This is a genomic window from Variovorax sp. PDC80 (genome assembly GCF_900115375.1).
Classification (GTDB): Bacteria; Pseudomonadota; Gammaproteobacteria; order Burkholderiales; family Burkholderiaceae_C; genus Variovorax.
Window position 1 is genome coordinate 787,837 of the sequence record NZ_FOWG01000001.1, and the last position, 423,573, is coordinate 1,211,409.

Annotated in this window: 405 protein-coding genes, 7 tRNA genes and 1 pseudogene (1 of these 413 only partly in view); 205 read left to right on the forward strand and 208 right to left on the reverse strand. The window is 69.9% G+C overall.

All coding sequences use genetic code 11. The features are described 5' to 3' along the window. From BM109_RS03500 to BM109_RS03525, 6 genes are all read left to right on the forward strand, one after another. Positions 1-1,990: the 3' portion of a CehA/McbA family metallohydrolase gene (locus tag BM109_RS03500; RefSeq protein ID WP_093340568.1), read on the forward strand. 539 nt of this gene lie to the left of the window's left edge; 1,990 of the gene's 2,529 nt are visible here — the last part of the coding sequence; the start codon falls outside the window, past its left edge; it ends in the stop codon at positions 1,988-1,990. Positions 1,991-2,172: 182 nt separating this feature from the next. Next, the gene (locus BM109_RS03505) at positions 2,173-3,501 is read left to right on the forward strand and encodes a C4-dicarboxylate transporter DctA (protein ID WP_093340570.1); all 1,329 of its coding nucleotides are present in this window, start codon (positions 2,173-2,175) and stop codon (positions 3,499-3,501) included. 20 nt (positions 3,502-3,521) lie between these two features. Then, on the forward strand, positions 3,522-4,229 hold the full coding sequence (locus BM109_RS03510) for a GntR family transcriptional regulator (RefSeq protein ID WP_093340571.1): 708 nt from the start codon (positions 3,522-3,524) through the stop codon (positions 4,227-4,229). Between the two features lie 101 nt (positions 4,230-4,330). Further along, complete coding sequence (locus tag BM109_RS03515) at positions 4,331-5,470, forward strand: AI-2E family transporter (protein ID WP_093340573.1); 1,140 nt, start codon at positions 4,331-4,333, stop codon at positions 5,468-5,470. A 140-nt stretch (positions 5,471-5,610) separates the two neighbouring features. Continuing rightward, on the forward strand, positions 5,611-6,072 hold the full coding sequence (locus BM109_RS03520) for a DUF2141 domain-containing protein (protein WP_093340575.1): 462 nt from the start codon (positions 5,611-5,613) through the stop codon (positions 6,070-6,072). 10 nt (positions 6,073-6,082) lie between these two features. Further along, positions 6,083-7,588, forward strand: a complete 1,506-nt coding sequence (locus BM109_RS03525; RefSeq protein ID WP_093340576.1) for a carotenoid oxygenase family protein — start codon at positions 6,083-6,085, stop codon at positions 7,586-7,588. A 16-nt stretch (positions 7,589-7,604) separates the two neighbouring features. Here the strand turns inward: BM109_RS03525 and BM109_RS03530 are convergent, their stop codons facing one another. Further along, positions 7,605-8,507: a LysR family transcriptional regulator gene (locus tag BM109_RS03530; protein ID WP_057591557.1), complete on the reverse strand. Its 903-nt coding sequence runs from the start codon at positions 8,505-8,507 to the stop codon at positions 7,605-7,607. 130 nt (positions 8,508-8,637) lie between these two features. Between BM109_RS03530 and gcl the strand changes: the two genes are divergently transcribed. From gcl to BM109_RS03545, 3 genes are read left to right on the forward strand one after another with little or no spacing between them, the layout of a single operon-like run. After that, on the forward strand, positions 8,638-10,431 hold the full coding sequence (gene gcl / locus BM109_RS03535) for a glyoxylate carboligase (RefSeq protein ID WP_057591558.1): 1,794 nt from the start codon (positions 8,638-8,640) through the stop codon (positions 10,429-10,431). Positions 10,432-10,471: 40 nt separating this feature from the next. Next, complete coding sequence (gene hyi, locus BM109_RS03540) at positions 10,472-11,257, forward strand: hydroxypyruvate isomerase (protein ID WP_057591559.1); 786 nt, start codon at positions 10,472-10,474, stop codon at positions 11,255-11,257. Between the two features lie 35 nt (positions 11,258-11,292). Then, complete coding sequence (locus tag BM109_RS03545) at positions 11,293-12,201, forward strand: 2-hydroxy-3-oxopropionate reductase (protein WP_057591560.1); 909 nt, start codon at positions 11,293-11,295, stop codon at positions 12,199-12,201. Positions 12,202-12,210: 9 nt separating this feature from the next. On the opposite strand, the gene BM109_RS03550 is transcribed toward BM109_RS03545, so the two are convergent. Further along, entirely contained in the window at positions 12,211-13,551 is a 1,341-nt protein-coding gene (locus BM109_RS03550; protein ID WP_093340589.1) for an NAD(P)/FAD-dependent oxidoreductase, read from the reverse strand. A 255-nt stretch (positions 13,552-13,806) separates the two neighbouring features. Here BM109_RS03550 and BM109_RS03555 point away from each other — a divergent pair, with 255 nt between their 5' ends. Then, the gene (locus BM109_RS03555) at positions 13,807-16,107 is read left to right on the forward strand and encodes an NADP-dependent malic enzyme (RefSeq protein ID WP_093340591.1); all 2,301 of its coding nucleotides are present in this window, start codon (positions 13,807-13,809) and stop codon (positions 16,105-16,107) included. 24 nt (positions 16,108-16,131) lie between these two features. Here BM109_RS03555 and BM109_RS03560 read toward each other — a convergent pair whose 3' ends face one another. Beyond that, positions 16,132-17,196, reverse strand: coding sequence for an S-methyl thiohydantoin desulfurase domain-containing protein (locus tag BM109_RS03560; RefSeq protein ID WP_093340592.1), 1,065 nt, complete (start codon positions 17,194-17,196; stop codon positions 16,132-16,134). 48 nt (positions 17,197-17,244) lie between these two features. Further along, positions 17,245-18,867, reverse strand: coding sequence for an OPT/YSL family transporter (locus BM109_RS03565; RefSeq protein WP_093340594.1), 1,623 nt, complete (start codon positions 18,865-18,867; stop codon positions 17,245-17,247). A gap of 162 nt (positions 18,868-19,029) precedes the next feature. Between BM109_RS03565 and BM109_RS03570 the strand changes: the two genes are divergently transcribed. The 4 genes from BM109_RS03570 (at position 19,030) to BM109_RS03585 (ending at position 22,613) form a co-directional block, all read left to right on the forward strand. Then, positions 19,030-19,803 (forward strand): IclR family transcriptional regulator, encoded by a 774-nt coding sequence (locus BM109_RS03570; protein WP_093340596.1) that lies wholly within the window; start codon positions 19,030-19,032, stop codon positions 19,801-19,803. Between the two features lie 144 nt (positions 19,804-19,947). After that, positions 19,948-20,982, forward strand: coding sequence for an ABC transporter substrate-binding protein (locus BM109_RS03575; protein ID WP_093340597.1), 1,035 nt, complete (start codon positions 19,948-19,950; stop codon positions 20,980-20,982). Continuing rightward, on the forward strand, positions 20,982-21,833 hold the full coding sequence (locus BM109_RS03580) for an ABC transporter ATP-binding protein (RefSeq protein ID WP_093340599.1): 852 nt from the start codon (positions 20,982-20,984) through the stop codon (positions 21,831-21,833). The genes BM109_RS03575 and BM109_RS03580 overlap by 1 nt, the downstream gene beginning before the upstream one ends. A 9-nt stretch (positions 21,834-21,842) precedes the next feature. After that, positions 21,843-22,613, forward strand: a complete 771-nt coding sequence (locus BM109_RS03585) for an ABC transporter permease (RefSeq protein ID WP_093340600.1) — start codon at positions 21,843-21,845, stop codon at positions 22,611-22,613. A gap of 6 nt (positions 22,614-22,619) precedes the next feature. On the opposite strand, the gene BM109_RS03590 is transcribed toward BM109_RS03585, so the two are convergent. Both BM109_RS03590 and BM109_RS03595 read right to left on the reverse strand, forming a co-directional pair. Further along, positions 22,620-23,120 (reverse strand): DUF2938 domain-containing protein, encoded by a 501-nt coding sequence (locus BM109_RS03590; protein ID WP_093340602.1) that lies wholly within the window; start codon positions 23,118-23,120, stop codon positions 22,620-22,622. Next, positions 23,113-23,982: a class I SAM-dependent methyltransferase gene (locus BM109_RS03595; protein ID WP_093340603.1), complete on the reverse strand. Its 870-nt coding sequence runs from the start codon at positions 23,980-23,982 to the stop codon at positions 23,113-23,115. Before BM109_RS03595 ends, BM109_RS03590 begins: the two co-directional genes overlap by 8 nt. 77 nt (positions 23,983-24,059) lie before the next feature. Here BM109_RS03595 and BM109_RS03600 point away from each other — a divergent pair, with 77 nt between their 5' ends. Continuing rightward, positions 24,060-24,530 (forward strand): helix-turn-helix domain-containing protein, encoded by a 471-nt coding sequence (locus BM109_RS03600; RefSeq protein WP_093340605.1) that lies wholly within the window; start codon positions 24,060-24,062, stop codon positions 24,528-24,530. Here BM109_RS03600 and BM109_RS03605 read toward each other — a convergent pair. Next, complete coding sequence (locus BM109_RS03605; RefSeq protein ID WP_093340606.1) at positions 24,494-24,730, reverse strand: oxidoreductase-like domain-containing protein; 237 nt, start codon at positions 24,728-24,730, stop codon at positions 24,494-24,496. The genes BM109_RS03600 and BM109_RS03605 overlap by 37 nt on opposite strands. Before the next feature lie 85 nt (positions 24,731-24,815). Here BM109_RS03605 and BM109_RS03610 point away from each other — a divergent pair, with 85 nt between their 5' ends. After that, complete coding sequence (locus BM109_RS03610) at positions 24,816-25,937, forward strand: acyltransferase family protein (RefSeq protein WP_093340608.1); 1,122 nt, start codon at positions 24,816-24,818, stop codon at positions 25,935-25,937. On the opposite strand, the gene BM109_RS03615 is transcribed toward BM109_RS03610, so the two are convergent. Next, positions 25,938-27,284 carry a sensor histidine kinase gene (locus tag BM109_RS03615; RefSeq protein ID WP_093341239.1) on the reverse strand — a complete coding sequence of 449 codons (1,347 nt, stop codon included), beginning with the start codon at positions 27,282-27,284 and terminating at the stop codon, positions 25,938-25,940. Then, entirely contained in the window at positions 27,281-27,964 is a 684-nt protein-coding gene (locus BM109_RS03620) for a response regulator (protein ID WP_093340609.1), read from the reverse strand. Before BM109_RS03620 ends, BM109_RS03615 begins: the two co-directional genes overlap by 4 nt. Before the next feature lie 99 nt (positions 27,965-28,063). On the opposite strand from BM109_RS03620, the gene BM109_RS03625 reads away from it, so the two are divergent. After that, on the forward strand, positions 28,064-28,747 hold the full coding sequence (locus tag BM109_RS03625) for a phosphatase PAP2 family protein (RefSeq protein WP_256222321.1): 684 nt from the start codon (positions 28,064-28,066) through the stop codon (positions 28,745-28,747). A gap of 18 nt (positions 28,748-28,765) precedes the next feature. Here the strand turns inward: BM109_RS03625 and lpxO are convergent, their stop codons facing one another. The 3 genes from lpxO to BM109_RS03640 all read right to left on the reverse strand — a co-directional run bounded on the left by lpxO (position 28,766) and on the right by BM109_RS03640 (position 31,892). Next, on the reverse strand, positions 28,766-29,662 hold the full coding sequence (gene lpxO, locus BM109_RS03630) for a lipid A hydroxylase LpxO (protein ID WP_093340613.1): 897 nt from the start codon (positions 29,660-29,662) through the stop codon (positions 28,766-28,768). 107 nt (positions 29,663-29,769) lie between these two features. Then, positions 29,770-31,206, reverse strand: a complete 1,437-nt coding sequence (locus BM109_RS03635; protein WP_093340615.1) for an ATP-binding protein — start codon at positions 31,204-31,206, stop codon at positions 29,770-29,772. Then, positions 31,203-31,892 carry a response regulator gene (locus tag BM109_RS03640; protein ID WP_057591573.1) on the reverse strand — a complete coding sequence of 230 codons (690 nt, stop codon included), beginning with the start codon at positions 31,890-31,892 and terminating at the stop codon, positions 31,203-31,205. Before BM109_RS03640 ends, BM109_RS03635 begins: the two co-directional genes overlap by 4 nt. A 132-nt stretch (positions 31,893-32,024) precedes the next feature. Between BM109_RS03640 and BM109_RS03645 the strand changes: the two genes are divergently transcribed. Continuing rightward, positions 32,025-33,152 carry an alpha/beta fold hydrolase gene (locus BM109_RS03645; protein ID WP_093340617.1) on the forward strand — a complete coding sequence of 376 codons (1,128 nt, stop codon included), beginning with the start codon at positions 32,025-32,027 and terminating at the stop codon, positions 33,150-33,152. A 16-nt stretch (positions 33,153-33,168) separates the two neighbouring features. Here BM109_RS03645 and BM109_RS03650 read toward each other — a convergent pair whose 3' ends face one another. After that, positions 33,169-34,050 (reverse strand): NAD(P)-dependent oxidoreductase, encoded by an 882-nt coding sequence (locus tag BM109_RS03650; RefSeq protein ID WP_093340619.1) that lies wholly within the window; start codon positions 34,048-34,050, stop codon positions 33,169-33,171. 123 nt (positions 34,051-34,173) lie between these two features. On the opposite strand from BM109_RS03650, the gene BM109_RS03655 reads away from it, so the two are divergent. Continuing rightward, the gene (locus tag BM109_RS03655; RefSeq protein WP_093340620.1) at positions 34,174-34,533 is read left to right on the forward strand and encodes a winged helix-turn-helix transcriptional regulator; all 360 of its coding nucleotides are present in this window, start codon (positions 34,174-34,176) and stop codon (positions 34,531-34,533) included. A gap of 10 nt (positions 34,534-34,543) precedes the next feature. Then, on the forward strand, positions 34,544-35,743 hold the full coding sequence (locus BM109_RS03660) for a serine hydrolase domain-containing protein (protein ID WP_177239235.1): 1,200 nt from the start codon (positions 34,544-34,546) through the stop codon (positions 35,741-35,743). A gap of 12 nt (positions 35,744-35,755) precedes the next feature. Here the strand turns inward: BM109_RS03660 and BM109_RS03665 are convergent, their stop codons facing one another. From BM109_RS03665 to BM109_RS03675, 3 genes are read right to left on the reverse strand one after another with little or no spacing between them, the layout of a single operon-like run. Continuing rightward, entirely contained in the window at positions 35,756-36,157 is a 402-nt protein-coding gene (locus BM109_RS03665; RefSeq protein ID WP_093340624.1) for an OsmC family protein, read from the reverse strand. Positions 36,158-36,183: 26 nt separating this feature from the next. After that, positions 36,184-36,666 (reverse strand): GNAT family N-acetyltransferase, encoded by a 483-nt coding sequence (locus tag BM109_RS03670; RefSeq protein ID WP_093340626.1) that lies wholly within the window; start codon positions 36,664-36,666, stop codon positions 36,184-36,186. Between the two features lie 24 nt (positions 36,667-36,690). Next, positions 36,691-37,158, reverse strand: coding sequence for a winged helix-turn-helix transcriptional regulator (locus BM109_RS03675; RefSeq protein WP_057591580.1), 468 nt, complete (start codon positions 37,156-37,158; stop codon positions 36,691-36,693). Positions 37,159-37,287: 129 nt separating this feature from the next. Between BM109_RS03675 and BM109_RS03680 the strand changes: the two genes are divergently transcribed. After that, on the forward strand, positions 37,288-38,589 hold the full coding sequence (locus BM109_RS03680) for a D-amino acid dehydrogenase (protein WP_093340628.1): 1,302 nt from the start codon (positions 37,288-37,290) through the stop codon (positions 38,587-38,589). A gap of 4 nt (positions 38,590-38,593) precedes the next feature. On the opposite strand, the gene BM109_RS03685 is transcribed toward BM109_RS03680, so the two are convergent. Further along, on the reverse strand, positions 38,594-39,673 hold the full coding sequence (locus tag BM109_RS03685; protein ID WP_093340630.1) for an aromatic ring-hydroxylating dioxygenase subunit alpha: 1,080 nt from the start codon (positions 39,671-39,673) through the stop codon (positions 38,594-38,596). Positions 39,674-40,046: 373 nt separating this feature from the next. Between BM109_RS03685 and BM109_RS03690 the strand changes: the two genes are divergently transcribed. The 4 genes from BM109_RS03690 (at position 40,047) to BM109_RS03705 (ending at position 44,114) form a co-directional block, all read left to right on the forward strand. Continuing rightward, positions 40,047-41,075 carry an ABC transporter substrate-binding protein gene (locus BM109_RS03690; RefSeq protein WP_093340632.1) on the forward strand — a complete coding sequence of 343 codons (1,029 nt, stop codon included), beginning with the start codon at positions 40,047-40,049 and terminating at the stop codon, positions 41,073-41,075. Further along, entirely contained in the window at positions 41,072-41,599 is a 528-nt protein-coding gene (locus BM109_RS03695) for a nucleoside deaminase (protein ID WP_093340634.1), read from the forward strand. Before BM109_RS03690 ends, BM109_RS03695 begins: the two co-directional genes overlap by 4 nt. A gap of 33 nt (positions 41,600-41,632) precedes the next feature. Beyond that, entirely contained in the window at positions 41,633-42,463 is an 831-nt protein-coding gene (locus BM109_RS03700) for an urease accessory protein UreD (RefSeq protein WP_093340636.1), read from the forward strand. Between the two features lie 76 nt (positions 42,464-42,539). Further along, the gene (locus BM109_RS03705) at positions 42,540-44,114 is read left to right on the forward strand and encodes a GGDEF domain-containing protein (RefSeq protein ID WP_256222322.1); all 1,575 of its coding nucleotides are present in this window, start codon (positions 42,540-42,542) and stop codon (positions 44,112-44,114) included. 7 nt (positions 44,115-44,121) lie between these two features. Here the strand turns inward: BM109_RS03705 and BM109_RS03710 are convergent, their stop codons facing one another. Next, a complete protein-coding gene (locus BM109_RS03710; RefSeq protein ID WP_093340640.1) occupies positions 44,122-44,994 on the reverse strand; it encodes a LysR substrate-binding domain-containing protein in 873 nt (290 codons plus the stop codon). A gap of 106 nt (positions 44,995-45,100) precedes the next feature. Here BM109_RS03710 and BM109_RS03715 point away from each other — a divergent pair, with 106 nt between their 5' ends. From BM109_RS03715 to metC, 4 genes are all read left to right on the forward strand, one after another. Then, on the forward strand, positions 45,101-45,691 hold the full coding sequence (locus BM109_RS03715) for a cysteine dioxygenase family protein (RefSeq protein WP_093340642.1): 591 nt from the start codon (positions 45,101-45,103) through the stop codon (positions 45,689-45,691). A gap of 34 nt (positions 45,692-45,725) precedes the next feature. Beyond that, positions 45,726-47,297 (forward strand): rhodanese-like domain-containing protein, encoded by a 1,572-nt coding sequence (locus BM109_RS03720; protein ID WP_093340644.1) that lies wholly within the window; start codon positions 45,726-45,728, stop codon positions 47,295-47,297. Between the two features lie 136 nt (positions 47,298-47,433). After that, positions 47,434-48,423, forward strand: coding sequence for a Bug family tripartite tricarboxylate transporter substrate binding protein (locus tag BM109_RS03725; RefSeq protein WP_093340646.1), 990 nt, complete (start codon positions 47,434-47,436; stop codon positions 48,421-48,423). Positions 48,424-48,458: 35 nt separating this feature from the next. Further along, positions 48,459-49,661 (forward strand): cystathionine beta-lyase, encoded by a 1,203-nt coding sequence (metC, locus tag BM109_RS03730; protein ID WP_093340648.1) that lies wholly within the window; start codon positions 48,459-48,461, stop codon positions 49,659-49,661. An 8-nt stretch (positions 49,662-49,669) separates the two neighbouring features. On the opposite strand, the gene BM109_RS03735 is transcribed toward metC, so the two are convergent. Further along, complete coding sequence (locus BM109_RS03735) at positions 49,670-50,866, reverse strand: MFS transporter (RefSeq protein ID WP_093340650.1); 1,197 nt, start codon at positions 50,864-50,866, stop codon at positions 49,670-49,672. 148 nt (positions 50,867-51,014) lie between these two features. Here BM109_RS03735 and BM109_RS03740 point away from each other — a divergent pair, with 148 nt between their 5' ends. The 4 genes from BM109_RS03740 (at position 51,015) to BM109_RS03755 (ending at position 54,639) form a co-directional block, all read left to right on the forward strand. Continuing rightward, positions 51,015-51,419 carry an ArsR/SmtB family transcription factor gene (locus tag BM109_RS03740; RefSeq protein ID WP_143129067.1) on the forward strand — a complete coding sequence of 135 codons (405 nt, stop codon included), beginning with the start codon at positions 51,015-51,017 and terminating at the stop codon, positions 51,417-51,419. Positions 51,420-51,476: 57 nt separating this feature from the next. Continuing rightward, positions 51,477-52,883 carry a sensor domain-containing diguanylate cyclase gene (locus BM109_RS03745; RefSeq protein WP_093340652.1) on the forward strand — a complete coding sequence of 469 codons (1,407 nt, stop codon included), beginning with the start codon at positions 51,477-51,479 and terminating at the stop codon, positions 52,881-52,883. 157 nt (positions 52,884-53,040) lie between these two features. Further along, positions 53,041-53,754 (forward strand): peptidoglycan DD-metalloendopeptidase family protein, encoded by a 714-nt coding sequence (locus tag BM109_RS03750; RefSeq protein ID WP_256222326.1) that lies wholly within the window; start codon positions 53,041-53,043, stop codon positions 53,752-53,754. Positions 53,755-54,288: 534 nt separating this feature from the next. Continuing rightward, positions 54,289-54,639, forward strand: a complete 351-nt coding sequence (locus BM109_RS03755) for an H-NS histone family protein (protein ID WP_093340656.1) — start codon at positions 54,289-54,291, stop codon at positions 54,637-54,639. 251 nt (positions 54,640-54,890) lie between these two features. On the opposite strand, the gene BM109_RS03760 is transcribed toward BM109_RS03755, so the two are convergent. Next, a complete protein-coding gene (locus tag BM109_RS03760; protein ID WP_177239236.1) occupies positions 54,891-55,814 on the reverse strand; it encodes a helix-turn-helix domain-containing protein in 924 nt (307 codons plus the stop codon). A gap of 116 nt (positions 55,815-55,930) precedes the next feature. Between BM109_RS03760 and BM109_RS03765 the strand changes: the two genes are divergently transcribed. Then, positions 55,931-56,644, forward strand: a complete 714-nt coding sequence (locus BM109_RS03765; protein ID WP_256222327.1) for a hypothetical protein — start codon at positions 55,931-55,933, stop codon at positions 56,642-56,644. Here the strand turns inward: BM109_RS03765 and BM109_RS03770 are convergent, their stop codons facing one another. Continuing rightward, complete coding sequence (locus BM109_RS03770) at positions 56,645-57,877, reverse strand: glycosyltransferase (RefSeq protein WP_093340662.1); 1,233 nt, start codon at positions 57,875-57,877, stop codon at positions 56,645-56,647. After that, on the reverse strand, positions 57,874-58,530 hold the full coding sequence (locus BM109_RS03775; RefSeq protein WP_256222328.1) for a TetR/AcrR family transcriptional regulator: 657 nt from the start codon (positions 58,528-58,530) through the stop codon (positions 57,874-57,876). Before BM109_RS03775 ends, BM109_RS03770 begins: the two co-directional genes overlap by 4 nt. A 230-nt stretch (positions 58,531-58,760) precedes the next feature. On the opposite strand from BM109_RS03775, the gene BM109_RS03780 reads away from it, so the two are divergent. The 3 genes from BM109_RS03780 (at position 58,761) to BM109_RS03790 (ending at position 63,153) form a co-directional block, all read left to right on the forward strand. After that, a complete protein-coding gene (locus tag BM109_RS03780; protein WP_093340664.1) occupies positions 58,761-61,226 on the forward strand; it encodes a YadA family autotransporter adhesin in 2,466 nt (821 codons plus the stop codon). 144 nt (positions 61,227-61,370) lie between these two features. Further along, positions 61,371-62,636, forward strand: a complete 1,266-nt coding sequence (locus tag BM109_RS03785) for a DUF1835 domain-containing protein (RefSeq protein WP_093340666.1) — start codon at positions 61,371-61,373, stop codon at positions 62,634-62,636. Between the two features lie 58 nt (positions 62,637-62,694). Beyond that, positions 62,695-63,153: a GNAT family N-acetyltransferase gene (locus BM109_RS03790; protein ID WP_093340668.1), complete on the forward strand. Its 459-nt coding sequence runs from the start codon at positions 62,695-62,697 to the stop codon at positions 63,151-63,153. Positions 63,154-63,529: 376 nt separating this feature from the next. On the opposite strand, the gene BM109_RS03800 is transcribed toward BM109_RS03790, so the two are convergent. Genes BM109_RS03800 through BM109_RS03810 form a run of 3 tightly spaced genes read right to left on the reverse strand, consistent with a single transcriptional unit; the run spans position 63,530 to position 66,657 of the window. Next, positions 63,530-64,255, reverse strand: coding sequence for an SIR2 family NAD-dependent protein deacylase (locus BM109_RS03800; RefSeq protein WP_093340670.1), 726 nt, complete (start codon positions 64,253-64,255; stop codon positions 63,530-63,532). A gap of 60 nt (positions 64,256-64,315) precedes the next feature. After that, positions 64,316-64,552, reverse strand: a complete 237-nt coding sequence (locus tag BM109_RS03805; protein ID WP_093340672.1) for a YbdD/YjiX family protein — start codon at positions 64,550-64,552, stop codon at positions 64,316-64,318. A 26-nt stretch (positions 64,553-64,578) separates the two neighbouring features. Beyond that, entirely contained in the window at positions 64,579-66,657 is a 2,079-nt protein-coding gene (locus tag BM109_RS03810; RefSeq protein ID WP_093340674.1) for a carbon starvation CstA family protein, read from the reverse strand. A gap of 233 nt (positions 66,658-66,890) precedes the next feature. On the opposite strand from BM109_RS03810, the gene BM109_RS03815 reads away from it, so the two are divergent. Next, complete coding sequence (locus BM109_RS03815) at positions 66,891-67,250, forward strand: hypothetical protein (protein WP_093340676.1); 360 nt, start codon at positions 66,891-66,893, stop codon at positions 67,248-67,250. Between the two features lie 9 nt (positions 67,251-67,259). Here BM109_RS03815 and BM109_RS03820 read toward each other — a convergent pair whose 3' ends face one another. The 11 genes from BM109_RS03820 to BM109_RS03870 all read right to left on the reverse strand — a co-directional run bounded on the left by BM109_RS03820 (position 67,260) and on the right by BM109_RS03870 (position 80,785). Beyond that, positions 67,260-67,799: a C40 family peptidase gene (locus BM109_RS03820; RefSeq protein ID WP_093340678.1), complete on the reverse strand. Its 540-nt coding sequence runs from the start codon at positions 67,797-67,799 to the stop codon at positions 67,260-67,262. 151 nt (positions 67,800-67,950) lie between these two features. Next, positions 67,951-68,241 (reverse strand): HU family DNA-binding protein, encoded by a 291-nt coding sequence (locus BM109_RS03825; RefSeq protein WP_093340680.1) that lies wholly within the window; start codon positions 68,239-68,241, stop codon positions 67,951-67,953. Positions 68,242-68,553: 312 nt separating this feature from the next. After that, on the reverse strand, positions 68,554-69,207 hold the full coding sequence (locus BM109_RS03830) for a response regulator (RefSeq protein ID WP_093340682.1): 654 nt from the start codon (positions 69,205-69,207) through the stop codon (positions 68,554-68,556). A 49-nt stretch (positions 69,208-69,256) separates the two neighbouring features. Continuing rightward, complete coding sequence (locus tag BM109_RS03835; RefSeq protein ID WP_177239237.1) at positions 69,257-70,639, reverse strand: cache domain-containing protein; 1,383 nt, start codon at positions 70,637-70,639, stop codon at positions 69,257-69,259. A 43-nt stretch (positions 70,640-70,682) separates the two neighbouring features. Next, positions 70,683-71,639, reverse strand: a complete 957-nt coding sequence (locus BM109_RS03840) for a phosphotransferase family protein (protein ID WP_093340686.1) — start codon at positions 71,637-71,639, stop codon at positions 70,683-70,685. 25 nt (positions 71,640-71,664) lie between these two features. After that, entirely contained in the window at positions 71,665-72,603 is a 939-nt protein-coding gene (locus tag BM109_RS03845) for a DedA family protein/thiosulfate sulfurtransferase GlpE (protein ID WP_093340688.1), read from the reverse strand. 153 nt (positions 72,604-72,756) lie between these two features. Continuing rightward, positions 72,757-74,133: a heavy metal sensor histidine kinase gene (locus BM109_RS03850; RefSeq protein ID WP_093340690.1), complete on the reverse strand. Its 1,377-nt coding sequence runs from the start codon at positions 74,131-74,133 to the stop codon at positions 72,757-72,759. Further along, on the reverse strand, positions 74,130-74,816 hold the full coding sequence (locus BM109_RS03855) for a heavy metal response regulator transcription factor (protein WP_057597212.1): 687 nt from the start codon (positions 74,814-74,816) through the stop codon (positions 74,130-74,132). Before BM109_RS03855 ends, BM109_RS03850 begins: the two co-directional genes overlap by 4 nt. A gap of 44 nt (positions 74,817-74,860) precedes the next feature. Continuing rightward, entirely contained in the window at positions 74,861-78,022 is a 3,162-nt protein-coding gene (locus BM109_RS03860; protein ID WP_093340692.1) for an efflux RND transporter permease subunit, read from the reverse strand. Next, complete coding sequence (locus BM109_RS03865; RefSeq protein WP_093340694.1) at positions 78,019-79,263, reverse strand: efflux RND transporter periplasmic adaptor subunit; 1,245 nt, start codon at positions 79,261-79,263, stop codon at positions 78,019-78,021. Before BM109_RS03865 ends, BM109_RS03860 begins: the two co-directional genes overlap by 4 nt. 4 nt (positions 79,264-79,267) lie before the next feature. Continuing rightward, complete coding sequence (locus BM109_RS03870; protein ID WP_093340696.1) at positions 79,268-80,785, reverse strand: efflux transporter outer membrane subunit; 1,518 nt, start codon at positions 80,783-80,785, stop codon at positions 79,268-79,270. A gap of 169 nt (positions 80,786-80,954) precedes the next feature. On the opposite strand from BM109_RS03870, the gene BM109_RS03875 reads away from it, so the two are divergent. Then, positions 80,955-81,200 carry a hypothetical protein gene (locus BM109_RS03875; RefSeq protein WP_093340698.1) on the forward strand — a complete coding sequence of 82 codons (246 nt, stop codon included), beginning with the start codon at positions 80,955-80,957 and terminating at the stop codon, positions 81,198-81,200. 24 nt (positions 81,201-81,224) lie between these two features. Here BM109_RS03875 and BM109_RS03880 read toward each other — a convergent pair whose 3' ends face one another. Further along, complete coding sequence (locus tag BM109_RS03880) at positions 81,225-82,235, reverse strand: aldo/keto reductase (protein ID WP_093340700.1); 1,011 nt, start codon at positions 82,233-82,235, stop codon at positions 81,225-81,227. An 86-nt stretch (positions 82,236-82,321) separates the two neighbouring features. Further along, the gene (locus BM109_RS03885; protein WP_093340702.1) at positions 82,322-83,563 is read right to left on the reverse strand and encodes a YVTN family beta-propeller repeat protein; all 1,242 of its coding nucleotides are present in this window, start codon (positions 83,561-83,563) and stop codon (positions 82,322-82,324) included. Positions 83,564-83,706: 143 nt separating this feature from the next. Between BM109_RS03885 and BM109_RS03890 the strand changes: the two genes are divergently transcribed. The 4 genes from BM109_RS03890 (at position 83,707) to BM109_RS03905 (ending at position 88,015) form a co-directional block, all read left to right on the forward strand. After that, entirely contained in the window at positions 83,707-84,270 is a 564-nt protein-coding gene (locus BM109_RS03890; protein WP_093340704.1) for a sigma-70 family RNA polymerase sigma factor, read from the forward strand. Then, positions 84,257-84,916 carry an anti-sigma factor family protein gene (locus tag BM109_RS03895; RefSeq protein ID WP_093340706.1) on the forward strand — a complete coding sequence of 220 codons (660 nt, stop codon included), beginning with the start codon at positions 84,257-84,259 and terminating at the stop codon, positions 84,914-84,916. The genes BM109_RS03890 and BM109_RS03895 overlap by 14 nt, the downstream gene beginning before the upstream one ends. A gap of 115 nt (positions 84,917-85,031) precedes the next feature. Continuing rightward, positions 85,032-86,090 carry an Lnb N-terminal periplasmic domain-containing protein gene (locus BM109_RS03900; RefSeq protein ID WP_093340708.1) on the forward strand — a complete coding sequence of 353 codons (1,059 nt, stop codon included), beginning with the start codon at positions 85,032-85,034 and terminating at the stop codon, positions 86,088-86,090. A gap of 2 nt (positions 86,091-86,092) precedes the next feature. Then, on the forward strand, positions 86,093-88,015 hold the full coding sequence (locus tag BM109_RS03905; RefSeq protein ID WP_093341242.1) for an esterase/lipase family protein: 1,923 nt from the start codon (positions 86,093-86,095) through the stop codon (positions 88,013-88,015). A gap of 10 nt (positions 88,016-88,025) precedes the next feature. On the opposite strand, the gene BM109_RS03910 is transcribed toward BM109_RS03905, so the two are convergent. The 5 genes from BM109_RS03910 to BM109_RS03930 all read right to left on the reverse strand — a co-directional run bounded on the left by BM109_RS03910 (position 88,026) and on the right by BM109_RS03930 (position 93,093). Beyond that, the gene (locus tag BM109_RS03910) at positions 88,026-89,279 is read right to left on the reverse strand and encodes an MFS transporter (RefSeq protein WP_093340710.1); all 1,254 of its coding nucleotides are present in this window, start codon (positions 89,277-89,279) and stop codon (positions 88,026-88,028) included. A 118-nt stretch (positions 89,280-89,397) separates the two neighbouring features. After that, positions 89,398-90,156: an enoyl-CoA hydratase/isomerase family protein gene (locus tag BM109_RS03915; RefSeq protein WP_093340712.1), complete on the reverse strand. Its 759-nt coding sequence runs from the start codon at positions 90,154-90,156 to the stop codon at positions 89,398-89,400. Further along, the gene (locus BM109_RS03920) at positions 90,153-91,106 is read right to left on the reverse strand and encodes a Bug family tripartite tricarboxylate transporter substrate binding protein (RefSeq protein ID WP_093340714.1); all 954 of its coding nucleotides are present in this window, start codon (positions 91,104-91,106) and stop codon (positions 90,153-90,155) included. The genes BM109_RS03915 and BM109_RS03920 overlap by 4 nt, the downstream gene beginning before the upstream one ends. 37 nt (positions 91,107-91,143) lie before the next feature. Further along, on the reverse strand, positions 91,144-92,304 hold the full coding sequence (locus BM109_RS03925; protein ID WP_093340716.1) for a CaiB/BaiF CoA transferase family protein: 1,161 nt from the start codon (positions 92,302-92,304) through the stop codon (positions 91,144-91,146). 3 nt (positions 92,305-92,307) lie between these two features. After that, complete coding sequence (locus BM109_RS03930) at positions 92,308-93,093, reverse strand: enoyl-CoA hydratase-related protein (RefSeq protein ID WP_093340718.1); 786 nt, start codon at positions 93,091-93,093, stop codon at positions 92,308-92,310. A 96-nt stretch (positions 93,094-93,189) separates the two neighbouring features. On the opposite strand from BM109_RS03930, the gene BM109_RS03935 reads away from it, so the two are divergent. Then, positions 93,190-94,011, forward strand: a complete 822-nt coding sequence (locus BM109_RS03935; protein ID WP_093340720.1) for an IclR family transcriptional regulator — start codon at positions 93,190-93,192, stop codon at positions 94,009-94,011. Between the two features lie 4 nt (positions 94,012-94,015). Here BM109_RS03935 and urtE read toward each other — a convergent pair whose 3' ends face one another. The 6 genes from urtE to BM109_RS03965 form a co-directional block, all read right to left on the reverse strand. Further along, positions 94,016-94,708: an urea ABC transporter ATP-binding subunit UrtE gene (gene urtE / locus BM109_RS03940; protein WP_057594408.1), complete on the reverse strand. Its 693-nt coding sequence runs from the start codon at positions 94,706-94,708 to the stop codon at positions 94,016-94,018. 12 nt (positions 94,709-94,720) lie between these two features. Continuing rightward, a complete protein-coding gene (gene urtD, locus BM109_RS03945; RefSeq protein ID WP_057594409.1) occupies positions 94,721-95,599 on the reverse strand; it encodes an urea ABC transporter ATP-binding protein UrtD in 879 nt (292 codons plus the stop codon). Beyond that, the gene (urtC, locus tag BM109_RS03950) at positions 95,596-96,822 is read right to left on the reverse strand and encodes an urea ABC transporter permease subunit UrtC (RefSeq protein WP_093340722.1); all 1,227 of its coding nucleotides are present in this window, start codon (positions 96,820-96,822) and stop codon (positions 95,596-95,598) included. The genes urtD and urtC overlap by 4 nt, the downstream gene beginning before the upstream one ends. Beyond that, positions 96,819-98,366, reverse strand: a complete 1,548-nt coding sequence (gene urtB / locus BM109_RS03955) for an urea ABC transporter permease subunit UrtB (RefSeq protein ID WP_093340724.1) — start codon at positions 98,364-98,366, stop codon at positions 96,819-96,821. Before urtB ends, urtC begins: the two co-directional genes overlap by 4 nt. 90 nt (positions 98,367-98,456) lie before the next feature. Then, a complete protein-coding gene (urtA, locus tag BM109_RS03960; protein ID WP_057594412.1) occupies positions 98,457-99,725 on the reverse strand; it encodes an urea ABC transporter substrate-binding protein in 1,269 nt (422 codons plus the stop codon). 142 nt (positions 99,726-99,867) lie between these two features. After that, positions 99,868-100,182 (reverse strand): nucleotide pyrophosphohydrolase, encoded by a 315-nt coding sequence (locus tag BM109_RS03965; protein ID WP_093340726.1) that lies wholly within the window; start codon positions 100,180-100,182, stop codon positions 99,868-99,870. Between the two features lie 72 nt (positions 100,183-100,254). On the opposite strand from BM109_RS03965, the gene BM109_RS03970 reads away from it, so the two are divergent. Together BM109_RS03970 and BM109_RS03975 are read left to right on the forward strand one after the other, a co-directional pair. Beyond that, entirely contained in the window at positions 100,255-100,863 is a 609-nt protein-coding gene (locus BM109_RS03970; RefSeq protein WP_256222332.1) for a transcriptional regulator, read from the forward strand. After that, positions 100,847-101,275 carry a hypothetical protein gene (locus BM109_RS03975; protein ID WP_093340730.1) on the forward strand — a complete coding sequence of 143 codons (429 nt, stop codon included), beginning with the start codon at positions 100,847-100,849 and terminating at the stop codon, positions 101,273-101,275. Before BM109_RS03970 ends, BM109_RS03975 begins: the two co-directional genes overlap by 17 nt. Positions 101,276-101,436: 161 nt before the next feature. Here BM109_RS03975 and BM109_RS03980 read toward each other — a convergent pair whose 3' ends face one another. Then, positions 101,437-102,903, reverse strand: coding sequence for an MFS transporter (locus BM109_RS03980; RefSeq protein WP_093340732.1), 1,467 nt, complete (start codon positions 102,901-102,903; stop codon positions 101,437-101,439). Positions 102,904-102,962: 59 nt separating this feature from the next. After that, positions 102,963-103,349, reverse strand: coding sequence for a nuclear transport factor 2 family protein (locus BM109_RS03985; RefSeq protein ID WP_093340734.1), 387 nt, complete (start codon positions 103,347-103,349; stop codon positions 102,963-102,965). 115 nt (positions 103,350-103,464) lie between these two features. On the opposite strand from BM109_RS03985, the gene BM109_RS03990 reads away from it, so the two are divergent. Next, positions 103,465-104,391 carry an AraC family transcriptional regulator gene (locus tag BM109_RS03990; protein ID WP_093340736.1) on the forward strand — a complete coding sequence of 309 codons (927 nt, stop codon included), beginning with the start codon at positions 103,465-103,467 and terminating at the stop codon, positions 104,389-104,391. A 9-nt stretch (positions 104,392-104,400) separates the two neighbouring features. On the opposite strand, the gene BM109_RS03995 is transcribed toward BM109_RS03990, so the two are convergent. Both BM109_RS03995 and ppk2 read right to left on the reverse strand, forming a co-directional pair. After that, positions 104,401-105,447: an extracellular catalytic domain type 1 short-chain-length polyhydroxyalkanoate depolymerase gene (locus BM109_RS03995; RefSeq protein WP_093340738.1), complete on the reverse strand. Its 1,047-nt coding sequence runs from the start codon at positions 105,445-105,447 to the stop codon at positions 104,401-104,403. Positions 105,448-105,506: 59 nt separating this feature from the next. Continuing rightward, positions 105,507-106,436 carry a polyphosphate kinase 2 gene (gene ppk2, locus BM109_RS04000; protein ID WP_093340740.1) on the reverse strand — a complete coding sequence of 310 codons (930 nt, stop codon included), beginning with the start codon at positions 106,434-106,436 and terminating at the stop codon, positions 105,507-105,509. A gap of 158 nt (positions 106,437-106,594) precedes the next feature. Between ppk2 and BM109_RS04005 the strand changes: the two genes are divergently transcribed. The 8 genes from BM109_RS04005 to BM109_RS04040 all read left to right on the forward strand — a co-directional run bounded on the left by BM109_RS04005 (position 106,595) and on the right by BM109_RS04040 (position 114,651). Beyond that, on the forward strand, positions 106,595-108,235 hold the full coding sequence (locus tag BM109_RS04005) for an inorganic phosphate transporter (RefSeq protein ID WP_093340742.1): 1,641 nt from the start codon (positions 106,595-106,597) through the stop codon (positions 108,233-108,235). Positions 108,236-108,248: 13 nt separating this feature from the next. Further along, positions 108,249-109,319, forward strand: a complete 1,071-nt coding sequence (locus BM109_RS04010) for a transporter (RefSeq protein WP_093340744.1) — start codon at positions 108,249-108,251, stop codon at positions 109,317-109,319. A 95-nt stretch (positions 109,320-109,414) separates the two neighbouring features. Then, on the forward strand, positions 109,415-110,272 hold the full coding sequence (locus BM109_RS04015; protein ID WP_093340746.1) for a 3',5'-nucleoside bisphosphate phosphatase: 858 nt from the start codon (positions 109,415-109,417) through the stop codon (positions 110,270-110,272). Next, positions 110,239-111,246: a DMT family transporter gene (locus tag BM109_RS04020; protein ID WP_093340748.1), complete on the forward strand. Its 1,008-nt coding sequence runs from the start codon at positions 110,239-110,241 to the stop codon at positions 111,244-111,246. Before BM109_RS04015 ends, BM109_RS04020 begins: the two co-directional genes overlap by 34 nt. A 15-nt stretch (positions 111,247-111,261) precedes the next feature. Beyond that, positions 111,262-111,897 carry an L-threonylcarbamoyladenylate synthase gene (locus tag BM109_RS04025; RefSeq protein ID WP_093340750.1) on the forward strand — a complete coding sequence of 212 codons (636 nt, stop codon included), beginning with the start codon at positions 111,262-111,264 and terminating at the stop codon, positions 111,895-111,897. A 44-nt stretch (positions 111,898-111,941) separates the two neighbouring features. Continuing rightward, the gene (locus tag BM109_RS04030; protein WP_093340752.1) at positions 111,942-112,613 is read left to right on the forward strand and encodes a site-2 protease family protein; all 672 of its coding nucleotides are present in this window, start codon (positions 111,942-111,944) and stop codon (positions 112,611-112,613) included. Positions 112,614-112,639: 26 nt separating this feature from the next. Further along, positions 112,640-113,977 carry a tryptophan--tRNA ligase gene (locus BM109_RS04035; RefSeq protein ID WP_093340754.1) on the forward strand — a complete coding sequence of 446 codons (1,338 nt, stop codon included), beginning with the start codon at positions 112,640-112,642 and terminating at the stop codon, positions 113,975-113,977. A 74-nt stretch (positions 113,978-114,051) separates the two neighbouring features. Next, positions 114,052-114,651, forward strand: a complete 600-nt coding sequence (locus tag BM109_RS04040; protein ID WP_057594424.1) for a response regulator transcription factor — start codon at positions 114,052-114,054, stop codon at positions 114,649-114,651. A gap of 84 nt (positions 114,652-114,735) precedes the next feature. On the opposite strand, the gene BM109_RS04045 is transcribed toward BM109_RS04040, so the two are convergent. Together BM109_RS04045 and BM109_RS04050 are read right to left on the reverse strand one after the other, a co-directional pair. Next, positions 114,736-115,947 carry a PKD domain-containing protein gene (locus tag BM109_RS04045; protein WP_093340756.1) on the reverse strand — a complete coding sequence of 404 codons (1,212 nt, stop codon included), beginning with the start codon at positions 115,945-115,947 and terminating at the stop codon, positions 114,736-114,738. A gap of 155 nt (positions 115,948-116,102) precedes the next feature. After that, complete coding sequence (locus BM109_RS04050) at positions 116,103-117,521, reverse strand: surface-behavior sensor histidine kinase ShkS (protein WP_057594426.1); 1,419 nt, start codon at positions 117,519-117,521, stop codon at positions 116,103-116,105. Positions 117,522-117,719: 198 nt separating this feature from the next. Between BM109_RS04050 and BM109_RS04055 the strand changes: the two genes are divergently transcribed. Beyond that, complete coding sequence (locus tag BM109_RS04055; protein ID WP_093340758.1) at positions 117,720-118,112, forward strand: VOC family protein; 393 nt, start codon at positions 117,720-117,722, stop codon at positions 118,110-118,112. On the opposite strand, the gene BM109_RS04060 is transcribed toward BM109_RS04055, so the two are convergent. Continuing rightward, positions 118,113-119,516 (reverse strand): aminotransferase-like domain-containing protein, encoded by a 1,404-nt coding sequence (locus BM109_RS04060; protein ID WP_093341244.1) that lies wholly within the window; start codon positions 119,514-119,516, stop codon positions 118,113-118,115. 380 nt (positions 119,517-119,896) lie between these two features. On the opposite strand from BM109_RS04060, the gene BM109_RS04065 reads away from it, so the two are divergent. The 9 genes from BM109_RS04065 to BM109_RS04105 all read left to right on the forward strand — a co-directional run bounded on the left by BM109_RS04065 (position 119,897) and on the right by BM109_RS04105 (position 128,174). Continuing rightward, positions 119,897-120,379 carry an MSMEG_0572/Sll0783 family nitrogen starvation response protein gene (locus tag BM109_RS04065; protein ID WP_093340760.1) on the forward strand — a complete coding sequence of 161 codons (483 nt, stop codon included), beginning with the start codon at positions 119,897-119,899 and terminating at the stop codon, positions 120,377-120,379. A 143-nt stretch (positions 120,380-120,522) separates the two neighbouring features. After that, on the forward strand, positions 120,523-121,602 hold the full coding sequence (locus BM109_RS04070) for a Nit6803 family nitrilase (RefSeq protein WP_093340762.1): 1,080 nt from the start codon (positions 120,523-120,525) through the stop codon (positions 121,600-121,602). Further along, positions 121,565-122,635 carry an MSMEG_0568 family radical SAM protein gene (locus tag BM109_RS04075; protein ID WP_093341245.1) on the forward strand — a complete coding sequence of 357 codons (1,071 nt, stop codon included), beginning with the start codon at positions 121,565-121,567 and terminating at the stop codon, positions 122,633-122,635. Before BM109_RS04070 ends, BM109_RS04075 begins: the two co-directional genes overlap by 38 nt. Position 122,636: 1 nt before the next feature. After that, positions 122,637-123,197, forward strand: coding sequence for an MSMEG_0567/Sll0786 family nitrogen starvation N-acetyltransferase (locus tag BM109_RS04080; protein WP_093340764.1), 561 nt, complete (start codon positions 122,637-122,639; stop codon positions 123,195-123,197). Next, positions 123,194-124,207 (forward strand): sll0787 family AIR synthase-like protein, encoded by a 1,014-nt coding sequence (locus tag BM109_RS04085; RefSeq protein ID WP_093340766.1) that lies wholly within the window; start codon positions 123,194-123,196, stop codon positions 124,205-124,207. The genes BM109_RS04080 and BM109_RS04085 overlap by 4 nt, the downstream gene beginning before the upstream one ends. Then, positions 124,200-125,420, forward strand: a complete 1,221-nt coding sequence (locus BM109_RS04090; RefSeq protein WP_093340768.1) for an MSMEG_0565 family glycosyltransferase — start codon at positions 124,200-124,202, stop codon at positions 125,418-125,420. The genes BM109_RS04085 and BM109_RS04090 overlap by 8 nt, the downstream gene beginning before the upstream one ends. Beyond that, the gene (locus BM109_RS04095) at positions 125,411-125,689 is read left to right on the forward strand and encodes an MSMEG_0570 family nitrogen starvation response protein (RefSeq protein ID WP_093340770.1); all 279 of its coding nucleotides are present in this window, start codon (positions 125,411-125,413) and stop codon (positions 125,687-125,689) included. Before BM109_RS04090 ends, BM109_RS04095 begins: the two co-directional genes overlap by 10 nt. A gap of 37 nt (positions 125,690-125,726) precedes the next feature. Continuing rightward, positions 125,727-127,052 carry an MSMEG_0569 family flavin-dependent oxidoreductase gene (locus BM109_RS04100; protein WP_093340772.1) on the forward strand — a complete coding sequence of 442 codons (1,326 nt, stop codon included), beginning with the start codon at positions 125,727-125,729 and terminating at the stop codon, positions 127,050-127,052. A gap of 78 nt (positions 127,053-127,130) precedes the next feature. Beyond that, positions 127,131-128,174 (forward strand): class I SAM-dependent methyltransferase, encoded by a 1,044-nt coding sequence (locus BM109_RS04105; protein WP_177239240.1) that lies wholly within the window; start codon positions 127,131-127,133, stop codon positions 128,172-128,174. 1 nt (position 128,175) lies between these two features. Here BM109_RS04105 and BM109_RS04110 read toward each other — a convergent pair whose 3' ends face one another. After that, positions 128,176-129,156, reverse strand: a complete 981-nt coding sequence (locus BM109_RS04110) for a LysR family transcriptional regulator (RefSeq protein ID WP_218159345.1) — start codon at positions 129,154-129,156, stop codon at positions 128,176-128,178. Positions 129,157-129,278: 122 nt separating this feature from the next. On the opposite strand from BM109_RS04110, the gene BM109_RS04115 reads away from it, so the two are divergent. After that, entirely contained in the window at positions 129,279-130,508 is a 1,230-nt protein-coding gene (locus BM109_RS04115; RefSeq protein WP_093340778.1) for an MFS transporter, read from the forward strand. A gap of 16 nt (positions 130,509-130,524) precedes the next feature. On the opposite strand, the gene BM109_RS04120 is transcribed toward BM109_RS04115, so the two are convergent. From BM109_RS04120 to BM109_RS04155, 8 genes are all read right to left on the reverse strand, one after another. Then, entirely contained in the window at positions 130,525-131,400 is an 876-nt protein-coding gene (locus BM109_RS04120) for a D-alanyl-D-alanine carboxypeptidase family protein (protein WP_093340780.1), read from the reverse strand. A gap of 73 nt (positions 131,401-131,473) precedes the next feature. Beyond that, positions 131,474-131,833: a hypothetical protein gene (locus tag BM109_RS04125; protein WP_093340782.1), complete on the reverse strand. Its 360-nt coding sequence runs from the start codon at positions 131,831-131,833 to the stop codon at positions 131,474-131,476. A gap of 97 nt (positions 131,834-131,930) precedes the next feature. Continuing rightward, positions 131,931-132,314, reverse strand: a complete 384-nt coding sequence (locus BM109_RS04130) for a roadblock/LC7 domain-containing protein (protein ID WP_093340783.1) — start codon at positions 132,312-132,314, stop codon at positions 131,931-131,933. A 32-nt stretch (positions 132,315-132,346) separates the two neighbouring features. After that, positions 132,347-132,865, reverse strand: a complete 519-nt coding sequence (locus tag BM109_RS04135) for a GTP-binding protein (RefSeq protein WP_093340785.1) — start codon at positions 132,863-132,865, stop codon at positions 132,347-132,349. A gap of 46 nt (positions 132,866-132,911) precedes the next feature. Next, entirely contained in the window at positions 132,912-133,649 is a 738-nt protein-coding gene (locus BM109_RS04140) for a hypothetical protein (RefSeq protein ID WP_256222334.1), read from the reverse strand. A gap of 276 nt (positions 133,650-133,925) precedes the next feature. Further along, on the reverse strand, positions 133,926-135,233 hold the full coding sequence (locus BM109_RS04145; RefSeq protein WP_093340787.1) for an Nramp family divalent metal transporter: 1,308 nt from the start codon (positions 135,231-135,233) through the stop codon (positions 133,926-133,928). 116 nt (positions 135,234-135,349) lie between these two features. Next, positions 135,350-136,318, reverse strand: a complete 969-nt coding sequence (locus tag BM109_RS04150; protein ID WP_093340789.1) for a DUF72 domain-containing protein — start codon at positions 136,316-136,318, stop codon at positions 135,350-135,352. Between the two features lie 228 nt (positions 136,319-136,546). Next, positions 136,547-137,869 carry an aspartate aminotransferase family protein gene (locus BM109_RS04155; RefSeq protein ID WP_093340791.1) on the reverse strand — a complete coding sequence of 441 codons (1,323 nt, stop codon included), beginning with the start codon at positions 137,867-137,869 and terminating at the stop codon, positions 136,547-136,549. Between the two features lie 94 nt (positions 137,870-137,963). On the opposite strand from BM109_RS04155, the gene BM109_RS04160 reads away from it, so the two are divergent. Both BM109_RS04160 and BM109_RS04165 read left to right on the forward strand, forming a co-directional pair. Further along, positions 137,964-138,821: a LysR family transcriptional regulator gene (locus BM109_RS04160; RefSeq protein WP_093340793.1), complete on the forward strand. Its 858-nt coding sequence runs from the start codon at positions 137,964-137,966 to the stop codon at positions 138,819-138,821. An 89-nt stretch (positions 138,822-138,910) separates the two neighbouring features. Further along, complete coding sequence (locus BM109_RS04165) at positions 138,911-139,105, forward strand: hypothetical protein (RefSeq protein WP_093340795.1); 195 nt, start codon at positions 138,911-138,913, stop codon at positions 139,103-139,105. Between the two features lie 22 nt (positions 139,106-139,127). On the opposite strand, the gene BM109_RS04170 is transcribed toward BM109_RS04165, so the two are convergent. The 3 genes from BM109_RS04170 to BM109_RS04180 all read right to left on the reverse strand — a co-directional run bounded on the left by BM109_RS04170 (position 139,128) and on the right by BM109_RS04180 (position 142,325). After that, positions 139,128-139,712 carry a TetR/AcrR family transcriptional regulator gene (locus tag BM109_RS04170; protein ID WP_093340797.1) on the reverse strand — a complete coding sequence of 195 codons (585 nt, stop codon included), beginning with the start codon at positions 139,710-139,712 and terminating at the stop codon, positions 139,128-139,130. Positions 139,713-139,785: 73 nt separating this feature from the next. Then, positions 139,786-141,012, reverse strand: a complete 1,227-nt coding sequence (locus BM109_RS04175) for a glutamate carboxypeptidase (protein ID WP_256222336.1) — start codon at positions 141,010-141,012, stop codon at positions 139,786-139,788. Positions 141,013-141,254: 242 nt separating this feature from the next. Beyond that, complete coding sequence (locus tag BM109_RS04180) at positions 141,255-142,325, reverse strand: hypothetical protein (protein ID WP_177239241.1); 1,071 nt, start codon at positions 142,323-142,325, stop codon at positions 141,255-141,257. A 230-nt stretch (positions 142,326-142,555) separates the two neighbouring features. Between BM109_RS04180 and BM109_RS04185 the strand changes: the two genes are divergently transcribed. Continuing rightward, positions 142,556-143,554, forward strand: a complete 999-nt coding sequence (locus tag BM109_RS04185) for a LysR family transcriptional regulator (protein ID WP_177239242.1) — start codon at positions 142,556-142,558, stop codon at positions 143,552-143,554. A gap of 151 nt (positions 143,555-143,705) precedes the next feature. Here the strand turns inward: BM109_RS04185 and BM109_RS40625 are convergent, their stop codons facing one another. The 6 genes from BM109_RS40625 to BM109_RS04210 all read right to left on the reverse strand — a co-directional run bounded on the left by BM109_RS40625 (position 143,706) and on the right by BM109_RS04210 (position 149,452). Further along, on the reverse strand, positions 143,706-144,968 hold the full coding sequence (locus tag BM109_RS40625) for a hypothetical protein (RefSeq protein ID WP_143129076.1): 1,263 nt from the start codon (positions 144,966-144,968) through the stop codon (positions 143,706-143,708). A gap of 516 nt (positions 144,969-145,484) precedes the next feature. Beyond that, positions 145,485-145,574 (reverse strand) — tRNA-Ser (locus BM109_RS04190). An 81-nt stretch (positions 145,575-145,655) separates the two neighbouring features. Next, entirely contained in the window at positions 145,656-146,987 is a 1,332-nt protein-coding gene (gene serS, locus BM109_RS04195) for a serine--tRNA ligase (RefSeq protein ID WP_093340804.1), read from the reverse strand. A gap of 50 nt (positions 146,988-147,037) precedes the next feature. After that, a complete protein-coding gene (locus BM109_RS04200) occupies positions 147,038-147,988 on the reverse strand; it encodes a threonine/serine dehydratase (protein WP_177239258.1) in 951 nt (316 codons plus the stop codon). Positions 147,989-147,999: 11 nt separating this feature from the next. Next, complete coding sequence (gene ispH / locus BM109_RS04205) at positions 148,000-148,968, reverse strand: 4-hydroxy-3-methylbut-2-enyl diphosphate reductase (protein WP_093340807.1); 969 nt, start codon at positions 148,966-148,968, stop codon at positions 148,000-148,002. A gap of 31 nt (positions 148,969-148,999) precedes the next feature. Beyond that, positions 149,000-149,452: an FKBP-type peptidyl-prolyl cis-trans isomerase gene (locus BM109_RS04210; RefSeq protein WP_093340809.1), complete on the reverse strand. Its 453-nt coding sequence runs from the start codon at positions 149,450-149,452 to the stop codon at positions 149,000-149,002. 107 nt (positions 149,453-149,559) lie between these two features. On the opposite strand from BM109_RS04210, the gene radC reads away from it, so the two are divergent. Together radC and BM109_RS04220 are read left to right on the forward strand one after the other, a co-directional pair. Beyond that, positions 149,560-150,237 (forward strand): RadC family protein, encoded by a 678-nt coding sequence (gene radC / locus BM109_RS04215; protein ID WP_093340811.1) that lies wholly within the window; start codon positions 149,560-149,562, stop codon positions 150,235-150,237. Then, a complete protein-coding gene (locus BM109_RS04220) occupies positions 150,237-150,926 on the forward strand; it encodes a Smr/MutS family protein (RefSeq protein ID WP_093340813.1) in 690 nt (229 codons plus the stop codon). The genes radC and BM109_RS04220 overlap by 1 nt, the downstream gene beginning before the upstream one ends. A gap of 31 nt (positions 150,927-150,957) precedes the next feature. On the opposite strand, the gene BM109_RS04225 is transcribed toward BM109_RS04220, so the two are convergent. From BM109_RS04225 to fabV, 4 genes are all read right to left on the reverse strand, one after another. Then, positions 150,958-153,075: a bifunctional 2',3'-cyclic-nucleotide 2'-phosphodiesterase/3'-nucleotidase gene (locus tag BM109_RS04225; protein ID WP_256222339.1), complete on the reverse strand. Its 2,118-nt coding sequence runs from the start codon at positions 153,073-153,075 to the stop codon at positions 150,958-150,960. A gap of 109 nt (positions 153,076-153,184) precedes the next feature. Beyond that, the gene (locus tag BM109_RS04230) at positions 153,185-154,408 is read right to left on the reverse strand and encodes an NAD(P)/FAD-dependent oxidoreductase (RefSeq protein ID WP_093340817.1); all 1,224 of its coding nucleotides are present in this window, start codon (positions 154,406-154,408) and stop codon (positions 153,185-153,187) included. Positions 154,409-154,436: 28 nt separating this feature from the next. After that, positions 154,437-154,856 carry a group II truncated hemoglobin gene (locus BM109_RS04235; protein WP_093340819.1) on the reverse strand — a complete coding sequence of 140 codons (420 nt, stop codon included), beginning with the start codon at positions 154,854-154,856 and terminating at the stop codon, positions 154,437-154,439. 3 nt (positions 154,857-154,859) lie between these two features. Next, positions 154,860-156,062, reverse strand: coding sequence for an enoyl-ACP reductase FabV (fabV, locus tag BM109_RS04240; RefSeq protein ID WP_093340821.1), 1,203 nt, complete (start codon positions 156,060-156,062; stop codon positions 154,860-154,862). A gap of 201 nt (positions 156,063-156,263) precedes the next feature. Here fabV and BM109_RS04245 point away from each other — a divergent pair, with 201 nt between their 5' ends. The 5 genes from BM109_RS04245 to BM109_RS04265 all read left to right on the forward strand — a co-directional run bounded on the left by BM109_RS04245 (position 156,264) and on the right by BM109_RS04265 (position 160,391). Further along, positions 156,264-157,091: an ABC transporter substrate-binding protein gene (locus tag BM109_RS04245; protein WP_093340823.1), complete on the forward strand. Its 828-nt coding sequence runs from the start codon at positions 156,264-156,266 to the stop codon at positions 157,089-157,091. An 88-nt stretch (positions 157,092-157,179) separates the two neighbouring features. Next, on the forward strand, positions 157,180-157,875 hold the full coding sequence (locus BM109_RS04250; RefSeq protein ID WP_093340825.1) for an amino acid ABC transporter permease: 696 nt from the start codon (positions 157,180-157,182) through the stop codon (positions 157,873-157,875). Between the two features lie 19 nt (positions 157,876-157,894). After that, positions 157,895-158,629, forward strand: coding sequence for an amino acid ABC transporter permease (locus BM109_RS04255; protein WP_093340827.1), 735 nt, complete (start codon positions 157,895-157,897; stop codon positions 158,627-158,629). Beyond that, positions 158,626-159,369: an amino acid ABC transporter ATP-binding protein gene (locus BM109_RS04260; RefSeq protein WP_093340829.1), complete on the forward strand. Its 744-nt coding sequence runs from the start codon at positions 158,626-158,628 to the stop codon at positions 159,367-159,369. The genes BM109_RS04255 and BM109_RS04260 overlap by 4 nt, the downstream gene beginning before the upstream one ends. Continuing rightward, entirely contained in the window at positions 159,366-160,391 is a 1,026-nt protein-coding gene (locus tag BM109_RS04265; RefSeq protein WP_093340831.1) for an isopenicillin N synthase family dioxygenase, read from the forward strand. The genes BM109_RS04260 and BM109_RS04265 overlap by 4 nt, the downstream gene beginning before the upstream one ends. On the opposite strand, the gene BM109_RS04270 is transcribed toward BM109_RS04265, so the two are convergent. The 3 genes from BM109_RS04270 to BM109_RS04280 form a co-directional block, all read right to left on the reverse strand. Next, on the reverse strand, positions 160,334-160,657 hold the full coding sequence (locus BM109_RS04270) for a hypothetical protein (RefSeq protein WP_093340833.1): 324 nt from the start codon (positions 160,655-160,657) through the stop codon (positions 160,334-160,336). The genes BM109_RS04265 and BM109_RS04270 overlap by 58 nt on opposite strands. After that, a complete protein-coding gene (locus tag BM109_RS04275; protein ID WP_093340835.1) occupies positions 160,654-161,334 on the reverse strand; it encodes an HAD family hydrolase in 681 nt (226 codons plus the stop codon). The genes BM109_RS04270 and BM109_RS04275 overlap by 4 nt, the downstream gene beginning before the upstream one ends. 86 nt (positions 161,335-161,420) lie before the next feature. Beyond that, the gene (locus BM109_RS04280; RefSeq protein WP_093340836.1) at positions 161,421-162,755 is read right to left on the reverse strand and encodes an MFS transporter; all 1,335 of its coding nucleotides are present in this window, start codon (positions 162,753-162,755) and stop codon (positions 161,421-161,423) included. Positions 162,756-162,942: 187 nt separating this feature from the next. Between BM109_RS04280 and cyoA the strand changes: the two genes are divergently transcribed. The 8 genes from cyoA (at position 162,943) to BM109_RS04320 (ending at position 170,581) form a co-directional block, all read left to right on the forward strand. Further along, positions 162,943-163,977, forward strand: coding sequence for a ubiquinol oxidase subunit II (cyoA, locus tag BM109_RS04285; RefSeq protein WP_093340838.1), 1,035 nt, complete (start codon positions 162,943-162,945; stop codon positions 163,975-163,977). 2 nt (positions 163,978-163,979) lie between these two features. Next, the gene (cyoB, locus tag BM109_RS04290; RefSeq protein ID WP_093340839.1) at positions 163,980-165,983 is read left to right on the forward strand and encodes a cytochrome o ubiquinol oxidase subunit I; all 2,004 of its coding nucleotides are present in this window, start codon (positions 163,980-163,982) and stop codon (positions 165,981-165,983) included. Beyond that, complete coding sequence (gene cyoC / locus BM109_RS04295; protein ID WP_093340841.1) at positions 165,976-166,644, forward strand: cytochrome o ubiquinol oxidase subunit III; 669 nt, start codon at positions 165,976-165,978, stop codon at positions 166,642-166,644. Before cyoB ends, cyoC begins: the two co-directional genes overlap by 8 nt. Further along, on the forward strand, positions 166,641-167,051 hold the full coding sequence (gene cyoD / locus BM109_RS04300) for a cytochrome o ubiquinol oxidase subunit IV (RefSeq protein WP_093340843.1): 411 nt from the start codon (positions 166,641-166,643) through the stop codon (positions 167,049-167,051). The genes cyoC and cyoD overlap by 4 nt, the downstream gene beginning before the upstream one ends. Beyond that, positions 167,048-167,902 carry an SURF1 family protein gene (locus BM109_RS04305; protein ID WP_256222340.1) on the forward strand — a complete coding sequence of 285 codons (855 nt, stop codon included), beginning with the start codon at positions 167,048-167,050 and terminating at the stop codon, positions 167,900-167,902. The genes cyoD and BM109_RS04305 overlap by 4 nt, the downstream gene beginning before the upstream one ends. Further along, entirely contained in the window at positions 167,886-169,271 is a 1,386-nt protein-coding gene (locus BM109_RS04310; protein WP_093340844.1) for an ATP-binding protein, read from the forward strand. Before BM109_RS04305 ends, BM109_RS04310 begins: the two co-directional genes overlap by 17 nt. After that, positions 169,252-169,821: a response regulator transcription factor gene (locus tag BM109_RS04315; RefSeq protein WP_093340846.1), complete on the forward strand. Its 570-nt coding sequence runs from the start codon at positions 169,252-169,254 to the stop codon at positions 169,819-169,821. The genes BM109_RS04310 and BM109_RS04315 overlap by 20 nt, the downstream gene beginning before the upstream one ends. A 64-nt stretch (positions 169,822-169,885) precedes the next feature. Then, a complete protein-coding gene (locus BM109_RS04320; protein ID WP_093341249.1) occupies positions 169,886-170,581 on the forward strand; it encodes a PAQR family membrane homeostasis protein TrhA in 696 nt (231 codons plus the stop codon). 21 nt (positions 170,582-170,602) lie between these two features. Here the strand turns inward: BM109_RS04320 and BM109_RS04325 are convergent, their stop codons facing one another. The 3 genes from BM109_RS04325 to BM109_RS04335 form a co-directional block, all read right to left on the reverse strand. After that, positions 170,603-170,827 (reverse strand): SlyX family protein, encoded by a 225-nt coding sequence (locus tag BM109_RS04325; protein ID WP_093340848.1) that lies wholly within the window; start codon positions 170,825-170,827, stop codon positions 170,603-170,605. Positions 170,828-170,899: 72 nt separating this feature from the next. Continuing rightward, positions 170,900-171,796: an SDR family NAD(P)-dependent oxidoreductase gene (locus BM109_RS04330; protein WP_093340850.1), complete on the reverse strand. Its 897-nt coding sequence runs from the start codon at positions 171,794-171,796 to the stop codon at positions 170,900-170,902. 29 nt (positions 171,797-171,825) lie between these two features. Then, a complete protein-coding gene (locus BM109_RS04335) occupies positions 171,826-172,569 on the reverse strand; it encodes an SDR family oxidoreductase (RefSeq protein ID WP_093340851.1) in 744 nt (247 codons plus the stop codon). A 123-nt stretch (positions 172,570-172,692) separates the two neighbouring features. On the opposite strand from BM109_RS04335, the gene BM109_RS04340 reads away from it, so the two are divergent. After that, positions 172,693-173,598, forward strand: a complete 906-nt coding sequence (locus tag BM109_RS04340; RefSeq protein WP_093340853.1) for a LysR family transcriptional regulator — start codon at positions 172,693-172,695, stop codon at positions 173,596-173,598. 31 nt (positions 173,599-173,629) lie between these two features. Here the strand turns inward: BM109_RS04340 and BM109_RS04345 are convergent, their stop codons facing one another. Beyond that, complete coding sequence (locus BM109_RS04345; RefSeq protein WP_093340854.1) at positions 173,630-175,201, reverse strand: MFS transporter; 1,572 nt, start codon at positions 175,199-175,201, stop codon at positions 173,630-173,632. A gap of 156 nt (positions 175,202-175,357) precedes the next feature. On the opposite strand from BM109_RS04345, the gene BM109_RS04350 reads away from it, so the two are divergent. Then, the gene (locus BM109_RS04350; protein ID WP_093340856.1) at positions 175,358-176,263 is read left to right on the forward strand and encodes a LysR family transcriptional regulator; all 906 of its coding nucleotides are present in this window, start codon (positions 175,358-175,360) and stop codon (positions 176,261-176,263) included. 1 nt (position 176,264) lies between these two features. On the opposite strand, the gene BM109_RS04355 is transcribed toward BM109_RS04350, so the two are convergent. Together BM109_RS04355 and BM109_RS04360 are read right to left on the reverse strand one after the other, a co-directional pair. Further along, positions 176,265-177,746 carry an AAA family ATPase gene (locus tag BM109_RS04355; protein ID WP_093340858.1) on the reverse strand — a complete coding sequence of 494 codons (1,482 nt, stop codon included), beginning with the start codon at positions 177,744-177,746 and terminating at the stop codon, positions 176,265-176,267. A 111-nt stretch (positions 177,747-177,857) separates the two neighbouring features. Next, positions 177,858-180,374, reverse strand: a complete 2,517-nt coding sequence (locus BM109_RS04360) for an ABC transporter permease (protein WP_093340860.1) — start codon at positions 180,372-180,374, stop codon at positions 177,858-177,860. A 590-nt stretch (positions 180,375-180,964) separates the two neighbouring features. On the opposite strand from BM109_RS04360, the gene fdnG reads away from it, so the two are divergent. From fdnG to BM109_RS04420, 10 genes are all read left to right on the forward strand, one after another. Further along, a complete protein-coding gene (gene fdnG, locus BM109_RS04375; protein ID WP_143129078.1) occupies positions 180,965-184,042 on the forward strand; it encodes a formate dehydrogenase-N subunit alpha in 3,078 nt (1,025 codons plus the stop codon). A 3-nt stretch (positions 184,043-184,045) separates the two neighbouring features. Further along, the gene (fdxH, locus tag BM109_RS04380; protein ID WP_093340868.1) at positions 184,046-185,023 is read left to right on the forward strand and encodes a formate dehydrogenase subunit beta; all 978 of its coding nucleotides are present in this window, start codon (positions 184,046-184,048) and stop codon (positions 185,021-185,023) included. Then, on the forward strand, positions 185,020-185,643 hold the full coding sequence (locus tag BM109_RS04385) for a formate dehydrogenase subunit gamma (RefSeq protein WP_093340870.1): 624 nt from the start codon (positions 185,020-185,022) through the stop codon (positions 185,641-185,643). Before fdxH ends, BM109_RS04385 begins: the two co-directional genes overlap by 4 nt. Before the next feature lie 49 nt (positions 185,644-185,692). Then, complete coding sequence (gene fdhE, locus BM109_RS04390; protein ID WP_093340872.1) at positions 185,693-186,709, forward strand: formate dehydrogenase accessory protein FdhE; 1,017 nt, start codon at positions 185,693-185,695, stop codon at positions 186,707-186,709. Continuing rightward, the gene (selA, locus tag BM109_RS04395) at positions 186,709-188,157 is read left to right on the forward strand and encodes an L-seryl-tRNA(Sec) selenium transferase (protein WP_093340875.1); all 1,449 of its coding nucleotides are present in this window, start codon (positions 186,709-186,711) and stop codon (positions 188,155-188,157) included. Before fdhE ends, selA begins: the two co-directional genes overlap by 1 nt. A 297-nt stretch (positions 188,158-188,454) precedes the next feature. Beyond that, entirely contained in the window at positions 188,455-189,570 is a 1,116-nt protein-coding gene (locus tag BM109_RS04400) for an acyl-CoA dehydrogenase family protein (protein WP_093340877.1), read from the forward strand. 10 nt (positions 189,571-189,580) lie between these two features. Continuing rightward, a complete protein-coding gene (locus tag BM109_RS04405) occupies positions 189,581-190,441 on the forward strand; it encodes a phosphate/phosphite/phosphonate ABC transporter substrate-binding protein (protein WP_256222341.1) in 861 nt (286 codons plus the stop codon). Beyond that, a complete protein-coding gene (locus BM109_RS04410) occupies positions 190,407-191,612 on the forward strand; it encodes a diiron oxygenase (RefSeq protein WP_093340879.1) in 1,206 nt (401 codons plus the stop codon). Before BM109_RS04405 ends, BM109_RS04410 begins: the two co-directional genes overlap by 35 nt. Before the next feature lie 10 nt (positions 191,613-191,622). Next, on the forward strand, positions 191,623-193,530 hold the full coding sequence (gene selB / locus BM109_RS04415; protein ID WP_093340881.1) for a selenocysteine-specific translation elongation factor: 1,908 nt from the start codon (positions 191,623-191,625) through the stop codon (positions 193,528-193,530). Between the two features lie 14 nt (positions 193,531-193,544). After that, positions 193,545-193,637: transfer RNA gene (locus BM109_RS04420), tRNA-Sec, on the forward strand. Between the two features lie 150 nt (positions 193,638-193,787). Here the strand turns inward: BM109_RS04420 and selD are convergent. Then, on the reverse strand, positions 193,788-194,867 hold the full coding sequence (gene selD, locus BM109_RS04425; protein WP_093340883.1) for a selenide, water dikinase SelD: 1,080 nt from the start codon (positions 194,865-194,867) through the stop codon (positions 193,788-193,790). Between the two features lie 109 nt (positions 194,868-194,976). Here selD and BM109_RS04430 point away from each other — a divergent pair, with 109 nt between their 5' ends. From BM109_RS04430 to mnmH, 5 genes are read left to right on the forward strand one after another with little or no spacing between them, the layout of a single operon-like run. Beyond that, positions 194,977-195,831, forward strand: a complete 855-nt coding sequence (locus tag BM109_RS04430; RefSeq protein WP_093340885.1) for a putative selenate ABC transporter substrate-binding protein — start codon at positions 194,977-194,979, stop codon at positions 195,829-195,831. 22 nt (positions 195,832-195,853) lie between these two features. Then, complete coding sequence (locus BM109_RS04435; RefSeq protein ID WP_093340887.1) at positions 195,854-196,666, forward strand: phosphonate ABC transporter ATP-binding protein; 813 nt, start codon at positions 195,854-195,856, stop codon at positions 196,664-196,666. After that, positions 196,657-197,490, forward strand: a complete 834-nt coding sequence (locus BM109_RS04440) for a PhnE/PtxC family ABC transporter permease (RefSeq protein WP_371268779.1) — start codon at positions 196,657-196,659, stop codon at positions 197,488-197,490. The genes BM109_RS04435 and BM109_RS04440 overlap by 10 nt, the downstream gene beginning before the upstream one ends. Further along, positions 197,487-198,281 carry a phosphonate ABC transporter, permease protein PhnE gene (gene phnE, locus BM109_RS04445; protein ID WP_218159346.1) on the forward strand — a complete coding sequence of 265 codons (795 nt, stop codon included), beginning with the start codon at positions 197,487-197,489 and terminating at the stop codon, positions 198,279-198,281. The genes BM109_RS04440 and phnE overlap by 4 nt, the downstream gene beginning before the upstream one ends. Positions 198,282-198,319: 38 nt before the next feature. Beyond that, positions 198,320-199,390 carry a tRNA 2-selenouridine(34) synthase MnmH gene (mnmH, locus tag BM109_RS04450; protein WP_093340891.1) on the forward strand — a complete coding sequence of 357 codons (1,071 nt, stop codon included), beginning with the start codon at positions 198,320-198,322 and terminating at the stop codon, positions 199,388-199,390. Here mnmH and fdhD read toward each other — a convergent pair. From fdhD to BM109_RS04470, 4 genes are all read right to left on the reverse strand, one after another. Next, complete coding sequence (gene fdhD, locus BM109_RS04455) at positions 199,324-200,232, reverse strand: formate dehydrogenase accessory sulfurtransferase FdhD (RefSeq protein WP_093340893.1); 909 nt, start codon at positions 200,230-200,232, stop codon at positions 199,324-199,326. The two genes, mnmH and fdhD, sit on opposite strands and share 67 nt — an antisense overlap. 61 nt (positions 200,233-200,293) lie before the next feature. Then, positions 200,294-200,590, reverse strand: coding sequence for a hypothetical protein (locus BM109_RS04460; RefSeq protein ID WP_256222343.1), 297 nt, complete (start codon positions 200,588-200,590; stop codon positions 200,294-200,296). Positions 200,591-200,604: 14 nt separating this feature from the next. Beyond that, the gene (locus tag BM109_RS04465) at positions 200,605-202,962 is read right to left on the reverse strand and encodes an FdhF/YdeP family oxidoreductase (protein WP_093341255.1); all 2,358 of its coding nucleotides are present in this window, start codon (positions 202,960-202,962) and stop codon (positions 200,605-200,607) included. A 111-nt stretch (positions 202,963-203,073) separates the two neighbouring features. After that, complete coding sequence (locus tag BM109_RS04470; RefSeq protein WP_093340895.1) at positions 203,074-203,988, reverse strand: LysR family transcriptional regulator; 915 nt, start codon at positions 203,986-203,988, stop codon at positions 203,074-203,076. Between the two features lie 109 nt (positions 203,989-204,097). Between BM109_RS04470 and BM109_RS04475 the strand changes: the two genes are divergently transcribed. After that, a complete protein-coding gene (locus BM109_RS04475) occupies positions 204,098-204,958 on the forward strand; it encodes an NmrA family NAD(P)-binding protein (RefSeq protein ID WP_093340897.1) in 861 nt (286 codons plus the stop codon). A 6-nt stretch (positions 204,959-204,964) separates the two neighbouring features. Here the strand turns inward: BM109_RS04475 and BM109_RS04480 are convergent, their stop codons facing one another. The 3 genes from BM109_RS04480 to modB are packed head-to-tail and all read right to left on the reverse strand — an operon-like array spanning position 204,965 to position 207,219. Continuing rightward, positions 204,965-205,756 (reverse strand): ABC transporter ATP-binding protein, encoded by a 792-nt coding sequence (locus BM109_RS04480; RefSeq protein ID WP_093340899.1) that lies wholly within the window; start codon positions 205,754-205,756, stop codon positions 204,965-204,967. Further along, on the reverse strand, positions 205,753-206,517 hold the full coding sequence (gene modA, locus BM109_RS04485) for a molybdate ABC transporter substrate-binding protein (RefSeq protein WP_093340900.1): 765 nt from the start codon (positions 206,515-206,517) through the stop codon (positions 205,753-205,755). Before modA ends, BM109_RS04480 begins: the two co-directional genes overlap by 4 nt. A gap of 18 nt (positions 206,518-206,535) precedes the next feature. Continuing rightward, entirely contained in the window at positions 206,536-207,219 is a 684-nt protein-coding gene (gene modB / locus BM109_RS04490; protein WP_093340902.1) for a molybdate ABC transporter permease subunit, read from the reverse strand. 191 nt (positions 207,220-207,410) lie between these two features. Here modB and BM109_RS04495 point away from each other — a divergent pair, with 191 nt between their 5' ends. Together BM109_RS04495 and BM109_RS04500 are read left to right on the forward strand one after the other, a co-directional pair. Beyond that, positions 207,411-207,701, forward strand: coding sequence for a hypothetical protein (locus tag BM109_RS04495; protein WP_256222344.1), 291 nt, complete (start codon positions 207,411-207,413; stop codon positions 207,699-207,701). Positions 207,702-207,718: 17 nt separating this feature from the next. After that, positions 207,719-208,348, forward strand: a complete 630-nt coding sequence (locus BM109_RS04500; RefSeq protein ID WP_256222345.1) for a nitroreductase family protein — start codon at positions 207,719-207,721, stop codon at positions 208,346-208,348. Here BM109_RS04500 and tsaA read toward each other — a convergent pair. Both tsaA and BM109_RS04510 read right to left on the reverse strand, forming a co-directional pair. Then, the gene (gene tsaA / locus BM109_RS04505) at positions 208,345-208,842 is read right to left on the reverse strand and encodes a tRNA (N6-threonylcarbamoyladenosine(37)-N6)-methyltransferase TrmO (RefSeq protein WP_093340905.1); all 498 of its coding nucleotides are present in this window, start codon (positions 208,840-208,842) and stop codon (positions 208,345-208,347) included. The two genes, BM109_RS04500 and tsaA, sit on opposite strands and share 4 nt — an antisense overlap. After that, the gene (locus BM109_RS04510; RefSeq protein WP_057592932.1) at positions 208,839-209,186 is read right to left on the reverse strand and encodes a winged helix-turn-helix domain-containing protein; all 348 of its coding nucleotides are present in this window, start codon (positions 209,184-209,186) and stop codon (positions 208,839-208,841) included. The genes tsaA and BM109_RS04510 overlap by 4 nt, the downstream gene beginning before the upstream one ends. A gap of 170 nt (positions 209,187-209,356) precedes the next feature. On the opposite strand from BM109_RS04510, the gene BM109_RS04515 reads away from it, so the two are divergent. Beyond that, the gene (locus tag BM109_RS04515) at positions 209,357-209,932 is read left to right on the forward strand and encodes a molybdopterin-binding protein (RefSeq protein ID WP_093340907.1); all 576 of its coding nucleotides are present in this window, start codon (positions 209,357-209,359) and stop codon (positions 209,930-209,932) included. 34 nt (positions 209,933-209,966) lie between these two features. Here the strand turns inward: BM109_RS04515 and BM109_RS04520 are convergent, their stop codons facing one another. From BM109_RS04520 to apbC, 3 genes are all read right to left on the reverse strand, one after another. Then, on the reverse strand, positions 209,967-211,658 hold the full coding sequence (locus tag BM109_RS04520) for an OFA family MFS transporter (protein ID WP_093340909.1): 1,692 nt from the start codon (positions 211,656-211,658) through the stop codon (positions 209,967-209,969). A 149-nt stretch (positions 211,659-211,807) separates the two neighbouring features. Continuing rightward, positions 211,808-212,755 carry a LysR family transcriptional regulator gene (locus BM109_RS04525; protein ID WP_093340911.1) on the reverse strand — a complete coding sequence of 316 codons (948 nt, stop codon included), beginning with the start codon at positions 212,753-212,755 and terminating at the stop codon, positions 211,808-211,810. A 348-nt stretch (positions 212,756-213,103) separates the two neighbouring features. Then, on the reverse strand, positions 213,104-214,195 hold the full coding sequence (gene apbC, locus BM109_RS04530) for an iron-sulfur cluster carrier protein ApbC (protein ID WP_093340913.1): 1,092 nt from the start codon (positions 214,193-214,195) through the stop codon (positions 213,104-213,106). A 76-nt stretch (positions 214,196-214,271) separates the two neighbouring features. On the opposite strand from apbC, the gene BM109_RS04535 reads away from it, so the two are divergent. Next, positions 214,272-215,489 (forward strand): patatin-like phospholipase family protein, encoded by a 1,218-nt coding sequence (locus BM109_RS04535; protein WP_093340915.1) that lies wholly within the window; start codon positions 214,272-214,274, stop codon positions 215,487-215,489. 11 nt (positions 215,490-215,500) lie between these two features. Here the strand turns inward: BM109_RS04535 and BM109_RS04540 are convergent, their stop codons facing one another. The 5 genes from BM109_RS04540 to BM109_RS04560 all read right to left on the reverse strand — a co-directional run bounded on the left by BM109_RS04540 (position 215,501) and on the right by BM109_RS04560 (position 219,112). Further along, on the reverse strand, positions 215,501-216,181 hold the full coding sequence (locus BM109_RS04540) for a YceH family protein (RefSeq protein WP_093340917.1): 681 nt from the start codon (positions 216,179-216,181) through the stop codon (positions 215,501-215,503). Positions 216,182-216,212: 31 nt separating this feature from the next. Then, positions 216,213-216,941, reverse strand: a complete 729-nt coding sequence (locus BM109_RS04545; protein ID WP_093340919.1) for a phosphodiester glycosidase family protein — start codon at positions 216,939-216,941, stop codon at positions 216,213-216,215. Positions 216,942-216,967: 26 nt separating this feature from the next. After that, positions 216,968-217,999 carry an isocitrate/isopropylmalate dehydrogenase family protein gene (locus BM109_RS04550; protein WP_093340921.1) on the reverse strand — a complete coding sequence of 344 codons (1,032 nt, stop codon included), beginning with the start codon at positions 217,997-217,999 and terminating at the stop codon, positions 216,968-216,970. 112 nt (positions 218,000-218,111) lie between these two features. Continuing rightward, positions 218,112-218,477 carry a DUF4180 domain-containing protein gene (locus BM109_RS04555; protein WP_093340922.1) on the reverse strand — a complete coding sequence of 122 codons (366 nt, stop codon included), beginning with the start codon at positions 218,475-218,477 and terminating at the stop codon, positions 218,112-218,114. Further along, entirely contained in the window at positions 218,474-219,112 is a 639-nt protein-coding gene (locus tag BM109_RS04560) for an LbetaH domain-containing protein (RefSeq protein WP_093341258.1), read from the reverse strand. The genes BM109_RS04555 and BM109_RS04560 overlap by 4 nt, the downstream gene beginning before the upstream one ends. 109 nt (positions 219,113-219,221) lie before the next feature. Here BM109_RS04560 and metG point away from each other — a divergent pair, with 109 nt between their 5' ends. Then, on the forward strand, positions 219,222-221,318 hold the full coding sequence (gene metG, locus BM109_RS04565; protein ID WP_093340924.1) for a methionine--tRNA ligase: 2,097 nt from the start codon (positions 219,222-219,224) through the stop codon (positions 221,316-221,318). A 29-nt stretch (positions 221,319-221,347) separates the two neighbouring features. Continuing rightward, the gene (locus tag BM109_RS04570) at positions 221,348-221,566 is read left to right on the forward strand and encodes a hypothetical protein (RefSeq protein WP_177239243.1); all 219 of its coding nucleotides are present in this window, start codon (positions 221,348-221,350) and stop codon (positions 221,564-221,566) included. Between the two features lie 19 nt (positions 221,567-221,585). Here the strand turns inward: BM109_RS04570 and BM109_RS41570 are convergent, their stop codons facing one another. Continuing rightward, on the reverse strand, positions 221,586-222,338 hold the full coding sequence (locus BM109_RS41570; protein WP_256222347.1) for a response regulator transcription factor: 753 nt from the start codon (positions 222,336-222,338) through the stop codon (positions 221,586-221,588). 142 nt (positions 222,339-222,480) lie between these two features. Between BM109_RS41570 and BM109_RS04580 the strand changes: the two genes are divergently transcribed. Further along, positions 222,481-223,914: an amidase gene (locus BM109_RS04580; RefSeq protein ID WP_093340927.1), complete on the forward strand. Its 1,434-nt coding sequence runs from the start codon at positions 222,481-222,483 to the stop codon at positions 223,912-223,914. 4 nt (positions 223,915-223,918) lie between these two features. Here BM109_RS04580 and BM109_RS04585 read toward each other — a convergent pair whose 3' ends face one another. The 4 genes from BM109_RS04585 to BM109_RS04600 form a co-directional block, all read right to left on the reverse strand. Further along, positions 223,919-227,458 carry an autotransporter family protein gene (locus tag BM109_RS04585; protein ID WP_093340929.1) on the reverse strand — a complete coding sequence of 1,180 codons (3,540 nt, stop codon included), beginning with the start codon at positions 227,456-227,458 and terminating at the stop codon, positions 223,919-223,921. Between the two features lie 131 nt (positions 227,459-227,589). Then, positions 227,590-229,407: a sensor histidine kinase gene (locus BM109_RS41150; protein ID WP_093340931.1), complete on the reverse strand. Its 1,818-nt coding sequence runs from the start codon at positions 229,405-229,407 to the stop codon at positions 227,590-227,592. Next, positions 229,407-230,177 carry a response regulator gene (locus BM109_RS04595; protein ID WP_256222348.1) on the reverse strand — a complete coding sequence of 257 codons (771 nt, stop codon included), beginning with the start codon at positions 230,175-230,177 and terminating at the stop codon, positions 229,407-229,409. Before BM109_RS04595 ends, BM109_RS41150 begins: the two co-directional genes overlap by 1 nt. Positions 230,178-230,222: 45 nt before the next feature. After that, entirely contained in the window at positions 230,223-230,729 is a 507-nt protein-coding gene (locus BM109_RS04600; RefSeq protein WP_256222349.1) for a YjgB family protein, read from the reverse strand. A 41-nt stretch (positions 230,730-230,770) separates the two neighbouring features. Here BM109_RS04600 and BM109_RS04605 point away from each other — a divergent pair, with 41 nt between their 5' ends. The 7 genes from BM109_RS04605 (at position 230,771) to BM109_RS04635 (ending at position 236,496) form a co-directional block, all read left to right on the forward strand. Further along, positions 230,771-230,977, forward strand: a complete 207-nt coding sequence (locus BM109_RS04605) for a DUF3460 family protein (protein WP_057597652.1) — start codon at positions 230,771-230,773, stop codon at positions 230,975-230,977. Between the two features lie 75 nt (positions 230,978-231,052). Continuing rightward, positions 231,053-231,895, forward strand: coding sequence for a segregation and condensation protein A (locus BM109_RS04610; protein ID WP_057597651.1), 843 nt, complete (start codon positions 231,053-231,055; stop codon positions 231,893-231,895). Between the two features lie 124 nt (positions 231,896-232,019). Beyond that, complete coding sequence (nadB, locus tag BM109_RS04615) at positions 232,020-233,609, forward strand: L-aspartate oxidase (protein ID WP_093340932.1); 1,590 nt, start codon at positions 232,020-232,022, stop codon at positions 233,607-233,609. Positions 233,610-233,679: 70 nt separating this feature from the next. Beyond that, complete coding sequence (panB, locus tag BM109_RS04620; protein ID WP_093340934.1) at positions 233,680-234,573, forward strand: 3-methyl-2-oxobutanoate hydroxymethyltransferase; 894 nt, start codon at positions 233,680-233,682, stop codon at positions 234,571-234,573. A gap of 45 nt (positions 234,574-234,618) precedes the next feature. Further along, positions 234,619-235,470, forward strand: coding sequence for a pantoate--beta-alanine ligase (gene panC, locus BM109_RS04625; RefSeq protein ID WP_093340935.1), 852 nt, complete (start codon positions 234,619-234,621; stop codon positions 235,468-235,470). After that, entirely contained in the window at positions 235,467-236,105 is a 639-nt protein-coding gene (gene queE, locus BM109_RS04630; RefSeq protein ID WP_057592030.1) for a 7-carboxy-7-deazaguanine synthase, read from the forward strand. Before panC ends, queE begins: the two co-directional genes overlap by 4 nt. Positions 236,106-236,133: 28 nt before the next feature. Further along, positions 236,134-236,496: a 6-pyruvoyl trahydropterin synthase family protein gene (locus BM109_RS04635; protein WP_093340937.1), complete on the forward strand. Its 363-nt coding sequence runs from the start codon at positions 236,134-236,136 to the stop codon at positions 236,494-236,496. On the opposite strand, the gene BM109_RS04640 is transcribed toward BM109_RS04635, so the two are convergent. From BM109_RS04640 to BM109_RS04650, 3 genes are all read right to left on the reverse strand, one after another. Beyond that, positions 236,427-237,980: an amino acid permease gene (locus BM109_RS04640; RefSeq protein ID WP_093340939.1), complete on the reverse strand. Its 1,554-nt coding sequence runs from the start codon at positions 237,978-237,980 to the stop codon at positions 236,427-236,429. The genes BM109_RS04635 and BM109_RS04640 overlap by 70 nt on opposite strands. Before the next feature lie 90 nt (positions 237,981-238,070). Further along, positions 238,071-239,003 carry an arginase gene (gene rocF, locus BM109_RS04645; RefSeq protein ID WP_093340941.1) on the reverse strand — a complete coding sequence of 311 codons (933 nt, stop codon included), beginning with the start codon at positions 239,001-239,003 and terminating at the stop codon, positions 238,071-238,073. A gap of 62 nt (positions 239,004-239,065) precedes the next feature. Further along, entirely contained in the window at positions 239,066-240,172 is a 1,107-nt protein-coding gene (locus BM109_RS04650) for an ornithine cyclodeaminase (protein ID WP_093340943.1), read from the reverse strand. A 117-nt stretch (positions 240,173-240,289) separates the two neighbouring features. On the opposite strand from BM109_RS04650, the gene BM109_RS04655 reads away from it, so the two are divergent. After that, the gene (locus tag BM109_RS04655; RefSeq protein WP_093340944.1) at positions 240,290-240,748 is read left to right on the forward strand and encodes an Lrp/AsnC family transcriptional regulator; all 459 of its coding nucleotides are present in this window, start codon (positions 240,290-240,292) and stop codon (positions 240,746-240,748) included. 134 nt (positions 240,749-240,882) lie between these two features. Beyond that, on the forward strand, positions 240,883-241,737 hold the full coding sequence (locus tag BM109_RS04660; protein ID WP_218159347.1) for a 5'-nucleotidase, lipoprotein e(P4) family: 855 nt from the start codon (positions 240,883-240,885) through the stop codon (positions 241,735-241,737). 9 nt (positions 241,738-241,746) lie between these two features. Here BM109_RS04660 and nadA read toward each other — a convergent pair whose 3' ends face one another. From nadA to BM109_RS04690, 6 genes are all read right to left on the reverse strand, one after another. Further along, positions 241,747-242,862, reverse strand: coding sequence for a quinolinate synthase NadA (gene nadA, locus BM109_RS04665; RefSeq protein WP_093340946.1), 1,116 nt, complete (start codon positions 242,860-242,862; stop codon positions 241,747-241,749). 13 nt (positions 242,863-242,875) lie between these two features. Continuing rightward, positions 242,876-243,751, reverse strand: coding sequence for a carboxylating nicotinate-nucleotide diphosphorylase (gene nadC, locus BM109_RS04670; protein WP_093340947.1), 876 nt, complete (start codon positions 243,749-243,751; stop codon positions 242,876-242,878). 25 nt (positions 243,752-243,776) lie between these two features. Continuing rightward, positions 243,777-244,805, reverse strand: coding sequence for an NAD(P)H-dependent glycerol-3-phosphate dehydrogenase (locus BM109_RS04675; protein WP_093340949.1), 1,029 nt, complete (start codon positions 244,803-244,805; stop codon positions 243,777-243,779). A gap of 29 nt (positions 244,806-244,834) precedes the next feature. Next, complete coding sequence (secB, locus tag BM109_RS04680) at positions 244,835-245,299, reverse strand: protein-export chaperone SecB (protein WP_093340950.1); 465 nt, start codon at positions 245,297-245,299, stop codon at positions 244,835-244,837. Positions 245,300-245,429: 130 nt separating this feature from the next. Next, complete coding sequence (grxC, locus tag BM109_RS04685; protein WP_093340951.1) at positions 245,430-245,696, reverse strand: glutaredoxin 3; 267 nt, start codon at positions 245,694-245,696, stop codon at positions 245,430-245,432. Between the two features lie 20 nt (positions 245,697-245,716). Next, a complete protein-coding gene (locus BM109_RS04690) occupies positions 245,717-246,100 on the reverse strand; it encodes a rhodanese-like domain-containing protein (protein WP_281077002.1) in 384 nt (127 codons plus the stop codon). A 108-nt stretch (positions 246,101-246,208) separates the two neighbouring features. Here BM109_RS04690 and gpmA point away from each other — a divergent pair, with 108 nt between their 5' ends. From gpmA to BM109_RS04705, 3 genes are all read left to right on the forward strand, one after another. Beyond that, positions 246,209-246,952 (forward strand): 2,3-diphosphoglycerate-dependent phosphoglycerate mutase, encoded by a 744-nt coding sequence (gene gpmA / locus BM109_RS04695; RefSeq protein WP_093340953.1) that lies wholly within the window; start codon positions 246,209-246,211, stop codon positions 246,950-246,952. A 109-nt stretch (positions 246,953-247,061) separates the two neighbouring features. Next, positions 247,062-248,504 carry a S41 family peptidase gene (locus tag BM109_RS04700; RefSeq protein ID WP_093340955.1) on the forward strand — a complete coding sequence of 481 codons (1,443 nt, stop codon included), beginning with the start codon at positions 247,062-247,064 and terminating at the stop codon, positions 248,502-248,504. A 92-nt stretch (positions 248,505-248,596) separates the two neighbouring features. Continuing rightward, entirely contained in the window at positions 248,597-249,361 is a 765-nt protein-coding gene (locus BM109_RS04705; protein ID WP_093340956.1) for a HesA/MoeB/ThiF family protein, read from the forward strand. A 16-nt stretch (positions 249,362-249,377) separates the two neighbouring features. On the opposite strand, the gene BM109_RS04710 is transcribed toward BM109_RS04705, so the two are convergent. Beyond that, entirely contained in the window at positions 249,378-251,396 is a 2,019-nt protein-coding gene (locus BM109_RS04710) for an AsmA family protein (RefSeq protein WP_093341265.1), read from the reverse strand. Positions 251,397-251,678: 282 nt separating this feature from the next. Between BM109_RS04710 and BM109_RS04715 the strand changes: the two genes are divergently transcribed. After that, entirely contained in the window at positions 251,679-252,077 is a 399-nt protein-coding gene (locus BM109_RS04715; protein WP_093340958.1) for a response regulator, read from the forward strand. A gap of 24 nt (positions 252,078-252,101) precedes the next feature. Here BM109_RS04715 and BM109_RS04720 read toward each other — a convergent pair whose 3' ends face one another. Beyond that, a complete protein-coding gene (locus tag BM109_RS04720; protein WP_057592041.1) occupies positions 252,102-252,734 on the reverse strand; it encodes a response regulator in 633 nt (210 codons plus the stop codon). Between the two features lie 131 nt (positions 252,735-252,865). Between BM109_RS04720 and BM109_RS04725 the strand changes: the two genes are divergently transcribed. From BM109_RS04725 to BM109_RS04750, 6 genes are all read left to right on the forward strand, one after another. Continuing rightward, entirely contained in the window at positions 252,866-254,176 is a 1,311-nt protein-coding gene (locus BM109_RS04725) for a CHASE3 domain-containing protein (RefSeq protein WP_093340959.1), read from the forward strand. Positions 254,177-254,389: 213 nt separating this feature from the next. Further along, complete coding sequence (locus BM109_RS04730) at positions 254,390-254,554, forward strand: DUF1328 domain-containing protein (protein WP_082321940.1); 165 nt, start codon at positions 254,390-254,392, stop codon at positions 254,552-254,554. Positions 254,555-254,605: 51 nt separating this feature from the next. Continuing rightward, positions 254,606-254,977, forward strand: coding sequence for a hypothetical protein (locus BM109_RS04735; RefSeq protein WP_093340961.1), 372 nt, complete (start codon positions 254,606-254,608; stop codon positions 254,975-254,977). 33 nt (positions 254,978-255,010) lie between these two features. Beyond that, positions 255,011-255,394, forward strand: a complete 384-nt coding sequence (locus tag BM109_RS04740) for a hypothetical protein (protein ID WP_093340962.1) — start codon at positions 255,011-255,013, stop codon at positions 255,392-255,394. After that, a complete protein-coding gene (locus BM109_RS04745; RefSeq protein ID WP_093340964.1) occupies positions 255,381-255,917 on the forward strand; it encodes a hypothetical protein in 537 nt (178 codons plus the stop codon). The genes BM109_RS04740 and BM109_RS04745 overlap by 14 nt, the downstream gene beginning before the upstream one ends. Then, positions 255,914-256,468 carry a ferritin-like domain-containing protein gene (locus BM109_RS04750; RefSeq protein WP_093340965.1) on the forward strand — a complete coding sequence of 185 codons (555 nt, stop codon included), beginning with the start codon at positions 255,914-255,916 and terminating at the stop codon, positions 256,466-256,468. Before BM109_RS04745 ends, BM109_RS04750 begins: the two co-directional genes overlap by 4 nt. A gap of 84 nt (positions 256,469-256,552) precedes the next feature. Here the strand turns inward: BM109_RS04750 and BM109_RS04755 are convergent, their stop codons facing one another. The 22 genes from BM109_RS04755 to serA all read right to left on the reverse strand — a co-directional run bounded on the left by BM109_RS04755 (position 256,553) and on the right by serA (position 277,142). Next, positions 256,553-257,059, reverse strand: coding sequence for a BON domain-containing protein (locus BM109_RS04755; protein ID WP_093340967.1), 507 nt, complete (start codon positions 257,057-257,059; stop codon positions 256,553-256,555). A 68-nt stretch (positions 257,060-257,127) separates the two neighbouring features. After that, a complete protein-coding gene (locus BM109_RS04760) occupies positions 257,128-257,325 on the reverse strand; it encodes a CsbD family protein (RefSeq protein WP_093340968.1) in 198 nt (65 codons plus the stop codon). 147 nt (positions 257,326-257,472) lie between these two features. Then, the gene (locus BM109_RS04765; protein WP_093340970.1) at positions 257,473-258,318 is read right to left on the reverse strand and encodes a DUF429 domain-containing protein; all 846 of its coding nucleotides are present in this window, start codon (positions 258,316-258,318) and stop codon (positions 257,473-257,475) included. Positions 258,319-258,321: 3 nt separating this feature from the next. After that, on the reverse strand, positions 258,322-259,203 hold the full coding sequence (locus BM109_RS04770; RefSeq protein ID WP_093340971.1) for an EamA family transporter: 882 nt from the start codon (positions 259,201-259,203) through the stop codon (positions 258,322-258,324). Between the two features lie 74 nt (positions 259,204-259,277). Beyond that, entirely contained in the window at positions 259,278-259,700 is a 423-nt protein-coding gene (locus tag BM109_RS04775) for a BLUF domain-containing protein (RefSeq protein ID WP_093340973.1), read from the reverse strand. Position 259,701: 1 nt separating this feature from the next. After that, entirely contained in the window at positions 259,702-260,433 is a 732-nt protein-coding gene (gene folE / locus BM109_RS04780; RefSeq protein ID WP_093340974.1) for a GTP cyclohydrolase I, read from the reverse strand. Positions 260,434-260,506: 73 nt separating this feature from the next. Further along, complete coding sequence (locus BM109_RS04785; protein ID WP_093340976.1) at positions 260,507-261,262, reverse strand: endonuclease/exonuclease/phosphatase family protein; 756 nt, start codon at positions 261,260-261,262, stop codon at positions 260,507-260,509. Further along, positions 261,259-261,735 carry a dihydroneopterin triphosphate diphosphatase gene (nudB, locus tag BM109_RS04790; RefSeq protein ID WP_143129079.1) on the reverse strand — a complete coding sequence of 159 codons (477 nt, stop codon included), beginning with the start codon at positions 261,733-261,735 and terminating at the stop codon, positions 261,259-261,261. The genes BM109_RS04785 and nudB overlap by 4 nt, the downstream gene beginning before the upstream one ends. Beyond that, positions 261,725-262,036 carry a CcdB family protein gene (locus BM109_RS04795; protein ID WP_093340979.1) on the reverse strand — a complete coding sequence of 104 codons (312 nt, stop codon included), beginning with the start codon at positions 262,034-262,036 and terminating at the stop codon, positions 261,725-261,727. Before BM109_RS04795 ends, nudB begins: the two co-directional genes overlap by 11 nt. Beyond that, on the reverse strand, positions 262,037-262,318 hold the full coding sequence (locus BM109_RS04800) for a type II toxin-antitoxin system prevent-host-death family antitoxin (protein WP_093340980.1): 282 nt from the start codon (positions 262,316-262,318) through the stop codon (positions 262,037-262,039). Between the two features lie 64 nt (positions 262,319-262,382). After that, the gene (gene aspS, locus BM109_RS04805) at positions 262,383-264,194 is read right to left on the reverse strand and encodes an aspartate--tRNA ligase (RefSeq protein WP_093340982.1); all 1,812 of its coding nucleotides are present in this window, start codon (positions 264,192-264,194) and stop codon (positions 262,383-262,385) included. Positions 264,195-264,229: 35 nt separating this feature from the next. Continuing rightward, on the reverse strand, positions 264,230-264,865 hold the full coding sequence (locus tag BM109_RS04810; RefSeq protein WP_093340983.1) for a DUF502 domain-containing protein: 636 nt from the start codon (positions 264,863-264,865) through the stop codon (positions 264,230-264,232). Between the two features lie 42 nt (positions 264,866-264,907). Next, on the reverse strand, positions 264,908-265,234 hold the full coding sequence (locus tag BM109_RS04815; protein WP_093340985.1) for an FmdB family zinc ribbon protein: 327 nt from the start codon (positions 265,232-265,234) through the stop codon (positions 264,908-264,910). A gap of 106 nt (positions 265,235-265,340) precedes the next feature. Beyond that, a complete protein-coding gene (locus tag BM109_RS04820) occupies positions 265,341-266,789 on the reverse strand; it encodes a high affinity choline transporter 1 (protein ID WP_093340986.1) in 1,449 nt (482 codons plus the stop codon). Positions 266,790-266,864: 75 nt separating this feature from the next. Then, on the reverse strand, positions 266,865-268,430 hold the full coding sequence (gene ubiB, locus BM109_RS04825; RefSeq protein ID WP_093340988.1) for a ubiquinone biosynthesis regulatory protein kinase UbiB: 1,566 nt from the start codon (positions 268,428-268,430) through the stop codon (positions 266,865-266,867). Continuing rightward, on the reverse strand, positions 268,427-268,993 hold the full coding sequence (locus BM109_RS04830; RefSeq protein ID WP_093341266.1) for a hypothetical protein: 567 nt from the start codon (positions 268,991-268,993) through the stop codon (positions 268,427-268,429). The genes ubiB and BM109_RS04830 overlap by 4 nt, the downstream gene beginning before the upstream one ends. A gap of 51 nt (positions 268,994-269,044) precedes the next feature. Then, positions 269,045-270,061, reverse strand: a complete 1,017-nt coding sequence (locus tag BM109_RS04835; protein ID WP_093340989.1) for a Tim44 domain-containing protein — start codon at positions 270,059-270,061, stop codon at positions 269,045-269,047. 31 nt (positions 270,062-270,092) lie between these two features. Continuing rightward, positions 270,093-270,824 carry a bifunctional demethylmenaquinone methyltransferase/2-methoxy-6-polyprenyl-1,4-benzoquinol methylase UbiE gene (gene ubiE / locus BM109_RS04840; protein ID WP_057592061.1) on the reverse strand — a complete coding sequence of 244 codons (732 nt, stop codon included), beginning with the start codon at positions 270,822-270,824 and terminating at the stop codon, positions 270,093-270,095. Between the two features lie 147 nt (positions 270,825-270,971). Next, positions 270,972-271,385 carry a gamma-butyrobetaine hydroxylase family protein gene (locus BM109_RS04845; RefSeq protein WP_093340991.1) on the reverse strand — a complete coding sequence of 138 codons (414 nt, stop codon included), beginning with the start codon at positions 271,383-271,385 and terminating at the stop codon, positions 270,972-270,974. A 64-nt stretch (positions 271,386-271,449) separates the two neighbouring features. Further along, positions 271,450-271,896 carry an HIT family protein gene (locus tag BM109_RS04850; RefSeq protein ID WP_093340992.1) on the reverse strand — a complete coding sequence of 149 codons (447 nt, stop codon included), beginning with the start codon at positions 271,894-271,896 and terminating at the stop codon, positions 271,450-271,452. Beyond that, entirely contained in the window at positions 271,893-275,771 is a 3,879-nt protein-coding gene (locus BM109_RS04855; protein ID WP_093340993.1) for a DUF3683 domain-containing protein, read from the reverse strand. Before BM109_RS04855 ends, BM109_RS04850 begins: the two co-directional genes overlap by 4 nt. Before the next feature lie 138 nt (positions 275,772-275,909). Next, complete coding sequence (gene serA, locus BM109_RS04860) at positions 275,910-277,142, reverse strand: phosphoglycerate dehydrogenase (protein ID WP_093340995.1); 1,233 nt, start codon at positions 277,140-277,142, stop codon at positions 275,910-275,912. A 231-nt stretch (positions 277,143-277,373) separates the two neighbouring features. On the opposite strand from serA, the gene ugpB reads away from it, so the two are divergent. From ugpB to BM109_RS04890, 6 genes are all read left to right on the forward strand, one after another. Then, positions 277,374-278,687, forward strand: coding sequence for a sn-glycerol-3-phosphate ABC transporter substrate-binding protein UgpB (ugpB, locus tag BM109_RS04865; protein ID WP_093340996.1), 1,314 nt, complete (start codon positions 277,374-277,376; stop codon positions 278,685-278,687). Between the two features lie 127 nt (positions 278,688-278,814). Continuing rightward, positions 278,815-279,696, forward strand: a complete 882-nt coding sequence (gene ugpA, locus BM109_RS04870; protein WP_093340998.1) for a sn-glycerol-3-phosphate ABC transporter permease UgpA — start codon at positions 278,815-278,817, stop codon at positions 279,694-279,696. Between the two features lie 63 nt (positions 279,697-279,759). Further along, positions 279,760-280,608: a sn-glycerol-3-phosphate ABC transporter permease UgpE gene (ugpE, locus tag BM109_RS04875; protein ID WP_057592066.1), complete on the forward strand. Its 849-nt coding sequence runs from the start codon at positions 279,760-279,762 to the stop codon at positions 280,606-280,608. A 17-nt stretch (positions 280,609-280,625) separates the two neighbouring features. Then, positions 280,626-281,633, forward strand: a complete 1,008-nt coding sequence (gene ugpC, locus BM109_RS04880; protein ID WP_093340999.1) for a sn-glycerol-3-phosphate ABC transporter ATP-binding protein UgpC — start codon at positions 280,626-280,628, stop codon at positions 281,631-281,633. 7 nt (positions 281,634-281,640) lie between these two features. After that, entirely contained in the window at positions 281,641-282,381 is a 741-nt protein-coding gene (gene ugpQ, locus BM109_RS04885) for a glycerophosphodiester phosphodiesterase (protein ID WP_093341001.1), read from the forward strand. 70 nt (positions 282,382-282,451) lie between these two features. Further along, positions 282,452-284,875 carry a DUF3772 domain-containing protein gene (locus BM109_RS04890; protein ID WP_093341002.1) on the forward strand — a complete coding sequence of 808 codons (2,424 nt, stop codon included), beginning with the start codon at positions 282,452-282,454 and terminating at the stop codon, positions 284,873-284,875. An 18-nt stretch (positions 284,876-284,893) separates the two neighbouring features. Here BM109_RS04890 and BM109_RS04895 read toward each other — a convergent pair whose 3' ends face one another. Beyond that, positions 284,894-285,364 (reverse strand): Lrp/AsnC family transcriptional regulator, encoded by a 471-nt coding sequence (locus BM109_RS04895; protein ID WP_093341004.1) that lies wholly within the window; start codon positions 285,362-285,364, stop codon positions 284,894-284,896. Between the two features lie 204 nt (positions 285,365-285,568). Here BM109_RS04895 and BM109_RS04900 point away from each other — a divergent pair, with 204 nt between their 5' ends. The 4 genes from BM109_RS04900 to BM109_RS04915 all read left to right on the forward strand — a co-directional run bounded on the left by BM109_RS04900 (position 285,569) and on the right by BM109_RS04915 (position 288,807). Then, positions 285,569-286,543, forward strand: a complete 975-nt coding sequence (locus tag BM109_RS04900) for an ABC transporter substrate-binding protein (protein ID WP_093341005.1) — start codon at positions 285,569-285,571, stop codon at positions 286,541-286,543. Positions 286,544-286,619: 76 nt separating this feature from the next. Then, the gene (locus BM109_RS04905) at positions 286,620-287,516 is read left to right on the forward strand and encodes an ABC transporter permease (protein ID WP_093341006.1); all 897 of its coding nucleotides are present in this window, start codon (positions 286,620-286,622) and stop codon (positions 287,514-287,516) included. Beyond that, on the forward strand, positions 287,516-288,310 hold the full coding sequence (locus BM109_RS04910; RefSeq protein ID WP_093341008.1) for an ABC transporter ATP-binding protein: 795 nt from the start codon (positions 287,516-287,518) through the stop codon (positions 288,308-288,310). Before BM109_RS04905 ends, BM109_RS04910 begins: the two co-directional genes overlap by 1 nt. Further along, the gene (locus BM109_RS04915; RefSeq protein ID WP_218159348.1) at positions 288,307-288,807 is read left to right on the forward strand and encodes a GNAT family N-acetyltransferase; all 501 of its coding nucleotides are present in this window, start codon (positions 288,307-288,309) and stop codon (positions 288,805-288,807) included. The genes BM109_RS04910 and BM109_RS04915 overlap by 4 nt, the downstream gene beginning before the upstream one ends. Positions 288,808-288,817: 10 nt before the next feature. Here BM109_RS04915 and BM109_RS04920 read toward each other — a convergent pair whose 3' ends face one another. Beyond that, positions 288,818-289,096, reverse strand: coding sequence for a hypothetical protein (locus BM109_RS04920; RefSeq protein WP_093341009.1), 279 nt, complete (start codon positions 289,094-289,096; stop codon positions 288,818-288,820). Positions 289,097-289,189: 93 nt separating this feature from the next. On the opposite strand from BM109_RS04920, the gene hemA reads away from it, so the two are divergent. The 6 genes from hemA to BM109_RS04950 all read left to right on the forward strand — a co-directional run bounded on the left by hemA (position 289,190) and on the right by BM109_RS04950 (position 294,739). Further along, positions 289,190-290,461 (forward strand): glutamyl-tRNA reductase, encoded by a 1,272-nt coding sequence (gene hemA / locus BM109_RS04925; RefSeq protein WP_057592076.1) that lies wholly within the window; start codon positions 289,190-289,192, stop codon positions 290,459-290,461. A gap of 96 nt (positions 290,462-290,557) precedes the next feature. Continuing rightward, positions 290,558-291,646 (forward strand): peptide chain release factor 1, encoded by a 1,089-nt coding sequence (prfA, locus tag BM109_RS04930; protein ID WP_093341011.1) that lies wholly within the window; start codon positions 290,558-290,560, stop codon positions 291,644-291,646. Then, complete coding sequence (prmC, locus tag BM109_RS04935) at positions 291,643-292,494, forward strand: peptide chain release factor N(5)-glutamine methyltransferase (protein ID WP_093341012.1); 852 nt, start codon at positions 291,643-291,645, stop codon at positions 292,492-292,494. Before prfA ends, prmC begins: the two co-directional genes overlap by 4 nt. Positions 292,495-292,523: 29 nt before the next feature. Beyond that, positions 292,524-292,850, forward strand: coding sequence for a Grx4 family monothiol glutaredoxin (grxD, locus tag BM109_RS04940; RefSeq protein ID WP_093341014.1), 327 nt, complete (start codon positions 292,524-292,526; stop codon positions 292,848-292,850). 13 nt (positions 292,851-292,863) lie between these two features. Further along, positions 292,864-293,376 (forward strand): cupin domain-containing protein, encoded by a 513-nt coding sequence (locus tag BM109_RS04945; RefSeq protein WP_093341015.1) that lies wholly within the window; start codon positions 292,864-292,866, stop codon positions 293,374-293,376. A 79-nt stretch (positions 293,377-293,455) separates the two neighbouring features. Then, the gene (locus BM109_RS04950) at positions 293,456-294,739 is read left to right on the forward strand and encodes a polyamine export protein PaeA (protein ID WP_093341268.1); all 1,284 of its coding nucleotides are present in this window, start codon (positions 293,456-293,458) and stop codon (positions 294,737-294,739) included. A gap of 15 nt (positions 294,740-294,754) precedes the next feature. Here BM109_RS04950 and BM109_RS04955 read toward each other — a convergent pair whose 3' ends face one another. Beyond that, the gene (locus tag BM109_RS04955; RefSeq protein ID WP_093341017.1) at positions 294,755-295,438 is read right to left on the reverse strand and encodes a lytic transglycosylase domain-containing protein; all 684 of its coding nucleotides are present in this window, start codon (positions 295,436-295,438) and stop codon (positions 294,755-294,757) included. Continuing rightward, positions 295,435-297,180 (reverse strand): proline--tRNA ligase, encoded by a 1,746-nt coding sequence (locus BM109_RS04960; protein WP_093341018.1) that lies wholly within the window; start codon positions 297,178-297,180, stop codon positions 295,435-295,437. The genes BM109_RS04955 and BM109_RS04960 overlap by 4 nt, the downstream gene beginning before the upstream one ends. A gap of 137 nt (positions 297,181-297,317) precedes the next feature. Here BM109_RS04960 and BM109_RS04965 point away from each other — a divergent pair, with 137 nt between their 5' ends. Next, positions 297,318-297,995, forward strand: a complete 678-nt coding sequence (locus tag BM109_RS04965) for an RNA pyrophosphohydrolase (RefSeq protein ID WP_093341020.1) — start codon at positions 297,318-297,320, stop codon at positions 297,993-297,995. A gap of 91 nt (positions 297,996-298,086) precedes the next feature. Further along, positions 298,087-298,536 carry a CNP1-like family protein gene (locus BM109_RS04970; protein ID WP_256222354.1) on the forward strand — a complete coding sequence of 150 codons (450 nt, stop codon included), beginning with the start codon at positions 298,087-298,089 and terminating at the stop codon, positions 298,534-298,536. 69 nt (positions 298,537-298,605) lie between these two features. Here the strand turns inward: BM109_RS04970 and proB are convergent, their stop codons facing one another. The 4 genes from proB to rplU form a co-directional block, all read right to left on the reverse strand. After that, positions 298,606-299,745, reverse strand: coding sequence for a glutamate 5-kinase (gene proB, locus BM109_RS04975; RefSeq protein ID WP_093341023.1), 1,140 nt, complete (start codon positions 299,743-299,745; stop codon positions 298,606-298,608). A 79-nt stretch (positions 299,746-299,824) separates the two neighbouring features. Further along, the gene (cgtA, locus tag BM109_RS04980) at positions 299,825-300,901 is read right to left on the reverse strand and encodes an Obg family GTPase CgtA (protein WP_093341025.1); all 1,077 of its coding nucleotides are present in this window, start codon (positions 300,899-300,901) and stop codon (positions 299,825-299,827) included. 71 nt (positions 300,902-300,972) lie between these two features. After that, the gene (gene rpmA / locus BM109_RS04985; RefSeq protein ID WP_057592096.1) at positions 300,973-301,233 is read right to left on the reverse strand and encodes a 50S ribosomal protein L27; all 261 of its coding nucleotides are present in this window, start codon (positions 301,231-301,233) and stop codon (positions 300,973-300,975) included. Positions 301,234-301,245: 12 nt separating this feature from the next. Next, complete coding sequence (gene rplU, locus BM109_RS04990) at positions 301,246-301,557, reverse strand: 50S ribosomal protein L21 (RefSeq protein WP_057592097.1); 312 nt, start codon at positions 301,555-301,557, stop codon at positions 301,246-301,248. A gap of 185 nt (positions 301,558-301,742) precedes the next feature. Between rplU and BM109_RS04995 the strand changes: the two genes are divergently transcribed. The 10 genes from BM109_RS04995 to BM109_RS05040 all read left to right on the forward strand — a co-directional run bounded on the left by BM109_RS04995 (position 301,743) and on the right by BM109_RS05040 (position 311,155). Further along, a complete protein-coding gene (locus BM109_RS04995; protein ID WP_093341026.1) occupies positions 301,743-302,735 on the forward strand; it encodes a polyprenyl synthetase family protein in 993 nt (330 codons plus the stop codon). A gap of 44 nt (positions 302,736-302,779) precedes the next feature. Then, positions 302,780-302,856: transfer RNA gene (locus BM109_RS05000), tRNA-Pro, on the forward strand. 121 nt (positions 302,857-302,977) lie between these two features. Continuing rightward, complete coding sequence (gene pilB, locus BM109_RS05005) at positions 302,978-304,711, forward strand: type IV-A pilus assembly ATPase PilB (RefSeq protein ID WP_093341269.1); 1,734 nt, start codon at positions 302,978-302,980, stop codon at positions 304,709-304,711. Positions 304,712-304,741: 30 nt separating this feature from the next. Then, the gene (locus BM109_RS05010) at positions 304,742-305,977 is read left to right on the forward strand and encodes a type II secretion system F family protein (protein WP_093341028.1); all 1,236 of its coding nucleotides are present in this window, start codon (positions 304,742-304,744) and stop codon (positions 305,975-305,977) included. Next, positions 305,977-306,939, forward strand: coding sequence for a prepilin peptidase (locus BM109_RS05015; RefSeq protein ID WP_093341029.1), 963 nt, complete (start codon positions 305,977-305,979; stop codon positions 306,937-306,939). The genes BM109_RS05010 and BM109_RS05015 overlap by 1 nt, the downstream gene beginning before the upstream one ends. 16 nt (positions 306,940-306,955) lie before the next feature. Continuing rightward, complete coding sequence (gene coaE, locus BM109_RS05020) at positions 306,956-307,564, forward strand: dephospho-CoA kinase (protein ID WP_177239244.1); 609 nt, start codon at positions 306,956-306,958, stop codon at positions 307,562-307,564. Between the two features lie 74 nt (positions 307,565-307,638). Continuing rightward, entirely contained in the window at positions 307,639-309,132 is a 1,494-nt protein-coding gene (locus BM109_RS05025; protein WP_093341031.1) for an MBOAT family O-acyltransferase, read from the forward strand. A gap of 1 nt (position 309,133) precedes the next feature. Continuing rightward, the gene (locus tag BM109_RS05030) at positions 309,134-310,147 is read left to right on the forward strand and encodes a hypothetical protein (RefSeq protein WP_093341033.1); all 1,014 of its coding nucleotides are present in this window, start codon (positions 309,134-309,136) and stop codon (positions 310,145-310,147) included. 34 nt (positions 310,148-310,181) lie between these two features. Beyond that, entirely contained in the window at positions 310,182-310,937 is a 756-nt protein-coding gene (gene zapD / locus BM109_RS05035; RefSeq protein ID WP_057592104.1) for a cell division protein ZapD, read from the forward strand. Then, positions 310,934-311,155: a DNA gyrase inhibitor YacG gene (locus tag BM109_RS05040; protein ID WP_093341034.1), complete on the forward strand. Its 222-nt coding sequence runs from the start codon at positions 310,934-310,936 to the stop codon at positions 311,153-311,155. The genes zapD and BM109_RS05040 overlap by 4 nt, the downstream gene beginning before the upstream one ends. A 34-nt stretch (positions 311,156-311,189) precedes the next feature. Here the strand turns inward: BM109_RS05040 and BM109_RS05045 are convergent, their stop codons facing one another. From BM109_RS05045 to secA, 6 genes are all read right to left on the reverse strand, one after another. Then, on the reverse strand, positions 311,190-313,163 hold the full coding sequence (locus BM109_RS05045; protein ID WP_093341035.1) for an acyltransferase family protein: 1,974 nt from the start codon (positions 313,161-313,163) through the stop codon (positions 311,190-311,192). Between the two features lie 23 nt (positions 313,164-313,186). Next, positions 313,187-315,154 (reverse strand): acyltransferase family protein, encoded by a 1,968-nt coding sequence (locus BM109_RS05050; RefSeq protein ID WP_093341037.1) that lies wholly within the window; start codon positions 315,152-315,154, stop codon positions 313,187-313,189. Positions 315,155-315,240: 86 nt separating this feature from the next. Then, positions 315,241-315,696 (reverse strand): NUDIX domain-containing protein, encoded by a 456-nt coding sequence (locus BM109_RS05055; RefSeq protein WP_093341038.1) that lies wholly within the window; start codon positions 315,694-315,696, stop codon positions 315,241-315,243. Then, a complete protein-coding gene (locus BM109_RS05060) occupies positions 315,693-316,568 on the reverse strand; it encodes an ATP-binding protein (RefSeq protein WP_093341040.1) in 876 nt (291 codons plus the stop codon). Before BM109_RS05060 ends, BM109_RS05055 begins: the two co-directional genes overlap by 4 nt. A gap of 7 nt (positions 316,569-316,575) precedes the next feature. Continuing rightward, positions 316,576-317,805: a bifunctional glutamate N-acetyltransferase/amino-acid acetyltransferase ArgJ gene (gene argJ, locus BM109_RS05065; protein WP_093341041.1), complete on the reverse strand. Its 1,230-nt coding sequence runs from the start codon at positions 317,803-317,805 to the stop codon at positions 316,576-316,578. A gap of 25 nt (positions 317,806-317,830) precedes the next feature. After that, a complete protein-coding gene (gene secA / locus BM109_RS05070; RefSeq protein ID WP_093341043.1) occupies positions 317,831-320,617 on the reverse strand; it encodes a preprotein translocase subunit SecA in 2,787 nt (928 codons plus the stop codon). 221 nt (positions 320,618-320,838) lie between these two features. Between secA and BM109_RS05075 the strand changes: the two genes are divergently transcribed. The 3 genes from BM109_RS05075 (at position 320,839) to BM109_RS05085 (ending at position 323,366) form a co-directional block, all read left to right on the forward strand. Continuing rightward, entirely contained in the window at positions 320,839-321,147 is a 309-nt protein-coding gene (locus BM109_RS05075; protein WP_093341044.1) for a hypothetical protein, read from the forward strand. Positions 321,148-321,213: 66 nt separating this feature from the next. Further along, positions 321,214-322,203, forward strand: coding sequence for an ornithine cyclodeaminase family protein (locus BM109_RS05080; RefSeq protein WP_093341046.1), 990 nt, complete (start codon positions 321,214-321,216; stop codon positions 322,201-322,203). Between the two features lie 20 nt (positions 322,204-322,223). Further along, complete coding sequence (locus tag BM109_RS05085) at positions 322,224-323,366, forward strand: DSD1 family PLP-dependent enzyme (RefSeq protein ID WP_093341048.1); 1,143 nt, start codon at positions 322,224-322,226, stop codon at positions 323,364-323,366. Positions 323,367-323,406: 40 nt separating this feature from the next. On the opposite strand, the gene BM109_RS05090 is transcribed toward BM109_RS05085, so the two are convergent. Further along, positions 323,407-324,549 (reverse strand): threonine synthase, encoded by a 1,143-nt coding sequence (locus BM109_RS05090; protein WP_093341049.1) that lies wholly within the window; start codon positions 324,547-324,549, stop codon positions 323,407-323,409. A gap of 32 nt (positions 324,550-324,581) precedes the next feature. Beyond that, the gene (locus BM109_RS05095; RefSeq protein WP_093341051.1) at positions 324,582-325,490 is read right to left on the reverse strand and encodes an amino acid ABC transporter substrate-binding protein; all 909 of its coding nucleotides are present in this window, start codon (positions 325,488-325,490) and stop codon (positions 324,582-324,584) included. A 165-nt stretch (positions 325,491-325,655) separates the two neighbouring features. Between BM109_RS05095 and BM109_RS05100 the strand changes: the two genes are divergently transcribed. After that, positions 325,656-326,282 (forward strand): helix-turn-helix transcriptional regulator, encoded by a 627-nt coding sequence (locus BM109_RS05100; RefSeq protein WP_093341052.1) that lies wholly within the window; start codon positions 325,656-325,658, stop codon positions 326,280-326,282. Between the two features lie 3 nt (positions 326,283-326,285). Here BM109_RS05100 and BM109_RS05105 read toward each other — a convergent pair whose 3' ends face one another. Both BM109_RS05105 and BM109_RS05110 read right to left on the reverse strand, forming a co-directional pair. Next, complete coding sequence (locus tag BM109_RS05105) at positions 326,286-327,263, reverse strand: Bug family tripartite tricarboxylate transporter substrate binding protein (protein ID WP_093341054.1); 978 nt, start codon at positions 327,261-327,263, stop codon at positions 326,286-326,288. A 43-nt stretch (positions 327,264-327,306) separates the two neighbouring features. After that, positions 327,307-328,515 carry a pyridoxal-phosphate dependent enzyme gene (locus tag BM109_RS05110; protein WP_093341055.1) on the reverse strand — a complete coding sequence of 403 codons (1,209 nt, stop codon included), beginning with the start codon at positions 328,513-328,515 and terminating at the stop codon, positions 327,307-327,309. Positions 328,516-328,622: 107 nt separating this feature from the next. Between BM109_RS05110 and BM109_RS05115 the strand changes: the two genes are divergently transcribed. Next, positions 328,623-329,543 carry a LysR substrate-binding domain-containing protein gene (locus tag BM109_RS05115; RefSeq protein WP_093341057.1) on the forward strand — a complete coding sequence of 307 codons (921 nt, stop codon included), beginning with the start codon at positions 328,623-328,625 and terminating at the stop codon, positions 329,541-329,543. A 4-nt stretch (positions 329,544-329,547) separates the two neighbouring features. Here BM109_RS05115 and BM109_RS05120 read toward each other — a convergent pair whose 3' ends face one another. Then, positions 329,548-330,414, reverse strand: coding sequence for an alpha/beta fold hydrolase (locus BM109_RS05120; RefSeq protein WP_093341058.1), 867 nt, complete (start codon positions 330,412-330,414; stop codon positions 329,548-329,550). Positions 330,415-330,557: 143 nt separating this feature from the next. Between BM109_RS05120 and BM109_RS05125 the strand changes: the two genes are divergently transcribed. Beyond that, a complete protein-coding gene (locus BM109_RS05125; protein ID WP_093341060.1) occupies positions 330,558-331,190 on the forward strand; it encodes a CGNR zinc finger domain-containing protein in 633 nt (210 codons plus the stop codon). Here the strand turns inward: BM109_RS05125 and BM109_RS05130 are convergent. The 3 genes from BM109_RS05130 to BM109_RS05140 all read right to left on the reverse strand — a co-directional run bounded on the left by BM109_RS05130 (position 331,177) and on the right by BM109_RS05140 (position 336,595). After that, positions 331,177-331,878, reverse strand: a complete 702-nt coding sequence (locus BM109_RS05130) for a hypothetical protein (RefSeq protein ID WP_256222355.1) — start codon at positions 331,876-331,878, stop codon at positions 331,177-331,179. The genes BM109_RS05125 and BM109_RS05130 overlap by 14 nt on opposite strands. A 75-nt stretch (positions 331,879-331,953) precedes the next feature. After that, the gene (locus BM109_RS05135; RefSeq protein WP_093341061.1) at positions 331,954-332,979 is read right to left on the reverse strand and encodes a response regulator transcription factor; all 1,026 of its coding nucleotides are present in this window, start codon (positions 332,977-332,979) and stop codon (positions 331,954-331,956) included. A gap of 7 nt (positions 332,980-332,986) precedes the next feature. Then, positions 332,987-336,595 (reverse strand): ATP-binding protein, encoded by a 3,609-nt coding sequence (locus BM109_RS05140; RefSeq protein ID WP_093341063.1) that lies wholly within the window; start codon positions 336,593-336,595, stop codon positions 332,987-332,989. 126 nt (positions 336,596-336,721) lie between these two features. Here BM109_RS05140 and BM109_RS05145 point away from each other — a divergent pair, with 126 nt between their 5' ends. The 8 genes from BM109_RS05145 (at position 336,722) to ureG (ending at position 342,752) form a co-directional block, all read left to right on the forward strand. Then, positions 336,722-337,024, forward strand: a complete 303-nt coding sequence (locus BM109_RS05145) for an urease subunit gamma (RefSeq protein WP_057591402.1) — start codon at positions 336,722-336,724, stop codon at positions 337,022-337,024. Positions 337,025-337,061: 37 nt separating this feature from the next. Next, a complete protein-coding gene (locus BM109_RS05150; RefSeq protein WP_093341064.1) occupies positions 337,062-337,667 on the forward strand; it encodes a HupE/UreJ family protein in 606 nt (201 codons plus the stop codon). Positions 337,668-337,683: 16 nt separating this feature from the next. Beyond that, positions 337,684-337,989: an urease subunit beta gene (locus BM109_RS05155; protein ID WP_057591400.1), complete on the forward strand. Its 306-nt coding sequence runs from the start codon at positions 337,684-337,686 to the stop codon at positions 337,987-337,989. Between the two features lie 12 nt (positions 337,990-338,001). Further along, complete coding sequence (locus tag BM109_RS05160; RefSeq protein WP_093341066.1) at positions 338,002-338,685, forward strand: LysE family transporter; 684 nt, start codon at positions 338,002-338,004, stop codon at positions 338,683-338,685. Then, entirely contained in the window at positions 338,673-340,391 is a 1,719-nt protein-coding gene (ureC, locus tag BM109_RS05165; protein ID WP_093341067.1) for an urease subunit alpha, read from the forward strand. Before BM109_RS05160 ends, ureC begins: the two co-directional genes overlap by 13 nt. Before the next feature lie 101 nt (positions 340,392-340,492). Beyond that, a complete protein-coding gene (gene ureE, locus BM109_RS05170; RefSeq protein ID WP_093341069.1) occupies positions 340,493-341,074 on the forward strand; it encodes an urease accessory protein UreE in 582 nt (193 codons plus the stop codon). Positions 341,075-341,406: 332 nt separating this feature from the next. Beyond that, a complete protein-coding gene (locus tag BM109_RS05175) occupies positions 341,407-342,078 on the forward strand; it encodes an urease accessory protein UreF (protein ID WP_093341070.1) in 672 nt (223 codons plus the stop codon). Positions 342,079-342,101: 23 nt separating this feature from the next. Continuing rightward, positions 342,102-342,752: an urease accessory protein UreG gene (ureG, locus tag BM109_RS05180; RefSeq protein ID WP_093341072.1), complete on the forward strand. Its 651-nt coding sequence runs from the start codon at positions 342,102-342,104 to the stop codon at positions 342,750-342,752. A 10-nt stretch (positions 342,753-342,762) separates the two neighbouring features. On the opposite strand, the gene BM109_RS05185 is transcribed toward ureG, so the two are convergent. Beyond that, positions 342,763-343,284, reverse strand: coding sequence for a hypothetical protein (locus BM109_RS05185; protein WP_256222356.1), 522 nt, complete (start codon positions 343,282-343,284; stop codon positions 342,763-342,765). Between the two features lie 115 nt (positions 343,285-343,399). Here BM109_RS05185 and BM109_RS05190 point away from each other — a divergent pair, with 115 nt between their 5' ends. Further along, positions 343,400-344,197, forward strand: coding sequence for a 2-keto-4-pentenoate hydratase (locus tag BM109_RS05190; RefSeq protein WP_093341074.1), 798 nt, complete (start codon positions 343,400-343,402; stop codon positions 344,195-344,197). 9 nt (positions 344,198-344,206) lie between these two features. On the opposite strand, the gene alkB is transcribed toward BM109_RS05190, so the two are convergent. The 13 genes from alkB to BM109_RS05255 form a co-directional block, all read right to left on the reverse strand. Next, positions 344,207-344,860 carry a DNA oxidative demethylase AlkB gene (gene alkB, locus BM109_RS05195; protein ID WP_093341075.1) on the reverse strand — a complete coding sequence of 218 codons (654 nt, stop codon included), beginning with the start codon at positions 344,858-344,860 and terminating at the stop codon, positions 344,207-344,209. 82 nt (positions 344,861-344,942) lie between these two features. Further along, positions 344,943-345,923, reverse strand: a complete 981-nt coding sequence (locus tag BM109_RS05200; protein WP_093341077.1) for an NAD(P)H-dependent flavin oxidoreductase — start codon at positions 345,921-345,923, stop codon at positions 344,943-344,945. 46 nt (positions 345,924-345,969) lie between these two features. After that, the gene (locus tag BM109_RS05205; RefSeq protein WP_093341079.1) at positions 345,970-346,710 is read right to left on the reverse strand and encodes an SDR family oxidoreductase; all 741 of its coding nucleotides are present in this window, start codon (positions 346,708-346,710) and stop codon (positions 345,970-345,972) included. 118 nt (positions 346,711-346,828) lie between these two features. Next, positions 346,829-347,389 (reverse strand): TetR/AcrR family transcriptional regulator, encoded by a 561-nt coding sequence (locus tag BM109_RS05210; RefSeq protein WP_093341080.1) that lies wholly within the window; start codon positions 347,387-347,389, stop codon positions 346,829-346,831. 145 nt (positions 347,390-347,534) lie between these two features. Beyond that, on the reverse strand, positions 347,535-348,347 hold the full coding sequence (locus tag BM109_RS05215) for a shikimate dehydrogenase family protein (protein WP_218159349.1): 813 nt from the start codon (positions 348,345-348,347) through the stop codon (positions 347,535-347,537). 8 nt (positions 348,348-348,355) lie between these two features. Further along, positions 348,356-350,605 (reverse strand): N,N-dimethylformamidase beta subunit family domain-containing protein, encoded by a 2,250-nt coding sequence (locus BM109_RS05220; RefSeq protein ID WP_093341082.1) that lies wholly within the window; start codon positions 350,603-350,605, stop codon positions 348,356-348,358. Positions 350,606-350,627: 22 nt separating this feature from the next. Then, entirely contained in the window at positions 350,628-350,966 is a 339-nt protein-coding gene (locus tag BM109_RS05225; protein ID WP_177239245.1) for a N,N-dimethylformamidase alpha subunit family protein, read from the reverse strand. Beyond that, positions 350,963-351,712, reverse strand: a complete 750-nt coding sequence (locus BM109_RS05230; protein WP_093341085.1) for a GntR family transcriptional regulator — start codon at positions 351,710-351,712, stop codon at positions 350,963-350,965. Before BM109_RS05230 ends, BM109_RS05225 begins: the two co-directional genes overlap by 4 nt. A gap of 97 nt (positions 351,713-351,809) precedes the next feature. Further along, positions 351,810-352,880 (reverse strand): extracellular solute-binding protein, encoded by a 1,071-nt coding sequence (locus tag BM109_RS05235; protein ID WP_093341086.1) that lies wholly within the window; start codon positions 352,878-352,880, stop codon positions 351,810-351,812. A gap of 46 nt (positions 352,881-352,926) precedes the next feature. After that, the gene (locus BM109_RS05240) at positions 352,927-353,757 is read right to left on the reverse strand and encodes an ABC transporter permease (RefSeq protein WP_093341088.1); all 831 of its coding nucleotides are present in this window, start codon (positions 353,755-353,757) and stop codon (positions 352,927-352,929) included. Next, the gene (locus tag BM109_RS05245) at positions 353,754-354,659 is read right to left on the reverse strand and encodes an ABC transporter permease (protein ID WP_093341089.1); all 906 of its coding nucleotides are present in this window, start codon (positions 354,657-354,659) and stop codon (positions 353,754-353,756) included. Before BM109_RS05245 ends, BM109_RS05240 begins: the two co-directional genes overlap by 4 nt. Then, on the reverse strand, positions 354,656-355,798 hold the full coding sequence (locus BM109_RS05250; RefSeq protein WP_057591381.1) for an ABC transporter ATP-binding protein: 1,143 nt from the start codon (positions 355,796-355,798) through the stop codon (positions 354,656-354,658). The genes BM109_RS05245 and BM109_RS05250 overlap by 4 nt, the downstream gene beginning before the upstream one ends. A gap of 47 nt (positions 355,799-355,845) precedes the next feature. Beyond that, the gene (locus BM109_RS05255; RefSeq protein WP_093341091.1) at positions 355,846-357,099 is read right to left on the reverse strand and encodes an aminotransferase class III-fold pyridoxal phosphate-dependent enzyme; all 1,254 of its coding nucleotides are present in this window, start codon (positions 357,097-357,099) and stop codon (positions 355,846-355,848) included. A gap of 111 nt (positions 357,100-357,210) precedes the next feature. On the opposite strand from BM109_RS05255, the gene otnK reads away from it, so the two are divergent. Beyond that, complete coding sequence (gene otnK / locus BM109_RS05260; RefSeq protein ID WP_093341092.1) at positions 357,211-358,491, forward strand: 3-oxo-tetronate kinase; 1,281 nt, start codon at positions 357,211-357,213, stop codon at positions 358,489-358,491. A gap of 55 nt (positions 358,492-358,546) precedes the next feature. Next, positions 358,547-359,227, forward strand: coding sequence for a class II aldolase/adducin family protein (locus BM109_RS05265; RefSeq protein ID WP_093341094.1), 681 nt, complete (start codon positions 358,547-358,549; stop codon positions 359,225-359,227). Between the two features lies 1 nt (position 359,228). Here BM109_RS05265 and BM109_RS05270 read toward each other — a convergent pair whose 3' ends face one another. Together BM109_RS05270 and BM109_RS05275 are read right to left on the reverse strand one after the other, a co-directional pair. Next, the gene (locus tag BM109_RS05270) at positions 359,229-360,776 is read right to left on the reverse strand and encodes a linalool dehydratase/isomerase domain-containing protein (RefSeq protein WP_177239246.1); all 1,548 of its coding nucleotides are present in this window, start codon (positions 360,774-360,776) and stop codon (positions 359,229-359,231) included. Next, positions 360,773-361,357 (reverse strand): SCO family protein, encoded by a 585-nt coding sequence (locus tag BM109_RS05275; RefSeq protein ID WP_218159350.1) that lies wholly within the window; start codon positions 361,355-361,357, stop codon positions 360,773-360,775. The genes BM109_RS05270 and BM109_RS05275 overlap by 4 nt, the downstream gene beginning before the upstream one ends. Positions 361,358-361,467: 110 nt before the next feature. On the opposite strand from BM109_RS05275, the gene BM109_RS05280 reads away from it, so the two are divergent. The 4 genes from BM109_RS05280 (at position 361,468) to BM109_RS05295 (ending at position 366,106) form a co-directional block, all read left to right on the forward strand. Continuing rightward, the gene (locus tag BM109_RS05280) at positions 361,468-362,139 is read left to right on the forward strand and encodes a TetR/AcrR family transcriptional regulator (RefSeq protein ID WP_093341095.1); all 672 of its coding nucleotides are present in this window, start codon (positions 361,468-361,470) and stop codon (positions 362,137-362,139) included. A 116-nt stretch (positions 362,140-362,255) separates the two neighbouring features. Then, entirely contained in the window at positions 362,256-363,242 is a 987-nt protein-coding gene (locus BM109_RS05285; protein WP_093341097.1) for a tripartite tricarboxylate transporter substrate-binding protein, read from the forward strand. An 84-nt stretch (positions 363,243-363,326) separates the two neighbouring features. Further along, positions 363,327-365,495 carry a sensor histidine kinase gene (locus BM109_RS05290; protein WP_093341098.1) on the forward strand — a complete coding sequence of 723 codons (2,169 nt, stop codon included), beginning with the start codon at positions 363,327-363,329 and terminating at the stop codon, positions 365,493-365,495. Then, a complete protein-coding gene (locus tag BM109_RS05295; protein ID WP_093341100.1) occupies positions 365,492-366,106 on the forward strand; it encodes a response regulator transcription factor in 615 nt (204 codons plus the stop codon). The genes BM109_RS05290 and BM109_RS05295 overlap by 4 nt, the downstream gene beginning before the upstream one ends. 5 nt (positions 366,107-366,111) lie before the next feature. Here BM109_RS05295 and BM109_RS05300 read toward each other — a convergent pair whose 3' ends face one another. Then, positions 366,112-367,266, reverse strand: coding sequence for a branched-chain amino acid ABC transporter permease (locus BM109_RS05300; protein ID WP_256222358.1), 1,155 nt, complete (start codon positions 367,264-367,266; stop codon positions 366,112-366,114). 133 nt (positions 367,267-367,399) lie between these two features. Here BM109_RS05300 and BM109_RS05305 point away from each other — a divergent pair, with 133 nt between their 5' ends. Next, positions 367,400-368,290 (forward strand): LysR family transcriptional regulator, encoded by an 891-nt coding sequence (locus BM109_RS05305; RefSeq protein WP_093341101.1) that lies wholly within the window; start codon positions 367,400-367,402, stop codon positions 368,288-368,290. 143 nt (positions 368,291-368,433) lie between these two features. Continuing rightward, positions 368,434-369,771, forward strand: a complete 1,338-nt coding sequence (locus tag BM109_RS05310; protein ID WP_093341103.1) for an MFS family transporter — start codon at positions 368,434-368,436, stop codon at positions 369,769-369,771. Between the two features lie 67 nt (positions 369,772-369,838). On the opposite strand, the gene BM109_RS05315 is transcribed toward BM109_RS05310, so the two are convergent. Beyond that, positions 369,839-370,471, reverse strand: coding sequence for a TetR/AcrR family transcriptional regulator (locus tag BM109_RS05315; RefSeq protein ID WP_093341104.1), 633 nt, complete (start codon positions 370,469-370,471; stop codon positions 369,839-369,841). An 83-nt stretch (positions 370,472-370,554) separates the two neighbouring features. Between BM109_RS05315 and BM109_RS05320 the strand changes: the two genes are divergently transcribed. The 3 genes from BM109_RS05320 (at position 370,555) to BM109_RS05330 (ending at position 373,083) form a co-directional block, all read left to right on the forward strand. Then, positions 370,555-371,220 (forward strand): O-methyltransferase, encoded by a 666-nt coding sequence (locus BM109_RS05320; RefSeq protein ID WP_093341280.1) that lies wholly within the window; start codon positions 370,555-370,557, stop codon positions 371,218-371,220. A gap of 134 nt (positions 371,221-371,354) precedes the next feature. Beyond that, on the forward strand, positions 371,355-372,551 hold the full coding sequence (locus BM109_RS05325) for an arabinose transporter (RefSeq protein WP_093341105.1): 1,197 nt from the start codon (positions 371,355-371,357) through the stop codon (positions 372,549-372,551). A 130-nt stretch (positions 372,552-372,681) separates the two neighbouring features. Then, a complete protein-coding gene (locus BM109_RS05330; RefSeq protein ID WP_093341107.1) occupies positions 372,682-373,083 on the forward strand; it encodes an HU family DNA-binding protein in 402 nt (133 codons plus the stop codon). A 78-nt stretch (positions 373,084-373,161) separates the two neighbouring features. On the opposite strand, the gene BM109_RS05335 is transcribed toward BM109_RS05330, so the two are convergent. The 5 genes from BM109_RS05335 to BM109_RS05355 form a co-directional block, all read right to left on the reverse strand. Then, positions 373,162-374,094, reverse strand: a complete 933-nt coding sequence (locus tag BM109_RS05335; RefSeq protein WP_093341108.1) for a LysR family transcriptional regulator — start codon at positions 374,092-374,094, stop codon at positions 373,162-373,164. 60 nt (positions 374,095-374,154) lie between these two features. Beyond that, positions 374,155-375,126, reverse strand: a complete 972-nt coding sequence (locus BM109_RS05340) for a Bug family tripartite tricarboxylate transporter substrate binding protein (protein ID WP_093341110.1) — start codon at positions 375,124-375,126, stop codon at positions 374,155-374,157. 95 nt (positions 375,127-375,221) lie between these two features. Further along, positions 375,222-376,703: an FAD-dependent oxidoreductase gene (locus BM109_RS05345; protein ID WP_093341111.1), complete on the reverse strand. Its 1,482-nt coding sequence runs from the start codon at positions 376,701-376,703 to the stop codon at positions 375,222-375,224. Between the two features lie 48 nt (positions 376,704-376,751). Next, the gene (locus BM109_RS05350; protein ID WP_093341112.1) at positions 376,752-378,230 is read right to left on the reverse strand and encodes an aldehyde dehydrogenase; all 1,479 of its coding nucleotides are present in this window, start codon (positions 378,228-378,230) and stop codon (positions 376,752-376,754) included. Between the two features lie 128 nt (positions 378,231-378,358). Beyond that, positions 378,359-379,306 (reverse strand): LysR family transcriptional regulator, encoded by a 948-nt coding sequence (locus BM109_RS05355; protein ID WP_256222360.1) that lies wholly within the window; start codon positions 379,304-379,306, stop codon positions 378,359-378,361. 116 nt (positions 379,307-379,422) lie between these two features. Here BM109_RS05355 and BM109_RS05360 point away from each other — a divergent pair, with 116 nt between their 5' ends. The 6 genes from BM109_RS05360 (at position 379,423) to BM109_RS05385 (ending at position 387,700) form a co-directional block, all read left to right on the forward strand. Beyond that, on the forward strand, positions 379,423-380,301 hold the full coding sequence (locus BM109_RS05360) for an amidohydrolase family protein (protein ID WP_256222361.1): 879 nt from the start codon (positions 379,423-379,425) through the stop codon (positions 380,299-380,301). A 22-nt stretch (positions 380,302-380,323) separates the two neighbouring features. Next, complete coding sequence (locus tag BM109_RS05365; protein ID WP_093341115.1) at positions 380,324-381,316, forward strand: tripartite tricarboxylate transporter substrate binding protein; 993 nt, start codon at positions 380,324-380,326, stop codon at positions 381,314-381,316. Positions 381,317-381,336: 20 nt separating this feature from the next. After that, positions 381,337-384,405, forward strand: a complete 3,069-nt coding sequence (locus BM109_RS05370; RefSeq protein ID WP_093341117.1) for a D-2-hydroxyglutarate dehydrogenase YdiJ — start codon at positions 381,337-381,339, stop codon at positions 384,403-384,405. Positions 384,406-384,458: 53 nt separating this feature from the next. Beyond that, on the forward strand, positions 384,459-385,343 hold the full coding sequence (locus BM109_RS05375; RefSeq protein ID WP_093341118.1) for a LysR family transcriptional regulator: 885 nt from the start codon (positions 384,459-384,461) through the stop codon (positions 385,341-385,343). Between the two features lie 76 nt (positions 385,344-385,419). Then, complete coding sequence (locus BM109_RS05380; RefSeq protein ID WP_256222362.1) at positions 385,420-386,580, forward strand: agmatine deiminase family protein; 1,161 nt, start codon at positions 385,420-385,422, stop codon at positions 386,578-386,580. Positions 386,581-386,608: 28 nt separating this feature from the next. After that, entirely contained in the window at positions 386,609-387,700 is a 1,092-nt protein-coding gene (locus BM109_RS05385; RefSeq protein WP_093341121.1) for an agmatine deiminase family protein, read from the forward strand. Positions 387,701-387,706: 6 nt separating this feature from the next. Here BM109_RS05385 and paoC read toward each other — a convergent pair whose 3' ends face one another. From paoC to BM109_RS05410, 5 genes are all read right to left on the reverse strand, one after another. After that, the gene (gene paoC, locus BM109_RS05390; protein ID WP_093341123.1) at positions 387,707-389,917 is read right to left on the reverse strand and encodes an aldehyde oxidoreductase molybdenum-binding subunit PaoC; all 2,211 of its coding nucleotides are present in this window, start codon (positions 389,915-389,917) and stop codon (positions 387,707-387,709) included. Between the two features lie 5 nt (positions 389,918-389,922). Beyond that, positions 389,923-390,873, reverse strand: coding sequence for an FAD binding domain-containing protein (locus BM109_RS05395; RefSeq protein ID WP_093341124.1), 951 nt, complete (start codon positions 390,871-390,873; stop codon positions 389,923-389,925). After that, the gene (paoA, locus tag BM109_RS05400; protein WP_093341126.1) at positions 390,870-391,526 is read right to left on the reverse strand and encodes an aldehyde dehydrogenase iron-sulfur subunit PaoA; all 657 of its coding nucleotides are present in this window, start codon (positions 391,524-391,526) and stop codon (positions 390,870-390,872) included. Before paoA ends, BM109_RS05395 begins: the two co-directional genes overlap by 4 nt. A 286-nt stretch (positions 391,527-391,812) precedes the next feature. After that, positions 391,813-393,600 (reverse strand): ATP-binding response regulator, encoded by a 1,788-nt coding sequence (locus BM109_RS05405; protein WP_093341127.1) that lies wholly within the window; start codon positions 393,598-393,600, stop codon positions 391,813-391,815. Continuing rightward, the gene (locus BM109_RS05410) at positions 393,597-394,205 is read right to left on the reverse strand and encodes a response regulator transcription factor (RefSeq protein ID WP_093341129.1); all 609 of its coding nucleotides are present in this window, start codon (positions 394,203-394,205) and stop codon (positions 393,597-393,599) included. Before BM109_RS05410 ends, BM109_RS05405 begins: the two co-directional genes overlap by 4 nt. Positions 394,206-394,393: 188 nt before the next feature. On the opposite strand from BM109_RS05410, the gene BM109_RS41155 reads away from it, so the two are divergent. Then, positions 394,394-396,076, forward strand: a complete 1,683-nt coding sequence (locus tag BM109_RS41155; RefSeq protein WP_177239247.1) for an InlB B-repeat-containing protein — start codon at positions 394,394-394,396, stop codon at positions 396,074-396,076. Positions 396,077-396,270: 194 nt separating this feature from the next. On the opposite strand, the gene BM109_RS05420 is transcribed toward BM109_RS41155, so the two are convergent. The 7 genes from BM109_RS05420 to BM109_RS05450 all read right to left on the reverse strand — a co-directional run bounded on the left by BM109_RS05420 (position 396,271) and on the right by BM109_RS05450 (position 402,314). Next, a complete protein-coding gene (locus tag BM109_RS05420; protein ID WP_093341132.1) occupies positions 396,271-397,356 on the reverse strand; it encodes a hypothetical protein in 1,086 nt (361 codons plus the stop codon). Positions 397,357-397,507: 151 nt separating this feature from the next. After that, positions 397,508-397,595 (reverse strand) — tRNA-Ser (locus BM109_RS05425). Positions 397,596-397,630: 35 nt separating this feature from the next. Further along, complete coding sequence (hemW, locus tag BM109_RS05430) at positions 397,631-398,905, reverse strand: radical SAM family heme chaperone HemW (protein WP_093341134.1); 1,275 nt, start codon at positions 398,903-398,905, stop codon at positions 397,631-397,633. Continuing rightward, positions 398,896-399,495, reverse strand: a complete 600-nt coding sequence (rdgB, locus tag BM109_RS05435; protein ID WP_093341135.1) for an RdgB/HAM1 family non-canonical purine NTP pyrophosphatase — start codon at positions 399,493-399,495, stop codon at positions 398,896-398,898. Before rdgB ends, hemW begins: the two co-directional genes overlap by 10 nt. Before the next feature lie 52 nt (positions 399,496-399,547). Next, entirely contained in the window at positions 399,548-400,279 is a 732-nt protein-coding gene (gene rph, locus BM109_RS05440; RefSeq protein ID WP_093341137.1) for a ribonuclease PH, read from the reverse strand. 66 nt (positions 400,280-400,345) lie between these two features. Continuing rightward, the gene (locus BM109_RS05445) at positions 400,346-401,257 is read right to left on the reverse strand and encodes a PP2C family protein-serine/threonine phosphatase (protein ID WP_093341139.1); all 912 of its coding nucleotides are present in this window, start codon (positions 401,255-401,257) and stop codon (positions 400,346-400,348) included. A 49-nt stretch (positions 401,258-401,306) separates the two neighbouring features. Next, positions 401,307-402,314, reverse strand: coding sequence for a serine/threonine protein kinase (locus tag BM109_RS05450; RefSeq protein ID WP_093341141.1), 1,008 nt, complete (start codon positions 402,312-402,314; stop codon positions 401,307-401,309). A 91-nt stretch (positions 402,315-402,405) separates the two neighbouring features. On the opposite strand from BM109_RS05450, the gene BM109_RS05455 reads away from it, so the two are divergent. The 4 genes from BM109_RS05455 (at position 402,406) to BM109_RS05470 (ending at position 406,555) form a co-directional block, all read left to right on the forward strand. Continuing rightward, on the forward strand, positions 402,406-403,329 hold the full coding sequence (locus tag BM109_RS05455) for a YicC/YloC family endoribonuclease (protein WP_093341143.1): 924 nt from the start codon (positions 402,406-402,408) through the stop codon (positions 403,327-403,329). A 20-nt stretch (positions 403,330-403,349) separates the two neighbouring features. Next, a complete protein-coding gene (gene gmk, locus BM109_RS05460; protein ID WP_057595158.1) occupies positions 403,350-403,970 on the forward strand; it encodes a guanylate kinase in 621 nt (206 codons plus the stop codon). Positions 403,971-404,000: 30 nt separating this feature from the next. Beyond that, positions 404,001-404,204 (forward strand): DNA-directed RNA polymerase subunit omega, encoded by a 204-nt coding sequence (gene rpoZ, locus BM109_RS05465; RefSeq protein WP_057595157.1) that lies wholly within the window; start codon positions 404,001-404,003, stop codon positions 404,202-404,204. Positions 404,205-404,299: 95 nt separating this feature from the next. Continuing rightward, positions 404,300-406,555 carry a RelA/SpoT family protein gene (locus BM109_RS05470; RefSeq protein ID WP_093341145.1) on the forward strand — a complete coding sequence of 752 codons (2,256 nt, stop codon included), beginning with the start codon at positions 404,300-404,302 and terminating at the stop codon, positions 406,553-406,555. A 27-nt stretch (positions 406,556-406,582) separates the two neighbouring features. Here BM109_RS05470 and greB read toward each other — a convergent pair whose 3' ends face one another. The 4 genes from greB to hrcA all read right to left on the reverse strand — a co-directional run bounded on the left by greB (position 406,583) and on the right by hrcA (position 408,534). Continuing rightward, positions 406,583-407,158 carry a transcription elongation factor GreB gene (gene greB / locus BM109_RS05475; protein WP_093341147.1) on the reverse strand — a complete coding sequence of 192 codons (576 nt, stop codon included), beginning with the start codon at positions 407,156-407,158 and terminating at the stop codon, positions 406,583-406,585. A gap of 105 nt (positions 407,159-407,263) precedes the next feature. Further along, positions 407,264-407,340, reverse strand: a tRNA-Arg gene (locus BM109_RS05480). 70 nt (positions 407,341-407,410) lie between these two features. Then, positions 407,411-407,487: transfer RNA gene (locus BM109_RS05485), tRNA-Ile, on the reverse strand. Positions 407,488-407,526: 39 nt separating this feature from the next. Further along, the gene (hrcA, locus tag BM109_RS05490; protein WP_093341149.1) at positions 407,527-408,534 is read right to left on the reverse strand and encodes a heat-inducible transcriptional repressor HrcA; all 1,008 of its coding nucleotides are present in this window, start codon (positions 408,532-408,534) and stop codon (positions 407,527-407,529) included. Positions 408,535-408,564: 30 nt separating this feature from the next. On the opposite strand from hrcA, the gene BM109_RS05495 reads away from it, so the two are divergent. Genes BM109_RS05495 through rapZ form a run of 3 tightly spaced genes read left to right on the forward strand, consistent with a single transcriptional unit; the run spans position 408,565 to position 412,067 of the window. After that, positions 408,565-409,473 carry an NAD kinase gene (locus tag BM109_RS05495; protein ID WP_093341151.1) on the forward strand — a complete coding sequence of 303 codons (909 nt, stop codon included), beginning with the start codon at positions 408,565-408,567 and terminating at the stop codon, positions 409,471-409,473. Position 409,474: 1 nt separating this feature from the next. Next, entirely contained in the window at positions 409,475-411,160 is a 1,686-nt protein-coding gene (recN, locus tag BM109_RS05500) for a DNA repair protein RecN (RefSeq protein WP_093341153.1), read from the forward strand. A gap of 31 nt (positions 411,161-411,191) precedes the next feature. Beyond that, entirely contained in the window at positions 411,192-412,067 is an 876-nt protein-coding gene (gene rapZ, locus BM109_RS05505; protein WP_057595151.1) for an RNase adapter RapZ, read from the forward strand. 27 nt (positions 412,068-412,094) lie between these two features. Here the strand turns inward: rapZ and mutY are convergent, their stop codons facing one another. From mutY to mutM, 3 genes are all read right to left on the reverse strand, one after another. After that, a complete protein-coding gene (mutY, locus tag BM109_RS05510; protein ID WP_093341283.1) occupies positions 412,095-413,135 on the reverse strand; it encodes an A/G-specific adenine glycosylase in 1,041 nt (346 codons plus the stop codon). A 70-nt stretch (positions 413,136-413,205) separates the two neighbouring features. Further along, positions 413,206-415,173, reverse strand: coding sequence for a dynamin family protein (locus BM109_RS05515; RefSeq protein WP_093341154.1), 1,968 nt, complete (start codon positions 415,171-415,173; stop codon positions 413,206-413,208). 109 nt (positions 415,174-415,282) lie between these two features. Then, positions 415,283-416,092, reverse strand: coding sequence for a bifunctional DNA-formamidopyrimidine glycosylase/DNA-(apurinic or apyrimidinic site) lyase (mutM, locus tag BM109_RS05520; protein ID WP_093341156.1), 810 nt, complete (start codon positions 416,090-416,092; stop codon positions 415,283-415,285). A gap of 71 nt (positions 416,093-416,163) precedes the next feature. Between mutM and BM109_RS05525 the strand changes: the two genes are divergently transcribed. From BM109_RS05525 to BM109_RS05560, 8 genes are all read left to right on the forward strand, one after another. Next, complete coding sequence (locus tag BM109_RS05525; protein WP_093341157.1) at positions 416,164-418,065, forward strand: tetratricopeptide repeat protein; 1,902 nt, start codon at positions 416,164-416,166, stop codon at positions 418,063-418,065. 124 nt (positions 418,066-418,189) lie between these two features. Then, positions 418,190-418,609 carry a lipoprotein insertase outer membrane protein LolB gene (locus tag BM109_RS05530; RefSeq protein WP_256222364.1) on the forward strand — a complete coding sequence of 140 codons (420 nt, stop codon included), beginning with the start codon at positions 418,190-418,192 and terminating at the stop codon, positions 418,607-418,609. Further along, entirely contained in the window at positions 418,606-419,496 is an 891-nt protein-coding gene (ispE, locus tag BM109_RS05535) for a 4-(cytidine 5'-diphospho)-2-C-methyl-D-erythritol kinase (protein WP_093341160.1), read from the forward strand. The genes BM109_RS05530 and ispE overlap by 4 nt, the downstream gene beginning before the upstream one ends. Before the next feature lie 72 nt (positions 419,497-419,568). Further along, positions 419,569-419,645, forward strand: a tRNA-Gln gene (locus BM109_RS05540). Between the two features lie 174 nt (positions 419,646-419,819). Beyond that, a complete protein-coding gene (locus tag BM109_RS05545; RefSeq protein ID WP_093341162.1) occupies positions 419,820-420,794 on the forward strand; it encodes a ribose-phosphate pyrophosphokinase in 975 nt (324 codons plus the stop codon). A 135-nt stretch (positions 420,795-420,929) separates the two neighbouring features. Then, positions 420,930-421,574 (forward strand): 50S ribosomal protein L25/general stress protein Ctc, encoded by a 645-nt coding sequence (locus BM109_RS05550; protein WP_093341163.1) that lies wholly within the window; start codon positions 420,930-420,932, stop codon positions 421,572-421,574. Positions 421,575-421,657: 83 nt separating this feature from the next. After that, entirely contained in the window at positions 421,658-422,290 is a 633-nt protein-coding gene (pth, locus tag BM109_RS05555) for an aminoacyl-tRNA hydrolase (protein WP_057595144.1), read from the forward strand. A 96-nt stretch (positions 422,291-422,386) separates the two neighbouring features. Beyond that, complete coding sequence (locus tag BM109_RS05560; RefSeq protein WP_256222365.1) at positions 422,387-422,866, forward strand: hypothetical protein; 480 nt, start codon at positions 422,387-422,389, stop codon at positions 422,864-422,866. Here BM109_RS05560 and BM109_RS05565 read toward each other — a convergent pair. Continuing rightward, positions 422,852-423,145, reverse strand: coding sequence for a YfhL family 4Fe-4S dicluster ferredoxin (locus tag BM109_RS05565; protein ID WP_093341166.1), 294 nt, complete (start codon positions 423,143-423,145; stop codon positions 422,852-422,854). The genes BM109_RS05560 and BM109_RS05565 overlap by 15 nt on opposite strands. A gap of 117 nt (positions 423,146-423,262) precedes the next feature. On the opposite strand from BM109_RS05565, the pseudogene BM109_RS05570 reads away from it, so the two are divergent. Beyond that, positions 423,263-423,573: pseudogene (locus BM109_RS05570) on the forward strand (ABC transporter permease); the annotation flags it as partial.

Genomic DNA, 423,573 nt, shown 5'->3' on the forward strand with positions numbered 1-423,573 from the left:
CATGCATCCGGACCGCGCGCAGTTCGCGCTGGTCCAGCAGTCGATCTGGGATGCGCATTCCCAGGGCGCCATCTGGTCGGTCGCGCATGCCGACGACGGCGAGACGAATGCCGACGGCACGCCCAACGTGAACGCCAACGTGCAGGGCGTCAACCTGGTCGAGGTCTGGAACCGCTCGAAGAGCCCGGACAAGCAGATGGACTACGCCGAGAATCGCTGGAACGCGGGCTTCCGCTTCGGCGTGGCCGGCGCCAGCGACAACCACTTCCGCGAGTACTGGGGCGCGCCCTATCTCAACAGCCCCGGCATGCCGGTGACCAAGGTGCTGGCCAAGGGCTACAACGAGCGCGGCATCCTCGAGGCGCTGCGCGCGGGCTACACCAGCCTGTCGATCAACCCGACCGGCCCCGGCGTCTCGATGACCACGGACCTCAAGGGCGGCGGCTACACCGCCATGAGCGGCGACGAGGTCTTCGTGCCCGCGGGCACCACCGGCCACCTGCGCATCGGCGTGCAGCGCGCCGCCGGCATGGACGTGCTGCTGTTCCGCATGCCCGGCAAGAGCGCCGGCCCGATGAAGACCTTCAAGCCGACCCGCGACGACGAGACCTACACGGTCGACATCACCGCCGGCTCGCAGCCCGACTGGTACCGCGTCGAGGTGCGCGGCATCAACGTGCCGATTCCGCCGGCCGCGGCCGCGATGGAGCTCAAGGCGGCCGTGTCGCCGATCTTCGTCTCGCCGGCACCGGTCGAGGCCAAGGCCGAGATCGCCGTGCCGAAGGAAGACAGCGTGGCCGACGGCGCGCTGCGCGTCGCCGGTGCGCGCGGCGACTTTGCCGGCTTCCCCGACCTCGTGACCGCCGACGGCGTGACGCACGTGGTCACCGAGATGCATGGCGATGCCACCAGCACGGTGGTCTACCGCCGCCGCGATGCCAAGGGCGTCTGGAGCGATGCCGGCCAGACGCTGAGCGGCAAGGGCCAGGCGCGCTTCCCGCGCGTGGCCGTGCGCGGCAACGACGTCTGGGTGGCCTGGGAGGAAGACGCGGTGCAGGTGCCGCATCGCCCGGTCATCAACCTGCGCCATTCGGCCGACGGCGGCGCGACCTGGGCCTCGACCGACACCGTGCGCTCGCTCGAGGGCCGTGCCGAGCATCCGGACATCGCCGTGGCCGCGAGCGGCAAGCCGGTGCTGGCCTGGCAGGAGATCCAGGCCGACCAGCCCTTCGACATCATGGTGCAAGAGGTCGGCACCGACGCGCAGCCGCGCAACCTCTCGCGCGCCGGCAAGTCGGTCGACGCCGGCGTGCTCGACGACACGCGCTCGCCGCACTACCCGGCTTCCGTGCTGCCGAACCTGACGGTCGCGGCCGACGGCCGTGTCGCCGTGGCCTGGCAGGACAACCGCAACGACCAGGATCCGCTGTGGACCGGCGCCGCCGCCTACGGCGACGGCTCGAACCCCGACGACTGGCAGGTGCAGGTCGCGGTGCGCGACGCGGCCGGCGCGTGGAAGACGCCCGTGAGCCTCGGCGCCACCGACCGCGCCGATCGCCACCCCGACGTGATCTTCGGCGGCAACGGCGACCTGGTCGTGGCCTGGGAAAGCAAGGAGCAGGAGCCGGCCGGCAAGAACATCGCGGTGCTCGCGGCGGTGTCGGGCGACGGCGGCGCGACCTTCTCGGCCCCCACGGTGCTGGCCGCGGAGCCGACCACCATGAGCCAGCGCCCGCGCCTGGGCGTGGACAAGGACGGCTCGGTGCGCGTGGTCTGGTTCGACTCGCGCTCGGCCGACTGGCGCTGGCGCGTGATGACCGCGGTCTACAAGAAGCCCGCGGGCTGGGACACCGGCACGCTGCTCAAGGGCTCCGGCATCAACACCTGGCCCGTGACCTCGGGCGGCGTCATCGCCTTCGCGAGCACGCGCAATGCCACGCGGCTGCAGCGTGACCAGACGCAGCAGGTGTTCCTGTTGTCCGCGAAGTAGGCGGACCCCGCTTTCGAGCCCGATGCCCCGCCGATGCGGGGCATTTTTCATGGGGCCGATGCCTGAAGAAAGGGCTCCCACAGGCCCGGGAATACCCTCTGCCAACCCAGGCCCTTTCTTGCCTACATTGCTTGTATGCAAGATTTCCGACGACTTGCATGCAAATAACACAGGAGATTTCCATGCGTCGTTTCACCCGCTCCCTGTTCGGCCAGGTCGTGCTCGCCCTGCTGATCGGCGTGGTGCTGGGCCTGCTGGCCCCGCAGTTCGCCGTCAAGCTCAAGCCGCTGGGCGACGGCTTCATCAAGCTGATCAAGATGATCATTCCCGTGCTGGTCTTCTGCGTGGTGGTGCACGGCATCGCCGGCGCGGGCGACCTGAAGCGCGTGGGCCGCGTCGGCGTGAAGGCGCTGATCTACTTCGAGCTGCTCACCACCATCGCGCTGGCGATGGGGCTGGTGCTGGCCTTCGTGTTCCAGCCCGGCGTGGGCATGAACGTCGATCCGGGCAAGCTCGATCCAGCCGCGATGAGCGCCTATGCCTCCAATGCCGACAAGCTCACCAGCGGCGGCACGGTCGAGTTCCTGATGAAGCTGATCCCCACCACGGTGGTGAACGCCTTCGCGACCGGCGACGTGCTGCAGGTGCTGCTGTTCGCGGTGCTGTTCGGCTGCGCGCTGTCGCTGCTCGGCGAGCGCGGCAAGCCGGTGGCGGTGGTGGTGGACGCGCTCTCGCTGGTGCTGTTCAAGATCATGGGCATCCTCATCAAGCTGGCGCCGCTGGGCGTGCTCGGCGCGATCGCCTTCACGGTGGGCCAGTACGGCGTGGGCTCGCTCAAGCAGCTCGGCATGCTGATCGCGCTGTTCTATCTCGCGGTGCTGGTGTTCGTGTTCGTGGTGCTGGGCTTCGTGATGCGCATGTCGGGCTTCAGCCTGTGGAAGCTGCTGCGCTACCTGCGCGAAGAGCTCGCGATCGTGTTCGCCACCACCTCGTCGGACAGCGTGCTGCCGCAGATCATGGCCAAGCTGCGCCGCATGGGCATCCGCGACTCGACGGTGGGCCTGGTGATCCCCACCGGCTACTCGTTCAACCTCGACGCCTTCTCGATCTACATCACGCTGGCGGCGGTGTTCATCGCGCAGGCCACCAACACGCCGATCACGATGACCGACCTGCTGACGATCCTCGCGATCTCGCTGGTCACCTCCAAGGGCGCGCACGGCGTGCCGGGCTCGGCGATCGTGGTGCTGGCCGCCACCCTGCATGCGATTCCGGCCATTCCCGCGATCGGGCTGGTGCTGGTGCTGTCGGTCGACTGGTTCATGGGCATCGCGCGCGCGCTCGGCAACCTGATCGGCAACTGCGTGGCGACGGTGGCGATCGCCGCCTGGGAAGGCGACATCGACCGCGAGCGCGCCCATGCGGTGCTCGACGGCCGCGTGGCGCCCGATGAACCGGCGCTGGCAGAATCCGGCGCGCCGCCCGTCGGCGCCGCCCTCGAACGCCACTGAAGCAAGCCGCCCCGCCACCGATGAGCACCACCGAAGTCAGCCCCACCGTCATCGCCGAGCGCGTGGTCGAGGCGATCCTCGCGCAGAAGCTCGCGCCCGGCGAGCGGCTCGGCGAGCAGGCGCTGGCCGAGAACTTCGCGGTCAGCCGCACCATGGTGCGCGAGGCGCTGATGCAGCTGCAGGCGCGCGGCTTCGTCGAGGTGCAGTCGCGCCGCGGCTGGTACGTGGTCGAGCCCTCGGCCGAGGAAGCGCGCGACGCCTTCCGCGCGCGCCGCATCATCGAGTCGGGCATCCTCTCGGAGCCCGAGGGCCGGCCGCTGGCGAAGGTGATCCGCAAGCTGCGCGACCACATCGCCGACGAGCAGCGCGCGGTGGAGGGCGCCGACGCCGCCACCCGCGCCTTCCTGCTGGCCGACTTCCACGTCTGCCTGGCCGAGCAGCTCGGCCACCAGCTGCTGGTCGACGTGCTGCGCGACCTGACGGCGCGCACCACGCTGGCGGCCACGCTCTACCAGTCGAAGCACGAGGCCGGCCAGTCCTGCGCCGAGCACGAGGCGATCGTGGCCGCGCTCGAGCGCGGCGACAGCGCGCGCGCGCGCAGCCTGATGCTGGCCCACATCGGCAACGTCGAGCGCGCGCTCGAGGTCGAGGCCAGCGCCGAACCCGATGCCTCGGCACGGCTGCGCGCCACGCTGGCGCCGGTGGCCTTGCCGCGCGCCAAGCGCTGAGAAACGTGCATTAGGTCCGCGCCGGCCGCCGGCGGGGGCGCACGAAGGGGCCCGCGACTACAGAGGCGGCCCGGCGGGCTCGGCTACAGTCCGGGTCAACCATGAACTCTCCCCAACTCCAGCGCGGCGTGTTCCTCGCCCTGCTCGCCGTCGTCACCGTCGCCTTCCTGTGGGTGCTGATGCCGTTCTTCGGCGCGGTGCTCTGGGGCGTGTCGCTCGCGATCCTGTTCACGCCGCTCTACAAGTGGCTGCTCAGGAAGATGCGCGGCAAGCCCAACGCGGCGGCGCTGTCCACGCTCGCGATCTGCCTGGTGATCGTGATCCTGCCGCTGGCGATGATCGGCGTGTCGCTGGTGCAGGAAGTGGCGCTGGTCACGCAGAGCATCCGCTCGGGGCAGATCAACTTCGCGGCCTACTTCCAGCAGATCCTGGCCGCCACGCCGCAGTGGCTGCTGAACCTGGTCGAGCGCTTCAACCTCGGCGACGCGGCGGCCTGGCAGGCGCGCATCTCGACCATCGCCGGCCAGGGCAGCCAGCTGATCGCGAGCCAGGCGCTGGCCATCGGGCAGAACACCTTCGACTTCGTGGTCAGCTTCTTCGTGATGCTGTACCTGCTCTATTTCCTGGTGCGCGACGGCGCCTCGCTGTCGAAGACCATGCGCGACGCGCTGCCGCTGGCCAAGCCGCACACGCACTACCTGCTCAACAAGTTCACCACCGTGATCCGCGCCACCATCAAGGGCAACGTGGCAGTGGCGGTGGCGCAGGGCGCGCTCGGCGGGCTGGCCTTCTGGTTCCTCGGCGTGCAGGGCGCGCTGCTGTGGGCGGTGCTGATGGCCTTCCTGTCGCTGCTGCCCGCCGTGGGCGCGGCGCTGATCTGGGGCCCGGTGGCGATCTACTTCCTCGCCACCGGCCATTTCTGGCAGGGCGGCATCCTGATCTTCGTCGGCGTGTTCGTGATCGGCCTGGTCGACAACATCCTGCGCCCGGTGCTGGTGGGCAAGGACACGCAGATGCCCGACTACATCGTGCTGATGTCCACCATCGGCGGCATGGCGATCTTCGGCATCAACGGCTTCGTGATCGGGCCGGTGGTGGCGGCGCTGTTCATGGCGGCATGGAGCCTGTTCGCCGATTCGGGCCACGTGGGCACGGGCCACGAAAAGCCGGCCGACGAGGCCGAGGATGGCCGCCACCACGGCCAGCACGGCGGCCAACACAAGGGCCAGCACAAGGGCTGAAGCCGGCTGTGGGGGCCGGCCGTTCGCGCCGGCCTGCGCGCATTTCGCGCGTGCATTCGCGCATTCCGTCGCATGGCGCTGGGCAGCGGCCGCCGCCTTTGGGATCGTCGGGTCTTCCATCCACCACGACGAGGACCGCCATGCACCTTCCCGCTTTCCTGCCCCGCCCGGCCGCGCGCACCCTGTACGCCGCGACCGCCGTCGCCGCCCTCGCGGCCGCCACGCTCGCGCCGCTGAGCGCGCGGGCCGCCGACCTCAGCCTGAACGTGGCCGAGGGCCCGGCCACCGAGGCCACGCTCTACATCGCGCTGTACGCCGATGCCGCCAGCTTCGGCGCCAGCAAGCCGCTGGCCTCGCAGAGCCTGCCGCTGCGCGAGGGCAAGGCGCGCGTGGTGTTCGCGGGCCTGCCGCCCGGCCGCTATGCGGTGCGCGCCTATGCCGACGAGAACGGCAACGGCAAGCTCGACACCAACCTCGTGGGCCTGCCGACCGAGCGCTACGGCTTCTCGAACGATGCCAAGGGCAAGCTCGGCGCGCCCGACTTCGAGGCCGCGGCGATCGGCGTCGACGCCGACCTGCAGAGCGCCATCCACCTGCGCTGAGGAGGCCGCCATGCAACGACGCGAACTGCTGCGCCTGCTGGCCGGCACCGGCGCCCTGCCCCTGCTCGCGCCCTGGGCCCGAGCGGCCGGCGCGGCCGGCGAGGAGAACTGGCAGGCCCAGTTCGAGGCCGCCGACGCCCCCTGGAAGATCGGCTTCGCCACGCCGCCCGGCGACCTGCCGCCGACCCGCGCCACGGTGCGCGGGCGCTTCCCCGACGCGGTGGCCGGCACGCTGTTCCGCGTCGGCCCCACCGGCCACGACCTGGGCGGCGAGCGCTACCACCACTGGTTCGACGGCGACGGCATGGTGCACCGCTTCGCGATCGCGGGCGGCGAGGTGCTGCACCAGGGCCGCTACGTGGCCACCCCCAAGCGCGTGGCCGAGCTGCGCGCCGGGCGCCGGCTGGTCGAGGCCTTCGGTACCGTGCCGCCCGGCGCGGAGCCGCCGGCCTCGCCCGACGCGATGAACGTCGCCAACACCAGCGTGCTGCCGCTGCAGGGCGAGGTGCTCGCGCTGTGGGAAGGCGGCTCGGCCACGCGCCTCGATGCGCGCACGCTCGACACGCTGGGCCTGAAGACCTGGCGCGCCGACCTCGCGGGCATGCCGTTCTCGGCCCATCCGAAGGTGGACCCCGACGGCACGGTGTGGAACTTCGGCGTGAGCTCGGGTGCGAGCCTGCTCGCGCTCTACGAGATCGCGCCCGAGGGCACGCTGCGCCGTGCCGCCGCGGTGCCGGTGCCCGACCTGCCGATGGTCCACGACTTCGCCGTGACCGAGCGACACCTGGTGTTCCTGATGCCGCCGCTGGTGTACGACGGCAAGCGCAAGGAGGCCGGCGCCAGCTTCCTCGATGCCCATGTCTGGCGGCCCGAGCTCGGCATGCGCGCGCTGGTGGTCGACAAGCGCGACTGGGAGCGGCGCCAGCTGCTGACCCTGCCGGCCGGCTTCCTGTTCCATGTCGGCAATGCCTGGGAGGAGGACACGCCGCGCGGCCCGCGCATCCACATCGACTACGTGCGCACCGAGGATGCCGAGTCGGTGTTCACGACCAACCGCGAGCTGATGCGCGCGCACCGCGTGCGCCAGAACGAACCGCGCCTGACCGTCGCCACGCTCGACCTGGCCGCCGGCCGGGCCACGCAGAAGGTGCTGCCGCAGGAGGCCGAGTTCCCGCGCATCGATCCGCGCCGCGTCGGCCTGCGCCATCGCCAGGTGATCCATGCCACGCTGACGCGGCCCGACGTGCCGGGCTTCCAGGCGGTGGCGCGCACCGACGTCGAGAGCGGCCGCAGCGAGCGCTTCGTCCATGGCGCGCAGTCGATCGTCGAGGAGCATGTGTTCGTGCCCGACGGCAGGAAGCCGGGCTGGGTGCTGGGCACCTCGCTCGACTTCGGCCGCAAGTGCACGGTGCTGTCCTGCTTCGCGGCCGACCACCTCGCCGCGGGGCCGGTGGCGCAGGCCACCTTGCCCTATGCGCTGCCGCTGGGGCTGCACGGGGCCTTCGTGAAGGCCTGAGGCGCGAGGGGACGCCTCAGGCGTCCCACCAGCCTTCGTCGAAGCGCCCCTGCAGGAAGGCCACGAAGCTCGACACCTTGCCCGGCACCAGCTTGGGCGAGGGAAAGACCGCGTGGATCTCCTGCTCGGGCAGCGCATGGTCGGCCAGCACCGCGCGCACCTTGCCCGCGGCCAGCGATTCGCTGGCCACGTAGCGCGGCATCAGCGCGATGCCCAGGCCGTCGCGCGCGGCCGCCAGCACGGCCGAGAGGTTGTTGGAACGGAAGCGGCCCGACACCGGCACCGTCACCGGCTCGCCCTTGGGCGTGTGCATGCGCCAGAACTCGTCGCCCACCACGCTGCTGTAGATCAGCGCCACGTGCGCGCTCAGGTCCTGCGCGCGCCTGGGCGTGCCGTGCTTCTTCAGGTAGGCCGGCGAGGCGACCATGGCCCAGGGGTTGGCGCCCAGGTAGCGCGCGCCCAGCGAGGAATCGGCCAGCTTGCCCATGCGCACCGCCACGTCGATGCCCTGCGCGATCAGGTCCACGTAGCGGTCCTCGAAGCTCAGGTCGATCTGCACCTGCGGATACCGGCGCATGTACTCGAGCGCGAGCGGCACCACCACGCGGCGGCCGAAGGCCACCGAGGTGCCGACGCGCAGCAGGCCCTGGGCCTGGTTCTGGCGCAGCTGCACCACGCTGTCGGCCTCCTCGGCGTCGCGCACGATCGACTTGCACTTCTCGTAGTAGAGCGCGCCGGGCTCGGTGAGGCTCACGCCGCGCGTGTTGCGGTTGAGCAGCCTTACTTTCAGGCGCGCCTCGGTGGCGGCGATCTGCTTGGTCACCGTGGGCTGGGTGGTGTGGAACTCGAGCGCGGCCTTCGAGAAGCTGCCGGTCTCCACCACGCGCACGAACATTTCCATTGCCAACAGCCGGTCCATCGCCACTCCTTCGGATCGCCGCCATCCTAATCACTTATTCCGCAATGGAATAGGTTTTATGGTCCCGTGCCGTCTTCTTGGAATCCGCCCCGCTTCCTACAGTGGACCCAAGCTTTCAAGGAGACTTTCAATGGCAAAGATGACCGCGGTCCAGGCCGCCGTGCTGGTGATGGAGAAGGAGGGCGTGACGCAGGCCTTCGGCGTGCCCGGTGCCGCCATCAATCCGATGTACTCGGCGCTGCGGCAACGCGGCAGCATCGCGCACATCCTCGCGCGCCACGTCGAGGGCGCCTCGCACATGGCCGAGGGCTACACCCGCGCCGTCGCCGGCAACATCGGCGTGTGCATCGGCACCTCGGGCCCCGCGGGCACCGACATGATCACCGGCCTGTACTCGGCCTGGGCCGACTCGATCCCGATCCTGTGCATCACCGGCCAGGCACCGCGCGCGCGCCTCTACAAGGAAGACTTCCAGGCGGTCGACATCGAGTCGATCTCCAAGCCGGTCACCAAGTGGTCGGTGACGGTGCGCGAACCCGGCCAGGTGCCGCAGGTGTTCCAGCAGGCCTTCCACCTGATGCGCTCGGGCCGCCCGGGCCCGGTGCTGATCGACCTGCCCTTCGACGTGCAGATGGCGCAGATCGAGTTCGACATCGACAGCTACGAACCGCTCAAGCCCTACAAGCCGGCCGCGAGCCGCGCCCAGATCGAGCGCGCGATCGAGATGCTGAATGCGGCCGAACGCCCGCTGATCGTGGCCGGCGGCGGCGTCATCAACGCCGACGCGAGCGAACTGCTGGTGCGCTTCGCCGAAGCCACCGGCGTGCCCGTGATCCCCACGCTGATGGGCTGGGGCTCGATCCCCGACGACCATCCGCTGATGGCCGGCATGTGCGGCCTGCAGACCAGCCACCGCTACGGCAACGCCACCATGCTGGCCTCCGACTTCGTGCTGGGCATCGGCAACCGCTGGGCCAATCGCCACACCGGCTCGGTCGACGTCTACACCAAGGGCCGCAAGTTCGTGCACGTGGACATCGAGCCCACGCAGATCGGCCGTGTCTTCACGCCCGACTTCGGCATCGTCTCCGATGCCAAGGCCGCGCTCGAGCTGTTCGTGCAGGTGGCCGAGGAGATGAAGGCCGCGGGCCGGCTGCCGAGCCGCCGCGAGTGGGCCAACGCGTGCATCGAGCGCAAGAGGACCATGCTGCGCAAGACCAACTTCGACGAAGTGCCGATGAAGCCGCAGCGCGTGTACCAGTGCATGAACAACAACTTCGACAACGACACCTGCTACGTCAGCACCATCGGGCTGTCGCAGATCGCCGCGGCGCAGTTCCTGCACGTCTACAACCCGCGCCACTGGATCAACTGCGGCCAGGCCGGCCCGCTGGGCTGGACCATTCCCGCCGCGCTCGGCGTGCGCGCGGCCGATCCCACGCGCAAGATCGTCGCGCTCTCGGGCGACTACGACTTCCAGTTCATGATCGAGGAGCTCGCGGTGGGCGCGCAGTTCAAGCTGCCCTACATCCACATCGTGGTCAACAACTCCTACCTCGGCCTGATCCGCCAGGCGCAGCGCGGCTTCGAGATGGACTACTGCGTGCAGCTGGCCTTCGACAACATCAACGCGGGCCCCGACGCCGGCATCGAGAGCAGCTACGGCGTGGACCACATGAAGGTGGTCGAGGGCCTGGGCTGCAAGGCGATCCGCGTCAACCGCCAGGAAGAGATCGCCCCCGCGATCCGCCGCGCCGAGGCACTGATGGCCGAGCACGGCGTGCCGGTGGTGATCGAGGTGATGCTCGAGCGCGTGACCAACATCGCGATGGGCACCGAGATCGACAACATCACCGAGTTCGAGCCGCTCGCGGAAACGCCGGCCGATGCACCCACCGCCGTGGCGGCGGTGCTGCTGGACTGAGCACGGGCCATTACCGGATCGATTCGAAGGACCACACACCATGCCCAAGTTCGCAGCCAATCTCACCATGCTCTTCACCGAGCTGCCGTTCCTGCAGCGCTTCGAGGCCGCCGCCAAGGCGGGCTTCGAGGCGGTGGAGTACCTGTTCCCCTACCCCTTCGAGAAGAAGGATCTCACCGCCGCGCTGCGCGCCAACGGCCTCGTGCAGGTGCTGCACAACCTCCCGGCCGGCGACTGGGACAAGGGCGAGCGCGGCATCGCCTGCCATCCGGACCGCACCGGCGAGTTCCGCGAAGGCATCGCGATGGCCATCGACTACGCCACGGCCCTCGGCTGCCCGCAGGTCAACTGCCTGGTCGGCAAGGTGCCGGCCGGCGTGAGCCACGACATCGCCCACCGCACGGTGGTCGAGAACCTGCGCCTCGCCGCGTCCGAGCTCGAGGCGGCGGGCATCCGCCTGCTCATCGAGCCGATCAACCCCTTCGACATTCCCGGCTTCTTCCTCAACCGCACCGAGCAGGCGATCGCGCTGATCGACGAGGTGGGCTCGGCCAACCTGCGCGTGCAGTACGACATCTACCACGCGCAGCGCACCGAGGGCGAGCTGGGCAACACGCTCACCAAGCACTTCGCGCGCATCGGCCACATCCAGCTGGCCGACAACCCGGGCCGCGGCGAGCCGGGCACGGGCGAGATCAACTACCCGTGGCTGTTCCAGCACATCGATGCGCTGGGCTACGACGGCTTCATCGGCTGCGAATACAAGCCGCGCGCCACCACTGTCGAAGGCCTGGGCTGGCGCGAGGCGCTGACCCGCGCGCAGTGAACGACGACACCACAAGATTCAAGGAAACCTCAGACATGACGCAACAAGCATCGCAACGCATCGGATTCATCGGCCTGGGCATCATGGGCGCGCCCATGGCGGGCCACCTGCTCGAGGCCGGCCACCAGCTGTTCGTGAACACGCACGGCAACACGCCCGAGCCCTTCATCTCGCGCGCCACCATCTGCGCCTCGCCGGTCGAGGTCGCGCGCCAGGCCGACATCGTGTTCGTGATGGTGCCCGACACGCCCGACGTGGAGAAGGTGCTGTTCGGCGAACCGGGCCGCGACGGCGTGGCCGCGGGCCTGAGCAAGGGCAAGATCGTGGTGGACTGCAGCTCGATCGACCCGATCGCCACCAAGGGCTTCGCGCAGCGCATCGAGGCGCTGGGCTGCGGCTACATCGACGCGCCGGTCTCGGGCGGCGAAGTGGGCGCCAAGGCCGCGAGCCTCACGATCATGTGCGGCGGCGACGAAGGCACCTTCGGCCGCGTGCGTCCGCTGCTCGAGAAGATGGGCAAGAACGTGACGCTGGTGGGCGGCGTGGGCGACGGCCAGGTCTGCAAAGTGGCCAACCAGATCATCGTGGCGCTGAACATCGCGGCCGTGGGCGAGGCGCTGCTGTTCGCGAGCAAGGCCGGCGCCGATCCGGCCAAGGTGCGCCAGGCGCTGATGGGCGGCTTCGCGAGCTCGCGCATCCTCGAGGTGCATGGCGAACGCATGATCAAGCGCACCTTCGCGCCGGGCTTCCGCATCTCGCTGCACCAGAAGGACCTGAACCTCGCGCTGCAGAGCGCGCGTTCGCTGGGCGTGGCGCTGCCGCAGACGGCAGGCGCGGCGCAACTGATGAACGCCTGCGCGGCACTGGGCCATGGGCAGCAGGACCACTCGGCGCTGGTGCGTGCGCTGGAGGCGCTGGCGCAGCACACGGTGGCGCCGGACTGAGCCTGCGGCTCAGGTCTTCGCAGCCTCGAGGGATTCCTTGAGGTTGCGCCGCCGCCAGGCCCAGGTCTTGATGGCCTGCGGCAGGATGCCCAGGCAGGAGGCGTAGTAGGTCACCTTGAAGCCCCAGAAGCGCGGGCCGATGGGGGTGTCGCGGAACAGGTCGCCGGCCAGGATCGACAGCAGCGCCTCCTGCATGCGCCAGACGTTGCGCGGCGCCATGAACAGGCGCCGGATCGCCGGCGAGGTGATGCGGTAGATGAACCACGAGAACATCCTCGGCCCGCGCTTCATGACCTTCTCGTAGTGGCGGAACGCGCGCTCGGCTTCCCTGGCTTCGCCGCGCAGCCACAGGTCGGCGGCCGTCGCGGCCTCGAAGCCGCTGTTCATCGCGAGGTAGACGCCCGAGGAGAACATCGGGTCGACGAAGGCATAGGCGTCGCCCACCATCATGAAGCGGTCGCCGCGACAGAACTTGGAGTCGTAGGCGTAGTTGCCGGTGGCGGTGGCGCCCTCCATCAGCGTGGCGTTCTTCAAGCGCGCGGCCAGCTTGGGCGCGAGCGCGATGGTCTCCATCAGGAAGTCCTCGAGCGAGGCGCCCTGACGGCGCTTGAAGTAGGCCGGCGAGGCCACCGCGCCGACGCTCACGGTGCCGTCCTTGAGCGGGATGTACCAGAACCAGCCGTGGTCGAACCAGAACAGCGAGATATTGCCCTCGAAGCGGCCCGGCCGGCGCTCGGCATTGGCGAAGTGGCCGTAGAGCGCGGCGCTCGCGTGCTTGCGGTTGCGCTGCTTGGCGTCGAACTGGTTCGACAGCAGGGTGTCGCGCCCGCTGGCGTCGATCACGAAGCGCGGGCGCCAGGCGGTCTCGGTGCCGTCGTCGGCCTTGATCTTCACGAGCGGGCGGTTGTCGGGCGTGCCCTTGCCGGCGTCCATGTCGACGCCCGTGACGCGCTGGCCCTCGAAAGTCCGCGCGCCGCGCTTGCCGGCATGGCGGAACAGCAGCTCGTCGAACTCCGAGCGGCGCACGTGCACCGCGTACGGGAAGCTCTTGTCCATCGCCTCGCCGAAGTCGAAATGGCTGCTGTGGTCGTGCCAGGGCGAGACGAACTCGGCGCCGTGCTTGCGGATGCCGATGGCCTCGACCTCGGTGCGCACGCCGAGCCGGTCGAACAGCGGCATGTTCATCGGCAGCAGCGATTCGCCGATGTGAAAGCGCGGATGCTGCGCCTTCTCGAACAGCACCACGTCGTGGCCCTTGTCCGCGAGCAGCGCGGCCACGGTGGAGCCCGAGGGGCCGCCGCCGATGACCACGACGTCGGGTTCGGTGCTGGTGAAAGGTCCGGAAGTCATTCGCTGCAAGCCTCTTGTTGTCGTTCTGTCATGTGGAGGATGAAGCCGCCCTCGCGGCAGGGCCGCAACCGGCCGAAGCGCAGTTTAGCCAACCCTCGGGCCGCGTCGAACCCGTTTCGGGCCCCCGTTGCGGGCCCGGCGCACCCGCTCTCTCCCACGCCCGCTATGGGTTCAGGCTTTTTCGGCATCGCCCTGGCAAGAAGAGGTAGCGCTTTTGCGGTAGCCTCGTCGCCCGTAGAAACAAGGAGACTTTCCATGGCCGCCCCCCTGTCACCGGCAGAAGAAGCACTGCGCGAAGCTGCCCGTGAGTACCACCGTTCGCCCGTCAAGGGCAAGATCTCGATCACCCCGACCAAGCCCCTGCTGAACCAGCGCGACCTGTCGCTGGCCTATTCGCCGGGCGTGGCCTATCCCTGCCTCGACATCGCGGCCGATCCGTCCACCGCCGCCGAATACACCGCGCGCGGCAACTTGGTGGGCGTGGTCACCAACGGCACGGCCGTGCTGGGCCTGGGCAACATCGGCCCGCTGGCCGCCAAGCCCGTGATGGAAGGCAAGGGCTGCCTGTTCAAGAAATTCGCCGGCATCGACGTGTTCGACATCGAGCTGGCCGAGAACGACCCCGACAAGCTGGTCGACATCATCGCGGCGCTCGAGCCCACGCTGGGCGGCATCAACCTCGAGGACATCAAGGCGCCCGAGTGCTTCTACATCGAGAAGAAGCTGCGCGAGCGCATGAACATCCCGGTGTTCCACGACGACCAGCACGGCACGGCCATCATCTCGGCCGCCGCGCTGATCAACGGCCTGGAACTGGTCGACAAGAAGATCGAGGACGTGAAGATCGCCGTCTCGGGCGCGGGCGCCGCCGCCATCGCCTGCCTCGACGTGATGGTGGGCCTGGGCGTGAAGCCCGCCAACATCCACGCCTGCGACTCCAAGGGCCTGATCTACACCGGCCGCGCGGGCGGCTTCGACGAATCGAAGGCGCGCTATGCGCAGCCCGACACCGGCGCGCGCACGCTGGCCGACGTGGTGAAGGACGCCGACGTGTTCCTCGGCTGCTCGGCACCGGGCGTGATGACGGCCGACATGGTCAAGACCATGGCGCGCCAGCCGATCATCCTGGCGCTGGCCAACCCCGAGCCCGAGATCCGCCCCGAGCTCGCCAAGGCCGTGCGGCCCGACTGCATCATCGCCACCGGCCGCTCGGACTATCCGAACCAGGTCAACAACGTGCTGTGCTTCCCGTACATCTTCCGCGGCGCGCTCGACTGCGGCGCGAGCAAGATCACGGAAGAGATGAAGCTGGCCTGCGTGCGCGAGATCGCCGACCTGACCAAGGCCGACATCAGCGAGGAAGTGGCCACCGCCTACGCGGGCCAGGAACTGGCCTTCGGCCCCGACTACATCATTCCCAAGCCCTTCGATTCGCGCCTGATCCTGCGCATCGCGCCGGCCGTCGCCAAGGCCGCGCAGGCCTCGGGCGTGGCCACGCGCCCGATCGAGGACATGGATGCCTACCGCCAGCACCTGACGCGCTTCGTCTACCAGACCGGCATGTTCATGCGCCCGGTGTTCACCGCCGCCAAGCTGGCCACCGCCAAGCGCGTGGCCTATGCCGAGGGCGAGGACGAGCGCGTGCTGCGCGCGGCCCAGTACGCGGTCGACGAAGGCCTGGCACGGCCGATCCTGGTGGGACGCCCCGCCGTGATCGAGACGCGCATCAAGAAGGCCGGCCTGCACATCCGCCTGGGCACCGACTTCGAGGTGGTCGACCCCGAGGACGATCCGCGCTTCCGCATCTACTGGGAGAGCTACCACAAGCTCATGGGCCGCCGCGGCATGACGCCCGAGGCCGCCAAGGCCGCGGTGCGCCGCTCGAACACCGTGATCGCCGCGCTGATGATCCACCTCGGCGACGCCGACGCGATGATCTGCGGCATGGTCGGGCGCTTCGACGCCCACCTCGAGCACATCCGCGACCTGATCGGCCTGAAGCGCGGCGCGCCCGGCTTCGCGACCTTGAACGCGCTCACGCTCGACAAGCGCACCATCTTCATCACCGACACCAACGTGAACGAGGACCCGAGCGCCGAGATGCTCGCCAGCATCGCGCTGATGGCGGCCGAGGAGATCCACCGCTTCGGTCTGCCGCCGAAGGTGGCCTTCCTCTCGCACTCGAACTACGGCAGTTCCTCGCGCGGCTCGGGCCGCAAGATGCGGCTGGCGCGCGACCTGTTCGCGCAGATGGCGCCCGACATCGAATGCGATGGCGAGATGCACGGCGACGCGGCACTCTCCGAAGAGATCCGCCGCACCGCGCTGCCCGACAGCACGCTCTCGGGCGAGGCCAACCTGCTGGTGTGCCCGAACCTCGATTCGGCCCACATCCTCTACAACGTGCTGAAGATGACCGGCGCCAACGGCATCACGGTGGGCCCGGTGCTGCTGGGCGCCGCGAGCTCGGCCCACGTGCTCACGCCCTCGTCGACGGTGCGCCGCATCATCAACATGACAGCGCTGGCGGTGGCGAAGGTCACGGTCGACAAGTAAGCGGGTCGCTTCCTCGGAAGCTTCTCACGCAATGGCGTCCTCGGCGGGAGCGAAAGCTTCGCCGAGCGACTGCTCGAGCGGCCGGTAGAGCTCGGGCATGAACATGGTGCGCGACAGCAGCAGCCGCGCGCGCGGCGCGACCAGCACGCGCAGGCGCGCGCCCTCGCGCACATGGGCCGACACCACCGGCCGGCCTTCGTCCGAGAAGGTCATCACGAGATCGGGGAAGCGCGCGACGCGCCGGCCCTGCTGCTCGAGCAGCATGTACTCGTTGATGAAGCGCAGCACGGTGCGCGGTGCATCGTCGAGCTCGACCACGCCCACGTCCAGCCCCTCCTGCTGCTCGCAGCGGTAGCCGCGCACCGTGCCCTCGGCCACGATGCGGCCCTCGAGCGAGCGCGCCACGGCATCGACGCCGCCGTCGAGCCAGGCCTGGCCGAGCGCGATCGCATGACTGATCGCGCCGGGCGCGCCGTGCCGCTGCGCATAGCCCACCTCGACCGGATTGCGCGCCACCGCCACCAGGCCGCCCGCCTCCACCGAGGCGCGCCGCACCACGGCCGAGGTGCGCTCGAGCCGGCCCGACACCACGCCCTCGACGTAGCGCTGCGGCTCGCCACCCGCATAGGCCTGCACCGAGAGGTAGCCGGGCTCGGTGTGCAGGCCCAGCGCGCCCATCACGCTCGACGGATGGGCGCGGCCGTTGCAGGCCAGGTCGATCACGGGCAGGCCGCTCATCGCGGCATGGAACCAGCCGTTGACCGTGGTCTCGGCGCCGTTCTCGTTGGCATGCAGGCCGACCAGCTCGCGGCCCGGCGGCAGTTCGCGGCGCAGCAGCTCGAGCGTGCGCAGCAGGTGCGCGGGCTGCACGTGCGGATCGGGCGCGGCCGGCGCGCCGACCAGCGCCATGGTGGCGGTGAGCGCCGAGGGCTCGAACTCGTCGACGCTCCACAGCTGCGGCGTGCCGACCTGCAGCGCGAGCGTGGCGGCGCGCTCGCCGGCCGCGATCAGCCCGCCGCCGCCACCGCCGAGGATGGCGCCGCCCCAGATGGCCGCGCGGACGTCGTCGGGGGTCAGATTGCGTTTCATGGATCCGTTGCTCCTGTGTGTGACAAATAAGGGAAGAGAAAGGGGCGGCTACTTGCGCAGGCTCTTCACCGCGCCCGAGAAGAAGCTGTAGAGCGCGTCGCCCGCGATCACGCCGCCCGCGAACACCTCGAGCCGCTCGCGCGCGGCGCTGCCGAGCACGCGCTGCACGAGCAGCCGGCAGGCGATGCCGGCCGCGACCATCCAGCCGGCCAGCGGGCTCGCGATCAGCAGGCCGGTGGCGAACAGCACGCCGAGCTGCTGGCGCGCGCCGCCCGCGAGCTGCAGCAGCGCGCCCGGCACGGCCCACAGCGCGAGGTTGCGCGCGGTGTCGCCCGAGATGCCGGCCTGGATGGCCGCGACGTAGGCCGCGTTGATCGGCGCCGTCTGGTGGTTGGCGAAGAACAGCCGCCAGCTGCAGGCCACGACCACGATCGCCACCGCGAAGCCCACCATGCCGGCGATCATCTGTTCGCGCCGGCCCGCGGTCTCGAAGGCCGTGCCCGAGGTCTCGCCGCGCAGCAGGTGGCCGGCCTTGAGGTCGTAGCCCATGTCGGCGAAGGCCGGACCGGTGGCGGCCGAGAAGCCCGCGAGCACCACCAGCGCCTCGGGCGGAAAGCCGATCAGGATGCCGATCAGGAGCGAGATCAGCGCCACCGCGAAGGCCGGGAACCAGCCCGAATGCATGGCCGCGATGCCCACGATCAGCTCGTGCACGAAGGCCGCGAAGGTGCCGTAGAGCACGAAGCCCACGAGCATGCCCAGCGACATGCCGTGGTAGACGCCCGTGCCCACGGCCAGCAGCACCATGATCGCGAGGTAGCCGATGCCGCCCAGGCGCAGCGAGCGGCCCAGCGCGCGGGCACCGCGTGCATCGGGTGTAGCGGGCACGCCGGCCGTACCGTGCTTCTTCAGCACCACGCGGCCCACCTGCGCCAGCGCCACGATGCCGGCGCCGATCATCATCCCGTGCGGCAGGTAGAGCGCGCCGATGTCGATGCCGGTCAAGGGCAGTGCATGGCCGCGCACCAGCAGCCCGATGCCGAACGCGGTCATCGCGCCCAGGCCGCCGATCAGCGCCACGCCGAAGGCCGACATCGGCAGCTTGAACACCGCGCCCAGCGCGCCCGTGGCCAGTCCGCCCAGCAGCAGCCAGGCCTGCTTGCCGCCACCGTCGCCGGCCTTGATCGCCTCGGCCGCCGCGATGCCCAGCGGCCACGGGTTCTTCGCGGGGAAGGCCGGCGTGTCGAACATGCGGTAGAGCAGCCAGGCATCGAGCAGCATCGCGAGGCTCACGCCGACCAGCATCGGCACCACCATCTCGGGCAGGCCGAACAGGAACGGGATGCCGATCGGCAGGAACAGGCTGTTGGCCGCGCCGAAGGTGGCCGAGGAGATGCTGGTCTGCGCGAGGTTCTGCGCATGCACCGAGCGGAAGCCGCGGAACATGGCCAGCGGCACGCGCGCCAGGGTCATGGCCGCGAGCGCGCCGATCAGCGAGGTGCTCGGCGTGATGCCCAGGCTCGCGAGCATCTGGATGCCGACGATGGCGCCGAACACGCTGAGCACCAGCGTGAGGACCAGGTTGGCCGGTGCCAGGGCCTTGGGGTGCAGCGCGGGCGGGGTGTGGTCGTGCAGCGGCGCGAGCGCCGTGGCCTCGGTATCGATGCTCATCTTTTTTGGTAGTTCCATTTTTTGGAACTTGATGCAATAATGTTGAACCGCATCATAGGACCGGTCCGGGCGCTGTCAAGCGCGGTTCACCCGAGCCCGCACCCCGCCCCTGCCCTTGTCGCGCGCCGAACCTATGATTCCCTCGATCCACCGACCCCAGATATGAGCACCCTCGCCAACGCCATGGACGTCCTGAAACTGATCGCGCGCCTGCGCCGCGACATCACGGTGACGGACGTGGTGAACGAGCTCGGCCTGCCCAAGAGCTCGGCCTCGCGCACGCTGAGCATGATGGCCGGCTACGGTTTCCTCGACCGCGACGCCGCCACGCGCGCCTACCGCCCGGGCGGCGTGATCATGGAAGCCTCCTACCACTTCCGCGCCTCGCGCAACGCCGCCTCGCTGGTGGAGGAGGCGCTCGCCGCGCTGGTCGACCAGACCCGCTTCACGGGCTACATCAACGTGCTCGACGGCGCCGACACGCTGGTGATCCAGATGCGCGCCGGCGCGGGCGCGCTGCAGATCTACACGCCGCCGGGCAGCCGCGCGCCGGCCTACTCGAGCGCGATGGGCCGCGCGCTGCTCGCGCGCCTGAGCGACGCGGAAGTGACGGCGCTGCTCGGCGGCCGGCTCGACCAGGGCCGCGGCGACGCGCCGCGCACGCGCAAGGACCTGATGGCGCGGCTGGCCGTGATCCGCGAGACCGGCTGGGCCCTGTCGCGCGGCGAGTACGTGACCAACGTGGCGGGCATCTCGTCGGCCGTGTTCGACGCGGCCACGCGCCAGACCTATGCCTTCGGCGTCGCGCTGCCCGCCGAGCTGCTGTCGGAGCCGCTGGTCGAGCGCTACGGCGCCGTGGTGCGCGATGCCGCCGCGAACGTCGGCAAGCGCATCGGCGACCCGTATTGGCTCGCTTTCGGTGCCAACGTCCCCTGAATTTCGAAGGTTTTTCCCGTGTGCGGTGCAGTTTTTCGCTGGGCGCGCACCGCCTTGAATCGCGGGAAGGGTTCGCACCAATCACGTGCGGGCACCGTTTTTGCTTGAATCCGGAAGCATTCACCTTCACGGAACCAAGCCTGCATGAACAAGCGCCATCTGCTCCAGTCCTTCCTCGCCGCCTCGGCCCTGAGCTTCGGCCTGCCCTCGGCCTTCGCCCAGGCCACGACGCCGATCAAGTTCCAGCTCGACTGGCGCTTCGAGGGACCGGCCGCGCTGTTCCTGCATCCGGCCGCCAAGGGCTACTTCAAGGCCGCCGGCCTCGACGTGACCATCGACGCGGGCAACGGCTCGGGGGGCACGGTCACGCGCGTGGCCTCGGGCGCCTACGACATGGGCTTCGCCGATCTCGCGGCGCTGATGGAATTCCACGCCAACAACCCCGACAGCCCGAACAAGCCGGTCGCGGTGATGATGGTCTACAACAACACGCCGGCCTCGGTCATGACGCTCAAGAAGAGCGGCATCACCAAGCCCGCCGACCTCACGGGCAAGAAGCTCGGCGCGCCGGTGTTCGACGCGGGCCGCCGCGCGTTCCCGATCTTCGCCAAGGCCAACAACATCGGCACGGTCAACTGGACCGCGATGGACCCGACCCTGCGCGAGACCATGCTGATGCGCGGCGACATCGACGCCATCACCGGCTTCACCTTCACCTCGCTGCTCAACCTCGAGGCGCGCGGCGCCAAGACGGCCGACGTGGTGATCCTGCCCTACCCCGACTACGGCGTGAAGCTCTATGGCAACGTCATCATCGCCTCGCCCAAGCTCATCAAGGAGAACCCCGAGGCGGTGAAGAAATTCCTCTCGGCCTTCGCCAAGGGCGCCAAGGAAGTGATCGCCAATCCCGCGCAGGGCATCGAGTCGGTGAAGGCGCGCGACGGCATCGTCGACAGCAAGCTCGAGACACGCCGCCTGCAGCTCGCGATCGACACCGTGATCAACAGCGCCGACGCGCGCGCCGACGGCTTCGGCGCGGTCAACGCGGGCCGACTGTCGCTGATGGCCTCGCAGGTGTCGGACGCCTTCAACACCAAGACCCGCGTGAGCCCCGAGGCCGTGTGGTCCGCCGCGCTGCTGCCGCCGGCCGCCGAACTCAGCGGGATCCTGCGCAAGTGATGGCGGACGCTGCGAACGAGGCCGCCCCCTTCGTCGACTTCCAGGACGTCTGGCTCGCCTACAACGAGGAGCTGCTGCGCGCCAACCACTTCGCGGTCGAGGCCATCGACCTGAAGGTGAAGCGCGGCGAGTTCATCGCCATCGTCGGCCCCTCGGGCTGCGGCAAGTCGACCTTCATGAAGCTCACGACCGGGCTCAGGATGCCGTCGATGGGCCGCATCCGCATCGACGGCGCGCCGGTGACCGGGCCGCTCAAGATCTCGGGCATGGCCTTCCAGGCGCCCTCGCTGCTGCCCTGGCGCACCACGGTCGACAACGTGCTGCTGCCGCTGGAGATCGTCGAGCCCTACCGCTCGAACTTCAAGGCCAAGCGCAAGGCGTACGAGGAACGCGCGCGCCGCCTGCTGCAGAAGGTGGGCCTGGGCGGCTACGAGGACAAGTTCCCGTGGCAGCTCTCGGGCGGCATGCAGCAGCGCGCGAGCATCTGCCGCGCGCTGATCCACGAGCCCAAGATGCTGCTGCTCGACGAGCCCTTCGGCGCGCTCGACGCCTTCACGCGCGAGGAGCTCTGGTGCATCCTGCGCGACCTCTGGACCGAGCAGCGCTTCAACGTGATCCTGGTCACGCACGACCTGCGCGAATCGGTGTTCCTGGCCGACACGGTCTACGTGATGAGCAAGAGCCCGGGCCGCTTCGTGGTCAAGCGCGAGATCGAGCTGCCGCGTCCGCGCGAGCTCGAGCTCACCTACACCAAGGAGTTCACCGACATCGTGCTCGAACTGCGCAGCCACATCGGCGCGATCCGCGGCAATGCCGCCGGCGCGACCGGTGCCGCCGCGGTGGCGCACTGAGGAGCGGCCATGAAGAACAACAAGCAACTCGAACGCTGGTCGCCGTGGCTGCTGCTCGTGGCGGTGATCCTGCTGTGGCAGGTGATCTGCGCGGGCTTCGGCGTCTCGGACTTCATCTTCCCGAGCCCGCTGCGCATCTGGAACCAGTTCTGGGAGTTCAAGGAAATCATCGCGGGCCATGCCTGGCGCACCTTCTGGGTCACGATGGCGGGCTTCGGCCTCGCGATCGTGGTGGGCGTGCTGCTCGGTTTCGTGATCGGCAGCTCGCGCCTCGCCTACGCGGCCATCTATCCGCTGATGACGGCCTTCAACGCGCTGCCCAAGGCGGCCTTCGTGCCGATCCTGGTCGTGTGGTTCGGCATCGGCATCGGGCCCGCGATCCTCACGGCCTTCCTGATCAGCTTCTTCCCGATCATGGTCAACATCGCGACCGGCCTCGCCACGCTCGAGCCCGAGCTCGAGGACGTGCTGCGCGTGCTCGGCGCCAAGCGCTGGGACGTGCTCATGAAGATCGGCCTGCCGCGCTCCATGCCCTATTTCTTCGGCTCGCTCAAGGTCGCGATCACGCTGGCCTTCGTGGGCACCACGGTCAGCGAGATGACCGCCGCCAACGAAGGCATCGGCTACCTGCTGATCTCGGCCGGCTCGTCGATGCAGATGGGCCTGGCCTTCGCGGGGCTGATGGTGGTGGGCGCGATGGCGATGCTGATGTACGAGCTCTTCAGCGTGGTCGAGAAGCACACCACGGGCTGGGCGCACCGCGGGTCGCAGAACCAGTGAGGCGCTTCAGGGGCTGAGCACCGACAACCCGCAGGCCGCGAGGTAGAGCCCCAGGCCGAACACCGCATGCGTGACGAGGCTGTGCCAGCGCGCCACCCACGGGCGCGGCAGACGGCGCGCGGCGAGGCCCGCGCCCATGCCGGGCTGCATCAGCAGCCAGGGCGCCGCCACCGTGCCGATGCCCACCAGCAGCGCGAGGCCCGGCGTCGGCCGGCGCGCCCAGTCGAGGCCGCCGATTCCCAGCAGCACGAGCGCGAACGCGATGCCGGTCGCGTAGTGGAGCGCCCAGCCCAGCAGGCGCTCGCCGGGCACGGGCGCGGTGGCCGCGATCGGGCGATGGACGAGACGCCCGCGCGGCAGGTGCGCGACCCAGCGGCCGACCAGCGCGTAGTCGAGCGAAGGCAGGCCGAACACGCGCCGGCGCACGACGGCCCAGAGGTCCATCACGACCGTGGCGCCGATGCCGATCGGCACGGCGCGCGCCAGCAGTTCGGCGAGCTCAGCCATGGAACACCTCGTGCGGCGCGGTCGCCTCGGCGCTGGCGAGCCAGCAGGCCGCGGTGAAGCGCACTTCGTCGCCCTGCACGAAGGGTTCGAAGGCGGCACGCACCGTCTCGATGACGCGCTCGCGCGTCGCCGCATCGGCCTGCTCGAGCGCGAGGCCGACCGGCCCGAGGCGGCTCAGGTAGGGCACGAGCTCCTGCGCGGGCAGGCTGCACGCCAGATCGACGGGACGGATCGCGATCGCGCCCCAGCCGGCCTGCGCGAGGATGGCCTCGACCCGCTCGCGGTCCGCGAAGCCGAATTGTCCCGGCGCGCCGGGCCGCCGCGCGGGCAGTCGAGGCAACAGCGGCGCCGCGGCGCGTTCGGCCGTGGTCATGAATGGGTTCTCGGCGGCCGCGCGCCACGCGAGGAAGCGCAGCGCGGCACCGTCGCGCGCGCCGCGCCGCAGGTTCGCGAAGGCCGCGACCGGGTCGTCGAAGAACATCACGCCGAGGCGCGAGACGATGGTGTCGAACCCGGCCGGCGCGAAGGCATGGGTCTGGGCATCGGCGCACACGAAGCGCGCCTGCGAACCCGCGCGCTCGGCGCGTGCGCGGGCGGCCTCGATCATCGGCGCCGAGATGTCGATGCCGACGCATTCGACGGCATCGCCCGACGGCCTCGCGAGCGCGAGCGTGAGCGCGCCGGTGCCGCAGCCCACGTCGAGCACGCGGCCGAGGGGACGCCCGGCCACGGCCTCTGTCAGCAGCGTGCCGAGCGGTGCGAACAGCCGGTCGAGCAGCGGCTGCCGGTCGACCCAGGCGCGGCCCGCCGGGCCGTTCCACAGCCGCGCCTGTTCGTTCCCGGGCTCTTGCGTGTCGTGCATCTTTCTTTCCTTTCTGGCTTGCCTTCGGAAGGCGGAGAACGCACTATGCAAGTTCAAGTCGACTTGAGGTCAAGAGGATGGCACCACTGGATATCGCGCAGGTGGCGAGGCAATCGGGCGTGCCCGCTTCCACGCTGCGCTTCTACGACGAGAAGGGGCTGATCGCCTCGACGGGCCGGCAGGGGCTGCGCCGGCTGTTCGATCCCGGCGTGCTCGAGAAGCTCGCGCTGATCTCGTTGGGCCGCGCCGCCGGCTTCTCGCTCGACGAGATCGCGCGCATGTTCGCGCCCGACGGCCAGCCGCGCATCGACCGCCGCATGCTCGAGACCAAGGCCGACGAGCTCGACCGCACCATCCGCCAGCTCGCCGCGATGCGCGACGGCCTGCGGCATGCGGCCGTGTGCCGCGCGCCCAGCCACATGGAATGCCCGACCTTCCGGCGCATCCTGCGCGCCGCGGGCACGGGCGCCATCGCCGCGCCCGATCGCAAGGCGCCGCGCAAGTGCGCCGCTCAGTCGAGCAGCAAGGAGGCCTCGTCGCGCCAGTAGGCGACCGCCGCGAGCCAGCCTTCCCAGACGCAGCCGTTGCAGCCGCGCCCGCAGCAGGTGGTGGGTTCGGGCGGCGGCGCGCGCATCGCGAGGCCGCGCGCCGCCAGCAGCGGCGCGATGCGCGCGATCAGGGCCTGGGCACTTGCGAGGTCGGTCGGCGTGGCGAGAAGGGCCGGGTCGGCGAAAGGCGAATCGGACATGCGGTGCGGAGGCGGTCGAGGCGCGATTGTCGGTGCTTCAGCAGCCCTTCAGGCCGCGCGGGCGTTCGTCCGCAGAATCGCCGCGATGGTCCGCTCCGATGCCCTGCCCCGCCTGCCGCACGTCGACCTGCTGCGCGGCCTGCTGGTGGCCTTCGTGATCCTGCTGCATGCGAACCTGCGCCTGCCCTTCGGTCCGCCCGAGCTCGCGCAGGCGCTCGGGCCGCGCCTGCAGGGCATCCTGTTCAGGAGCGGCTACTACGCGGTGATCGCGTTCTTCGTGGTGTCGGGCTACCTGATCACGAGCGCCTCGCTGCGCCGCTGGGGCGCGCTGTCGCGCGTGCCGCCCGGCGCCTTCTACCGCCTGCGCGCGGCGCGCATCCTGCCGAGCCTCTTGCTGCTGCTCGCGGTACTGAGCGTGCTGCATCTCGCGGGCAGCGCCTGGTTCGCGCTCGACACGACCAAGGTCTCGCTGCCGCGCGCGCTGCTCGCGGCGCTGGGCCTGCACCTCAACTGGCTCGAGGCGCAGGTCGGCTACCTGCCCGGCCCCTGGGGCGTGCTGTGGTCGCTCTCGGTCGAGGAGGCCTTCTACCTGGGCTTTCCATGGCTGTGCCTGCTCGCGCGCGGCGAGCGCCGCTTCGCGCTGCTGATGCTGGAGCCGATCGCGCTCGGGCCGCTGGCGCGCAGCGTGTGGAGCGACAACGAGCTGTGGCAGGACCACTCGTACCTCTCGGGCATGGACGGCATCGCCTTCGGCTGCCTCGCGGCGCTGCTCGCGCACCGCGTGCCGCGCGCGCCCTCGGCCACGGTGCATCGGCTGCTGCTGGCCGCGGGGGCGCTGCTGGTGGCGGGCGTGTTCTGCTTCCGGCGCGAGGTGTTCCAGCTCGGCCTCACGCGCTTCGGCCTGCAGGTCACGCTGCTCGAACTGGGCCTCGCGCTGCTGCTGGTGGCGGCGCACTGGCAGCCCTGGCGCTGGTGCGCGGGCGCGGCCGCGGCGCCGCTGCGCTGGTTCGGGCGCCACAGCTACGAGGTCTATCTGAGCCACATGTTCGTGGTGATCCCCGGTGCCTGGCTGTTCCTGCAGGCGGGCCTGTCGGCGACGTGGATTCCGCTTGGGTACCTTGCGCTGCTGGCCGCGTCGGGGCTGTTGGGGCAAGTGGTGGCACGAGGCTTTTCCGAGCCCTGCAACCGCTGGCTGCGCCAGGCCTGATCAGGCGCCGAGGTTCAGCTCCAGCCGCATCCGCGCGCCGCCGGTGTCGTTGCTGCCGATGGTGAGCCGCCCGCGGTGCAGGTGCGCCACCTCGGCCACGAGGTGCAGCCCGAGCCCGGCGCCGCGCCCGCGCGGCACCAGCCGGTGGAAGGGCTCGACCACGCGCTCGCGTTCCGACTCGGGAATGCCGGGCCCCGAGTCGAGCACCTCGATGCAGAAGGGCTCGCACAGCCGCACCTGGATGTCGCAGCCCTGCCCGCCATGCTCGATCGCGTTCTGGATCAGGTTGGTCAGCGCGCGCTCGAGCGAAGGCGCATCGCCGCCGACCACGATCGCCAGCGGCGCATCGACCGACAGGGTGCAGCGGTTCATGATCGCGAGCGGCGCGAGGTCGGCCGCCGCGCGCTCGCACAGCGCCTTCAGGTCCACCTGCTGCGCCTGCACCACCACGCCGTCGAGCCGCTGCAGGTCGAGCAGTTGCTCGGCCAGCGTGGCCAGCCGCGCCGAGGCCTGCATCAGCTTGACCTTGAGCGGATCGTTGGGCAGCCCCTCGAGGCGGATCTGCAGGATGGTGATCGGCGTGCGCAGCTCGTGCGCCGCGTCGGCCAGGAAGCGCTCCTGCCGGTCGTAGCCCTCGTTGAGCCGGTCGAAGGCGCGGTTGACCGCATTGACCAGCGGCCGGATCTCGCCGGCCACGCCGTCGAGCGGCAGCCGCGTGGTGCGCTCGTGCACGTCGATGCTCTCGGCATGCGCGGCGGTGGCGATCAGCCCCTTGAGCCCGCGCTTCACCACGAAAGGCGTCGCGAGGATCACGCCGAGGCAGGTGACCAGCGCCATCGGCGCCACCAGGAACAGGAAGGCCACGCCGGTGCCGCGCAGCGTGCTCTTCATCGACAGCGGGCTGCCGGTCTGGACCATCATCGCGACCGGTCCGGCGCGCGTCTCGACGCGCTCGAAGCGCGCCTTCGGCTGGCCGTTGCTGGTGGCGAGGTCGATCCACACGCGGTCGATGCCGTCGAAACGTCCGGCCAGGCCGAGGTAGCGCTCGGGCACCTCGCCCTGCACGAGCTGGTGGCCCTGCGCATCGCGCACGATGAACCACAGGCCCGCGCCGGCGTTGCCGCGCAGCTGTTCGAACTCGGGCGTGGGCGCGAGCGCGAGTGCGCCGTCGCCCGCGCGCACGACCGCATCGCGGATCACGCGCACCGTCTCCTCGCCGGTTTCGTCGACCACCCGGCCCAGCACCCAGGCCAGGCCGATGAAGCCGCCCATCACCAGCAGCCCCACCACCACCTGCAGCAGGATCAGGCTCCAGATCAGCTGCCAGCGCAGCGACAGCAGCTTCATGCGGCGCCCGGCGCCGCGCACAGCAGGTAGCCCACGCCGCGGATGGCGTGGATCTCGACCTGGGCGCCGGCCTTGTCGAGCTTGGAGCGCAGGCGCGAGACATGGGTGTCGAGCGCGTTCGAATGGATGTCGCCCTCCTGCCCATAGACGCGGTCGTGCAGCGATTCGCGCAGCACGGTGCGCCCGCGCTGCTCGAGCAGGGCCTCGAGCACCAGCAGCTCGCGCCGCGTGAGCAGCAGGCTCTGCGCATCGACATGCGCCTGCCGCTGCAGGTGATCGAACTGCAGCCGCGCCAACGCGGTGACCGGGTTGGCGCGCAAGGCGGGACGGCGCGCGAGCGCGCGCACGCGCGCCATCAGCTCGTCCATCGAGAAGGGCTTGGCCAGGTAGTCGTCGGCGCCGCCGTCGAGGCTCAGCACGCGCTCGGAGATGTCGGCCATCGCGGTGAGCACCAGCACCGCGGCCGCGATCCCGTTGGCGCGCAGGAACTCGATCAGGCTCAGGCCATCGCCATCGGGCAGGCCGCGATCGAGCACGATCACCTCGTGCTGGCCCGCGAGCACCGCGTCCTGTGCCTCGCGCAGCGAACCCGCCACGTCGACCACCGCCTGGTTCTGGCGCAGTGCCGCCGCCAGCGCCTGCGCGAGTTCGGCTTCGTCTTCGACCAGCAGGATTCTCATATCGGGCCGGAATTCTAGAGGCCGGCCCCTGGTGCGCCCCGTAATGTTCACGCAATGCCGGCGCCTACCCTGGCCGGTTCATCCATCCAGGGAGCCCAGGTGACACCCCTCTCGTCCCGCCCCGTCAGGACCCCATGGCACGCGGCGCTGGCGCGGCGCATCGCCACGCTCTGGGTCACCAAGATGCTCGGCACCACGCTCGGCATCTCGGGCTTCTTCGTGCTGTATTTCTGGGTCATGCACCACCCGCTCGGCCTGCCGCTCACGATGCCGCTCACGGCCGTCGACCACTGGGTGCCGCTGAGCGACGACGCGCTGCCGCTCTATGCCTCGCTGTGGCTCTACGTGGGCCTCGCGCCGGCCCTGGCCAAGGACCGCGCCGAGCTGCTGCTGCATGCGCAGGCCGCGGCGCTGATGGCCGCCATCGGGCTCGCGGTGTTCTGGCTCTTTCCGACCGTGGTGCCGGTGTTCGCGGTCGACTGGACGCAGTACCCCTCGCTGCAGTTCCTCAAGAGCACCGACGCGGGCGGCAATGCCTTCCCCTCGCTGCACGTGTCCTTCGCGGTGTTCACGGCCGTGCTGATGACGCGCCAGCTGCGCAGCGTGGACGCGCCCGCCTGGGTGCTGGCGCTCAACTGGCTGTGGGCGGCGGGGATCGTCTATTCGACGCTGGCCACGCGCCAGCACGTGCTGCTCGACGTGCTCGGCGGCACGGCGCTGGCGGGGTTCATGAGCTGGATCACCGGCCCGGCACGGCGGCGGCTGATCCTGGTGGGCGCCTGAGGCGGCGCCCGGCCTTCATTACCAGAAGATCCAGAGCGCGAGGCCGCCGAAGATCGCCCACTTCACGAGGTAGTACACGCGCTTGTCCCAGGCCTTGAGGCGCTTGCCGATCACGCGGATCTGGTAGATGTACTTGAAGGCGCGGTTGATGCCGCCGGTCTTGTCGCCGGCATCGTTGGGCGAGCTGGCCGCGGCCAGCAGGTTCTTCGCGAACCAGCGGTTGACGGCGCTGGCCCAGCGGTACTTGAGCGGACGCTCGATGTCGCAGAACAGGATCACGCGGTCGTGGTCGGTGGTGTTCTCGGCATAGTGGATGTAGGTCTCGTCGAACACCACCGATTCGCCGTCGCGCCAGTGGTAGCGCTGGCCGTCGACGTCGATGTAGCAGCCCTCCACGCCCGGCGTCCACAGGCCCAGGTGGTAGCGCAGCGAACCCGCGAAGGGATCGCGGTGGCGCACCAGCCGGCTGCCGGGCGGCAGCTCGGCGAACATCGCGGCCTTGATGGTGCCGATGCCGCGCAGCAGCTCGGTCGTGCGCGGGCACAGCACCGCGGCCGAGGGATGGGCCTCGTCGTACCACTTGAGGTAGAAGCGCTTCCAGCCGCTCTTGAAGAAGGAGTTGAAGCCCACGTCGTTGAACTGGCTCGAGGCCTTGATGCTGCCGCCGTTGCGCATGGCGAGCGCCTCCTCGCGGATGACCTCCCAGTTCTCCTCGAGCACGCGCATCTCGGGGAATTCCTTGGGCGACAGGTAGGGCGTGCTCGGCACCTTCGAGAAAAGGTACATGAACACGTTGAGCGGCGCGAGGAAGGTCGAGTGGTCCGACAGCTGGCGGAAGAAACGATGGCGCACCTGGCCGCGGAAATGCACGTAGAGCGCACTGAGCGCGAAGATGGCGAGAATGACCCACTTCATGTGAGAGTGTCCTGTTCGGGGGGAGCGCTGGAGAGCACCCGCTAGTTTAATTCTTCACACTTCAACGAGCCTGACGCGGGTTTTGCCCCCCAAAACGGCTCCGCGCCTCAAGTGCGGCCCTCGAGCATCGGCTGCTCCTGCCCCTCGACCGCCAGCGGCAGCCGCACCACCGCCAGCAGCCCGCGGCCGCCGGCGCCGGTCTCCAGCGCCACGGTGCCGCCATGCTTGTCGACCACCGACTTGACGATCGCCAGCCCGAGCCCGCTGCCGCTCTGGGTCTGGCCCGGGCTGCGGAAGAAGCGGTCGAACACCCGCTCGCGCAGGCCGGGCGGGATGCCCGGCCCCTGGTCGGCCACGCGCAGCACCGCGTGGCCCTGCTCGCGCGCCACCTGCACCTTCACCACGGTGCGGCGGGGGCTGTACTTGATGGCGTTGTCCACCAGGTTGTCGACCATCGACACCAGGCTCTCGCGCTCGCCGAGCACCGGCACCTCGCCCGCGCAGGCCAGTTCGAGCTCGACGCCGCGCGCATGCGCCACGCCCTCGATCATCGCGAGCCGGTCCTGCACCAGCGCATCGAGCGACAGCGCCACCGGCAGCGCGGCATCGGACACGGCGTCGCTGCGCATGAGCTGCAGCAGCTGGCCCACCAGCCGGGTCGCGCGGTCGTTGCTGCGCAGCAGGTTGCCCATCAGCTCGCGCTGCCCGGAATCGATGCTCTGCGCCTTCAGCGCCTCCACGTTCACGCGCATCGCGGCCAGCGGCGTGCGCAGCTCGTGGGCCGCGTCGGCGATCAGGCTGCGCTCGCGCGTGGTGCTGTCGCGCACCCGCTGCAGCAGGGTGTTGATGCTCTGCACCAACGGCTGCAGCTCGCGATGCGGCGGCCGGTACGACAGCGGCGTGAGGTCGGCCGGCCCGCGCTCGGAGGTCTCGCGGCTCACGCGGCGCCAGGGCCGCAGCGCGAGCCGCACCGTGAGCCAGGCCGGCACCACCAGGAAGGGCAGGCTCACCAGCAGCGGCAGCAGGTAGTAGCCGCGGTAGGTGATGTTGACCACCAGCCGCCAGATGCCGGGCTCGGCGATCATCACGCGGGTGTCGAACTGCGGCGAATGCAGCGTGCGCGCGCGCCACTCGCGCCCGCCCACGTGCACCGTCTCGATCAGGTCGGGCACGCTGTTGACGATCTCGGGCACCGCATCGGTGGTGCGGTAGATCAGCTTGCCGCGCTGCCACACCTGCAGCATCGGCGAGGTGTCGGATTCGGCGTTGCCGTCGCTCGCGGTCTCGAGCAGCGCGAGGTCGAAGGCATGCAGGGTGTCGTACTGGCGCTTCGGGTCGTCGGCCAGGTTGATGGCGATCGCCGCCACGCTCTCGTAGATCTTGCTGAAGCGCAGCAGCTCCGGGTCCTTGTAGGAGTCGTAGAACAGCAGCCCGACGATCAGCGTCCACAGTGCCGCGACCACCGCCATCTGCGCCAGCACCAGCCTGCGCATCAGCGAGGGCTGGATCACCCGCCCGATGAAGCGCAGCGCGGTTCGGATCATGCGCGCGGGCTGCCGGCGCGCGCCAGCGACTGGGCGTCGACCACGTAGCCGATGCCGCGCACGGTGCGGATGTAGCCCTGGCCGATCTTGCGGCGCAGGTTCGAGATGTGGACCTCGAGCGAGTTGCTGCCGATGCCCGGGCCGCCCGGCAGCACCTGTTCCTCCATCACGCGGCGCGTGACCACGCGGCCGGTGCGCTTGAGCAGCAGCGCGAGCAGGTCGAACTCGCAGCGCGAGAGCTCCACCTGCTGGCCGTCGACCAGCACGCCGCGCGTGGGCTCGTGCAGCGCCAGGCCGCGCATGCGGATGGTCTCGTCGTCGAAGCCGTAGCTGCGGCGCGCGAGCGCGCGCACGCGCGACAGCAGCTCGGCCAGCGCGAAGGGCTTGACCAGGTAATCGTCGGCGCCGTCGTCGAGGCTGCGCAGCCGGTCGTTGAGCGCGTCGCGCGCGCTGAGCACGAGCACCGGCAGGATCTGGCGCTCGCGGCGCAGGCGCAGCAGCAATTCGATGCCGTCGCCGTCGGGCAGGCCGAGGTCGAGCAGCACCATGTCGAAGGCACCGCTGTCGAGGGTGCGGATGGCGTCGTCGAGACGGCGTACCCAGACCACGTCCATGCCCTGGTTGGCGAGCGCGATGCGCACGCCGTTGCCGAGTTCGAGGTCGTCCTCCACGAGCAAAAGATTCATGACAGTCTCCGTGCGGTGCGCCGCCCGGCACCTGGGGAGCGGGAAGTATCTGCCAAGCGGCGTTCGACGACTTCAGGATTCCTTCATGAAGGCCACAGGCTGGCTTCAGGTCGCGTGCCCACACTGCCCGCCATGCCCCGGTTCCATCCCCTCTTCTTCCCGCCGCGGCGCGCCTTCCTGCGCGCCGCGCTGGCCTGGCCCTCGGCCGTCTCGCTCTCGGGCCTCGGCGGCCTCGTCACCCTCGGCGGCTGCGGCGGCAGCAGCCACCCGGGCAGCCCGTCGATCGTTCCGCCCGCCGGCCCGACCGTGGTGTCGGTGACCGACCGCCGCGTGAAGGTGGCGCACGATGTCTCGCTGCACGTGCGCGACTGGCAATGCGACAACTGCCGCGGCCCGACCATCGTGCTGCTGCCCGGGCTGGGCGCCAATGCCTACGTCTTCGACGGCCTGGCCCATGCGCTCGCGCCGCGTGCGCGCGTGATCGCCGTGAGCCGGCGCGGCTACGGCCAGTCGGACAAGCCGCTGCCGGTGCGCACCGCCACCCAGCACTACGAGGTCGACACTCTGGTGGCCGACCTGCATGCGCTGCTCGACGGGCTCGGCCTCGACCGCGTGGTGCTCGCGGGCCATTCGATCGCGGGCAACGAGCTCACGCGCTTCGCGGGCCGGCATCCGCAACGCGTGCGCGGGCTGGTCTACATCGATGCCACCTTCGACCACACGCGCGACCCCGCCACCGGCGGCCTGCCCGTGCCCGAGAACCGGCTGTTCCGCGAGCCGGTGCCGCGCGAGGAGGACGGCGCCTCGATGGAGGCGGCGCTCGCCTACGCGCGGCGCACCGTGCGCCACTGGTCGGCGCCACTGGAGGCCAACCTGCGCGACCAGCTCGACCTGCAGCCCGACGGCAGCGTGCGCCTCAACACGCCCGCCGCGGTGGCCGCCGCGATGGAAACCGCGAGCCATTCCTTTTCGCCCGACTACGCGCCGGTGCGAGCGCCCGCTCTCGTCGTGACCGCGATGCCGGGCGACATCCGCGACATCTTCCCCGCGTTGCCCGAGACGCTGGACGCGGCCACGCTGAAGGACGCGGCGGCCTACCTGCGCGTGATCCGCTACGTGCGCGTCGACGACGCGGCCCGCCTCATGGCGGCACTGAAGACGCACCACCAGATCGTGTTCGAGGACGCCTGCCACGGCGATTTCTTCATCGAACGCGAGGCCGAGCTGGTGCGCGCCATCGAGGCGATGCGCTGGGCCTGAGGGCCGGCTGGCGATGTCAGGCCGGCGCGCGCAGCAGCTTGATCAGCGCGGCCAGCTCCTCGCCGCCGAGCCCCGCGGCATCGGCGCGCTGGAACAGGCCGGCCGCGAAGGCCGGGAACTCGCTGTTGATGCCGCTCTCGCGCGCCGTCTGCAGGATGCGCTGCGTGGCCTCGACCGAGATCCGCATCGGGCTCTGCGAGATCTTGAAGTCGCCCGACTGGATGACCGCGCCCTCGTGCTGCAGGAAGCCCGCGAAGGTCGGCATGATGCCCGCGACGATGCGCCCGAACTCGGCCACGTCGAAGCCCTCCGACTCGGCCACGCGCGCGCCGTGCAGGAAGCCCAGCATCGTGCCGTAGATGGTCGAGAGCGTCGCGAGGTCCATGGCCGCGGCATTGCTGATCTTCTCACCCAGGTAGACGATGCCGCCGCCGAGCACCGCGAGCAGCGGCGCGACGGCACGGAACACCGGCTCGTCGCCCGACATCAGGATCGGCGTGTCGCCCTGGCCCATCTGCTCGGGCGCGGCCTGGATCGCGCCCTCGAGAAAGGTGGCGCCGTGGCGCTGCGCCCAGGCCTGCGCATCGCGCGCATCCCGGGGGCTGCCGGTCGTGAGCTGCACCAGCAGGCGGCCGTCCATCGCGGCCGCCACGCCCTCGGCGCCGAGGATCGCATCGGCCGCGCGGTAGTCGTAGACGCACATCAGCACCACGTGGCTCGCGCGCACCGCGGCGGCGGCGCTGTCGGCCAGCACCGCGCCCTGGGCGACCAGCGGCGCGGCCTTGTCGGCGCTGCGGTTCCAGACCGTGACTTGGTGGCCCTGCGCGAGGTAGAGGCGCGCGATGGTGGCGCCCATCGAACCGAGGCCGATGACGGTGATCTTCTGCTTGCTGCTCATGGGGTGTTCCGGGTGTTCCAAAAAGGATTGACGATGGCTGCATGGTAGAAATTGCACCTCCCGATGGTCAAGTACCTACGATAAAGTGAGGTACTTACCAAAACGTCAGTATTGGAGAACGGCATGGCAGCGAAGAAGCCCTACGTCTGCGGCATCGGCCCCGCGTTCGAAGTCATCGGCGGCAAGTGGAAGGCGCTGATCCTCTGGGAGCTGCACCTGCAGCCGCGCCGCTTCGGCGAGCTGCGGCGCATGCTGCCGGGCATCAGCGAGAAGATGCTGATCCAGCAGCTGCGCGAGCTCGAGACCGACGGCATCGTCGCGCGCGAGGTGTTCCACGAAGTGCCGCCGCGCGTCGAGTATTCGGAGACCAAGCTGGGCGCCACGCTCAATGCGGCGCTCGGTCCGCTCGCCGATTGGGGCGACCGCTATGCCAAGCGCGTGGAGGCGGCGCGCAAGCAGTCGGAAGCGGCCAAGCGGGGCTGAGGGAGATCGCATGAGGACGACGCTGAAGGACCCGGCGCGCCGTGGCGCGCTGGCCACGATGATCGCGATGGCCCTGCCCTGGGGCAGCGCGCGCGCCGACGAAGGCTGCTCGGCCCGAGCCGCCTATGCCGGCCCGCCGCGGCGCTCCGCGCCCGATGCGGTCTGGCAGCGCGACTTCGGCCGCGCGATCGACGGCGAGCTGCCCGCCGACTTGCAGCAGAGCCTCGGCGATGCGCTCGACAGGATGCTGCAGCATGTGCCGGCCGCGAGCGTGGCGGTCGCGATTCCCGGCGAGGGCAGCTGGCGGGCGACACGCGGCCTGGCGCGCACCGAGCCGCGCGAAGCGGTGCGGCCCGACCAGGGCTTCCAGGTCGCGAGCACCGCCAAGACACTGACCGCCGCGATCGTGCTGCAGCTCGTGGAGGAACGCCGGCTCGCGCTCGGCGACAGCATCGAGCGCTGGTTCCCCGAGGCGCCCAACGCCGGGCTCGTCACCATCGAGCACCTGCTGCGCCACACCAGCGGCCTCGTGAGCTTCAACGCGCTGCCCGACTTCGGCACGAAGTACCGGCCGCCCGCGGAGGTCATCGCGCTGGGCCTCGCGCAGAAGCCGCAGTTCTGCCCCGGCACGAACTGGAGCTACAGCAACACCGGCTACGCGATGCTCGGCACCATCGTCGAGCGGCTCGAGAGCGCCTCCTTCGAGCAAGTGCTGGCGAAGCGGCTGACCGGCCCGCTCGCGCTCACGCACACCACGATGCGCCGCCCCGGCGTCGAACTGCCGGTGGTCAGCGGCCACGCGGCCGGCCGGCCGGTCGATGCGCCCGACCAGTACGCCACGCCCTATGCCGCGGGCGCGCTGGCCTCGACCGCGGGCGACCTCGTGCGCTTCTGGCATGCGCTGCTCGGCGGCCGGGTGCTGCCGCCGGCCACGGTGCGGCGCATGTTCGTCGACATGCCCGCGATGCTCGGCCCCTACAGCGGCGGCAATGCCTCGTACGGCATGGGCGTGCAGCTCTACGACGTGCCCGACGGGCCGGGCCTGATGCTGGGCCACAGCGGCGGCATCGAGGGCTTCACGAGCGTGGTCGCCTACGTGCCGGCCGACGACCTCTACATCGCCGTGTCCTTCAACGAGAAGAAGGTGCCGGCCGAGGCCGGCCTGTGGTCGCTGCTGCGCGCGGTGCGGGCCTGGCGCGTGCTGCGCTGACCGACCCGGGAGTCAAGCCGCCCAGTTCGTCTGGATCTCGGTCTTCACCTCGGTCATGAGCTTGTGCACCGGGCACTTGCCCGCCACGCGCAGCAGCTCGTCGCGCTGCGCGTCGCTGAGGTTGCCGCTCACGCGCAGCGTCGAGTCGAGCCGGTAGATGCCCTTGCGCTCCTCGCTGTCGTCGCGGTCGACCACCACCTCGATGTCCTCGACCGGAATGCCCTTGCGACGCGCGTAGATCAGCACGGTGAGCGCCTTGCAGGCGGCCAGCGAGGCGTCGTAGAGGTCGTGCGGCTCGGGGCCGTCGTCGTTGCCGCCGCCGGCCGGCGAGGCATCGACCGCGATCTCGTGGTTGCGGATCTTGAGGATGTGGCGCGTGCCGGTGGTGCCGTCGCGGCGGATCGAGATGCTCATGGCGGTGTCCTTGGGTGGGAAGGGATTCAGGGAGCCAGCGGCTTCACGTAGAGGATGGTCGTGAAGCCGCTGTGCCATTCGAGGTCGGGATAGCGGTCGGCCTCGCGGTAACCGAGCGCGAGGTAGAAGCCCTGGCTCGCGGTGTTGAAGGTGTCGGTCTCGAGCCGCGCGAGTTCGACGCCGTCGGCGCGCATGCCCGCTTCGGCGAAGGCCATGAGCGCGCGCGCGATGCCCTTGCGCCGATGCGCCGCGGGCACGTGCAGCGCCTGCACGAAGTCGCGCTGCCAGTGCACCATGCCGACCACCTCGCCATCGATCTCGGCGACGAAGAACTCCGGCCCCATCTCGTCGATGTAGCCCACGGGCTCGCCGCTCTCGCGGTAGCCGCGCGCGGCCTCGGGCGTGAGCTGCGGCAGCCAGGTGCTCGCGAAGGTGTCGTCGAGGATGGCCTTGACGGCGTCGAAGTCGTCGAGGCGCCAGGGGCGGATGGTGATCGGGTCTTGGGACATGGGCCGGCGATGGTAGCCGTGCCTTCAGCGGTCGGTGGCGAGCATCAGGGTTTCCTTGATCTCCTCCATCACCACGTAGCTGTGCGACTCGGCCGCCACCGGCAGCTTCTTGAGGATGTCGCCGAGCAGGTGGCGGTATTCGCTCATGCCGCTCAGGCGCGCCTTCACGAGGTAGTCGAAGCTGCCCGACACGAGGTGGCATTCGAGCACCTCGGGCATATGCAGCAGCTCCTGCCTGACCTTGTCGAACACGTCGCCCGACTTGGCCGAGAGCTTGATCTCGACGAACACCAAGAGCGTCTTGCCCAACGCCTCGGGCGATACGCGCGCGTGGTAGCCGCTGATGACGCCGTCGCGCTCCATGCGCTTCACGCGCTCGGCGCAGGGCGAGGCCGACAGGCCGATGCGCTCGGCCAGTTCGGTCATGGAAATGCGGCCCTGGCGCTGCAGCAGGTCAAGGATCTTGCGGTCGATTCGGTCGAGCTCGGGCACTTTCACTCCGCGCGGCGCATAGGAAGGTTCTACACAGGAGATTCCGCTGCCGAACGCTTGAAAACAGTGGAATCCACTTCATTCTGACGCATAAATTCTCGCTATTCCATTCGAATCAGCGGATACACCATGAAAGTCATCGTTCTGGGCGGCGGCGTGATCGGCACCACCACGGCCTACTACCTCGCGCGCTCGGGCGCCGACGTCACCCTGCTCGACCGGCAGGCCGGTCCGGCCGAGGAAACCAGCTTCGGCAACGCCGGGCAGGTATCGCCCGGCTATTCCACGCCCTGGGCCGCGCCCGGCATTCCGCTGAAGGCGATCAAGTGGATGTTCCAAAAGCATGCGCCGCTGTCGATCCGCCCCGACGGCACGCTGTTCCAGCTGCGCTGGATGGCGCAGATGCTGCGCAACTGCTCGCCCGAGCGCTATGCGATCAACAAGGAACGCATGATGCGCGTGGCCGAGTACAGCCGCGGCTGCCTGCAGGCGCTGCGCGCCGAGACCGGCCTGCAGTACGAGCACCGCACCGGTGGCACCCTGCAGCTGTTCCGCACGCAGGCGCAGCTCGACGCGGTGCAGCGCGACATCGCGGTGCTCGAGGAATGCGGCGTGCCCTACGAACTGCTCGACCGCGATGCGCTGGCACGCGTCGAACCCGCGCTGGCCGGCGCGCGCGACCGCCTCACGGGCGGCCTGCGGCTGCCGAACGACGAGACCGGCGACTGCCACCTGTTCACGCGCGGCCTGGCCGAGATCGCGCGCGGCCTGGGCGTGGACTTCCGCTTCGGCCAGGGCGTCGAGGCGCTCGAGACCGAGGGCGGCCGCATCAGCGGCGTGCGCACCACGGCCGGCAAGGTGCTCACGGCCGACCGCTACGTGATGGCCTTCGGCAGCTATTCGCGCGCGGCCATCGCCTCGCTGGGCCTCGATATTCCCGTCTACCCGGTCAAGGGCTACTCGCTCACGGTGCCGCTGATCGACGAATCGCTGGCGCCGCAGTCGACCGTGCTCGACGAGACCTACAAGGTGGCCGTCACGCGCTTCGACGACCGCATCCGCGTGGGCGGCATGGCCGAGCTCTCGGGCTTCGACCTGCGCCTGAACCCCCAGCGCCGCGCCACGCTCGAGAAGGTGGTGAGCGACCTGTTCCCGGGCGGCGACCTGCCGCGCGCCAGCTTCTGGACCGGCCTGCGCCCGATGACGCCCGACAGCACCCCGATCGTCGGCGCCACGCGCTACCCCAACCTGTTCCTCAACACCGGCCACGGCACCCTGGGCTGGACCATGGCCTGCGGCTCGGGCAAGCTGATCTCCGACATCGTGACCGGCCAGCGGCCCGAGATCCGCACCGACGGTCTCGCGATGGACCGCTATGAAGAGGGCCGCTCGCAAGCCGCGCGGCCGAGCACCTCGCCGGCCACGGCCTGATCGATCAGGCCGCCTTCGCCACCGGCACCGCGGCCTCCATGCCGCGGTACACCTCGGCCTCGCCATGCCGCGCGAGCAGCTGCATCAGGTGCTTGCGGATCAGCATGCCGGGGCGGTCCGACTCCATCGAGTACTCGACGCCGCGCCGGCGCGTGTCGACCAGCGCATCGGGATCGGTCGACTCGAGGATGTCCTTGTCCTCGCGCGTGATCTCGTCGTCGAAGGCGATCAGCATCGCGGCCGGGCAGTCGGCCTCGGTGTCGTTGCGGAACAGCCATTGGCACAGCTGCATGCGGTGGTCGTCGATCGGCGTGAAGCAGTTGATGATGATGTGGCGGATGCCGCTCGGGTACTCGATGTCGAGGCGGCGCGAGAACGGCAGGAAATAGGCATTGCGCATGTGGCGCGTGGTGATGGGATCGGTCACGCCGCTGATCGCGTGGAATTTCTCGGGATTGGTCGCCTCGATGACCGTCTCCGCATAGAAGCCCGCCTCGTTCTCCACCAGCTCGTACTTGCTCGGCTTCGGGCTCGCGGCCACGCCGAAGGTGGCGCGGTGCACGAAGCTGAAGTGCGAGTTGTCGAAGGAGTTCTCGAGCGCGCGCAACGGGCTGGTCTGCCATTCCTCGTGGAACTGGAAGATGGTGCGGTAGCCCGGATCGTCGAACTCGGGAATGGCGGGGATGTCGGCGATCGGCTCCTCGAGCGCCACCCAGGCATAACCATGGCGCGCGGTGCAGCGGTAGGCCGTGGTGCGGTAGTCGGGCGAAATGGGCCGCTCGGGGTCGTACTGCGGGATGCGGATGACCTGGCCGCCGCGGTCGTAGGTCCAGCCGTGGTAGCCGCACTGGAGCGCGCCCTGAGCGCAGGCCTGGCCCGCGCCGTCCACGCACCAGCCCTTGGAGAGCTTCGCGGTGCGGTGGCAGCAGCGGTCGCGCAGCGCGGCCGGCTGGCCCTCGGCGTCGAGGAAGAGAACGATGTCCTCGCCGAGCAGCCGGAAGGGCTTGGGGCCCTGGGCCAGGTCGGTGAGCGGCATGACGGCATGCCAGAACTTGCGGAAGACGGGTTGACGGGTGACGAGCATGGGCGGACTCCTTCTGAGGTCGTGTGGGACGAACTGAAAGAGCAATTTCCCACCCCGTACCGGACCGCGATGGCGCGATGACGATGGGGCTGAACGCTTCTACTCTGCGCAACTGCCTTGCAAATTGCGCGCCCGGATTGTTGCGCGGCGCGCGTGCCATGCCAAGCCCGGCCGCCAATGCCCGAGCAAAGCGCAAAGCGTCAGGCGCCAAGCCCTTGGCATGCCTTCTGCTTTGCCGAGCCCAAGAGTAGAAGCGTTCAGCAGCGCACGCACCACGAACGTGCGCCCGCCCGGAAATTGCTCTTGAAATGCCCGCCGCCCTCTGTCCCCAGAGGGCGAACGGATTCAAGAACCGAAGATTCCGAGGCTCCCCATGCACCGTCGATCCTTCCTCGCGGCCAGCGCCGCCACCCTCGCCGCTCCGGCCGTCCTCGCCCAGGGCGGCAACGGACGGCTCACCCCCCTCAAGTTCACGCTCGACTTCCGCATCAACGGCCAGACCGCGCCTTTCTTCCTCGCGCTGGCCAGGGGCTACTACAAGGAAGAAGGGCTCGACGTGAGCATCGACACCGGCGCCGGCTCGGTGGCCTCCATCACCCGCATCGCCAGCGGCGTCTACCAGCTCGGGCTGGGCGACATCAGCTCGCTGGTGGAGTTCAATGCGCAGAACCCGGGCACGCCGGCGGTGCAGGCCGTCTACCAGTACTACAACCGCGCACCATTCGTGATCATCGGCCGCAAGGACCGCGGCGTGACCGGCGACTTCAAGAGCCTCGCGGGCAAGAAGGTGGCGGCCGCCGCGGTCGAATCGACGCGGCGCGCCTGGCCGCTGGTCGCGCGCAGGCAGGGCCTGCGCGCCGACGCCTTCCAGTGGCAGACCACCGACTTCAGCGCGCGCGACAACGTGATGGTGCGCGGCGACGTCGATGCCGCCACCTACTTCCACGATTCGGCGGTCTCGCTGTTCGCGCGCATGCGGCCCGAGACGCTGTCGGTGCTCAAGTACGCCGACGCGGGCGTCGACCTCTACGGCAACGCCATCCTCGCGAGCAGCAACCTGGTGGCGCAGAACCCCAAGCTGGTGGCCGCCTTCCTGCGCGCGAGCAACCGCGCCATCGTCGAGACCTTCGCCGATCCGGCGCCGAGCATCGCGGCCATGCGCCAGCGCGAGCCCATCCTCGATGAGAAAATCGAGCGCGAGCGCTGGAACATCACGGCCCAGTACGTGGGCGCCGCCGACACGCGCGGCCACGGCCTCGGCGACATCCGCAAGCTCACGCTGGAGCGGCAGGTCGACGAAGTGGCCGACGTCTTCGGTCTGAAGGTCAAGCCCGCCTCCGACGCCATCTTCAACACCACGATGCTCCCATCGCGCACCGAACGCACCCTTCCCAAGGCATGAACTCCCCCAGCACCACCACCCCCACCGCTCCCGCCGAAACCGCGCTCGACGAACGCGACGGCCGCTACCTGCGCAAGGCCATCGTCTGGTCGCACCTCGCGCGCCGGCGCGGCAACCGGCCCTTCGGCTCGGTCATCGTCTCGGCCGCGGGCGAAGTGCTCTGCGAGGCCTACAACAACACCGGCGAGACCGGCGACTGCACCGGCCATGCTGAGACCAACGCGATCCGCGCGCTCGCGGGCCGCGGCATCTCGCGCGAGGAACTGGCAGGCGCCACGCTCTATGCCTCGGGCGAGCCCTGCGTGATGTGCGCGGGCGCGATCTTCTGGTCGAACATCGGCCGCGTGGTGTTCGGCATCGACGCCGAGCGGCTTCGCGTGTTCCGCGGCGAGCGGCAGGACCAGCGCGATGCCGAGCTGTCGTGCCGCGACGTGTTCCGCGCCTCGCCGCATCCGATCGAATGCATCGGCCCGGCGCTGATCGACGAGGCCAGCGCCGCCCACGACGGCGCCTGGAAGACCTGAAGCGGCGCACCGCGAGGACCTAGACTCCCCCGCATGCCCTGGCACGCCCGCCTCCATCTCTCCTACCGACACGAAGCCGACCGCACCGTCGCCCGCTTCCGCCACGACGGCCCGCTGCGCATCCTGCAGAGCCTCTACCCCGAGGGCGACACCGTCTGCCACAACGTGCTGGTGCATCCGCCGGGCGGGCTGGTGGGCGGCGACACGCTCGAGATCGAGGTCGAGGCCGCCGCCGGCAGCCATGGCCTGGTGACCACGCCCGGCGCCTCGCGCTTCTACCGCAGCGAGGGCGAGCGCGCGGTGCAGCGCACCCGGCTGCGGCTGGCGGCCGGCGCGCGGCTCGAATGGCTGCCGCTCGAGGCCATCTGCTACAGCGGCTGCATGGCCGAGAACCGCATCGCCATCGAGGCCGAGCCCGGCGCCGAGATGATCGGCTGGGACGTGACGGCGCTGGGCCTGCCGCATGCGCGCCAGCCCTTCGAGCGCGGCAGCCTGCTGCAGCACATCGAGGCGCCTGGCGTGTGGCTCGAGCGCGGGCGCATCGACGCGGCCGACCACCGGCTGCTGCAAAGCCCGCTGGGCCTGGGCGGCCACCGCTGCCTGGCCTCGCTGTTCTACGTGGCGGGCACGCCGGCCGCGCGCGCCCGGCGCGAGGCGCTGCTCGCGCTCGCGCGCGAACGCATCGAGGCCCAGGGCCTGGCCGACAGCGCCGGTGCCACCAGCCCGCATGCCGAGGTGGTGGTGCTGCGCGTGCTCGCGCCGGTGGTCGAGCCCGCGATGCGGCTGCTGCGCCAGGTGTGGCAGGACTGGCGCGCCGAGCTGTGGTCGCTGCCGGCCGCCACGCCGCGCATCTGGTCGACCTGAAGTCCCCTGCCGCGGCGGCGGCACGGAGGCTTCGGCTACAGTCCCGCACCTCCCCGCCTCACGACCCGCCGCCAGAGTGACTCTCCGAACATCCGCTCGCAGCCTGGTTGTCCGCCTTCTGGTGATGGGGCTGGTGATGGCGATCGTCGGCACCGCCGCCAGCTACATCCAGCTCAGCCGCTTCCTGCGCGAGGACCTGACGCAATCGGTGGCCTCGCAGCAGACGGCACTGGCCGCCTACGTGGCGCGCGACGTCGACAACTACCTGGTGGAGCGGCTCGCCTTCCTCGAGCGGCTGGCGCAGGCCGTGCCGCCCGAGCTGCTGGCACAGCCCGCGCCGCTGCATGCCTGGCTCGCGGAGCGCGGCGCGCTGAACCCGCTGTTCCCGCTCGGCCTGGCGCTCGCCACGCCCGACGGCAGGCGGCTCGACCAGGACGGCCAGTTCGCGACCGAGGCGCTGGAATTCGCGGCCGCGCGCGCCGGCCGGCGCGCCGTGGGCCGGGCGCAGGCCACCGCGCAGCACCATGCGGCCCTGCCCATGGCCGTGCCGCTGCGCGACGGCCGCGGCGACGTGGTGGCCGTGCTGCTCGGCACCGCCGACCTCACGGCCGACGGCCTGCTCGACCACCTGCTCGAAGGCCGCGTGGGCCAGGCCGGCGGCATCCTCGTGATCTCGCCGCGCGACCGGCTGTTCGTCGCCTCGACCGATGCGACGATGATGCTCACCCCCACCCCGCCCGACGGCGTGAACCCGTTGCACGACCGCGCGATGGCGGGCTACCGCGGCAGCGGCACGACGCGCAACGCGAGGGGCATCGACGAGATCTCGGCCATCGCCTCGGTGCCGACCACCGGCTGGTTCGTGGTGGCGCGGCTGCCGGTGTCGGAGGCGCTGGCGCCGGTGGCGCGCATGCAGGCCTTCATCCTGCAGCAGCGCGCGCCGGCCGTGACGATGGTGCTGATCGTGATCGGCCTGATCATGACCTGGCTGCTGCGCCCGCTGCTGCGCGCCGCCGATCAGGCCGACCGCATGACGCGCGGCGAGCTGCCGCTGGCGCCGCTGCGCGTGGTGCGCGACGACGAGATCGGCCACCTGACGCAGGCCTTCAACCGGCTGCTGGCCAAGCTGGTCGACAACCAGCAGGCGCTGGCGCGGCTGGCCCATCACGACACGCTGACCGGCCTGCCCAACCGCAAGCTGCTCGACGAGCGGCTGCAGCAGGCGCTGGCCCAGGCCGCGCGCCATGGGCAGCAGGTGGCGGTGCTCTACCTGGACCTCGACGGTTTCAAGCGGCTCAACGACACCCTGGGCCACGAGGCCGGCGACCTCGCGCTGCGCGAGATCGCGGGCCGGCTGCAGGCCCTGGTGCGGCAGACCGACACCGTGGCGCGCATCGGCGGCGACGAGTTCGTGCTGCTCGCCACCGGCCTCGCCGAGCCCGTGGAACAGGGCGCGCAGGTGCTGGCGCAACGCTGCATCGCGGCGATCGCCGAGCCGCTGCAGCTGGCGCGCGCGAGCACGCTGATCGGCGTGTCGGTGGGCATCGCGCTGGGCAGCGGCGGCGAGACGCCGCGCGACCTGCTCGCGGCCGCCGACCAGGCGATGTACCGCGCCAAACAGGACGGCCACGCCCTGTCCGCGGTGCGCTGAGCGCCGCTCAGCCCGCCGCGTCGGTGCGCGGCAGCCGCAGGTGCTTCTTGAGGTGCTCGAACACCTGCCGCGTGACCGGGTTCACCACGTGGCTGCGCACGTAGAGGTGGTAGGCCAGGTCGGGCAGCCGCGGCATGCCGTCGCCCACGCCGAGCACGCGCAGGCCCGCGTCGAGCTGCTCCACGCCGCGCGCCGTCACGCCGAGCCCCGCGCGCAGCGCCGCCTTGATGCCGATCAGGCTCGAGGAGGTGTAGCGCGGCGTCCAGGCCACGCCGGCCGCGTCGAGCGCCTCGTGGCCGATGCGCCGAAAGATGCTGGGCCCGTCGGCCATGATCAGCGGCACCGGCTTCGCGCGGTCGTGCACGTAGCCCGCGGCGCACAGCCACACGGTCGGCGAGTTGCGCAGCACTACGCCCTCGAACTGGGTGTCGATGCGGTTCGAGATGATCATGTCGACCTCGCCGCGCTTGAGCGAGGTCATGAGGTAGGGGCTGCGTGCCACGTGGATGTCGAGCTGCAGCAGCGGCGAGGTGCGCGCCACCTCGGTCAGCAGCAGCGGCAGCATGGTCTCGGCCACGTCGTGCGGCGCGCCGATGCGCAGGTTGCCCTCGAGCTGGCCCTCGCGCAGGCTGCGCAGCGCCTCGTCGTTGAGCGCCAGCAGGTGGTGCGCGTAGTTGAGCAGGCGCTGGCCGTGCTCGGTCAGCCGCTTCTGCCGGCCCTGCTTGGCGAACAGCGGATGGCCGATCTGCTCCTCGAGCCGCTGCATCTGCTGCGTGACGGCCGACTGCGTGCGGTCCAGGTGCACCGCCGCGGCGGCGAAGCTGCGATGGGTGACGACGGCCGCGAGCGTGCGCAGCAGTTCGAGGTCGAGCGTGGGCATCCATTAATTTTATTGATGTGTTTTGCGCCCGTGCTGGATTGTTCGGTGGCGCCGGGCTCACTACAGTGGCTGCACAGAAATCAGGCATCCCCACAGGAGAAACCGCATGAGCACCGCATCCGCCCCGCGCCACGAGGCCGTCCAGAACGCCATCGGCCAGATGAAGAAAACCATCGATGGCGGTGAACCGACGCGCGAGAAACTGGCCGAGGTGCTCGAAGCACTGCAGGGCCTGGCGGCCCGCGCCGAGTACTGGCAGGCCGGCGACTACCCGCCGCCCGAGCCCGGCGAGCACCAGGCGCGCTACCTGATCGCCGAGGACGCCGACCAGAGCTATGCGCTCTATCTCAACGTGATGCGCCCGGGCAAGCGCATCGTGCCGCACAACCACACGACCTGGGCCTGCATCGCCGCGGTGGAAGGCACCGAGCACAACCGCGTCTACCAGCGGCTGGACGACGGCTCGGTGCCCGGCGTGGGCCGGCTCGAGGAGACCGCGCTGGTGGTGGTCGCGCCCGGCGCCGGCATCGCGCTGATGCCCGAGGACATCCACTCGGTCGAGATCCAGGGCGAGCAGACCATCCGCCACCTGCACATGTACGGCCGCGCGCTCGAGACGCTGGACCGCCGCACCGCCTACGACCTCGCGGCCGGCACCTGCCAGACCATGGGCATCGGCGTGCAGACGCGGCGCTGAACCGGTTCCCCCGCTTTCCTCCTTTCCGCTCCCCATGACCTCCATCGATCCGAAGACCCTCAAGCGCTGGCTGCACGACGGCGGCGAGATCGCGCTGCTCGACGTGCGCGAGCACGGCCAGTACGGCGAGTCGCACCTGTTCTACGGCGTGCCGCTGCCCTTCAGCCGGCTCGAGCTCGATGCGCCGCGCCTGCTGCCGCGCCGCGGCGTGCGCGTCGTGACCTATGACGGCGGCGACGCGCAGAGCCGGCGTGTCGCGGAGCGCGCCGCCGAACGCCTGCGGGCGCTCGGCTACACCGAGGTACACGTGCTCGAAGGCGGCACGCGCGCCTGGCAGGCCGCGGGCCATGCGCTGTTCGCGGGCGTGAACCTGCCCTCGAAGACCTTCGGCGAACTGGCCGAGGAGGCCTATCACACGCCGCGCATCGGCGCCGACGAACTCGCCGCCATGCTCGCGCGCCGCGACGACGTGGTGGTGCTCGACGGCCGGCCCGTGAGCGAGTTCTTCAAGATGAACATCCCGGGCGCGACCTGCTGCCCCAACGGCGAGCTCGCCTACCGCGTGCGCCGGCTGGTGCCCGATGAGCGCACGACCATCGTCGTCAACTGCGCGGGCCGCACGCGCAGCATCATCGGCGCGCAGACGCTGATCAACCTCGGCGTTCCGAACCCGGTCTATGCGCTCGAGAACGGCACCCAGGGCTGGTACCTGGCCGACCATGCGCTCGCGCACGGCGGCACCGAGCGCTATGCCGACGACAGCGGCAACGCCGAGCTGCGCGAGGCCGCGCAGGCGCTGGCCGCGCGCTTCGGCGCGCCCACGGTCGATGCGCGCACGGTGCGCGACTGGGCCGGCGACGCGGGCCGCAGCCTGTTCCTGTGCGACGTGCGCACGCCCGAGGAATTCGCGGCCGGCAGCCTGCCCGGCGCGCAGCACACACCGGGCGGGCAACTGCTGCAGGCGGCCGACCAGTACCTGGGCGTGCGCGGCGCGCGGCTGGTGCTGTTCGACAGCGACGGCGTGCGCGCGCCCACGGTCGCGAGCTGGCTGCGCCAGATGGGCCACGACGCGAGCGTGCTCGAGGGCGGGCTCGCGAGCGGGCTGGCGCTCGAGGCGGTTGCAGCGCCTGCGCCGAAGCCGCTCGCCACGATCGATGCGCGTGCACTGTCGGCGCGCATCGACAGCGGCGAAGTCGCGCTGGTCGACCTGCGGCCGGGCATGGCGTTCCGCGCTGGCCACATCGCGGGCGCGCGCTGGTCGATCCGGCCGCGGCTGGCCGACGACCTGCGCGGCGAGACACGGCCCCTGGTGCTCATCGCCGACGACCCGGCACTCGCCGCCTGGGCCGTCGCCTCCGAGCTCGAGGACCACGCGGCACCGCTGCTGCTCGAAGGCGGCATGGCCGCGTGGCGCGCCGCCGGGCTGCCGCGCGAGGCCACGCCCGCGCTGCCCGGCGATGCCGACTGCATCGACTACCTGTTCTTCGTGCACGACCGCCACGACGGCAACAAGGAGGCCGCGCGCCGCTACCTCGCCTGGGAGACCGGCCTGGTCGCGCAGCTCGACGCGCAGGAGCGCGCCGCCTTCCGATTGCCGGGCGCGTAGCCCTCGTTCCCCGTTTCCGCCAGTCCACGGTCCGCGGCCTCGCGCCACGGTCCGGCCTTCGCTCGTCCTCGCTCGTTCCGTCCAGGAGTTCACCATGTCGACTGCTTCCGGCCTTTCCACGCACCGTCCGTCCCGCATGCGCCGCGCGCGCTGGTTGTTCGCCGCCGCGTGGAGCGCGGCCCTCGTGCTGCAGGGCGCGGCGGCCGACCCACTGCCCGCGCGCAACGGCTACCCCACGCAGGCGATCCGCTTCGTCTCGCCGTTCCCGCCCGGCGGCGGCAACGACGCCACCGCGCGCCTGGTGACCACGCGCCTGGCCGAGATCACGGGCCAGCCGGCCGTGGTCGACAACCGCGGCGGCGCGGGCGGCAACATCGGCGCCAAGGCGGTGGCCGATGCCAAGGCCGACGGCTACACCGTGCTGACCTCGCAGGTCTCGATCATGGCGGTGAACCCCGCGCTGTACGCGGCACCGGGCTTCGACCCGGTCAAGAACTTCGTGCCGATCACGCAGATCAACGCGGCGCCGCTCGCGCTGGTGGTGGAGGCGAACTCGCCGCTCAAGTCCTTCGCCGACCTGGCCGCGAAGGCCAAGGCCAGCCCCGGCAAGCTCACCTATGCGACGCCGGGCAACGGCACGCTCTCGCACCTGGTCGGCGTGGTGCTGCAGAAGGACAACGGCGTCGACATGACGCACGTGCCCTACAAGGGCGCGGGCCCCGCGCTCACCGACCTGCTCGGCGGCCAGGTCGACGTGCTCGTGACCTCCACCGCCTCGGTCGCGGGCATGGTGCAAAGCGGCAAGCTGCGCGTGCTGGCCGTGACCAGCCCGCGCCGCATCGGCGTGTTCGCGAAGGCGCCCACGCTCGAGGAGCTCGGCTATGCCAACGCGCGCTTCGAGGACTGGTACGGCTTCTTCGCGCCGGCCGGCACGCCGCCCGAGCGCGTGGCCTATCTCAACGAGGCGATCGTGCGCACCCTGCACCTGCCCGAGGTGAACAGGCAGGTCACCGACGGCGGCAGCGAGGTGGTCGCCAACACGCCCGAAGCCTTCGCGGCGCAGCTCAGGCAGGACATCGAGCGCTGGTCGCGCATCGTCAAGCTGTCGGGCGCGCGCGCCGACTAGCATCGGCGACCGCCTTCACGTCAGAGAAGAAGCCCATGCCCGCCTCGCCCACCGATTCCTCCGGCCTGTCGCTCGAGACCCGCATCGCCCACCTCGGCAAGCACCCGGCCCATGCGGGCGGCGCGCCGGTCAACCCGCCGCTGGTGCGCGCGAGCACGGTGGTGTTCGACAGCGTGGCCGCGATGCGCGAGGCCCGCGCGCGGCGCGGCGAGGAGCGCGTCTTCAGCTACGGCGCGCGCGGCACGCCCACCACCTTCGCGCTCGAGGATGCGGTCAGCGAACTCGAGGGCGGCTACCGCACGCGGCTCTTTCCCACCGGCCTCGCGGCCATCGGCATGGTGCTGCTGTCCTACCTCAAGCCCGGCGACCACGTGCTGATGTCCGACAGCGTCTACGAGCCGGCGCGCCACCTGGTGCATTCCTTCCTCGATCCCTACGGCATCCGCTGCAGCTTCTTCGCGGCCGACGGCAGCGGCATCGAGGCGCTGTTCGAGCCCGCGACGCGGCTGGTCTACGCCGAGTGCCCGGGCTCGCTGGTCTACGAGATGTGCGACCTGCCCAAGCTGGCCGCGCTCGCGCATGCGCGCGGCGCGCTGCTGGCGGCCGACAACACCTGGGGCTCGGGCCTGCAGTACCGCCCGCTCGCGCTCGGCGCCGACATCTCGCTGATGGCCGCCACCAAGTACCTCTCGGGCCACTCCGACGTGATGATGGGCACGGTGGCCACCACGCGCGAGGCCTGGCGCGCGCTCAACGAGCGCTGCGACGCCTTCGGCATGACCGTGAGCCCCGACGACGCCTGGCTGGTGCTGCGCGGCATCCGCACGCTGTCGGCGCGGCTGCGCCTGCACGAGCAGCATGCGCTCGAGGTCGCGCACTGGCTGCAGGCGCGGCCCGAGGTCGCGACCGTGTTCTGCCCCGCGCTGCCCACGCATCCGGGCCACGATCTCTGGCGGCGCGACTGCAGCGGCACCAACGGGCTGCTGTCCTTCGAGCTGCGGCCCGAGATCGCGCCGGCCGCGGTCGAGCGGCTGGTCGACGCGCTCGCGCTGTTCGGGCGCGGCTCGTCCTGGGGCGGCTACGAGAGCCTGGTGGCCTGGGCCAACCTGCGCGCGGCGCGCAGCGTGAGCGACTGGAGCGCGCGCGGCGCGGTGGTGCGGCTGCATGTCGGGCTCGAGGCGCCGGCCGACCTGGTGGCCGACCTCGGGCGCGGCTTCGCGGCGCTGCACGCCGCCTGAGAACGTGTTCAGGCCGGCAGCGGCGCGGCCTGCGCGCGCCGGGCCGCGCGCCGCAACCGGCCGCGCACCACGGCCGCGAGGCCGGCCGCCGCGAACACGCCCGCGGCGCCCACCCAGGGCAGCGAGCGCACCTTGTCGGCCGCCACCACCAGCGAGCCGATCCATGCGCCCAGCGCGATGCCGAAGTACATCGCCGAGGCATTGAGCGACAGCACCACCGACACCGCCTGCGGTGCCTGCTGCACCAAGGTGACCTGCTGCACCGGCGGGAACGACCAGCCCACCACGCCCCAGGCCATGATCAGCCCGAACACCAGGTAGACCGCGACCTGCGGCGGCGCCGCATGCGCGACCCAGGCCAGGCCGGCCTGCACCAGGCCCAGCACGGCCAGCGCCAGGCCGCCCACGCGCAGCGCACCGAAGCGGTCGGCCATGTGGCCGCCCAGCAGGTTGCCGATGGCGCCGCAGACGCCGAACGAGAGCAGCGCCAGCGCCACGCCGTCGTCCGACAGCCCGGCCACCAGCCGCAGCAGCGGCGACAGGTAGGTGTAGACACCGAAGATGCCCGCGAAGCAGACCAGCGTGACGCCCAGCGTCATCAGCACGTCGGGCCGCGCGGCGATGCGCAGCCGCTCGCGCAGGCTGGGCACGGGCCAGGGCACGGTGAGCGGGCGCAGCCGGGTCAGGCCGAGCAGGGACACCAGCGACAGCAGGCCGATCATCCAGAAGGTGGCGCGCCAGCCGAAGTTGTTGCCGACCCAGGTGCCCAGCGGCACGCCGAGCACGGTCGCGGCCGTCATGCCCATGTAGAGCAGCGCCAGCGCCCGGCCGCGCCGCGACGGCTCGGACGAGGCGGCCGCGTACGAACCCGCGGCCGCCATGAACAGCCCCGCGAACAGCGCCAGCAGCACGCGCGCGATCAGCAGCGCCGTGAAGCCCGGCGCGAGCGCGGCGATCACGTTGGCGAGCGTGAAGCCGCCCATCGCCAGCCGCAGCTGCCGGCCGAAGGGCCAGCTCGCGGTCAAGGTGGCCGTGACCGGCGCCGCGATCGCATAGGTGAAGGCGAAGGCCATCACCAGGTGGCCGGCCTGCGCAATGGTCACGTGCAGGTCGCGCGACACCGCGGGCAGGATGCCCGCGATCACGAAGCCCTCGGTGCCGATGGCGAACGCGCCCGCCATCAGCCAGATCAGTTTTGTCAGCATCCGTTACCTTCCGATTGGTTCAACGACTGTTGAACAAGGGCCGCGAGCGTACTGCGAAGCGCGCCTTTGTTCAATAACCGTTGAACTTCGAGGCCCTTGGGGTCCTTCGGCTTAACGCCAAGGTGTCGCTGGGTTACCCTGCTGCGCCATGTCGACCCCCGAGCTCCCGCACCCGGCCACCGAAGACATCGACCTGTCGGCCGTCTACGACGCCCTGCGCGATGCCACGCGCCGCCGCATCCTGCTGCTGCTGGACGAGCACGCCGAGCTCAACTGCTCGAGCTTCCTGGGGCTGGGATCGAAGTCGCGGCTGTCCTACCACCTGGCCCGGCTGCGCGAATCGGGCCTGACGCAGACCCGCGCCGAGGGCACCGCGCGCTACATGCGGCTGCGGCGCGACGACCTCGCGCGGCGCTTCCCGGGCCTGCTCGACGCCATGATCACGGCCGCCCGCCAGGAGCGGCAGGACGCCCCGGCACCGCCGCCGGCACCCGCACCAAACACCGCCGGTCGCCGGGGCGTGAAAAAAGCCCCCGCACTGGGCAACAATTAGTGACCTTTTCTTAAGGCCAAAGGTTACATTCAGGCTCCAGCGCAGCGCACACCTGCCATGAACCGGATCGGCTTCTTCCAACGCACCACTTTCCCGCCGGGAAGCGCGCACTCGCGCCCGGCGAGCTTCATTCCCTGGCTGATCGCGGTCCAGCTCTTCGTGCTCGTGCCGATGCTGGTCTTCAGCGTCTACGTCACCACGCGCATGGGCGACCAGGCCGAAGCCCGCGAGCGCCAGCTGCTGCTCGACAAGGCCAACAGCACCGCCGCCGCGATGGCGCGCGAAGCCGACCGTCTGCGCGCCGACGTCCACCAGCTCGCCGCCCTGCCCGGCGCGGGCCAGCGTTTCGAGGTGCTGGCCTCGGGCGAGACCTCGGCCGCGCTCCATGCCCTCTACCGCCAGTACCACCCGAACGTGCTGGTCGATGCCGCGATCGCGCGCGCCAGCCTGCGGCCCGAGGGCTTCGGCGTGGTGCTGCGCGAACAGATCTGGCCCGAGGGCTGGGTCGCCTCGCTGGTCGACGCCAGCGGCAAGGTGGTCGCGCGCTCGCGCGACGAGGACCGTTACCTCGGCCATCACGCCACGCCGCAGCTGCGGCAGAAGATCGCCGGCGCCGACCGCAGCGTCAGCAGCACGCTCACGCTCGACGGCCTGAAGGTGCTCTCCACCATCGCGCCGGTGCCCGGCACGGCCTGGTGGGTCGCGGTCGGCGTGCCCGAGGACACCCTGAACCGCAGCGCCCGCAACCCGCTGGCCTCGCTGCTCGGCATGGGCAGCTGCCTGATCGTGCTGGGCCTGGCCGCTTCGGCGCTGATCGCGCGCCGGCTCAACCGCGAATTCCGGCCCGCGTTCCTCAACGTGCCCGACGTGGTGGTGCCCAGCGCCACCGCGCGCGCGCTCACCGTGCCCGGCCCCGCGGCCGAGGCCATGCCCAAGCCCGGCGTGGCCGCCGAAGTGGCGCCCGCGCCCGAGGACATGGCGCATGACGACACCACCGGCCTGCCGCTGCCCGAGGTCTTCCTCGCGCAGGTGCGACAGGCACGCAGCGTGGCCGAGAACAGCCCCGGCTTCCTCTGGTGCGCGATCAGCGTCGAGCTCGGCGGCCTCGCCGCGGCGCGCGACCGCCTCGGCGAGGAAGCGGCCGAACGGCTGCTGCAGGCCTTCGTCGGCCGCATGCGCCGCTCGGTGCGGCCCGGCGACGCCTGCGGGCGCGTCGACGCCGACACCTTCGTCATCGTGCTGACCGGCCCGCGCGACGGGCTGGCGCAGGCGGCCGAACGCGTCGGCTCCTCGCTGGTGCGCGGCGCGCGGGCGCTCGGCCACGGGCTGGACTGCAAGGTCGGCTTCGCCATCGGCGATCCGGCGCGGCCGGTCACGGCGGTGCTCGAACAGGCCGCCCATGCGCGGCAGGAAGCGCGCATCGACGGCGCCAGCGCCACGCGCTGGTTCAACGTCATCGCCTGAGCCTCCCGGCCTCCTACGCCGGCTCGCGGCCGCCTTCCGGACGGCCCGCCGCCGCCTCGTGCGATCATGCCCCGCCGCGCACGGCGGCTTTTGATCCAGGAGGTATCCGGTTTTGGTTTCGACAGGCAGGAACTGGCGCAGGCACGCCGCGCCGCTCGTGGCACTGACGATGGCGCTGGCCATCGCGGGCTGCTCCACCCCATCACCGGGCAACGCGCCCGTCGAGAAGAGCGATGCACGCGGTCCCGGCAACTACGTGGTGCAGCCGGGCGACACCCTGTACCGCATCGCCTCGAAGACCGGCCGCCGGATGCAGGACATCTCGCGCTGGAACGGCATCGACGACCCGGACAAGCTCGAGGTCGGCCAGGTGCTGCGCATCGTGCCGCCGGGCGGCGCGTCGGAACCGCCGCCGCGCACCGCAGCAGGCGGCGAGCGCGAACCCTCGAAGCGGCCCGTGCCGCCGGCGCCACGCGAATCGGGCCCGCCGCCCTCGCGCGTCGGCACCGGCGACTGGGCCTGGCCCGCGCAGGGCCAGGTGATCGCCGGCTTCAACGGCGGCAGCAACAAGGGCGTCGACATCGCCGGCAAGCTCGGCGAACCGGTGGTCGCCGCGACCAGAGGTGTGGTCACGGTCAGCGAAACCCTGCGCGGCTACGGCAACGTGCTCATGATCGACCACGGCAGCTCGCGCATGACGGTCTACACCCACCTGCGCACCGCGCTGGTGAAGAAGGGCCAGACCGTGCAGAAGGGCCAGCAGATCGCCGAGATGGGCAATACCGACGCGGACCGGGTCAAGCTGCATTTCGAGGTCCGCGTGGGCGGGCGCGCGGTCGATCCGCGGTCCTTCCTGGCCGACGGGCGATAACCCCCGACTGACGGCGGGTCTCGCGATCCCCACCGGAATTGGGTGGACTTTGCGAATTGGGATTTCCGATCGCGCCCCGAACACGACGATCTGAATATTCCCGGCGGAGTTCTTTGTGCCCGCCCAATTGCGGACTCGACGATCCGCGGCGAATGCCGCGCCGCACAATGCCCGGCCACTCGCGGCTGCGATGAAGTCGAATGCATTCATCGATCGGGGAAGCTATTGATGTGCAGTCCGCACCCGGCCACGACTGCCGCTGGCCGGATTCCCAATGCGCCGGTCGATGCGTTGGCAAACTCCCCAATTCCCAAAATGGAATCCGAATTCCGGTTGCCAATCAGATAAAGTCGGCGGGCCGGATCCGAAAGCCGGCACGGATTGGCGATCGGCCAACGGATGCTTTTTTTGTAGACCACCTGTCGGCAACCTGTCCTGATTTCGATCTTGCGACAATTGCTGACAACGAAAAATGCGTTCGCAGCCTAATCTCGCCTGCTCTCCTCTCTCTTCACTCCAATACAAAGCATCTCCATGGCCAAGACATTCCAACAGGTCCAGAAGCAAATCGAACAACTCCAGAAAGAAGCGGATCAGCTTCGCAAGAAGGAAGCGGACGGCGTTCTCGAACGCATCCGCGAAGCCATCGAGGTGTATGGCTTCACGGCCGCCGAACTGGGTTTCGGTCGCTCGCCGGGCCGTCCGGCCGCCGCGGCGAAGCCCGCCGCGCGTAAGGGCCGCAAGGGTCGCAAGGCAGCCACGGGCAATGCGCCCAAGTTCCGGGACGACCAGGGCAATGTGTGGAGTGGCCGTGGTCCGCGTCCCGGCTGGTTCAAGGCCGCGCTCGAAGCAGGCAAGTCGCCCGACGAACTGCTCGCGAAATAAAGCGACGGTCTTCGGGAAGCCCTGCTACCACCAGCGCGCCATCCCGAAGCCCGCTTCGGCGTTTTCGAATTGCACATGCGGCCCTTGCGGCCGCATGTCTTTTTTGGGAACCATCCGAATTGCGCCGCGACACGGGCGGGCCTCGATCGAGGGTCTGTCTTCATGTCGGCTCCGCGCCGGATACCAACCGGTGCTGGCATCAATTGACCATCGCCCGCCGAGTCCCCGTGTCATCGGGAATTGCGAGATCGCTATGCCCCGGCGCGCGGCGTCGCCGACGGCAACTCGCCGAACAGTGCCTTGTAGCGCTGCGAGAAATGGCTCAATTGATGAAAGCCCTGCGCCTCGGCCGCCTGCGACACGCTCAGTTGCGCGGTCGATGTGGCCAGCAGGCGATCGCGCACCGCATTGAGCCGCAGGCTGCGCAGGTAATGCACCGGCGTCGTGTCGGCCATCTGCCGGAAGCCGTTCTGCAGGCTGCGCCGGCTGGTGCGCAGGCGCCGGCACAGCGCATCGATGTCGGGCGGCGCGGCACCGCTGGCGGCCACGATGCGGTGGCACTCCGAGACGATGAAGCTCGCCGAACTGCCGGCCACGCCCGGTGGCGCGCCGGCCGCCCCCTCGAGCACGGCATGCAAGGCCTCGAAGGCGATGCGCGCGGCGGCCTCCTCGGCCGCGGCATCGCCGCCCTGCACCAGCCCCAGCAAGACGCGCCGCAATTGCGCCACGGCTTCGGCCGGCGCGCGCAGCACCGGTTGCGACAGCAGGCGCAGCGCCTGCGGCGGCAGCGGTCGCGCATCGAGCAGGCGGCGGAACTGCTCGGCCTCGAAGGTCACGGCCAGCAGCTCCATGCCGCGCGGGCGCTGCAAGGTGAAGTCGTCGCCCGCGCGCAGCAGGAACAGGCTGTGGTCCTCGAGCGCGCGGCCCTGCACGCGCGGAATGCCCGCGCCCTGGCCGTTGCCGACCGCGAAGCACAGCCGTCCCGCGGGCAGGCAGCCCTGCTGCACCACACGCTCGCTCATCCACTTGCGGAACACATGCACCCCGCCCGAGACCGCCTCGGCCAGCGTGCTGCGCATCACGCCCTGCGACAGCTGCAGGTAGCGCTGCTGCCATTCGGGCGCGGAGGCGCCATGCAGGTGGAAGTCGTCGAACAGGTCGAGGGTGAGGGCCATGCGTGGGCAAGGGGGCGGTGGGTTGCCAGCGTACGCCGGCCCGCGCATTTTGCCGATTTGGGTTAACGAGCGTTCGGCCTCCCGCCGCACACTGCCGGCCTCCCTGGAGTCCGACCATGGCTACAACGCTTGCATCGCATGGCCGCAAGGCCTTCACCACGGCGCTGGTCGCCTGCGCGGCGGCGCTTGCCGGCTGCGGCACGGCGCCGAACGCCCTTCCCTCTTTTCCCCCTTTTCCCTCTTCTTCCAACCAGAGCAGACCCATGACCGAGGAACAGACCCGACAAGCCGTGCAAGGCGACTGGATCAGCATCGCGCCCGAAGTCCGGCCCAGTGCCGCGAAGAATGCCGACGGCACGCTCAAGCCCTTCTACCTGAAGCGTGCCTTCAAGGCCCTGCCCGACGACCGCTTCGAGCTCGCCATCGTCAATTCGGCCGACCCGAACGGCGCCGTGCCGCTCGCACGCATCCTCATCAAGGGCCACATGCTGTGGCGCGGCGCGCACCCGATCGCGGCCGGCGCGCAGAAGGTGGACTTCGTGGCCGACGAGGCCTACGAGGTCACGCCGCTGATCCAGGGCTTCGCCGACCTGCTGAACCAGGTGGCGAGCCAGGGCTATGCGAAGTGGGAACTCAACGGCACGCAGAGCGTGTTCGGCAAGAGCTTCGCGCCCTTCGGCCTGGCCGCGGGCCGCCATTTCATGGAGTACGACCTCGTCTACCTGCGCGGCGACATGCTGTTCTGGGGCGCGCGCCACATCGACGGCCGCGGCTTCGACACCGAGCAGAACCGGCCGACCAACCTGCAGATCCCGCTGGTGCGCCCCTGATCAGCGCGCGAGCGTGGCCTCGATGAAGGCCACGGCGCGCGCCAGCCCCTGCTCGGCGCGCATGCGCTCGCCGAGTTCGCGCGCGCGCGAGCGCACCGCCGCGTCGTCGGTCCAGGCGATGCCGCGCGCCAGGTCCTGCGCCGTCAGCCGCGTGCCGGCCACCGCCGCGGGGGCCACGCCGGCGCGCGCGAGCTGGTGGGCCCAGAAGAACTGATCGCCCGCGAACGGCACCACCACCGAGGGCACGCCCGCGCGCGCCGCCGAATGCGTGGTGCCCGAGCCGCCGTGGTGCACCACCGCCGCCATGCGCGCGAACAGCCAGTCGTGCGGCACGTCGCCCACCGCGTGGAAGTTGGCCGGCAGCCCCTGCACCGCCATGCCGCTCCAGCCCGGGTTGAACACCGTGCGCCGGCCCGCCATCGCCTCGACCAGCATCACGCGCATGCGCACCGCATCGAAGCCCGTCATGCTGCCGAAGCCCAGGTAGACCGGCGCTTCGCCGGCGTCGAGAAAGGCCTGCAGCGCCGCGGGCACCTGCCACGCGCTGGCGGGCGGCATCCATTGCCCGAAGGCCACCGCGTTGCCGGGCCAGTCGGCCGGGCGCGGCAGCAGGCTCGGCGAGAAGCCGTAGAGCATCGGGTGCCCGTCCCACATCTTCCCGCGTGCCGGCAGGCCGCAGACCTCGGCGCGCGCCGCATTGATCGCCGGGCGGAAGGCGCGCCACAGCATCGCATTGACGAAGCGATGGCTGGTGCGGTGCAGCCAGCGCGGCACCTTCGCGGGCGGCACGAAGGGCGTCGCGAAATCGCGCGTGGGCGTGAGCGGGAACATCCCCGCGCCGATCACCGGCACGCGCAGCGCATCGCCGGCCGAGAGCCCGACGAAGGCCGCGAGCCCCGCCGACACGATGGCATCGCAACCCTGCGCCGCCTCGACGGTCTGGCGCAGCCAGGCCACGGCATTGGCGTTGGCGATGGCCGCGAGCGCCTTCGCGGCCGCGCCCGGGTTGTGGCTCTGCGCCACCACGTTGGCGATCGCGCCGCTCGCGCCCAGCGCGCCCTGGATGTCGCCGGCCAGCGCCTGCGAGCGCACGCCCAGGCGCTGCGCGGTGCCGAGCGTGGAGGCATCGGCCAGCAGCAAGGTCGAATGGCCGGCCGCGTCGAGCGCATGGCACAGCGCGGCGAGCGGACGCGCATCGCCCTCGGTGCCGTAGGTGACGACCGCGATCTTCATGCGCGCTTCCTCCTCGCGGGCCTGCCGGCGGCGCGCGTGCCGTCGACGAAGACCGCGACGATCGCCGCGAACTCCTCGTCCAGCACCAGGCCCGGCACGGTGAGCCAGCGCATCAGCGCGCCGAAGTACAGGTGGTGCAGCAGCTGCGCGAGATGCTCGGGCGCCAGGTCGGCGCGCAGGCTGCCTTCGTGCTGCGCCTCGCGGATCAGCAGCGCGAACAGCCCGATGAGGTCGCGCGGCCGGCCCTCGGGATCGCCGCCGCCGTCGATCTCGCTCTCGATGTTGAGGAAGCGGAAGCGGAAGTAGTCGAGCAGGTAGGCGCGATGGCGCTGCGACCACTCGGCCGAGGCCTCGAGCAGGCGCGCGAGCCGCGCCTCGAAGTCGCCGGGCGCGCCGACCAGTTCGGCCAGCCGCGCGGTATCGGCCGCGAGCTCAAGGTGGATCCAGTGCGCGAGCACCGCCTCCTTGGTCGCGAAGTGGTTGTAGAGCGTGCCCTTGGCCACGTCCGCCCGCAGCGCGATCTGCTCCATCGTGGTGGCGTCGTAGCCCTGGGTCTCGAACAGCCGCATGGCGGTGGTCGCCACGTGGTCGAGCGTCTGCGCGCGCCGCCGCTCGCGGCGGCCGGGAGGTTCGGGGAGTTTGGGCGATGGCAAGGTGGCTACCTTGATATTGAACGTCGTCCAAGTTTATACGACGTCTAAAAACTCTTCGGTGCCGAACGGTCCGCGGGCAGACCGGAGCGACCTGTCCTCCACGTACCGACCGAGGAGCACACGAACTTTTTTACTTGTTTTCGGGGATTGAGCGGCCATGGGCTTGCACGCAGAGTACGCACGCTGTTTCGCAACCGTCTTTTTTTCACGACTCGATTCTGGGAGTTCGCATGTCCGGCCGTCTCACTGCTGCTTCTTCTTTCTCCCGCCCGTCGCGGCGGCCGCGCTCGCACGGCATCGCGTTGTCGGCCCTGAGCGCGGCCCTGCTGCTGCTGGCGGCCGCGCCATCGGCCGTGCTCGCGCAAGGCGTGCAACTGGGCAGCGGCGGCAATGGCGGTGCCGGCCGCGACGGCGCGGGCGGTGCGGGCGGCGCGCCGGGCGCGGCCGGTGGCAACGGCTACCTGACCAACAACTTGGGCCAAGGCGGCGCGCCGGGCCAGGGCGCGGGCCCGGCCTGGTTGTCCGCGGGCGGCGGCGGCGGCAGCACCGCGGCGAACGGCGCCGTGGCCATCGGCATCGGCGCCAACGGCGCCGACGCGCCGAGCATCGACTCCGCCGGTGCCGGCGGCGGCGGCGCGCTCGCCAGCGTCGGCGGCGCCACGGCCATCGGCGGCGGCGGTGGCGGCGGCAGCGGCTTCTTCTCGGGCGGTGTCGGTGGCAACGGCGCCAGTGCCACGGCCAGCGGTGCCACGGCCATCGGCAGCGGCGGCAGCGGTGTCAGCGACGAGCTTCGCGGCGGCAACGGCGGCAATGGCGCCCAGGCCAGCGGCATCGCCAGCACGGCCATCGGCAGCGGCGCTTCGGGCACGGGACCCAGCCAGTCGGGTGCCAGCGGCGCCGTGGCCAGCGGCAACTACACGACGGCCATCGGCGGCTCGAACGCCGGCATGAACAGCGCACGCGCGACGGCCGACAACGCCACCGCGCTGGGCAACGGCGCACTGGCTTCGGGCAAGAACTCGGTGGCGCTGGGCCAGGGCTCGGTCGCGAGCGGCGACAACACGGTCTCGGTCGGCGGCAACGGCACCACGCGCGTGATCACCAACGTCGGCGCCGGCAACATCGCCGCCGGCAGCACGGACGCCGTGACCGGCGGCCAGGTCTACGGACTGAGCCAGAGCCTGAGCACGGCGGTGCTCGACACCTCGAGCCTGTCGACAGCCGTGGCGAACCTGTCGACCGGGGTCGGCACGCTGTCGACATCGACGTCCACCAGCATCGGCTCGCTGTCCACCGGCGTGGGCGCGCTGTCCACCAGCGTCGATGCGCTGTCGGCGTCGACGTCCACCGGCATCGGCTCGCTCTCCACGAGCGTCGGCGCACTGTCGACCTCGACCTCCACCAGCGTCGGCTCGCTCTCCACGAGCGTCGGCGCACTGTCGACCTCGACCGCCACCAGCATCGGCTCTCTTTCCACCAGCGTCGGCGCGCTGTCGGCATCGACCTCCACCAGCATCGGTTCGCTCTCCACCGGCGTCTCGACACTGAACACCGGTCTGAACAACCTCTCGACCGGCGTGGCCACGCTGTCGACGTCCACCGCCAACTCGGTCGCCAGCCTGTCGACCTCGACCGCGCAGGCGCAGAGCACGGCCAACGCGGCCGGTGTCGCCGCGGCCTCGGCCCAGGGCACGGCCAACACGGCGCTCGGCGCGGCCAATGCGGCGCAGGCCAGCGCGAACAAGGCGCAGGGCACCGCCGACAACGCGCTCGGCCTGGCGCAGAACTCGGTGCAGTACGACGCGGGCGGCGGCAGCGTCTCGCTCAATGCCAACGGCGGCGCCGGCACCCTCATCGGCAACGTGCGCGCGGGCCAGGCCGCCACCGACGCCGCCAACGTGGGCCAGGTGCAGCAGGCCCAGCAAGGCGCGATCAGCAGCGCGAACAACTTCACCAGCCAGCAGGTCATGGCACTGCAGACACTGATGAACCAGGCGTTTTCGAACGGGCTGTGCAGCTTCTCGGGCGGCAACGTCACTTGCGGCACGGGCGCGAGCGCCAGCGGCCAGGGCGCCACCGCTTTCGGCCCGAACGCGCAGGCCAACGGCAACGACACCGTGGCGGTCGGCAACGGCGCGCAGGCCAGCCATGCGGGCTCGGTCGCCATCGGCGCGGGCGCGCGCGCGCTGGCCGATCCGACCACCGCGGTCGGCAACAACGCCCAGGCCCTCGGCAACGATTCGGTCGCGCTCGGCGCCAACACGCTCGCCACCGGCCGCAATGCCGTGGCACTGGGCCAGGGGTCGGTCGCCACGCGCGACAACAGCGTGTCGGTGGGCAACCAGGCCACCGGGCTCGCGCGCACCATCACCAACGTCGCGCCGGGCGTGCTGCCCGGCGATGCCGTCAACCTCGGCCAGATGCAGCAGGCCGTCGCCACCGCGACCAACGAAGTCCGCAGCTTCGCCGCGCAGGGCATCGCATCGGCACTGGCCATGCCCGGCATCCCCATGCTCGCGCCCGGACAGCGCTGGGTGGGCGCCGCGGTCGGCAACTACGCGGGCGCCTCCGCGCTGGGCATGGCCTTCGGCTACCAGGTCAGCGAGCGCCTGAACCTGGGGCTGGGCGTGTCGACCGGAACCAGCGGCAGCGCCAACCACGTGGCCACGCGGGTGCAGGTCGGCTACGCCTGGTAGCGAGGCCGAGGCGCGTCCTAGAATGCGGACCGGCGTCTTCCACGCCTCCCGTCCGCGGAAAGGGCTGCGCCCAGGTTTCACCCCCCATCGCATGCCCATGCGACTCCCGGCCAGACAGCGGACACGGCCGACACTGGAGTTCGTATGTCCAACACCCCTCGCGACACCCATCGCGCCTCGGCCCGCAGCGGCCACATCAACCTCGAGCAGCAGCGCAAGCGCGCCAAGGAACTGCTTGCACGGCTCGCCGATGGCAGCGCCGCTGCGCCACCGTCCCTTCCTTCGCGTCGGAGCGCTTCGGTACCACGGCTGGCCGACGCCCAATGGCTGATCGCGCGCGAGCTCGGCTTCGCGAGCTGGCCCCGGCTCAAGGCCCATGTCGACGCGGTCGACTTCGCCGCGGCCCATCCGGGCTTCGTGGCCGACGACGAGGCCGGCACCCGGCACTGGCGCTGCGGCAACGACATCGCCCACACCCTGCAGCTCGCCGGTTTCCGCGGCGCCTTCCACATGTTCGCCGACCCGCTGTGCATGGGCCCGGTGCCCGAGCAGCCCGAAGCCGCCTTCATCGAGACGCGCAGCGCCTTCGTCGCCCGGACCTTCGGCCTGCCGCCCGACGATGCACGCGGCCGCATGCGCGGCGAATACGAAGCGCTCGCGCGCCTGCCCGATGCAAGCCGCGCCGTGCTCTGGTGCGAGGCCGATGCCTACGACCAGCTGTTCCTGATCGCCGTGCTCGCGCGGCTCGAGCGCCTGCCCGCGAAGCTCGAGCTGATCGAGATCGATCGCGTGCCCGGCGTCGACCGCTTCATCGGCATCGGCCAGCTCGCACCCGCCGTGCTGGCCTGGCTGTGGCCGCGCCGCAGGCCCATCGATGCACCTGCGCTCGAACTCGCGCGCAACGCATGGCGCGCCTACCGCGCGCCCTCGCCCGAAGCCTGGGCCGACATCGCGCACGGCGAGACGCCCGCCCTGCCCTTCCTCGCGCCCGCGTTGCGGCGGCAACTGCAGGAGCTGCCCTCGCTGCGCGACGGCCTCTCGCTGACCGAGCGCCTGGTGCTCCAGACCATCGACGAATACGGCCGGCTTGCGTTCGGCCAGGTCTACGCCGAACTCAACGAGCATCGCGAGCCGCTGCCCTTTCTCGGCGACCTGATGTTCCATGCGCTCGTGCGTCCCTTGATCGATGCGGCCGAGCCGCTGATCGTGGAATCCGATGCACAGCGCGACTGGCCCCGGCGCCCGCTCGAACTCACGACACTGGGCCGGCGCGTGCTCGCGGGCGAGAGGTACTGGATCGACCATGCGAGCCACGAACGCTGGATCGGCGGCGTGCGCATCGAGCCCCGCCAGGCGCACTGGGCGATCGACGATGCACTGCGCCCCGTGTGGCGCGGCGAGCCTCGCTGAGTCCGCAGCACGCGGGGCGCTTTGCTACCCTGCGCGCTTCATCTCATCCGACAGCCCCATGACCCCGATCTCCGTCCGCCAGGCCGTGATGGCCGACCTCGATGCACTGGCCGCGCTGTTCGACCAGTACCGCCAGTTCCAGGGCCAGCCCGGCGACCTGCCCGCCGCGCGCGCCTTCCTGCGCGAGCGCCTCGACCATGGCGAATCGGTGGTCTTCCTCTGCCACGACGGCACCGTGCCCGTGGGCTTCGCGCAGCTCTACCCGATCTTCTCGTCGGTCTCGCTCACGCGCGTGTTCATCCTCAACGACCTGTTCGTCGCCGCGGCCGGGCGCCGCAAGGGTGTCGGCTCGCGTCTTCTCTCGGCTCTTGAGTCGTATGCGTGGTCGCTGGGGGCCGCGCGCATCTCGCTGAACGTCGCACGCGAGAACGTGTCGGCGCAGCAGCTCTATGAACGGCAAGGCTGGGAACAGGACAGCAAGTACTTCATGTACCACCGCTTTCCTGCCGCGTCGTAGCGCCGTGCGAGTACAGCGATGGACAGGCCCGGTCCAATTGCGAGGCCCGGAGCCCTCACCCTAACCCTCTCCCAGAGGGAGAGGGAACAAGACGCCGAGCGAAGCGATGGCCCGAGCGGCATTGCAACGCCGAGCGAAGCAAAGGCCCGAGCCACCCCCTCTGGCTGCGCCGAGGAGCGCAGCGTTTCGCGGATAAGGGCTCGCAGCTGTTTGAGCGAAGCGAGTTCTGCGAGACCCCGCGAAACGCGAGCACCGCAGGTTGCCCGTAGCGAAGCGGAGGGTCGCAGACAGTGGGTCGCCTTTTCTTTGGTTACTTTCTTTTGGCGAAGCAAAAGAAAGTGACTCGCCCGCCGGGGCGAAATCCCGGCCTGCAATCTCACCCCACCCCCAACCCATCCACCATCAACGGCAACAAGACTTCCGAAGCCCCTCTCAACACAACACGCGCCCGATCATCCAGATGCCCAACAGGCTCGAGATTCAGCGTGATCAAAGCAGCCCCGTGCCCCATCGCCAACACAGGCAAATCCGCCGCCGGATAAACCACCGCCGTACTCCCGACCAGCACGAACAGATCGCAGTCCACCGAAGCCTCCTGCGCATCCATCAACACCCCCGGATTCAACATCTCCCCAAACATCACCACATCCGGCCGCGCATGCCCCCCACACCGCAGACAGCGATGAAAGGGCCAGGGCCCATGCCGATTCCCACACCGATCGCACCGCCACCGCCGCAAATTCCCATGCAGCTCCAGCACGTCCATGCATCCCGCCTGCGTCAGCAGCCCATCGACGTTCTGCGTGATCAGCCGCGTAGCCGGCCGCAACCGCTGCAGCGCAGCCAGCGCCCGATGCCCCGGATTCGGCGCCGCCTCCTCGATCACGGCCAGACGCTGCGCCCAGAACTTCGTGAAGCCCGCCGGATCGCGCGCCAGGTCCTCCGCATGCGAGAACTGGATCGCGTTCTGCTGCATCCACAGCCCATCGGCGTCCCGGTAGGTCGGGATGCCCGAGGCGCGGGACAGCCCCGCGCCGGAAAAAACGACGACGCGCCGGCTTGCGTTCAGCAGGCCGATCGCCGTCTCCAACTCTTCTTGCATGAATGAAAAAACGCTTCCTTCGGAAGCGTGGTGATCGTCAGCGGACCATTCTCGCCCAGCTCAACAGCAGCGCCCCTTGCCCGCGCCGTAGCGCGCCTCGAGCCGCTCGCGGAAGAAGGCCTCGTAGCTCATCGGCGGCCGGTCGGGATGCGTGGCCGCCATGTGGCTCAGGTAGACGTCGTAGTCGGGCAGCCCGACCATCAGCCGCAGCGACTGCCGGATCGAGCGCGCGATGTAGCGCCCGGTGTCCGCGAGGCCGCGGCCTTCCGTGGTGGCGAGCGCTTCATCGATGGGCATCGTGCGTTCCCTTGCGGTTCGCGCACTCAGTGCGCGCCGCGCGCCGCCACCGCGCCGCCCATCGGCTCGAACGGCGTCTCGTGCGCGGTCGGCCGGTTGGCCGCGCGCGCCGCGATGCAGGCCTTGATGCTGTAGACCAGCACGCTGAGCACCACGAACATGAAGAGAGCGCACAGCGCGGCATCGAGCCGGTCGTTGAAGACGATGCGCTCCATCGCCGCCGTGGTCTTGGCCGGGGCCACCAGCACGCCGTTGGCCAGGCCTTCGCTGTACTTGGCCGCATGCGAGAGGAAGCCGATCTTCGGATCGCTCGAGAAGATCTTCTGCCAGCCCGCGGTCAGCGTGCAGGCCAAAAGCCACACGGCCGGCGCCGCCGCCACCCAGGCATAGCGCTCGCGCTTCATGCGGAACAGCACCACCACGCCGAGCAGCAGCGCCACCGCGGCCAGCATCTGGTTCGAGATGCCGAACAGCGGCCACAGCGTGTTGATGCCGCCCAGCGGATCGACCACGCCCTGGTAGAGGAAGTAGCCCCAGGCCGCCACGCACAGCGCGGTCGCGACCAGGTTGGCCGGCAGCGAGTCGGTGCGCTTGAGCGCGGGTACGAAGCTGCCCAGCAGGTCCTGCAGCATGAAGCGGCCCGCGCGCGTGCCGGCATCGACCGCCGTGAGGATGAAGAGCGCCTCGAACAGGATCGCGAAGTGGTACCAGAAGGCCATCATGGCCTGGCCGCCGATCACCTGGTGCAGGATGTGCGCCATGCCGACCGCGAGCGTGGGCGCGCCGCCGGCGCGGCCCAGGATGGTGGTCTCGCCCACGTCCTTGGCGGTCTGCAGCAGCATCTCGGGCGTGACCACGAAGCCCCAGCCCGAAATGGTCTGCGCCGCCTGCTGCACCGTGGTGCCGATCAGGGCACCGGGGCTGTTCATCGCGAAGTAGATGCCGGGCTCGATGCACGAGGCCGCCACCAGCGCCATCACGGCGACGAAGGACTCGGCCAGCATGCCGCCGTAGCCGATGAAGCGCGCATGGCGCTCGTTGTCGAGCATCTTGGGCGTGGTGCCCGAGGAGATCAGCGCATGGAAGCCCGACACCGCGCCGCAGGCGATGGTGATGAACAGGAACGGGAACAGGTTGCCCGACCACACCGGGCCGTTGCCCTGCGCGAACTGCGTCACGGCAGGCATCTGCAGCGTGGGCGCCACGACCACGATGCCGATCGCCAGCGCGATGATGGTGCCGATCTTCAGGAAGGTCGACAGGTAGTCGCGCGGCGCGAGCAGCAGCCACACCGGCAGGCTCGCGGCGACGAAGCCGTAGCCCACGAGCATCCAGGTCAGCGCCTTGCCGTCGAAGGTGAAGGCCGGGCCCCAGACCGGGTCCTGGCTCACCCACTGGCCGCCGAAGATCGCGAGCATCAGCAGCACGAAGCCGATGATCGACACCTCGCCGATGCGGCCCGGGCGGATGTAGCGCAGGTAGAGGCCCATGAAGATCGCCACGGGAATCGTCGCGGCCACCGTGAAGGTGCCCCACGGCGATTCGGCCAGCGCCTTCACCACGATCAGCGCCAGCACCGCGAGGATGATGATCATGATCATGAAGGTGCCGAACAGCGCGATCATGCCGGGCACCACGCCCATCTCCTGCTTGACCAGGTCGCCGAGCGAACGGCCGTCGCGGCGCGTGGAGATGAACAGCACGATGAAGTCCTGCACCGCGCCCGCGAACACCACGCCCGCGAGCACCCACAGCAATCCGGGCAGGTAGCCCATCTGCGCCGCCAGCACCGGCCCCACCAGCGGGCCCGCGCCCGCGATGGCCGCGAAGTGGTGGCCGAACAGCACGTTCTTGTCGGTCGGCACGTAGTCCAGGCCGTCGTTGTGGCGGTGGGCCGGCGTCTTGCGGTTGCCGTCCAGGCCCAGCACCTTGTCGGCGATGAACAGGCTGTAGTAGCGGTAGGCGATCAGGTAGGTGCAGATCGCGGCGGCGACCACCCAGATCGCGTTGATCGTTTCCCCACGACTGAGGGCCACGGTGCCCAGCGCGAAGGCGCCGAACACCGCGATGACGAGCCACACCAGGTGGCGGCGGATGCTCTGCATGCTTTGTCTCCTCGGATTTGTCGAACCCCGGGAGTCTTGCCGGATGCGCGCGCGCTGCCATCCGTCGCACCGCGCGGGCGGAGCGCGTGGCTTTGCGTAATGGAAAACCCGGGGGCCGCGCGATCGGCGGCGTTTACGGCTTCTTGATGCACCCCGCCGCGCATTCGACGCCGTTTTTATGCCCGGCTTTCCATACTCGATGCATTTCCGATGCCAGCACTGCGAGCACGCGCATGAACACGAACAACGCCCTGTGGCGCCGCGCCGCGGCCTGGGCCGGCCAGGTGCGGGCCCGGCCCGACATGACGCTGCTGTGGACCTGCTGCGGCACGCCCGCGCTGGGCACGCAGGCGCTGCTCGGGCACGCCGGCAGGCACGAACTGCGGCTCGCGTCGTGCAGCCATTGCGGCGCGCAGTGGCTCTACCTCATGCAGGCGAACGACTGGCTGCCCCTGACCCGCGACGATGCCGCGGCCCTGCGCGCGACCCACGGCACGGCCCGTGCCGCACTGCTCGCGCGCTGGGCCGAGGACGACGAACAGGCCGACTGGCGCCGGCGCAAGCAGCGCGCAAGACGCGAGGCCGAGGAGTGAGCGCGCGGCTCAGCCGGGCCGCCGCACCTGTACCGGCTGGCGCGACCAGTAGATGCCGTCGAGCCGGTCGAGCCTGACCTCGCCGCCGGTCGAGGGCGCATGCACGAAGCGGTTCGCACCCACGTAGATGCCCGCGTGCGTCGGCGTGCCCGCGCCGAAGATCACGAGGTCGCCGGTGCGCATCTCGGAGGCCGGCACGCCCTGCCCGAACGAGGCCATGCGCGCCACCGTGCGCGGCGTCGACTGCCCCACGCTCTCGCGGTAGACGTAGCCGATCAGGCCGCTGCAATCGAAGCCGCCATCGGGCGTGTTGCCGCCGTAGCGGTACGGCGTGCCGACCAGCCCCAATGCATGGATCGCGATGCTGTTCGACTGCTCGTCGCTCAGCGGCGAGCTGCGCACCGTGGGCGTCGACGGCGAGGGCGGCGGCGTGGGCCGGCTGGCGCAGCCCGCGGCCAGGATTGCCACCGCGCAGGCCCCGGCGGCAAGGAACCGATGCAGTTGCGTCGGGATGCGGTGGCCGGGGTCGTGCGCGCGTGCGTCGTGCATGTCGATGGACGGGTCTTGTGAACGTGCGCGCACTCTAGCGCGAATGCCCGCGCGCCAAAAGCAAACCCTCCGCGTTCCACGCGCATCGGATGCGCGGGCCCGCGGAGGGCTGGGTGCAGCGCGCGTGAACCGCGCGCCGCGAAGCACGGGATCAGGCCTGCTGCGCCACGCCGTTCACCACGTCCTTCAGCGCCTTGCCGGCGGTGAACTTGGGGGCCTTGCTGGCCTTGATCGTCAGGGGCTGGCCGGTCGACGGGTTGCGGCCCGTGCGCTCGGGACGGCTGGTCACCGCGAAGGTGCCGAAGCCGATCAGTTGCACCGTGTCGCCGCCGGCGAGCGCGCGCGAGAGGTTGTCGAGCGCCGCGTCGAGGGCGCGGGCGGCGTCGGCCTTGCTCAGGCTGGTGTCGTTGGCAATGGCGGCAATGAGGTCGGTCTTGTTCAAAACGAGTGATTCCTTGTGGATGGATGACAGTTCGGTGACGCCCCCGCGCAGCGAAGCGGCGGGAACGCACCGGCTCGAATTTAACGGGCGCTACGCCGGCCTCCGGCCGGCACGCACGCGAAAGCGAGGCAGCGTGAACGATGCACGGGTTCGGAGCGATCCGTCGCCGCGCGGCGAGGCTGCGGTTCTACCTCATGCGGAGGCAGGTTGTGCGCTCGGCGCGAGGCCCGCGCTCATTCGTTTACGTCCGTTTCGTTCGGAAACTCCGAAGTTCGCGCCAACTGCGTGCAGACGGGAACTTTTGCGGCGCATTCAGCGCCGCTCGAACTCCCGCGCATGCTCCACCGCATACTTGATCAGCTCGGCCTGCCCCTCGATCCCGAGTCGCCGCTTGATGCTCTGGCGGTGCGCCTCGACCGTGCGCACGCTCAGGCCGAGGTCGCGCGCGATCTGCTTGCTCGATTCGCCGCGGCCCAGCGCGGCAAGGATCTCGCTCTCGCGCGGCGTGAGCAGCGGGCGCGGCGTCTGGTTGCGGAACAGCTTCTTCGACACGGCCGGGCTCAGGAAGGTACCGCCCGCGGACACGGCCTCGATGGCCGCGACGATCTCCGACGCCGGCGCGTCCTTCAGCACGTAGCCGTGCGCGCCGGCCTGCAGCGCGCGCTGCACGTACTCGGGGTTGTCGTACATGCTGAGCATCACGACGTGCGGCGCGGGTTCTCGCTCGAGCAGCAGCGCGGCGAGCTCGATGCCGTTCATGTCCTTCATGCCGATGTCGACCAGCAGCAGGTCGGGCCGCACGCTGTCCATCTGCGCGAGCGCCTCGGCCGCGCTGCCGGCCTCGCCCGCGATCTCCAGCCCGGGCAGCGCGCCGAGCCGCGCGCGCAGGCCGTCGCGCACCAGCGGATGGTCGTCCACCAGGAAGATGCGGATCGGAGCCGGGGTGCGGGCCTTGGCGGTCGTCATCGTCGGGGCATTCGTTGGGGTGGATGAAGGAAGGGGTTGCGCGGTGCGGTCAGCCCGAGGCGCCGCCCACGGCCCGCGCGGCCGCCGCGGGCACGATCGCGACGATGCGCGTGCGCCCGCTGCCCGAGCGCACCACGAGCTGCCCGTCGATCGAGGCCACGCGCTCGCGCATGTTGCGCAGGCCGATGCCGCGCCGCGGATCGAGCTGAACGGCATCGACGTCGAAGCCGATGCCGTCGTCGCCGACCTCGAGCCGCACCTCGCGTTCGCCGAAGGCCAGCGCGATGTGCACCTCGTGCGCGAGCGCATGCTTGCGCACGTTGGTCAGCGCCTCCTGCGTGGTGCGGAACAGCGCGGTCTTCACTTCCTGCGAGAGTTCGAAGGGCTCGCCCTCGACCATCAGCGAGGCGGCGGTCGAGCCCTGGCCCTCCTCGCCGAATTCGTCGACCAGCCGCTCGAGCGCGGCCGGCAGGCCCAGCGTGTCGAGCAGCGCGGGGCGCAGCCGGTGCGAGATGCGGCGCACCTCGGTCAGCGAATCGTTGAGCCGCTGCAGCGCCTTGCCCAGCGCGGGCGGCGCGGGATGCTGCGCGCGGTCGAGCGCATCGACGGCCGACTCGATCAGCAGCTTGGCCGACACCAGGGTCTGGCTGGTGCCGTCGTGCAGCTCGCGCGCGAGATGGCCGCGCTCCTCCTCCTGCGACTGCACCACGCGGCGTGCGAGCAGGCGCAGCTTGGCCTCGGCCACGCGGTGCTCGCTGAGGTTGAGCAGCAGGCCGCCGGCGCTGACCACGCCCAGGCACAGCGCGGCGATGCCGGCGATCCACAGCAGGGTGGTCGTGACGTTGGCGCTGATCTGGCGGTCGAGCGACTGCACGGTGGCTTCCATGTCGTCGAGGTACAGGCCGGTGCCGACCATCCAGTTCCAGCGCGGCAGCGCGACCACGTAGCCGAGCTTGGGCGCGCGCTGCGTGCTCGAGGGCTTGCGCCACTCGTACTCGACGTAGCCGCCGCCCTCCTTCGCGCGCGCGATCAGGTCCTGGATCGTGAAGCGGCCGCTCGAATCCTTGAGCCCCCAGAGGTCCTGGCCCACGAGGTCGGGCTGGCGCGAGTGCATCAGCGAGCGGCCCTGCAGGTCGTAGACGAAGAAGTAGCCATCGTCGCCGTAGTCGAGCGCGGCCAGCCGGCGCAGCGCCTCGGCGCGCGTGGCCTCGTCGTCCTGGCCGGCGTCGTACAGCGGTTTGACGATGCTGATCGCGAGATCGACGTAGCTGCGCAGTTCGTTGCGCCGCTGGGTCATGTAGCTCTGCTCGATCAGCGCGCGCTCGCGCTGCGCGAGGTCGTGTTCCTGGTGCCGCACGGCGAGCGCGACCAGCACCAGCGCCACCAGCAGCGGTGCGACGGCCAGGGCCACGATCTTGGTGCGCAGGTTCATCTCGGGCGCGAAGACTACCACCGCCCCCGCCGGCGGCCCCGGCTCAGGCCTGGCCGGCGATCCGGGCGTTGCGCTCGAGCGCCCACAGCAGGTCCTCGGCCTCGCCGGCCAGCGCGCAGTCGTGGATCTGCCGCAGGCCGATGTGGAGCTGGTAGCAGCGCAGCCGCTCGGCCGTGCCGGGGTCGGCCGGCAGGCTCTGCTCGAAGTGGCGCGCCTGCTGCTCCATGCAGGCGAGCCAGGGGCGCCAGAAGAAGATGTTGGCCACGTCGTAGAGCGGATCGCCGAACAGCGCCTCCGACCAGTCGATGACGCCGGTGATCTCGCGGCCGTCGGTCAACACGTTGTTCGAGCCGAAGTCGCCGTGCACCAGCCGGCGGACCTCGGGGCAGGACGGCGCGAGGCCGCGCACGATCGCCAGTTGCCGCTCGACGCGCCACAGGGCCTGCGCATCGAGCCGCGCCGCGCTCCAGTCGCGTTCGGCGACCGCATCGAGGAAAGCGCGCCAGCTCGCATGCTCGCCGGTGCCGTTGGCGTCGAAGCGGCCGAAGCCGGTGGTGCCCGCGAGGTCGCTGGCGGCCAGGTGCTCGAGCGTGCGCGCGAGCGGCTCGGCCAGCAGCGACAGCATGTCGATCGGCAGGTCCTGCAGCGTGCTGCCCGGCAGGCGCCGCGACACGCAATAGAAGGGCTTGCCGAAGAACGGGCCCTCGAAGCTCTGGTCGAACGACAGGTCCTCGATGCGCCCGATGGCCGTGACCGCGGGCACCGGCAGCCCCGGCCGCGCGAAGCGGCGCGCCGCGAAGTCGTCCTTGTCGAAGCCCTCGCGCGAACGGTGGATGCGCACCACGTGCTCGGCCTGGGCCGCGCTGCCCATGCCCTCGGCGCGGAAGGCGAAGGCCTGCGATTCCTGGCCCTCGGCCAGCGGCACGAAGCCATGGACCGGGCCCAGCGCGTGCTCGAGCGCGGCGACGATGGAAGGCGCGGGCACGCGGGTCCTGGTCATGGCACGCGCCGCACCGCGCAGGCGGTCAATGCGGCGAGGTCGGCCGGCCCGAGGCCACCCAGGCATCGAGCCCGCCGGTCAGCGGCAGCGCGCGCCGCGCACCGCGCGCCAGCAGCACGCGCGCGGCCTGCGCGGCCGACACCTCGTTGGGGCAGTTGCAGTACAGCACCACGTCGCGCCCGGCCGCGGCCGACAGGTCGAGGCCGCGCTGCTGCAGCGCCTTGAGCGTGTACGACAGCGCGCCCGGGATGCGGCGCGGGTCGACCTGCTGGCCAGCCGCGCCGCGCACGTCGATCACCAGCGGCGGCTCGTCGCCCGCGAGCATCTCGTGCAGCTCGTCGACCGAGATGCGCGGCATGCCGGTCAGCCGCATGAAGGCGCGGCGGCGCCACCAGCGCACCACCAGGAACACGACCAGCAGCGCGCCCAGCGCCATGGTGGCGATGCCGCCGGCCTGCGCCATCACCGCGAGCACGTCCTGGATCTGGTTGCGGAAGCCCCAGCCCAGGCCGAGGAACAGGCCGGTCCAGATCAGCGCGGCGCCGATGTCGAAACCGATGAAGCGCGGCACCGACATGCCGAGCGCGCCCGCCATCGGGGGCGCCACCACCGACACGCCCGGCACGAACTTGGCGGCCACCAGCGACAGGCCGCCCCAGTCGCCGATCAGCGATTCGCCGCGGCGCACGCAGGAGTCGGGCGCCAGCGAGATCCGGCACAGCAGGCGCATGAAGCGGTAGCCGAAGCGCCGGCCGGCATAGAACCAGGCGCCGTCGCCCAGCAGGTTGGCCGCCACCGCCGCGAGCACCACGCCGGCCAGCGAGATGTCGCCGGCCGCGAGCAGCGCGCCGGTGACCACCAGCACCGCGGCCGCCGGCACCGGCAGGCCCAGGCGGGCGGCGAAGCTGGCGGCGAACACCACCAGGATCGCGTTCTGCACCAGCAGCGACATCAGCTGTGCCATGGCAACGGCTCCGTGATGGCGAAAGAGGGTGCGAACGTGGTCATGGGCGGCATGGATTCTGCGGCATGGCGCAAGGGCCTGTCGCCGGGAGGCCATTGGCCATGCGGGTTGCGGCGCGTTCCGGGGGTCATGGCCGGCCCCCGCGCGACGGGTTCAGGCCGCCGGCCGGGCGACGCTGAATTCGAAGGTATTCACGCCGTCCGCGCTGGCCGCGGCGACCTGCCCGCCGTGCATGCTGGCCACGGCCCGCACGATCGCCAGCCCGAGCCCGTGGCCATGGTGCTCGCCGCCGTCGTTGCGCGCGGCATCGACGCGGTAGAAGCGGTCGAACAGGTGCTGCAGGTGCGCCTCGGCGATCGGCGCGCCGGGGTTCGAGACGCCGATCCAGGTCGCCGCTGGCGTCTCGCGCAGCCGCACGGCGATGCGCGCGCCCGGCGGCGAATGTTCGATCGCGTTCTGCAGCAGGTTCGACATGGCGCGGCGGAACAGCGCGGTCTCGAGCTGCGCCTCGGCCAGCACGTCGCCCTCGATCTCGACCTGCACGCCGCTCTCCTCGAGCACGAATTCGAAGAACTCGATGGTCTTGCGCACCTCCTGCGCCACCGGCGTCAGCACCAGCCCGGTGGCGACCTCGCCGCGGTCGGCGCGCGCGAGGAACAGCATGTCGTTGACGATCGAGCGCAGCCGCTCCAGGTCCTCGAGGTTGGCCTGCAGCACCTCCTCGAACTGCGGCGCGCTGCGCTGACGCGAGAGCGCGACCTGGGTGCTGCCGATCAGGTTGGCCAGCGGCGTGCGCAGCTCGTGCGCCACGTCGGCATTGAAGGCCTCGAGCTGGCCATAGGCCTCCTCGAGCCGCGCCAGCGCGCCGTTGAAGGCCTCGGCCAGCCCCGATAGCTCGACCGGCAGCGCGCCCGAGCGCAGCCGCTGCGAGCGCATCTTGGGCCGCAGCGCCTGCGCCTCGCGCGAGAGCTGGTCGAGCGGGCGCAGGCCGACGCGCGCGATCCAGTAGCCGGCGGCCGCCACCACCAGCACCGCGCCCAGGCCCAGCGACACCAGCGCCGTGAGGAAGGTGCGGCGCGTGCGCGCATAGGGCTCGGTGTTCTTGCCCACGATCAGCCGCACGGCCGGGCGCTGCTCGAACGGCGGGATGTGGGCCGACAGCGTGCGGTAGGGCTTCTCCTCGCCGGGCAGCAGCAGGCTGCGGCCGGTCTCGCGCGTGAGCGCATCGATCTCGGCCATGCCCTTGCCGTACTGGAAGCGCGGATCGTCGCTGAGCACCCAGAAGCGGGTGCTGCCGTCCTCGGGCGTCAGCGCGTCCATGCGCGCCTGCACGCGCGACCAGCGCTCGGGCGTGCCGATGGCCTGGATCCAGAACTGCAGGCTCTTGACCGTGGTGTCGAGCTCCTCGTACTGGTGGCGCTCGAGCTCGCGCAGCAGCACGCCCTGCAGCGCCGCGCCGATCAGCGCGAAGGTGGCGAGCGCCGCCGCCGCGAACATCAGCACCAGCCGCGCGGCGATCGAGCGCTTCATGGCGTGGCGCCGTCCTCGCGCAGCTCCATCACGTAGCCCATGCCGCGGATGGTGTGCAGCAGCTTGGGCGAGAAAGGCACGTCGATCTTGTCGCGCAGCCGCTTGATCGCGACCTCGACCACGTTGGTGTTGCTGTCGAAGTTCATGTCCCACACCAGCTCGGCGATGGCGGTCTTCGAGAGGATCTCGCCCTGGCGCCGCGCCAGCACCGCGAGCAGCGCGAACTCCTTGGCCGTGAGGTCGATGCGGGTGGCGCCGCGGAAGGCCTTGCGCGCGAGCAGGTCGATCTGCAGGTCGGCGATGCGCAGCTGCATCGGCTCCTGCTTGCGGCCGCGCCGGTTCAGCGCCTGCAGCCGCGCGAGCAGCTCGAGGAACGAGAAGGGCTTGACCAGGTAGTCGTCGGCGCCCTCGTGCAGCCCCTTGACGCGGTCCTCCACGCGGTCGCGCGCGGTCAGCATGATCACCGGCGTCTGCTTCACGGCGCGCAGCCCGCGCAGCACCGAGAAGCCGTCCTGGCCCGGCAGCATCACGTCGAGCACGATCACGTCGTAGTCGTGCGTGAGCGCCAGGTGCTGGCCGTCGATGCCGTTGTGCGCCATGTCGACCGCGCAGCCCTGCTCCGTCAGCCCCTTCGAGAGGTAGTCGGCGGTTCTCAACTCGTCTTCGACGATCAGGATCTTCATGGCGTGGCGTGCTGCGATGCGAGGCGGTGCGTTGTCTCCGGTGCTCAATGCGCCTCGGCTGCCGCCGGTGCCTGGCCGCCCTTGCGGATCCGGCGCGCTTCCTTGCGGCGCAGGTACCAGTAGTGGGCGCGGTCCAGGTAGAGGTAGACCACCGGCGTGGTGAACAGCGTGAGCGCCTGCGAGAGTACCAGCCCGCCGACCATCGCGTAGCCCAGCGGCCGGCGCAGCTCGGAGCCCGAGCCGTGGCCCAGCATCAGCGGCAGGCCCGAGAGCAGCGCGCACATGGTGGTCATCATGATCGGGCGGAAGCGCAGCAGGCAGGCCTGGTAGATCGCCTCGTGCGGCTTCATGCCCTGCTCGCGCTCGGCCTTGAGCGCGAAGTCGATCATCATGATCCCGTTCTTCTTGACGATGCCGATCAGCAGGATGATGCCGATCAGCGCGATCACGCTGAGGTCGTAGCCGCCCGCCATCAGGATCAGCAGCGCCCCCACGCCGGCCGAGGGCAGGGTCGAGAGGATCGTCAGCGGATGGATGTAGCTCTCGTAGAGCAGGCCCAGCACGATGTAGACCGCCACCAGCGCCGCCGCGATCAGGTAGGGCTGCGAGGCCAGCGAATCCTGGAAGGCCTGGGCCGTGCCCTGGAAGGCACCGGTCAGCGACTGCGGCATGCCCATCTCGGACTGCGCGGCCTTGATCGCGTCGACCGCCTGGCCCAGCGAGGCGCCGGGCGCGAGGTTGAACGAGATCGTCACGGCCGGGAACTGGCCCTGGTGGCTGATCGAGAGGTAGGCGGTCTTGCTGGTGTCGACCTTCACGAAGGTCGACAGCGGCACCTGCTGGCCGGTGATCGGCGAGCTCAGGTAGAGCTTGCTGAACAGCGCCGGGTCCTGCTGCAGCGCGGGCGTCACCTCGAGCACCACGTGGTAGCTGTTGAGCTGCGTGAAGTACTGCGCCACCTGGCGCTGGCCGATGGCGTCGTACAGCGTGGCGTCGATCGCGGCCGGCGAGATGCCGAAGCTCGAGGCGCGGTCGCGGTCGATGGTCAGCACGGCCGAGGCGGCGGCGTTCTGCTGGTCGGTCGCCAGGTCGGTCACCTCGGGCACCTGGCGCAGCTTGGCCAGCAGGCGCGGCGCCCAGGTGTTGAGCTCGTCGAGGTTCGAGTCGGTCAGCGTGTACTGGTACTGGGTGCGCGAGGAGCGCCCGCCCACGCGGATGTCCTGCCCGGCCTGCAGGAACAGGTTCACGCCCTGCACCTTCGCGAGCTGCGGGCGCAGCCGCGCGATGATCTCGTCCGCATTGGCGGTGCGGCCCTCGTCCTTGGGCTTGAGGCTGATGAAGAAGTTGCCGGTGTTGTAGGTCGAGGAGCTGCCGTTCATGCCGAAGCCGGTCACGTCGGGGTCCTTGCGCACCACGTCGGCCAGCTCGAGCATGCGCGCATTCATCGAGGCGAAGGAGGCGTCCTGCGCCGACTCGGCGAAGCCCGAGATGAAGCCCGTGTCCTGCTGCGGGAAGAAGCCCTTCGGGATCACCACGAACAGCGCGCCCGTGGCCACCACGGTGGCGATGAACACCATCAAGGTGATGAACTGGTGGTCGAGCACCACGTGCAGCCCGCGCTTGTAGCCATTGAGCATGGCGTCGAAGCCGCGCTCGAACAGCAGGTAGAGCCGCCCATGGCGCCGCGCATGCTCGTTCTTGAGGAAGCGCGAGCACAGCATCGGCGTGAGCGTGAGCGAGATCACCACGCTCACCACGATGGTCAGCGTGACGGTGACGGCGAACTCGCGGAACAGCCGCCCGACGATGCCGCCCATCAGCAGCAGCGGGATGAACACCGCGATCAGCGAGACCGAGATCGACACGATGGTGAAGCCGATCTCGCCCGCGCCCTTGTAGGCGGCCTCCAGCGGCGCCATGCCCTCCTCGACGTAGCGGTAGATGTTCTCGAGCATCACGATCGCGTCGTCGACCACGAAGCCGACCGCGATGGTCAGCGCCATCAGCGAGAGGTTGTCGAGGCTGTAGCCCAGCAGGTACATCACGGCCACCGTGCCCAGCAGCGCCAGCGGCACCGTCACGCTGGGGATCAGCGTGGCCGGCACGTTGCGCAGGAACACGAAGATCACGGCCACCACCAGCGCGATGGTCAGCAGCAGCGTGAACTCCACGTCCTTGACCGAGGCGCGGATGGTCTGGGTGCGGTCGATGATGGCGTTGACGTCCACCGTCGGCGGGATCGAGGCCTTGAGCCGCGGCAGCGCGGCGTTGATGCGGTCCACGGTCTCGATCACGTTGGCGCCCGGCTGCTTGGTGATCGCCAGCACGATCGAGCGGCCGTTCTGCACCGTGCTGCCCTCGGGCGCGGCGGCGCCGGCATAGGCCCAGCCCGCGATCTTCGCGTTCTCGGGGCCGTCGACCGCCACGCCGAGGTCGCGCACGCGGATCGGCGCGCCGTTGCGGTAGGCCAGCACCACGTCGTTCCAGGGCTGGGCCTTGAGCAGCTGGTCGTTGGTGTAGACCGTGAAGCTCTGGTTCGGCCCGTCGATCGTGCCCTTGGGCGCGTTGACGGTGGCCGAGGACAGCACGGTGCGCACGTCCTCCAGGCTCAGGCCCAGCGCCGCGAGCTTGGCCGGGTCGACCTGGATGCGCACGGCCGGCTTCTGCGCGCCGCCGATGTTGACCAGGCCCACGCCCGAGATCTGCGAGATCTGCTGCGCGAGGATGTTGTCGGCGTAATCGTTGACCTCGGTCAGCGGCAGCGTCTTCGACTGCACCGACAGGATCAGGATCGGCGAGTCGGCCGGGTTCACCTTGCGGAAGGTCGGCGGGCTCGGCAGGTTGGCCGGCAGCTGGCCGGTGGAGGCGTTGATGGCGGCCTGCACGTCGAGCGCGGCGGCATCGATGTTGCGGTCGAGGTCGAACTGCAGCGTGATCTGGGTGCTGCCCAGGCCGCTGGTCGAGGTCATCTGCGACAGGCCCGCGATCAGCGAGAACTGGCGCTCCAGCGGCTGCGCCACGTTCGAGGCCATGGTCTCGGGACTGGCACCCGGCAGGTTGGCCGAGACCTGGATGGTCGGGAAGTCGACCTGCGGCAGCGGCGCCACCGGCAGCAGCGGGAACACCGCGGCGCCGACCAGCAGGATGGCCAGCGCGAGCAGCGTGGTGCCGATCGGGCGCTTGATGAAGGCGGCGGAAATGCTCAATTGCGCACCCCGCTCGCGTTGCCGGCGCCGGCCGCGGCGGCCGGGGGCGCGGCCTTGGCCGCGGTCTTGTTCTCGGCCACCGTGGCGCCGGGCCGCAGCTTGTACTGGCCGTCGACCACCACGCGCTGGCCGGCGGCCACGCCCTGGTCGAGCACGGCCGTGCCGTCGGCGATCTGCACCACGTGCACCGGCACCGAGTTGGCCTTGTTCTCGGCATCGACGGCCCAGACGTAGGTGCCGTCCTGGCTGCGCTGCACCGCCGCGGCCGGCACGGTCAGCGCGCCCGCGCGGCGGTCGAGCTGCAGCCGCACGTTGACGTACTGGCCGGGCCACAGCGTGTGCTGCGGGTTGGCGAAGCTGCCCTTGAGCTGCACCGTGCCGCTGGTGGTGTCGATCTGGTTGTTGAGCAGGATCAGCTTGCCGGTGCCCAGCAGCTGCGTGCCGGCGCGGTCATAGGCCACCACCGAGAGCGGCGCCGCGCCCTTGGGCTGCAGCCGGTTGATGTCCTGCACCGCGTCCTCGGGCAGCGTGAACTGCACCGCGATCGGGTCGATCTGGTTGATGACCACCAGCCCGCCGGTGTCGGCCGCATGCACGATGTTGCCCGGGTCGACCAGCCGCGCGCCCACGCGGCCGTCGATCGGCGCGTCGATGCGCGTGAAGCTCAGCTGCACCTGCGCGAACTGCACCTGCGCGGCATCGGTCTTGACGGTGGCCTCGAGCTGGCTGACCAGCGCCTTCTGGGTGTCGAGCTGCTGCTTGGTGGCCGCGTCCTGCGCGATCAGCGTGGTGTAGCGCGCGAGGTCGGCGCGCGCGTTCTCGAGCTGCGCCTGGTCGCGCGCCTGGGTGGCGCTGGCCTGCGCGAGCTGGGCCTGCAAGGTGCGCGGATCGAGCTGCGCGAGCATCTGGCCGGCCTTCACGTCCTGGCCCTCGACGAAGCCGATCCTGTCGAGCTGGCCGTCGATGCGCGCCTTGACGGTGACGGTGGCCATCGAGGCCACGGTGCCGATGCCGCCGCGGTAGACCTGCACGTCCTGCGTCTGCACCGGCGCGGTGGTCACCAGCACCGGTGGCGCCTTGGCCTCGGGCGTGGCGGCCGAGGCCTTGTGGCCCAGGGTCCAGGCGCCGCCGCCGAGCACGGCGACGAAGGCGGCGACGGCGAACCAGGCGACGCTGCGTCGCGCGGGGGGGCCGGCGTCGTCGCTGGCGGGGCCGGTGTGGGAAGGAGCGGGATTCGTCATGGCATCAGGTTCCGGAAGTCGTTGCAGCGGCGGCGGTGGTGGCGGCCTCGGTGGCATCGGCATGCCAGCCGCCGCCGGTGGCCGCGATCAGCGCCACGCTGGCGGCGAGCTGGCGCGCCAGCAGTTGCGCGGCCGTGCGCTGGTTGGTCAGCGAGAGCTGCTGCGCGGTCACCACGCTCAGGTAGGTGGCGGTGCCGGCGCGGTACTGGGCCAGCGCGAGGCGCTCGGCCGTCTGCGAGGCCTGCACGGCCTGCGCCTGCAGCTGCGATTCGTGGTCGAGCACGCGCAGGGTGGCGAGGTTGTCCTCGACCTGCTGGAAGCCGCCGAGCACGGTCTGCTTGTAGAGCGCGACCGAGGCGTCGTAGGCGGCCACGGCCTGCTCGCTGTGGGCCTTGCGCAGGCCGCCGTCGAACACGGTCTGCGCGAGCACCGCGCCCAGCGACCAGACGCGGCTCGGCGTATCGAACAGCGAAGCGAGCTTGCCGGCGCTGAAGCCGCCGCTCGCGCTCAGCACGATCTGCGGGAAGTACGCGGCCTTGGCCACGCCGATCTGCGCATTGGCGGCCTGCACGCGGCGCTCGGCCGCGGCGATGTCGGGGCGGCGCTCGAGCAGTTCCGAAGGCAGGCCCGCGGGCGCGAGCGGCAGCTGGACGCCGAGCGTGCCCGCATTGGCGAGCGCGGGGTTCTCGCTGGCCGGCAGCGCGGCCAGCGTGAAGCGCGCCGGCGCCTGGCCGGTCAGCACCGCGATCGCATGCTCGAGCTGGGCCCGCTGCGCCTCGAGGTCCACGCCCTGCGCCTGCGCGGTGCGCAGCTGGCTCTCGGCCAGCGCCACGTCGGAACGCAGCACCGTGCCGGCCGCGTACTGGTGCTGCGTGAGCTCGAGCGCGCGCGCATAGGCGGCGGTGGTGGTGGCGTAGAGCGCGCGCTGCAGGTCGATGGCGCGCAGCTGCAGGTAGTCCTGCGCCAGCGTGGTCTGGATGCTCAGGCGCGCGCCCGCGAGGTCGTCGGCGCTGGCCTGCGTGCTGGCGTCGCCGGCCTCGACCGAGCGGCGCACCGCACCCCAGACATCGGGCTCCCAGCTCGCGGCGAGGCCCAGGGTGTCGGTGGTGCGGCGCTCGATGCTGCCGGTGCTGTTGGTCTGCGCGCGGTTGGCGCCGGCGTTGAGGCCGAGGGTGGGATAGAAGCCGGCGCGCGCGGCCGAGGCCAGTGCGCGCGCCTCGCGGTACTGGGCCTCGGCCTGGCGGATGTTCTGGTTGGCGGCATTGGCCTGCACCACCAGCGCGTTCAGCGTGGCGTCGCCGTAGGCCTCCCACCAGGGATGCGAGGGATCGATGGCCTGCGGCGTGGCGGTCTTCCACGCACCGTCTTCCTTGTAGGCCGCGGGCAGCTCCATCGAGGGCCGCACGTAGTCGGGGCCGACCGCGCAACCCGCGATCAGCAGCGCGGCCAGCGCGGCCGCGGCGGGCGCGCGCAGGGCGCGGCGCGGAAGGTCGGGGAAGGAGGATGCAGCGGAGCGAGCCATGGTGCGGCCACTCTAGGCCGCGCCTTCCAACCGCTCGCTGTCGACTTCCTGACAAAGCTGTCAGTTGGCGCGCGCTAAGAAATCTTTACCGCCGCCGCGTCGGCTCGCGCACCGGCCGCGGCATTGAAGAGGCCGAAGCCTTCAACGACTCGTTCTTCAGGAGCAACCCATGAAACTCTCATTGATCGCCGCGGCCCTCGTCGCGGCGGCCAGTCTCAGTGCCTGCGTGGTGGCACCGGTGGGGCCGGTGCACGGCGCGGCCGTGTATGCCGCGCCGATCGAACCGCCAGTGGGCGTGGCGATCATCGGCCCGACCTATGTCTCGCCCGGCCCCGGCTGGGGCTGGCGCTACCACCCGCACTACGGCTGGGGCTGGTACAACCCGCACGCGGGCTGGCACCGCGGCTGGCGCTGAGGCGCAAGGCGCCTCCGGCCGCGTTCAGCGCGGCGCGTCGCCCTTGCGGTACTCGGCCGTCAGCTCGTCGAGCTTCTGCTTGAGCGCGGGGTCGAGCTTGTACTCGGCCGCCGCAAGCGTCGCGTCGAGTTGCTCGGGCCGGCTCGCGCCGAGCAGCGGTGCGGTGATCAGCGGGTTCGCCATCACCCAGGCCACGGCCAGCGTCGCGAGCGGCACGCCCGCCTCGTCGGCCAGCGCATGCAGCTGCGTCACGGTGTTGAAGCTGCGCTCGTTCCAGTAGCGGTCCTGGTACATGTTGCCGGCCGTGCCGAGCGTGAAGCGGGTGTTCGCCTCGGGGCTGGCGCCGGGCTTGTACTTGCCGGTGAGCAGGCCGCCCGCCAGCGGGTTATAGGGGATCACGCCCAGGCCTTCCTCGCTCGCGAGCGGCAGCAGCTCGCGCTCGATCTCGCGGAACAGCAGGCTGTAGCGCGGCTGCACCGAGACGAAGCGCGTGAGCCGCAGCAGGTCGGCCTTGCCGAGCGCGCGCGCGAGCCGGTAGGCCAGGAAGTTCGACACGCCCACATAGCGCGCACGGCCCGACTTCACGATGGTGTCGAGCGCCTCGATGCTTTCCTCGAGCGGCGTCTCGCGGTCGTCCATGTGCAGCTGGTAGAGGTCGACGTGGTCGGTCTTCAGCCGCTTGAGCGAGAGGTCGATGGCATCGAGCAGGTGCTTGCGCGAGGCGCCCTGGTCCCAGGGATTGGGGCCGACCTTGTTGACCGCCTTGGTCGCGACCACGAAGCGCCGGCGGCCCGCGGGGCCCTGCTTCTCGAGCCAGTTGCCGATGATCTCCTCGGTGCGGCCCGTGGTCTCGACCGTGCCGCCCAGCGGGTAGACGTCGGCGGTGTCGAGGAAGTTGATGCCGCCCTCTGCGGCCTTGTCGAGGATGCGGTGCGACACGGCCTCGTCGGTCTGCAGGCCGAAGGTCATGGTGCCGAGCGCGAGCCGGGAGACGGTCAGGCCGGTGCGGCCCAGGCGGGTGGTGGGAATGCTCATGGTGGATGGTTCCTGTGAAACGGCCGAACCGCGCAGGCGCGCGTGGCTGCACGACCATCATAGGCAGGCCGCCCCGGGCCTGCACGTCAGGGTGCAATCACCGTGATGCGCGCCGTCATGTAGGGATGCACCGAGCAGGCGTAGTCGTAGACACCGGGCTTGTCGAAGGTCTGCGTGAAGTCCTGGCCCGGCAGCATCAGGTCCATGCCCGCGGGGCCGCCCTTCCTGAACACCACGCCATGGGGCGCGCCGTCGTCGTTCTTCCAGCGCACGGGCTGGCCCACCTTCACGGTGATCTGCGCCGGCTCGAAGGCGAAGTTGCGGATCGCCACGTGCGCCGAACCGCCCGCATGCCCGGCCGGCGCGCCGCGCTGCACCGCCACCTTGCGCGGCGCATTGCCGACCGCCACGGTGTGCGACGGGCCGCCGGCAAGATCGATCACGCTCACGTCGTTCGAGCCCTCGTTGCTGACCCACAGCTTCCCGCCGTCGGCCGAGATGTCGAGCCAGTGCGGCTGCTTGCCCACGGCGATGCTGCGGCCCGGCGTGCGCGTCGCGGGGTCGAACAGCATCACCTCGCCCGGCCCTTGCACCACGACCACGCCGCTCGCCATGCCCGCGAAGTGCTGCGCGATGTGGGGCGACACGCCCGTGGGGATCGGCGCCAGCCACTGGTTGGTGGTCGCATCCAGCACCTGCACCGCGGGCACGCCCGCCAGCGTCAGGTAGAGCGCCTTGCCGTCGGGGCCGAACTCGAGGTCGCGCGGCGGCTTGTCGAGCGCGATCTCCGAGACCGCCTTGCGCGTCGCCAGGTCGACCACCACGAGCGCGAAATGGCCCGGCGCCTGCGAGGCCACGTAGGCCTGCCGGCCATCGGGCCGCACGGCGATGGTGTGCGGCTTGGGCACGGCCACGCTCGCGCCCACGGCATGGGTCGCGGTGTCGACGAAGGCCACGCGGTCGTCGCCGTTGACGGCCACCAGCACCCAGCGGCCATCGGCCGTGGTGGCCAGGCCCTGCGGGCCCTGGCCGACCTCGATGGTGTGCGTCACGCGGTCGGTTGCGGCGTCGATCTCGCTCACCGCCGAGGCGCTGGAGCCGCTGACGAACACGCGCTGGCCGTTCGGGGAGATCACGATGCCGTCGGGCCCCGCGGCCACCGGCACGGTGGCGAGCACGCGCTCGCTGCCGGTGTCGATCACGCTGAGCGTGCTGTCCTTGAAGTTGCCGACATAGGCCTTGGGGCCGGCGGCCAGCGCAGAGAGGGCCAGGGCGCCGGAGGCCGCGAGAACGGCGAGCAGGCGTGCGAATCCTGGAAAGGCGGTCATGGGGAAAGACTCCTGAAAGAAGAGAGGAAGAGAATCGGCACAGGGCATGACGCGCGGTGCCCTTCGTCTATTCCCCGAAATTTTTTCGCGCAAGGCTGGAATAAAACGCGCGCCCGCTGCGTCATGCCCCCAAAGCACGTCCCTTGACCGACCGCACCCGCCAGTTCGAAGCCGCCGCCCTGCCGCATCTCGATGCGGCCTGGAATCTCGCGCGCTGGCTGTTGCGCGACGACCGCCTGGCCGAGGACGCGGTGCAGGAGGCCTACCTGCGGGCCTTCCGTTTCTTCGACGGGCTGCGCGGCGAGAACGCGCGGCCCTGGCTGCTGGGCATCGTGCGCAACGCCTGCTACGACTGGATGCGGCAGAACCGGCAGTTGGCCGACCAGGTGGAGTTCGACGAGCTGCGCGACAGCGAGTCGGCCGGCGCGTCGGCACCGGAGGCCGGCGATCCCGCGCGGCTGTGGGAGCGGCGCGTGCAGGGCGAGCGCGTCAATGCCGCGATCGACGCCCTGCCCGCGGTCTACCGCGAAGCGATCGTGCTGCGCGAACTGGAGGAGCTGCGCTATGAAGACATCGCACGCATCGCCGGCGTGCCGCTGGGCACCGTGATGTCGCGGCTGTCGCGCGCGCGGGCCCTGCTGCGCGAAAGCCTGCGCGACGAACGCCCGGGCCCGGCGCAGGAAAGGACACGGCATGCCAATTCCTGACGACGAGCTGGGAGCGCTGATGCGACAGCACGCCACGCGCCATGCGCCGCCCGCCGGACTGGCCGAGCGCATCGCGCTGTCGGTGCGCGCCGAGGCCGGCGCACCCGCAACGCCGGCGCCGCGCCGTCACGGCTGGTGGCAGGGCCTGCTCGGGTTCGGAACCGGCGCGGCCGCGGCCTGGGGCCTGGCGCTGGTGCTGCTGGCATCGCCGGCGCCCCTCGAGCTGCTCGGCGCGCAGGTCACGGCCAACCACGTGCGCTCGCTGATGGCCTCGCACCTGGCCGACGTGGCCTCCACCGACCAGCACACGGTCAAGCCCTGGTTCGCCGGCAAGCTCGACTTCTCGCCGCCCGTGGTGGACCTCGCCGCCGAGGGCTTCGCGCTGACGGGCGGGCGGCTCGACTACCTCGACGGCCGCACGGTGGCGGCGCTGGTCTATCGCTCGGGTCCGCACGTCATCAATGTCTTCGTCTGGCCCGCGGCCGATACGGCGCCACAGGCCCCGGCCTTCTCGACGCGCCAGGGCTACCAGCTCGCGCACTGGACCCAGGGCGGCATGCAGGCCTGGGCCGTGTCGGACCTCAACGCGGCCGAGCTGCGCCACTTCGCGGCGCTGCTGCATGCGAGGACGGCGGTACGCCCTTAGCGGCTGAAGACGGGATCGGGCAGCCGATCCTGTCTTCGTTTCGGCACACCGCGCGCGGTCGTGGTCGGCGCGCGGGACTGCGTTTAAGCTCGGCGGCGATCCACGCGTTTCCCGAATGAGCCCCTCCCCCTCCCAAGCCATCACGCATCCCACCGCCGGGTTCCGGACCTTGCTGCGCATCGTCGGCCGCGTCGCGGCCTCGCTGGTGCTGCTGCTGTCGACGGGCTGGGCCTGCCTCGCGCTCTGGTACCAGTTGCCCGTGGGCGAGACGGGCAAGGTCCTCGCCGCCGTGCTGTGGAGCGGCTTCGGCCTCGCGGCCCTGGTGCTGCTGTGGCGCGGCCGGGCCGCGCGCGCCCTGCTGTCCTACGCGGTCGGCTTCGCGCTGCTGCTGGGCTGGTGGAACACCATCGTGCCGCTGCAGCAGCGCGACTGGGCCGACGACGTCGCGCGCCAGCTGGTGGCGCGCGTCGACGGCAACATGGTCACGCTCGAGAACGTGCGCAACTTCGACTGGCGCAGCGACACCGACTACACGCCGCGCTGGGAAACGCGCCGCTACGACCTCGAGCGCCTGCGCTCGGTCGATGTCTCGGTCTCGTACTGGATGGGCCCGGCGATCGCGCACACGCTGGTGTCCTTCGGCTTCGACGACGGCCGCTTCCTCACCTTCTCGATCGAGATCCGCAAGGAGCGCGGCGAGAGCTTCTCGTCGATCGGCGGCTTCTTCCGGCGCTTCGAGCTGAGCCTGGTCGCGGCCGAGGAGCGCGACGTGCTGCGCGTGCGCACCAACGTGCGCGGCGAAGACGTCCACATGTACCGCGTGCGGCTGCCACAGGCCGAGATGCGCTCGCTGTTCCTGGCCTACCTCGACCAGAGTGCCGCGCTGCTGCGCGCGCCGAGCTTCTACAACACGCTGACGGCCAACTGCACCACCATCGTCTACGACCTCGCCAGGCGCATCGTGCCGGGCCTGCCGATGGACTGGCGGCTGCTGGCCTCGGGCTACCTGCCCGACTATCTGTACGACGTGGGCGGGCTGACGCCGGGCTACAGCCTCGAGGCGCTGCGCACGGCCGGGCGCATCACGCAGCGCGCGATCGCGAGCGATGCCGTGCCGGGCGTCGATTTCTCGCGCGCGATCCGGCAGGGGCTACCGGGCGCCGAGGCCCCGTGACGATGCGCGCGCGTCTTCCCGGCCTGGCGGCCCTGCTGTGCGCCGCCGCGCTGCTCGCGGGCTGCGCGGGCGTGAAGGTGGGCTCGATCTCGCCCGCCGAATACCTCGCGCAGCGCCGCGGCGACGTGCTCACCACGGGCCGGCTCAGCACCTCGGCCGAGGAGGTGCTGCGCGTGATCGGCTCCGACGCCGAGCTGTGCGGCAAGGACGGCCCGGCCTGCCGCAATGCGTTGGCCGACTCGCCGGGGCTGAGCGACGAGCAGCGGCTGTCGGCGCTGTCGGAGGTGTGGCTGCAGGTGGCGATCGCGGCCGAGAAGAGCGGCAGCGCGACGCCGCCGGGCTCGCGCGCCGACACCGCCGCCATCGAGGCCTGGCTCGAGAGCGCGCGCCATGCCTATGCCTACCTGTTCTTCACCGCGCGCAAGCCGCGCGACCGCGCCTTCGAGGACCGGCAGACGCAGGTGCGCGACTACTACAACTACGCGGTGCAGCAGGCCATCACGGGCCTGTACCGCGGCGTGCGGCGCAACGCTGCGGCACAGCCGCAGGTACCGCGCGTGGGCGACTGGCGCATCGAGGCCGACGTGTCGGGCCTGCGCCTGCCCGCCGACGCGCCGCTGCCCGACGAGCTGATCCCCGCCGCCTCGCTGACCTTCTCGGGCCTGCGCAACACCTACCGGCGCGACGGCTTCGGCGCCGAACTGGTGGCGGCCGACAGCCAGCGCACCGACGAGAAGGCGCCCGCGTTCGATACCGCCGACCCGCGCCCGCCCTACCGCGAGATGCCCTTCCCCGCCGTCACCGCGCTGCTGCTGTTCGACGGCGGCAGCCTCGCCGAGGTGCTGGCCACGCGCAGGCTGCGCATCGCGGCCTACGACCCCTACCGCACCGCCAACGTGCAGCTGGCCGGGCAGGAGGTGCCGCTGGCCGCCAACTTCACCTCGGGCTACGGCCTCTGGCTCGCCCGCTCCGACTTCGCGCTGCAGGCGCTGCGCAGCCTGTTCGGCGGCCGCGACGGCCTCACGCAGCCGCGCATCTACCTGATGCAGCCCTACGATCCCGAGCGCCGCACGGTCATCATGCTGCACGGCCTCGCGAGCAGTCCCGAGGCCTGGATCAACGTGGCCAACGAGGTGCTCGGCGACGAGACCCTGCGCCGCCGCTACCAGATCTGGCAGGTCTACTACCCGACCAATGCGCCGCTGCCGCTCAACAACTTCGCGATCCGCGAGGCCGTGACGCAGACGCTGCAGCACTTCGACCCCACGGGCCAGGCCCCGGCCTCGAAGAACATCACGCTGATCGGCCACAGCATGGGCGGCGTGCTGTCGCGGCTGATGGTGTCGTCGTCGGAGGACAAGCTCTGGGACGCGCTGCTGGCCAGCTACCCGATGCAGGGCGCGCAGCAGCGGCGCATCGAGGAGAAGCTCGCGCCCTACCTGCGCTTCGAGCCGCTGCCGCAGGTCAGTGATGCGATCTTCATCGCCTCGCCGCACCGCGGCACCGACTTCGCCAACAACCGCGTCTCGCGCTGGGTCGCCAACCTGATCACGCTGCCGGTGGCGATGCTGGGGCAGTTGAGCGACATCTCGCGCGAGCTGATCCGCATCGCGCCGGGCCGGCAGGACGCGGGGCCGCTGCGCATTCCCAACAGCATCGACAACCTCAGCGACCGCGATCCCTTCGTGCGGCTCTCCTCGGGCCTGCCGATGAATCCGCGCGTGCGCTTCCACTCGATCATCGGCAACGACACGCCGGGCCTGGCGCAGGCCCTGTCGAGCGACGGCATCGTGCCCTATGCCAGCGCGCACCTCGACGGCGCGGCCTCGGAGCTGGTGATCCCGTCGGCGCACAGCGTGCAGGAGAACCCGCTCGCGATCCTCGAGATCCGGCGCATCCTGCGCGAGCAGCTGAAGCCCCGGTAGGCGGAAACCTTCAGCTCGCCGAGCCTTCGCAGGCCGCCACGCGCGGCCGCCGCGCATCGGCGCGCGCGCTCGCCACGGCCCAGCAGAAGACGCCCATGCCCGCGAGCGCGAGCAGCGCGCCGACCCAGCCGGTCGAGGTCCAGCCCAGGCCCGCGGCGATCGCCACGCCGCCGAGCCAGGCGCCGAGCGCATTGGCCATGTTGAAGGCCGAGTGGTTGAGCGCGGCCGCCAGCGTCTGCGCGTCGCCGGCCACGTCCATCAGCCGGATCTGCAGCGCCGGGCCGATGGCCACGGTGGTGCCGATCAGGAACACGTTGAAGCCCGCGGTGTAGATGTTGTGCGCCGAGAAGACGAACAGCGCCAGCACCAGCGCCGCATAGGCCATCAGGCCGCCGATGGTGCGCATCAGGGACCTGTCGGCCAGCCGCGCGCCCACCAGGTTGCCGACCACCATGCCGAGCCCGAACAGCGCGAGCACCAGCGGCACGCCGCCCAGCGGCATGCCGGCCACCTCGATCAGCGTGGGCTTGATGTAGCTGAACACCGAGAACATGCCGCCGAAGCCGATGGCGCCGATGCCCAGCGTGAACCAGACCTGCTTGCGCTTGAGCGCGCCGAGTTCGCGCCAGGGGCTGGCGCCCGCGGGCGCGGCGAGGTCGGGGATGTCGCGGCGCAGCAGCACCACGGCGATGAGCGCGATCACGCCCACGAACACGAAGGCCGCGCGCCAGCCGAACAGCTGGCCGAGCCAGGCCGCGATCGGCACGCCGACCAGCGTGGCGCCCGTGAGCCCCAGCATCACCAGCCCCACGGCGCGCGCGCGGCGCCCGGGAGGCGCAAGCGTGGCGGCCACCAGCGCGGCCACGCCGAAGTAGGTGCCGTGCGGCAGCCCGGTCGCGAAGCGCAGCAGGTTCAGCGAGGTGTAGCCGGGTGCCATCGCGCTCGCGAAATTGCCGGCCGCGAACACGGCCATCAGCGCGATCAGCAACGCGCGGCGGCGCCAGCCGGCCGCGAGCACCGCGAGCACGGGCGCGCCGATGACCACGCCCAGCGCATAGGCGCTGATGACGTGGCCGGCCTGCGGGATGCTGACGGCGATGTCGTTCGCGACCTCGGGCAGCAGGCCCATGATCACGAACTCGCCGGTGCCGATGGCGAAGCCGCCGACGCCGAGCGCGAGCACGGCGCGCAGGAACTGGGCCGACGAGACGGGCGGAATGGCGGGGGTGTCCGCGCCTTCGAGGGCGGATGGTGGGGCGTTCAAGGCCGGAGCTCCTGGGGGGATGCCCGGCGAGCGCGGGCAAAGCCCGATTTTAGGGTAAACCCTTAACGTGCGCTGATGAGGTCTTGCGCCCCGCCCGATACCTTTTTGCCCCTGCTGCTCAACGGCGCAGGAAGCGCGGCGCGCGGCGTTCGGCCATCGCCTGCACGCCCTCCTTGAAGTCCTCGCTCGCGAACTGCACGCACTGCAGCTCGCGCTCGTGCCGGTTCGCCGCGGCCACCGCCTCGGCCAGGCCGCGCCGCAGGGTCGCGCGCGTCGATTCCACCGCGAGCGGAGCCGACAGCGCGATCTCGGCCGCGAGCGCCAGCGCGCTGGTGCGCACTTCATCGGCCGGCACCAGCTGGTCGACCAGCCCGATGCGCAGCGCCTCCTCGCCGCCGATGCGGCGCCCCGTGTAGAACAGCAGCGCGGCCTGCTGCGCGCCGACCAGGCGCGGCAGCGTGAGGCTCAGGCCGAAGCCCGGATGGAAACCGAGGCGGTTGAAGTTGGCGCTGAAGCGCGCCTCGGCGCAGCCCACGCGGAAGTCGGCCGCCAGCGCGAGGCCGAGCCCGGCGCCGATGGCCGCGCCATGCACCGCGGCCACCAGCGGCTTGGCGTTGCCGAACAGGCGCATGGCCTGCTCGTAGAGCGGCGCGGGGTCGCGCGCATCGTCCTTGCCGCTGAAGTCGGCGCCCGCGCTGAAGGCCCGGCCCTCGGCGGCCAGCACGACGGCGCGGCAATCGGGATCGGCATCGAGCTGCGCGAGCCGGTCGGCCAGTTCGCGCAGCAGCGCCACGTCGAGGTAGTTGAACGGCGCGCGCCGCAGCTCGAGCAGCGCCACGTGCCCATGGCCCGATTCCAGCGAAGCGACCGCGCTCATTGCACCTCCAGCTTCGCGATGTCGACGTAGCCCTTCCACTTCTCGCGCTCCTGGCGCTCGAAGCTCGCGAGCTCGGCCAGGCTGACCTTGGCGGGCGCGAAGGCGAAGCCCTCGAGCCGCGCGCGGATCGGGTCGGTGGTCACGGCCTCGTTGATCCACTGGTTGAGCTGCTGCTGCAGCGCCGCCGGCGTGGCGGCCGGCACCGCGATGCCGAGGAAGCCGCCGCGGATGCTGAAGCCCGGGTAGCTCTCGGCGATCAGCGGCAGCTCGGGATAGCGCTTGAGCCGCGCGTCGCTGTGCACCGCGAGCGCGCGCAACTGGCCCGAGGCCACGAAGGCATCGCCGGCCACGGTGTCGGTGAACACCACCTGGATCTGGCCCGCGATCAGCTCCGACATCGCCTGGCTCACCTGCTTGTACGGAATCGCGGCGAGCTCGATGCCGGCCTCGTGCGCGAACAGCGCCGCCGTGACCTTGGAGGTGGCGTTGAAGTGGCCGTAGTTGATCGTGCCCGGCGCCTTCTTCGCGGTGGCGACGAAGTCCTGCAGCGTCCTGTAGGGCGCGTCGGGCCGCACCAGCATGTAGGTGGAGCCGGGCCCGAAGGAGCCGACCAGCCGGAAGTCGCGCCCGGGGTCGTAGGGCAGCTTGCGGAACAGGCTGGGGTTGGCCAGGTGCGTGGAAGTGGTGGCCAGCAGCAGCACCGAGCCGTCGGCCGGCGCGTTGCGCACCGCCTCCACGCCGATGATGCCGTTGCCGCCGGGGCGGTTGTCGACCACCACCGCGCGGCCGGTCTTGCGCGTGAGGAACTCGGCCAGCATGCGCGCCGAGATGTCGCCCGAGCCGCCGGGGCCGAAGGGCACGACGATCTGGATCGGCTTGTGGTTGTCCGCCGCCATCGCGGCCGCGAACGGCAAGGCCGCGAGCGCGGCGAGGCACTGTCTTCTCTGCATGTCGTCTCCTGTCGTTGGTGTCGATGGAAGGGCGCGCTCAGCCGGGGGCCTTCGCGCCAAGCGCCTCGTTGTGCTCGCCCACGCCGGGCGCGCGGTGCCGCACCCGCGGCCGCTCGCCGTCGAAGGACAGCGGCAGCCCGACGATGCGCAGGTCCTCGCCGGGAATGGTCTGCAGGATGCCGATGGCCTCGGTCTGCGGCTGCGCGAGCACCTGCGCGAAGTCCTGGATCGGCGCGCAGGGAATGCCCAGGGCCTCGAGCGCCTCGAGCCACTGCTGCGTCGAGCGCGTGCGGAACACCGCCTCGAGCGCGGGGATCAGCAGCGCCTTGTGCTGCACGCGCAGCGCGTTGCTCGCGAAGCGCTCGTCGCGCGTCCATTCCTCGTGGCCGGCCGCGCGCGCGAGCTTGGCGAACAGCCGGTCGTTGGCCGCGGCCACCACGATCTCACCGTCCCCGGTGGGCAGCGCCTGGAACACCACCACGTTGGGATTGCCGCTGCGGTGCCGCTCGGGCTGCTTTCCGGTGGCGTGGAAGCCGGCCATCATCACCTGCAGCCAGCCCAGCGCGGTCTCGAACAGCGAGGTGTCGACCACGCAGCCCTGCCCGGTCGAAGCGCGGCGCAGCAATGCCGCGATGCAGCCCAGCGCGGCCCAGACGCCGGTGCCCAGGTCGAGCACCTGCATGCCCACGCGCGCCGACGGCCCGCTCTCGGCGCCGTTGATGCTGAAGATGCCCGCGAAGGCCTGCACCATCGGCTCGTAGCCCGGCGCGAGGCGCATCGGCCCCTTGTGGCCGAAGGCCCAGAGCGAGCAGTACACCAGCCGCGGGTTGAGCGCGCGCAGCGCCTCGGGACCAAGCCCCAGTTCCTCGAGCGAGCCGGGCCGCATGTTCTGCACGAAGACGTCGGCCTCGGCCGCGCGCTCACGCAGCCATTGCGCCTGCGCCGGATCCTTGAGGTCGAGCGCGATGCTCTTCTTGCCGTGGTTCATGGCCTGGAAGGTGGTCGCGGTACCGCGCCAGAACGGCGGGCCCCAGCCGCGCGCGTCGTCGCCCGTGCCGGGCCGCTCGATCTTCACCACCTCGGCGCCGAGCGAGGACAGGATCTCGCCCGCGTAGGGCCCGGCGATGTTCTGCCCGAGCTCGATGACCTTGATGCCGGCCAGCGGCAGCGCGGTGCTGCTGTTCACGTCGTCCGTCATGGTTCAGCGTCCCGTGAAATGGGGCGCGCGCTTCTCGACGAAATGCCGCACGCCCTCGTGGAAATCCTCGGTGTCGCGGCAGGCCGCGATCTCGCGGTCGGCCACGCGCGTGGCCTGCCCGAGGGTCTGGTAGCGGGCCTCGACCAGCTGCCGCTTGATGATGCGCACCGCGCGCGGCGAACTCAGCGCGGCGATCTCGGTGGCGCGCGCGAGCACCGCATCGAGAAAGCCTTCGGCCGGCAGCAGGTTCGCCAGCCCCATGCGATCGGCCTCCTCGGCCTGCAAGGTACGGCCGGTCAGCAGCAGGTCGGCCGCATGCATTGGGCCGATCAGCCGCGGCAGCAGCCAGGCCGTGCCGTGCTCGGCCACCAGGCCGCGGCGCGCGTAGGGCAGCGTGAGCTTGGCGCCGGCCGCCACGTAGCGCAGGTCGGCATGCAGCGCGATGCACAGGCCCACGCCCGCGGCCGCGCCGTTGATCGCGGCGATCAGTGGCTTGGCGAGCGCGCCGAGGTAGCCGTAGCGCTGCGCCGCGTCGTCATCGGAATCGGCTTGCGGCACGGGCGGCCGGCCCGGGTCGGACAGCACCGCCATGTCCATGCCGGCGCAGAAGGCGCGGCCGGCGCCGCCGAGCACGATGGCGCGTATCGCGTCGTCGGCTTCGGCATGCGCGATGGCCGCGCGCAGCTCGGCCTCGAGCGTGGGTGTCCAGGCATTGAGCCGGTCGGGCCGGTCGAAGGTGATCGAGGCCACGCGGCCGATCGCCGCGTACCTCAGTTGCGTGTAATCCAAGCGTGTCTCCTGGTCGTTGCGCCCCGCGATGGGCGTGCGGCCAGTATTCCGGCGGGCCCCGGCGGCGACAACCTTAGAATTTCGGAGAACGAAATCATGGCCACGCCCCGCCCCTCCACCGCCGGCTCGACGCGCGCCCGCACGCAGGCCACCGGCACCTTCGTGCGCAGCACGCCCGGCAGCCATTCGCTCGAACGCGGCCTCGCGCTGCTGCGCGCCTTCCGGCATGGCGTGGACGTGCTGACCAACGCCGAGCTGGCCGACCGCACGCAGCTGCCGCGGCCCACGGTCAGCCGGCTCACGCGTTCGCTGGTGGATGCGGGTTTTCTCGCCTACGACCTCGAGCAGCGCGGCTACCGCCTCACGGCCGCCTGCCTGAGCCTCGCGCTGTCCTTCCGCAGTTCGGAGGCCACGCTGGCGCGCGCGCTGCCGCTGATGCGCGCGCTGGCCGAGGGCCGGCGCGTCAATGTCGGGCTCGCGGTGGCCGACCAGCTCGAGATGGTCTACCTGGAATCGGTGCGCCTGAGCCGGCTCGGGATCTTCCGGCGCATCCTCCCGGGCTCGCGGCTCCCGATCGCGAGCACCTCGCTGGGCTGCGCCTTCCTCGCCGGCATGCAGGCCGCGGAGCGCAAGGCCTTGCTGGGCCGGCTGCGGCAGGCGCACGGCGCCGAATGGCGCGCGCTGCAGCCGCGGGTCGAGGCCGCGCTCGAAGCGGTGCGCGAGCGCGGCTTCTGCCACGCGAACTGGGCCGCGGGCATGACCGCGGTAGCGCTCCCGTTGCGCTCACCCGCGGGCAGCCTCTATGCGATGAACGTGAGCTTTCCCACCGCGGAGGAAGTGTCGACGGACGCCATCGAGGCGCACGCGCAACTGCTGCTGCGCCTCGCGGCCGACCTGCGCCGCGACTGGGCGCGCTGAAGCGTCAGATCGCCACCAACTGGCGCACGCCCTGCGCCTCCATGTCCTTGCCGAGGCCGCGCGCGATCACCTCGCCGCGCTCCATCACGAGGTAGTCGTCGGCCAGCTCCTGCGCGAAGTCGTAGTACTGCTCGCACAGCACGATCGCCATGTCGCCGCGGTCGGCCAGCATGCGGATCACACGGCCGATGTCCTTGATGATGCTCGGCTGGATGCCCTCGGTGGGTTCGTCGAGGATCAGCAGCTTCGGCTTGGGCGCGAGCGCGCGCGCGATCGCGAGCTGCTGCTGCTGGCCGCCCGAGAGGTCGCCGCCGCGGCGCCCGATCATCTGCTTGAGCACCGGGAACAGCTCGAACAGCTCGGCCGGGATCGGCGTGCCGCCGCGCTTGTAGGCCAGGCCCATGCGCAGGTTCTCCTCGACCGTGAGGCGCGCGAAGATCTCGCGCCCCTGCGGCACGAAGCCGATGCCCGCGCGCGCGCGGTCGTAGGGCGTGGCCTTGTGGATCGGCCGGCCCTCGAGCTCGATGCTGCCGCTCTTGATCGGCACCAGGCCCATCAGCGACTTCAGCAGCGTGGTCTTGCCCACGCCGTTGCGGCCCAGCAGCACCGTGACCTTGCCCAGGGTGGCCTCGAAGCTCACGTCGCGCAGGATGTGGGAGCCGCCGTAGTACTGGTGGATGTTCTTGACTGTCAGCATGGCGTGGTTTCCTCAGCGGCCCAGGTAGACCTCGATCACGCGCTCGTCGGCCTGCACTTCGTCGAGCGAGCCCTGCGCGAGCACCGAGCCGTCGCACAGCACGGTCACGATCTCGGAGATGGTGCGGATGAAGCTCATGTCGTGCTCCACCACCATCAGCGAATGCTTGCCCTTGAGCGTGAGGAACAGCTCGGCCGTGCGCGCCGTCTCCTCGTCGGTCATGCCGGCCACGGGCTCGTCGAGCAGCAGGAGCTTCGGGTCCTGCATCAGCAGCATGCCGATCTCGAGCCACTGCTTCTGGCCATGGCTCAGGTTGCCCGCCATGCGCGATACGCTGGCCGCGAGGTGGATGGTCTCGAGCACCTCGGCCAGCCGGTCGCTTTGCGCCGAGTCGAGCCTGAACAGCATCGAGGCGCGCACGCCCTTGTCGGTCTTGAGCGCGAGCTCGAGGTTCTCGAACACCGTGAGGTGCTCGAACACGGTCGGCTTCTGGAACTTGCGGCCGATGCCCAGCTGCGCGATCTCGGCCTCCTTGTGGCGCAGCAGGTCGATGGTGCTGCCGAAGAACACCGTGCCCTCGTCGGGCCGGGTCTTGCCGGTGATGATGTCCATCATCGTGGTCTTGCCCGCGCCGTTGGGGCCGATGATGCAGCGCAGCTCGCCCGGCGCGATGTCGAGCGACAGCTTGTTGATCGCCTTGAAGCCGTCGAAGCTCACGCTCACGTCTTCCAGGTAGAGGATGCGGCCGTGGGTCACGTCGACCTCGCCGGGCGTCGCGATGCGGCTGAAGCCCGCCGTGCGGCCGCCCGATTCGGTGGCGCCGGTGTCGTGCGGCTGGCCCTTGGCGCGTGCGGCGCGCTCGGCGCCGGCTTCCATCAGGTCGGGCGTCATGCGCGGGCTCCCTTCGGTTCTGCGTGCAGCGGCGCGGCGATCGCCTCGGGCTCCATGCCCTGTTCGGTCGCCAGCGAACGCTGCGCCTCGGAGCGCGCCGGCGATGCCGCAACGGGCGCCGCCTTCTCGCGCGACAGCCACTGGCGCACCAGCCCCACGATGCCGTTCGGCAGGAACAGCGTGACCGCGATGAACAGCGCGCCGAGGAAGTACAGCCAGTACTCGGGATAGGCCACCGTGAGCCAGCTCTTCGCGCCGTTGACGATGAAGGCGCCGATGATCGGCCCGATCAAGCTCGCGCGCCCGCCCACCGCGGCCCAGATCGCGATCTCGATCGAGTTGGCCGCGCTCATCTCGCTCGGGTTGATGATGCCGACCTGCGGCACGTAGAGCGCACCGGCCACGCCGCACATCACGGCCGAGATGACCCAGATGCTGAGCTTGTAGGGCAGCGGGTTGTAGCCCGAGAACATCACGCGCGACTCGGCGTCGCGGATGGCCTGCAGCACGCGGCCGAACTTGCTCGCGATCAGCCACTTGGCGAACAGGAAGAAGGCCAGCAGGGTCACGCCGGTGAGCGCGAAGATGGTCATGCGCATCTCCTGCGTGGCGATCGGGATGCCGAGGATGCGCTTGAAGTCGGTGAAGCCGTTGTTGCCGCCGAAGCCGGTCTCGTTGCGGAAGAACAGCAGCATGGCCGCGAAGGTCAGGGCCTGCGTGATGATCGAGAAGTACACGCCCTTGATGCGCGAGCGGAAGGCGAAGAAGCCGAACACGAAGGCGATCAGGCCCGGCACCGCGACGATCAGGACCAAGGTGGCAATGAAGCTGTCGCTGAAGGTCCAGTGCCAGGGCAGCGTCTTCCAGTCGAGGAACACCATGAAGTCGGGCAGGTCGCTCTTGTAGTTGCCGTCGCGGCCGATCTGGCGCATGAGGTACATGCCCATCATGTAGCCGCCGAGCGCGAAGAACAGGCCGTGGCCCAGCGAGAGGATGCCGGTGTAGCCCCAGATCAGGTCCATGGCCAGCGCGCAGATCGCGTAGCACATGATCTTGCCGACCAGCGCCACCGCGTAGTCGCTCATGTGCAGCGGGCTGTCCACCGGCACCCAGATGTTGAGCACGGGCGCCACCGCGCACACCACGATCAGCGCGACGAAGAAGGCCGTCCAGCCCTTGCCGCTCAGCAGCGGCCCCTTGGTTGGAAGTACGACCTTGCTCATGCCTCTGCGCTCCGGCCCTTCATCGCGAAGATGCCCTGCGGCCGCTTCTGGATGAAGATGATGATGAAAACCAGCACCGCGATCTTCGCGAGCACCGCGCCCGCCCAGCCCTCGATGAACTTGTTGAGGATGCCCAGGCCCAGCGCCGCGTAGACGGTGCCCGCGAGCTGGCCGACGCCGCCCATCACGACCACCATGAAGCTGTCGACGATGTAGCTCTGGCCCAGGTCGGGGCCGACGTTGCCGATCTGGCTCAGCGCGCAGCCCGCGAGGCCGGCGATGCCCGAGCCGAGCGCGAAGGCGTAGGTGTCGATGCGCGCGGTGTTCACGCCCATGCACGAGGCGATCGGGCGGTTCTGCGTGACGCCGCGCACGAACAGGCCCAGCCGCGTGCGGCCGATCAGCCAGCCCATGGCCAGCAGCACCAGCACCGCGAAGACGATGATGCACAGGCGGTTCCACGGCAGCGTGACGTTCGACAGCAGCGACAGGCCGCCGCTCATCCAGGCCGGGTTCTCCACGCCCACGTTCTGCGCGCCGAACAGCGAGCGCACCAGCTGCTGCAGCATCAGGCTGATGCCCCAGGTGGCCAGCAGGGTCTCGAGCGGGCGGCCGTAGAGGAAGCGGATCACGCCGCGCTCGAGCACCGCGCCCACCAGCGCCGAGGCCAGGAACGAGACCGGAATGGCGGCCACCAGGTACCAGCCGAAGGCGGCCTCGGGCAGGTACTTCTGGAAGATGCCCTGCATCACGTAGGTGGCGTAGGCGCCGATCATCATCAGCTCGCCGTGCGCCATGTTGATGACGCCCATCAGGCCGTAGGTGATGGCCAGGCCCAGCGCGGCCAGCAGCAGCACCGAGCCCAGGCTGACGCCGCTGAACACGGCATTGAGGCGGTCGCCCCAGACCAGCGAGCCGTCGATGCTGGCGATCGAGGCCACGATCGCGGCCTTCACGTCGGCCTCGGTCTCGTCGGCCAGGCGCTGGTTGAGCAGCAGCTTGGTGTCGGGGCTGCGGCTCTCGCCGAGTTCGCGCGCGGCCACGAGGCGCTTGGCCTTGTCGGCGCTGCTCAGCATGCTGGCGGCGCGCACCAGTTCGAGTTGCGCCTTGATCTTGGGGTTGGTCTCGGCGGCCAGCGCCTTCTCGACCAGCGGCAGCCGCGATTCGTCGGGCTCCTTGAACAGCGCCTGCGCGGCCTCGGCGCGCACCGCGTCGTCCTTGCTGGTGAGCTTGAGCGCGGCCTGCGCCGCCTCGAGCGCGCCGCGCATCAGGTTGTTGTTGACCACGTCCTCGGCCGTGTCGGGCACCTTGAGCTCGGCACCGGTCACGGGGTCGTAGCCTTTGTCGTCCTTCATCACGAAGACCTTGTCTTCGGTGTACTTGACCGCGTCGTCCGACATCGCCTGGATGAAGGCGGCGGTCTTCTCGTCGGCGCTGGTGACGGCCTTGTTGAGCGCCGCGATGCGGGCTTCGGAATCGCCGGCGGCGATGGCCCGGGCTTCGTCGGCGGTCAGCGCCTGGGCGGCCGTTGCCATGAACAGCATGGCGGCGAATGCGCAGTGGAGGGTTCGTCGAAGCATCTTGAAGCGGAAGTAGGAAAGGCCCTCCCCCGGGCGGGGGAGGGAGGAACGCACTTACATCGACTTGCCGGCCGGGTAGTCGGGCTTCTTGTCGTTGCCTTCGATGTACGGGCTCCACGGCTTGGCCTTGACCGGGCCCGGCGTCTTCCACACCACGTTGAACTGGCCGTCGGCCTTGATCTCGCCGATGAACACGCTCTTGTGCAGATGGTGGTTCTTCTCGTCCATCTTCGAGACGATGCCCGAGGGCGCGGTGAAGGTCTGGCCGGCCATGGCGGCGATCACCTTGTCGGTGTCGGTCGACTTGGCCTTCTCGACCGCCTGCTTCCACATGTGGATGCCGATCCAGGTGGCTTCCATCGGGTCGTTGGTCAGCGGCTTGTCCTTGTGGCCGGCGATGTTCTTGGCCTTGGCGTAGTCGCTCCACTGCTTGATGAAGGCGGTGTTGGTCGGGTTCTTGATCGACATGAAGTAGTTCCATGCGGCCAGGTGGCCGACCAGCGGCTTGGTGTCCACGCCGCGCAGTTCTTCCTCGCCAACCGAGAAGGCCACCACCGGCACGTCCTTGGCCTTCAGGCCCGCGTTGCCGAGTTCCTTGTAGAAGGGCACGTTGGAGTCGCCGTTGATGGTCGACACCACGGCCGTCTTGCCGCCGGCCGAGAACTTCTTGATGTCGGCGACGATGGTCTGGTAGTCGCTGTGGCCGAAGGGGGTGTACTTCTCGTCGATGTCGGTGTCCTTCACGCCCTTGCTCTTGAGGTAGGCGCGCAGGATCTTGTTGGTGGTGCGCGGATAGACGTAGTCGGTGCCCAGCAGCACCCAGCGCTTGGCGGCGCCGCCTTCCTTGCTCATCAGGTAGTCGACGGCCGGAATCGCCTGCTGGTTGGGCGCGGCACCCGTGTAGAACACGTTCTTCGAGAGTTCTTCGCCTTCGTACTGCACCGGGTAGAACAAGAGGCCGTTCATTTCCTCGACCACCGGCAGCACCGACTTGCGCGACACCGAGGTCCAGCAGCCGAAGATCACCGAGACCTTGTCCTGGCCGAGCAGCTGCTTGGTCTTCTCGGCGAACAGCGGCCAGTTCGAGGCCGGGTCGACCACCACGGGCTCGAGCTTCTTGCCGAGCACGCCGCCCTTGGCGTTGATGTCGTCGATCGCCATCAGCACCGTGTCCTTCAACACGGTTTCCGAGATGGCCATCGTGCCCGACAGCGAGTGCAGCACGCCGACCTTGATGGTGTCGGCGGCGAATGCCGGCACAGCGGAGATGCTGGCCAGCGCGACGGCGGCGGTGAGCGCCTTGAGGGTGAAACGACGTTGCATGTGGACTCCTGCTCCGGTGGGTTGAACCTGTTCGCCGGCGCGGTGCCGAGCGATGGGAGGGAGTCTGCGGAATGCACCAGGAAGGAGAAATACGCCGGGTGGCGTACACGGAGGTACTCAGGCGCGTCAACGGCGCGCGGGGCTACGGCGCCGGGTACTTGCGCGCGTTCGCGACCATCTTGCTGCGCGCGGCCTCGATGGGATCGATGCCGAGCTGGTCGGCCAATTGCAGCAGGTACAGCAGCACGTCGGCGATCTCGGTGCCAACCTCGGCACGCTTGTCGGCCGGCAGCTCGCGGCTCTGCGCCTCGGTGAGCCACTGGAAATGCTCGAGCAGCTCGGCGGCCTCGACCGAGAGCGCCGCGGCGAGGTTCTTGGGGGAGTGGAAGGGCTCCCAGTGGCGCTCGCGCGCGAAGTCGCGCAAGGCGAGCGTGAGCGATTGGAGGTCGTGGGTCATGGCGGCTGTTGGGGACACAAATATGAAAAGCCCATTTTGGGTAATAAAATGCCCAAAATGGGTAAATCGCCGATGCCGAAGCAGCTCGAAGCACCTGTCGGACTGGCCGACGCCCTGTTCACGACCACCCAGCAGCGCGTGCTGGGCTGCCTCTTCGGCCAGCCGGATCGAAGCTTCTTCTTCACCGAATTGATCAAGCTTACCGGCGCGGGCTCAGGCGCCGTGCAGCGCGAACTCAAGCAGTTGACCGACAGCGGGCTGCTCACGATGTCGCGCGTGGGCAATCAGAAGCACTACCAGGCCAATGCGCAATCGCCGATCCACGAGGAACTGAGCAGCATCGTGCGCAAGACCTTCGGACTCGCGGGCCCGCTGCGTGAAGCGCTGCAACCCGTGGCCGACCGGATCGAGGCCGCGTTCGTGTACGGCTCGGTCGCGAAGAAGAGCGACACGGCCGCGAGCGACATCGACCTGCTGCTGATCAGTGACGAACTTGCCTATCCGGATCTCTTTCTCGCGCTCGATGCCGTCTCCGCACGGCTCGGCCGTACAGTGAACCCGACCCTGTTCACGAGGAAGGAACTGATGCGAAAGCTCAAGGACGGCGAATCCTTCGCCACGCGCGTGATGGCACAGCCCAAGCTCTGGGTGCTCGGCGACGCGCATGCCCTCCCCGCTTGACAACCTCTGCGGCCCTTCGAAGCCGCTCGCGGCCGAGGCGCCCGATGCGCGCGAGTTCGCGGGCTTGCTGCGTTCGGGCCAGGCCCGCCTGAAGGATGCGCAGGTCGCGCAGCTCTCGCTCGAGGGCCGCTTCGACCTCGTCTACAACGCGGCCCACGCCCTATGCCTCGCCGCCTTGCGCTGGCATGGCTACCGCGCGGGCAACCGCTTCATCGTCTTCCAGGTGCTGCCCCACACGCTGTCGCTGGGCCCCGAGGTCTGGCGGGTGCTGGCCAAGGGCCACGAGATCCGCAACCTCGGCGAGTACGAGGGCGACCTGAACGTGGACGAGCGCATCGTCCGGGACATGATCGTGGCCTGTCAGCAGGTGGCCGCGAAGCTGTCGGCGCTCCCCGCGCCCGGCAGCAGCTAGGAGCCTGCGCGGCAGAAGCCGCATCGGCTGCAACGCGCGAGAAAACGGTCCATCGCGGCGATCCCGCCTGCGCCCATAGCCCAGCTATGGGCTTGTCGGTATCACCACGCTGTCCTCGTTTTTCGCGCGTTTCGCTTCGATGCCTTCTGCCGCGCAGACTCCTAGCGCGGGCGCGCGCCCCGCCGATGCAACACCGCCACCAGCAACGCCGACCCCATCAGATAGACCAGCGCCACCCCGAGCCCCGCCGCATAGGCCGCCGCATCGCCCCGCTCGCCGAGCCGCCCGTAGAACAGGATCCCGATCAGCGCCACGCCCAGCGCATTGCCCGCCTGCTGCACCATCGAGAGCACGCCCGAGGCCACGCCCGCATGTTGCGGCGGCAGGCCGGCGAGCACGCTCGAGACCAGGGGCGCCATCACCAGGCCCAGACCCGCGCCCTGCACCAGCAGCAGCGGCACCATCCAGGCGAGCAGGTGGGCATGGCCCGCGAAGGCCGCGACGTTGAGGTACTGCAGCGCATGGCCGGCCGCGAGCAGCAGCGCGCCGAGCGCGATCGGCGGCTTGCCGCCGAAGCGGCGCGCGATGCGGGCGCCACCCATCGAGGTGGCGAAGAAGCCGAGCGCCAGCGCGGTGAAGACCAGGCCCGAGCGCAGCGCGCCGAGCGCGAGGCCCTGCTGCAGGTACAGCGCGAGCACGAAGTACAGCGAGGCATTGCCGACATAGAAGGCCAGCGTGGTCAGCAGGCCGTTGACGAAGCGCGCATCGGCCATCAGCACCGGCGCCACCAGCGGCGCACCGCCGCGCGCGGCGAGCCGGCGCTGCTGGAAGGCGAACAGCAGCGCGAGCGGCAGCGCGGCCGCGAGGCACAGCCAGCTCCACAACGGCCAGCCCTGCTGCCGGCCCTCGACCAGCGGCAGCACCACCGCCACCGACGCCGCGGCCACCAGCAGCATGCCGGCGGGATCGAGCCGGCTCTGGTGGCCCCCATTGGCCAGCGGCGGAATGACGCGCGGCGCCAGCAGCAGCGCGAGCAGGCCGATCGGCAGGTTGATGAGGAAGCAGCTGCGCCAGCCGAGGCCCCACACATCAGCCTGGATCAGCAGCCCGCCCACGAGCTGGCCCAGCGTGGCGCCGAGGCCGAGCGTGAGGCCGTAGGCAGCGAAGGCACGGGCACGGTCCTCGCCGGTGTGGACCAATCCGATCATCGCGAGCACCTGCGGCTGCAGCAGCGCACCGGCCAGGCCTTGCAGCACGCGGGCCGCCACCAGCAGCTCGGCATTGGGCGCCAGGCCGCAGGCCGCCGAGGCCAGCGTGAACAGCAGCAGGCCCGCCATGAACATGCGGCGGCGCCCGAAGAGGTCGCCGAGCCGGCCGCCGGTGATCAGGCCCGCGGCGGTGGCGAGACCGTAGCCCGCCACCACCAGCTGCAAGGTGGCGGTGCTCGCGAGCAGTTCGCGCTGCATCGAGGGCAGCGCGACATTGACGATGAAGAAGTCCAGCACCACCAGGAAGGTGCCGCTGAGCATGACCCACAGGGCCAGCCGGGCGGGCCGGGCCGCGTCCGCGTTCTGGCCGGCCGAGGATGAAAGCGATGCCGCGGGAACGGCGATGTTGGACTGCGTCATGGTGGGCTCGAGTCTTGGAGGGAGGGCGCGCTGCGGCAATGACCCCGGAGGTCAAGCGATCAGACGCCGGGGGTCGGCAGGATGAACTGGTAGTCGACGGCGATGCGGCCGTCCTCGGCCAGCCGCAGGAACTCGAGCCCGAGCGCCGCCACGGGACCGCCCGCGGCGGGGACCATCTGCCAATGGAACATCACGGTGTCGTGCAGCCCTTGCGCATCGCCGGTGGCGATGAAGCGGAAGCCGCCGTCGCGCACGTTCTTCTCGTGCGAGCCGGTGACGCGCTGCGCCAGCGCCTCGTAGCCCTTGGCCTGCAGCGTGCGTACGTAGTGCTCGCCCTGGGGCACCCACAGTGCGGCAATGGCGTCGCGGCGGGCGTCGGCGTCGGTCAGGTTCCAGAGGGCGACGTAGCGGTCGGCCAGTTCGGCGAAGCGGGTCTTGGCATGCATGGTGTGTGCTCCTGTGCGGTGAGAGTGAAGCGGCAGTTTCTGCCGCGCTCGATGGACAGTGAATGCCTGCAAAGCCGACAATCTTGTCCATTCGTCCACCCCCACCGGAGCCTTCATGGACCCCCTCGACGACGTTTTCGCGGCCATGCGCGTGCGCAGCGCCCTGTATGCCCGGCTCGAGGCCGGTGCACCCTGGGGCGTGAGCCTGGCCGGCGGCGAGAGCGTGCGTTTCGGCCTCGTGGTGCGCGGCGGTTGCCTGCTCGAGGTCGAGGGGGCGGACCACCCCGTCGCGCTCGCCGCGGGCGATTGCTACGTGCTGGCCCACGGCACGCCCTATGTGCTGCGCGACCATCCGACCACGCCCACGGTGAGCTGCGCCTCGGTCGTGCGCGACCGCATCGGCGGCGTCGTCGAGCTGGGCGGCACGGGCACCGCGGCCTCGGTGATCTGCGGCTGGTTCCACTTCGACCAGCGCGCCGCGCGTCCGCTGCTCGACCTGCTGCCGGTGCTGCTGCATGTGAAGATGGAGCAGGCGCGGGCCCTCGCGCTGCAGGGCACGCTGCAACTGCTGGCCATGGAGACCGGCGAGCCCGGCCTGGGCTCCGGCCTGCTCGTGAGCCGGCTGGCCGACATCGTGTTCGTGCAGGCGGTGCGCGCGCACGTCGCGGCCGCGGGCGATGCGCAGACCGGCTGGCTGGCCGCGCTGACCGATGCGCGCATCGGTCCCGCGCTGCGCGCGATGCACAAGGACATGGCACGCGCCTGGACGGTGGAATCGCTGGCCTCGGCCGCGAGCCTGTCGCGCTCGGCCTTCGCGCAGCGCTTTCGCGAGCGCGTGGGGCAGGCACCGCTGGAATACCTCACGCAGTGGCGCATGTTCAAGGCCGGCAACATGCTGGGCCAGGGCAACGCCGCGCTGGGCACCATCGCCGGCGCGGTGGGCTACGAATCGGAAGCCGCCTTCAGCAAGGCCTTCAAGCGCGAGAAGGGCATCGCGCCCGGTGCATGGCGCGCCGCGGCGCGCGAGAACGCCACGGCGTGAAAGAGCGCCTCAGGCCTGCTTGGCCGCGTGCCTGAACTGCGTCATGGCAAAGGCCCAGGCCATCCGCGTGGCATCGGGCCCGGCCGCATCGCTGAACATCAGCTTCGACGCGCCACCGCTCCACGCATGCCCCAGCCCCGCGATCTCGCACAGCGAGACCACCGTGCGGCCCTTGCGCTTGAAGTCGGTCACGCGCATCGGGCGGCGCTTGCCGCGCTGCACGTCGCGCGCCACGCCGGGCCGCGCGCCCATGGCCGTGGCCCACACGGCGGCGCTGTTGACGGCATTGCTGGGCACGACCACGGCATCGGCATCGCCGTGCAGCACGAGCATCGGCGGCAGGGTCGCGAGGACGGCCGCGGCGCCCATCGCCTTGCCGACGGCGGTGACGGGCATCGGCGGCACGTTCTGGCCGCGCATCGCGCCGAGCGCAGTGGCCGACGACTTGGCCGCACCGGGCGCCACTCCCGAATGCATGACCACGGCGCGAAAGCGCTGCGGATAGCGCGTGGCCAGCAGCGCCGCCATGCTGGCGCCGGCCGAGAGGCCGGCCAGCGCGACGCGCTCGCGGTCCACCGGGTAGAGCATGCAGGCCTGGTCGACCGCGGCCATCAGCGTCGCGGCCTCGGCATCGGCCTTGCCGGAGCGGCGCTCATACCAGTTCCAGCAGCCCTGGGGATGCGCGAGCCGGTCCTGCTCGGGGTAGAGCACCAGGAAGCGCTGGCGCGCCGCCAGCGCGTTCATGCGCGTGCTGGCCGCGAAGTCGCGCCCGGTCTGGCCGCAGCCGTGCAGCATGACCATGAGCGGCAGCTTCTCGCCGGGCTGCAGATGCAGGTCGGCGGGACGGAACAGGTGATAGCGCCGCGCGCCGCCGGGACCGATCGCCATGCCGCTGAGCCAGTCGCCCTTGCCGGGCGGCGGCTTGAGCCGCTTGGCCGTCGCGCGCTGCACCTGGCCCGCCACGCGCTGGCTGTTGCGCAGCGTGAGCTTCGTGAGCGCCTTCAGGTTGCGCTCGTAGGCGCGGGCGAAGACGGAAGCGGTGGAACGGCGGGCCATGGCGCAGTGTGACGCATGGCGCCGGAACGGGACAGCGATCGCCCGCTGCCCCGGCGAAGTCAGTAGACCTCGGGGACGATCATGCTCGCGGGGACCGGCTGGCGCAGGTAGTCGGCATGGCGCACGCGGGCCGGCAGTTCCACCGGCGCATGGGGCACCATCTCGTAGGGCAGCTGGCCCAGCAGGTGGCTGATGCAGTTCAGGCGCGCCTTCTTCTTGTCGACCGCCTGCACCACCCACCACGGGGCCTCGGGGATGTGGGTGCGTTCCAGCATCGTTTCCTTGGCCTTGGTGTATTCCTCCCAGCGGCGGCGGCTCTCGAGGTCCATCGGGCTGAGCTTCCACTGCTTGAGCGGATCGTGGATGCGGCCGAGGAAGCGCATGTGCTGCTCGTCGTCGGTGATGGAGAACCAGTACTTGATGAGCTTGATGCCCGAGCGCACGAGCATCTTCTCGAACTCGGGCACGGTGCGGAAGAACTCCTCGTACTCGTCGTCCGAGCAGAAGCCCATCACGCGCTCGACGCCGGCGCGGTTGTACCAGCTGCGGTCGAACAGCACCATTTCGCCGGCCGCCGGCAGGTGCGCCGCGTAGCGCTGGAAGTACCACTGGGTGCGTTCGCGGTCGTTGGGCGCCGGCAGCGCGGCCACGCGGGCCACGCGCGGGTTCAGGCGCTGGGTGATGCGCTTGATGACACCGCCCTTGCCGGCCGCGTCGCGGCCCTCGAACAGGATCACGACCTTCTGCTTGCTGTGCTGGACCCAGTCCTGCAGCTTCACCAGTTCGCCCTGCAGGCGGAACAGTTCCTTGAAATAGGCCTGGCGGGCCGCCTTGTCGGAAGCGCTGTTGGTGCTGGCCGGCTCGCCGTCGAGGCCGTCGATGTTGCGGTCCTCGATCTCCAGCTCGAGCTCCTCGTCGTAGCTGTCGATGAGGTCTCGGGCGATGCGCTGCATCAGTTCTTCGTGGTCGGGAAGGGCGCTCGTCGGCATGGTGAAAGGGCAAGAGTGGCGGGATCGGGGAAAACCATGCTGCATGGGCCAGATGACGCCGGCGTGACGGTTTTGCGGCCGATTCCCGTAGGCCGACACGCCGTTGTCACACGGCGCGAACACCATTTCTCCCCACTACAACACTCCAGAACGCTCCCATGAACACGCTCGCCGCCCCGAATACGGACATGCCGGCCGCGCCGGCAGGGTCCGCAGCCCACCGCCCGAAGCTCGACGCCCGGCCCGGTCCGGTTGCCCTGATCACCTTCGTCGGCCTGCTCGCCGTCGGCCTGCTCTACACGGCCTGGAGCCTGGTGAGCGACGTCTCCGACTCCGGCGCACCCATGACCACCTGGGTGCCCTACATCCTGCTGGGCGTGGCGCTGCTGATCGCGCTGGGCTTCGAGTTCGTCAACGGCTTCCACGACACCGCCAACGCGGTGGCGACGGTGATCTACACCCACTCGCTGCCGCCGAACTTCGCGGTCGTGTGGTCGGGCTTCTTCAATTTCCTGGGCGTGCTGGTCTCCAGCGGCGCGGTGGCCTTCGGCATCATCGCGCTGCTGCCGGTGGAGCTGATCCTGCAGGTGGGCTCGGGCGCGGGCTTCGCGATGGTGTTCGCGCTGCTGATCGCCGCCATCATCTGGAACCTCGGCACCTGGTGGCTGGGGCTGCCGGCCTCCTCCTCGCACACGCTGATCGGCTCGATCATCGGCGTGGGCGTGGCCAATGCGCTGATGCACGGGCGCGACGGCACCAGCGGCGTGGACTGGGCGCAGGCCACCAAGGTCGGCTATTCGCTCTTGCTGTCGCCGCTGGTGGGCTTCGGCTGCGCCGCGCTGCTGCTGCTGGCGCTGCGCGCCTTCGTCAAGAACCGCGCACTCTATGAAGAACCCAAGGGCAGCGAGCCGCCGCCGTGGTGGATCCGCGGCCTGCTGATCCTGACCTGCACCGGCGTCTCGTTCGCGCACGGTTCCAACGACGGCCAGAAGGGCATGGGCCTGATCATGCTGATCCTGGTGGGCACGGTGCCGATGGCCTATGCGCTCAACCGCGCCATGCCGGCCGACCAGACGGTGAAGTTCGTGGCCGTGGCCGAGGTGGCGCAGGGCGCGATGCAGCGCAGCCTGCCGACCTCGCTGCCCGCGCTGCAGCCGGCGGCCGCGCGCGACTCGCTCGCGACCTACGTGCGCACCCGCGAGTTCAACGACACGGTGGTGCCCGCGCTGGCCTCGGTCACCGGCAGCATCGCGCAGCAGGTCAAGCAGCACGGCTCGCTGGCCCGCCTGCCGGCCGACGCGGTGGCCAACGTGCGCAACGACATGTACCTGACCTCCGAGGCGATCCGCCATCTGGACAAGAGCGGTGCCGCGCGCTTCGACGCCGACACCAAGGCCCGCGTCGGCGCGCTGCGCCAGGAACTCGACGACGCCACCCGCTTCATCCCGCTGTGGGTGAAGGTGGCGGTGGCGATCGCGCTCGGCCTGGGCACCATGATCGGCTGGAAGCGCATCGTGGTGACCGTGGGCGAGAAGATCGGCAAGACCCACCTGAGCTATGCCCAGGGCGCCTCGGCCGAGGTGGTAGCGATGGTGACCATCGGCGCGGCCGACATGTACGGCCTGCCGGTCTCGACCACGCACGTGCTGTCCTCGGGCGTGGCCGGCACCATGACCGCGAGCGGCTCGGGCCTGCAGATGTCCACGCTGCGCAACCTCGCGCTGGCCTGGGTGCTGACCTTGCCGGCGGCGATGCTGCTGTCGGGCGGGCTGTACTGGTTCTTCACGCACCTGTTCTGAAGCATCGCGCACCTTGCCGGCACTCCATGACCTGGCCGCCAATTCGTATGGCGGCGACGAAGCCGGGCTGATCTGCGGCTACCTGTTCGACCCCGGCGCGTCGGGCCCCGACGCCTCGCGCGAGATCGATTCGAGCCAGGCCGCGGCCTGGCTCGACGCCCTGCCGCCCGACGAGGAACTGGCCGCCGCGCCTTCCGAGGGCGCCTACGCGGGCCCCTATGCGTGGCTGCACTTCAACCTGAGCCATGCCCAGGCCGAGCGCTGGCTGCAGCGCCATGCGCGGCTGTCGGACACCTTCTACGAGACGCTGCACGACGGCCTGCCCTCCACGCGCATCGAGCGCGCCGACGATGCGCTGATCGCTGTCATCAACGACGTGCACTTCGATTTCAGCTTCGAGCCCTCGGACATCTCGACGCTGTGGATCGCGGTCGGCGCGCGGCTGGTCGTGACCGCGCGCAGCAAGCCGCTGCGCTCGGTCGACGCGCTGCGCACCGCGGTCAAGGCCGGCGACGCGCCGCGCTCGAGCACCGAGCTGCTCGAGCACCTGCTGCGCGCGCAGGCCGACGTGCTGGTGAAGATCGTGCGCGGCGTGACCGGCCGCGTCGACCGCATCGAGGACGAACTGCTGGCCGGCCGGCTCGACAACAAGCGCGCCCGCCTGGGCCTGATGCGCCGGCTGCTGGTGCGGCTGCAGCGGCTGCTGGCGCCCGAGCCGGCGGCACTGTTCCGGCTGCTGCAGCGCCCGCCGGGCTGGATGGCAGAGGACGATACGCAGGAGCTGCGCGGCGCGACCGAGGAGTTCTCGGTGGTGCTGCGCGACATGCAGGCGCTGCAGGAACGCATCAAGCTGCTGCAGGAAGAGATCGCCGCCAACGTCAACGAGGACAACAACCGCAGCCTGTTCGTGCTGACGGTGGTCACGGTGCTGGCGCTGCCGATCAACATCCTGGCCGGCCTGTTCGGCATGAACGTCGGCGGCATCCCGCTGGCCGAGCACAAGCACGGCTTTTGGATCGTGGTCGCCATCGTCGCCACCTTCACCGCGGTGGCCGCCTGGGCCGCTTTCAGGAAGAAGCGCTGAGCCGCTCCACCGCTGCGGTTAATGCTATTTATCTAGTAGCAAATACGAGCACCCATGCGACCGTGTCGACAGGCCGGAGCGCCTAGAATCGACCGGTGTCCTCCATTCTCAATGCCGACCTGCACTGCCACTCCGTGGTGTCCGACGGCACACTGACGCCCGAAGAACTCGCCGTGCGCGCCGCCAGCAATGGCGTCGACCTGTGGGCGCTGACCGACCACGACGAGATCGGCGGCCAGCACCGCGCCGCCGCCGCCGCGCGCGAGAACGGCATGCGCTACCTCACAGGCACCGAGATCTCGGTCACCTTCGCGGGCGAGACCGTGCACATCGTCGGCCTGGGCTTCGACCCCGACGACGCCGCCATGACCCAGGGCCTGTACGACACCCGCGGCGGCCGCGGCAAGCGCGCGCAGGAAATGTCCGAGGGACTGGCCAAGGTCGGCATCCAGGGCGCCTACGAAGGCGCGCTGCGGTTCGTCGGCAACCCCGAGCTGATCTCGCGCACCCACTTCGCGCGCTTCCTGGTCGAGCAGGGCCACTGCCGCGACACGCCCGAGGTGTTCCGCAAGTACCTCACCGAGGGCAAGCCCGGCTACGTGCCGCACCGCTGGGCCACGCTGAAGGACGCGGTGCACTGGATCACCTCGGCCAAGGGCCTGGCCGTGATCGCGCACCCGGGCCGCTACAAGTTCAGCGCCAACGAGGAGTACGCGCTCTTCCTCGAGTTCAAGGCGCATGGCGGCCAGGCGATCGAGGTCGTCACCGGCAGCCACACCCCGGCCGAGTACGTCGAGTACGCCGACAAGGCGCTCGAGTTCGGTTTCGCCGCCTCGCGCGGCAGCGATTTCCACAGCCCCGACGAGAGCCACTGCGACCTCGGCAAGCTGCCGCCGCTGCACGCTTCGCTCACGCCGGTATGGGAACTGCTCGCTCACCGAATACAAGCGTGAGCCAGCTGTCCGGGACCGCGACCGAGAGCGCCGCCACCCAGGCGCTGGCCCAGGCCCGCGCCGCGGCCCAGGCCGCCTCCAGCCGCGAATCCGAACGCATCCTGGCCGGCATCGGCCTCGTGGTGCTGGCCGTGGCCTGCTTCGCCACGCTCGACACCGCCACCAAGATCTCGACCGCGAGCGTGCCGATCCTGATGGGCGTGTGGTTCCGCTATGCCTTCCAGGCCGTGGCCACCACCGCCGTGCTGCTGCCGCTGCGCGGCACCGCGCTGCTGCGCACCGCCCATCCGCGCTACCAGGCGCTGCGCGGGGCGCTGCTGCTGGGCTCGAGCCTGTTCGCCTTCATGAGCCTGCGCTACATGCCGCTGGCCGAGTTCACCTCGATCGTGCTGATCGCGCCGCTGGTGATCACGCTGCTGGCGGCCACCACGCTCAAGGAGCATGTCTCGCCGCTGCGCTGGACGCTGGTGGCGGGCGGCTTCGCGGGCACGCTGGTCATCCTGCGGCCCGGCGGCGGCGCCTTCAGCTGGGCCATCCTGCTGCCGATCGGCCTGGTGATGACCAACGCCTGGTTCCAGGTGCTCACGAGCAAGCTCGCGCAGACCGAGAACCCGCTGACCATGCACTTCTACACCGGCTGGGTCGGCACCCTGCTGGCCTCGCTGGCCGTGCCCTTCGCCTGGACCGCGCTGCCCTCGTGGCACTGGTGGGCACTGCTGTGCCTCATGGGCCTGATGGGCACGGTGGGACACTTCATGCTGATCCTCGCCTACCAGCGCGCGCCGGCCTCCACCCTCACGCCCTACCTCTATGCGCAGATCGCCTTCGCGATGCTCGGCGGCTGGCTGATGTTCTCCCACGTGCCCGATGTCGTGTCGCTGGTCGGCATGGCGATGATCGCGGTCTGCGGCGCGGCCGGTGCCTGGCTCACCGTGCGCGAGCGCCGCGTGCCGATCGAACCGGCGGAATCCTGATCAGGAGCGTTTTTCATGGCCCAGTACTTCGAAGTCCACCCCGAGAACCCCCAGCAGCGGCTGCTCAAGCAGGCCGCGGCGCTGCTGCAGCGCGGCGAGATCGTCGCCGTGCCCACCGACTCCAGCTACGCGCTGGCCTGCCACCTCGACGACAAGGATGCGGTCGACCAGCTGCGCCGCATCCGCCAGGTCGACGACAAGCACCACCTGACCTTGATCTGCCGCGACCTCAGCGAGCTCGCGAACTACGCGCGCGTCGACAACAAGCAGTACCGCCTGCTGAAGGCCGCCACGCCCGGCCCCTATACCTTCCTGCTCGAGGCCACCAAGGAGGTGCCGCGGCGCGTGAGCCATCCGCAGCGCAAGACCATCGGCCTGCGCGTGCCCGACCACAAGGTGCTGCTCGAGCTGCTGGCGCTGCATGGCGCGCCGCTTTTGGCCACCACGCTGATCGCGCCCGGCGAGACCGAGGCGCTCAACGACGCCGAGATCATCCGCGAGCGCTTCGAGAAGCAGATCGCGGGCGTGATCGACGCCGGCGCCTGCCCCTCCCAGCCGACCACCGTGGTCGACCTCACGCCCATGGGCAGCGGCGACGATCCGGTGGTGGTGCGGCAGGGGCGCGGGGCGCTCTCGGTGCTGGGCCTGTGATGCGACCCTCGTTCTTCTCTTGTTCCGTCTGACACAATCTCGCAGTGGATATCTCCAATCTGATACAGACGGTCCTGATCTATGCGCTGCCCGTGATCTTCGCGATCACCGTGCACGAAGCCGCGCACGGCTACGTGGCGCGCTACCTCGGCGACAACACGGCGGCGGTCATGGGCCGCGTCACGCTCAACCCGATGAAGCACATCGACCCCATCGGGACCATCCTGATGCCGCTGATGCTCTACTTCGCGACCTCGGGCGCCTTCCTGTTCGGCTATGCCAAGCCGGTGCCGGTCAATTTCGGCCGGCTGCGCCATCCCAAGCGCGACATGGTCTGGGTGGCCCTGGCCGGTCCGGCCTCGAACTTCATCCAGGCGATCCTCTGGGCCGTGGTCTGGGCGGTGCTCATTGGCGTGGGCGTGCAGGAGCCCTTCTTCGTCAAGATGGCGCAGGGCGGCGTGCTGGTCAACCTCGTGATGTGGGCCTTCAACCTCTTCCCGCTGCCGCCGCTCGACGGCGGCCGCGTGCTGGCCGGGCTGCTGCCCAACGGGCCGGCGCAGAATTTCCTCGCTCGCATCGAGCCCTACGGTTTCTTCATCGTGATGGGCCTGGTGCTCGCAGGCATCGTCAGCAAGTTCTGGCTGATGCCGCTGATGAGCGTGGGCTACGAGGTGCTCGATCTGCTGATCGGGCCGCTGCAGGCCCTGTTGCGTTGATGTTGCGTTAGTTTCCAGTTCCGACCATGGCTTCGTCCTCCCCCTCCCCGCTGCGCGTCCTCACCGGCATCACGCCTTCCGGCACGCCTCATCTCGGCAACTACGTCGGCTCGATCCGCCATTCGGTGCGCCAGAGCGTCGCACCCGGCGTCGAGAGCTACTTCTTCCTGGCCGACTACCACGCCCTCATCAAGGTGCAGGAGCCCGCGAAGATCCAGCGCTCCACGCTGGAGATCGCCGCCAGCTGGCTGGCCTGCGGGCTCGATCCCGAGCGCGTGACCTTCTACCGCCAGTCCGACATCGGCGAGATCCCCGAGCTCACCTGGTTCCTGACCTGCGTCACCGGCAAGGGCATCCTCAACCGCGCCCATGCCTACAAGGCCCAGGTCGACAAGAACACGGCCAAGGGCGAGGACGTCGATGCCGACGTCACGGCGGGCCTGTTCATGTACCCGGTGCTGATGGGCGCGGACATCCTGATGTTCAACGCCCACAAGGTGCCCGTGGGCCGCGACCAGGTGCAGCACATCGAGATGGCGCGCGACATGGCGCAGCGCTTCAACCACCTCTACGGCGATCACTTCACGCTGCCGGACGCCGAGATCGACGAGGCCGTCGCCACCCTGCCCGGCCTCGACGGCCGCAAGATGAGCAAGAGCTACAACAACACGATCCCGTTGTTCACGCCGCGCGCCCAGCTGCAGAAGCAGATCGCGAGCATCGTGACCGACTCGCGCGCGCCCGGCGAGCCCAAGGAGACCGAGGGCTCGGCGCTGTTCCAGATCTACCAGGCCTTCGCGAGCGCCGACGAAACGGAAGCGCTGCGCAAGTCCTACGCCGAAGGCATCGCCTGGGGCGACGCCAAGCAGGTGCTGTTCGAGCGCATCGACCGCGAGGTGGCGCCGCTGCGCGAGCGCTACGAGGCGCTGATGGCCGACCCGGCGCAGATCGAGCGCACGCTGCTCGTCGGTGCCGACAAGGCGCGCGCGCTGTCGCGCCCGTTCATGACGCGACTGCGCCATGCGGTCGGCCTGCGCAACCTGGCCGACGCGGGCGATGGCGCCAAGGCGCGCAAGGGCGGCAAGGGGGCCGGCAAGGCCGGCTTCAAGCAGTACCGCGAACGCGACGGGATGTTCTATTTCAAGCTGCTCGACGCGAGCGGCGAAACCCTGCTGCAGAGCCGAGCATTCGCCTCGCCGCAAGAGGCCGGCCGTACCATCGCGGCGCTGCAGGAGCAGCGCGGCGCGGCCTTGACGACTTATGCGGATCGGCTCGAGCCGATCGCCACGGATGAAGGATTGCGCGCCGCGAGCGAGGCGCTGGAGGCACTGTCGGAGGCCACCGCCACCACCAAGGGCGGATGATCCGGCAACCGCCATCGGCCCATCCGCCGGTGGACGTGAAGAGAGAAGACGGTGCGATCACAAAGGAAGAAAACATGAGCATATATGTCATCGACGACCACCCCCTGATGCGCGACGCGATCGTGATGGTCCTGCGGCGCCTTCGTCCGGCCGAGAACATCGTCGAGCTCGAACGGCTCGACAAGCTCGCGAGTTCCGTCGCGCAGCGCGGAGCGCCCACGCTCTTCTGTCTCGACCTGAAGCTGCCCGACACCAACGGCGTTTCGGGCGTGATCGCGGTCAAGCAGGTCTATCCCAACGTGCCGATCGCCGTCTATTCGGCGGCGCCCTCGGCCGACATGGAAGACGCCTGCATCGAAGCCGGTGCCGACACCTACATCGAGAAGTCGGCCAGCTCGGCCGAGCTGGCGGCGGCCCTGCGCGGCCTGCTGATGGCCGGTTCGGAAGAAACCGACGAGCCGCCGCTGGCCAGCAACAGCAAGCTCTCGAAGCGCCAGACCCAGTTGATCGCCATGCTCGACAAGGGCATGAGCAACCGCGACATCGCCACCGACCTCGAGATCAGCGAGCACACGGTGAAGGTGCACCTGTGGCGCCTGTTCCGCCGCCTCGGCGTGAAGAGCCGCACGCAGGCGCTGCACTACGCGCGCACGAACGGGTTGCTGTCGGGCTGAGGCCCTGGCGGCAGTGCAGTGAAAAAGCCGCGCCCCTGGGCGCGGCTTTTTCGTTTCAGGCGCGGGGCGGTGTCGGTTCCGGCCTCAAGGCAGCGTCTTGCGCTGATAGGCCACCTGCTGCGTCACCTCGAGCAGATAGCTCGCTTGCGTCGCCCCGGCTGCTTGCGGATAGACAGCCGCGTTGAGATCGAGCATCACGTCCTCCGAGAAATCCGCACTGAAGCGCTTCGAGTAGACGTCGAAGCTCGCGACCGGCGTGAGGAGGTCGCTGGCATTCACGCGCAACCGGACCGTGATCTCCACGGCAGCCTCCCAGCCCTCGGGCGCGTTCTCGGGCAGCACCGCACCCACGATCCGATAGCGCGCCTTCGGACGCACCGGCAGAACCCGCGGATCGTCGGGCTGGTAGACCATCCGATTGCCGTTGAGCGAGAAGTAGAGCGACGCGCCCGTGCTCTTGCCGAATGGCGTGCGTGCCAGCGCAACGATGTCCGGCGAAATTTCATAGCTCGTGCTGACCGGTGTCGCTGGCGCATCCGCGGGAAACACGCCCAGCCTGGGCGTTCCCAGGACCGTGGAAATGAAGACGGGCAAACGCTCGGGCTCGAGCCCGAACAGGCTGCCGAGCCCGCGCGACCGCACCTCGAAATCGGATGGAAGGCTTCCTACCCTGTTGCAATCTCTCGCGTTGACGTCGACCGGCCAGAAGTCGCGTACATGGTCTCCAGCGCGCCAGGCCTGGCAGTCCGAGTACGAGCCCGATCGGCCTGGATCGACCGCGGCGACGGTTTCGACCAGCGCGAACTTGAACAGTGGACCTGTAGCGGCGGGTAGCACGGGCGTGACGGTGAGGTACGCCGGCTCACTGTCCTTCACGCCATCGTTCACCACCAACCGCACGACATAGTCGCCTTGCTCGTCGAGCAGCAGCGACGGCTTCGCGCCATTCGCATCGGCCAGCACCGCCTGGCTGCCCAGCGGCTTGGACTGCAGCATCCAGGCATAGCTGAGCGACCGCCCCGCCGAAGCCTTGCTGCCGCTGCCATCGAGCGTGGCGACCAGCCCCAGCGTGCCCGCCGAAGCCTTCGCGGCCGCGGCGACCGGCGGCGCGTTGTCGGTGGGCGTGGGGGTTTCGGGTTCCGAGGGGCCGGAGGGACCGGAAGGCCCGCCGGTCGCGGGCGGAGCAACCGGCGGCAGGAAAGCGAAACCGGCGGAACCACCGCCGCCTCCGCCACCACATGCGCACAACATCGCGACCAAGGCCGCTCCCACGGCGTATCTGAACTTGTGGATCATCTCTGCGGGCCCTCCCGTGCCCTGTCTTGAAAGAACGGAAACGGCCTGCTGGATGCGGCTCTGCGGTTCCGTTTCGAGATGGCGGGGAAGATAACAGCAGCGGGCACCTCGGCCCTGCGCCAAATCCCTAGGTCGGCCCGACGACGCGGAGGCTCTCAGCCCACCGCCGCGCTCACCCGCGCCTGCGCCACCGCCTCGTCCGCATCGTGCAGCGCCACGCGGAACACGCTGCCGCTGCCCAGGCGCGAGCGCACGCTGACCGGGTGGCCCAGCACGTGCGACAGGCGAGCGACGATCGCCAGGCCGAGGCCGAAGCCGTCGGAGGTGCCGGCATGGTCGGCCACCTTGTAGAACTCGAGGAACACGTCGCGCAGGTGCTCGGGCGCGATGCCGATGCCGGTGTCCCAGACCTCCACGCGCATGCCCTCGCGGGTGCGGCGCGAGGCCAGCAGCACGCCGCCCTCGGGCGTGTACTTGATCGCATTGGCCAGCAGGTTGCCGATCATGCGGCGCACCCGGATCGGGTCGGTGAGGAAGCTGCCCTCGGTCACGTGGACGCGGAAGTCGAGGCCCTTGCTCTCGGCCACGGGGCGGTACTGCAGCTCGAGGTCCTGCAGCAGCTCGGCGATGTCCACGCGCTCGATGTGCAGCCGCACCTGGCCCGAGTCGATGCGCGCGAGGTCGAACATGGAATCGAACAGCGCATTGACCGCATGGGTGGCGCGCACGATCTTCGGTGCCAGCTCGAGCACCAGCTCGGGCTCGTTGCGCAGCCAGTCGGCGTACAGCGACAGCGCCAGCACCGGCTGGCGCATGTCGTGCGCGGCGCTCGCGAGGAAGCGGTTCTTCATCGCCACGGCCGCCACCGCCGCCTGCCGCTGCTGGGTCAGCGACTTGATCAGGATGTGGTTGTGGAACAGCAGCTCCAGGCTGTTGCGCGCGGTCTCGTGGATGTGGTGGCCGGCGCGCAGCAGCAGGTACCAGTGCAGCGTGGGCAGGATCGGCAGCAGGAAGCCGTACTGGAACTGCGGATGCTCGAGGTTGATGACCACCAGCCGCACCAGCACCGAGCCGAGCACGGTGGCGAACAACGTGTTGACGAAGCGCTTGAGCAGCGGCGGGTGCAGCGCCAGCCCGTTGAGCGGCGAGGTCGCCACGCCCGCGATCACCAGCCAGCTGATGAACTGGTTGACCTGGGGCACGCGCTCGAAGAACAGCAGCACCGACAACCCCCAGACGAAGGCGCTGGCGGTCCAGACGAAGGCATAGCGGTCGGCGTACTGCTGCTGCGCCAGCGCGCTGCGCCCGACGTAGCGCACCGCGTACACGCGCGCGGCCCAGGCCCGGCAGGCCATCGAGATCAGGCCGGCGGTGAGCCAGGTCAGCACCTCCCAGCGCGGCAACGCCGACCAGTTGAGCGCCGCCATGCCGACCATCAAGGTGCCCGACACGAGGTAGGAGCCGCGCGCCGAGCGCATCAGGCTGCGGATCAGCTCGCCGCGCACCCAGGCCTCGGCCTCGTCGGCGGAGGCCGGCACGGGCGTGAGGCTGGTGATCGAGGCGGCGGTCGCCATCAGGCAGCGCCTTTTCTTCGGTAGCGGGCCAAAACCATGGATGAGGGTGCGGGTGGAGCCGGCGGCCGGAACGGCGTTCCGGCCAGTCCGGCGATCTTACCGGGCTGTAGGCCGGTGTTTCACGCCGTAACAACCGGCCGGGATAGCGCGGCCCTTGAGGCACGATGGCCGTCCCCCTAGCTTCCCGGGCCTGCCGCCATGCTTTCCCACGTATTCCTCGGCGTGAGCGACTTCGAGCGCGCCTTCGGCTTCCATGCCGCCCTCATGGCCGAGCTCGGCCATGCGCTGCGCTTTCGCGACGACAGCCGCCCCTGGGCCGGCTGGCAGCGCCCCGATGCGCCGCGCCCGCTGTTCCTGATCGGCGCGCCCTTCGACGGCCAGGAGCCGGCGGTGGGCAACGGCCAGATGGTCGCGCTGCTGGCGGCCGACCGCGCCACGGTCGACCGCGTCCATGCCGCGGCGCTGGCCCACGGCGGGCGCTGCGAGGGCCCGCCCGGGCTGCGCCCGCACTACCACGCCAACTACTACGGCGCCTACTTCCGCGATCCCGATGGCAACAAGCTCTGCGTCTGCTGCCACGACCCTGCATAGCTAGAAGGCTCTTTCCTGCACCGTCGCGTGCGGATGCAGCGGATGCGTCAGCGTGTCCGCGATCAGCCGCAGCGCGTCGTCGCACTCCTCGCGCGACATCGGGCCGCCGAGGCAGATGCGCACCGCGTCGGGCGGATCGCCGTCGGTCGAGAAGGCCGCGCTCGCGACCACGCCCACGTTGCGCGTGCGCAGGAAGGAGGCGAACTCGACCGGGCTCCAGCCCGGCGTGAGCGGCAGCCAGGCATGGAAGCCCTCGGGATGGGCCTGCAGCCCGTGGCCGCCGAGATGGCGCGCGGCCAGCAGCTGGCGCGCGGCCGATTCGGCGCGCACCGCCTGCAGCATGGCGTCGGCCGTGCCGTCCTCGACCCACATCGTGGTCAGCGCATTGGTGACCGGCGAGGCCATCACCGTGGTGGCGCGCAGGGCGCCCGCGAGCCGCTGCGACTGGCGCGCGGTCGGCGCGCAGACATAGGCGCTGCGCAGCCCCGCGCCGAAGCACTTGGAGAAGCCGGTGACGTAGTAGGTCAGCGCGGGCGCCAGCGTGGCGAGCGTGGGCGGCATCTGGCGCGGCAGCATGCCGTAGGCGTCGTCCTCGATGATCGGCACCGCGTAGCGCAGCGCCACGTCGGCCAGCGCCTCGCGCCGCGCGCGGCTCACGGTGCCGGTGGTGGGATTGAGCAGGGTCGGGTTGCAGTACAGCGCCTTGGGCTTCAGGGTCTTGCAGGCATGCTCGAAGGCATCGGCGATCGGGCCGTCGTCGTCGAGCTGCAGCGCATGCAGCTGCACGCCGAGCTGGGCCGCGATGGCCTTGATGCCCGGGTAGGTCAGCGACTCCACGCACACCAGCTCGCCGGGCCGCGCGAGCTGCGAGATCAGCGCGGTCAGCACGCCGTGGATGCCGGGGCACACGAGGATGCGGTCGACGCCGGCCTCGGGCACGTGCGGGCGCAGCCACTGCATCGCGGCCTCGCGGTCGTGCACCGTGCCGCCGAAGTCCTGGTAGCGCAGCAGGTCGTAGAGGTCGGCCTGCGCGAAGGCCTGCGCGGCGCCCTCGTGCATGCGCGCCACCAGGTGCTCGTCGCGCGGCTCGGGCGGCATGTTCATCGTCATCTCGGCGCCGCTGCCGCCGCGCAGCCGCAGGCTCGGGCTGCCGGTGCGGATGAAGGTGCCGGTGCCCGCGCGCGAGTCGATCAGCCCGCGCTTGCGCGCCTCGGCATAGCCGCGCGCCACGGTCGTGTAGTTGAGCTGCAGGTCCGCGGCCAGCTCGCGCAGCGTGGGCAGACGGTCGCGCGCGCCGAGCCGGCCGGTGCGGATGTCGTCGGCGATCAGGTCGGCCAGCAGCAGGTAGGCCGGCTTGGCGCTGGCGCGCAGCTGCTTGCGCCAGTGCAGCGTGATGGGGGCGATCGGGGCGGTGTCGGTGGCGGCCACTTGATTGCATCCATTGATTGCATCGGGGGACCGATCAACCCGCAGGAAACGTGCCCGTCCCCTGGGGGTTCCCAGGGCCGGCGATGCCTCGGACGGGTGCGATCAACCCCATTGATCGGGTGCATTGATCGCACGCCGAACGCTTCGCCACGGTGCGGCCCGGCCCGCCGCGAACGCCGCGCGACCCGCTCGCGGCAGTCGCGCGGAAATTTTTCGCGCCCGCATGCGGCACCGCTGCGCCTTGATCGCAACTTGATTGCATCGCGGGCCCCGCGCCTTGGCACATGGCATGCGAAGAAGAAGGCGCGCAGACGCTGCTGCGTTCCTCTCCTTCATCCCTTTCACCGGAGTACCCCATGCCCACCGTGACCCGTCCCCGCAACGAAAAAGGCGAGTTCCTCGTCGACTACGAAGAGAAGGTGTTCGAAGACGTGAAGGCCGAGCCCGGCGAGAAGGCGCTCGTGACCTTCCACACCGTGGCCTTCGAAGGCTCGATCGGCTTCGTCAACCTGCTGCAGGCCACGCGCCTCAAGCGCAAGGGCTTCGAGACCTCGATCCTGCTCTACGGCCCCGGCGTCACGCTGGGCGTGCAGCGCGGCTTCCCGACGCTGGGCGACGAGGCCTTCCCGGGCCATCAGAACTTCAACAAGCAGATCGCCACCTTCATCGCCGAGGGCGGCAAGGTCTACGCCTGCCGCTTCGCGCTGCAGGCGCTCTACGGCCACGGCGAAGGCGCGCTGATCGAGGGCATCAAGCCGATCAACCCGCTCGACGTGCTCGACCTGATCCTGCTGCACCGCAAGGCCAACGCCTTCATCCTCGACACCTGGACGCTGTGATGCCCACCCCCGTTGCTTGCTCACTTCGTGTAGCCGCCTCCCCCCTCAAGGGGGCAACACCAGCGGCCCGGCAAAGCCGGTTCCGCGGTGTTTCCCGAACGGGCTTCGCTGCGCTCGCCGCGGCATCGTGCTGAGGTGCGGCGATGGGGACCTCCAATTCTTCCCGCATCGTCCGCGCCGCGGCGATCCAGATCGCGCCGGACTTCGACCGTCCCGACGGCACGCTCGATCGGGTGTGCAGCGCGATCGACGAAGCCGCTTCAAAGGGCGCGCAGCTCGCGGTCTTTCCCGAGACCTTCGTGCCCTACTACCCCTACTTCAGCTTCGTGCTGCCGCCGGTGCTGCAGGGCGCGCCGCACCTGCTGCTGGCCGAGCGCGCGGTGGTGGTGCCCGGCCCGGTCACGCAGGCCGTGGCCGAGCGGGCGCGCGCGCGCGGCGTGGTGGTGGTGCTCGGCGTGAACGAGCGCGACCACGGCAGCCTCTACAACACGCAGCTGGTGTTCGACGCCGACGGCACGCTCGCGCTCAAGCGCCGCAAGATCACGCCGACCTACCACGAGCGCATGGTCTGGGGCCAGGGCGATGGCGCCGGGCTCAAGGTGGTCGACACCGCCATCGGCCGCGTCGGCGCGCTGGCCTGCTGGGAGCACTACAACCCGCTGGCGCGCTACAGCCTGATGGCGCAGCACGAGGAGATCCACTGCGCGCAGTTCCCGGGCTCGCTGGTGGGCCCGATCTTCGCCGAGCAGATGGAGGTGACGATCCGCCACCACGCGCTCGAGTCGGGCTGCTTCGTGGTCAACGCCACCGGCTGGCTCAGCGACGAGCAGATCCGCAGCGTCACGCCCGACCCGAACCTGCAGAAGGCACTGCGCGGCGGCTGCCACACGGCCATCGTCTCGCCCGAGGGCCGGCATCTCGCGCCGCCGCTCACCGAGGGCGAGGGCATGGTGATCGCCGACCTCGACATGGCGCTGATCGCCAAGCGCAAGCGAATGATGGATTCGGTGGGCCACTACGCGCGCCCCGAGCTGCTCTCGCTCGCCATCGACGACCGGCCCGCGGTCACCACCGTGCCGATGCACACCCTTTCTTCCCACCCACGGAGCCCCGACCATGACGACGACCGCAGCCCTCGCACCGAATCCCGCACCGAATCCCGCGCAGGTGGACAGCCGCCAGCTGATGACGGAGCTCCAGTCCTTCGGGTTGCGGCTGGTTGATCCCGGCGCGGGTGCCGCCAGCCGCCGCGGCGGCGCCGGCCCCTCGGACCACAAGGCCGTGCTGGTCGACGGCCACACGATCATGGTGCCGGTGCACACCGCCAGCGCCTGGCATTCGCCGTTCACGGCCGAGGCGCCCGACGCGCAGGGCGTGAGCCGCGTGATGCGCGGCAGCATCCCGATCGCGAACATCGCCTTTCCGCGCCAGCCGCGCTTCTATGCGATGCAGACCTTCGATGGCGTGCCCTATTCGCACATCGCCACCTTGCACGGCAGCGACGTGCTCGCCACCACCGTGCTGCAGACCTGCATCCGCTACGAGAGCCGGCGCAAGAGCTGCAAGTTCTGCGCGATCGGCCAGTCGCTCGCGGCCGGCCGCACCATCGCGCACAAGACGCCGCAGCAGCTCGCCGAGGTGGCGCGCGCGGCCGTGCTGCTCGACGGCGTGAAGCACATGGTGCTGACCACCGGCACGCCCAACGCCACCGACCGCGGCGCGGCCGTGCTCTGCGAGAGCGCCTTCGCGATCAAGGCCGCGGTCGACATCCCGATCCAGGGCCAGTGCGAGCCGCCCGACGACGACCGCTGGTTCCAGCGCATGAAGGCCGCGGGCATCGACACGCTGGGCATGCACCTGGAGGTGGTCACGCCCGAGGTGCGCGAACGCATCATGCCGGGCAAGGCCAGCGTGCCGGTGTCGCGCTACATGAGCGCCTTCGAGGCCGCGGTGGCGGTGTTCGGCCGCGGCCAGGTCAGCACCTACATCCTCGCGGGTCTCGGCGATTCGCGCGAGGCCATCCTCTCGATCTGCGACGAACTGCTCGCGCGCGGCGTCTATCCCTTCGTCGTGCCCTTCGTGCCGATCAGCGGCACGCCGCTCGAGGACCATCCCGCCCCCACGCCCGAGTTCATGAAGTCGCTGCTCGAGCCGCTGGGCCGGCGCGTCGCGGCCGCCGGGCTGCGCTCGGCCGACATCAAGGCCGGCTGCGGCAAGTGCGGCGCGTGTTCTTCCTTGTCCGTCTACGAGGCCTGAGATGAAGACCGCCGAAGCCTGGAGCGAGCTGCCGCTGGCCTACGCGCCGGTCGAATACCTCGTGCGCGAGGCCTCCCAGCAATGGGAGCGCGACGAGGCGATGGCGCTGCGCCGCGCCGTGTTCTGCATCGAGCAGGGCATCTTCGCGCGCGACGACCGCGACGCGATCGACGACCATGCGCTGCTGCTGGTGGCGATGTCGTGCAACGCCGGCATGCCCGAGCAGGTGGTGGGCACGGTGCGCATCCATCGCGGCGCGGCTGCGGGTGAATGGTGGGGCTCGCGGCTCGCGGTGCACCCGGCCTTCCGCAGCCAGGGCCACCTGGGCGCGACGCTGATCCGGCTCGCGGTGTCGCGCGCCCATGCGCTGGGCTGCACGCTGTTCCTCGCGCAGGTGCAGCTGCAGAACGAGCCGCTGTTCCGCAAGCTCGGCTGGACCACGCTCGGCGAATGCGAGGTGCAGGGCCGCCCGCATGCGCGCATGCGCGCCGACCTCGGCTTCTATCCGCCCTGCCACGATCCGGTCAGCGGCTTCGTCACGCGCGCGAAGGTGCCGCGATGAGCCGCGCCGCCGAGATCGCCGAAGCGCTGCGCGCCACGCGCGGCTTCGCCCACAAGCGCGACATCAGCGAGGTGGTGGCCGCGCTGGGCCGCTCGCTGCCCGGCGGCCACGCGGCGCTCGCGCAGGCCGTGCCCGTGGGCGACGACTGCGCCGCCATTCCCGACGGCCGCGGCGGCTACCTGCTGTTCGCGATCGAGGGGCTGGTCGAGGACTTCATCGTGCGCATGCCCTGGTTCGCGGGCTACTGCGGCGTGATGGTCAACGTGAGCGACATCTACGCGATGGGCGGGCGCCCGACCGCGGTGGTCGACGCGCTGTGGAGCAGCGGCATGAACCCGGCCGACCAGGTGCTCGGCGGCATGGCCGAGGCCGCGGCGCGCTACGGCGTGCCGATCGTCGGCGGCCACAGCAACAACCGCAGCGAGCGGCCGCAGCTCGCGGTCGCGATCCTCGGCCATGCGCGCCGGCTGATCACGAGCTTCGATGCGCGGCCCGGCGACCTGCTGGTGATGGCGGCCGACCTGCGCGGCGCCTACGAGGAGCCCTTCCCCTACTGGAACGCCTCGACCCGCGCGCCGGCCGCGCGGCTGCGCGCCGACCTCGAGCTGCTGCCCGCGCTGGCCGAGGCCGGCCTGTGCCGCGCCGGCAAGGACATCAGCATGGCCGGCGCGGTCGGCACCGCGATGATGCTGCTCGAATGCTCGGGCGTGGGCGCCTCGATCGAGCTCGATGCGCTGCCGAAGCCCGAGGGCGTGCCGCTGTTGCGCTGGCTGTCGTCGTTCCCGAGCTACGGCTTCGTGCTCAGCGTCGCGCCCGCGCAGCTCGCGCGCGTGCTCGCGCGCTTCGCGGCGCGCGACATCGCCTGCGGCGTGATCGGCACCGTGGACCCCAGTCGCACCGTGCACCTGCGCGCCGATGGCGAGGAGGCCCTGCTGTGGGACTTCGGCCGCGACGCCTTCATCCAGCCATCGGTGCCGTCCGGCCTGCGCGAGGAGGCCCGCCATGGCTGACGACGACTTCGAGCGCCCGCTGCGCATCGGGCTGCTGACGCATTCGGTCAACCCGCGCGGCGGCGTGGTCCACACGCTGGAACTCGCACGTGCGCTGCACGAGGCCGGCCATGCCGTCACCGTGTTCGCGCCGGCCGCGACGGGCCAGCGCTTCTTCCGCGAACCGCCCTGCCGCGCCGAGCTCGTGCCGGTGCACGGCACGCCGGCCGATACGGTGGCGATGGTGCGCACGCGCATCGCGGCCTTCGTCGACCACCTGGGCGCGCTGCTCGAGCACGAACGCTTCGACGTGCTCCACACCCACGACTCGATCGGCGGCAATGCGCTGGCGCGGCTGCAGGACATGGGCCGCATCGAGGGCTTCGTGCGCACGGTCCATCACCTCGACGACTTCGCCGATGTGCAGCTCGCGCACTGGCAGCACCAGGCCTTCGTCCGCGCGCGGCAGGTGTTCTGCGTGAGCCGGCTGTGGTGCGAGCATCTCGCTCGGCACCACGGGATCGCGGCGCAGGAGGTGGCGAACGGCATCGACACCGCGCGCTTCTCGCCGCGCATGCAGGCCGGCGACGCGGCGCTCGCGCGGCGGCTCGGGCTGCGCACCGGCGCGCCGGTGGTGCTGGCCGTCGGCGGCGTCGAGGAGCGCAAGAACACGCTGCGCCTGCTCGAGGCCTTCGCGCTGCTGCGGCAGCGCCCGGGCCAGGCCGATGCGCAGTTGGTGATCGCGGGCGGCGCGAGCCTGCTCGACCACAGCGCCACCATGCAGGCCTTCGCCTCCGCGCTCGTGCGCCTCGGGCTGGCCGAAGGTCCGGACCGCGCCGTGCGGCTCACCGGGCCGCTGGCCGATGAGGACATGCCCGCGCTCTATCGCCTGGCCGACGTGGTCGCGATGCCCTCGCTGCGCGAAGGCTTCGGCCTGGTGGTGCTCGAAGGCCTGGCGAGCGGCCGGCCCGTGGTGGCCTCGCGCATCGCGCCCTTCACCGACTACCTCGCGCCCGAGGACGTGAGCTGGGCCGACCCGCTCGATGCGGGCTCGATCGCGCAGGCCTTGGCCGAGGCGCTCGCGCGGCGCGACGACGCGCGCATCGCGCGATCGGCGGCCCGGCTCGCGCGGCACTTCAGCTGGGCCGAGAGCGCGCAGCGGCACGTCGCCCTGTACCGCGAAGGCCTGCGCCACCCCCACGCCATCGAAACGAGGACCGCCCCATGCCCGTGATGCATTTCCAGGTGCGCTGGCCCGATGCCAGCGAATCGCGCTGCTACTCGCCTTCGCTGGTGGTGCGCGACTTCCTTGCGCCCGGCGAACGCTATGCGCTCGACGATTTCCTGCGGCGCACGCGCGAGGCACTCGGCATCGCCTCCGAACGCGTGCGCGCGAAGTATGGCTTCGCCTGTTCGCAGGCGATGGACCAGCTCGCCGAGATCGAGTGCATCGCCGCGCGCTTCGAGCCCGCCGCCGAAGTCACCGTGCTGGCCTTCGACTGACCTCCCCCTTGCGCCCCCATCGAGAAAGAGAGCCCCCATGTCCCACCCCACCCATCCCGAGCATCCCTACGGCGGCCGCAGCCACTACAGCGTGGCGATCGTCGGCGGCGGCCAGGCCGGCCTGTCGCTGAGCCACTGCCTGCAGCAGCGCGGCATCGACCACCTCGTGATCGAGAAGCGCAGCCTGGTCCACAGCTGGCGCACGCAGCGCTGGGATTCGTTCTGCCTGGTCACGCCCAACTGGCAGTGCCAGTTGCCGGGCTGGCCCTACCAGGGCGACGATCCGCACGGCTTCATGGTCAAGGACCAGATCAACGACTGGCTCGCGGGCTTCGTGGCGCAGGTGAAGCCGCCCGCGCTCGAGGGCGTGACGGTGCAGCGCGTGGTGCACGTGCCGCAAAGCGGCGAGCGCGGCCGCTACGAGGTGCAGACCGACGCCGGCCTCTATACCGCCGACCAGGTGGTGGTGGCCTCGGGCGGTTACCACAAGCCGATCGTGCCGCGGCTGGCCGAGAAGCTGCCGGCCTCGGTGGCGCAGTACCACTCGGCGCAGTACCGCAACCCCGCGCAGCTGCCCGAGGGCGCGGTGCTGGTGGTGGGCTGCGGCCAGTCGGGCGCGCAGATCGCCGAGGACCTGCACCTGGCCGGCCGCAAGGTCTACCTGGCCACGGGCGATGCGCCGCGCTGCGCGCGCTTCTACCGCGGCCGCGAGGTGGTCGACTGGCTGGCCGACATGCAGTACTACGACATGCCGGTCACCGCCCATCCGCTGCGCGAGGGCGTGCGCGACAACACCAACCACTACGTGACCGGCCGCGACGGCGGGCGCGACATCGACCTGCGGCGCTTCGCGCGCGAGGGCATGGAACTGTTCGGCCTGCTGACCGACCTGGACCAGGACGTGCTGCAGTTCCAGCCCAACCTGCGCGAGCACCTCGACCATGCCGACCGCATCTACAACGGCATCAACGCCTCGATCGACAAGTTCATCGCCGCCAACGGCATCGAGGCGCCGCCGCCCTCGGTCTACGCGCCCGTGTGGGAGCCGTCCGAGGAACGCACCCGGCTCGATCTCGCGGCCGCGGGCATCACCAGCGTGCTGTGGTGCATCGGCTTCTCGCCCGATTTCGCCTGGGTCGACGCGCCGGTGTTCAACGGCCGCGGCCACCCGGTGCACCAGCGCGGCGTCACGCGCGAGCCGGGGCTGTATTTCCTCGGGCTGCCGTGGCTGCATACCTGGGGTTCGGGACGTTTCTCGGGCGTGGCGCGCGACGCGGAATTCCTCGCCGAGGCGATCGCCGCGCGGCGCGCCGAACCGCGCGCGGAACCCGAGGTCGCGCCGCCCCGGCTGCAGGCCGCCTGAATATCGCGGCTCGATATCCAGGAGGGCTTCCCATGTAACATGCCACGCATCCGACAGAGAAAAGAGAGAGGGGATTGCGTGCTTGCGAGACTGTTGCGATTCTTCGATTTTTCGCCTGCCAGCGGCAAGGCGCCTCCCACATCTGCGAACGACTACCAGGACAAGATCCAGCAGGAGCTCAAGAACTTTGCGGAAGTGACCAATGTCCACGCACTTCCGGAAATCTATTCGTACTGGGCGAACGAGTTCCTGCTGCCGATGTTCAAGGAATGCGGCTTCCAGGGCGTCGACGAGTTCTATGCGAAGCACCTCGTCGCAGCGGCCCGACGCATGGGCGGCCCGGCGCGCTTCATCAGCATCGGCTCCGGCAACTGCGACACCGAAGTGCGGGTGGCCAAGCTGATGCGCGACATGGGTCTGGAGGATTTCCACCTGGAATGCCTGGAGCTCAACCCCGCGATGCTGGAGCGTGGGCAGCAGGATGCGATCGCCAGCGGCGTGGATGGCCATCTGCGCTTCGTGCAGGCCGACTTCAATGCCTGGAAGCCCGCCGGCCAGTACACCGGCGTGATGGCCAACCACTCGCTGCACCACGTGACCGAGCTCGAAAGCCTGTTCGATGCGATCAAGGCATCGCTGCACCCGCAGGGTTACTTCGTGACCAGCGACATGATCGGCAGGAACGGGCACATGCGCTGGCCCGAAGCCCTGGCGCATGTGGAGCGATTCTGGGAAGAGATACCCGATGCCTGTCGCTACAACCAGCTCTTGAAGCGCCACGAGCGCGAGTTCGTGAATTGGGATTGCTCGGGCGAAGGCTTCGAAGGAATCCGGGCACAGGACATTCTCCCGTTGCTCATGGAGCGTTTCGACTTCCCGTTGTTCCTCGGCTTTTCGAACGTCGTCACGCCCTTCATCGACCGGTGCTTCGGACACAACTTCGATGCCACCTCTGCCGAACACCGCGCACTCATCGACAGGATTCATCAAGTCGATGAAGAAGGATTCCGGTCGGGCGAATTGAAACCGACGCAGATGCTCGCCGTCATGAGTCCGGAACGAAGCTCGTCTCGCATCTGCGCCCGTGGATTGACGCCGGAAATGTCGGTTCGACAGCCCTGATTCAGGCCACCACGCCCGCGAGCGAATCGGCCACATCGATCGCGCGCGGCAGCGCGGCGCGCACCGCCTCGATGAAGTGCCGCAGCTTGGCCGACTGGAAGCGCGTCTGCGGATAGACCAGGTACACCGGCAGCGGCGGCGCCTGCCATTGCGGCACCAGCCGCAGCAGCCGGCCGCGCGCGATGTCGTCGTTGAGCAGCCAGGCCGAGCCCATGCAGGCGCCGAGCCCCAGCACGGCCGCGTTGCGCAGCGCATAGAGGCCGTCGGTGCTCAGGCGCGGGCGGATCGGCACGCGGCATTCCTCGCCGGTCGTCACGTGCGAGAGCCGCAGCTCGGTGCGGTAGAAGGTGCGCAGCGCCAGCCAGGGCAGCGCCGCGAGCTCGGAGGCGTGCGCGATCGGCGGCCGGCCTTCCATCAGCGCCGGCGCGGCGGCCACGATGCGCGGGATCTCCGACAGCTTGAGCGCCACCACCGAGGGGTCGTCGATCTCGCCGACCTGGATCGCGCAGTCGATGTTCTCGGTGATGAAGTCGGGGCGCCGGTCGTGCAGCAGCCATTCGACGTCCACGCGCGGATGCTCGCGCAGGTAGCGGTACAGCGGATGCATCAGCAGGTCCTGCCCGAGCGCATGCGGCGCGATCACGCGCAGCGTGCCCTCGGCCGCGCGGCCGGCGCCGCGCAGCTCGTCCTCGAAGGCGGCCCAGTCGGCCAGCAGCTCCTTCGCGCGCACGAAGCAGCGCTCGCCGTCCTCGGTGAGCTTCATGCCGTGGGTGGAGCGCCGCAGCAGGCGCAGGCCGAGCGAGCGCTCGAGCGCCTGCAGCCGACGGCTCACGGTGGGCTGGCTCATGCCGAGCTGGGCCGCGGCGGCCGACAGGCTGCCGGCCTCGACGATGCGCACGAAGGTCTGCATGAGCTCGACACGGTCGGCCGGGGCGCTGGCGACCGGAACGGCGGGCGTTGCGGGGGCGGAATTCGTTGCCATGGCGGGATTTTGCGCCTTGTATGCATCAGACGTATATACGTTGTTCGCTGCCGAGGACTACCGTTCGAGCGCTCAGCCCTGCAAACTCCGCGCACTTTCCGCCGAATCCAAGGGTAAATACCATGTCTTCCATTCAAGCAACGCATGCGGGTGCCGAACCGCTGGCACCGGCCGCCCCGGCCCTGCCTGCCTCGCTGGTGCTGCTGCTCGCCAGCGGCGCCGGCTTCGCGGTGGCCGCGCTCTATTACAGCCAGCCGATGCTGGGCGTGCTCGCGGCCGACATCGGCGCGCCGACACGCACGGTCGGCTTCGTACCCACGCTGACCCAGCTCGGCTATGCGCTGGGCATCCTGTTCCTGGCGCCGCTGGGCGACCGCTACGACCGGCGCCGCATCATCCTCGCGAAGGCGGCCGTGCTGTGCGTGGCGCTGCTGCTCGCGGGCGCCTCGCCCTCGGTCGGCATGCTGCTGGCCGCGAGCCTGGCGATCGGGCTGGCCGCCACCATGGCGCAGGACATCGTGCCCGCCGCCGCCACGCTGGCGCCCGAGGCCAGCCGCGGCAAGACCGTGGGCACGGTGATGACCGGGCTGCTGTTCGGCATCCTGCTGTCGCGCGTGGTCAGCGGCTTCGTGGCCGAGCACTTCGGCTGGCGCACGATGTTCGTGGCCGCCGCCGCCAGCATCGCGCTGATCGGCGCCGCCGCCTGGCGCGGGCTGCCGCGCTTCAAGGCCACCACGCACCTGGCCTACGGCGCGCTGCTGCGCTCGCTCGCCACGCTGTGGCAGCGCCACGGCGCGCTGCGCCGCGCGGCCTGGGCGCAGGGCCTGATCTCGATCGGCTTCAGCGCCTTCTGGTCCACGCTGGCCGTGATGCTGCACGGCGAACCCTTCCACCTCGGCAGCACCGCGGCCGGCGCCTTCGGCCTGGCCGGCGCGGCCGGTGCGCTGGCCGCGCCGCTCGCGGGCCGGCTGGCCGACCGCCGCGGCCCGGAACTGGTGACGCGGCTGGGCGCCGCGCTGGTGGTGGTCTCGTTCGCGGTGATGGCGCTCGCGCCGCTGATGGCGCCGGGCGCGCAGCTCGCGGTGATCGTGGTGGCGGTGGTCGGCTTCGACCTCGGCGTGCAGGCCACGCTGATTGCGCACCAGACCATCGTCTACGGCATCGAGCCCGGCGCGCGCAGCCGGCTCAACGCGGTGCTGTTCACGGCCATGTTCATCGGCATGGCGATCGGCTCCGCGGTGGGTGCGCTGGCACTCGCGCAATGGGGCTGGGCCGCGGTGACGGCGCTGGCGATCGTCTCCTCGGCCGCGGCGCTGGCCGTGCGGCTGTGGCCGATGTCGGGCCGCGCCTGACAGCGGGCCGCGGCGCTCAGGCCGGCGCCGGCGCCGCCGCCGGCATCGAGAAACCCTTGCGCAGCAGCGCCGCCGCGAGCCGGGCACAGACCACGCGGTCCGGCGCGCCGAGCACCACGGCCAGCAGGCGCCGGCCCTCGTGCGCCGCGGTGGCGATCTGGTGCGCGCCCGTCGCGGGCGAGAAGGCCGCGGCCAGGCCGTCGACACCACGCACCGTGCCCAGCAGCAGGTTGACGTTGGGCAGCGCCTGTTCCCAGGGATCGAGCCGGGTCTTGCCCGCGATGGCCGCGAGCGCCGGATGCTCGTGCATCAGCCGCGCGGCCAGCCGCAGCACGTCGCCGGCATTGCTGCGCGCGCTCTCGTCCTGGCCCGCGGGGCAGGCGAAGCGGGTGTCGCGCAGGCCCCAGGCCGCGGCCTGTCGGTTCATGGCCTCGACGAAGGCCTCGGTGGTGCCGCTGTGCCAGGCGGCGAGCGCGAAGGCCGCGCTGTCGGACGAGGCGATCAGCACGGCTTCGAGCAGGCGCTGCACCGACAGCCGCACCATGGCCTCGGCGCCGACCGCGACCGGCGTGCGCTCGGCGCGGCGGTCACGCTGCTCGACGACCAGCTTGCGCTCCACCAGCATCGCGGTCGCGAGCTTGGCGAGGCCGGCCGGCGGATAGCTGCCGGCCGCGGGCTCGTGGCCCAGCAGCCGGTCGGCCGCGAGGTCGTAGAGCGCCCAGCTCGCGGCCGGCGGCAGGGCCGGGGCGGCCTGGTCGCGCGGTGCCTCGGCGGGCGCGGACGACAGCACCCGCGCGGCTTTCCAGTCGAGCCCCGCGGCCTGTTCGAGGTCCGGCGGCAACTGGTCCGCTGCGACGATGCGGTACGGCGGGGCGGGGGGAAAGGGCTTCAATCGGCGGAGTCCGGCGTGGGGTCGGCGGCGTGGTGCGTGCCGCCGGCATTGTCCGTTGCCGACGCGCGCCGCGTCAGACCGCCAGGCTCTGCTCCACGTCCTGCGTCTTGCGGCGCGCGAGCGCGAGGTTCGACTTCGACTTGTCGAGCACCAGGTAGACGAACAGGCCTTCGTGCTTCTGCAGCGGGCGGATGATGTGGTACTGGCGGCCGAGCGTGATCAGGATGTCCTCGATCACGTCGTTCAGGCCGAGCGCGCGCATGGTCTTGTTCTTGGCGCGCACCACCTCGGTATTGCCCGCGGCCGCCACTTCGAGGTCCACGCCCGAGCCGACCTGACCCAGGATCATGCCGCTGCCGGAATCGACCAGCGCCGCGCACAGCGCGCCGTCGATCGTCATCAGTTCGTCCATGGATTGCTTGATATTTGCCATCGGTGTCTTTCGTAGTCCATCGCCCTGAGGATCGGCCGCCACCCGGGCGAGTGATGAGCGGCGGCCGGTTGGTAACAGTGAAGTGAAGGCCCGCGCCTCAGGCGCGCTGCAGCGCCAGCGTCGCCTGCTTGGCGAAGTACAGGACCTGGCCGATGACCGCGTCCTTGCCCGCGACCACGCTCACGATCAGGTCGGCCTCGTCATGGCGCGCCTGCAGCATCAGGATGTGGCCCAGCGCGGACTCGATCGCGACGTTCTCGCACTGGCCCAGGCCGCTCTCCTCGCCGGCCACCGCGCCGAGCGCGGCCAGCGAACTCGCGATGGCCGACAGGCGCGCGACCTGCGCGGTGTTCTCCACGCGCGCGGCCAGTTCGAGGCCGTCCTCGGTCGAGATCACGACGGCCTTCACGCCCTTGATCTCGCGCATGAGCGTGTCGACGGCGGACTCGGCGGCGTCCTTGAGGCGGGGTGGGATGTTCATGTCGGAAGAGAAAGGAAAGAAAGGGGCGGCGCTCAGGCTTCGAGCTGGATCAGCAGCAGTTCGAGCAGCTGCACCACCTGCTGCGGATCGGTCACGTTGGCCGGCAGCACCGGGCACAGCACGCCCTTGTCCTGCATGCGCTGGGCATAGGCGTCGAGGCCGGGTTCGGGATGGGTCTCGGTGCGGCCCACCGCGACCACGCAGGCGGTCTGCTCGATGAGCTCGGCGAAGCCGTCGAGGTAGACCTCGAGATCGGCCAGCGGATCGGGCCGGCTGTTGTCGACCAGGATCACGAGGCCGAGCGCGCCGCGCGCGAGGATGCGCCACATGAAGTCGAAGCGCATCTGCCCGGGCGTGCCGTACAGGCGCAGCTTCTCGCCGTTGTCGAGCGTGAGCTCGCCGTAGTCCAGGCCGACGGTGGTGGTGGCCTTGGCGACCGAGGTGTCGCTGTTGCGCACCTCGGTGCTGACCGGCGGAATCTCGCTCACCGCCGCGATGGCGGTGGTCTTGCCGGCACCCATGGTGCCGGTGAAAAGGATCTTGTGCTCCACGCTCAGTCGGAATCGGTTGGGGTCATGCGGGGCGGATCGCGGCGCATCAGGCGCGCGATCCCGAGGACAGCAGCCCGAGGCGGCTGCGGATGCGCGCGAGCAGGCCGGGCTGCACGCCTTCGCGCGCCGGGGGCGGCGCCTCGCTGCCGGGATGCACCTGCGAATCGGGCCAGATCGATTCGGGCGCGCGCGAGGCAGCGCCGCCATGGCCCGCCACGAAGCCGGCGCGCTCGAGCGCGGCGATGAAGTCGGCGCACTCCTGCGCGCTGGCGTTCGAGCGCTGCTGCAGCGCCGCCAGCGTGGACGGACGGCTCGCGAGCAGGGTCGCGAGCTTCATGCGCACGGGCGAATCGAGCAGCGCGACCGAGGGCCAGCGCAGCAGCCGGTATTCCTCGCCGCGCGCGCCGCGTTCGGCCGAAGCCGCGAGACCCAGTTCGCGCGCATGGACCACCATCGCGCCGAGCCGGTTGAGCATGGTCTCGAGCGCATCGGCATGCAGCGGCAGCCGCAGGAAGGGGCCGCGCGGCGGCGGCGTGTCGCCGACCGTGAGCAGCGGCACCGGCGGGGTCGGCGCATCGACCGCCTCGGCCGACAACGCCGCGGCCCGGTCGCCCACCACGCGCAGGTCGGCGCCCTCGACCTGCCAGGCCCAGTGCTGGTGGGTGCGGTGGTCGAGCAGCCGCACCAGCGACTTGAAAAGCAGTTCGTCACGGGCCGGCAGCCCTTCGATGCTGAAGCTCAGCAGCGGCCGGCGATCGCGGGGCGAGGCGCTGAAACCGGTCATGCGTGGTCCGCGGAGGACCGGCGGTCGGCCGGCAAGCGATGCACCAAACTGGGGCTTTTTGGCGATCCGAATGGCAATTCAAGCGCTTCCATCGATGAAACATCCCCGGAAAGCCTCGCGGCCCGCCATTGATTGAATGCCTAAGTGTTAAATAGTGTTTCTCGCCAAAAATATAACACTCGTTGCAATTAAACACACTAGATTACAAAACCCGACTAAGTCCTACGGGAATCGGTGGGAGTGGGAACGGGGGTCCGGGCCGCGGGCGAGCAGCGCTCAGGACCGCAGGCTGGTCCAGAGAAAGGCCAGGGTCGCCAGCGCCATGACCGCGGTCGCGGCCCAGCCCAGCACCCGCCAGTGCAGCGGCAGCACCAGCTCGCCCATGAGGCGGCGGCTGCCGGCGGCCCACATGACGCCGACCATGATCGGCACCGACATCAGCGAATTGATCACCGCCGCCCACACCAGCGCGTTCATCGGATCGACGCCGCACAGGCTGATGCCGATGCCGCAGACCATGGCGGCCGCGAGGATGCCGTAGAAGGCCGGCGCCGCCCCGACCGGCTGCTCGAGCCCGCGGCGCACGCGCAGGAATTCGGCGCAGGCATAGGCGGCCGAACCGCCGAGCACCGGCAGCGCCAGCAGGCCCGTGCCGATGATCCCCAGCGCGAACAGCGCGAAGGCCGCGCTGCCCGCCACCGGGCGCAGGGCCTCGGCCGCCTGCGCGGTCGAGCTCACGTCGGTCTGGCCGTGAGCATGCAGGGTGGCGGCCGAGGCCACGATCATCGAGAAGGCAATCGCGTTGGAGAAACCCATGCCAACCCAGGTGTCGAGCCGCAGCCGGCGCAGTTGCGCGCGCGCCTGCGCGGGGTGGGTCCTGAGCGCATGGTCCTCGGGGATGCGCTCGATCTCCTCCACCTCCTGCGCCGCCTGCCAGAAGAACAGGTAGGGGCTGATCGTGGTGCCGAGGATCGCCACCACCATCTTGATGCTCTCGGCATCCCAGTGCATGCGCGGCACCAGCGCGCCCACGAGCGCAGCCTTCCAGTCGACGTGCGCCACCAGCGCCACGCCCACGTAGGCCAGCAGCGAGAGCGTGAGCCACTTGAGCACGCGCACGTAGCGGTGGTACGGCAGCCAGGCCTGCAGCGCCAGCGACAGCAGGCCGAAGCCCAGCGCATAGAGCGCCTCGGGTCCGCCCAGGCCCAGCCGCGCGACCTCGGCCATGGCGCCGATGTCGGCCGCGAGGTTCACGACATTGGCAACCAGCAGCAGCACGACCGAGAGAAACACCACCGGGCGTGGCCACAGGGCGGCGAAGGCCGAGGTGAGCCCACGCCCCGTGGTGCGGCCGATGCGCGCGCTCGCGAGCTGGATGCCCACCATCAGCGGATAGGTCAGCAGCAGGGTCCAGCCCATGCCGTAGCCGAACTGCGCGCCGGCCTGGGTGTAGGTGGCGATGCCGCTGGGATCGTCGTCGGCGGCGCCCGTGATGAGGCCGGGGCCGAGGCGGTTCAGGAAACCGCGCTTGGCGGGAGGCTCAGCGCCTGCGCGGTCTTCTTCCTGCTCGTTCGGCCTCGGCATGTTCGCCTCGTCGGTGACCTCGGGACACCGAAAGTAGGGCGCGCCCCCCGGGGTCCCTGTAGGACGCTGCTGCAACCTGGATGCACTTGGCAGGCGAGCATGGCCGTGCGGGCGTCCTACGCCTTCTTCTTCCGCGCCGGCCGCAGCGAGATCCCCGGCGGCAGCGCGAAGCGGTCGCGCGCGCCCTCCTCCAGCCGTGCCGGCAGGCCGAGCGCCTGCGCCAGATGCGCCGCGTCGTAGGGCGCATGCACCTTGATGTCGTTGTCGAAGTAGCAGAACACCTCGCGCGCGCCCCGCGGTGCCGCCACCTTCGAAGCGCGCTTCGCGTCGCGCACCTGCCGTCCCTGGCGCCAGGCCGCGATGCGCCGGGCCCAGTGCGCGAGCGCCGGTTCGCCGTAGCCGCTCGCATAGAGCTTCTTGTCGCCATGCAGCCGCAGGTAGACGAAGTCGGCCGTGAGGTCCTCGAGCAGCGGCCAGCGGCCCGCCGTGTCGGCCACCACGAGCGCGATGCCGTGGCGGCGCAGTTGCGCGATGAAGGCCGGGTCGACGAAGCTCGGGTCGCGCACCTCGACCGCATGCCGCAGGCGCCGCCGCCCGCCGCCGTGCAGCCAGGTGCGGCCCGCCACGTTGTCGTCGTGCTCGCGCGCCAGCTTCAGCGCGGCCGCGGTGGTGGCCGGCAGCAGCGAGAAGAAGGCCTCGAAGCGCTCGGGCTCCCAGGCCATGCGCGGCGGGAACTGCCACAGGATCGGCCCGAGCTTGTCGCCCAGCGCGAGCACCCCCGAGGCAAGGAAATTCGCGAGCGGCACCCGCACGTCGTTCAGGCGCCGCAGGTGGGTGATGTAGCGCGGCCCCTTGACCGCGAACACGAAGCCCGCGGGCGTCTCGTCGCGCCAGGCCTCGTACGACGAAGGCCGCTGCAGCGAATAGAAGGAACCGTTGATCTCGATGGTCGGCAGCACGCGTGAGGCGAAGGCGAGTTCCTGCCGCTGCGCGAGCCCGGCGGGATAGAACTTGCCGCGCCACGGCGCATAGCGCCAGCCGGAGATGCCGATGTGGACCGCCGGGTCCGCTGATGCCTTTGTCATGGGGCCATCCTGCGATGGCGCGTCGGGCGGGACGTAGGAAGACGGCAGGCGCCGGTTGTCGGCGCCGGCGCAATCCTGTGCGCCGTCCCGCGGAATTCGTGACGACCTCAGGCTCGAGGAACCGCTGCAAGCCAGCGGGTGCCGAAGCGACCTCTACCAACGCCGAAAGACCGTCGAAGCCAGTATCGTTCGCGAAACTTAAGCCGGGCTGAAGGTCCGGGCGATCGCTCAGGAAGCCCGCTGCAAACGCACCGCCGTGGCGATGGCCTTGTCGAGCAGTTCGAGGCCGAGGTCGATCTCGCTGTCGCTGATCGTCAGCGGCGGCGCGATGCGGAACACGCCGCCCATCGAGGGCAGCTTCACGATGTTCATGCTCAGACCCAGCCTCATGCATTCGCGCGTGACGGCCTCGCCGAGTTCGAAGGCCGGCTCGCGCGTGTCGCGGCTCCTGACCACCTCGAGGCCCAGCAGCAGGCCGCGCCCGCGCACGTCGCCGATGCATTCGTGGCGCGACTGCAGCCGGCGCAGCCCCTGCTGCAGCCGTTCGCCCGCGACGCGCGCGCGCTCGACCAGCCCGTCGCGCTCCACCACTTCGAGCACCTTCAGGCCGACCGCCGCGGGCAGCGGATCGGAGACGTGCGTGGTGTAGAACAGGAAGCCGCGCGCATGGGCCTCGTCCTCGATCGCGGCCGTGGTCACCATCGCGGCCAGCGGCAGGCCCGCGCCCAGGGTCTTCGACAGGGTCAGGATGTCGGGCGCCACGCCGTCGCGGTCGCACGCGAACATCAGGCCGGTGCGGCCCACGCCGGTCTGCGCCTCGTCGACGATCAGCAGCATGCCGCGCTCCTCGCACTTCTTCTTGAGCGCCGCCATGTAGCCCGGCGGCAGCTCGAGGATGCCGCCGCTGCTGAGGATGGGCTCGGCGATGAAGGCCGCGAGCGCGCCGGTCGACTGGCGGTCGATCTGCTCGAAGCCGTCGTCGAGTTCGCGGCGCCAGTCGAGCTCGCCCTCCTTCGTCGCGAAGCGTGGCCGGTAGGCATTGGGCGCCGGGATCGCGAACGAGCCGGCCGCCGCCGGGCCGTAGCCCTTGCGGCCCGCGCTGTAGGTCGCGGCCGCCGCGCTGCCGGTCATGCCGTGCCATGACTGCGTGAAGGCGACCACCTCGTGGCCGCCGGTCACCAGCCTGGCCATGCGCAGCGCCGCTTCGTTCGATTCGGCGCCGGTGCTCAGCAGCAGGCAGCGTTCGAGGGCACCGGGCGCATGGCGCGCGATCTCCGCGGCCAATGCCACCACCGGGCGCGACAGCATGCCGCTGAACAGGTGGTCGAGCGTGCGCACGTGCTCCGACACCACCGAGACGATCTCGGGATGCGCATGCCCGAGCAGCGCGCTCATCTGGCCCGAGGTGAAGTCGAGGATGGCGCGGCCGTCGGCGTCGTAGACGAAGCAGCCCTGCGCGCGCTCGATGATCAGCGGCTCGAAGCTGCCGCCGTAGCGCACGAGATGGCGCTGTGCCTGTTGCCAGAACTGGGGGTCGTCGTTCCTGCTCATGGGGTGCTTCCCGATCAAAATGCCCACGTTACGCGGCGCCCCGCGCGCGTGGAAGCGAATTGTTTTGAGATCAGCTATCAAGGGAACTCATGCCGTGAGCCAATCGCTGGACATCGACCTGCTGCGCAGCTTCGTCGCCATCGCCGAGACCGGCGTGCTGGGCCAGGCGGCCCTGCGCGTGGGCCGCACGCAGTCGGCGCTGAGCATGCAGATGCAGAAGCTCGAGGGCATCGTCGAGCAGCCGCTGCTGCACCGCACCGGCCGCGGCGTCACCCTCACCGCGACCGGCGAACGCCTGCTGGTGCGCGCCAGCGAACTGCTGCGCCGGCACGACGAGGCACTGGCCGAACTGCGCGGGCAGCAGCTGTCGGGCGTGCTGCGCTTCAGTTGCCCCGACGACTACGCGGTCGTGTTCCTGCCCTACCTGCTGCGGGGCTTCGCGAGCCTGCATCCGGGCGTGCAGCTCGAGGTGATGTGCGCGCCCACGCCGCGGCTGCACGAACTGCTGGCGCGGCATGCGGTCGACCTCGCGCTGGTATCGGTGGCCGCCGATGCCGCGGGCGCCGACCTGATCCGCCACGAACCACTGGTGTGGGTGGCGCAGCGCGGCAGCGCGGCCGTCGCCCTCGATCCGCTGCCGCTCGCGCTCGGCGCGCCCGATGCGCTCGACCACCTGCTGCCGCGGCGCGCGCTCGAGGCCGCCGGCCGCGCCTACCGGCTCGCCTATGCGAGCAGCAGCCTGTCGGGCCTGGTGGGCATGGCGCGCTCGGGCCAGGCCGTCACCGTGCTCACGCGCACGGCCGTGCCCGAGGACCTGCAGATCCTCGACGCGAGCGATGGCTTTCCCGAGCTGCCGAGCGTGGGCGTCACGCTGGCCCTGGCGCGCGAGGCACCGACCGCCCTGACCGCGGCCTTCGCGGCGCATGTGAGGAAGTTTCTGCCCGCGGCTTGAGAGGTCTCTCCATCGATTTCGACCAAAATGGTTGAAGTCCAACCAAATTGGTTGAATAATCCGGTGCTCCGCCTTCAAGGAACTTCGCATTGACCTTCCTCCACGCCACCCTGTCGATCCTCAAGCAGCACGGGAGAGCGCTCGCCGTGCTCGGTCTGGTGGTCGGCGGGCTGGTCGGGTTCGGCATGTCCTTCGCGGCCTTCATGCCCGAATTGCGCGTGTCGGTGAGCATGGGCTATGGCGTCTTCGCGCCGAAGCTCAGCGGGCTGATCGGCGGCCTCTGAGGCGCCAGCCCGGCGCGAAAGACTAGGCGCGCTGGCGCGCCGGGCGCTGCGGCTTGCCGCCGTGGCCGAGCGCGTCCATGGCCGCTTCGATGATGGGGGTGCGCCATTCGCGCTGCAGCCCCACGTGGGCCGCGACCATCGCCGAGGCGCCGAGGCCCGACAGCGCGCTCGTGACGCGCACGATGCGCTCCATGGTGGTGGCCTGCAGGTCGATGCCGAGCGCCTTGTAGACCATCAACGCCATCTCGGTCAGCGCGGGATCGGTGCCCTTGCCGTTGTCGGCGAGCCGGTTCGCGAGCGCCGACACGCCGGGCCATTCGTAGGTCTGGTCGACCGAGGCCTCGACCACCACCCGCTCGCGCGCCGCGCCCGGCGGCAGGTGCCCGACCGCATCGAGCAGCGCCTGCGCCTGGTCGCGGCAGGTCTGCAGCGCCGCGTCGTAGATCGCCTGCTTGCTCGGGAAGTGATGCAAGAGCCCGGCCTTCGAATAGTTGACCGCGTCCGCGATCTGCTGGAGCGAGGTGTGGGCGAAGCCGTGCTTGGCGAACAGGCCCGCGGCGCGGTCGATGATTTCGGCGTCGATCTGGGAGCGGGTGGGCTTGGGCATCGGCCTGCAGTCTATCGCAGGCGCTTACCGGATCGGTCGGTAATCGACTGAATCGGTAGACCTTGGTCCTCGCTCAGAGCCCTTGCCCGAGCTCCGAGACCAGGCGCGCCGACAGGTAGAGCCGGCGCGGGATGGCCGAGGCCAGCACGTACTCACCGGCATCGGCATGCTGGTTGCCGCCGGGCAGGCCCAGGTTCTCGAGCACCGGCTTGCCCGAGAGCGCGGCCCAGCCCGCGTCCGAGCCGCCGCCGGTGCGCACGTTGGCGGCCACCAGCTTCGCGCCCACTTCGGCGTAGATGGCGACGGCCTTGTTCATCACGCCCCGGGCGGCGTCCGTGGCGTTGTACGGCGGGATGAGGCGCGTCACCTGGAGATCGATGCGCGCCCCTTCGAGGCGTTTCTTCTGCGCACGCTCGGCGAGCGCGGCCTCCAGCAGCGGAAGATCCTCGTTGCGGCCATAGCGCATGTCGGCCGAGACGATCGTGAGGTCCGGAATGATGTTGGTGGCGCTGCCGCCCTTGATGGTCGTCCAGTTGAACAGCCGCTCCTGCTGCGGGTCCTGCAGGTCCTGGGTTCGCAGGATCAGGTCCGCGGCCTCGGTCATGGAATTCACCGCCGTCGGGGACGCGGCCCCCGCGTGCGACGCCTTGCCGTGAACCCGTGCCTCCACGACGGCCACGCCCGAGGTGCCGGTGACGAAGAACTCCTGGCCCTCGTAGATGAAGCCGGTTTCGTACGACAGCACGATGTCGCTCTGCGCCGCGAGCTTCTGGATCAGTTCGTTCGACCCCAGCGAGCCCTTTTCCTCGTCGGTGTTGAACATCACGGTGATGGTGCCGAACTGCTGGAAGCTCTGCGCCTTCAACAATGCCAGCGTGTGCAGGATGGTTGCGATGCCGCCCTTCGCATCGGCAATGCCGGCGCCGAGAACCTGGTCACCATCGATACGGAATGGCGCCTTGGCCAGCGAGCCGCGCACATAGACCGTGTCCATGTGCGCCATCATCAGGATATGGCGACCGCCGCTGCCCTTGAATTGGCCGACGATGATGTCGCCAACCACGCCGTTGGTGGCGGGTGTCCTCGTGACCTCGGCACCGAGTGCCTTGAGACGCCCTTCGAGGTAATTGCTCATTTCGGGAATCCCGATGGCGTCATTGGTGCCGCTTTCGATATTGACCAATTCCTCCAGGGTCTTGAGCACGGCGGGCTGCTCGTCCTTGGTTCTTTGGTCCAATGTGCTGCTGTAGAAGAACGCGTTGGCGTTGCCGTCCGAACAGCCGCTGGTGACAATGCTCAATAGCAATGTCAAATGAAGAACAGTCGACCGAAATGTCATCTATCTCCCCTTGATCAGAAAAAAGATTTGGAGTCGCTTCAATAGCGGGGGCGATGCTATGAATGCGGCGAATCCGGGTCAATGTTTTTCCGATTTTGGAGAAATTATTCTTTACGCTATTTGTTCAATCGACTCCGAAGAATAATTCAACAACTCTGCAATTGGCATGCGCATTCGGAGTCCGGGCATGCCGATTCCCGCGCTCACAGTCGGGCGCCGAGCATTGCCGAGGAAATTGCGATCGCGACGATGGTTGCCCCCGCCAGCGCGATCCAGGCCCAGCGCCCTGCCCTCGCATCGCTCACGCCATGCCCCAGCAGAACGACGCGCAGGCCGCATGCCAGGTGCCCGAGCAGCATGAACACCGCGATTGCGTAGTGGGGAATGAGCCGCACGCTCCATGCGTCGCCCGTGAGTCCGGCCGGTGCGCTCACGGCCCAGGCCCAATTGGTGTCGACACCGAAATGACGGGCCAGCACGAATACCGAGTTGACGTGCGAGGCAATGAAGAAAGTCAGATAGATGCCCGATGCCAGTTGCAGCACGTCGAAGAGATTCGCCTTCCGGCGCGTCTTCGGCAACCACAGCGCCAGTCCCGACAGCAACTGGAACGCCATCGCGAGCAGCAACGCGGGTTCGACCCAGGCATGGCGATAGAGCTTGCGCAGCTGGAGCATCAGCGACTGGTGCGCCTGATCGCCCAGCCAGGCGACGAGATGGTTGAACAGATGAGGCGCGAGGAAGACGACGATCAGCGCGGCCGCCGAGATGCCGTGGGTGACTCGCAATGCCGCGAGTGCGCGCGTGGCCTGCATGCCCGCCGGGGCAGCGGCTTCATCGACGGCGTCCCCATCGGACCGCCGCGTGAGCTGCAGCATCGCGACCCATGCCGCCGCGGCCGTCCACAGGCCGGTCCAGACCGCCGCATCCGCGCCCTCGATCTTCATCAGGTACAGCAGCACCCCCATGAACGTGAACAGCGGCGGTGCCGCCACCGTGAGGTACGCGAAGCGGCGCGCGGTCAGCGATCGCGCCGTCGGATGCGGCGCGTGCCCCAGCCGCCACGCGAAGGCGAATCCCAAGGCGGTGACTGCAAAGGCCGATGCCATGGCGAGCACGGCGAGCACGGGACTACCGTCCTGTGCATTGAAGCGTTGGAAGAACGCCGCGAGCAGATGCGGATACGCGAGCACCGCGGCAAATGGCGGCAGCCATGACCAGGCGAGATCCGGGCTGGAGGAGAAAAGAGCGGGACGATGAAGGGCTAGCGCCATGGCGGGGAGATCCGTCTGAAACGGCCATCGTAGGAGGCACTCCCGCGCAAATTGGCATGCTCCGATGCAATCCGATATCCAGCTTTGATCACCAATGGCCCGCCATCACGCGTCGATTGTGCGAACGCGCACCGACATCGGCGCTCCTACCTCCCATGATTCGCCGGCGCTCCTGCCGGCGAGGCCGCGCGATGCTTTTTCCCTGCGCCGCTCCACCCGACCCATCGACCATGAAGAATCCCGTCCTCACCCCTTCGATGCCCGATGCACTGGCTTCTGGATTGGCCGCCAGCTACACCGGCGTGCTGTCGTTCATGGCGGTCGCCGAGGAACTGAGCTTCATGAAGGCGGGCCACCGCCTGGGCCTCGGGCGCTCGGCCGTGAGCCGCAACGTGCAGCGGCTCGAGACCCAGATGAAGACGCGGCTGCTGCAGCGCTCGACCCGCAATGTCGCCCTCACGCCCGAGGGCGAGATGTTCTACGAGCTCAGCCGCCCGGGCGTCGAGCAGATCATGCAGGCGATGCAGCAGGTGCACGAACTGCAGGACGGGCCCGCGCGCGGACAGTTGCGCGTGTGTTCGACGATCGGCTTCGGCCGCAGGATCGTCGGCCCGCTGCTGGCCGACTTCTACCGGCTGCATCCCGGCATCGACGTCGAGCTCATCCTCGACGACCGGATCACCGATTTCACCGCCGACCGTATCGACGTCAGCTTCCGCAACGGCCGCCTCGCGGACAGCAGCATCATCGCGCGCCAGCTCGCGCCCATGGAGATGATGGTGTGCGCGTCGCCCGCGTACGCGGCGCGCCATGGCCTGCCCGAGACGCTCGAGGACATCGAGCGCCACGCGTGCATCCAGTTCCGTCTCGGGTCGGGTGGGCTGTACGAATGGGAGTTCATGGAGCCGCCCGCGGGCGACGAGCGTGGCAGTCGCCGGGTGCGCAAGCTCATGCCGAAGGGCAGCCGGATTTACAGCGATCCGGAACTGGTGGTGGGCGCTTTGCGGGATGGCCTGGGCATCGCCCAGGTCGCGGGCTACCAGGTCGCCGACGATGTGCGCGCCGGCCGCCTGGTCCGTTGCCTCGACGCCTATGCGCCCCAGGGGCGGGCGCACTACCTCTGCTATCCCAGCCGCGAACACATGCCGATGCGGATACGGGCGTTCGTGGAGTTCTATGTGCGGCGGGTTTCGGGCATGCAGGCGGAGCTTGGGCTGCCGGCTGCCTAGGCATGCCGCGGCCGACCATACGCCTTTCCTGGCATTTCCCCAAGATGCCTACAAACCAACTCGAACCCGTACCGCAAATTCCCAACAAGAGGAGCCTGCAGACTAACGCAGCAGGCTCGGTACACCGAGCTAGACGGCCTGCATGGTGAGATCAATCCAACTTTTCGAAGGTGGGTAACACGGCAATCGGCCGAGGAGATGCCGCCTGCTTCAGATGGAGCCAGTCGGGGGCATTAACACTTACCAGCTTATGCGAGGTACCAATCAAATTCTGTTGTGCAGCATCATTCAATGCAGCCTCGACCTCTAAAACCTTCGCCCCTTCAAACTTTATCAGTTGCTCCATTACCCGTTGAGCTTTAGCGCTTGGCTTAATGTAATAGGGAGGCACAGGCAGCTTTCCGACCGAACAAATTGCTCGGCCGACCGCGTGAAACCCATCGGCAAAAAGCCCCATGAATCCATTTGGATCAGCAAGCGTCACTACCCACAGACCATGCTTGGCATCCCAGCGGACACCAGCGGCGTTTCCAAGATGGGTTGACTCAGGAACGATACCAACCCTTAAACCGCGCCCACCCTCAAGCAATCCATAGTTCGATTTAACAGTGGCGGCAAAGTGCCTCGTATCACCCGAGACCGACAAGAAGAGGTCAGTCTTCCAAATCTTCTTGATGCGATCACTCAAGATGCCCTCGCCAGCCGCACCTAGCGCAGCTTTCTGGACCCAGGGTCCAAATTTGTAGGGACGACCGCTTCCCTCAGGCAGCAGATAAGCATCGTTGCCGGCTTCCTGAACGGTGGCATCCAGAAAGCCCAGGTACTTGGCCCGTTCGTGGCCAAATAAAATTGAAGAAGGCTCTGCGTCCTTAACAAACCTAGACGCCTTTTTAAGAGCGTGGGCGATCGGATCAAGAACTCGCGGCTCTTTTCCCAGAATCGCCTCGTGTACCGCCCATTCGAATCCGTCGCCCTTCATCCCCTTGTCACGCTCGATTCGAATGACTTTTGCCAATTGGCGAAGCCGCACGTCGGCCAAAGGAGTATTCAAGTCCTGCAAATCCTCCGCAGTCAATGAATCGATAAGCGCCCGCAGAACAGAACGAGCCACCGCGTAGAGTGCGCGGCCGTATTCGTCTATCGGCTCGTTCTGCTTTAGAAATGTGACCTTTGCCATCATCGCCCCGAAAATTAGTCGTGCGCCAATGTAACAGCAGATTTCGCTAACCTGCTTTCTTTTGCTCCATGAACGTCTATGCATTACCTGCGCGATAGACGTATTCGAAGCGCTCAGCAGCGCCATCTTCGCCCCCTCTACTTGCAGCTTCCGCTCGGCCTTTACTAGACGTGCGCGTTGCTTGAACAGCCTTCGCTCGTGCACCATCGCCTGCTCAGCGTCGAACTCATCGATCAACGCTTTGATGGCCCGCTCGTCGTGGTTGGGTTGGCAAATTTGGCATCTATCGCCCTCGGAAACTCGGCACGAAGGGCCTCGGCTTCTTCGTGTGCAAGTTTTCGGCCCCTTTCTTCGCGTTGACTGAGAGAAAGTCCTTCCGCAGCCCTGAATGCCGCAAACAGGCCTCACCAACTCGACCGGCGGCTTATCGCCCCAAGCAACTCCGTTTTGACCATCTTCCAGTCTTGGTGCTGTCGACGAGATGAAGAGGTGAAGGCGGTGGCCGTCGAGGTTTGACCGGCTTTTCACCAGGCTTGACCGTCTTGCAGATGGTGTGCCAGTAAGAGTGTTTGTAGGCATCGCGATCAGATGCCGCTCGATGCCTACAAATCTACCTACCGAACGCCTTTGTGGAATGGCTTTCGACGGTAGGGAATCGACGGAAACGCAGACGTCAGAATCGGCTAAGGCCTTGATCCTGCTGGGTTTCCGATGGCGAGCAGGCAAAAAAATAGCCCCTTGCGGGGCCATTCTTGGAGGAGAGGGAGGGATTCGAACCCTCGGTACTATCGCTAGTACGCCTGATTTCGAGTCAGGTACATTCGACCACTCTGCCACCTCTCCGGTCGCTCTGTCGAGCCTGCGATTATAGCCAGGAAAATCGACACAACCACCCCGTGCCGCGATTTCCCTGTCGTTTTTTCGTCAGCCGCGCAGCACCTCGGTGCCGCCCAGGTAGGGCCGCAGCGCCTTCGGCACGTTGATCGAGCCATCCTCGTTCTGGTGGTTCTCGAGCACCGCGACCAGGGTGCGGCCGACCGCCAGGCCCGAGCCGTTGAGGGTGTGCACCAGCTCGTTCTTGCCCTGGGCGTTCTTGAAGCGCGCCTGCAGGCGCCGCGCCTGGAAGGCCTCGCAGTTCGAGACCGAGCTGATCTCGCGGTAGGTGTCCTGCGCCGGCAGCCAGACCTCGAGGTCGTAGGTCTTGGTCGAGCCGAAGCCCATGTCGCCGGTGCACAGCAGCACGACGCGGTACGGCAGCTCGAGCGCCTGCAGCACCACCTCGGCATGGCCGGTCATCTGTTCGAGCGCCTCGTAGCTCTTCTCGGGATGCACGACCTGCACCATCTCGACCTTGTCGAACTGGTGCTGGCGGATCATGCCGCGGGTGTCGCGGCCCGCGCTGCCGGCTTCCGAGCGGAAGCACGGGGTGTGGGCCGTGAGGCGGATCGGCAGTTGCGCCTCGGGCACGACCTCGTCGCGCACGAAGTTCGTGAGCGGCACCTCGGCGGTCGGGATCAGGTAGAGCGCCGACAGGTCGGGCGCGGGCTCGCCGTCCTGCCCGCCCTTCTTGGCGGCGAACAGGTCGCCCTCGAACTTGGGCAGCTGGCCGGTGCCGCTCAGGGTGGCGGCATTGACGATGTAGGGCACGTAGCACTCGGTGTAGCCGTGCTGCTGCGTCTGGATGTCGAGCATGAACTGGGCGAGCGCGCGATGCAGCCGCGCGATCGGGCCCTTCATGACGGTGAAGCGCGAACCCGAGAGCTTGGCGCCCATCTCGAAATCGAGGCCGAGCGGCGCGCCCAGGTCGACGTGGTCCCTGGGCGCGAAGCCCAGCGGCGTGGCCGAGGCGCCGGCGCCGCCCTGCGGGCTCCAGCGGCGCTGCTCGACGTTGCCGGTCTCGTCCTCGCCCAGCGGCACGCTGGCGTGCGGCAGGTTGGGCACGGCGAGCAGCAGCGCCTGCAGCTCGGGCTGGATCTCGTCGAGGCGCTTCGATTGCGATTCCTGCTCGCCCTTGAGCGCGTTGACCTCGGCCATCAGCGCGTCGACCGACTCGCCCTTGGCCTTGAGCGGGCCGATCTGCTTGTTCAGCGTGTTGCGGCGCGCCTGGATTTCCTCGGTGCGGGTCTGCAGCGTCTTGCGCTCGGCTTCGAGCGCGGTGAAGGCCGAGACGTCGAGGTAGGGCTGGTTCTTCTTGCGTTTTTCGAGGCCGGCCACGGCGGCGGCCAGGTCTTTGCGGAGCAGGGTGATGTCGAGCATCGCCCGATTTTAGGTGGGCGCGCCCGCACCCCGCCCCGCGCGGGGCTCGTTCAGCCGACGCTGGCCGGATCGACGTTCGCGCCGCAGACGATCAGGCAGACCTTCTCGCCCGCGCGCGGCACATAGGCGCCGGTCTGCAGCGCGGCCAGCGGCAGCGCGGCGGCCGGCTCGACGGCCAGCTTCATTTCCTTCCACAGCCACTGCTGCGCGGCACGGATCGCCTCGTCGGACAGCAGCAGCGCATCGGCGACGTGGCGCTGCGCGATGTCCCAGGCGATGGCGCCGATGCGGCGCGCGCCCAGCGAATCGGCCGCGATGCCGCCGACCTCGACGTCGACCGGCGCGCCGGCCTCGCGGGCCCGGAACAGCGTGGGCGCGCCCTCGGGCTCGAGCGCGATCACGCGCGCGCGCCGCTCGAACCAGCCGGCGAGGCCGCCGATCAGGCCGCCGCCGCCCACGCTCACGAGCACGGCATCGGGCAGGCCGCCCTGGGCCTCGATCTCGCGGCCCAGGGTGCCGGCGCCAGCCACCACTTCGGGCTGGTCGTAGGCATGGGTCAGCAGGGCGCCGGTTTCGGCCTGGCGCGCCAGGCAGGCGGCCAGCGCATCGGGATAGAGCTGGCCGACCACCACCACCTCGGCGCCCAGCGCGCGCAGGCGCGCGCGCTTGGCCTCGGGCGAGACCCCTGGCAGGTAGACCTCGCAACGCACGCCGAGCGCGCGCGCCGCGGCGGCGGTGGCGATGCCGGCATTGCCGCCCGAGGCGACGATCACGCCGCTCTCGGGGATGCCGTTGGCCAGCAGCCGGTTCATCATGCCGCGCGCCTTGAAGCTGCCGCTGACCTGCAGGTGCTCGAGCTTGAGCCACACCTCGGCCCCGGGCGCTGCGACGCCGAGCGCCGCCGCGGGCAGCTTCCACAGCGGGGTCTGGCGCAGGAAGTGGCCCGAGCGTTCGTTCAGGCGTTGCCAGGCGCTATCGATTTCAGAGCGCCATTCGGTGATTGCAGCAGCGGTCAAGAGATGTGTCCAGGAGGAGGAATGTCGGCCAGCTTGAGGCCCTTGGGCAGCGGGAACTTGATGGTTTCCTCGATGCCGTCCATCTTGCGCACCGAGACCGCGCCGAACGCGCGCACGCGCTCGATCACCTCGCGCACCAGCACCTCGGGCGCCGAGGCGCCGGCGGTCAGGCCGATGCGGGTCTTGCCCTCGAACCATTCGGGCTGGAGCTCGTCGGCCGAATCGACCATGTAGCTCTCGGTGCCCAGGCGCTGGGCCAGCTCGCGCAGGCGGTTGCTGTTGGAGCTGGTGGGGCTGCCGACCACGATCACGAGGTCGACCTGCGGGCTCATGATCTTCACCGCGTCCTGGCGGTTCTGGGTCGCGTAGCAGATGTCCTGCTGCTTGGGCTCGCGCACGGCCGGAAAGCGCGCGCGCACCGCGGCGGCGATCTCGGCCGCGTCGTCCACGCTCAGCGTGGTCTGCGTGACCACCGCGAGCTTCTCGGTCTGGCCCGGCGCGACGCGCGCCACGTCTTCCACGTCTTCCACCAGGTGGATGCCGCTCGAGAGCTGGCCCATCGTGCCCTCGACCTCGGGATGCCCCTTGTGGCCGATCATGATGAACTCGTAGCCTTCCTTGGCGAGCTTGGCGACCTCGACGTGCACCTTGGTCACCAGCGGGCAGGTGGCGTCGAAGATCTCGAAGCCGCGGTCGCGCGCCTCCTGCTCCACCGCCTTGCTCACGCCGTGCGCGCTGAACACCAGCGTGGCGCCGGGCGGCACGTCCGACAGCTCCTCGATGAAGATCGCGCCCTTGGACTTGAGCTCGTTGACCACGTAGGTGTTGTGCACGATCTCGTGGCGCACGTAGATCGGCGCGCCGAACTTGGCGATGGCGCGCTCGACGATCTCGATCGCGCGGTCCACGCCGGCGCAGAAGCCGCGCGGCTCGGCGAGGATGACTTCCTCGATGCCTTCGTTCATCGTGCCTCCCCGGCCGCGGTGCCGCGTGCCATCACAACACCCCGATCAGTTGCACTTCGAAGGTCACGGGCTGGCCTGCGAGCGGATGGTTGAAATCGAAGCGCACGCCGGTCTCGTTGGACTCGATCACCGCGCCGGCATAGCTGCCGGTGCCGTCGGGCGTGGGGAACTGCACCACGTCGCCCACGGCGTACTGCTCGTCGGGGTCGCCGATCTGCGCCAGCAGCTTCTTCGCGACCCACTGCTGCATCTCGGGATTGCGCTCGCCGAAGGCCTCGCCGGCCGGCAGCTCGAAGGTGGCGTGGGCGCCCTCCTCGAGGCCCAGCAGGCGCTGCTCGACCGCCGGCGACAGCTCGCCGGTACCCAGCGACAGCGTGGCGGGCTTGTCGGCGAAGGTGTTGATGATGTCGCCCGCGGGCCCGGACAGCCGGTAGTGCAGGGTCAGGAAGGAGCCGGGGGTGACGACGTGGGGCGTTTGGGACATGGAGGCAGCAATGGTTGACAAAGACAAGACGGGTGTCCCGATAAACTGGGCTGCATTTTAAGGACGGGCGCTTCCACCCGCCCCGTTCAAGGTTTAGCAGGCTCTCCATGGCTTTCAAGGATCTCCCCGAACATGCCCGCCCGCGCGAGAAGCTCATCGCGCGCGGCGCCGCCGCGCTGGCCGACACCGAGCTGCTCGCGCTGCTGCTGCGCACCGGCGTGGCCGGCAAGAACGTGCTGCAGCTCGCGCAGGAGCTGCACGAGCGCTTCGGCGGCCTCGCGGGCCTGCTGCAGGCCAGCCCCGAGCAGTTGCGCAGCGTGCGCGGCATGGGCGGCGCCACCAAGCGCGCCGAGCTCATCGCGGTGCTCGAGCTCGCGCGCCGCGCCATGGCCGAGCAGCTCTCGCAGCGCACCGTGCTCGACGCGCCCGAGGCCGTGCGGCAGTACGTGCAGATGCACATCGGCACGCGGCCACACGAGGTGTTCGCGGTGCTGTTCCTCGACGCGCAGCACCGGCTGATCGTGCTCGAGGAGCTGTTCCGCGGCACGCTGACCCAGACCAGCGTCTATCCGCGCGAGGTCGTGCTGCGCGCGCTGCACCACCATGCGGCCGCCGTGGTGCTGGCCCACAACCATCCGAGCGGCAGCATCGAGCCCTCGCGCGCCGACGAAGCCCTCACGCAGACGCTGCGCGCCGCGCTCTCGCTGGTCGACGTGCGCGTGCTCGACCACGTGATCGTGGGCGTGGGCCGCAGCTTCTCGATGGCCGAACAGGGGTTGCTCTGATGGCCGCCGCACGTCCCCCCTCCCCCGGCGCCGCGCCGGCGCCCAGGAGCCTGAAGAACCTGGCCGACCTCAAGCAGGTGCAGCGCCAGCTCGCCGAAACCCGCGAGCGCGAAGCGGCCGAGGCCGCCGCCCGTGCCGTGGCCGAGCGCAAGCGCGCGGCCGAAAAGGACCTGTTCGCGCGCGCCGTCGGCGCCACCGAGCCGCTGCGCCAGAAAACGCGCACCGTGCCGCTCGCGCCCGAGCCGCCGGCGCCGATCCCGGTGCAGCACCAGCTCGACGAGCAGCGCGTGCTGCGCGAATCGCTGTCCGACGAGTTCGACGTCACCACCTTGCTCGACGTCGACGACGCCATGAGCTTCCGCCGCCCCGGCATCGGCACCGACGTGACCGCGCGACTGCGCAAGGGCGACTGGACGATCCAGGCCCAGGTCGACCTGCACGGCCTGCGCAGCGACGAGGCGCGCGAGGCGCTCGGCGGCTTCATCCGCAACGCGCACAAGCAGGGCCTGCGCTGCGTGCGCGTGGTGCACGGCAAGGGCCTGGGCTCGCCCGGCAAGCAGCCGGTGCTCAAGACCAAGACGCAGCGCTGGCTGATCCAGAAGAACGAAGTGCTGGCCTTCGTGCAGGCCAAGCCGGCCGAGGGCGGGGCCGGGGCGCTGGTGGTGCTGCTGGCCCCCGTCAAGCGCTGAGCGGCTCCCTCCGGCAGGAGGAAGCCCCCCCTCACTTGCTCAGATCGAGCTTGTAGACCGAGCGCCCCTTCCCGCTCCCATCGTCCGCCGTCAGCAGCGAGACGTTGTCCAACCCCGCCGCCGTCGCCGACGCGAGCTGGCCCTGCCCCGAGGTGAACACCACGTTGCCGGCCGTCGTGGCCCTGGTGAAGCGCCAGCTGCGCGCCGCACCATTGGCCGCGCGCGTGATGGTCTTCTTCGCCTTCACGTAGGCGATCAGCACGTCGCGGTTGGCATCGGGCGAGGCGTAGATCGTCGCGCGGCCGTCGAGCGCGGGGATGAAGCTCGCGCCGCTGGTGGCGCGGTAGTTGTTGGTGGCGATCACGAACTCCTTGGCCGGATCGATGGCCGCGCCCAGGTACGTGAGGTTCCGGATGCGGCTGCCCACCTCCTGCGTCACGTCGATCTCGTACTGCACGTCGGGCGTGGTGAACATGTCGAAGTTGTAGCCCGGGAAGGTGCTGATCAGCTGCTGGTCGGCCGTGGCCGTGGTGCTGATCCTGTTGAAGCGCTTGGCCGCGGCCTCGAGCCAGGCCTTGATCTCGGCGCCCGTGACCTTCACCGCGTACACGGTGTTCGGGTACAGGTAGAGGTCGGCGGCGTTGAAGATCGCGAGATTGCCCACGGCCACGTCGGTGTAGTCGCGCCCGCCCTCGTAGCCCGACTTGAAGGGCGCGCTGACCGACAGCACCGGCAGGCTCGCGTACTGCGGCAGGTTGGCCTGGATGTAGCTCTTCACGTAGTCGGCCTGCGCCTGGTTCACGATCTGGATCGCGCCCGGGTCGCCGACGTCGGCGAAGTAGGTGTTCATGCGGAAGTCGGTGCTGCCGATCGGCGTCTTCACGTAGTCGATCGCGGCCTGGTGCTGGGTCTCGATCAGCGGCGCGATGGCCGGGTCGGCATCGACGTAGACCGCCTTGCCCGCGTCGTCCTTGCCGGTCTGGGTGGAGCGCGCCTCGACCGCGGTCTTGCTCTTGTCGATCACCCAGACCTTGCCGTCCCACGACAGCTCGAGCTTGATCACGCCCAGCGCCTTGCCCCACGAGCTCGGCATCACGGCCGGCACGCCGTTCACGGTGCCGGCGGCGTTGTCCACGCCCGGCTGCTTGAAGCCGGGGCTGGCGCCGCGGTCGGGGAACACGCCGTGCTGGTGGCCCATCAGCAGCGCGTCGATGCCCGGCACCTTCGACAGGTGCAGGCCCGGGTTCTCCATGGTCGGCGTGTAGGCCGCGGCGTCGAGGCCGCCGTGCTGCAGCGCGACCACGATGTCGGCGCCCTTGGCGCGCAGCTCGGGGATGTAGCGCGTGGCCGCTTCCACCGCGCCCTCGGTGCGCAGCTTGCCCTCGAGATAGCGCTTGTCCCAGTTCATGATGCCCGGCGTGGTGAAGCCGATCACGCCGACCTTCAGCGGCACCGTCACGCGCGAGCCATCGGGCGCGGTGGCGGTGAAGCTCTTGTTGACGATGGTGTAGGGCGCGAGCAGCGGCTTGCCGCTCTTCACGCTCTGCACGTTGGCCAGCACCAGCGGGAAGTTCGGGCCGGCGCACTTCTTCGTGCCGTCCACGCCCTCGACGTCGAGGCCGCCGCCGATCGCCTGGTTGAGGAAGTCGAGGCCGTAGTTGAACTCGTGGTTGCCCAGCGTGCCGGCGTCGAAGCCGGCGGCGTTCATCGCCTTGTACATCGACAGCGGCTGGGTGCACGGGATGCGGCTCACCAGCGCCTCGTAGTCGGCCAGCGCGGTGCCCTGGATGGTGTCGCCGTTGTCGAACAGCAGCGTGTTCGCGAACTCCTTGCGCGCGGCCGCGATCAGGGTGGCGGTGCGCTCGTAGCCATAGGACTTGTCCTCGGCGAGCTTGAAGTAGTCGTAGCTGCGCACGTTGAAGTGCAGGTCGGTGGTCTCGAGCAGCGCGACGGTGGCGCGCGTGCCGGCCGCGATCGGCGCGGGGGCGGGCGCCGGGGACGGCGCCGGTGCGGGCGGCGGCACCGGCAGGAACACGCCGCCGCCGCCATCGCCGCCGCCGCATGCGCTCAGCACGGCGGTGGCGATCAGTGCGGCACAGGCGGTCATGGACGCGGTGCGTGGAAAGCGGGTGTTTGCGAGTGGCTTCATCGAAAGGTCTCCCTCCTGTTCAAGGAAGACCAGTCTCTGGAGCCGAAGTGACAGTCCGGTGAATGAATCCTGAAATGCAGCGGCGTTGCGACAAGCCGTGACCGGATGTTTACGCGAGGTGATTCTTAAGTGGTACCGAGGCGTCCGCGATCGCCGCGGGGTCGGGGCTGCGGCCCGCGTCGAGCAGCTTGCGGCTCATCATGTGATCGACCGGCGCGTTCACCGATTCCACGCACGCGAGCTGCCCGTCGACGTAATGGAACAGCGAGAAGGCATCGGGCTTCGGCCCCGCACGGCGCACCGTGACATGGCCCGGCGTGCCCTCGGCCGGCACCAGCCCCACCATCTGCAGCCGCATGCCGCCCTGGTCGGACCAGAACCACGGCACCACGTCGTGCGCGCGCGCCGTGCCCAGCAGGGTGGCGACCGCGGTGCGCGCCTGGTCGTTGGCGTTCTGCACCGACTCGAGCCGCAGCGCGCGGCCCGCGCGCCGGTCGGGAAAGCGCGTGCAGTCGCCGACCGCGAGCACGCCGGCCGCGCTGGTTTGCATGTGCTCGTCGACCACGATGCCGTCGGCGCACTCGATGCCCGCGGCCTGCGCGAGCGCGGTCTCGGGCACCGCGCCGATGCCCAGCAGCAGCAGGTCGACCGGCTGCTGCGCGCCGTTCACGCGCAGCGACACCAGCCGATCGCCCTCGACCTCGAAGCCGTCGGCGGTCGCGCCCAGCACGATGTCGATGCCGGCGGCGCGGTGCGTGGCCAGCACATGGTCCGAGAGCTCGGGCGAGACCGCGCGGCCCAGCAGGCGCGGCGCGCTCTCGATCACCTGCACCTCCTTGCCGAGCGCCTTGGCAGTGGCCGCGACCTCGAGGCCGATGAAGCCGCCGCCGAGCACCGTGACGCGCTGCGCCTCGGCCAGCCGCGCGCGCAGCCGATGCGCCTCGTCGGCCGCGCGCAGGCTCGCGACATTGACCAGCTCGTGCGAGAGCGCGGCGATCCGGCGCGCGCGCGTGCCGGTGGCCAGCACCAGCGCTTCCCACGGCAGCACCGCGCCCGAGCGCAGGGTCACGTTGCGCGCCTCGCGGTCGATGGCCACGGCCGCATCGCCCAGGTGCAGCGTGATGCCGGCCTCGCGGTACCAGTCGGCCGCCTTGTGCGGCTGCGTGGCTTCCTCGGCGCTCTTGAGGAAGGCCTTCGACAGCGGCGGGCGGTGGTAGGGCTCGCAGGCCTCCTCGCAGACCAGGTGCACGCGCGCGCCCTGCCCCGCTTCGGCGAGGCCGGCGCACAACTGGGCGGCCGCGTGGCCGCCGCCGATGATGACGATGGAATTCATGAAGTGAGTCTTTCGAAAATCGTTGTGCTCAGCCGCTGCGGTTGCGCATCCAGTCGGCGGTCTTGAAGAAGGAGTCGCGCAGCCGCGCGCGCAGGTCCTCGGGCACCTCGGTCTCGCCCATGGCCTGGTCCATGCAGGCCAGCCACTGGTCGCGTTCCTTGATGCCGATGCTGTGGCCGCCGATGCTCTGCGGCAGGTGGCGCGCGCGCAGCATCGGATGGCCGAAGCGGTCGGTGTAGTAAGCGGGCCCGCCGAGCCAGCCGCAGAGGAACCAGAACAGCCGCTGGCGCGCGTTGTCGAGGTCGCTGCCGTGCACCGCGCGCAGTTGCGCGTAGCCGGGCTCGAGGTCCATCAGGTCGTAGAAGCGCTCGACCAGCGCGCGCACTTTTTCCTCGCCGCCGATCCATTCGAAGGGCGTGTCGAAGGGCGGCTTGTCCTGGATCTGCATCGCTCAGCCCACCTGCACGAGGCCGGGGATCGGCACGTCGGGGTTGGCATCGGCCGCGTAGTCCACGCCCTCGATGCCGAAGCCGAACAGGCGCAGGAACTCGGCCTTGTAGCCCGCGAAGTCGGTCAGCGCCTGCAGGTTCTCGCTCGTGACCTGCGGCCAGAGTTCGAGCACGCGCGCCTGCACCGCGGATGCGAGCTCCTTGCGGTCGGCGCGCAGCCGGCCTTCCTCGTCGAGCGGCGGCGCGCTGCCGTAGAGGCCCTCGCGGAACAGGCCGTCGACCTGCTCGATGCAGCCCTCGTGCGTGCCCTCTTCCTTCATCACCTTGAACAGCAGCGAGAGGTACAGCGGCATCATCGGGATCGCCGAGCTGGCCTGCGTGACCACTGCCTTGAGCACCGCCACGCGCGCATCGCCGCCGCCATGCGCCGCGAGCTTGGCGCGGATCGCGGGCACGGTGCGGTCGAGGTCCTTCTTGGCCGCGCCGATCGAGCCGTTCCAGTAGATGTCCTGCGTGATCTTCTCGCCGAGGTAGGTGAAGGCCGTGGTCTTCGCGCCCTCGGCCAGCACGCCGGCCTCGTGCAGCGCGTCGATCCACAGCTGCCAGTCCTCGCCGCCCATCACGGCCACCGTGTTGTCGATCTCCTCCTGCGTCGCCGGTTCGAGCACGGTCTCCTTGACCGTGCCGCTGTCGGTGTCGATGCCGCGCAGGCTCACCGCCTGGCCGATGGGCTTGAGGGTGGAGTTGAAGACCTGGCCGGTCTTCGGATGGGTGCGCCGCGGCGCCGCGAGGCTGTAGACCACGAGGTCGACCTGGCCCAGGTCCTGGCGAATGGTCTCGATCACCTGCTGCTTGACCGCATCGGAGAAGCCGTCGCCGTTGATGCTCTTCGCATAGCGGCCCTCGGCCGTGGCGAGGCGCTCGAAGGCGGCCGTGTTGTACCAGCCGGGCGTGCCGGTCTTGGTGGCGCTGCCGGCGCGCTCGAAGAACACGCCCAGCGTGTCGGCGCCGCCGCCGAAGGCCGCGACGATGCGCGCGGCCAGGCCATAGCCGGTGGAGGCACCGATCACCAGCACCCGCTTCGGCGCGCCCGCGACCGGGCCCTGGGCCCGCACGTGCTCGATCTGTTGCCGGACATTGGCCTCGCAGCCGACGGGATGGGTCGTGACGCAGATGAAGCCACGCACGCGCGGTTGGATGATCATGGGGAGAAAGGCAGTCTGGGAAAGGAAAAGGACGGGTGGCGCGCGAGGCGCCGGGCACCGGTCTCTTGACGGGCGCGCGGGCGCGAATTTACCGCACGTTCATTCCCATGCGGCCATGTACATATATGGATTGACCATTTAATGAACCGAAGTTTTGTTGATAAGGTGCCGCCCTTGCATTCACAGAAGGAGAAGAAACACATGCGCCTGAACATCCTCGCCGCGGCCCTCGCCGCCTCCGCCCTGCTCGCGGGCACCGTCGCCCACGCCGACCAGCTGGCCGACATCAAGAAGAAGGGCGAACTCGTGGTCGGCGTGCTCGGCACCGACGAGCCCGCCACCTTCATCGACCCCAAGACGCGCCAGATCGTGGGCTACGAGGTCGACCTCGCCAACGCCATCGCCAAGAAGATCGGCGTGAAGACCACGCTCAAGCAGATCGCCGTGGCCGCGCGCATCCCCGAGCTGCAGCAGGGCCACGTCGACCTGGTCGCGGCCGGCCTCACGCACAACAAGGAGCGCGAGGCGCAGATCGACTTCTCGCTGACCACCTTCGTGACCGGCCAGAAGGCCATCGTGAAGAAGGACAGCGGCATCGCCGAGGTATCGCAACTCGGCGGCAAGAAGGTGCTGACCATCCGCGGCGGCACCCAGGAACCCAACATCCGCAAGGCCGTGCCCACGGCCGAGGTCGTGACCTTCGACACCAGCCAGCAGGCCTTCCAGGCGCTGCAGCAGGGCAAGGGCGTGGGTTACGTCGACGACGAGGCCGCGCTGCTGCGCAGCTACGCCAAGCTCGGCCCGCAGAAGGCCCAGTACGTGGTGCTCAAGCAGAACCTCAGCACCGAGGCGCTGGCCATCGGCATCAAGAAGGGCGAGAGCGGCCTGAAGGCGGTGGTGGACGACACGCTGCGCGAGCTCGAGAAGTCGGGCGAGGCCGAGAAGATCTTCGTGAAGTGGTATGGCCCGAACACCGCCTCGGGCTTCCAGACGCGCGACTTCAAGCTCGAGAGCGACAAGATCGACTGATCGCGGGCTCCTTCCTTCCCCTGCGCGGGGAAGGCGGGACCCCGGGGGCCGCGCGCCCCCGCTTCGCGGCAGCGATACTGTCGCCCCCATGCCCCTGTTCGACTATTCCTTGCTGCTGACCGGCAAGTACCACGACATGCTCGTCGCGGGCTTGTGGCTGTCGCTGCAGCTGCTCGCGGCCTCGCTGGTGTGCGCGCTGCCGATCGCGCTCGTGGTGGCCATGCTGCGGCTCGCGCCGCTGGCGCCGCTGCGCTGGCTCGGCTTCGCCTACGTGGAGTCGATCCGCAACATCCCGCTGCTGGCCCACATGCTGTTCTGGTACTTCGGCGCGCCCGAGCTGCTGCCCGAAGGCTTCAAGCAATGGCTCTACGCGGGCCACATCGAGGCCTACAGCGCGATCGTCGCGCTGTCGCTCTACACGGCCGCCTTCATGGCCGAGGACATGCGCAGCGGCATCCGCTCGATCCCCGCGGTGCAGTTCGAGGCCGGCCGCGCGCTGGGCTTCGGCTGGCTCGCGACGATGCGCCGCGTGGTGCTGCCGCAGGCGCTGCGCGTGACCGTGCCGCCGCTGATCTCGCAGACCCTGAGCCTGTGGAAGAACACCTCGATCGCCACCGTGATCGGCGTGGCCGAACTCATGTACCAGGCCGGCCAGGTCGAGAGCGCGACCTTCCGCAGCTTCGAGTCCTTCGCCTTCGCGAGCGCGGCCTACCTCACGGTCTCGCTCGCGATCACGGCGCTCGCGAGCTGGTACCACCACCGCTTCCCGGTGAGGACGCTGTGATGCGCACGGAGGCTTCGCGATGATCGAGCTGATCCAGGACTACTGGCTCTACTTCCTGATCGGCCAGTACCCCAACGGCCCGCTCGGCGGGCTGGTGCTGACCCTGCTGCTGGCCTCGTGCGGGCTGGTGCTCGCGCTGCCGCTGGGCATCGTGCTCGGGCTGGCGCGCGTGAGCCCGTGGCGCTGGCTGCGCTGGCCGGTCAGCGGCTTCGTGTTCGTGGTGCGCGGGCTGCCGCTGTTGATGGTGATCTTCTGGGCCTACTTCTTCCTGCCCAGCGTCACCGGCGTGAAGACCGACCAGTTCGCCACCATGCTGATCGCGCTGGTGGTGTTCGACGCCGCCTACCTGGCCGAGATCGTGCGCGCCGGCATCCAGGGCCTGCCGCGCGGCCAGATGGAGACCGCGCGCGCACTCGGCCTGAGCTGGAGCCGCGCGATGCGGCTGGTGGTGCTGCCGCAGGCGCTGCGCAGCATGCTGCCCTCGCTGGTGAACCAGTTCGTCTCGACCATCAAGGAGACCTCGCTGGGCTACATCATCGGCCTGGCCGAGGTCTCGTTCATCGCCACCCAGATCAACACCCAGGTGTTCACCAAGCCGGCCCAGGTCTTCGGCATCCTCGGGCTGACCTATTTCATCCTCTGCTTCGGCCTCTCGCGCTTCGCCTACTGGCTCGAGCGCCGCCTCGCGCGGCGCGGCCTGCCGGTGGTCGCGGTCACCGAGGGCCGGGCCGCCGCCCGCAAGGCTTCCGCATGATCGAACTCCAGAACGTCAACAAGTGGTACGGCAGCTACCACGCGCTCGTGGACGTGAGCGAAACCATCCACAAGGGCGAGGTGGTCGTGGTCTGCGGCCCCTCGGGCTCGGGCAAGTCCACGCTGATCCGCACCTTCAACCGGCTCGAGGCGATCCAGTCGGGCCGCATCCTGATCGAGGGCAAGGACATCCACGCGCCGGGCACCGACGTGAACGCCTTCCGCTCGCGCATCGGCTTCGTGTTCCAGCAGTTCAACCTGTTCCCTCACCTCACGGTGCTGCAGAACTGCACCATGGCGCCGATGCAGCTGCACGGCCTCTCGCGCGCGCAGGCCGAGGAACGCGCGATGGCGCTGCTCGCGCGCGTGGGCCTCGCGAACAAGGCCCGGGCCTGGCCCAGCGAGCTGTCGGGCGGCCAGCAGCAGCGCGTGGCGATCGCGCGCGCGCTCGCGATGCAGCCACCGGTGATGCTGTTCGACGAACCCACGAGCGCGCTCGACCCCGAGATGGTCGGCGAGGTGCTGCTGGTGATGCGCGACCTGGTGCGCGACGGCATGACCATGGTCTGCGTGACGCACGAGATGGGCTTCGCGCGCGAGGTCGCCGACCGCGTGCTCTTCATGGACGAGGGCAAGGTGCTCGAGCGCGCCACGCCCGACGACTTCTTCAACCGCCCGCAGCATCCGCGCGCGCAGCAGTTTCTGTCCGACATCCGCTCGCCCTTCGCACGCACCCCATGACGAACACCGCTTCCCTCCAGACCCTGCCCGTGATCGACGTCGCGCCGCTGGTGGCCGGCGACGCGCCGGGCCGCGAGGCCGTGGCCGCGCGCATCGGCGAGGCCTGCCGCGCGCACGGCTTCTTCTACGTGACGGGGCATGGCGTCGACCCCGCGCTGGTGGCGCGGCTCGAGACCCTGAGCCACCGCTTCTTCGACCTGCCCGAGGCGACCAAGATGCAGTGGCGCATGGCGCTCGGCGGGCGCGCCTGGCGCGGCTACTTCCCGCTCGGCGGCGAGCTGACCTCGGGCCGGCCCGACTGGAAGGAAGGGCTCTACCTCGGCACCGAGCTGCCGGCCTCGCATCCGCTGGTGCAGGCCAGGACGCCGGTGCACGGGCCGAATCTCTTTCCCGACGCGCCGGGCCTCGAGGACTTCCGCGACACCATCCTCGGCTACATGGCGGCCGTGACGCAGCTCGGCCACCGCCTGATGGAAGGCATCGCGCTGAGCCTCGGCCTGCCGGCCGACTATTTCGCGGCGCGCTACACGGGCGATCCGCTGATCCTGTTCCGGCTCTTCGACTATCCCTCGCAGCCGGTGCCCGAGGGCCTCGACGTGCAATGGGGCGTGGGCGAGCACACCGACTACGGCCTCTTGACGATCCTGCACCAGGACAGCGTGGGCGGCCTCGCGGTGCACACGCCCGCGGGCTGGATCGACGCGCCGCCGATCGCGGGCTCCTTCGTCTGCAACATCGGCGACATGCTCGACCGCATGACCGGCGGCCTCTACAAGTCGACGCCGCACCGTGTGAAGCGCAACACCTCGGGGCGCAACCGGCTGTCGTTCCCACTGTTCTTCGATCCCAACTTCGAGGCGCGCGTGCAGCGCATCGAGGGCCTCGCGGGCGCGGTGGCCGCGGACGACAGCGCCGAGCGCTGGGACCGCGCCAACGTGCACGCCTTCAGCGGCCGCTACGGCGACTACCTGCTGGCGAAGGTGTCGAAGGTGTTCCCGCAGCTGCGCGACGAAGTGCTCTGAGGCGCGCTCGCGGGAAGGTCGAGGAACTCGTCTTCCCAGTTGCCGACATCCGCGCCGGGATCGGAAATGGGCACCAGCTTGTCGCTGCGGCAGTAGAAGGTCCAGCCCTCGAACAGCACGTCGTAGTAGGTGCCGGGCAGGTAGCGCTCGCTCGGCGCTTCATAGGGCGCCGAGACCACCTCGACGATGCGCCCGACCGCGCGCTCGGTCATCGGCGACGCGAGGCAGCTGTCGAGCACGTGGCACAGGGTGCCGATCTTGATCACGGCCGCACCATCTCGCCGGGAAACCAGCGCGGCAGGTGCGCGTTCGCGTCGTGCAGCGATTCGAGCACGTGGAAGGCCTGTTCGACGATCGCCGCGGGCGGGTGCTTGAGGTCCGGCACGATCACCACCCGCAGGCCCGCGGCCAGCGCCGCCTTGGCGCCGTTCTCGCTGTCCTCGAAGGCGATGCACTGCGTCGGGTCCACGCCCAGGCGCGAAGCCGCGAGCAGGTAGAGCGCCGGGTCGGGCTTGGCGCGCGGCACCTCGTCGCCGCCCGCGAAGGCCTCGAAGTGATGCAGCACGCCGAGGCTGCCGAGGCAGGCCTGGATCTGCCCGCTGGTCGAGGACGAGGCCACGGCGCAGCGCGTGCCGCGCGCGCGCAGGGCGCCCAGGAACTCGGCCGCGCCGGGCTTGATGGGGAACAGCGGCGTGCCGTCGGAGCGTTCGAGCGCCAGCGCCTGGCGCACGTGCTCGAGGGCATGGCGGAAGGCGGCCTGGCCGCCGAGCAGGCCCGAGAGGATGATCTCGGACTCGGCGGTGGCCAGGCCCACCACCTGCAGGTACTGGGCGTGGCTGAGCTCGACGTCGAGCGTGCGGGCGGCCGCCATCCAGGCGGCCATGATGGGCCGCTCGGAGTCGATCAGCAGCCCGTCCATGTCGAAGATTGCGGCGGAGAACATCGACGCGATCCTACCCTCGAGCCTCGCCCCGAATGGCGAAGGGGCCGCAAGGGCCCCTTCTCGTTCCGCGGATGCGCAGTGCGCGCTCAGTCGCGCACCAGCGCCCGGTTCAACCCCAGCGCCGCCAGCGTTCCGGCCGCGCCCGACAGCAGGTACACGCTCACGTAGGCCAGCCCGAAGTGGGCCGACAGCCCCAGCGCGACCAGCGGCGCGAAGGCGGCGCCGATCAGCCAGGCCAGGTCGGTGGTCAGCGCGGCGCCGGTGTAGCGGTACTTGGCCTCGAAGTTGCCGGTCACGGCACCGGCCGCCTGGCCGTACGACAGGCCCAGCAGGATGAAGCCCAGCAGGATGAACACGTCCTGGCCGATCTTGCCGCCGTCGAGCAGCGTGGGCGCGAAGCCGCTGAACACGGCGATCAGGCCCGCGAGGCCGCCCAGCGTGGAGCGGCGGCCGATGCGGTCGGCAATCAGGCCCGAGGCCACGATGCCGCCGGCACCGAGCACGGCGCCGATCATCTGGATCACCAGGAACTCGGTGATGGCCTGGTTCGAGTACAGCGTGATCCACGACAGCGGGAACACGGTGATCAGGTGGAACAGCGCATAGCTGGCCAGCGCCGCGAAGGCGCCGATCAGCAGGTTCGAGCCCTGCGAGCGCACCAGCTCGACCACGCTGGTGGGCTGCAGCTCGCGCTCCTCGAGCAGGCGCGCGTACTCGTCGGCCGCCACCAGGCGCAGGCGCGCGAACAGCGCCACCACGTTGATCGCGAAGGCCACGTAGAAGGTGTAGCGCCAGCCCCAGTCGAGGAAGTCCTCGAGCGTCAGGCTCGAATAGAGGTACGCGAACAGCGCGCTGGCCACGAAGAAGCCGATCGGCGCGCCGAGCTGGCCCAGCATGGCGTACCAGCCGCGGCGGTTGGCCGGGGCGTTGAGCGCGAGCAGCGAGGGCAGGCCGTCCCACGAGCCGCCGAAGGCCAGGCCCTGGCCGAAGCGGAAGATCGACAGCAGCACGATCGAGGTGAAGCCCAGGCTCGCGTAGCCCGGCAGGAAGGCGATGCCGGCGGTCGAGGTGCCGAGCACGAACAGCGCCAGCGTGAGCTTGGTCTCGCGGCCGAAACGTCGCTGGATCTCCATCGAGATGACAGTTCCGAACGGCCGTGCGATGAAGGCGAAGGAAAAGACCACGAAGGCCCAGAGGGTTCCCTCGAGCCGCTGCTCGAACGGGAAGAAGACCGCCGGGAACACCAGCACCGAGGCGATGCCGTAGACGAAGAAGTCGAAATATTCCGAGGCGCGGCCGATGACCACGCCGACGGCGATCTCGCCCGGGTCGATGCGCGAGTGGTCGTCCTCCGGGGCGCCGGTGTCGGACGTGTGCGGCACAGGCGATGCGCCTTGCGGACTGATGCTGGACGTCGTCATTGGGTTATGTAATTCGGTTGTCACGAAGCGTGACAAAGGTAGGCCATGAAACAGACTCCGAGCGTCTCACCGAACGAGGATTCCCGCCATAGGACAAAACGTCCAATAGCCTGCGGGAACCTTTGGTCGTAGATTGTGGGGTCTTTCGCGCGGCCCTGGCCACCCTTCCGCCCTTCCGTCTCTCGGCATGCCCATCCTCCACACCCTTCGCCGATGGCTCCTGCTGTTGCCCCTCGCCTTCCTGGCGGGCTGCAACACGGTGCTCCTGAATCCCTCCGGCGACATCGCCAACCAGCAAGGACGGCTGATCGTCGTCTCGACCGTGCTGATGCTGATCATCATCATCCCGGTGATCGCGCTGACGGTCTTCTTCGCCTGGCGCTACCGCGCCTCGAACAAGGAAGCCATCTACAAGCCGAACTGGGACCACTCGACCCAGCTCGAGCTCGCGATCTGGGCCGCGCCGCTCTTGATCATCATCGCGCTGGGCGCGATCACCTGGATCAGCACCCACACGCTCGACCCCTATCGCCCGCTCAGCCGCATCGACGCGCAGCGCCCGGTCACGGCCGACATCAAGCCGCTGACCGTGGAAGTGGTGGCGCTCGACTGGAAGTGGCTGTTCATCTACCCCGAGCAGGGCTTCGCCACGGTGAACGAGCTCGCGGCCCCGGTGGACCGCCCGATCACCTTCAAGATCACCGCCTCGTCGGTGATGAACTCCTTCTTCATCCCCGCGCTGGCCGGCCAGATCTACGCCATGCCCGGCATGGAGACCAAGCTGCACGCGGTCATCAACGCGCCCGGCGAGTTCGACGGCTTCTCGGCCAACTACAGCGGCGCCGGCTTCTCGGGCATGCGCTTCAAGTTCCACGGCCTGAGCAACGCCGACTTCGACCAGTGGGTGCAGAAGGTCAAGTCCAGCCCCGAAGGCGAACTCAGCCGCGAGCGCTACCAGAAGCTCGAAGTGCCGAGCGAGCGTGAGCCGGCGAAGCATTTCGCGAGCGTGTCGCCCGACCTCTACGGCGCCATCCTCAACCGCTGCGTCGACCGCAGCAAGATGTGCATGAGCCAGATGATGGCGATCGACGCCGACGGCGGCCTGGGCAAGCCCGGCGCCTACAACGTCGCGACCGCGCAGCCCTGGCAACCCGACGACATCAATTCGCCCAAGCGTGCGTACGGCAAGTACGTCACGGCGATGTGCACCACCGAAGAATGACGATGCTCCAGAACCTCGACCTGACGAAGCTCGTCTTCGGCCGCCTCACGTGGGAGGCGATCCCCTACCACGAACCGATCCTGCTGGTGACCTTCGCCGCCGTCGTGCTCGGCGGTGTCGCGCTGCTCGGCGCGATCACCTACTTCAAGCTGTGGAGCACGTTGTGGCACGACTGGATCACCAGCATCGACCACAAGAAGATCGGCATCATGTACATCGTGCTGGGCCTGGTGATGCTGCTGCGCGGCTTCGCCGACGCGCTGATGATGCGCGCCCAGCAGGCCGTCGCCTTCGGCGACAACGCCGGCTTCCTGCCGCCGCACCACTACGACCAGATCTTCACGGCCCACGGCGTGATCATGATCTTCTTCGTGGCGATGCCGCTGGTCACGGGCCTGATGAACTTCGTGGTGCCGCTGCAGATCGGCGCGCGCGACGTGGCCTTCCCGTTCCTGAACAACTTCAGCTTCTGGATGACCACCTTCGGCGCCGGCCTCGTGATGGCCTCGCTGTTCGTCGGCGAATTCGCCAAGACCGGCTGGCTGGCCTACCCGCCGCTGTCGGGCATCCTGTTCAGCCCCGACGTGGGGGTCGACTACTACATCTGGTCGTTGCAGATAGCGGGGGTGGGCACATTGCTCTCGGGCGTGAACCTGCTGGCGACCATCGTGAAGATGCGCGCGCCCGGCATGACCATGATGAAGATGCCCGTCTTCACCTGGACCGCGCTGTGCACCAACGTGCTGATCGTCGCCGCCTTCCCGGTGCTGACCGCCGTGCTGGCCCTGCTGTCGCTCGACCGCTACGTCGGCACCAACTTCTTCACGAACGACATGGGCGGCAACGCCATGATGTACGTGAACCTGATCTGGATCTGGGGCCACCCCGAGGTCTACATCCTGATCCTGCCGGCCTTCGGCATCTTCTCGGAGGTGGTCTCCACCTTCTCGGGCAAGCGCCTGTTCGGCTACGCCTCGATGGTCTACGCCACGGTCGTGATCACGATCCTGTCGTACCTGGTGTGGCTGCACCACTTCTTCACCATGGGCTCGGGCGCCAGCGTGAACTCCTTCTTCGGGATCACGACGATGATCATCTCGATCCCGACCGGGGCGAAGATCTTCAACTGGCTCTTCACCATGTACCGCGGCCGCATCCGCTTCGAGCTGCCGATGATGTGGACCATCGGCTTCATGATCACCTTCGTGATCGGCGGCATGACCGGCGTGCTGCTGGCCGTGCCCCCGGCCGACTTCGTGCTGCACAACAGCCTGTTCCTGATCGCCCACTTCCACAACGTGATCATCGGCGGCGTGCTGTTCGGCATGCTGGCGGGCATCACCTACTGGTTCCCGAAGGCCTTCGGCTACAAGCTCGATCCGTTCTGGGGCAAGTGCTCGTTCTGGTTCTGGATCGTCGGCTTCTGGTTCGCCTTCATGCCGCTGTACATCCTGGGCCTGATGGGCGTGACGCGCCGCATGAGCCACTTCCAGGACATGTCGCTGCAGATCTGGTTCCAGGTCGCCGCCTTCGGCGCCGTGCTGATCGCGCTGGGCATCGCCTCGTTCCTGATCCAGATCGTGGTGAGCTACATCCGCCGCGACTCGCTGCGCGACACCACGGGCGACCCGTGGGACGGCCGCACGCTCGAATGGTCGACCTCGTCGCCGCCGCCGGCCTACAACTTCGCGTTCACGCCGCGCATCCATGACAACGACGCCTGGTCCGACATGAAGGCACGCGGCTACCAGCGTCCGCTGGAAGGCTTCAGCCCGATCCACATGCCCAAGAACACGGCCGCCGGCTTCATCATCGCGGCGCTGAGCGCGGCCTTCGGCTTCGCCATGATCTGGCAGATGTGGCTGGTGGCCGGCGTGAGCTTCTTCGTGATGCTCGTGGCCATCATCGTCCACACCTTCAACTACAAGCGCGACTACCACATCCCCGCGGACGAAGTCGTCCGCACCGAAGACGCTCGCACGCGCCTCCTGGCCGCCCATGTCTAACAGTACCGCCCTCCCCTCCAGCCCCGCCGGCACCCACACCGTGGGCAACGCGCCGAGCGTGCCGACCTTCGAGCTGTTCAACGTCCGCAACGAGGACCACCATCCGGAGAACGGCACCCTGCTCGGGTTCTGGCTCTACCTGATGAGCGACTGCCTCATCTTCGCCTGCCTGTTCGCGGTGTACGGCGTGCTGGGCCGCAGCTACGCGGCCGGCCCCTCGGGCGCCGACCTGTTCGACCTGCCGCTGGTGGCGATCAACACCTCGCTGCTGCTGCTGTCGTCGATCACCTACGGCTTCGCGATGCTCGAGATGCAGAAGCGGCGCATGGGCGGCACGCTGGTGTGGCTGGCCATCACCGGCCTGCTGGGCGCGGGCTTCATCGGCCTCGAGCTCTACGAATTCGCGCACCTGATCCACGAGGGCGCGGGCCCGCAACGCAGCGCCTTCCTGTCCTCGTTCTTCGCGCTGGTCGGCACCCACGGGCTGCACGTCACATTCGGCATCGTCTGGCTGATCGTGCTGCTGTTCCAGCTGCCCAAGCACGGCTTCACCGCCGCCAACCGCCGCCGCCTGATGTGCCTGTCGATGTTCTGGCACTTCCTGGACGTCGTCTGGATCGGCGTCTTCACCTTCGTGTACCTGATGGGATCCATGGCATGAGCGCAGCACCCCACGACACCCATGGCCACGGCCATGACGACCACGGCCACGGCGAGCACCACGACGACGGCCCGGTGAGCCACAGCACCTTCAAGGGCTACATGACCGGCTTCGTGCTGGCCGTGATCCTCACGGCCATTCCGTTCTGGCTCGTGATGGGCAAGGTGCTCGACAGCAAGAGCACGACCGCGCTGATCATCCTCGGCTTCGCCGTGGTGCAGATCGTGGTGCACATGGTGTACTTCCTGCACATGGACACCAAGTCCGAGGGCGGCTGGAACATGCTGGCGCTGATCTTCACGCTGGTGCTCGTGGTCATCACGCTGGCCGGTTCGCTGTGGGTCATGTACCACATGAACACCAACATGATGCCGCCGTCGATGCACGACATGAAGAACATGCCTTGAGTGCGCCGGCCACCGACCGCACGCCCGCCGGCCGCCAGCGCTCCGCGGCCGGGCTCGTGGTGCTGGCGGTCCTCGGGGCCGTGCTGTTCGCCGCTTTCTTCGCGCTCGGAACCTGGCAGGTCGAGCGCCGGGCCTGGAAGCTGGCCCTGATCGAACGCGTCGAGCAGCGCGTGCATGCCGTGCCGGTCGCGCCCCCGGCGCGCGCCGACTGGCCGCGCGTCAATGCAGCCGACGACGAGTACCGCCACGTGCGGCTCTCGGGCACCTTCCTCCACGAGAAAGAGACCCTGGTGCAGGCCAGCACCAACCTCGGCGCCGGCTTCTGGGTGCTGACGCCGCTGCAGACCGCGCGCGGCGTGGTGATGGTCAACCGCGGCTTCGTGCCGCCCGAGGCACGCGAGCGCGCCGCGCGCACCGCGCCCGAGCCGATGGGCGAGACCCAGGTGACGGGCCTGCTGCGCATCAGCGAGCCGCGCGGCGGCTTCCTGCGCAGCAACGACCCGGCCGGCGGGCGCTGGTACTCGCGCGACGTGGCGGCGATCGGCGCGGCGCACGGCATCGCGGCCGACGCGGTGGCGCCCTACTTCATCGACGCCGAGGCCGAGCCCGGCATTCCGCGCGCGCTCGACGGCGCGCCCGCCTGGCCCGCGCCCGGCCTCACCGTCATCGCCTTCCACAACAGCCACCTGGTGTACGCGCTCACCTGGTACGGGCTGGCGCTGATGGTCGCCGCGGGCGCGGTCTTCGTCTGGCGCGACGAGCGCCGGCGCCGCGGCAGCGACAATGCGCGCCATGCCGACGGACAGCCGCACGCCGCCCCCGCTTCCTATCGCGATGCCGACCGCGGCTGACGCGGTCGCGGTCGCCGGCACGCTGCAGGCCCCGCGCGCGGGCGTGGCCAGCCTGGACAACGCGACCGGCCACAAGAACATGCAGCAGCTGATCCAGCTGCGCTGGTTCGCCGTGGTGGGGCAGGTGGTGACGATCCTGGTGGTGCACTACGGCTACCGCATCCACCTGCCGCTCAACCAGATGCTGCAGGCGCTGACCTGCCTGGCGCTGTTCAATCTCGCGAGCCTGCTGCGCTGGCGCACCCACCGTCGCGTGACCAACGGCGAGCTGATGCTCGCGCTGCTGGTCGACGTGGCGATCCTGACCTCGCTGCTCTACCTGAGCGGCGGCGCCAGCAACCCCTTCGTCTTCCTCTACCTGCTGCAGGTGATCCTGGGCGCGGTGCTGCTCAAGCCCTGGTCGACCTGGACCGTGGTGGGCGTCACCACCCTGTGCTTCGCGGGGCTGGCGCTGTTCTCGCGCCCGCTCTCGCTGCCGCCCGACCACGACCGCGGCCTGTGGAGCCCCTACATCCAGGGCACGCTGGTGTGCTTCGCGCTCAACGCGGCGCTGCTGGTCGTGTTCATCACGCGCATCAGCGGCAACCTGCGCGAGCGCGACGCCAAGCTCGCAGGCCTGCGCCAGCGCGCCGCCGAGGAGGAGCACATCGTGCGCATGGGCCTGCTCGCCTCGGGCGCGGCGCACGAGCTCGGCACGCCGCTGGCCACGCTGGCCGTGATCCTCGGCGACTGGCGCCGGCTGCCGCACTTCAGCTCCGACCCCGAGCTGCTGCAGGAGGTCAGTGAGATGGAGATCCAGATCCAGCGCTGCAAGTCGATCGTCAGCGGCATCCTGCTGTCGGCCGGCGAGGCGCGCGGCGAGTCGTCGGAGGAGACCACGGTCAGCACCTTCCTCGACGACCTGGTCGAGGAGTGGCGCACCACGCGGCCGGTCGGCACCTTCGTCTACGACAACCGCTTCGGCCGCGACCTGCCGATGGTCTCCGACTCGGCGCTCAAGCAGATGATCTGCAACGTGCTCGACAATGCGCTCGAAGCCTCGCCGCACTGGGTGCGGCTCGAGGTGGCGCACGAGGGCGACGACCTGCAGCTGGTCGTCACCGATGCCGGCCCGGGCTTCGCGCCCGCGATGCTGGCGCAGTTCGGCAAGCCCTACCAGTCGAGCAAGGGCCGCCCCGGTGGCGGCCTGGGCCTGTTCCTGGTGGTCAACGTGGCGCGCACCGTGGGCGGCCGCGTGGCCGCGCGCAACCGGCCCGAGGGCGGCGCCGCGGTCACGCTGGCGCTGCCGCTCGCGGCCATCGTGCTGGAAGAAGAGGACGACGAGGAAGAGAACATCGGGATGCATGGCCATGACGGAATCCCCCACTGACACCGGCGCCGAGGCCGAGGCCGAACGCCAGCTGCTGATCGTCGAGGACGACGCGGCCTTCGCGCGCACGCTGGGCCGCTCGTTCGAGCGCCGCGGCTACACCGTGCTGCACGCGAGCAACCTCGAGGACGTGGAGGACCTGCTGCGCCACCATGCGCCCGGCTACGCGGTGGTCGACCTCAAGCTCAACGGCGAGGCTTCGGGCCTGGCCTGCGTGCAGACGCTGCACCGGCACGACGCCAAGACGCTGATCGTGGTGCTGACCGGCTTCGCGAGCATCGCCACCGCGGTCGAGGCGATCAAGCTCGGCGCCTGCCACTATCTGGCCAAGCCCTCGAACACCGACGACATCGAGGCTGCCTTCGGCCGCGCGGTCGGCACCACCGAGGTCGAGCTGACCAACCGCTCGACCTCGATCAAGACCCTCGAATGGGAACGCATCCACGAGACCCTGGCCGAGACCGGCTTCAACATCTCCGAGACCGCACGCCGGCTAGGCATGCACCGGCGAACGCTCGCGCGCAAGCTCGGCAAGCAGCAGGTCAAGTAGCGGCCCCGGCGGCGCGACATCGAGGAACCCACGGCAAGCACCGACACTCTCTTTTCGGATGACCATGCACCTGACACCGACGCCCGCACCCCTCGCCGCCCCGGCCCGCCGCGCCGCCCCGGTGGTGCGCGACCAGACCACGCTCGAGGAGATCTTCAACGCGCTGAGCCACGGCCTCGGGCTGCTGCTGGCGATCGCCTCGCTGCCGATCCTGGTCTACAGCGCGGCGCAGAAGGGCACCGCGGCCGGCATCGTCGGCGCCAGCCTGTTCGCCGGCACCGCGATCGTGCTGTACCTGATCTCCACGCTCTACCACGCGCTGCCGATGGGCCGCGCCAAGGCCTGGTTCAACCGCTTCGACCATGCCGCGATCTATCTCTTCATCGCGGGCAGCTACATGCCCTTCGTGCTCGGCGTGCTGCGCGGCCCCTGGGGCTGGACGCTGTTCGGCGCGATCTGGGCCGCGGCGGCGCTGGGCGTGGGCGCCAAGCTGTTCGACCGGCTCAAGCATCCGCTGTGGTCCACCGGCCTCTACGTGGCGATGGGCTGGATGGCGCTGATGGCGGCGGTGCCGCTGGTGGAGCGCATGTCGGGCGCGGGCCTGGGCTGGCTGGTGGCCGGCGGCCTGTTCTACACCGCGGGCGCGGTGGTGTTCCTGTTCGATTCCAAGGTGCGCTTCGCGCACTTCGTCTGGCACCTGTTCGTGCTCGCGGGCAGCACCTGCCACTTCTTCGCCGTGCTCTGGCACGCGCACGGCTGAGCTGGCGATTCGGCTTCGGCTTCAGTAATGCGGCGGCAGCTCGTCGCGCAGGTTGCGCGGCGCGCCGCCCTGGCCCGCGGCCTGCACCTGCTCGCGCAGTTGCCCCAGCTGGGCCAGCAGGCCGTCGATCTGCTGCTGCTGGCGGTAGATCGTGAGGTTGAGCTGCTCGAGCAGGTCCTCGGCATAGCTGGCCTTGATCTCGAGCGCGTCGAGCCGCTCGGTGACGTCGTGGGGCGAATGTTCCATGGTGCTATTGGACAGGAAGACCGGCCGCGGTTTCGTGACGATTCCAGGCACCGGCCTCGACCCCCACCAAGCTCAGCGCTGTACCTTCGCCTCGAGCAGGTCGGCCATGCCGATGCGGTGCGCGAACTCGATGCGCACGCGCTCCGACACCTCGAACACCTCGGCCGCGCCGTCGTTCACGAAGTCGATCACCGGCCGCATCGGCCGCTGGCCCGCGGGCAGGCCCACGATGCGCACGATCTCGTCGGCCACCGCCTGCGGATCGGCGTGCTCGGGCGTCAGCGCCGAGAGCTTGGCGCCGATCTGGTCCATCAGCCCGTCGTAGCGGCCATAGGCCGCGGCCGTGGCCGCATCGGCCGGCTTGCCCGCGCTCGGGAAGTGGTCGGTGCCGCGCGTGAACGCACCCGGCACCACGATCGAGGTCTCGATGCCGAAGCGCGCGATCTCGTAGGCCAGGGTCACGGCAAGCGAATCCATCGCCGCCTTGGCCGCGCCGTAGGGGCCCATGAACGGCGGGAAACCGCCCTTGGTGGTGGTGCTGCTGATCCACAGCATCAGGCCCGATTCCTGCCGCCGCAGGTAGGGCAGCACCGCGCGGTTGACGCGCTGCGCGCCGAGCACGTTGGTGTCGAACACCTTCACGATCTCCTCGGGCGTGAAGGCCTCGGTCGGGCCGACCACCAGGTGGCCGGCGTTCTGCATCACCACGTCGAGCTGGCCCTGCTCGCGCACGATCGTCGCGGCGGCGGCATCGGCCGAGTCCTGCGACAGCACGTCGAGTTCGAGCGGATGCAGCTCGAGCCCCCTGGCCGCCGCCAGCGCGCGCAGCTCGGCCGCGCGCGGCGCGTTGCGTCCCGCGATGTCGCGCATCGAGGCGTAGACGATGTGGCCCGCCTCGGCGAGCGACCGGGCGCTGAGCTTGCCGATGCCGGTGCCGGCGCCCGTGACGAGGATGATCTGCTTGTTCATGAGGGTTCTCCGTCGATGGATGGAAGGGATCAGGCGAGGCCGCCGTTGGCGCGCAGGATCTGGCCGTTGACCCAGCCCGCGTCGGGACCGGCGAGGAACGAGACCACCGAGGCGATGTCCTCGGGCTGCCCCAGGCGCTGCAGCGGCGGCATCTTGGCGAAGGCCTGGATCTGTTCCTCGGTCTTGCCGTCGAGGAACAGCGAGGTGGCGATCGGGCCCGGCGCGACCGCATTCACCGTCACATTGCGGCCGCGCAGCTCCTTCGCGAACACGTGCGTGAAGGCTTCGACCGAGGCCTTGGTGGCGTTGTAGATCGCATAGCCGGGCATGTTCAGCGCCAGCGTGGTGCTCGAGAAATTGACGATGCGGCCGCCCTCGGCGAGGCGCTTGGCGGCCTCGCGCAGCGTGTTGAAGGTGCCGCGCACGTTGATGTCGAAGACCTGGTCGTAGAGCGCGTCGTCGTGCTCGGCCAGCGGCACGGTCTTGAGGATGCCGGCGTTGTTGACCAGCACGTCGACGCGGCCGAGCTGCTGCTCGACGCTGTCGAACATGCGGCGCACCTCTTCGGCGCTGGCGACGTCGGCGCGCACGGCGATGGCCCGGCCGCCCGCGGCCTGCAGCTGGGCGACCAGCGCCTCGGCCAGCGCCGGGCTCGAGGCGTAGTTGACGGCGACGGCGAAACCGTCGGCCGACAGGCGCTGCGCGATGGCGGCGCCGATGCCGCGCGATGCGCCGGTGACGATCGCGACCTTGGGGTTGGAAGAGGGGTTCATGGCGTGTTTCCTTGCGGTGGTGGGTTGGTGAGACGAATCTTCGATCGTTCCGCCCAAAAGATAATCACCGCCAAATCGCCATTACCATTCCATCTACTTCAACAATAGACCGACGGCACCGCCATGGACCGCTTCCAGGAAATGCAGGCCTTCGTGCGCATCGCCGAGCGCCAGAGCTTCACCCAGGCCTCGGAAGACCTTCGGATTCCGCGCGCCACCGTCACCAACCTGATCAAGCGCGTCGAGCAGCGCATCGGCACCCGGCTGCTCGAGCGCACCACGCGCACCGTGCGGCTCACGCAGGATGGCGAGGCCTACTACCGCCGCTGCGTGCGCCTGCTGGCCGACATGGAGGAAGCCGAGGGGCTGTTCCGCGACACGGCGCCCAAGGGGCTGCTGCGCGTCAACCTGCAGGGCACGCTGGCGCGGCATTTCGTGGTGCCGGCGCTGCCGGACTTCCTGGCGCGCCATCCCGAGCTGACGCTGCACATCGGCGAGGACGACCGGCTGATCGACCTGGTGCGCGAGGGCGTCGACTGCGTGCTGCGCGCGGGCACGCTGCAGGACTCCTCGATGGTCGGGCGCCGCATCGCGCTGCTGCCGCAGGTCACGGTGGCGAGCCCCGGCTACCTGGCGCGGCATGGCGAGCCGGCCGATCCCGCGGCGCTGGCCGCGCCCGGCTCGACGCACCGTGCGGTCGACTACCTCTCGAGCGCCACCGGCAAGCCGGTGCCGCTCGAATTCACCGTCGACGGCCGCGTGAGCACGCTGCAGCTGCCGGCCACCGTGTCGGTCACCGGCACCGACCTCTACACCGGCTCGGCCGTCGCGGGCCTGGGGCTGGTGCAGGTGCCGCGCTACCGCGTGGCCGCGGAGCTGGCCGACGGGCGGCTGAAGGTGGTGCTCGACGGCTTCGCGCCGCCGCCGATGCCGGTGTCGGTGCTGTATTCGCAGCACCGGCAGCTGTCGGCGCGCGTGCGCGTGTTCACGCAGTGGCTGCGCGAGGTGTTCGAGGCGGCCGCGCTGTGACGCCCGCGCGACGGCTTCACCAAGGTGGCGGCTAGGACGCCGGGCAGTTCAGCGCCGCCTCGGCCCCCTGCGCCTGCTCCTCGCCGCGCAGGAACGCGAACACCACCACCGCCGTCAGCACCGTCACGGCCGCGAGCCCCAGCAGCAGCGTGGCGAAGGCATCGCCATACACCTGCAGCACCGCGGCGCGGTCCAGGCCCGGCAGCAGCGCGAGCGCCTGCTGCAGGCCGCCGGTCGTGACCTGCTGCGCGGCCTGCGAGGCGGCCGACGATCCCGAGGCCACGGCGCCGATGCCCGGCAGGTGCGCCAGCCGCGCCGCCACCAGCGCCGTCAGCGCCGCCCCCACCAGCGCGAGCGCGATGCCCTCGCCCGCCACGCGCACGGTGTTGAAGATGCCCGAGGCCATGCCCGCGCGCTCGCGCGGCACCACGCCGACCGCGAGGCCGTCCATCAGGCCCCAGGGCAGGCCGATGCCGCCGCCGATCAGCAGCAGGGGCAGCAGCAGTTCGCGCGGTGCCGCACCCGGCGCGCAGCGGCCCAGCGCATAGAGGCCGACGGCGCAGACCAGCAGCCCCACGGCCGAGATGGCGCCGGCCGGGAAGCGGTGCGCGAGCCAGGCGGCCAGGGTCGGCACGACCAGGATCGGCCCCGACAGCGCGAGCATCAGCCGGCCGGTCTCGGCCACGTCGCGCCCCTCGAGCCCGACGAAGCGGATCGGCAGCAGCACCAGCAGCACGACGAAGGCATAGGCCGGCGCGCTCGCGAGCAGTTGCACGCCGACGAAGCGCGGATAGCGGAACAGCGTCAGGTCGAGCATCGGATGCGCGACGCGGCGCTCGATCGCGACGAAGACGAGGCCCAGCAGCACGGCGCCGGCCAGCGCGCCGATCACCCAGGGGTTGCCCCAGCCGCTGTCGGGCGCCTGCAGCACGCCCAGCGTCAGCAGGCTCAGCGCGCCGGTGAAGCTCAGGGTGCCGGGCACGTCGAGGCCCATGGCCTGCGGGTTGCGCGATTCGCGCATGCACGCCGCGCCGATGAGCAGCGCCGCCAGGCTCACGAGCGCGGGGCTCCACATCACGGCCTGCCAGCCGAAGCGCTCGCCGAGCCAGCCCGCGAGCAGCGCGCCCGAGGCCAGGCCGGCGCCGAACGAGGTGCCGATCAGGCTGAAGGCACGCGTGCGCGCCGCGCCATCGAAGACCTGCGCCAGCGCGGCGGTGCCGGCGGCGAAGGCCGCGGCCGCACCGAGCCCCTGCGCGGCGCGCGCGAGGTCGAACCACACGATGCCCGGCGCGCACACCGCGAACAGGCTGCCGAGCAGGATCAGCAGCAGCCCGAGCACGAACACGCGCTTGCGCCCGTAGGCATCGGCCAGCGCGCCGGCCGCCATCAGCGTGCCGCCGAAGCTCAGCATGAAGGCATTGGTGACCCAGTTGAGCTGTACCGGGCTGCCGCCCAGCGCGGCATGGATCGCGGGCAGCGCCACGGCCGGGCCGGTGAAGCTCAGCGGCATGCCGATCGCGGCCAGGCAGACGGCGGCGAGCAGCCAGTACGGATGCGGCGCCGGGGAAGACGAAGACGCCGACGAAGACAAGGAAGAAGACATGGACACCCTTCACGCAGGACCGAAGACAGGGCCGGGCGGCGCCGGCCCGGAGGCCCGGCCGACGCCCTCCCCGGCGTGAAGAGAAGATAAAAATGATTGAATGCAAAGAGAATGGGCGCATAGCTCCACTCACTCCCAACCTGAGGTTGCCAATCGATGGACAGTTTCAGCGGCCTCGAATCCTTCGTGCGGGCGGCCGACCTGCTGAGCTTCGCCAAGGCGGGGCGCCTGCTCGGCATCTCCGCCTCGGCGGTCGGCAAGAACGTGGCGCGGCTCGAGCAGCAGCTCGGGCTGCGGCTGTTCAACCGCACCACGCGCCAGGTGCGGCTCACGCAGGAAGGCGCGATGTTCCACGAGCGCTGCCGCCGCATCCTCGACGAGCTCGACGATGCGCGCGCGATGATGCAGGACGCCGTCGCCCAGCCGCGCGGCCGGCTGCGCGTGAGCCTGCCGACCATCGGCTACCGCTTCCTGCTGCCGATGCTGCCGGACTTCCAGGCCCGCTATCCGCAGATCGAGCTCGACCTCGACTTCAACGACCGACTGGTCGACGTGATCGCCGAGGGCGTGGACGTGGCGATCCGCAGCGGCGAGCTGGTCGATTCGGGGCTGGTGGCGCGCGGGCTCGGGCCGTTCCGCTTCCTGCTGGTGGCCGCGCCGGCCTACCTCGCGCGCCATGGCGTGCCGCAGCAGCCGGCCGAGCTCGCCGGCCATGCCTGCCTGCGCTACAAGTTCGTGACCGGCACGCGCATCGAGGACTGGACCCTGCCGGGCCTGCCCGAGCGGCTGCCCTGCACGATGCTGTGCAACAACATGGAAGCCATGCTCGGCGCCGCCGTCGCCGGGCTCGGCATCGGCTTCATGCCCGACTTCCTCGCGCGCGATGCACTGGCGCGCGGCGAGCTGCAGCGCGTGCTCGCGCCCCACGTCACGCACCGCGGCCAGTTCTCGGCGCTGTGGCCGTCGAGCCGGCAGCTGTCGCCGAAGGTGCGCGCCTTCGTGGACTTCGCGGTCGAGCGGATGTTTCCGCCGCCGACCGACGAAGGCGACGGGCGCGACTGACTCAGGCGGCCGCGGCGGCCACCGCCGGTTCGGCCGGCACGGTCGCTGCGGCCGACTCGGACACCGCGGCCGGCGGCTCCTGCGCCAGATCGAACAGCGCACCGATCCGCGCGTTGCCGCCGATCGCCGCCAGCTCGCGGCTGCTCAGCGTGGTGCCCGCGCCGCCCTCGAGCTGCGCGATCCGCACCGGGGCCTTCTCGCCGGCCGGCACCATGAAGGGCGAGTGCGTGGTGTAGACGATCTGCTGCGCGAAGTCCTGCTCGAAGTGCGCGAGCAGGTCGGCCTGCGAGCGCGGATGCAGGTGCAGGCCGGGCTCGTCGAGCAGCAGCACGATGGCGCCGTCGCCTTGCTCGCCGGCCTCGCCGCGCAGACCCGCGAAGAAGGCCACGTGGAACGCGAAGAACCACTGGAAGCCGCGGCTGCGCTCGTCGAGCCCGACCTCGACCTCGTAGGCGCCGCCCGGGTCGGACACCAGCGTGTCGAACTCGTCGCCGTCGAGGTTGAAGCGCACCTTGAGCGGCCGGTCCTTCCACAGCCGGCGGATCTCGGCGGTCATCGCCGCGCCCGCGCGGTTCACGAGCTGGTTGCGCGTGGCCTGGTCGCCGCGCTCGTGCAGCGCATGCAGCTCGCGCGGATCGAGGCCGGCCGCGCGGCACAGGGTGCCGAAGCTGCGCTGCGCGCTCGAGAGATGGTCGCGCGCCTCGCTCGAGAGGTAGTCGGCGATGTTCTGGCGGCCCTGCAGCGCGGGGTACTCGTCGACGAACACGAAGCGCGGCAGCCGCTCGAGGATCCACGCCTTGGCGCGCGCGAGCGCGGGCCCGTCGCTGACGATCGACAGCGACAGCTCCTCGAGCTCGGTCACCATCTGCGCGGGCTTGTCGGCCAGCTCGGCACCGGCCGCGGCCAGCGCCTGGCGCAGCGCTGCCAGGGCGAGCTGCGCGCCCTCGGACCACTTGAGCAGGTCGGGGTTGAGGATCATCGCGCCATCGAAGGCGTCGGCCGCCTGCTCGAGCGGCGCGCGCAGTTCGTCGGCCAGCTTCTCTGCCGCGGCCTTCACGGCCGGCACGATCTTGCGGATCTTGCCCTTGGCATCGCCGACGTCGATCGACAGGTCGCCCAGGCCCTCGAGGCCGGCCCAGCGCGCCGGGCCATAGCCACGGCCCGCCGTCACGTGGCTCACGCCCGAGGCGCGCGGCAGCATGCGCACCAGCTCGGCCTGCTCCTGCGGCTCGAGGCGCCAGCGCGTGTGGACCACGGGCGTGTCGGCCGTGCATTCGCTCAGGCGGCGATGGCGCGGAAAGTTCTTGATCGGGCTCAGCGCGCTGACCGGCCCCTCGGCCGGGTTCAGGCTGTGCAGCGCGCGCAGCAGGTTGGATTTGCCGGTGTCGTTGCGGCCGAGGATCGTGGTGATCCGGGAGAGTTCGATGGGACCGCTGTCGTTGATCGAGCGAAAGTGGGTGATCTGGAAGGACGCCAGGCGCATGCGGGAAAGTCGATTCACAAAAAAGCAGGGCCGGGGAATGTAGTGCACTCCCGGCCCCTTTCCGATCGGCGCGCGAAAAAAATCGACGCGATGCCTTGCTGGCGACTCAGCTCATTCGGCCGCGCGCCGCAGCGTCTCGACCACCGGCCGGCGCAGCACCTCGCGCAGCCCCCACCAGCCCGCGCCCAGCGCGAGCACCGCACCGGCGAGTGCACCGGCCACCGGCACGAGCGGCGAGGCGGTCCAGGTGAACTCGAACACGAAGCGCGCCAGGCCCCAGCCGATCACCGAGGCCACGATGCTCGCGAGGAAGCCCGCGAGCAATCCCACGCCCGCGAGCTCGGCGCGCTGCACCTGGCGCAGCAGGCTGGCGCGCGCGCCCACCGCGCGCATCACGGCGAATTCGCGCGCGCGCTCCTCGCGCGTGGCGGTGACGGCCGCGAACAGCACCACCAGCCCGGCCGCGAGCGTGAAGCCGAACAGGAACTCGACCGCGCGGATCACCTGGTCCAGCACCGTCTGCACCTGGTTGATGGTGGCGCTCATGTCGACGTTGGTCACGTTCGGGAAGGCGCGCACCAGCGCGTTGTCGAAGCCCTTGGTCTCGGGCGCGCGGAAGGCACCCATGTAGGTGGTCGGCACGTCGGGCAGCGAGGGCACCGTGTACATCACGAAGAAGTTGGCGTGCAGCGAGCCCCAGTCGACCTTGCGCAGCGAGGTGATGCGCGTGTCGTTCTGCATGCCGCCGATGTCGAAGCGCAGGCGGTCGCCGAGCTTCAGGCCCAGCGTCTCGGCCAGGCCTTCCTCCACGCTCGCCTCGCCCTGCGCGCCGGGCGTCCAGCGGCCGGCCACGATGCTGTTGTGCGCGGGCGCCTCGGCGCTGTTGCTGAGGTTGAACTCGCGGTCCACCAGCCGCTTGGCGCGGTCCTCGCTGTAGTCGTCGGGCGTCACGGGCTTGTCGTTGATCGCGATCAGGCGGCCGCGGATCATCGGGTACCAGTCGAACTTGTCGACGCCGCCGCCGCGCAGCGCCTTCTGGAAGGCCTCGCTCTGGTCGGGCATCACGTTGATGACGAAGCGGTTGGGCGCATCGGGCGGCGTGGCCTTGCGCCAGCTCGCCACCAGGTCGGTGCGCAGCAGCACCAGCAGCACCAGCGCCAGCAGGCCGACCGCGAGCGCGCTGACCTGCACCACCGCATAGGCCGGCCGCGCCGAGATCTGCCGCGTAGCCAGCACCAGCCAGCGCGGCGCGGTGGTCTCGTTGACGCTGCGCCGCAGCAGCTTGACCGCGAGCCAGCTCAGGAGCGCGAACACCGCCACCGCGCCCGCGAAGCCGCCGACCGCGATCAGGCCCAGCTTGATGTCGCTGCTGGCCGCCATCAGCAGCGCCGCGAAGCCCGCCACGCCGATGCCCAGCACCGCCAGCGAGGCCGGCTTGAGCCCGCCCACGTCGCGCCGGATCACGCGCAGCGGCGGCACGCGCGCCAGCTGCAGCACCGGCGGCAGCCCGAAGGCGAACAGCAGCGTGAGGCCCATGCCCAGGCCGAAGGCCGCGGGCCACAGCGTGGCCGAGGGCAGCGCGGTCTCGACCAGGCCCGCGAGCAGCAGCACGAACACGTAGTGCACGCCGAAGCCGATCGCCACGCCCAGCGCGCTGGCCACCAGCCCGACCACCGCGAACTCGAAGGCATAGGCCCAGGCGATGGTGCGCTGGCTCTGGCCCAGCACGCGCAGCATCGCGCAGTCGTCGAGGTGGTTGGCCGCGAAGCCGCGCGCGGCCAGCGCCACCGCCACGGCCGACAGCAGCGCCGCCAGCAGCGCCACCAGGCTCAGGAATTTCTCGGCGCGGTCCAGCGTCTGGCGCATCTCGGGCCGGCCGCTCTCGAAGGAGTCGAGCCGCACGCCGCGCAGCTCGCCCTTCTTGATCTGCGCCTCGGACCAGTCGACGAAGCGCTTCACCGCCGCATCGGGCCCCGCCACCGCGAGCCGGTAGCCCACGCGGCTGGCCGGCTGCACGAGGCCGGTACGCGGCACGTCGGCCTGGTTGAGCATCACGCGCGGCGAGAAGCTCATGAAGCCCGCGCCGCGATCGGGCTCGAGCGTGATGACGCGGCCCACGCGCAGGCCGGTGTCGCCCAGCAGCAGCGTGTCGCCGACCTTGAGCGCCAGCGAGTCCAGCAGCGAGGCATCGACCCAGACTTCGCCCGGCGCCGGCACGTCGCGCGTGACCGCGCCCGGCGCGCCGAGGGCCGTGGCCGTCTGCACGTTGCCGCGCAGCGGATAGCCCTCGGCCACCGCCTTCAGCGCCACCAGCTTGCTCGCGCCGCCCTGCGCATCGTCGGCCCGCGCCATGGTCGGAAATCCGTAGGTGCCCGCGGACTGCAGCCCCAGCGATCGCGCCTGCGCCACGAAGGCCTCGGGCGTCGGGTTGTCGCTGACGATCACCGCGTCGCCGCCCAGCAGCTGGCGCGCATCGCGCTTCAGGCCGCCCTGCAACCGGTCGGCGAAGAAGCCGACGGCCGTGAGCGCGGCCACGGCCAGCAGCACGGCGACGATCAACAGGCGCAGCTCGCCGGCGCGCAGGTCGCGCCAGAGCGTGCGCCAACCCAGGCGGAGGGAAGCGTTCATGGGCGCGACGATAGCCCAGCGACCCGGCGGGCCGCGCATCCGAGGGTTATTGCGGCCCTCTCCTACCCGCCGCGGCCTTGATCGCGGACAGTTGCTGAAGCATGATGCAACAAACATCCAGCCTCCACGGACCGGCAATGGCGCCAGGTCCGGGCCGGCCGGAACAAGAAGAATCCATCGCCGGACCCCCTTCCCCCAAGGAGTCTCGATGACACGATGTCAGCGTCTGCCCACTCTCGCCCTGTGCCTTGCGCTGGGCGTGCTGCTCGCCGCCTGCGATCCCAAGCCCAGTGCGAGCGCCGCACCCGGCGCCGCAGCCTCCGGTGCCAGCCCCACGGGCGTCACGCCCGCCGCGTCGGGCGATGCGGTCGATAGCTCCTCCGCCCACAAGGGCCCGTCCGAAGGCGGCGCGGCCATCGGCGGCATGAGCGGCCAGGGCGGCGGCTCATCGGGGGGCGGTACTCCACCTCCAACGGGCGGTGACGGTGCCGCACCCAAATAAGAAAAGAAGATCCGCTTTCGCTTCCCACCCCACAGAAGAAGACCACGATGAAACGACAACCCACTTCAGCGTCGCCGGAGGTTCCGTCATGGACATGAACCGCCGGCAATTCTTCCGCGTGAGCAGCGCGGGGCTGGTCGGCTCCAGCATCGTGGCGCTCGGCTTCTCGCCGACCGCCGCGCTGGCCGAGGCCCGCAACTTCAAGCTCGCGCGCACCACCGAGACCCGCAACACCTGCCCCTACTGCTCGGTGGGCTGCGGACTCATCATGTACAGCCTGGGCGACAAGGCGAAGAACGTGGTGTCCGACATCCTCCACATCGAGGGCGATGCCGACCACCCCGTGAACCGCGGCACGCTGTGCCCCAAGGGCGCGGGCCTGCTCGACTTCGTGCACAGCCCGATGCGGCTGAAGTACCCCGAGGTGCGCGAGCCCGGCAGCACCGAGTGGAAGCGCATCGGCTGGAACGAGGCGCTCGACCGCATCGCCAAGCTGCTGAAGGCCGACCGCGACGCCAACTTCCAGACCACCAACGCCGACGGCAAGACCGTCAACCGATGGACCAGCTCCGGCATGCTCTGTGCCTCGGCCTCGTCCAACGAAACCGGCTACATCACGCACAAGGCATTCCGCTCGACCGGAATGCTGGTGTTCGACAACCAGGCACGCGTCTGACACGGACCGACGGTGGCCAGTCTGGCCCCGACGTTCGGCAGAGGCGCGATGACCAACCATTGGCAGGACATCCAGAACGCGGACGTCGTGCTGATCATGGGCGGCAATGCCGCGGAGGCGCATCCGTGCGGCTTCAAGTGGGTCATCGAAGCCAAGAAACAGAACAAGGCCCGCCTGGTGGTGGTCGACCCGCGCTTCACGCGCTCGGCCGCGATGGCCGACTACTACGCGCCGGTGCGCGCGGGGTCCGACATCGCCTTCCTCGCCGGGGTCATCAACTACCTGCTGTCCAACGACAAGATCCAGACCGAGTACGTCCGCAACTACACCAACGCGCCCTTCATCGTCGGGCCCGACTACAAGTTCGAGGATGGCCTGTTCAGCGGCTACAACGCCGAGAAGCGCAACTACGACCCCAAGTCGTGGGGCTACGCGCTCGACGAGGCCGGCATGGCCAAGGTCGACATGAGCATGCAGGACCCGAACTGCGTGCTGCAGGTGATGAAGCGGCACTACTCGCGCTACACGCCCGAGCTGGTGAGCCGCATCACGGGCACGCCGCAGGACAAGTTCCTCAAGGTCTGCGAGTACATCGCGAGCACCAGCGTGCCCACGCGCACCATGACCATCATGTACGCGCTGGGCTGGACGCAGCACAGCCAGGGCTCGCAGATGATCCGCACCGGCGCCATCGTGCAGCTGCTGCTGGGCAACATCGGCGTGCCGGGCGGCGGCATGAACGCGCTGCGCGGCCACAGCAACATCCAGGGCCTGACCGACCTGGGGCTGCTGTCGAACTCGCTGCCGGGCTACATGTCGCTCGCGCGTGACAACGAGCAGAACCTGCCCGACTACTACAAGACCCGCGCGCTCAAGGCGCTGCGGCCCAACCAGATGAGCTTCTGGCAGAACTACCCCAAGTTCTTCGTCAGCATGCAGAAATCGTGGTGGGGCGACGCGGCCACGGCCGACAACGAGTGGGCCTTCCACTACCTGCCGAAGATCGACAAGCTCTACGACGTGCTGCAGGCCTTCGAGCTCATGAACCAGGGCAAGCTCAACGGCTACATCTGCCAGGGCTTCAACCCGGTGGGCTCGTTCCCCGACAAGAAGAAGATCGTCGACGGGCTCTCCAAGCTCAAGTTCCTGGTCACCATCGATCCGCTGCAGACCGAGACCAGCGAGTTCTGGCGCAACTTCGGCGAGTTCCACGACGTCAAGACCACCGACATCCAGACCACGGTGTTCCGCCTGCCCTCCACCTGCTTCGCGGAAGAGGACGGCTCGCTCACCAACTCCAGCCGCTGGCTGCAGTGGCACTGGAAGGGCGCGGAGCCGCCGGGCGAGGCCAAGGGCGACATCGAGATCGTGGCCGGCATCTTCAACCGCATGCGCCAGGCCTACATCAAGGACGGCGGCGCCTTCCCCGATCCGATCGTCAAGCTGACCTGGCCCTACAAGATTCCACACTCGCCGTCCGCGCAGGAACTGGCGATGGAATACAACGGCCGCGCGCTGACCGACCTGCTCGACCCGAAGGACCCGACCAAGCCGCCGACGGCCAAGGCCGGCGAGCAGCTCGCGGGCTTCGGCCTGCTGCGCGACGACGGCAGCACCGCCAGCGGCTGCTGGATCTACGCAGGCGCCTGGACCCAGGCCGGCAACCAGATGGCGCGGCGCGACAACGCCGACCCGTTCGGCATCGGCATGGTGCAGAACTGGGCCTGGGCCTGGCCCGCGAACCGGCGCATCCTCTACAACGGCGCCTCCACCGACCCGGCCACCGGCAAACCCTGGATCGCCAAGCGGCCGCTGGTCGCGTGGAACGGCAAGCAGTGGGCCGGCGCCGACGTGCCCGACATCCGCCCCGACGCCAACCCGATGGAGGCCGACGCGGTGCGGCCCTTCATCATGACGGCCGAGGGCGTGGCGCGGCTGTTCGCGCCCACCGGCATGGCCGAGGGTCCGCTGCCCGAGCACTACGAGCCCTTCGAGTCGCCGCTGGTCAACAACCTGATGCACCCGAACAACGAGAAGGCGCGCGCCAACCCGGCCGCGCGCATCTTCAAGGGCGACCTCGAGCGGCTCGGCGTGCCGAAGGACTTCCCGTACGTGGCCACCAGCTACCGGCTCACCGAGCACTTCCACTACTGGACCAAGAACGTGCGCACCTCGGCCATCATCCAGCCGCAGCAGTTCGTCGAGATCGGCGAGGAGCTCGCGAAGGAGAAGGGCATCGGCCATGGCGACATGGTCAAGGTGTCGAGCAAGCGCGGCTTCATCAAGGCCGTGGCCGTCGTCACCAAGCGCATCGTCGGGCTGCAGGTCGACGGCCGCACGGTCCACACCGTGGGGCTGCCGAACCACTGGGGCTTCGTCGGCATCGCGAAGCCCGGGTATCTCGTGAACACGCTGACCCCCTTCGTGGGCGATGCGAACACGCAGACCCCGGAATACAAGTCCTTCACCGTGAACATCGAGAAGGCCTGACCGATGTCCTCTCTTCAAACCCTAGACATCCTGGCCCGCTCGGCGACGACGACCCCGTCGCCCGAGGTCCGCAACCGCCCGCAGGTCCAGCAGGTCGCGAAGCTGATCGACGTGTCGACGTGCATCGGCTGCAAGGCCTGCCAGGTCGCGTGCATGCAGTGGAACGACCTGCGCGACGAGGTCGGCACCACGCACGGCACCTACGACAACCCGGTCGACCTCACGCCCTCGTCATGGACGGTGATGAAGTTCTCCGAGGTCGAGCCCGAGGCCGGCAAGCTCGAGTGGCTGATCCGCAAGGACGGCTGCATGCACTGCGACGACCCCGGCTGCCTGAAGTCGTGCCCGTCGCCGGGCGCGATCGTCAAGTACGCCAACGGCATCGTCGACTTCATCAGCGAGCACTGCGTGGGATGCGGCAACTGCGTCACCGGCTGCCCCTTCGACGTGCCGCGCATCAGCAAGGCCGACAACAAGGCCTACAAGTGCTCGCTGTGCTCCGACCGCGTGGGCGTGGGCCTCGAACCGGCCTGCGTGAAGGCCTGCCCCACGGGCGCGTTGCACTTCGGCACCAAGGAGGACATGCACGAGTACGCCTCGGAGCGCATCGTCGACCTCAAGGAGCGCGGCTTCTCGAACGCCGGCGTCTACGACCCGGCCGGCGTCGGCGGCACGCACGTCATGTACGTGCTGCAGCATGCCGACCGGCCCGGCCTCTATGCCGGCCTGCCGAAGGATCCGCAGATCAGCCCGCTGGTCTCGCTGTGGAAGGGCGTGGCCAAGCCGCTCGCCATGGTGGCGATGATCGGCGCCGTGGTCGGCAGCTTCTTCCACTACATGAAGACCGGCCCGATCGAGCCCAAGGAAGACCATCCGGACGCCGACCTCGACGGCAAGCCCGATGAGGTGGTAGTGATCGAGGAACCGCCGGCATCAGCCCGAGGAGAGACCCGAGGAGAGACCCGAGGAGAGACGCGATGACCCGCTACTACCTTCGCCGCTACCGCGATGCCACGCGCATGAACCACTGGTTCGTGGCGATCATGTTCTTCGCGGCCGCGCTCTCGGGGCTGGCCTTCTTCCATCCGGCGCTGTTCTTCCTCACCAACCTGTTCGGTGGCGGGCCGTGGACGCGCATCCTGCATCCCTTCCTCGGTGTGCTGATGGTGCTGGGCTTCGCGTTCCTGTTCTTCACCATGTGGCGCGAGAACATGCTCGACCGCGGCGACCGCGAGTGGATCGCCAACGCGCCGAAGATGCTCAAGGGCGACAAGTCGAGCATGCCGCCGGTGGGCAAGTACAACGCGGGCCAGAAGCTCGTGTTCTGGGCCTTCGGCATCAGCCTGCTGCTGCTGCTGGTCACGGGCTTCATGTTCTGGAGCCCGTGGTTCGTCCACTTCTTCCCGATCCTCGTGCGGCGCATCGCGGTGGTGGTGCATGCGGCCTCGGCCGTGGTGCTGATCCTCTCGGTCATCACGCACATCTATGCCGCGATCTGGGTCAAGGGCACCCTGCGCGCGATGACGCGCGGCACCGTCACCGAAGGCTGGGCCAAGCTCAACCATCCGCTGTGGCATCGCAAGATGACGCGCGGCGAATGAGCATCCACCCTGCATTGCGATCCGGGCGATTCGCTGTAGAGTCGTCCGGATGAGCAGCAGCCCACCGATCCGCACCACGCGCGTCCTCGAGCCCGAGCAGATCGCCATGCAGGCGGGGCGGCAGATGCCCTTCCTGCGGCTGCCGGTGCGCGCCGCCGCCTTCTCCGACCGGCAGCTGCGGCTGCGCCAGCTCGCGGCCTCGCACCCGATGCGCGAGTACCTGATCTTCATCGCCGACCTCGCGCAGGCCCAGCACCAGGTGCTGCAGGACCACGCGCCGGTCGCGCTGCCCGAGGCCGAGGCGCTCGAGGCCGCGTCGCGCGCGCTCAAGCCGCCGCTGCCGGCCTTCGGCTGGCCGCGCGATCCGGTCTGGCGCGCCGAGCTGCGCCGCCTGCTCGGCCTGTTCCGCGCGCGGCTGTCCGACGGCCCGGCGCGCGACACGCTCGACCGCGTGACGGCCGCCGACGACGACTGGCTCGAACAGCAGGCCGACCGGCTGTCGCGCCGCATCATGTTCGGCCTCGACCTCGCGGCCGCGCCGCTGATCGCGGCCGGCCTGCAGGTCTACTGGACACAGCTCGTGCTGCAAGTAGCGCAACAGCATGGCGAAAACATCTTCGGCCGCACCGATCCCGGCAACCTCTGCCCCTGCTGCGGCAGCGCGCCCACGGCGAGCATCACGCGCATCGGCGCGGACGAGGCGGGCTTCCGCTACCTGCACTGCGCGCTGTGCGGCACCGAGTGGCACTACGTGCGCATCAAGTGCACGCACTGCGAGAGCACCAAGGGCATCCACTTCGAATCGCTGACGCCCGAGCCCGGTGTCGCGCTGCCTGCCACCGGCGCGCGCGAGGGCGCGGTCAAGGCCGAGTGCTGCGACACCTGCGGCCATTACCTCAAGCAGATCGCGATGGAAAAAGACCCCGAGGTCGAACCGGTGGCCGACGACCTCGCGAGCGTCACGCTCGACCTGCTGGTGTCGGAGAACGGCCACCAGCGCAGCGGCCACAACCTGATGCTGCTGTTCGGCGACCCCGAAATCCCCGACGACGGCGGAGGCGGCTGATGAAGGCGCCCGAAGAGTCCGTGGTCCACGGCTCGACGGCAAGGCCCCAGGATCTGCCTTCTGTCGATCGACTGCTGCGCGCTCCCGCCGCGCAGGCCCTCGTGGCCGAGCATGGCCACACGCTGGTGGCCGGCGAGGCCCGCGCGCTGCTCGATGCCTTGCGTGCCCGCGCCCTGGCCGGCCAGTTGCCCGCCGCCGAGGTGCAGGCCGGCGCGCTCGACACCACGCTCGCGCTGCGCATCGCGCAACGCCTCGCGCCGCGCATGCGCAGCGTGCTCAACCTCACCGGCACCGTCATCCACACCAACCTCGGCCGCGCGCTGCTGGCCGATGCGGCGCTGCAGCGGCTGCTCGAGGTCATGACCTCGCCCAACAACCTCGAGTACGACCTCGCCACCGGCAGCCGCGGCGACCGCGACTCGCTGGTCGAAGACCTGCTGCGCACCATCACCGGCGCCGAGGCCGCGACCGTGGTCAACAACAACGCGGCCGCGGTGCTGCTGACCATCGCGGCGCTGGCGCGCGAGCGCGAGGTGATCGTCTCGCGCGGCGAACTGGTCGAGATCGGCGGCGCCTTCCGCATGCCCGACGTGATGGCCAGCGCGGGCGCGCAGATGGTCGAGGTCGGCACCACCAACCGCACCCATCCGCAGGACTACGAGCGCGCCATCAACGCGCGCACCGCGCTCGTGATGAAGGTCCATACCAGCAACTACGCGGTGCAGGGCTTCACCGCCGCGGTCGACGAGGCCACGCTGGCCGGCATCGCTCATGCGCGCGGCGTGCCACTGGCCACCGACCTCGGCAGCGGCTCGCTGATCGACCTCGCGCACTACGGCCTGCCGCGCGAGCCGCTGCCGCAGGAGATGCTCGCGGCCGGCTGCGACGTGGTCACCTTCTCGGGCGACAAGCTGCTCGGTGGCCCGCAGGCCGGCCTCATCGTCGGCAGCAAGGAGGCCGTGGGCCGCATCCGCAAGTTCCCGATGAAGCGCGCGCTGCGCATGAGCAAGCTGCCGCTGGCCGCGCTCGAAGCCACGCTGTCGCTCTACCTGCGGCCCGAGCGCCTCGCGCAGGACCTGCCGACGCTGCGCCTGCTCACGCGCCCGGCCGATGCGATCCGCGAGCTGGCGCAGGCGCTGCTGCCCGCCGTGCGCGAGGCCGTGGCGCCACGCTTCACGGTCGAGGTGGTGCCGCTGCTCGGGCAGATCGGCTCGGGCTCGCTGCCCATCGAGCGCCTGCCCTCGGCCGGCCTCGCGCTGGCACCGGCCGGCACCGCGAAGAAAGGCCTCGGCACCGCGCTCGATGCGCTCGCCACCGCGCTGCGCGGCCTGCCCCTGCCGGTGATCGGCCGCATCGCCGAGGACCGGCTGCTGCTCGACCTGCGCTGCCTGGAAGACAGCGCCCCCTTCTCGGCCCAGCTCGCCCTGTTGCGCGAGCGGCTCCAGTGATGTCCCGGAACGTGTTCATGATCTTTTCATGGTGCCCGCAAGGCAGCAAAGCGTCGCAATCTAGGCGCGCGCCGCCGTCCAGGCTGATGCCTGGACAAGGTGCGCAACGACGAGTGCGGCGCTTTGCTGCCTTGCCCTTCGGGTTGCCCCGCAAAGCTGGCATCTGCGGCGTTGCAAATGCTCGCCGGGCCACCAGCCCGGCTGCGCTTTGCGCCTTGCACCTGCCAGCTTTGCGGGGCAACGGGCACCATGAAAAGATCATGAACACGTTCTAAACCCCGACCTCAGGAGAATGCGATGAACCCGCTCGACGCGCTCGCCGATATCGACAAGGAAGTCCTCCAGCCGCTGGCCCCCCGCACCGATGCCGAGGCACGGTTCCCACGCGAGGCTATCGAGGCGCTCGGCAAGGCCGGCCTGCTCGGCCTGGTCTCGGCCACCGCGGTGGGCGGCCAGGGCCTCGGCCTCAAGGAAGCCGCGCAGGTGGTCGCGCAGCTCGCGCAGACCTGCCCCTCCACCGCGATGGTGGTCTGCATGCACTACTGCGCCACCGCGGTGCTCGAGCAGCAGGGCCCCGAGGCCGTGCGCAAGGCCGTCGCCGAAGGCCGCCACCTGAGCACGCTGGCCTTCTCCGAGGCCGACTCGCGCAGCCACTTCTGGGCCCCCACCGGCACCGCGCGCGCCGACGGCGACGGCGTGCTGCTCGATGCGCGCAAGAGCTGGGTCACCTCGGCCTTCGAGGCCGACAGCTATGTCTGGTCGAGCAAGCCGCTGGCGACCGAGGGCGCGAGCACGCTGTGGCTGGTCGGCGCCAAGGCCGAGGGGCTGAGCCAGCCCGGACGCTTCGACGGCCTGGGCCTGCGCGGCAACGCCTCCACGCCGATCGCGGCGAAGGGCGTGCGCGTCGCCGCGAGCGATCGCCTCGGCGAGGACGGCAAGGGCTTCGACACCATGATGGGCGTGGTGCTGCCCTGGTTCTCGGTGCTCAGCGCCGCCTGCTCGGTGGGCCTGATGAACGGCGCCCTGGCGCGCGCCATCGGCCACGTGAGCCAGACGAAGCACGTGCACCTCGACAGCTCGCTGGCCGACCTGCCCACCATCCGCGCCTACCTCGCGCGCGCCCGCATCCAGGCCGACATGGCGCAGGCCCTGCTCGACGACACCATCGCCGCCATCGGCGCGGGCCGTGCCGACACCATGCTGCGCGTGCTCGAGGTCAAGGCCGCCGCGGCCGAGTCCGCGCTGACGGTGACCGACACCGCGATGCGCGTGTGCGGCGGCGCGGCCTTCCGCAAGGAGGCAGGCATCGAGCGGCTGTTCCGCGACGCGCGCGCCTCGAGCGTGATGGCGCCGACCTCCGACGTGCTCTACGACTTCATCGGCAAGGCCATCACCGGCCTGCCGCTGTTCTGAGGAGGCGCCCGTGTCCGAACCGACGCTGATCATGGGCGCCGTCGCCTACGCGCCCAAGGTCGTCACCATCTGGGAAGGCTTCAAGGCCTTCTTCGCGCAGCACGGCCTGGCCTTCGACTACCTGCTGTATTCGAACTACGAGCGCCAGGTCGAGGCGCAGTTCGACGGCAGCATCCACCTGGCTTGGAACTCGCCGCTGGCCTGGGTGCGCGCCGATCGCATCGCGCGCGCCCGCGGCCAGCAGGTGCACGCCGTGGCCATGCGCGACACCGATTGCGACCTGCGCTCGGCCATCGTGGTGCGCGCCGACAGCCCGGTGCAGTCGCTCGACCAGCTGCGCGGCAAGACCATCGGCTTCGGCGCGACCGATTCGCCGCAGGCCACGCTGATCCCGCTCGACCACCTGCGCGGCGCGGGCCTGGTGCAGTCGCGCGACTTCCAGGCCCGCCTGTTCGACGTGCTCGGCGGCAAGCATGGCGACCACATCGGCGGCGAACGCGACGCGGCCATGGCGCTGCGCGCCGGCGAGATCGACGCCTGCTGCCTGATCGACGGCAACCTGCTGGCCTTCGGCCTCGACGGCACCCTGCCAGCGGGCAGCACGCGCGTGCTGGCGCGCACCGGCGCCTACGACCACTGCAACTTCACCACCAGTCCCGACGCGCCGGCCGCGCTCATCGAGCGCTTCGTGTCGCTGCTGATGGCGATGCGCTGGGACGACCCGCAGGTGCGCCCGCTGCTCGAACTCGAGGGCCTGCGCGAATGGCGCGCCGGCCGCACCAGCGGCTATGCGCTGCTCGAGCGCGCGGTCGACGACGAGCGTTTCTACGACGGCGATGGCCGCATCACCGCCACCGGCTATCGATATTGAGTCGCTGGGCCTCGACCAGGGCGCCCTGCTGCTCATCCGCCGCGCGCTGGCCGAGCGGCCCGTGGGCGGCGAGCTGCGCGTGCGCGGCACGGCACCGGCCTGGGAGCTGCACCTGGAGGCCTGGTGCCGCAGCCAGGGCCATCCGCTGCGCTTCGAGCAGGACGACCAGGGCATGACGCTCGCCCGCATCACGCGCAGCCCGCATGCCGAGGGCCGCTGGCGCGGCGCACAGCCCACCGGCCATGCGATTGGCGGCACCGAGGCCGATGCCCTGCCGGGCTGGGGCCTGGCCGCGCGCGGCGCCACGGTCGAGGCCGGCAGTCCCGACTTCTTCTTCTCGCTGCACCAGCGCCACGAACTCTGGGCCGCCACCGCGGGCGAGCTCTATGCGCAGGCCGCTGCGGCCCAGTGGGACCCGGCCACCGCCATCGACTGGGCGGCGCCGTTCGAACTGCCGCCGGCCATTGAGGCCGCGGTGGTGCAGGTGATGACCTACCTGATCGAGAACGAGAACGCCGCGCTGCTGGTGCCCGCGCGCCACCTGGGCCAGATCCATCCACACTTTCGCGAGGTGCTGCAGCTGCTGGCGCTGCAGTGCGCCGACGAGGCGCGGCACATCGAGGTCTTCACGCGGCGCGCCACGCTGCGCGGCCACGAGCCCGCGCTGTCGACCGCCGGCGGCCAGGCCTCGCTGCGCACGCTGTTCGAGGCGCCCGACTTCTCGATCGCCACCTTCCTGCTGGCCGTGCTCGGCGAGGGCAGCTTCGTCAACCTGCTCAACTTCCTGCAGGCCCATGCGCCCGACCCGGTGACGCGGCAGATCGCGCGGCTCGCCGCGCGCGACGAGGCGCGCCATGTGGCCTTCGGCATGGCGCACCTCGAGTACCGGCTGTCGGTGCAGCCCGAGTTCCAGGCCCGGCTGCGCAACGCGATCGAGCTGCGCTACGACGCGCTGGCCACCACCGCGGGCCTCAACGAGGAAGTCTTCGACGCACTCGTGCTGCTGGCCGCGGGCGCGCTCTCGCCGGCGGCCGTCGCGCGCGGCCACGCGGCCGTGCAGCAGCTGCAGCGCGACATGGCGGCGGGCCGGCGCGCGCGCCTCGCGCGGCTGGGCTTCGAGCGCGCCGAGGCCGAGCGGCTGTCCGAATTGCACACGCGCAATTTCATGTGATGCTCGCGCCATGATCATCGGAACCGCAGGCCACATCGACCACGGCAAGACCTCGCTGGTGCGCGCGCTGACCGGCGTCGACACCGACCGGCTGCCCGAGGAGAAGCGCCGCGGCATCTCGATCGAGCTCGGCTATGCCTACCTGCACGCGCCCGAGGGCGTGTCGCTGGGCTTCGTCGACGTGCCGGGCCACGAGCGCCTGCTGCACACCATGCTGGCGGGCGCCACCGGCATCGAGCATGCGCTGCTGGTGGTGGCGGCCGACGACGGCGTGATGCCGCAGACGCGCGAGCACCTTGCGGTGGTGGCGCTGCTCGGCGTGCGCGGCGCCACGGTGGCGATCACCAAGATCGACCGCATCGACCCCGCGCAGCGCGCGGCGCGGCTGGCCGAGGTGGGTGCCGAGGTCGAGGCGCTGCTGGCGCCGACGCCGCTGGCGGGCGCGCCGGTGTTCGCGGTCTCGGCCGTCACGGGCGAGGGCATCGAGGCGCTGCGCGCGCGGCTCGTGGCCGTGGCGCGCGACGAGCGCGCGCGCGAGCCGGGCCTGGCCTTCCGCCTTGCGGTCGACCGCGCCTTCACGCTCGCGGGCGTCGGCACGGTGGTGACCGGCACCGCCTTCAGCGGCGAGGTGCGCGTGGGCGACGAGCTGCGCATCGCGCCCGGCGACCGCGTGGTGCGGGTGCGCGGCATCCATGCGCAGAACCGGCAGGCCGAGCACGCGCAGGCGGGCCAGCGCTGCGCGCTCGCGCTCGCGGGCGTGGCCAAGGACGAGGTGCAGCGCGGCGAATGGATCTGCGCGCCCTCGATCGCGCTGGCCACCGACCGCATCGACATCGAACTGAGCCTGTGGCCCGGCGAGGCCAAGGCGTTGCGCTCGGGCACCACGGTGCATGCGCACCTGGGCGCGAGCGACACCATGGCCTCGCTCGCGCTGCTCGACCGCGAGCTGCTGCAGCCCGGCGAGACCGCACTCGCGCAACTGGTGCTGCGCGAGAAGATCGCCGCCTGGCACGGCGACCGCGGCGTGCTGCGCGATGCCTCGGCCACGCGCACCATGGCCGGCGCGCGCGTGCTCGACCCCTTCGCGCCGGTGCGCTACCGGCGCACGCCCGAGCGGCTGGACACGCTCGCGGCCTGGCGCCTCGACGCGCGCGACGAGCGCATCGCGGCGCTGCTGCGCCATGCGCCGCTGGGCCTGGAGACCGCTCAGGTGGCGCGCGCCCTCTCGCTGGCCGACGAGGCCGCGCTGCCACTGCCCGGCGATGCACAGCGCGTCGCCGGCACCACCATCGCGCGCGAACAGCTCGACGCGCTCGAGGCCCGGATCGTGGCGCGGCTCGACGACTTCCACCGCGATGCACCCGACGAGGTCGGCCCCGATGCGCGCCGCCTCAAGCGCCTGGCCGGCCCGCGCACCGGCGATGCGCTGTGGCGGCATGCGGTCGAGTCGCTGGTGGCGCGCGGCGCTCTGGTGCGCAGCGGCACCTGGCTGCACCGCCCCGACCATGCGGCGCGGCTCGGCGAGGCCGAGCAGAAGCTCGCGCAGAAGCTGCTGCCGAAGCTGGCCGACGGCGGCTTCGATCCGCCCTGGGTGCGCGACCTCGCCAAGGACTGCGGCGCGAGCGAGGCCGTGGTGCGCCAGACGCTCGCGAGCCTCGCGCGGCGCGGCGAGGCCTTCCAGGTGGTCAAGGACTTGTACTATCCGCAGGCGACGGTCGAACGCCTGGCGGCGATCGCGCGCGATTGCCTGCAGGGGCCCGAGGGCCTGCAGGCCGCGAGTTTCCGGGACGCGACCGGGCTGGGCCGCAAGCGCGCGATCCAGCTGCTGGAGTTCTTCGACCGGGTCGGCTTCACGCGGCGCGTGAAGGACACGCATCTGCTGCGGCCCGACACGGTGCTGTTCGAGGCACGGCCGTGAAGGGCCGTGCACATGGGAGGGGATCGTCCCTGGTGGGGCGGCCGGGCTTCAAACCCGGTGGGTGGCGCCAGTCGTCGCCGGGAAGGTTCGACTCCTTCCCCCTTCCGCCTTTTGGCGGGCATTCGCCTGCTGCGCAGCCCGATCTCGGCGCTGCGATGCTCGACGTACCTGTGTACGTCTGCGCTTCTCGCACCGACCTCGGGCTGCTCGCTACGGCGACTGCCCACCAAAAGCTTGGGCGATGGGCAACTATGTGGTCAAGGAACGACGCGCAGCGACGGGCCGCTGGCTTCCACTCGGCCGATGACGGCGGCGCGGTCGAAGCCCTCGTCGCCGAACACCTTCAGCACGACATCGACGGCCTCCGGCGCGCAGCTCACGAGCAGGCCGCCCGAGGTCTGCGGATCGCTGAGGAGCGCCTGCGCGGTCGGCGGCAGGCCGGCGGCGAGTTCGACCTCGGCGCCGTAGCCGGCCCAGTTGCGGCCCGAGGCACCGGTAACGAAACCGTCGGCGGCCATGGCCTCGACGCGGTCGAGCAGCGGCACCTTCGACCACTCGACGACGGCCGAGAGCTTCGCGCCGCGCGCGAGCTCGAGCGCATGGCCCGCGAGGCCGAAGCCCGTGACGTCGGTCAGCGCATGCACGCCCTCGAGCGCCGAGAGCGCGATGCCGGGGGTGTTGAGCTTCGTCGTGTTCTCGATCAGTTGCCGGTAGCCGGTCTCGGACAGCTGCTCCTTCTTGAGTGCGGCCGACAGCACGCCGACGCCCAGCGGCTTGCCCAGCACCAGCACGTCGCCCGCCTTCGCGTCGGCATTGCGTCGCACGCGGTCGGGATGCACGAGGCCCATGGCGACGAGCCCGTAGATCGGCTCGACCGAGTCGATCGTGTGGCCGCCCGCGATCGGAATGCCGGCGGCGCGGCAGACGTCCTGCCCGCCGCGCACGATCTCGGCGATGACCTCCACCGGCAGCTGGTTGATCGGCATCGCGAGGATGGCCAGCGCCATGATCGGCCGCCCGCCCATGGCGTAGACGTCGCTGATGGCATTGGTGGCGGCGATGCGGCCGAACTCGTAGGGGTCGTCCACGATCGGCATGAAGAAGTCGGTGGTGGCGATCAACGCCTGCTCGTCGTTGAGCTTGTAGACGGCCGCGTCGTCGGCGGTCTCGATGCCCACCATGAGCTCGGGCGGGATCAGGCCGCCGCCATGGTTCTTGAGGATCTGCGAGAGCACGCCGGGCGCGATCTTGCAGCCGCAGCCGCCGCCATGAGAGAAACTCGTGAGCCGCAGCGGCGCGAGCGGATTCAGCAATGAAGTCGAGGCAGGATCGGTCATGTCGAAGTCCGTCGAGGATGGAGCAGGCGCCATTATCGAAGCGCCCGCGCCGCCCCGCTCCATACCCCCCGCACACCCCTTTTCCCCCACCCGAACCGAAGGTCTTCCCATGAAAAAGCCCCTGCGTCTCGCGCTCGCGCTCACCCTGTCCCTCGCCGCCGTCGGCGCCTTCGCGCAGGGCGTGCTGCGCGTCTCGGCCATTCCCGACGAGGCGCCGACCGAATTGCAGCGGAAGTTCACGCCGCTGGGCGACTACCTCAAGAAGGAAACCGGCATGGACGTGCAGTTCACGCCCGTGACCGACTACGCCGCCGTGGTCGAAGGCCTGGCCACCAACAAGATCGACCTCGCCTGGCTCGGCGGCTTCACCTTCGTGCAGGCACGCATCCGCACCAACGGCGGCGCGGTGCCGATCGTGCAGCGCGCCGAGGACGAGGTCTTCACCAGCAAGTTCATCGTGCCGGTGGACAGCAACGCGAAGACGCTCGCGGACCTCAAGGGCAAGACCTTCGCGTTCGGCGCGCCCTCCTCCACCTCGGGCAGCCTGATGCCGCGCTACTTCCTGCTGCAGGCCGGCATCAACCCCGAGAAGGACTTCAAGACGGTCGCGTTCTCGGGCGCGCACGATGCCACGGTGGCCTTCGTGGCCGCCTCGCGCGCCGAGGCCGGCGTGCTCAACGCCTCGGTGTGGGACAAGCTGGTGGAAGCCAAGAACCCCAATGCGCTCAAGGTGCGCGTGCTCGCGACCACGCCGACCTACTACGACTACAACTGGACCGTGCGCCCGGGCCTCGACGCGGCGCTCACGAAGAAGCTCACCGACGCCTTCCTCAAGCTCGACCCGGCCAACCCGGCGCACAAGGAGATCATGGCGCTGCAGCGCGCGAGCAAGTTCATCCCGACCAAATCGTCGAACTACGACGGCATCGAGACGGCGGGCAAGTCGGCCGGCCTGATCAAGTAAGCAAGACAGAGGGACGGCGCGCATGGGTTTCTCGCTCGACGGCGTGGGCGTGGTGCACCCCAACGGCCAGCGCGCGCTGGCCGGGGTGAAGCTCGCGGCGCGTGATGGCGAACGCCTCGCGGTCATCGGGCCCTCGGGCGCGGGCAAGACCACGCTGCTGCGCGTGCTCGGGGCCGCGCTGCGTCCCGGCGAAGGCGAGGTGCGAACGCTCGACGCGCGCCCCTGGCAACTGCCGGCCGCTGCGCTCAGGACATTGCGCGCGCGCATCGCCACCGTGCACCAGGCACCGCCGATCGCGCCGCGGCTGCGCGTGGTCACGGCCGTGCTCGCGGGCCGGCTGGGCCAGTGGTCGAGCTGGCGCGCGCTGGCCTCGCTGTTCCACCCTTCCGACATGGCCGGCGCGCACGAGGTGCTGGCGCGCCTGTCGCTCGAGGACCGCTTGTTCGAGCGCTGCGACCGGCTCTCGGGCGGACAGCTGCAGCGCGTGGGCATCGCGCGCGCGCTCTATCAGCGGCCGGCGCTGCTGCTGGCCGACGAGCCCGTCTCCGCGCTCGACCCCACGCTGGCCGATGCCGCCGTGGGCCAGCTGGTCGCGCAGAGCGAGAGCACGGGCGCCACGCTGGTCGCCTCGCTGCATGCGGTGGACCTGGCGCTGCGCTGGTTTCCGCGCGTGGTCGGCATGCGCAACGGCCAGCTGATGTTCGACCTGCCGACCGCCGAGCTCACGCCCGCGCTGCTCGACGCGCTCTATGCCAGCGAGGGCGGCGTGGCACTGCAGCGCGCGCCGCAACCCGTCGCGGGCGAGGCGGCCTTCCAGCGGCCGGGCTGCGCTTGACCGCGAGCGCCGCCCACCGCGATCCGCAGGCGCGGCGCCGGCTCGGCTTCGGGCTCGCCGCGCTGGTCGTCGCGTGGCCGATGCTGACGCTGGCCGAGTTCAAGCCCTGGGCGCTGTTCGGCAGCGGCAACCTCGCGGTCATCGGCGGCTTTCTCGCGGGCTTCCTGCCGCCCGATGGCTCGCCCGCCTTTCTCGCGCTGCTCGCCAAGGCCACGCTCGAGACGCTGGCCATGGCCACGGCCGGCACCGCGCTCGCGCTGCTGATCGGTGCGCCGCTGGCCTTCGTGACGACGCGCGCGCTGTCGATCTCGCGCATCGGCCCCGGGCCGGGCCGCGTGCGCGCCGGCATCGTGCGGCAGGCGGCGCGCTGGCTGCTGATGGTGCTGCGCGCGATCCCCGAGATCGTCTGGGCGCTGCTGTTCGTGCGCGCGCTGGGCCTGGGCCCCGCGGCCGGCGTGCTGGCGCTGGCCATCACCTATGGCGGCATGCTCGGCAAGGTCTACGCCGAGATCCTCGAATCGACCGACACGCGCCCCGCGCGCGCGCTGCTCGAGGCCGGCAGCGGCCGGCTCGCGGCGCTCTGCTATGGCCTCTTGCCGCACACGGCGCAGGAGCTGGCCTCGTACACCGTGTACCGCTGGGAGTGCGCGGTGCGCGCCTCGGTGGTGATGGGCTTCGTCGGCGCGGGCGGGCTGGGCCAGCTGATGGACCAGTCGATGAAGATGCTCAACGGCGGCGAGGCGAGCAGCATCCTGCTGGTGTTCCTGCTGCTGGTGCTGCTGGCGGACGTGCTGAGCAACGCGCTGCGCAGGCTGCTCGCATGAACCTGCCGCCACGCCCACCGCCCTGCCTGCGCTGCCGCATCGCGCTGCTGCTGATCGCGGCGGCGGTGGTCGCGAGCTTCGTCTACCTCGGCATCGACTACCGCGCGCTGGGCTCGGCCGAGTCGCTCGCGCTCATGGGCAAGTTCATCGCCGAGTTCTTCCCGCCCGACCTTTCGGGCGGCTTCCTCGCCAAGGTCGGCCATGGCGCGCTGCAGACGCTCGCGGTGTCGGCGCTCGGCACGGTGCTCGCGGCGCTGGCGGGCGCGCTGCTCGCGCTGCCCGCTTCCGGCCGCGCCGGCTGGCTGCCGCGCCACACCGCGCGCTTCGTCCTCAACCTGCTGCGCAGCGTGCCCGAGCTGGTCTGGGCCGCGCTGATGGTGCTGGCCGCGGGCATCGGGCCCTTCGCGGGCGCGCTCGCGCTGGCGCTGCACACCACGGGCGTGCTGGGCCGGCTGTTCGCCGAGGCGCTCGAGAACGCGCCGCGCGAGCCCGAGCATGCGCTGACGCTCTCGGGCGCCGGCCCGGTCGCGGCCTTCAGCTACGCCAGCCTGCCGATCGTGCTGCCGCAGTGGGTGGCCTACACGCTCTACCGCTGGGAGATGAACATCCGCATGGCCGCGGTGCTGGGCTTCGTGGGCGGCGGCGGGCTCGGTCAGTTGCTGTACTTCCACCTCTCGATCTTCCAGCAGCAGCAGGCGATGACGGTGCTGCTCGCGATGTTCGTGCTGGTCACGCTGGTGGACTTCGCGAGCGCTCGCTTGCGCCGGGGACTCGGTCCCGCCTACGCCTGAAGCCTCGGGGCGACAATCGGGGGCATGAGGTTCCCGCCATGAGTCACCGCCAGCCCGTGCGGGTCGTCGACCGCCACGCCTTCGACACGATCATCGATGCCCGTTCGCCGGCCGAGTTCGCGCTCGACCGCATCCCGGGCGCCATCAACTGCCCCGTGCTCGACGACGAGGAGCGCCGCATCGTCGGCACCGTCTACGTGCAGACCGGCGCCTTCGAGGCGCGCCGCATCGGCGGCGCGATGGTCGCGGCCAACATCGCGCGGCACCTGCGCGACACGCTGGCCGACCGGCCCGAGAAGTGGAAGCCGCTGGTCTACTGCTGGCGCGGCGGCATGCGCAGCGGCTCGATGGTGACCTGGCTGCGGCTGGTGGGCTGGGACGCGCAGCAGCTCGCGGGCGGGTACAAGAGCTTCCGGCGCCACGTGATCTCGCAGCTCGACGCGCTGACGCCGCGGCTCGACCTGCGCGTGGTCTGCGGCGCCACCGGCAGCGCCAAGACCCGCGTGCTGCATGCGCTGGCCGCGCGCGGCGAGCAGGTGCTCGACCTCGAGGACTTCGCGCACCACAAGGGCTCGCTGCTGGGTTCGCTGCCGGGCGTGGCACAACCCTCGCAGAAGCATTTCGAGACCCGCATCGCGACGGTGCTCGAAGGCATCGACCTGCAGCGCCCGCTCTACGTCGAGGGCGAGAGCATCCGCATCGGCCGGCTCTCGCTGCCGCTGTCATTGGTGGCGAAGATGCGCGCCGCGCCCTGCATCGAGGTGGTGGCCACGCCCGAGGCGCGGCTGGCCTACCTGCTGCGCGACTACGCCTACCTCGGCGACGACCGCGCGGCGCTGGCCGGCCAGCTCGGCCTGCTCAAGGAACTGCAGGGCAAGGAGACGGTGGCGCGCTGGCAGCAGTGGGCGCACGAGGCGCAGCTGCCGCTGCTCTTCGCCGAGCTGATGGCGCTGCACTACGACCCCCACTACGAGAAGTCGCAGGAGCGCCACTTCAAGACCTGGGGCAGCCGGCGCCGCGTGGCCGCGGCCGACCTCGGCGATCAGAGCATCGAGGCGCTGGCCGACGCGGTGCGCGCGCTCGAGGGCGACGCCAGCCCGTCGGCATAGAGCACGCCGCGCGGCGCGCGGCACAGCCCCCACAGCCGCAGCCCGCTGAGCTCGGCCATGCGCACGCCCATCGCGGTCGGCGCCGAGATGGTGGCCATGGCCGCGATGCCGAGCCGCGCGCACTTGCGCACCAGCTCGTGGCTGCCGCGGCTCGACAGCACCACGAAGCCCGGCTCGCCGAGCCGCCCGGTGCGCGCGAGCCGGCCCAGCAGCTTGTCGAGCGCGTTGTGGCGGCCCACGTCCTCGAGCACCTCGACCAGCTCGCCCTCGAGCGTGGCCCAGCCCGCGGCATGGATCGCGCCGGCGCTGGCATTGAGCAGCTGGCGCGCGGGCAGCGCCGCGAAGGCGCGCAGCACGGTGGGCAGGTCGATGCGTGCCAGCCAGTCGTGCGCGGGCAGGCGTTCGGACGCGAGGTCGAGCGCGGCGAAGCTCTCGACGCCGCAGACGCCGCAGCCGGTGCGGCCCGCGAGGCTGCGTCGGCGGCCCTTGAGGCGCTCGAAGGCGCGTGTGGAGATCTCGAGCCGCACCTCCACGCCGGGCATGCCCTCGGGCAGGCCGGCATCGTGGGCATCGACCGCCTCGACCTCGATGCCGCGGCAGTCGTCGGCGGCATCGAGGATGCCCTCGCTGAGCGCGAAGCCCAGCGCGAAGTCCTCGAGCTCCTGCGGCGTGGCCATCATCACGGCATGCGAGATGCCGTTGAACACCAGCGCCACCGGCACCTCGGCCGCCAGCGTGTCCTCGCGCGCGATGCCGTCGGCCGGCGCGCCGGCCTCGCCATAGACGCGCACGCCCAGGCGCGAGATCGAGGGCAGCGGTGCGAGTTCGGTGTCGGTGGACATGGCGCGGGAGCGAAGGAGTGAGCGCCTATTGTGGGCCTGCCCGCCGCGGCGGGCCAGGCGTTCAGGCGGCGGGCGCGTCGCTGACGAGGGATTCGGCCAGCGCGCGGCCGGCGTCGCTGAGGCGCGCCAGCCAGCGCTCGCCGTCGCGCTCGACCGCGACCCAGCCCGGCCCCGGCACGCCGCCGAGGGCCGCGTCGCCCATCAGCGCGAGCTGGCGCATCAGCACGCTCGCGCCCTGGCCCAGCCGCTTGCCCAGGCGCGGCAGCGAGACGCTCTCCAGGCCCTCGGCCTCGAACTCGGCCAGCGCCAGCAGGATCGCGGCGGGCAGCGGCAGGGCGTCGTTCGCTTCGTCGGACATGGCGCGCGCGAGCCTCAGGCCGCGACCTCTTCGCCCGTGACCGAGGCCGGGCCTTCCTCGGCCTGCGCGAGGTGCGCCACCAGCATCACGGGAATCGACTTCGAGGTCGGCGTGCCCGCGTTCTCGGCCACCGAGGACAGCGGCACCAGCGGATTGGTCTCGGGGTAGTAGGCCGCGAGGTTGCCGCGCGGGATGTCGTAGGCCACCAGCTTGAAGCGGTCGGCGCGCCGTTCCTGGCCGTCGTCCCACACCGTGAGGATGTCGACCCAGTCGCCGTCCTTGAAGCCCAGCGCGCGGATGTCCTCGGCATGGATGAACACCACGCGGCGCTGGCCGAAGACGCCGCGGTAGCGGTCGTCCATGCCGTAGATGGTGGTGTTGTACTGGTCGTGCGAACGCGTGGTCAGCAGGGTGAAGACCTTCGCGTCGCCCTTGCGGCTGTGGCGCGCGCGGGCGCGGTGCACCGGCGTGTCGGTCGGCACCGCATGGGTGAAGAACACGGCCTTGTGCTGCGGCGTGTTCCAGACGCGCTCGCTCGCGGTATTGCGCAGGCGGAAGCCCCCGGGCACGGCCACGCGCGTGTTGAAGCCCGCGAAGTCGTCGAACACGGCCTCGATCTTGTCGCGGATACGCGCGTAGTCCTCGATCATCCAGAGCCACGGCGTGCGGCTGCGCGCACCGAGCGTGGCGGCCGCGAGGCGCGCGACGATGGCGGGCTCCGACAGCAGCTGCTCCGAGGCCGGCGGGTTGATGCCCATCGAGATGTGCACCATGCTCATCGAGTCCTCCACCGTCACGCCCTGCGCGCCGGCGGCCTGCATGTCGATCTCGGTGCGGCCCAGGCAGGGCAGGATCAGCGCCTCGCGCCCGTGCACCACGTGGCTGCGGTTGAGCTTGGTCGCGACGTGCACCGTCAGGTCGCACTGGCGCAGGCCCTTCCAGGTCTGGTAGGTGTCGGGCGTGGCGGCCGCGAAGTTGCCGCCGAGCGCGAAGAACACGCGGCCCTTGCCGTCGAGCATGGCCTGGATCGCCTCCACGGTGTCGAAGCCGTTCTCGCGCGGCGGCTCGAAGCCGAACACCTGCTGCAGCCGGTCGAGCAGCGCGGCCGGCGGCTTCTCCCAGATGCCCATGGTGCGGTCGCCCTGCACGTTGCTGTGGCCGCGCACCGGGCAGGCGCCCGCGCCCTCGCGGCCCATGTGGCCGCACAGCATCAGCAGGTTGACGATCATCTGGATCGTGGCCACCGAATGCTGGTGCTGCGTGATGCCCATGCCCCAGCAGGCGATGACGCGCTTGGCGCCGAGGTAGACCTCGGCCGCGGCGCGGATGTCGGCCTCGGACAGGCCCGATTCCTGTTCGAGCAGCTCCCAGGACTCGGCGCGCAGGTCGGCGGCCAGCGCCTCGAAGCCGGTGGTGTGGGTGGCGATGAACTCGCGGTCGAGCAGCGAGGCGCCGCTGGCGGCGATGCTCTGGTCGTCGCGCTCGATGACGTGCTTCATCATGCCCTTGAGGGCCGCGAAGTCGCCGCCCACGCGCAGCTGGTAGTAGTGGGTGCTGATCGGCGTCGAGCCCAGCGTGGCCATCTCGATCTTGCTCTGCGGATCCTGGAAGCGCTCGAGGCCGCGTTCGCGCAGCGGGTTGAAGCTCACGATGCGCGCGCCGCGCTTCGAGGCCGCGCGCAGCTCGCCGAGCATGCGCGGATGGTTGGTGCCGGGGTTCTGGCCGAAGATGAAGATCGCGTCGGCCTTGTCGAAGTCGTCGAGCGTGACCGTGCCCTTGCCCACGCCGATCTGCGGCCGCATGCCGCTGCCGCTGGGCTCGTGGCACATGTTCGAGCAGTCGGGGAAGTTGTTGGTGCCGTACTCGCGCACGAACAGCTGGTAGAGGAAGGCGGCCTCGTTGCTGGCGCGGCCCGAGGTGTAGAAGATGGCCTGGTTGGGATCGGGCAGCGCATTGAGGTGGCGCGCGATCAGCTCGAAGGCCGCGTCCCATTCGATGGGGCGGTACCGGTCGCTCGCGCGGTCGTAGACCATCGGGTGCGTGAGCCGGCCCTGGTCCTCGAGCCAGAAGTCGCTCTGCTGCATCAGCTCGGCCACCGTGTGCTTCGCGAACAGCTCGGGACCGGCGCGGCGCGCGGTGGCCTCGGCCGCCACGGCCTTCACGCCGTTCTCGCAGAACTCGAAGGTCGAGGCGTGGTTGCGGTCGGGCCAGGCGCAGCCCGGGCAGTCGAAGCCGTCGGGCTGGTTGGCCGACAGCAGGGTCTTCGCGCCCTTGATGGGAATGTCCTGCCGCAGCAGCGTGTTCTTCACGCTGCGCAACGCGCCCCAGCCGCCCGCGGGGCCCTTGTAGAACTCGATCTTCTGTTCGCCGATATCGCCAATGCTCATGCGACCGAGTGTTCGCCGCGCGCGCCGGGAGCGTCAAATTGAATCGGGACATGCTCCGATTCAAAACGGAAATGACGGGGCCCGCACCGGGCCGGTTCAGCCCGCGGCGCGCGGCGCCAGCAGCTCCTCGACGAAGCCGATGAAGGCGCGCACCTTGGCGGCCGGCAGGTGGCGCGAGGGATAGAGCACGTGCAGCGAGAAGCGCTCGTCGGGCCAGTCGGGAAAGAGGTCGACCAGCTGCCCGGCATCGAGCAGTTCCTGGATGCCCAGCGCCTTGATCTGCGCGATGCCCGCGCCCGCGACGCAGGCGCCAAGGATCGTGCCGGGATCGGTCAGCAGCAGCCGGCCCGCGGTGGGCACCTCGATGGCCTTGCGGCCGCGGCGGAATTCCCAGGCGAAGGGCTGGCCGGTCAGCGGATCGCGCACCTGGATGCAGACATGTTGCGTGAGCTCCGCCGGCTTCGCGGGCCGGCCGTGGCGCGCGAGGTAGCCGGGCGCGGCCACGGTCGCGACACGAGTCTCGATCAGCTTGCGCGCCACCAGCGAGGAGGCCGGCGGCGTGCCGAAGCGCAGCGCGATGTCGAAGCCCTCGCCCACGAGGTCGCCGAGCTGGTCGCGCGCGATGAGCTCGAGCGAGAGCTGCGGATGCCGCTCGACGAAGCGGTGGATGTGCGGCGCCAGCAGCAGCCGCGAGGTGAAGGCGTCGACGTTGACGCGCAGCCGGCCCTGCACCGCGCCCGCGGAGCCGCTGGCGCGCGTCACCGCGTCCTCGATGCCGAGCACCAGCGGATTGATGCTGGCGTAGAGCTCGCGGCCCTCGTCGGTCAGGCCCAGCGAGCGCGTGGTGCGGTCGAGCAGCCGCACGCCGATGCGCGCCTCGAGCCGCGCGATGGCCCGGCTCACGCCCGAGGGCGTGACGCCCAGCGCATCGGCCGCCTTGGCGAAGCTGCCGCTGTCGACGACGGCGGCCAGCACGCTGACGTTGGAAAGCAGTCGTCCGTCGAGAGCCATGGGTTCATCCGTGATTTGGAGTCATGAATGATATGAGCTGCACGGCATTTACTCAAAGGCTTGCGATTCCTAGCATTCACCCCGTCGCATTCGTTCAAGGAGAAATTACATGCATGCCATCACTGGAATCACGGGCAAGGTCGGCGGCGCCGCCGCGCGCGCCCTGCTCGCTTCGGGCCAGAAAGTCCGCGCCGTCGTGCGCGATGCCGACAAGGCCCGGCCCTGGGCCGCGCTCGGTTGCGAGGTCGCCGTCGCCGGGATGGAAGACGCCGACGCGCTGGCGCGCGCCTTCGCCGGTTGCACCGGCGTGTTCGTGCTGCCGCCGCCGTGCTTCGATCCGCTGCCGGGCTTTCCCGAGGCGCGCGCGGTCATCGCGGCCGTGCGCCAAGCGCTCAAGGAGGCGCGGCCCGCGCGCGTGGTCTGCCTCTCGACCGTGGGCGCGCAGGCCACGCAGCCGAACCTGCTGAGCCAGCGCTCGCTGATGGAGGAAGGCCTGTCGCCCCTGCCGCTGCCGCTCGCGCTGCTGCGGCCGGCCTGGTTCCTCGACAACCTGGCCTGGGACGTGGCGCCGGCGCGCGAGCGCGGCGTGCTGCCCGGCTTCCTGCAGCCGCTCGATCGGGCGGTGCCAATGGTCTCGACGCTCGACGTAGGCCGCGTGGCGGCCGAGCTGCTGCAGGAGGACTGGCAGGGCCGGCGCGTGGTCGAGCTCGAGGGCCCGGCGCGCGTCACGCAGCACGAGATCGCCGCCACCTTCGCGCGCGTGCTCGGCCGGCCGGTGCAGGCCGAGGCCGTGCCGCGCCAGACCTGGGGCGCGCTGTTCCGCGAACAGGGCATGCGCGACCCGGTGCCGCGCATCCAGATGCTCGACGGCTTCAACGAGGGCTGGATCGCGTTCGAGGGCGACGATGCCTCGGTGCGCAAGGGGCGCGTGACGCTCGAGGACGTGGTGCGCCAGCTCGTGGCCGGCTGAGCCAGCTCAGGCGCCCGGCGCGTCCTGCATCAGCAGCCCGCGCAGCTTGCTGCGCAGCGGCGTGTCCTCGACGGCCGGCACGCCGGCCGCCTCGCGCAGCGAGAGCTCGCGGCTCTCGGCCGTGTGCAGGTCGATCTCGCGCACCACCTGGCCGTCCTTGTAGACGAAAGCCACGTCGGCCAGCGCGAGCACGTCCTCGATGTCGTGCGTGATCATCAGCACCGGAATGCCCCAGGCGCGGCGCACCTCGGCGAGTTCTTCGCGCAGCTCGGCGCGCAGCATCGGGTTGAGCGCGGCGAAGGGTTCGTCGAGTAGCAGCACCTGCGGCCGGCAGGCCAGCGCGCGCGCCAGCGCCACGCGCTGCTGCTGGCCGCCCGAGAGCTTCTGCGGCCGGCTGTCGGCCAGCGCGGCGAGGCCGAAGCGATCGAGCAGCGACTGCACGTTGTCGGCCTCCTCGCTCGGCAGGCGCCGGCGGCGCCAGGAGGTCAGGCCGAAGGCCACGTTCTCGCGCACCGAGAGGTGCGGGAACAGCGCGTAGTTCTGGAACAGGTAGCCCACGCGCCGCTCGGAGGCCGGCACGTCGATGCCGCCGGCGGCGTCGTAGAGCGTGCGGCCGTCGAGCCGCACGTGGCCGCCCGCGGGGCGCAGCAGGCCGGCGATGGCCTGCAGGGTCAGCGACTTGCCGGCACCCGAGGGACCGTAGAGCGCGGCGAAGGGAACGTCGGTCGAGAAGCGCGCGGCCAGGTCGAAGCGGCGGCTGCCGTCGGTGACCGTGAGCTTCAGATCGACATCAATCATGGTTTGCCGAAACCATAGCGCGTGAGCACCTCCTGTGCCGCGTCGCTCGAGAGGAAATCGATGAAATCCTTGGCCACGGCCTTCTGCTTGCTCTCGGCCACCACGGCGATCGGGTAGGTCACGGGGCTGTTGCCGCTGGGCGTGAGCACGATCTTGACCTTGTCGCCCATCACGGCCGCGTCGGTGCGGTAGACGAAGCCGGCCTCGACCTCGCCGCGGCCCACGTAGTCGAGCACCTGGCGCACGCTGTCGGCCTGCACGAACTTGGGCTCGAGCGTGGTCCAGAGGTTGGCGGCGTCGAGCACCTGCTTGGTGTAGCGGCCGACCGGCACGGTCGCGGTCTTGCCGACGGCGATCTTCTTCACGGCCGGGCCGGCCAGGTCCTGCAGGCTCTTGACGCCCACGCCGTCCTTCGACGGCTCGATCAGCACCAGGCTGTTGCTGACGAAGTTCTTGCGCGTGTCGGTGTCGATGTGCTTCTGCTCGACGCCGCGGTTCATGGTCTCCTGGTCCGCGCTCGCGAACACGTCGACCGGCGCGCCCTGGCCGATCTGCTGCAGCAGCACGCCCGAGGCGGCGAAGTTGAAGCGCACCGTGGTGCCGGCCTTGGCGGCCTCGAACTTGGGACCGATCTCCTTGAAGGCATCGGTCAGGCTGGCCGCGGCCGAGACGGTGATCTGCTGCGCGGCGGCCCCGATCGGGATCGCCAGGGCGAGGACGGAAGCGAGGGCGAGGGACGACAAGGCGCGGATGGAACGCATGCGAAGCTCCTGGATGAATCAGCGAAGGGAAAAGAAACGGTTGGACAGCACCAGCACCGTGATCGACAGCAGCGAGGTCACGATCACCAGCAGCAGCGCGAGGTCGTCGTGGCCGGCCTGCACGGCGTCGTAGATCGCCATCGACAGGGTCTGGGTCTGTTGCGGAATCGAGCCGGCCACCATCAGCGAGGCGCCGAACTCGCCCATGGCGCGCGCGAACGCCAGCAGCGTGCCGGCCAGGATGCCGGGCCAGGCCAGCGGCAGGGTGACGCGAACGAACACCGAGAAGCGCGACTGCCGCAAGGTGCTGGCCGCGGCCTCGAGCGAGCGGTCGACGCCCGCGAAGGCGGCGCTGGCCGACTTGAGCACCAGCGGCAGCGCGACCACGGCCGAGGCCACCACGGCGCCATGCCAGCTGAAGATGATGGTGTAGTCGAAGTGCTCGCGCAGCCAGGCCCCGAGCGGGCTGCGCCGGCCCGCCACCACCAGGATGCCGTAGCCGATGACCGTGGGCGGCAGCACCAGCGGCAGCATGAACACCGCCTCGAGCACGCTGTGGCCCCAGAAGCGCTTGCGCGCGAACAGCCAGCCCAGGGCCAGCCCGACGACCAGCGCGAGCACCGTCGCCACGCTGGCGACCTGGATCGACAGCACCAGCGGATGCCAGTCGGTCTGCGTGATGAGCGATTGCGTCGTGTTCATGAAGATACGGCGTAATTGTTGCATGACGCGCCGGCACGGCTCGGCGATGGAACACGGGTTCCAGGTTTTATTAGGGTAAATCCAGTGTGCATCGGGGGTGCGAAGGGTGCACATCCGGAGGCTCCTCCATATACTGGCAGATACAGCGTCGCAGACCTTTACCCCCGGGGCCGCGGCGCCAGATCCACCCCATGTCCCACGAGGACCCCGACCGACCGCCGACCATGCGCGCCTCAGCCCACGACACCGTTGTCCGCTCGATCTCCGGCCGGCCCGAGCTGCGCCAGGTGACGCAGGTCCAGGAATGGCGCGTCGAGCGCACGCTCGACGACGACGGCGGCGTGGTGCTGTCGATCGTGGCGCCGGGCGGCGAGAGCCAGTCCTTCCTGGTCGGCCAGGCCGACGCGCACGACATCGGCGAGGTGCTGCGCCGCAAGGCCGCCTGGGTCGAGCGGCTCGAACACGGGGAACCGCAGCGCTGACCATGAGGTGGCGCCACATGACGGGTGCCGAGCGCATCCTCGAAGTGCTGCTGACGCGGCGTTCGGTCTCGCCGCGCCGGCTGCGGCCGCCCGGCCCCAATCCCGAGGAGCTCGACGGCCTGCTGCAGGCCGGCCTGCGCGCGCCCGACCATGGCGCGCTGCACCCCTGGCGCGTGATCGAGTTCAGGCCCGCGAGCCGCGAGGCGCTGGCCGACTGCTTCGAGCAGGAGAAGCTGCGCCGCGACCCGCTCGCGAGCCCGGTCGACCTGCGCCGCGCGCGCGAACATGCGATGCGGCCGCCGCTGCTGCTGGCCTTCGTGGTCTCGCCGCGCCCGCGCAGCCAGGTGCCAGCGCGCGAGCAGTGGCTCAGTGCCGGCGCGGCGCTCGGCAACATCCTGAGCGCTGCGCACCAGCTCGGCTACGGCGCGATCGTGCTGAGCGGCGAGCGCTGCTTCGACGAGACGCTGGCACGCCAGCTCGGCGTGCAGCCCGGCGAGGAGCTGGTCGGCTTCATCAGCGTGGGCACGATCGCGGAAGCACCGCCGCAGCCGCGCGAGACGCTGTCGCAGAACGTGTGGTCGTGCTGGCAGGGCGAGGCGCCGTGGGTGGCGTCGCCCGGCGCGCTGCCGCCGCCGGAAGCCGGCTAGCGCATCCGGTCGTCGGAGCGGGTCTCGGGCAAGCGCTCGAGCCGCGCGCCGAACCAGCCCACGCGCTCGGTCTCGCGCACGTCGAAGCGCGGCACGTAGGGCTTGATGTCGAGCACCGGGGTGCCGTCCATCATGTCGTTGCCGCTGAAATGCAGGATGCGGCCCTCCACCGCCGTGAGCCGCACGATCGACAGCCCGAGCCGGTTGGGCCGCGCGGGCGCGCGGGTGGCGAAGACGCCGTGCGAGGCATCGTCGAGGAAGGGCACGACCTCGAGCTTCTCGTTCTCGCAGGCATGCAGCCGCGTGATCAGGATCAGGTAGTCGAAGCCCTCGATGTCGCGCAGCCCCGGCGCGAATTCGGGGTGGACCTCGACACGGCCCGTCTCCTCGGGCGCGCCCGCGGTCTGGATCGGCATGCCGGTGGCCTCGGTGAAGCGGCTGCGCACCACGCCCACGGGGCGCAGCACGATCTCGTCGCGCGCTTCGGCGCTCATGGCGCGAGCAGCCGCGTGAGCGCGCGGATGTCGGCGGCCGTGGCCAGCCGCGCGGCGTTCTCGATCGCGCGGTAGTGCTTGACGATCTCCTCGCCCACGGGCGTGAGCGCCGTGCCGCCGCCGTGCGAGCCGCCGGCGGCGGTGTTCACCGCGGGCGAGCTCAGCGCATGGTTCATCTCGTCGATCAGCATCCAGGCGCGCCGGTACGACATGCCCAGCAGCCGGGCCGCGCCCGAGATCGAGCCGGTCTCGGCCACGGCCTCGAGCACGGCGATCTTGCCGGGGCCGATGGCGATGACGTCATCGCGGTAGACGCGCAGGCGGAACTGGACTTTGGATTTCATGGCGGACGGAAAAAGCGCGGACGTGGGCGAGAAGGGTAAACGATGCGGCGACCGGGCCGGCCGCCGGATTACCCGATGGCGCGGCCTCGCCCGTCGAAGTCGTCATGTCAGAATGAACACAGCGCCAGGGCCGACCCACGCCGGCCCGCTATCGGATGAGGAATCGAACCATGCGCCCCCTGTCCCTCGAAGCCCGCGGCAGCACCACGCGCCGGCTGCTCGGCATCGCCGCGATCGTCGCCCTGCTCGCGGGCTGCGCCGGCACGCCGCCCACCGCACCGGCCGCGGCCACGGGCCATGGCCCCTCAACCAGCGACGAGGCCTCGCCGGCCTTCACGGTCTCGGGGGCGGTACTCAAGAGCGCGCGCTTCGACCTCGCCGAGCTGCGCGCCATGCCCGCGACCACGCTCACGGTGGGTGCCGACACCTACACCGGCGTGAGCCTGTGGTCGCTGCTCAACGATCCCGCGGTCGGGCTGCAGGCCGATGCGCGCGTGCGCAACCCGCTGCTGTCGATGTACGTGGTGGCCATCGGCAGCGACGGCTACCGCGCGGTGGTGTCGCTGGGGGAGATGTCGCCGGAGTTCGGCAACAAAACGGCGCTGCTGGCCTATGCGCGCAACGGCATGCCGCTGGGCCGCAACGGCGCGGCGCGCCTGGTGGTGGCCGGCGACCAGAAGCCGGGCCGCTCGGTGGCGCGGCTGGCCGCGATCGAGGTGTTCGCGGCGCAGCCTTCGGGGCGCTGACGATGAGGCCGGGGCCGCGGGCCCCGGCGGGGGTTCAGTGGAAGAACTTGGCCGCGCTGATCAGCGTCTTGTAGACGCCCCAGGCCAGCGGAATGCCCACCGCCGCCCAGGCCAGCACCACGACCGCCGGGCTCACCGTGTCGGCACGGCCCGAGCCCTCGCCCACTTCGGAGGCCGCGGCCTTCTCGTGCGCGAGCTTCTTCTCGATGGCGAGTTCGGCATCGCTCATGAAGTGCTTGTCGGCCACCGGGCGCACCAGCAGGTTGGCGATGAAGCCGATCACCAGCATGCCCACGAGGATGTACATGGTCTGGTTGTAGACCTGCTCGCGCGGCAGGCCCAGGCCGAGCTGGTACTCGCGCATGTAGTTCACGACCACCGGGCCGAGGATGCCGGCCGTGGCCCAGGCCGTCAGCAGGCGGCCATGGATGGCGCCCACGAACTGGGTGCCGAACAGGTCGGCCAGGTAGGCCGGCACCGTGGCGAAGCCGCCGCCGTACATCGAGACGATGATGCAGCAGGCGCCCACGAACAGCAGCTTGCTGCCTGCGCCGGCCGACGAGGGAATGCTCGCGTAGAGCACCGCGCCGAGCACGAAGAACACGGTGTAGGTGAGCTTGCGGCCGAGCTTGTCGGACAGGCTGGCCCAGACGAAGCGCCCGCCGATGTTGAACAGCGACAGCAGCGCGGTGAAGCCGCCGGCCACGACCGCGATGGCCGCGAGCTGGGTCTTGTCGAGTTCGCCGAACTTGCCCGGCAGGTCGATCAGCGCGCCGCCGAACACTTCCTGCAGCATCGGCGAGGAGATGCCGATCACGCCGATGCCGGCGCTCACGTTCATGCACAGCACCAGCCACACGAGCCAGAACTGCGGAATGCCCCAGACCTTCTTCACGTGCACGTGGCGCTGCGTGATCATGGCGTTGCTGGTCTGCGCGGGCGGAGGCGTCCAGCCGGCCGGCTTCCAGCCCGTGGGCGGCACGCGGTAGCCGAGCGCGCCGGCCATCATGAAGACGAAGTAGCCGATCGCCATCACGACGAAGGTCTGCATCACGCCGACGTCATGGGCGTCCGAGAAACGCTTCATGAGGTCGACCGCGAGCGGCGAACCGATCATCGCGCCGCCGCCGAAGCCCATGATGGCCATGCCGGTGGCCATGCCGCGGCGGTCGGGGAACCACTTGATCAGCGTGCTGACCGGCGAGATATAGCCCAGGCCCAGCCCGATGCCGCCGATGACGCCCGAGCCGAGGATCATGAGCCAGAACTGGTGCAGGTGGATGCCCAGCGCCGACAGCAGCATGCCGCCGCACCAGCACAGGGCCGACACCACGCCGGCCTTGCGCGGACCCGCGCGTTCGAGCCAGCCGCCCCACAGGGCCGCCGAGCAGCCGAGGAAGACGAAGAACAGGGTGTACATCCAGCCCAGCGTGGCCACGCGCCAGTCGCAGTTCGTGGCGAACAGCTCGGCGAAGAAGCTCATCTCGCGCGCGCAGGCCTGGGCGCCGGTGCCGGCAGTGGCGAGCGCCTTCGACAGCGGCAGCCAGAACACCGAGAAGCCATAGGCCATGCCGATGCACAGGTGGATGGCCAATGCTGCAGGCGGGACCAGCCAGCGGTTGTAGCCGGGGCCGGCGATGATGCGTTCCTTGTCGAGGAAGCCGGGCGCGGCGCCCGAGCCTTGGATGCGATCTCCCTCGAGAACGCCTGCAGTTGAACCTGCCATATCACTCCTAAATTGCCGGATCTGGAAAAACGGACTGTTGAAAATTTCCGGCGGCGGAGTGTGGGCGGCGCGGCCATGCGCCGTCAAATTCGATCGGCGCATGGGCCGATTCAAGAACTAAATGGCGACCGCCATCCGCGCCATCCGCGCTACTCGCCCAGCGTGCCGCTGTGCAGCGCGGCCTGGGCGAGCCACTCTGGCGTCTGCAGGAAGGCCAGCGCGGCCTCGAGGGCGCGCGAGGCACGCACGCCGTCCTGGGTCATGAAGCCGATCGGGGTGAGAACCTCGGGTGCCACCAGCGGCAGGGCCTCGAGCTCGCGGTAGCTGCGCACGGCCGCGACCATGGCGCCGGGCAGCACGCTGCTGACCGTGCCGGCGATGACGGCCAGCACGAGCGCGAGCACGGAGTTGGTCTCGATGGCCGGTGCCACGACGGTGCCGACGGCCTCGCGCAGTGCCTGGTCGACGATGGCGCGGTTGTGCATGTCGGGCGTGAGCAGGCACAGCGGCAGCTTCGCGGCCTCGGCCCAGGCCAGGGGCTTGCCGATGCGCAGCTGGTCGTCGGAGGGCACGGCGGCGCGGCGCAGAAGAAAGTAATGCTCGATGCTCTGCGGCCAGGCGGTGAGCTTGATGCCGGGCATGTGCATGCGCTCGGTGTAGCCGAGCGCGAGGTCGACCGAGAGGCTCTCGAGGCCGGTCTCGAGTTCCTGCGAACTCATGGAGATGACGCCGGGCACGATGCCCGGATGGCGCTGGTGCAGCATGGCCGCGAAGCGCGAGAGCATGGGTATCGCCGTGGGCACGGCCGCCATGCGCAGGCTGCCGCGCGGTTCTCCGGCCTCGCTGCGCAATTCCTGCAGCAGCACTTCGTTGTCGCGCAGCATGCGTTGCGCGGTGGCGAGCACGCGTTCGCCCTCGTGCGTGAGGCCGACGTAGACGCGGGCGCGCTTGACGATGACGACGCCGAATTCGGACTCGAGCGCGCGCAGGGCGTTGGACAGCGCGGGCTGGGTGATGTGGCAGGCGGCGGCGGCGCGGCCGAAATGCTTGTGTTCGCTGAGGGCTACGAGGTAGCGCATGGAGGCGAGGAGGTTCATCTCGCTGTCCTTGCTTCTATGTGCTGTTGTTCGGGGTGCTGCTGTTCGGGGCGCGTGCACAGGACAGCGGGTACTTCCCTCCGCGAATGTCCCCCGCCTTCGGCTCCTCCTTGATTTCGCTGCGGGAAGCACCCACTGCCCTGTGCACGTGGGCGCAGTCGTTGTGCCGGCCGGTTCAACCGCCCTGCCCCAGGCTCACGTCGATGGGGTACTCCCCGCAGCGAAATCAAGGAGGAGGCCGCAGGCCGGGGGACATTCGCGGAGGGGAGTACCCCATCGGCGTGAGCCCGCTCCCGCACGTAGCTCCACCGAAAAGAAGCACGACCCACCAAGCCCCCGAAACCCATCCTAGGTACTCTTGCTGACCGTGATCGTCGGAAACTTCGCCGAGAAATCCTTGGCCTTCTCGGCAATGCCCACCGCCACCTGCAGCGCCACGGCACGGTAGAGCCCGGCAATCTCGCCCTCGGGATCGGCCACCACCGTGGGCTTGCCGCTGTCGGCCTGCAGCCGGATGTCGATCGACAAGGGCAGCGCGCCCAGGTAGGCCATGCCGTCCTGTTCGGCCAGCTTCTTGCCGCCATCGGCGCCGAAGATGTGTTCGACATGGCCGCAGTTCGAGCACACGTGCACCGCCATGTTCTCGACCAGGCCGAGGATCGGCACGCCGACTTTCTCGAACATCTTGATGCCCTTTTTGGCGTCGAGCAGCGCGATGTCCTGCGGCGTGGTCACGATCACCGCGCCGGTCATCGGCACGCGCTGGCTCAGCGTGAGCTGGATGTCGCCGGTGCCCGGGGGCATGTCGACGATCAGGTAGTCGAGGTCCTTCCAGTTGGTCTGGCGCAGCAGCTGCTCGAGCGCCTGCGTGGCCATCGGGCCGCGCCAGATCATGGCCTGGTCGGCGTCGACCAGGAAGCCGATCGACATCACCTGCACGCCGTGGTTCTCCAGCGGCTCCATGGTCTTGTTGTCGGTGCTTTCGGGGCGGCCCTCGATGCCCATCATCATCGGCTGGCTCGGGCCGTAGATGTCGGCGTCGAGCAGGCCCACGCGCGCGCCCTCGGCCGCCAGCGCCAGCGCCAGGTTGGCCGCGGTGGTGCTCTTGCCCACGCCGCCCTTGCCCGAGGCCACGGCCACGATGTTCTTCACGTTGGGCATCAGTTGCACGCCGCGCTGCACCGCATGGCTGATGACCTTGGTCGTGATGTTGACCGACACGTTGTCCACGCCCGGCACCGTCTTGGCCGCGGCCACCAGCGCCTTGCGCAGCGCCGCATGCTGGCTCTTCGCGGGATAGCCGAGCTCGATGTCGAAGGACACGTCGCCCTCCGAGATCTGCAGGTTCTTGAGCGCGCGGGTGGACACGAAGTCCTTGCCGGTGTTGGGGTCTGCGACGCTCTGGAGGGCGTTCGAGATCGCCTCGGGGGTGATGGCCATTGATCTAACTCCTGGAAGGCGGGTAGTCTAGTGCGCCCCGTCGGGGCCGACTCCCAACGCTTCGAATAACCGAAAAATGCCAGAGACAAGCCCCGCGACGACCGGCCTGCTGCTCACCGGCGGCGGCGCCCGCGCCGCCTACCAGGTGGGGGTGCTGCAGGCCATCGCCGAGATCCGGCGCGCGGCCGGCGCCGCCGGTGGCGGCAACCCCTTTCCGGTCATCACCGGCACCTCGGCCGGTGCCATCAACGCGGCCGTGCTGGCCTGCGGCGCCGACGACTTCGACGCCGTGGTGGCCCACATCGCGCAGTTCTGGGGCGAGTTTCGCGCCGGCCAGGTCTATCGCGCCGACTCGCTCTCGGTCATCGGCAGCGGCGCGCGCTGGCGCATGCTGCTGGGCCTGGGGCGCTTCGCGGCCAACTGGATGCGCGTGAAGCCGCGCTCGCTGCTCGACAACACGCCGCTGTCGGAGATGCTCGAGCGCATGGTGCCGCTGGACCGCCTGCCGAAACTGATGCAGCAGGGCCACCTGCAGGCGCTGGCGGTCACGGCCTCGAGCTACAGCTCGGGCGAGCACGTGACCTTCTTCGAGTCGGGCACGCCGATGGCACCCTGGGTGCGTTCGCAGCGGCTGTCGGTGGGCTGCCGCATCTCGCACGCCCACCTGCTGGCCTCGGCCGCGATCCCCTTCGTGTTCCCCGCCACGGCGCTGCCGATGGAAGGCCACACCGAGTACTTCGGCGACGGCTCGATGCGCCAGTCGGCCCCGATCGCCGCGGCCATCCACCTGGGCGCGCAGCGCATCGTGGTGATCGGCGCGGGCCGCATGCACGAGCCGCGCGAGGCGCCCGCGCCCAACACCCACAGCGGCTACCCGACCATGGCGCAGATCGCGGGCCATGCGCTGTCGAGCATCTTCCTCGACGCGCTCGCGGTCGACATCGAGCGCCTGCGCCGCATCAACCACACGCTGGGCCTGATCCCCGAGGAGGCGCGCGCTGCGAGCGCGCTGCGCCCGATCGACCTGCTGGTGATCTCGCCCTCGGAACGCCTCGACGTGATCGCCGCGCGCCACGTCGACGCCCTGCCCGGCGCCGTACGCCACCTGCTCGGCGGCTCGCAGGTCGCGGCCGACGTCAAGGGCGGCGCGCTCGCGAGCTACCTGCTGTTCGAGTCGGGCTACACGCGCGAGCTGATGGCGCTCGGGCATGCCGATGCGATGCGGCAGCGCGAGGAGGTGCTGCGCTTCTTCGGCTGGAAGGAGACGAAGCAGCCGGAATCGACGGCCGCCTGAGTGCCGACCGCTCAGCCCTCCTCGGAAATCCCGAGCTCCGAGCACACCCGCCCGAGCAGCGCCTTGAGCTGCGCTACCTCGGTCTCGAGCCGCGCCACGTTGGCCTTGAGCGCCGCCACCTCGCCCAGCGAGACATCGTGCGCGGCGCGCGGCGCCTCGTAGCCGCCCGCGGGTGCGACCTCCTCGGCCGGCGTGCCGCTCAGCAGGTGCGCCCAGCGGCTCTCGCGCGCGCCGGGCAGGCGTGCAAGCTTCACCACCAGCGCGCCGGCCGAACGCTCGGACAGCTCGTCGAGGAAGCCCTCGACCGAAGAGATGTCGGCGAAGTTGTGCATGCGGTCGCAGGCGATGCGCAGCTCGCCCGCGGTCTGCGGGCCGCGCAGCATCAGCACCGTGAGCAGGATCACCGACTGCGAGGGAATGCGCAGCACGCGGTCGATGTTGTGTTCGTAGCGCCAGGCGCGGCCGCCGCTGGTCTCGGCCACCAGGCTGTAGCCCTTGAGGCTGTCGATCGCGGCCTGCACCTGCGACTCGCTGAGTTCGAGCACCGGGTTGCGGCTGGTCTTCTGGTTGCAGCCCGACACCAGCGCGTTGAGCGTCAGCGGATAGCTGTCGGGCACGGTGCGCTGCTTTTCGGCCAGCACGCCGAGGACGCGGGTTTCGACAAGGGACAGGACGGGCAGCGCAGTGGTCATGGCTCGGCAGGAAAACGAAGGGGAACGGGATTCAGGGCGAAACGACCGCGAGTATGGGCCCGAGCTCGCGCACGAAGTCGCTGCGCCCGAGCGCGGTCGAATGCAGGGCCGAGACGGTGCCGTCGAGATAGAGCGCGTCGCGGCAGTGCAGCACGTCGCGGAAGTAGAGCGCGAACTCGTGGAAGTTCACGGGCGTCTCGCTGAGCACGAAGATCGCCGTATGGCCCGACACGCCGACGCCGTTGCGGATCTTGCGCGAGGGCGAGTCGACGATGAACGAGCGATGCACTGCGCCATGGCGCAGCAGCAGCGGGCCCGACTGGGTGGCGATCGACAGGCCGCGCAGCCGCGGCGCGAGCGCCGGGTATTCCGACGACTCGATCACGCGCGGCCCCTCGTCCGACACCAGGAACACGCCGTTGGGCTGGAGGAAGAAATTGCCGGTGCCGGCCTCGAGGTTGAGCGGCGACTCCTCGCGGCCCTCGCGCACCAGCAGGCCCACGGGCGCGAAGTCGGCGTGGTACATGCCGGCATTCACCGCGAAGTCGAGCCGGCGCCCGCGCTCGGCCAGCCAGGCCTGCAGCCGGTCGAAGCGCTTGAAGGCGATGCCGCTGTCGTCGTTGAGGAACAGCGAGAGCCGGTCCTTGCGCAGGTCGACGCGCACTACCGTGTAGCGCGCCGGCTCGGCGCGCGCCGACGCGGCCAGGCCCAGCACGAGCCCCGCCACCAGCATCGACAGCCACAGCAGGCGCCTGGGCATCGGGATCGTCGCCGGTGCGGCGTGCCTCAGGCGTTCTGGATGCGCGCCACCAGCGCCTTCGTGAAGGCCTCGGTGCCGGCGCTGCCGCCCAGGTCGCCGGTGCGCACCTGGTCGATGTTGAGCGTGTCGTCGATGGCCTGGCGCAAGCGCGTGGCGAGCTCGGGCAGCTTGCAGTGATCGAGCATCAGCGCGGCCGCCAGCATCAGCGCGATCGGGTTCGCAATACCCTTGCCCGCGATGTCGGGCGCCGAGCCGTGCACGGCCTCGAAGATCGCGGCATTGGTGCCGATGTTGGCGCCGGGCGCCATGCCCAGGCCGCCGACCAGGCCCGCCACCAAGTCCGACAGAATGTCGCCGAACAGGTTGGTGGTGACCAGCATGTCGAACTGCCAGGGGTTGAGCACCAGCTTCATCGCGCAGGCGTCGATGATGACCGTGTCGAGCTCGAACTGGCCCTTGTACTTCTTCTCGTAGAGGTCGAGGCCGGTCTCGAGGAAGATGCCCGTGAGCGCCTTCATGATGTTGGCCTTGTGCACGATCGTGACCTTCTTGCGGCCGGTGGCCACGGCGGTCTGGAACGCGTACTCGAGGATGCGGCGGCTGCCCTGGCGCGTGTTGATGCCGGTGGCCATGGCCACGGCATGCGGGTCGCCGTCGATCGGCACGTAGTGCTCGTGGCCGATGTACAGGCCCTCGAGGTTCTCGCGCACCACCATCAGGTCGATCTTGTCGAAGCGCCCGCCCGGGATGATGGTGCGCGCCGGGCGCAGGTTGGCATAGAGCTCGAACTCCTCGCGCAGCCGCACGTTCGACGAGCGGTAGCCGCCGCCCGAGGGCGTCTCGAGCGGGCCCTTGAGCGCGAGCCGGGTGCGGCGGATGCTGTCGAGCGTGGCCGCGGGCAGCGGATCGCCCGAGGCCTTGACGCCGCCCAGGCCGGCGATCTGGCGGTCCCATTCGAAGGGCGCCTTCAGTGCATCGAGCGCGGCCAGCGTGGCGTCGACGATCTCGGGGCCGATGCCGTCGCCGGGGATCAGGGTTGCGGGAATGGGGGTGGTCATGAGGGGCGCCCTTGGTCGAGGAATGGGGAGTCGCGGCCGCCGGGGCGCGCGGAGGCCGAAGAATAACGCCGGGCCCATGGCACCGCCTTGACGAGGCCCGGCGCCGCGAGGGTCATTCGCGGGCCAGCCAGGCCAGCGCCTCCTCGCGGCTGTCGAGGAAACGGCAATAGCGGCCCTGGCGGGCCTCGCGCAGGTATTCGGCGAAGCGCTCGCCATGCTCGGCCGCGGGCGACACCACCACGGCCGCGCGCAGGCGGTAGGTCTGCAGCTTCTCGAGGAATTCGCCCGCGAAGCGGGTGCGCAGCGCGAAGAAGGCCGGCGGCAGCACGGCCTCGTCGAGCAGCACGCGGTCGGTGTCGTGCTCGAAGCAGGCGCCGACCACGTCGGTGGCCTCGCGGGCGTCGGTCAGCGGATGGGTCCATTCGACGATGCGCGCCGGGCCGTGGACGAGCAGCGCGTGTCGGGCGGGCGTGTTCATGGCGCGATCTCCTGGTCGAGCAGCGACGCCCGCGCCACGACCCGCCCCGGCGCCAGCAGCGCGCCCGGCGCGATCACCGCGTTGGCGCCGATGCGCGCGCCATCGCCGACCAGGGCGCCGAACTTCTCGCAACCGGTGGGCCGCAGCGTGCCGTCCGCGCCGCGCACCAGGATCTCCTTGGCGGCGCGCTCGTTGCGGTGGTTGCAGACGATGCTGCCGGCCTCCAGGTTGACGCCCGCGCCCAGCACCGAATCGCCGACGAAGTTGAAGTGCGCGAGCGCGGTGCCCGCGAACACGAAGGAGGACTTGAGCTCGGCGCCCGGCCCGATGCTGCAGCGCGCATCGAGCCAGTTGCCGCCGCGCAGGTAGGCACCCGCGGCAATGAAGCAGCCCGGCCCCACGACCAGCGGGCCCTTGAGCACCGCGCCGGGCTCGACGGTGGCGCTGCGGTGCACGGCCACGTCGCCGTCGATGGCATAGTCGACGGCCGGCAGCGCCGCCAGCAGCCGGCGCACGATGGCCGGCGCCTGCGACGGCAGCGCCCAGGGCGCCAGCGCGGCCCAGGGTGCGAGCGGCGAGGCGGCCAGGGTAGCGACGTGGGCCTGGAGAAGATCGGAGTCGGCAAGCTTCGGCATGGGGTCGATGCTGCCATCGAACCCGCCGGAACGCGGCGCCACCTAAAATGCCCGGTTCTCCCGCTGCGTCGCTTCCGACGCTCCCGCAACTCCGAAAGCGCCTCCCCCGATGTCCGCCCCGCGCAAGCTCTTCGTCACCACCGCCCTGCCGTACGCCAACGGCAAGTTCCACATCGGCCACATGATGGAGTACATCCAGGCCGACATCTGGGTGCGGAACCAGCGAATGAACGGTGCCGACGTCAACTTCGTCTGCGCCGACGACGCGCACGGCGCGGCGATCACCATCGCGGCCGACAAGGCCGGCGTGACGCCGCAGGCCTTCGTGGCCGAGATCGCCGCGGGCCGCAAGCAGTACCTCGACGGCTACCACATCGCCTTCGACAACTGGCACTCGACCGACGGCCCCGAGAACCACCAGCTGGCGCAGGACATCTACCGCGACCTGCGCGCCAACGGCCTGATCAGCACCAAGAGCGTCGAACAGTTCTACGACCCCGAGAAGGGCATGTTCCTGGCCGACCGCTTCATCAAGGGCGAGTGCCCGAACTGCCACTCGAAGGACCAGTACGGCGACAACTGCGAGGTCTGTGGCGCGGTCTACGCGCCCACCGAGCTGATCAACCCCTACTCGGCGCTGTCGGGCGCCAAGCCCGAGCTGCGCAGTTCCGAGCACTTCTTCTTCAAGCTGTCCGACCCGCGCTGCGAGGCCTACCTCAAGGAATGGACCGCCGCGCCCGGCCACGTGCAGCCCGAGGTGCAGAACAAGATCCGCGAGTGGCTCTACAAGGACGACGAGGGCAAGGGCGGCCTCGGCGACTGGGACATCAGCCGCGACGCGCCCTACTTCGGCATCGAGATCCCCGATGCGCCGGGCAAGTACTTCTACGTCTGGCTCGACGCGCCCGTGGGCTACCTGGCCTCGCTCAAGAACCTGCTCGACAAGCGCTGCATCGAACTGGGCGGCGACGGCATCTCGTACACCGAGTACATGGCCGACCCCGAGCTCGAGCAGGTGCACTTCATCGGCAAGGACATCATCACCTTCCACACGCTGTTCTGGCCCGCGATGCTGCACTTCAGCGGCCGCAAGGCGCCCGACGCGGTCTACGTGCACGGCCACCTGACGGTCAGCGGCGAGAAGATGAGCAAGAGCCGCGGCACCGGCATCGACCCGCTCAGGTACCTGTCGCTCGGCCTCAACGCCGAATGGCTGCGCTACTACATCGCGGCCAAGCTCAACGGCCGCAACGAGGACATCGACTTCAACCCCGAGGACTTCGTCGCGCGCGTCAACAGCGACCTGGTGGGCAAGTACATCAACATCGCGAGCCGCGCGGCCGGCTTCATCGGCAAGCGTTTCGGCGGCAAGCTGGGCGAGGTGTCGGCCGATGGCGACGCGCTGCTGTTCGCGCTGCGCGAGGCGGCCGGCGAGGTCCATGCGCTCTACGACGGCCGCGACTACGCACGCGCGCTGCGCGAGGTGATGGCGCTGGCCGACAAGGTCAACGAGTACGTCGACCAGAACAAGCCCTGGGAACTGGCCAAGAAGGAAGGCGCCGAGGCGCGGCTGCACGACGTGTGCACGGTCTGCATCGAGGCCTTCCGCCTGCTCACGCTGTACCTCAAGCCGGTGCTGCCGGCGCTGGCCGCGAACGTCGAGGCCTTCCTGAAGATCGCGCCGCTCGCCTGGACCGATGCCGCGCAGGCGTTGCCCGCGGGCCATGCGATCGGCGAGTACAAGCACCTGATGCAGCGTGCCGACGCCAAGGTGGTCGACCAGCTGTTCGACGCGCCCGAGCCGGTGGCGGCCCCCGCCGCAGAATCCGCGGCGGACGCGCTGCCCGGCGGCGAAGCCATCGCGCCCACCATCGGCATCGACGACTTCGTGAAGATCGACCTGCGCATCGCGAAGATCGTGGCCTGCGAGAAGGTCGAGGGCTCGACCAAGCTGCTGCGCCTCACGCTCGATGCCGGCGAAGGCAAGACCCGCAACGTGTTCAGCGGCATCGCCTCGGCCTATCAGCCGGAACAACTGGTGGGCAAGCTCACGGTGCTGGTCGCGAACCTCGCGCCGCGCAAGATGAAGTTCGGCGTCAGCGAAGGCATGGTGCTCGCCGCCAGCCACGCCGACGAGAAGGCCCAGCCGGGCATCCACGTGCTCGAGCCCTGGCCTGGCGCCACGCCCGGCATGCGCGTGCGCTGAATCCCGCGTTCTCCCGAAGAGGTCCCGCCATGACGACACCGCTGCCGATGTTCTTTCGCGCCACCCTCGCGGCGGCGTTGCTGGCCGTGCTCGGCGGCTGCGCGGTGGTCTCGGTGGCGAGCACCGCGGTCAGCGTGACCGCGGGCGCCGTGGGCCTCGCGGCCGACGCGGCGATCGGCACCGCGCGCATCACCGGCAAGGCGGTGGGCGCGGCGGCCGATGCGGTGATTCCCGACGGCGACAAGTAGATGGGCGCGGCGTTCGGGCCTATGCGGCCTGCGCGCCCACCAGCCGCGCCATCTGCACCTTGCTCGTGACGCCCAGCTTGGCATAGACCTGCCGCAGGTGATGGCGCACCGTGGCCGGCGAACTGCCGAGCGTGCGCGCCACCATCTTGTAGCTCTGCCCCTGCGCGAACAGCCGCGCCACCTCGGCCTCGCGGCGGCTCAGCAGCGTGAGGGCGGCCGATGCCGGCACCGGTGCCTCGTGCAATCCCAGCCCCTGCACCAGCACCAGGTGCGGCATCAGCAGCTCGACCAGCGCCTGCGCGCGCGCACCGAGGCCGGCCGCCTCGCGGCTGTAGAGCGACAGGTGCATCCACCACGGCGAACCGGGCGCGGGCACGATCACGCTGAGCGCCTGGCCGATGCCATGGTCGGCCGCGAAGGCGCGCATCGAGGCCACGGGCGGCAGCTCGTGCGCGGCCAGTGCGACGCCATGGCCGGGCTGCGCCATGGCGGCCGGCACCACGGGATCGATGTGCCGCACGCGGCACCAGTCGTTCACGAAATCGGGCGCCAGGCCGCGCGTGTGGCCGCCCTGCGGCCGCAGGGTGCCGGCCTCGAACAGCGAGCGGCCGAACCAGGCACCGTCGAAGGCGATGTGGCGCGCCAGCCAGTCGAGCAGCGCGCCCGCGCCCAGCCGCTCGGGCTCGGCGGCCAGCGGATAGAGGCCGAGCAGCATCGCACCGAGCTGTTCGGCGGGAACGCCCGACATCGACGGAAAAGCCTGCTGCGCCATGCGGCGCGATCTTAGGCGTGCCCGGTGCGTCCGGGGCGCGGAGATTCCCGCATCGTTCATCTGAACGACTGCCGCGACGGGCCACGCCCACCTACGCTGCGGGCGGCCTTTCACTCCAACGAAGACACAGGACCCCGCCGCCATGCATCTCGCCGACTACAGCCGCCTCGACGCCACCGCGCTCGCCGACGCCATCCGCCGCAAGGAGACCACCGCCGCCGAGGCGCAGCGCTGCGCGCGCGAGGCCGCGGCCGCGCTGAATCCGCGGCTCAACGCCATCATCGAGCTGTTCGACGCGCCGCTCGCGCACGAGGCGCAGGGTCCGTTCGGCGGCGTGCCCTTCCTCATCAAGGACCTGGTGCTGCAGGCCGAGGGCGTGCGCTGCCAGGCCGGCAGCCGGCTGTTCGGCCCGGGCCTGCCCGCGCCCGCCGACAGCGCGCTGATGGCGCGCTTCCGCCGCGCCGGCTTCGCCACGCTGGGGCGCACGCACACGCCCGAGTTCGGCTTCAACGCCACCACCGAGAGCGCCTTCGGCGGCGCCACGCGCAACCCCTGGAACCCGGCGCACAGCACGGGCGGCTCCAGCGGCGGCTCGGCCGCGGCGGTGGCCGCGGGCATCGTGCCGGTCGCGCATGCCAACGACGGCGGCGGCTCGATCCGCATTCCGGCCGCGGCCTGCGGCCTGGTCGGGCTCAAGCCCAGCCGCGGCCGCGTCAGCGCGGGCCCGGGCTACGGCCTGCCGCTGATGGGGCTGGGCATCGAGGGCGTGGTGTGCCGCACGGTGCGCGATGCCGCCGGCGCGCTCGACGCGATGCACGGCCCCGAGCTCGGCGATCCCTTCCTGATGGCGCCGCCCGCGCAGCCCTATGCACAGGCCATCGGCACGCCGCCGCGCCGGCTGCGCATCGCGGTCACGACGCAGTTCCCGGGCACGCAGCCGGCCGCGCGCGCCTGCGTCGAGGCGGTCGAGGCCACGGCGGCGGTGCTCGCCGACCTGGGTCACGTCGTGGAATGGGCCACGCCCGCCTATGCGCACGAGGCCTTCCTCGCGGCCACGCGCACCTTCTGGTCCTCGTTCCTCGCGGCCGGCGTGGCGGGGGTGGCGCAGGCGCTGCAGATCACCGTCGACCAGGCGCTGGCCCAGGTGCAGGCCTGCACGCGCGCCACCGCCGAGCACGGGCTGCGCCTGAGCGCGCTCGACCTGGAACTGGCGCTGATGCAGATGAACGCGGTGTCGCGCGAGGTCGCGCCCTTCTTCGCGCGGCACGACATCCTGCTCTCGCCCACGATGCGCACGCCGCCGGTGGCGCTGGGCGTGCTCGACCAGGACGACGCCGCGCGCGATGCGCAGGGCTTCTTCGACCACCTGTTCGACTACGCCGCCTGCACCCCGCTGGCCAACCTCACGGGCCAGCCCGCGATCTCGCTGCCGCTGGCGGTGGCCGGCGACCTGCCGATCGGCGTGCAGTGCATGGCGCCGATGGGCGACGAGGCCACGCTGCTGCAGCTGGCCGCGCAGCTCGAGCAGGCGATGCCCTGGTCGGCGCGGCGGCCGGCGCTGCACGCGGCGGCCTGAGCGTTCACCAGCGCACGTTGACCCCGGCGCTCGCCTGCACCGAGGCGCGCGAGCGCAGGCCGCCGCCGAGCGCGAAGCGGCGGCCCAGTTCGCCGTAGACGCTGACCGCGGGCCCGATGCGCCACGAGAAGCCGCCCGCGAGCTCGGCCGCGCTGCCGCTGGCACTGCTCGCGATGTCGGTGGACGCGGCCGGTCCCGCGAAGCGCGCGATGTCGGCGCCCGCGGCCATCCGGTAGAGGTTGATCCGGCCATAGGGCTCGACCACGCCCTCGCCCGCGGCGATGCGGCCCTTCAGCCGCAGGCCGGCGCGCGCCATCCAGCCGTTGGCGCTGTCCTGCGACACCACCGCGGCCGGAATCAGTGCCTCGTCGATCGAGCGGCTCTGGTGGATCAGCTGCAGCTGCGGCTCGAGCGCCCAGCCCGCGCCGAGCTCGAAGGACTGGCCGATCTCGAGCGAGGCCACGGTGCTGCGCCCCTTGCCCTCGATCGGCAGCGCGGCCAGCGGCTGCGCCGTGTAGTCGTGGCGGCCGAACTGCAGCACCGCGTCGGCATAGAAGCCGCCGGGCTCGGCAAAGGTGGCGTAGCCGCCGATGTAGCGGCTGCGCAGGTCGGTGCGGCCGATCGCGCCCCACAGGCCGCTCGCGAAGCCCTGCACCTGCGCCTTGCCCTCGAGCTGGCCGACGTAGACGCCGGCGCGCCATGCGGTGCCGGCCCAGAGGTCGGTGCCGGCCTGGAAGCCGCTCAGGTGCATCTCGCTGCGCGGATCGACCGCGCCGCGCTGCGCCAGCGTCGGGTCGGCCACGATGACCCGGCCCCAGGCGCGGCGCATGGGCGGGCCGTCGCCGGCGGCCTGTGGCGCGCCGCTGCGCTGGTGCAGGTTCGAGAGCATCGTGAGGTCGCTCTCGCGCAGCTGCGCGGGCAGCGCGGCGAGCATCGGCACCTGCACGCGGTAGGCCGGGCGCTCGACCGGCGCGGGTGCCGGCGGCAGCGTCGGCGGGGGCGCGGGCGGCTGCGGGTTGCCGCCGCCGGACGAAGGCGGCGCGGGGGGCGGAGGGGGTGGCGGCGGGGGCGGCGTCACCCCCACGCTCGAGCGCAGGTACCAGTTCTCGCCGAGCCCCTGCGCATCGGCCGCGTGCAGCCGGTATTCGAAGGCACCCGCATCCACGTGGCCGCCCACGAGCGCGAAGGCGTCGCGCGTGGTCTGCGCGGTGGTGGTGGCGCCGTTGATCGCGCTCACGACCTCGATGCCGTCGCCGGTGGTCAGCGCGCCCAGGCCGCCGAGGTTGACGATCTGCACCTGGGTGCGGCCCGTCACGCTGGCGGCCGCGTTGGCGCGCAGGCCGGTCGCGGTGGCGCTCACGGTGCCGGCCTTCAGGGCGCGGGTCTCCTCGCGGACGCCGCCGTCGATCACCAGCCGGTCGCTGAGGCTGCCGCTGTCGCCGAGCCGGGTGCCCAGGCGCAAGGTGCCGTCCTGCCCCACATAGGGCCCGCGCACGGTCAGCCGCGTGCCGGGCTCGGTGCCGACCAGCGACACCGTGCCCGCCACCGTGAGTCCGGCCACGGTCTGGTCGTGGCCCGCGAGGTCGAGCGTGCCGCCGCGGCGCACGTCGTGGTGCGAGGCCTCGCTGAAGGTGTTGGCGCGGCCCGCGCGCAGCACGCCCTCGTCGACCGCGGTGACGCCGCCGTGGTCGTTGCGGCCCGCGAGCACCAGCGTGCCGGGGCCGGTCTTGAGGATGCCGCCCGGGCCTTCGATGCCCACGTTGAAGGTGGCGGTGACGCCCGCGTCGACGCGCACCGGCGCCTCGGGCAGCTGCGGCACCAGCCGCCCGGGCAGCGAGCCCTCGGCGTGCGAGCCCTCCTCGAGCCGGTAGCCGTCGCTGCGGAACTGCATGCCCTTGAAGTCGAACAGGCCGTCGATGGTGACCGCCCCCGCGCGGCCCTGGAAGATCGCCATGTTGCCGTTCCAGGCCTCCGCGTTGCGCCCCGCGATGTCGGTCCATTGCGGCTCGAGGTAGCGCCAGTTGCCGTCGCCGCCCGCGACCACGCCGTCGCCGGCCGTTCCGCCGCCGTCCCAGAACTGGTTGGTGCCGACCGCGCCGCCGCTGACCTCCAGCTCCACCGTCGAGCCGCGCACGTGCACCGCGTGCGTGAAGTCCGTGGGCATGGCGCCGAGCTCGAGGCCGTTGTCGGCGATGCTGCCGTCGACCCGCATCAGGGTCTGCACGCCGTTGCCGTAGCCGACGCGCTCGCTGACGTCGAGGCTGCCGTCGAGCGTGAGGTTGCCGGCCACGGTGACGAGGTCGCCGGCGCCCGGCACGCCCGGCGTGCCGAGGTCGTAGTGCAGCCGGCTGCCGGGATCGAGCGCCAGGTCGCCGAGCACGGCGAAGGTGCCCACGCCGCCGTCGCCGGGCGCCAGCGTGCCGCCCGCGCGCACCGTGGCCGCCTTCACCTGTCCGAGGCCGCCCAGCGTGGCGCCGCCGGCCACCTCGACCGTGCTGCGCGGCAGCGCGCCGTTGACCAGCAGCGTGCCGCCGAGCACGCGCGTGCGGCCGTCGGTGTCGTGCGCGCCGCCGAGCGCCAGGGTGCCGGCGTTCTCCTTGTCGATCGCGATGCTGCCGCCGATGGCGCCGTCGTAGGCCACGCGGCCCGGGCCGCGGTCGAACACCACGCGGCCGAAGCCCGAGAGGTTGCCGGTGACGGACCCGGCGTTCGCGCCGTCGCCCACGCGCAGCGTGCTGCCCAGCACGATGTCGCCGCTCTGGGTGTTGTCGCCGGTCAGCGTGACCGGGCTCGAGACCTCGAGCCGGCCCGGGCCGGAGATCGCCGCGCCCAGCACCAGCGGCGCCGTGCCGGCGCGCGAGATTTCCAGCGTCGAGCCCGGCGTGGCGAGCACGATGCGCTCGGCCACCAGCGCATCGACCGGGGTCTCGCCGATCACCAGCACATGGCCGTCGGCGGTGCTCGCCTGGCCGATCTGCAGCGTGCCCGCGCTCACGCGCGCGCCCTCGTCGAGCTGCATCATCCCGGTGCCGCTGCGGCCGATCTGCAGCTCGCCCGCGACGTTCAGTGCACTGCCCGCGCCGCTCAGCGAGACGGTGTGTTCGGTGCCGCCGCCGCCCTGCGAGACGAAGCGAGCGGCATTCACGATGCCGCCGCTGCCGATGCGCAGCAGGGTCTGCACGTCGCGGCCGTCGCTGCTGCCGAGGTTGAACAGGCCCGTGTCGAGCCGGCCCGCGCCCTCCACCACCATCAGCGTGCCATTGGAGGCATCGACCGAGGCCGCGCTGGCCGGGCCCGAGACGATGCCGACGACGGTGCCGGGCACCAGGTTCACCGTCACGGCCGTGCCGGCGCCGGGCACGCCAGCGCTCCAGTTGGCGGCGTTGAACCAGTCGGCGCGCGCCATGTCGGCATAGGGCGGCGCGGAGGTCCACGCGCTCTGCGCGACGGCGCGCGGCAAGGCGGACGCGCACACCAGGCCGGCGACGGCGGCGGCGATCAGGGTCGGCGTGAAGACGGCACGCGGCCGGGAAGCAGGTGTCATGGCGAGGAGGCGCGAAGGGGTGGAACGACCCGTGCGCGCGGGGCCTGGCGGGCCTGTGCGATGCGCAGCGGGGGCTGCGTTCGAATCTAGGAAAACGGGGCGCGCGGCGCGCCCCATAAAGATGGCGGTCGCTACGCGAGCGGCAGCCGCAGCACCACGCGCGTGCCGGGCTCGGCCTTCTCGATGCGCAGCTCGACGCCGGCCTGCGCGGCGCGCTGGCGCATCGAGCGCAGGCCGTTGCCGCGCGCCTCGCCGAGGCCGCAGCCGTCGTCGCGCAGCACGATCTCGATGGCATCGCCACCGACCGTCGTGCTGACCGCCGCGCTGACCGCGAGCACGCGTGCGCGTGCGTGCTGCAGCACGTTCGAGATCGCCTCCAGCAGCATGTACTGCAGGTGCCGCGTGGCCTCGTCGGAATCGCAGCGCCAGCGCGGCAGGTTCGCCACCGACCAGTCGAGCGCGAGCCCCGCGGCTTCGATGCGCGGCTGCAGCCGGAAGCGCATGCTCGCGAGCAGCGCGTTGGCGTCGCCGGCCGGCAGGTTGATGGCATCGATCGACAGCCGCAGCTGGTCGAGCGATTCGCGCAGGGTCTGCATCACCTCCGACTTGGTGGCCACGCCGCGCTCGAGCTGCAGCATGGCGGTGATCAGGTGCGCGCCGGCGCCGTCGTGCATGTCGCGCAGGATGCGCGCGCGCTCGGCCGCCACCGTGCTCGCATGCTCGAGCCGGCGCAGCTCGGCATGCTTGTCGGCCAGCTCGGCCTCGCGCAGGCGGATGCGGTCCTCGAGCGACAGGTGCAGCTGGCGCAGCTCCTCGCGCGTGCGCTGGAAGCGGATGCCCACGATGGCGAGGATCGCGAGGCTCACCAGCACGGCCGCGAACTTGGTCCAGCCGGCCTCGTCGAAGCGCTCGACCAAAAGCCGCGCGATCACGCTGTCGCGCACCAGCGCGACCCAGCCCGCGACCAGGATCAGCAGCATCCAGGCGCGCTCGCCGGCCCGGTGGCGCCAGGTCTCCCAGCCCAGCCGCAGCGACAGCGCCAGCCAGCCGGCCACCAGCAGCAGGATCCAGCCGAGCACCCAGTTCTGCGTCTGCTGCAGCGTGCCGAGCGCCAGCGCCACCGGGCCCAGGCCCAGCACGCCCCAGACCAGCCATTGCTCGCGCCGCGGCCGGCCGTGCCAGACCTGCCGGATCACGAGGTAGGTGGCGATGTGGCCGAGCCAGAACACCGCGAGCACCACCTTGAACCAGCTCGGCCAGGCGAGCAGGCCCTCCTCCCACCAGGTGGCGGCGATGCGCAGGCTCCACAGCGCCTCGCACAGCGCGGCCCAGCCGTAGACGGCCTCGCGCTGCTGCGCCCACAGCATCAGGCAGAACACCGCCACCAGCAGGCTGAACAGCGTGATCACGCGCGGCAGGGTGACGTGGCGCCATTCGAGCGCGTCCCACTGCGGCTGCAGCAGGCGCTCGGCGCCCAGGCGCACCGGCGCGATGCCGGCGCGGCGCGAGGGATCGGCGCGCACCGCGATCTCGAGCAGGTTCTCGCCGTCGCGCAGCAGCGAGGGCGGCACGCGCAGCCACAGCGGGCGGCGGTTCGACCAGCCGTCGTTGATCTGCTCGAGCTTGCCGGCGGCCGCGATCACCTGGCCGTTGAGCTTCACGCGGTAGGCGTTGCCGATGCGGCTGACGAGCAGCGCCTGCGGCTCGTCGGCATGGCCCGCGGGCGCGTCGAAGCGGATGCGCAGCTGGGCCCAGCCGAGGGCGCGCGGCCAGTGGGCGTCCCAGTGCAACGGCAGCGTGACCTCGGCCGGCGGCGGCGAGGCGCGGCCGACGAAGCGCACCTGCAGTTCGCCACGGTCGAGGGCGAGCACCTCGCTGGCGGCCCCCCCCGTGGCGGGCATCAGCAGCATGGCCACCAGCGCGAGGACGGCGAGCAGCAGGCGGCGCATCAGCCCAGCATGCGCCCCAGCAGCCCCATGCGGCTGGCCTCGAACACGGCCTCGCCGCGCGAATGCACCGCGAGCTTGCTGTAGAGGTTCTTGATGTGGCCCTGCACCGTGTGCTTGGTCACGCCCTGCAGGCGCGCGATCTCGCCGTACGAATAGCCGCGCGAGATCAGCTCGAGCACTTCGGTCTCGCGCGGGGTCAGCATCATGGCGGCGGCCGGGTCGGGGGCGGCCGATGCGGCGGGCTTCGCCTCGCCGCCGCGCACGTGCAGCAGCAGCTTGCGCGCGATCATCGGCGAGATCGGCGAGGCGCCGTGCTTGATGTCGACGATCACCTGCGCGATGTCGGCCGGCGAGGAATCCTTCTGGATGTAGCCCACCGCGCCCGCGCGCACGCAGTCGAGCACCGTGTCCTCGTCGCCGAAGACCGAGACCACCAGCACCTCGCAGGCCGGCTGGCTGCGCACCACCTGGCGCAGCAGCTCGAGCGCATGGCCGTCGGGCAGCGCGAGGTCGGTCAGCAGGATGTCGGCCTGGTGGCTGTCGAACCAGGCCACGGCCTCGGCCATCAGGCCCAGCGAGGCGACCAGCTCGAGCTCGGGATGGGCCGCGATGCAGGCCTCGAAGAAATGCCGGACCTCGGCATCGTCCTCGAGCAATGCGACGCGCCAGCGCAGCGCGGAGGAGGAAGCGGCGGGGATGGCGGCGGCGTCGGGCATGGCGGTGGCGCCGAGCTTAGTCGGCGCCGCGCGCTTCGCGCCCCCCATTTTCATGGGGTGACCAGGGCGCGTTCGCGGCCTCAGGGCGCGTTCGCGGCCTCAGGGCGCCTCGGTGCCGCGGTCGGGCGACGAGCCGCTGCGCACCACGCGCTGGTCGTCGTTGAGCACCGCGGTGAACACCATCGGCGAATTGGGCGGCTGCAGCCAGCGCCATTCCCATTCGTACTCGCGGCGCAGCGGATAGGGCGTGACCTTGGCCGGCTTGCCGAGCATCTTGCGCAGGTCCTCCATCGCCATGCCGTTCTTCACGCGCGCGAAGTTCTCGGGCGTGAGCACCTGGCGCAGCGCGCTCATCTTTCCATCGGCGCCGATGGTGACCATGTAGTTCTTCTGGCCCTGGGGCTGGCGGTTGTATTCGAACACCCGGCCGCCGGGCGCATCCCAGACGTTCTCGGGTTCGCCGAAGCGCGCGCGCACGTCGGCCTCGGTCGACACGCCCTCCTCGAGCTGCTCGATGCGCTGCGAATCGCAGCCCGCGACGAGGGCCGCCACCGCCGCCAGCCACACGGCCGCCACCCCGATCCGCCAGACTCGTACCTGCCCCATGCCGTCCCCCGGTAAAATTCGCGCCCACAAAGGTTCAGTCTATGTCCATCTTCCGCCGTCCCCACTACACCTCCGAGATCACCAGCTTCATCGACGAGATGAAAACCAAGAAGCCGACGCTCGAGGCGGAACAGCGCGCGGGCCGCGCCCTGCTCTGGGACAAGCACCTCGACCGCGGCCTGCTCGAGGAATACGCGGAAGCCCGCGTGCCGCAGCAGCCCTACGTCTACCAGACCCAGGCCAAGTAAGAACATGATGCCGATGCGGCATCCGTCGCCCGCCAATGCTGGGCACGGCGCTACCTTTTCGATAGCGCCTGCCCGATGAGCGGACCGCGCGACGAGGACAGCGACACGCTGGTGGTGGCCATGCCCGAGGTGGTCGACCAGGTCGCGCTCGCCCGGCTCTACGGCGAGCCGCTGTTCGCGATGCCGAAGGACCTGTACATCCCGCCCGAGGCGCTGCAGGTCTTCCTCGAGGCCTTCGAGGGCCCGCTGGACCTGCTGCTGTACCTGATCCGCAAGCAGAACTTCAACATCCTCGACATCCCGATGGCCGCGCTGACGCGGCAATACCTGAGCTACGTCGACGAGATCCGCCAGACCAACCTCGAGCTCGCGGCGGAATACCTGCTGATGGCCGCGATGCTGATCGAGATCAAGTCGCGCATGCTGCTGCCGCCCAAGAAGGCGGCCGAGGGCGAGGAAGCCGAGGACCCGCGCGCCGAGCTCGTGCGCCGGCTGCTCGAGTACGAGCAGACCAAGCTGCAGGCCGCCTCGCTCAACGCGATGCCGACCTACGGGCGCGACTTCTGGCGCGCCCAGGTCTACATCGAGCAGTCGCTCAAGCCGCGCTTCCCCGAGGTGGCGGTGGTCGACCTGCGCGATGCCTGGGCCGACATCATGAAGCGCGCCAAGCTCGTGCAGCACCACAAGATCTCGCGCGAGGAGCTCAGCGTGCGCGAGCACATGAGCATCGTGCTGCGCCACCTGCAGGGCCAGCGCTTCGTGGAGTTCGAGAAGCTGTTCGACATCTCGCGCGGCGCGCCGGTGATGGTCGTGACCTTCATCGCGATGCTTGAGCTGGCCAAGGAAACCCTGATCGAGATCACGCAGGCCGAGGCCTTCGCGCCGATCTACGTGCGGCTGGCCTACTCTCCCGCCTGAAGCGCCATGCGGTCCACCTCCTTCGCGCGCCGCCCGGCGGCGCGGCACCTCCCCCTCACCCCGTCGGGCCGGACCGGTGCGCTGCCGCACCACCGATCCTGACCCTCGTCCCTTCCCGCGCGCCATGGCCTCCTCCCTCGATTTCGACGTCCTCATCGTCGGCAGCGGCCTCGCCGGGCTCTCCGCGGCCCTGCTGCTGGCGCCCACGCACCGCGTGGCGGTGCTGACCAAGCGCGCGCTGGCCGACGGCTCGAGCGCCTGGGCCCAGGGCGGCATCGCGGCGGTGCTGGCCGCGGGCGACAGCTTCGACGCCCACGTCGACGACACGCTGGTGGCCGGCGCCGGCCTGTGCGATGCGGCCGCCACGCGCTTCGTGGTCGAGCACGCGCCCGAGGCCATCGGCTGGCTGCGCGAGCTCGGCGTGCCCTTCTCCGAGGAGGACGGCGACCTGCACCTCACGCGCGAGGGCGGCCACAGCCAGCGCCGCATCGTGCATGTGACCGACGCCACCGGCGCGGCCGTGCAGCAGGTGCTGATCGAGCGCGTGCGCCGCACGCCCAACGTCACGCTGTTCGAGCACCACACGCTGGTCGACTTGGTCGCCGGCGAGCGGTTCGGTGCGCCCGAGGCGGGCTGCGCGGGCCTCTACGCGCTCGACGACGCCAGCGGCGAGGTGCTGGCCTTCCGCGCGCCGCACACCATCCTGGCCACGGGCGGCGCGGGCAAGGTCTACCTCTACACCACCAACCCCGACACCGCCACCGGCGACGGCATCGCCGCCGCCTGGCGCGCGGGCTGCCGGGTGTCGAACATGGAGTTCATCCAGTTCCACCCGACCTGCCTGTATCACCCGCATGCCAAGTCCTTCCTGATCAGCGAGGCGGTGCGCGGCGAAGGCGGGCTGCTGAAACTGCCTGAATCGGCGGGAGGCACCCGCTTCATGCCGCGGCACGACGAGCGCGCCGAACTCGCGCCGCGCGACGTGGTGGCGCGCGCGATCGACTTCGAGATGAAGAAGCACGGCCTGGACTGCGTGCATCTCGACATCTCGCACCAGAGCCCCGATTTCCTGCGGGCGCACTTCCCGAACATCCTCGCGCGCTGCGCCGAGCTCGGCATCGACATCACGCGCGAGCCGATCCCGGTGGTGCCGGCCGCCCACTACACCTGCGGTGGCGTGGTGACAGACCTGGCCGGCCGCACCGACCTGCCGGGCCTCTACGCGATCGGCGAGACCGCCTGCACCGGGCTGCACGGCGCGAACCGGCTGGCCAGCAATTCGCTGGTGGAGTGCATGGTGTTCGCGCGCGCGGCCGCCGCGGCCATCGGCGCCGCGCCGGCACGCGAGGCGGTGGCGCTGCCGGCCTGGGACGCGAGCCAGGTGACCGATGCCGACGAGGCGGTGGTGATCTCGCACAACTGGGACGAGCTGCGCCGCTTCATGTGGGACTACGTGGGCATCGTGCGCACCAACAAGCGCCTGGAGCGCGCCAGCCACCGCATCGCGCTGCTGCAGGCCGAGATCCACGAGTTCTACGCCAACTTCCACGTCACGCGCGACCTGCTCGAACTGCGCAACCTGGTGCAGGTGGCCGAGCTGATCGTGCGTTCCGCGCAGGCCCGCCACGAGAGCCGGGGCCTGCATTTCAGCCGCGACTATCCTTCGCTCGCCGAGCCCACCGCACCCACGGTGCTGGTGCCGGCCGACCGATAGCCCCACCCGTTCCCGCTTTCTTCAACCCCAGGATGCCCGGCCACCGACGCCCGCAGGGAGAAACCCAACCATGTCCAACGCCTCCACCCCGAACGAAGCCACCACCGCCACGCCCTACGGCACGCTGCCGCCGGCCTCGCAGCCCGCCACGCGCAAGCCGCTGAGCCTGCCGCGGCTGGCCGAGCTGCATGCGCGCGGCGAGAAGATCGCGATGCTCACGGCCTACGACGCCACCTTCGCGGCCGTGGCCGATGCCGCGGGCGTCGAATGCCTGCTGGTCGGCGATTCGCTCGGCATGGTCTGCCAGGGCCTGTCGAGCACGGTCGGCGTCACGCTCGAGACCATGCGCCATCACACCGACAGCGTCTCGCGCGGGCTGCGCCGCGTGCAGGGCACGGCCTGGCTGATCGCCGACCTGCCCTTCGGCAGCTACCAGGAGTCGCGCGAACAGGCGCTGCGCAGCGCCACCGTGCTGATGCAGGCCGGCGCCCACATGGTGAAGCTCGAGGGCGGCGGCTGGACCACCGAGACCGTGCGCTTCCTGGTCGAGCGCGGCATCCCGGTGTGCGCGCACCTGGGCCTGACGCCGCAGACGGTGCATGCGCTCGGCGGCTACCGCGTGCAGGGCAAGGGCGACGCCGCCGCGGCCCGGCTGCGCGAGGAGGCCCAGGCGCTGCAGGACGCGGGCGCCGCGATGCTGGTGCTCGAGATGGTGCCGGCCGCGCTGGCCACCGAGCTCACGGCCGAACTCACGCGCTGCGCCACCATCGGCATCGGGGCCGGCCGCGGCACCGCGGGCCAGGTGCTCGTGCTGCATGACATGCTGGGCCTGAACCTGGGCCGCATGCCGAAGTTCGTGCGCAACTTCATGGACGGCGCCGGCGGCATCCCGCAGGCGCTCGCGGCCTACGTGCGCGCCGTCAAGGACGGCAGCTTTCCCGACGACCGGCTGCACGCCTGGTAATCCACCCCTTTTTTCTTTTCTTCCTCACTCCAAGGAGACCGTCCCATGTTCATCGCCCGCACCATCCCCGAACTGCGCGACCACCTGGCACGCTTCGAGCACCCTGCCTTCGTGCCGACCATGGGCAACCTGCACGACGGCCACATCGCGCTGGTCACGCAGGCGAAGCCGCTGGGCGACGCCACCGTCGCGAGCATCTTCGTGAACCGGCTGCAGTTCCTGCCGCACGAGGACTTCGACACCTATCCGCGCACCTGGGACAGCGACTGCGCCAAGCTGGAAGCCGCCGGCTGCGACGTGCTGTTCGCGCCCGACGAGAAGGCGCTCTATCCCGAGCCCCAGACCTGCAAGGTGCATCCCGACCCGGCGCTGGCCGACATCCTCGAGGGCCACTTCCGACCCGGCTTCTTCGTCGGCGTGTGCACCGTGGTGATGAAGCTGTTCAGCTCCGTGCAGCCGCGCGTGGCGGTGTTCGGCAAGAAGGACTACCAGCAGCTGATGATGATCCGCCACCTGGTGCGGCAGTTCGCGCTTCCGATCGAGGTCGTGGGCGGCGAGACCCGCCGCGCCGGCGACGGCCTCGCGCTCTCCTCGCGCAACGGCTACCTCAGCGAGGGCGAGCGCGCCGAGGCAGTGCAGCTCTCGCGCGCGCTCAAGGAGATCGCCGAGGCCGTGCGCGGCGGCGGCGAGCTCGCGGCGATCGAGGGGCGCGCGATGCAGGCGCTGGCCCAGCGCGGCTGGCAGCCCGACTACCTCACGGTGCGCCGGCGCCTCGACCTGCAGCCGCCGGCCGCGCTCGACGGCGCCGAGCCGCTGGTGGCGCTCGCGGCGGCGCGCCTGGGCAGCACGCGGCTGATCGACAACCTCGAGATCGAGCCCTGGGCGGCGACGCCATGAGCTATAGCGTCAAGGAGATCTTCTACACGCTGCAGGGCGAGGGTGGCCAGGCCGGCATGCCCGCCGTGTTCTGCCGCTTCGCTGGCTGCAACCTCTGGAGCGGCCGCGAGGCCGACCGCGCCAGCGCCGTCTGCCGTTTCTGCGACACCGATTTCGTCGGCACCGACGGCACGCTGGGCGGCAAGTTCAAGGAGGCCGATGCGCTGGCCGACACCATCGCCGCGCAGTGGCCCGCCGACGATGCCGGCCACCGCCTCGTGGTGCTGACCGGCGGCGAGCCGCTGCTGCAGGTCGACGCCGCGCTGATCGATGCGCTGCATGCGCGCGGCTTCCGCATCGCCGTCGAGAGCAATGGCACCGTGGCCGCGCCCGAGGGCATCGACTGGCTCTGCATCAGCCCCAAGGCCGGCGCGCCCTGGGTGCAGCGGCGCGGCCAGGAACTCAAGCTGGTGTGGCCGCAGGAGGGCATCGACCTCGACGCGATGGCGCGCAGCGGCGAGTTCGCGCACCGCTTCCTGCAACCCATGGATGGCCCGCGGCAGGCCGCCAACACCGCGCTGTGCATCGATGCCTGCCTGCGCCAGCCGCGCTGGCGCCTCAGCGTGCAGACCCACAAGTTCACCGGCATCCGCTGATGCCCGCTTTCCCGTTCTTCCGTTCCCCATGCGATTCACGATCAGCCAACGCTTCTTCTTCGACGCCGCCCACACCCTGAAACGCGAGATCGAGGCCGAAGGCAGCCGCCGCATCCACGGCCACACCTACCACGCCGAGGTCTGGCTCGCGGGCGAGCGCGATCCCGCGACCGGCATGGTGATCGACCTGGGCCTGCTGCGGCGCCGGCTCGACGCGGTGCGCGATCGGCTCGACCACCGGCTGCTCGACGAGGTGCCGGGGCTGCACCCGCCCACGCTGGAGAACCTGTGCCTGTTCATCGCCGAGGCGTTGGGCGAACTTCAGGCTTCGCTGGCGCGCGTGCGGGTGTGGCGCGAGGCGCTCGGCGATTCCTGCACGTTGGAGTTCTGAACCGCCGGCAAGTCCTCGTTGGCGACGAAACGCATCTCGCGCCAGCGCACGAAGCGCGACTTCTTCACCAGCCTGTAGCCGAGCCAGGTCAGCAGGAACAGCGGGATGCCGATGTAGGTGGCGATCGCCCCGCCCCAGTCGATCCGTCCCTGCGTGAAGGCCTGGTAGTTCTGCCCGAGCGTGATGAGAAGGCACAGCACGAAAGCGATCAACGGCCCGAAGGGAAACAGCCCCGCGCGGTAGGGCAGCCGCGCGAGGTCGTGCCCCTGCAGCACGTAGCCGCGGCGAAACCGGTAGTGGCACACGGCGATGCTGAGCCAGACGATGAACTCGGTCATGCCCGCCGTGTTGAGCAGCCAGATGTAGACCACCTGCGGGCTGAAGATCGCGCTGAACAGGCACAGGCAGGCCAGCGCCGTGGTGCACATCAGCGCATTGAAGGGCACGCCCGCGCGCGTGAGCCGGGCCAGCGCGCGCGGCGCCTTGCCCTCGACCGCGAGGTTGAACAGCATGCGCGTGGCGGCGTACATGCCGGAGTTGCCGGCCGACAGCACCGACGTGAGGATCACGGCATTCATCACCGTGGCCGCCGACAGCAGTCCCGCGCGCTGGAACACCAGCGTGAACGGGCTCACCGCGATGTCGCTGACCTCGCTGCGCAGCAGGTGCGGATCGGTGTAGGGGATCAGGAAGCCGATCACCACGATGGCCAACACGTAGAACAGCAGGATGCGCCAGAACACCTGCCGCACCGCGCGCGGCACATTGCGCTTCGGATCCTCCGATTCGCCCGCCGCCACGCCCACGAGCTCGGTGCCCTGGAACGAGTAGGCCACGATCATCGCCACGCCGATCAGGGTGGCGAAGCTGCCGGCGAACGGTGCCTCGCCCGTGTGCCAGTTGGAGAAGCCGACGTTCTCCGCGCCGCGGACGATGCCCAGCAGCATGGCGACGCCGGTCACGATGAAGCCGATCACGGCCACCACCTTGATGAGCGCGAACCAGTACTCGCTCTCGCCGAAGCCCCGGGCCGAGAAGGCATTGAGCCCGACCATCAGCAGCAGGAACAGCAGGCTCCACACGATGCCGGGCATGCCGGGCCACCAGTAGGCCATGACCAGTTGCACCGCCACCAGGTCGACCGCGACCACGATCGCCCAGCTGAACCAGAAATTCCAGCCGAGCGCGAAGCCGAAGCCCTCCTCCACGTAGCGCGAGGCATAGGTCGAGAACGAGCCCGCCACCGGCATGAAGGCCGCGAGCTCGCCGAGGCTGGTCATGATGAAGTAGACCATCGCGCCGACGACCAGGTAGGTCAGCAGCGCGCCGCCGGGTCCGGCCTGCGCGATGGCAGAGCCCGAGGCGACGAACAGGCCGGTGCCGATCGCGCCGCCGATGGCGATCATGGACAGATGGCGCGCCTTGAGCACGCGATGCAGGCCGGCGGGCTCGGCGCGGGGCGCCGGCGCGGAAGAAGAAGGCATGGGCAGTCTCTTTGTCTCGTTGGCGCACCGCCGGCCCGCGGGCCGCGGCGATGCCGTCTTGTTGTGATGCGCGAACCGGCGCGTTGCCGGCTAGCGTTGCCGCGCGGAAGGCACCAGGGTGCTCTTGCCGAACAGGCTTTCCGTCAGGTCGACGACCAGCTCGGCGGTCTGGTTGCGCAGGTCGAGCGCCGGGTTCAGCTCGACGATGTCGAGCGAGCCCAGGCGGCCGGTGTCCGCGATCATTTCCATGCACAGCTGGGCCTCGCGGTAGTTGGGCCCGCCGCGCACCGTGGTGCCCGTGCCCGGCGCGATCTCGGGGTCGAGGAAGTCCACGTCGAAGCTCACATGCAGGTGCACCTCGTCGCCCGCCACGCCTTCGAGGGCCCGGTGCATGGTCTCGCGCATGCCGAGCTCGTCGATGGCGCGCATGTCGTAGACCTCGATGCCGAGCTCGCGGATCATGCGCCGCTCCGACGCGTCGACGCTGCGCAGGCCGACTTGGCACAGCGCATCGGGGCGGATGGCGGGCACCGTGTCCGACAGCGCCGAGAGGCCGGGCGGCCCGAGCCCGCAGAGGCTGGCCACCGGCATGCCGTGGATGTTGCCCGAGGGCGAGACCTCGGGCGTGTTGCAGTCCGAGTGCGCATCGAGCCACAGGATGCGCAGGCGCCGGCCGCGCGCGCGGCAATGGCGGGCCACGGCGCTGATGGAGCCGATCGCCAGGTGGTGGTCGCCGCCGAGCAGGATCGGCAGGCGGTCCACGCCCAGTTCGGCGGCCACGGCATCGTGCACGGCCTGGTTCCAGCGCACGCACTCGGCGAGGTTGCGCAGGCCGTCCACGCGCTCGCCCTGCGGATTGGGCGGGCCCGCGAGGTTGCCGATGTCCCGCACGTCGATGCCGAAGCGGCGCAGCGCCGGACCGAGCTGCGCGACGCGCAGCGCATCGGGGCCCATGGCGGCGCCGAGCCGGCTCGCACCCGCGTCGGTAGGAGCGCCGATCAGCGTGACGGCACGCATGCTCATCGAAGTACCTTCGTGCTTCGCACTGCGGTGCGAGCTTGCTTGGGAGCGGCCCGGCGCGGCGCTCATGCCGCCACCGCCGTGCGCGCGGCCACTGCCGACTCGGCCACAGCCGGCGGCTGCAGCAGCGCGTAGAGGTTCTTCGGGTCCGCCAGTTCGGGGATCAGCTCCAGCCGCTCGAGCACGCCGGCGGCGCCGGCCAGCGCGCGCATGTAGCGCAGCGCCGAATAGTCCTCGAGCGCGAAGCCCACCGAGTCGAACACCGTGATCTGCGTGGCCGAGGTCCGCCCGGGCGCCTCGCCGCGCAGCACGCGCCAGAACTCGGTGACCTCGAAGTCCGCGGGCATCTGCTGCAGGTCGCCCTCGATGCGGGTCTGCGGCTCGTACTCGACGAACACGCGGCCCTTGCGCAGCACCTCGGCCGCGAGCTCGGTCTTGCCGGGGCAGTCGCCGCCGACCGCGTTGACGTGCATGCCGGGCACGACCTGGTGGCCGCCGAGGATGGTGGCGTAGGCCTTGTCGGCCGTGACCGTGGTCACGATGTCGGCGCCGCGCAGCGCCTCGTCGGTGCTGCCGCAGCACACCACCTCGAGCGCGTGCGGTGCCAGGTTGGCGGCCAGCTTGTGCGTGGCGGCCGGATCGACGTCGTACAGCCGCAGCTGGCGGATGCCCAGCAGGCCGTGGAAGGCGAGCGCCTGGAATTCGCTCTGCGCACCGTTGCCGATCAGCGCCATGGTGCGGCTGTCGGGGCGCGCCAGCCGTCGCGCGACCATGACCGAGGTGGCGGCGGTGCGCAGCGCGGTGGTCAGCGTGAGCTCGCTGATGAACTCGGGCATGCCGGTGTCCACGCTGGCCAGCGCGCCGAAGGCCATCACCGTCGGCAGGCCGCTGCGCGTATTGATCGGATGGCCGTTGACGTACTTGAAGGCGAACTCCCGGTCGTCCGAGACCGGCATCAGCTCGATCACGCCGTGCGGAGAATGGTTGGCGGTGCGCGCGGACTTCTCGAAGTCCTGCCAGCGCCCGAAATCCTCTTCCAGAGCCTGCGCCATGCCGCGCATGGTTTCGACCACGCCGGTGCGCCGGACCAGTTCGGCGGCGCGCGTGGGGCTCAGGAAGAAGGTCTCGAGGTGGTGGGGCGCCGCGTCTCGCGCCGTGTGTTTTCGTGTCATTCGCTCATCTCCTGGTTGGGACGTTCAAAGGCTCCCACAGAAGAAGATCAAATCAAATCGCCAAGACTGCCTTTAATATGGCAATAGTCGATCAATTTGAATGATCCATCTGCCGAAATGAACGATCTCGACGCGAAGCTCATCGCGCAGCTGCACCACAACGCGCGCGCCAGCGTGGCCACCCTCGCGGCCCGCCTCGGGGTCTCGCGCGGCACCGTGACCAACCGCATCCGCAAGCTCGAGGACGCCGGCGTGATCGTGGGCTACACGGTGCGGCTGCGGCCCGAAACCGAACTCAGCGGCCTCACGGCATGGATGAGCATCTCCGTCGAGGGCAACGACACGCGCCGCATCACGGCCTCGCTGCTGGGCGAGCCCGGCGTGGCCTCGCTGCACAGCACCAACGGCCGCTGGGACCTGCTGGCCGAGCTGCAGGTGGGCAGCCTGGTCGAGCTGGCCCACGTGCTGGAACGCATCCGGCTGATCAAGGGCATCAGCAACAGCGAGACCAGCATCCACCTCGAAACCATCAAGGCGCCACTGCGCAAGGAAAGCCGGACGCCGAAGCCGGCCTGACGAAATGACGCGGTACCGGTGGCGAAATGCACGCAACCGGCGCCATGCGCGCATTCGGCGCCCTGTGTTCTGCCCGGCGCCCGTGTCACGCTCGGTGCGTTTTTTTCTTCGACACCACCAGGGAGGACTCCAGCTTGAAACCCCATTCGACCCCACGCCGCTTCGCGGCCATCGCCGGCGCCACGGCCGCGCTGCTGCTCGCCGCGGGCTGCGCCCAGACGCAGGCCCCGCCCGCTGCCGCGGGTGCCGGCACGAACAACCTGCTGATCGGCGCCGTGGCCTGGAAGCAGACCGCGGCCGAGTACCGCGCGCTCTATCACCAGGGCTTCAACGTGGCGCGCATGCACGTGGAGGCGGCGCTGCAGAAGCGCCGCCCGGGCGACAAGCCGCTGGCGGTGGTGACCGACATGGACGACACGATCCTGCTGCCGCTCGCCTACTGGGGCTACCTGATCAACGAGGGCCAGGATTTCTTCGACGATCCGAAGTGGGACGCTTGGATCCCGAAGAACCAGATCGTGCCCTCGCCCGGCTCGCAGGAGTTCCTGCGTTTCTGCCGGGAGAACGGCGTGGAGGTGTTCTACGTGACCAGCCGCGAACAGGGCGAACGCACCTACGAGTACGCGATGGAACACCTCAAGGTGCTGGGCGCGCCCTATGCCGACAGGGAGCACCTGACCGTGCTGCGCGACAGCAGCAACAAGCAGCCGCGGCAGGAGCAGATCGCGCAGCAGTTCGACGTGGTGGTCTACCTCGGCGACAACCTCAACGACTTCCGGCGCAAGTACTACGTGAAGAACGTGGACCAGCGGATGCAGGCGATGGAAGCCGACCGCGAGCAGTTCGGCCGCAAGTACGTGCTGTTCCCGAACCCGACCGACGGCCACTGGATGGCCGCGATCTTCGGCGACTCGGAGCCGCCGGCGAACGACGCCAACCGGCAGCTGTTCAGGAAGGCAGCGACCCGTTCCGCCTGGGACGGGCGCTGAGGGGCTTCGTCAGGCCGCGCCGATCCCGGCCACCAGGCTGCCCGGTGCGATGCCGTTCTTCAGGCCGGCCGTGAAGGCCAGCATGCGGTCGATCGGCACGCGCGCGCGCAGGCCCAGCGCCGGGTCGACGTGGATCTCGCCGGCGCCGGTCTCGAGCGCGTTCGCGAGGTCGGCCAGGCCGTTCATCGCCATCCACGGGCAATGCGCGCAGCTCTTGCAGGTGGCGCCGTTGCCGGCCGTGGGCGCCTCGATGAAGGTCTTGCCCGGGTTGAGCGTGCGCAGCTTGTGCAGCATGCCGTTGTCGGTCGCGACGATGAACTCGGTCGCGTCGAGCTGGCGCGCGGCGTTGAGGATCGCCGAGGTCGAGCCCACGGCATCGGCCAGCGCGATCACCTCGGCCGAGGATTCGGGATGCACCAGCACCTTGGCGCGCGGATGGGCCTGCTTGAGCAACTCGAGCTCGAGCGCCTTGAACTCGTCGTGCACGATGCAGGCGCCGTTCCAGCTCACCATGTCGGCGCCGGTCTGGCGCTGGATGTAGTCGCCGAGATGGCGGTCGGGGCCCCAGAGGATCTTGCGGCCCTGCGCATGCAGCGCGCCCACCACGTCGAGCGCGCAGCTCGAGGTGACCAGCCAGTCGGCGCGCGCCTTCACGGCGGCGCTGGTGTTGGCGTAGACGACCACGGTGCGGTCGGGATGGGCGTCGCAGAAGGCGCTGAATTCGTCGACCGGGCAGCCCAGGTCGAGCGAGCAGTTGGCGTCGAGGTCGGGCATCAGCACCCGCTTCTCGGGCGACAGGATCTTGGCGGTCTCGCCCATGAAGCGCACGCCCGACACCACCAGCGTGCCGGCCGCATGGTCGCGGCCGAAGCGCGCCATCTCGAGCGAATCGCTCACGATGCCGCCGGTTTCCTCGGCCAGGTCCTGCAGGTCGGAGTGGACGTAGAAGTGCGACACCATGACGGCGTTGCGCTCGCGCAGCAGGCGGCGGATGCGCTCCTTGAGCGCCTCGCGCTCGGTGGGCGTGGGCTCGGGCGGCACGCGGGCCCAGGCGCGGCGGGTGTCGCAGACGCTCCCTTCGGCCGGCTGTTCGTACTCGACATCGATGACGGCGGAGGAAGCCATGTGCGTCTCTCCCTCAGCGGTCCTGGAAACGCATCGAGAAATCGATGGCCTTGACGTCCTTGGTCAGCGCGCCGACCGAGATCCGGTCGACGCCGGTCTCAGCCAGTTCGCGCAGGCCGTCGAGCGTGACGCCGCCCGAGATCTCGAGCACCGCGCGGCCTTCGCCGGCGGCGTCGTTGATGCGCACCGCCTCGCGCAGGGTGGGCAGATCCATGTTGTCGAGCAGCACCATGCGCGCGCCGGCCTCGAGCGCCTCCTGCAGCTGCGCCAGGGTCTCGACCTCGATCTCGACGAAGTCGGCGCGCGCTGCCGCCGGGGCCACTGCGCGCAGCGCGGCGGCCACGCCACCGGCCGCGGCGATGTGGTTTTCCTTGATCAGCACGGCGTCGTACAGGCCGATGCGGTGGTTGAGGCCGCCGCCGGTGCGCACCGCGTACTTCTGCGCCAGGCGCAGGCCCGGCAGCGTCTTGCGCGTGTCGACGATGCGCGCGCGCGTGCCCTCGACGATGTCGCTGTAGAGCGCGGCCTTGGTCGCCACGGCGCTCAGCAGTTGCAGGAAGTTGAGCGCGGTGCGCTCGGCGGTCAGCAGCGCGCGGGCCGGGCCTTCCATCTCGAGCACGACCTGGTTCGGCTCGCAGCGCCCGCCCTCGGCGCAGCGCCAGTCGATGCGCACCTGCGGATCGAGCTGCGCCAGCGTGGCCTCGACCCAGGGCGCGCCGCACAGCACGGCCGGCTCGCGCACCAGCACGCGCGCGTGGGCGCGGCGGCCGGCATCGACCAGGGAGGCGGTGAGGTCGCCGTCGGCGACGTCCTCCTGCAATGCGCGGGCCGCATCGGCCTGGGCCAGCGCGGCGATGGCCGGCGCGGAGAAATCGAAACGGGAACGCATGGGGCGGTTTGTCTTCCGGATGTTGTTATGGGGGCGGCCGGACCGATTCGGGCACCGGGTCGCGCCCGGTCAGCGCGGCCACGGCATCGGCCGGGCTCACGCGGCCGTCGAGCAGCGCGACCACGCCTTCGGCGATGGGCATTTCCACGCCCAGCCCGCGCGCGCGCTGCACCACGGTGCGGGCGCAGTAGACGCCCTCGGCCACGTGACCGAGCGAATCGACCGCCTGCGCCAGGGTGCGGCCCTGGGCCAGCAGCAGGCCGACCTTGCGGTTGCGCGACAGGTCGCCGGTGGCGGTCAGCACCAGGTCGCCCAGGCCCGACAGGCCCATGAAGGTGTCGGTGCGGGCGCCGAGCGCGAGGCCGAAGCGGGTCATCTCGGCCAGGCCGCGCGTGATCAGCGCGGCGCGTGCATTGAGGCCCAGCGCGAGGCCGTCGCACAGGCCGGTGGCGATGGCCAGCACGTTCTTGACCGCGCCGCCGACCTCGACGCCGACGATGTCGTCGTTGGCATAGACCCGCAGCGCGGGTCCGTGGAAGGCGTCGACCAGCGCGTCGCGCACGGCGGCATGCGGGCTGGCGGCGACCAGCGCGGTGGGGCGGCCCTCGGCCACTTCCTGCGCGAAGCTCGGGCCGCTGAGCACGCCGGCCAGCAGGTCAGGCGCGACCTGCGCGCGAATCTCGTGGGCCAGCAGGCCGAAGGAGGAAACGGTGGTGTTCGCGGCCTGCGCGGGCTCGACGCCCTTGCAGAGCCAGGCGACCGGCACGCGGGTGCCGCTGTCGCGCAGGGTCTCGAGCTGCTGGCGCAGCGCGGCCATGGGCGTGGCCACGATGACCAGGTCGGCGCCGGCCTGCGCCTGGCCGATGCCGCCCGCGCGCACCGAGAGCGAGGCCGGCAGTGCCAGCCCCGGCAGGTAGCGGGTGTTCTCGCGGGCCCGGGAGATGGTCTCGGCCTGGGCCGCGTCGCGGGCCCACAGCGTGACCTCGTGGCGGGCGGCCGCATTGACGGCCACCGCCGTGCCCCAGGCGCCGGCGCCATGAACGCAGATCTTCATCGGCGTCGCGGCGTTGCGTACCGTCGGGCTTACTGCGTGATGATGGGCGACGGCTGGCCGGCGGCCTGAGCCTGCTGCTGCTCGTACATGGCCTGGAAGTTGATTTCGGCCAGGTGCACGGGCGGGAAGCCGCCGCGCTGGATCACGTCGGCCACGTTGCCGCGCAGGTAGGGGTAGACGATCTGCGGGCAGGCGATGCCGAGGATCGGGCCCATCTGGTCTTCGGGCAGGTTGCGGATCTCGAAGATGCCGGCCTGCTTGGCTTCGACCAGGAACACGGTCTTGTCGCCGATCTTGGTCTGCACGGTGGCGGACACCGACACCTCGAAGATGCCGTCGGCCACGGGCTGGGCGTCCACGCCGAGCTGGATGTCGACGGTGGGCTGTTCCTGTTCCAGCAGGATCGCGGGCGAGTTGGGTTGTTCGAGCGACAGGTCCTTGAGGTAGACGCGCTGGATCTGGAACACGGGATCTTGGGCTTGCTGGTCGGCCATGGCTGAACTTTCGAGGGTCAAAACAAGGCCCGCCGGGGGATGGTTTCCCGCGGCGGGCCGCAGATGGGTGAACGGACGATTATCGCCCGGCGATGTGACGGCTACGGACCGGCGGTCGGCCGGGCCTCGATCAGGCCGGCTGGCCCTGCAGCAGCGGCACCAGGCCGCCGCGGCTGTCGAGCGCCATCAGGTCGTCGCAACCGCCCACGTGGGTGTCGCCGATGAAGATCTGCGGCACCGTGCGGCGCTGGGTGATCTCCATCATGGCGATGCGCGCCTGGGGATCGCTGTCGATGCGGATCTCCTCGATCTGCTCGACGCCCTTGGACTTGAGGATCTGCTTGGCGCGTGTGCAGTAGGGGCACACGGCGGTGGTGTACATCTTGACGGCTTGCATGGTTCGTATCTCGGTGGGGTTCAGGCCTTTTCAACCGGCAGATTAGCCGCTTTCCACGCTTTGAGCCCGCCGGACACCGCTTGGGCCTGCTCGTAACCCAGCTTCTTGGCCGCGGCCACCGCGCGCTGCGCGCGCGAGCCGTTCTCGCACACCAGCAGCAGCGGCACGTTCTTGTTCTTGACCGTGGAGGCCAGCTTTTCCTCGAGCTGGGCCAGCGGCACGTTCTTGGCGCCGATCATGTGGCCGGCGGCGAATTCCTCGGGATCGCGCAGGTCGACCAGCACCGCGCGCTCGCGGTTGATGAGGTGCACCGCCGCGTCGGCCGTCAGCGTGCCGCCCCCCGCGCCGCGAATCAGCGGCCAGGCCAGCATGGCGCCCGAGCTGAGCACGATCAGGACCAGCATCCAGTTCGCAGTGACGAATTCGATCAATTTCACGAGGGTTCCTTGGAGAGAGGCAAACCCGGGATTTTAGAATGTCGGGTTTACAAAGCGCTGCCAAAGGCCTCCGACATGCACAAACTGGTACTGATCCGCCACGGCGAATCGACCTGGAACCTCGAAAACCGCTTCACCGGCTGGACCGACGTCGACCTGACCGAGACCGGCGTCGAGCAGGCCAAGCAGGCGGGCCGGCTGCTGAAGGCCGAGGGCTACGACTTCGACGTGGCCTACACCAGCGTGCTCAAGCGCGCCACGCGCACCCTGTGGCACACGCTCGACGAACTCGACCGCACTTGGCTGCCGGTGGTGCATTCGTGGCGCCTCAACGAACGCCACTACGGCGGCCTGCAGGGCCTGAACAAGGCCGAAACGGCCAAGAAGTACGGCGACGAGCAGGTGCTGGTCTGGCGCCGCAGCTACAGCACGCCGCCGCCGCCGCTGGAAGCCGACGACCCGCGCAGCGAACGCAGCGACGTGCGCTACGCCAAGCTCTCGCCCGAGCAGATCCCGCTGACCGAATGCCTGAAGGACACGGTGGCGCGCGTGCTGCCATTCTGGAACGAGTCGATGGCCCCGGCCATCCGCACCGGCCGCCGCCTCGTGGTGGCGGCGCACGGCAACTCGATCCGCGCGCTGGTGAAGTACCTGGACGGCATCTCGGACGACGACATCGTCGGCCTGAACATCCCGAACGGCATTCCCCTGGTGTACGAGCTCGACGACGATCTCAAGCCGCTGCGGCACTACTATCTGGGCGATGCCGCCGCCGCCGAGAAAGCCGCCGCCGCGGTCGCCTCGCAAGGCAAAGGCTGAAGCCGCGCTGTAGAAAAACCGTGCCCGCCGCTCCACCCGTGGAACCCCGGCGGGCAATTTGTTTCCAAGCTGTGTATATTGGTTCGACAGCCGACAAGGACACTTACCCATGGGCCAGAAACTCAAGATCACCGGCTGGGTCGCCGCCGGCGCCGTTGCAGGCGTCCTGACCACCGCCTCGCTGCAGACCGTCGCGCGCGGCTCGCTCGCGCCACTGCCGCTCGAGGAACTGCAGCAGCTCGCTGCCGTGTTCGGCATGGTCAAGAGCGACTACGTCGAACCGGTCGACGAGAAGAAGCTGATTTCCGACGCCATCTCCGGCATGGTCGCCGGGCTCGACCCGCATTCCCAGTACTTCGACAAGAAGTCCTTCAAGGAATTCAGGGAAGGCACCACCGGCCGCTTCGTCGGCGTGGGCATCGAGATCTCGCAGGAAGACGGCCTGATCAAGGTGGTCTCCCCGATCGAGGGCTCGCCCGCGTTCCGTGCCGGCCTCAAGCCCAATGACCTGATCACCAAGATCGACGACACCGCGGTGCGCGGCCTGTCGCTCAACGAGGCGGTCAAGCGCATGCGCGGCGAGGCCAACACCAAGGTGCTGCTGACGATCTTCCGCAAGGACGAGAGCCGTACCTTCCCGGTCACGATCACGCGCGAGGAAATCCGCACCCAATCGGTGCGCGGCAAGATGATCGAGCCGGGCTACGGCTGGATCCGCCTGTCGCAGTTCCAGGAGCGCACGGTCGACGACTTCGTGAAGAAGATCGACGACCTGTACAAGGAAGACCCGAACCTCAAGGGCCTGGTGCTCGACCTGCGCAACGACCCGGGCGGCCTGCTCGACGCGGCCGTGGCGGTGTCGGCGGCCTTCCTGCCCGAGAACGCCACGGTGGTCACCACCGACGGCCAGCTCGCCGAGAGCAAGGCGGTCTACAAGGCGGCGCCCGAGTTCTACCAGCGCCGCTCCGGCAGCGACCCGCTGCGCAGCCTGCCGGCCTCGCTGAAGTCGGTGCCGCTGGTGGTGCTCGTGAACGAAGGCTCGGCCTCGGCCAGCGAGATCGTCGCGGGCGCGCTGCAGGACCACAAGCGCGCCACCATCATGGGCAGCCAGACCTTCGGCAAGGGCTCGGTGCAGACCGTGCGCCCGCTCGGCCCCGACACCGGCCTGAAGATCACCACCGCGCGCTACTACACGCCCAGCGGCACCTCGATCCAGGCCAAGGGCATCGTGCCGAACGTGCTGGTCGACGAGAGCGCCGAGGGCAGCCCCTTCGCCGCGCTGCGCATGCGCGAGGCCGACCTCGAGAAGCACCTGGCCAGCGGCCAGGGCCCCGAGGTGAAGGACCCCGAGCGCGAGAAGGCCCGCGACGAGGCCCGCAAGCGCCTCGAGGAAGAAGCCAAGAAGCCGCCGCAGGACCGCAAGGTGCCCGAGTTCGGCTCCGACAAGGACTTCCCGCTGGTGCAGGCGCTCAACCGCCTCAAGGGCCAGCCGGTGCTGGTCAGCAAGACGCAGGTGATCGTCGACAACAAGGAAGAGAAGAAGGAGAACTGACCGGCCGGGGCGCGAGCCCCTCCGGACGCTCCGACTTCGCATCCCACCGCAGGGGACCGGCCAGACCGGTCCCTTTTGCTTTCTCCCCCGCCATGAACGAAGACGACGACCTGCTGCGCTATTCGCGCCACATCCTGCTCGAGGAATTCGGCATCGATGGCCAGGCGCGCGTGAGCGCCGGCCGGGTGCTGGTGATCGGCGCCGGCGGGCTGGGGTCGCCGGCCGTGCTCTATCTCGCGGCGGCGGGCGTGGGGCGCATCGTGCTGGTCGACGACGACGAGGTCGACCTCACCAACCTGCAGCGCCAGGTCGCCCACACCGAGGCGCGCGTGGGCCAGCCCAAGGTGGCGTCGGCGGCGCAGGCCATGCGCGACATCAATCCCGGCATCGCCATCGAGACCCACGTGCTGCGCCCCGACGAAGACCAGCTGTCGGCGCTGGTCGCCGCGGCCGACGTGGTGCTCGACTGCACCGACAACTTCGTGACGCGCCAGGCCGTCAACCGCGCCTGCGTGGCGCACGGCAAGCCGCTGGTGGCGGGTGCCGCGATCCGTTTCGACGGGCAGCTCAGCGTGTACGACGTGCGCGATCCGGCCTCGCCCTGCTATGCCTGCCTGTTCCCGCCCGACGCGGCCTTCGAGGAGACGCTGTGCGCGGTGCTCGGGGTGTTCGGACCGGTGGTCGGCACCATCGGCACCCTGCAGGCGCTCGAGGCGCTCAAGCTGCTCGCGGGCATCGGGCCGTCGCTGGCGGGCCGGTTGCTGATGTTCGACGGGCGCAGCGCCTCGTTCGACACGCTGCGCGTGGCACGCGATCCGCACTGCGGTGTCTGCGCGGCGCAGCGCGCCGCACCCTAGCCAGCCCCGCTCGGGGTCAGGGCTGCTGCTTCGCGCCCTTGGCCCGCGCCGCGCCGTTGGCGGCGGCGCCGGCGGTCGGCTTGTTGGCCTGGGCCAGCACCGCCTTGCAGTCGGAATCCTCGCCGGGGCCGGTCTCGATGGTCGCGGCCAGCGCCAGCAGCGGGTTGACCGCGCCCAGTGCCAGGGCCGCCAGTCCACGGCCCGCCAGCGGCCCGACCTGCAGCCCGCCCTTGGGATCGCCGAAGCTGCCGCTGACCACCAGCGGCGTGCGGATCGACAGCAGGCTCTTGCTCTTGGGCTCCTGGTGGATCACGAAATCCAGCCCCTCGGTGGCGAAATTGGCCTGTCCCGTGGCCGTGAATAGCGCATTGGTGGTGTCCACCAGCAGGGTGCGGCCGGTCGCCAGCCCCTTGTTCACGTCGAAGGCCACGGCCGCGCAGCGCAGTTCCACGTCGCGGTCGCCGCGCAGCAGGAACTTGAGGATGTCGCCGCCCACCAGCGTCGCGAACACCGGCAGCAGGTTGCCGAACTGGCCGCGGCCGGCCAGCACCGCCACGTCGCCCGAGGCGCCGCCGAGCCAGTTGGCCACGGTGCTGCCCGAGCCCGAGAGGTTGATGCGGCCGTCGAGCCGGCCCAGGCTGTTGCCGGTGGTCTCGAGCTTGGGGAACAGCCGCGCGAGCTGCATCGCGCGCACGTCGAGCGCGGCGCGGATGTCGGCAGGGTTCTTCGAACCGTCGATGCGGATCGCGCCGGCCAGCTTGCCGCCGGCCACGCCGAGCTCGAGCGGGTCGAGCGTGAGCACGCTGTCCTTGAGCTTGACCTGCACGCTGCCGCTGTCGAGCGGAACCTCGCGCACGTTGCGGATGCGCTCGGCCGTGTACTTCACGTCGGCATTCATCGCGCGCAGGCGCTCGAAGTCCAGCGGCGCGGTCGGCAGCACCTTGCCGCCCGGGCGCTTGACCTGGGTCACGGTCGGCGGCGGCGCCACGCCCTCGACGGTGGCGGCGGTGCGCGCGGTCGGCGGCAGGCCGATCAGCGGGCCGAGATCGTCCATGTCCATCACCTTCGAGCGCAGCTCGCCCGCGAGGTAGGGCACCTGGGCGGCCTGGTCGAAGCGCATGTCGCCCGCGATGTCGGACAGGCCCAGCTTGCCCTGCAGCGCCTTGGCCTCCCACAGCGTGCCGCGCTTGCTCAGGGTGCCGCGCACCGCGTAGGGCGAGGTCTGCGGCAACGCGATGCCCAGCAGCGGGAACAGCGCGCCCAGGGTCTGGCCGCGGATGTCGAACTTGGCGTCGATGCCGTCGAGGTCCGCGAGCGAGCCCACGGTGCCGCTGGCCTTGAGCTTGGTCTGGCCCGCGGCCGCGTCGATCTCGAGCGGGAACGGGGGCGCGCCGGCCGCGTTGATCTGCATCACGTTGCCGGTGCGGCCCTGGGCCGTGAGCGGCTGGCCCTTGTAGCGGCCCTTGATGCGGTAGTGCACCGGCAGCGCACCGCGCGCGGTGTCGTAGCTGACGTCGGCATGGATGTCCACGCCCAGGTGCTTGGCCAGGAAGTCGATGGCACCGCCGTCGATCTCGATGGTGCCGATCACGGGCGCGGTGCCGGCGTCGGAGGTGTCCTTGCCGAAGGCCCAGGTGCGCCGGCCGTCGGCTTCCATCTGCAGGCCCACGGTGGGCGAGGCGAGCACCAGCCGCGGGATCTCGATGCGGCGCGAGACCAGCGGCCAGAGGCGGATGTCGAACTCGGCGCGCTCGGCCTTCACGAGGTAGGGATCGCGCGCCCACGAGGGGTTGGCGAACTCGATGCCGTCGAACTTGACGGTGGCGCCGCGCCAGCCGAGATCGACGTCGAGCCGGCGCGTGATCTCGAACTTGCGGCCGGTCTTCTCGCTCACGTAGCGGTTGACCGGCTCGCGCAGCACGTCCCAGGGGAAGAACAGGATGGCGATCACCAGCGCCGCAAACAGCGCGAGCAGCAGCACGATCAGCTTCTGCCACAGCGGAAATCTGCGCGGGAGGGTGCGGGTGTGATCCATCGCCATGCCTGCATGATGACCGCATCGCGCGCGCCGTCCAGGTCGGCGCAGGGCCGCAACCCGCGTACGGCATCACCTACCGCGCGCCGAGCGACGCCAGGGCCCTCGCCTGCGGGTGCGTCGGAACCCGCCTACAGATGCCTCGCACTGAACCCTGCATGATGCGCGGCAGGGAGGCCTCATCGTCCAGAGCCCGGTCCAGCCAGCACCAGCCCTCTGTCTCAGAGCGCCGGCCGCGCGGCACACATCATTCGGGCAACGTCGGAGGAAGCGCGGTTCGTCATGGATTCCAGATTGAAGACCTACATCGTCGAGGACAACCTCACGATCCGTGAAAACCTCATCGGCACCCTGGAAGAACTGGCGCGCACCGTGGTGGTCGGCTATGCGGAAACCGAAGACCACGCGATCGAATGGCTGCGCACGCATGCCGCCGAATGGAACCTCGCGGTGGTCGATCTGTTCCTCAAGCAGGGCAGCGGGCTGGGCGTGCTGAAGGCCTGCACCGAGCGGCGCCCCGAACAGAAGGTGGTGGTGCTCAGCAACTATGCGACGCCCGACATCCGCAGGCGTTGTGCGCAGTTCGGCGTGGACGCGGTGTTCGACAAGTCCAACGAGATCGACGCGCTGGTCGATTTCTGCCTGCGCGCGGTGGCGTCGCAGCCACCGGGGCCGGGCTGAGCCCCGGCGCGAACGGTGGCTCTCTCAGTCGATCAGCTTGTTCTTGAGGGCGTAGTACGTGAGGTCGCTGTTGGAGGAGAGGTTCATCTTCTCCATCAGCCGCGTGCGGTAGGTGCTCACGGTCTTCACCGACAGCGACAGCGTCTTGGCGATGTCGCCCGCGGTCTCGCCCTTGGCCAGCTTCAGGAACACCTGGAACTCGCGTTCCGAGAGCTGCTCGTGCGGCGCGGCGTCGTCCTTGCGGTCGAGCTGGCGGGCCAGCAGTTCGGCGACGGCGGGGGTGATGTAGCGGCGGCCCAGCGCGATGGTGCGGATCGCGTTGACGATCTCCATCGGATCGCACTCCTTGTTGAGGTAGCCGCTCGCGCCCTGCCGGATCAGGTTCATCGCGTAGTGTTCCTCGGGGTACCCGCTCAGGATCAGGATGCCGACGTCGGGCGCCTTGGCACGGATCATGGCGAGCGCATCGATCCCGCTTTGCCCCGGCATCGACAGGTCCATCACCAGCACGTCGAGTTCGGTCGTGCGCACGAGTTCGATCGCCTCGCGACCGCTGGCGGCCTCGCCGGCCACGCGCAGATCCACGTGCTCGGAGAAGAACTGCCTGAGGCCCGATCGCACGATGGCGTGGTCGTCCACAATTCCAATTTTGATCATCTGTTACTTTCGTCGTTGTGTTGCCGGTCCGCGGGCCGCAACATGCCGGTTCCCTGATCGTTGTCAATTATTCACGATCTTGTCTTGAAAGCGGACTCAATAGTTTCATGCGTTGGCTAGCCTTCCCCAAAATGGCCCTGAGCCTGCTGCTCGCGGCACTGGCGGCGCTGGCGCTCGTCGGCATCAACGAGGCGGGCTACCGGCAGTCCAGTATCGCCTTGGCCGAGATCGACGCCGCCCAGAAGGTGCGCAGCGTGCTCAACCAGCTGCTGCAGAACATCCTCGATGCAGAAACGGGCCAGCGCGGCTATCTGCTGACAGGGGAAGCCGCCTATCGGCAACCCTACGACAACGCGATCCAGCAGATCGACGGCAACCTGGCGAGCCTGCGCGAGCAGTATGCCGGCCGGCCGGCCGAGACGGCCCAGCTGGCCGAGCTGTCGAAACACGTGCTGCGCAAGGTGTCCGAGATGGACATGAGCGTGCGCCTGCGCTCGGACGGCAAGGAGGACGCCTGGAAGTTCGTCATCACCACCGACGTCGGCCGCGAGGAGATGGATTCCATCCGCGAGAAGGCCCGGGGCCTGGTGGAGCTCAGCAACAAGACCCTGCACGACAGCCAGACCCAGGTGATGCTGTCGCTGCGGCTGGCGCGCTTCGGCACCAGCATCGTGGCGCTGGCGGCCCTGTTCGCCTTCTTCCTGTACCTGCGCCAGACGCACGTGCTGCGCTCGATCGGCGAGCGCCAGCAGGAAACCCTGCAGCGCGAGCGCAATGCCCTGGAGGACGAGGTGCGCGAGCGCACCACCTCGCTGGCCGAGCTGGCGACCCACCTGCAGGACGTGCGCGAGACCGAGCGCGGCTTCCTGGCGCGCGAGCTGCACGACGAGCTGGGCTCGCTGCTGACCGCCGCCAAGCTCGACGTGGCGCGGCTGAAGTCGCGGCTGGCCGACTCGCCCGATGCGATCCAGCGGCTGCAGCATCTGACCGAGCTGCTCAACAGCGGCATCGCGCTCAAGCGCCGCATCATCGAGGACCTGCGCCCGTCCTCGCTGGCCAACCTGGGGCTGGTGGCCTCGCTCGAGATCCTCGGGCGCGAGTTCGGCGAACGTTCGGGCATCCACGTCGACATGCAGCTGGAGCCGGTCAGCACCGACGAGTCGCGCCAGCTCACCATCTACCGGATGGTGCAGGAGAGCCTGACCAACATCGGCAAGTACGCCGAGGCCACCGAGGCCACGATCTCGATGAAGGACCACGACACGCACGTGGTGGTCGAGGTGGTCGACAACGGCAAGGGCTTCGACGCCCTGAAGATGCGCCCGTCGACCCATGGCCTGGCCGGCATGCGCCACCGCGTGGAAGCAGCGCACGGCAAGCTCACGGTGGAATCGACGCCCGGGCACGGCACGCGCATCGCGGCGATGCTGCCGGTGGCGTAGGCCCGAAGCCCTGCCTCGTGTGCCGGCGCATTCGTGCCGGATTTCACGCGATTTGATGGGCGGCCGGGCGGACTCGGCCATCTCCTACGCCCCGCCCCCCCTGCCACTGACAGGTCCGCCATGGGCCGACCCTTAAGGTCTGTCCATGCCGTGTTCCTCCCCATCGGACACGCGGCTTTTCCAACAACGAGGGCAGCCTCCAAGGAGTTCCGCATGTTGCACTACGCAGTGGTCTTTCTGGTCATCGCGCTGATCGCCGCCTTGTTCGGCTTCGGCGGTATCGCCGCCAGCGCCGTCGGCATCGCCAAGATCCTCTTCGTGATCTTCGCCGTGCTCGCCATCGCGAGCTTCCTGGCCGGCTTGCTACGAAGCAAGTAGCGTCGGTACGATTCACAGGCTCTCGCAAATCATTCCCGGAAAGGACTTTTCATGAACACGACCAAGACCCCCCAGCAACTCGCCGATGACGCACGCCAGACCGCCAACGACGCTGTCGATACCACGCGTGCCTATGCACAGAATGCGGTGAATGCGGCGGGCGAAAAGGTCCGCGAGCTGCGTCGCGACGCGGAACCGGCGGTCGAACAGCTCGCAGCGCGCGTGCAGCAGGCCGTGCAGCGCGGCCTCGATGCCGCATCGACCACCAGCGCCCGTGCCCAGCGCCGCCTCGAGCAGGCCGCCGACTCGACCGGCCGCTACATCTCCGACCAGCCCGTGCGCTCGGTGCTGATCGCCGCCGCGGCCGGTGCCGCCATCACCGCACTGATCGTGCTGGCCAGCCGCCGTCGGGACGACTATTGATCGCCTGAAGCATCGGCCCCGCTCCGCAGCACCATGCTTCATCCGATCTTTTCCACGGTGCTCGGGCACCCGGAGCTCATCGCCGAACACATCGCCAATTACGCGGCCCTGGTCCGGCAGGAGTCGGGCACTGCGGCCCGCGGGCTGATCGCCCGCATCGTCGCGGGCATCCTGGCGGCAGCCACCTTCGTGCTGGCGCTGGGACTCATCGGCGTGGCGGTGCTGCTGGGCGTGCTGCACGGCAGTTTTCATTGGGTGCTGATCGCGGTTCCCGGCGTGGCGCTGGCGATCGCCGCGATCTGCGCCTGGATCGCATCCCGTCCCTTCATCGCCCATGGGTTCGACGATCTGCGTGCGCAGGTCGACGCCGACCTGCAGGCCCTTCACGAAGCCGGAGGCCGCCATGGCCGGCACTGATCCCCGCGCCCTGCTGACGCCGAAGGAACGGCTGGCGCTGTCGCGCCGCGCGCTGGTGCGCGAACTCAACGGCGGACGCGAGCCCGACTCGGAACCGCGCACGCCGCAGCAGGAACGCGCCCGGCGCGATGCCGAAGCGGCCTTCGCGCAGTCCGACCCCGACGATGCCGGCGCCGCCTTCGAAGGCCAGCGCGCGCACGATGCGGGCGATGGACGCGGCGGCAATGCCCGCGTCTGGGCCTCGGTCGCGCGCAGCATGGCCGAGCGCTGGTGGCGCCGCCATCCGGCGCACGCGGCGGGCCAGTTGGCCCGGCCGCTGCTCGAGCGCTATGCGCGCAAGGAGCCGGCCAAGCTGATGGCCATTGCCGCGGCCACCGGCGCTGTGGTGGTGCTGGTCAGGCCCTGGCGGCTGCTGTCGGTGACGGCGGTGCTGGCCGCGGTGCTCAAGACGTCCGACCTGGCCGACATCGTGAACACGCTCATGCAGCAGAAAACAACTCCCCCACGAAAGGATCCCCCATGAAAGCCAATGCCTCCACTCCGGCGAAGGACCACCAGCACCTGGTGCTGGACCAGAAGGGCCTCGATGCCGCGGCCCACAGCCTCGACGACGGCGCCGTCACCCCGGCCTACGGCCCGTGGCGCGACGACATCGTCAAGCTGCTGAACGACGCGCTCGCCACCGAGCTGGTCTGCGTGCTGCGCTACAAGCGCCACTACTTCACCGCCAACGGCGTGGAGTCGCCGGCCATCGCCGACGAATTCCTGGTGCATGCCAACGAGGAATCGGGCCATGCCGACCGCATCGCCGAACGCATCGTGCAGCTGGGCGGCGAACCCGATTTCGCGCCCGATCACCTGCGCGAACGCAGCCACGCCGGATACGACGAATCGACCGACCTGCAGGCCATGGTGCGCGCCAACCTCGTGGCCGAGCGCATCGCGGTCGAGTCGTACCGCCAGATGATCAACCTGATCGGCGACAAGGACCCGACCACCCGCCGCATGCTCGAGGACATCCTCTCGGACGAGGAAGAGCACGCCGACGAGCTGAAGGACTGGCTAGGCCACTGACCCGGCAGCCACCCAGGAAAAAGCCCGGCATGCCGGGCTTTTTCTTTGGGGGCGGGAGGAAACGAGTCCGAAGACTCGAAAAACTCAGCCCTTCACCTCGAGCCGGTTGTCGACCGAGGTCACGCCCTGCACGCCCTTGGCGATCTGCTCGGCGCGCTCCTTGGCGGCGGCGCTCGGCGCGGGCCCCTGCAGGCTCACGGCACCGGCCTTGGTGTCGACGTCGATCTTGATGGCGCTGAGGTCGGGATCCTTCGCCAGGCCGGCCGAGATGGCGGCGGTGATGGCCGCGTCGTCCACCGTGTTCGCGACGGCGCTGCCGGCGTCCTTCACGGCTTCCTTCGCGTTGGCGGCACCATCCTTCACGCTCTGCGAATCGATCCGGGTCTTGGCCTCCTCGGCCATCTTCACGGTCTTGTCGCGCGCGGTGTCGACGGCCTGCTCGGTGCGCGCCACGGCGCTGTCGAGCTTCTCGCCGGCGGTGCGGCCATCGTTCTTGTCGCAGGCGGCCAGCGCGAGGCTGCCGCCGGCGATCGCCAGCACGGCGAGCCAGGTGCGCGTGCGCGAAGCGGACGGCTGTATCGAAATGGTCATGGGAACCTCCACATCGATGGAATGAAAAGAAAAAAGGCTGCGCCCTCGCGGGCCGCAGCCATGTCGCCTCAGAGCTTGTCGGCGCCGGACTTGATGGCGTCCTTCGCCTTTTCCTTCACGTCGCCATAGGTGCTCTGCACCTTGCCGGCGGCCTGGTCGGCAACGCCTTCGCCTTCGAGCTTCTCGTTGCCCACGACCTTGCCGGCGACTTCCTTGAGCTTGCCCTTGGCCTGGTCGACGCGGCCTGCCACTTGATCCTTGTTCATTGCGATGTCCTTCCTGATTCGGTCACGAAGCACCCGGAGATCGGGCGCATGGGCCGGCGGCCCATGACGTCAATCTAGCGACCGGATCGGGCCGCTGCGCCGCGACGGCGGCTCGAAGCGCTGTAGGACAACCGGGCCCGGCCGGAGTCAGGCGGAGACGATCCAGCCCTCGAGCGGATCGATGTCCGTGGGCAGGCCGTAGCCGGGGCCCGCGCTGTCCGCGCGCTGCAGGCCCCAGGCCGCCTGCACCAGGCACAGCACGGCATCGAGGTCGTCGCCGCGCGGGTCGTCGAGCAGCTCGCGGCGCTGCCCGGCCGAGAGCACGAGGCGCAGGCCGAGCCGCGTGCGGCCGGCCTCGAGTGCGGCCAGCAGTTCGGCGCGCGCCGCGCGGCGCTCGGGCGTCTGCCTGGCGAGCTCGTCGCTCTTGTAGCTGCGGCGGCCGATCAGCTCGCGCGCCAGCAGCCCGGGGTAGGCCTCGAGTGCCACCCGCTCAGCCGGCTGCACCGCGCGCAGCCCCGGCAGATGGGCACCGGCCGACAGCAGCGGCGGCACCCCGGCGTGCAGCATGAAGGCCACCGGCGGATTGACCCACTTCATCGACGGGCTGGAACCCGCGGGCGCATCGGTGGCGCGGTGCGCGAACTTGCCGCCCACCGGCCGCGCGGCGCAGAAGGCCGCGAAGGTCTCGCGGATCTCGGCGCGGGTGAGCGCGGCGTAATGCGCGATCAGCGGCTCGAAGCGCACGGGCCAGCCCAGGTGCTCGACCAGTTCGCGCGGCAGGCTGAACGGGAAGTCGAAACCGCCGACCCAGGCCGGCGTGGCGTGCAGCCAGCGGCTCCAGGCCTCGAGCGTGGTGAAGCGCTGCAGGCCGTGCAGCGCGACCGCGTCATCGGACGTCGGTTCGCCGGTCGCCACCACGATCGGCTTGCGCGCGGTCGGTGCGCTCGAGAAGTCGCAGCCGAACAGCAGCGGGCCCGGGCGCGTCCGCTTCATGGCTCAGCCCAGCGCGAGCGCCACCACGCCCGCGGCGATGAAGAGCGCGCCCAGCAGGCGCAACAGCCGGTCGCCCTCGCGCAGCAGGTGGCCGCCGATCAGCGCCGCGAACAGCATCGACACCTCGCGCGCGGGCGCCACGTGCGAGATCGGCGCCTGCTGCACCGCGTAGAGCACCAGCACGTACGACACCGGGCTCACGGCCGCCACCACCAGCGCGTACTTCCACTGCGCGCGCCACATGCGCGCGGTGGTGGCACGGTCGTGCAGCGCGGCCGGCAGCAGCAGCACCAGGCGCACGAGGTTGCCGAAGTAGTCGAGCAGGATCGGCGACATCGCGAGGAACTTGACGGCGTAGCTGTCGGCCACGGTGTAGGCCGCGATGAAGCCGCCGGTCAGCACGCCGTAGCGGATGCCCTTGTGCACGCGCTCGCGCTGCGCCGGGTCGTGCGCCTTGTGCCAGAGCTTCGGGCCACCGGCGACCAGGAACACGCCCCCCACCACGCCCAGGATGCCCGCCACGCCCACGAGGCTGATCTTCTCGCCGAGGAACAGCACCGCCACCAGCGACGACAGGAGCGGCCCCGAGCCCCGCGCCAGCGGATAGACCACCGTGAGGTCCGACTTGCGGTAGCCGCGCAGCAGCACGATGAAATAGAAGATGTGCAGCACGCCGCTGAGCACGACGAAGCCCCACTCGGTCGCGCCCCAGTGGGGCACCACGTTCCAGCCCAGCACGATGCCCACGGGCGCCCAGATGAGCATGTTGAACACGCTGGTCTGGAAGCTGAAGCGCACGTCGCCGTTGGCCTTCTTGGCGACGATGTTCCAGCCCGCGTGGATGAGCCCTGCAAGCAGGATCAGCGCGAATGCGGAAAGAGGCACGGGATCAGGTCAGGGAAGTCGCTCGCCCACCGGCCGGCGGGCAACAAAAAGGGGGCCGAGGCCCCCGACGCATTTCAGTGGCGCCCGACGATGGCCGCCGTGGCCATCAGCTCCTCGAGCAACGCCAGCGAGACCTTGCCCGAGACCTTGTACGGGTCGAGCTCGGGCTTCTCGGAATACTTCAGCAGCGTGGAGGCGTTGAGCTTGGAGAGGTTGACCTGCCCCATGGTCCAGCCGCCGAAGCGGCGCTCGAAGATTTCCTCGTAGTGCAGCAGCACCACGTCCTTGTGGCGCGCATCGCGCTGGATGTGGCCGTAGAGCTCGCTGATCGCCATGCGGCCGCCTTCGATCGCCTGCAGGAAGGTGCCGCCGCCGTAGCAGAGGATGCCCGTGATGCCGCAGGTCGTGTTGTGCGAGCGCGATTGCGTGAGGATCGCCTCGATGGCCGCGGGGCTGGTGTCGACGGCGCGGCTGGCGTAGAGGAGTCGGACCAGCATGTCAGCTCTTTCGGGGCAGGAGGGACAGGAATTCGCGGCGCAGGCTCGGGTCCTTGAGGAACACGCCGCGCATCACGGAGTTGATCATCTTGCTGTCCATTTCCTTCACGCCGCGCCAGGCCATGCAGAAGTGCTCGGCCTCCATCACCAGCGCGAGGCCGTCGGGTTGGGTCTTTTCCTGGATCAGGTCGGCCAGTTGCACCACGGCCTCTTCCTGGATCTGCGGACGGCCCATCACCCATTCGGCGAGGCGCGCGTATTTCGACAGGCCGATGACGTTGGTGTGCTCGTTGGGCATCACGCCGATCCAGAGCTTGCCGATGATCGGGCAGAAGTGGTGCGAGCAGGCGCTGCGCACCGTGATCGGGCCGACGATCATCAGTTCGTTGAGGTGCTCGGCATTGGGGAATTCGGTCAGCGAAGGCGGCGGCACGTAGCGGCCGCGGAACACCTCGTTGACGTACATCTTGGCCACGCGACGCGCGGTGTTGTCGGTGTTGTGGTCGTTCTCGACGTCGATCACCAGGCTGTCGAGCACACCCTTCATCTTGACCTCGACCTCGTCGAGCAGGGCCTCGAGCTCGCCGGGCTGGATGAACTCGGCGATGTTGTCGTTGGCGTTGAAGCGCCGGCGCGCCGCGTGCAGGCGTTCGCGGATCTTCACGGAGACGGGCGTGCCCTCGTCGTCGTCTTTGGGAACGGGGAGCGTGTCCACTTCGGTTTTCCTCAGCATCGGGCCATCGTACCAGTGAATGCATGCCCGCCGTTCGGGCCGCGAATGCCCGCTCCTTCTGCGGGCCTTGCTATCAATTCGGCAGCAAGAAGTCGGTGACCAGCGGCAGGTGGTCCGACATGCGGGCCCAGATCGGGCCGCGCGGCACGCTGCTGGTCAGCGGTTCGATCTCGCGGCCGTAGATGAAATCGAGCTGCGCCACCGGCAGCCGCGAGGGATAGGTCAGCGTGCGCGGGCCGCGCAGGTCGCTGGTGTCGCGCAGGCCCATGGCGTTCATCGCGTAGCGCATGCGCGCGCCCCAGTCGTTGAAGTCGCCGGCCACCACCACCGGCTCGCCGTTCGGCACCTCGCGCTCGATGAATTCGCGCAGCCGCGCCACCTGCCGCACGCGGCTGCCCTTGATGAGCCCCAGATGCACCACGATGGCGTGTACCGGCCGCCCTTCGACCTCCATCACCACGTGCAGCAGGCCGCGCTGCTCGAAGCGGTGGTCGGAGATGTCCTGGTGATTGGTGCGCAGCACCGGCCAGCGCGTGAGCAGCGCGTTGCCGTGCTCGCCGTGGCGCGTGATGGCATTGGTCTCGTAGACCGCCGTGTAGCCCTCGGGCGCGAGGAAATCGGCCTGCGGCAGCTCGGGCCAGCGCGGAAAGCGCACCGCCGCCTGGCGGTTCATCTTGCGCACTTCCTGCAGGCAGACGATGTCGGCGTCGAGCTGCTCGATGGCGTGGCCGAGGTTGTGGATTTCGAGCCGCCGCGCGGGCCCGATGCCCTGCACCCCCTTGTGGATGTTGTAGGTGGCGACCCGGAAGTTGGGCGTCTGCGAGTTCATCGCGCAAATTCTGGCAGCAACAGAATGGCTTCGGCGTTCGATGGGGAAAAGCAGGCGTCGGCGGCCTCGCGGTACGGCAGCCAGCGCCAGTCGGTGTGCTCGCGCGGCGCCAGCACCGGCACGACGCGCTCGGGCACGCACAGGCCGAACAGGTGCTCGGTGTTGTGCGTGACGCCCGGCGCATAGCGCGCACGCCAGCGCGGATAGATCTCGTAGACGTTGCGCAGCTCCCAGTCGACCAGTTGCGCCGCGAGCGCACTGCCCTGCCCGCACAGGATGCCGGTCTCCTCCGCGACCTCGCGCGCGGCCGTGAGCGCCAGCGGCTCGTCCTCCGTGTCTTTGCTGCCCGTGACCGACTGCCAGAACTCGGTCTCGGCGTCGGCGCGGCGGATCAGCAGCACGTCGAGGGCGGGCGTGTGGATCACGACCAGTACGGACTGAGGGATCTTGAAGGGGCGCGTATCAGAAGCCACTGAGCACGGCATCCATGGCGGCTGCGACCTCACTGGCGCGGGAAGCGAACGAAGCGACAGGCTTCTTGAGAAGCTTGGCCGACAGAGGGGCCGCCAGGTGCGGCATCAGGGACAAGGTCTCCCCGCCCATTTCCACCGGCGGGCACAAGTTGACCGGTGCCTGGCGCGCGCCGACGCGAAACACGGGAATGACAAGGCGGGTCGACAAGTGATCGAGCAGGCCGCTTTGCACGTCGATGACGTAGGGAACCGTCCGGCGCGCCTCGGGCCGAGGGTTCTCGTAGATGTCGAACTGGGCCATTCAAGGCGCTTCCTGCCAGGCCACCATCCCCTCGCACCACAAGCCCTGTTTCTCCACCAGTTCGTTCTGCTCGGCGATCCAGTCCTTGTATTGCGCATTGAACTCGCGCTTGCGCTGAGCCATCGATTTCTTCTGCTCCAGCGCTTCGAGTTCCGCAAAGCGCGCCGCAGAAACGAGAACGACCGCCACGCGGTCGTTCTTCATCACATGCACCGGCTCACGCTCGGCCTGGCCGAGGTAGTAGCCGAATCGGTTCTTGGCTTCGGTGGCGGTGATCTGCATGGCTGGCTCCCGGGGAGTGATTAGCCATTTTAGCCACCGCCCTTCCCGGAGCAAGCGCCGCCGATCAGGCCGCCTGCTGCGGCTGCACGTTGCGCAGCCGGATGTGCAGTTCGCGCAGCTGCTTCTCGTCGACCGGGCTCGGCGCCTGCGTCAGCAGGTCCTGCGCGCGCTGGGTCTTCGGGAATGCGATCACGTCGCGGATCGACTCGGCGCCGGTCATCAGCATGACGAGGCGGTCCAGGCCGATGGCGATGCCGCCGTGCGGCGGCGCGCCGTACTGCAGCGCGTCGAGCAGGAAGCCGAACTTGAGCTGCGCGTCCTCGGCGCTGATCTTGAGCGCGCGGAACACCTTGCTCTGCACTTCCTCGCGGTGGATACGCACCGAGCCGCCACCCATCTCGATGCCGTTGAGCACCATGTCGTAGGCCTTGGCGATGCACTTCTCGGGCGCGGTGTCCATGAGGTCCTCATGGCCGTCCTTCGGCGCGGTGAACGGATGGTGCACGGCGCTCCAGCGCTGGCCTTCCTCGTCGAACTCGAACATCGGGAAGTCGACCACCCACAGCGGTGCCCAGCGGTCGTCGAACAGGCCGCTCTTCTTGCCGAAGGCGCTGTGGCCGATCTTCACGCGCAGCGCGCCGATGGCGTCGTTGACCACCTTCTCCTTGTCGGCGCCGAAGAACAGGATGTCGCCGTTGCGCGCGCCGGTGCGGGCGATGATCTCGGCCAGCGCGTTGTCGTCGAGGTTCTTCACGATCGGGCTCTGCAGGCCCTCGCGGCCGGCCGCCGCATCGTTGATCTTGATGTAGGCCAGGCCCTTGGCGCCGTAGATCTTCACGAACTCCTGGTAGGCGTCGATCTCGCCGCGCGACAGGCCGCCCTCGGCACCGCCGCCGGGCACGCGCAGAGCGACCACGCGGCCGCCCTTCATCGTGGCGGCGTTCGAGAACACCTTGAATTCCACGCGCTTCATGAGCTCGGTGAGTTCGGTGAACTCGAGCTTCACGCGCAGGTCGGGCTTGTCCGAGCCGTACTTGAACATCGCCTCGCCGTAGGTCATGGTCGGGAACACCGGCAGCTCGATGCCCGCGGCGTTGCGGAACACGTTGCGGATCATGCCTTCGAACATCTCGCGGATCTCTTCCTCGGCGAGGAACGAGGTCTCGATGTCGATCTGCGTGAATTCGGGCTGGCGGTCGGCGCGCAGGTCCTCGTCGCGGAAGCACTTCACGATCTGGTAGTAGCGGTCGTAGCCGGCCACCATCAGCAGCTGCTTGAACAGCTGCGGCGACTGCGGCAGCGCGAAGAAGCTGCCGTCGTGCACGCGGCTGGGCACCAGGTAGTCGCGCGCGCCTTCGGGCGTGGACTTGCCGAGCATCGGGGTCTCGATGTCGATGAAGCCGTTGGCGTCGAGGAACTTGCGCGTTTCCATCGTCACCTTGTAGCGCAGCATCAGGTTGCGCTGCATCGCCGGGCGGCGCAGGTCCAGCACGCGGTGCGTGAGGCGCGTGGTTTCCGACAGGTTGTCGTCGTCGAGCAGGAACGGCGGCGTGACCGAGGGGTTGAGCACCTTGAGCTCGTGCGCGAGCACTTCGATCTTGCCGCTCTTGAGCTGGTCGTTGGTGGTGCCTTCGGGGCGTGCGCGCACGAGGCCCGTGATCTGCACGCAGAACTCGTTGCGCAGGTTCTCGGCGACGGCGAAGGTCGAGGCGCGATCGGGGTCGCACACCACCTGCACGTAGCCTTCGCGGTCGCGCACGTCGATGAAGATCACGCCGCCGTGGTCGCGGCGACGGTTGACCCAGCCGCAAAGGGTGACGGTCTGGCCCAACAGGGCTTCGGTCACGAGACCGCAATAGTGAGTACGCATGGCCATGGCTAGATTCCGGCGCCGTTGCGGCGCGTTCGTTTTTATGGGTTGGACGGTTTGGTCGTCGCGATGCTGGCGGGGCTGCCGGGAACGACGACCCCCATCGAGACGATGTACTTGAGCGCCTCGTCCACGCTCATCAGGAGCTCGATGCAGTCGCTGCGCTTGAGCATCACGAAGTAGCCGCCCGTGGGATTGGGCGTGGTGGGCACGTAGACGCTGAGGAACTCCTCGTTGCCCAGGTGTTCCGCGACCTCGTTGCCGGGCGCGCCGGTGACGAAGGCGATGGTCCACACGCCTTCGCGCGGCCATTGCACCAGCACCGCGGTGCGGAAGGCGTTGCCGTTCTCGGAGAACAGCGTGTCGGAGACCTGCTTGACGCTCGAATAAATCGAGCGCACCACCGGGATGCGGCGCACCACGGCGTCGCCCCAGCCGAGCAGGCGCTTGCCGACGAAATTGCTCGCGGCGGCGCCCACCACCAGCAGGATCGCCAGCGTGAGCAGCACGCCCAGGCCGCGCACCCGGTGGTCGCTGAGCCAGACCTGCCACTGCTCGGGCAGCAGCCACAGCGTCTGGTCGAGCGTGCCGATGATCCAGTTCAGCACGCCGAGCGTGATGACCAGCGGCACGATCACCAGCAGGCCGGACAGCAACCATTTGCGCAGGGCGAGCATCGGGAGGTTTCTTCTCTGGAGGGCGACGGGCGGTTCGGCGCCTCAGTCGGCGCTCTTGGCGGCCGGCGCGGGCGCAGGGGCCGGCGCGGGAGCCGGGCTGGGCGCGGCGGCGGGTGCATCGGCGGACTTGGCGGCGCCGTCGCCCGAGGCGGCCGGCGCGGTGGCGGCTTCGGACTTCTTGCCGCCGCCGTCACGGAAGTCGGTGACGTACCAGCCCGAGCCCTTGAGCTGGAATCCGGCCGCCGTGACCTGCTTTTCGAATGCGCTCGCGCCGCATGCCGGACACACCGTGAGCGGCGAATCGGACATCTTCTGCAGGGCATCCTTGGCGAAGCCGCAGGCGCTGCACTTGTAGGCGTAGATGGGCATGGGAAATCGAGTGGGGAAAGCGACCGGGCGGCCGCTCGCAAAGCCCTCGATTATAGGGGCGCCCCCCGGCCGGCCGGCGCCCTGGGAATTGCGCCCGGCGCGAGATTCAGGCCGTTTCGGTCGCCAGCGGGCGGTGCGGCGTGTGAGTGTTCACCACCCATTGCGGCGCCAGCGAGCCGAGCACCATGCCCGCGAACGAGGCCAGCACGCCCGCGAGCTGGGCCGGGAACACCGCGCCCCAGGGCATCGCCATGAACAGCAGCCAGGTGCCGATGCCGAACAGGATCGCGGCGATCGCGCCCTGGGTGGTGGCGCGCTTCCAGTAGAGGCCGAACACCAGCGGGACGAAGGCCCCGACCAGCGGCACCTGGTAGGCGCCCGAGACCAGTTCGTAGATCGGCGTGCCCTGCATGCGGATCGCATAGGCCAGCACCGCCGCGCTGAACAGCAGCACCGTGATGCGCATGGTCCGGAGGTTCTCGCGGTCGGTGCCCGCGGGACGGAACTGGCGCCAGATGTTCTCGGTGAAGGTGACGCTGGGCGCCAGCAAGGTGGCCGAGGCGGTCGACTTGATGGCCGACAGCAGCGCGCCGAAGAACAGCACCTGCATCACGAACGGCATCTTCTCGAGCACCAGCGTCGGCAGCACCTTCTGCGGATCCTCCTTGAGCAGCGTGGCGGTCTGCTCGGGCATGATCAGGAGCGCGCTGGCCACGAGGAACATCGGCACGAAGGCGAACAGGATGTACGCCAGGCCGCCGATCACCGGGCCGCGCGTGGCCGCCTTGACGCTGTTGGCCGACATCACGCGCTGGAACACGTCCTGCTGCGGGATCGAGCCGAGCATCATGGTGATGGCGGCCGCGAAGAAGAAGACCATGTCGTGCCAGTTGGGCTCGGGCCAGAACTTGAACAGGTCCTTGCTGACCGCGAAGGCGACCACCTTGTCGGCGCCGCCGGCCATGTTGCCCGCGAACATCGCGATGATGGCCAGGCCGGCCACCAGGATGATCATCTGGATGAAGTCGGTGACCGCCACCGACCACATGCCGCCGAACAGCGTGTAGGCCAGGATCGAGACCACCCCGATCACCATGCCGGTCGACAGCCCGATGGCGCCGCCCGAGAGCACGTTGAACACCAGGCCCAGCGCCGTGACCTGCGCCGAGACCCAGCCCAGGTAGCTCAGCATGATGATCAGCGTGCAGGCCACCTCCACGCCGCGGCCGTAGCGCTCGCGGTAGTAGTCGCTGATGGTCAGCAGCGTCATGCGATAGAGCTTGCCCGCGAAGAACAGGCCCACGAGGATCAGGCAGGTGCCGGCGCCGAACGGGTCTTCGACCACGCCGTTGAGGCCGCCCTCGATGAACTTGGCCGGGATGCCCAGCACCGTCTCGGAACCGAACCAGGTCGCGAAGGTGGTCGTGACGATCATGAAGAGCGGCAGGTGCCGCCCGGCGATCGCGAAGTCGGTGGTGTTCTTCACGCGCCGGGCCGCATACAGGCCGATGGCGATGGTGAGCAACAGATAGACGATGACCAGGGTCAGCAACACGTCAGGTTCTCCTCTTTCCTCGATTCCAAGGCAGCACGCCCATCTTTTCCGGGCCGTGGCGGCCAGCGCCGCGGTTCAGAAAATCCGAACGCGCACCAGCAGCTGCATGGCCAGCAGACCCAATACAAAACCTATGCCACCGTAGACGATCGACTGGAGCAACCGGTTGGTGCGCTTCTGCGCGGCCAGCAGCTCCAGCAGCTCGCGCCGGTGGTCGGGCGGCCGATTCTCCAGGAAATCGTGCAGCAGGCGCGGCAATTCCGGCAACAGCTTGGCGTATCGCGGCGCCTCGTCCTTGAGCTGCTGGAACAGCTTCTTGGGGCCGATCTGGTCGACCATCCACTTCTCGAGGAAGGGCTTGGCCGTGTGCCAGAGGTCGAGCTCGGGATCGAGCTGGCGGCCCAGCCCCTCGATGTTGAGCAGCGTCTTCTGCAGCAGCACCAGCTGCGGCTGGATCTCGACATGGAAGCGGCGCGAGGTCTGGAACAGCCGCATCAGCACCATGCCGAGCGAGATCTCCTTGAGCGGCCGGTCGAAGTAGGGTTCGCAGACGGTACGGATCGCGGCCTCGAGCTCGTCGATGCGCGTGCCCTCGGGCACCCAGCCGCTCTCGAGGTGCAGCTCGGCCACGCGCTTGTAGTCGCGCCGGAAGAAGGCCACGAAGTTCTGCGCCAGGTACTCCTTGTCGGACTCGGTGAGCGTGCCGATGATCCCGAAGTCCAGCGAGATGTAGCGCCCGAAGGTCTGGGGCTCGAGGCTGACCTGGATGTTGCCCGGGTGCATGTCGGCATGGAAGAAGCCATCGCGGAACACCTGGGTGAAGAAGATGGTGACGCCGTCGCGCGCGAGCTTCGGGATGTCGACGCCCGCGGCGCGCAGCCGCTCGAGCTGCGCGATCGGCACGCCGTTCATGCGCTCCATCACGATCACCTCGGGATGGCAGAAGTCCCAGAACATCTCGGGGATCAGCACCAGGTCGAGCGAGGCCATGTTGCGGCGCAGCTGCGCGGCATTGGCGGCCTCGCGCACCAGATCGAGCTCGTCGTGCAGGTACTTGTCGAACTCGGCCACCACCTCGCGCGGCTTCAGCCGCTTGCCGTCGGGCGACAGCTTCTCGACCCAGCCGGCCATCATGGCCATGAGGCCCAGGTCCTTCTCGATCACGCCGCGCATGTTGGGGCGCAGCACCTTGACCGCCACCTCGCGCAGCTGGCCGTCGCCGGTGCGGATGGTCGCGAAATGCACCTGCGCGATCGAGGCGCTCGCGATCGGCGTTTCGTCGAACTGCACGAACACGTCGCCGACGGGTCGGCGGAATGCGCGCTCGATGGTCGCCACGGCCACCGCCGAGGGGAACGGCGGCACGCGGTCCTGCAGGAAGGTCAGCTCGTCGGCGATGTCGGGCGGCAACAGGTCGCGCCGCGTGGAGAGCACCTGGCCGAACTTGACGAAGATCGGGCCCAGCCGCTCGAGCGCCTCGCGCAAGCGCTGGCCGCGCGGTGCGTCGAGCCGGCGGCCGAAGGAGACGATGCGTGCGACCACCCGCAGCCAGGGCTTCTGGAAGCTCGTGAGCACGAGCTCGTCGAGGCCGTAGCGCAGCGCGACCCAGACGATGAAGAGGCTGCGATAGAAGCGGCTCATTCGGCGGTGCCCGCCGAACCGATACCGGATCTGCCGGCCGCCGCGCGGTTGCCCACGAACTGGCGCAACGCGCCCACCACGCGCCGCACCGCATTACCGATGGCATGCGCGGGCACATCGCCGATCACGCGCGCGAGGTCGTCCTCGACGTCCCAGCGCACATGGTCGACCAGCCAGTTGACCTCGGCCGCGAGCTGCACGTCGCCCACGATCTGCACCGAGGGCTTGTCGCCGCGCAGCGTGGCGCGCGCGATCTCGAAGGGGTTGTCATCGGTGACCGACAGCGTGAGCTCGGGCAGCGAGCCCGGCGGCGCCAGGTCGAGCAGGCCGGCGGGCGTGGCCACCAGCTCCATCGTGACGAAGCGCCACTGGAAGCGCACCACGCGGCCCTGCTGGCGCACCAGCCGTTGCTGGGCCTCGGGCTCCTGCTGCAGCACGTGGTTGAGGAACAGCACGGCGCGGTGCTGGATCTCGTGCACGGCCCAGGGCGGCGGCTGCAGACGCTCGCCGACGCGATTGAACAGGTCGCCGAGCAAAGAAAAAGGGGACGATGGTGTGGCCATGGTCCCCATTATCCTTTCTGCAGGCGGCCGGGCCGCCCTCGAAGCCGCTGCTTATTGCAGGGCTTGCACGCCGGCCACGAGCCAGCCGTTGCCGCCGGTGGTCGGACGCGTCATGTTCCAGACTTCGCGGAACGGGCCCGGGCCCGCCGAAGCGTCTTCGCGAATCATGCCGGAGAACTCGACGCTGGCCATGTAGGCATCGGCCAGTTCCTCGATGCCGAGCAGCTTGGCGTCGAGCATGACCACTTCGGTCTTGTTCGACACGCCACCGGTGTGGCTGGCGCGGTCGGCGAGCTGGCTGCGGATTTCCTCGATCATCTCGTCGGTCATCATCGAACGCAGCATGGTGATGTCGGCACGGTCCCAGGCGTCCTGCAGGGTCACGAAGTTGCGCTTGGCTGCGGTCAGGAAGCCATCGACGTCGAAGCCGGCCGGGATGCCCCAGCTCTGCGAGCCGGCCAGGGCCGAACCGATCATGCTGCCGCCACCGGCCGCGGCACCCGCGGACGAGAGGCTGCTGCCGTGCGAGGTCGCGGCGGGCGTGGCATCGAAGTTGGTGGCGTTGCGCTCCCACGGACGGGCCGAGGCGTCGTTGCCGACGTTGCTCGGGCTGTACTGCGCCGGCGCTGCCGGGTTGCCCGGACCGCCCGCGCCCTGGAACGCGAAGCCGCCCTGGCGTGCGCCGGAGGGCTGCGAGCGCGACTTGATCATGCGCCACACGAACACCGCGGCCAGCACCAGCAGGCCGATCAGCAGGATGTTGCCGAAGCCTGCGCCCAGGCCCAGCGAGCTCGCGAGCCATGCGAGGCCCAGGCCCGCGGCCAGGCCGCCGAGCATGGCGCCCCACGGGCGCTTCGGTGCCGCGGCGGCGGGTGCCGGCGTGGCGGGCTTGGCAGCGGCATTGGTGGCGTTCTGTTGCGCGGGCGCGGCCGGCGGCGTGGCCTGGCGTTGCGTCACGTTCGAGGATTGGCGGCCGACGGATTTACCGCCGCCCATGCGCGCCGCGTCGGCCTGGATGCTGACGAGCGCGAGTGCGCCGGCCAGAAGCAAAGTACTCAAACTCTTCATAAGGTCTCCTCTCGAACGAAATCTCGTCTGATCAACACTTGATTCCAACATGGAGGGCGACCACGCCACCCGTCATGTTGTGATAGTCCACATGCCCGAAACCGCCCTCTTTCATGAGGGACTTGAGCTCGTCCTGGCCCGGATGCATGCGGATCGATTCGGCCAGGTAGCGGTAGCTCGCGTCGTCGCCCGCCACCACCTTGCCCAGGCGCGGCAGCACGTTGAAGGAGTACCAGTCGTAGACCTTCTCGAGCGGCTTCGCGACCTTCGAGAACTCGAGCACCAGCAGCTTGCCGCGCGGCTTGAGCACGCGGTTCATCTCCTTGAGCGCGACGTCCTTGTGCGTCATGTTGCGCAGGCCGAAGGCGACGGTGACGACGTCGAAGTGGTCGTCGGGGAAGGGCAGCTTCTCGGCGTCGCAGACCGTGGTGGGCAGCACCACGCCGGCGTCGAGCAGGCGGTCGCGGCCGGTGCGCAGCATAGCTTCGTTGATGTCGGTGTGGACCACCTGGCCGCTGGCGCCGACCTTCTTCGCGAAGGCCAGCGCGAGATCGCCGGTGCCGCCCGCGATGTCGAGCACGCGCGAGCCTTCGCCCACGTTCGCGACCATGACGGTGTAGGCCTTCCATGCGCGGTGAAGCCCCATCGACATGAGGTCGTTCATCAGGTCGTAGCGCGTGGCGACCGAGTCGAACACGCCGCGCACGCGGCCGGCCTTCTCGCTCTCGTCGACTTTCTCGAAGCCGAAATGGGTGGTGGTCATGCGACCGATGTTAGGCCGTTCGTCCTCGCATCAAGACGACGACCCCGCTGTACCGGCGGTCATTTGTTGCTTTTTCTGCAAACGCTGAGGTCTTGTAACGCCCGTCACGTCTACCGACGAAGCTATGCTTTCAATAGCAAACGCCAGTCAATGGCTGCCGCAGGCGTGGCCGCCCTTCTCGGCCATCGGTGCGTCGCGATCGACGCCCGCTTCGGCCAGCTTCTGTTCGTAGGCGGCCCAGAGTTCGGCCTGCTGCGAACCCAGCTGGTAGAGCAGGTCCCACGAGTAGATGCCGGTGTCGTGCCCGTCGCTGAAGCGGGGCTGCACCGCGTAATTGCCCACCGGCTCGAGCGCGACCAGCTCGACCTCGCGCTTGCCGGTCTGCAGCGTTTCCTGGCCCGGTCCGTGGCCCTGCACCTCGGCCGAGGGCGAATAGATGCGCATCAGCTCGAAGGGAATGCGGAAGGTGGCGCCGTCGGAGAAGCCCACCTCGAGCACGCGCGAGCGGCCGTGCACGGTGATCGACTGCGGCGTCGGCGCGCCGGCTTGCAAGCCTGCCATGGGGAGTGTCCGTTCGAAGTGGAGGAAAGAGGATGCAGGGAGACGGCGCAGTATGCCGCGCCGGCTACAGCGCCGCGAGGCGCGTGGCCATCGCGGCCTCGGCCGCGCTCAGCAGCGCCTCGACCTGGGCCACGCGCGCGGCCGGTGCCGCGCGCTGCGCGGCGGCCCAGAACGGCGCGGGGAAATGGCTGTCCCAGTCGAAGCGCGCGATCACGTGCCAGTGCAGGTGCGGCACCATGTTGCCGAGGGCGGCGACGTTGATCTTGGTCGGCGCGAGCGTGTCGCGCAGGCATTGCTCGACCTCGGCCACGGCGTCCATGCAGTGCGCGCGCTCCTCGCGCGACAGGTCGGACAGCTCGGGCCGGTGCGCATTCCAGACCACGCGGTAGAAGGCCGGGAAGCCCGCTTCCTCCGCATGGATCACGCGCAGCCTCGCGCCCTCGAACACCAGGCGTCCGCCCGCCTGTTCGCAGAACACGCAGCCGGCCACGCGCGCCGCCTCGCCGCTCACACCAGCACCCGTTCGATGCCACCGTGGTTCGCGGCCGCCACGTACTCGGGCATCCAGTCGGCGCCGAGGATCTTGTTGGCCATCTCGACCACGATGTAGTCGGCCTCGAGCAGGCCGTTGTTCAGGTCGCTGCCGTAGCGCGACAGGCCCTGCAGGCAGCTCGGGCAGCTGGTGAGGATCTTCACGTTGTCGCCGGCGCCGATCTTGCCGCCGTCGCGCAGCGCGGCCTCGCCCTTCTTCAGTTCCTCTTCCTTGCGGAAGCGGATCTGTGTCGAGATGTCGGGCCGCGACACGCCCAGCGTGCCCGACTCGCCGCAGCAGCGGTCGTTCTTGAGCACGTTGTCGCCGACCAGCGCCTTCACCGTCTTCATCGGGTCCTGCTGCTTCATCGGCGTGTGGCAGGGGTCGTGATAGAGGTAGCCGGCACCGCCGGCGTCGCCCAGGGTGATGCCCTTCTCGAGCAGGTACTCGTGGATGTCGATGATCCGGCAGCCCGGGAAGATCTTGTCGAACTGGTAGCCCTGCAACTGGTCGTAGCAGGTGCCGCAGCTCACCACCACGGTCTTGATGTCGAGGTAGTTGAGCGTGTTCGCCACCCGGTGGAACAGCACGCGGTTGTCGGTGATCATCTTCTCGGCCTTGTCGAACTGGCCGCTGCCGCGCTGCGGATAGCCGCAGCACAGGTAGCCCGGCGGCAGCACCGTCTGCACGCCCGCGTGCCAGAGCATGGCCTGCGTCGCGAGCCCGACCTGCGAGAACAGCCGCTCCGACCCACAGCCCGGGAAATAGAACACCGCCTCGGTCTCCGAGGTCGTGACCTTGGGGTTGCGGATGATCGGCACGTAGTCCGCGTCCTCGATGTCGAGCAGCGCGCGCGCCGTCTTCTTCGGCAGGTTGCCCGGCATCTTCTTGTTGATGAAGTGGATCACCTGCTCCTTGAGCGGCGCCGGCCCGAGCGATGCCGGCGGCGCCGCCGTCTGCTTTTTCGCGAGGCCGCGCAGCAGGTCGTTGGCCATGCGCTGCGCCTTGAAGCCGATGCCCACCATGCCCGCGCGCACCGTCTTGATGGTCTGCGGATTGGTCGCGTTGAGGAAGAACATCGCGGCCGCGTTGCCGGGACGGAAGCTCTTCTGCCCCATCTTGCGCAGCAGGTTGCGCATGTTCATCGACACGTCGCCGAAGTCGATCTTCACCGGGCAGGGCGTGAGGCACTTGTGGCACACCGTGCAGTGGTCGGCCACGTCCTCGAACTCCTCCCAGTGCTTGATGCTCACGCCGCGCCGGGTCTGCTCCTCGTAGAGGAAGGCCTCGACCAGCAGCGAGGTCGCGAGGATCTTGTTGCGCGGGCTGTAGAGCAGATTGGCGCGCGGCACGTGGGTGGCGCACACCGGCTTGCACTTGCCGCAGCGCAGGCAGTCCTTGACGCTGTCGGCGATGGCGCCGATGTCGCTCTGCTGCATGATGATCGACTCGTGCCCCATCAGGCCGAAGCTCGGCGTGTAGGCATTGGTCAGGTCGGCATGCAGCGACTGCGCGCCGGCACCCGGCTCGCGCAGCAGCTTGCCCTTGTTGAAGCGGCCTTCCGGATCGATGCGCTGCTTGTACTCGGCGAAGGGGCGCAGCTCCTCGTCCGACAGGAACTCGAGCTTGGTGATGCCGATGCCGTGCTCGCCCGAGATCACGCCGTCGAGCCGGCGCGCCAGCTTCATGATGCGCGCGACCGCCTCGTGCGCGGTCTGCAGCATCTCGTAGTTGTCGCTGTTGACCGGGATGTTGGTGTGCACGTTGCCGTCGCCCGCGTGCATGTGCAGCGCGACCCACACGCGGCCCTTGAGCACGCGCTTGTGGATCGCCGTGCACTCGGCCAGGATCGGCGCGAAGGCCGCGCCCGCGAAGATCGCCGACAGCGGCTGGCGCAGCTGGGTCTTCCAGCTCGCGCGCAACGAATGGTCCTGCAGCTGCGGGAACAGCGCATCGACCTCGTCGAGCCAGCCGGCCCACAGCGCGCGCACCTCCTGCAGCAGTGCCACGGCCTGTGCCACGCGGTCCTCGAGCAGCTCGGCCGAGGGGATCTCGTTGGCGTCGTCGGTCTTGCCCAGCGGCAGGTTGCCGTGCACGAAGAACTTCTCGAGCTCGTCGACCAGCGCGAGCTTGTTGCGCAGCGAGAGCTCGATGTTGATGCGCTCGATGCCGTCGCTGTACTCAGCCATGCGCGGCAGCGGGATCACCACGTCCTCGTTGATCTTGAAGGCGTTGGTGTGGCGGCTGATCGCGGCGGTGCGCTTGCGGTCGAGCCAGAACTTCTTGCGCGCCTCGGGGCTGATGGCGATGAAGCCCTCGCCGCTGCGCGAGTTGGCGATGCGCACCACCTCGGAGGTGACGCGCGCCACCGCGTCGGCGTCGTCGCCCGCGATGTCGCCGAACAGCACCATCTTCGGCAGGCCGCCGTGCTTCTTCGACTTGGTGGCGTAGCCCACGGCCTTCAGATAGCGGTCGTCGAGGTGCTCGAGGCCGGCCAGCAGCACGCCCGAGCGCTTCTGCTCGGCGAACATGAAGTCCTTGATCTCGACGATGCTGGGCACCGCGTCCTTGGCGTTGCCGAAGAACTCGAGGCAGACGGTGCGCGTGTGCGCCGGCATGCGGTGCACCACCCAGCGGCAGCTCGTGATCAGGCCGTCGCAGCCTTCCTTCTGGATGCCCGGCAGGCCCGAGAGGAACTTGTCGGTCACGTCCTTGCCCAGGCCTTCCTTGCGGAAGGTGCGGCCCGGGATATCGAGGCGCTCGGTGCGCAGCGGCGTCTTGCCGTCGGCCGCGAAGTACTGGAGCTCGAACAGCGCGCTCTCGGCATCGTGGATCTTGCCGAGGTTGTGGCCGATGCGCGTGACCTCGAGCCATTCGGCCTGCGGCGTCACCATGCGCCACGAGGCCAGGTTGTCGAGCGCGGTGCCCCACAGCACGGCCTTCTTGCCGCCGGCGTTCATCGCGACGTTGCCGCCGACGCACGAGGCCTCGGCCGAGGTCGGGTCGACCGCGAACACGTAGCCCGAGCGCTCGGCCGCGTCGGCCACGCGCTGCGTGACCACGCCGGCCTCGGTCCAGATGGTGGGCACGGGCGCCTCGAGGCCGGGCAGCGCGACCAGCTCGACCTCGGTCATGGCCTCGAGCTTCTCGGTGTTGATGACCACGCTGTTCCAGGTCAGCGGAATCGCGCCGCCGGTGTAGCCGGTGCCGCCGCCGCGCGGGATGATGGTCAGGCCCAGCTCGATGCAGCCCTTGACCAGCAGCGCCATCTCGGCCTCGGTGTCGGGGCACAGCACGACGAAGGGGTACTCCACGCGCCAGTCGGTGGCGTCGGTGACGTGGGCCACGCGCGAGAGGCCGTCGAACTTGATGTTGTCCTTGGCGGTGAGCCGGCCCAGCACGCGGGTGGCCTTGCGGCGCAGCGCGGCGACGTCGCGGAACAGGGTGTCGAAGGCCTGCACGGCCTCGCCGACGCGGCCCGTGAGCTCGCCCACGAGCTGGTCGCGCGGCAGGTCGCTGTCGGGCGTGCGGCGCTTCTGCACCTCGGCCAGGCGATGCCGCAGCGCATCGACCAGCAGGCCGCGGCGGCGCGGGTTGTCGAGCAGGTCGTCGATCAGGTAGGGGTTGCGCTGAACGACCCAGATGTCGCCGAGCACCTCGTAGAGCATGCGCGCCGATCGGCCGGTGCGGCGCTCGGCACGCAGCGTCTGGAGCAATTCCCAGGCGCGCTCGCCCAGCAGGCGGATCACGATCTCGCGATCGGAGAAGCTGGTGTAGTTGTAGGGGATCTCACGCAGTCGTGCAGGCTCTGCGGCCTGCGACAGCAGCGCGTTCAACGCGGTCGGAGCATTCATCGGGGTGGGGCCTCGGCCGGGCGCCACGCGTCCATAGCCGGGGTGGGGATTTTAGGTCAGGGCCAGGGTTCGTGCCCTGGCGCCGACGCGTGTCCCTCTGGCACTGCCGGCGCGCCGGCCGGCCTCAGCGCCACGCGATCAGAACAGCACGCGGCTGCGGATCGTGCCCTGCACCTTCGCGAGCTTCTCGAGCGCGAGGTCCGAGGAGGCGGCGTCGATGTCCATCACCACGTAGCCGATCTTCTCGTTGGTCTGCAGGAACTGCGAGGAGATGTTGATGTGGTTGTCCGAGAAGATCTTGTTGATCTCCGACAGCACGCCCGGCACGTTGCGGTGCACGTGCAGCAGGCGGTGCTTGCCCGGGTGCGCGGGCAGCGCCACCTCGGGGAAGTTGACCGACGAGGTCGAGGTGCCGTTGTCGCTGTACTTGACCAGCTTCTCGGCCACTTCGAGGCCGATGTTGGCCTGCGCCTCCATCGTCGATCCGCCGATGTGGGGCGTGAGGATCACGTTGTCGAGTCCGCGCAGCGGCGACTGGAACTCGTCCTTGTTGCTGCGCGGCTCGACCGGGAACACGTCGATGGCGGCGCCCAGCAGCTTCTTCTCCTTCAGCGCGCCGGCCAGCGCGTCGATCTCGACCACGGTGCCGCGCGAGGCGTTGATCAGGATCGAGCCGGGCTTCATGGCCGCGATCTCGGCCGCGCCGATCATCCACTGCGTGGCCTGCGTCTCGGGCACGTGCAGGGTCACGATGTCGCTCTGCGCCAGCAGCTGGTGCAGGTCGCGCACCTGGCGCGCATTGCCCAGCGGCAGCTTGGTGACCACGTCGAAGAAGGCGACGTGCATGCCCAGCGCCTCGGCCAGCACCGACAGCTGCGCGCCGATCGAGCCGTAGCCCACGATGCCCAGCGTCTTGCCGCGGATCTCGAAGGCGTTGTCGGCCGACTTGAGCCAGCCGCCGCGGTGCGCCACCGCGCTCTTCTCGGGCACGCCGCGCAACAGCAGGATCGCCTCGGCCAGCACCAGCTCGGCGACCGAGCGGGTGTTGGAGTACGGGGCGTTGAAGATCGCCACGCCGTGCTCGCGCGCGGCTTCGAGGTCGACCTGGTTGGTGCCGATGCAGAAGCAGCCGGCGGCCACCAGCTTGTGGGCGGCCGCGAACACCTCAGCGGTCAGTTGGGTGCGCGAGCGGATGCCGAGGAAATGCACGTCGCCGATCTTGGCCTTGAGCGCCTCGTCGGACAGCGCGCCCGGCAGCGACTCGACGTTGGTGTAGCCCGCCGCATGGAGCACCTCCACGGCCGAGGGGTGGATACCCTCGAGCAGAAGAAACTTGATCTTGCTTTTGTCGAGGGAGGTCTTGCTGCTCATGCTGCTGCTCGCGGTAGCCCCGGCCATGGCAACAAGCTAGGCCGAAAAAGGGAGGGCGATGCTAGCATGGTGCAGCGCAGCAAGCAGGGGCCCCAGGCGCGAGCGCCCTGTCGGCCAAGGGGGTTTCCCCGGGTTTCTTGCCGTGTGCACTCCGTGCGACAAAGCCGCAGAACCGTCACGTATGTAACCTAACATCGCCGGTTTTACTTACTTTTCCCTACAGGAGTCTTAATGCGCTTCAAGACGCTCGCCATCGCCTCTACGCTGGCTGCCGCTCTGGCCGTGCCAGCCCTCGCCCAGGCCCAGACCGAGATCCAGTGGTGGCACTCGATGGACGGCGCCCTCAACGACTGGGTCAACGACCTCGCCAAGCAGTTCAACGAGAGCCAGAAGGACTACAAGGTCGTGCCCACCTACAAGGGCGAATACGACCAGTCGATGGCGGCCGGCATCGCGGCCTACCGCTCGGGCAACGCGCCCGACATCCTGCAGGTGTTCGAGGTGGGCACCGCCACCATGATGTACTCCAAGGGCGCGATCAAGCCCGTGGCCGACGTCATGAAGGAAGGCGGCCAGAAGTTCGACCCCAAGGCCTACATCCCCGCCGTGGCCGGTTACTACACCGCCCCCAACGGCCAGATGCTGTCGTTCCCGTTCAACAGCTCGACGACGGTGTTCTATTACAACAAGGACGCCTTCAAGAACGCCGGCCTCGACCCCGAGAAGGCCCCCGCCACCTGGCCCGAAGTGGTCTCGGCGGCCGCCAAGCTCAAGGCCAGCGGCAGCCAGTGCCCGTTCACCACCTCGTGGATGAGCTGGGCCCAGCTCGAAAGCTTCTCGGCCTGGCACAACACCTCGTACGCCTCGAAGAACAACGGCTTCGGCGGCCTCGACGCCCGCCTGGAATTCAACTCGCCGCTGCACGTGCGCCACTTCGAGAACCTGTCGAACATGTCCAAGCAGGGCCTGTTCGTCTACAAGGGCCGCGCCAGCAAGCCGATCACCTCGTTCACCTCGGGTGAATGCGCGATGTTCATCGGCTCGTCGGGCAGCTACGCCAGCGTGAAGCGCGACGCCAAGTTCAAGTTCGCCGAATCGGCGCTGCCCTACTACCCGGACGTGCAGGGCGCACCGCAAAACACCATCGTCGGCGGCGCCAGCCTGTGGGTGATGTCGGGCAAGCCGGCCGCCAGCTACAAGGGCGTGGCCGCGTTCTTCACCTTCCTGTCGAGCCCCAAGGTGCAGTCCGAAAGCCACATGCGCACCGGCTACCTGCCGATCACCACCGCAGCCTACGAGCTGACCGAGAAGGCCGGCTTCTACAAGGAAAACCCGGGCACCGACGTCGCGGTGAACCAGATGATCAAGAAGACCACCGACAAGTCGCGTGGCGTGCGCCTGGGCAACCTGCCCCAGATCCGCGCCATCGAGGACGAGGAAACCGAGCTGATCTGGACCGGCAAGAAGACCCCGAAGGAAGCGCTGGACAGCGCCGTGAAGCGCGGAAACGAACTTTTGGTGAAATTCCAGGCCGCAAACAAGTAAGCTCCGACCCCGGACCGGCGCGAACGAATGTTCGTTTCGGTTCGTTTGACCCGCCACAAGCCAGGCTGACCCGTGCAGTCCTGGCTGTTTGCTTATTTAGTGTGTCCGTGACCTGAACGCCCTCCCCATGGAAAAACGCGTCATCTTTCGCTCGAACTGGCTGCCCTGGGCATTGCTGGCGCCGCAATTGTTCATCGTCGGCGTCTTCTTCTTCTGGCCCGCGGGCCAGGCGCTGGTGCAGTCGCTGCAGCAGCAGGATGCCTTCGGCAACTCGATCACCTGGGTGGGGCTGGACAACTTCGAGGCGCTGTGGAACGACAGCACCTACATGGCCTCGTTCCACACGACCATCGTCTTCTCGGTGCTGGTGACGGTCCTGGGCCTGAGCATCGCCCTGGTGCTGGCGGTGTTCGCCGACCGCGTGGTGCGCGGCACGCGCTTCTACCGCAGCGTGCTGATCCTGCCGTACGCGGTCGCCCCGGTCGTGACCGGCCTGCTGTGGTCGTTCATGTTTTCCTCGTCGATCGGCATCGTGGCCTACTGGCTCAAGAAGATGGGATTCAACTGGAACCATCTGCTCAACGGCGACCACGCCATGGCGCTGGTCGTGATGGCCTCGGTCTGGAAGCAGATCTCCTACAACTTCCTGTTCTTCCTCGCGGGGCTGCAGTCGATTCCCAAGTCGCTGATCGAGGCCGCCGCCATGGACGGCGCGCGCCCGATGCGCCGCTTTTGGACCATCCAGTTCCCGCTGCTGACGCCCACCACCTTCTTCCTGCTGGTGATCAACATGGTGTACGCCTTCTTCGACACCTTCGCGATCATCGACGCCACCACCCAGGGCGGCCCCGGCAAGGACACCGCCACGCTGGTCTACCGCGTGTACTTCGACGGCTTCCGCGGCATGGACTTCGGCGGCGCCGCGGCCCAGTCGGTGGTGCTGATGGTGATCGTCATCGCGCTGACGGTGGTGCAGTTCCGCTACGTCGAGAAGAAGGTCCAGTACTGATGACCGCCTCCATGCATCCCTTCTTCCCCGCCCGCCGCGCGGCCCACGCCACGGAGGCCCGCCATGGTTGAGCGCCGCCCCTCCCTGGGCATCCTCGCGCACGTGATCATGATCATCGGCGTGCTGCTGGTGATGTTCCCGATCTACCTGGCCTTCATCGCCTCCACCCACACGCCGCAGGAGATCATGCAGGCGCCGATGCCGATCCTGCCCGGCAGCAACTTCTGGGAAACCTACAAGGCGGCGCTGACCGGCGGCGGCCGCACCAGCGCCAACGTGTCGGTGGCGCGGATGATCTGGGTGAGCACGGTCATCACGCTCGTCATCACCTTCGGCAAGATCAGCATCTCGCTGCTGTCGGCCTTCGCGGTGGTGTATTTCCGCTTCCCGCTGCGCGGCCTGTGCTTCTGGCTGATCTTCATCACACTGATGCTGCCGGTCGAGGTGCGCATCGGCCCGACCTACCAGGTCGTGGCCAGCCTCGGCATGATCAACAGCTTCGCCGGCCTCTCGATACCGTTGATCGCGTCGGCGACCGCCACCTTCCTGTTCCGGCAGTTCTTCCTGACGGTGCCCGACGAGCTGGTCGAGGCCGCGCGCGTCGACGGCGCCGGGCCGATGCGCTTCTTCAAGGACATCCTGCTGCCGCTGTCGAAGACCAGCATCGCGGCGCTGTTCGTGATCCAGTTCATCTACGGCTGGAACCAGTACCTGTGGCCGCTGATCGCCGCCACCAGCGAGGACATGTACCCGATCGTCGTCGGCATCAAGGCCATGATCGGCAACGGCGAGTCGCCGGTGGACTGGAACGTGGTGATGGCCACGGCCGTGCTGGCCATGCTGCCGCCCGCGGTGGTCGTGGTGCTGATGCAGAAGTGGTTCGTCAAGGGCCTGGTCGATACCGACAAATAAAACGCTGAACTGAAAACATGGCTGCCATTTCCCTACGCAACGTCATCAAGCGCTACGGCCACGGCCCCAAGGCCAACCAGGTCATCCACGGCGTGAGCGCCGAGATCGCCGACCACGAGTTCGTCGTCATCGTCGGCCCCTCGGGCTGCGGCAAGTCCACGCTGCTGCGCATGGTCGCCGGCCTGGAGGAGATCTCCGCCGGCGAGATCGCCATCGGCAACAAGGTGGTGAACCAGCTCGAGCCCTCCGAGCGCGACATCGCGATGGTGTTCCAGAACTACGCGCTCTATCCGCACATGACGGTGTTCGCGAACATGGCCTACGGCCTGAAGATCGCGAAGGTGCCGGTGGCCGAGATCAAGGTGCGCGTGGACAAGGCCGCGAAGATCCTCGAGCTGGGCCACCTGCTCGAACGCAAGCCGCGCGAGCTCTCGGGCGGCCAACGCCAGCGCGTGGCCATGGGCCGCGCGATCGTGCGCCAGCCGCAGGTGTTCCTGTTCGACGAACCGCTGTCGAACCTCGACGCCAAGCTGCGAGCGCAAACCCGCCTCGAGATCCAGAAGCTGCACCGCGAGCTCGGCATCACCTCGCTGTTCGTCACCCACGACCAGGTCGAGGCCATGACGCTGGCGCAACGCATCATCGTGATGAACGGCGGCGTGATGGACCAGTTCGCGACGCCCGAGGAGGTCTATTCGCGCCCCGCCACCACCTTCGTCGCGAGCTTCATCGGCTCGCCGCCGATGAACCTGCTGCGCCATGCACCGGGCGTGCGGCCGGGCCAGATCCTGGGCATCCGCCCCGAACACATGGCGCTCGACGAGCGCGGCTGGTCGGTGCAGGTCGAGCAGGTCGAGCTGCTGGGCGCCGAGCGCCTGGTCTACGGCCGCATCGGCGACGAGCAGATCATCATGCGCACCGACGAGGCCGACCAGCCGCCGATGGCGGGCGATACCGTAAAGATCGCCGCGCGCGAAGACAAGCTCCACTGGTTCGACGCCGGTTCCGGCAAACGCGCGGAATGAGCGCGGAATGAGCACCCCCTGGCCCTATCCGCGCTGGATCGCCCACCGCGGCGCCGGCAAGCTCGCGCCCGAGAACACGCTCGCGGCCTTCCGCTTCGGCGCCGCGCACGGCTATCGCATGTTCGAATGCGATGCCAAGCTCAGCGCCGACGGCGTGGTGTTCCTGATGCACGACGCCACCCTGGAGCGCACCACCAGCGGCCGCGGCATCGGCGGCCAGAAGCCCTGGAGCGAACTGGCACAGCTCGACGCGGGCGGCTGGCATTCGCGCGCCTTCGCGGGCGAACCGCTGCCCACGCTCGAGAACCTCGCGCGCTTCTGTCTGGCCAACCACTGTCTGCTGAACATCGAGATCAAGCCCACGCCCGGCACCGAGCGCGAAACCGGCGAGGCGGTGGCGCGGCAGGCCGCGACGCTGTGGCGCGATGCGGCCGTCCCGCCGCTGCTGACCTCGTTCCAGGTCGATGCGCTCAAGGGCGCAGCAACGGCGGCGCCCGAATTGCCGCGCGGCCTGCTGCTCGACACGCTATGGAGCGGCTGGCTCGAGACCGCGCGCGAGCTCGGCTGCGTGGCCATCGTCTGCAACCACGCGCTGTGGGACGCCACGGTGGTGGCGCAGGTGCACGGCGCCGGCCTGCGCGCGCTGAGCTACACGGTCAACGACGACTGGGCCGCGCAGCGCCTGATCGACCTGGGCACGGACGGCATCATCACCGACCGCGTCGACCTGTTCAGCCCCGCACGCTGAACGCGCCCCCGTCACATGCTGTGACGCGCCGCGAAGCCGGGCCTTCAGGTGCGGCTTCTATGATGCGGCCATGAGTTGGACCTCCCGTCTCGCGGCCTTGCTGATGGCCGCCCTGCTGCTGTGCGGCACCGCCTTCGCGCAGCAGGACCCCGATCTCGCGGCCGCGCCGCCCGCGCCCACCGTGGCCGAGCTGCGCGCGCTGCTCGCGAAGATCGACCAGAGCACCGACTCGGCCGAGGATGCGCGCAGCCGGCTGACGCAGATCAACGCGATCGGCGCGCAGGCCGACAAGTTCGTGGCGGCGCGCGCCGGCGAACTCGACGACCTCAACGCGCGCTTGGGCGAGCTCGGCAACCCGCCCGCGGCCGGCGCCAGCGAAGACCCCGACATCACGCGCCAGCGCGCGCGCCTGACCAAGGAGCGCAACGCGCTCGACGCCGACATCCGGCTCGCCAAGCTGCTGGCGATCGACGTGCGCCAGCGCGGCACCGACCTGCTGACGCAGCGCCGCGCGGTGTTCGAGGCCCAGCTCACCGAGCGCGCGGCCTCGCCGCTGACCGGCGAGTTCTGGAGCGACCTGCAGGAGGCCTGGCCCGACGACATCGACCGGCTGCAGGCCATGGCGGCGAGCGTGCAGACGGGCCTCGCCACCGCCTTCGGCGGCGAGGGACGCGCGCTGGTGATCGCGGCGCTGGTCGGCGCGCTGCTGCTGGCCTTCGCGGGCGTCTGGGCCGCCGAGCACGGCCTGACCCGGCTCGCGGTGAAGCTGCTGCCCGCCGGGCGGCTGCGGCGCTCGCTGCTGGTGATCGCCATCGTCGTCGCCCACGTGCTGCTGGTGGCGCTGGCGGCGCACGGCTTCGTCTACGTGCTCGAGCAGCACGCGGGCTGGGCGCCGCAGGCGCGCAAGGCGATGCTGTCGCTGGCGCAGGCGCTGGTGTTCATGGCCTTCGTGATCGGCCTGGGCCGCGCGCTGCTGGCCATCGGCCGGCCGTCGTGGCGGCTGCCACCGATTCCCGACGCCATGGCCGCGCGCCTTGCGGCCCTGCCCTGGCTGGTGGCGCTGGTGGCGGCCCTGGCCTGGGCGCCGGCCGAGATCAACGCGCTGGTCGACGCCAGCCTCTCGGCCGTGGTCGCCACCCACGTGCTGACCGCGCTGCTGCTGACCGCGCTGGTCGGCGCGGTGCTCTACCGACTCAAGGCGCTGCGCGCCGGCGCGCCCGGTGAGGACCTGCCCGAGCGGCCGATGTGGGTCGGCATCCTGGTGGCGCTGATCGCCATCCTGATGATCGCGATCTGGGTGCTGGTGGCCGTGGGCTACGTGGCGCTCGCGAGCTTCCTGGCCTCGCAGCTGACCTGGAGCGGCATCGTCGCCACCGCGTTCTACGTGCTGTTCAAGTTCGCCGACGACGTGTTCATGGCCACCGTGTCGTCACGCAGCGGCTTCGGCCAGCGGCTGCAGAAGAGCTTCGGCCTGGCGCCGCAGACGCTGGACCAGATCGCCACCGTGCTCTCGGGCCTGAGCCGTGTGGCGCTGTTCTTCTACATGCTGATCGCGCTGGCCGCGCCGCTGGGCACCAGCCCCGGCGAGGTGTTCCAGCGCAGCGGCAAGTTCGGCACCGGCGTGAAGATCGGCGAGTTCCAGCTCGTGCCGGGCGCGATCCTCAGCGCGGTGGCGGTGCTGGCCGTGGGCTTCGTGATGCTGCGCATCTTCAAGCGCTGGCTGGCCGCGAGCTACCTGCCGACCACCAAGTTCGAGCCCGGCATGCAGAGCTCGATCAGCACCCTGCTGGGCTACGTGGGCGGCATCCTGGTGATCGCGTTCTCGCTCTCGGCGCTGGGCATCGGCGTCGAGCGCATCGCCTGGGTGGCGAGCGCACTGTCGGTGGGCATCGGCTTCGGCCTGCAGGCGATCGTGCAGAACTTCATCTCGGGCCTGATCCTGCTGGCCGAGCAGCCCGTGAAGGTGGGCGACTGGGTGGTGCTGGGCACGGCCGAGGGCGACGTGCGGCGCATCAACGTGCGCGCCACCGAGATCCAGCTCGGCGACCGCTCCACGCTGATCGTGCCGAACTCGGAATTCATCACCAAGACCGTGCGCAACATGACCTTGGCCAACGCCGAGGGCCGGGTGCTGATCCGCCTGCCGATGCCGCTGACCACCGACGCGCAGAAGGTGCGCGACCTGATCCTCGAGGCCTGCAAGGCGCACGAGGGCGTGCTCGAGACGCCGGCGCCCTCGCTCACGCTCGAGGGCATCGAGAACGGGTTGCTGATCTTCCAGGCGATCGCCTACGTGGCGAGCCCGCGGCTGGCCGGCGGCGTGCGCAGCGACCTGCTGTTCACCATCCTCGACGCGCTGCGCCAGGCCGACCTGCCGATGGCCACGCCCACGCTGGTGATGGCGGCCGCGCCGGCGGCACCCTCGGCGCTCTCGACCGCGCCCTCGCCGGTGCCCTCCTCGCCGGCCTCGCCGCTGCCGGGCGTGCAGGGCTGAGGGCCGGCTGCGCCCGACTCAACTCAGCGGCAGGGTGGTCGTGCACTTCACCTCGTTGAGGCACACGCTCGAGCGCACCGCCGACACGCCCGGCATGTGCATCAGCGTGTCCATCAGGAACTGCGACAGCGAGTGCAGGTCGCGCGCGACCACCTTGATGACGTAGTCGAAGTCGCCGGTGACCGAGTAGCACTCGAGGATCTGCGGCAGGTCGGCCACCAGGTCCTGGAACTTCGGCAGCTCGCCGATGTGGCCGCGGGCCATGGTCACGTGGATGAAGGCGATCACGCCGAGCCCCACCTGGCGCGCGTCGAGCCGGGCCGCGTAGCCGCTGATGAAGCCCATCTCCTCGAGCCGCCGGTGCCGCCGCAGGCACTGGGCCGGCGACAGGTTGGCCACTTCGGAGAGTTCGAGGTTCGATGCACGGCCATGCGCTTGCAAGTGGTCGAGGATCTTCCTGTCGATGCGGTCGAGCGTGATCTCGTGCAATTTCGTCTCCTTCAAGTGCCAATGACCGCAATCATATTTCTCAAAGCGGGGTAAGCACTGGCGTGGGATGCACCTTAATTGTGCAGACCACGCTCTAGACTCCAGGCTTCCGGAAGTGCATGCCGCATTTCCGTGCATCGCTTCCCTGCCCGGCCCCGCCGTGGCGTCGGACCCGTTCCCTTCCCCTGATCCGGAGATCCTCACGTGAAATTCGCCCTGCTTCGCACCCCTGTCGCCGCCGCCCTGGCCCTCGGCATGCTCGCCGCCGCGCCCGCCTTCGCGGCCGACAAGTCGGTGGCCGTGACCGCCATCGTCGAGCACCCGGCGCTCGACGCCGTGCGCGACGGCGTCAAGGCCGAGCTGAAGGCGGCCGGCTATGAAGAGGGCAAGAACCTCAAGTTCACCTACCAGAGCGCGCAGGGCAACGTGGGCACCGCGGCCCAGATCGCGCGCAAGTACGTGGGCGACCAGCCCGACGTGATCGTCGCGATCGCCACCCCCTCGGCCCAGGCCACGCTGGCCGCCACCAAGACCATCCCGGTCGTCTACTCGGCCGTGACCGACCCGGTGGCCGCCAAGCTGGTGAAGAGCTGGGACGCCACCGGCACCAACGTGACCGGCGTGTCGGACCTGTCGCCTCTGGACAAGCACATCGCCCTCATCAAGCAGGTGGTGCCGACCGCCAAGCGCATCGGCGTGATCTACAGCCCCGGCGAAGCCAACTCGGTGGCGATCGTGGCCGACCTCAAGAAGGCCGCCGCGGCCGCCGGCATGACGGTGGTGGAAGCCGCCGCCGCGCGCACCGTCGACGTGCCGACCGCCGCCCAGAGCCTGGTCGGCAAGGCCGACGCGATCTACACGCCGACCGACAACAACGTGGTGTCGGCCTTCGAGGGCATCGTGAAGGTGGCGCAGCAGGCCAAGCTGCCGGTGGTGGCGGCCGACACCGCCACCGTCGAGCGCGGCGCGGTCGCGGCGCTGGGCCTGAACTACACCGACATCGGCCGCCAGACCGGCAAGATCGTGGTGCGCATCCTCAAGGGCGAGAAGCCCGGCACGATCGCCTCGCAGACCAGCACCAACTTCGAGCTGGTGGTGAACCCGGGCGCGGCCAAGCTGCAGGGCGTGACCCTGTCGGACGAGCTGCTGAAGACCGCCAAGGTCGTGAGCACCAAGTAAGTCCCGGCTTCACCGCCACCGACGGGTCGTCCTGCGGGCGGCCCGTCTTTTCGTTTTCGCCGGGAGCTTCTTCCTCATGTCCCTCATCGCCTCGCTGGGCGCCATCGAGATCGGCCTGATATTCGGGCTGGTCGCGCTGGGCGTCTTCATGTCCTTCCGCATCATCAACTTCCCCGACCTCACGGTGGACGGCAGCTTCCCGCTCGGCGCCGCCGTGGCGGCCACGCTGATCGTGGCCGGCTGGAACCCGGTGGCCGCCACCGCGGTGGCCTGCGTCGCGGGCGCCGTCTCGGGCTGGGTCACGGCCTGGCTCAACGTGAAGCTCAAGATCATGCAGCTGCTCGCGAGCATCCTGGTGATGATCGCGCTCTACTCGATCAACCTGCGCGTGATGGGCAAGCCCAACGTGGCGCTGATCACCGAGCCCACCGTGTTCAGCATGGCCAGCTTCGGCGGCATGCCCGAGCAGTGGGCCAAGCCGCTGTTGCTGCTGCTGATCGTGATCGCCGCGAAGATCGTGGTCGACCTGTTCTTCGCCTCCGAGGCCGGCCTGGCGATGCGCGCCACCGGCGGCAATGCGCGCATGGCGCGCGCCCAGGGCATCTCGACCGACTTCCACACCATGGCGGGCCTGGCGCTGTCGAACGCGCTGGTGGCGCTGGCCGGCGCGCTGTTCGCGCAGAGCCAGGGCACGGCCGACATCTCGATGGGCGTGGGCACGATCGTGATCGGCCTGGCGGCGGTGATCATCGGCGAGACGCTGATGCCCGCGCGCAGCATGGTGATCACCACGCTGGCCTGCATCCTGGGGGCGCTGCTCTACCGCTTCTTCATCGCGATGGCGCTGAACACCGACTTCATGGGCCTGCAGGCGCAGGACCTGAACCTGGTGACCGCCGTGCTGGTGGCCTTCGCGCTGCTGGTGCCTGCCTACAAGCGCAAGCTCGGCGGGCTTTTCAAGGGGAGGAACTGATGCTGCGCGCCGAACAACTCGAGATGACCTTCAACCCGGGCACGCCAATCGAGAACCGCGTGCTGCGCGGGCTCAGCCTGGAGATTCCCACCGGCCAGTTCGTCACCGTGATCGGCTCGAACGGCGCCGGCAAGTCGACCTTCCTCAATGCGGTGAGCGGCGACCTGATCGTCGACAAGGGCCGCATCGAGATCGATGGCAAGGACGTGACGCGGCTCAACGCCTGGCAGCGTTCGGGCATGGTGGCGCGCGTGTTCCAGGACCCGATGGCCGGCACCTGCGAGGCGCTGACCATCGAGGAGAACATGGCGCTGGCCTGGAAGCGCGGCGAGCGGCGCGGTCTGGGCCTGTCGCTCAACCGCGGCCTGCGCGAGCTGTTCCGCGAGAAGCTGTCGATCCTCAAGCTCGGGCTGGAGAACCGGCTGGCCGACCGCATCGGCCTGCTGTCGGGCGGCCAGCGGCAGGCCGTGAGCCTGCTGATGGCCTCGCTCAAGCCCTCGCGCATCCTGCTGCTCGACGAGCACACGGCCGCGCTCGACCCGAAGACCGCGGCCTTCGTGCTCGAGCTCACGGCGCGCATCGTCGAGGAGAGCAAGCTCACCGCGATGATGGTCACGCACAGCATGCGCCAGGCGCTGGACTACGGTTCGCGCACGGTGATGCTGCACGAGGGCCAGGTGATCCTCGACGTGGCCGGCCCCGAGCGCTCGGGCCTCGACGTGCCCGACCTGCTGCGCATGTTCGAACAGACGCGCGGCGAGAAGCTCGACGACGACAAGCTGCTGCTGGCATGAGCGCCGCGCGCGCGATGCGGCCCGAGGACCTGCAGGCGGTGCTGGCGATCCAGCTCGCCTGCTACGGCGCGGGCTTCGTGGAGGACGGGGCGCTGATCGTGCGCCGGCTCGCCGCGGCGCCGCGCACCGGCTGGGTGGTCGAGCACGCGGGGCGGGTGGCCGCCTACCTCGCTGCCTATCCCTCGCGCGTGGGCAAGCTCACGGCCCTGCACGGCGATTTCGAGGTGCTGCCCGAGGCGCAGGCCGACGCGCTCTACCTGCACGACCTCGCGGTCGACCCGGCGGCCTCGGGCCATGGCCTGGGACCGGCGCTGGTGCGGCATGCGCTGGCCTTCGCCGATGCGGCGGGCTGGCGGCGCTCGGCGCTGGTGTCGGTGCAGTCCTCGCTGGGCTTCTGGGAACGCCACGGCTACGCGGTGCATGCGCTGGCCGACGCGGCGCAGCAGGCGCGCCTGGCGAGCTATCCCGCGCCGGCGCACTACATGGTGCGGGCCTGAGGACCGCCGCTCAGCGCCGCCAGCCGCGCTGCAGCAGCCACTGCACGGTGCCGCAGACCACCACCAGCGCGGCATAGCTCGCGATGCGACCGTCGTGGCCCGTGAACACCAGGCCGGCCAGCAGCACCAGCACGCCAGCTATCGTATTGATAGCGAATTGCGCCCAGATGGCAGGCGTTCCGGGCTTTCGCGGCATCAGGAAGCGGCCGCACAGCGCGAGCACCCCGGCCACGAAGACGGCCGGCAGCGCGAAGTTGAAGAGGTGGTTGAGCAGGGCGAGCGCGGACATTCGGGAAGGAGCGGAAGCGTCATCCGCCAGCCGCTATGGAGGTCATAGACAGCTCGGTGCCGGGACGGGCTCCGCAAATTTTATAATCGCTGCATGTCTGTCTGGGCTCTTGGCTTGAACCACACGACCGCGCCGCTCGATCTGCGCGGTCGTTTTGCGTTTGCGCTCGACCAGATCGCTCCCACCCTGCAGAGCCTGCGCAGCTCGTTCTCGAGCGGCCGCCACCCGCAGGTCGAGGCCGCCATCATCTCGACCTGCAACCGCACCGAGATCTACTGCGCCGCCGACCATGCCGCGATCGACCACACGGTCGGCTGGCTGGCCCAGAGCGGCGGCGTGGCACCCGCGCTGCTGCGCTCGCATGCCTACACCCTGCACGACGGCGACGTTGCGCGCCATGCCTTCCGCGTGGCCAGCGGCCTCGATTCGATGGTGCTCGGCGAAGCCCAGATCCTCGGCCAGATGAAGGACGCGGTGCGCGCCGCCGAAACCGCCGGCGCGCTGGGCAGCACGCTCAACCAACTCTTCCAGCGCTCGTTCGCGGTCGCCAAGGAAGTGCGCACCGCCACCGAGATCGGTGCGCACTCGATCAGCATGGCCGCCGCCGCCGTGCGCCTGGCCGGCCAGCTGTTCGAGGACCTGCGCCAGACACGCGTGCTGTTCGTCGGCGCCGGCGAGATGATCGACCTCGCGGCCACGCACTTCGCGGCCAAGGAGCCGAAGTCCATTGCCATCGCCAATCGCACGCTCGAACGCGGCGAGAAGCTGGCCTCGCGCTTCGGCGGCGAGGCGATGCGACTGGCCGACCTGCCGGCGCGGCTGGCCGAGTTCGACATCGTCGTGAGCTGCACCGCGAGCACGCTGCCGATCATCGGCCTGGGCGCCGTGGAACGCGCGCTCAAGTCGCGCAAGCACCGCCCGATGTTCATGGTCGACCTGGCCGTGCCGCGCGACATCGAGCCCGAGGTGAAGGCGCTCGAGGACATCTACCTCTACACCGTGGACGACCTCGCCCAGGTGGTGCAGCAAGGCCAGGCCAACCGCCAGGCCGCGGTGGCGCAGGCCGAGGTCATCATCGACGCCGGCGTGCAGAGCTTCATGCACTGGCTGGGCCAGCGCGGCACGGTGCCGCTGATTCAGCAGCTCAACGCCCAGACCGACGAATGGCGCGCCGCCGAACTGGCGCGCGCGCGCAAGCTGCTCGCCAAGGGTGAATCGGTCGACGCCGTGCTCGAAGCCCTGTCGCGCGGGCTCACGCAGAAGATGCTGCACGGCGCGCTGGCCGAGCTGCACGCGGGCGATGCCGCCTCGCGCGAACAGACGGCGCAGACCATCTCGCGCCTGTTCCTGCGCAAAGAGCGTTAGCGGCGCTCGTCCGCGAGCCCGGCACGGCGTGCCGCGCTCTCCATGCGCCTTGCCGCCATGCCGCGGCACTTCCCCTCTTTTTCGAATCCCTCCGTCGTGAAGCCCTTTCTCCGCCACCAACTCGAACGCTATGCCGCCCGCCTCGGCGAACTCGACTTCCTGCTCTCGCGCGAGGACATCATGGGCGACATGGCGCAGTACCGCACCATCTCGCGCGAGCATGCCGAGGTGACGCAGGTGGCCGGCCGCTATGCGCGCTACGTGCAGCGCGAGGCCGACATCGCGGGCGCCAAGGAAATGCTCGACGACCCCGACATGGCCGAGATGGCCACGCAGGAGATCGCCGAGGCCGAGGCCGAGCTCACGCAGCTGGAAGACGAGCTGCAGCGCCTGCTGCTGCCCAAGGACCCCGACGACGCGCGCAACGCCTTCCTCGAAATCCGCGCCGGCACCGGCGGCGACGAATCGGCGCTGTTCGCGGGCGACCTGCTGCGCATGTACACGCGCTATTGCGAGCGCGCGGGCTGGCGCTGCGAGATCGTCAGCGAGAACGAAAGCGAGCTCGGCGGCTACAAGGAAGTGGTGGTGCGCATCTCGGGCGACGAGGTGTTCGGCAACCTGCGCTTCGAATCGGGCGGCCACCGCGTGCAGCGCGTGCCGGCCACCGAGACGCAGGGCCGCATCCACACCAGCGCCTGCACGGTGGCGGTGCTGGCCGAGCCCGACGAGGCGCAGGCGGTGCAGATCAACCCGGCCGACCTGCGCATCGACACCTACCGCGCCAGCGGCGCCGGCGGCCAGCACATCAACAAGACCGATTCGGCGGTGCGCATCACGCACATCCCGACCGGCATCGTGGCCGAGTGCCAGGACGACCGCAGCCAGCACCGCAACAAGGCCAAGGCGCTGCAGGTGCTGTCGGCACGGATCCAGGAGAAGGAGCGCAGCGAGCGCGCCGCCAAGGACGCCGCGCTGCGCAAGGGCCTGATCGGCAGCGGCGACCGCTCCGACCGCATCCGCACCTACAACTTCCCCCAGGGCCGGCTCACCGACCACCGGATCAACCTCACGCTCTACAAGCTGCTCGCGATCATGGAAGGCGACCTCGGCGACGTGCTCGAGGCGCTGCGCGCCGCGCGCGCGGCGGAGCAGTTGGCCGAACTCGAATCGAGCCTGCCCTCATGAGCACTGAGCCGCTCGCGCCCTCGACCGTGACCCAGGCGCTGGCCGCGGCCGCGCGGCTGGGCGTCGACCGGCTCGACGCCCAGCTGCTGCTGCTGCACGCGCTGGGTCGGCCGCCGCACGACCGCGCCTGGCTGCTCGCGCACGACACCGATGCGCTGCCCGAGCCGCTGTGGACCGCACTGTCGGCGCGGCTCATGCGCCGCCTCGCGGGCGAGCCGGTGGCCTACCTGCTGGGTGAGAAGGAATTCCACGGCCTCGAGCTGCGCGTCGATCCGCGCGTGCTGGTGCCGCGGCCCGACACCGAAACGCTGGTCGACTGGGCGCTGGAATGCCTCGAAGGCCAGGCCGCGCCGCGCGTGCTCGACCTGGGCACCGGCAGCGGCGCGATCGCGCTGGCGCTGCAGCATGCGCGCGCCGATGCACAGGTCGATGCGGTGGATGCCAGCGCCGACGCGCTCGCGGTGGCCCGCGCCAACGCCGAGCGCCTGAAGCTGCCGGTGCGTTTCGCCCAGGCCGACTGGCTCGCGGGCGCGGACCGGGGTTACGCGCTGATCGCCAGCAACCCGCCCTACATCGCCGCCGGCGACCCGCACCTGCCGGCGCTGCAGCACGAGCCCTTCTCGGCGCTGGTGGCCGGCGCCGACGGGCTCGACGACATCCGCCGCATCGTTGCCGACGCGCCCGCGCACCTGGCCGAAGGCGGCTGGCTGCTGCTGGAACATGGTCACGACCAGGCCCCCGCGGTGCGGCAGCTGCTGGCCGCCCACGGCTTCGCCGAGGTGCAAAGCCGCGACGACCTGGCAGGCATCGCGCGCTGCTCGGGCGGAATCCGGCGCACGGTGAAATAATCCCTCCAGCCTACTTTTCAGGAGCCCCCATGTCCGACGCCCAGCAACGCATCGACGACCTCGTCAAATCCAACGAACTCGTGCTCTTCATGAAGGGCAACGCCAGCTTCCCCATGTGTGGCTTCTCGGGCCGCGCGATCCAGATCCTCAAGGCCGTGGGCGTCGACACCAAGTCGCTCAAGACCGTCAACGTCCTCGAGGACGACGGTATCCGCCAGGGCATCAAGGACTACAGCAACTGGCCCACCATCCCCCAGCTCTACGTCAAGGGCGAATTCGTCGGCGGCTCGGACATCATGATGGAGATGTACGAGTCGGGCGAACTGCAGAAGGTGCTGGCCGGCGACGCTGCCTGATCCGGGCCCGGCGATGAGCCACGGCCACGATCACGACCACGGGCATCCGCACGACGAGGCTTCGGCCCCGGCGTGGAAGCACGACGGCGTGCGGGTGATCGCGGCCAACCAGCTCGACGCCAACACCGCCCAGACGCCCGGCATGAACCGGGCCGCGGCGATCAATTTCGCGCGCGTCGGCGCGCAGAAGCTCTGGGCCGGCACGGTCACCATCCATGCCGACGCCAAGACCGGCGCCCACCACCACGGCCACCTCGAATCGGTGATCTACGTCGTGCGCGGCCGCGCGCGCATGCGCTGGGGCGAACAGCTCGAGTTCACGGCCGAGGCCGGGCCGGGCGACTTCATCTACGTGCCGCCCTACGTGCCGCACCAGGAAATCAACGCCAGCCCGACCGAGACGCTCGAGTGCGTGCTGTGCCGCAGCGACGGCGAGGCCGTCGCGGTGAACCTCGACATCGAGCCGGTCGAGAAGCCCGAGTCGGTGCTGTGGGTCGACCCGACCCATCCGCACGGCGGGGTCTGAGCCCCCTTTCGTCCGCGGGCCGCGCCCGTGGCGGGCGCCCCCTGCGCCATGGCACCATCGGGGTCTGTTGGTGACCACCATGACCCTGACCCAAAGCCTGCTCGTCATCGCGCTCCTGATCGCGCTGAGCGCCTTCTTCTCCCTCGCCGAGATCGCGCTGGCCGCCTCGCGCCGCCTGCGCCTGCGCCAGATGGCCGACGACGGCGACGCACGCGCCGACCTCGTGCTGCGCATCCAGGAGCAGCCGGGCTACTACTTCACCGTGGTGCAGATCGGCCTCAATGCGGTCGCGATCCTCGGCGGCGTGGTCGGCGAAGGCGCGCTGAGCCCCTACTTCGCGCGCCTGTTCACCGGCTGGCTCGGCCCCGAGGGCGCGCAGAGCGCGGGCTTCCTGTGCTCCTTCGTGACCATCATCGCGGTGTTCCTGGTGTTCGCCGACCTGTTCCCCAAGCGGCTGGGCATGAACGACCCCGAGCGCCTGGCGGTGCGCATCGCCAAGCCGATGCAGCTGCTGATCACCACCTTCAAGCCGCTGGTGTGGCTGTTCACCGCCTGCACCGACCTGCTGTTCAAGCTGCTGGGCATGCCGATGGCGCGCGACGACAAGATCACCTCGGCCGACATCCTCGCGATGACCGAGGCCGGCGCGCGCGCCGGGGTGCTCGCGGTGCGCGAGCAGCAGGTGATCGCCAACGTGTTCGAACTCGAGACGCGGCTCGTGAGCAGCGTGATGACCGCGCGCGACAGCATCGCCTGGTTCCTGCACGACGACCCCGAATCGGTGCTGCGCGCGCGCATCGTGGCCGAGCCCTTCTCGGCCTACCCGGTGTGCGACGGCGACATCGACCACGTGCTGGGCTACGTCGATGCCAAGGACATGTTCCAGCGCGTGCTCAGCGGCCAGCCGCTGGCCTTCGACCAGGGGCTGCCGCTGCACAAGGCGCTGGTGATTCCCGACCGGCTGTCGCTGACCGAAGTGCTCGAGCAGTTCCAGCAGGCCCATGAGGACTTCGCGATCATCGTCAACGAGTACAGCCTGGTGGTGGGCGTGATCACGCTCAACGACGTGATGAGCACGGTGATGGGCGACCTCGTGTCCACGCCCGACGAGGAGCAGATCGTGCGCCGCGACGAGAACTCCTGGCTGATCGACGGCATCACGCCGATCCAGGACGTGCAGCGTGCGCTGCACATCGACGAACTGCCGCATGCCGACGAGTACGAGACGCTCGCGGGTTTCCTGATGGTGATGCTGCGCCGCGTTCCCAAGCGCACCGACAGCGTGAGCTGGGCGGGCTATACCTTCGAGGTGATGGACGTCGACAGCTACCGGATCGACCAGGTGATGGTCACCAAGACCTGATCGCCGGAATTCCAGTCAGGCCGCGGAACGGGCCTTGTCCTGTTCCTTGCGCTCGATCTCGCGCTCGCGGTCGGCCCAGGCCCACAGCCGCTGGTTCGAGAACACCGCGTTCGGATACGGCGCCTTGCCGCGGCTGCCGTTGTAGCGGCCCAGCGTCATGAACAGGTCGCCGCTCTCGCGGTCGAGGTAGTGGCGCAGGATCACGCAGCCGAAGCGCAGGTTGGTCTGCATGTGGAACAGCTTGGCCGGATCGCTGTCGCCGATCACGCGGGTCCAGAACGGCATGACCTGCATGTAGCCGCGCGCGCCCGCGCTCGAGACGGCGAACTTGCGGAAGTTGCTCTCGACCTGGATCAGCCCGAGCACCAGGCTCACGTCGAGCCCCGAGCGCTTGGCCTCGTACCAGACCGTCTGCAGGAACTCGATGCGCGAGGGCGCATCGGCGACCTTCTTCTTGAGCCGTTCGCTCATCTCGCCGAGCCAGCGCAGGTAGGCCAGGCGCGCCTCGGTGTTCGCGAACTGCGGCACCGGCGGTGCCTTGTTGTGGATGGCCGAGCTCAGCGCGGTGCGCACCGAGTCGATCAGCGGCTCCTCGATCTGCGCGCCGGCCAGTGCGGGGCGCGGCAGCGACAGCGCCGCGAGGGCGCCCGCCGCGGCGCCGATGCAATGGCGCCGGGAGAAGCCGCCCGACAGGCTCATGCCGCGAGCTTGCCCGCGATGAAGTCCGCGATGCCGGCGGCCGACACCTTGGTCGCGGCGGTGTCGCGGCGATGCTGGTATTCGAGCTGGCCTTCCTTGAGGCCGCGGTCGGAGATCACCACGCGGTGCGGCACGCCGATCAGTTCCCAGTCGGCGAACATCGCGCCCGGGCGCTCGCCGCGGTCGTCGAGCAGCACGTCGACGCCCTTGGCGAGCAGCGCCTCGTAGAGCGCCTCGGCCGCGGTCTTGACCTCGGCGCTGCGGTCCATGCCGATCGGGCACACCACCACGGTGAACGGTGCGATCGCGTCGGGCCAGATGATCCCGCGCTCGTCGTGGTTCTGCTCGATGGCGGCCGCCGGCAGCCGCGTGACGCCGATGCCGTAGCAGCCCATCTCGAGGAACTGCGGCTTGCCGGCCTCGTCGAGGAAGGTGGCGTTCATGGCCTTGCTGTACTTGGTGCCCAGCACGAAGACATGGCCCACCTCGATGCCGCGCTCGATCGCCAGCACGCCCTTGCCATCGGGCGAGGCATCGCCCGCGACCACGTTGCGCAGGTCGGCCACCAGCTCGGGCTCGGGCAGGTCGCGGCCCCAGTTGACGCCGGTCATGTGGAAGTCGACCTCGTTGGCGCCCGTGATCCAGTCGGCCATCAGCGCGACTTCGCGGTCGGCCACCAGCTTCACCGGCTTCTTGAGGTTCAGCGGGCCGAGGTAGCCTGGCTTGCAGCCGAAGTGCGCATCGATCTCGGCCAGGGTCGCGAAGCGGAAGCCCTTGTCGAGGCCGGGCAGCTTGGCGACCTTGATCTCGTTCATTTCGTGGTCGCCGCGCAGCAGCAGCAGCCAGACCTGCGAGCCCTTGATGTTGCCGGCGTCGTCGACGATGTCGGTGGCCAGCACCAGCGACTTCACGGTGGTGGCGAGCGGCACGCCGAGCAGCACGGCGACGTCCTCGCAGGTGCTCTTGCCGGGCGTGGGCGTCTTCTCGAGCGCGTTGGCGGCGGCGGGACGCGGGCCGGCCGGAGCCAGCGCCTCGGCCTTTTCCATGTTGGCCGCGTAGTCGCTGTCGGGGCAGTAGACGATCGCGTCCTCGCCGGTGGCGGCGATGACCTGGAATTCCTCGCTGAGGTCGCCGCCGATGGCGCCGCTGTCGGCCGCCACGGCACGGTAGCGCAGGCCGAAGCGGTCGAAGATGTTGCGGTAGGCCTGCGCCATCGCCTGGTAGCTGGCCTTGGCCGCGTCGAGGTCGCGGTCGAAGCTGTAGGCGTCCTTCATGATGAATTCGCGCCCGCGCATCAGGCCGAAGCGCGGACGGCGCTCGTCGCGGAACTTGGTCTGGATCTGGTAGAAGTTCTTCGGCAGCTGCTTGTAGCTGCGGATCTCCTGGCGCGCGATGTCGGTCACCACCTCTTCGCTGGTGGGCTGCACCACGAAGTCGCGGTCATGGCGGTCCTTGATGCGCAGCAGCTCGGGGCCCATCTTGTCGAAGCGGCCCGACTCCTGCCAGAGCTCGGCGGGCTGCACCACCGGCATCGTCAGCTCGACCGCGCCGGCGCGGTTCATCTCCTCGCGCACGATCGCCTCGACCTTGCGGATGACGCGCAGGCCCATGGGCATGTACGTGTAGATGCCGGTGCCGACCTTCTTGATCATGCCCGCGCGCATCATGAGACGGTGGCTCGCCACCTCGGCATCGGCCGGCGCTTCCTTGAGGGTGGAGACGAAGAAACGGGATGCTTTCATCGGAAATGCGGTGCTGGTTCGGAGTGAAACGAGACGGACGACGGCCCCCGTAGAGACCCTGAGAGCCCGGAACCGGTCGCTTGCCGAGTGCAACCCGGCATGCATAATCGACTCAGTTCAAAAATTGGGGTTTGATTATGCTCGACCGGGACGGCTTCAGGCCCAACGTCGGCATCATCCTGCTCAACCAGAAAAACCAGGTTTTTTGGGGCAAACGCATCCGCACGCATTCCTGGCAGTTTCCGCAAGGCGGCATCGACCGCGGCGAAAGTCCCGAGCAAGCCATGTTCCGGGAATTGCATGAGGAAGTGGGTCTCCATCCGGAGCACGTGCGTATCGTGGCCCGTACCCGCGACTGGTTGCGCTACGAGGTGCCGGATCGGTTCATCCGACGAGACGCACGAGGTCACTACAAGGGCCAGAAACAAATCTGGTATCTGCTGCAACTGGTCGGCCACGACTGGGATCTCAACCTGCGTGCCACGGACCATCCCGAATTCGACGCCTGGCGCTGGCACGACTACTGGGTGCCGCTCGACGTCGTCGTCGAATTCAAACGGGGCGTCTACGAGATGGCGCTCACCGAGCTTGCTCGCTACCTGCCACGGCAGGATTTCCGCAACCGCTTCCTGCGCAGCAACGTGCGCGCCCGAGAGTTCGAGCGCCATCCCTCCGCAGGCGGCCACGACGCCAACTTCGAACTGCCTCCGGGCGCGAGCTTCGACCCGGATCCCAATGTCAAATCTGCGACCGACTCTTCCGACGGACCCGTCTTTCCGTCCGCATCCGCTGCGCAACCTCCCACGCCGCGCTAGCCCGGCGCTCGTTCTCGCCAGTGCCCTGCTGCTGGCGGCCTGCGGCTCGGCCAAGCACGACACCGACAACCCCGACTGGGCGCAAAGCGGCATGCCGCCCCCGCCCAAGACGACGCAGTCCGACGCCGAGTGGCAGGAGTCGGCGGCACCGCCGCCACCGGCCTTCGACCAGAACAGCCTGGTGCCGATCGAGATGCCGCCCTACATGACGCTGAAGTTCGGCATCGATCCGAAGACCATCACGATCACGCCCGACGGCATCGTGCGCTACGTGGTGGTGGCGAGCAGCAAGGCGGGCGGCACGGTCAACGCCTTCTACGACGGCGTGCGCTGCAAGACCGGCGAGATGAAGAGCTATGCGCGCTACAGCGGCAATGCCTGGGAGCTGGCCAAGGCGCCCGAGTGGAAGCGCATCACCGACCTCAACTCGCGCTACACCTGGGCCATCGCGACCCAGGGCCTGTGCCGCGACAGCGCGCCGCGCTCGACGGCCAGCGAGATCGTCCAGTACATCCGCAACCCTGTGCGCGAAGTGCAGTGAGCGGCACGCCGGCACGATGAGCAAAGGCCCCGATCGGGGCCTTTTTCTTTGGCGCGGTCGAGACGAGGCTCAGACCGGCATGAGCACCATGTTGTCCCGGTGCACCATCTCCGGCTCGGCCGCGTAGCCCAGCAGCCGCTCGAACTCGGCCGAGGGCTTGCGGCACAGCAGCCGCGCCTCGACGCTCGAGTAGTTGGCGAGGCCGCGCGCCAGCTCGATGCCCTCGGCATCGCGCACCGCGATCACATCGCCGCGCGAGAACTCGCCCGACACGCCCGTCATGCCGATCGGCAGCAGGCTCTTGCCCTCGGCACGCACCTTGGCAGCCGCGCCGGCATCGACGATCACGGCGCCACGCAGTTGCAGATGGTCGGCCATCCAGCGCTTGCGCGCCTGGTGCTTCGCGGTCTGCGCCACCAGCAGTGTGCCGATGGCGTCGCCTTGCGCAAGGCGCAGCAGCGCATCGGGCTCGCGGCCCCAGGCGATCACGGTGGAGGCACCCGAGCCGGCCGCGCGCTTGGCCGCGAGGATCTTGGTGATCATCCCGCCCTTGCCGATGCTCGAGCCCGCGCCACCGGCCATGGCCTCGAGCGCCGGGTCGCCCGCGGCGGCCTCGTGGATGAACTTCGCGTCGGGGTCCTTGCGCGGATCGGCCGAATAGAGGCCGCGCTGGTCGGTGAGGATCACCAGCGCATCGGCCTCGACGAGATTGGCGACCAGCGCGCCGAGCGTGTCGTTGTCGCCGAACTTGATCTCGTCGTTGACCACGGTGTCGTTCTCGTTGATGACCGGCACCACGCCCAGGCGCAGCAGCGTCACCAGGGTCGAACGGGCATTGAGGTAGCGCTCGCGGTCGGCCAGGTCAGCGTGCGTGAGCAGCACCTGCGCGCTGCCGATGCGGTTCTCGCGCAGCTTGGTCTCGTACATCTGGGCCAGGCCCATCTGGCCGACGGCTGCCGCGGCCTGGAGCTCGTGCACCTCGTGCGGCCGGGTCTTCCAGCCGAGGCGCTTCATGCCCTCGGCGATGGCGCCGCTCGAGACCATCACCACCTCGCGCCCGTCGCGAACCAGCGCGGCGAGCTGCCGGCACCACTCGCCGATGGCGCCCTCGTCGAGGCCGCGGCCCTCGTTCGTCACGAGGCTTGAGCCCACCTTGACGACGATGCGGCGGGCGTCCCGCAGGGCTGTGGATCCGGTATTCGAGGTCATGGAAGGCTGTAGCTGGCGTGAAGACTGACGATTATGCTATTTAATCAATAGCATTGCAGAGCGGGCCGAAGGCCCTCGCTCAAGGCTTTTCGGGCGGCAGTTCGACGAAGCGCGGATCGATCTCGGCCGGCGGCTGCTCGGCCACCTGCTGAGCCTTGACCTGGCGGTAGATCGCGTGCACGAGTGGCTCGCAGCCTTCGCGCGTGAGCGCCGAGATCTCGAACACCGGGCCCTTGAAGCGCAGGCGCTTCACGAAGTCCTTCACGCGCGCGGCGCGCTCTTCCTCGGGGATCATGTCCAGCTTGTTGAGCACCAGCCAGCGCGGCTTCTCGTAGAGCTGCGCGTCGTACTTCTTGAGTTCGCCCACGATCGCCTTGGCCTGCGCGACCGGGTCGACGGTCTCGTCGAAAGGCGCGAGGTCGATCACGTGCAGCAGCAGCCGGGTGCGCTGCAGGTGACGCAGGAACAGGTGGCCGAGGCCGGCGCCGTCGGAAGCGCCCTCGATCAGGCCGGGCAGGTCGGCCACCACGAAGCTCTGTTCGGGGCCGACGCGCACCACGCCGAGGTTGGGGTGCAGGGTGGTGAACGGATAGTCGGCGATGCGCGGGCGCGCGTTCGAGATCGCGCTGATCAAGGTCGACTTGCCGGCGTTCGGCATGCCCAGCAGGCCCACGTCGGCCAGCACCTTGAGCTCGAGCTTGAGGCTCTTGCGCTCGCCGGGCCAGCCGGGCGTCTTCTGGCGCGGCGCGCGGTTGATGGCGCTCTTGAAGCGCAGGTTGCCGAAGCCGCCGTCGCCGCCCTTGGCGATGGTGATGACCTCGCCGGGCGTGAGCAATTCGTAGAGCACTTCGCCGGTTTCGGCGTCGGTGATGATCGTGCCGACCGGCATCTTCAGCGTGATGTCGTCGCCCGCGGCGCCGAACATGTCGGAGCCCATGCCGTGCTCGCCACGCTTGGCTTCGTGCCGACGCGAATAGCGGAAATCCACCAGCGTGTTGAGGTTCGAGTCGGCCACGGCGAACACATGGCCGCCGCGCCCGCCGTCGCCGCCATTGGGGCCGCCGAATTCCTTGTACTTCTCATGGCGGAACGACACGCAGCCGTTGCCGCCATCGCCGGCGGCGATGTCGATGAAGGCTTCGTCGACGAACTTCATGGGATGTCCAGTTTACAAATGAAGAAGCCCCGGCAAAGCGGGGCTCCGAGACAGTCGAAGTGGCTGGAGGCTCAGGCCGCCGGCGTCACATTGACCATGTGCTTGTTGAGCGCACCCTTGAAGCCGAACGACACGTGGCCGTCGACGAGGGCGAACAGCGTGTGGTCCTTGCCCACGCCGACGTTCACGCCGGGGTGGAACTGGGTACCGCGCTGGCGCACGATGATCGAGCCGGCGCTGATCAGTTGGCCGCCGAAGGCCTTCACGCCGAGCATCTTGGGCTTGGAATCGCGCCCGTTTCGCGTGGAGCCGCCGCCTTTTTTCTGTGCCATGGAGTCTGCTCCTTAACCGGCGATCGCGCCGATTTGCAGCTCGGTGAACTGCTGGCGATGGCCTTGACGTTTCTGATAGTGCTTGCGACGGCGCATCTTGAAGATGCGAACCTTGTCGTGCTTGCCGTGCGACAGCACCGTGACCGTCACCGTTGCACCGGACACCAGGGGCGTGCCAACCTTGATTTCAGCGCCGTTTCCGACGGCCAGAACCTGGTCGATCACGATTTCCTGGCCAACGTCCGCAGCAATCTGTTCTACTTTGATTTTCTCGCCGGAAGCAACGCGATACTGCTTGCCACCGGTTTTTATGACCGCGTACATGTGAACCTCTTAGGAATTGAGTCTCCGCGGCGAATTCCGCAGAGCCCAAGACTATAGCACGGTTTGCGCATGCTCACATGGCCGGGCACCCGGCCGAGGCCGGTGGCCGCTTCCCGCTCCCTATAATCGGCGCCTTCCGGCGTCTTGCGCCATCCCTGTATTCAGCAGCGCTCAGCGCCCACGCTTTGTCAGTTCCCGCCGCCGACACCTCCCCCACCGCCGCAGTCCTCGGCCTGATCGCCGGTGACATGGTCGAAGTCGACCGCGTGATCTCCAACCGCCTCGACACCGGGGTACCGCTGGTCAGCCAAGTCTCGAAGTACATCATCTCCGCGGGCGGCAAGCGCCTGCGGCCGGCGCTGCTGCTGCTGATGGCCGGCGCGCTCGGCTACACCGGCGAACAGCGCTTCAATCTCGCGGCCGTGGTGGAGTTCATCCACACCGCCACGCTGCTGCACGATGACGTGGTCGACGAGTCGACGCTGCGCCGCGGGCGGCCGACCGCCAACGAATCCTTCGGAAATCCCGCCAGCGTGCTGGTCGGCGACTTCCTTTATTCGCGCGCCTTCCAGATGATGTTGGATGCCAACAACATGCGCGTGATGCAGATCCTGGCCGAAGCGACCAACGTGATCGCAGAAGGCGAGGTGCTGCAGCTGATGAACATGCACGACGCCTCGCTCGACGAGTCGGCTTACCTGCGCGTCATCCGCTCCAAGACCGCCAAGCTGTTCGAAGCCAGCACGCGCCTGGCCGCAGTCCTGGCAGGCGTGACGCCCGCAGTCGAGGAGGCCTGCGCCACCTACGGGCAGGCACTGGGCACGGCCTTCCAGGTGATCGACGACGTGCTCGACTACGCGGGCGACGCCAGCGAGACCGGCAAGAACCTCGGCGACGACCTGCGCGAAGGCAAGACCACGCTGCCGCTGATCTTCGCGATGCAGCGCGGTACCGCGGCCCAGAGCGCGCTGGTGCGCGCCGCCATCGAGGCGGGCGACACTGCCCAACTGGGCAAGATCGTCGAGATCGTGCGCGAAACCGGTGCCCTGGATGCATCGCGCGCGGCGGCCGCGGCGGAGGCACAACGCGCAATTTCTGCGCTCGACGGCTTCGCGACGAATTCGCACGCTTCAGGTTTGCTACAATTAGCGGCTCAGCTGCTTGAGCGGCGTGCCTGACACCTCTAACGAGTTGGCCAAGGACGACTGACTTTTCGCACCATCGGGGTGTAGCTTAGCCTGGTAGAGCGCTACGTTCGGGACGTAGAGGCCGGAGGTTCGAATCCTCTCACCCCGACCAGTCTTTTCGAGACTGGCATAAACCATCAGAATGCCATTTTCTGTTGCTGTACAGCGATTTACAGCACAGGAGTGTTCGGCGATGATCGTGAAGCAATTTCTCACATCTCTTGCATTCGCTGATGGCTGCAGCCGAACTTCCCGTTAAAGAAAACCCGCAAGTCGCCTTGCCAGGGCTTGCACGCGCGCTGGTCTCGGCCGGCAAGCTGCCCGCGAAAACCGCGGAAGATCTCTATCAGAAGTCGCTGAGCAGCCGCTCCAGCTTCATCGCCGAGCTCACGGGCACCGGTGCCGTCTCGGCCGCCGACCTCGCCCACACGCTTTCGAATGCCTTCGGCGCTCCGCTGCTCGACCTCGACGCCATCGACCACCAGCGCTTGCCGAAGGATCTGCTCGATCCCAAGCTCTGCCAGGCCTACCGCATCGTCGTCCTCAGCAAGCGCAACAACCGCCTGATCGTCGCCACGGCCGATCCGTCCGACCAGCAGGCTGCCGAGAAGATCAAGTTCGCCTCCCAGATGGGCGTGGACTGGGTCATCGCCGAGTACGACAAGCTGTCGCGCATGGTCGAGGCCGCCGCGGCCAGCGCGGCCGAAACCATCAACAGCATCGTCGGCACCGAGTTCGAGTTCGACGACGTCAGCGCCGACACCGCGGGCGACGCCAACGAGCAGGCCATCGCCGAGGTCGAAGACGCGCCGGTCGTGCGCTTCCTGCACAAGATGCTGCTCGACGCGGTCAGCATGCGCGCTTCGGACATCCACTTCGAGCCCTACGAGCACCACTACCGCGTACGCTTCCGGGTCGACGGCGAACTGCGCGAGGTGGCGAGCCCGCCCACCGTGATCAAGGACAAGCTGGCCTCGCGCATCAAGGTCATCTCGCGGCTCGACATCTCCGAGAAGCGCGTGCCCCAGGACGGGCGCATGAAGCTCAAGATCGGTCCCGACCGGGTGATCGACTTCCGCGTGAGCACGCTGCCCACGCTGTTCGGCGAGAAGATCGTGGTCCGGATCCTCGACCCCAGCAGCGCGCGCATGGGCATCGATGCGCTGGGCTACGACGCCGACGAGAAGGAACGCCTGCTGCACGCCATCAGCCGGCCCTACGGCATGGTGCTGGTCACCGGGCCGACCGGCTCGGGCAAGACGGTGTCGCTCTACACCTGCCTCAACCTGTTGAACCAGCCGGGCGTGAACATCGCGACCGCCGAAGACCCGTCGGAAATCAACCTGCCGGGCGTCAACCAGGTCAACGTGAACGAGAAGGCCGGCCTCACCTTCGCGGCCGCGCTGCGGGCCTTCCTGCGTCAGGATCCCGACATCATCATGGTCGGCGAAATCCGCGACATCGAAACCGCCGACATCTCGATCAAGGCCGCCCAGACGGGCCACCTGGTACTGTCGACGCTGCACACCAACGACGCCCCCACCACCCTCACGCGGATGCGCAACATGGGCATCGCGCCCTTCAACATCGCGTCGAGCGTGATCCTGATCACCGCCCAGCGGCTCGCGCGGCGGCTGTGCATGGCCTGCCGCGCGCCCGTGGACATCCCGCGCGAAGCCCTGCTCGAAGCGGGCTTCCAGGACGACGAGATCGACAGCAGCTGGAAGCCCTACCGGCCCGTGGGCTGCGCGGCCTGCAGCGGTGGCTACAAGGGCCGCGTGGGCATCTACCAGGTGATGCCGATCTCCGAAGCGATCCAGGAAATCATCCTGCGCGACGGCAGCGCGCTCGACATCGCGCAGCAATCGGAAGCCGAAGGCGTGCGCTCGCTGCGCCGGTCGGGCCTGCGAAAGGTGATGCAGGGCCTGACCTCGCTCGAGGAAGTGGTGGCGGTCACCAACCTATAACGAACACACTGGAAGCGGAGATCGAACCGAATGGCCACAGCAGCATCGACGGCAAGCCGGCAACGGCGCGACGTCAAGGAATTCGTCTTCGAGTGGGAAGGCAAGGATCGCAACGGCAAGCTGGTGCGCGGTGAACTGCGTGCCGCCGGCGAGAACCAGGTGCAGGCCGCGCTGCGGCGCCAGGGCGTGCTCGCCAGCAAGATCAAGAAGCGCCGCACCCGTTCGGGCAAGAGCATCAAGCCCAAGGACATCGCGATCTTCACGCGCCAGCTCGCGACCATGATGAAGGCCGGCGTGCCGCTCCTGCAGTCCTTCGACATCGTGGGCCGCGGCAACGCCAACCCCAGCGTCGCCAAGCTGCTCAACGAGATCCGCAGCGACGTCGAGACCGGCACCTCGCTGTCGTCGGCCTTCCGCAAGTTCCCGAAGTACTTCGACAACCTCTACTGCAACCTGGTCGAGGCCGGCGAAGCGGCCGGTATCCTCGAAGACCTGCTCGACCGCTTGGCGACCTACATGGAGAAGACCGAGGCGATCAAGTCGAAGATCAAGTCGGCGCTGATGTACCCGACCTCGGTGGTCGTGGTGGCCTTCGTGGTGGTGGCGATCATCATGATCTTCGTGATCCCGGCCTTCAAGCAGGTGTTCACCTCCTTCGGCGCCGACCTGCCCGCCCCCACGCTGTTCGTGATGGCGGTCAGTGAGTTCTTCGTGGCGTACTGGTGGCTGATCTTCGGCGTGATCGGCGGCGGCCTCTATTTCTTCTTCCAGGCCTGGAAGCGCAACGAGCGCGTGCAGCGGGTCATGGACCGCCTGCTGCTGCGGGTGCCGATCTTCGGCGCGCTGATCGAGAAGTCCTGCGTCGCGCGCTGGACGCGCACGCTGGCCACCATGTTCGCCGCGGGCGTGCCGCTGGTCGAGGCGCTCGACTCGGTCGGCGGCGCTTCGGGCAACACCGTCTACGGTGACGCCACGGCCAAGATCCAGCAGGAGGTGTCGACCGGCACCAGCCTCACGAACGCGATGACCAACGTCAACCTGTTCCCTTCGATGGTGATCCAGATGACCGCCATCGGCGAGGAATCGGGTTCCATCGACCACATGCTCGGCAAGGCCGCCGACTTCTACGAGTCCGAGGTCGACGACATGGTCGCCGGCCTCTCGAGCCTGATGGAGCCGATCATCATCGTCTTCCTCGGCGTGATCATCGGCGGCATCGTGGTCTCGATGTACCTGCCCATCTTCAAGCTCGGCCAGGTCGTCTGATGCTGGTGTCGCAGGGATTCGACGCCGCGCTCGCCGGCGTCCTCGGTCTGTTGATCGGCAGCTTCCTCAACGTGGTGATCTACCGCACGCCGGTCATGATGTACCGCGACTGGTTGAACGACGCGGTCGCGAACCTCATGAGCGTCAAGGACATGCCCTCGCTCTGGTCGCTGGTCTTCGGCCCCAAGGCGCAGCCCCCGGCCGGCCTCGAAGCCGCAGCCGACAAGGCCGCGGTCGAACTCGAGAAGCTGCCGCGCTTCGACCTCATGCGGCCCGGCTCGCGCTGCGGCAGCTGCGGCCACGAGATCCGCTGGTACGAGAACATCCCGGTGCTGAGCTACCTCGCATTGCGCGGCCGTTGCGGCGCCTGCAAGACCCGGATCAGCCCGCGCTATCCGCTGGTCGAACTGGCCACCGCCGCGCTGTTCGCGCTCTGCGGCCATCGCTTCGGCCTCACGCCGACGGGCGCGCTGTGGGCCGCCTTCGCGGCGCTGCTGGTCTGCCAGTTCCTGATCGACTTCGACACCCAGTTCCTGCCCGACTCGCTCAACTACCTGCTGCTGTGGCTCGGCCTGATCGGCGCGGCCGCGGGCTGGACCGGCACCTCGCTGCAGCTCTCGGTCTGGGGCGCGGTGTTCGGCTACCTGAGCCTCTGGCTGGTCTACCATGGCTACCTGTTCGTCATGAAGGAAGAAGGCATGGGCCAAGGCGACCTCAAGCTGCTGGCAGCACTGGGTGCATGGCTCGGCGCAGACTACTTGATCGCGATCATCCTGATCTCCTCGATCGTGGGCGCCGTGCTCGGCCTGGGCATGCGCTTCAGCGGCAAGCTGGACAAGGGCGTTCCGATCGCCTTCGGCCCCTTCCTCGCGGGCGCCGGACTCGTCTGCCTCGTCATCGGCCCCGGTGTCGTCAAGCAATGGGTGCCCTTCGCCTTCCCGCTCGGCCCCTGGCTGCACTGAAGGCCACGCCCCTCTCATGATCCGGCGCATCGGCCTCACCGGCGGCATCGGCAGCGGCAAGAGCACCGTCGCGGGCCTGCTGGTCGCCGAGGGCGCGGTGCTGGTCGACACCGATGCCATCGCACGCCGCATCGCCGAGCCCGGCGGCATCGCGATGCCCGCGCTCGAGGCCCGCTTCGGCGCCGCGGTGCTGCGGCCGGACGGCGGCCTCGACCGCGCCCGCATGCGCGAGCTCGTGTTCCAGGACCCCGAGACCAAGCGCGCGCTCGAAGGCATCCTCCATCCCCTGATCGGTGCCGAAACCCGGCGCGAAGCCGCGGCCGCCGGCCCCGATGCCACCATCGTCTTCGACGTCCCGCTCTTGGTCGAATCGGGGCGCTGGCGCGCACTGGTCGAGCGCGTGCTGGTGGTCGACGCCAGCGAAGAAACCCAGCTGCAACGCGTGGTCGCGCGCTCGGGCTGGGCCCCCGAAGCGGTGCGCTCTGTGATCGCGCAGCAGGCCCCGCGGGCGCTGCGCCGGGCCGCGGCCGACGCGGTCATCGACAACGAAAGCCTGACCCTGGAGGAACTCGCCGTGCAGGTGCGGGGTCTCTGGAAACGGTGGGCCTCGGCCAGCACGCGATAATCACCGGTTAGCCGCAGCGGCGGCTGCACCACGATTACGACAAAAGGGCGCTCGCAGCAGCGCCTCCTCTCGAGATGCTGTTCAACTCGTATTCCTTCATCTTTGTCTATTTCCCGCTGGTGCTGCTCGGGTTCTTCCTGATCGGCAAACGCAACATCCGGGCCGCAGCCGGGTTTCTTGCGCTGGCCTCGCTGTTCTTCTATGGCTGGTGGAGCGTGCAGGCCCTGCCGCTGCTGCTGGCCTCGATCTGCGTCAACTACTGGTTCGGCCTGCGCCTGACGCCGGCACCGGGGCGCGACGACCGCCGGCGCAAGACCTTGCTGATCACGGCGCTCACGGTCAATCTCGTGGTGCTGGCGGTGTTCAAGTACGCCAATTTCTTCGTCTCGAACGTCAACGACGGCCTGAGCGCCGCGGGCCTCGCGCCGATCCCGCTGCTGCACATCGTGCTGCCGATCGGCATCTCGTTCTACACCTTCACGCAGATCGCCTTCCTGGTCGACTGCTGGCAGGGCAAGGTGCACGAGCGCAGCTTCATCCACTACGTGCTGTTCGTCACCTACTTCCCGCACCTGATCGCGGGCCCGGTGCTGCACCACGCGCAGATGATGCCGCAGTTCGCCAACCCGGCGACCTACCGCGCCGACCCCAACAAGATCGCGCTCGGGCTGGCCATCTTCACCTTCGGCCTGGCCAAGAAGCTGCTGATCGCCGACCCGATGGGCCAGTACGCCGACCTGGTCTTCAACGGCGTGCACAACGGCATCGAGCCCACGCTCTACACCGCGTGGTTCGGCGTGCTCGCCTACACGCTGCAGATCTACTTCGACTTCTCGGGCTACTCCGACATGGCGGTCGGCCTGTCGCTGTGCCTGGGCGTGCAGCTGCCGCTGAACTTCAACTCGCCCTACAAGTCGACCAGCATCATCGAGTTCTGGCGCCGCTGGCACATCTCGCTGTCGACCTTCCTGCGCGACTACCTCTACATCCCGCTGGGCGGCAACCGCAAGGGCCCGAAGCGCCGCCACGTGAACCTGTTCCTCACGATGGTGCTCGGCGGCCTGTGGCATGGCGCGGCCTGGACCTTCGTGATCTGGGGCGCGCTGCACGGCATCTTCCTGATGATCAACCACATCTGGACCACCACCTTCCGCCGCAAGGGCCCGCCGAGCATCGCCGGCCGCGTCCTCGGCTGGTTCCTGACCTTCCTGTGCGTGATGATCGCCTGGGTGATGTTCCGCGCCGAGAGCCTGCACGCCGCCATGGACATCTACCGCGGCATGCTGGGCCTGCACGGCGTGCCCGGCACCGCATTCCGCGAGTTCCTCGCGGTGCCCTACCGCAAGCCCGAGTTCTTCCAGACCATGCTGGTGGCGATCATCATCTGCCTCGCGCTGCCGCCCACCATCACGCTGCAGCGCTGGGTGCCGCAGGCCGCGGCGCTGGCCGGCCGGCCTGCGCTCAACAAGCTGTTCACGGCCGCGATGGCGCTGTTCACCGTGACGCTGCTCGGCATCTGCATCTCGAAGCTCGGTACCTACAGCCCGTTCCTTTACTTCCAGTTCTGACATGACGCCCGCAAAACTGTGGCTGCGGATCTTCGTGGCCGGATTCCTCGTCATCTCGTCGCTGCTGGTGCTCACGCTCGCGACGCCCATTCCCTATGGCGACCTGAGCCGCATCGGCCTGATGTCCGACCGCGAGTTCGGCTGGACCCAGGAGCCGCCGAAGGTCGCGCCCGAGTACCTGCACGCCGTGCCGCTCGATCAGGCCGACATCGTCGTGATCGGCGACAGCTTCTCGATGACGCACCGCTGGCAGTCGGTGCTGGTCAAGGCCGGCTACAAGGTCACCACGGCTTTCTGGGGGCAGTTCGACGAGCGCCTGTGCGGCGACTTCGACGCCTGGCTCGCGCGCGCCGGCTTCAAGGGCAAGCTGGTGATCGTCGAGAGCGTGGAGCGCATCCTGCAGGAGCGCATGCGCTACACGCGCAGCTGCGAGACGATGAAGCGGCCCTTCGCCGCGCGCACCGAGCCCTTCGCGGTGCCGCTCGAGCACGTGCCCGGCTTCGCGCTCAACTGGGGCGCCAAGCTCACCTCGGGCCTGGACACGCTCAAGTACACGCGCGCCGCCAAGGCGACCACGGCCGACACCGTCTCCACCGACCGCACCAAGGCCCGCACGGTGGTCAATGGTTGCGAAATGTTCAGTCACCGCCTGTGCAACAAGGCCCTGTTCTTCGGCGAGGACGACGAGAACGGCGAGCTGCCGGCCGCGGACGTCGCCGCGATGCAGGCCTTCACGAAGTCGCAGACCGCATTCCCGATGCTCTGGATGGTGATCCCCAACAAGACCACCACCTACATCGATCCCTCGCACTCGAAGGCCTTCGTCGAGGCCTTCAAGTCCTCGGGCCTGGGCCCCGACCTGTTCGCCTTCACGCAGGAAAAGAAGACCCGGATCCGCGACTTCTACTTCCCCAACGACACCCATCTGTCGATGCACGGCCAGCTCGCGCTCGGCGAGCTGATGCTCGGCGAGGTGCGCAAGATCGTGCCCGAGCCCCCGTCACGCACGCCATGAGGCTATCATCGCCTCGTCAGGAGACCGAGCCCGCGTGATCCTCTACGAGTACCCCTTCAACGAGCGCATCCGGACCTATCTGCGACTGGAGCACCTGTTTCGCCGCCTCGGCGAGCTGGTGCCTGCCGAGTCGCCCCTGTCCCACCACTTCGCGCTCGTCACCATCTTCGAGATCATGGACGTGGCCGCGCGCGCGGACCTCAAGGCCGACGTCATGCGCGACCTCGAGAAACACAAGTCCGCCTTCAACGCCTACCGCGGCAATCCGAACATCTCCGAGGCCGCGCTCGACCAGGTGGTGGCGCAGCTCGAGCGCAACTTCAACACGCTCAACGGCATCGCGGGCAAGGCCGGCCAGTCGCTGACCGAGAACGAGTGGCTGATGAGCATCCGCAGCCGCGCGAGCATTCCGGGCGGCACCTGCGAATTCGACCTGCCCGCCTACTACGCCTGGCAGCACCGCAGCACCCAGAGCCGCCGCGCCGACCTCGAGCGCTGGTCGGGCACGCTGGCACCGCTGGCCGAATCGATCTATCTGCTGCTCAAGCTGCTGCGCGACGCCGACGTGCCCTACAAGGTGATCGCCACCAACGGGCAGTTCCAGCAGAACCTGCCGCAGGGGCGCAGCTTCCAGCTGCTGCGCCTGCGCATCGATCCCAAGCTCGGCCTGATCCCCGAGATCAGCGGCAACCGGCTCATGGTCTCGGTGCGGCTCATGCGCCACGAGAGCGACGATCGCCTCCACCAGAGCAGCGACGACACCCCCTTCGAACTCACCTTGTGCGCATGACCGGCGAAGAGCGCATCGAGCCCCGCGAGGGCGAACGCATCGTCCGCTGCCCGAGCTGCGGCGGCGACAGCGTCTATTCGGAACGCAACCCCTACCGCCCGTTCTGCAGCGCGCGCTGCAAGGGCATCGACCTCGGTGCCTGGGCCAGCGAGGAGTTCAGGATGCCGGCCGAAGCGCCGCCCGACGACGAGCCCTTCGGCGATCCGAAGGCGCAGTAGTAGACGATCGGCCCGCGGAAAACCGTGGGCCGGCTTACTTGCCGCCCGCGGCCGCCGGCGCCGCCTCTCCGAGAAAGATCCTGTCGACATAGTCCGCGTGCGCTCGCGTGTACACGGGCCGCAGATGCTCGCCGTCCTTGTAGACCGGCTTGCCGTCGGCCGTCACGCGCAGGCACTGGCCGTCCTTGCACAGCGAGGCCATCGGCTCGACCACCTGCGCGCCACTGTCCAGCGCGATCTGCCGCAGCCGTGCGTTGAGCTCGGCCTGCGCCGCGGGCAGCGGGGCGGTCGGCGAATCGAGCACCACCGTCATCGTGCCGAGCCGGCTGCCCGCGATCATGCGCTGCGGCTGGAAGTCCATGCCGCTCGGGTTGTCGAGCAGCAGGTAGACCTTCTTGTTCTGCTTCACGAGTTCGGCCATGGTGTGGCCCAGCATGGAGAGCGCCGGCGCGATGCCGGGCCCGCCGTTGTTCACCGGGTAGACCGCGCGGCCCTCGCGGTACTCGTAGGCCAGCGGGAAGTCGCCGCTGAAGTAGCAGTTCCAGCAGCCGCCGAACACCACGGTGTCGATCTGCGGCGCGCGCGCGAGCTGCAGCATGCCGTCGCGCTGTTCGCCGCAGGCCGGGTTGCCCTCGGCGAACATGCCGGGAATCGGCGCGCAGGCGCCCCAGGTGTAGAAGTAGGCGGTCGCCATGCGCTCGGGTGCGAGGCGCTCGAGCGCCTTGGCGCGCGGCCCGTACTGCTGCATGTGGCTGTCGCCGATCAAGAGCACCTTGCGCTCGCCGCGGCCGACCCGGTAGACCAGGTGCGGGCCCACCTTCTCGGGCGTGAAGCCGTCGTAGTAGCCGTCGTCCACGGTCGCGTCGGTCACCTTCTGCAGCATCTCGCCGCCGTTGCGCGCCGGCAGGCCGGCCACCACCATCACGCCGGCCAGCACGATCGCGCAGCCGATGCCGACCAGGCCGCGCAGCAGCGGCGCGCCCGCGCGGGTGCGCGTGAAGCGTTCGAGAAAGCGGTAGGTCAGCCAGGCCAGCAGCACCGCCGCGACCACCGCGCCGGTGCGCACGCCCGCCGAGGGCTCCCAGCCGCCATTGAGGATGCGCGGGTACACCAGCAGCGGCCAGTGCCACAGGTACAGCGGATAGCTGATCAGCCCGATGCCCACCATCAGCGGGTTCGACAGCAGGTAGCGGTTCAGCACGCCCTGCGGCCCCGCCGCGATGCAGCTCGCCGCGCCCAGCACCGGCAGCAGCGCCCACCAGCCCGGGAACGCCTTGTCGGCCCGGATCATCACCAGCCCCAGCACGATCAGCCCCACGCCCAGCACCGACTGCACATGGCTGCGCCACGCGGGCTTCATGGTTCCAGCATCGCGCAACCGCATGCACGCCAGGATCCCGCCCGCCATCAGTTCCCAGAAGCGCGACAGCGGCGAGTAGAACGCCGCCGTGCGAAACGGATGGATCGTCAGCACGTTGATCAGGAACGACACCACCGCCAGCGCCCACAGCACGCGCAGCATCGGCCAGCGCCTGCGCCAGGCCAGCGCCAGCAGCGGCGGCCAGAAGATGTAGAACTGCTCCTCGATCCCCAGCGACCACAGGTGCAGCAGCGGCTTGGTCTCCGCCGCCGTGTCGAAGTACCCCGCCTCGCCCCAGAACACGAAGTTCGCGATGAAGGCCGCCCCACCCGCGGCCTGCTTGCCCAGCTCCACGAACTCGCGGTTCAGCAGCACGTACCAGCCGAAGGCCAGGGTCGCCGCCAGCACCAGCATCAGCGCCGGGAAGATGCGCCGCACGCGCCGTGCGTAGAAGTCGCGGTAGCTGAAGTCGCCCGCCGCCTGGCTTTGAAGAATGATCGTCGTGATCAGGAAGCCCGAGATCACGAAGAAGATGTCCACCCCCACGAAGCCACCGGGCAGCGCCTTCGGGAAGGCGTGGTACGCCACCACCGAGGCCACGGCCACGGCGCGCAGGCCATCGATGTCGGGACGGTACTTGGGATGCATCGGTGCCCCTCCGGGCCGTTCTTTCAGTTGCCGGCGCGCGATGGCGCGGCGGGTGCGAGGAACACGGGATCGACGTAGCGCGCGTGGTCGCGGATGTAGGCCGGACGCAGATGATTGCTGTCGAGATAGGCCGGCGCGCCGTCGGGCATGGTGCGCAGGCACCGGCCTTCCCGGCACAGCTGTCCGACCGCGTCGATCGGCTCGGCACCGGCGGCCAGCGCGATCGCGCGCAGCCGGTCGTTCAAGCGCTCCTGCGCGGGCGGCAGTACCGCGCTGCCTGCCGTCGCGAGCACGGTCATCGTGCCGAGACGGCTGCCCGCGATCATGCGGCCCGGTTCGAAATCGCTGCCCATCGGGTTGTCCAGCAGCAGGTAGACCTTCTTGTGGCGCGCGAGTTCGCCCAGCAGCTTCTGCAGCGACGCGAGTGCCGGCTCGATGCCGGGGCCGCCGTCGTTGATCGGCAGCGCCGAGGCGCCGTCCTGGAACACGTAGGGCATGTAGAAGTTGCCGGTGAAGTAGCAGTTCCAGCAGGCGCCGACCATCACCACGTCGATCTTCGGATCGAAGGCGGACTTGAGCATCTGCGCGCGCCGCGGCGCGCAGCCTGGATTGATCGCCACCACCATGCCCGGCACCGGCGCGCAGGCCGGGTATTCGAAGAAGTAGGTGGTCGACATCGCATCGGGCGCGCTGCGTGCCAGCGCGCGCGCGCGCGGCGCGTACTGCGAGATATGGCTGTCGCCGATCACCAGCACCTTGCGCGTGCCCTCGCCGATGCGGCGCACGAAGTGGCCGTCGAGCGTCTCCGACGCGAGGCCTTCGTAGTACTCGCCGTCGGAGGACGCGTTGCTCAGCGTCTGCAGCATCGGGTTGTCGTGCCGCGGCGCGGGCAGGCCCAGTTGCACCGCGACCGCCACGGCAAGCACTGCGACGGCGCTGCCGCCCAGCACGCGCAGCGTGGCGGGCTGCGTGCGCGTCCGGACGGCGCGCTCCACCGTGCGGTAGGTGAGCCAGGCCAGCACCACGCTGGCCGCGACCATCGCGGCGCTCACGGCCGCCGACGGCGCCGCGCCCTGCACGATGCGCGCATAGGACAGCAGCGGCCAATGCCACAGGTACAGCGGATAGCTGATCAGCCCGATGCCCACCATCAGCGGGTTCGACAGCAGGTAGCGATTGAGCACCCCCTGCGGCCCCGCCGCGATGCAGCTCGCCGCGCCCAGCACCGGCAGCAGCGCCCACCAGCCCGGGAACGCCTTGTCGGCCCGGATCATCACCAGCCCCAGCACGATCAGCCCCACGCCCAGCACCGACTGAACATGGCCGCGCCACGCGGGCTTCATGGTTCCAGCATCGCGCAACCGCATGCACGCCAGGATCCCGCCCGCCATCAGCTCCCAGAAGCGAGACAGCGGCGAGTAGAACGCCGCCGTGCGAAACGGATGGATCGTCAGCACGTTGATCAGGAACGACACCACCGCCAGCGCCCACAGCACGCGCAGCATCGGCCAGCGCCTGCGCCACGCCAGCGCCAGCAGCGGCGGCCAGAAGATGTAGAACTGCTCCTCGATCCCCAGCGACCACAGGTGCAGCAGCGGCTTGGTCTCCGCCGCCGTGTCGAAGTACCCGGCCTCGCCCCAGAACACGAAGTTCGCGATGAAGGCCGCCCCACCCGCGGCCTGCTTGCCCAGCTCCACGAACTCGCGGTTCAGCAGCACGTACCAGCCGAAGGCCAGGGTCGCCGCCAGCACCAGCATCAGCGCCGGGAAGATGCGCCGCACGCGCCGTGCGTAGAAGTCGCGGTAGCTGAAGTCGCCCGCCGCCTGGCTCTGAAGAATGATCGTCGTGATCAGGAAGCCCGAGATCACGAAGAAGATGTCCACCCCCACGAAGCCACCGGGCAGCGCCTTCGGAAAGGCGTGGTACGCCACCACCGAGGCCACGGCCACGGCGCGCAGGCCATCGATGTCGGGGCGGTACTTGGGATGCATCCGTCTCTTGTTCGTTCTTCGCTCAGGCTCGCGGCGCGCGGCGCCGGGACCCAGTCAGCGGCGCAGGCATCGCCACGCCGCGGCGCTCAGGCCAGGGTCGATACGGCCTGGGCCGCCGACGCGGGCAGGCCGCGCTCCTGCACCAGCCATTCGAGCACCGGCAGCGCGCCCGGCAGCACGGGCGCCACGTTCAGCGGCAGGTGCTGCCAGGCCATCTGCTGGCCTTCGCGCATCTCGAAGTCGCCGTGCCAGGCCGTGACCTTGCACCAGTGCAGCCGCACCAGCGCATGCGGGTAGTCGTGCTCGGTCACTTTCCAGACCGTGGCGCCGTCGATGGTGATGCCGAGCTCTTCCTGCAGCTCGCGCCGCAGTGCCTCCTCGACCGTCTCCCCGGCCTCGATCTTGCCGCCCGGAAACTCCCAGTAGCCCGCGTAGGGCTTGCCGGGCGGACGGGTCGACAGCAGCAGCGCATCGTCGGCCGTGCGGATCAGCACGCCGACCGCGACCTCGGTGTGCTTGCGCTCACCTGGCGCGGCGCTCATGCCGTGGCCCGCCCCGCGTAGTCGCGCGCGAACTGGTAGGCCACGCGGCCGCTGCGCGAGCCGCGCTCGAGCGCCCAAACCAGCGCCTCGGGCCGCGCGGCCTCGATCGCGGCGGCATCGACGCCGAACGACGACAGCCACTGGGCCACGATCGCGAGGTATTCGTTCTGGCTGAACGGATAGAAGCTGACCCAGAGGCCGAAGCGCTCCGACAGCGAGATCTTCTCCTCGATCACCTCGCCCGGATGGACCTCGCCATCTTCGGTATGGGTGTAGCTGAGGTTGTCCTTCATGTACTCGGGCAGCAGGTGGCGCCGGTTGCTGGTCGCGTAGATCAGCACATTGGGCGTGGCCGCGGCGATCGAGCCGTCGAGGATCGACTTGAGCGCCTTGTAGCCCGGCTCGCCCTCGTCGAAGCTCAGGTCGTCGCTGAAGACGATGAATTTCTCGGGCCGCTGCGACACCACCTCGACGATGTCGGGCAGGTCGGTGAGCTCGGCCTTGTCGACCTCGATCAGGCGCAGGCCCTGCGGCGCGTAGGCCTGCAGGCAGGCGCGGATCAGCGAGGACTTGCCGGTGCCGCGCGCACCCGTCAGCAGCACGTTGTTGGCCGGCTTGCCCTCGACGAACTGGCGCGTGTTGCGCTCGATCTTTTCCTTCTGGACGTCGATTTCCTTGAGCGAATCGAGCGCCATCGCGGCCACGTGCTTCACCGGCTCGAGCACGCCATGGCCCGAGCTGCGGCGGCGGTAGCGCCAGGCGATCGAGGCATTCCAGTCGGCCGGCTCGGCCAGCGGCTGGGGCAGGATCGATTCGATGCGGTTGATGAGCTGCTCGGCGCGCTCGATCAGTCTCTGGAACTGCTCGTTCATCGAAAAATCAGGATCTGTAGTCGGCGTTGATCGACACGTAGTCGTGGCTGAAGTCGCAGGTCCAGACGGTTTCGCTGGCATTGCCGCGGCCGAGGTTCACGCGCACCGTGATCTCGCTTTGCTTCATCACGCGCTGGCCGTCCTCCTCGCGGTAGGCCGGGTTGCGGCCGCCCTTGACCGCCACGTGCACGTCGTCGAGGAACAGGTCGATGCCGGTCTGGTCGAGGTCGGCGATGCCCGCGTAGCCCACGGCCGCGAGGATGCGGCCGAGGTTCGGGTCGCTGGCGTAGAAGGCGGTCTTGACCAGCGGCGAATGCGCGATCGCATAGGCCACCTGGCGGCATTCGGCGGCGTCGCGGCCGCCGTCGATCTGCACCGCGATGAACTTGGTCGCGCCTTCACCGTCGCGCACGATGGCCTGCGCCAGCAGGCGCGCCACGTCCTGCATCGCGGCCACGAGCGCCTGGCCCTCGGCCGAATCGAGCGAGGTGATGGTCGCGTGCGCGGCCTTCTGCGTGGCGATGACCACGAAGGAGTCGTTGGTCGAGGTGTCGCCGTCGATGGTCACGCGGTTGAACGAAGCGTCGGCCAGCTGCTTGGCCAGCGGCTGGATCAGCGCCGGGTCGATCTTCGCGTCGGTGGCCATGAAGCCCAGCATGGTCGCCATGTTCGGGCGGATCATGCCGGCGCCCTTGCTGATGCCGGTGACGCTGACCGTGGCGCCGCCGATCTGCACCTGGCGGCTGAAGGCCTTGGGCACGGTGTCGGTGGTCATGATGCCTTCGGCGGCACGGGCCCAGTGGTTGTCGGCGGCATCGGCCAGCGCGGCGGGCAGGCCGGCCTCGATGCGGTCGATCGGCAGCGGCTCCATGATCACGCCGGTCGAGAAAGGCAGGATCTGCTCGGGCGCCAGGTCGAGCTGGCGCGCCAGCGCGATGCAGGTGGCGCGGGTGCGCGCCAGGCCGTCCTCGCCGGTGCCGGCGTTGGCATTGCCGGTGTTGATCAGCATCGCGCGGATGCCGTGGCCGGCCGCGAGGTGGTCGCGGCAGACCTGCACCGGCGCAGCGCAGAAGCGGTTCTGCGTGAACACGCCGCCGACCGCGGCGCCTTCGTCGATCAGCACGACCGTCAGGTCCTTGCGGTTGGCCTTGCGCACGCCCGCTTCGGCCACGCCGATGCGGATGCCGGGGACCGCGAACAAGGCGGCGGGATCGGGAGCGGACAGGTTCACGGGCATGGCGGTATCTCTTCGGAGTTGCGGGTCAGCTGAGTTTGCCGTGGCAATGTTTATATTTCTTGCCACTGCCGCAGGGGCACGGGTCGTTGCGGCCGACGCGCGCGAAGGCGGCCGCCTCGGCGCTCAGCGTGCCCAGCCCCGCGGCCGCGATGCGGCGCTGGCTTTCCTCGTCGACGCGCACCTCGACCTCGCCGGTCTCGGTGGGTGCCGAATAGGTGATGTTCGAGACGTTCTCGCCGCGGTTCTCCATCGCCTCGGCCGCCTGGTCGAGCTGCTCGCTCGACTGCACGCGCACCGTCATGAGCTGGCGCGTGACCTCGTTCTTGACCGAGTCGAGCAGCTGGCCGAACAGCTCGAAGGCCTCGCGCTTGTATTCCTGCTTGGGCTGCTTCTGCGCGTAGCCGCGCAGGTGGATGCCCTGGCGCAGGTAGTCGAGCGAGGCCAGGTGTTCGCGCCAGTGGGTGTCGATGCTCTGCAGCAGCACCATGCGCTCGAACTGCGTGAAGTTCTCGGGGCCGATCAGCGCGACCTTGGCGTCGAAGGTCTCGTTGGCGGCCTGCACCACCTTCTCGACGATGTCCTCGTCGGAGATGGCTTCGGAGCCCTCGACGATCTTCGCGAGCGGCATGTCGATGCCCCACTCGTTGAACAGGGCCTGCTCGAGCGCCGGGATGTTCCACTGCTCTTCCACCGACTCGGCCGGCACGTACTGGCGCACCAGGTCGATGAAGCAGCCTTCGCGCAGCGCCGCGATCTGGGCGCCGAGGTCGCCGGCGTCGAGGATGTCGTTGCGCTGCTGGTAGATCACCTTGCGCTGGTCGTTCGACACGTCGTCGTACTCGAGCAGCTGCTTGCGGATGTCGAAGTTGCGCGCCTCGACCTTGCGCTGCGCGCTCTCGATGCTGCGCGTGACGATGCCGGCCTCGATGGCTTCGCCGTCGGGCATCTTCAGGCGGTCCATGATCGCCTTCACGCGGTCGCCCGCGAAGATGCGCATCAGCGGATCGTCCAGGCTCAGGTAGAAGCGCGAGGAGCCCGGGTCGCCCTGGCGGCCCGAACGCCCGCGCAGCTGGTTGTCGATGCGGCGCGACTCGTGGCGCTCGGTGGCGATGATGCGCAGGCCGCCGAGCGACTTCACGAACTCGTGGTCGTTGTTCCACTCGGCGCGGATGTGCTCGATGTCGGCCTTCTTCGCGGCCTCGTCGCGGCCTTCGTCGGCCTCGACCGCCTCGATCATCTTCTCGATGTTGCCGCCCAGCACGATGTCGGTACCGCGACCGGCCATGTTGGTCGCGATCGTGATCATCTTGGTGCGACCGGCCTGCGCCACGATGTCGGCTTCGCGCGCATGCTGCTTGGCGTTGAGCACCTGGTGCGGCAGGCCCGCCTGCGTGAGCAGGCCGTCGATGATCTCGGAGTTCTCGATCGAGGAGGTGCCCACCAGCACCGGCTGGCCGCGCTCGTAGCACTCGCGGATGTCCTGGATCGCCGCCTCGTACTTCTCGCGCGTGGTCTTGTAGACGCGGTCGAGCTGGTCGTCGCGCTTGCTCACGCGGTTCGGCGGGATGATCATGGTTTCCAGGCCGTAGATCTCCTGGAATTCGTAGGCCTCGGTGTCAGCCGTGCCGGTCATGCCGGCGAGCTTGCCGTACAGGCGGAAGTAGTTCTGGAAGGTGATCGAGGCCAGGGTCTGGTTCTCGGCCTGGATCTCCACGCCTTCCTTGGCTTCCACGGCCTGGTGCAGGCCGTCGCTCCAGCGGCGCCCGGTCATCAGGCGGCCGGTGAACTCGTCGACGATCACCACCTCGCCCTGCTGCACCACGTAGTGCTGGTCGCGGTGGTAGAGGTGACGGGCGCGCAGCGCCGCGTTCAGGTGGTGCATCAGCGTGATGTTGGCCGGGTCGTAGAGCGAGGCGCCCTCGGGCAGCAGCTTGAATTCGCCGAGGATGCGCTCGGCGTTCTCGTGGCCGTCCTCGGTCAGGAACACCTGGTGCGTCTTCTCGTCGACCGTGAAGTCGCCGGGCACCGTGACGCCTTCGCCGGTGCGCGGGTCGGCTTCGCCTTCCTGCTTCTTGAGCAGCGGCACCACCTTGTTGATGGCGAGGTACAGGTCGGTGTGGTCCTCGGCCTGGCCGCTGATGATCAGCGGCGTGCGGGCCTCGTCGATCAGGATCGAGTCCACCTCGTCGACGATCGCGTAGTTCAGCTTGCGCTGAACCCGGTCGCCGGGCTCGTAGACCATGTTGTCGCGCAGGTAGTCGAAGCCGTACTCGTTGTTGGTGCCGTAGGTGATGTCGCTGCCGTAGGCGGCCTGCTTCTCCTCGCGTGGCATCTGCGGCAGGTTGATGCCCACCGACAGGCCGAGGAAGTTGTAGAGCCGGCCCATCCAGGTCGCGTCGCGGTTGGCCAGGTAGTCGTTGACCGTCACCACGTGCACGCCCTTGCCGGACAGCGCGTTCAGGTACACCGGCAGCGTGGCGGTCAGCGTCTTGCCTTCGCCGGTGCGCATTTCGGAGATCTTGCCGTTGTGCAGCGCCATGCCGCCGAGCAGCTGGACGTCGAAATGGCGCATCTTCATCACGCGCTTGGAGCCCTCGCGCACGGTCGCGAAAGCTTCGGGCAGCAGGTCGTCGAGGCTCTCGCCCTTGGCGATGCGGTCCTTGAATTCCTGGGTCTTGGCGCGCAGCGCGTCGTCGCCTAGCTTTTCGAATTCGGGTTCGAGCGCGTTGATGCGCGCGACCGTCTTGCGGTACTGCTTGAGTAGCCGGTCGTTGCGACTGCCGAAGATCTGGGTCAGGAAGTTGGTGGCCATGGGTGGAGGTGGGCGGGCACCTGACACGACAGGCACTGCGACCGGATTCCCTAAGATATGGTGAGAGCAGTTGGGCGCACCTCTTTCAAAAGCAAGCCTTCGAAAGTCGGAAGCCCGTGCCGGTTATCGGTAGTCGGGTTATCGGATTTGAACGATTTTCCCGGCGGGACCGCCGGCAAACCGGGCATTTTAGCTGTCTTGTTTCACCCTCAGAATTACGAATGAATCGCCGTTCCACGCCCCCGTTCACGCTGCAGCAGGCGGCCGAGGATTCGCCCACGCTGGCGAGCCTGATCGCCCGCGCGCGCGACGCCGGCGACCGGCTGCGCGCGGTCGAGGAACTGATCCCGCCGCTGATGCGCCCCGCCATCCAGGCCGGCCCGGCCGAGGGCGACGAATGGTGCCTGCTGGTCAAGGGCAGCGCCGCGGCCGCCAAGCTGCGCCAGCTGGCGCCGATGCTCGTGACCCGGCTGCGCAACCGCGGCTGGGAGGTGCGCAGCATCCGCATCAAGGTGCAGACCGGGCGCTGAAGCCCGCGGCGGCCGGCCGTCTTCCTTGTATTTTACTTTTCGTCTGGAATTGGATAATATTTCCAGATGAATGAAGCCCCATCGTCGCCCGCCGACGCCTCGCTGCTGCTGCTCGACCAGCACCAGGTCGACGCCCTGCTCGCTCCCGAGGACGTGCTCGAGGCCGTGCGCGAGGCCTTCGTGCTGCACAGCGCGCGCGAAGGCCGGGTGTTTCCGGTGGTGCGCGAGCCGCTGGCCACCGGCGGCGTGTTCGGCATCAAGTCGGGCGACGTGCCCGCGCAGGGGCTGCTGGGCTTCAAGGCCGCTGGCTTCTGGCCGGCCAACCGCGCGCGCGGCGGCGAGCCCCACCAGGCCACGATCCTGCTGATCGACCCATTGACCGGCCGGCCGCAGTGCCTGATCGACGGCAACGCGGTCACCACGCTGCGCACCGGCGCGGCCGGCGCGCTGGGCCTGCGCACGCTCGCGCGGCCCAACAGCACGCGGGCCTGCGTCTTCGGCACCGGCGTGCAGGCGCGGGTGCAGCTCGAGTTCGCGCTGCGCACCCTGCCCGCGCTGGCCGAGGTGCGCTACGTGAGCGCCCGCGGCGGGCGCGACGCCGGCTTCGAGGCCGCCTTCGCCGCGCGCTGCGCGATAGCGCCGGCGGCCGACCGCCACGAGGCCGTGGCCCACAGCGACCTCGTGATCACCGCCACGCCCGGCGCCGGCGCGCTGTTCGACCTCGAGGCCGTGCAACCCGGCACCCATCTGAACTGCGTGGGCGCCGATACGCGCGGCAAGCGCGAGCTGCCCGACGGCCTGCTGCCGCGCGCGCGCCTGGTCGTCGACGACCAGGCGCAGGCGCAGCAGATCGGCGAGACCCAGTGGGCGCCCGACACCCCCGGCATCGAGCTCGGCGACCTGCTCTCGGGCCGCGCGGCCTTCGAGCGCGCCGACGACGACATCACCGTGTTCGACATGACCGGCCTCGCGCTGCAGGACCTGACCGTGGCGCGCATGCTGCAGCGGCGCGCGGCCGCGACCGGCACCGGCACGCGCATCGCCTGGCCCTGGTAACCCCCTCTTCCCTCCCCGCCATGACCACCACCCCCTCCCTCGCCGAACTCGACACCCCCGCCGCCCTGATCGACCTGCCGCGCATGCAGCGCAACATCGCGCGCATGCAAGAGCGCATGGATGCGCTGGGCGTGCGCTTCCGCCCGCACGTGAAGACCAGCAAGTGCACGCCGGTCGCGCAGGCGCAGCTCGCGGCGGGCGCGCAGGGCATCACGGTCTCCACGCTCAAGGAGGCGGCGCAGTTCCATGCCGACGGCATCGACGACATCCTCTACGCGGTGGGCATGGCCGCGGCCAAGCTGCCGCAGGCGCTCGCGCTGCGCCACGCGGGCTGCCGGCTGACGATCATCACGGACAGCCTGGCCTCGGCCCGCGCCATCGTCGATTTCGGCCGCACGCAGGGCGAGGCCTTCGAGGTGCTGATCGAGATCGACACCGACGGCCACCGCTCGGGCATCAAGCCCGGCGAGGCCGCGCTGCTCGAGGTCGGGCGCGTGCTGCACGACGGCGGCATGCGGCTGGCGGGCGTGCTCACGCATGCGGGCTCGAGCTATGAACTCGACACGCCCGAGGCGCTCGCGGCCATGGCCGAGCAGGAACGCGCGGGCTGCGTGCAGGCTGCCGAGCGGCTGCGCGCGGCCGGCCTGCCCTGCGCGGTGGTCAGCGTGGGCTCCACGCCCACCGCGCTGTCGGCCGCGCGGCTCGACGGCGTGACCGAAGTACGGGCCGGCGTCTACGTGTTCTTCGACCTCGTGATGCACAACATCGGCGTCTGCGCGCCCGAGGACATCGCGCTGAGCGTGCTGGCCACCGTCATCGGCCACCAGGCCGAGAAGGGCTGGGCCATCCTCGACGCGGGCTGGATGGCGATGAGCCGCGACCGCGGCACCGCGAAGCAGAAGCACGACTTCGGCTACGGCCAGGCCTGCGACCTCGAGGGCCGCGTGATCGAAGGCTATGTGCTGAGCGGCGCGAACCAGGAGCACGGCATCCTGTCGCTGGCGGACGGCACGGCCGCGGACATCGTCGAACGCTTCCCGATCGGCACGCGGCTGCGCATCCTGCCCAACCATGCCTGCGCGACCGGCGCCCAGTTCCCCGAGTACCACGCGCTCGCGCAGGACGGCAGCCTGCGCGCCTGGCCTCGGCTGCACGGCTGGTAAAGCGGTAAAGCGCCCCGCTGCGCGCGGGGCGCCCGGTCGATCAGCCGGCCGACCCGCCGAACAGCTCGGTCATGAACTGCGTCGACTTGAGCCCGGTGCCCGTCAGCAGCACCACCGTCTTCTCGCCCGCGCGGATCTCGCCGCGCTGCTCCAGCAGCTCGATGGCGGCAGCGGCCGACGAGGAGGTCGGCTCGGCATAGAGCCCCGTCGCCGCCAGCCGCCGCACGGCCGCCGCGATCTGCTCCTCGGTCAGCGCCACCGTGCCGCCGCGCGTCTCGCGCAGCGCCTGCAGGATCTCGCGCAGCCGCACCGGCCGCTTGATCGCCGTGCCCTCGGCGATGGTCGGCGCCACCGCGCGCTCGACCAGCGTGTCGACACCGGCCGTGAAGCTCGCATCGATCGGCGAACAGTTGAGCGGCTGCGCGACGAAGATGCGCGGCAGCCGGCGGATCTGCCCCGCCGCCAGCAGCTCCTTGAAGCCGATGTGGCAACCGAGCACGTTGCTGCCCGCGCCGGCCGGGATGACAACGTTGTCGGGCGCCTCGAAGCCCAGGTCCTCCCAGAGCTCGTAGGCCAGCGTCTTCGTGCCCTGCAGGAAGAACGGGTGCCAGTTGTGGCTCGCGTAGAAAATCTCGGAGGACTGGCGCACCGCCTCTTCTTCAGAAGCCTCGCGCGGGCCGGGCACGAGCTGCACCTCGGCGCCGAAGGCGCGGATCTGCGCCACCTTGGGCGCGGGCGTGTAGGCGGGCGCGAGCACCTTCACGCGCAGGCCCGCCGCGGCACCGGAGGCGGCGATCGCGGCGCCGCCATTGCCCGAGCTGTCCTCGAGCACCGCGTCGACGCCGATCTGGCGCAGGAAGGACATCATCACGGCCGCGCCGCGGTCCTTGAAGCTGCAGGTCGGGTTGAACCACTCGAGCTTGAAGAAGGGCTCGAGCCCGCCCCAGCGCTTCTGCACGAGCGGCGTGCAGCCCTCGCCCAGGCTCGCGGGCCGTTCGATCGCCACCGGCAGCGCCGCGCGGTAGCGCCACAGCGAGCGCACGCGCGTGTCGATGTCGTCGCGCGAGATGCCGGGCAGCGGCGTGATCATCATCGGGTGGCCGTCGTCGGAGCGCCAGCGGCGTTCGAGCAGGCCGTGGGTGCGGCCGGTGCGGGGGTCGATGTAGTGCGGGGTGTTCGGCATGGATCGGGGCCTTCGTTGCTTGATGAATGGATTCAGCGGGCCTGGTAGGCCTCGGAGGGGTTGTCGTTCGGCGCCGCGATCGCCTGGCGCAGCGCGGCGCTCATCGGCAGGTTCAGCGCCGCGTTGCGCGGCGGGATCGGCTGCACGAACCACTTGTCGTAGAGCTTCGCGAGCTCGCCGTCGGCCATCAGCCGGCGCAGCTGGGCATCGACCGCGGCCTTGAAGGCCGGGTCGTCGCGCCGCAGCATGATCGCGATCGGCTCCACCGCGAAGGTCTCGCCCGCAATGCGGAAGTCGCCCGGCGTGCGCGCGCTCGCGATGTTGCCCGCGAGGATGTTGTCGTCGTCGACCCAGGCATCGGCGCGGCCGGTCTGCAGCAGCAGGAAGCTGTCGCCCGTGTCCTTGCCGTAGACCTCCTGGAACTCGACGCCGGCCGCCTTCCTGTGCAGCCGCGCGGTCTTCACCGCGCTCGAGCCCGAGGTCACGACCACCGTCCTGCCCTGCAGCTGCGCGATCGAGGCGATGCCCGACTTCGCGGCCACCGCGAGCCGTACCTCGGTGACGTAGGTGGTGAGCGCGAACGCCACCTCCTTCTGGCGCGCCGCGTTGTTGGTGGTGGTGCCGCACTCGAGGTCGACCGTGCCGTTGCGCACCAGCGGAATGCGGTTCGACGAGGTCACGGGCTGGTAGTCGATGGCCAGCGCAGACAGCCGCTGCGCCTCGCGCAGGCCGGCGATCACGCGCTCGCAGAGTTCGACGTGGTAGCCGGTGTAGCGGCCCGCGCCGAGCGCATAGGACAGCGGCGCGCCCGAGTCGCGCACGCCCATCGCGATGCGGCCGCTGTCGGCGAGCTTGCGCAGGGTGTCGGCCGAGGCCGGGCCGGCACCGGCGGCCAGCAGCGAGAGGACGAGGACAGGGAACGCCAGACGGATCTTCTTCATGGGTTTCTCCGAGCAGAGAAAGAAAGAGGGAAGTCGGCGCGCCGCCCGCGAAGGCGGCCGCCGGAGGGCACCGCGGTTCCAGACAATATATTCATTAATGTACTTTTTGTACAGTTTTGGCGCGCGGTTTGGATGCTTCGTCCAGACCTGGATACATTCACCCGCATGAAGAAGAAGTCCGACAAGCACCTGCTCGAGATGCTCGACCACATCGCCGAGGGCCTGGGCCAGACCTTCGCGCCCTTCTGCGAGGTGGTGGTGCACGACCTGCGCAATCCCGAGAACGCGATCCACGCGATCGAGAACGGCCTGAGCGGCCGGCAGGTCGGCCAGTCGGTCACCGAGCTCGGGCTCGCGCGCATCCGCGATCCCGAATTCCCGGCCGTGATCGCGAACTACGCCAATGCCTTTCCCGACGGCCGCAAGGTCAAGAGCACCTCGATCGGCATCAAGGACGAGCACGGCGAGTACGTGGCCGCGCTGTGCCTCAACGTGGACCTGACCCTGTTCCAGAGCTTCCAGAGCGCGATGTCGCAGTTCACGCGCATCGACGACAGCGAGGTGCGCGAGCACCTCGAGCCCGGCAGCGGCCAGTCGGAGCGCATCCATGCGCGCATCGACGCCTTCGCGGCCGCGCGCGCGACCACGCCGCGCTCGCTCAAGCCGGCCGACCGCAAGCAACTGGTGCAGGAACTCAAGAAGGAAGGCTTTCTCGAGATCCGCCGCGGCGCCGAGATCGCGGCCGCGCACATGGGCGTGTCGCGCGCCACCGTCTACAGCGACGCCCGCTAGAAGCTACTGGGGCTGCAGCCCGATCTCGCGCGCCACGCGCTGCCAGCGCTCGGCCTCGGCGCGCATGAAGGCACGCAGCTCGCCGGTGGTCGAGCCGCGCAGCTGCACGCCGAGCGCCGACATGCGCTCCTTCACCGAGGCATGGGCCAGCGCCGCGACGGCCTCGGCGCGCAGCTTCTCGACCACCTCGAGCGGCGTGGTGGCGGGCGCGACCAGCGCCCACCACTGGTCGATCTCCATGCCCGCGAGGCCGCTCTCAGTCAGCGCGGGCACGCCCTGGAGGCCCGGGATGTCCACGCGCTTCGTGCTCGCCACCAGCAGCGGCCGGATCCGGCGCGCGCCCACCAGGCTCGAGCCGCTGGCCAGGGTCGCGAAATGGCCGGCCACCGTACCCGCGGCCACGTCGGTGAGCGCGGGCGCCGAGCCGCGGTACGGGACCATGTTGAAACGGATCTTCGAGCGCTGCGCCAGCAGCTCGCCCGCGAGATGGCTCACGGTGCCCGCGCCGCTGTGCGCGATCGCGGGCGGCGCGGCGCTCGCGGCGGCCGTCTTCATGAAGCCGCGGAAGTCCTTGCTGCCCTCGTCCATGCCCGCGAACAGCACCAGCGGCGAGGTGCCGATCATGGTCACCGGCGTGAAGTCGCGCAGCAGGTCGTAGGGCAGCTTCGCCGTCACCGCCGGCGCGATGGCATGCGGCAGCTCGACGATGACCAGCGTGTAGCCGTCGGGCGGCGCCTTGGCGGCGGCGTCGGTGCCGATCTGGCCGGCCGCACCCGGGCGGTTGTCGACGATCACCGACTGGCCCAGCGTCTGGCTCATGCGCTGCGCCATGGCGCGCGCGATGGCATCGGTGCTGCCGCCCGCGGCCCAGGGCACGACCAGCTTCACGGGCCGGTCGGGAAAGGCGCCCGCCCGGGCGTTGCCGGTGGCGCCCAGCAGGGCGCCTGCCGATGAAACGGCAAGGAAGGTACGTCGGCGCATCGCGTGCTCCGTGAACGAGGGACAAAGGAAGAAAGAACCGGCCTCAGACCGGCGGATCGGGCCAGCTCGGGTCGCAGGCGGCGCTCGCGGTCAGCATCAGCACCACGTGCGCATCGGCCGCCACCAGGCCGTTGTCGCGCAACTGCCGCAGCGCGCCCAGGCCCGCGGCCGCGCAGAGTTCGGCGCTCACGCCGGCGGCCGTCAGCAGCCGCCGCGCCACGCGCGCCTCGTCGTCGCTGACCACCACCGCGCCGCCCGCGGTGGCGGTGGCGGCCTGCCATTGCAGGTAGGTGACGGTGGCGCCCGCGGTCGAGAACTGCGCCGTGTGGCCCGGGTAGCTGCCGTTGACGGCGCCGCCCGCGAGCACGCGCGACAGCCGCGGGAACGGCTCCACCAGCCACAGCCGCGGCAGACGCGCGATGCGCCCGGCCGCCAGCAGGTCGCGAAAGCCCGCATAGATGCCCCAGGCCAGGTCGCCGCGCGCGGTCGGCACCACGATGTGGTCGGGCAGGCCGCCCTCGGCCAGGCATTCGGCCGCGATCGGCTTGTAGCCCTCGATCGCCAGCGGTGCGCTGCCCAGCGCGGGCAGCCGGTAGTTGGTGAGCGCGAAGTAGCCCGGATGCTGCGCGCGCTCGCGCACGAAGGCCCAGCGGCCCGCGTTGTCGGAGAAGGCGTAGCGCCGCGCGCCGAGCGCGTCGAGCTGGCGCGCATAGGCGGCCGGCAGGCCTTCGTAACCCGCGACTTCGCAGGACAGGCCCGCGGCCCAGGCATAGTGGGCGGCCGAGACCGCGGCATTGCCCGAGGAGGCCAGCACCAGCGTGTGGGCGCCGGCGTCCAGCGCCTGCGCCACGCCGACGGCGGTCATGCGGTCCTTGTGCGAGCCGGTCGGGTTGACCGATTCGTCCTTGAGCGCCAGCCGCGCCACGCCGAGGCGCTGCGCCAGTTCGGGCAGCTCGCGCAGCGGCGTGTTGCCTTCGCCGAGCGTGAAGCCCGGCAGGTAGGGCATCGGGAGGCCGGCGTCGGTGCCCGGCAGGTAGCTGGCCCGCAGGCCGATGTGCACGCCCATGCGACGGCAGGCCGGGCAGCCTTCGTTGAGCGAGGACACCGGATAGAGCGTCTCGCAGCGCAGGCACTGGAGGCCGCGCAGTTGCGGATTGCGCAGCGGCCGCACGGCATCGGCCGCGAGGGCCTCGTCCGCGGCGGCGTCGGAAGAAAGGTCGGCGGGCAAGGTATCGAGCGCGTGGAGTGTCATCGCACTGTAGGGTGTGAAGGAGTCGGTCGGGGTGGCGGGCCGAATCTTATGCGTTCGGAAATAAAATCAGAATGCCCAAAATACTCAACCGATAACGGAACTTATCGATGCGATTTGCGGAGATCGAGACTTTCCGGGCGCTGATGCGCAGCAGTTCCACGCGCAAGGCCGCGGCGCTGCTGCATGTGACGCAGCCGGCGATCAGCCAGTCGCTCAAGCGGCTCGAGACGCAGGCCGGCATGCAGCTGTTCCAGCGCACCGGCGGGCGGCTGGTGCCCACGCCCGAGGCGCGCGCGCTGTGGGTGGAGGTCGAGCGCGTGTTCATCGGCATGGACGCGATCGAGCACCGGGTGCGCAGCCTGCGCGACTTCGGCACCAACCAGCTCGAACTCAGCTGCTATCCGGCCTTCGGACTGGGCTTCATGCCGCGCGCGCTCGAGCGCTTCAAGGCGCACCGCGGCGCGAGCGCCTGGCCGCAGGTGTCGCTGCAGGTGCTCAGTTCCAAGGACGTGCGCGACCGGGTCTCGATGGGCATCTCCGACTTCGGCCTGATGGCCGACGAACTCTCGCTCGAGGGCCTCGAGCATTCGACCTTCGCGCATTTCCCGGGCGTGGTGGTGATGCCGCAGGGCCATGCGCTCGCGCGCTTCAAGAGCATCGAGCCCGAGCAGCTGGTGGAAGCGCCCTTCCTCGCGCTCAACCCCGAGGACCCCTCGCACCGCCGGCTCGAGGCCGCGCTGGCGCAGAAGAGCCTGGCGCTGCGCATGGTGGTGCAGACGCCCTACGCCGCCAGCGTCTGCGAGATGGCGCTGCGCGGGCTCGGCGTGGGCCTGGTCAATCCGATCACCGCGCTCGACTACGCCGAGCGCGGCCTGGTGGCGCGCAAGCTGTCGGTCGACATCTCCTTCGCCTGCATCCTCGCGCTGCCGGCCGGCAAGGTGCTGTCGTCGACCGCGCGCGACTTCCTCTCGGTGATGCGCCAGCAGCTGGCCGACGACGAGAAGCGCATGCAACGCTACCTGCGCTGAGCCTTCAGCCCTCGGCCGGCAGCCGGCCGAGGAAATCGCCGATCGCCGCGCCGATCTCCGCCGCATGCGTCTCGAGCGCGAAGTGGCCGGTGTCGAGGAAACGCACCTGCGCGTTCGGGTTGTCGGTCTTGAAGGCCTCGGCGCCCGGCGGCAGGAAGAAAGGATCGTTGCGGCCCCAGACCGCGAGGAAGGGCGGACGGTGGTTGCGGAAGTAGTCGTGGAACTTCGGATACAGCGCCACGTTGTTCGCGTAGTCGAGGAACAGGTCGAGCTGGATCTCGATGTTGTCGGGCCGCTGCATCAGCGCCCAGTCGAGCTCCCAGGCCTCGGGCGCCACCTGCAGCGGATCGGGCGTGCCGTGCACGTACTGCCAGCGCGTGGCCTCGTGCGTCAGTTGGGCCGCGCGCACGGCCTCGCGGTTGGCGGCATTCGGCTCGCGCCAATAGGTGCGCAGCACGCCCCAGCCCTCGCTCAGCCCCTGTTCGTAGGCATTGCCGTTCTGCGACACGATCGCGCTCACCCGCTCCGGGCGCGACAGCGCGAGCCGGAAGCCCACGGGCGCGCCGTAGTCGAACACGTAGATCGCATAGCGCCGCAGCCCGAGCGCGTCGGTGAAGCCCTCGATCACCTTGGCGAGGTTGTCGAAGCTGTAGGCGAAGGCCGGCCGCGCGGGCGACTCGGTGAAGCCGAAGCCCGGCAGGTCGGGCGCGACGATGTGGAAGCGGTCCGCCAGCAGCGGGATCAGGTTGCGGAACATGTGCGACGAGCTCGGGAAGCCGTGCAGCAGCAGCAAGGTGGGCCGCGAGGGATCGCCAGCCTCGCGATAGAAGACCTTGTGCGCGCCGACGGCGACGGTGTGGAAACGAACCATGGGAAGACTCCTGCAAGCCGATGGCGGCGCCCGGGGACTCCCGGACTTGAATAACCTGCTAACTACGTATTTGAAGGTTATTCATGGCCGAGTAACCTGTCAATCTATTTTTTGACAGTTATCATCGCGCCAGGAGCTTTGCCATGACCACCACCGCCGTCCCCATGCCCGCGCCCTTCGTCGGCGACCATCTCGCGCTCGATTTCGTCAACAGCACCGCCACGCCCGACGGCGTGCGCGTCGAATGGCTGGCCGACGGCGCGGCGCTGTTGCAATGGCTGCTGGCGGCGAAGCAGATCGCGCCGGCCGATGTCGAACGGCTGCAGGCCGCCAAGGGCGGCGCGGCCGCGCTCGATGCGGTGGCGCGGCGGGCGCGCGAGCTGCGCGACGGCTTCCGGCACTTCGCCGAACGCCACGCGGGCCGGCCGCTCGACGTGGAGGCGGCGGCCGAGCTCGAGGCGCTGAACCGCCTGCTCGCGCAGGACCAGAGCCATGTGGAAGTGGCGGCCGACCCCGAGGGCGGCGGCCTGCGGCTGCGCCGCGTCGAGCCCTTCTCGACGCCCGATCAGCTGCTGCAGCCGATCGCGCGCGCCATGGCCGGGCTGCTGTGCGACGAGCACTTCGAATGGGTGCGCGCCTGCGAAGGCCACGCCTGCACGCTGATGTTCCTGGACCGCACCAAGACCCACTCGCGCCGCTGGTGCAGCATGGCCTCGTGCGGCAACCGCGCGAAGGCGGCCGCGCACCGGGCGCGGCGCGGCCTCAGTTCCAGCTGAACTCGTGGTTCAGGCCGATCACGACCCCGCGCACGCCCTGCGGCCCGGTCCGTGAGGCGCTGAGGTCCAGGCTGATCAGCGGCGTCAGGTTCAGGCGCGCGCCCACGCGCGAGGTCCACAGCCGCGAGACGCGGCTGCGCTCGGCGATCAGCGACAGCGTGTCGTTGAGCGCCCACTCGCAGGCCAGCCCGCCGCGCGCCGTGCGCTGGCCGGTGCCGGGCGCCCAGTCGGCACCGAGGTTGGCGTGGATCTGCAGGCTCTGCGTGGGGCGCCAGGTGACCGGCAGCACGAACTGCCCGCCCGTGCGGCCGCCGGTGCGCAAGTCCGACACCGTGCCGGCCGAGACCGCGGCGCTCCAGGTGGCATCGGGCGCCGGGCCGAAGAAACTCCACTTGATCTGCGGCCCGCCCGTGACCGTGCGCACGCCCAGCGTCGACAGCCGGTCGAGGTTGAAGCCCAGCTCCACGGGGCCGATGCGGCAGGCCGGGCCCAGGTGGAAGCCGATGACCGGCTCGGTGCCTGTGCGGCCCCACCAGGTCTCGTACTGGCACTGGCCCGGATCGAGCGTGGCGGCATCGTCGATGTCGAAATGGCCGGCCGCGTGCGCGCTCGCGCCGGCCCACAGGCCGCAAGCGGCCAGCAGCCATCCGATGCGCGTCCCTCTCGTGGCGTATTCGTTGTTCTTCATCGCGGGCGTTCCGGTGAACCGGCGCGCGATTCTAGGCAGGCGGAAAGTCGGCGGCGTGACGCCGCGGCTCGAACGCTAGATCTCGAACTGCGGCTGCAGCTCGCGGATGCGCTTGATCGCCACGCCGGCCGCGGCCGTGCGCGTCTCCACGCCGAGCTTCACGTAGACGCGCTCGAGGTGCTTCTTGGCCGTGGCCGGGCTGCTGCCGAGGATCTCGCCGATGTCCTTGTTGGTCTTGCCCTTGACCACCCAGTAGAGCACCTCGGCCTCGCGCGCCGTGAGCTTGAGGCTCAGGCTCATGGCCTCGATCACGGCGGTGTCGGACACCTCGCGCATGATGATCATCCACTCGTCGCCGTCGTCGTCGTGCCCGGTCTGCTGGTGCAGCCGCAGCGTGAGGCTGCTGGCGCCCTGCGCGATGGATAGCGCCGGGGGCTCCACGCCGCGCTGGCGCGCCGCCGGCGCATGGCTGCGCAGCCAGTCGAGCACGGCGGCCGGGGTCTCGGGCGCGCGCGTCTCGCAGTAGCGCTGCAGCAGGTCGCGCGCCAGCGCCGTCTGCCAGATCAGCCGGCCCTCGGGCAGCCGCACCGTGATGCTCGCGTAGCCGAAGGCGTCGAGCGCATTGCGCGCCTGGCCGGCCTGGCGCGCCACCTGGCGCGCGCGCCGGGCGCCCTGCAGGTGCACGTTCATGCGCGCCAGCACCTCCTTGGGCTTGATCGGCTTGGTCACGTAGTCCACGCCACCGGCCTCGAGCGCGGCCACCAGGTGCTCGGTCTCGGTCAGGCCGGTCATGAAGACGATCGGGATGTGCGACGTCATCCCGTCGGCCTTGAGCCGGCGCGCGACCTCGAAGCCGTCGATGCCCGGCATCATCGCGTCGAGCAGCACGATGTCGGGCCGCGCCTGCGCGGCGCGCTGCAAGGCCTGTTCGCCGTTGGTGGCGATCAGCACCGTGTAGCCCGATTCGTCGAGCGCGTCGTGCAGCACCGCGAGGTTGTCGGGCACGTCGTCCACGATCAGCACCAGGTCGCTGTTGGCGCTCTTGTCGCGCAGCGACTGCGCGAGCGGCACGGGTTCTACAGGGGGGGCCGGTGTGTTCATCTGTTTGTCATCCCGCATGGGCCGCCTCGGCCAGCGCGCGGCCCATGGCCTCGAACTGGAACTGCCGCGCCAGCACGCGCTGCGCCTCGGTCCAGGCGGCGCACTCGGGCTGCTCGCCGTCGATCGCGTCGAGCTGGTTCATGATGCCGCGGAAGTAGCCGAGGCTCACGGCCTCGTCGAGCGCGCGCAGCCGCTCGCGCGAGGGCGGCCGCAGCACCGGCTGCATCGGCGCCGGCGCGCTCGCCACGGCCGCTTCGGTCCATCGGAGGCCGAGCCGGCGCTCGAGCCAGTCGAGCAGCTCGGTGTGGCGCACCGGCTTCACGAAGAAGTCCTCGGGCGCGATCTCCACGTCGTTGTCGAGCCCCTTGTCGAAGGCATTGGCCGAGACGATCGCCACCGCGGCGTCGGCCAGCCCGAGCCGGCGCGCGCGGCGGATGGTCTCCCAGCCGTCGATGCCAGGCATCGCGAGGTCGACGAACATGGCGTCGGGCCGATAGCCCGCTGCGATCAGGTCGAGCGCATCGTGGCCGCTGGCCGCGCTGCGCAGCTCGAAGCCCAGCGGCGCCAGCACATGGCCCAGCAGCTCGCGGTCGGCCTCCTCGTTGTCGACCACCAGCAGCCGGCGGCGCGCGCCCTCGTAGCCGCGCCGCGCGCGCTGCACCGGCTGCGGCCGGCCGGCACCGGCCACCGCCTCGTGCACGCGCGGCAGGAACAGCCGCACGCAGAACAGCGAGCCCACGCCCGGCGTGCTGCTGACCTTCATCTCGCCGCCCATCAGGTCGGTCAGCATCTTGGCGATGGTGAGGCCCAGCCCCGCGCCCGGCGCGGCCGCGGCGCCGGCCGAATCGCCGCGTGCGAAGGGCTCGAAGATGCGCTCGATCTCGGCCGCCGTCATGCCCGGCCCGGTGTCCTCGATCTCCACCGCGGCGAACTCGCGCGCATAAGCGAGGCGCAGCGTGACCTGGCCGGCGGCCGTGAACTTGATCGCGTTGCCCAGCAGGTTGATGAGGATCTGGCAGACCCGCTTCTCGTCGGCACGCACCACCTCGGGCAGCGCGCCCGCGGCCTCGAAGTGGAAAGCCAGACCCTTCTCGGCCGCCTGCAGCTCGAACATGTCGGCCAGCTCGCGCAGGGTGTCGGCGAAGCGCATCGGCCGCGCATGCAGCGTGAGCTTGCCGGCCTCGATGTGGGCGATCGCCAGGGTGCCCTCGATCAGCGACAGCAGGTGCTCGCCGCCGCGCTTGATGACCGCCACCGCCTGCTGGCGGTGCGGCGGCACGGAATGGTCCTCGCCCATCAGCTGCGCATAGCCGAGGATGCTGTTGAGCGGCGTGCGCAGCTCGTGGCTGATGGCGCTGATGTAGCGGCTCTTGGCCTGGTTGGCCTGGTCGGCGGCGCGCCGCGCCTGCTCGGCCGCGAGCTTGGCCTGCTCGGCCACCTCGCGCGCCTCCTCGGCGGTGCGCGTGGCCGACTGCAGCGCGCGGTCGGTCTCGCGGTGCAGCTCGATCTCGCGCACCAGCAGGTGGGTCTGGCGGTTCGATTCCTCCTGCGCCACCTTGCGGCTCTGGTGCGCCAGCACCAGCCACCAGGCCACGATGCCCGCGATCACCAGCAGCGCCATGTAGGCCTTGAGGAAGCCCGAGCGCAGCGAGGCCTGCTGCGCGGCCGCGAGCGCCTGCGCCACCTCGCTCCGCGCGGCCAGCTCGAGCGCGCTCTCGCCGAGCGCGCGCAGCTCCTGCTGGTAGAGCACGCCGAACACCACCGCCAACAGCGGCACGATGATCAGCATCAGCAGCAGGAAGTGGCCCAGGCCGGTGTCGAGGTAGCGCCAGCTGCGCCGCGGCAGCAGCCAGCGCAGCACCGCCGACCACTGCGCCGACAGGCTCGCGTGCGGCTTGCAGAGGTCGCCGCAGCGCGCGTCGAGCGTGCAGCACAGCGAGCAGATCGCGCCCTGGTAGGCCGGGCAGTGGGCCATGTCGGGGCCTTCGTACTCGCGCTCGCAGATCACGCAGCGCTGCACCGCGAGGCGGCGGTAGGCGCCCTCGGACTCGACCCGGGCCCACTGCACCGGCCGGCCGGCCGCCACCGCGGCGCCCTCGACCGAGCCGCGCGCCAGGTAGTAGCGCCCGCCCGTGGCCCAGGCCAGCAGCGGCGAGGCGACGAGCGCCGTGCCGAGCGCGATCAGCGCCGAGAAGGCCTGCGCCAGCGGCCCGAACACGCCCAGGTGCGCGGTGATCGACAGCAGCGAGGCCAGCGCCATCGCGCCCACGCCCACCGGGTTGATGTCCCACAGGTGGGCGCGCTTGAACTCGATGCCCGGCGGCGACAGGCCCAGCGGCTTGTTGATGACCAAGTCGGCCACCACGGCCATCATCCAGGCGATGGCGATGTTGGCGAACAGCCCGAGCACGTCGCCCAGCGCCTCGAACACGTTCATCTCCATCAGCATGAAGGCGATCAGCGCGTTGAACACCACCCACACCACGCGCCCCGGGTGGCTGTGGGCCACGCGCGAGAAGAAGTTGCTCCAGGCCAGCGAGCCCGCGTAGGCGTTGGTGACGTTGATCTTGAGCTGCGAGATCACCACGAACAGCGCGGTGGCCGCCACCGCCCAGCCATAGTCGGGGAACACGTACTCGTAGGCCGCGAGGTACATCTGGTTCGGATCGACCGCGCGCTCCACCGGCACCATGTGCGTGATCGCGAGGTAGGCCAGCGCGGCGCCGCCCAGCATCTTGACCACGCCCAGCACCACCCAGCCCGGCCCGCCCGCCAGCACCCCGGCCCACCAGCGGCCGCGGCTGGCCGCGGTGCGCGCGGGCATGAAGCGCAGGTAGTCGGCCTGCTCGCCCATCTGCGTGATGAGCGCGATGCCGACCGTGAGGGCGGCACCGAACAGGTGCAAGTTGAACCCTTGCGCACCACCCTTGGCGCCGTTGTAGTGCGTGATGCCCGCGAACGCACCAGGATCGCGCACCAGCACATAGGCGAAGGGCACGACCAGCATCAGCAGCCACAGCGGCTGCGTCCACAGCTGCAGCCGGCTGATCGCCGAAACCCCGTGCGTGACCAGCGGGATCACCACCAGCGCGCAGACCAGGTAGCCCCAGACCGGCGGGATGCCCAGCGCCAGCTCGAGCGCGTAGGCCATCACGGCCGCCTCGAGCGCGAAGAAGATGAAGGTGAAGCTCGCGTAGATCAGCGAGGTCAGCGTGGAGCCGATGTAGCCGAAGCCGGCACCGCGCGTGAGCAGGTCCATGTCGACGCCGTAGCGCGCCGCGTACACGCTGATCGGCAGGCCCGCGAGGAAGATGATCAGCCCCGTTGCCAGGATGGCCCAGAAGGCGTTGGCGAAGCCGTACTGCACCAGCAGCGTGGCGCCCACCGCCTCGAGGATCAGGAACGAGGCCGCGCCGAAGGCCGTGTTGGCGACCCGCCATTCGGACCATTTGCGAAAGCGCTGCGGCGTGTAGCGCAGCGCGTAGTCCTCGAGGGTTTCGCTCGCGACCCAGCTGTTGTAGTCGCGCCGCACCTTGACGATGCGCTGCGGCGCGTCGTCGGACTCGGTGGGGGGGACGGCGGAGGGCGGGCCAGGGTTCACACCGTTTCGGTGCATCTTTCGTGCCACCCGGCGCCCCGCGGACCCGGTGCCATACGGCATTCGGCGAACAGGGCACGACTGTTGCAACAGCCCTGCTCTGCCCATAATGGCCGCCTCCTCCCGCCACCCGATGCCGTCTCCATGGAACTGACTCCGCGCGAAAAAGACAAGCTGCTGATCTTCACCGCGGCACTGCTCGCCGAACGCCGCAAGGCCCGCGGCCTCAAGCTCAACTACCCCGAAGCCATCGCCCTGATCTCGGCCGCCGTCATGGAAGGCGCGCGCGACGGCAAGAGCGTGGCCGAGCTCATGAGCGAGGGCCGCAGCGTGCTGACCCGCGCCGACGTGATGGACGGCATCGCCGAGATGATCCCCGACATCCAGGTCGAAGCCACCTTCCCCGACGGCACCAAGCTCGTGACGGTGCACCAGCCCATCGTCTGAACGACCGCACACCCAGAACAACCAAGGACAAGCCCTCATGCGCCCATCGATCTCCTCCAGGACCCTCGCCCTGCTCGCCGCCGCCCTGCTGCCCCTGGCGGCCAGCGCCCACACCGGCGTCGACGGCGGCCTGCACCACGGCCTCGTGGCCGGCTTCATGCATCCGCTGACCGGCGCCGACCACCTCGCGGCGATGGTCGCGGTGGGCGTCTGGAGCGCGCTGTCGGCGCGCCGCGCCTGGCCCGACCTGCTGTGGGCACCGCTGGCCTTCGCCGGCATGCTGCTGGCGGGCGCGCTGGTCGGCTTGGCCGGGCTGCAGCTGCCGGCCGTCGAACCGATGATCGCGGCCTCGCTGCTGGTGCTGGGCCTGCTGGTGGTCACGCGCGTGCACCTGCCGGCCGGAGTGGCAATGGCGGTGGTCGGCCTGTTCGCGGTCTTCCACGGCGTGGCGCACGGCCACGAGCTCGCGGGCGAGCACGACGCCGCCCTTACCCTCGCCGGCATGGTCGGCGCGACCGTGCTGCTGCATGCCGCCGGCATCGCGCTGGGCTGGGCGCTGCGCCATGCCAACGCCTGGCTGCCGCGCATCGCGGGCGCCGCGGTGGTCGGCCTGGGCGCCACGCTGCTGGCGCAGGCGATCTGAGGCGAGGCCCCGGTCCATGATCCCCGGCGAAATCCTCACCGACGACGGCGACCACCCGCTCAACCCGGGCCGCCGCACCCTCACGCTGGTGGTGCAGAACACGGCCGACCGGCCGATCCAAGTCGGCTCGCACTACCACTTCGCCGAAACCAACGGCGCCCTCGGCTTCGACCGCGAGGCCGCGCGCGGCATGCGCCTGAACATCGCCTCGGGCGCCGCGGTGCGCTTCGAGCCGGGGCAGCAGCGCACGGTCGAGCTGGTCGATTTCTCGGGCGACCGCATCGTCTACGGCTTTCGCGGACTGGTTCAGGGCAAGCTCTGAGCGGGCGCCGGCATGCTGTCACTCGCGCTCTCCGCCTTTCTGCTGGGCCTGGTGTTCAACGCCGCGCCGGGGGCCGTGTTCGCGGAAACCGTGCGCCAGGGACTGCAGGGCGGTTTCCGTCCGGCCTTCGCCGTCCAGGTGGGCTCGCTGGTCGGCGACGCGCTGTGGGCCGTGCTGGGCCTGGCCGGCGCGGGCGCGCTGATGCAGATCGATGCCCTGCGCTGGCCGCTGGGGATCGCGGGCGTGCTCTATCTCGCCTGGCTCGCGGCCGACAGCTGGCGCGCCGCGAAGCGCGATGCCGGCATCGAGCGCGCGCAGGCCGTGCCCGCGAAGCGGGCGCTGCGCTCGGGCGTGATCCTCTCCGCCACCAATCCCCAGAACCTGGCCTACTGGGCCGCGCTCGGCAGCGCCATGGCCGGCCTCGGCATGGACCAGCCGACCACCGCCCACTACGCCGTCTTCTTCACCGGCTTCATGGCGGCCTCCGTGCTCTGGTGCTTCGTCTGCGCGGGCCTCGTTGCCAGGCTGTTCGGCCGCTCGGCATCGCGCTGGGCCGGCGTGACGCACCGCCTGTGCGCCCTCGCGTTCATGGCGCTGGCGGTCGCCTCGATGCGCGACCTGCTGAATTTCACCGGCCCCGCCGAGAACCGGCCCGCGGCCTCTCCCGCAAGACAAGGAACGACATGGCAACCATAGGCAGGCGCGCCTACGCAGAAATCTTCGGCCCCACGGTGGGCGACCGCGTGCGGCTGGCCGACACCGAGCTGCTGATCGAGGTCGAGGCCGACTACACGCTGCGCGCCGGCGGCTACGGCGAGGAGGTCAAGTTCGGCGGCGGCAAGACGATCCGCGACGGCATGGCGCAGTCGCAGCGCACGCGCGCGCAGGGTGCCGTCGACACGGTGCTCACCAACGCGCTGATCCTCGACCACTGGGGCATCGTCAAGGCCGACATCGGCCTGAAGGACGGCCGCATCGCCGCCATCGGCAAGGCCGGCAATCCCGACGTGCAACCGGGTGTCGATATCGTGATCGGCCCGGGCACCGAGATCATCAGCTGCGAGGGCAACATCGTCACGGCGGGCGGCATCGACAGCCACATCCACTTCATCTGCCCGCAGCAGATCGAGGAGGCGCTGGCCTCGGGCGTGACCACCATGCTGGGCGGCGGCACCGGCCCCGCCACCGGCACCTTCGCGACCACCTCCACGCCCGGCCCCTGGCACATCGAGCGCATGCTGCAGGCGGCCGACGCGTTCCCGATGAACCTCGGCTTCCTCGGCAAGGGCAATGCCAGCCTGCCCGGCGCGCTGCACGAGCAGATCGAGGCCGGCGTGATCGGCCTCAAGCTGCACGAGGACTGGGGCACCACGCCCTCGGCCATCAGCAACTGCCTCGACGTGGCCGATGCCACCGACACGCAGGTGGCGATCCACAGCGACACGCTCAACGAGTCGGGCTTCGTCGAGAACACGATCGCGGCCGTGGGCGGCCGCGCGATCTGCGCCTTCCACACCGAGGGCGCGGGCGGCGGCCATGCGCCCGACATCCTGCGCGTGGTGGGCGAGGCGAACTTCCTGCCCTCGTCGACCAATCCCACCATGCCCTACACCGTGAACACGCTCGACGAACACGTCGACATGCTCATGGTGTGCCACCACCTCGACGCGGGCATCGCCGAAGACCTGGCCTTTGCCGAGTCGCGCATCCGCAAGGAAACCATCGCGGCCGAGGACGTGCTGCACGACCTCGGCGCGATCAGCATGTTCAGCTCCGACAGCCAGGCCATGGGCCGCGTGGGCGAGGTGGTGCTGCGCTGCTGGCAGACCGCGCACAAGATGAAGCTGCAGCGCGGCACGCTGCCCGAGGACAGCGCGCGCAACGACAACTTCCGCGCCAAGCGCTACGTGGCCAAGTACACGATCAATCCCGCGATCGCGCACGGCATCGCGCACGAGGTGGGTTCGATCGAGGTCGGCAAGTGGGCCGACATCGTGGTGTGGAAACCTGCCTTCTTCGGCGTGAAGCCCTTCACCATCATCAAGGGCGGCAGCATCGCGATGGCCGCGATGGGCGACCCCAACGCCTCGATCCCGACGCCGCAGCCGGTGCACTACCGCCCGATGTTCGGCGCCTATGGCGGCTCGCTCGCGAAGGGCTCGCTGACCTTCGTCTCGCAGGCCGGCCTGGCCGCGGGCATCAAGGAGCGCTACGGGCTGGCGAAGAACCTGGCGGCGGTGAAGAACATCCGCAACGTGCGCAAGAAGGACCTGATCCACAACGGCTACACGCCGAAAATGGAGATCGATGCGCAGACCTATGCGGTGCGCGCGGACGGGCAGTTGCTGACCTGCGAACCGGCGAAGCTGCTGCCGATGGCGCAGCGCTACTTCCTGTTCTGAGACAAGGCCCGAAAATCCGGCGCGGCACGCCGGCTTGACAGGCTGCGTATCCTTGAAAGCATCGTTCCTGTCTTCAGACGCGCCACGCGTCCCACCGCACCATGCTCACCGCCAACAAACTCATGCCCCAGGGCCGCGGCCTCGCGCCCGTGCTGCTCAAGCGCGCCGCCACCATCGAACTCGACTGGGACGTGCGCCAGAAAAGCCGTTTCGACGCCACCGATTCGCAGGGCCGGCAGATCGGCGTGTTCCTGCCACGCGGCACGGCCGTGCGTGGCGGCGATGTGCTGGTGGCGGAAGACGGTTCGCTGGTGCGCGTGATCGCTGCCCCGCAGCCGGTGTTGCGCATCACGCACTGCACGGCCCACGGCACGCCCTTCGACCTGACGCGCGCGGCCTACCACCTGGGCAACCGTCATGTGCCGATCGAGCTCAAGCCTGACCACCTGAAGATCGAACCCGACCATGTGCTGGCCGACATGCTGCGGTCGATGCACCTGATCGTGGTGGCGGTCGAGGAGGCCTTCGAACCCGAGGGCGGGGCCTATGGGTCGCACGAGCATTCGCATGGGGGTGGGCATAGCCATGACCATGATCACTCGCATGGTCATGCGCATTCTTCGGGGCCGAAGCCGCTGGTGTTGGCGCCGGAACTGCTCGATGGTCACGACCACTCTCACTGAGATGGGGGTTGGGATCTCTGTTCGAGGCCGTTTGTTTCGGTGGGGGCGGGCGCACGCCGATGGGGTACTCCCCTCCGCGAATGTCCCCCGCCTTCGGCTCCTCCTTTATTTCGCTGCGGGGAGTACCCCATCGACGTGCGCCTGGACGCAACCGTTGTTGAACCGCCGGCACCACCGCAGCGCCTCCCGTGCACAGGGCAGCGGGTGCTTCCCGCAGCGAAATCAAGGAGGAGGCCGAAGGCCGGGGGACATTCGCGGAGGGAAGTACCCGCTGTCCTGTGCACGCGCCCCGAACACACACGTCCCAGAAGGCACGTCGACACCCCACTGACATGCCAGAACCCCAAAGCCTCCTCCAGCTCATCTGGCTGGCCTCCCCCGCCCTCCCGGTCGGCGGCTTCTCGTACTCCGAAGGCATCGAGGCCGCGGTCGAATGGGCCGGCGTCGACGCCGAGGCCAGCGCCGCCGAATGGCTGTCCGACCAGTTGCACCTGAGCTTCGCGCGCGGCGACCTCGCCTTGGTCGCGCAAGCCATCGCCGCCTGGCGCACTGACAACAAACAGCGCATCCGCACGCTCAACGACTGGGTGCTGCAAACGCGCGAATCGGCCGAGTTCTTCCTGCAGACCGAACAGATGGGCCGCTCCTTCGTCGAATGGCTCAAGCTGCACCATGCCGACACGGCCGAGGTCTTCGCCGGCCTGCCCGCGAGCTATCCCGTGGCCTTCGCGTTCGCGGCCAACCGTTCGGGTGCCTCGGTGCACGACGGCTGCCTGGCCTTTGCATTCGGCTGGGCCGAGAACATGGTCGCGGCCGCGGTCAAGGCCGTGCCGCTCGGGCAGAGCGCGGGACAGCGCATCCTCGGGCGGCTCGCGCAGGAGATTCCCGCGGCCGTGAACCATGCAATGCAGCTGTCCGACGACGATCGGCAGGCCTTCGCACCGCTGCTGGCCGTGCTGTCGGCGCGGCACGAAACCCAGTATTCGCGGCTCTTCCGCAGCTAGATTTTTTCCTTCACGCACCCACCATGACCTCCGCCCTGCACCACATCCCCAACCGCACCAAGAAGCTGCCGCCGCTGCGCGTGGGCATCGGCGGCCCCGTCGGTTCGGGCAAGACCACGCTGCTGGAGATGCTCTGCAAGTCGATGCGCGACAGCTACGACCTGGTCGCGATCACCAACGACATCTACACCAAGGAAGACCAGCGCCTGCTGACCGTGGCCGGCGCGCTGCCGGCCGAACGCATCATGGGCGTGGAGACCGGCGGCTGCCCGCACACCGCGATCCGCGAGGATGCCTCGATCAACCTCGAGGCCATCGACCGCATGCTCGAGGACTTTCCCGATGCCGACGTGGTGTTCGTCGAATCGGGCGGCGACAACCTCGCGGCCACCTTCAGCCCCGAGCTCTCGGACCTCACGATCTACGTCATCGACGTGGCCGCGGGCGAGAAGATCCCGCGCAAGGGCGGCCCCGGCATCACCAAGAGCGACCTGTTCGTCATCAACAAGACCGACCTCGCGCCCTACGTGGGCGCCAACCTCGACGTGATGGAACAGGACACGCAGCGCATGCGCCGCCAGAAGCCCTACGTGATGACCAACCTCAAGACCCTGACCGGCGTGGCCGAGGTGGTGCGCTTCATCGAGGAACGCGGGATGCTCAAGACGGCCTGAGGCCGTCGCCTCACAGCTCGCTGCCGTCGCGCAGCTGGCGCTGCTTGTAGACCAGCCGCACGCTGGCGCGGCGCGGATCGCCCACGCGCTGCACGTAGACATCCATCTCGCCGCTGCTCCAGGCCGCATAGGCGCTGCCCGGGTCGTTGGCCGCGAGTTCGGCGCCGAAAGTACCGCGGCCCCACTGCAGCAGTTCGGCAAACGCCGCGCTGCCACCATCGGGCAGGCCCTGCGCCGAAGCCGCGTACTCCACGCGCCGCAGCTGCGCATCGGCGAAGAAGAAGGTCGGCTCGAACACCAGCCCCGCCAGGGCCTGGGGCGCGCCATGCCAGCTTCCCAGCAGGCCGCCAGCGAGCCGCTGCGGCCGCGCGACGCGCTCGGCCGAGGGCAGCGCGGCGCGCAGCTCGTCGGCCGACATGCCGAGCCGCACGCCGGGCGGCAGCGCTTGCGCCTGAACGGCGAGGCTCGCGAGACAGAGGGCACCGGCGCCGAGCAGGCGCGCTACGGGTGAAGAGAAGGAAGGAATGGACATCGGGGGACGGCGAAACGGGCAACAGCGGCCTGTGACCCGCAGTATCGCCCCGAGTTCGCGACGGTACCGTGTAACTGCCGATACCCGACCCATTCGCCCTTTGTAGACTGCGCCGATGACACCTCAAGACGTGCTCGACCACTACGACCGGGCCGCGCTGTGGCCCGCCGATCGCCCCGACCGCACTGCCGCCGGCCTGCCCGCCGCCTATGCCGACGCGCTCGCGCTGCGCGCCCTGCGGCTCGCGCGCGGCGAACGGCCCGTGGGCTACAAGGTCGGCTTCACCAACCGCACCATCTGGCAACGCTATGGCGTTTTCGCGCCGATCTGGGGCCCGGTGTGGAACACCACGCTGACCCTGTGCGACGGCCGGGGCAGCATCGATCTCGCGGGCACGGTGCAGCCGCGCATCGAGCCCGAGGTCGTGTTCGGCATCGCCGCCACGCCGCCCCAGGGCGCCACGCTCGAGCAATTGTTCGCCTGCGTCGAGTGGATCGCGCCGGGCTTCGAGATCGTGCAGTCGCACTGCGAGGGCTGGAAGTTCGGCGCCGCCGACACCGTGGCCGATGGCGGGCTGCATGCGCGCCTGCTGGTCGGACGGCAGCGGCCGCTGCGCGACTTCGCGAGCGACGGCACGGCGCTCGATACGCTGCTCGCGCGCACGCGCCTGCGGCTGACGCGCGACGGCACGCAGGTCGAGGAAGGCAGGGGCGCCAACGTGCTCGACGGCCCGCTGCATGCGCTGCTGCACTTCCTGCATGAACTGCAGGCCTGCCCCGGCGCGCCCGCGCTGCAACCGGGCGAGGTGGTCACCACCGGCACCTGGACCGACGCCTGGCCGATCGCGCCGGGCCAGGTCTGGCGCAGCGAGTTCGACACGCCCTTCGACGGCCTCGAAGTCACGTTGCGCTGAGCGCGCGGCTCAGCCGGCCTTGCGAAAGGTCAGGTTGATGCGCACGCTGCCCAGCAGCGGATGCGGCTTGTCCTTGAGCGGCAGCACGCCATGGAAGCGCAGCCGGTCGGGGCCACCCCACACCACCACGTCGCCATGCGCGAGCGGTACCCGCTCGACCGCGTCGCCGCGCGCGAGCCCGCCGAACTGGAACACCGCCGGCATGCCCAGCGACACCGAGACGATCGGCGCGCCGTGGTCGCGTTCGTCGCGGTCCTGGTGCAGCGAAAGCCGCGTGCCGGGCTCGTAGCGATTGACGAGGCAGGCATCGGGCGCGAAGCCCGGGAAGCCCGCCGTCTGCGCCGCCTCGCGGGCGAGCCGCGCGAACGCGGCGGGCATCGCGGGCCAGGGCTTCTGCGACAACGGATCGATCGCGTCGTAACGGTAGCCGCTGCGGTCGCTGACCCAGCCCAGCGGCCCGCAGTTCGTCATCGCCACCGACATGGTGTAGCCGCCAGGCGTCACCAGGTGCCGGAACGGCGACACGCCCTCGATGCGCGGCAGCGCGGCCAGCAGCTCGCTTGCGAACGGCAGCGCGAAGCCGCGCAGCACGCAGGCACCCGGGCCCAGCGGCTCGGGTGCGCGAAACGGTTCGTCGGTGGCGGGGAAGAGGTCGAGGGTCATGGCGGATGCGGCCCTCGAAAATACCGCAAGCCGGCGCACCGGGTCCGGCCGGTTCCGGACATCCGGTACCGCCGGTGTGGTCTCAGGCCGTCTCGAGCATGCCCGCGAGCCGCGCCGCGATCAGCCCATGGGCCTCGGCCATGATGCGGTCGACCAGTTCCCGCACGGTCGGCACGTCGTGGATCAGGCCCGCCACCATGCCGCAGCTGAAGGCGCCCGCATCCACGTCGCCCTCGATCATCACGCGCGGATAGATGCCCGCCACCTGGTCGTGGATGTCCGAGATCTGAAGGTCCGCGCCCTTCGCGCGCTCGATCGCCAGCAGTTCCTCCACGCCCTTGTTGTTGAGCACGCGCTCGGTGTTGCGCAAGCCGCGCATCACCAGCCGCGTGTCGAGCTCGCTGGCCGCAACGATCGCGCGCTTCACGTTCTCGTGCACCGGCGCCTCCTGCGTGGCAATGAAGCGCGTGCCCATGTTCATGCCCTCGGCGCCGAGCGCGAGCGCGGCCACGAGGCTGCGGCCGTCGGCCATGCCGCCCGAGGCGACGAAGGGAATGCGCAGCTCGTCGGCCGCGCGCGGCAGCAGGATCATGTTGGGCACGTCGTCCTCGCCCGGATGGCCGCCGCACTCGAAGCCGTCGACGCTGACCGCGTCGCAGCCGATGCGCTCGGCCTTCAGTGCATGGCGCACCGAGGTGCACTTGTGGATCACCTTCACGCCGGCCGCCTTGAGCGCCGGCATGTGTTCCTCGGGGCTGCGGCCCGCGGTCTCGACGATGCGCACGCCGCCCTCGATGAGCGCGGCGATGTACTCGGGATAGGGCGGCTTGGAGAAGGTCGGCAGGAAGGTGAGGTTCACGCCGATCGGCTGGTCGGTCATCTCGCGGCAGCGCGCGATCTCGCGCGCCAGCAGCTCGGGCGTCTTCTGCGTGAGCCCGGTGATGATGCCGAGGCCGCCGGCATTCGACACCGCGGCCGCGAGTTCCGCGAAGCCCACGTAGTGCATGCCGCCCTGGATGATCGGATGGCGGATGCCGAAGAGTTCGGTGATGCGTGTTTTCATGATCGATGGAAGATGAAGGGACGAAGAGGAAAGCGCGGCGACTCGCTCACCAGCGTTCCATGTACGGACGCAGGTCGAGCTCGAAGGTCCAGGCATCGCGCGGCTGCGTGTGCAGGTGCCAGTAGTTCTCGGCGATGTGCTCGGGGTTCAGAATGCCGTCCTCCGACTTCAGCGCGTAGCGCTCGGGGAAGCTGGTGCGGATGAACTCGGTGTCGATCGCGCCGTCGACCACCACGTGCGCCACGTGGATGTTGCGCGGCCCCAGCTCGCGCGCCATGCTCTGGGCCAGCGCGCGCAGCGCATGCTTGGCACCCGCGAAGGCCGCGAAGTTGGCGGCGCCGCGCAGGGCCGCGGTGGCGCCCGTGAAGATGATGGTGCCGCGGCCGCGCTCGACCATGCGTTTGGCCGCTTCACGGCCGTTGAGGAAGCCGCCGAAGCAGGCCATCTCCCAGATCTTGAAGTACTTGCGCGCGGTCTCCTCGAGGATGCTCGAGGGCACGTTGGCGCCGATGTTGAACACCAGCACCTCGACCGGCCCGACCTCGCGCTCGACCCGATCGAACAGCGCGATCACCTCCTCCTCCTTGCGCGCATCGGAGCCGAAGGCCACGGCCTTGCCGCCGGCCGCCTCGATGCTCTCGACCAGCGGCTGCAGCTTCTGCGCGTCGCGCCGCGTCACGCAGGCGGTGTAGCCGCCGGCCGCGAAGCGCCTCGCGATCGCCCCGCCGGTGGAATCGCCGGCGCCGATGATCAGCGCCACACCGGCGCCCGCATTGCCCTGGCTCATGTCGTCTCCTTGATTGAACGCTCGTGGACCAAAGCACGGTAAAGGAGAGGCATCGGGCTGTCAATCGAGCGCGCGACAGCATTCCGGCGGTGCATGCGGCGCATGCGCGCGGCGCGGTTCAGTCCAGGTGGTTGCGCTCGATGTCGCGCCGGGTCGAGTTCAGGATGTCCTGGCGCGTGCGGTCGTTCTCGACCACGCGCGCCATCAGCAGCGCGCCCACGCACTGCGCCATCACGGCCCAGGCCGCGTCGTCGTCGCCCGCCAGGCGCTGGCTCCAGGCCTTGTGCAGCTTCTTCAGGCCGCGCTCGACCGCCGCACGCACGGCCGGGTCGGAGCGCGCGATCTCGGCACCCAGCGCGGGCAGCGCGCAGCCGGTCTCGGGGTGCAGGGCATGGGCGCTGCTGAGGTAGCTCTTGAGGCAGCGCGCCACGTGGTCGGGCGGCGAGTCGGGCGTGCCCGCGAGCATCTCGGCGCTGTTCTCCATCTCGCGCTCGATCAGCGCCGCGAACAGTTCGCCCTTGGAGCCGAAGTGGCTGTAGAAGGCGCCGCCCGTGAGACCGATGGCCGACATCAGCGCATCGACGCCGGTGCTGCTGAAGCCCCCCTTCTTGGCGATCGCTCGGCTGCTCTCGAGCAGCTTCTCGCGGGTCTCTTCCTTGTGGTTGGGGGCGTAGCGCATGGCGGTTCCTCGGCGCGGGATTCCGGTGGACAGGGCGATGGGAAAAATAACATACGATCGTTCAGCCATCCTGACGCCAGGCCATCGATCGCTGCTCGTTTTCCCGGGTCCCTTGCAAGGCCCGCGCCCGCCGCGGAAGACGCTTTCAGGCGGCCGGCGCACCGATCCCGAGCAATTCCTTCACCAGCACGTACTGCGCATCGAGCATCGAGGTGCCCAGCGAGATGCGGCAGCCGCGCGCTTGCGCCGCGGCCAGCAGCGGCGTGATCGCGGGCGTCATGATGATCTCGGCCACGTCGGTGCCTGCCGCCAGGTGCGCCACGTCGAGCGGCAGTGCATCGCCCTCGTGCATGCCCATCGAGGTGGTGTTGACCACGAGGTCGAAGCCGCGCGGGTCGTTCGTGCCCGCACGCGCGTTGCAGTCCGGGTACGCGGTGGCCACATCGGCTGCCAGTGCCTCGGCCCGCTCGTTCGTGCGGTTGTGGATCACCAGTTCGCGCGCGCCCGCCTCGGCGATGCCGAAGGCCACCGCGCGCCCCGCACCGCCCGCGCCGAGCTGCAGCACGCGGCGCCCCTGTAGCGTGATCCCCTGCCCCGCGAGCCCGTCGACGAAGCCGCGGCCGTCGAGGTTGTCGCCCGTGAGCCGGCCTTCGGCGTCGCGCCGCACGAAGTTGACCGCGCCGATGCGCGCCGCGCGCGGCGTGGTCGCGTCGAGCAGCGGCAGCACCGCGATCTTGTGCGGGATGGTCACGCCGAAGCCCAGCACGTTGCGCATGCGGCGCAGCGCGTCGATCACGGTCGCGAGGTCGGCGGGGCCCACGTGCAGCGGCGACACCGCGATGTCGAGGCCCTCGGCCGCGAAGCGGTCGTTGAGCCGCAGCGAGCCCACCACGTGGGCCACGGGATCGGCCAGCATCAGCATGATGCCGGTGCGGCCGGTGATGCGCATCTCGGTCATGGCGACGCTCAGGCGGGCAGCTCGAACGGGGCCGGATCGAGGAAGCGCCGCAGCACGTTGCCGGTGATGCGGCTCACGTTGTTGTCGTAGCCGTTGTGGCTCAGCGAGAGCACGTAGGAGATCGAGCCGGTGGAGAACACCGCGCCGCCCTTGGCGGTCTCGAAGAACACCATGTCGGCGCGCACCAGCGCGTTCTGCTCGCCGTCGAGGCCGTGCACCGTGGTGCGGTACTCCTCGGGCGTGGGCAGCGCGCCCGGGCCCAGGCCGTGCGAGGTCGCGAGCATCACGGCATGCGGCGGCGAGCCGAGGCCGACGTCGAAGCGGTCGATCTCGATGCCGACCGCGCCGCCGATGCGCACGCCGTAGTCGCCGATGCGCTCGCCCTGCGCGATGCCCTCGACCGCGAAGGCCACGCGCGCGTCGGCCGCATCGGGCGTCAGCAGGTAGTAGCCGGCGTGGTCGTAGACCATGGCCGAGAAGCCCACGCCGATCAGCTTCTGCGGCGCGAAGCCGCTGTGGCGCCACAGCGCGCCCGGTTCGCCGGTGCCGGCCAGGTGAACCTCGCCGGGCTGCGATTCCCAGGTCCGCGTGCCGGCCATGCCGCGCCGCACCTCGACCGCGGCCGGCGCCTTCGGATGGAAGGCGCAGCGCCAGTAGAAGCCGTTGGCGCCGAGCGCGAGGTGGCGTCCGCCCGCGTTCTGGAAGGCCATGATGCCGTTCATCATCCCCTCGCTGTAGTACTCGGGATGCGACAGCGTCGCCAGCACGCGATAGCCCGCGAGCGCGCCCGCGCCCTGGCGGTCGAGCTCGACGTCGGTCACCACGTCGTAGTCGATGCCCTTCTCCTCGAGCCAGTCGAGGAAGTGGCTGTCGATCGCGAGGTTGCCGGGCTGCGAGCGCGGCCGCATGTTGAGCACGGGGCGCAGCCACGAGCTGTAGGCGCGGCCGCTGCCGTCGATGTGGTGGTCGTAGGTCGACTGGCCGACCTCGGGATGTTCCTGCAGGTAGATGTCGTCGCCGGTCAGCATCAGGAGGCGCTCGGTCAGCACCTCGAAGTGCACCGCGTGCAGCCGCAGCGCGCTGTTGGCGTAGGCCATGTAGGTCATGCTCGCGGCCAGCACCGCGAGCGGCGCGCGCTTGGCATCGGCCGCGGGCGTCACGAAGAAGGTGATGAAGGTCTCGGCCGCGCTGCCGTCCACGGGCCGCAGGCGCAGCGCGTGGAAGCCCGACTTCCAGTCGGCCGGCACGTCGAGCTCGAGCGTCGCGGGCCAGCCGCAGTCGTAGATGTCGTCGCTGTGGAAATGGATGGCGCCGTACTCGCGCGGCGCGAGCCGCCAGTCGTGCACGTCGCCGGTCCAGTGCACGCCGGTCATGCCGCGGCAGGGCAGCTGGTGCAGCCGGCCGTCGAGGCGGTTGGGCGAGCGGTCGAGCACCTCGAGCGTGTCGATGCCGTGCGAGAAGTCCCAGCAGGCGATCAGCGCGGCATCGGCCAGGCCCGGGCGCGCGAGGTCGTCGCAACGGCGCAGCGCGTCGATGCCCAACAGGCCCTCGGCGATGCGCGGTGCCTCGATCTTGCCGTCGTAGTGCGCGCCGCAGCGGTTGCCGGTGGCCGACAGCGCATGCGCGGCCACGGTCAGCGGGCCTTGCGAGTCGAGGCGCCAGCCGCCCGGCTTGGTCGCGCGCGCCTCGCGGCGCTGCTCGGGCAGCGCGCCATCGGCCAGCCGGCATTGCGACAGCACCATCTCGCCGGTCGTCGCATCGAGCGCGCCCTGCACCCAGTACCAGCGGCGCTGCTCGAGCGGCGCATCGGTCTTCAGCTCGATCGCGCCATCGGCGCCGCCCACGCGCAGGCTCAGGCCGTCGCGCGACAGCTGCAGCGCCCAGCCGCGGCCGCTGTCCTCGCACCAGCGCGCGAGCACGGTCTGCGGCGTGGCCAGCAGCCGCGTCGGCCAGACGTAGCAGCCGAAGGAGAACGCGCCCTCGGGCGCGAAGCGCGCATCGGCGGGCACCGACATGAAGGAGCCGCAGGGCGCCTCGTGGAACGCGACCGCGTGCACGCCGTCGATCGGCGATGCGAGCTCGCGGTACTTGATGCCGGGCCCGGTGGCATCGGCGTCGGCGCAGCGCACGCGCACGAACTTCACGTCGGCCTGCTGCCTGGCTTCGCTGCTGAGGTGGAATCGGATGCGTTCGCCGGCGCGCACGCTGAGGGTGTCGGGGTAGCCGACGAAGGCATTGGTGTCGATGGGGGCGCTCATGGTCGTCTCGCGGTGTTCTTCTTCAATCCAGCTTCAGCTCGGTGCCGGTCAGCGCCTTCCAGCGCAGGCCGAACACATGCCACTCGGCGTCGTCGAGCGACTCGAACACCACGTCGTGGAACACCTTGACCTTCTGGCCGCGCTCGTCGGGCATCTGCGCCAGCGCCCAGCGGCGGCCCGGCTCGACCATCACCAGCAGATAGCGGCCGGGGAAGGCGCCCCAGCGCATGCGATGCAGGAGCTTCTTCAGTTCCTCGCTGTGCGGGCCGCGGATGCAGCCGCGGAATTCGCGCGCGAGGTCGGTGCGCTTGGGGTCGAGTACGTAGCGCGCCGCGTTCGGGTCGCTGGTGTGGTCCATCATGGGGTGGGAGGCTTTCTGCCGGTCGGTGGCGGCTGGTTGCGCAGCGCGAGCAGTTCTTCGGCGCGCGCGGGATTGGCATCGATCTCCCCGAGCACGCGCACGAAGTCGCGGCCGCCCTCGATCAGGTCCTGCTCGATGGCGTGGCGCACCAGCGCGGTGTCGCGCTGCTGCAGGCCGCGCAGCACGTTCACGTGCTGGTGCTCGGCGTCGTAGGTCGGATGGCCGTGGGGATAGAGGAAGTTCATCATCGGCCCCACCTGCACCCAGATGCGGTCCAGCAGCTCGGTGAGCTGCGGCATGCCCGAGTGGCGGTAGATGCCGAAGTGGAAGTCGAAGTTGTGCTGCAGCGCGGCGCGGTAGTCCTTGGTCTTCTCCGCGCGCACCAGCAGCCGGTGGCTCTCGGTGAGCTGCTTGATGGTGGCGTTGTCGAGCAGCGGCACCGCGCGCTCGGCCGCCAGCGGCTCGAGCGCGAGGCGGATGTCGCGCAGCTCGAGGTACTCGGCCAGCGAGAGCTGGCGCACGCGGATGAAGTAGCCCTCCTTCATCTCGAGCGCGCGGTCGCGCACGAGCTGGATCAGGGCTTCGCGCACCGGCGTCTCGCTGGTGCCCATGGTCTTGGCCAGCTCGCGGATCTTCAGGCGCTGGCCCGGCTGGAAGGTGGCCGACATCAGCTGCTCGCGCAGGTGCTCGTAGATCTGGCTCGCCAGATTGGTGCGTTCGACCACGTTGATGACCGGGGTTGCCATGGGCTTCTCTCTCCTTGATTGCGTGTGTGCCGGGAATCGCGCGGCGGCGTATTGTGGCCCTGCCGTGGCCCCGCGAGCGGCACTCACGCGACCGGGATCAGCGTCCCAGCCAGGCGATCCAGCGGTCGCGCAGCATCTGGCGGTTGTTGCCGATCCACTCGTAGTCGGCCACGATCAGCTTGTCGAAGTTCTCGGCCGAGGTGGCGAGCATGGCGCGGCGCTCGGGCGGGAACAGGCTCGCGGTCTTGCCGTTGCCGGTGTCGTAGTTGACGGCATTGACGAAGTTCACGTGCTGCTCGGGCGCCGAGGCATAGAAGAAGTCGAGGTAGGCCATGGCCGCCTTCGGGTGCGGCGCGCCCTTGGGGATCGACATGTAGCCGACGTCGCGCACGGCGCCGTCCCACGACACGGCGATCGGCACCTTGGCGTTCATCAGCGAGATCAGGCGGCCCGAGTAGCCCATGCTCATGACCACCTCCTTGTTGCGCATGATCTGCTGCAGCTGGTCGCCGCTCTTCCACCAGACGGCGACGTTGGGACGCAGCTTGTCGAGCTTCTTGTAGGCGCGGTCGAGGTCGAGCGGGAACAGCTTGTCGGGCGCGACGCCGTCGGCCAGCAGCGCCGCCACCGGCACCCACCATTCGCGGTCGCCGGTGTCGGGCAGGCCGCGCGGGCCGGGGAACTTGGCCGTGTCCCAGAAGTCGGCCCAGGTCTTGGGCACGTTGGCGCCCTTGAAGGCCTCGGTGCTGTAGCCGATCTGCATGCCGCCCACGGTGCGCATCACGCCGTAGGTGGTGCAGGCGCCCTTCACGCCGTTGGCGGTGACGTTGGGCAGCTTGCTGCAGTCGATGGCCTGCAGCAGTTCCTTCTTTTGCACCAGGTCGGGCGGGGTGGCGGTCACGATGTCGAACTCCATGCCGCCGCTGCGCGACATGGCCTGCACCTTGGCCCACTGGTCGGGCACCTCGATGGCGGCGGGCACCACCTCCACGCCCTTGGCCTTGGAGAACGGGGTGTAGAAGTACTGCACCAGCGTCTTCTCCATCAGGCCGCCGGTGGTGGCGATCACCAGTTCCTTCTCGAGCCCCTGCGCCGAGGCGCCGGTGAACGCCGCGCAGGCGAGCAGCGCGAGGGCGGCACCCTTGCTTCGAGCCAGACATTTCATCATCGCGAACTCCTTGTGAGTGAGGACCAGGAAAAAACGGGGGGTGCGCTCATTCGGCGCGGCGCCGGCGCTCGAGCACGCGCAGCAGCGCCACGGCGATCAGCACCGCGATCGACAGCAGCGTGAGCAGCGTGGCGATGGCCGGGATCACGGGCGTGAGGTTCTGCTCGATGTCCTCGAACATGCGCCGCGGCAGGGTGCGCTGGCGCACGCTCGAGACGAAGAACGAGACCACGGGCTCGTCGAAGGAAATGATGAAGGCGAACAGCGCGCCGCTCAGCAGGCCCGGCACGATCAGCGGCAAGGTCACGTGGAAGAAGGCGCGCGCGCGGCTCGCGCCGCAGCTCATGGCGGCCGACTCGAGGTCGGGGTCGACGCGCGACAGCGCGGCCGAGACCGTGAACACCACGAAGGGCAGCGCCAGCACCGTGTGCGCCGCCACGAAGCCGGCCAGCGAACCGACCACGCCCAGGCGCTGGTAGAACAGGTAGCAGGCCACCGCCACCGCGATGTGCGGCGCGATCACCGGGCCGATCACCATCAGCTGCGTGGCCGAGCGGAAGCGCTCGGTGCCGCGCACGATGGCGTACGACACCATGGTGCCGATGACCACCGAGCACACCATGGTGAGCGCGGCCACCTGCAGGCTCAGCAGCGCCGCCTTCTGCCACTGCGGATCGCCGAAGAACTCCTGGTACCAGTGCAGCGTGAAGCCGCTGGGCGGGAACTCGAGGAAGTCGGCCGGGCTGAAGGACATCGGCACGATGATCAGCGTGGGCACCATGATGAACAGCACCACCAGCCAGACGTAGGCGCGCAGCGAGAAGGCGCCGAAGTCGAAGGGCGCCCGGTGGCGCACGGTGTTCTCGTTCTTGCTCATGCGCCGCCCCCGATCAGCCGGTTGAAGCTCACGGCCTTGTTGAAGACCATGGTGAGCGTGGCCACCACCACCATCAGCACGCCGATCAGCGCGGCCGCGAAGGGCCAGTCGAGCATCTCGCGCACCTGCTGCGAGACCAGCGTGGCGATCATCAGCTCCTGCGGGCTGCCGACCAGCGCCGGCGTGACGAAGAAGCCCAGCGCCGAGAGGAACACCATCAGGCAGCCGCTCCACACGCCCGCGCGGCTCATCGGCAGCAGCACCTCGAAGAAGGCGCGCCGGCGGTTGGCGCCGAGCATGGCGGCCGCGCGCATGTAGTCGTCGGGAATGTTCTTGAGCGCCGAGTAGATCGGCAGGATCAGGAAGGGCAGCAGCACGTGCGCCATCGCGAGCACCACCGCACCCTCGGTGTAGAGCAGCTTCACGGGCTCGCCCGTGAGGCCCAGCCACTGCAGCGCGTTGTTGACGATGCCGTCGCGGCGCAGCAGCACGATCCACGCGGCCGTGCGCACCAGCACGCTGGACCACAGCGGCAGCAGCACGCAGGCCGTGAGCAGAGCGGCCACGGCGCCCTTCACGCGCGTCATCATGTAGGCGATCGGAAAGCCCAGCACCAGCGCGAGCACGGTGGTCAGCAGGCTGATCCAGCCGGTGCGCAGCATCACGCGCACGTAGACCGGGTTGTCGAACACGCGCGCGTAGTTCGCGAGCGTGGGATGCGGTTCGAGCACGCTGAGCGACAGCAGGCTCAGCAGCGGATAGACGAACACCAGCAGCAGCAGCGCGAAGAAGGGCGCGAGCAGCACGGCCGAGGCCGCCACGCTGAGCTGCCGGCCGCCGAGCCACAGGCGCGAGAACGCCGAGGGCGCGGCCGCGATGGCGGGCACGGTCGCCGTGCTCATGCCGCGGCCACCTCTTCGCCATAGATGCGCAGCGCATCGGCGGGCCACAGCAGGCCCACGCGGTCGCCGGCCGCGAGCGCGACGCGGCTCGGGTCGGGCAGCCGCGCGCGCAGCTCGGTGCCGTCGGACAGCTGCGCGATGCACAGCACGGTGGAGCCGCTGTAGATCACGCCGCTCACGGTGGCGCGCAGCGCGGCCGGATCCTCGGGGCTGCCGATCACGATCTGCTCGGGGCGCAGCGCGGCCACGGCACGGCCGCCGGCGGCGACGCGGCCCACCAGCGCATCGGTGCGCACCTCGCGCGGGCTCGCGCCGCCGGGCAGTTGCACCAGCGCGCCCTGGGTGCGCAGCGGGCCGATCTCGGCCGGCATGAAGTTGGTCTCGCCGATGAAGCCCGCGACGAAGCGCGTGCGCGGCCGCTCGTACAGCGCCTTGGGCGCGTCGAGCTGCTGGATGCGGCCCTGGTTGAGGATCGCCACGCGGTCGGCCATGGTCAGCGCCTCGCCCTGGTCGTGCGTGACGAAGACCACCGTGATGCCGAGCTGCGACTGCAGCCGCTTGATCTCGAGCTGCATCTCCTCGCGCAGGTTCTTGTCGAGCGCGCTCAGCGGCTCGTCCATCAGCAGCACCTTCGGCTTGTAGACGATGGCGCGCGCCAGCGCCACGCGCTGCTGCTGGCCGCCCGAGAGCTGCGCCGGCATGCGCTTGCCGTAGCCCTCGAGCCGCACCGTGGCCAGCGCCTGCTCGGCCAGGCGATGCCGCTCGGCGCGCGCCACGCCGCGCATCTTGAGGCCGAAGGCCACGTTGTCGAGCACCGAGAGGTGCGGGAACAGCGTGTACTTCTGGAACACCATGCCGAGGTTGCGCTGGCTCGCGGGCAGGTAGGTGACGTCGCGGCCGTCGATGGCGATGCTGCCCGCATCGGGCAGCTCGAAGCCCGCGATGCTCATGAGGATCGAGGTCTTGCCCGAGCCGCTGGGCCCGAGCAGCGCGAGGAATTCGCCGGGCTGCACGCTCAGCGACACATCGTCGACCGCGCGCACCGCGCCGAAGCGCTTGGCGAGGCCGCGGATCTCGATGCCGGCACCGCCGACGCGTTCGGAGCCCGCAACGGGCGGTTGGGTTGCCGTGGATGCCATGCTGCGGATTCCTCTGGGTGCGTGCGAGAGTGCGTGAGATAGGGACGTCAGCGCCGGCCGAAGCGCGCTGCGACGGCGGCGAAGGCCGCGTCGGTGGCCTGCAGGGCCATGTCGATGTCTTGCACGGTGTGTGCCAGCGACAGGAACATGTTGTGCTTGGGATGCAGGTAGACGCCACGGCGCAGCGCCTCTACCGTGAACACGGCCCCCTTGTCGAAGCCCGGGTCTCCGTCGAACAGGATCAGCGGCAACGCGGCCGGACCCGTCTGGCGCACCGGCACGCCATGGCTCGCGGACTGCGCGGCGATGCCGTCGCGGAAACGCTGGCCCATGGCCTGCACATGGCCCACCACGTCCTGCGCATCGGCCACTTCGATCGTCGCCAGGCCCGCGGCCATCGCCACGCCGCCCGACCAGAACGAGCCCGTGGTGTAGATGCGCGTGGCCGCTTCGCGCAGCGCATCGACGCCGGTCACGGCCGCGAGCGCATAGCCGTTGGCGATCGACTTGCTCCAGGCGCTGAGGTCGGGGCGCACGCCCACGGTCTCCCAGCTGCCGCCCGCATGCACGCGAAAGCCCGCGCGCACCTCGTCGAGGATCAGCGCGGCGCCGGCCTGGTCGCAGAGTTCGCGGGCACGGCGCGCGAACTCGGGCGTGGGCAGTTCCTGGTCGATGCCCAGGTCGTGCTTGAAGGCCGCGCAGACGATGGCGGCGAGGTCCGTGCCTGCCTGAGCAACGGCAGCCTCGAGGCTCGTGATGTCGTTGTACGTGTAGTGGATCAGGTGCGCGCGGTCCTCGGGCGTGATGCCCTGCGGGATCGGCGTGCACCAGGGATCGGCGCCGTGATAGGCCTTGGTCGCGACCAGCACCTTGCGCTTGCCCGTGGCCGCGCGCGCCACCATCAGGCAGACGGTGGTGGCATCGGTGCCGTTCTTCTGGAACAGCACCCAGTCGGCATGGGCGCTGCGCGCGACGAAACGTTCGGCCAGCTCGACGAAGCGCGCCGTGGGACCGTCGAGGCAGTCGCCCAGCGCCTGCTGCTTGCGGGCCGCCTCATCGACCACCGGATGGTGATGGCCCAGCAGGTTCGGCCCCCAGCTGCACATGAAGTCGATGTATTCGTTGCCGTCGACGTCCCAGACACGGCAGCCCTGGCCGCGCTCGAAGAACTGCGGATAGCCCGCGGGCAGCGAGGCCGCATTCAGATGCCCCGTCATGCCGCCGGGCACGACCTTGGCGGCGCGTTGCCGGAGCTGGAGATCGTGCTGGTTCGGCCTGTTCTGCGAGGCGGCGGACGACATTCGGGAACCCTTCGTTGCGTTAGTTTTGAGGCATGATATATCATATTTACTGTAGCGCAATAGCTCACAAACCCGGCATCCGCCCTCGCACGAGAACGATCGGAGACACCCATGGCATTACTGTTCGGCGCCCTCGCCGATGACCTGACCGGCGGCATGGAACTGGCCGCGATGCTGGTGGCGCACGGCGTGCGCTGCGGCTTCGTGACGCGGCCCGAAGCCCTGGCCGAACTCGGCGACGAACTCGACGCGGTGGTGATCGCGCGCAAGACGCGCGTGGTGCCGGCGGCCGATGCGGTCGCGGCCTTCGAGGCCGGTGCGCGCGCGCTGCTGCAGCGCGGCGCGCGCCAGCTCTTCTTCAAGTACTGCGCCACCTTCGACTCCACCGACGACGGCAACATCGGCCCCTGCGCCGACCTGCTGCGCGAACTCACGGGCGCGAAGCTCACCGCCTTCTGCCCCTCGTTCCCCGAGGCCGGCCGCCGCGTGTTCCAGGGCCATCTGTTCGCCGACCAGATGCTGATCTCGGAGTCGCCCAAGCGCTTCGATCCGCTGACGCCGATGCTCGACCCCAACCTCGTGCGCACGCTGCAGCGGCAGACCGCGACCAAGGTCGGCCTGATCCCGCAGCAGGTGGTGCACGCGGGCCTCGAGGCGATGCGCGCGCACGTGGCCGCGCTCGAGGCCGAAGGCACCGGCTTCGCGATCGCCGACGCGGCCGAGCCCGAGGACCTGCGCGCCCTTGCCGGCCTGACCTGGGACTGGCCGCTGATGACCGGCAACTCCTCGATCGGCGCCTACTACCCCGCGCTGTGGCGCGAGCATGGCTGGCTGGCAGCGGGCGACCGCGCGCCGCGCCTGCCGGCGGTCGAGGGCCCGGGCGTGGTGCTGGCCGGCAGCTGCGCCGACCGCTCAATCGAACAGCTGCGCGCCTTCGAGCGCGAACGGCCGGTGCACTGGATCGACGTCGAACGCGCGATCGACGGCGCCGACGTGATCGGCGAAGCGCTGGACTGGGCGCTCGCGGCGCTGCCGCAGGGCCCAGTCGCGATCGCGACCTCGGCGCATGCGCCGGTGATCGAGCGCGTGCAGGCGCGCATTGGCCGGCACGAGGCCGCGGCCCTGGCCGAGGACATCCTCGGCCGGCTCGCGGTGCGGCTGCGCGACGCGGGCGTCAAGCGCTTCGTGATCTCGGGCGGTGAGACCTCGGGCTCGGTGCTCGAGCACCTGGCCATCGACCGGCTGCAGGTCGGCCCCTATGCCGGCCCCGGCATCGCGCGCGCGGTGACCCTCGGCGCCGCGCCGCTCGCGCTGTGCCTCAAGTCGGGCAAGCTGGGGCCGGTCGACATGCTGCTGCCCATGCTGCAGAGCATGCGCGACGCGGCCCGCTGAAGAACCGAACGTCCCACCTTCGCTTCACCGCGCCGACACGCGCAAGGAACCGCCCATGACCACGACCTCCACCCCCATCCCGCTGTCCGAAGACGCCCTGCGCCAGGCCCTGGCCGCGGGCTATCGCCGGCTCGCGCAGCTCGGCCTCAACAACGGCAGCGCGGGCAACATCAGCTGCCGCTTCGACGGCGGCGCGCTGATCAGCCCCACGGGTGCCGACGCCGACACCATCGACCCGCAGGCGCTGGTGTCGATCACGCTCGACGGCGAGACCCGCGGCGCCGGCATCCCCTCGAGCGAATGGGCGATGCACACCGCCATCTACCGCCGCTACCCGCAGGCCGAGGCCGTGGTCCACACGCATTCGGATGCCTGCGTCGCGCTGTCGGCGCATCGGCGGCCGATCCCGGCCTTCCACTACATGCTCGCGGGTTTCGGCGGCGACGACATTCCCTGCGCGCAATACGCCACCTTCGGCACCGATGCGCTCGCGCAATCGGCGGTCGATGCGCTCGAGAACCGCAACGCCTGCCTGCTCGCGAACCACGGGATGATCTGCCACGCGGCCACGGTCGAGAAGGCGGTGGCGAACGCCGCCAAGCTCGAGACCCTGGCGCGCCAGTACTGGATGAGCGCGCAGATCGGCGCGCCCGTGATCCTCGACGCGCAGGAGATGGAGACGGTGCGCCAGCGCTACCGCGGCTACGGCAAGTCGCGGCTGCCCACGCGCGGCTGAGTCAGCCGGCGCCGAACGCCAGCACGAAGGCCGCGGTCGCACCCTCGGGGCAGCGCAGCGCGAAGCCCTCGGGCGTCGCGCGCAGCGCCAGGGCCGCGCCGCCTTCGATGCGGTCCGCCTCGCCGCGCGCGACCTCGGCGCCATCGCACCACAGGGTCCAGGCACCGCGCGATGCCAGCCGCCCGATCTCGACCTCGACGCCGCCGCGCGCGCCCTCGCAGCGGCGCAGCGCGAAGCGCAGCACGCGCGCCTCGGTGTCGAACACCGCCTGCAGCACATCGACCGCGTCGTCCACGCGCACCAGCGCGGGCTGGCGATGGTGGTGCTCGGGCCAGGGCTGGTTGTAGAGGCGCCAGAGCCCGTCGGGCACGTTGAGGCTCGCGTAGCCCAGCAGCACGTTGCCGGTCATCGGCTCGACCAGCGTGCGATGGCCCTGTGCGTCCTCGAGCTGGTCATTGCGCGGGAAGTGGAAGCCGCCCTCGCGCCAGCTCGGCGCCATGTGGCGATCGGCATGGCGCATGAAGCCCTCGAGCGTGGCCGCGTCGCCCATCTCCGAGGCCCAGGCCGCGGCCCAGCCGAAATCGGATTCGTCGTTGACCACCTGCTGGCCCATCACCGGCGGCCGTTCGGCCGAACGCACCGAGCAGGCGCCGTCCTCGCCGCGCAGCAGCCAGCCCGCGAGCTGCGCTGGATAGTGCGCATGCACGAAGTCGCGGTTCCACATGTTCATCAACATGCCGCACCAGGCATCGACCCAGGGCGAGGGGCCGGCGTTGTCGCGCAGCGCCTGCGTGTCCTGCGCCATCATCGTGAGGTAGTGGCCGTTGGCGCCGAGCCGGCCGAAGCGCTCCCAGGCCTGCTGGTAGGCCGTCGTGACCTCGGCCGCCATCGCGCCGCCATGCACCAGGTCGTGCATGCGAAAGCCCAGGATCGCGGGCTGGTTGCAGATCTGGAACACGCAGTTGGGCTCGCAGGCCACGCCGAGGTAGCCGCTCTCGACCATCTGCCAGTAGACGTGCTGGTTGAGGCTGCGCTGGTCGTATTCGAAGCGGCGCTCCTTGCCGCCCCAGAAGAAGGACCAGTAGCTGAAGGTCAGCGCGCCGGGCTGCGCATAGCGGTCGTCGTCGAACAGGTAGTGGTGCAGCAGCGCCATCGACTGCACGTAGGCGCTGTACATGATGTTGTCGCGCCCGACCGGGTTCCAGTCCTCCTCGTAGTCGTGCGAGCGGTGCATGTTGAACACGCTGCCGCCGCGGCTCACGCGCGCCCAGTACATCCAGACCTCGGGCAGCAGCATCTTGGCGATCAGCCGCTCGAACACCGGTCGGAAGGCGCCGGGCGCCGCCGGCAGCCGGTGGCGGTGCGCGAGCGCGATCGCATAGGCCATGTAGGCGAGCTGGAAGCGGTAGCCGCCGAAGTCGTCCTGGCCGGTGCCGCGGCCCTGCATGCCCGACCAGTCGTTGACCGGCTGGCGCGAGAGGTTGGCGAAATGGCGCAAGTGGCCGGCCTGCCGGTCGCTCAGCGGCGTCGAGGCTTCGGGGCTGTTCATGGCGTGTCTCCCTGCATCAGCTCGGTCATGCGCGCCGCCACCGCGGGCGCATCGAGCGATTCGGCGAAGTGCGCTAGGTAGCGGCCGCCCGGCGCCATGAAGTAGGCCAGCGCGGTGTGCGGCACCACGTAGCCGCCGGGCGCCGCCGCGTCGGGCACGCGGCGCGCGAACACGCGAAAGCTCTTCTTCGCGGCCTCGACCTGCGCCTCGCTGCCCGTGAGGCCGACGAAGCCGCCCGGATGGCGCGCCACGCAGGCGCGCAGCACCGCGGGCGTGTCGCGCGCAGGATCGACGCTCACGTAGAGCGGCTGCACGCGCGCGGCCAGCGGGCCCAGTGCCCGCAGCGCCGCGCCGAGCTTGGCGAGCTCGCGCGGGCAGACCACCGCGCAGTGTGAGAAGCCGAAGAACACCAGCAGGTGGCGATCGCCATAGCTGCGTTGGTCGACCGGCGTGCCGAAGTGGTCGACCAGCGAGAAGGCGCCATCGATCGGCGCGGGCATCGGAGCCGGCGCGGCGGCAGCGGCGCCGCCGCAACAGCAGGGCGCGGGCGCGGCATCGGCGAAGGTGGAGAGGAAGGACATGGGCGCATTCTTATTTGAACGCGTTCATTTATAGCCCGGGTTTTCCCGCAGCGCCACCTATACTTCGGCCGTCCCATCGCCCCCCACTCCCCTCGCCGGCCCCACGCTCCATGCCCTTGCGCGACCCGAAGCACGACCTGCGCCGCCGCGCGCGCAGCCAGGAAGACAAGGCGCTGGTGCGCGAGGACTTCATCGCCGCGGGCCGGCGGCTGCTCGCGGCCGAGGGCGCGGCCGGCGTATCGCTGCGCCGCGTGGCGGCCGAGGCCGGCTATGCGCCGGGCAGCATCTACCAGTACTTCCACGACCAGCAGGACCTGTTCTTCCACATCCGCGGCCGCGACATGGACAGCGCCACCGAGCACCTGCGCCAGGCCATCGCGCGCACGCGCGATCCCGCGCGGCGCGTGCACAAGCTGTTCATGGCCACCACCGACCACTGGCTCGCGCACATGGAGGAGTTCCTCGAGATCTTCCCCGCGCCCAGCCTGCGCGAGCCGCCGCCGCTGGACAGCGAGGGCCGGCCCTTCGGCCGCTCGCGCGCGGTGGTCGACAGCCTGCAGCTCTACTACGACACGGTCGATGCCTTCTTCGCCACGCTGCCGCGCCCGCCGCTGTCCTCGCGGCTCGCGGCCGACACGCTGCTGGCCTCGGTGTTCGGCACCATCGCCTTTCCGTGCATGACGCGCACCATGGCCTGGTCGGACACGCGCGCGATGGTGTCGCAGCTGGTCGAGGCGATGCTCGCGCAGTGGGCGGCCAAGGGCGCGGCGCGCGCGCGTTGAACGGCACGGGGCGCCGAACGATCGGTGCCCAAATCCGGCGTCCTTGCGGTTGAGCCCGCGCGGCGTGCGCCGAACAATCCGGCCACCCTCCACTCGGCCCCTTCGCCCCGCACGCCATGAAGCCCGCCTCCCTTCGCGCCCTCGCCGCGCGCCTCCTCGTCGCCGCGTCGGTCATGGCGAGCTGCACGCTCACGCTCGCCGACACCACGCCGCTGCGCATCCTGGTCGGCTTCCCGGCCGGCGGCTCCACCGACCTGATCGCGCGCCAGCTCGCGGCCGGGCTGCAGACCGAGCTGGCGCGGCCGGTGGTGGTCGAGAACCGCGCGGGCGCGGGCGGCCAGATCGCGGCGCAGGCGCTCAAGGCCGCGCGGCCCGATGGCCACACGCTGTTCCTCTCGAACGGGCACACGGTGTCCATCGTGCCGGTGACGATGGCGAATCCGGGCTTCGATGTCGCGAAGGACTTCGCGCCGGTCGGCCTCGTGACTTCGAACCCCGACGTGTTCGCGGTCAATCCCGCCGTGGTCGGCACGGGCGTGACCGACATCCGCGGCTTCGCGGCCTGGGCCCAGGCTCATGCCGACCAGAACAGCGTGGGCGTGCCCGCGCCCGGCAGCGGGCCCGAGTTCGCGGTCGGCGTGCTGGGGCGCGCGCTCTCGACGCCGATGACGGCCGTGCCCTACCGCGGCGACGGCCCGCTGGTGCAGGACCTCGTGGCCGGCCAGGTGCCCGCGGGCATCGGCGGCGTGGGCGCGATCCTGCCCTACGTCGAGAGCGGCAAGCTGCGCCTGCTCGCGGTCAACGGGCCCGAGCGGATCGCGCGGCTGCCCGAGGTGCCGACCTATGCCGAGGCCGGCATCTCGGGCCTCGAGGAGATGATGTTCACGGCCGTGTTCGCACCGGCCGGCACGCCCGCCGCGCTGCTGCGCCAGTACAACGCGGCCATCGCCAAGGTGGTGAATGCGCCGGCCTTCGCGCAGAGGATCGCCAGCCTCGGCGTGACCGCGGCCACCAGCACGCCCGAGGCGCTCGGCCTGCGCGTGGAGAGCGGGCGCGCCGCCTACGGCCGGCTCGTGAAGACGCTCGACTACAAGCTGCAGTAGCGGCCACGGCGTGGCGCATGCGCGCGGGCCGCGGCGGCGATCAGGGCAGAATCCCCTGCGCCGCGCCGGTCGGCCCGCCTGTCCATGCCGCCTTCCTCGCCTTCTTCCCACGATCCCCGCGCGCGCCGCCGCCGGCGCGCGCTGCTGCTCGGCGCCGGCCTGCTCGCACTCGCGGCGCTGCTGATCGGCGCTGCCGGCCAATGGGCGGCCGCGCGCGAGGCCAGCTTCCAGGCCGACTCGATCCGCCGCGCGATGGAAGTGCACGTGCTGGGCCTGCGCGACTCGGCCGGCAAGTACAGCTACCTGCCGTTCACCGCAGGGCTGCATCCCGAGGTGCTGGCCGCGCTCGCGCACCCCGACGACGCGGCCGTGAAGCAGCGAGCCAACCTCTACATCGAGGAGGTGAACCGGCAGGCCGGTTCCGACGCGCTCTACCTGATCGACCCGCAGGGCCTCACGCTCGCGGCCAGCAACTGGGCCACGCCGCAGAGCTTCGTCGGCGAGTCCTATGCCAACCGGCCCTACTTCATCGATGCGCGCGCGGGCCGCAGCGGCCTGTTCTACGGCGTGGGCCAGACCACCGGCGAACCGGGCCTGTTCATCTCGGCGCCGGTGCGCTCGGACGCGGGCGCGGTGATCGGCGTGGTGACGGTCAAGGTCAGCCTGCGCGCGCTGCAGGAGGCCTGGACCTTCGTGCGCGACCCGATCCTGTTGACCGACGCGCGCGGCATCGTGTTCCTGAGCTCGGTGCCCGCGTGGATGTACCAGGCCACGCGCCCGCTCGACGCGGTGCAGCTCGAACGGCTGCGGCGCGACCAGCAGTACGGCGCGCGCGCCAGCTTCCCCGCGCTGCCCTGGAAGACGCAGCGCGGCGACGGCGAGCCCGGCTACCTGGTGCGCACCGCGCTCGGCGGCAAGCCGCGCAGCTTCCTCGCGATCGACGAGCCGCTGCCCGACCTGGGCTGGACCCTCACGGTGATGGTCGACCACGCCGAGGTCACGCGCGCGCGCGAACGCACCTGGATGCTGGGCCTGCTGGGTGCCGGCGTGCTGCTGCTCGGCGGCCTCTACTGGCGGCTGCGCGAGCGCCGCTTCGCCGAGCAGCGCGATGCGCGGCGCGAGCTCGAGCTGCGCGTGCGCGAGCGCACCCACGAGCTCGACGAGGCCCACGCCTTCCGCAAGGCGATGGAGGACTCGCTGCTGGTCGGCATGCGCGCGCGCGACCTCGAGGGCCGCATCACCTACGTCAACCCGGCCTTCTGCGAGATGACCGGCTATGGCGCCGACGAGCTGCTCGGCAAGCTGCCGCCCTACCCCTACTGGCATCCCGACGAGGTGCCGCGCCACTGGCACCACTACGACGCCATGATGAGCGGCCAGCCCGCGCTGTCGGGCTTCGAATCGCGGCTGCGCCATTGCGACGGCCGCGAGGTCATCACCATGGTCTACACCGCGCCGCTGATCGATGCCGACGGCGGCCACGCGGGCTGGATGAGCTCGGTGGTCGACATCACCGAGCAGAAGCGCGCCGAGCTGCGCCAGCGCCAGAACGACGAGCAGCTGCAGCATGCGCAGCGGCTCGCGAGCCTGGGCGAGATGGCCTCCACGCTGGCGCACGAGCTCAACCAGCCGCTGATGGCGCTGAGCAGCTTCGCGGGCGCGGCCAAGGCCTTCGCCGAGCAGGGCAACCAGGCGTTGCTGGCCAGCAGCCTCGACGAGACCATGGCGCAGGCGCGGCGCAGCGCCGAGATCGTGCGGCGCATCCGCGGCTTCGTGCGCCAGCGCACCGCGGGCACGGAAGACTGCGCGGTGGCCGCGCTGGCCGCCAATGCACTGGCGCTGCTGCAGGGCGAGATGCGCCAGCGCCAGTCGCGCGCCGAGGTGCGCATCCCGGCCACGCTGCCGCCGGTGCGCGGCGACCGCGTGCTGCTCGAGCAGGTGCTGCTGAACCTGCTGTCCAACAGCCTGCAGGCGATGCAGGCCACGCCGGTCGAACGGCGCGTGGTCGAGCTCGAGGCCGAGGTGGTCGAGGGCCGCATGGAGATCCGCGTGCTCGACCGCGGCACGGGCATCGACGACGCGCTCGCCGAGCAGGTGTTCGCGCCCTTCTTCACCACCAAGCCCGGCGGCCTCGGGCTCGGCCTCAACATCTGCCGCACCATCGTCGAGGCGCACCGCGGCCGGCTGGTGTTCGACCACCGTCCCGGCGGTGGCACGGTATTCACCCTCGTGCTGGAGATCCCCTCCCCATGAATGCATCCGCCAACAACCTCTGCGTGGTCGACGACGACGAGGCCGTGCGCCGCTCGCTCGGCCTGCTGCTGCTCTCGCGCGGCTATGCGGTGCAGACCTTCGCCTCGGGCGAGGACTTCCTGGCCGGCGCCGACCTGCAGCGCGCGGGCTGCGCCATCCTCGACCTGCGCATGGACGGCATGAGCGGGCTGCAGGTGTTCGACGCGCTGCGCGCGCAGGACAGCCCGCTGGTGGTGCTGTTCCTCTCGGGCCATGGCGACATCCCGATGGCGGTGGAGGCGGTGCAGAACGGCGCCTTCGGCTGGCTCGAGAAGCCCTGCAACGACGAGCAGCTGCTCGACAGCATCGCGCGCGCCCTGCAGCGCGCCGGCGAGATCGCCGCGAAGCGCCAGGCGCGGCAGGCCGCGCAGGCGCTGTGGGACAAGCTCACGCCGCGCGAGATGCAGGTGGCGCGGCTGGTGGCCGAAGGCAAGCCGAACAAGCAGATCGCGCTCGAGCTCGCGCCGCTCGAGCAGCGCACCGTGGAGACCCACCGGGCCCACGTGTTCGCCAAGCTGCGGCTGGCCAACAGCCATCAGCTCGACCGCTTCCTGCGCGAGCACGGGCTGTAGCGCCCTCAGCGTCCGCGCAGCGACTTCCCCTGCGCGGGGGCGGGCCACAGCCCGTGCGGCCGCACCAGCATGGTGGCGATCATGGCCAGCGAGATCAGCAGCGGCCGCAGGATGCCCGCATCGAGCCGGCCGTCGGTCATGGACTGCAGCGGGCCGGCCACGTAGCGCAGCACTTCCGGCAGCGCCGTGAGCAGCAGCGCGCCGAGGATCACGCCCGGGATGTGCCCGATGCCGCCGAAGACCACCATCGCGACGATCAGCACCGACTCCTGCAGGCCGAAGGCCTCGGGCGAGACGAAGCCCTGGAAGGCACCGAACATCGCGCCGGCCACGCCGCCGAAGCTCGCACCGATGCCGAAGGCCAGCAGCTTCAGGTTGCGGCAGTCGATCCCCATCGCCTGGGCCACGGCCTCGTCGTCGCGGATGGCCATCCAGGCCCGGCCGATCCGCGAATGCTGCAGCCGATGGCAGATCGTCACGGTGAGCAGAACCAGCGCCAGGAACAGGTAGTAGTAGAGGGTGACCGAGGCGATCTGCACGCCGCCCAAGTTCAGCGGCTGGCCCAGGTCCAGGCCGAAGACGCGGATCGAGTCGTTCGGCCCCATGCCCTTGGCGCCATTGGTGATGTTGATCGGGTGGCTCAGGTTCGCGATCAGCAGCCGGACGATCTCGCCGAAGCCCAGCGTCACGATGGCCAGGTAGTCGCCGCGCAGCTTCAGCGTCGGCGCGCCGAACAGCGTGCCCAGCAGCGCCGCGAGCATCGCGCTCAGCGGCACCACGATCCACCACGGCGCATGCAGGCCCAGCGGGAAGGCCGCGGCGATCCACGCGAAGTGCTCGCTCAGGTGCGGCGATGCCAGCAGCGCGAACAGGTAGGCACCGCAGGCATAGAAGGCCACGTAGCCGAGGTCGAGCAGGCCCGCGTGGCCCATCACCACGTTCGCGCCCAGCGCCAGCATCACGTACAGCAGGCAGGTGTCGGCGATGCGCACCCAGTGCGTGCCCATCGGCTGCAGCAGCAGGGGCAACAGCAGCAGCCCCACGAGCAAGGCCCGGCGGGTGCCCCGGCCCTCGGGATCGAGGCGCAGCCGGCCGATGCCGCGGCGTGCCGTCGGCGGGTCGGGGTTCTGCATGGCGACGGCTTCCTGGGTGTTCTTCACGGTTCGTGTTCCACGCGCCGAGCCTCGGCGAGGCCCGTGCAGGCCGACGTTAGACTGGCGCGAATCGCCAGGAAAGAGGCCGCATGTCCGCTCGAAACGGAATGGAACGCCGCAATCGCGCAGGGAGATCCCGATGGACAAGCTCAGCGGCCTGCTGGCCTTCGTGAAGGCGGCCGAGCTCGGCAGCTTCGTCGCCGCCGGGCGCGCGCTGGCGCTGTCGGCCTCCGCGGTCGGCAAGGGCGTGGCCCGGCTCGAGCAGCAGGTGGGCGTGCGCCTCCTGCAGCGCAGCACGCGGCGCATCCAGCTGACCGAGGAAGGCCGGCTGTTCCACGAGCGCTGCCGCCGCATCCTCGACGAGCTCGACGACGCGCAGGCCATGCTGTCGCAGGTGCAGGAAGTGCCGCGCGGCAAGCTGCGGATCAGCGCGCCGATCGTCGGCTATCACTTCCTGCTGCCGGTGCTTCCGGACTTCGTCGCGCAGTATCCCGAGGTCGAGCTCGACATCCACTTCACCGACCGCACGGTGGACTTGGTCGACGAGGGCATCGACATCGCGATCCGCAGCGGCGACCTGCCCGACTCCCGGCTGGTGTCGCGGCCGCTGAACCCGTTCCGGCTGCTCTTGTGCGCATCGCCGGCCTACCTCGCGCGGCACGGCACGCCGCGCGCGGTGCGCGAGCTCGAGCGGCATGCCACCGTGCGCTTTCGCCATCCCAACTCGGGCAAGCTGCTCGAATGGCCGATGCTGCAGGGCACCGCCGATGCCGAGATCCGGCTTCGCACCGTGCTGGCCTGCAACAACATGGAGGCGGTGCTCGGCGCCACCCTGCGCGGGCTGGGCATCGCCTGCATGCCCGACTTCCTGGCGCGCGAGCTGCTGGCCGACGGCCGGCTCGTGAGCGTGCTCGAGCCGCAGCTCAGTGCGGGCGGCCGCTTCAAGGCGCTCTGGCCCTCGAGCCGGCACCTGTCGCCCAAGGTGCGCGTCTTCGTCGACCACCTGTGCCGGCACCTGGCGGTCGACTAGGTATTTACCCTTGCGTACCGCTACGTAGCCGGGCGACGGTGGGCTACGGACGACGGCGCGCGGCCGCCGCGACAGACTCCCTGGGCACCGATTCAGGCCGCCGGGACACCTCCCGCGGCCGCGACCCGAGACAAGGACACGCCATGAACACCCTCGCCCGCACCGGCGGCGCCCCCGCCGGCGCCTCGCCGGCCGACACCACGCCCTACACCTTCGAGGAGAAGCGCAAGCGCATCTTCGCCATCTTCGCCGCCTCCTCGGGCAACCTGGTGGAGTGGTTCGACTTCTACGTCTACGCCTTCTGCGCGATCTATTTCGCGCCGGCCTTCTTCCCCAAGTCCGACCCCACGGTGCAGCTGCTCAACACCGCCGGCGTGTTCGCGGCCGGCTTCCTGATGCGCCCGATCGGCGGCTGGCTGTTCGGCCGCATCGCCGACCGCAAGGGCCGCAAGACCTCGATGGTGACCTCGGTCGTGATGATGTGCGTGGGCTCGCTGGTGATCGCCTGCCTGCCGACCTACGCGCAGATCGGCGCCGCCGCGCCCGCGCTGCTGCTGCTCGCGCGGCTGCTGCAGGGCCTGTCGGTCGGCGGCGAGTACGGCACCACCGCCACCTACATGAGCGAAGTGGCGATGCGCGGCCAGCGCGGCTTCTTCTCCTCGTTCCAGTACGTCACGCTGATCGGCGGCCAGCTGCTCGCGGTGGTGGTCGTGGTGGTGCTGCAGCAGGTGCTCGACGAGGCCGAGCTCAAGGCCTGGGGCTGGCGCATTCCCTTCGTGCTGGGCGCCGTGGCGGCCATCGTGGCGCTGCTGCTGCGCCGCACGCTGACCGAGACCGCCAGCACCAAGACCCGCGCCGCCAAGGGCGCCGGCACCATGGGCGAGCTGTTCCGCCACCACAAGCGCGCCTTCTTCGTGGTGCTGGGCTACACGGCCGGCGGCTCGCTGATCTTCTACACCTTCACCACCTACATGCAGAAGTACCTGGTGAACTCGGCCGGCATGTCGATCAAGACCGCCAGCAACGTGATGACCGCCTGCCTGTTCATCTACATGTGCATGCAGCCGCTGTTCGGTGCGCTGTCGGACCGCATCGGCCGGCGCAGCAACATGCTGCTGTTCGGCGCGCTCGGCATGCTGATGACGGTGCCGGTGCTCAGCAGCCTGCAGAACGTCGCCAGCCCGCTGATGGCCGGCGTGCTGATCACCATCGCGCTGGCGGTGGTGAGCTTCTACACCTCGATCAGCGGCATCGTGAAGGCCGAGATGTTCCCGCCCGAGGTGCGCGCGCTCGGCGTGGGCCTGTCGTACGCGGTGGGCAACGCCATCTTCGGCGGCAGCGCCGAGTACGTGGCGCTGGGCCTGAAGTCGATCGGCCACGAGTCCTACTTCTACTGGTACGTGACGGCGATGATGGGCGTGGCCTTCCTGGTCAGCCTGCTGCTGCCGCGCCAGGCCACCTACCTGCATCACGACAAGTAGGGCGCTCGCGCACCGAGAAGAGTCCCGCCGCGGGGTCCGCGCCGGGACTCTTTTTTTTGAGGCCCGATTACTCCGCGCCGAGGCTGCGCAGGTAGGCGCACAGCATGTCGGCCAGCGCCTCGGAATAGGCCTTGATCTGCGCCTCGGTGCGCGGCGTTTCCGAGAACTGCTTGCCGACCGCGCCGAAGGTGGTGGTGACCAGGTCGCCCGCCAGCGCGCGCCGCGCCTTCGACAAGCCGGGCAGCGCCTCGCGCAGGAAAGCCTGCATCGCGCGCTCGCCCGCGGCGCGCGCGGTCTGCGCCTCGGGCGCGTCGCGGTAGAACGGCGCCGCGTCGTGCAAGGCGGTGCGCATGCCGGCCTCCTCGCACTCCGAGCGCACGAAGGCATGGACCAGCCGGCGCAGGCGATCGAGCGGCGGCGTCTGCACGTCCTCGAGGATGCCGCACAGCAGCTCGGTGGTCTGGCGCCATTCGTCGCTCTGCAGCCGGAACAGGATCGAGGCCTTGTTCGGAAAGTACTGGTAGACCGAGCCCACGCTCACGCCCGCGCGCTCGGCCACGCGCGTGGTGGTGAAGCGGTGCACGCCCTCCTTGGCCAGAACCTGAAGGGCGGCTTCGAGGATCGCCGCGACGAGGTCGCTCGAACGGGCCTGCTGGGGCTGTCTTCTAGAGGAGAGCGGGGCGTTGCGGCGGGTAGGCATGGCGTGGCTTTCGGAACGCGAATGGAAAATCTGAAGCTTCCTTCATATTATCGACGCACACCGTCCGACTCTTGAAGAACACCATGAACACCCTGACCACCGCACCGCTCGCGCCCCTGCTGGAGCGCCTGTTCGCCGAGGCCGATGCCTCCTCGCCGCGCACCAGCGCCGCCGTTGCCGGCCTGTCGAGCGACGAGCTCGCGCGCCTGATGCAAAGCCGCACCGAGTACCTCGATTTCTATGCCCGCCTGAAGGACTTCCCGCTCGCCGTCTCGCGCGAGACCGGCACGCTGCTCTACATGCTCGCGCGCGGCAACGGCGCGCGCAGCATCGTCGAGTTCGGCACCTCCTTCGGCATCTCCACCCTGCACCTGGCCGCGGCCCTGCGCGACAACGGCGGCGGCCGGCTGCTGAGCACCGAGTTCGAAGCCTCGAAGGTGGCGCGCGCCCGCGAGAACCTCGCGGCCGGCGGCCTCGCCGACCTGGTCGAGGTCCGCGAAGGCGATGCGCTGCGCACGCTGGCCAGCGACCTGCCCGACAGCATCGACCTGCTGCTGCTCGACGGCGCCAAGGCGCTCTATCCCGAGGTGCTGGCACTGGTCGAGGCGCGCCTGCGTCCCGGCGCGCTCGTGATCGCCGACAACGCCGACCACAGCCCCGAGTACCTCGCACGCGTGCGCTCGAGCGCGGCCGGCTACCTGTCGGTGCCCTTCGCGTCCGACGTCGAGCTCTCGATGCGGCTCGGCTGAGCCTTCCTTTTTTCCCCGCCAGTCCCGCTGGCCGTAAGCGTCTGACGTCAAGCAACGCACCCCCGCGATCCTCGCGGCCGGGGTGCGTTTTCCTTTTCGCACCGGCCGTCCGAGGAACCACCTGGACCACCCCCATGACCTCCACTTCCGCCCCGGCGATTCCCGCGCCGTCCCGCTCCGCGCAGAGCCGCCTGCTGCTGCTCGCCGCGGTGCTCTTCATCTCCTACCTCTGCGTCGGCCTCTCGCTGCCCGTGGTGCCGGTCCACGTGACGACGCGGCTGGGCCTCGGCAACTTCTGGGCCGGCCTCGCGGTCGGCATCGCCTTCCTCGCCACCGTGCTCACGCGCGCGACCGCGGGCAGCCTGTCGGACCGCCAGGGTCCCAAGCGCGCCGTGGTGCGCGGGCTGGCCTTCTATGTCGCGGGCGCGCTGGTCGCGTGGCTCGCGGGCCTGTGGATTCCCACGCCGTGGATCGGCTTCGGCCTGCTGGTCGCGGGCCGCCTGCTGCTGGGCCTCGGCGAGAGCCTGGTGGCCGTCGGCGTGATCGGCTGGGGCATCGGCCTCGTCGGTCCCGCGCGCTCGGGCCAGGTGCTCGCGCTCGTCGGTGCCGCGATCTACGGCGCGCTCGCGGTCGGTGGTCCGGTCGGCCTCGCGCTGCTCGAACGCTTCGGCTTCGCCGGTGCGATGGCCACGAGCGCGCTGCTGCCCTGCATCGGGCTGCTGGCGGTGTGGCGGCTCGAGGGCGTGGCGGTGCAGCCGGGCGCGGGCCGGCCCTCGCTGCGCAGCGTGCTCGGCATCATCTGGCCGCATGGGCTGATCGTGTGCCTGCAGGGCATCGGCTTCGCGGCCATCGGCGCCTTCTTCGTGCTGCACTTCCGCGGCCAGCACTGGTCGCATGCGGGCCTCGGTCTCACGGCCTTCGGCAGCGGCTTCGTGCTGGTGCGCATCTTGTTCGGCCACCTGCCCGACCGCATCGGCGGGCTGCCGGTGGCGATCGTGTCGCTGGCGGTCGAGGCCTTCGGCCAGGCGCTGATCTGGCAGGCGCCGAGCCCCGTCGCCGCGCTCGCGGGTGCCTTCCTCACCGGCCTCGGCTGCTCGATGATCTTTCCGGCCATGGGCCGCGAGGTCGTGCGGCTGGTGGCACCGCAACTGCGCGGCACCGCGCTCGGCGGCTTCTCGGCCTTCCAGGACCTGGCCTACGGGCTCACCGGCCCCGTGGCCGGGCTGCTCGCGGACCGCGCGGGCTATGGCGGCGTGTTCCTCATCGGCGCGGGCGCGGCGCTCGCCGGCCTGCTGATCGCACTGCGGCTGCGCAGCGTCGCGCGTGCATGAGAAAGCCCCACTCTCCCTTCGCACCGCAGGCCCTCTCTCGCGTTCGAATACACTCCACGCCGCTTGCAGCCTGCATCCGAGGCTGCGCCGTCATAGGCAACATGACGAATCAAACCTATCAGGAACTCAGTTGAACCGCATCGAACTCGTTGAGAAAATCGCCACCACCCACAACGTCAGCAAGGCAGAAGCCGCGCGCATCGTGGAAACGGTCACCAGCTCCATCGTCGCCGCCGTGAAGAAGGGCGACCCCGTCCAGATCGTCGGCTTCGGCACCTTCAAGCAAGTTGCTCGCGCAGCCCGCACCGGTTTCAACCCGAGCGTCGGCACCAAGATCAAGATCGCCGCCCAGAAGGTGCCGAAGTTCGTGCCGGGCGCCGCCTTCAAGGCCGCCGTGGACCCGAAGGCCGCCAAGCGCAAGGCCGACGCCAAGCCCGCCGCCAAGTCGGCTGCGAAGCCCGCTGCCAAGCCGGTCGCGAAGAAGGCTGCTGCCGCCCCTGCCAAGAAGGCCGTGGCCGCGAAGAAGAAGTGATGCACCGCGGCCTCTCGCAGGCCGCATGCACGCGATGAAGACGGCCCCGCGGGGCCGTTTTCTTTTGGGGCGGCCGACTCAGGCGCGCTTCCTCGGCCGCCGCACCGCCTGCGCGCCCGTGCTGAATTCGGCCGCCGCCTCCACCACCCACTCGCTGAACAGCTGCACCGCCTGCGAATCGCGCTTGTGCTCGGGGTACACGAGGCAATAACGCTTCTCGTGCTTGAGGCTGATGTCGAAGGGCACGGCCAGCGTGCCGCGCGCCACGTCCTCCTGCACGTAGAAGCGCGGCACCAGCCCCACGCCCAGGCCCGCGCGCGCGGCATCGATCACCATCGCATAGAGCTCAAAGCGCATCGCCGGCGGCGGCACCGGCTGCGTCGAGCCCGCGGCCTCGAACCAGCGCTGCCAGGCCTCGGGCCGCACGCGCTTGTGCAGCAGCGGCAGCGCGATCAGGCCGGCGGGCTTCTTCAGTTTCGAGAGGTCGAAGTGGGCCGGGCTCAGCACCGGCACCACCTCCTCCTCGAACAGGTGCACCTTCTCGACCGCGTCCCACACCGGGTCGTCGAAGTGCAGCGCGGCATCGAGGTTGGTGCCGCGGAACGCGAAGGGTTCGGCGCGCTCCGACAGGTTGACGGTGATGCCCGGGTTCTTGCGCAGGAAGTCGTGCAGCCGCGGCAGCAGCCAGCGGCTCGCGAAGGTCGGGATCACGGCGAGCTCGAGCACGCCGCCCGCGCCCTTGTGCTGCATCAGCGACTTGGTGTGCAGCTCGATCTCGTCGAGGTTGCCGCGGATGTTGCGCGCATAGAGCCGGCCCGCGTCGGTCAGCACCACCTGCTTCTTGCCGCGGCTGAACAGCTTCACGCCGAGGAAGCCCTCGAGCACGGCGATCTGCCGGCTCACCGCGCTCTCGGTCAGGTACATCTCGGCCGCGGCGCGCGCGAAGCTCTCGTGGCGCGCGGCCGACTCGAACAGCGACAAGGCGACGGTGCTGGGGATTTTTCGCTTCATGACGGATCGCGGCCCTTGGATCGAGGCGCCATTCTTGACCAGGACCAGCCGCGGTGGCACCTATTCCTCCACCTGGATGCGCGCGGCGCGCACCACCGTGCCCCAGCGCGCGTTCTCGCTCTTCACGAAGGCGCCGAAGTCGCGCGGCGCGATGTTCGAGGGCGTGTAGCCGATGTCGGTCATGCGCGCGCGTGCCGCCGGATCGCGCACCACCTTCTCGACCTGCGCCTGCAGCGCCTCGACCACGGCAGCGGGCGTGCCGGGCGGCGCGAGGATGCCGAACCAGGTGTCGGCATCGACCGCGTAGCCGAGCTCCTTGAGCGTCGGCACGTCGGGCAGACCCGCGAAGCGCTCGGGCGAGCCGAGCGCGAACAGCTTGAGCTTGCTGCGGCTCGCGACCGCCAGCGGCGTGGGCACGAAGCCGTACTCGACGTCGCCGGCCATCACGGCCGACATCACGGGCGCGGCGCCCGCATAGGGCACGGGCAGCGCCTTCGTGCCCTCGGCGCGCGAGCGCAGCAGCTCCATGCCCATCTGCGCCATGCTGCCCGGGCCCCAATGCGCATAGGTGACCTCCCTGGCGCGCGCGCGGGCCACGAAGTCGGCCACGTCCTTGGTCTCGCTCGCGGGCCGCGCGGCCATCACGAAGCCCATCTTCGCGACCAGTGCCACCGGCTGGAAGCCGTCGGGGTCGTAGCGCACGGCCTTCTTGTAGATGTGCGGCGAGACCGAGATGAAGTCGGCCGCCGCGAACAGCAGCGTGGTGCCGTTGGCCGGTGCGGCATAGACGTAGTTGGCGCCCAGGATGCCGTTGACCCCGGGCCGGTTCTCGACGATCAGCGGCTGGCCCAGCGTGCTGCGGATCTGCGTGGCGACCAGCCGCGCGAGCACGTCGGTGCCGCCGCCGGGCGCATAGGGCACGACCAGGCGTATCGGCCCGGGCGGTGCCCAGTCGGCGCGGGCCGCGAAGCCGCCGAGCGCCGCGCAGGCGATGGCCAGGGCCGCGAGGCGGCGCGTCGTGATGAATGGCATGTCTGTCTCCTTGGTGGTGTGTGGACGTGCCGCACCGCACCGCGCGTGCGGCGATGGCGAAGCAGCCGGAAAGAAAGCGGGGGCAGCGCGGCGCGCTAGCGCGGTGCCGCCTGGCGCGCGGCATGCGCGCCCGCGATGCGACCGAACACGGCGCCGCGCAGCACCGAGGTCGCGCCCGTGTAGACCTGGTGGTAGAGGCCCGCGGCCTCGCCGGCCGCATAGAGGCCGGGGATGGTGCGGCCGTCGTTGTCGACCACCTGCGCATCGCGGTTGGTCTTCACGCCGCCGAAGGTGAAGCAGATGCCCGACATCACCGGGTAGGCGCAGAAGGGGCCGCGCGCCAGCGGCAGCGCCCAGTTCGACTTGGGCGGCGCGATGCCCGCGGTGGCGACGCCATCCACCGCGAGCGGCGAGAAGCGCGCATCGGCATCCCCCGCGCAGGCCGCGTTGAAGGCCGCCACCGTGGCCAGCAGGCCGGCCGGGTCGATGCCGCAGGCGCGCGCGAGCGCTTCCAGCGACTCGGCCTCGATCGGCGGCTGGTCGGTGCGGATGCCCTTCTTCCAGTTAGGCACCTCGTGGATGCGCTGGTCGTAGACCATGAAGGCGATGCCGTCGGGCTGGTCCTTGATGGCGCGCGCGATCGGGTCGTAGTGCACGTCGACCGGCCCCGGCGCCTCGTCGACGAAGCGCCGGCCCTCCTTGTTGACCAGCAGGCCGTACGAGAAGCTCATCACCAGCGGCTCGACCTGGGCCGAGCGCGGGTCCATCGGCTCGGCATGGTAGGAGCCGAAGTCGCCGGCCGGCGCGCCACCGGCATCGAGCGCCATGCGGATGCCCTCGCCGCGGTTGTAGTAGCCGCCGCGCGCCACCGGCCGCAGGTAGCGCGCCTGCGGGCCGATGTAGCGCGTCAGCATCTCGGGGTTGCCCTCGAAGCCGCCCGTGCCCAGCACCACGCCGCGCGCCACGATGCGCCGCACGCTGCCGTCGGGCCCGACGGTGTCGACCGCCAGCTCGCCGCGCGCATCGGCGCGCCGCAATTGCTGTGCGGTGCTGCGGTAGCGAATCGCCACGCCCAGGCGCAGCGCTTCGTCGCGCAGCGCCTCGATCAGCGCGAGGCCGCCGCCTACCGGCATCAGCCGCGGCGCGGCCGCGGTCACGAAGTAGGTCGGCAGCGCCGCGAAGCGAACGCCGAAGCCCTGGAGCCACCGCACCGTGGCGCCGGCCTCGCCGGCCAGCGTGGCGACCAGCTCGGGGTCGGGCATGCCGTGCGCCTTGACGTGCGGCGGCCAGTCCTCGTAGGGCGCGGCCGCGTGCTGCACGATCTCGGGGTCGATGTGGTGGCCGGCGTTGGCCACCAGCAGTTCCTCGAAATCGTCGCTGACCTCGGTCTCGCTCTTCATGCGGAAGTAGGACTCGGTCCAGCGCGTGTTGCCGCCGAACTCCTCGGGCGTGGACCGCTCGAGCACCGTCACGGTCGCGCCCGCGGCGGCCGCGGCCACCGCCGCGCTCAGGCCCGAGATGCCGCAGCCGACGACGAGCACGTCGCAGCGATCGATGGGCAGGGATGCTTCGTTCATGTCTCTACTTTCCTTCTTCTTGCGCCGGCATGCCTGGAGCGGACCCGCTCAGTACTTGCGGATGAACGGGTCCGGCATGTCGAGCTCGGTCGAGATCCACACGCTCTTGGTCTCGAGGAATTCCTTCACCGCCTCCACGCCGCCCTCGCGGCCCTGGCCGCTGTCCTTGAAGCCGCCGAAGGGCGTGGTGAAGCTGGTCGAGCGGTAGTTGTTGATCCACACGGTGCCGGCCTTCAGCCGCTCCGACATGTGCATCGCGCGGTGCAGGCTGCGCGTCCACACGCCGGCCGCGAGGCCGAAGCGGATGTCGTTGCCGATGCGCACCGCGTCGGCCTCGTCCTTGAACTTGAGCACCGACAGCACCGGCCCGAATACCTCCTCCTGCGCGATGCGCATGCCGTTGTCCACGCCCGTGAAGATGGTCGGCTCGACGAACTGGCCCGCGCCGTAGCCCGGGCCGCTGCGCACCTTGCCGCCGAAGGCGCAGTGCGCGCCCTCGGCCTTGGCGATGTCGATGTAGCTCACCACCTTGTCGAACTGCGGCCGCGTGGCCACCGGTCCCACCTGCACGTCGGGCAGCGCGGGATCGCCGAGCTTGGCCTTGGAGGCGATCGCGACCAGCCGCTCGACGAACTCATCGTGGATGCTCTCCTGCAGCAGCAGCCGCGAGCCTGCCATGCAGGTCTGGCCGCCGGCCGAGAAGATGCCGGTGATCACGCCGTTGGCGGCGCGCGCGAGGTCGGCGTCGTCGAACACGATGTTGGGCGACTTGCCGCCGAGCTCGAGCGTCACGCGCTTGAAGTGCTTGGCCGCCGCCACGCTCACGCGGCGCCCGCCCTCGTCGCCGCCGGTGAAGGCGATGCAGGCCACGCCCGGATGCTCGACCAGCGGCTCGCCCACGTCCTTGCCGAAGCCCGTGACCACGTTGAACACGCCCGGCGGAAAGCCCGCCTCGGCGAACAGCCGCGCGAGTTCGAGCAGCGACACCGAGGTGTGCTCCGAGGGCTTGGCGACGATGGCGTTGCCGGCCGCTAGCGCCGGCGCCACCTTCCAGGCCGTCAGCAGCAGCGAGGAGTTCCACGGCGTGATGGTGCCGACCACGCCGATCGGCTCGAGGCGCGTGTAGTTGAAGACCTTGGGCTTGTCGATCGGGATCACCGCGCCCTGGATCTTGTCGGCCAGGCCGCCGTAGTAATAGAAGTACTTCGCCATGTACGACACCTGGCCGCGCACCTCGCTGCGCAGCTTGCCGTTGTCGCGCGCCTCGGCCTCGGTGAGGGTGTCGAGGTTGGCCTCGATCAGCGCGCCCAGCCGATGCAGCAGCATGCCGCGCTGCGTGGCCGACATCTGGCCCCACGGGCCCTGCATCGCGGCCTCGGCCGCCTTCACCGCGCGGTCGACGTCCTCGGCATTGCCCTGCGGAATGCGGGCCCAGGGCTCGCCCGAGAACGGGTCGAGCGAATCGAACCACTGGGCCGACGCGCTCGCCTGCCATTCGTTGCCGATGAAGAGTCTGTACTGCTGCATTGCTTGCGTGCTCCGTGGGTGGGCCGGGTGAACTGGATGAATGGCGTTCAGTTTCCGGCGCGGCACGCGGGGGCACAAGCGATGAGTCCTGGGCCTCTCGTGAGCTTTCGTCATCGATGCGGTGGCGTTCAGCGCAGCACGCGCGACTTGTCGTAGGCCTCCTCGAAGATCTGGTGGATCAGTTCGCGGAACCAGCGGTGGCCCGCGTCGTGCTCGTTGCGCGGATGCCAGACCGCGTCGATCGACAGGCCCAGCTCGGGCAGCGGCATCGGCATGGCCACGCAGTCCGAGCCCGAGAGCACGCTGTCCATCCAGTGCGCGGGCATGGCCGCGATCAGGTCGGTCGATTCGATCACGGGCACCATGCCGAGCCAGGTCGGCACCTGGATCATCACGCGGCGCGCGAGCCCGCGCTCGGCCAGGATCTCGTCGAGGATGCTGCTGCCCACGCCCGAGACCTTGAGATGGCCCAGCGACAGGTACCTGTCGAGCGTCATCGGTTCGGAGGCCGCGGGATGGCCCTTGCGCATCAGCACCATCCACTGGTCGTCGAGGATGCGCCGCGAGGCCGACAGCACCGAGCGGCCGCGCGACACCGACAGCCGGATCTCCACGCCCTCGTACTCCACGCGGTCCGAGGGCTGGTACATGTCGAAGGATTGCACCGACAGGCTGACGCCGGGCGCCACCGAGCTCAGGTGGATGCACAGCCGCGGCAGCAGCAGCACGCCGACGTAGTCGGACAGCCGCAGGTGGAAGGTGCGGCGCGCGGTCGCGGGATCGAAGCCGCCGCGCACCTCGATCGCGCTTTCGATCTCGCTGAAGGCCTTGCGGAAGCTCGTGGCCAGCCGCACGGCCTCGGGCGTGGGCGCCATGCCCTGCGGCGTGCGTGTGAGCAGCGGGTCCTTGAACTGCGTGCGCAAGCGACGCAGCGCATGGCTCACGGCCGAGGCGGTCAGGCCCAGCCGGGTGGCGGCCTTGACCACGCTGCGCTCCTCGAACAGGGCTTCGAAGATGACCAGCAGGTTGAGGTCGATGCTGCGCAGGTTCAGGGGCGGGCCGCCGGCGGCGTTCATGGGATGAATCCGGTTCATGATGAAGATGACAAAGATGATCTTGCCTCACGCGGGGGCCTCTCAGAACAATAGCCCGCATCCCCAGCCCACTCTCCATGGCATCGATCTTCTTCTCCATGGCATCGCTTTCCATGCACGACCGGCTTCCCCCGACCCCCGCCATTCCCGACAGCGCCCGGATATTCCCCGAAGGTTCCTGCGACACCCACTTCCACGTGTTCGGCGATGCGCGCGAATTCCCGCTGATCGACGAGCGCTCGTACACGCCGGCCCCGGCTTCGATGGCCGACTACTGGGCTGCCTTCGGACCCGTGGGTGTGGAGCGCTGCGTGCTGGTGCAGCCCAGCGTCTACGGCCGCGACCATTCGCTGCTCAAGCGCATGCTGCGCGAGGCGGCGCCCGGCAGCATGCGCGGCGTGGCCGTGATCTTCGAGGACACGAGCGAACGCGAGATCGAGGAACTGCATGCGCTGGGCGTGCGCGGCGCGCGCTGCAACGCGCTGTTCTCGGGCGGCGTGTCGGCCGCCAGCCTGCGCGCCATCGCCGACCGCATCGCGGCCTTCGGCTGGCACCTGCAGCTGCTGGTCGACGTCGAGCACGATCCCGACCTGGTGCCACGCGTGGCCGCCACCGGGTTGCAGGTGGTGGTCGACCACTTCGGCCATCCGGCGCCCGGCGCGACACCGCAGGGCCCCGGGCTCGCGAATCTGCGCGCGCTGCTCGCGGAAGGGCGCGCCTGGGTCAAGTTCTCGGGTGCCTACCGGCTCAGTGCATCGGCCTGCGCCACCGATCCCGCCGTGATCCCGCTGGCCCATGCGCTGGCGCGCGCCAACCCCGAACGCATCCTGTGGGGATCGGACTGGCCGCATCCCGGCATCGACGCGCGCGCCACCGCCGGCAGCGAACTGGCCGGGGCGCTGCGCGCCTGGTTGCCCGACGGCGACCTTCGACAGGTGCTGGTGCGCAACCCCACGCAGCTTTACTGGAACCATTGATTCATCACAGGGAGACGTTCGAATGACCGACAACAACTTCAACCGCAGGGCCTTCATCCAGGGCGGCGTCGCGCTCGCCGCATCGGCGGCGGCATGGCCCGGCAGGGCGCAGGGCCGCGCCTTTCCGACCAAGCCCCTCACGCTGATCGTGCCCTTCGCGCCGGGCGGCAACGTGGACATCACCGCCCGCACCCTGGGCGTGCCGCTGACGCGGCATGCGGGGCAGTCGGTGATCGTCGACAACCGCGCCGGTGGCGGCGGTGCCGTGGGCACGGGCTGGGCCGCGCGCGCCGAGAACGACGGCCATTCGCTGCTGGTGGCCACGCCGGGCCAGCTCGGCACCCTGCCCGAGATGATCAAGGTGCCCTACCGCGCCGACAACTTCGTGCCCGTGGCCGTGCTGAGCCGCACGCCCGTGGTGGTGGTGGTGCGCGCCAACGATGCGCGCTTCAAGACCGCCGGCGACTTCCTGCAGGCGATCCAGGCTAAGAGCGAGAACGTGACCATCGGCCATGCGGGCCCGGGCTCGCCGAACCACCTGGCGCTGCTGCAGCTCGAGGACGCCGCGAAGGCACGCGTCAACGCCGTGCCCTACAAGGGTTCGGGCCCGGCCGTGGTCGACCTGCTCGGCGGCCAGATCGACGCCGTGATCGACCAGGTCACGAGTTCGGCGCCGCACCTCAAGAGCGGCGGCCTGCGCGCAGTGCTGGTGCTCGGCCCGCAGGTCGGCGGCATGCTGGCCGGCGTGCCGAACCTCGCGCAGCAGGGCATTCCGAGTTTCGACGCCACCACCTTCGTCGGCGTGTTCGCGCCCAGGGGCATCGCGCCGCAGACCGTCGCGAGCCTGCAGGGCTGGATCTCGAAGTCGGTGGCCGAGCCCGAGTTCTCGAAGCCGATCCGCGAACTGGGCAGCGAGCCCCTCGCCGAGAGCGCGGCCTACCTGCAGCGGCTGGTGCAGGAAGACGCGGTGCTGGCGACGCGGCTGGTCAAGCAAGGCCGCCTCAAGGCTGACTGAGCGGCGCTGCACGGCCGGCCATGATCGCCCACGTTCCACCCCCGGTCACGCTGGCGCAGCACTACCGGCAGTTTCTCGCGGCGCTGGCCGCCGCAGGCTTCGAGGGCGAGATCAGCCAGCGTCATGCCGACCGCACGGTGCTCGCGACCGACAACTCGATCTACCAGCGGCTGCCGCAGGCCGTGGTGTTTCCGAAGCATGCCGACGACGTGGTGCGGCTCGCGACGCTGATGGACCGCGACGAGCACCGGCGCGTGGTGCTCGCGCCGCGCGGCGGCGGCACCGGCACCAACGGGCAGTCGCTGACCGACGGCATCGCGGTCGACCTCTCGCGGCACCTGAACGGCATCGTCTGGATCGATCCGGTGCGGCGCGTGGCGCGCGTGCAGGCCGGCGTGGTCAAGGACCAGCTCAACGCGGCGCTCGCGCCGCATGGCCTGTTCTTCGCGCCCGAGCTGTCGACCTCGAACCGCGCCACCATCGGCGGCATGGTCAGCACCGACGCGAGCGGCCAGGGCAGCTGCAGCTACGGCAAGACGCGCGACCACGTGCTCGCGCTCGAGGTCGTGCTGCCGGGCGGCGAACGCTTCACGAGCCGCCCTGCCGGACCCGACGAACTCCAGGCCCACCTGGCGCGCCCCGGCCGCGTGGGCGATGCCTGGCGCTGCGCGCACCGGATCGCCGAGCGCGATGCCGCGCTGATCGCGCAACGCTTTCCCAAGCTCAACCGCTGCCTCACCGGCTACGACCTCGCGCACCTGCGCGAGCGCGATGGGCGCTTCAACCTCAACAGCGTGCTCTGCGGCGCCGAAGGCTCGCTGGGCTTCATCGTCGAGGCCGAGCTCAACCTGCTGCCGATTCCGCGCCACACGGTGCTGGTCAACGTGCGCTATGCGAGCTTCATGGATGCGCTGCGCGATGCGCAGGCGCTGATGGCGCATGCGCCGCTGTCGATCGAGACCGTGGACTCGCGCGTGCTGATGCTCGCGATGGAGGACATCGTGTGGCAGGGCGTGGCCGAATACTTTCCCTCGAGCGAAGACAGCGCGCCCACGCGCGGCATCAACATGGTCGAGTTCAGCGGCGATTCGCTGGAACTGCTCGAGACCCGGGTCGCGGCCTTCGTCGCGCACCTCGCGCGCGATGCCGGCGCGGCGCGCCTGGGCCACACCATCGCGGCCGGCCATGCCGCCGTGACCCGGGTCTATGCGATGCGCAAGCGCGCGGTGGGCCTGCTGGGCAATGTGCAGGGCGAGGCGCGGCCGCAGCCCTTCGTGGAAGACACCGCCGTGCCGCCCGAGCGGCTCGCCGACTACATCGCCGAGTTCCGCGCGCTGCTCGACGGCCATGGCCTCTCGTACGGCATGTTCGGCCACGTGGACGCCGGCGTGCTGCACGTGCGGCCCGCGCTGGACCTCAAGGACCCGGCCCAGGCCGCGCTGATCCGCCCGCTGTCCGACGCGGTGGCGCGGCTCACGCAGAAGTACGGCGGCCTGCTCTGGGGCGAGCATGGCAAGGGCGTGCGCTCCGAATACGCACCGGCCTTCTTCGGCCCGCTGTATGCGTCGCTGCAGGAACTCAAGGCCGCCTTCGATCCGCACAACCAGCTCAACCCCGGCAAGATCGCGACGCCCGCGGGCGTCGATGCGGCGCTGCTGCGCATCGACGAGGTGCCGATGCGCGCCGACGCCGACCGCCGCATCAACGAGCGCGTGTGGCAAAGCTACGCCAGCGGCCTGCATTGCAACGGCAACGGCGCCTGCTACGACTTCGACCCCGACGAGGCCATGTGCCCCTCGTGGAAGGCCACGCGCGAGCGCCGCCATTCGCCCAAGGGGCGCGCCTCGCTGCTGCGCGAATGGCTGCGGCTGCAGGGCGAGGCCGGCGTCGACGTGCTGCAGGCCGCGGCGCGGCAGCCCTCGTTCCTGGCCGGGCTGCCCGCGCGCTGGCGCAACGGCCGGCGGCGTTCGAACGCAGACGACTTCTCGCACGAGGTCTACGAAGCGATGGCCGGCTGCCTGGCCTGCAAGTCCTGCGCGGGGCAATGCCCGGTGAAGGTCAACGTGCCGGAGTTCCGCGCGCGCTTTCTCGAGCTCTACCACGCGCGCTACCTGCGGCCGCTCAAGGACTACTTCATCGGCTCGCTCGAATACAGCATGCCCGGCCTCGCGCGCATGCCGGCGCTCTACAACGGCCTGATGGCCCTGCCCGCGGTGCGCGGCCTGCTCGCGCGGCATGCCGGCATGGTCGATGCGCCGCTCTTGAGCCGCTTCGATTTCGGCGCCACCCTGCGGCGCTGGAACGTGCGCCATGCCACGCCCACGGCGCTGGCGCGGCTCAGTGCCGACGAGCGCGCGCGTTCGGTGGTGCTGGTGCAGGACGCCTTCACGCGCTACTTCGAGACGCCGGTGCTCGCGGCCTTCATCGCGCTGGCCGCGCGGCTGGGCTGCACGGTGTGGCTCGCGCCCTTCCGGCCCAACGGCAAGCCGCTGCAGGTGCAGGGCTTCCTGCGTGCCTTCGACCGCGCGGCGCGCCGCAACGCCGACATGCTCGATGCGCTGGCGCAATGCGGCGTGCCGCTGGTCGGCCTCGATCCCGCGATGACGCTGGTCTACCGCCAGGAGTACGCCAAGCTGCCGCGGATGGCGCGCCTGCCTTCGGTAATGCTGCCGCAGGAATGGCTGCTCGATGCACTGCCCGCCGAAGCGCCGCCGTGCGCCGCGCCGGGCGACTTCCGCCTGCTCGCGCATTGCACCGAGAAGACCAACGCGCCCGCGGCCGCCGCGCTGTGGCCCCGGGTGTTCGCGCGCGCCGGCCTGCGGCTCGAGGCGCAGGCCAGCGGCTGCTGCGGCATGTCGGGCACCTACGGCCACGAGCAGCGCAACCTGCAGACCTCGCAGCGGATCTTCTCGCAGTCGTGGGCGCCGCTGCTGACGGCCGAGCCCGCGCCGGCGGAATTCCTCGCCACCGGTTATTCGTGCCGCAGCCAGGTCGAGCGGCTGCAGGCGCGGCGCCTGCGCCATCCGGTGGAGGTGCTGGCGCAGCTGTATGGCGGTGATAGCGAAGAGGACGCCGCCACCGCGCGCTGAACCCCGTCGATGAAAGGCGCTATCTTGTGCGCCGATCCATCGACCGGGTTCCCATGTCCAACGCCAGACTGCCCTCCTTCAAATTCCTGATCGGCTTCGAAGCGGCCGCGCGCCTGGGCAACTACTCGCGCGCGGCCGAGGAGCTTCACGTCTCCCAATCGGCCATCAGCCACCAGATCGCGCAGCTCGAGCAGCAGGTCGGCCAGCCGCTGTTCCGGCGCAAGGGCCGCGGCGTGGAGCTGACCGTGGCCGGCGGCCTGCTGCTCGACAGCGTGGGCAAGTCGCTCGAGCAGATCCGCCATGGCCTGCATCGCATCGAGACCTACATGGACGACCGCCTCGTCACGCTGGTCTGCCCCGCGCCCGTCGCGCACGGCTGGCTGCAGCCGCGCATCGACCGGCTGCTGCAGGCGCATCCCGACCTGTGCCCGATCGTCTCGGTCGACGAGAGCGCCCGCTTCATCGACGAGCTCGACGTGGACATCGCGATCACGCGCGAACCGCTGCAGCAGCCGGACGTGTTCGAGGTGCCGCTGCTGAGCGACGAACTGGTGGCGGTCGGCCTGCCCGACGCCGACACGGAGGCCACGCCCGGCCTGCTGTGCCTCGAGGCCGACCTCACGAGCGACCGCATCGGCCCCTTCATCCGCGAGCACTTCGGCCCGCTGCGCAAGGCCGCGATCTACGACGACCCGCGCCTGCTGCTCGACGCCGCGCTGCGCGGCCGCGGCCTCGCGCTGGTGTCGCGGCTCTCGGCCGACGATGCGCTGCGCAGCGGCCGCTTGCGCCACCTGGCGGCCTGGCCGAGCCTGCCGCTCGGCACCCTCTGGATCTCTCGCACCGAAGGCCCGTCGCGCCTGCCGCTGGTGCGCGAGGTGTTCGACAGCCTGTGGGGGTTCGCGCGCGAAGACGGTCATTTCATGAGCCAGATCGATTGATATGGCCAGAAAAGATCAATTGTGCGGATGAATGAGCGTCTACAGAATCCGGGACTCCGTAGAAACCCTGATTCTTATGACGACTCGACGAACGCTCCTGGGCCTCGGTGGCCTGGGCCTCTTCCATGGACTGCTGAGCGCCTGCGGCGGTGGCGGCGGCAATGCCGGCGGCCCCGCGCTCCCCTTTCCGCCGCCGGCGCCCGCTCCCGCGCCCGCGCCTTCCCCCGCACCCGGCAGCGCCTGGCGCATGCCCGACGAGGGCGGTGCCCATCGCGCCGTCTGGATGGCTTTCGCCGCGCGCGAATCGATCTGGAGCGCCGAACTGCGCGAGCCGGTGCAGCGCGCGCTGGCGCGCATCGCCAATGCGATCAGCGTCTACGAGCCGGTGAAGATGCTCGTGAACGCCGAGGATGCCGCCACGGCGCGCCAGCTCTGCGGCGCCAACGTGCAGCTGATCGAACACCCGATCGATGACCTCTGGATGCGCGACACCGGTTGCGTGTTCGTGCGCAACGACCGCGGCGAGCGGGCCGCCGTGAACTTCAACTTCAACGGCTGGGGCCGCAAGCAGCCGCATGTGCGCGACGCCACGGTGGCGGCGCGCATGGCCGAACTCGCGGGCGTGCCGCTGCTGCGCAGCCGCCTGGTGCTCGAAGGCGGCGGCATCGAGGTCGACGGCGAAGGCACGGCCATCGTCACCGAGAGCTGCGTGCTCAACGAGAACCGCAACCCGGGCGTGACCAAGGCCGCGGCCGAGGAAGAGCTCCGGCGCCTGCTGGGCCTCACGAAGATCGTCTGGCTGCCCGGCATCGCCAACCGCGACATCACCGACGGCCATACCGACTTCTATGCACGCTTCCTCAAGCCGGGCGTGGTGGTGGCGGCACTGGACAACGACCCCGAGTCCTTCGACCATGCCGTGACCCGGCGCCACCTGGAACTGCTGCGCACGGCGACCGATGCGCGCGGACGCGCCCTGCGCATCGTCACGCTCGCCACGCCGGGCCGGGTGCGCCCCACCTACGCACGCAAGGAGTTCGCGGCCGGCTACGTGAATTTCCTGCTGACCGACAAGGCCCTGTTCCTGCCCGAGTTCGGCGATGCGGCGGCCGATGGGGCGGCCCGCGCGGCGCTGTCCGCGGAACTGCCGAGCCACCAGATCGTGCAGCTCGACATCGATGCCATCGCCGCGGGTGGCGGCGGCATCCACTGCACCACGCAGCAGGAGCCGGCGTGATCCCGAACGTTTTCGCCAGGAGACCGACATGCATTTCTCGATGACCCGCCGCCGCCTGACCAGCGCCCTCGGCCTCGCCCCCTTCGGCTGCATCGCCACCGCACCCGCCGCCGCGCCCGAAAGCTGGCAGATGCCCGACGAAGCCGCGCCGCATCGCGCCACCTGGATGTCCTTCGGCCCGAGCGAAGCGATCTGGGGCCGGCGCCTGCTGACGCCGGTGCGCCAGCACCTGGCCCGCATCGCCCGCACCATCGCCGAGTTCGAACCCGTGCACCTGCTGGTGCGCGAACGCGAACACGACCTGGCCGCGCGCCTGTGCGGCAACCGCGTGCAGCTCGAGGTGCAGCCGGTGGACGACCTCTGGATGCGCGACACCGGGCCGGTGTTCGTGCGCAATGCGGCGGGCGAATGGGGCGGCGTCGATTTCAACTTCAACGGCTGGGGCGGCAAGCAGGCCCATGCCGACGATGCCGAGGTGGCCGGCTATGTGAGCGGCGCCGCCAAGGCACGGCCGCTGGCGACGGAGCTGGTGCTCGAGGGCGGCGGCATCGAGGTCGACGGCGCGGGCACGGCGCTGATCACTGAGAGCTGCGTGCTCAACGCCAACCGCAATCCCGGCTGGCGCAAGGAGGACTGCGAGGCCGAGCTGCGGCGCCTGCTGGGCCTGCGCAAGATCATCTGGCTGCCCGGCATCGCGGGCCGCGACATCACCGACGGCCACACCGACTTCTATGCGCGCTTCGCGGCGCCGGGCATCGTGGTGGCGGGCCTGGAGAACGATCCCGATGCCTACGACCACGCCGTGACCCGGCGCCACCTCGAGATCCTGCGGCAGGCCACCGACGCGCGCGGCCAGCGGCTGCGCGTGGAAGTGCTCGCGGGTCCGGACTCGGTGCGCGACGCGTACGACGGCGAGGAGTTCGCGGCCGGCTACATCAACTTCTACGTCTGCAACGGCGCCGTCATCGCGCCGCAGTTCGGCGATGCGCGCGCCGACGGCAACGCCCGCGCATTGCTGCGCGAGCTGTTCCCGAAGCGCGAGGTGGTGCAGCTCGACATCGATGCGATCGCCGCGGGCGGCGGCGGCATCCACTGCACCACGCAGCAGCAGCCGCGTTGAAGTTGCTCAGGCCACCGGCGGCAGTCGATCGAGCAGCTTGTCGAGCGTGATCGGATAGCTGCGCACGCGGACGCCGGTCGCGTTGTAGACCGCGTTCGCGACCGCGGCCGCGACGCCGCACATGCCGAGCTCGCCCACGCCCTTGGCCTTCATCGGCGAGGAGATCGGATCGGTCTCGTCGAGGAAGACCACGTCCTGGTGCGGGATGTCGGCATGCACCGGCACCTCGTAGCCCGCAAGGTCATGGTTGACGAAGAAGCCGTGCCGCTTGTCGACCGCCAGCTCCTCCATCAGCGCGCCGCCCACGCCCATGGTCATGGCACCGATCACCTGGCTGCGCGCGGCCTTGGGGTTGAGGATGCGGCCCGCGGCGCAGACCGCGAGCATGCGCCGCACGCGGATCTCGCCGGTGACGGCATCGACGCCGACCTCGACGAAATGCGCGCCGAAGGTCGACTGCTGGTACTTCTTGTCGAGGTCGCCGTACTCGATGCCGTCCTCGGCCGACAGGCCCTCGGCGCCCGCGGCCTCGGCCAGCGGCACCGTGCGCTCGCCGGCGCGCACCATGCCGTCGGCAAAGCTCGCATCGGCGACCGCGAAGCCCAGCTTGCCCGCCACCGCCTCGCGCAGCTTCATGCAGGCCGCGAACACGCCCGAGGTCGAGTTGTTCGCGCCCCACTGCCCGCCCGAGCCGGCCGAGGCCGGGTAGGCCGAATCGCCGAGCCGCACCTGCACCTTGTCGAGCGGCAGCCCCATGGTCTCGGCGGCGGTCTGCGCAATGATGGTGTACGAGCCGGTGCCGATGTCGGTCATGTCGGTCTCCACCGTGACCACGCCGCGGTTGTCGAGCCGCACGCGCGCGGCCGACTTCGTGAGCAGGTTGTTGCGGAAGGCCGCCGCAACACCCATGCCCACGAGCCAGCGGCCGTCGCGCTGCTGGCCCGGCGACGCGTTGCGCCGGTTCCAGCCGAAGCGCTCGGCGCCGGTGCGCAGGCATTCGATCAGGCTGCGCTGCGAATACGGGCGCTCGGGCTTCTCGGGATCGACCTGGGTGTCGTTGAGCACGCGGAACGCGATCGGATCGAGCGCCAGCTTCTCGGCCATCTCGTCCATCGCGACCTCGAGCGCCATCAGGCCCGGCGCCTCGCCGGGCGCGCGCATCGCGTTGCCCTCGGGCAGGTCGAGCACCGCGAGCCGCGTGGCCGTGAGCCGGTTCGCGCCCGCATACAGCAGCCGGGTCTGGTTGACCGCCGTCTCGGGCTGGCCGCCCTCGAGGTCGCCCGACCACCCTTCGTGCGCGATGGCCGTGATGCGGCCGTCGCGCGCGGCGCCGATGCGGATGCGCTGCACGGTCGCGGGCCGGTGCGTGGTGTTGTTGATCATCAGCGGGCGCGTCAGCGCCACCTTCACGGGCCGGCGCGCGGCGCGCGCGCCCAGCGCGGCGAGCAGCGCATCGGCGCGCACGAACAGCTTGCCGCCGAAGCCGCCGCCGATGAAGGGCGAGACCAGGCGCACGTTCTCCTTCGGGATGCCCAGCGTCTTGGCGACGTCGCCGACGCCCCAGGCGATCATCTGGTTGGCGGTCCAGATCGTGAGCCGGTCGCCCTGCCACTGCGCGATGGAGGCATGCGGTTCCATCATCGCGTGCGACTCGTCGGGCGTGCTGTAGGTCGCGTCGAGCTGCACCGGCGCCGCGGCGAAGGCGCCCGCGAAATCGCCGACCCTGGTATCCGGCTCGCCCGAGAAAGCACTGGCCTTGGGCGGCTTCGCCGACGCCATCTCGGCCGCGAGGTCGAAGCGGCCGGCCGCGCGCGTGTACTCGATGCGCACCAGCTGCGCCGCGGCGCGCGCCTGCTCGAAGCTCTGGGCCACCACCACGGCCACCGCCTGGTGGTAATGGTCGATTTCGGGGCCTGCCAGCAGCTTCGCGGTGTTGAAGTCGCCCTTGCCCAGCTTGCCGGCATTGCGCGCGGTGACGATCGCCAGCACGCCCGGCGCGGCCTGCGCGGCGCGCAGGTCCACCGAGGCGATGCGGCCCTTGGCGATGCCGGCGCCGATCACATAGCCGTAGGCCGCGCCCGGCACTTCGGCATGGCGCTCGTAGGCATAGCGCGCGCTGCCGGTGGTCTTGACCGGGCCGTCGATGCGGTCGGTGGGCCGGCCGATGACCTTGAGCTGGTCGATCGCGTTGGTGGTCGCGGGGGTGTCGAATTTCATGATGTTCAGCTCCTCGCCTGCACCAGGGCCGCCGCGAGCGCGCGTTCGGCCAATGGCAACTTGAATGCGTTCTCGTGGGTCGGCTGCGCATCGGCCAGCAGCCGTGCGCTCACCGCGCGCGCGCCCTGCGGCATCGCGGCCTCGGCGGCTTCGATGCGCCATGGCTTGTGCGCCACGCCGCCGAGCGCCACGCGCCCGGTGCCGTCGCGCTGCACGATGGCCGCCACCGACACCAGTGCGAAGGCGTAGGAAGCGCGGTCGCGCACCTTGCGGTAGACCTGCGTGCCGCCCACGGGCCGCGGCAGCGTCACGCCGGTGATCAGCTCGTCGCGCTCGAGCGCGGTCTCGATGTGCGGCGTGTCGCCGGGCAGCCGGTGGAAGTCGGCGATAGGGATCACGCGCGTGCGCCCGTCGGGCTTCACGGTCTCGACGGCCGCGTCGAGCACGCGCATCGCCACCGCCATGTCGCTCGGATGGGTCGCGATGCAGGCCTGGCTGGCGCCGATCACCGCGAGCTGCCGCGTCACGCCGCCGATGGCGCTGCAGCCGCTGCCGGGGCGGCGCTTGTTGCAGGGCTGGTCGGTGTCGTAGAAGTAGGGACAGCGCGTGCGCTGCAGCAGGTTGCCGGCGGTGGTCGCCTTGTTGCGCAACTGGCCCGAGGCACCGGCCAGCAGCGCGCGCGACAGCACGCCGTAATCGCGGCGCACGCGCTCGTCGGACGCCAGGTCGGTGTTGCGCACCAGCGCGCCGATGCGCAGGCCGCCGTCGGTGGTCGGCTCGATGCGGTCGAGCTTCAGTGCGTTCACGTCGACCAGGTGCACCGGCGCCTCGATCTGCAGCTTCATCAGGTCGAGCAGGTTGGTGCCGCCCGCGATGAACTTGGCGCCGGGATGGCCGGCCACCGCCGCCGCGGCCTGCGCGGGCGTCTGCGCGCGCTCGTAGGTGAAGGGCTTCATGCGCGGCTCCCTGCCACCTCGGTGATGGCGTCGACGATGTTCGAGTAGGCGCCGCATCGACAGATGTTGCCGCTCATGCGCTCGCGCAGTTCGTCGGCCGACAGCAGCGGCCGCGCCGTGAGATCGGCGCTCACGTGGCTGGGCACGCCGCGGCGCACCTCGTCGATGGCGCCGACCGCCGAACAGATCTGGCCCGGCGTGCAGTAGCCGCACTGGTAGCCGTCGTGCTTGACGAAGGCCGCCTGCAGCGGATGCATGGCCTGCGGCGTGCCGAGCCCTTCGATGGTCGTGACCTGCGCGCCCTCGTGCATGACCGCGAGCGTGAGGCAGGAATTGATGCGGCGCCCGTCGAGCAGCACCGTGCACGCGCCGCACTGGCCATGGTCGCAGCCCTTCTTGGTGCCGGTCAGGTGCAGGTGTTCGCGCAGTGCGTCGAGCAGGGTCGTGCGCGTGTCGAGTTCGAGCGCATGCGATTGGCCGTTGACCTGCAGCGAGAGTCTGGTGGGGGGCATGTTCGTGGGCGGTGGTGATGCCGCGGCCGGCGCGGCCGCGGCGGGCAAATGAGACGAGACCGCCGCGGCGGTGGCGGCGGTCGCGATGAGCGCGTCGCGCCGGGTGATTGACGTCGAGGGCGATGTCGTGGGGCTTTCCATGGGGACTCCTGTTGTTCGAGGGTCGGGTGCGCGTGGGAACACTCTGATAGCGCGAGCCACCGGGGTTCGCAGTAGGAGAAGGGATGTTGTTGAGTCCCGTGGCGGGCTCGTCGCGCGAGGACGCCGGCGAGGCGAAGCACCATTCTTGGGAACGGCCCGTGGAATCGATTGCGCGTTTCGCGTGTTTTCTTGCCTGATCCAACGAGCTTGCGCCGCTTTGCGGCCGCGCGATGGTGCGCGTGTAAGAAGGCGGCCTTACAGCTTCGGCGCGAGTACGCCGGGCGCCCTACACCGGATCGCGAACGGCCTGCGCATGGCCGAGGAAGGCGCGAAGCTGCGAGGGCCGCACCGGCTTGACGATGACCGGCAGGCCCGCGGCCCGTGCCGCGCTCAGGTAGTCGCCGCCCACGTCGCCGGTGACGATCAGCGCGGGCAGTGCTGCATCGTTCAGCGACGAACGCAATGCCTCGATGGCCTGGATGCCGCCGGCCTGCGAGCCCAGGCGCAGGTCCACCACCAGCGCGTTCGGCCGGAAACCCGCCCGCAGCACGTCCAGCGCGTCCGCGATGCCGCTCGCGGAGCGCACGTCCATGCCCCACGACACGAGCAGCCCGCGCAGAGCCTGCAGCGAATCGCGATCGTCGTCGACCACCAGCACGCGAGCCGCCAAGGCGGTCGGCGACGCTGGCACGGACCGCCCTGCGTCACCCATGCCGTCGCTCGCTCCGGCATCGACCAGCGGCAGATGCAGCTCGAATACGCTGCCCTGCCCGGCCGAGGAACGAACGGCCACGCGAAGATCGAGCAGGTCACTCAATCGCTTCACCGTGGCCAAGCCCAGGCCATAGCCCAGCCGCCGGTCGCGCGCGGGATTTCCGGCCTGGTAGAACTCGTCGAAGATCTGCGGCAGGTGCTCGGCGGCGATGCCGATGCCCGTGTCCTCGATGCGCAGCCGCAACCGGCCGTCGTCGATGCGGCCGTCGACACGCACCTGGCCCGCGTGCGTGTAGCGGATGGCATTCGCCAGCAGGTTGGTGAGTACGCGCGCCAGCAGGGCACGGTCGCTGTGCACCATGCAGGGCTCGATCGCCGTCTCGAAACGCAGGCCCTTGGCCGCGGCCATCGCCTGGTGCGGACGGCAGCATTCGCGCACCAGTTCGTCGATGGCCAGCGGCGCCCATTGCGGGCTGGCCGAGCCGGCATCGGCGCGCGTGATGTCGAGCAGGTCGTCCACCACGTCGGTCATGCCGTCGGCGCAGGCCACCAGTTGCTCCGACATCTCCTTGACCGCGCGCTCGGTGCTCACCGTGTGCACCGTCTGCGCGAGCAGCGCCATCGCATTGAGCGGTTGGCGCAGGTCATGGTTGGCCGAGGCGAAGAAGCGCATGCGCGCGGCGACCGCTTCCTCGGCCGTGCGCCGCGCCGCGCTGCTGCGCTCGTTCTCGGCGCGCAGCGCGATCACCAGCTCCGCATTGCGCCGGCGCTGCGCCTGGATCTCGTGCAGCGCGGACGACAGCTCCCTGGAACTCAGCAGCGTGTAGACGCCGATCAGCGTCACGATCAGCGCCATCGCCAGGTGATAGCTGCCGCCGAACCAGATGTCGCGCAGCACCAGCGGCCCGAGGATCAGCACCACGTAGGCGATGGCCGCGCGCCCCATCGTCGAGAGCCGGATCGCGCCGCCCAGCGCCACCGTGACCATCGCGATGTGAAGGATGGCCTCGGCCTGCGCCGGCCCCTCGTGGCGCAGCAGCGCGCTGAGCACGCCCCAGGACAGCGCCAGCACCTGGTTGCTGGCCATGATCGGCAGCGCCATGGCCTGCGGGTTCGCGCGCATGCCGGGCCGCAGCGCCCAGGCGATCCAGAGGCCCAGGCGCACCGCGACGATGCCGCAGTAGACGACGAACCAGGCCTGCACGCGCGCGCCGTCGGGCCCCGCCGCGTACTCGAGGTAGCACAGCAGCCCGCCCACCGCCGCCAGCAGCCACGACCAGACCGTGGAGCGGATCATCTGCTCCAGCTGCTGCAGCTGGAGGTCCGAGAAGGCCAGGCGTGCGCCGAGCGCGGGCTTCACCGCTGCTCCAGCAGCAGGCCGGCACGGCGCGCCTGCACCAGCAGGTGCGTGCGGTTGCGCGCATCCATGGTGTCGAGCAGCGCCGTGATGTGCAGCTTGACCGTGCGCTCCGCGATCTCGAGCTCGGCCGCGATCTGCTTGTTCTGCCGCCCCTGCGCCACCAGCAGCAGCACCTCGAGCTGGCGCGGCGTCAGGCTCGCGGCCGGCAGGCCGGCCTGCGCCTGCAGCAGGTCGAAGGACTCGCCGCCCGCGGCCACCTCGTCGAGCGCGCGCGCGATGCGCGCCACCGGTTGCGACTTGCCGATGAAGCCGGCCGCGCCCGCCGCGCGTGCGCGCGCCGCGAGCACCGGTTCCTCGTCGCCCGAGATCATCAGGCGCGACACCAGCGGATGCCGGGCACCGAACAGGCGCAGGCCTTCGAGCCCGTCCTCGCCGCCCAGGCGGTAGTCGATCAGCACGATGTCGGGCGCGCATTGCGCGGCACGTTCCACGCCCTGCGCCAGCGACAGCGCCGTCTGCACCTCGAAGTCGGGACGGGCGTGCGTCAGCGCATGCGCAAAGCCGATGCCGAAGAGCGGGTGATCGTCGACGAGCAGGAGTTTCATGGTGCCGTGATCCTCGGGGCGGGATCCGCCCGCGCCCTCTCCTCGTGGGCCGCATTGTCCATGCCGGCAGCCTACAGGCGCGCGGCACAAGGGCCAACAGCACCTTCGGGCAGGTGCCCGAAGGTGCTATGGGCGAGCGCCGGCCCCGTCCCTACGATCCGCCCCTCTTTACGAGCGAGGACTGCGAGATGACGAAGACGAGCGGCTATGGACGATGGATCGTGTGCGCGGGGGCGCTGGCCCTGCTGGCGGCCTGCGGAGGCGGAGGCTCGGGCGGCGGCGCGCTGCCGCCCCTCGGCATCGTGCCGCCCCCGCCCGCGCCGATCGTCGTGCGACACACGCTCGAGGTCGGCATCGCCGGCGCGGGCCGCGTCGCGTCGCAACCCGCGGGCATCGACTGCACCGACCGCTGCGACGCCGAATTCGATACCGGCACCGAAGTGCTCCTCAGCGCTTCCCCGGCCGCGGGCCAGGTCCTCGGCGGCTGGAGCGGCGCGTGCAGCGGCAATGCCAGCACCTGCCGCGTGCGCATGGACACCGCACGCAGCGTCAGCGCCGCCTTCGTCGCCGCGCCGCCCACCGTGGGCTGGAGCGATGCGATCGCGCTCTCGGCCGCCGGCGCCAGCCTGCCCAAGGTCGCGATCGATGCGCAGGGCCGCGCGCTGGTCGTGTGGCGCCAGATCGAGGGCAACCCGCAGGCGGACCGCCTCTGGGGCAGCCGCTACCTGCCCGGCAGCGGCTGGACCGCGCCGCAGCGCCTGGAGGCCAACGCGGGATCGGTGCGCGACATCCGCGTCGCCATCGACAAGCCCAGCGGCCGCGCCGTCGTGCTGTGGACCCAGCTGAGTTCCGCCACCGGCCACGACCTGTGGGCGCTGCCGGTCGATCCCGCCGCCGGTTGGGGCAGCCCCGCGCTGCTGGAGACCGGCAGCGGCACCGTCGGCAACGCGAGCGTCGGCATCGACGCCCATGGCAACGCCGTGGCGGTCTGGTCGCAGATCGGTCCGGCCACGCGCTTCAGCATCTACGCCAACCGCTTCACGCAGGCCGGTGGCTGGGGCACCGCTGCGTTGATCGAGACCGACGAGACCGTGGGTGTCGTGAACGGCGACCCCTCGGTGGTGGTGGCGGGATCGGGCGAATCGCTGGCTGTCTGGAAGCGTTCGACCGGCAGCAGCGCCTCGCTATGGACCAACCGCGCCAATGCGGGCGGTACCTGGGGCACGGCGGCCGAGCTCGTGCCGGATGCGGGTACCGCGCAGTCGATCGGTGCGCATGACCTCGCGATCGACGCAGGCGGCAACGCGCTGCTGGCCTGGGGCCAGGCCGACCTGCCCGGCGGCGGCAATCAATGGGAGAGCGCGGTGTGGTTCAAGCGCTTCTCGGCGGGCGCCTGGCAAAGCGGCACCGCGCGCGTCGGCGCGCCATTCACGTCGACGCAGGCCTTGCTGAGCACGCCCGTGCTGCGCATGAACGCGGCCGGTGCGTCGGTGCTGAGCTGGGGGCGGCTCGACAACGCGCTCATGGCTTCGACGGCTGCGCCGGGTGCTGCGTTCGGTGCGGGGAGCGTGGTGCGGGCGGCAGCCTCGCGGGCGTTGAGCAGCCTGCCTGCGTTGGGGATCGACGATGCGAGCAATGCGTTCGCATCGTGGGCGCAGGCGAATGACCTGGGGACGGCGGACCTCTACGCGGCACGACATGCCCTGGGTGGGGGCTGGGGAGCGCCTGCGCTGCAGGAGAGCACGGATGAGGCGGCGGCTGCGCCGGATCTGGGGATGAACGAGCTGGGGAATGCGGTGCTGGCCTGGCAGCAGTTCGAGGCGGGGAGCGGGACGCGGGTGATGGTTCGGGGGTATGGGTCGGGGAGGTAGGGCCGGCGCCTGGCTACATCGCTCGTCTGTGATAAAAATTCGGTGGTCAATCAATCTTGAACATTGCCTTGGGAAAGCACAAGGCAAAGCTGACCCGACGTGGCAGTCGCAAGAAATCGATCCGAAATCGACGACTGAACTCAAGAAAGGTCGGCCCGACTTCTGCAATACCTCTGAGCAGATCGCTGCGTGGGTCAGCCAATAACTGGAGTGTCATGACTCTCGTCGCCGAAGCTATCGACAGGAGTAAGCGTGACGACCATTCTCATGTGCAAGCAGTTGTCGATCTCTTCATGCACCCACCTACGCCTGCCCTGATCGAAGTAGTGTTGCACCACGCCGGCTCGCCGGAAGATTGCCGGGTCAAGAGGAATACGCGCATTGGGGTTGTGAAAGATTTGCAGCCCATCTGCGAGCGTCTCGGTGTACTCACCCAGTACACCAGTTCGCGGCTCGGGCTTGCCGTCGGGCTTCCCGCCCCACGTTGACCACACCACGCCCTGCGCGTCTGGTGCTTTTGACATCACGTCTACCTTGCCCCAAGTTGCAGTACTTGAGAACAAGACTGCGCTCACTTCCTGCCACTGATCATCTCGAAAGATGCCTAGCTGGATCGACGCCCCGTTGTCTTTCTCGACAAACCCCAAGTTGACCGTTGGTGGCCCGTTTGGGAACGACGCAGGATTACGACGGTAAGCATCCTCGTCGACATACTCGTCGTAAAGAACGGCACGTATCGGGCGGTCGTACTGAAACTGAAAGTCACGCTGCTCAAATGGTGCAACCGCAATAACGAACGGCTTCGCTTTGACGTGGCTGAGCTTGCTGTACTTGTCTCTGTATGCGCGGAGTTTCCCTAAGAGAGCGTTGGCGAGCCGGATCATGGCTTCGCGGTTCAATTCGCCATACTCGCCCCGCATAACAGCATCCGTGAGAGTTCCAGGCTCCTTTTCCCACTCCTTAACCTTCCCCTCCGCAGCATTCGCTGTGGCGGCTTCTACGATGAGAGATGATGAGCCCGCCTGTAGGGCGAAATCGGGCGACGCAGCGTTCCAATCGAACGAGAAGCCGTACTCGCGGAATAAGGCGTAAAGGTAGATTTCCCAGAATGACGAATTGAACGTTGTCTGAAATTCGTAGACGAACTTTCCGTCCCTGTCTGGAAATCCCTTAACCCACCGCATCAGTTCTTGGCGCACAGGCTCCCTAGCGTCATCCAAGAGCGTTCGGAAATGCGGATGAAAGCGCTCTGGTGCAGCAACCGGCTTGAATAGATCCATGCTCGACAGGATACCTACCCGCGCCTGCTACGCCTTCAAGCTATGCGCGGCACACGTCACCACATATCACCCAGTCGCACTGCCGACGGATGGGTGAACGGATGGGTCAGGGTATCGAACTGGCCGAGCGTCGATGAAAGACATCGATGCCTGGCGGAGAGTGTGAGATTCGAACTCACGGACGCTTTCACGTCGGCAGTTTTCAAGACTGCTGGTTTAAACCACTCACCCAACTCTCCGGAGCCCGCGATTCTATGCCGAGCCCGCCCCGTGCTCAGTCCTCGGGCAGGAACAGGGTCTGCAGGTCGCTGAGGAAATCGAGCCCGCGCTCGGTGGGCCACACGCGGCTCAGGTCGCGTTCGACGAGACCCTTGCGCTCGGCCTCCTCCAGGCCGCGCTGGATCGCGGTGAAGGCCAGGCCGGTGCGCTCGCCGAACTGCATCAGCGTGAAACCGGCCTTCAGGCGCATGGCGTTCAGCATGAATTCGAACGGCAGGTCGGCCAGCGCGACCTCGTCGCTCTGCGCGACGGCGGTGCCGGCGCGGGCGTTGTCCATGTACAGACGCGGCTCGCGAAAACGCACCTGGCGCACGATGCGATGGGCGAAGCTGAGCTTGCTGTGGGCGCCGGCGCCGATGCCAAGGTAGTCGCCGAACTGCCAGTAGTTGAGGTTGTGCGCGCAGGTGTGGCCGGGCCGCGCATAGGCCGAGACCTCGTAGCGCGACATGCCGATGGCGCCGGTGCGCTCGGTGATGCGGTCGAGCATGGCGTAGGCGATGTCGTCTTCGGGCAGCTGCGGCGGGAACTTGGCGAACCAGGTGTTCGGCTCGATGGTGAGGTGGTAGACCGACAGGTGCGGCGGCGCGAGCGCGAGCGCCTGCGTGAGGTCGGCGTCGAGCTGCTCGAGCGACTGGCCCGGCAGCGCATACATGAGGTCGAGGTTGAAGGTGTCGAACGAGGCCGCGGCCTCCTCGGCGGCGGCGATCGCCTGGGCGCGGTCGTGCACGCGGCCCAGCGCCTTCAGGTGCTCGTCGTTGAAGCTCTGCACGCCCAGCGACAGCCGGGTGACGCCGGCCGCGCGGTAGGCGCGGAAGCGGTCGCGCTCGAAGGTGCCGGGGTTGGCCTCGAGCGTGATCTCGCAGTCGGGCGTGAGCTTCAAGCGCGCGCGCACGTCGCCCAGCAGGCGGTCGATGGCCTGGGGCGAGAACAGGCTCGGGGTACCGCCGCCGATGAAGATGGCCTGGACGCCGCGACCCCAGATCAACGGCAGCGCGGCATCGAGATCGGCAATGAGCGCGTCGATGTACGCGGACTCGGGCATGCCGTCGGCCTCGGTGGGGCTCGTGGCGCGCCACTCGTGGGAATTGAAATCGCAATACGGGCACTTGCGCAGGCACCACGGCAGGTGGATGTACAGCGTGAGCGGCGGCAGTGCCGTCAGCTGCAGCGGGCCGGGGCGCATCCAGTGCAGCACGTCGTTGGCATGCGGCGCACCAACCGGCGCCGCGGGCTGGATGGGAACGACGGACGAGGGAGCGCTCACAGCCATCGCTCGCGCATCAGCGCCAGCATGGCGCGCGCGGCCTGGCCGCGGTGGCTGTGGGCGTTCTTCACCTCGGGCGTGAGCTGGGCGAAGGTCTTGCCGAAGGCGGGCAGGTACATCACGGGGTCGAAGCCGAAGCCGTTGTCGCCGACCGGCGCCGGCGCGATCTCGCCGGCCACGCGGCCCACCGCGATCAGCGGCTCGGGATCGTCGTGCCTGCGCAGCGCGACCAGGGTGCTGACGAGCGCGGCGCGGCGGTTGGCCTGTCCGGCCAGTTGCTCGAGCAGCGCCTTGACGTTGTTGGCATCGCCCTTGGAGTAGCCGAACTGGGTGGCGTAGTAGGCGGTGTCGACGCCCGGCAGGCCGCCGAAGGCATCGACGCACAGGCCGGCGTCGTCGGCGATGGCGGGCAGGCCGGTGGCGGCGCTGGCGTGGCGTGCCTTGGTCAGCGCGTTCTCGACGAAGGTGCGGAACGGCTCCTCGGCCTCGCTCACGCCGAGCTCCGACTGCCGCACGAGCGTGACGTCGAGTTCGGCGAAGAGCTGCTGCAGTTCGGCCAGTTTGCCGGCGTTGTTGGAAGCCAGGACGAGTTTCATACGTGGAAAGGAATAACGACGGCGGCCTTCTGCGGGCCGCGGTTCATGGCTGCTACTTCGACTGCAGGGCCTGCTGCTGCAGGACGACGAGTTCGCCGATGCCCTTCTCGGCCAGGCCCAGCAGCAGGTTCATCTCCTCGCGCGTGAAGGCCACGCCCTCGGCCGTGCCCTGCACTTCGACGAAATGGCCGGCGCCGGTCATGACGACGTTCATGTCGGTGTCGCAGGCGGAGTCCTCGGTGTACTCGAGGTCGAGCAGCGGCGTGCCGCCGACGATGCCCACCGAGATGGCGGCGACATGGCCCTTGATCGGCGAAGCGGCCAGCGTGCCGGCGGCGATCAGCTTGTTGACGGCATCCTGCGCGGCGACGAAGGCGCCGGTGATGGCGGCGGTGCGGGTGCCGCCGTCGGCCTGCAGCACGTCGCAGTCGAGGTGGATGGTGCGTTCGCCGAGCGCGGCGAGGTCGAACACGGCGCGCATCGAGCGGCCGATGAGACGCTGGATCTCCTGCGTGCGGCCGGTCTGCTTGCCCTTGGCGGCCTCGCGGCTGCTGCGGGTGTGGGTGGCGCGCGGCAGCATGCCGTATTCGGCCGTCACCCAGCCTTCGCCGCTGCCCTTCTTGTGCGGCGGCACCTTCTCCTCGACCGAGGCGGTGCACAGCACGCGGGTCTGGCCGAACTCGATCAGCACCGAGCCCTCGGCGTGGATGGTGAAGCCGCGCGTGATGCGCACGGGGCGCAACTGGTCGGCGGCGCGGCCGCCGCTACGGGTGAAAGCTGTCATGGTCTGATGAAGAAAAAGGAAGGGAAAAACACGGGCGCGCCCTCGAACGGGAAGGCGCGGAACGATTCAGGTCTTGCGGGCCGCCGAACGCCGGATGGCTTCGTTGATCTCGGCGATGGAACGCTCGATGGCGTCCTCGTCGAGGTCCTCGATCTCGTCGTCGGCGAGCATGCCGGCCTGGATGGTCGAGGCGAACACGCCATCGCTGATGCTGTCGGTGGAGATGCCGGGCTCCTCGCCGGGCGCGTCGGGCATTTCCCACTCGAGCGCGATCAGCGTCACGTTGTCGCTGTGCGAGCCGCCCTTGCGCAGCGCCATCTCGGCGAGGTCGGGCGCGGCATCGGACACGGGCTTGCCGGACGACAGGGTGTGCACGATCAGCGCGTCGTCGAGCACGCCCCAGACGCCGTCGGAGCACAGCATGATGCGGTCGCCGCGCTGCAGCGCGAGCGGGGCCGACACGTCGAACAGCGGCGTGGTGGGCGAGCCGAGGCAGGTGAGCAGCAGGTTGCGGTTGGCGGGCGAGGACTCGGACACGCCGCGGTGGCGCGGGCGCTCGGCATGCGAATGGTCGAGCGTGCGCACCAGCAGCCGGCCGTCGCGCACGACGTACAGGCGCGAATCGCCGCAATGCATCCAGGTGGCCATGCCGGCCTGCAGCACGGCCGCGACCACGGTGGTGCGCGGCGTGTCGAGCATCGCCTTGCTGCTGGCGTAGCGCATGATCTGCTGGTGCGCGGCCATCGCCGACTCGGCGAGGAAGGCCTTGGGGTCCTTCACCATCGGGCGCGCCTCGCGCTGGTAGAGCGCGGCCACGGTCTGCAGCGCGATCTGCGCGGCCACCTCGCCCTCGGGATGGCCGCCCATGCCGTCGGCCAGCACGAACAGGCCCGATTCGCGCGTGTAGCAGTAGCCCATGCGGTCTTCGTTCTTGAGACGGCCGCCCTTGCGGCTGACCTGGAAGACGGAGAACTTCATGGCCGCGCCTCCAGGCGGGCAAGGATCGAGGAGGCGATGCGCTGCGTCGTCATGCCGGACGGGTCGTCGGTGCCGCAGCGCGGGGCGCGCTCTTCTTGTCGAAGGAGCGGATGTTGTCGATCGAGAGGCGGACCTTCTCGCCCACCGTGAGCTTGGTGTAGCGGCGCTCGCCCTCGCGGCTGAGTTCCTTCTGCAGCGCGAACACGGACTGCGGGCGCGAGAGCGGATCGAGCGACATGCACCACTCGACCACCTCGATAAGGTTGTCGGAATAGACGCCGCGCAGGCGCGACAGCGAGAGGCTCAGGCGGTCCTTCTCGATGCGGCGCGGCGCGTCGTTGGGCGGGTAGCCCTGCATGCAGGCGTAGATGCAGGCGCCGATCGCGTAGATGTCGGTCCAGGGGCCCATCGAGGAATCGCGGCGGTACATCTCGGGCGCGGCGAAGCCGGGCGTGTACATCGGGCGGATGAAGATGCCTTCCTTGCTGAGCACTTCGCGCGCGGCGCCGAAGTCGATCAGCACGGCCCGGTCGTCGTCGGTGACGAAGATGTTGGCGGGCTTGATGTCGAGGTGCAGCATCTTGTACTGGTGCACGATGCGCAGGCCGCGCAGGATCTCGTCGAACAGCGAACGGATGGTCGATTCGCGGAACACCTTCTGCCGCTTGAGGTCGCGCGCGGTGACCACGAAGTCCTGCAGGGTCGCGCCCTCCAGGTAGTTCATGACCATGTAGACGGTCTCGTTCTCGCGGAAGAAGTTGAGCACGCTGACCACCGAGGCATGCGAGATCTGCGCGAGCGAGCGGCCTTCCTCGAAGAAGCTCTTGAGGCCCAGGCGGTACAGCGAGAGCTTCTCGGCCGGCACCTGCGGGGCGAGTTCGCCGGGGCCGCGGGTGGCGAGCGAAGAAGGGAGATACTCCTTGACCGCGACCTGCTGGCCGCTGGGGTCGATGGCCAGGTACACCACCCCGAAACCGCCCGCCGACAACCTGCGAACGATGCGGTAGCCACCGATGATCGTATCGGGCAGCAGAGGTGACGGCTTGACCTTTGACATAATCCGGGAGTTTCGCCCGAAGGCGATGGTGCGGCAAGCGAACGCCGTGCCGGTGCCTCGGTGAATGCAAGCAGAACCACAGAGAGGCGCAATGCCAGTTTACAGCATGACCGGCTATGCCAGCGGCCAGAACGGCCCCTCGGGCAGCCACGCCGAAACCGACGCGCGGCCCTTGGCCGCGGGCCGGCTCGGGGTCGAAATCCGCTCGGTCAACAGCCGCTTTCTCGACCTCACCTTCAAGCTCCCCGAAGAGCTGCGCCAGCACGAGACCGCCCTGCGCGAACTGCTGACCGGCCGCCTCAAGCGCGGCAAGGTCGAACTGCGCGCGGCCATCGAAACCAATGCCCAGGGCGGCGTGGCGGAGCCTTCCGTCAAGCTGCTGCAACGGCTCAACGGCGTGCAGGACGGCATCAAGGCCTGGCTGCCCGGCGCGCGCGAACTCAGCGTGGCCGACGTGCTGCGGCTGGCCGGCAGCGACAGTACGCCGCGCGGCGACTGGGGCGCCGACCTGCTCGAGGTGGGCGCGAAGGCGCTCGAGGCGCTGGTGTCGGCCCGCCAGCGCGAAGGCGCGCGGCTGGCCAAGATGCTCGAGGCGCACCTGGGCCAGTTGCGCGAACTGGTCGCCCAGGCCGGCCCGCTGGTGCCACAGCTGGTCGAACAGCAGCGCACCCGTTTCCTCGAGCGCTGGCAGGAGGCCATGGGCCTGGGCGCCAACGGCGGCGGCACGCTGCCCGAGGCGGCGCAGGACCGCGCACTGACCGAGGCGACCGCGTTCGCGATCCGCATCGACGTGGCCGAGGAGCTGACGCGGCTGAACTCGCACCTCGACGAGATCGAGCGGCTGCTCAAGAAGGGCGGCGAGATCGGCAAGCGGCTCGACTTTCTGATCCAGGAACTGCATCGCGAGGCCAACACGCTGGGCTCCAAGTCGGCGGCGCTGGAACTCACGCGCATCGGCGTGGACATGAAGGTGCTGATCGAGCAGATGCGCGAGCAGGTCCAGAACATCGAGTGAGCGAGCGAGTGAAGGAAAGCATGGACTATCCCGGCAACATCTTCGTGGTTGCGGCACCGAGCGGGGCCGGCAAGTCGAGCCTCGTGAAGGCCCTGATGGAGCTCGACTCGGCGGTGCAGCCCTCCGTGTCGCACACGACACGCTCGCCGCGCGGGCAGGAAAAGCACGGCCGCGAATACTTCTTCGCCTCGACCTCGGAGTTCGACGCCATGGTGGCTTCGGACGCCTTCGTCGAATGGGCCCACGTGCACGGGCAGCGCTACGGCACCTCCAAGAAGGCGATCGAGGAACGCATCGCCCAGGGCGCCGACGTGATCCTCGAGATCGACTTCCAGGGTGCCCTGCAGATCCGCAAGGCCTTCGCGAACGCGGTGATGATCTTCATCCTGCCGCCGAGCTGGGAAGAGCTGCGCTCGCGGCTGGAACGCCGGGGCGAGGACAGCGCCGCGGTCATCGAACTGCGGCTGCAGAACGCCGCCGAAGAGATGGCCCAGGCCGGGAAATTCGATTTCGTTATAATCAACGAGTTATTTGAGCGCGCACTGTTCGATCTCAAGGCGATCGTCCACGCTCAGCGGCTCCGGTATTCCGCGCAGCGACGCGCGCGTGCCGACACTTTCGCCGCCTTGAACATCCCCTGATTCCACGCTCACCGACCGAAAGATTCCATCATGGCCCGCATCACCGTCGAAGACTGCCTGCAGCAGATCCCCAACCGCTTCCAGCTCGTGCTCGCCGCGACCTACCGCGCGCGCATGCTGAGCCAGGGCCATGCCCCGAAGATCGAAAGCAAGAACAAGCCGGCCGTGACCGCGCTGCGCGAGATCGCCGAAGGCAAGATCGGCCTGGAAATGCTCAAGAAGGTTCCCGGCTGATCGCTGACGCAGGCTTGCAACGGAAAAGCACCGCGACGCGGTGCTTTTTTTACGCCTGATCACGTCCACACAGCGGTCACGCTAAAGTGATAGCCATGAGCGCGGTCGCAAAATCTCAGTCCCATGCCCCTACGGGCACGCCGAAGCCGAGCCCGGCGGCGCTGAATGCGGCCGCCGCCAGCTTCGCGGCCCTGACGGCGCGGCTCGACTACCTGAGCCCCGAAGACACCGAACTGGTCCGCCGCGCCTACCGTTTTGCCGACGAGGCCCACCTGGGCCAGCTGCGCAACAGCGGCGAGCCCTACATCACCCACCCGATCGCCGTGGCGGCGCAATGCGCCGAATGGAAGCTCGACGCGCAGGCCCTGATGGCCGCCCTGCTGCACGACGCCATCGAGGACTGCGGCGTCACCAAGCCCGAGCTGATCGAGCGCTTCGGCGCGCCGGTGGCCGAACTGGTCGACGGCCTCACCAAGCTCGACAAGCTGCAGTTCAACACGCGCGAAGAGAACCAGGCCGAGTCCTTCCGCAAGATGCTGCTGGCGATGGCGCGCGACGTGCGCGTCATCCTGGTCAAGCTGGCCGACCGCACCCACAACATGCGCACGCTGGCCGATGCGCCGCGCGAGAAATGGGCCCGCATCTCACGCGAAACGCTCGACATCTACGCGCCCATCGCGCACCGGCTCGGCCTCAACCAGACGTACCGCGAGTTACAGGAACTGTCGTTCCGGCACCTCAAACCGTGGCGCTATGCCACGCTGGCCAAGGCCGTGGCCAAGGCGCGCGGCCGCCGGCGCGACCTGATCCAGAAGGTGCAGCGCGAGGTCGAGACCGCCTTCGCCGCCGCCCACATGACGCTGCGGATCGCGGGGCGCGAGAAGACGCTCTATTCGATCTACCGCAAGATGGAGGAAAAGCACCTGAGCTTCGCCCAGGTGACCGACATCTACGGCTTCCGGCTGATCGTGCCGAACGTGATCGCCTGCTACACCGGCCTGGGCATCCTGCACCAGATGTACAAGCCGCTGCCGGGCAAGTTCAAGGACCACATCGCGATCGCCAAGCTCAACGGCTACCAGTCGCTGCACACCACGCTGGTGGGCCCGGCGGGCGTCAGCGTCGAATTCCAGCTGCGCACCGACGCCATGCACGTGGTGGCCGAATCGGGCGTGGCGGCGCACTGGCTCTACAAGGCCGCGGACCCGAGCACGGCCAGCAACGACCGCCTGGGCACCAAGTGGCTGCAGTCGCTGCTCGACATCCAGGACGAGACGCGCGATGCCGCGGAGTTCTGGGACCACGTCAAGGTCGACCTGTTCCCCGACGCCGTCTACGTCTTCACGCCCAAGAGCCAGATCATGGCGCTGCCGCGCGGCGCGACCGTGGTCGACTTCGCCTACGCGATCCACAGCAACATCGGCGACCACACCTCGGCCGCACGCATCAACGGCGACCAGGTGCCGCTGCGCACCGAGCTCAAGAACGGCGACGTGGTCGAGGTGATCACCGCGCCGGTCTCCACGCCCAATCCGGCCTGGCTCGGCTTCGTGCGGACCGGCCGTGCGCGCTCGAAGATCCGCCACTACCTCAAGACCCTGGCCCATGCCGAATCCGAAGGCCTGGGCGAGAAGCTGCTGGCGCAGGCCCTGCGCGCCGAAGGCCTGAGCAAGCTGCCCGAGGACGATGCGGAGCACCAGCCGCTGTGGGAAAAGCTGCTGCGCTTCACCGGCAACCGCACGCGCGCCGAACTGCTGACCGACATCGGCCTGGGCAAGCGCATCGCGAGCATCGTGGCCAAGCGGCTGATGGCGCTCATGGCCGAGCTCGGCGAGCGCCCCGACGCGCTGCTGCTGAGCCGCGAGCGCTTCATCTCGCATGAAACCATCTCGCAGGGCGCCGTCACGCTTGACGGCAGCGAGAACTCTTCCGTGCGCTTCGCGCTGTGCTGCCGCCCGATCCCGGGCGACCCGATCGTGGGCTACCTAGGCCACGGCGAAGGCCTGGTGGTGCACACCGAGGCCTGCGGCGTGGGCCAGCGCCTGCGCCACAAGGACAGCGAACGCTTCTTCGCGGTCGAGTGGGCCGACGAACCGACGCGCGCCTTCGAGACCGGCGTGATCATCACCGTGCGCAACGACAAGGGCGTGCTGGCGCGCGTGGCCGCGACGCTGGCCGATGCCGAAGCCGACATCACCCACGTCGAGATGGCCGACGAGACGCCGCAGGATTCGACCGATCTGCGCTTCGTGATCGCGGTGCGCGATCGCTCGCATCTGGACGCGGTGCTGCGCTCGGTGCGCCGGACCACCTCGGTGCTGTCCGCGGCGCGCACCGTTCCCGCGTCCTGATTCCGCGCCGCGCCTGCGGCCCAGCCTCTATGCGGCGCCCGGCCCCGGCGCCGGATAGGCGACCGACAGCAGCTCGACCTCGTGCGTGCCGCCCGGCGTGACGAGCTTCACCACATCGCCCTCCCGCGCCTTCAGCAGCGCCCGCGCGATCGGCGAGATCCAGCTGACCTGCGACTGCGCGCTGTCGGCCTCGTCGATGCCGAGGATCGTCACGCTGCGCTCGTCGCCGTTCTCGTCCGCGTAGCGCACCGTGGCGCCGAAGAAGACCTGGTCGCTGCCGTGGTGCACCGAGGGATCGGTCACCTCGGCAATTTCGAGGCGCTTGGTGAGGAAGCGGATGCGGCGGTCGATCTCGCGCAGCCGCTTCTTGCCGTAGAGGTAGTCGCCGTTCTCCGAGCGGTCACCGTTCTTGGCGGCCCAGTGCACGGCCTCGACCACCTTGGGCCGCTCCTCGTCCATCAGCTGCAGCAGCTCGGTCCGCAGCCGCGCATAGCCGGCGGGGGTGATGTAGTTCTTGCCGCCCGCGGGCAGCGGCGGCATCGCGCCGTCGGCACCGTCGTCGTCCGCGTCGGAATCCGTTTCCTTGGTGAATGCCTTGTTCAAGCGACGCCTCCGGAGATCGAAAGAGAAGCGTGGCGTCCGCCGCGCGGACGAGCCTCGTACCAAAAAGAAAAGGGTCAACTCGTTTCCGAGTTGACCCTTGAAGAGTGGTGCGGCTGGCAGGAATTGAACCCACGACCCCTTGGTTCGTAGCCAAGTACTCTATCCAACTGAGCTACAGCCGCACAGCTTGCTATCATAGCATGTATTTTTGAGGCCTTTTCGATCCGTCGAAACAAATCTCAAAAATACGGGTGGTAGGCCGTGATGGGCTTGAACCATCGACCAACGGATTATGAGTCCGCTGCTCTAACCAACTGAGCTAACGGCCCACGTGGGCTCGATTCTATTCGCGCCGAAAAGGCGCCTTGCTACTTGCGGTGGCTCAGCGCGTTGCTGACCAGCTTGGAAGTGATGTCGACGATCTGGATCATGCGCTCGTAGGGCATGCGCGTCGGGCCGATCACGCCCAGCGTGCCCACGACCTGGCCGTCGACCTCGTAGTTGGCGCTGACGATGGACAGCTCCTCGACCGGCACCACCTGGCTCTCGCCGCCAATGAAGATGCGCACGCCCTCGGCCTTGCTCGACACGTCGAGCAGCCGCATCAGCTGCGCCTTCTGCTCGAAGAGCTCGAAGGCGCGGCGCAACTGCCCCATGTCGCTCGAGAAGTCGCTGACCGCGAGCAGGTTGCGCTCGCCCGAGATCACGACGTCGTCCTCCTGCGATTCGCTCAGCACGTCAGAACTGACCTTCACGGCCGCCTGCATCAGCGCCGCGATCTCGCCGCGCAGCGTGTCGACCTCGGACTGCAGCCGGTCGCGCACCTGCTCGATCGTCAGGCCCGCATAGTGGGCGTTGATGTAGTTCGCGGCCTCGACCAGCTGCGACTGCGAGTAGTCGGCCTCGGGAAAGATCACGCGGTTCTGCACGTCGCCTTCGGGCGAGACGATGATCACCAGCAGCCGGCGGTCCGACAGGCGCAGGAACTCGATCTGCTTGAACACCGACGAGCGCCGTGGCGCCATCACCACGCCGACGAACTGCGAGAGGTTCGACAGCAGGTGCGCCGCGTTGGCGATCACGCGCTGCGGCTGGTCGGGCGCGAGGCTCGGCGCGGCCAGGTGCTCGCGCTGCGCGGTGAGCATGGTGTCGACGAAAAGCCTGTAGCCGCGCGCCGTGGGCACGCGGCCGGCCGAGGTGTGCGGACTGGCGATCAGCCCGAGCGACTCGAGGTCCGACATGACGTTGCGGATGGTCGCGGGCGAGAGGTCCAGGCCCGAGGAACGCGAGAGCGTTCGCGAGCCGACAGGCTGGCCTTCGGCGATGTAGCGCTCGACGAGCGTCTTGAGCAGCAACTTGGCGCGGTCGTCCAGCATTGCAAGATTTTAGTGTTGTAATTTGTAGCCATGACCTCTCCCTTTCGTCACGTCGCGCTGATCGGCAAATACCAGGCTTCCGGAGCCCGGTGCGGCGAGCGCGACAGCGTGATGGAGGGCATTGCGAGTTTTCTCGAATCCCAGGGCTGCAAGGTCTACGTCGAACAGCCGCGCGGCGACGACGAACCGGCCCAGGCCCTGCCCACCGGCGACCGCTACGAGGCCCTCACGGTCGAGCAGATCGGCCAGCAGTGCGACCTCGGCCTGGTGGTCGGCGGCGACGGCACCATGCTCGGCATCGGCCGGCAGCTCGCGGCCTTCGGCATCCCGCTGATCGGCATCAACCGGGGCCGGCTCGGCTTCATCACCGACATTCCGCTCGACAACTTCCAGGCCACGCTGATCCCGATGCTGGCCGGCGAATACGAGGAAGACCACCGCAGCCTGATGCACGCGCAGGTGATGCGCGACGGCGCCGTGGTGTTCGATGCGCTCGCGATGAACGACGTGGTGGTCAACCGCGGCGCGACCTCGGGCATGGTCGAGCTGCGGGTATCGGTGGGCAAGCATTTCGTGGCCAACCAGCGCGCCGACGGCCTGATCATCGCGTCGCCCACGGGTTCGACGGCCTATGCGCTGTCGGCCGGCGGGCCGCTGCTGCATCCGGCGGTGCCGGGCTGGGTGCTGGTGCCGATCGCGCCGCACACGCTGTCAAACCGCCCGGTGCTGCTGCCCGATGCCGACGAGATCGTGATCGAGCTCGTGGGCGGGCGCGATGCCAGCGCGAATTTCGACATGCAATCGCTGGCCTCGCTCGCGATCGGCGACCGCGTGGTGGTGCGCCGCTCCGATTTCCGGGTGCGCTTCCTGCACCCGCGCGGCTGGAGCTATTTCGACACGCTGCGCAAGAAACTGCATTGGAACGAAGGAGGTTCCTGAGATGGCGCTCAGACGCATCGCACTGCGCGATTTCGTGATCGTGCGATCCCTGGAGATCGACCTGTCCGACGGCTTCACGGTGCTGACCGGCGAAACCGGCGCGGGCAAATCCATCCTGATCGACGCGCTGCAGCTCGCGCTCGGCAACCGCGCCGATGCGGGCGCGGTGCGCGAAGGCGCCGAGCGGCTCGACGTGAGCGCGGAGTTCGACCACGACCCGGCCTTCGTGGCGTGGCTCGACGAAGGCGGCTTCGAGCCGGGCGATGCCCTGCTGCTGCGCCGCACCGTCGACCTGCAGGGCCGCAGCCGCGGCTGGATCAACGGCAGCCCCGCCACCGCGACGCAGCTGCGCGACATCGGCGACCGGCTGCTCGACATCCATGGCCAGCACGCCTGGCAGAGCCTCACGCGGCCCGACGCGGTGCGCGGCCTGCTCGATGCCTACGCCGGCGTGCGCATCGATGCGCTCGACGCCGCCTGGCAGGGCTGGCGCCAGGCGCTGTCCGCGCTCGAGCGTGCGCGCGGCACGCAGGATTCGCTGCAGCGCGAGCGCGAACGGCTGCAGTGGCAGATCTCGGAGGTCGCGAAGCTCGCGCCCGGCGCCGACGAATGGGAAGAACTGTCGGGAAGCCACACGCGCATCTCGAACGCGCAGGCGCTGATCGACGCCGCCCAGGGCGCCAGCCACGCGCTCGAGGACGAGGACAACGGCGCGCTGGCCGCGCTCTCGCGCGCGGTCACGCTGCTGCAGAACTGCGAACACATCGAGCCCGAGTTCCGCGCGCTCGGCGAGGTGCTGTCCTCGAGCATCGCGCAGGCCGCCGACGCCGCGCACTCGCTGCACGGTTACCTGCGCGACGCCGACACCGACCCGCAGCGTCTGGCCGAACTCGACGAACGCATGAGCCTGTGGATGTCGCTGGCGCGCCGCTACAAGCGCCCGCCGGTCGAGCTGCCGGCGCTGCTGGCCGGCTGGCAGGCCGAGCTGCAGGCCCTCGACGCGCAAAGCGACCTCGAAGGCCTGGAACGTGCCGAGCAGACGGCGCAGCAGGCTTACCTGAAGGAGGCCCGTGCGCTCGGCAAGCTGCGCAAGCAGGCCGCGCCCAAGCTGGCCCAGGCGGTCACGCAGGCGATGCAGGGCCTGGGCATGCAGGGCGGCCGCTTCGAGGTCGATCTGCAGCCGCTGGCCCAGCCGGGCAAGGCCGGTCTCGAGGAGATCGCCTTCCTGGTCGCCGGCCACACCGGCAGCACGCCGCGGCCGATCGGCAAGGTGGCCTCGGGCGGCGAACTCTCGCGCATCGCGCTCGCGATCGCGGTCACCACCAGCCAGCTCGGCGCCGCCCAGACGCTGATCTTCGACGAGGTCGATTCGGGCGTCGGCGGCGCGGTCGCCGAGACCGTGGGCCGGCTCATGAAGCAGCTCGGCCGCGACCGCCAGGTGCTCGCGGTCACCCACCTGCCCCAGGTGGCGGCCTGCGCCGACCACCACCTCGTGGTCGCCAAGCGGCAGACCGCGGGAACCACCGGCAAGGATGGTCCGCGCACCGAGAGCGGCGTGTCGCTGCTCGACGACGACAGCCGCGCGAACGAGATCGCCCGCATGCTGGGCGGCGAGAAGGTCTCGCAGACCTCGCTCGCCCACGCGCGCGAGATGCTGGGCCACAAGACGCCGGCGGCCACCTCATGAAGGCGGTGCGCCACGACCACGGGGCTGCGCGATGAGCCTCGACCTGGTGCTCATCACTGGCATGTCGGGCTCCGGCAAGTCGGTCGCGCTGCATGCGCTCGAGGACGCGGGCTACTACTGCGTCGACAACCTGCCGCCCGAGCTGCTCACGCCCTTCATCGCGCTGCAGCATGCGCAGAACGCGCAGCGCGTGGCGATCGCGATGGACGTGCGCAGCGGCGTCTCGCTGCCGATCGTTCCGCAGCAGCTCGAGGCGCTGCGCAACGACGGCGTGTCGCTGCGCTCGCTGTTCCTCGACGCGACCACCGACGCGCTGCTGCGCCGCTATTCGGAAACCCGGCGCCGCCATCCGCTGTCGAGCCAGGAAGGCCGCACCGACGTGCCCGACCAGCAGCGCGTGCTGGTGCAGGCCATCGAGCTCGAGCGCGAACTGCTGGCCGACCTGCGCGAAGGCGCCGACGTGATCGACACCAGCCTGATCCGGCCGGCGCAGCTGCAGAGCTACGTCAAGTCGCTGATCTCGGCGCCGCAGAGCCGCCTGACGCTGGTCTTCGAGTCCTTCGCATTCAAGCGCGGCGTGCCGCTCGATGCCGATTTCGTGTTCGACGTGCGCATGCTGCCCAACCCGCACTACGTGCCCACGCTGCGGCCGCTGACGGGCCGCGACGCGCCGGTGGCCGACTGGCTGCGCGAGCACGACGACGTGGCGCGCATGTACGAGGACATCGAGCAGTTCCTCACGCGCTGGCTCGATGCACTCGCACGCGACCACCGCAGCTACGTGACGGTGGCGATCGGCTGCACCGGCGGCCAGCACCGCTCGGTGTTCCTGGTCGAGCAGCTGGCGCGCAGCTTCGGCGCGCGCTGGGGCGCGCTCAAGCGGCACCGCGAACTCGACGCGAGCTGAAGAAAAAAGGGCGAGGGGCCGAAAGCCTCAGCCCTCGGTGTTCTCGAGCAGCTTGCGCACCGGCGCGGGCAGCCCCAGGCCCAGCCATTCCGAGGCCTCGACCCAGCGCGCCGCATCGCCCTGCGGCGTTCCGCCATCGATGCGCACCGGATGCAGGTGCAGGTCCTTGTGGGTCAGCACGTGCACGAAGGGCGCGAGGTCCTCGCAGCGATCGCGTTCGGCCGCGGGCAGCGCGGCCAGCAGTTCGTCGCGCGAATCGAACACCGGCAGGCAATGCAGGCCGGCCCAGATGCCCTTGGCGGGCCGCTTCTCGAGCCACACGCGCCCGCTCGCATCGCGCGCCAGCAGCACCCACAGCGACTGCGCCGTGCGCCGCAGCTTGCGCGTCTTGACCGGATAGCGCTCGGGCGAGCCTTCGCGCAGCGCCACGCAGCTGTCGTTGACCGGGCACAGCATGCAACTCGGCTTGCGCGGCAGGCACACGGTGGCGCCGAGGTCCATCTGGCCCTGCGTGTAGCTCGCGATCGCCTCGCGGTCGTCGGCCGGCGGCAGCAGCCGCGTCGCATGCTCCCAGAGCAGGCGCTCGCTGGCCGAGGAGGACAGGTCCTCGCCGAAGCCCAGCACGCGCGTCAGCACGCGCTTGACGTTGCCGTCGAGGATGGCGACGCGCTCGCCGAAGCAGAAGGCCGCAACGGCCGCGGCGGTGGAACGGCCGATGCCCGGCAAGGTCGCCAGTTCGGCGGCCGTCTGCGGGAAGCTGCCGCCGAAGCGCGCCATCACCTCCTGCGCGCAGCGGTGCATGTTGCGGGCGCGGCTGTAATAGCCGAGGCCGCTCCACAGGCCGAAGACCTCGTCCTCGGTGCCTTCGGCCAGCGCCCGCACGTCGGGAAAGCGCTCGAGGAAGCGCGCGAAATAGCCGAGCACGGTCGTGACCTGCGTCTGCTGCAGCATCACCTCGGACAGCCACACGCGGTAGGGATCGCGCGTGTTCTGCCACGGCAGCTCGCTGCGGCCATGGCTGCGCTGCCAGGCGACCACGCGCTCGGCGAAGTGCGCCGGGAGTTTCAAGGCGGCGGACGCGGCAGCCTCGCGGCTGCGCTTGCGCGTGCGCGCGGCAACGGTCGCCGGCACGCCGTGCTCAGGCCGCGGCACGCAGCTCGCCGGCCGAGGCCGCCGTGGCGGACGGCTTGCCCTGCTGCGCGATCAGCGCGGTGAATTCGCTCAGGCGCTGCTGCAGCCCGGCCAGCGCGCTCTCCTGCGCCGCCAGTTCGAGCAGCCGCTCGTCGAGGCTGCCGGCCGCGTTCTGGATGCGCTCGATCGCCTCGATGCGCTTGCTGAAGTTGCGGCGGCGCTCCTTGAGCTGCGCATCGATCTGCGCGCTGGCGCCCTTGCTCCAGCGCTCGACCTCGGTCATGGCTGCCTCGTTCACCAAGCGCAGCCGGCTCGCGAGCGCGCGCACCAGCTTGTCGCAGAAGTCGGCCTGCGCGAGCTTGAGCATGTTGCCCACGCCCAGGTAGTGGATGTGGCTGCGCTCGATCTGGCTGAGCTCCTGCTCGAAGCCGCTGAGGTCGGGCTCGGCCGGCGCCTGCAGGGTGAAGCCCTGCTCGGCATTGAGCTGGCGGAAGGTGGCGTGCAGCATCGACTGGATCTCGGCCGTGGTCGCCTGCACCTCGCGCAGGTTGTTGCGCAGCGAATCGAAGGTCTCGCCGTACACCTTGCGCACGTTGAACTTGACACCGGGGCGCTTGAGCGCGGCCGACAGCCGCACCATGTCGGCCTTGAGCGCCGTGCGGCCCAGCACCGCGTAGACCTCGCGCAGCAGCTTGCCCTGCACCGAGCGCAGCGCCAGGATGCGCGCGTTGCTGCCCTCGAACTCGTTCTGTTCCTGGTCGATGCGCGCGCGCATGTGCCGGATCACCGACACGTTCTTGCCGCGCAGCCCCTGCAGCTCGAGCGCCTGCTCGGCCAGGTCGCGCTGGCGCACCTTGAGGATGCGCTCGGCCTCGGTCCGCAGCGCGGCCATGCCGGCATCGACGGCCAGCCGCAGCATGGTCTCGCGCTTGCCGAGCACGCCCTGGCCCAGCAGGGCCTCGAGCGCGGGCAGGCGGCTGGCCTCGAGCAGCCGCGCGTCGCGGTGCACCTTGGCCTGCAGGCCCTTCTGCGCGGACACCGGCAGCACCTGTGCGAGCGGCACGTCGAGGTGCTTGGCGGCGACCTGGCGCTGCTGCTCGATCTGCTGCTCGATCTGCGCGTGGGTGCTCAGTGTGTCCCACAGGGTGTCGATCTTGTTGAGCACCACGAAGCGCGTGTCGCTGCCCTCGTTCTCGGTCACCAGGTGCTCGCGCCAGATCGACAGGTCGGAGCGGGTGACGCCGGTTTCGGCGCCGAGGATGAAGACCACCGCATGCGCCTGCGGGATCAGGCTCACCGTCAGCTCGGGCTCGGCGCCGATCGCGTTGAGGCCCGGGGTGTCGAGGATCACCAGCCCCTGCTCGAGCAGCGGATGCGGCATGTTCAGCACGGCATGGCGCCAGCGCGGGATCTCGACCCGGCCCTCGGCGTCCTGCACCGGGTTGTCGTCGGGCGTTTCCTCGTTCCAGAAGCCCAGCGCGCGCGCCTCGTCCTGCGAGACCCAGCGCACCTCGGCCACCTTGGCCATGGCCTGGGCCAGCCGTTCGGCATCGCCGACGTCGATCGCGATCTCGGTCCAGCGCGCGGGCTGGTCGCGCCAGTAGGCGAGCGAATGCGGTTCGAGGCGGGTCTCGATCGGCAGCAGGCGCAGCTTGGGCGCCAGCATGGCGTCGTAGCCGAGCTCGGTCGGGCACATGGTGGTGCGGCCCGCGCTCGCCGGCATGATGCGCCGCCCGTAGCCGGCGAAGAAGATCGCGTTGATCAGCTCCGACTTGCCGCGCGAGAACTCGGCGACGAAGGCCACCATGACCTTGCTGGTGCGGATCTGCGATTCGAGCCCGCGCAGCCGCTCGGCCACCGCCTGGTCGAGCAGCTCGTTCTCGGTCAGCCAGCGGGACAGCCACTGCAAGCGGTGGGCGAAATTGCTCCGCCACGCACCGTGCTGGTCGAGTTGTTGGTTGAAGGAGCGGCTCAAGGTGGAAATGTAAAAACTTTCTTACAAATATAACATCGCAATCTGAAAACCGGGTGACCGGTACGCATTGACCTCCGGCCGTGCTGCGGCACTGCGACCGTTCATCGGACTACTTCTGGCACACCGGACAGAAATAGGTCGAGCGCTGCCCCTGGCGCAGCAGCCGGATCGGCGTGCCGCAGACCCTGCACGGTTCGCCGGCACGGCCGTAGACCGTGGCCTCGAGCTGGAAGTAGCCGTTCTGGCCGTCGATGGAAAAGTCGCGCAGGGTGCTGCCGCCCTTCTCGACCGCCCGCGCCAGGATCTCCTTGACCGCAGCATGCAGCCGCGCGGCGCGCGGCCGGCTAATGCGCGCGGCCGACAGCGTGGGACGGATGCCGGCCTGGAACAGCGCCTCCGAGGCATAGATGTTGCCCACGCCCACCACCACGTCGCCCGCGAGCAGCACCTGCTTGATCGCGGTACGGCGCTTGCGCAGGCCGGCATGGAAGGCATCGAGATCGAAGGCCTCGCCCAGCGGCTCCATGCCGAGCCCGCCGAGCAGCTTGATCGCCCAGGGCGCGGCCTCGTCGTCGACATAGACCACGGCGCCGAAGCGGCGCGGATCGTTGAGCCGCAGCGTGCCGCGGTCGGTGACCAGGTCGAAGTGATCGTGCACGCCGGGCTCGGGCAAGGCGGCATCGAAGCGCAGGCTGCCCGACATGCCCAGGTGCAGCAGCAGCAGGCCCACGTCGAGATCGATCAGGAGGTATTTGCCGCGCCGGCGCACCTCGCGCACGCGGCGCCCCACGAGCAGCTCGGGCGCCACCATCAGCGCCCAGCGCAGCGGCTTGCCGATGCGCACGGCATCGATGCGCGCGCCGGCGATGCGGTCCGCGATTCCGCGCCGCGTGACTTCGACTTCGGGTAGCTCAGGCATGGGGCTCCAACAACTGCAGGACACGAAGCCCCACGCGGTGCTCGTTCAAATGCATGGATTATTATGGTTCGATGATTCCATCGCCCCGCCGACACCGCCTTGCGGCGGCCGCGTCACTCGTGCTCCTGGCCTGCGCCGCCCACGTTCACGCGCAGTCCTCCGACCCCGCCGCGCCGGACAGCCCGGCTCCCATCATCGAACGCAGCGCGCCGCCCAGGCCGGCAACGCCCGCGAGCCCGCAGCCCGCCAAGCCGCCCGCGCGGACGGCGCCCGCGAAGCCCGCTGCAGCGGCCGCCGCGGCCGATCCCGCGCCGCAGCCTTCGGCCCTGAGCGCCGACATGTTCTACGAGATCCTCATGGGCGAGCTCAGCGCGCGCTCGGGCGATCCCGGTTCGGGCTACCAGTACGTGCTCGATGCGGCGCGCAGGCTGCGCGACGGCAAGCTGTTCCAGCGCGCGATCGAGATCGCGCTGCAGTCGCGCTCGGGCGATGCGGCCCTCGCCGCGGCACGCGCCTGGCAGGACACGGTGCCCAACTCGCGCGACGCGCGCCGTTTCGAGCTGCAGATCCTGATCCTGCTCAACCGCATCGGCGACACGACCGAACTGCTGCGCGCCGAGATCGCGGCCAGCCCGCAGGTCGAACGACCGCTGCTGATGGCCGTGATCGCGCGCAACTACTCGCGCGCCACCGACAAGAAGCTCGCCGCCTCGGTGGTCGAGCAGGCGCTGGTCGACGAATTCAAGAATCCCGCGACGGCGGGCATGGCCTGGGCCACGGTGGGCCGGCTGCGCCTCAATGCCGGCGACAACTCCGGTGCGCTCGAGGCCGCGCGGAAGGGCCAGCAGGCCGACCCGGCCTCCGATGCGCCCCCGGCGCTCGCGCTCGAACTCATCGATCCGGGCCAGCCGCTGGCCGAACCGATCGTCACGCGCTACCTGGCCGGCAACCCGAAGGCTTCGCCCGAGTTGCGCGTGGCCTATTCGCGCGTGCTGGTCGAGAACCGCCGCTACGCCGAGGCCTCGAGCCAGCTGCAATCGCTGACCGTCGCGCGCCCCGAGCTCGCCGAACCCTGGCTGCTGCTCGGCAGCCTGCAGGCCCAGGCACGCCAGGACGCCGCGGCCGAGACCTCGCTCAAGCGCTACCTCGAGCTGGCCAGCAGCCAGCCGGCCGCCGCCGCGCAGGCCGAGGCCGGCGACCGCAACCGCGGCGTGACGCAGGCCTACCTGCTGCTGTCGCAACTGGCCGAGCGGCGCAAGGACTTCACCGGCGCCGAGCGCTGGCTCGCGCGCATCGACAACACCGACGACCTGGTGATCGCGCAGACCCGCCGTGCCGGCCTGCTGGCGCGCCAGGGCAAGCTGCCGCAGGCACGCGAGCTCGTGCGCGGCCTGCCCGAGCGCACGCCCGAGGACAAGAAGCAGAAGTTCCTGGCCGAGGTGCAACTGCTGCGCGACGCCAAGCAGTTCCAGGCCGCCTACGACATGCTGGCCCAGGCCTCGGCCGCCGCGCCCGACGACACCGACCTCGTCTACGACCAGGCCATGATGGCCGAGAAGCTCGACCGCCTCGACGAGATGGAGCGGCTGCTGCGCCGGCTGATGCAGCTCAAGCCCGAGAACCAAAACGCCTACAACGCGCTCGGCTACTCGTTCGCCGATCGCAAGATCCGGCTCGAGGAAGCCCGCACGCTGATCCAGAAGGCCGTGCAGCTCGCGCCCGAGGACCCGTTCATTGCCGACAGCCTGGGCTGGGTCGAGTTCAGGCTCGGCAACACCGCCGAGGCCATCCGCATCCTCGAGGCCGCCTACAAGACGCGCCCCGATCCGGAGATCGGTGCCCACTTCGGCGAAGTGCTGTGGTCCATCGGCCAGAAGGACCGCGCGGTCACGATCTGGAAGGAAGCGCTGCTGAGCGACGCCGACAACGAAACCCTGCAGGAAACGCTCAAGCGCCTGCGGGTCAAGCCCTGAAATGGCGGCGCTCGTGGCCTCCGGCGGCGCGCGGCCCGATGGCGGCCGGCGTCTGCTGCTGACGGCAATCGCTACTTTTTCCATAGCGGGATGCGCGCAGTTGACGGGCGGCTCGAAGGCCTCCGTGCCGCGCGCGACGAATGCCTGGAGCGGCCGCATGTCGCTGCGCGTGGACAGCGAACCGGTGCAGACCTTCTCGGCGCTGTTCGAGCTGCGCGGCTCGCCCGAGACCGGCGAGCTCTCGCTCACCACGCCGATCGGCAGCACGCTGGCTCAGTTGCACTGGTCGCCCGGCGAAGCCCTGCTCAAGAACGGCAGCGACACGCGGCGCTACGCCTCGCTCGACGCGCTGATCGAAGCAGCCACCGGCGCCGCGATCCCGGTCGCCGCGCTGTTCGGCTGGCTCGAGGGCCGCAACGATCCCGTGCCCGGCTGGCGAGCCGACCTCGGCCAGCTCGCGAGTGGCCGGCTGCAGGCGCTGCGCGAGACACCGGCGCCGCGGGCCGACCTGCGCATCGTGTTCGAGCGCATGCCGGCGTCATGAAGGCGATCTACGACCTTCCCGCGCCGGCCAAGCTCAACCTCTTCCTCCACGTCACCGGCCGGCGCGACGACGGCTACCACCTGCTGCAGTCGGTCTTCATGCTGATCGACTGGTGCGACACGCTCCACGTCGAGCTGCGCGGCGACGGCCAGCTGAGCCGCGAGGACCTGACCTTGCCGCTGCCGGCCGACGACCTCGTGCTGCGCGCCGCGCGCGCGCTGCAGGCCCATGCGGCGCCGGGCCAGGGCGCGCACATCGGCATCGCGAAGCACGTGCCCTCGCAGGCCGGCATGGGTGGCGGCTCGTCCGATGCCGCGACCTGCCTGCTGGCGCTCAACCGGCTCTGGAACCTGCGGCTGCCCCTGTCGGAGCTCGCGCGCATCGGCCTGACGCTGGGCGCCGACGTGCCTTTCTTCCTCTCGGGCCACAACGCCTGGGTCGAAGGCATCGGCGAGAAAATCCGCCCGATCGAACTGCCGTCGGCACGCTTCGTGGTGGTCAAGCCACGCGAGGGACTCGATACCCGTTTAATTTTTTCTGCGGATGATCTGCAACGGGCAAGTCCTGTTGCTATAATCACGGGCTTTGCTGCAGTACGCGAACAGCACGCAGATCAAAACCTCTTGAGCCTCGGCGAGGAAGTTTTCGATTTCGGCCACAACGACCTGCAGCCGGTTGCCCAACGGCTCTGTCCCGCGATCACCGACGCCATCGATTGGCTCGGCGCCCAGGGATTCGATGCCAGGATGACCGGCTCCGGAAGTTCGGTGTTCGCCAGAATGCAGCAGGAACCGCAGAACGCGGAACTGCTTTCGAGCCCCACGGGCTGGCAGGTTCGCCAATGCGACAATCTGGCCGCTCATCCGCTTCGAGGTTGGGCAGCCTGAAAAACTGATCGGAGCGCCCAGGCGTTTCGATGCGACATATATCGGTAGGCGGTGCAAACCGTCGACCTGTGTAGGGGAGTCGCCAAGCTGGTTAAGGCACTGGATTTTGATTCCAGCATGCAAAGGTTCGAATCCTTTCTCCCCTGCCAAACCTTTCAGAAACTACGGCCCGCGGGCCGTAGTTTCTTTTTGAAGCCGCGGTCCCTGGACCCGGCACTTCGTTTGCGGCCGACCCGCTGCAATAATCGGCGGCCCCAGGGTCGCCAAGACTCGTAACTCTTTGGCGGCTTTCCCAAGCCAAATCGCTCAGCCGGGACGCGCTCATGCAGGCTCACCATCCTGATTTCATGGTTTTCACCGGCAATGCCAATCCGGGCCTTGCTGCAGAAATCGCGAGCAACCTGGGCACCACCCTCGGTGCCGCCCGCGTCGGTCGCTTCTCCGACGGTGAAGTCACCGTCGAGATCAACCAGAACGTGCGGGCACGCGATGTGTTCGTGGTGCAGTCCACCTGCGCCCCGACCAACGAGAACCTGATGGAACTGCTGATCATGGTCGACGCGCTCAAGCGCGCTTCGGCCGAACGCATCAGCGCCGTGATTCCCTATTTCGGCTATGCCCGCCAGGACCGCCGCCCGCGCTCGAGCCGCGTGCCGATCTCGGCCAAGGTCGTGGCCAACCTGCTGGAAACCGTGGGCGTCGAGCGCGTGCTCACGATGGACCTGCACGCCGACCAGATCCAGGGTTTCTTCGACATCCCGGTCGACAACATCTACGCCTCGCCCGTGCTGCTGGGCGACCTGCGCGCCAAGAACTACGAAGACCTGATCGTGGTCTCGCCCGACGTCGGCGGCGTGGTCCGTGCCCGCGCGCTGGCCAAGCAACTGAACTGCGACCTCGCGATCATCGACAAGCGCCGCCCCAAGGCCAACGTCAGCGAAGTCATGAACGTGATCGGCGAGATCGACGGCCGCAACTGCGTGATCATGGACGACATGATCGACACCGCCGGCACGCTGGTCAAAGCGGCCGAAGTGCTGAAGGAACGCGGCGCCAAGAGCGTCTACGCCTATTGCACGCACCCGATCTTCTCGGGTCCCGCGATCGAGCGCCTCAGCAAGGGCACGGCCCTCGACGAAGTGGTCGTGACCAACACCATTCCCCTTTCCGACAGCGCCAACGGCTGCGGAAAGATCCGCCAGCTCTCCGTGGCACCGCTGATCGCCGAGACGATCCAGCGCATTGCCAAGGGCGAGTCGGTGATGAGTTTGTTCTCGGACCAGGACAATCTCTTCTGAGATTGCGCTCCTGCCGTTCGGGCAAAAAGCCGGCTTCCCTGATCGGGAAGTCATTTTGAAACCGGCGCCGCACTGGTCGCGGTCGGCGCTCAAGAAGCGAAATGGCCGTCGTGCCTTCGCTCCAAGGAGTTAACTATGAAATTCGTCGCTTTCGAGCGCGCCAAGCAGGGCACGGGTGCGAGCCGCCGTCTCCGCATTTCGGGCAAGACGCCCGGCATCGTCTACGGTGGCGAAGGCCAGCCGCAACTGATCGAGCTCGATCACAACGCGCTGTGGCACGCCCTCAAGAAGGAAGCCTTCCACGCCTCCGTCCTCGAGATGGAACTGGGCGGCAGCGTGAGCAAGGTGCTGCTGCGCGACGTGCAATACCACCCGTTCCGCCAGCTGGTCCAGCACATCGACTTCCAACGCGTCGATGCCAAGACCCGCCTGCACATGAAGGTGCCGCTGCACTTCAAGGGCGAGGAAGAGTCCGATGCCGTCAAGCTCGACCACAACCTCGTGAACCACGTGCTGACCGAACTCGAAGTGAGCTGCCTGCCCAGCGACCTGCCCGAGTTCATCGAAGTCGACCTCTCGACGCTGAAGAAGAACGCCACGCTGCACGTCAACGACATCAAGCTGCCCAAGGGCGTGAAGTTCGTGAGCCACGGCAAGACCAACCCGGTCGTGGTCTCGGCCGTGCCGCCGCTGGTCGCCGAAGAGCCGGCACCTGCTGCCGAAGGCGCTGCCGAAGCTGCACCCGCAGCGGCTCCCGCCAAGAAGTCCGGCAAGAAGTAATTCTTCTCGGCTTCGCGCTGCAAACCAAAGGCCCGCCTCGCGCGGGCCTTTTGCATTGCGCGACCGCCCGATAATCCCGCCCCATGATCAAACTGTTCGTCGGCCTCGGCAATCCCGGGCCTGAATACGAAGCCACGCGGCACAACGCCGGCTTCTGGTGGATCGACGCCCTCGCGCGCGACTGGAAGCTCAACCTCGTGCCCGAGCGCAGCTACCACGGCCTCGCGGCGCGCGCGAACATTGGCGGCCAGAGCATCTGGCTGCTCGAGCCGCAGACCTTCATGAACCTCTCGGGCAAGTCGGTCGCCGCGCTCGCGCGCTTCTTCAAGATCGCGCCCGAGGAAATCCTCGTGGCGCACGACGAGCTCGACGTGGTGCCCGGCCAGGCCAAGCTCAAGTTCGGCGGCAGCCATGCGGGCCACAACGGCCTGCGCGACATCCATGCGCAGCTCGGCACCGGCGACTACTGGCGGCTGCGCCTGGGCATCGGCCATCCCGGCGTGAAGTCGGAGGTGATCAACTGGGTGCTCAAGAAGCCGCTGAAGGAACAACGCGACGCGATCGACGACGCGATCGTGCGCAGCCTGCATGCCCTGCCCGCGCTGCTCGCGGGCGAAATGGAAAAGGCCACGGCCACCATCCACACGAGCAAACCGCCCCGGCCCAAACCGCCGCGGCGCGAGCCTGGCGACGGCAGCGCGCCCGCCGCACCCTAGCCAGCGTTCATCGCGGGAAGCGCCGACAGAGCGCGAAGCAAGAGGGAGAGAAGAACGATGTCGACAACGAGGGAGAGAACGAGAAGAACGCACCGCATGCACCGGTCCATCGTCGCGAGCGCGATGGCCATCGGCGTCTGTGCAGTGACCAGCGCATTCGCGCAGCAGCCGGGCACGTCGACCTGGCGCTGCGGCAACAGCTACAGCGACCGCCCCTGCGCAGGCGGAACGACGGTGAAGGTGGACGACGCGCGCAGCGACGACGACCGCCAGGCCGCCGACGAAGCCACGCGGCGCAACGCGAAGCTCGCCGACCGGCTCGAACGCACGCGGCTGTCCGAGGAGAAGCAGGCGAATCAGCGCGACCAGCGCGCCGCTCAGGATGCCCAGCGCGCTGCCCTCGCGCAACGCAGGCTCGAAGCCCAGGAGCGCCTGGAGAAGGCCAGGGCCACGAAGCTCGCGGCCGAGCCGCGCAAGGCCACGGCCAGCTACGGGGAGAGACCGGGATCGAAGCCCGGCGAGGAAGGCGGCGCGAAGAAGAAGCGCCGCAAGCCCGCGGCCTCAGACGCCGGCTGAGGGTAGGGACGGAGGCTGCGGTGCCGCGGCCTTCGTTGCCGTGAGACGCTGGTACTTCTGCAGCAGCGTCTCGCGGCTTTCCACGTGGTCCGGATGGATCGGGATGCAGGCCACGGGGCAGATCTGCACGCACTGCGGCTCATCGAAGTGGCCCACGCATTCGGTGCACTTGTGCGGATCGATCTCGTAGATCGCCTCGCCCATGTAGATCGCATCGTTCGGGCACTCCGGCTCGCAGACATCGCAGTTGATGCATTCGTCGGTGATCATGAGGGCCATGCCGCGATTATCCCAGGCGGCGGAGTCCCCGGCGGCAACGTGGGAGAGCGATCCCTTCGGGGATCCGGTGCTACGGCACGCTTGTTGCAGTTGTCGGGTTATGCTGCGCCCCGCCCCATGAGCCTCTTCCTAATCAAGCGCCTTGCCACGCTGATCGGCACGCTGATCGGCGCCTCCATCATCGTCTTCCTCGTCCTGGAGATCCTGCCCGGCAACGCCGCGCAGATGCTCATGGGCCCGGACGCCGCCCCCGAAGCCGTCGCCGCCCTGGCCACCAAGCTCGGCCTCGACCAACCCGCCTGGACCCGCTACTGGCACTGGATCGCAGGACTTCTCACCGGCGACCTCGGCGACTCCTACGCCTACAGCTCCCCCGTGCTCGACCTCATCCTCGAGCGCCTCGCACTCACCGTCCCCCTGGCCCTCTT

Excerpts from the sequence above, each read along its gene's own strand:
- BM109_RS03505 (WP_093340570.1), top strand. The coding sequence starts at position 2,173 with ATGCGTCGTTTCACCCGCTCCCTGTTCGGCCAGGTCGTGCTCGCCCTG.
- BM109_RS03510 (WP_093340571.1), top strand. The coding sequence starts at position 3,522 with ATGAGCACCACCGAAGTCAGCCCCACCGTCATCGCCGAGCGCGTGGTC.
- BM109_RS03515 (WP_093340573.1), top strand. The coding sequence starts at position 4,331 with ATGAACTCTCCCCAACTCCAGCGCGGCGTGTTCCTCGCCCTGCTCGCC.
- BM109_RS03520 (WP_093340575.1), top strand. The coding sequence starts at position 5,611 with ATGCACCTTCCCGCTTTCCTGCCCCGCCCGGCCGCGCGCACCCTGTAC.
- BM109_RS03525 (WP_093340576.1), top strand. The coding sequence starts at position 6,083 with ATGCAACGACGCGAACTGCTGCGCCTGCTGGCCGGCACCGGCGCCCTG.
- BM109_RS03530 (WP_057591557.1), bottom strand. The coding sequence starts at position 8,507 with ATGGACCGGCTGTTGGCAATGGAAATGTTCGTGCGCGTGGTGGAGACC.
- gcl (WP_057591558.1), top strand. The coding sequence starts at position 8,638 with ATGGCAAAGATGACCGCGGTCCAGGCCGCCGTGCTGGTGATGGAGAAG.
- hyi (WP_057591559.1), top strand. The coding sequence starts at position 10,472 with ATGCCCAAGTTCGCAGCCAATCTCACCATGCTCTTCACCGAGCTGCCG.
- BM109_RS03545 (WP_057591560.1), top strand. The coding sequence starts at position 11,293 with ATGACGCAACAAGCATCGCAACGCATCGGATTCATCGGCCTGGGCATC.
- BM109_RS03550 (WP_093340589.1), bottom strand. The coding sequence starts at position 13,551 with ATGACTTCCGGACCTTTCACCAGCACCGAACCCGACGTCGTGGTCATC.
- BM109_RS03555 (WP_093340591.1), top strand. The coding sequence starts at position 13,807 with ATGGCCGCCCCCCTGTCACCGGCAGAAGAAGCACTGCGCGAAGCTGCC.
- BM109_RS03560 (WP_093340592.1), bottom strand. The coding sequence starts at position 17,196 with ATGAAACGCAATCTGACCCCCGACGACGTCCGCGCGGCCATCTGGGGC.
- BM109_RS03565 (WP_093340594.1), bottom strand. The coding sequence starts at position 18,867 with ATGAGCATCGATACCGAGGCCACGGCGCTCGCGCCGCTGCACGACCAC.
- BM109_RS03570 (WP_093340596.1), top strand. The coding sequence starts at position 19,030 with ATGAGCACCCTCGCCAACGCCATGGACGTCCTGAAACTGATCGCGCGC.
- BM109_RS03575 (WP_093340597.1), top strand. The coding sequence starts at position 19,948 with ATGAACAAGCGCCATCTGCTCCAGTCCTTCCTCGCCGCCTCGGCCCTG.
- BM109_RS03580 (WP_093340599.1), top strand. The coding sequence starts at position 20,982 with ATGGCGGACGCTGCGAACGAGGCCGCCCCCTTCGTCGACTTCCAGGAC.
- BM109_RS03585 (WP_093340600.1), top strand. The coding sequence starts at position 21,843 with ATGAAGAACAACAAGCAACTCGAACGCTGGTCGCCGTGGCTGCTGCTC.
- BM109_RS03590 (WP_093340602.1), bottom strand. The coding sequence starts at position 23,120 with ATGGCTGAGCTCGCCGAACTGCTGGCGCGCGCCGTGCCGATCGGCATC.
- BM109_RS03595 (WP_093340603.1), bottom strand. The coding sequence starts at position 23,982 with ATGCACGACACGCAAGAGCCCGGGAACGAACAGGCGCGGCTGTGGAAC.
- BM109_RS03600 (WP_093340605.1), top strand. The coding sequence starts at position 24,060 with ATGGCACCACTGGATATCGCGCAGGTGGCGAGGCAATCGGGCGTGCCC.
- BM109_RS03605 (WP_093340606.1), bottom strand. The coding sequence starts at position 24,730 with ATGTCCGATTCGCCTTTCGCCGACCCGGCCCTTCTCGCCACGCCGACC.
- BM109_RS03610 (WP_093340608.1), top strand. The coding sequence starts at position 24,816 with ATGGTCCGCTCCGATGCCCTGCCCCGCCTGCCGCACGTCGACCTGCTG.
- BM109_RS03615 (WP_093341239.1), bottom strand. The coding sequence starts at position 27,284 with ATGAAGCTGCTGTCGCTGCGCTGGCAGCTGATCTGGAGCCTGATCCTG.
- BM109_RS03620 (WP_093340609.1), bottom strand. The coding sequence starts at position 27,964 with ATGAGAATCCTGCTGGTCGAAGACGAAGCCGAACTCGCGCAGGCGCTG.
- lpxO (WP_093340613.1), bottom strand. The coding sequence starts at position 29,662 with ATGAAGTGGGTCATTCTCGCCATCTTCGCGCTCAGTGCGCTCTACGTG.
- BM109_RS03635 (WP_093340615.1), bottom strand. The coding sequence starts at position 31,206 with ATGATCCGAACCGCGCTGCGCTTCATCGGGCGGGTGATCCAGCCCTCG.
- BM109_RS03640 (WP_057591573.1), bottom strand. The coding sequence starts at position 31,892 with ATGAATCTTTTGCTCGTGGAGGACGACCTCGAACTCGGCAACGGCGTG.
- BM109_RS03645 (WP_093340617.1), top strand. The coding sequence starts at position 32,025 with ATGCCCCGGTTCCATCCCCTCTTCTTCCCGCCGCGGCGCGCCTTCCTG.
- BM109_RS03650 (WP_093340619.1), bottom strand. The coding sequence starts at position 34,050 with ATGAGCAGCAAGCAGAAGATCACCGTCATCGGCCTCGGTTCGATGGGC.
- BM109_RS03655 (WP_093340620.1), top strand. The coding sequence starts at position 34,174 with ATGGCAGCGAAGAAGCCCTACGTCTGCGGCATCGGCCCCGCGTTCGAA.
- BM109_RS03660 (WP_177239235.1), top strand. The coding sequence starts at position 34,544 with ATGAGGACGACGCTGAAGGACCCGGCGCGCCGTGGCGCGCTGGCCACG.
- BM109_RS03665 (WP_093340624.1), bottom strand. The coding sequence starts at position 36,157 with ATGAGCATCTCGATCCGCCGCGACGGCACCACCGGCACGCGCCACATC.
- BM109_RS03670 (WP_093340626.1), bottom strand. The coding sequence starts at position 36,666 with ATGTCCCAAGACCCGATCACCATCCGCCCCTGGCGCCTCGACGACTTC.
- BM109_RS03680 (WP_093340628.1), top strand. The coding sequence starts at position 37,288 with ATGAAAGTCATCGTTCTGGGCGGCGGCGTGATCGGCACCACCACGGCC.
- BM109_RS03685 (WP_093340630.1), bottom strand. The coding sequence starts at position 39,673 with ATGCTCGTCACCCGTCAACCCGTCTTCCGCAAGTTCTGGCATGCCGTC.
- BM109_RS03690 (WP_093340632.1), top strand. The coding sequence starts at position 40,047 with ATGCACCGTCGATCCTTCCTCGCGGCCAGCGCCGCCACCCTCGCCGCT.
- BM109_RS03695 (WP_093340634.1), top strand. The coding sequence starts at position 41,072 with ATGAACTCCCCCAGCACCACCACCCCCACCGCTCCCGCCGAAACCGCG.
- BM109_RS03700 (WP_093340636.1), top strand. The coding sequence starts at position 41,633 with ATGCCCTGGCACGCCCGCCTCCATCTCTCCTACCGACACGAAGCCGAC.
- BM109_RS03710 (WP_093340640.1), bottom strand. The coding sequence starts at position 44,994 with ATGCCCACGCTCGACCTCGAACTGCTGCGCACGCTCGCGGCCGTCGTC.
- BM109_RS03715 (WP_093340642.1), top strand. The coding sequence starts at position 45,101 with ATGAGCACCGCATCCGCCCCGCGCCACGAGGCCGTCCAGAACGCCATC.
- BM109_RS03720 (WP_093340644.1), top strand. The coding sequence starts at position 45,726 with ATGACCTCCATCGATCCGAAGACCCTCAAGCGCTGGCTGCACGACGGC.
- BM109_RS03725 (WP_093340646.1), top strand. The coding sequence starts at position 47,434 with ATGCGCCGCGCGCGCTGGTTGTTCGCCGCCGCGTGGAGCGCGGCCCTC.
- metC (WP_093340648.1), top strand. The coding sequence starts at position 48,459 with ATGCCCGCCTCGCCCACCGATTCCTCCGGCCTGTCGCTCGAGACCCGC.
- BM109_RS03735 (WP_093340650.1), bottom strand. The coding sequence starts at position 50,866 with ATGCTGACAAAACTGATCTGGCTGATGGCGGGCGCGTTCGCCATCGGC.
- BM109_RS03740 (WP_143129067.1), top strand. The coding sequence starts at position 51,015 with ATGTCGACCCCCGAGCTCCCGCACCCGGCCACCGAAGACATCGACCTG.
- BM109_RS03745 (WP_093340652.1), top strand. The coding sequence starts at position 51,477 with ATGAACCGGATCGGCTTCTTCCAACGCACCACTTTCCCGCCGGGAAGC.
- BM109_RS03755 (WP_093340656.1), top strand. The coding sequence starts at position 54,289 with ATGGCCAAGACATTCCAACAGGTCCAGAAGCAAATCGAACAACTCCAG.
- BM109_RS03760 (WP_177239236.1), bottom strand. The coding sequence starts at position 55,814 with ATGGCCCTCACCCTCGACCTGTTCGACGACTTCCACCTGCATGGCGCC.
- BM109_RS03765 (WP_256222327.1), top strand. The coding sequence starts at position 55,931 with ATGGCTACAACGCTTGCATCGCATGGCCGCAAGGCCTTCACCACGGCG.
- BM109_RS03770 (WP_093340662.1), bottom strand. The coding sequence starts at position 57,877 with ATGAAGATCGCGGTCGTCACCTACGGCACCGAGGGCGATGCGCGTCCG.
- BM109_RS03780 (WP_093340664.1), top strand. The coding sequence starts at position 58,761 with ATGTCCGGCCGTCTCACTGCTGCTTCTTCTTTCTCCCGCCCGTCGCGG.
- BM109_RS03785 (WP_093340666.1), top strand. The coding sequence starts at position 61,371 with ATGTCCAACACCCCTCGCGACACCCATCGCGCCTCGGCCCGCAGCGGC.
- BM109_RS03790 (WP_093340668.1), top strand. The coding sequence starts at position 62,695 with ATGACCCCGATCTCCGTCCGCCAGGCCGTGATGGCCGACCTCGATGCA.
- BM109_RS03800 (WP_093340670.1), bottom strand. The coding sequence starts at position 64,255 with ATGCAAGAAGAGTTGGAGACGGCGATCGGCCTGCTGAACGCAAGCCGG.
- BM109_RS03805 (WP_093340672.1), bottom strand. The coding sequence starts at position 64,552 with ATGCCCATCGATGAAGCGCTCGCCACCACGGAAGGCCGCGGCCTCGCG.
- BM109_RS03810 (WP_093340674.1), bottom strand. The coding sequence starts at position 66,657 with ATGCAGAGCATCCGCCGCCACCTGGTGTGGCTCGTCATCGCGGTGTTC.
- BM109_RS03815 (WP_093340676.1), top strand. The coding sequence starts at position 66,891 with ATGAACACGAACAACGCCCTGTGGCGCCGCGCCGCGGCCTGGGCCGGC.
- BM109_RS03820 (WP_093340678.1), bottom strand. The coding sequence starts at position 67,799 with ATGCACGACGCACGCGCGCACGACCCCGGCCACCGCATCCCGACGCAA.
- BM109_RS03830 (WP_093340682.1), bottom strand. The coding sequence starts at position 69,207 with ATGACGACCGCCAAGGCCCGCACCCCGGCTCCGATCCGCATCTTCCTG.
- BM109_RS03835 (WP_177239237.1), bottom strand. The coding sequence starts at position 70,639 with ATGAACCTGCGCACCAAGATCGTGGCCCTGGCCGTCGCACCGCTGCTG.
- BM109_RS03840 (WP_093340686.1), bottom strand. The coding sequence starts at position 71,639 with ATGACCAGGACCCGCGTGCCCGCGCCTTCCATCGTCGCCGCGCTCGAG.
- BM109_RS03845 (WP_093340688.1), bottom strand. The coding sequence starts at position 72,603 with ATGGCACAGCTGATGTCGCTGCTGGTGCAGAACGCGATCCTGGTGGTG.
- BM109_RS03850 (WP_093340690.1), bottom strand. The coding sequence starts at position 74,133 with ATGAAGCGCTCGATCGCCGCGCGGCTGGTGCTGATGTTCGCGGCGGCG.
- BM109_RS03855 (WP_057597212.1), bottom strand. The coding sequence starts at position 74,816 with ATGAAGATCCTGATCGTCGAAGACGAGTTGAGAACCGCCGACTACCTC.
- BM109_RS03865 (WP_093340694.1), bottom strand. The coding sequence starts at position 79,263 with ATGACGAATCCCGCTCCTTCCCACACCGGCCCCGCCAGCGACGACGCC.
- BM109_RS03870 (WP_093340696.1), bottom strand. The coding sequence starts at position 80,785 with ATGGCTCGCTCCGCTGCATCCTCCTTCCCCGACCTTCCGCGCCGCGCC.
- BM109_RS03875 (WP_093340698.1), top strand. The coding sequence starts at position 80,955 with ATGAAACTCTCATTGATCGCCGCGGCCCTCGTCGCGGCGGCCAGTCTC.
- BM109_RS03880 (WP_093340700.1), bottom strand. The coding sequence starts at position 82,235 with ATGAGCATTCCCACCACCCGCCTGGGCCGCACCGGCCTGACCGTCTCC.
- BM109_RS03885 (WP_093340702.1), bottom strand. The coding sequence starts at position 83,563 with ATGACCGCCTTTCCAGGATTCGCACGCCTGCTCGCCGTTCTCGCGGCC.
- BM109_RS03895 (WP_093340706.1), top strand. The coding sequence starts at position 84,257 with ATGCCAATTCCTGACGACGAGCTGGGAGCGCTGATGCGACAGCACGCC.
- BM109_RS03900 (WP_093340708.1), top strand. The coding sequence starts at position 85,032 with ATGAGCCCCTCCCCCTCCCAAGCCATCACGCATCCCACCGCCGGGTTC.
- BM109_RS03905 (WP_093341242.1), top strand. The coding sequence starts at position 86,093 with ATGCGCGCGCGTCTTCCCGGCCTGGCGGCCCTGCTGTGCGCCGCCGCG.
- BM109_RS03915 (WP_093340712.1), bottom strand. The coding sequence starts at position 90,156 with ATGAGCGCGGTCGCTTCGCTGGAATCGGGCCATGGGCACGTGGCGCTG.
- BM109_RS03920 (WP_093340714.1), bottom strand. The coding sequence starts at position 91,106 with ATGCAGAGAAGACAGTGCCTCGCCGCGCTCGCGGCCTTGCCGTTCGCG.
- BM109_RS03925 (WP_093340716.1), bottom strand. The coding sequence starts at position 92,304 with ATGACGGACGACGTGAACAGCAGCACCGCGCTGCCGCTGGCCGGCATC.
- BM109_RS03935 (WP_093340720.1), top strand. The coding sequence starts at position 93,190 with ATGGCCACGCCCCGCCCCTCCACCGCCGGCTCGACGCGCGCCCGCACG.
- urtE (WP_057594408.1), bottom strand. The coding sequence starts at position 94,708 with ATGCTGACAGTCAAGAACATCCACCAGTACTACGGCGGCTCCCACATC.
- urtD (WP_057594409.1), bottom strand. The coding sequence starts at position 95,599 with ATGACGCCCGACCTGATGGAAGCCGGCGCCGAGCGCGCCGCACGCGCC.
- urtC (WP_093340722.1), bottom strand. The coding sequence starts at position 96,822 with ATGAGCAAGGTCGTACTTCCAACCAAGGGGCCGCTGCTGAGCGGCAAG.
- urtB (WP_093340724.1), bottom strand. The coding sequence starts at position 98,366 with ATGCTGTTCATGGCAACGGCCGCCCAGGCGCTGACCGCCGACGAAGCC.
- urtA (WP_057594412.1), bottom strand. The coding sequence starts at position 99,725 with ATGCAACGTCGTTTCACCCTCAAGGCGCTCACCGCCGCCGTCGCGCTG.
- BM109_RS03965 (WP_093340726.1), bottom strand. The coding sequence starts at position 100,182 with ATGACCCACGACCTCCAATCGCTCACGCTCGCCTTGCGCGACTTCGCG.
- BM109_RS03970 (WP_256222332.1), top strand. The coding sequence starts at position 100,255 with ATGCCGAAGCAGCTCGAAGCACCTGTCGGACTGGCCGACGCCCTGTTC.
- BM109_RS03975 (WP_093340730.1), top strand. The coding sequence starts at position 100,847 with ATGCCCTCCCCGCTTGACAACCTCTGCGGCCCTTCGAAGCCGCTCGCG.
- BM109_RS03980 (WP_093340732.1), bottom strand. The coding sequence starts at position 102,903 with ATGACGCAGTCCAACATCGCCGTTCCCGCGGCATCGCTTTCATCCTCG.
- BM109_RS03985 (WP_093340734.1), bottom strand. The coding sequence starts at position 103,349 with ATGCATGCCAAGACCCGCTTCGCCGAACTGGCCGACCGCTACGTCGCC.
- BM109_RS03990 (WP_093340736.1), top strand. The coding sequence starts at position 103,465 with ATGGACCCCCTCGACGACGTTTTCGCGGCCATGCGCGTGCGCAGCGCC.
- BM109_RS03995 (WP_093340738.1), bottom strand. The coding sequence starts at position 105,447 with ATGGCCCGCCGTTCCACCGCTTCCGTCTTCGCCCGCGCCTACGAGCGC.
- ppk2 (WP_093340740.1), bottom strand. The coding sequence starts at position 106,436 with ATGCCGACGAGCGCCCTTCCCGACCACGAAGAACTGATGCAGCGCATC.
- BM109_RS04005 (WP_093340742.1), top strand. The coding sequence starts at position 106,595 with ATGAACACGCTCGCCGCCCCGAATACGGACATGCCGGCCGCGCCGGCA.
- BM109_RS04020 (WP_093340748.1), top strand. The coding sequence starts at position 110,239 with ATGGGAACTGCTCGCTCACCGAATACAAGCGTGAGCCAGCTGTCCGGG.
- BM109_RS04025 (WP_093340750.1), top strand. The coding sequence starts at position 111,262 with ATGGCCCAGTACTTCGAAGTCCACCCCGAGAACCCCCAGCAGCGGCTG.
- BM109_RS04035 (WP_093340754.1), top strand. The coding sequence starts at position 112,640 with ATGGCTTCGTCCTCCCCCTCCCCGCTGCGCGTCCTCACCGGCATCACG.
- BM109_RS04040 (WP_057594424.1), top strand. The coding sequence starts at position 114,052 with ATGAGCATATATGTCATCGACGACCACCCCCTGATGCGCGACGCGATC.
- BM109_RS04045 (WP_093340756.1), bottom strand. The coding sequence starts at position 115,947 with ATGATCCACAAGTTCAGATACGCCGTGGGAGCGGCCTTGGTCGCGATG.
- BM109_RS04050 (WP_057594426.1), bottom strand. The coding sequence starts at position 117,521 with ATGGCGACCGCCGCCTCGATCACCAGCCTCACGCCCGTGCCGGCCTCC.
- BM109_RS04055 (WP_093340758.1), top strand. The coding sequence starts at position 117,720 with ATGCTTTCCCACGTATTCCTCGGCGTGAGCGACTTCGAGCGCGCCTTC.
- BM109_RS04065 (WP_093340760.1), top strand. The coding sequence starts at position 119,897 with ATGCCCACCGTGACCCGTCCCCGCAACGAAAAAGGCGAGTTCCTCGTC.
- BM109_RS04070 (WP_093340762.1), top strand. The coding sequence starts at position 120,523 with ATGGGGACCTCCAATTCTTCCCGCATCGTCCGCGCCGCGGCGATCCAG.
- BM109_RS04075 (WP_093341245.1), top strand. The coding sequence starts at position 121,565 with ATGACGGAGCTCCAGTCCTTCGGGTTGCGGCTGGTTGATCCCGGCGCG.
- BM109_RS04080 (WP_093340764.1), top strand. The coding sequence starts at position 122,637 with ATGAAGACCGCCGAAGCCTGGAGCGAGCTGCCGCTGGCCTACGCGCCG.
- BM109_RS04085 (WP_093340766.1), top strand. The coding sequence starts at position 123,194 with ATGAGCCGCGCCGCCGAGATCGCCGAAGCGCTGCGCGCCACGCGCGGC.
- BM109_RS04090 (WP_093340768.1), top strand. The coding sequence starts at position 124,200 with ATGGCTGACGACGACTTCGAGCGCCCGCTGCGCATCGGGCTGCTGACG.
- BM109_RS04095 (WP_093340770.1), top strand. The coding sequence starts at position 125,411 with ATGCCCGTGATGCATTTCCAGGTGCGCTGGCCCGATGCCAGCGAATCG.
- BM109_RS04100 (WP_093340772.1), top strand. The coding sequence starts at position 125,727 with ATGTCCCACCCCACCCATCCCGAGCATCCCTACGGCGGCCGCAGCCAC.
- BM109_RS04110 (WP_218159345.1), bottom strand. The coding sequence starts at position 129,156 with ATGGCAACGAATTCCGCCCCCGCAACGCCCGCCGTTCCGGTCGCCAGC.
- BM109_RS04115 (WP_093340778.1), top strand. The coding sequence starts at position 129,279 with ATGTCTTCCATTCAAGCAACGCATGCGGGTGCCGAACCGCTGGCACCG.
- BM109_RS04125 (WP_093340782.1), bottom strand. The coding sequence starts at position 131,833 with ATGGCAAATATCAAGCAATCCATGGACGAACTGATGACGATCGACGGC.
- BM109_RS04130 (WP_093340783.1), bottom strand. The coding sequence starts at position 132,314 with ATGAACATCCCACCCCGCCTCAAGGACGCCGCCGAGTCCGCCGTCGAC.
- BM109_RS04140 (WP_256222334.1), bottom strand. The coding sequence starts at position 133,649 with ATGACCGGTTTCAGCGCCTCGCCCCGCGATCGCCGGCCGCTGCTGAGC.
- BM109_RS04145 (WP_093340787.1), bottom strand. The coding sequence starts at position 135,233 with ATGCCGAGGCCGAACGAGCAGGAAGAAGACCGCGCAGGCGCTGAGCCT.
- BM109_RS04150 (WP_093340789.1), bottom strand. The coding sequence starts at position 136,318 with ATGACAAAGGCATCAGCGGACCCGGCGGTCCACATCGGCATCTCCGGC.
- BM109_RS04155 (WP_093340791.1), bottom strand. The coding sequence starts at position 137,869 with ATGAGCAGGAACGACGACCCCCAGTTCTGGCAACAGGCACAGCGCCAT.
- BM109_RS04170 (WP_093340797.1), bottom strand. The coding sequence starts at position 139,712 with ATGCCCAAGCCCACCCGCTCCCAGATCGACGCCGAAATCATCGACCGC.
- BM109_RS04180 (WP_177239241.1), bottom strand. The coding sequence starts at position 142,325 with ATGGCGCTAGCCCTTCATCGTCCCGCTCTTTTCTCCTCCAGCCCGGAT.
- BM109_RS04185 (WP_177239242.1), top strand. The coding sequence starts at position 142,556 with ATGAAGAATCCCGTCCTCACCCCTTCGATGCCCGATGCACTGGCTTCT.
- serS (WP_093340804.1), bottom strand. The coding sequence starts at position 146,987 with ATGCTCGACATCACCCTGCTCCGCAAAGACCTGGCCGCCGCCGTGGCC.
- ispH (WP_093340807.1), bottom strand. The coding sequence starts at position 148,968 with ATGAACGAAGGCATCGAGGAAGTCATCCTCGCCGAGCCGCGCGGCTTC.
- BM109_RS04210 (WP_093340809.1), bottom strand. The coding sequence starts at position 149,452 with ATGTCCCAAACGCCCCACGTCGTCACCCCCGGCTCCTTCCTGACCCTG.
- radC (WP_093340811.1), top strand. The coding sequence starts at position 149,560 with ATGGCTTTCAAGGATCTCCCCGAACATGCCCGCCCGCGCGAGAAGCTC.
- BM109_RS04220 (WP_093340813.1), top strand. The coding sequence starts at position 150,237 with ATGGCCGCCGCACGTCCCCCCTCCCCCGGCGCCGCGCCGGCGCCCAGG.
- BM109_RS04225 (WP_256222339.1), bottom strand. The coding sequence starts at position 153,075 with ATGAAGCCACTCGCAAACACCCGCTTTCCACGCACCGCGTCCATGACC.
- BM109_RS04230 (WP_093340817.1), bottom strand. The coding sequence starts at position 154,408 with ATGAATTCCATCGTCATCATCGGCGGCGGCCACGCGGCCGCCCAGTTG.
- BM109_RS04235 (WP_093340819.1), bottom strand. The coding sequence starts at position 154,856 with ATGCAGATCCAGGACAAGCCGCCCTTCGACACGCCCTTCGAATGGATC.
- fabV (WP_093340821.1), bottom strand. The coding sequence starts at position 156,062 with ATGATCATCCAACCGCGCGTGCGTGGCTTCATCTGCGTCACGACCCAT.
- BM109_RS04245 (WP_093340823.1), top strand. The coding sequence starts at position 156,264 with ATGCGCCTGAACATCCTCGCCGCGGCCCTCGCCGCCTCCGCCCTGCTC.
- BM109_RS04250 (WP_093340825.1), top strand. The coding sequence starts at position 157,180 with ATGCCCCTGTTCGACTATTCCTTGCTGCTGACCGGCAAGTACCACGAC.
- BM109_RS04255 (WP_093340827.1), top strand. The coding sequence starts at position 157,895 with ATGATCGAGCTGATCCAGGACTACTGGCTCTACTTCCTGATCGGCCAG.
- BM109_RS04260 (WP_093340829.1), top strand. The coding sequence starts at position 158,626 with ATGATCGAACTCCAGAACGTCAACAAGTGGTACGGCAGCTACCACGCG.
- BM109_RS04265 (WP_093340831.1), top strand. The coding sequence starts at position 159,366 with ATGACGAACACCGCTTCCCTCCAGACCCTGCCCGTGATCGACGTCGCG.
- BM109_RS04275 (WP_093340835.1), bottom strand. The coding sequence starts at position 161,334 with ATGTTCTCCGCCGCAATCTTCGACATGGACGGGCTGCTGATCGACTCC.
- BM109_RS04280 (WP_093340836.1), bottom strand. The coding sequence starts at position 162,755 with ATGACGACGTCCAGCATCAGTCCGCAAGGCGCATCGCCTGTGCCGCAC.
- cyoA (WP_093340838.1), top strand. The coding sequence starts at position 162,943 with ATGCCCATCCTCCACACCCTTCGCCGATGGCTCCTGCTGTTGCCCCTC.
- cyoB (WP_093340839.1), top strand. The coding sequence starts at position 163,980 with ATGCTCCAGAACCTCGACCTGACGAAGCTCGTCTTCGGCCGCCTCACG.
- cyoC (WP_093340841.1), top strand. The coding sequence starts at position 165,976 with ATGTCTAACAGTACCGCCCTCCCCTCCAGCCCCGCCGGCACCCACACC.
- cyoD (WP_093340843.1), top strand. The coding sequence starts at position 166,641 with ATGAGCGCAGCACCCCACGACACCCATGGCCACGGCCATGACGACCAC.
- BM109_RS04310 (WP_093340844.1), top strand. The coding sequence starts at position 167,886 with ATGCCGACCGCGGCTGACGCGGTCGCGGTCGCCGGCACGCTGCAGGCC.
- BM109_RS04315 (WP_093340846.1), top strand. The coding sequence starts at position 169,252 with ATGACGGAATCCCCCACTGACACCGGCGCCGAGGCCGAGGCCGAACGC.
- BM109_RS04320 (WP_093341249.1), top strand. The coding sequence starts at position 169,886 with ATGCACCTGACACCGACGCCCGCACCCCTCGCCGCCCCGGCCCGCCGC.
- BM109_RS04325 (WP_093340848.1), bottom strand. The coding sequence starts at position 170,827 with ATGGAACATTCGCCCCACGACGTCACCGAGCGGCTCGACGCGCTCGAG.
- BM109_RS04330 (WP_093340850.1), bottom strand. The coding sequence starts at position 171,796 with ATGAACAAGCAGATCATCCTCGTCACGGGCGCCGGCACCGGCATCGGC.
- BM109_RS04335 (WP_093340851.1), bottom strand. The coding sequence starts at position 172,569 with ATGAACCCCTCTTCCAACCCCAAGGTCGCGATCGTCACCGGCGCATCG.
- BM109_RS04340 (WP_093340853.1), top strand. The coding sequence starts at position 172,693 with ATGGACCGCTTCCAGGAAATGCAGGCCTTCGTGCGCATCGCCGAGCGC.
- BM109_RS04345 (WP_093340854.1), bottom strand. The coding sequence starts at position 175,201 with ATGTCTTCTTCCTTGTCTTCGTCGGCGTCTTCGTCTTCCCCGGCGCCG.
- BM109_RS04350 (WP_093340856.1), top strand. The coding sequence starts at position 175,358 with ATGGACAGTTTCAGCGGCCTCGAATCCTTCGTGCGGGCGGCCGACCTG.
- BM109_RS04355 (WP_093340858.1), bottom strand. The coding sequence starts at position 177,746 with ATGCGCCTGGCGTCCTTCCAGATCACCCACTTTCGCTCGATCAACGAC.
- BM109_RS04360 (WP_093340860.1), bottom strand. The coding sequence starts at position 180,374 with ATGAACGCTTCCCTCCGCCTGGGTTGGCGCACGCTCTGGCGCGACCTG.
- fdxH (WP_093340868.1), top strand. The coding sequence starts at position 184,046 with ATGTCCTCTCTTCAAACCCTAGACATCCTGGCCCGCTCGGCGACGACG.
- BM109_RS04385 (WP_093340870.1), top strand. The coding sequence starts at position 185,020 with ATGACCCGCTACTACCTTCGCCGCTACCGCGATGCCACGCGCATGAAC.
- fdhE (WP_093340872.1), top strand. The coding sequence starts at position 185,693 with ATGAGCAGCAGCCCACCGATCCGCACCACGCGCGTCCTCGAGCCCGAG.
- selA (WP_093340875.1), top strand. The coding sequence starts at position 186,709 with ATGAAGGCGCCCGAAGAGTCCGTGGTCCACGGCTCGACGGCAAGGCCC.
- BM109_RS04400 (WP_093340877.1), top strand. The coding sequence starts at position 188,455 with ATGAACCCGCTCGACGCGCTCGCCGATATCGACAAGGAAGTCCTCCAG.
- BM109_RS04410 (WP_093340879.1), top strand. The coding sequence starts at position 190,407 with ATGGCCGCATCACCGCCACCGGCTATCGATATTGAGTCGCTGGGCCTC.
- selB (WP_093340881.1), top strand. The coding sequence starts at position 191,623 with ATGATCATCGGAACCGCAGGCCACATCGACCACGGCAAGACCTCGCTG.
- selD (WP_093340883.1), bottom strand. The coding sequence starts at position 194,867 with ATGACCGATCCTGCCTCGACTTCATTGCTGAATCCGCTCGCGCCGCTG.
- BM109_RS04430 (WP_093340885.1), top strand. The coding sequence starts at position 194,977 with ATGAAAAAGCCCCTGCGTCTCGCGCTCGCGCTCACCCTGTCCCTCGCC.
- BM109_RS04435 (WP_093340887.1), top strand. The coding sequence starts at position 195,854 with ATGGGTTTCTCGCTCGACGGCGTGGGCGTGGTGCACCCCAACGGCCAG.
- phnE (WP_218159346.1), top strand. The coding sequence starts at position 197,487 with ATGAACCTGCCGCCACGCCCACCGCCCTGCCTGCGCTGCCGCATCGCG.
- mnmH (WP_093340891.1), top strand. The coding sequence starts at position 198,320 with ATGAGTCACCGCCAGCCCGTGCGGGTCGTCGACCGCCACGCCTTCGAC.
- fdhD (WP_093340893.1), bottom strand. The coding sequence starts at position 200,232 with ATGTCCACCGACACCGAACTCGCACCGCTGCCCTCGATCTCGCGCCTG.
- BM109_RS04460 (WP_256222343.1), bottom strand. The coding sequence starts at position 200,590 with ATGTCCGACGAAGCGAACGACGCCCTGCCGCTGCCCGCCGCGATCCTG.
- BM109_RS04470 (WP_093340895.1), bottom strand. The coding sequence starts at position 203,988 with ATGGCTCTCGACGGACGACTGCTTTCCAACGTCAGCGTGCTGGCCGCC.
- BM109_RS04475 (WP_093340897.1), top strand. The coding sequence starts at position 204,098 with ATGCATGCCATCACTGGAATCACGGGCAAGGTCGGCGGCGCCGCCGCG.
- BM109_RS04480 (WP_093340899.1), bottom strand. The coding sequence starts at position 205,756 with ATGATTGATGTCGATCTGAAGCTCACGGTCACCGACGGCAGCCGCCGC.
- modA (WP_093340900.1), bottom strand. The coding sequence starts at position 206,517 with ATGCGTTCCATCCGCGCCTTGTCGTCCCTCGCCCTCGCTTCCGTCCTC.
- modB (WP_093340902.1), bottom strand. The coding sequence starts at position 207,219 with ATGAACACGACGCAATCGCTCATCACGCAGACCGACTGGCATCCGCTG.
- BM109_RS04495 (WP_256222344.1), top strand. The coding sequence starts at position 207,411 with ATGTCCCACGAGGACCCCGACCGACCGCCGACCATGCGCGCCTCAGCC.
- BM109_RS04500 (WP_256222345.1), top strand. The coding sequence starts at position 207,719 with ATGACGGGTGCCGAGCGCATCCTCGAAGTGCTGCTGACGCGGCGTTCG.
- tsaA (WP_093340905.1), bottom strand. The coding sequence starts at position 208,842 with ATGAGCGCCGAAGCGCGCGACGAGATCGTGCTGCGCCCCGTGGGCGTG.
- BM109_RS04510 (WP_057592932.1), bottom strand. The coding sequence starts at position 209,186 with ATGAAATCCAAAGTCCAGTTCCGCCTGCGCGTCTACCGCGATGACGTC.
- BM109_RS04515 (WP_093340907.1), top strand. The coding sequence starts at position 209,357 with ATGCGCCCCCTGTCCCTCGAAGCCCGCGGCAGCACCACGCGCCGGCTG.
- BM109_RS04520 (WP_093340909.1), bottom strand. The coding sequence starts at position 211,658 with ATGGCAGGTTCAACTGCAGGCGTTCTCGAGGGAGATCGCATCCAAGGC.
- BM109_RS04525 (WP_093340911.1), bottom strand. The coding sequence starts at position 212,755 with ATGAACCTCCTCGCCTCCATGCGCTACCTCGTAGCCCTCAGCGAACAC.
- apbC (WP_093340913.1), bottom strand. The coding sequence starts at position 214,195 with ATGGCCATCACCCCCGAGGCGATCTCGAACGCCCTCCAGAGCGTCGCA.
- BM109_RS04535 (WP_093340915.1), top strand. The coding sequence starts at position 214,272 with ATGCCAGAGACAAGCCCCGCGACGACCGGCCTGCTGCTCACCGGCGGC.
- BM109_RS04540 (WP_093340917.1), bottom strand. The coding sequence starts at position 216,181 with ATGACCACTGCGCTGCCCGTCCTGTCCCTTGTCGAAACCCGCGTCCTC.
- BM109_RS04545 (WP_093340919.1), bottom strand. The coding sequence starts at position 216,941 with ATGCCCAGGCGCCTGCTGTGGCTGTCGATGCTGGTGGCGGGGCTCGTG.
- BM109_RS04550 (WP_093340921.1), bottom strand. The coding sequence starts at position 217,999 with ATGACCACCCCCATTCCCGCAACCCTGATCCCCGGCGACGGCATCGGC.
- BM109_RS04555 (WP_093340922.1), bottom strand. The coding sequence starts at position 218,477 with ATGAACACGCCCGCCCGACACGCGCTGCTCGTCCACGGCCCGGCGCGC.
- BM109_RS04560 (WP_093341258.1), bottom strand. The coding sequence starts at position 219,112 with ATGCCGAAGCTTGCCGACTCCGATCTTCTCCAGGCCCACGTCGCTACC.
- metG (WP_093340924.1), top strand. The coding sequence starts at position 219,222 with ATGTCCGCCCCGCGCAAGCTCTTCGTCACCACCGCCCTGCCGTACGCC.
- BM109_RS04570 (WP_177239243.1), top strand. The coding sequence starts at position 221,348 with ATGACGACACCGCTGCCGATGTTCTTTCGCGCCACCCTCGCGGCGGCG.
- BM109_RS41570 (WP_256222347.1), bottom strand. The coding sequence starts at position 222,338 with ATGGCGCAGCAGGCTTTTCCGTCGATGTCGGGCGTTCCCGCCGAACAG.
- BM109_RS04580 (WP_093340927.1), top strand. The coding sequence starts at position 222,481 with ATGCATCTCGCCGACTACAGCCGCCTCGACGCCACCGCGCTCGCCGAC.
- BM109_RS04585 (WP_093340929.1), bottom strand. The coding sequence starts at position 227,458 with ATGACACCTGCTTCCCGGCCGCGTGCCGTCTTCACGCCGACCCTGATC.
- BM109_RS41150 (WP_093340931.1), bottom strand. The coding sequence starts at position 229,407 with ATGCGCCGCCTGCTGCTCGCCGTCCTCGCGCTGGTGGCCATGCTGCTG.
- BM109_RS04595 (WP_256222348.1), bottom strand. The coding sequence starts at position 230,177 with ATGAAAATGGGGGGCGCGAAGCGCGCGGCGCCGACTAAGCTCGGCGCC.
- BM109_RS04600 (WP_256222349.1), bottom strand. The coding sequence starts at position 230,729 with ATGGGGCAGGTACGAGTCTGGCGGATCGGGGTGGCGGCCGTGTGGCTG.
- BM109_RS04605 (WP_057597652.1), top strand. The coding sequence starts at position 230,771 with ATGTCCATCTTCCGCCGTCCCCACTACACCTCCGAGATCACCAGCTTC.
- BM109_RS04610 (WP_057597651.1), top strand. The coding sequence starts at position 231,053 with ATGAGCGGACCGCGCGACGAGGACAGCGACACGCTGGTGGTGGCCATG.
- nadB (WP_093340932.1), top strand. The coding sequence starts at position 232,020 with ATGGCCTCCTCCCTCGATTTCGACGTCCTCATCGTCGGCAGCGGCCTC.
- panB (WP_093340934.1), top strand. The coding sequence starts at position 233,680 with ATGTCCAACGCCTCCACCCCGAACGAAGCCACCACCGCCACGCCCTAC.
- panC (WP_093340935.1), top strand. The coding sequence starts at position 234,619 with ATGTTCATCGCCCGCACCATCCCCGAACTGCGCGACCACCTGGCACGC.
- queE (WP_057592030.1), top strand. The coding sequence starts at position 235,467 with ATGAGCTATAGCGTCAAGGAGATCTTCTACACGCTGCAGGGCGAGGGT.
- BM109_RS04635 (WP_093340937.1), top strand. The coding sequence starts at position 236,134 with ATGCGATTCACGATCAGCCAACGCTTCTTCTTCGACGCCGCCCACACC.
- BM109_RS04640 (WP_093340939.1), bottom strand. The coding sequence starts at position 237,980 with ATGCCTTCTTCTTCCGCGCCGGCGCCCCGCGCCGAGCCCGCCGGCCTG.
- rocF (WP_093340941.1), bottom strand. The coding sequence starts at position 239,003 with ATGAGCATGCGTGCCGTCACGCTGATCGGCGCTCCTACCGACGCGGGT.
- BM109_RS04650 (WP_093340943.1), bottom strand. The coding sequence starts at position 240,172 with ATGACACGAAAACACACGGCGCGAGACGCGGCGCCCCACCACCTCGAG.
- BM109_RS04655 (WP_093340944.1), top strand. The coding sequence starts at position 240,290 with ATGAACGATCTCGACGCGAAGCTCATCGCGCAGCTGCACCACAACGCG.
- nadA (WP_093340946.1), bottom strand. The coding sequence starts at position 242,862 with ATGGCTTCCTCCGCCGTCATCGATGTCGAGTACGAACAGCCGGCCGAA.
- nadC (WP_093340947.1), bottom strand. The coding sequence starts at position 243,751 with ATGCGTTCCCGTTTCGATTTCTCCGCGCCGGCCATCGCCGCGCTGGCC.
- BM109_RS04675 (WP_093340949.1), bottom strand. The coding sequence starts at position 244,805 with ATGAAGATCTGCGTTCATGGCGCCGGCGCCTGGGGCACGGCGGTGGCC.
- secB (WP_093340950.1), bottom strand. The coding sequence starts at position 245,299 with ATGGCCGACCAGCAAGCCCAAGATCCCGTGTTCCAGATCCAGCGCGTC.
- grxC (WP_093340951.1), bottom strand. The coding sequence starts at position 245,696 with ATGCAAGCCGTCAAGATGTACACCACCGCCGTGTGCCCCTACTGCACA.
- BM109_RS04690 (WP_281077002.1), bottom strand. The coding sequence starts at position 246,100 with ATGCTGGTCCTGATCGTGCTCAGCTCGGGCGCCATGCTGGCCTGGCCG.
- gpmA (WP_093340953.1), top strand. The coding sequence starts at position 246,209 with ATGCACAAACTGGTACTGATCCGCCACGGCGAATCGACCTGGAACCTC.
- BM109_RS04700 (WP_093340955.1), top strand. The coding sequence starts at position 247,062 with ATGGGCCAGAAACTCAAGATCACCGGCTGGGTCGCCGCCGGCGCCGTT.
- BM109_RS04705 (WP_093340956.1), top strand. The coding sequence starts at position 248,597 with ATGAACGAAGACGACGACCTGCTGCGCTATTCGCGCCACATCCTGCTC.
- BM109_RS04710 (WP_093341265.1), bottom strand. The coding sequence starts at position 251,396 with ATGGATCACACCCGCACCCTCCCGCGCAGATTTCCGCTGTGGCAGAAG.
- BM109_RS04715 (WP_093340958.1), top strand. The coding sequence starts at position 251,679 with ATGGATTCCAGATTGAAGACCTACATCGTCGAGGACAACCTCACGATC.
- BM109_RS04720 (WP_057592041.1), bottom strand. The coding sequence starts at position 252,734 with ATGATCAAAATTGGAATTGTGGACGACCACGCCATCGTGCGATCGGGC.
- BM109_RS04725 (WP_093340959.1), top strand. The coding sequence starts at position 252,866 with ATGGCCCTGAGCCTGCTGCTCGCGGCACTGGCGGCGCTGGCGCTCGTC.
- BM109_RS04730 (WP_082321940.1), top strand. The coding sequence starts at position 254,390 with ATGTTGCACTACGCAGTGGTCTTTCTGGTCATCGCGCTGATCGCCGCC.
- BM109_RS04735 (WP_093340961.1), top strand. The coding sequence starts at position 254,606 with ATGAACACGACCAAGACCCCCCAGCAACTCGCCGATGACGCACGCCAG.
- BM109_RS04740 (WP_093340962.1), top strand. The coding sequence starts at position 255,011 with ATGCTTCATCCGATCTTTTCCACGGTGCTCGGGCACCCGGAGCTCATC.
- BM109_RS04745 (WP_093340964.1), top strand. The coding sequence starts at position 255,381 with ATGGCCGGCACTGATCCCCGCGCCCTGCTGACGCCGAAGGAACGGCTG.
- BM109_RS04750 (WP_093340965.1), top strand. The coding sequence starts at position 255,914 with ATGAAAGCCAATGCCTCCACTCCGGCGAAGGACCACCAGCACCTGGTG.
- BM109_RS04755 (WP_093340967.1), bottom strand. The coding sequence starts at position 257,059 with ATGACCATTTCGATACAGCCGTCCGCTTCGCGCACGCGCACCTGGCTC.
- BM109_RS04760 (WP_093340968.1), bottom strand. The coding sequence starts at position 257,325 with ATGAACAAGGATCAAGTGGCAGGCCGCGTCGACCAGGCCAAGGGCAAG.
- BM109_RS04765 (WP_093340970.1), bottom strand. The coding sequence starts at position 258,318 with ATGAAGCGGACGCGCCCGGGCCCGCTGCTGTTCGGCTGCGACTTCTCG.
- BM109_RS04775 (WP_093340973.1), bottom strand. The coding sequence starts at position 259,700 with ATGCTGGTCCGACTCCTCTACGCCAGCCGCGCCGTCGACACCAGCCCC.
- folE (WP_093340974.1), bottom strand. The coding sequence starts at position 260,433 with ATGCTGAGGAAAACCGAAGTGGACACGCTCCCCGTTCCCAAAGACGAC.
- BM109_RS04785 (WP_093340976.1), bottom strand. The coding sequence starts at position 261,262 with ATGAACTCGCAGACGCCCAACTTCCGGGTCGCCACCTACAACATCCAC.
- BM109_RS04795 (WP_093340979.1), bottom strand. The coding sequence starts at position 262,036 with ATGGCCCAGTTCGACATCTACGAGAACCCTCGGCCCGAGGCGCGCCGG.
- BM109_RS04800 (WP_093340980.1), bottom strand. The coding sequence starts at position 262,318 with ATGCAGATCACCGCCACCGAAGCCAAGAACCGATTCGGCTACTACCTC.
- aspS (WP_093340982.1), bottom strand. The coding sequence starts at position 264,194 with ATGGCCATGCGTACTCACTATTGCGGTCTCGTGACCGAAGCCCTGTTG.
- BM109_RS04810 (WP_093340983.1), bottom strand. The coding sequence starts at position 264,865 with ATGCTCGCCCTGCGCAAATGGTTGCTGTCCGGCCTGCTGGTGATCGTG.
- BM109_RS04815 (WP_093340985.1), bottom strand. The coding sequence starts at position 265,234 with ATGCCCATCTACGCCTACAAGTGCAGCGCCTGCGGCTTCGCCAAGGAT.
- ubiB (WP_093340988.1), bottom strand. The coding sequence starts at position 268,430 with ATGAGCCGCTTCTATCGCAGCCTCTTCATCGTCTGGGTCGCGCTGCGC.
- BM109_RS04830 (WP_093341266.1), bottom strand. The coding sequence starts at position 268,993 with ATGGCCACACCATCGTCCCCTTTTTCTTTGCTCGGCGACCTGTTCAAT.
- BM109_RS04835 (WP_093340989.1), bottom strand. The coding sequence starts at position 270,061 with ATGAAGAGTTTGAGTACTTTGCTTCTGGCCGGCGCACTCGCGCTCGTC.
- ubiE (WP_057592061.1), bottom strand. The coding sequence starts at position 270,824 with ATGACCACCACCCATTTCGGCTTCGAGAAAGTCGACGAGAGCGAGAAG.
- BM109_RS04845 (WP_093340991.1), bottom strand. The coding sequence starts at position 271,385 with ATGGCAGGCTTGCAAGCCGGCGCGCCGACGCCGCAGTCGATCACCGTG.
- BM109_RS04855 (WP_093340993.1), bottom strand. The coding sequence starts at position 275,771 with ATGAATGCTCCGACCGCGTTGAACGCGCTGCTGTCGCAGGCCGCAGAG.
- serA (WP_093340995.1), bottom strand. The coding sequence starts at position 277,142 with ATGAGCAGCAAGACCTCCCTCGACAAAAGCAAGATCAAGTTTCTTCTG.
- ugpB (WP_093340996.1), top strand. The coding sequence starts at position 277,374 with ATGCGCTTCAAGACGCTCGCCATCGCCTCTACGCTGGCTGCCGCTCTG.
- ugpA (WP_093340998.1), top strand. The coding sequence starts at position 278,815 with ATGGAAAAACGCGTCATCTTTCGCTCGAACTGGCTGCCCTGGGCATTG.
- ugpE (WP_057592066.1), top strand. The coding sequence starts at position 279,760 with ATGGTTGAGCGCCGCCCCTCCCTGGGCATCCTCGCGCACGTGATCATG.
- ugpC (WP_093340999.1), top strand. The coding sequence starts at position 280,626 with ATGGCTGCCATTTCCCTACGCAACGTCATCAAGCGCTACGGCCACGGC.
- ugpQ (WP_093341001.1), top strand. The coding sequence starts at position 281,641 with ATGAGCACCCCCTGGCCCTATCCGCGCTGGATCGCCCACCGCGGCGCC.
- BM109_RS04890 (WP_093341002.1), top strand. The coding sequence starts at position 282,452 with ATGAGTTGGACCTCCCGTCTCGCGGCCTTGCTGATGGCCGCCCTGCTG.
- BM109_RS04905 (WP_093341006.1), top strand. The coding sequence starts at position 286,620 with ATGTCCCTCATCGCCTCGCTGGGCGCCATCGAGATCGGCCTGATATTC.
- BM109_RS04910 (WP_093341008.1), top strand. The coding sequence starts at position 287,516 with ATGCTGCGCGCCGAACAACTCGAGATGACCTTCAACCCGGGCACGCCA.
- BM109_RS04915 (WP_218159348.1), top strand. The coding sequence starts at position 288,307 with ATGAGCGCCGCGCGCGCGATGCGGCCCGAGGACCTGCAGGCGGTGCTG.
- BM109_RS04920 (WP_093341009.1), bottom strand. The coding sequence starts at position 289,096 with ATGTCCGCGCTCGCCCTGCTCAACCACCTCTTCAACTTCGCGCTGCCG.
- hemA (WP_057592076.1), top strand. The coding sequence starts at position 289,190 with ATGTCTGTCTGGGCTCTTGGCTTGAACCACACGACCGCGCCGCTCGAT.
- prmC (WP_093341012.1), top strand. The coding sequence starts at position 291,643 with ATGAGCACTGAGCCGCTCGCGCCCTCGACCGTGACCCAGGCGCTGGCC.
- grxD (WP_093341014.1), top strand. The coding sequence starts at position 292,524 with ATGTCCGACGCCCAGCAACGCATCGACGACCTCGTCAAATCCAACGAA.
- BM109_RS04945 (WP_093341015.1), top strand. The coding sequence starts at position 292,864 with ATGAGCCACGGCCACGATCACGACCACGGGCATCCGCACGACGAGGCT.
- BM109_RS04950 (WP_093341268.1), top strand. The coding sequence starts at position 293,456 with ATGACCCTGACCCAAAGCCTGCTCGTCATCGCGCTCCTGATCGCGCTG.
- BM109_RS04955 (WP_093341017.1), bottom strand. The coding sequence starts at position 295,438 with ATGAGCCTGTCGGGCGGCTTCTCCCGGCGCCATTGCATCGGCGCCGCG.
- BM109_RS04960 (WP_093341018.1), bottom strand. The coding sequence starts at position 297,180 with ATGAAAGCATCCCGTTTCTTCGTCTCCACCCTCAAGGAAGCGCCGGCC.
- BM109_RS04965 (WP_093341020.1), top strand. The coding sequence starts at position 297,318 with ATGCTCGACCGGGACGGCTTCAGGCCCAACGTCGGCATCATCCTGCTC.
- BM109_RS04970 (WP_256222354.1), top strand. The coding sequence starts at position 298,087 with ATGCCGCCCCCGCCCAAGACGACGCAGTCCGACGCCGAGTGGCAGGAG.
- proB (WP_093341023.1), bottom strand. The coding sequence starts at position 299,745 with ATGACCTCGAATACCGGATCCACAGCCCTGCGGGACGCCCGCCGCATC.
- cgtA (WP_093341025.1), bottom strand. The coding sequence starts at position 300,901 with ATGAAGTTCGTCGACGAAGCCTTCATCGACATCGCCGCCGGCGATGGC.
- rpmA (WP_057592096.1), bottom strand. The coding sequence starts at position 301,233 with ATGGCACAGAAAAAAGGCGGCGGCTCCACGCGAAACGGGCGCGATTCC.
- rplU (WP_057592097.1), bottom strand. The coding sequence starts at position 301,557 with ATGTACGCGGTCATAAAAACCGGTGGCAAGCAGTATCGCGTTGCTTCC.
- pilB (WP_093341269.1), top strand. The coding sequence starts at position 302,978 with ATGGCTGCAGCCGAACTTCCCGTTAAAGAAAACCCGCAAGTCGCCTTG.
- BM109_RS05010 (WP_093341028.1), top strand. The coding sequence starts at position 304,742 with ATGGCCACAGCAGCATCGACGGCAAGCCGGCAACGGCGCGACGTCAAG.
- BM109_RS05015 (WP_093341029.1), top strand. The coding sequence starts at position 305,977 with ATGCTGGTGTCGCAGGGATTCGACGCCGCGCTCGCCGGCGTCCTCGGT.
- coaE (WP_177239244.1), top strand. The coding sequence starts at position 306,956 with ATGATCCGGCGCATCGGCCTCACCGGCGGCATCGGCAGCGGCAAGAGC.
- BM109_RS05025 (WP_093341031.1), top strand. The coding sequence starts at position 307,639 with ATGCTGTTCAACTCGTATTCCTTCATCTTTGTCTATTTCCCGCTGGTG.
- BM109_RS05030 (WP_093341033.1), top strand. The coding sequence starts at position 309,134 with ATGACGCCCGCAAAACTGTGGCTGCGGATCTTCGTGGCCGGATTCCTC.
- BM109_RS05040 (WP_093341034.1), top strand. The coding sequence starts at position 310,934 with ATGACCGGCGAAGAGCGCATCGAGCCCCGCGAGGGCGAACGCATCGTC.
- BM109_RS05045 (WP_093341035.1), bottom strand. The coding sequence starts at position 313,163 with ATGCATCCCAAGTACCGTCCCGACATCGATGGCCTGCGCGCCGTGGCC.
- BM109_RS05050 (WP_093341037.1), bottom strand. The coding sequence starts at position 315,154 with ATGCATCCCAAGTACCGCCCCGACATCGATGGCCTGCGCGCCGTGGCC.
- BM109_RS05055 (WP_093341038.1), bottom strand. The coding sequence starts at position 315,696 with ATGAGCGCCGCGCCAGGTGAGCGCAAGCACACCGAGGTCGCGGTCGGC.
- BM109_RS05060 (WP_093341040.1), bottom strand. The coding sequence starts at position 316,568 with ATGAACGAGCAGTTCCAGAGACTGATCGAGCGCGCCGAGCAGCTCATC.
- argJ (WP_093341041.1), bottom strand. The coding sequence starts at position 317,805 with ATGCCCGTGAACCTGTCCGCTCCCGATCCCGCCGCCTTGTTCGCGGTC.
- secA (WP_093341043.1), bottom strand. The coding sequence starts at position 320,617 with ATGGCCACCAACTTCCTGACCCAGATCTTCGGCAGTCGCAACGACCGG.
- BM109_RS05075 (WP_093341044.1), top strand. The coding sequence starts at position 320,839 with ATGAATCGCCGTTCCACGCCCCCGTTCACGCTGCAGCAGGCGGCCGAG.
- BM109_RS05080 (WP_093341046.1), top strand. The coding sequence starts at position 321,214 with ATGAATGAAGCCCCATCGTCGCCCGCCGACGCCTCGCTGCTGCTGCTC.
- BM109_RS05085 (WP_093341048.1), top strand. The coding sequence starts at position 322,224 with ATGACCACCACCCCCTCCCTCGCCGAACTCGACACCCCCGCCGCCCTG.
- BM109_RS05090 (WP_093341049.1), bottom strand. The coding sequence starts at position 324,549 with ATGCCGAACACCCCGCACTACATCGACCCCCGCACCGGCCGCACCCAC.
- BM109_RS05095 (WP_093341051.1), bottom strand. The coding sequence starts at position 325,490 with ATGAAGAAGATCCGTCTGGCGTTCCCTGTCCTCGTCCTCTCGCTGCTG.
- BM109_RS05100 (WP_093341052.1), top strand. The coding sequence starts at position 325,656 with ATGAAGAAGAAGTCCGACAAGCACCTGCTCGAGATGCTCGACCACATC.
- BM109_RS05105 (WP_093341054.1), bottom strand. The coding sequence starts at position 327,263 with ATGCGCCGACGTACCTTCCTTGCCGTTTCATCGGCAGGCGCCCTGCTG.
- BM109_RS05110 (WP_093341055.1), bottom strand. The coding sequence starts at position 328,515 with ATGACACTCCACGCGCTCGATACCTTGCCCGCCGACCTTTCTTCCGAC.
- BM109_RS05115 (WP_093341057.1), top strand. The coding sequence starts at position 328,623 with ATGCGATTTGCGGAGATCGAGACTTTCCGGGCGCTGATGCGCAGCAGT.
- BM109_RS05120 (WP_093341058.1), bottom strand. The coding sequence starts at position 330,414 with ATGGTTCGTTTCCACACCGTCGCCGTCGGCGCGCACAAGGTCTTCTAT.
- BM109_RS05125 (WP_093341060.1), top strand. The coding sequence starts at position 330,558 with ATGACCACCACCGCCGTCCCCATGCCCGCGCCCTTCGTCGGCGACCAT.
- BM109_RS05130 (WP_256222355.1), bottom strand. The coding sequence starts at position 331,878 with ATGAAGAACAACGAATACGCCACGAGAGGGACGCGCATCGGATGGCTG.
- BM109_RS05135 (WP_093341061.1), bottom strand. The coding sequence starts at position 332,979 with ATGAACACACCGGCCCCCCCTGTAGAACCCGTGCCGCTCGCGCAGTCG.
- BM109_RS05140 (WP_093341063.1), bottom strand. The coding sequence starts at position 336,595 with ATGCACCGAAACGGTGTGAACCCTGGCCCGCCCTCCGCCGTCCCCCCC.
- BM109_RS05145 (WP_057591402.1), top strand. The coding sequence starts at position 336,722 with ATGGAACTGACTCCGCGCGAAAAAGACAAGCTGCTGATCTTCACCGCG.
- BM109_RS05150 (WP_093341064.1), top strand. The coding sequence starts at position 337,062 with ATGCGCCCATCGATCTCCTCCAGGACCCTCGCCCTGCTCGCCGCCGCC.
- BM109_RS05155 (WP_057591400.1), top strand. The coding sequence starts at position 337,684 with ATGATCCCCGGCGAAATCCTCACCGACGACGGCGACCACCCGCTCAAC.
- BM109_RS05160 (WP_093341066.1), top strand. The coding sequence starts at position 338,002 with ATGCTGTCACTCGCGCTCTCCGCCTTTCTGCTGGGCCTGGTGTTCAAC.
- ureC (WP_093341067.1), top strand. The coding sequence starts at position 338,673 with ATGGCAACCATAGGCAGGCGCGCCTACGCAGAAATCTTCGGCCCCACG.
- ureE (WP_093341069.1), top strand. The coding sequence starts at position 340,493 with ATGCTCACCGCCAACAAACTCATGCCCCAGGGCCGCGGCCTCGCGCCC.
- BM109_RS05175 (WP_093341070.1), top strand. The coding sequence starts at position 341,407 with ATGCCAGAACCCCAAAGCCTCCTCCAGCTCATCTGGCTGGCCTCCCCC.
- ureG (WP_093341072.1), top strand. The coding sequence starts at position 342,102 with ATGACCTCCGCCCTGCACCACATCCCCAACCGCACCAAGAAGCTGCCG.
- BM109_RS05185 (WP_256222356.1), bottom strand. The coding sequence starts at position 343,284 with ATGTCCATTCCTTCCTTCTCTTCACCCGTAGCGCGCCTGCTCGGCGCC.
- BM109_RS05190 (WP_093341074.1), top strand. The coding sequence starts at position 343,400 with ATGACACCTCAAGACGTGCTCGACCACTACGACCGGGCCGCGCTGTGG.
- alkB (WP_093341075.1), bottom strand. The coding sequence starts at position 344,860 with ATGACCCTCGACCTCTTCCCCGCCACCGACGAACCGTTTCGCGCACCC.
- BM109_RS05200 (WP_093341077.1), bottom strand. The coding sequence starts at position 345,923 with ATGAAAACACGCATCACCGAACTCTTCGGCATCCGCCATCCGATCATC.
- BM109_RS05205 (WP_093341079.1), bottom strand. The coding sequence starts at position 346,710 with ATGAGCCAGGGCAATGCGGGCGCCGGTGTGGCGCTGATCATCGGCGCC.
- BM109_RS05210 (WP_093341080.1), bottom strand. The coding sequence starts at position 347,389 with ATGCGCTACGCCCCCAACCACAAGGAAGAGACCCGCGAGAAGCTGCTC.
- BM109_RS05215 (WP_218159349.1), bottom strand. The coding sequence starts at position 348,347 with ATGACCGAGATGCGCATCACCGGCCGCACCGGCATCATGCTGATGCTG.
- BM109_RS05220 (WP_093341082.1), bottom strand. The coding sequence starts at position 350,605 with ATGAGCGCCCCCATCGACACCAATGCCTTCGTCGGCTACCCCGACACC.
- BM109_RS05225 (WP_177239245.1), bottom strand. The coding sequence starts at position 350,966 with ATGATGGACCACACCAGCGACCCGAACGCGGCGCGCTACGTACTCGAC.
- BM109_RS05230 (WP_093341085.1), bottom strand. The coding sequence starts at position 351,712 with ATGGCAACCCCGGTCATCAACGTGGTCGAACGCACCAATCTGGCGAGC.
- BM109_RS05235 (WP_093341086.1), bottom strand. The coding sequence starts at position 352,880 with ATGATGAAATGTCTGGCTCGAAGCAAGGGTGCCGCCCTCGCGCTGCTC.
- BM109_RS05240 (WP_093341088.1), bottom strand. The coding sequence starts at position 353,757 with ATGAGCAAGAACGAGAACACCGTGCGCCACCGGGCGCCCTTCGACTTC.
- BM109_RS05245 (WP_093341089.1), bottom strand. The coding sequence starts at position 354,659 with ATGAGCACGGCGACCGTGCCCGCCATCGCGGCCGCGCCCTCGGCGTTC.
- BM109_RS05250 (WP_057591381.1), bottom strand. The coding sequence starts at position 355,798 with ATGGCATCCACGGCAACCCAACCGCCCGTTGCGGGCTCCGAACGCGTC.
- BM109_RS05255 (WP_093341091.1), bottom strand. The coding sequence starts at position 357,099 with ATGTCGTCCGCCGCCTCGCAGAACAGGCCGAACCAGCACGATCTCCAG.
- otnK (WP_093341092.1), top strand. The coding sequence starts at position 357,211 with ATGGCATTACTGTTCGGCGCCCTCGCCGATGACCTGACCGGCGGCATG.
- BM109_RS05265 (WP_093341094.1), top strand. The coding sequence starts at position 358,547 with ATGACCACGACCTCCACCCCCATCCCGCTGTCCGAAGACGCCCTGCGC.
- BM109_RS05270 (WP_177239246.1), bottom strand. The coding sequence starts at position 360,776 with ATGAACAGCCCCGAAGCCTCGACGCCGCTGAGCGACCGGCAGGCCGGC.
- BM109_RS05275 (WP_218159350.1), bottom strand. The coding sequence starts at position 361,357 with ATGTCCTTCCTCTCCACCTTCGCCGATGCCGCGCCCGCGCCCTGCTGT.
- BM109_RS05280 (WP_093341095.1), top strand. The coding sequence starts at position 361,468 with ATGCCCTTGCGCGACCCGAAGCACGACCTGCGCCGCCGCGCGCGCAGC.
- BM109_RS05285 (WP_093341097.1), top strand. The coding sequence starts at position 362,256 with ATGAAGCCCGCCTCCCTTCGCGCCCTCGCCGCGCGCCTCCTCGTCGCC.
- BM109_RS05290 (WP_093341098.1), top strand. The coding sequence starts at position 363,327 with ATGCCGCCTTCCTCGCCTTCTTCCCACGATCCCCGCGCGCGCCGCCGC.
- BM109_RS05295 (WP_093341100.1), top strand. The coding sequence starts at position 365,492 with ATGAATGCATCCGCCAACAACCTCTGCGTGGTCGACGACGACGAGGCC.
- BM109_RS05305 (WP_093341101.1), top strand. The coding sequence starts at position 367,400 with ATGGACAAGCTCAGCGGCCTGCTGGCCTTCGTGAAGGCGGCCGAGCTC.
- BM109_RS05310 (WP_093341103.1), top strand. The coding sequence starts at position 368,434 with ATGAACACCCTCGCCCGCACCGGCGGCGCCCCCGCCGGCGCCTCGCCG.
- BM109_RS05315 (WP_093341104.1), bottom strand. The coding sequence starts at position 370,471 with ATGCCTACCCGCCGCAACGCCCCGCTCTCCTCTAGAAGACAGCCCCAG.
- BM109_RS05320 (WP_093341280.1), top strand. The coding sequence starts at position 370,555 with ATGAACACCCTGACCACCGCACCGCTCGCGCCCCTGCTGGAGCGCCTG.
- BM109_RS05325 (WP_093341105.1), top strand. The coding sequence starts at position 371,355 with ATGACCTCCACTTCCGCCCCGGCGATTCCCGCGCCGTCCCGCTCCGCG.
- BM109_RS05335 (WP_093341108.1), bottom strand. The coding sequence starts at position 374,094 with ATGAAGCGAAAAATCCCCAGCACCGTCGCCTTGTCGCTGTTCGAGTCG.
- BM109_RS05340 (WP_093341110.1), bottom strand. The coding sequence starts at position 375,126 with ATGCCATTCATCACGACGCGCCGCCTCGCGGCCCTGGCCATCGCCTGC.
- BM109_RS05345 (WP_093341111.1), bottom strand. The coding sequence starts at position 376,703 with ATGAACGAAGCATCCCTGCCCATCGATCGCTGCGACGTGCTCGTCGTC.
- BM109_RS05350 (WP_093341112.1), bottom strand. The coding sequence starts at position 378,230 with ATGCAGCAGTACAGACTCTTCATCGGCAACGAATGGCAGGCGAGCGCG.
- BM109_RS05355 (WP_256222360.1), bottom strand. The coding sequence starts at position 379,306 with ATGAACGCCGCCGGCGGCCCGCCCCTGAACCTGCGCAGCATCGACCTC.
- BM109_RS05360 (WP_256222361.1), top strand. The coding sequence starts at position 379,423 with ATGGCATCGCTTTCCATGCACGACCGGCTTCCCCCGACCCCCGCCATT.
- BM109_RS05365 (WP_093341115.1), top strand. The coding sequence starts at position 380,324 with ATGACCGACAACAACTTCAACCGCAGGGCCTTCATCCAGGGCGGCGTC.
- BM109_RS05370 (WP_093341117.1), top strand. The coding sequence starts at position 381,337 with ATGATCGCCCACGTTCCACCCCCGGTCACGCTGGCGCAGCACTACCGG.
- BM109_RS05375 (WP_093341118.1), top strand. The coding sequence starts at position 384,459 with ATGTCCAACGCCAGACTGCCCTCCTTCAAATTCCTGATCGGCTTCGAA.
- BM109_RS05380 (WP_256222362.1), top strand. The coding sequence starts at position 385,420 with ATGACGACTCGACGAACGCTCCTGGGCCTCGGTGGCCTGGGCCTCTTC.
- BM109_RS05385 (WP_093341121.1), top strand. The coding sequence starts at position 386,609 with ATGCATTTCTCGATGACCCGCCGCCGCCTGACCAGCGCCCTCGGCCTC.
- paoC (WP_093341123.1), bottom strand. The coding sequence starts at position 389,917 with ATGAAATTCGACACCCCCGCGACCACCAACGCGATCGACCAGCTCAAG.
- BM109_RS05395 (WP_093341124.1), bottom strand. The coding sequence starts at position 390,873 with ATGAAGCCCTTCACCTACGAGCGCGCGCAGACGCCCGCGCAGGCCGCG.
- paoA (WP_093341126.1), bottom strand. The coding sequence starts at position 391,526 with ATGGAAAGCCCCACGACATCGCCCTCGACGTCAATCACCCGGCGCGAC.
- BM109_RS05410 (WP_093341129.1), bottom strand. The coding sequence starts at position 394,205 with ATGAAACTCCTGCTCGTCGACGATCACCCGCTCTTCGGCATCGGCTTT.
- BM109_RS41155 (WP_177239247.1), top strand. The coding sequence starts at position 394,394 with ATGACGAAGACGAGCGGCTATGGACGATGGATCGTGTGCGCGGGGGCG.
- BM109_RS05420 (WP_093341132.1), bottom strand. The coding sequence starts at position 397,356 with ATGGATCTATTCAAGCCGGTTGCTGCACCAGAGCGCTTTCATCCGCAT.
- hemW (WP_093341134.1), bottom strand. The coding sequence starts at position 398,905 with ATGGCTGTGAGCGCTCCCTCGTCCGTCGTTCCCATCCAGCCCGCGGCG.
- rdgB (WP_093341135.1), bottom strand. The coding sequence starts at position 399,495 with ATGAAACTCGTCCTGGCTTCCAACAACGCCGGCAAACTGGCCGAACTG.
- rph (WP_093341137.1), bottom strand. The coding sequence starts at position 400,279 with ATGACAGCTTTCACCCGTAGCGGCGGCCGCGCCGCCGACCAGTTGCGC.
- BM109_RS05445 (WP_093341139.1), bottom strand. The coding sequence starts at position 401,257 with ATGAAGTTCTCCGTCTTCCAGGTCAGCCGCAAGGGCGGCCGTCTCAAG.
- BM109_RS05450 (WP_093341141.1), bottom strand. The coding sequence starts at position 402,314 with ATGTCAAAGGTCAAGCCGTCACCTCTGCTGCCCGATACGATCATCGGT.
- BM109_RS05455 (WP_093341143.1), top strand. The coding sequence starts at position 402,406 with ATGCCAGTTTACAGCATGACCGGCTATGCCAGCGGCCAGAACGGCCCC.
- gmk (WP_057595158.1), top strand. The coding sequence starts at position 403,350 with ATGGACTATCCCGGCAACATCTTCGTGGTTGCGGCACCGAGCGGGGCC.
- rpoZ (WP_057595157.1), top strand. The coding sequence starts at position 404,001 with ATGGCCCGCATCACCGTCGAAGACTGCCTGCAGCAGATCCCCAACCGC.
- BM109_RS05470 (WP_093341145.1), top strand. The coding sequence starts at position 404,300 with ATGAGCGCGGTCGCAAAATCTCAGTCCCATGCCCCTACGGGCACGCCG.
- hrcA (WP_093341149.1), bottom strand. The coding sequence starts at position 408,534 with ATGCTGGACGACCGCGCCAAGTTGCTGCTCAAGACGCTCGTCGAGCGC.
- BM109_RS05495 (WP_093341151.1), top strand. The coding sequence starts at position 408,565 with ATGACCTCTCCCTTTCGTCACGTCGCGCTGATCGGCAAATACCAGGCT.
- recN (WP_093341153.1), top strand. The coding sequence starts at position 409,475 with ATGGCGCTCAGACGCATCGCACTGCGCGATTTCGTGATCGTGCGATCC.
- rapZ (WP_057595151.1), top strand. The coding sequence starts at position 411,192 with ATGAGCCTCGACCTGGTGCTCATCACTGGCATGTCGGGCTCCGGCAAG.
- mutM (WP_093341156.1), bottom strand. The coding sequence starts at position 416,092 with ATGCCTGAGCTACCCGAAGTCGAAGTCACGCGGCGCGGAATCGCGGAC.
- BM109_RS05525 (WP_093341157.1), top strand. The coding sequence starts at position 416,164 with ATGATTCCATCGCCCCGCCGACACCGCCTTGCGGCGGCCGCGTCACTC.
- ispE (WP_093341160.1), top strand. The coding sequence starts at position 418,606 with ATGAAGGCGATCTACGACCTTCCCGCGCCGGCCAAGCTCAACCTCTTC.
- BM109_RS05545 (WP_093341162.1), top strand. The coding sequence starts at position 419,820 with ATGCAGGCTCACCATCCTGATTTCATGGTTTTCACCGGCAATGCCAAT.
- BM109_RS05550 (WP_093341163.1), top strand. The coding sequence starts at position 420,930 with ATGAAATTCGTCGCTTTCGAGCGCGCCAAGCAGGGCACGGGTGCGAGC.
- pth (WP_057595144.1), top strand. The coding sequence starts at position 421,658 with ATGATCAAACTGTTCGTCGGCCTCGGCAATCCCGGGCCTGAATACGAA.
- BM109_RS05560 (WP_256222365.1), top strand. The coding sequence starts at position 422,387 with ATGCACCGGTCCATCGTCGCGAGCGCGATGGCCATCGGCGTCTGTGCA.
- BM109_RS05565 (WP_093341166.1), bottom strand. The coding sequence starts at position 423,145 with ATGGCCCTCATGATCACCGACGAATGCATCAACTGCGATGTCTGCGAG.